This window comes from Microbacterium sp. SORGH_AS_0428, from assembly GCF_031453615.1.
Classification (GTDB): domain Bacteria; phylum Actinomycetota; class Actinomycetes; order Actinomycetales; family Microbacteriaceae; genus Microbacterium.
In genome coordinates, this window is the sequence record NZ_JAVIZT010000001.1 from 1,141,394 (window position 1) to 1,602,766 (window position 461,373).

General features: G+C 70.3%; 402 protein-coding genes, 3 tRNA genes, 5 pseudogenes and 1 riboswitch (2 of these 411 only partly in view). Of the genes and pseudogenes, 185 read left to right on the forward strand and 225 right to left on the reverse strand.

Annotated features, from left to right (window positions below):
• From QE374_RS05515 to QE374_RS05530, 4 genes are all read right to left on the reverse strand, one after another.
• Positions 1-424, reverse strand: partial view of a carbohydrate ABC transporter permease gene (locus tag QE374_RS05515; RefSeq protein WP_309732879.1) — the 5' portion only. 419 nt of this gene lie to the left of the window's left edge; the window shows 424 of its 843 coding nt (coding positions 1-424); it begins with the start codon at positions 422-424; its stop codon lies beyond the left edge, outside the window.
• A complete protein-coding gene (locus QE374_RS05520; protein ID WP_309732880.1) occupies positions 421-1,380 on the reverse strand; it encodes a sugar ABC transporter permease in 960 nt (319 codons plus the stop codon). Before QE374_RS05520 ends, QE374_RS05515 begins: the two co-directional genes overlap by 4 nt.
• 121 nt (positions 1,381-1,501) lie before the next feature.
• The gene (locus QE374_RS05525) at positions 1,502-2,770 is read right to left on the reverse strand and encodes an extracellular solute-binding protein (RefSeq protein ID WP_309732881.1); all 1,269 of its coding nucleotides are present in this window, start codon (positions 2,768-2,770) and stop codon (positions 1,502-1,504) included.
• Positions 2,771-2,833: 63 nt separating this feature from the next.
• The gene (locus QE374_RS05530) at positions 2,834-4,033 is read right to left on the reverse strand and encodes an ROK family protein (protein WP_396653324.1); all 1,200 of its coding nucleotides are present in this window, start codon (positions 4,031-4,033) and stop codon (positions 2,834-2,836) included.
• 176 nt (positions 4,034-4,209) lie between these two features.
• On the opposite strand from QE374_RS05530, the gene QE374_RS05535 reads away from it, so the two are divergent.
• The gene (locus QE374_RS05535; RefSeq protein ID WP_309732882.1) at positions 4,210-5,661 is read left to right on the forward strand and encodes a L,D-transpeptidase family protein; all 1,452 of its coding nucleotides are present in this window, start codon (positions 4,210-4,212) and stop codon (positions 5,659-5,661) included.
• Positions 5,662-5,719: 58 nt separating this feature from the next.
• Here QE374_RS05535 and QE374_RS05540 read toward each other — a convergent pair whose 3' ends face one another.
• A complete protein-coding gene (locus tag QE374_RS05540; protein WP_309732883.1) occupies positions 5,720-7,936 on the reverse strand; it encodes an NADP-dependent isocitrate dehydrogenase in 2,217 nt (738 codons plus the stop codon).
• Positions 7,937-8,117: 181 nt separating this feature from the next.
• Here QE374_RS05540 and QE374_RS05545 point away from each other — a divergent pair, with 181 nt between their 5' ends.
• A complete protein-coding gene (locus QE374_RS05545) occupies positions 8,118-8,570 on the forward strand; it encodes a GNAT family N-acetyltransferase (RefSeq protein ID WP_309732885.1) in 453 nt (150 codons plus the stop codon).
• A gap of 219 nt (positions 8,571-8,789) precedes the next feature.
• The gene (locus QE374_RS05550) at positions 8,790-9,632 is read left to right on the forward strand and encodes a DUF559 domain-containing protein (RefSeq protein ID WP_309732886.1); all 843 of its coding nucleotides are present in this window, start codon (positions 8,790-8,792) and stop codon (positions 9,630-9,632) included.
• A gap of 111 nt (positions 9,633-9,743) precedes the next feature.
• On the opposite strand, the gene QE374_RS05555 is transcribed toward QE374_RS05550, so the two are convergent.
• On the reverse strand, positions 9,744-12,458 hold the full coding sequence (locus QE374_RS05555) for a cation-translocating P-type ATPase (protein ID WP_309732889.1): 2,715 nt from the start codon (positions 12,456-12,458) through the stop codon (positions 9,744-9,746).
• Between the two features lie 130 nt (positions 12,459-12,588).
• On the opposite strand from QE374_RS05555, the gene QE374_RS05560 reads away from it, so the two are divergent.
• A complete protein-coding gene (locus QE374_RS05560; protein ID WP_309732892.1) occupies positions 12,589-13,554 on the forward strand; it encodes an acetylxylan esterase in 966 nt (321 codons plus the stop codon).
• Between the two features lie 35 nt (positions 13,555-13,589).
• Here QE374_RS05560 and QE374_RS05565 read toward each other — a convergent pair whose 3' ends face one another.
• From QE374_RS05565 to QE374_RS05580, 4 genes are all read right to left on the reverse strand, one after another.
• The gene (locus QE374_RS05565) at positions 13,590-15,401 is read right to left on the reverse strand and encodes an ABC transporter ATP-binding protein (protein WP_309732894.1); all 1,812 of its coding nucleotides are present in this window, start codon (positions 15,399-15,401) and stop codon (positions 13,590-13,592) included.
• Positions 15,398-17,206 carry an ABC transporter ATP-binding protein gene (locus QE374_RS05570; protein WP_309732896.1) on the reverse strand — a complete coding sequence of 603 codons (1,809 nt, stop codon included), beginning with the start codon at positions 17,204-17,206 and terminating at the stop codon, positions 15,398-15,400. The genes QE374_RS05565 and QE374_RS05570 overlap by 4 nt, the downstream gene beginning before the upstream one ends.
• A gap of 290 nt (positions 17,207-17,496) precedes the next feature.
• Positions 17,497-17,988 (reverse strand): methylated-DNA--[protein]-cysteine S-methyltransferase, encoded by a 492-nt coding sequence (locus tag QE374_RS05575; RefSeq protein WP_309732898.1) that lies wholly within the window; start codon positions 17,986-17,988, stop codon positions 17,497-17,499.
• Positions 17,985-19,475: an AlkA N-terminal domain-containing protein gene (locus QE374_RS05580; protein WP_309736631.1), complete on the reverse strand. Its 1,491-nt coding sequence runs from the start codon at positions 19,473-19,475 to the stop codon at positions 17,985-17,987. The genes QE374_RS05575 and QE374_RS05580 overlap by 4 nt, the downstream gene beginning before the upstream one ends.
• 499 nt (positions 19,476-19,974) lie before the next feature.
• Between QE374_RS05580 and QE374_RS05585 the strand changes: the two genes are divergently transcribed.
• On the forward strand, positions 19,975-21,399 hold the full coding sequence (locus QE374_RS05585; RefSeq protein WP_309732900.1) for an NAD(P)/FAD-dependent oxidoreductase: 1,425 nt from the start codon (positions 19,975-19,977) through the stop codon (positions 21,397-21,399).
• Between the two features lie 24 nt (positions 21,400-21,423).
• On the opposite strand, the gene purH is transcribed toward QE374_RS05585, so the two are convergent.
• The 3 genes from purH to QE374_RS05600 are packed head-to-tail and all read right to left on the reverse strand — an operon-like array spanning position 21,424 to position 24,980.
• Positions 21,424-23,031 carry a bifunctional phosphoribosylaminoimidazolecarboxamide formyltransferase/IMP cyclohydrolase gene (gene purH / locus QE374_RS05590; protein WP_309732903.1) on the reverse strand — a complete coding sequence of 536 codons (1,608 nt, stop codon included), beginning with the start codon at positions 23,029-23,031 and terminating at the stop codon, positions 21,424-21,426.
• Between the two features lie 32 nt (positions 23,032-23,063).
• Positions 23,064-23,654: a phosphoribosylglycinamide formyltransferase gene (gene purN / locus QE374_RS05595; RefSeq protein ID WP_309732905.1), complete on the reverse strand. Its 591-nt coding sequence runs from the start codon at positions 23,652-23,654 to the stop codon at positions 23,064-23,066.
• A 9-nt stretch (positions 23,655-23,663) separates the two neighbouring features.
• Complete coding sequence (locus QE374_RS05600) at positions 23,664-24,980, reverse strand: DUF6350 family protein (RefSeq protein WP_309732907.1); 1,317 nt, start codon at positions 24,978-24,980, stop codon at positions 23,664-23,666.
• A gap of 111 nt (positions 24,981-25,091) precedes the next feature.
• Between QE374_RS05600 and QE374_RS05605 the strand changes: the two genes are divergently transcribed.
• Complete coding sequence (locus tag QE374_RS05605; protein WP_309732909.1) at positions 25,092-26,540, forward strand: NCS2 family permease; 1,449 nt, start codon at positions 25,092-25,094, stop codon at positions 26,538-26,540.
• A 35-nt stretch (positions 26,541-26,575) separates the two neighbouring features.
• Here the strand turns inward: QE374_RS05605 and QE374_RS05610 are convergent, their stop codons facing one another.
• The 4 genes from QE374_RS05610 to QE374_RS05625 all read right to left on the reverse strand — a co-directional run bounded on the left by QE374_RS05610 (position 26,576) and on the right by QE374_RS05625 (position 30,826).
• Positions 26,576-27,016, reverse strand: a complete 441-nt coding sequence (locus tag QE374_RS05610) for a nitroreductase family deazaflavin-dependent oxidoreductase (protein WP_309732911.1) — start codon at positions 27,014-27,016, stop codon at positions 26,576-26,578.
• An 83-nt stretch (positions 27,017-27,099) separates the two neighbouring features.
• Complete coding sequence (sucD, locus tag QE374_RS05615) at positions 27,100-28,002, reverse strand: succinate--CoA ligase subunit alpha (RefSeq protein ID WP_137416260.1); 903 nt, start codon at positions 28,000-28,002, stop codon at positions 27,100-27,102.
• 27 nt (positions 28,003-28,029) lie between these two features.
• Positions 28,030-29,196 carry an ADP-forming succinate--CoA ligase subunit beta gene (sucC, locus tag QE374_RS05620; RefSeq protein ID WP_137416259.1) on the reverse strand — a complete coding sequence of 389 codons (1,167 nt, stop codon included), beginning with the start codon at positions 29,194-29,196 and terminating at the stop codon, positions 28,030-28,032.
• Positions 29,197-29,296: 100 nt separating this feature from the next.
• On the reverse strand, positions 29,297-30,826 hold the full coding sequence (locus QE374_RS05625; protein ID WP_309732914.1) for an FAD-dependent oxidoreductase: 1,530 nt from the start codon (positions 30,824-30,826) through the stop codon (positions 29,297-29,299).
• A gap of 100 nt (positions 30,827-30,926) precedes the next feature.
• Here QE374_RS05625 and QE374_RS05630 point away from each other — a divergent pair, with 100 nt between their 5' ends.
• Positions 30,927-31,595: a helix-turn-helix domain-containing protein gene (locus QE374_RS05630; protein ID WP_309732916.1), complete on the forward strand. Its 669-nt coding sequence runs from the start codon at positions 30,927-30,929 to the stop codon at positions 31,593-31,595.
• Positions 31,596-31,733: 138 nt separating this feature from the next.
• Here QE374_RS05630 and QE374_RS05635 read toward each other — a convergent pair whose 3' ends face one another.
• Positions 31,734-32,882 carry a pyridoxal phosphate-dependent aminotransferase gene (locus QE374_RS05635; protein ID WP_309732918.1) on the reverse strand — a complete coding sequence of 383 codons (1,149 nt, stop codon included), beginning with the start codon at positions 32,880-32,882 and terminating at the stop codon, positions 31,734-31,736.
• A 93-nt stretch (positions 32,883-32,975) separates the two neighbouring features.
• Between QE374_RS05635 and QE374_RS05640 the strand changes: the two genes are divergently transcribed.
• The 3 genes from QE374_RS05640 to QE374_RS05650 all read left to right on the forward strand — a co-directional run bounded on the left by QE374_RS05640 (position 32,976) and on the right by QE374_RS05650 (position 36,488).
• Positions 32,976-34,199, forward strand: a complete 1,224-nt coding sequence (locus QE374_RS05640) for an acyl-CoA dehydrogenase family protein (protein WP_309732919.1) — start codon at positions 32,976-32,978, stop codon at positions 34,197-34,199.
• Positions 34,200-34,270: 71 nt separating this feature from the next.
• A complete protein-coding gene (locus tag QE374_RS05645) occupies positions 34,271-35,446 on the forward strand; it encodes an AI-2E family transporter (protein WP_309732921.1) in 1,176 nt (391 codons plus the stop codon).
• 34 nt (positions 35,447-35,480) lie between these two features.
• Positions 35,481-36,488: an ATP-dependent DNA ligase gene (locus QE374_RS05650; protein WP_396653343.1), complete on the forward strand. Its 1,008-nt coding sequence runs from the start codon at positions 35,481-35,483 to the stop codon at positions 36,486-36,488.
• Between the two features lie 4 nt (positions 36,489-36,492).
• On the opposite strand, the gene ligD is transcribed toward QE374_RS05650, so the two are convergent.
• The 3 genes from ligD to QE374_RS05665 form a co-directional block, all read right to left on the reverse strand.
• The gene (gene ligD / locus QE374_RS05655) at positions 36,493-37,515 is read right to left on the reverse strand and encodes a non-homologous end-joining DNA ligase (RefSeq protein ID WP_309732925.1); all 1,023 of its coding nucleotides are present in this window, start codon (positions 37,513-37,515) and stop codon (positions 36,493-36,495) included.
• Positions 37,516-37,627: 112 nt separating this feature from the next.
• Positions 37,628-38,656, reverse strand: a complete 1,029-nt coding sequence (locus tag QE374_RS05660) for an SseB family protein (protein WP_309732927.1) — start codon at positions 38,654-38,656, stop codon at positions 37,628-37,630.
• 45 nt (positions 38,657-38,701) lie between these two features.
• Positions 38,702-41,128 (reverse strand): UvrD-helicase domain-containing protein, encoded by a 2,427-nt coding sequence (locus QE374_RS05665; RefSeq protein WP_309732931.1) that lies wholly within the window; start codon positions 41,126-41,128, stop codon positions 38,702-38,704.
• A gap of 302 nt (positions 41,129-41,430) precedes the next feature.
• Between QE374_RS05665 and QE374_RS05670 the strand changes: the two genes are divergently transcribed.
• A tRNA-Met gene (locus tag QE374_RS05670) sits at positions 41,431-41,506 on the forward strand.
• 34 nt (positions 41,507-41,540) lie between these two features.
• Here the strand turns inward: QE374_RS05670 and ykgO are convergent.
• Positions 41,541-41,663, reverse strand: a complete 123-nt coding sequence (gene ykgO / locus QE374_RS05675) for a type B 50S ribosomal protein L36 (protein WP_137416250.1) — start codon at positions 41,661-41,663, stop codon at positions 41,541-41,543.
• 360 nt (positions 41,664-42,023) lie between these two features.
• Here ykgO and QE374_RS05680 point away from each other — a divergent pair, with 360 nt between their 5' ends.
• On the forward strand, positions 42,024-42,725 hold the full coding sequence (locus tag QE374_RS05680; RefSeq protein ID WP_309732934.1) for a GTP-binding protein: 702 nt from the start codon (positions 42,024-42,026) through the stop codon (positions 42,723-42,725).
• On the opposite strand, the gene pntB is transcribed toward QE374_RS05680, so the two are convergent.
• The 7 genes from pntB to QE374_RS05715 form a co-directional block, all read right to left on the reverse strand.
• Positions 42,726-44,126, reverse strand: coding sequence for a Re/Si-specific NAD(P)(+) transhydrogenase subunit beta (gene pntB / locus QE374_RS05685; RefSeq protein ID WP_309732935.1), 1,401 nt, complete (start codon positions 44,124-44,126; stop codon positions 42,726-42,728). It lies immediately after the preceding gene.
• Positions 44,123-45,661, reverse strand: a complete 1,539-nt coding sequence (locus tag QE374_RS05690; RefSeq protein ID WP_309732936.1) for a Re/Si-specific NAD(P)(+) transhydrogenase subunit alpha — start codon at positions 45,659-45,661, stop codon at positions 44,123-44,125. The genes pntB and QE374_RS05690 overlap by 4 nt, the downstream gene beginning before the upstream one ends.
• Before the next feature lie 114 nt (positions 45,662-45,775).
• Positions 45,776-46,741 (reverse strand): arsenic resistance protein, encoded by a 966-nt coding sequence (locus QE374_RS05695; RefSeq protein ID WP_309732938.1) that lies wholly within the window; start codon positions 46,739-46,741, stop codon positions 45,776-45,778.
• Between the two features lie 67 nt (positions 46,742-46,808).
• Positions 46,809-49,931 (reverse strand): lamin tail domain-containing protein, encoded by a 3,123-nt coding sequence (locus tag QE374_RS05700; RefSeq protein WP_309732940.1) that lies wholly within the window; start codon positions 49,929-49,931, stop codon positions 46,809-46,811.
• Between the two features lie 119 nt (positions 49,932-50,050).
• On the reverse strand, positions 50,051-51,094 hold the full coding sequence (locus QE374_RS05705; RefSeq protein WP_309732942.1) for an ABC transporter permease: 1,044 nt from the start codon (positions 51,092-51,094) through the stop codon (positions 50,051-50,053).
• Complete coding sequence (locus QE374_RS05710) at positions 51,091-52,038, reverse strand: ABC transporter ATP-binding protein (RefSeq protein ID WP_309732944.1); 948 nt, start codon at positions 52,036-52,038, stop codon at positions 51,091-51,093. Before QE374_RS05710 ends, QE374_RS05705 begins: the two co-directional genes overlap by 4 nt.
• 49 nt (positions 52,039-52,087) lie before the next feature.
• Positions 52,088-53,074 (reverse strand): glycerophosphodiester phosphodiesterase family protein, encoded by a 987-nt coding sequence (locus QE374_RS05715; protein WP_309732945.1) that lies wholly within the window; start codon positions 53,072-53,074, stop codon positions 52,088-52,090.
• A gap of 167 nt (positions 53,075-53,241) precedes the next feature.
• On the opposite strand from QE374_RS05715, the gene QE374_RS05720 reads away from it, so the two are divergent.
• The gene (locus tag QE374_RS05720; protein WP_309732947.1) at positions 53,242-54,153 is read left to right on the forward strand and encodes a Bax inhibitor-1/YccA family protein; all 912 of its coding nucleotides are present in this window, start codon (positions 53,242-53,244) and stop codon (positions 54,151-54,153) included.
• 257 nt (positions 54,154-54,410) lie between these two features.
• Here the strand turns inward: QE374_RS05720 and QE374_RS05725 are convergent, their stop codons facing one another.
• The 6 genes from QE374_RS05725 to QE374_RS05750 all read right to left on the reverse strand — a co-directional run bounded on the left by QE374_RS05725 (position 54,411) and on the right by QE374_RS05750 (position 60,606).
• The gene (locus tag QE374_RS05725) at positions 54,411-55,766 is read right to left on the reverse strand and encodes a glycosyltransferase (protein ID WP_309732948.1); all 1,356 of its coding nucleotides are present in this window, start codon (positions 55,764-55,766) and stop codon (positions 54,411-54,413) included.
• A 130-nt stretch (positions 55,767-55,896) separates the two neighbouring features.
• Positions 55,897-57,477, reverse strand: coding sequence for a glutamine-hydrolyzing GMP synthase (guaA, locus tag QE374_RS05730; RefSeq protein ID WP_309732950.1), 1,581 nt, complete (start codon positions 57,475-57,477; stop codon positions 55,897-55,899).
• On the reverse strand, positions 57,474-57,959 hold the full coding sequence (locus tag QE374_RS05735; protein WP_309732952.1) for a DUF3817 domain-containing protein: 486 nt from the start codon (positions 57,957-57,959) through the stop codon (positions 57,474-57,476). The genes guaA and QE374_RS05735 overlap by 4 nt, the downstream gene beginning before the upstream one ends.
• 47 nt (positions 57,960-58,006) lie before the next feature.
• The gene (locus tag QE374_RS05740) at positions 58,007-58,831 is read right to left on the reverse strand and encodes an SURF1 family cytochrome oxidase biogenesis protein (protein WP_309736632.1); all 825 of its coding nucleotides are present in this window, start codon (positions 58,829-58,831) and stop codon (positions 58,007-58,009) included.
• 13 nt (positions 58,832-58,844) lie between these two features.
• A complete protein-coding gene (locus tag QE374_RS05745) occupies positions 58,845-59,960 on the reverse strand; it encodes a GuaB3 family IMP dehydrogenase-related protein (RefSeq protein WP_309736634.1) in 1,116 nt (371 codons plus the stop codon).
• A gap of 34 nt (positions 59,961-59,994) precedes the next feature.
• Entirely contained in the window at positions 59,995-60,606 is a 612-nt protein-coding gene (locus QE374_RS05750) for a TetR/AcrR family transcriptional regulator (RefSeq protein WP_309732954.1), read from the reverse strand.
• 79 nt (positions 60,607-60,685) lie between these two features.
• On the opposite strand from QE374_RS05750, the gene QE374_RS05755 reads away from it, so the two are divergent.
• The gene (locus QE374_RS05755) at positions 60,686-62,116 is read left to right on the forward strand and encodes a DHA2 family efflux MFS transporter permease subunit (protein WP_309732955.1); all 1,431 of its coding nucleotides are present in this window, start codon (positions 60,686-60,688) and stop codon (positions 62,114-62,116) included.
• A gap of 85 nt (positions 62,117-62,201) precedes the next feature.
• Here the strand turns inward: QE374_RS05755 and QE374_RS05760 are convergent, their stop codons facing one another.
• Both QE374_RS05760 and guaB read right to left on the reverse strand, forming a co-directional pair.
• Complete coding sequence (locus tag QE374_RS05760; protein WP_309732957.1) at positions 62,202-62,870, reverse strand: TMEM175 family protein; 669 nt, start codon at positions 62,868-62,870, stop codon at positions 62,202-62,204.
• A 70-nt stretch (positions 62,871-62,940) separates the two neighbouring features.
• Complete coding sequence (gene guaB / locus QE374_RS05765) at positions 62,941-64,443, reverse strand: IMP dehydrogenase (protein WP_309732959.1); 1,503 nt, start codon at positions 64,441-64,443, stop codon at positions 62,941-62,943.
• Positions 64,444-64,836: 393 nt separating this feature from the next.
• On the opposite strand from guaB, the gene QE374_RS05770 reads away from it, so the two are divergent.
• From QE374_RS05770 to QE374_RS05785, 4 genes and pseudogenes are all read left to right on the forward strand, one after another.
• Positions 64,837-66,204 carry a branched-chain amino acid ABC transporter permease gene (locus tag QE374_RS05770; protein WP_309732961.1) on the forward strand — a complete coding sequence of 456 codons (1,368 nt, stop codon included), beginning with the start codon at positions 64,837-64,839 and terminating at the stop codon, positions 66,202-66,204.
• Positions 66,205-66,207: 3 nt separating this feature from the next.
• The gene (locus QE374_RS05775) at positions 66,208-67,191 is read left to right on the forward strand and encodes a branched-chain amino acid ABC transporter permease (protein WP_309732963.1); all 984 of its coding nucleotides are present in this window, start codon (positions 66,208-66,210) and stop codon (positions 67,189-67,191) included.
• Positions 67,184-68,194, forward strand: a complete 1,011-nt coding sequence (locus tag QE374_RS05780; RefSeq protein ID WP_309732965.1) for an ABC transporter ATP-binding protein — start codon at positions 67,184-67,186, stop codon at positions 68,192-68,194. The genes QE374_RS05775 and QE374_RS05780 overlap by 8 nt, the downstream gene beginning before the upstream one ends.
• Positions 68,191-68,940: pseudogene (locus QE374_RS05785) on the forward strand (ABC transporter ATP-binding protein); the annotation flags it as partial. The gene QE374_RS05780 and the pseudogene QE374_RS05785, both read left to right, overlap by 4 nt.
• A 713-nt stretch (positions 68,941-69,653) precedes the next feature.
• Here QE374_RS05785 and QE374_RS05790 read toward each other — a convergent pair.
• The 3 genes from QE374_RS05790 to groES all read right to left on the reverse strand — a co-directional run bounded on the left by QE374_RS05790 (position 69,654) and on the right by groES (position 72,469).
• Positions 69,654-70,967, reverse strand: coding sequence for an ABC transporter substrate-binding protein (locus QE374_RS05790; protein WP_309732967.1), 1,314 nt, complete (start codon positions 70,965-70,967; stop codon positions 69,654-69,656).
• 159 nt (positions 70,968-71,126) lie between these two features.
• The gene (gene rarD, locus QE374_RS05795) at positions 71,127-72,080 is read right to left on the reverse strand and encodes an EamA family transporter RarD (protein ID WP_309732968.1); all 954 of its coding nucleotides are present in this window, start codon (positions 72,078-72,080) and stop codon (positions 71,127-71,129) included.
• A 92-nt stretch (positions 72,081-72,172) separates the two neighbouring features.
• Positions 72,173-72,469, reverse strand: a complete 297-nt coding sequence (gene groES / locus QE374_RS05800; protein ID WP_047543013.1) for a co-chaperone GroES — start codon at positions 72,467-72,469, stop codon at positions 72,173-72,175.
• A gap of 141 nt (positions 72,470-72,610) precedes the next feature.
• Here groES and QE374_RS05805 point away from each other — a divergent pair, with 141 nt between their 5' ends.
• Positions 72,611-73,798: a class I SAM-dependent methyltransferase gene (locus QE374_RS05805; protein ID WP_309732976.1), complete on the forward strand. Its 1,188-nt coding sequence runs from the start codon at positions 72,611-72,613 to the stop codon at positions 73,796-73,798.
• On the opposite strand, the gene QE374_RS05810 is transcribed toward QE374_RS05805, so the two are convergent.
• The 11 genes from QE374_RS05810 to coaA form a co-directional block, all read right to left on the reverse strand.
• Positions 73,799-74,032, reverse strand: coding sequence for a hypothetical protein (locus tag QE374_RS05810; protein WP_309732978.1), 234 nt, complete (start codon positions 74,030-74,032; stop codon positions 73,799-73,801).
• 54 nt (positions 74,033-74,086) lie between these two features.
• Positions 74,087-74,665 carry a hypothetical protein gene (locus QE374_RS05815; RefSeq protein ID WP_309732980.1) on the reverse strand — a complete coding sequence of 193 codons (579 nt, stop codon included), beginning with the start codon at positions 74,663-74,665 and terminating at the stop codon, positions 74,087-74,089.
• Positions 74,662-75,720: a tRNA (adenosine(37)-N6)-threonylcarbamoyltransferase complex transferase subunit TsaD gene (gene tsaD / locus QE374_RS05820; RefSeq protein ID WP_309732981.1), complete on the reverse strand. Its 1,059-nt coding sequence runs from the start codon at positions 75,718-75,720 to the stop codon at positions 74,662-74,664. The genes QE374_RS05815 and tsaD overlap by 4 nt, the downstream gene beginning before the upstream one ends.
• On the reverse strand, positions 75,708-76,214 hold the full coding sequence (gene rimI / locus QE374_RS05825; protein WP_309732983.1) for a ribosomal protein S18-alanine N-acetyltransferase: 507 nt from the start codon (positions 76,212-76,214) through the stop codon (positions 75,708-75,710). The genes tsaD and rimI overlap by 13 nt, the downstream gene beginning before the upstream one ends.
• On the reverse strand, positions 76,211-76,891 hold the full coding sequence (gene tsaB / locus QE374_RS05830; protein WP_309732985.1) for a tRNA (adenosine(37)-N6)-threonylcarbamoyltransferase complex dimerization subunit type 1 TsaB: 681 nt from the start codon (positions 76,889-76,891) through the stop codon (positions 76,211-76,213). Before tsaB ends, rimI begins: the two co-directional genes overlap by 4 nt.
• Before the next feature lie 32 nt (positions 76,892-76,923).
• Complete coding sequence (tsaE, locus tag QE374_RS05835) at positions 76,924-77,421, reverse strand: tRNA (adenosine(37)-N6)-threonylcarbamoyltransferase complex ATPase subunit type 1 TsaE (protein WP_396653344.1); 498 nt, start codon at positions 77,419-77,421, stop codon at positions 76,924-76,926.
• Positions 77,422-77,486: 65 nt separating this feature from the next.
• Entirely contained in the window at positions 77,487-78,611 is a 1,125-nt protein-coding gene (gene alr / locus QE374_RS05840; RefSeq protein WP_309732987.1) for an alanine racemase, read from the reverse strand.
• A gap of 46 nt (positions 78,612-78,657) precedes the next feature.
• Entirely contained in the window at positions 78,658-79,227 is a 570-nt protein-coding gene (locus QE374_RS05845; protein WP_309732990.1) for a TIGR00730 family Rossman fold protein, read from the reverse strand.
• Complete coding sequence (locus QE374_RS05850; RefSeq protein WP_309732991.1) at positions 79,224-79,583, reverse strand: holo-ACP synthase; 360 nt, start codon at positions 79,581-79,583, stop codon at positions 79,224-79,226. Before QE374_RS05850 ends, QE374_RS05845 begins: the two co-directional genes overlap by 4 nt.
• A 145-nt stretch (positions 79,584-79,728) precedes the next feature.
• A complete protein-coding gene (gene glmS, locus QE374_RS05855) occupies positions 79,729-81,579 on the reverse strand; it encodes a glutamine--fructose-6-phosphate transaminase (isomerizing) (protein WP_309732993.1) in 1,851 nt (616 codons plus the stop codon).
• 274 nt (positions 81,580-81,853) lie between these two features.
• Positions 81,854-82,807, reverse strand: coding sequence for a type I pantothenate kinase (gene coaA, locus QE374_RS05860; protein WP_309732994.1), 954 nt, complete (start codon positions 82,805-82,807; stop codon positions 81,854-81,856).
• A gap of 80 nt (positions 82,808-82,887) precedes the next feature.
• On the opposite strand from coaA, the gene QE374_RS05865 reads away from it, so the two are divergent.
• From QE374_RS05865 to QE374_RS05880, 4 genes are all read left to right on the forward strand, one after another.
• The gene (locus QE374_RS05865) at positions 82,888-83,820 is read left to right on the forward strand and encodes a Ppx/GppA phosphatase family protein (protein WP_309732996.1); all 933 of its coding nucleotides are present in this window, start codon (positions 82,888-82,890) and stop codon (positions 83,818-83,820) included.
• Positions 83,821-83,976: 156 nt separating this feature from the next.
• Positions 83,977-84,819, forward strand: coding sequence for a TetR family transcriptional regulator (locus QE374_RS05870; RefSeq protein ID WP_309732998.1), 843 nt, complete (start codon positions 83,977-83,979; stop codon positions 84,817-84,819).
• Positions 84,820-84,905: 86 nt separating this feature from the next.
• A complete protein-coding gene (locus tag QE374_RS05875) occupies positions 84,906-85,547 on the forward strand; it encodes a response regulator transcription factor (protein WP_309733000.1) in 642 nt (213 codons plus the stop codon).
• Positions 85,544-86,656, forward strand: a complete 1,113-nt coding sequence (locus QE374_RS05880; RefSeq protein WP_309733002.1) for an ATP-binding protein — start codon at positions 85,544-85,546, stop codon at positions 86,654-86,656. Before QE374_RS05875 ends, QE374_RS05880 begins: the two co-directional genes overlap by 4 nt.
• A gap of 6 nt (positions 86,657-86,662) precedes the next feature.
• Here the strand turns inward: QE374_RS05880 and glmM are convergent, their stop codons facing one another.
• From glmM to rplM, 3 genes are read right to left on the reverse strand one after another with little or no spacing between them, the layout of a single operon-like run.
• Complete coding sequence (glmM, locus tag QE374_RS05885; RefSeq protein WP_309733003.1) at positions 86,663-88,018, reverse strand: phosphoglucosamine mutase; 1,356 nt, start codon at positions 88,016-88,018, stop codon at positions 86,663-86,665.
• Positions 88,019-88,026: 8 nt separating this feature from the next.
• Positions 88,027-88,500: a 30S ribosomal protein S9 gene (gene rpsI / locus QE374_RS05890; protein ID WP_307319820.1), complete on the reverse strand. Its 474-nt coding sequence runs from the start codon at positions 88,498-88,500 to the stop codon at positions 88,027-88,029.
• 26 nt (positions 88,501-88,526) lie between these two features.
• The gene (gene rplM / locus QE374_RS05895; protein WP_243226823.1) at positions 88,527-88,973 is read right to left on the reverse strand and encodes a 50S ribosomal protein L13; all 447 of its coding nucleotides are present in this window, start codon (positions 88,971-88,973) and stop codon (positions 88,527-88,529) included.
• A 236-nt stretch (positions 88,974-89,209) separates the two neighbouring features.
• Here rplM and QE374_RS05900 point away from each other — a divergent pair, with 236 nt between their 5' ends.
• From QE374_RS05900 to QE374_RS05910, 3 genes are all read left to right on the forward strand, one after another.
• On the forward strand, positions 89,210-89,788 hold the full coding sequence (locus QE374_RS05900) for a winged helix-turn-helix domain-containing protein (RefSeq protein WP_309733006.1): 579 nt from the start codon (positions 89,210-89,212) through the stop codon (positions 89,786-89,788).
• Positions 89,785-91,017 carry an MFS transporter gene (locus QE374_RS05905; protein ID WP_309733008.1) on the forward strand — a complete coding sequence of 411 codons (1,233 nt, stop codon included), beginning with the start codon at positions 89,785-89,787 and terminating at the stop codon, positions 91,015-91,017. The genes QE374_RS05900 and QE374_RS05905 overlap by 4 nt, the downstream gene beginning before the upstream one ends.
• A gap of 76 nt (positions 91,018-91,093) precedes the next feature.
• Positions 91,094-92,401, forward strand: coding sequence for an MFS transporter (locus QE374_RS05910; RefSeq protein ID WP_309733010.1), 1,308 nt, complete (start codon positions 91,094-91,096; stop codon positions 92,399-92,401).
• Here QE374_RS05910 and QE374_RS05915 read toward each other — a convergent pair.
• Together QE374_RS05915 and QE374_RS05920 are read right to left on the reverse strand one after the other, a co-directional pair.
• Positions 92,337-94,880, reverse strand: coding sequence for a LuxR C-terminal-related transcriptional regulator (locus QE374_RS05915; protein WP_309733012.1), 2,544 nt, complete (start codon positions 94,878-94,880; stop codon positions 92,337-92,339). The genes QE374_RS05910 and QE374_RS05915 overlap by 65 nt on opposite strands.
• 210 nt (positions 94,881-95,090) lie before the next feature.
• Complete coding sequence (locus tag QE374_RS05920; protein ID WP_309733013.1) at positions 95,091-101,954, reverse strand: DUF5979 domain-containing protein; 6,864 nt, start codon at positions 101,952-101,954, stop codon at positions 95,091-95,093.
• A gap of 189 nt (positions 101,955-102,143) precedes the next feature.
• Here QE374_RS05920 and QE374_RS05925 point away from each other — a divergent pair, with 189 nt between their 5' ends.
• The 3 genes from QE374_RS05925 to QE374_RS05935 are packed head-to-tail and all read left to right on the forward strand — an operon-like array spanning position 102,144 to position 105,405.
• Entirely contained in the window at positions 102,144-103,451 is a 1,308-nt protein-coding gene (locus QE374_RS05925) for a right-handed parallel beta-helix repeat-containing protein (RefSeq protein ID WP_309733015.1), read from the forward strand.
• Complete coding sequence (locus QE374_RS05930) at positions 103,448-104,224, forward strand: hypothetical protein (protein WP_309733017.1); 777 nt, start codon at positions 103,448-103,450, stop codon at positions 104,222-104,224. The genes QE374_RS05925 and QE374_RS05930 overlap by 4 nt, the downstream gene beginning before the upstream one ends.
• Positions 104,221-105,405, forward strand: coding sequence for a Dyp-type peroxidase (locus tag QE374_RS05935; protein ID WP_309733019.1), 1,185 nt, complete (start codon positions 104,221-104,223; stop codon positions 105,403-105,405). The genes QE374_RS05930 and QE374_RS05935 overlap by 4 nt, the downstream gene beginning before the upstream one ends.
• 277 nt (positions 105,406-105,682) lie before the next feature.
• Here QE374_RS05935 and QE374_RS05940 read toward each other — a convergent pair whose 3' ends face one another.
• On the reverse strand, positions 105,683-106,630 hold the full coding sequence (locus QE374_RS05940; RefSeq protein WP_309733020.1) for a CPBP family intramembrane glutamic endopeptidase: 948 nt from the start codon (positions 106,628-106,630) through the stop codon (positions 105,683-105,685).
• A 47-nt stretch (positions 106,631-106,677) separates the two neighbouring features.
• Between QE374_RS05940 and QE374_RS05945 the strand changes: the two genes are divergently transcribed.
• Both QE374_RS05945 and QE374_RS05950 read left to right on the forward strand, forming a co-directional pair.
• On the forward strand, positions 106,678-107,274 hold the full coding sequence (locus tag QE374_RS05945) for a low molecular weight phosphatase family protein (RefSeq protein ID WP_309733022.1): 597 nt from the start codon (positions 106,678-106,680) through the stop codon (positions 107,272-107,274).
• A gap of 104 nt (positions 107,275-107,378) precedes the next feature.
• Positions 107,379-107,639, forward strand: a complete 261-nt coding sequence (locus QE374_RS05950; RefSeq protein WP_309733024.1) for a hypothetical protein — start codon at positions 107,379-107,381, stop codon at positions 107,637-107,639.
• 439 nt (positions 107,640-108,078) lie between these two features.
• On the opposite strand, the gene QE374_RS05955 is transcribed toward QE374_RS05950, so the two are convergent.
• Entirely contained in the window at positions 108,079-108,633 is a 555-nt protein-coding gene (locus QE374_RS05955; RefSeq protein ID WP_307319834.1) for a flavin reductase family protein, read from the reverse strand.
• Between the two features lie 130 nt (positions 108,634-108,763).
• Entirely contained in the window at positions 108,764-110,083 is a 1,320-nt protein-coding gene (locus tag QE374_RS05960; RefSeq protein WP_309733026.1) for a PAS domain-containing sensor histidine kinase, read from the reverse strand.
• A gap of 153 nt (positions 110,084-110,236) precedes the next feature.
• On the opposite strand from QE374_RS05960, the gene QE374_RS05965 reads away from it, so the two are divergent.
• Complete coding sequence (locus tag QE374_RS05965) at positions 110,237-110,701, forward strand: pyridoxamine 5'-phosphate oxidase family protein (protein ID WP_309733028.1); 465 nt, start codon at positions 110,237-110,239, stop codon at positions 110,699-110,701.
• Positions 110,702-110,742: 41 nt separating this feature from the next.
• On the opposite strand, the gene QE374_RS05970 is transcribed toward QE374_RS05965, so the two are convergent.
• From QE374_RS05970 to QE374_RS06005, 8 genes are all read right to left on the reverse strand, one after another.
• Entirely contained in the window at positions 110,743-112,041 is a 1,299-nt protein-coding gene (locus QE374_RS05970) for an amidohydrolase family protein (RefSeq protein ID WP_309733030.1), read from the reverse strand.
• Positions 112,038-112,520, reverse strand: a complete 483-nt coding sequence (locus QE374_RS05975; RefSeq protein WP_309733033.1) for a phosphoribosyltransferase family protein — start codon at positions 112,518-112,520, stop codon at positions 112,038-112,040. Before QE374_RS05975 ends, QE374_RS05970 begins: the two co-directional genes overlap by 4 nt.
• 453 nt (positions 112,521-112,973) lie before the next feature.
• The gene (locus tag QE374_RS05980) at positions 112,974-114,257 is read right to left on the reverse strand and encodes an ABC transporter permease (RefSeq protein WP_309733035.1); all 1,284 of its coding nucleotides are present in this window, start codon (positions 114,255-114,257) and stop codon (positions 112,974-112,976) included.
• Entirely contained in the window at positions 114,254-114,979 is a 726-nt protein-coding gene (locus QE374_RS05985) for an ABC transporter ATP-binding protein (RefSeq protein ID WP_309733037.1), read from the reverse strand. The genes QE374_RS05980 and QE374_RS05985 overlap by 4 nt, the downstream gene beginning before the upstream one ends.
• Complete coding sequence (locus tag QE374_RS05990) at positions 114,976-116,604, reverse strand: hypothetical protein (protein WP_309733039.1); 1,629 nt, start codon at positions 116,602-116,604, stop codon at positions 114,976-114,978. The genes QE374_RS05985 and QE374_RS05990 overlap by 4 nt, the downstream gene beginning before the upstream one ends.
• 5 nt (positions 116,605-116,609) lie before the next feature.
• Positions 116,610-117,581 carry a hypothetical protein gene (locus QE374_RS05995; protein WP_309733041.1) on the reverse strand — a complete coding sequence of 324 codons (972 nt, stop codon included), beginning with the start codon at positions 117,579-117,581 and terminating at the stop codon, positions 116,610-116,612.
• Positions 117,582-117,710: 129 nt separating this feature from the next.
• Positions 117,711-118,895, reverse strand: a complete 1,185-nt coding sequence (locus QE374_RS06000) for a hypothetical protein (protein WP_309733043.1) — start codon at positions 118,893-118,895, stop codon at positions 117,711-117,713.
• Positions 118,892-119,026, reverse strand: a complete 135-nt coding sequence (locus QE374_RS06005) for a hypothetical protein (RefSeq protein ID WP_309733044.1) — start codon at positions 119,024-119,026, stop codon at positions 118,892-118,894. Before QE374_RS06005 ends, QE374_RS06000 begins: the two co-directional genes overlap by 4 nt.
• Before the next feature lie 200 nt (positions 119,027-119,226).
• Here QE374_RS06005 and QE374_RS06010 point away from each other — a divergent pair, with 200 nt between their 5' ends.
• Together QE374_RS06010 and QE374_RS06015 are read left to right on the forward strand one after the other, a co-directional pair.
• Complete coding sequence (locus QE374_RS06010; protein ID WP_309733046.1) at positions 119,227-120,684, forward strand: polysaccharide biosynthesis tyrosine autokinase; 1,458 nt, start codon at positions 119,227-119,229, stop codon at positions 120,682-120,684.
• 19 nt (positions 120,685-120,703) lie between these two features.
• Positions 120,704-121,594: a hypothetical protein gene (locus tag QE374_RS06015; protein WP_309733049.1), complete on the forward strand. Its 891-nt coding sequence runs from the start codon at positions 120,704-120,706 to the stop codon at positions 121,592-121,594.
• A 696-nt stretch (positions 121,595-122,290) separates the two neighbouring features.
• Here QE374_RS06015 and QE374_RS06020 read toward each other — a convergent pair.
• The 6 genes from QE374_RS06020 to QE374_RS06045 all read right to left on the reverse strand — a co-directional run bounded on the left by QE374_RS06020 (position 122,291) and on the right by QE374_RS06045 (position 129,942).
• Complete coding sequence (locus tag QE374_RS06020; protein WP_309733051.1) at positions 122,291-124,849, reverse strand: putative Ig domain-containing protein; 2,559 nt, start codon at positions 124,847-124,849, stop codon at positions 122,291-122,293.
• A gap of 460 nt (positions 124,850-125,309) precedes the next feature.
• Positions 125,310-126,131 (reverse strand): siderophore-interacting protein, encoded by an 822-nt coding sequence (locus QE374_RS06025; RefSeq protein WP_309733053.1) that lies wholly within the window; start codon positions 126,129-126,131, stop codon positions 125,310-125,312.
• Positions 126,131-126,862, reverse strand: coding sequence for an ABC transporter ATP-binding protein (locus tag QE374_RS06030; protein WP_309733055.1), 732 nt, complete (start codon positions 126,860-126,862; stop codon positions 126,131-126,133). Before QE374_RS06030 ends, QE374_RS06025 begins: the two co-directional genes overlap by 1 nt.
• A gap of 64 nt (positions 126,863-126,926) precedes the next feature.
• The gene (locus tag QE374_RS06035) at positions 126,927-127,976 is read right to left on the reverse strand and encodes an iron chelate uptake ABC transporter family permease subunit (RefSeq protein WP_309733056.1); all 1,050 of its coding nucleotides are present in this window, start codon (positions 127,974-127,976) and stop codon (positions 126,927-126,929) included.
• On the reverse strand, positions 127,973-129,016 hold the full coding sequence (locus tag QE374_RS06040) for an iron chelate uptake ABC transporter family permease subunit (RefSeq protein ID WP_309733058.1): 1,044 nt from the start codon (positions 129,014-129,016) through the stop codon (positions 127,973-127,975). Before QE374_RS06040 ends, QE374_RS06035 begins: the two co-directional genes overlap by 4 nt.
• A complete protein-coding gene (locus QE374_RS06045) occupies positions 129,013-129,942 on the reverse strand; it encodes an iron-siderophore ABC transporter substrate-binding protein (RefSeq protein ID WP_309733060.1) in 930 nt (309 codons plus the stop codon). Before QE374_RS06045 ends, QE374_RS06040 begins: the two co-directional genes overlap by 4 nt.
• 568 nt (positions 129,943-130,510) lie before the next feature.
• Here QE374_RS06045 and QE374_RS06050 point away from each other — a divergent pair.
• Both QE374_RS06050 and QE374_RS06055 read left to right on the forward strand, forming a co-directional pair.
• Entirely contained in the window at positions 130,511-131,191 is a 681-nt protein-coding gene (locus QE374_RS06050) for a DUF5979 domain-containing protein (protein WP_309733061.1), read from the forward strand.
• 215 nt (positions 131,192-131,406) lie between these two features.
• On the forward strand, positions 131,407-132,741 hold the full coding sequence (locus QE374_RS06055) for an MFS transporter (RefSeq protein ID WP_309733063.1): 1,335 nt from the start codon (positions 131,407-131,409) through the stop codon (positions 132,739-132,741).
• Here the strand turns inward: QE374_RS06055 and QE374_RS06060 are convergent.
• Both QE374_RS06060 and QE374_RS16100 read right to left on the reverse strand, forming a co-directional pair.
• Complete coding sequence (locus QE374_RS06060) at positions 132,716-133,579, reverse strand: Lrp/AsnC family transcriptional regulator (protein ID WP_309733064.1); 864 nt, start codon at positions 133,577-133,579, stop codon at positions 132,716-132,718. The two genes, QE374_RS06055 and QE374_RS06060, sit on opposite strands and share 26 nt — an antisense overlap.
• Complete coding sequence (locus QE374_RS16100; RefSeq protein ID WP_396653325.1) at positions 133,512-133,691, reverse strand: AsnC family transcriptional regulator; 180 nt, start codon at positions 133,689-133,691, stop codon at positions 133,512-133,514. Before QE374_RS16100 ends, QE374_RS06060 begins: the two co-directional genes overlap by 68 nt.
• A gap of 88 nt (positions 133,692-133,779) precedes the next feature.
• Here QE374_RS16100 and QE374_RS06065 point away from each other — a divergent pair, with 88 nt between their 5' ends.
• Both QE374_RS06065 and QE374_RS06070 read left to right on the forward strand, forming a co-directional pair.
• On the forward strand, positions 133,780-135,198 hold the full coding sequence (locus QE374_RS06065; protein ID WP_309733066.1) for a M28 family peptidase: 1,419 nt from the start codon (positions 133,780-133,782) through the stop codon (positions 135,196-135,198).
• Positions 135,198-136,229 (forward strand): hypothetical protein, encoded by a 1,032-nt coding sequence (locus QE374_RS06070; RefSeq protein WP_309733069.1) that lies wholly within the window; start codon positions 135,198-135,200, stop codon positions 136,227-136,229. The genes QE374_RS06065 and QE374_RS06070 overlap by 1 nt, the downstream gene beginning before the upstream one ends.
• 162 nt (positions 136,230-136,391) lie before the next feature.
• Here the strand turns inward: QE374_RS06070 and QE374_RS06075 are convergent, their stop codons facing one another.
• Positions 136,392-137,675: a nucleotide disphospho-sugar-binding domain-containing protein gene (locus tag QE374_RS06075; RefSeq protein ID WP_309733071.1), complete on the reverse strand. Its 1,284-nt coding sequence runs from the start codon at positions 137,673-137,675 to the stop codon at positions 136,392-136,394.
• Between the two features lie 55 nt (positions 137,676-137,730).
• Here QE374_RS06075 and QE374_RS06080 point away from each other — a divergent pair, with 55 nt between their 5' ends.
• The 10 genes and pseudogenes from QE374_RS06080 to QE374_RS06125 all read left to right on the forward strand — a co-directional run bounded on the left by QE374_RS06080 (position 137,731) and on the right by QE374_RS06125 (position 147,458).
• Complete coding sequence (locus QE374_RS06080; RefSeq protein ID WP_309733073.1) at positions 137,731-138,384, forward strand: hypothetical protein; 654 nt, start codon at positions 137,731-137,733, stop codon at positions 138,382-138,384.
• 2 nt (positions 138,385-138,386) lie between these two features.
• On the forward strand, positions 138,387-139,040 hold the full coding sequence (locus tag QE374_RS06085; RefSeq protein ID WP_309733074.1) for a helix-turn-helix domain-containing protein: 654 nt from the start codon (positions 138,387-138,389) through the stop codon (positions 139,038-139,040).
• Positions 139,041-139,378: 338 nt separating this feature from the next.
• Entirely contained in the window at positions 139,379-141,025 is a 1,647-nt protein-coding gene (locus tag QE374_RS06090) for a sugar transferase (protein ID WP_309736638.1), read from the forward strand.
• Between the two features lie 25 nt (positions 141,026-141,050).
• Complete coding sequence (locus QE374_RS06095) at positions 141,051-142,073, forward strand: NAD-dependent epimerase/dehydratase family protein (protein WP_309733076.1); 1,023 nt, start codon at positions 141,051-141,053, stop codon at positions 142,071-142,073.
• A 230-nt stretch (positions 142,074-142,303) separates the two neighbouring features.
• A pseudogene (locus tag QE374_RS06100) lies at positions 142,304-142,567 on the forward strand (DapH/DapD/GlmU-related protein); the annotation flags it as partial.
• Positions 142,568-142,589: 22 nt separating this feature from the next.
• Positions 142,590-143,402, forward strand: coding sequence for a WecB/TagA/CpsF family glycosyltransferase (locus QE374_RS06105; protein ID WP_309733079.1), 813 nt, complete (start codon positions 142,590-142,592; stop codon positions 143,400-143,402).
• A complete protein-coding gene (locus QE374_RS06110; RefSeq protein WP_309733080.1) occupies positions 143,395-143,910 on the forward strand; it encodes a hypothetical protein in 516 nt (171 codons plus the stop codon). The genes QE374_RS06105 and QE374_RS06110 overlap by 8 nt, the downstream gene beginning before the upstream one ends.
• Positions 143,903-145,036, forward strand: coding sequence for a glycosyltransferase family 4 protein (locus tag QE374_RS06115; protein WP_309733082.1), 1,134 nt, complete (start codon positions 143,903-143,905; stop codon positions 145,034-145,036). Before QE374_RS06110 ends, QE374_RS06115 begins: the two co-directional genes overlap by 8 nt.
• Positions 145,033-146,166 carry a glycosyltransferase family 4 protein gene (locus tag QE374_RS06120; RefSeq protein WP_309733083.1) on the forward strand — a complete coding sequence of 378 codons (1,134 nt, stop codon included), beginning with the start codon at positions 145,033-145,035 and terminating at the stop codon, positions 146,164-146,166. Before QE374_RS06115 ends, QE374_RS06120 begins: the two co-directional genes overlap by 4 nt.
• Positions 146,163-147,458 (forward strand): O-antigen ligase family protein, encoded by a 1,296-nt coding sequence (locus tag QE374_RS06125; protein WP_309733084.1) that lies wholly within the window; start codon positions 146,163-146,165, stop codon positions 147,456-147,458. Before QE374_RS06120 ends, QE374_RS06125 begins: the two co-directional genes overlap by 4 nt.
• Here the strand turns inward: QE374_RS06125 and QE374_RS06130 are convergent.
• Positions 147,414-148,481: a glycosyltransferase gene (locus QE374_RS06130; RefSeq protein WP_309733086.1), complete on the reverse strand. Its 1,068-nt coding sequence runs from the start codon at positions 148,479-148,481 to the stop codon at positions 147,414-147,416. The genes QE374_RS06125 and QE374_RS06130 overlap by 45 nt on opposite strands.
• Positions 148,465-149,958 carry an oligosaccharide flippase family protein gene (locus QE374_RS06135; protein ID WP_309733088.1) on the reverse strand — a complete coding sequence of 498 codons (1,494 nt, stop codon included), beginning with the start codon at positions 149,956-149,958 and terminating at the stop codon, positions 148,465-148,467. The genes QE374_RS06130 and QE374_RS06135 overlap by 17 nt, the downstream gene beginning before the upstream one ends.
• A 280-nt stretch (positions 149,959-150,238) precedes the next feature.
• Here QE374_RS06135 and gmd point away from each other — a divergent pair, with 280 nt between their 5' ends.
• The 3 genes from gmd to QE374_RS06150 are packed head-to-tail and all read left to right on the forward strand — an operon-like array spanning position 150,239 to position 152,532.
• Positions 150,239-151,267 (forward strand): GDP-mannose 4,6-dehydratase, encoded by a 1,029-nt coding sequence (gene gmd / locus QE374_RS06140; protein ID WP_309733090.1) that lies wholly within the window; start codon positions 150,239-150,241, stop codon positions 151,265-151,267.
• Entirely contained in the window at positions 151,252-152,247 is a 996-nt protein-coding gene (locus tag QE374_RS06145; protein WP_309733091.1) for a GDP-L-fucose synthase, read from the forward strand. Before gmd ends, QE374_RS06145 begins: the two co-directional genes overlap by 16 nt.
• Positions 152,248-152,265: 18 nt before the next feature.
• Positions 152,266-152,532, forward strand: coding sequence for a Dabb family protein (locus tag QE374_RS06150; protein WP_309733093.1), 267 nt, complete (start codon positions 152,266-152,268; stop codon positions 152,530-152,532).
• On the opposite strand, the gene QE374_RS06155 is transcribed toward QE374_RS06150, so the two are convergent.
• Positions 152,520-153,020 (reverse strand): DUF4916 domain-containing protein, encoded by a 501-nt coding sequence (locus QE374_RS06155; RefSeq protein ID WP_309733095.1) that lies wholly within the window; start codon positions 153,018-153,020, stop codon positions 152,520-152,522. The genes QE374_RS06150 and QE374_RS06155 overlap by 13 nt on opposite strands.
• Positions 153,021-153,134: 114 nt before the next feature.
• On the opposite strand from QE374_RS06155, the gene QE374_RS06160 reads away from it, so the two are divergent.
• The 3 genes from QE374_RS06160 (at position 153,135) to QE374_RS06170 (ending at position 157,294) form a co-directional block, all read left to right on the forward strand.
• Positions 153,135-154,445 (forward strand): UDP-glucose/GDP-mannose dehydrogenase family protein, encoded by a 1,311-nt coding sequence (locus tag QE374_RS06160; protein WP_309733096.1) that lies wholly within the window; start codon positions 153,135-153,137, stop codon positions 154,443-154,445.
• A 114-nt stretch (positions 154,446-154,559) separates the two neighbouring features.
• Positions 154,560-156,686: an acyltransferase family protein gene (locus QE374_RS06165; RefSeq protein ID WP_309733098.1), complete on the forward strand. Its 2,127-nt coding sequence runs from the start codon at positions 154,560-154,562 to the stop codon at positions 156,684-156,686.
• Between the two features lie 374 nt (positions 156,687-157,060).
• A complete protein-coding gene (locus QE374_RS06170) occupies positions 157,061-157,294 on the forward strand; it encodes a hypothetical protein (protein ID WP_309733099.1) in 234 nt (77 codons plus the stop codon).
• A 6-nt stretch (positions 157,295-157,300) separates the two neighbouring features.
• On the opposite strand, the gene QE374_RS06175 is transcribed toward QE374_RS06170, so the two are convergent.
• A complete protein-coding gene (locus QE374_RS06175; protein WP_309733101.1) occupies positions 157,301-158,320 on the reverse strand; it encodes a hypothetical protein in 1,020 nt (339 codons plus the stop codon).
• Positions 158,321-158,595: 275 nt separating this feature from the next.
• Here QE374_RS06175 and QE374_RS06180 point away from each other — a divergent pair, with 275 nt between their 5' ends.
• From QE374_RS06180 to QE374_RS06190, 3 genes are all read left to right on the forward strand, one after another.
• Complete coding sequence (locus QE374_RS06180) at positions 158,596-160,041, forward strand: DUF222 domain-containing protein (protein WP_309733102.1); 1,446 nt, start codon at positions 158,596-158,598, stop codon at positions 160,039-160,041.
• Between the two features lie 175 nt (positions 160,042-160,216).
• On the forward strand, positions 160,217-162,313 hold the full coding sequence (locus tag QE374_RS06185) for an Ig-like domain-containing protein (protein WP_309733104.1): 2,097 nt from the start codon (positions 160,217-160,219) through the stop codon (positions 162,311-162,313).
• A gap of 50 nt (positions 162,314-162,363) precedes the next feature.
• On the forward strand, positions 162,364-165,138 hold the full coding sequence (locus QE374_RS06190; protein ID WP_309733106.1) for a LamG-like jellyroll fold domain-containing protein: 2,775 nt from the start codon (positions 162,364-162,366) through the stop codon (positions 165,136-165,138).
• Positions 165,139-165,194: 56 nt separating this feature from the next.
• Here QE374_RS06190 and QE374_RS06195 read toward each other — a convergent pair whose 3' ends face one another.
• Positions 165,195-165,371: a hypothetical protein gene (locus QE374_RS06195; protein ID WP_309733107.1), complete on the reverse strand. Its 177-nt coding sequence runs from the start codon at positions 165,369-165,371 to the stop codon at positions 165,195-165,197.
• Positions 165,372-165,527: 156 nt separating this feature from the next.
• Between QE374_RS06195 and QE374_RS06200 the strand changes: the two genes are divergently transcribed.
• Together QE374_RS06200 and QE374_RS06205 are read left to right on the forward strand one after the other, a co-directional pair.
• Positions 165,528-165,938, forward strand: a complete 411-nt coding sequence (locus tag QE374_RS06200; protein ID WP_309733109.1) for a hypothetical protein — start codon at positions 165,528-165,530, stop codon at positions 165,936-165,938.
• A 240-nt stretch (positions 165,939-166,178) separates the two neighbouring features.
• Positions 166,179-166,448 carry a helix-turn-helix transcriptional regulator gene (locus QE374_RS06205; protein ID WP_309733110.1) on the forward strand — a complete coding sequence of 90 codons (270 nt, stop codon included), beginning with the start codon at positions 166,179-166,181 and terminating at the stop codon, positions 166,446-166,448.
• 9 nt (positions 166,449-166,457) lie between these two features.
• Here the strand turns inward: QE374_RS06205 and QE374_RS06210 are convergent, their stop codons facing one another.
• Positions 166,458-167,984 carry a SulP family inorganic anion transporter gene (locus QE374_RS06210; protein ID WP_309733111.1) on the reverse strand — a complete coding sequence of 509 codons (1,527 nt, stop codon included), beginning with the start codon at positions 167,982-167,984 and terminating at the stop codon, positions 166,458-166,460.
• Between the two features lie 174 nt (positions 167,985-168,158).
• Between QE374_RS06210 and QE374_RS06215 the strand changes: the two genes are divergently transcribed.
• The 7 genes from QE374_RS06215 (at position 168,159) to QE374_RS06245 (ending at position 176,841) form a co-directional block, all read left to right on the forward strand.
• On the forward strand, positions 168,159-168,512 hold the full coding sequence (locus QE374_RS06215; RefSeq protein ID WP_396653345.1) for a MerR family transcriptional regulator: 354 nt from the start codon (positions 168,159-168,161) through the stop codon (positions 168,510-168,512).
• Between the two features lie 38 nt (positions 168,513-168,550).
• On the forward strand, positions 168,551-169,591 hold the full coding sequence (locus QE374_RS06220; protein WP_309733114.1) for a hypothetical protein: 1,041 nt from the start codon (positions 168,551-168,553) through the stop codon (positions 169,589-169,591).
• A gap of 80 nt (positions 169,592-169,671) precedes the next feature.
• The gene (locus QE374_RS06225; RefSeq protein ID WP_309733116.1) at positions 169,672-171,078 is read left to right on the forward strand and encodes a DUF222 domain-containing protein; all 1,407 of its coding nucleotides are present in this window, start codon (positions 169,672-169,674) and stop codon (positions 171,076-171,078) included.
• A gap of 311 nt (positions 171,079-171,389) precedes the next feature.
• Entirely contained in the window at positions 171,390-172,664 is a 1,275-nt protein-coding gene (locus QE374_RS06230; protein ID WP_309733118.1) for a cohesin domain-containing protein, read from the forward strand.
• Positions 172,661-174,505 carry an amidase family protein gene (locus QE374_RS06235; RefSeq protein WP_309733121.1) on the forward strand — a complete coding sequence of 615 codons (1,845 nt, stop codon included), beginning with the start codon at positions 172,661-172,663 and terminating at the stop codon, positions 174,503-174,505. The genes QE374_RS06230 and QE374_RS06235 overlap by 4 nt, the downstream gene beginning before the upstream one ends.
• 123 nt (positions 174,506-174,628) lie before the next feature.
• The gene (locus QE374_RS06240; protein WP_309733123.1) at positions 174,629-175,105 is read left to right on the forward strand and encodes a hypothetical protein; all 477 of its coding nucleotides are present in this window, start codon (positions 174,629-174,631) and stop codon (positions 175,103-175,105) included.
• 86 nt (positions 175,106-175,191) lie between these two features.
• Positions 175,192-176,841, forward strand: a complete 1,650-nt coding sequence (locus QE374_RS06245; protein ID WP_309733125.1) for an ATP-binding protein — start codon at positions 175,192-175,194, stop codon at positions 176,839-176,841.
• 335 nt (positions 176,842-177,176) lie between these two features.
• Here the strand turns inward: QE374_RS06245 and QE374_RS06250 are convergent, their stop codons facing one another.
• The 6 genes from QE374_RS06250 to QE374_RS06275 all read right to left on the reverse strand — a co-directional run bounded on the left by QE374_RS06250 (position 177,177) and on the right by QE374_RS06275 (position 180,742).
• The gene (locus QE374_RS06250; RefSeq protein WP_309733126.1) at positions 177,177-177,554 is read right to left on the reverse strand and encodes a PLD nuclease N-terminal domain-containing protein; all 378 of its coding nucleotides are present in this window, start codon (positions 177,552-177,554) and stop codon (positions 177,177-177,179) included.
• 240 nt (positions 177,555-177,794) lie between these two features.
• A complete protein-coding gene (locus tag QE374_RS06255) occupies positions 177,795-178,061 on the reverse strand; it encodes a hypothetical protein (RefSeq protein WP_309733128.1) in 267 nt (88 codons plus the stop codon).
• 70 nt (positions 178,062-178,131) lie between these two features.
• Positions 178,132-178,605 (reverse strand): hypothetical protein, encoded by a 474-nt coding sequence (locus tag QE374_RS06260; protein ID WP_309733129.1) that lies wholly within the window; start codon positions 178,603-178,605, stop codon positions 178,132-178,134.
• Positions 178,606-178,668: 63 nt separating this feature from the next.
• Positions 178,669-179,625 (reverse strand): alpha/beta hydrolase, encoded by a 957-nt coding sequence (locus tag QE374_RS06265; protein ID WP_309733131.1) that lies wholly within the window; start codon positions 179,623-179,625, stop codon positions 178,669-178,671.
• The gene (locus QE374_RS06270; RefSeq protein ID WP_309733133.1) at positions 179,622-180,098 is read right to left on the reverse strand and encodes a hypothetical protein; all 477 of its coding nucleotides are present in this window, start codon (positions 180,096-180,098) and stop codon (positions 179,622-179,624) included. Before QE374_RS06270 ends, QE374_RS06265 begins: the two co-directional genes overlap by 4 nt.
• An 11-nt stretch (positions 180,099-180,109) precedes the next feature.
• A complete protein-coding gene (locus QE374_RS06275; protein ID WP_309733135.1) occupies positions 180,110-180,742 on the reverse strand; it encodes a hypothetical protein in 633 nt (210 codons plus the stop codon).
• Positions 180,743-180,828: 86 nt separating this feature from the next.
• Here QE374_RS06275 and QE374_RS06280 point away from each other — a divergent pair, with 86 nt between their 5' ends.
• The gene (locus tag QE374_RS06280) at positions 180,829-181,443 is read left to right on the forward strand and encodes an XRE family transcriptional regulator (RefSeq protein WP_309733137.1); all 615 of its coding nucleotides are present in this window, start codon (positions 180,829-180,831) and stop codon (positions 181,441-181,443) included.
• Positions 181,444-181,515: 72 nt separating this feature from the next.
• Positions 181,516-182,886, forward strand: a complete 1,371-nt coding sequence (locus QE374_RS06285) for an NtaA/DmoA family FMN-dependent monooxygenase (RefSeq protein WP_309733139.1) — start codon at positions 181,516-181,518, stop codon at positions 182,884-182,886.
• Positions 182,887-183,074: 188 nt separating this feature from the next.
• Here the strand turns inward: QE374_RS06285 and QE374_RS06290 are convergent, their stop codons facing one another.
• The 7 genes from QE374_RS06290 to QE374_RS06320 form a co-directional block, all read right to left on the reverse strand.
• A complete protein-coding gene (locus QE374_RS06290; RefSeq protein ID WP_309733141.1) occupies positions 183,075-183,485 on the reverse strand; it encodes a DUF2255 family protein in 411 nt (136 codons plus the stop codon).
• A gap of 192 nt (positions 183,486-183,677) precedes the next feature.
• Positions 183,678-184,667 (reverse strand): carbohydrate kinase, encoded by a 990-nt coding sequence (locus tag QE374_RS06295; RefSeq protein ID WP_309733143.1) that lies wholly within the window; start codon positions 184,665-184,667, stop codon positions 183,678-183,680.
• 61 nt (positions 184,668-184,728) lie between these two features.
• On the reverse strand, positions 184,729-185,898 hold the full coding sequence (locus QE374_RS06300) for an ADP-dependent glucokinase/phosphofructokinase (protein ID WP_309733145.1): 1,170 nt from the start codon (positions 185,896-185,898) through the stop codon (positions 184,729-184,731).
• A gap of 35 nt (positions 185,899-185,933) precedes the next feature.
• Positions 185,934-186,797 (reverse strand): ketose-bisphosphate aldolase, encoded by an 864-nt coding sequence (locus QE374_RS06305; RefSeq protein WP_309733147.1) that lies wholly within the window; start codon positions 186,795-186,797, stop codon positions 185,934-185,936.
• Between the two features lie 61 nt (positions 186,798-186,858).
• Positions 186,859-187,704 (reverse strand): carbohydrate ABC transporter permease, encoded by an 846-nt coding sequence (locus tag QE374_RS06310; RefSeq protein WP_274287317.1) that lies wholly within the window; start codon positions 187,702-187,704, stop codon positions 186,859-186,861.
• 1 nt (position 187,705) lies between these two features.
• On the reverse strand, positions 187,706-188,635 hold the full coding sequence (locus tag QE374_RS06315) for a sugar ABC transporter permease (RefSeq protein ID WP_309733150.1): 930 nt from the start codon (positions 188,633-188,635) through the stop codon (positions 187,706-187,708).
• A 67-nt stretch (positions 188,636-188,702) separates the two neighbouring features.
• Positions 188,703-189,998, reverse strand: coding sequence for a sugar ABC transporter substrate-binding protein (locus QE374_RS06320; protein ID WP_309733152.1), 1,296 nt, complete (start codon positions 189,996-189,998; stop codon positions 188,703-188,705).
• A 230-nt stretch (positions 189,999-190,228) separates the two neighbouring features.
• On the opposite strand from QE374_RS06320, the gene QE374_RS06325 reads away from it, so the two are divergent.
• Both QE374_RS06325 and QE374_RS06330 read left to right on the forward strand, forming a co-directional pair.
• Positions 190,229-191,035 (forward strand): DeoR/GlpR family DNA-binding transcription regulator, encoded by an 807-nt coding sequence (locus tag QE374_RS06325; protein ID WP_309733154.1) that lies wholly within the window; start codon positions 190,229-190,231, stop codon positions 191,033-191,035.
• Positions 191,036-191,310: 275 nt separating this feature from the next.
• Positions 191,311-191,991 carry a hypothetical protein gene (locus tag QE374_RS06330; protein ID WP_309733156.1) on the forward strand — a complete coding sequence of 227 codons (681 nt, stop codon included), beginning with the start codon at positions 191,311-191,313 and terminating at the stop codon, positions 191,989-191,991.
• A 45-nt stretch (positions 191,992-192,036) separates the two neighbouring features.
• On the opposite strand, the gene QE374_RS06335 is transcribed toward QE374_RS06330, so the two are convergent.
• Complete coding sequence (locus tag QE374_RS06335) at positions 192,037-193,326, reverse strand: nucleotide disphospho-sugar-binding domain-containing protein (protein ID WP_309733158.1); 1,290 nt, start codon at positions 193,324-193,326, stop codon at positions 192,037-192,039.
• Positions 193,323-195,470 carry a glycosyltransferase gene (locus QE374_RS06340; protein WP_309733160.1) on the reverse strand — a complete coding sequence of 716 codons (2,148 nt, stop codon included), beginning with the start codon at positions 195,468-195,470 and terminating at the stop codon, positions 193,323-193,325. Before QE374_RS06340 ends, QE374_RS06335 begins: the two co-directional genes overlap by 4 nt.
• A gap of 119 nt (positions 195,471-195,589) precedes the next feature.
• On the opposite strand from QE374_RS06340, the gene QE374_RS06345 reads away from it, so the two are divergent.
• On the forward strand, positions 195,590-196,759 hold the full coding sequence (locus QE374_RS06345; RefSeq protein WP_309733161.1) for a polysaccharide pyruvyl transferase family protein: 1,170 nt from the start codon (positions 195,590-195,592) through the stop codon (positions 196,757-196,759).
• Between the two features lie 41 nt (positions 196,760-196,800).
• Positions 196,801-197,532, forward strand: coding sequence for a peptidase M23 (locus tag QE374_RS06350; protein ID WP_309733164.1), 732 nt, complete (start codon positions 196,801-196,803; stop codon positions 197,530-197,532).
• 76 nt (positions 197,533-197,608) lie between these two features.
• Here the strand turns inward: QE374_RS06350 and QE374_RS06355 are convergent, their stop codons facing one another.
• Positions 197,609-197,767 carry a hypothetical protein gene (locus QE374_RS06355; protein WP_309733166.1) on the reverse strand — a complete coding sequence of 53 codons (159 nt, stop codon included), beginning with the start codon at positions 197,765-197,767 and terminating at the stop codon, positions 197,609-197,611.
• A 245-nt stretch (positions 197,768-198,012) separates the two neighbouring features.
• Here QE374_RS06355 and QE374_RS06360 point away from each other — a divergent pair, with 245 nt between their 5' ends.
• The 3 genes from QE374_RS06360 to QE374_RS06370 all read left to right on the forward strand — a co-directional run bounded on the left by QE374_RS06360 (position 198,013) and on the right by QE374_RS06370 (position 201,551).
• Complete coding sequence (locus tag QE374_RS06360; RefSeq protein ID WP_309733168.1) at positions 198,013-198,321, forward strand: hypothetical protein; 309 nt, start codon at positions 198,013-198,015, stop codon at positions 198,319-198,321.
• Between the two features lie 51 nt (positions 198,322-198,372).
• Positions 198,373-199,872 carry a sigma-70 family RNA polymerase sigma factor gene (locus tag QE374_RS06365; RefSeq protein ID WP_309733170.1) on the forward strand — a complete coding sequence of 500 codons (1,500 nt, stop codon included), beginning with the start codon at positions 198,373-198,375 and terminating at the stop codon, positions 199,870-199,872.
• Positions 199,873-199,976: 104 nt separating this feature from the next.
• The gene (locus tag QE374_RS06370) at positions 199,977-201,551 is read left to right on the forward strand and encodes a LuxR C-terminal-related transcriptional regulator (RefSeq protein ID WP_309733172.1); all 1,575 of its coding nucleotides are present in this window, start codon (positions 199,977-199,979) and stop codon (positions 201,549-201,551) included.
• Positions 201,552-201,567: 16 nt separating this feature from the next.
• On the opposite strand, the gene QE374_RS06375 is transcribed toward QE374_RS06370, so the two are convergent.
• Together QE374_RS06375 and QE374_RS06380 are read right to left on the reverse strand one after the other, a co-directional pair.
• Positions 201,568-201,750, reverse strand: coding sequence for a hypothetical protein (locus QE374_RS06375; RefSeq protein WP_309733174.1), 183 nt, complete (start codon positions 201,748-201,750; stop codon positions 201,568-201,570).
• A gap of 87 nt (positions 201,751-201,837) precedes the next feature.
• Positions 201,838-202,551, reverse strand: coding sequence for a hypothetical protein (locus QE374_RS06380; protein WP_309733176.1), 714 nt, complete (start codon positions 202,549-202,551; stop codon positions 201,838-201,840).
• A gap of 370 nt (positions 202,552-202,921) precedes the next feature.
• Here QE374_RS06380 and galU point away from each other — a divergent pair, with 370 nt between their 5' ends.
• Positions 202,922-203,812 (forward strand): UTP--glucose-1-phosphate uridylyltransferase GalU, encoded by an 891-nt coding sequence (gene galU, locus QE374_RS06385; protein ID WP_309733177.1) that lies wholly within the window; start codon positions 202,922-202,924, stop codon positions 203,810-203,812.
• Between the two features lie 99 nt (positions 203,813-203,911).
• Positions 203,912-205,282, forward strand: coding sequence for a cell division initiation protein (locus QE374_RS06390; protein ID WP_309733179.1), 1,371 nt, complete (start codon positions 203,912-203,914; stop codon positions 205,280-205,282).
• A gap of 165 nt (positions 205,283-205,447) precedes the next feature.
• Here the strand turns inward: QE374_RS06390 and QE374_RS06395 are convergent, their stop codons facing one another.
• Positions 205,448-205,660, reverse strand: coding sequence for a hypothetical protein (locus QE374_RS06395; protein ID WP_309733181.1), 213 nt, complete (start codon positions 205,658-205,660; stop codon positions 205,448-205,450).
• A gap of 203 nt (positions 205,661-205,863) precedes the next feature.
• Between QE374_RS06395 and QE374_RS06400 the strand changes: the two genes are divergently transcribed.
• From QE374_RS06400 to QE374_RS06415, 4 genes are all read left to right on the forward strand, one after another.
• Complete coding sequence (locus QE374_RS06400) at positions 205,864-206,946, forward strand: ATP-binding protein (RefSeq protein ID WP_309733183.1); 1,083 nt, start codon at positions 205,864-205,866, stop codon at positions 206,944-206,946.
• A gap of 334 nt (positions 206,947-207,280) precedes the next feature.
• Positions 207,281-207,979 carry a TetR/AcrR family transcriptional regulator gene (locus QE374_RS06405; protein WP_309733184.1) on the forward strand — a complete coding sequence of 233 codons (699 nt, stop codon included), beginning with the start codon at positions 207,281-207,283 and terminating at the stop codon, positions 207,977-207,979.
• Between the two features lie 19 nt (positions 207,980-207,998).
• Positions 207,999-208,328 carry a nuclear transport factor 2 family protein gene (locus QE374_RS06410; RefSeq protein WP_309733186.1) on the forward strand — a complete coding sequence of 110 codons (330 nt, stop codon included), beginning with the start codon at positions 207,999-208,001 and terminating at the stop codon, positions 208,326-208,328.
• 155 nt (positions 208,329-208,483) lie between these two features.
• Entirely contained in the window at positions 208,484-211,993 is a 3,510-nt protein-coding gene (locus QE374_RS06415; RefSeq protein ID WP_309733188.1) for an Ig-like domain repeat protein, read from the forward strand.
• A gap of 61 nt (positions 211,994-212,054) precedes the next feature.
• Here the strand turns inward: QE374_RS06415 and QE374_RS06420 are convergent, their stop codons facing one another.
• The 4 genes from QE374_RS06420 to QE374_RS06435 form a co-directional block, all read right to left on the reverse strand.
• Positions 212,055-213,095, reverse strand: coding sequence for a hypothetical protein (locus tag QE374_RS06420; RefSeq protein WP_309733189.1), 1,041 nt, complete (start codon positions 213,093-213,095; stop codon positions 212,055-212,057).
• Between the two features lie 85 nt (positions 213,096-213,180).
• A complete protein-coding gene (locus QE374_RS06425) occupies positions 213,181-213,345 on the reverse strand; it encodes a hypothetical protein (protein WP_309733191.1) in 165 nt (54 codons plus the stop codon).
• 76 nt (positions 213,346-213,421) lie between these two features.
• Positions 213,422-214,084 carry an aminotransferase class I/II-fold pyridoxal phosphate-dependent enzyme gene (locus QE374_RS06430; RefSeq protein ID WP_309733193.1) on the reverse strand — a complete coding sequence of 221 codons (663 nt, stop codon included), beginning with the start codon at positions 214,082-214,084 and terminating at the stop codon, positions 213,422-213,424.
• Positions 214,065-214,574, reverse strand: coding sequence for an aminotransferase class I/II-fold pyridoxal phosphate-dependent enzyme (locus QE374_RS06435; protein ID WP_309733194.1), 510 nt, complete (start codon positions 214,572-214,574; stop codon positions 214,065-214,067). Before QE374_RS06435 ends, QE374_RS06430 begins: the two co-directional genes overlap by 20 nt.
• Positions 214,575-214,773: 199 nt before the next feature.
• Here QE374_RS06435 and QE374_RS06440 point away from each other — a divergent pair, with 199 nt between their 5' ends.
• Positions 214,774-215,802: a TerC family protein gene (locus tag QE374_RS06440; RefSeq protein WP_309736639.1), complete on the forward strand. Its 1,029-nt coding sequence runs from the start codon at positions 214,774-214,776 to the stop codon at positions 215,800-215,802.
• 21 nt (positions 215,803-215,823) lie between these two features.
• Here QE374_RS06440 and QE374_RS06445 read toward each other — a convergent pair whose 3' ends face one another.
• A complete protein-coding gene (locus QE374_RS06445; RefSeq protein ID WP_309733196.1) occupies positions 215,824-216,549 on the reverse strand; it encodes an endo alpha-1,4 polygalactosaminidase in 726 nt (241 codons plus the stop codon).
• Positions 216,550-216,672: 123 nt separating this feature from the next.
• Complete coding sequence (locus tag QE374_RS06450; RefSeq protein ID WP_309733198.1) at positions 216,673-217,038, reverse strand: response regulator transcription factor; 366 nt, start codon at positions 217,036-217,038, stop codon at positions 216,673-216,675.
• A 69-nt stretch (positions 217,039-217,107) separates the two neighbouring features.
• On the opposite strand from QE374_RS06450, the gene QE374_RS06455 reads away from it, so the two are divergent.
• On the forward strand, positions 217,108-219,096 hold the full coding sequence (locus tag QE374_RS06455) for an ATP-binding protein (protein ID WP_309733200.1): 1,989 nt from the start codon (positions 217,108-217,110) through the stop codon (positions 219,094-219,096).
• A gap of 27 nt (positions 219,097-219,123) precedes the next feature.
• Here the strand turns inward: QE374_RS06455 and QE374_RS06460 are convergent, their stop codons facing one another.
• The 3 genes from QE374_RS06460 to QE374_RS06470 form a co-directional block, all read right to left on the reverse strand.
• Positions 219,124-220,884 carry a hypothetical protein gene (locus QE374_RS06460; RefSeq protein ID WP_309733202.1) on the reverse strand — a complete coding sequence of 587 codons (1,761 nt, stop codon included), beginning with the start codon at positions 220,882-220,884 and terminating at the stop codon, positions 219,124-219,126.
• A gap of 183 nt (positions 220,885-221,067) precedes the next feature.
• Positions 221,068-222,225, reverse strand: coding sequence for a cystathionine gamma-synthase (locus QE374_RS06465; protein ID WP_309733203.1), 1,158 nt, complete (start codon positions 222,223-222,225; stop codon positions 221,068-221,070).
• Complete coding sequence (locus QE374_RS06470; protein ID WP_309733206.1) at positions 222,222-223,232, reverse strand: pyridoxal-phosphate dependent enzyme; 1,011 nt, start codon at positions 223,230-223,232, stop codon at positions 222,222-222,224. Before QE374_RS06470 ends, QE374_RS06465 begins: the two co-directional genes overlap by 4 nt.
• Positions 223,233-223,567: 335 nt before the next feature.
• Between QE374_RS06470 and QE374_RS06475 the strand changes: the two genes are divergently transcribed.
• The 7 genes and pseudogenes from QE374_RS06475 to QE374_RS06505 all read left to right on the forward strand — a co-directional run bounded on the left by QE374_RS06475 (position 223,568) and on the right by QE374_RS06505 (position 230,175).
• Positions 223,568-224,548 carry a MetQ/NlpA family ABC transporter substrate-binding protein gene (locus QE374_RS06475; protein ID WP_309733208.1) on the forward strand — a complete coding sequence of 327 codons (981 nt, stop codon included), beginning with the start codon at positions 223,568-223,570 and terminating at the stop codon, positions 224,546-224,548.
• A gap of 110 nt (positions 224,549-224,658) precedes the next feature.
• Positions 224,659-225,693, forward strand: a complete 1,035-nt coding sequence (locus tag QE374_RS06480) for a methionine ABC transporter ATP-binding protein (protein ID WP_309733210.1) — start codon at positions 224,659-224,661, stop codon at positions 225,691-225,693.
• Positions 225,693-226,355 (forward strand): ABC transporter permease subunit, encoded by a 663-nt coding sequence (locus QE374_RS06485; protein ID WP_309733212.1) that lies wholly within the window; start codon positions 225,693-225,695, stop codon positions 226,353-226,355. Before QE374_RS06480 ends, QE374_RS06485 begins: the two co-directional genes overlap by 1 nt.
• Positions 226,355-227,542: an acyl-CoA dehydrogenase family protein gene (locus tag QE374_RS06490; protein WP_309733214.1), complete on the forward strand. Its 1,188-nt coding sequence runs from the start codon at positions 226,355-226,357 to the stop codon at positions 227,540-227,542. Before QE374_RS06485 ends, QE374_RS06490 begins: the two co-directional genes overlap by 1 nt.
• Positions 227,539-227,751, forward strand: a pseudogene (locus QE374_RS06495) (acyl-CoA dehydrogenase); the annotation flags it as partial. The gene QE374_RS06490 and the pseudogene QE374_RS06495, both read left to right, overlap by 4 nt.
• 397 nt (positions 227,752-228,148) lie before the next feature.
• The gene (locus tag QE374_RS06500) at positions 228,149-228,730 is read left to right on the forward strand and encodes an acyl-CoA dehydrogenase family protein (RefSeq protein ID WP_309733216.1); all 582 of its coding nucleotides are present in this window, start codon (positions 228,149-228,151) and stop codon (positions 228,728-228,730) included.
• A 101-nt stretch (positions 228,731-228,831) separates the two neighbouring features.
• Positions 228,832-230,175 (forward strand): NtaA/DmoA family FMN-dependent monooxygenase, encoded by a 1,344-nt coding sequence (locus tag QE374_RS06505; RefSeq protein WP_309733218.1) that lies wholly within the window; start codon positions 228,832-228,834, stop codon positions 230,173-230,175.
• Positions 230,176-230,285: 110 nt separating this feature from the next.
• Here the strand turns inward: QE374_RS06505 and QE374_RS06510 are convergent, their stop codons facing one another.
• A complete protein-coding gene (locus QE374_RS06510; protein WP_309733220.1) occupies positions 230,286-231,149 on the reverse strand; it encodes a sulfurtransferase in 864 nt (287 codons plus the stop codon).
• A gap of 183 nt (positions 231,150-231,332) precedes the next feature.
• Between QE374_RS06510 and QE374_RS06515 the strand changes: the two genes are divergently transcribed.
• Together QE374_RS06515 and QE374_RS06520 are read left to right on the forward strand one after the other, a co-directional pair.
• Positions 231,333-231,776 (forward strand): MarR family transcriptional regulator, encoded by a 444-nt coding sequence (locus QE374_RS06515; protein WP_309733221.1) that lies wholly within the window; start codon positions 231,333-231,335, stop codon positions 231,774-231,776.
• A gap of 37 nt (positions 231,777-231,813) precedes the next feature.
• Positions 231,814-232,236 (forward strand): organic hydroperoxide resistance protein, encoded by a 423-nt coding sequence (locus tag QE374_RS06520; RefSeq protein ID WP_137418928.1) that lies wholly within the window; start codon positions 231,814-231,816, stop codon positions 232,234-232,236.
• Between the two features lie 8 nt (positions 232,237-232,244).
• Here the strand turns inward: QE374_RS06520 and QE374_RS06525 are convergent, their stop codons facing one another.
• The 7 genes from QE374_RS06525 to QE374_RS06555 form a co-directional block, all read right to left on the reverse strand.
• Positions 232,245-232,916 (reverse strand): response regulator, encoded by a 672-nt coding sequence (locus QE374_RS06525; RefSeq protein WP_309733225.1) that lies wholly within the window; start codon positions 232,914-232,916, stop codon positions 232,245-232,247.
• Positions 232,913-235,426 carry an ATP-binding protein gene (locus tag QE374_RS06530; protein ID WP_309733227.1) on the reverse strand — a complete coding sequence of 838 codons (2,514 nt, stop codon included), beginning with the start codon at positions 235,424-235,426 and terminating at the stop codon, positions 232,913-232,915. Before QE374_RS06530 ends, QE374_RS06525 begins: the two co-directional genes overlap by 4 nt.
• A gap of 130 nt (positions 235,427-235,556) precedes the next feature.
• On the reverse strand, positions 235,557-236,165 hold the full coding sequence (kdpC, locus tag QE374_RS06535; RefSeq protein ID WP_309733229.1) for a potassium-transporting ATPase subunit KdpC: 609 nt from the start codon (positions 236,163-236,165) through the stop codon (positions 235,557-235,559).
• Positions 236,166-236,186: 21 nt separating this feature from the next.
• Complete coding sequence (kdpB, locus tag QE374_RS06540; protein WP_309736641.1) at positions 236,187-238,355, reverse strand: potassium-transporting ATPase subunit KdpB; 2,169 nt, start codon at positions 238,353-238,355, stop codon at positions 236,187-236,189.
• Between the two features lie 2 nt (positions 238,356-238,357).
• Positions 238,358-240,040: a potassium-transporting ATPase subunit KdpA gene (gene kdpA, locus QE374_RS06545; protein WP_309733231.1), complete on the reverse strand. Its 1,683-nt coding sequence runs from the start codon at positions 240,038-240,040 to the stop codon at positions 238,358-238,360.
• The gene (locus QE374_RS06550) at positions 240,040-240,129 is read right to left on the reverse strand and encodes a potassium-transporting ATPase subunit F (RefSeq protein ID WP_137418923.1); all 90 of its coding nucleotides are present in this window, start codon (positions 240,127-240,129) and stop codon (positions 240,040-240,042) included. The genes kdpA and QE374_RS06550 overlap by 1 nt, the downstream gene beginning before the upstream one ends.
• On the reverse strand, positions 240,126-240,266 hold the full coding sequence (locus tag QE374_RS06555; protein WP_309733233.1) for a hypothetical protein: 141 nt from the start codon (positions 240,264-240,266) through the stop codon (positions 240,126-240,128). The genes QE374_RS06550 and QE374_RS06555 overlap by 4 nt, the downstream gene beginning before the upstream one ends.
• 205 nt (positions 240,267-240,471) lie before the next feature.
• Here QE374_RS06555 and QE374_RS06560 point away from each other — a divergent pair, with 205 nt between their 5' ends.
• Positions 240,472-240,789, forward strand: coding sequence for a YbjQ family protein (locus QE374_RS06560; protein WP_309733235.1), 318 nt, complete (start codon positions 240,472-240,474; stop codon positions 240,787-240,789).
• Positions 240,790-240,793: 4 nt separating this feature from the next.
• Here QE374_RS06560 and QE374_RS06565 read toward each other — a convergent pair whose 3' ends face one another.
• Positions 240,794-241,033, reverse strand: coding sequence for a hypothetical protein (locus QE374_RS06565; protein ID WP_309733236.1), 240 nt, complete (start codon positions 241,031-241,033; stop codon positions 240,794-240,796).
• 91 nt (positions 241,034-241,124) lie between these two features.
• On the opposite strand from QE374_RS06565, the gene QE374_RS06570 reads away from it, so the two are divergent.
• Together QE374_RS06570 and QE374_RS06575 are read left to right on the forward strand one after the other, a co-directional pair.
• On the forward strand, positions 241,125-241,622 hold the full coding sequence (locus QE374_RS06570) for a DUF6328 family protein (protein WP_309733238.1): 498 nt from the start codon (positions 241,125-241,127) through the stop codon (positions 241,620-241,622).
• A 50-nt stretch (positions 241,623-241,672) separates the two neighbouring features.
• Positions 241,673-241,996, forward strand: coding sequence for an ATP-dependent DNA ligase (locus tag QE374_RS06575; RefSeq protein WP_234073662.1), 324 nt, complete (start codon positions 241,673-241,675; stop codon positions 241,994-241,996).
• Here the strand turns inward: QE374_RS06575 and QE374_RS06580 are convergent.
• Entirely contained in the window at positions 241,965-242,423 is a 459-nt protein-coding gene (locus tag QE374_RS06580) for a MarR family transcriptional regulator (RefSeq protein ID WP_309733241.1), read from the reverse strand. The genes QE374_RS06575 and QE374_RS06580 overlap by 32 nt on opposite strands.
• 148 nt (positions 242,424-242,571) lie before the next feature.
• Here QE374_RS06580 and QE374_RS06585 point away from each other — a divergent pair, with 148 nt between their 5' ends.
• Positions 242,572-242,754 (forward strand): hypothetical protein, encoded by a 183-nt coding sequence (locus tag QE374_RS06585; RefSeq protein WP_309733243.1) that lies wholly within the window; start codon positions 242,572-242,574, stop codon positions 242,752-242,754.
• Positions 242,755-242,765: 11 nt separating this feature from the next.
• Here the strand turns inward: QE374_RS06585 and QE374_RS06590 are convergent, their stop codons facing one another.
• Complete coding sequence (locus QE374_RS06590) at positions 242,766-244,214, reverse strand: MFS transporter (protein ID WP_309733244.1); 1,449 nt, start codon at positions 244,212-244,214, stop codon at positions 242,766-242,768.
• Positions 244,215-244,341: 127 nt separating this feature from the next.
• Here QE374_RS06590 and QE374_RS06595 point away from each other — a divergent pair, with 127 nt between their 5' ends.
• Positions 244,342-244,893 carry an NUDIX domain-containing protein gene (locus tag QE374_RS06595; protein ID WP_309733246.1) on the forward strand — a complete coding sequence of 184 codons (552 nt, stop codon included), beginning with the start codon at positions 244,342-244,344 and terminating at the stop codon, positions 244,891-244,893.
• A 6-nt stretch (positions 244,894-244,899) separates the two neighbouring features.
• Here the strand turns inward: QE374_RS06595 and QE374_RS06600 are convergent, their stop codons facing one another.
• The 4 genes from QE374_RS06600 to QE374_RS06615 all read right to left on the reverse strand — a co-directional run bounded on the left by QE374_RS06600 (position 244,900) and on the right by QE374_RS06615 (position 248,189).
• On the reverse strand, positions 244,900-245,439 hold the full coding sequence (locus QE374_RS06600) for a YaeQ family protein (protein WP_309733248.1): 540 nt from the start codon (positions 245,437-245,439) through the stop codon (positions 244,900-244,902).
• 118 nt (positions 245,440-245,557) lie between these two features.
• Complete coding sequence (locus tag QE374_RS06605) at positions 245,558-247,051, reverse strand: hypothetical protein (RefSeq protein WP_309733250.1); 1,494 nt, start codon at positions 247,049-247,051, stop codon at positions 245,558-245,560.
• Complete coding sequence (locus tag QE374_RS06610; protein ID WP_309733252.1) at positions 247,048-247,674, reverse strand: ABC transporter ATP-binding protein; 627 nt, start codon at positions 247,672-247,674, stop codon at positions 247,048-247,050. The genes QE374_RS06605 and QE374_RS06610 overlap by 4 nt, the downstream gene beginning before the upstream one ends.
• A complete protein-coding gene (locus QE374_RS06615; protein ID WP_309733254.1) occupies positions 247,671-248,189 on the reverse strand; it encodes a MarR family transcriptional regulator in 519 nt (172 codons plus the stop codon). The genes QE374_RS06610 and QE374_RS06615 overlap by 4 nt, the downstream gene beginning before the upstream one ends.
• A 108-nt stretch (positions 248,190-248,297) precedes the next feature.
• Here QE374_RS06615 and QE374_RS06620 point away from each other — a divergent pair, with 108 nt between their 5' ends.
• A complete protein-coding gene (locus QE374_RS06620) occupies positions 248,298-249,239 on the forward strand; it encodes an NADP-dependent oxidoreductase (RefSeq protein WP_309733255.1) in 942 nt (313 codons plus the stop codon).
• Between the two features lie 22 nt (positions 249,240-249,261).
• On the opposite strand, the gene QE374_RS06625 is transcribed toward QE374_RS06620, so the two are convergent.
• From QE374_RS06625 to QE374_RS06640, 4 genes are all read right to left on the reverse strand, one after another.
• Positions 249,262-249,699 (reverse strand): GNAT family N-acetyltransferase, encoded by a 438-nt coding sequence (locus tag QE374_RS06625; protein WP_309733257.1) that lies wholly within the window; start codon positions 249,697-249,699, stop codon positions 249,262-249,264.
• A gap of 46 nt (positions 249,700-249,745) precedes the next feature.
• Positions 249,746-251,155, reverse strand: a complete 1,410-nt coding sequence (locus tag QE374_RS06630) for a glutamate decarboxylase (RefSeq protein WP_309733259.1) — start codon at positions 251,153-251,155, stop codon at positions 249,746-249,748.
• 68 nt (positions 251,156-251,223) lie between these two features.
• Positions 251,224-251,967: a response regulator gene (locus QE374_RS06635; RefSeq protein WP_309733261.1), complete on the reverse strand. Its 744-nt coding sequence runs from the start codon at positions 251,965-251,967 to the stop codon at positions 251,224-251,226.
• A complete protein-coding gene (locus tag QE374_RS06640) occupies positions 251,964-253,232 on the reverse strand; it encodes an ATP-binding protein (RefSeq protein WP_309733264.1) in 1,269 nt (422 codons plus the stop codon). Before QE374_RS06640 ends, QE374_RS06635 begins: the two co-directional genes overlap by 4 nt.
• A 143-nt stretch (positions 253,233-253,375) precedes the next feature.
• Between QE374_RS06640 and QE374_RS06645 the strand changes: the two genes are divergently transcribed.
• Genes QE374_RS06645 through QE374_RS06655 form a run of 3 tightly spaced genes read left to right on the forward strand, consistent with a single transcriptional unit; the run spans position 253,376 to position 256,531 of the window.
• Complete coding sequence (locus QE374_RS06645; RefSeq protein WP_309733266.1) at positions 253,376-254,398, forward strand: tripartite tricarboxylate transporter substrate-binding protein; 1,023 nt, start codon at positions 253,376-253,378, stop codon at positions 254,396-254,398.
• Positions 254,395-254,988: a tripartite tricarboxylate transporter TctB family protein gene (locus QE374_RS06650; protein WP_309733267.1), complete on the forward strand. Its 594-nt coding sequence runs from the start codon at positions 254,395-254,397 to the stop codon at positions 254,986-254,988. The genes QE374_RS06645 and QE374_RS06650 overlap by 4 nt, the downstream gene beginning before the upstream one ends.
• A gap of 1 nt (position 254,989) precedes the next feature.
• A complete protein-coding gene (locus QE374_RS06655) occupies positions 254,990-256,531 on the forward strand; it encodes a tripartite tricarboxylate transporter permease (protein WP_309733269.1) in 1,542 nt (513 codons plus the stop codon).
• Here the strand turns inward: QE374_RS06655 and QE374_RS06660 are convergent.
• The 4 genes from QE374_RS06660 to QE374_RS06675 all read right to left on the reverse strand — a co-directional run bounded on the left by QE374_RS06660 (position 256,521) and on the right by QE374_RS06675 (position 261,038).
• Positions 256,521-258,209, reverse strand: coding sequence for a helix-turn-helix transcriptional regulator (locus tag QE374_RS06660; protein ID WP_309733271.1), 1,689 nt, complete (start codon positions 258,207-258,209; stop codon positions 256,521-256,523). The genes QE374_RS06655 and QE374_RS06660 overlap by 11 nt on opposite strands.
• 103 nt (positions 258,210-258,312) lie before the next feature.
• Positions 258,313-258,840: a DUF3558 family protein gene (locus QE374_RS06665; protein WP_309733273.1), complete on the reverse strand. Its 528-nt coding sequence runs from the start codon at positions 258,838-258,840 to the stop codon at positions 258,313-258,315.
• Positions 258,841-258,923: 83 nt separating this feature from the next.
• Complete coding sequence (locus QE374_RS06670) at positions 258,924-259,820, reverse strand: DUF808 domain-containing protein (RefSeq protein WP_309733275.1); 897 nt, start codon at positions 259,818-259,820, stop codon at positions 258,924-258,926.
• Positions 259,821-259,937: 117 nt separating this feature from the next.
• Positions 259,938-261,038 carry a LacI family DNA-binding transcriptional regulator gene (locus QE374_RS06675; protein ID WP_309733277.1) on the reverse strand — a complete coding sequence of 367 codons (1,101 nt, stop codon included), beginning with the start codon at positions 261,036-261,038 and terminating at the stop codon, positions 259,938-259,940.
• A 226-nt stretch (positions 261,039-261,264) separates the two neighbouring features.
• On the opposite strand from QE374_RS06675, the gene QE374_RS06680 reads away from it, so the two are divergent.
• The 3 genes from QE374_RS06680 to QE374_RS06690 are packed head-to-tail and all read left to right on the forward strand — an operon-like array spanning position 261,265 to position 264,219.
• A complete protein-coding gene (locus QE374_RS06680; protein ID WP_309733278.1) occupies positions 261,265-262,191 on the forward strand; it encodes a sugar ABC transporter permease in 927 nt (308 codons plus the stop codon).
• Complete coding sequence (locus QE374_RS06685; RefSeq protein ID WP_309733280.1) at positions 262,191-263,081, forward strand: carbohydrate ABC transporter permease; 891 nt, start codon at positions 262,191-262,193, stop codon at positions 263,079-263,081. Before QE374_RS06680 ends, QE374_RS06685 begins: the two co-directional genes overlap by 1 nt.
• A gap of 49 nt (positions 263,082-263,130) precedes the next feature.
• Complete coding sequence (locus tag QE374_RS06690; RefSeq protein ID WP_309733282.1) at positions 263,131-264,219, forward strand: glycosidase; 1,089 nt, start codon at positions 263,131-263,133, stop codon at positions 264,217-264,219.
• Positions 264,220-265,112: 893 nt separating this feature from the next.
• Here QE374_RS06690 and QE374_RS06695 read toward each other — a convergent pair.
• From QE374_RS06695 to QE374_RS06725, 7 genes are all read right to left on the reverse strand, one after another.
• On the reverse strand, positions 265,113-266,114 hold the full coding sequence (locus tag QE374_RS06695; RefSeq protein WP_309733284.1) for a hypothetical protein: 1,002 nt from the start codon (positions 266,112-266,114) through the stop codon (positions 265,113-265,115).
• 153 nt (positions 266,115-266,267) lie between these two features.
• A complete protein-coding gene (locus QE374_RS06700; protein WP_309733285.1) occupies positions 266,268-266,642 on the reverse strand; it encodes a hypothetical protein in 375 nt (124 codons plus the stop codon).
• Between the two features lie 302 nt (positions 266,643-266,944).
• Positions 266,945-267,568, reverse strand: coding sequence for a hypothetical protein (locus tag QE374_RS06705; protein WP_309733286.1), 624 nt, complete (start codon positions 267,566-267,568; stop codon positions 266,945-266,947).
• Entirely contained in the window at positions 267,562-274,326 is a 6,765-nt protein-coding gene (locus QE374_RS06710) for a PA14 domain-containing protein (RefSeq protein ID WP_309733287.1), read from the reverse strand. The genes QE374_RS06705 and QE374_RS06710 overlap by 7 nt, the downstream gene beginning before the upstream one ends.
• A 238-nt stretch (positions 274,327-274,564) precedes the next feature.
• Positions 274,565-279,118, reverse strand: a complete 4,554-nt coding sequence (locus tag QE374_RS06715) for a discoidin domain-containing protein (protein WP_309733289.1) — start codon at positions 279,116-279,118, stop codon at positions 274,565-274,567.
• Positions 279,119-279,255: 137 nt separating this feature from the next.
• Complete coding sequence (locus QE374_RS06720; RefSeq protein ID WP_309733291.1) at positions 279,256-280,557, reverse strand: sugar ABC transporter substrate-binding protein; 1,302 nt, start codon at positions 280,555-280,557, stop codon at positions 279,256-279,258.
• A gap of 272 nt (positions 280,558-280,829) precedes the next feature.
• A complete protein-coding gene (locus QE374_RS06725) occupies positions 280,830-281,417 on the reverse strand; it encodes a CGNR zinc finger domain-containing protein (RefSeq protein ID WP_309733293.1) in 588 nt (195 codons plus the stop codon).
• 64 nt (positions 281,418-281,481) lie between these two features.
• On the opposite strand from QE374_RS06725, the gene QE374_RS06730 reads away from it, so the two are divergent.
• The gene (locus QE374_RS06730; protein WP_309733295.1) at positions 281,482-282,771 is read left to right on the forward strand and encodes an MFS transporter; all 1,290 of its coding nucleotides are present in this window, start codon (positions 281,482-281,484) and stop codon (positions 282,769-282,771) included.
• Between the two features lie 27 nt (positions 282,772-282,798).
• On the opposite strand, the gene QE374_RS06735 is transcribed toward QE374_RS06730, so the two are convergent.
• Both QE374_RS06735 and QE374_RS06740 read right to left on the reverse strand, forming a co-directional pair.
• Complete coding sequence (locus QE374_RS06735; RefSeq protein WP_309733297.1) at positions 282,799-283,068, reverse strand: hypothetical protein; 270 nt, start codon at positions 283,066-283,068, stop codon at positions 282,799-282,801.
• Between the two features lie 60 nt (positions 283,069-283,128).
• Positions 283,129-283,220: transfer RNA gene (locus QE374_RS06740), tRNA-Ser, on the reverse strand.
• Positions 283,221-283,337: 117 nt separating this feature from the next.
• Between QE374_RS06740 and QE374_RS06745 the strand changes: the two genes are divergently transcribed.
• Complete coding sequence (locus tag QE374_RS06745; protein WP_309733299.1) at positions 283,338-283,997, forward strand: DUF1275 family protein; 660 nt, start codon at positions 283,338-283,340, stop codon at positions 283,995-283,997.
• A gap of 27 nt (positions 283,998-284,024) precedes the next feature.
• On the opposite strand, the gene QE374_RS06750 is transcribed toward QE374_RS06745, so the two are convergent.
• The 7 genes from QE374_RS06750 to QE374_RS06780 form a co-directional block, all read right to left on the reverse strand.
• The gene (locus QE374_RS06750) at positions 284,025-285,263 is read right to left on the reverse strand and encodes an LCP family protein (RefSeq protein ID WP_309733301.1); all 1,239 of its coding nucleotides are present in this window, start codon (positions 285,261-285,263) and stop codon (positions 284,025-284,027) included.
• Positions 285,263-286,516 (reverse strand): LCP family protein, encoded by a 1,254-nt coding sequence (locus QE374_RS06755; protein WP_309733305.1) that lies wholly within the window; start codon positions 286,514-286,516, stop codon positions 285,263-285,265. The genes QE374_RS06750 and QE374_RS06755 overlap by 1 nt, the downstream gene beginning before the upstream one ends.
• Positions 286,517-286,638: 122 nt before the next feature.
• Positions 286,639-287,556 (reverse strand): HAMP domain-containing sensor histidine kinase, encoded by a 918-nt coding sequence (locus tag QE374_RS06760; protein WP_309733307.1) that lies wholly within the window; start codon positions 287,554-287,556, stop codon positions 286,639-286,641.
• Positions 287,553-288,272 (reverse strand): response regulator transcription factor, encoded by a 720-nt coding sequence (locus QE374_RS06765; protein ID WP_309733310.1) that lies wholly within the window; start codon positions 288,270-288,272, stop codon positions 287,553-287,555. The genes QE374_RS06760 and QE374_RS06765 overlap by 4 nt, the downstream gene beginning before the upstream one ends.
• Positions 288,269-288,535, reverse strand: a complete 267-nt coding sequence (locus QE374_RS06770; RefSeq protein ID WP_309733312.1) for a DUF4190 domain-containing protein — start codon at positions 288,533-288,535, stop codon at positions 288,269-288,271. Before QE374_RS06770 ends, QE374_RS06765 begins: the two co-directional genes overlap by 4 nt.
• A gap of 5 nt (positions 288,536-288,540) precedes the next feature.
• Entirely contained in the window at positions 288,541-289,044 is a 504-nt protein-coding gene (locus QE374_RS06775; protein WP_309733314.1) for a DUF3060 domain-containing protein, read from the reverse strand.
• Positions 289,045-289,056: 12 nt separating this feature from the next.
• Positions 289,057-290,229 (reverse strand): OmpA family protein, encoded by a 1,173-nt coding sequence (locus tag QE374_RS06780; RefSeq protein ID WP_309733316.1) that lies wholly within the window; start codon positions 290,227-290,229, stop codon positions 289,057-289,059.
• 154 nt (positions 290,230-290,383) lie between these two features.
• Between QE374_RS06780 and QE374_RS06785 the strand changes: the two genes are divergently transcribed.
• The 3 genes from QE374_RS06785 (at position 290,384) to QE374_RS06795 (ending at position 295,839) form a co-directional block, all read left to right on the forward strand.
• Positions 290,384-291,100 carry an ABC transporter ATP-binding protein gene (locus QE374_RS06785; protein WP_309733318.1) on the forward strand — a complete coding sequence of 239 codons (717 nt, stop codon included), beginning with the start codon at positions 290,384-290,386 and terminating at the stop codon, positions 291,098-291,100.
• The gene (locus QE374_RS06790; protein ID WP_309733320.1) at positions 291,097-292,464 is read left to right on the forward strand and encodes an FtsX-like permease family protein; all 1,368 of its coding nucleotides are present in this window, start codon (positions 291,097-291,099) and stop codon (positions 292,462-292,464) included. Before QE374_RS06785 ends, QE374_RS06790 begins: the two co-directional genes overlap by 4 nt.
• A 102-nt stretch (positions 292,465-292,566) precedes the next feature.
• Positions 292,567-295,839, forward strand: coding sequence for a glycoside hydrolase family 9 protein (locus QE374_RS06795; protein ID WP_309733323.1), 3,273 nt, complete (start codon positions 292,567-292,569; stop codon positions 295,837-295,839).
• 200 nt (positions 295,840-296,039) lie between these two features.
• Here QE374_RS06795 and QE374_RS06800 read toward each other — a convergent pair whose 3' ends face one another.
• A complete protein-coding gene (locus tag QE374_RS06800) occupies positions 296,040-296,624 on the reverse strand; it encodes an Lsr2 family protein (protein ID WP_309733325.1) in 585 nt (194 codons plus the stop codon).
• A 201-nt stretch (positions 296,625-296,825) separates the two neighbouring features.
• Between QE374_RS06800 and QE374_RS16105 the strand changes: the two genes are divergently transcribed.
• Positions 296,826-297,311 carry a GNAT family N-acetyltransferase gene (locus QE374_RS16105; RefSeq protein ID WP_396653326.1) on the forward strand — a complete coding sequence of 162 codons (486 nt, stop codon included), beginning with the start codon at positions 296,826-296,828 and terminating at the stop codon, positions 297,309-297,311.
• A gap of 326 nt (positions 297,312-297,637) precedes the next feature.
• Here QE374_RS16105 and QE374_RS06805 read toward each other — a convergent pair.
• From QE374_RS06805 to serS, 3 genes are all read right to left on the reverse strand, one after another.
• Positions 297,638-297,725 (reverse strand) — tRNA-Ser (locus QE374_RS06805).
• Positions 297,726-297,780: 55 nt separating this feature from the next.
• Complete coding sequence (locus tag QE374_RS06810; RefSeq protein WP_309733327.1) at positions 297,781-298,680, reverse strand: HAD-IIB family hydrolase; 900 nt, start codon at positions 298,678-298,680, stop codon at positions 297,781-297,783.
• A complete protein-coding gene (serS, locus tag QE374_RS06815) occupies positions 298,677-299,942 on the reverse strand; it encodes a serine--tRNA ligase (RefSeq protein ID WP_309733329.1) in 1,266 nt (421 codons plus the stop codon). Before serS ends, QE374_RS06810 begins: the two co-directional genes overlap by 4 nt.
• A 249-nt stretch (positions 299,943-300,191) precedes the next feature.
• Here serS and QE374_RS06820 point away from each other — a divergent pair, with 249 nt between their 5' ends.
• The 4 genes from QE374_RS06820 to QE374_RS06835 all read left to right on the forward strand — a co-directional run bounded on the left by QE374_RS06820 (position 300,192) and on the right by QE374_RS06835 (position 304,333).
• A complete protein-coding gene (locus QE374_RS06820; RefSeq protein ID WP_309733331.1) occupies positions 300,192-301,190 on the forward strand; it encodes a diacylglycerol kinase family protein in 999 nt (332 codons plus the stop codon).
• A 48-nt stretch (positions 301,191-301,238) separates the two neighbouring features.
• Positions 301,239-302,585 carry a deoxyribodipyrimidine photo-lyase gene (locus QE374_RS06825; protein WP_309733333.1) on the forward strand — a complete coding sequence of 449 codons (1,347 nt, stop codon included), beginning with the start codon at positions 301,239-301,241 and terminating at the stop codon, positions 302,583-302,585.
• A gap of 22 nt (positions 302,586-302,607) precedes the next feature.
• A complete protein-coding gene (locus QE374_RS06830; protein ID WP_309733335.1) occupies positions 302,608-303,225 on the forward strand; it encodes a hypothetical protein in 618 nt (205 codons plus the stop codon).
• Between the two features lie 61 nt (positions 303,226-303,286).
• A complete protein-coding gene (locus QE374_RS06835) occupies positions 303,287-304,333 on the forward strand; it encodes an LLM class flavin-dependent oxidoreductase (RefSeq protein WP_309733336.1) in 1,047 nt (348 codons plus the stop codon).
• Positions 304,334-304,343: 10 nt separating this feature from the next.
• On the opposite strand, the gene pheA is transcribed toward QE374_RS06835, so the two are convergent.
• Positions 304,344-305,297: a prephenate dehydratase gene (gene pheA, locus QE374_RS06840; RefSeq protein WP_309733338.1), complete on the reverse strand. Its 954-nt coding sequence runs from the start codon at positions 305,295-305,297 to the stop codon at positions 304,344-304,346.
• Positions 305,298-305,404: 107 nt separating this feature from the next.
• Between pheA and pgm the strand changes: the two genes are divergently transcribed.
• Positions 305,405-307,048, forward strand: coding sequence for a phosphoglucomutase (alpha-D-glucose-1,6-bisphosphate-dependent) (gene pgm / locus QE374_RS06845; protein WP_309733340.1), 1,644 nt, complete (start codon positions 305,405-305,407; stop codon positions 307,046-307,048).
• A 192-nt stretch (positions 307,049-307,240) separates the two neighbouring features.
• Here pgm and QE374_RS06850 read toward each other — a convergent pair whose 3' ends face one another.
• Both QE374_RS06850 and QE374_RS06855 read right to left on the reverse strand, forming a co-directional pair.
• On the reverse strand, positions 307,241-311,317 hold the full coding sequence (locus QE374_RS06850; RefSeq protein WP_309733342.1) for a glycoside hydrolase: 4,077 nt from the start codon (positions 311,315-311,317) through the stop codon (positions 307,241-307,243).
• Between the two features lie 345 nt (positions 311,318-311,662).
• Positions 311,663-312,706, reverse strand: coding sequence for a LacI family DNA-binding transcriptional regulator (locus QE374_RS06855; RefSeq protein WP_309733346.1), 1,044 nt, complete (start codon positions 312,704-312,706; stop codon positions 311,663-311,665).
• Positions 312,707-312,826: 120 nt separating this feature from the next.
• Here QE374_RS06855 and QE374_RS06860 point away from each other — a divergent pair, with 120 nt between their 5' ends.
• The 6 genes from QE374_RS06860 (at position 312,827) to galE (ending at position 320,417) form a co-directional block, all read left to right on the forward strand.
• Positions 312,827-313,747, forward strand: coding sequence for a sugar ABC transporter permease (locus QE374_RS06860; RefSeq protein WP_309733348.1), 921 nt, complete (start codon positions 312,827-312,829; stop codon positions 313,745-313,747).
• A complete protein-coding gene (locus tag QE374_RS06865) occupies positions 313,744-314,622 on the forward strand; it encodes a carbohydrate ABC transporter permease (RefSeq protein ID WP_192900654.1) in 879 nt (292 codons plus the stop codon). The genes QE374_RS06860 and QE374_RS06865 overlap by 4 nt, the downstream gene beginning before the upstream one ends.
• 87 nt (positions 314,623-314,709) lie before the next feature.
• Entirely contained in the window at positions 314,710-316,059 is a 1,350-nt protein-coding gene (locus QE374_RS06870; protein ID WP_309733350.1) for a sugar ABC transporter substrate-binding protein, read from the forward strand.
• Between the two features lie 75 nt (positions 316,060-316,134).
• On the forward strand, positions 316,135-317,652 hold the full coding sequence (locus QE374_RS06875) for an alpha-N-arabinofuranosidase (protein WP_309733352.1): 1,518 nt from the start codon (positions 316,135-316,137) through the stop codon (positions 317,650-317,652).
• A gap of 17 nt (positions 317,653-317,669) precedes the next feature.
• Positions 317,670-319,415 (forward strand): beta-galactosidase, encoded by a 1,746-nt coding sequence (locus tag QE374_RS06880; RefSeq protein WP_309733354.1) that lies wholly within the window; start codon positions 317,670-317,672, stop codon positions 319,413-319,415.
• Positions 319,416-319,442: 27 nt separating this feature from the next.
• Complete coding sequence (gene galE, locus QE374_RS06885; RefSeq protein WP_309733356.1) at positions 319,443-320,417, forward strand: UDP-glucose 4-epimerase GalE; 975 nt, start codon at positions 319,443-319,445, stop codon at positions 320,415-320,417.
• Positions 320,418-320,829: 412 nt separating this feature from the next.
• On the opposite strand, the gene QE374_RS06890 is transcribed toward galE, so the two are convergent.
• Together QE374_RS06890 and QE374_RS06895 are read right to left on the reverse strand one after the other, a co-directional pair.
• Positions 320,830-321,063 (reverse strand): substrate-binding domain-containing protein, encoded by a 234-nt coding sequence (locus QE374_RS06890; RefSeq protein WP_309733358.1) that lies wholly within the window; start codon positions 321,061-321,063, stop codon positions 320,830-320,832.
• Positions 320,999-321,847, reverse strand: coding sequence for a LacI family DNA-binding transcriptional regulator (locus tag QE374_RS06895; protein WP_309733359.1), 849 nt, complete (start codon positions 321,845-321,847; stop codon positions 320,999-321,001). Before QE374_RS06895 ends, QE374_RS06890 begins: the two co-directional genes overlap by 65 nt.
• Positions 321,848-321,986: 139 nt before the next feature.
• On the opposite strand from QE374_RS06895, the gene QE374_RS06900 reads away from it, so the two are divergent.
• The 4 genes and pseudogenes from QE374_RS06900 to QE374_RS06915 all read left to right on the forward strand — a co-directional run bounded on the left by QE374_RS06900 (position 321,987) and on the right by QE374_RS06915 (position 327,180).
• The gene (locus tag QE374_RS06900) at positions 321,987-323,993 is read left to right on the forward strand and encodes a beta-galactosidase (RefSeq protein ID WP_309733361.1); all 2,007 of its coding nucleotides are present in this window, start codon (positions 321,987-321,989) and stop codon (positions 323,991-323,993) included.
• Entirely contained in the window at positions 323,990-324,889 is a 900-nt protein-coding gene (locus tag QE374_RS06905; RefSeq protein WP_309733363.1) for a sugar ABC transporter permease, read from the forward strand. The genes QE374_RS06900 and QE374_RS06905 overlap by 4 nt, the downstream gene beginning before the upstream one ends.
• A complete protein-coding gene (locus tag QE374_RS06910) occupies positions 324,886-325,773 on the forward strand; it encodes a carbohydrate ABC transporter permease (protein WP_307320198.1) in 888 nt (295 codons plus the stop codon). The genes QE374_RS06905 and QE374_RS06910 overlap by 4 nt, the downstream gene beginning before the upstream one ends.
• Positions 325,774-325,856: 83 nt before the next feature.
• Positions 325,857-327,180, forward strand: a pseudogene (locus QE374_RS06915) (sugar ABC transporter substrate-binding protein).
• A gap of 62 nt (positions 327,181-327,242) precedes the next feature.
• Here the strand turns inward: QE374_RS06915 and QE374_RS06920 are convergent.
• A complete protein-coding gene (locus QE374_RS06920) occupies positions 327,243-328,208 on the reverse strand; it encodes a LacI family DNA-binding transcriptional regulator (protein ID WP_309733367.1) in 966 nt (321 codons plus the stop codon).
• A gap of 53 nt (positions 328,209-328,261) precedes the next feature.
• Here QE374_RS06920 and galT point away from each other — a divergent pair, with 53 nt between their 5' ends.
• Genes galT through QE374_RS06935 form a run of 3 tightly spaced genes read left to right on the forward strand, consistent with a single transcriptional unit; the run spans position 328,262 to position 332,836 of the window.
• Entirely contained in the window at positions 328,262-329,428 is a 1,167-nt protein-coding gene (gene galT / locus QE374_RS06925; RefSeq protein ID WP_309733368.1) for a galactose-1-phosphate uridylyltransferase, read from the forward strand.
• Positions 329,425-330,612: a galactokinase gene (gene galK / locus QE374_RS06930; RefSeq protein ID WP_309733370.1), complete on the forward strand. Its 1,188-nt coding sequence runs from the start codon at positions 329,425-329,427 to the stop codon at positions 330,610-330,612. The genes galT and galK overlap by 4 nt, the downstream gene beginning before the upstream one ends.
• A 34-nt stretch (positions 330,613-330,646) precedes the next feature.
• Positions 330,647-332,836 (forward strand): alpha-galactosidase, encoded by a 2,190-nt coding sequence (locus QE374_RS06935; RefSeq protein ID WP_309733372.1) that lies wholly within the window; start codon positions 330,647-330,649, stop codon positions 332,834-332,836.
• A gap of 95 nt (positions 332,837-332,931) precedes the next feature.
• On the opposite strand, the gene QE374_RS06940 is transcribed toward QE374_RS06935, so the two are convergent.
• Positions 332,932-335,142, reverse strand: a complete 2,211-nt coding sequence (locus QE374_RS06940) for a glycoside hydrolase family 3 C-terminal domain-containing protein (protein WP_309733374.1) — start codon at positions 335,140-335,142, stop codon at positions 332,932-332,934.
• Positions 335,143-335,241: 99 nt separating this feature from the next.
• Here QE374_RS06940 and QE374_RS06945 point away from each other — a divergent pair, with 99 nt between their 5' ends.
• Together QE374_RS06945 and QE374_RS06950 are read left to right on the forward strand one after the other, a co-directional pair.
• Positions 335,242-335,838 carry a helix-turn-helix domain-containing protein gene (locus QE374_RS06945; RefSeq protein WP_309733376.1) on the forward strand — a complete coding sequence of 199 codons (597 nt, stop codon included), beginning with the start codon at positions 335,242-335,244 and terminating at the stop codon, positions 335,836-335,838.
• On the forward strand, positions 335,835-337,286 hold the full coding sequence (locus QE374_RS06950) for a carboxylesterase family protein (RefSeq protein WP_309733378.1): 1,452 nt from the start codon (positions 335,835-335,837) through the stop codon (positions 337,284-337,286). Before QE374_RS06945 ends, QE374_RS06950 begins: the two co-directional genes overlap by 4 nt.
• Before the next feature lie 45 nt (positions 337,287-337,331).
• Here QE374_RS06950 and QE374_RS06955 read toward each other — a convergent pair whose 3' ends face one another.
• The 3 genes from QE374_RS06955 to QE374_RS06965 all read right to left on the reverse strand — a co-directional run bounded on the left by QE374_RS06955 (position 337,332) and on the right by QE374_RS06965 (position 340,311).
• Positions 337,332-338,216 (reverse strand): site-specific DNA-methyltransferase, encoded by an 885-nt coding sequence (locus QE374_RS06955; protein ID WP_309733380.1) that lies wholly within the window; start codon positions 338,214-338,216, stop codon positions 337,332-337,334.
• Positions 338,195-339,244 (reverse strand): biotin/lipoate A/B protein ligase family protein, encoded by a 1,050-nt coding sequence (locus tag QE374_RS06960; protein WP_309733381.1) that lies wholly within the window; start codon positions 339,242-339,244, stop codon positions 338,195-338,197. Before QE374_RS06960 ends, QE374_RS06955 begins: the two co-directional genes overlap by 22 nt.
• Positions 339,245-339,462: 218 nt before the next feature.
• A complete protein-coding gene (locus tag QE374_RS06965) occupies positions 339,463-340,311 on the reverse strand; it encodes an alpha/beta hydrolase (RefSeq protein ID WP_309733383.1) in 849 nt (282 codons plus the stop codon).
• A gap of 78 nt (positions 340,312-340,389) precedes the next feature.
• On the opposite strand from QE374_RS06965, the gene QE374_RS06970 reads away from it, so the two are divergent.
• From QE374_RS06970 to QE374_RS06980, 3 genes are read left to right on the forward strand one after another with little or no spacing between them, the layout of a single operon-like run.
• Positions 340,390-341,979, forward strand: a complete 1,590-nt coding sequence (locus QE374_RS06970; protein WP_309733384.1) for a DHA2 family efflux MFS transporter permease subunit — start codon at positions 340,390-340,392, stop codon at positions 341,977-341,979.
• A 45-nt stretch (positions 341,980-342,024) separates the two neighbouring features.
• The gene (locus tag QE374_RS06975; protein ID WP_309733386.1) at positions 342,025-342,456 is read left to right on the forward strand and encodes a MarR family transcriptional regulator; all 432 of its coding nucleotides are present in this window, start codon (positions 342,025-342,027) and stop codon (positions 342,454-342,456) included.
• 5 nt (positions 342,457-342,461) lie between these two features.
• Positions 342,462-343,835, forward strand: a complete 1,374-nt coding sequence (locus QE374_RS06980; RefSeq protein ID WP_309736643.1) for an MFS transporter — start codon at positions 342,462-342,464, stop codon at positions 343,833-343,835.
• 121 nt (positions 343,836-343,956) lie between these two features.
• Here QE374_RS06980 and QE374_RS06985 read toward each other — a convergent pair whose 3' ends face one another.
• From QE374_RS06985 to QE374_RS07000, 4 genes are all read right to left on the reverse strand, one after another.
• Positions 343,957-344,802 (reverse strand): transglutaminase family protein, encoded by an 846-nt coding sequence (locus QE374_RS06985; RefSeq protein ID WP_234073734.1) that lies wholly within the window; start codon positions 344,800-344,802, stop codon positions 343,957-343,959.
• Positions 344,799-345,731, reverse strand: a complete 933-nt coding sequence (locus tag QE374_RS06990) for an alpha-E domain-containing protein (protein ID WP_137419271.1) — start codon at positions 345,729-345,731, stop codon at positions 344,799-344,801. The genes QE374_RS06985 and QE374_RS06990 overlap by 4 nt, the downstream gene beginning before the upstream one ends.
• Positions 345,725-347,518, reverse strand: coding sequence for a circularly permuted type 2 ATP-grasp protein (locus QE374_RS06995; RefSeq protein WP_309733390.1), 1,794 nt, complete (start codon positions 347,516-347,518; stop codon positions 345,725-345,727). The genes QE374_RS06990 and QE374_RS06995 overlap by 7 nt, the downstream gene beginning before the upstream one ends.
• A gap of 147 nt (positions 347,519-347,665) precedes the next feature.
• Positions 347,666-348,847 carry a Bcr/CflA family efflux MFS transporter gene (locus QE374_RS07000; RefSeq protein ID WP_309733391.1) on the reverse strand — a complete coding sequence of 394 codons (1,182 nt, stop codon included), beginning with the start codon at positions 348,845-348,847 and terminating at the stop codon, positions 347,666-347,668.
• Between the two features lie 54 nt (positions 348,848-348,901).
• On the opposite strand from QE374_RS07000, the gene QE374_RS07005 reads away from it, so the two are divergent.
• Both QE374_RS07005 and QE374_RS07010 read left to right on the forward strand, forming a co-directional pair.
• Entirely contained in the window at positions 348,902-350,671 is a 1,770-nt protein-coding gene (locus QE374_RS07005) for a dihydroxy-acid dehydratase (RefSeq protein ID WP_309733393.1), read from the forward strand.
• Positions 350,668-352,050 (forward strand): FAD-dependent oxidoreductase, encoded by a 1,383-nt coding sequence (locus QE374_RS07010; protein WP_309733395.1) that lies wholly within the window; start codon positions 350,668-350,670, stop codon positions 352,048-352,050. Before QE374_RS07005 ends, QE374_RS07010 begins: the two co-directional genes overlap by 4 nt.
• Before the next feature lie 7 nt (positions 352,051-352,057).
• Here the strand turns inward: QE374_RS07010 and QE374_RS07015 are convergent, their stop codons facing one another.
• From QE374_RS07015 to QE374_RS07055, 9 genes are all read right to left on the reverse strand, one after another.
• Positions 352,058-352,861 carry an IclR family transcriptional regulator C-terminal domain-containing protein gene (locus QE374_RS07015; protein WP_309733397.1) on the reverse strand — a complete coding sequence of 268 codons (804 nt, stop codon included), beginning with the start codon at positions 352,859-352,861 and terminating at the stop codon, positions 352,058-352,060.
• A 66-nt stretch (positions 352,862-352,927) separates the two neighbouring features.
• A complete protein-coding gene (locus tag QE374_RS07020) occupies positions 352,928-353,788 on the reverse strand; it encodes an ABC transporter permease (protein ID WP_309733399.1) in 861 nt (286 codons plus the stop codon).
• 4 nt (positions 353,789-353,792) lie between these two features.
• Positions 353,793-354,626 carry an ABC transporter ATP-binding protein gene (locus QE374_RS07025; protein ID WP_309733401.1) on the reverse strand — a complete coding sequence of 278 codons (834 nt, stop codon included), beginning with the start codon at positions 354,624-354,626 and terminating at the stop codon, positions 353,793-353,795.
• 18 nt (positions 354,627-354,644) lie between these two features.
• Positions 354,645-355,730, reverse strand: a complete 1,086-nt coding sequence (locus QE374_RS07030; RefSeq protein ID WP_309733403.1) for an ABC transporter substrate-binding protein — start codon at positions 355,728-355,730, stop codon at positions 354,645-354,647.
• Positions 355,731-355,820: 90 nt separating this feature from the next.
• Positions 355,821-356,255: an aconitase X swivel domain-containing protein gene (locus QE374_RS07035; RefSeq protein ID WP_309733405.1), complete on the reverse strand. Its 435-nt coding sequence runs from the start codon at positions 356,253-356,255 to the stop codon at positions 355,821-355,823.
• Entirely contained in the window at positions 356,252-357,532 is a 1,281-nt protein-coding gene (locus QE374_RS07040; RefSeq protein WP_309733406.1) for an aconitase X catalytic domain-containing protein, read from the reverse strand. The genes QE374_RS07035 and QE374_RS07040 overlap by 4 nt, the downstream gene beginning before the upstream one ends.
• 13 nt (positions 357,533-357,545) lie before the next feature.
• Complete coding sequence (locus QE374_RS07045) at positions 357,546-357,794, reverse strand: hypothetical protein (protein WP_309733408.1); 249 nt, start codon at positions 357,792-357,794, stop codon at positions 357,546-357,548.
• On the reverse strand, positions 357,791-358,906 hold the full coding sequence (locus QE374_RS07050) for a hypothetical protein (RefSeq protein ID WP_309733409.1): 1,116 nt from the start codon (positions 358,904-358,906) through the stop codon (positions 357,791-357,793). The genes QE374_RS07045 and QE374_RS07050 overlap by 4 nt, the downstream gene beginning before the upstream one ends.
• Entirely contained in the window at positions 358,903-359,445 is a 543-nt protein-coding gene (locus tag QE374_RS07055; RefSeq protein WP_309733411.1) for a UGSC family (seleno)protein, read from the reverse strand. Before QE374_RS07055 ends, QE374_RS07050 begins: the two co-directional genes overlap by 4 nt.
• Before the next feature lie 157 nt (positions 359,446-359,602).
• Between QE374_RS07055 and QE374_RS07060 the strand changes: the two genes are divergently transcribed.
• From QE374_RS07060 to QE374_RS07085, 6 genes are read left to right on the forward strand one after another with little or no spacing between them, the layout of a single operon-like run.
• Positions 359,603-360,745 (forward strand): zinc-binding dehydrogenase, encoded by a 1,143-nt coding sequence (locus QE374_RS07060; RefSeq protein ID WP_309736646.1) that lies wholly within the window; start codon positions 359,603-359,605, stop codon positions 360,743-360,745.
• A complete protein-coding gene (locus QE374_RS07065) occupies positions 360,742-361,197 on the forward strand; it encodes a MaoC family dehydratase (RefSeq protein WP_309733413.1) in 456 nt (151 codons plus the stop codon). Before QE374_RS07060 ends, QE374_RS07065 begins: the two co-directional genes overlap by 4 nt.
• A 5-nt stretch (positions 361,198-361,202) precedes the next feature.
• The gene (locus QE374_RS07070; protein ID WP_396653346.1) at positions 361,203-362,108 is read left to right on the forward strand and encodes an SDR family oxidoreductase; all 906 of its coding nucleotides are present in this window, start codon (positions 361,203-361,205) and stop codon (positions 362,106-362,108) included.
• Positions 362,105-363,727, forward strand: a complete 1,623-nt coding sequence (locus QE374_RS07075; RefSeq protein ID WP_309733418.1) for an AMP-binding protein — start codon at positions 362,105-362,107, stop codon at positions 363,725-363,727. The genes QE374_RS07070 and QE374_RS07075 overlap by 4 nt, the downstream gene beginning before the upstream one ends.
• On the forward strand, positions 363,724-364,593 hold the full coding sequence (locus tag QE374_RS07080; protein ID WP_309733420.1) for an amidohydrolase family protein: 870 nt from the start codon (positions 363,724-363,726) through the stop codon (positions 364,591-364,593). Before QE374_RS07075 ends, QE374_RS07080 begins: the two co-directional genes overlap by 4 nt.
• Positions 364,590-365,765 carry an acyl-CoA dehydrogenase family protein gene (locus QE374_RS07085; protein WP_309733422.1) on the forward strand — a complete coding sequence of 392 codons (1,176 nt, stop codon included), beginning with the start codon at positions 364,590-364,592 and terminating at the stop codon, positions 365,763-365,765. Before QE374_RS07080 ends, QE374_RS07085 begins: the two co-directional genes overlap by 4 nt.
• Before the next feature lie 3 nt (positions 365,766-365,768).
• Here QE374_RS07085 and QE374_RS07090 read toward each other — a convergent pair whose 3' ends face one another.
• The 3 genes from QE374_RS07090 to ddaH form a co-directional block, all read right to left on the reverse strand.
• Complete coding sequence (locus tag QE374_RS07090) at positions 365,769-366,560, reverse strand: IclR family transcriptional regulator (protein ID WP_309733424.1); 792 nt, start codon at positions 366,558-366,560, stop codon at positions 365,769-365,771.
• A gap of 258 nt (positions 366,561-366,818) precedes the next feature.
• The gene (rocD, locus tag QE374_RS07095) at positions 366,819-368,033 is read right to left on the reverse strand and encodes an ornithine--oxo-acid transaminase (protein ID WP_309733425.1); all 1,215 of its coding nucleotides are present in this window, start codon (positions 368,031-368,033) and stop codon (positions 366,819-366,821) included.
• Between the two features lie 20 nt (positions 368,034-368,053).
• Positions 368,054-368,908, reverse strand: a complete 855-nt coding sequence (ddaH, locus tag QE374_RS07100; RefSeq protein WP_309733427.1) for a dimethylargininase — start codon at positions 368,906-368,908, stop codon at positions 368,054-368,056.
• Between the two features lie 177 nt (positions 368,909-369,085).
• Between ddaH and QE374_RS07105 the strand changes: the two genes are divergently transcribed.
• Both QE374_RS07105 and QE374_RS07110 read left to right on the forward strand, forming a co-directional pair.
• Positions 369,086-369,973 carry an aldo/keto reductase gene (locus QE374_RS07105; RefSeq protein ID WP_309733429.1) on the forward strand — a complete coding sequence of 296 codons (888 nt, stop codon included), beginning with the start codon at positions 369,086-369,088 and terminating at the stop codon, positions 369,971-369,973.
• 161 nt (positions 369,974-370,134) lie between these two features.
• Positions 370,135-372,048: an MDR family MFS transporter gene (locus QE374_RS07110; protein WP_309733431.1), complete on the forward strand. Its 1,914-nt coding sequence runs from the start codon at positions 370,135-370,137 to the stop codon at positions 372,046-372,048.
• A gap of 123 nt (positions 372,049-372,171) precedes the next feature.
• On the opposite strand, the gene QE374_RS07115 is transcribed toward QE374_RS07110, so the two are convergent.
• Together QE374_RS07115 and QE374_RS07120 are read right to left on the reverse strand one after the other, a co-directional pair.
• Entirely contained in the window at positions 372,172-375,870 is a 3,699-nt protein-coding gene (locus QE374_RS07115; protein ID WP_309733434.1) for a proline dehydrogenase family protein, read from the reverse strand.
• 66 nt (positions 375,871-375,936) lie between these two features.
• Complete coding sequence (locus QE374_RS07120) at positions 375,937-376,500, reverse strand: acyl-CoA thioesterase (protein WP_309733437.1); 564 nt, start codon at positions 376,498-376,500, stop codon at positions 375,937-375,939.
• 152 nt (positions 376,501-376,652) lie between these two features.
• Between QE374_RS07120 and QE374_RS07125 the strand changes: the two genes are divergently transcribed.
• Entirely contained in the window at positions 376,653-377,159 is a 507-nt protein-coding gene (locus QE374_RS07125) for a GNAT family N-acetyltransferase (RefSeq protein WP_234073760.1), read from the forward strand.
• Between the two features lie 33 nt (positions 377,160-377,192).
• Here QE374_RS07125 and QE374_RS07130 read toward each other — a convergent pair whose 3' ends face one another.
• The 12 genes from QE374_RS07130 to rlmN all read right to left on the reverse strand — a co-directional run bounded on the left by QE374_RS07130 (position 377,193) and on the right by rlmN (position 391,185).
• Positions 377,193-379,115 carry a cytochrome b/b6 domain-containing protein gene (locus QE374_RS07130; protein ID WP_309733439.1) on the reverse strand — a complete coding sequence of 641 codons (1,923 nt, stop codon included), beginning with the start codon at positions 379,113-379,115 and terminating at the stop codon, positions 377,193-377,195.
• A 2-nt stretch (positions 379,116-379,117) separates the two neighbouring features.
• Positions 379,118-380,083, reverse strand: a complete 966-nt coding sequence (locus QE374_RS07135; protein ID WP_309733442.1) for an electron transfer flavoprotein subunit alpha/FixB family protein — start codon at positions 380,081-380,083, stop codon at positions 379,118-379,120.
• Positions 380,084-380,095: 12 nt separating this feature from the next.
• The gene (locus QE374_RS07140; protein ID WP_309733444.1) at positions 380,096-380,872 is read right to left on the reverse strand and encodes an electron transfer flavoprotein subunit beta/FixA family protein; all 777 of its coding nucleotides are present in this window, start codon (positions 380,870-380,872) and stop codon (positions 380,096-380,098) included.
• 45 nt (positions 380,873-380,917) lie between these two features.
• Entirely contained in the window at positions 380,918-381,694 is a 777-nt protein-coding gene (locus QE374_RS07145) for an enoyl-CoA hydratase-related protein (protein ID WP_309733445.1), read from the reverse strand.
• A 61-nt stretch (positions 381,695-381,755) separates the two neighbouring features.
• Positions 381,756-382,934: a thiolase family protein gene (locus QE374_RS07150; RefSeq protein ID WP_309733447.1), complete on the reverse strand. Its 1,179-nt coding sequence runs from the start codon at positions 382,932-382,934 to the stop codon at positions 381,756-381,758.
• A gap of 4 nt (positions 382,935-382,938) precedes the next feature.
• The gene (locus QE374_RS07155; protein WP_309733449.1) at positions 382,939-384,129 is read right to left on the reverse strand and encodes a bifunctional 2-methylcitrate synthase/citrate synthase; all 1,191 of its coding nucleotides are present in this window, start codon (positions 384,127-384,129) and stop codon (positions 382,939-382,941) included.
• A gap of 26 nt (positions 384,130-384,155) precedes the next feature.
• A complete protein-coding gene (gene prpB / locus QE374_RS07160; RefSeq protein WP_309733450.1) occupies positions 384,156-385,052 on the reverse strand; it encodes a methylisocitrate lyase in 897 nt (298 codons plus the stop codon).
• Positions 385,052-386,575 (reverse strand): MmgE/PrpD family protein, encoded by a 1,524-nt coding sequence (locus QE374_RS07165; RefSeq protein ID WP_309733452.1) that lies wholly within the window; start codon positions 386,573-386,575, stop codon positions 385,052-385,054. The genes prpB and QE374_RS07165 overlap by 1 nt, the downstream gene beginning before the upstream one ends.
• Positions 386,572-387,252, reverse strand: a complete 681-nt coding sequence (locus tag QE374_RS07170; protein WP_309733454.1) for a GntR family transcriptional regulator — start codon at positions 387,250-387,252, stop codon at positions 386,572-386,574. Before QE374_RS07170 ends, QE374_RS07165 begins: the two co-directional genes overlap by 4 nt.
• Before the next feature lie 113 nt (positions 387,253-387,365).
• Positions 387,366-387,830, reverse strand: coding sequence for an NUDIX domain-containing protein (locus QE374_RS07175; RefSeq protein WP_309733456.1), 465 nt, complete (start codon positions 387,828-387,830; stop codon positions 387,366-387,368).
• Between the two features lie 74 nt (positions 387,831-387,904).
• Complete coding sequence (locus QE374_RS07180; protein WP_309733458.1) at positions 387,905-389,863, reverse strand: AarF/UbiB family protein; 1,959 nt, start codon at positions 389,861-389,863, stop codon at positions 387,905-387,907.
• Positions 389,864-389,931: 68 nt separating this feature from the next.
• Positions 389,932-391,185 (reverse strand): 23S rRNA (adenine(2503)-C(2))-methyltransferase RlmN, encoded by a 1,254-nt coding sequence (gene rlmN / locus QE374_RS07185; RefSeq protein ID WP_309733460.1) that lies wholly within the window; start codon positions 391,183-391,185, stop codon positions 389,932-389,934.
• Positions 391,186-391,265: 80 nt separating this feature from the next.
• Between rlmN and QE374_RS07190 the strand changes: the two genes are divergently transcribed.
• The 5 genes from QE374_RS07190 (at position 391,266) to QE374_RS07210 (ending at position 397,444) form a co-directional block, all read left to right on the forward strand.
• Positions 391,266-392,195 (forward strand): PRD domain-containing protein, encoded by a 930-nt coding sequence (locus QE374_RS07190; RefSeq protein WP_309733462.1) that lies wholly within the window; start codon positions 391,266-391,268, stop codon positions 392,193-392,195.
• Between the two features lie 186 nt (positions 392,196-392,381).
• Positions 392,382-394,238, forward strand: a complete 1,857-nt coding sequence (locus QE374_RS07195) for a beta-glucoside-specific PTS transporter subunit IIABC (RefSeq protein ID WP_309733463.1) — start codon at positions 392,382-392,384, stop codon at positions 394,236-394,238.
• Between the two features lie 70 nt (positions 394,239-394,308).
• Positions 394,309-395,727 carry a glycoside hydrolase family 1 protein gene (locus tag QE374_RS07200; protein ID WP_309733465.1) on the forward strand — a complete coding sequence of 473 codons (1,419 nt, stop codon included), beginning with the start codon at positions 394,309-394,311 and terminating at the stop codon, positions 395,725-395,727.
• 123 nt (positions 395,728-395,850) lie between these two features.
• Positions 395,851-396,687, forward strand: coding sequence for a Cof-type HAD-IIB family hydrolase (locus QE374_RS07205; RefSeq protein WP_309733467.1), 837 nt, complete (start codon positions 395,851-395,853; stop codon positions 396,685-396,687).
• A gap of 223 nt (positions 396,688-396,910) precedes the next feature.
• A complete protein-coding gene (locus QE374_RS07210; protein WP_309733469.1) occupies positions 396,911-397,444 on the forward strand; it encodes an AAA family ATPase in 534 nt (177 codons plus the stop codon).
• 124 nt (positions 397,445-397,568) lie between these two features.
• On the opposite strand, the gene QE374_RS07215 is transcribed toward QE374_RS07210, so the two are convergent.
• The 7 genes from QE374_RS07215 to QE374_RS07245 all read right to left on the reverse strand — a co-directional run bounded on the left by QE374_RS07215 (position 397,569) and on the right by QE374_RS07245 (position 404,528).
• Positions 397,569-399,053 carry a DUF4407 domain-containing protein gene (locus tag QE374_RS07215; RefSeq protein WP_309733471.1) on the reverse strand — a complete coding sequence of 495 codons (1,485 nt, stop codon included), beginning with the start codon at positions 399,051-399,053 and terminating at the stop codon, positions 397,569-397,571.
• Positions 399,054-399,110: 57 nt separating this feature from the next.
• Positions 399,111-399,953: an NAD(P)-dependent oxidoreductase gene (locus QE374_RS07220; RefSeq protein ID WP_309733473.1), complete on the reverse strand. Its 843-nt coding sequence runs from the start codon at positions 399,951-399,953 to the stop codon at positions 399,111-399,113.
• Between the two features lie 32 nt (positions 399,954-399,985).
• Positions 399,986-400,756 carry an enoyl-CoA hydratase-related protein gene (locus tag QE374_RS07225; RefSeq protein WP_309733475.1) on the reverse strand — a complete coding sequence of 257 codons (771 nt, stop codon included), beginning with the start codon at positions 400,754-400,756 and terminating at the stop codon, positions 399,986-399,988.
• Entirely contained in the window at positions 400,753-401,514 is a 762-nt protein-coding gene (locus tag QE374_RS07230) for an SDR family NAD(P)-dependent oxidoreductase (RefSeq protein WP_309733477.1), read from the reverse strand. The genes QE374_RS07225 and QE374_RS07230 overlap by 4 nt, the downstream gene beginning before the upstream one ends.
• Positions 401,515-401,647: 133 nt before the next feature.
• Complete coding sequence (locus QE374_RS07235; RefSeq protein ID WP_309733479.1) at positions 401,648-402,433, reverse strand: energy-coupling factor transporter transmembrane component T; 786 nt, start codon at positions 402,431-402,433, stop codon at positions 401,648-401,650.
• Positions 402,430-403,893, reverse strand: a complete 1,464-nt coding sequence (locus tag QE374_RS07240; protein WP_309733481.1) for an ATP-binding cassette domain-containing protein — start codon at positions 403,891-403,893, stop codon at positions 402,430-402,432. Before QE374_RS07240 ends, QE374_RS07235 begins: the two co-directional genes overlap by 4 nt.
• Positions 403,890-404,528, reverse strand: a complete 639-nt coding sequence (locus tag QE374_RS07245) for an ECF transporter S component (RefSeq protein WP_309733483.1) — start codon at positions 404,526-404,528, stop codon at positions 403,890-403,892. Before QE374_RS07245 ends, QE374_RS07240 begins: the two co-directional genes overlap by 4 nt.
• Positions 404,521-404,631, reverse strand: a riboswitch (TPP riboswitch). (Overlaps the previous gene by 8 nt.)
• Before the next feature lie 37 nt (positions 404,632-404,668).
• Between QE374_RS07245 and QE374_RS07250 the strand changes: the two genes are divergently transcribed.
• Positions 404,669-406,249, forward strand: coding sequence for a D-alanyl-D-alanine carboxypeptidase (locus QE374_RS07250; RefSeq protein ID WP_309733484.1), 1,581 nt, complete (start codon positions 404,669-404,671; stop codon positions 406,247-406,249).
• A 19-nt stretch (positions 406,250-406,268) separates the two neighbouring features.
• Here the strand turns inward: QE374_RS07250 and QE374_RS07255 are convergent, their stop codons facing one another.
• The 6 genes from QE374_RS07255 to QE374_RS07280 form a co-directional block, all read right to left on the reverse strand.
• Entirely contained in the window at positions 406,269-406,646 is a 378-nt protein-coding gene (locus QE374_RS07255; RefSeq protein ID WP_309733487.1) for a PPOX class F420-dependent oxidoreductase, read from the reverse strand.
• A 34-nt stretch (positions 406,647-406,680) separates the two neighbouring features.
• Positions 406,681-407,988 (reverse strand): SLC13 family permease, encoded by a 1,308-nt coding sequence (locus QE374_RS07260; RefSeq protein WP_309733489.1) that lies wholly within the window; start codon positions 407,986-407,988, stop codon positions 406,681-406,683.
• 52 nt (positions 407,989-408,040) lie between these two features.
• Positions 408,041-408,967 carry a J domain-containing protein gene (locus QE374_RS07265; protein ID WP_309733490.1) on the reverse strand — a complete coding sequence of 309 codons (927 nt, stop codon included), beginning with the start codon at positions 408,965-408,967 and terminating at the stop codon, positions 408,041-408,043.
• A 71-nt stretch (positions 408,968-409,038) separates the two neighbouring features.
• Positions 409,039-409,557 carry a hypothetical protein gene (locus tag QE374_RS07270; protein ID WP_309733492.1) on the reverse strand — a complete coding sequence of 173 codons (519 nt, stop codon included), beginning with the start codon at positions 409,555-409,557 and terminating at the stop codon, positions 409,039-409,041.
• On the reverse strand, positions 409,554-410,378 hold the full coding sequence (locus QE374_RS07275) for an LssY C-terminal domain-containing protein (protein ID WP_309733494.1): 825 nt from the start codon (positions 410,376-410,378) through the stop codon (positions 409,554-409,556). Before QE374_RS07275 ends, QE374_RS07270 begins: the two co-directional genes overlap by 4 nt.
• Positions 410,379-410,380: 2 nt before the next feature.
• The gene (locus tag QE374_RS07280) at positions 410,381-411,439 is read right to left on the reverse strand and encodes an enoyl-CoA hydratase/isomerase family protein (protein WP_309733495.1); all 1,059 of its coding nucleotides are present in this window, start codon (positions 411,437-411,439) and stop codon (positions 410,381-410,383) included.
• A 115-nt stretch (positions 411,440-411,554) separates the two neighbouring features.
• On the opposite strand from QE374_RS07280, the gene QE374_RS07285 reads away from it, so the two are divergent.
• Together QE374_RS07285 and QE374_RS07290 are read left to right on the forward strand one after the other, a co-directional pair.
• The gene (locus QE374_RS07285; RefSeq protein WP_309733497.1) at positions 411,555-412,892 is read left to right on the forward strand and encodes an ATP-binding cassette domain-containing protein; all 1,338 of its coding nucleotides are present in this window, start codon (positions 411,555-411,557) and stop codon (positions 412,890-412,892) included.
• The gene (locus QE374_RS07290; RefSeq protein ID WP_309733499.1) at positions 412,889-413,719 is read left to right on the forward strand and encodes an ABC transporter permease; all 831 of its coding nucleotides are present in this window, start codon (positions 412,889-412,891) and stop codon (positions 413,717-413,719) included. The genes QE374_RS07285 and QE374_RS07290 overlap by 4 nt, the downstream gene beginning before the upstream one ends.
• 22 nt (positions 413,720-413,741) lie before the next feature.
• On the opposite strand, the gene QE374_RS07295 is transcribed toward QE374_RS07290, so the two are convergent.
• A complete protein-coding gene (locus QE374_RS07295; RefSeq protein ID WP_309733502.1) occupies positions 413,742-414,134 on the reverse strand; it encodes a hypothetical protein in 393 nt (130 codons plus the stop codon).
• Between the two features lie 114 nt (positions 414,135-414,248).
• Here QE374_RS07295 and cofG point away from each other — a divergent pair, with 114 nt between their 5' ends.
• The 9 genes from cofG to QE374_RS07340 all read left to right on the forward strand — a co-directional run bounded on the left by cofG (position 414,249) and on the right by QE374_RS07340 (position 422,464).
• Positions 414,249-416,714 (forward strand): 7,8-didemethyl-8-hydroxy-5-deazariboflavin synthase CofG, encoded by a 2,466-nt coding sequence (cofG, locus tag QE374_RS07300; RefSeq protein WP_309733504.1) that lies wholly within the window; start codon positions 414,249-414,251, stop codon positions 416,712-416,714.
• Positions 416,711-418,195 (forward strand): NAD(P)/FAD-dependent oxidoreductase, encoded by a 1,485-nt coding sequence (locus QE374_RS07305; protein WP_309733506.1) that lies wholly within the window; start codon positions 416,711-416,713, stop codon positions 418,193-418,195. Before cofG ends, QE374_RS07305 begins: the two co-directional genes overlap by 4 nt.
• Entirely contained in the window at positions 418,192-419,202 is a 1,011-nt protein-coding gene (gene fgd, locus QE374_RS07310; RefSeq protein WP_309733507.1) for a glucose-6-phosphate dehydrogenase (coenzyme-F420), read from the forward strand. The genes QE374_RS07305 and fgd overlap by 4 nt, the downstream gene beginning before the upstream one ends.
• A complete protein-coding gene (locus tag QE374_RS07315; protein WP_309733509.1) occupies positions 419,199-419,822 on the forward strand; it encodes an NTP transferase domain-containing protein in 624 nt (207 codons plus the stop codon). Before fgd ends, QE374_RS07315 begins: the two co-directional genes overlap by 4 nt.
• 10 nt (positions 419,823-419,832) lie before the next feature.
• Entirely contained in the window at positions 419,833-420,237 is a 405-nt protein-coding gene (locus QE374_RS07320; RefSeq protein WP_309733511.1) for a YbaB/EbfC family nucleoid-associated protein, read from the forward strand.
• Positions 420,237-420,554, forward strand: coding sequence for a hypothetical protein (locus QE374_RS07325; protein WP_309733513.1), 318 nt, complete (start codon positions 420,237-420,239; stop codon positions 420,552-420,554). Before QE374_RS07320 ends, QE374_RS07325 begins: the two co-directional genes overlap by 1 nt.
• A complete protein-coding gene (locus QE374_RS07330) occupies positions 420,551-421,867 on the forward strand; it encodes a hypothetical protein (protein WP_309733515.1) in 1,317 nt (438 codons plus the stop codon). The genes QE374_RS07325 and QE374_RS07330 overlap by 4 nt, the downstream gene beginning before the upstream one ends.
• A gap of 68 nt (positions 421,868-421,935) precedes the next feature.
• Entirely contained in the window at positions 421,936-422,076 is a 141-nt protein-coding gene (locus QE374_RS07335; protein WP_307320390.1) for a hypothetical protein, read from the forward strand.
• Positions 422,069-422,464 carry an SseB family protein gene (locus QE374_RS07340; RefSeq protein WP_309733518.1) on the forward strand — a complete coding sequence of 132 codons (396 nt, stop codon included), beginning with the start codon at positions 422,069-422,071 and terminating at the stop codon, positions 422,462-422,464. The genes QE374_RS07335 and QE374_RS07340 overlap by 8 nt, the downstream gene beginning before the upstream one ends.
• Before the next feature lie 127 nt (positions 422,465-422,591).
• Here QE374_RS07340 and QE374_RS07345 read toward each other — a convergent pair whose 3' ends face one another.
• The 8 genes and pseudogenes from QE374_RS07345 to QE374_RS07380 all read right to left on the reverse strand — a co-directional run bounded on the left by QE374_RS07345 (position 422,592) and on the right by QE374_RS07380 (position 426,969).
• Complete coding sequence (locus tag QE374_RS07345; protein ID WP_309733520.1) at positions 422,592-422,882, reverse strand: WXG100 family type VII secretion target; 291 nt, start codon at positions 422,880-422,882, stop codon at positions 422,592-422,594.
• Between the two features lies 1 nt (position 422,883).
• The gene (locus QE374_RS07350) at positions 422,884-423,201 is read right to left on the reverse strand and encodes a WXG100 family type VII secretion target (RefSeq protein ID WP_137418809.1); all 318 of its coding nucleotides are present in this window, start codon (positions 423,199-423,201) and stop codon (positions 422,884-422,886) included.
• 3 nt (positions 423,202-423,204) lie between these two features.
• Complete coding sequence (locus QE374_RS07355; protein ID WP_309733525.1) at positions 423,205-424,557, reverse strand: hypothetical protein; 1,353 nt, start codon at positions 424,555-424,557, stop codon at positions 423,205-423,207.
• A gap of 350 nt (positions 424,558-424,907) precedes the next feature.
• Positions 424,908-425,498 (reverse strand): annotated as a pseudogene (locus QE374_RS16110) (S8/S53 family peptidase); the annotation flags it as partial.
• Positions 425,499-425,538: 40 nt separating this feature from the next.
• Entirely contained in the window at positions 425,539-425,769 is a 231-nt protein-coding gene (locus QE374_RS07365; RefSeq protein ID WP_309733529.1) for a hypothetical protein, read from the reverse strand.
• Between the two features lie 71 nt (positions 425,770-425,840).
• Positions 425,841-426,245 carry a hypothetical protein gene (locus QE374_RS07370; protein WP_309733531.1) on the reverse strand — a complete coding sequence of 135 codons (405 nt, stop codon included), beginning with the start codon at positions 426,243-426,245 and terminating at the stop codon, positions 425,841-425,843.
• An 84-nt stretch (positions 426,246-426,329) separates the two neighbouring features.
• On the reverse strand, positions 426,330-426,611 hold the full coding sequence (locus tag QE374_RS07375; protein WP_137419266.1) for a WXG100 family type VII secretion target: 282 nt from the start codon (positions 426,609-426,611) through the stop codon (positions 426,330-426,332).
• 43 nt (positions 426,612-426,654) lie between these two features.
• Positions 426,655-426,969, reverse strand: a complete 315-nt coding sequence (locus tag QE374_RS07380) for a WXG100 family type VII secretion target (RefSeq protein ID WP_137418805.1) — start codon at positions 426,967-426,969, stop codon at positions 426,655-426,657.
• A gap of 270 nt (positions 426,970-427,239) precedes the next feature.
• On the opposite strand from QE374_RS07380, the gene eccD reads away from it, so the two are divergent.
• Genes eccD through QE374_RS07395 form a run of 3 tightly spaced genes read left to right on the forward strand, consistent with a single transcriptional unit; the run spans position 427,240 to position 431,278 of the window.
• Positions 427,240-428,580, forward strand: coding sequence for a type VII secretion integral membrane protein EccD (eccD, locus tag QE374_RS07385; protein WP_309733536.1), 1,341 nt, complete (start codon positions 427,240-427,242; stop codon positions 428,578-428,580).
• A gap of 3 nt (positions 428,581-428,583) precedes the next feature.
• Complete coding sequence (gene eccB / locus QE374_RS07390; protein WP_309733538.1) at positions 428,584-429,933, forward strand: type VII secretion protein EccB; 1,350 nt, start codon at positions 428,584-428,586, stop codon at positions 429,931-429,933.
• A 4-nt stretch (positions 429,934-429,937) separates the two neighbouring features.
• Positions 429,938-431,278 (forward strand): S8 family serine peptidase, encoded by a 1,341-nt coding sequence (locus QE374_RS07395; RefSeq protein WP_309733541.1) that lies wholly within the window; start codon positions 429,938-429,940, stop codon positions 431,276-431,278.
• 7 nt (positions 431,279-431,285) lie between these two features.
• Here the strand turns inward: QE374_RS07395 and QE374_RS07400 are convergent, their stop codons facing one another.
• The 6 genes from QE374_RS07400 to QE374_RS07425 all read right to left on the reverse strand — a co-directional run bounded on the left by QE374_RS07400 (position 431,286) and on the right by QE374_RS07425 (position 437,808).
• Complete coding sequence (locus QE374_RS07400; RefSeq protein ID WP_309733543.1) at positions 431,286-432,455, reverse strand: FHA domain-containing protein; 1,170 nt, start codon at positions 432,453-432,455, stop codon at positions 431,286-431,288.
• A gap of 251 nt (positions 432,456-432,706) precedes the next feature.
• Positions 432,707-434,092, reverse strand: a complete 1,386-nt coding sequence (locus QE374_RS07405) for a glycine--tRNA ligase (protein ID WP_309733544.1) — start codon at positions 434,090-434,092, stop codon at positions 432,707-432,709.
• Positions 434,093-434,205: 113 nt separating this feature from the next.
• Positions 434,206-434,790 carry a hypothetical protein gene (locus QE374_RS07410; protein WP_309733546.1) on the reverse strand — a complete coding sequence of 195 codons (585 nt, stop codon included), beginning with the start codon at positions 434,788-434,790 and terminating at the stop codon, positions 434,206-434,208.
• A gap of 43 nt (positions 434,791-434,833) precedes the next feature.
• Positions 434,834-435,406 carry an HhH-GPD-type base excision DNA repair protein gene (locus QE374_RS07415; protein WP_309733548.1) on the reverse strand — a complete coding sequence of 191 codons (573 nt, stop codon included), beginning with the start codon at positions 435,404-435,406 and terminating at the stop codon, positions 434,834-434,836.
• A complete protein-coding gene (locus QE374_RS07420; RefSeq protein ID WP_309733550.1) occupies positions 435,403-435,798 on the reverse strand; it encodes a hypothetical protein in 396 nt (131 codons plus the stop codon). The genes QE374_RS07415 and QE374_RS07420 overlap by 4 nt, the downstream gene beginning before the upstream one ends.
• Before the next feature lie 696 nt (positions 435,799-436,494).
• Positions 436,495-437,808 (reverse strand): glutamyl-tRNA reductase, encoded by a 1,314-nt coding sequence (locus QE374_RS07425; protein ID WP_309733552.1) that lies wholly within the window; start codon positions 437,806-437,808, stop codon positions 436,495-436,497.
• Positions 437,809-437,877: 69 nt separating this feature from the next.
• Here QE374_RS07425 and hemE point away from each other — a divergent pair, with 69 nt between their 5' ends.
• The 14 genes from hemE (at position 437,878) to QE374_RS07495 (ending at position 448,772) form a co-directional block, all read left to right on the forward strand.
• Positions 437,878-438,957 (forward strand): uroporphyrinogen decarboxylase, encoded by a 1,080-nt coding sequence (hemE, locus tag QE374_RS07430; protein WP_396653347.1) that lies wholly within the window; start codon positions 437,878-437,880, stop codon positions 438,955-438,957.
• Positions 438,954-440,408: a protoporphyrinogen oxidase gene (gene hemG, locus QE374_RS07435; protein WP_309733556.1), complete on the forward strand. Its 1,455-nt coding sequence runs from the start codon at positions 438,954-438,956 to the stop codon at positions 440,406-440,408. Before hemE ends, hemG begins: the two co-directional genes overlap by 4 nt.
• 89 nt (positions 440,409-440,497) lie before the next feature.
• Positions 440,498-440,908: a hypothetical protein gene (locus QE374_RS07440; RefSeq protein ID WP_234073820.1), complete on the forward strand. Its 411-nt coding sequence runs from the start codon at positions 440,498-440,500 to the stop codon at positions 440,906-440,908.
• A 1-nt stretch (position 440,909) separates the two neighbouring features.
• A complete protein-coding gene (locus tag QE374_RS07445) occupies positions 440,910-441,311 on the forward strand; it encodes a phage holin family protein (protein ID WP_309733559.1) in 402 nt (133 codons plus the stop codon).
• Positions 441,308-441,580, forward strand: coding sequence for a DUF3618 domain-containing protein (locus QE374_RS07450; RefSeq protein WP_234073821.1), 273 nt, complete (start codon positions 441,308-441,310; stop codon positions 441,578-441,580). Before QE374_RS07445 ends, QE374_RS07450 begins: the two co-directional genes overlap by 4 nt.
• A gap of 84 nt (positions 441,581-441,664) precedes the next feature.
• The gene (gene hemQ, locus QE374_RS07455; protein WP_309733562.1) at positions 441,665-442,342 is read left to right on the forward strand and encodes a hydrogen peroxide-dependent heme synthase; all 678 of its coding nucleotides are present in this window, start codon (positions 441,665-441,667) and stop codon (positions 442,340-442,342) included.
• A gap of 28 nt (positions 442,343-442,370) precedes the next feature.
• On the forward strand, positions 442,371-443,354 hold the full coding sequence (hemC, locus tag QE374_RS07460) for a hydroxymethylbilane synthase (RefSeq protein ID WP_309733563.1): 984 nt from the start codon (positions 442,371-442,373) through the stop codon (positions 443,352-443,354).
• Positions 443,351-444,169 (forward strand): uroporphyrinogen-III synthase, encoded by an 819-nt coding sequence (locus tag QE374_RS07465; RefSeq protein ID WP_309733565.1) that lies wholly within the window; start codon positions 443,351-443,353, stop codon positions 444,167-444,169. Before hemC ends, QE374_RS07465 begins: the two co-directional genes overlap by 4 nt.
• Complete coding sequence (gene hemB / locus QE374_RS07470; RefSeq protein ID WP_309733567.1) at positions 444,166-445,149, forward strand: porphobilinogen synthase; 984 nt, start codon at positions 444,166-444,168, stop codon at positions 445,147-445,149. Before QE374_RS07465 ends, hemB begins: the two co-directional genes overlap by 4 nt.
• Before the next feature lie 76 nt (positions 445,150-445,225).
• Positions 445,226-446,554 carry a glutamate-1-semialdehyde 2,1-aminomutase gene (gene hemL / locus QE374_RS07475; RefSeq protein WP_309733569.1) on the forward strand — a complete coding sequence of 443 codons (1,329 nt, stop codon included), beginning with the start codon at positions 445,226-445,228 and terminating at the stop codon, positions 446,552-446,554.
• A 173-nt stretch (positions 446,555-446,727) separates the two neighbouring features.
• Positions 446,728-447,159, forward strand: a complete 432-nt coding sequence (locus QE374_RS07480; RefSeq protein ID WP_309733571.1) for a YbaB/EbfC family nucleoid-associated protein — start codon at positions 446,728-446,730, stop codon at positions 447,157-447,159.
• Positions 447,156-447,473 carry a type VII secretion target gene (locus QE374_RS07485; RefSeq protein WP_309733573.1) on the forward strand — a complete coding sequence of 106 codons (318 nt, stop codon included), beginning with the start codon at positions 447,156-447,158 and terminating at the stop codon, positions 447,471-447,473. Before QE374_RS07480 ends, QE374_RS07485 begins: the two co-directional genes overlap by 4 nt.
• Position 447,474: 1 nt before the next feature.
• Positions 447,475-448,335 carry a WXG100 family type VII secretion target gene (locus tag QE374_RS07490; RefSeq protein WP_309733575.1) on the forward strand — a complete coding sequence of 287 codons (861 nt, stop codon included), beginning with the start codon at positions 447,475-447,477 and terminating at the stop codon, positions 448,333-448,335.
• A 5-nt stretch (positions 448,336-448,340) separates the two neighbouring features.
• Positions 448,341-448,772, forward strand: coding sequence for a YbaB/EbfC family nucleoid-associated protein (locus QE374_RS07495; protein WP_309733578.1), 432 nt, complete (start codon positions 448,341-448,343; stop codon positions 448,770-448,772).
• A 6-nt stretch (positions 448,773-448,778) separates the two neighbouring features.
• On the opposite strand, the gene QE374_RS07500 is transcribed toward QE374_RS07495, so the two are convergent.
• Together QE374_RS07500 and QE374_RS07505 are read right to left on the reverse strand one after the other, a co-directional pair.
• On the reverse strand, positions 448,779-449,066 hold the full coding sequence (locus QE374_RS07500) for a WXG100 family type VII secretion target (RefSeq protein ID WP_309733580.1): 288 nt from the start codon (positions 449,064-449,066) through the stop codon (positions 448,779-448,781).
• 81 nt (positions 449,067-449,147) lie between these two features.
• Positions 449,148-450,101: a hypothetical protein gene (locus QE374_RS07505; protein WP_309733582.1), complete on the reverse strand. Its 954-nt coding sequence runs from the start codon at positions 450,099-450,101 to the stop codon at positions 449,148-449,150.
• 67 nt (positions 450,102-450,168) lie between these two features.
• Between QE374_RS07505 and cofD the strand changes: the two genes are divergently transcribed.
• The 4 genes from cofD to eccCa all read left to right on the forward strand — a co-directional run bounded on the left by cofD (position 450,169) and on the right by eccCa (position 457,686).
• Entirely contained in the window at positions 450,169-451,137 is a 969-nt protein-coding gene (gene cofD / locus QE374_RS07510; protein ID WP_309733583.1) for a 2-phospho-L-lactate transferase, read from the forward strand.
• 164 nt (positions 451,138-451,301) lie between these two features.
• The gene (locus QE374_RS07515) at positions 451,302-452,675 is read left to right on the forward strand and encodes a hypothetical protein (protein ID WP_309733584.1); all 1,374 of its coding nucleotides are present in this window, start codon (positions 451,302-451,304) and stop codon (positions 452,673-452,675) included.
• A complete protein-coding gene (locus QE374_RS07520; protein WP_309733585.1) occupies positions 452,672-453,718 on the forward strand; it encodes an RDD family protein in 1,047 nt (348 codons plus the stop codon). Before QE374_RS07515 ends, QE374_RS07520 begins: the two co-directional genes overlap by 4 nt.
• Before the next feature lie 47 nt (positions 453,719-453,765).
• Positions 453,766-457,686, forward strand: coding sequence for a type VII secretion protein EccCa (gene eccCa, locus QE374_RS07525; RefSeq protein ID WP_309733587.1), 3,921 nt, complete (start codon positions 453,766-453,768; stop codon positions 457,684-457,686).
• A 116-nt stretch (positions 457,687-457,802) separates the two neighbouring features.
• Here the strand turns inward: eccCa and QE374_RS07530 are convergent, their stop codons facing one another.
• The gene (locus QE374_RS07530) at positions 457,803-458,693 is read right to left on the reverse strand and encodes a LysR family transcriptional regulator (protein WP_309733589.1); all 891 of its coding nucleotides are present in this window, start codon (positions 458,691-458,693) and stop codon (positions 457,803-457,805) included.
• Positions 458,694-458,777: 84 nt separating this feature from the next.
• Between QE374_RS07530 and QE374_RS07535 the strand changes: the two genes are divergently transcribed.
• Entirely contained in the window at positions 458,778-459,722 is a 945-nt protein-coding gene (locus tag QE374_RS07535) for an EamA family transporter (protein ID WP_309733591.1), read from the forward strand.
• On the opposite strand, the gene QE374_RS07540 is transcribed toward QE374_RS07535, so the two are convergent.
• Entirely contained in the window at positions 459,650-460,018 is a 369-nt protein-coding gene (locus QE374_RS07540; protein ID WP_309733593.1) for a hypothetical protein, read from the reverse strand. The genes QE374_RS07535 and QE374_RS07540 overlap by 73 nt on opposite strands.
• Positions 460,019-460,251: 233 nt before the next feature.
• Here QE374_RS07540 and QE374_RS07545 point away from each other — a divergent pair, with 233 nt between their 5' ends.
• Positions 460,252-461,247, forward strand: coding sequence for an ATP-binding cassette domain-containing protein (locus QE374_RS07545; RefSeq protein ID WP_309733595.1), 996 nt, complete (start codon positions 460,252-460,254; stop codon positions 461,245-461,247).
• On the forward strand, positions 461,244-461,373 hold the beginning of the coding sequence (locus tag QE374_RS07550) for an ABC transporter permease (RefSeq protein ID WP_309733597.1). It continues 695 nt past the right edge of the window; the window shows 130 of its 825 coding nt (coding positions 1-130); it begins with the start codon at positions 461,244-461,246; its stop codon lies off the right edge, out of view. The genes QE374_RS07545 and QE374_RS07550 overlap by 4 nt, the downstream gene beginning before the upstream one ends.

A 461,373-nucleotide genomic window follows, 5' to 3' on the forward strand; every position in this document is an offset into this window, starting at 1 on the left:
CGATCGTGTTGACCAGGGCCCAGCCGTCCAGCACGCGGAACGTGGAGATGATCATGGCTTCCGCCGGGATCATCTGCACGACGAGGATCGCGACGACGATGCTCTTGCGGCTGCGGAACCGGAAACGCGAGAGCGCGACGGCCGCGAGGAACGCGAACAGGAGAGCGGCGACGAGGGTGATGCCGGTCACCGTCACCGAGGTGCCGAGCGCGCCGAGGAAGCCGCCCTCGCCGAGCGCCGTGGCGTAGTTGCGCAGTGTGAACTGATCGGGCCAGAAATGCGGCGTCGCGCCACGCACAGCGGATGCGGGCAGCAGCGAGGTGTTGATCATCCAGTACACGGGGAACACGGCGCACACGATCACCACCAGGGCGCCCAGGTTCAGCAGGACCCGACCGGTACGGGTGCGTCGGCGCGTGGTCATGCCTCCTCCTGACGGAGCATCGAGCGGATGTAGTAGCCGGAGATCACGAGCATGATCACCACGAGGATGACGGAGATCGCGCCACCGGAGCCGAGATCGCCCGAGGCCATCGAGACGCTGTAGATGTAGACGCCGATGGTGTTGGTGTCCGCGCGGACGCCTCCGATCGTCTGCAGGGCGTAGATCTGCGCGAACACGCGCAGGTCCCAGATGACCTGGAGGATCAGGAGCACGACGAGGATCGAGCGCAGGTAGGGGAAGACGATCAGGCGGAAGCGCGAGAAGGCACCCGCACCGTCCAGCTGCGCGGCCTCGAGGACCTCGTCGGGCACCTGGCCGAGCCCCGCGTAGACGGAGAAGGCGACGAAGGGGATCGCGCCCCACGTGATGATGATCGCCGCCACGGCGAAGAAGCTGATCGGGTCGATGAGCCAGCTGTGTCCGGTCCAGTCGGTGCCGGTCAGCTGGGTCAGCGCGTAGTTGACGAGACCGTACTGGGTGTCGAAGATCCAGCCCCAGACGATCGTGGCTGTCAGCGCGGGCATCGCCCAGGCGAGCAGCAGCGCGACCGAGACGGCGGTGCGCATGACGCGGCCGAGCTTCGTCATGAGCAGTGCGACGAGCACGCCCAGCACCATGGTCGCCGCGACGCAGACCACGCACAGCGCCACGCTGCGCGCGAGCACCTGCCAGAAACCCGAATCCGTCAGGACGGCGATGTAGTTGTCGAGTCCGACGAAGGACGGCGGGGCGCCGAAGATCTGCGCCCGACCGAACTCCTGGAACGACATGACGACCATCTGCACGAGCGGCCAGCCGATGAACACGGCGAGCATCACCAGAGCGGGCGAGAGCAGCAGAAGAGGGGTGAGCGCGCGGCGTCGGCGGCGCCGCGGGGCGGGCGGTGGCCCGGACACGGCGGCGACGCCGACGGGCAGCTCGGTGGCGACAGCCACGGTGACTCCTTAGAACGGATGGGGGCGCTCCCCCGTGGGATGCCCGGTGACGGGCACCCCACGGCGAGCGCAGCGACGAGCCGAGACGACAGACGGGTCGGCTCGCCGCTGCGAAGGTGGATCAGCCGTTGAGAATGGACTCGATCTGCTCGTCGGCGGCAGCCGCGAGCGAGGCGACGTCTCCCCCGCCGGCGATGTTGACGAACAGGTCCTGCATGATGCCCTTGGCCTCCACATCCGCCCAGTTCGGCGATGCGGGCGTGAGCTTGGCATTCGCCGCAGCCGACGCGATCACGGACGCGAGCTCCGGCGTGGCTGCGGCGACCTTGTCACCCAGCGACGTCTTCGCGGGCACGAGACCCGCCTCGGCCAGGATCGTCTGGTACTCGTCGCTCAGCATGATCTCCAGCGCCGACTTCGCCAGCTCCGGGTTCTTGGACTTGGCGGCGATGCCGACGTTGGAGCCGCCCGCGAAGACCTGCGCTGCGCCGCCCTTGGCGCCGGGCAGAGCGAACTCTCCGGTCGTCTCGGCGACCGCGGTCGCCTGCTTGTCCTCGTCTGCGACGATCGACCAGTAGGCCCAGCTGGGCGCGGAGTAGGTCGCGGACTGCTCGGTGCGGAAGGGCACCCACCCCTCGGTCTCGTCGCCGTCCTTGGGCGCCAGAGACGCCTTCGTCATCAGCTCCTGGACCTGCTCGAGCCCGGCGATGGACTCAGGGCTGGACAACTGCGCGTCCCAGCTGCCGTCGCTCGCCTGCACGGCGACCTCGCCGCCGTTCTCCCAGATGAAGGGCAGCCCGTTGTACCAGTCCTTGCCGGGGAAGTAGACGCCCGAGACGCCGGGCAGGGCTGCCGCGAGGGTCAGACCGTTCGACACGTACTCGTCGAGGGTGGTGGGCACCGAGACACCGGCCTGTGCGTACTGCGCCGTGTTGTAGAACACGACGCGCGAGCCCGAGTAGTAGGGCGCGGCGTACAGGTCGCCGTCCCAGCTGCCCGCCTCGACGAATCCGGGCAGCAGGTCCGAGCCGCCGAGCTCGTCCTCGATGTCGCCCAGGCTCAGCAGTGCTCCGCTCGACGTGAACGCCGGAGCCTGCGTGTTGCCCATCTCGACCACGTCGGGGCTGTCGTTGGACGACAGGCTCGTGGTGAGCTTGTCGACGAGGCCGGTCCACTGCTGCTCCTCGATGACCAGCGTGGAACCGGGATTCTGGTCCTCGAATGTCTTCACGAGATAGTCGCGGGCATCCTGAGGGGTGTCGGTGCCGACGAGCCAGACGCGGATCTCCGCGCTCCCGCCGCTCGACGAGCCGCCTCCTGTCCCCGCGCATCCGGCAAGCGCAATCGCCGATGCGCCCATCAGGGCGACGGCTGGGAGGAACTTCTTCATGTGCTGTCCTCTGTTCTTGATGATGAGACCGTGAGCACCGGCGGCGCTGACGGGGAGGTGCTGTCAGGAGACGCCGAGCGTCGCCGACAGCACCATGACGGCCGCACCGCGCAGGACGATGTCCTGGCCCTGCTCCGTCATCCGTACGCGGACGCCCTCATGGAAGGGCGCGAGTGTCCGCGTGCGGAGGGCCTCGGCGGTGGCCTGCGCAAGCACACCGCCGAGGAGTTCAGGGGGGCCGGAGAGGACGATCTCCGACAGATCGAGCGCACCCACGACGGGAGCGAGCGCGATGCCGAGGCGCTCCCCCGCATCCCGCAGGACCGTGTCGCGGTCGCCGGGCGCGGCCTCATCCGCTCTGGCCGTCAGCGCCGGCACGGAGAGCCACGCCTCGAGGCAGCCCACCTTGCCGCACGCGCAGAGCGGGCCGCCGTCGGTGCCGACGGTGACGTGACCGATCTCACCCGCGGCGAAGCGGCTGCCGCGCATCGGCTGGCCGCCGGCGAGCAGGCCCGATCCGACACCGCTGCCGACCTTCACCAGCAGCACGTCGTCACCGGAGCCTCCGAACGTGTACTCCGCCAGTACGGCGGCGTTCGCATCGTTGGCGACGAGCACCTCGAGCCCGAGCGCCTCGCTCAGCACGCCCTCGAGGTCGAAGCCGGCCCACCCCATGTTCGGCGCCGTGAGCACGATGCCGCGGTCGTCGATCACGCCGGGAGTGCCGACCCCGACGCCGAGCACGGGGGCCTTCGCCTCGGCCACGAGCCGCTCCGCGAGCGAGATGACGGCGGCCAGGACCTCGGATGCGGCGGCGGGATGCGGAGTCTCGGCGCGCGCGACGATGTCGCCGTCGAGGGTCAGGACCGCACCGATGAAGACGTCGCTCCCCGAGAGGTCCAGCCCGATGATGCGGTGACCGGCGCGGTCGACGTCGACGAGCATGGCGGGCTTGCCGGGGCGGCTGCCCTCGCGCATGCCCTTCTCCACGACGAATCCGTCGCCGATCAGCTCGGCCACGAGGTCGGAGATCGTGACGCGGGTGAGCCCGGTCTCCCGCGACAGATCGGCACGGCTCATGGCCCCGCGGTGGAAGAGCGTCTGCAGCACGAGCGAGCGGTTGTGTCCGCGCGCGTGCTCGGGCAGGACCTTCACTCCCGCGCGCAGCGCACGGCCGGGGGCGAAGGCGCCACCACGGGAGGTCATGTGGGTGTGCGCGGGCTCGGAGAGGGAAGCGCCGCGCTGCACTTCCGATGCAGTCATGTTTGTTAGTACACCTTACGAACAAACATGACGCAAGCATTCTTCGCGCTCGTCACACGACTGTTACACGGCGCCGTGATCGGAACGTTGTCGGAGATCGGACTCTGACCACGCCTTTATCAGACTTGCTCGCGTACCCTGGGTAGACACAGCACACGATGCACGGGGGTGATGGTGTGACGGATCTGGCAACCGGACCGCACGCGCAGAACGACACGGCGGCGGACGACACCGACGCCGGGTCCGGCGACGGCACGACGTCGGTCTACGCGTGGGCCCCCGAAGAGCCCAAGCCGCGCAAGCGCCACCTCGGCCTCTGGATCGGCGTCCCCTCCGGCGTCCTGGCGGTGGCCGCCGTCACGGCGTCGCTCGTGCTCATCGCCCCCGGAACGGCCGTCGCCGGCGTTCCGATCGGCGGTATGACCGTGGGCGGCGCGGCCGATGCGCTGTCCTCCCGCCTCGCCGGCGCAACCGTCGTGCTGAACACCCCCGACGGCGACGTCACCGTCACCGGTGCCGAGCTGGGCGCATCGATCGACGCGCGCACGATCGCCGAGCAGGCCTTCGACGCCCACCCTCTGTGGAACGTGACGCAGTGGAACTCCGAGCCGCTCGTCGCCGACGTGACGCTGGATCCCGCGGTCGCCACGGACGCGCTTCGCGAGGCGGCCCCCGGCGCTTTCACCGACCCCACCGACGCGACCGTGACCTTCGATGCGGCGACCGCCTCCTACGTCTCCACGCCCGCCACGGCCGGAGAGGGCATCGACCTCGACCAGGTGCGCACCGCCCTCGCCGAGGCCTTCTCGTCGGGAGCCGATCGCGTCACGATCGACGCGTCCATCGTCCCGGTGGACGCCGCCATCACGACCGCGGATGCCGAGACCTCGGTCACGCGGCTGAACGGCATCCTCGACACGATCGGCTTCTATGTGGGCGACGAGCGCACGGTTCCCGTGGACCGGGCACTGGCCGCATCCTGGCTGAAAGTCGGAACCGACGACGGCAAGCTCACCCTCTCGGCCGATGCCGACGCCATCCAGAAGACCGTCGACACGTTGGCACCGCTCGTCGATCGCGCACCCGTCGACGCCACCGTCGTCACGAACGCAGCGGGCGATGTGCTGCGCGACCTCACGCCGGGCGCGGTGGGGCGCACACTCGGCGACACCTCCCAGGTGGCCGACGGCTTCGCCGCTCAGCTCGCGGCGGGCGACGCGGCCTATCAGCTGCCCGTGACCGAAGCACCGTTCACGACGACCGCCCTCCACCGTTACTCCGACGTCAACCTCAGCACGCAGCGGGCGACCTTCTACGAGAACGGTCAGGTCGTGAACAGCTGGCCGATCTCCTCGGGCCTCGGGGCGAACGCGACGCCGACGGGCGAGTTCACCGTCTTCGCCCACGTGCGCATGCAGGACATGGGCTGCACGCCGACGTCGACCTACTGCACGAAGGACGTCCCGTGGGTCACGTACTTCGCACCGGACATCGGCTTCCACGGCACGTACTGGCACAACAACTTCGGCAGCCCGATGAGCCACGGCTGCATCAACATGCCGATCGATCAGGCCGCCTGGGCCTACGAGTTCCTGTCCAAGGGGTCCGAGGTCTCGGTCCACTACTGACCCGCACCACGAAGAGGGGGCCGGATGCATCCGCATCCGGCCCCCTCTTCGTGGGATGTCAGATCGCGTCGATGATGCGGTTCAGCGTCGCGGACGGACGCATGACCTCCTCGACCAGGCGCGGGCTCGGGTGGTAGTAGCCGCCGATGTCGACGGGCTTTCCCTGCACCGCCAGCAGCTCGGCGACGATCGTCTCCTCGGCCGCCGCGAGCTCCTGTGCGATCGGCGCGAACGCGCGGGCCAGCTCCGCATCCGACGACTGCGCGGCGAGCTCCTGCACCCAGTAGAGCGCGAGGTAGAAGTGGCTGCCGCGGTTGTCGATCGTGCCGAGGGCACGACCGGGCGACTTGTCGTTCTCGAGGAAGGTGCCGGTCGCGGCATCCAGCGTGTCCGCGAGCACCTGCGCGCGGACGTTGCCGGTGAAGGTCGCGAAGTGCTCGAAGGATGCGGCGAGCGCGAAGAACTCGCCCAGCGAGTCCCAGCGCAGGTAGTCCTCGGCGAGCAGCTGCTGTACGTGCTTGGGCGCGGAGCCGCCGGCACCTGTCTCGAAGAGTCCGCCACCGGCGAGCAGCGGAACGATCGAGAGCATCTTGGCACTCGTGCCGACCTCGAGGATCGGGAACAGGTCCGTCAGGTAGTCGCGCAGGACGTTGCCGGTCACCGAGATCGTGTCCTGGCCCGCGCGCAGGCGCTCGAGCGAGAACAGCGTCGCGTCGGTCGGGGCGAGGATCTCGATCTGCAGACCCTCGGTGTCGTGCTCGGCGAGGTAGGTGCGCACCTTGGCGATGAGCTGCGCGTCGTGCGCGCGGCCCTCGTCGAGCCAGAACACGGCGGGCACGCCGGTGGCACGGGCACGGGTGACGGCGAGCTTCACCCAGTCGCGCACGGCGATGTCCTTGGTCTGCGTGGCCCGCCAGATGTCGCCGGCCTCGACCGCGCTCTCGAGCACGACCTCGCCCGCGGAGGTGACGACCTGGACGACGCCGGCGGCGGCGATCTCGAACGTCTTGTCGTGGCTGCCATACTCCTCGGCCGCCTGCGCCATGAGTCCCACGTTCGGGACCGTGCCGATCGTGGCGGGATCGAGCGGACCGTGCGCGATGACGTCCTCGATCACGGCCTGGTAGATGCCGGCGTAGGACGAGTCCGGGATGACCGCGAGCGTGTCGTCCTCGCCGCCGTCGACGCCCCACAGCTTCCCGCCGTTGCGGATGAGCGCCGGCATGGATGCGTCGACGATCACGTCCGAGGGCACGTGCAGGTTGGTGATGCCCTTGTCGGAGTTGACGTACGACAGGCGCGGGCCGGAGGCGATCGCCTGCTCGAACGCGGCGGCGATCTCGTCGCCCTTCTCCAGACCCGAGAGGCCGGACAGGATGGCGCCGAGACCGTCGTTGGGCGTGAGCCCGGCCGCCGCGAGCTGGTCGCCGTAGCGGGCGAACACATCGGCGAAGAACGCCTTCACGACGTGGCCGAAGATGATCGGGTCGCTGACCTTCATCATCGTCGCCTTGAGGTGCACGGAATACAGCACGTCGTCCGCCTTGGCCGTCGCCAGCGTCTCGGCGAGGAAGGCGTCCAGCGCGGCCGCCGAGAGGAACGTGGCGTCCACGATCTCGCCCGGGAGCACCTTGAGACCGGACTTCAGTACGGTCTCGGTGCCCGCCGCATCCACGTGGCGGATCGTGAGGGTGTCGTCATCGGGCGAGACCCAGGAGATCTCGTTCGAGCGGAAGTCGTCGTGTCCCAGGGTCGCGACGCGGGTCTTCGAGCCCTCGGCGAACGCCTTGTTGCGGTGCGGGTGCTTGCGCGCGTAGCTCTTCACAGCGCCCGGGGCTCGGCGATCGCTGTTGCCCTCGCGGAGCACCGGGTTGACCGCAGAGCCCTTGATCTTGTCGTAGCGCGCGCGGACGCTCTCCTGCTCGACGCCGTTCGGCTCGTCGGGGTAGTCGGGGATGTCGTAGCCCTGCGCCTGCAGCTCGGCGATGGCGGCCTTCAGCTGCGGGATCGATGCCGAGATGTTCGGCAGCTTGATGATGTTCGCCTCCGGCAGCGTCGCGAGCGCGCCGAGTTCGGCGAGCGCGTCGCCGACGAGCTGCTCGGGGGTGAGCTGCTGCGGGAAGGCTGCGAGGATGCGACCGGCGAGCGAGATGTCGCGCGTCGCGATCTCGACCCCCGCCTGGCCGGCGACGGCGCGGACGATGGGAAGGAAGGATGCGGTGGCGAGCGCCGGAGCCTCGTCGGTGTGCGTGTAGATGATCGTGGAATCAGGCACGGATTTGTCTCTCCATAGAGGCGTCGAGGGTCAGCCGCCAGCCTATCGCACCCGCCCCGGTTATCTCGATGTCGAGATATCTCCCCCGTCGCACGGTCGGGTTCACGCCGCATCCGGACCCCGGAGTTCACACGGCCGGCATCCCTCCCCGCGGGTGGGCACCAGGCATTAGCCTGTGACCATGACCGAACTGCGCCTCGAAGAGCTGTCGGCCGCGACGATCGTCGCCGTGAACAACATGTCACTCAAACCCGGGCAGGAACAGTTCCTCGCCCCGGTCAGCTACGGGGTCGCGGCGACCGTGATCGATCCGCGCACCAGCTGGCAGCGCGTCGTGCTCGCCGGCGACGACGTCGTGGGGTTCGTCAGCGCGAACTTCGACGAGCACGAGACGCAGGAGTGGTTCCGCTCGGTGCTCTGGCGTATCAACGTCGACGCCGACGATCAGGGCCAGGGCATCGGACGCTTCGCCATCGAGGGTCTCGTGAACGAGGCGCGCGAGCGCGGCATGGACCACGTCGACGTCATCTACGAAGCGGGCGAGGGCGGACCCGAGGCGTTCTTCCGCCGCGTGGGCTTCGAGCCCGTCGGCGAGACCGAGTTCGGCGAGGTCGTCGCGCGCATCGTGCTCTGACGCCCAGGCGCGCTCGCTCCGCCGCGGTCGGCGCGGGCGCGCGCGTCGGAGATTCGATCGGATGTCGGAGGTTTCGGCCGGAATCCTCCGACGCGAGGGGGAATCTCCGACGGGACGTGTGGAGCGTCCTCCCCTCCCTCGCGACCGGGTTCCTGCGTGTCGCGCACATCCGGCTCTGCACCCGCACGCGCTGCAGCGCGCTGCGCGCATGCTGGCGGCATGACGCTCGAGGACTGGCTGAGCACGCAGGGCGGCGTGGCGCACCGCGCTCTCGCCCAAGACGCGGGCTACGACGCCCGTCAGGTGCGTGCGCACGCCGCGGGCGGACGCGTCCGGGTGATGCGACGCGCGTGGATCGTGACGGATGCCGCGCCCGCCGACCTCGCGGCCGCCGCCGCGGCGGGTGGGCGGCTGGCGTGCGTGTCCGCCGCGCGCCATCGGGGGTGGTGGCTCCCTCCGCTGGTCGACCCCGCCCTCCACCTGCATCTGTCGCCGCACGGGCGCTCCGGCGACGTCCCCGCCGGAGCCGTCGCGCACTGGAGCGTGCCCGTCGCCCCTGCGGGCCGCTTCACGCTGGTGGAATCCGTCGAGGATGCGCTCCGGCATGTGGCGATGTGCCTCGCCCCGGAGGCCGCCCGCATCGTGTGGGAGTCAGCCTTGCGGGCGGAGGGGCTTTCTGTCGAGGCACTGCGACTCGTGCGGTGGCGTTCGCCCGCCGCATCCGCTCTCGCCCGCCAGGTCACGGGTCTGTCGGACTCCGGACTGGAGACGGTCTTCGTCGTGCGGCTCGGCCCGTGGGGACTGCCGATCCAGCAGCAAGCGGTCATCGCGGGGCAGCGTGTCGATGTGCTGATCGGCGACCGGCTCGTCATCCAGCTCGACGGATTCGCCCATCATCACAGCGCCGCCCAGCGCGGTCGCGACATCGCCCACGATGCGGAGCTGCGGCTGCGCGGGTACACCGTGCTGCGCTTCGGCTACGCACAGGTCATCTACGACTGGCCCGCCGTGGAGCGCACGGTCGCCCGCGCCGTCGCGGCGGGTCTGCACCTGGTCCGCTGAGCGCACGGGCGTCGGAGAAACGCCCCGATGTCGGAGGTTTCCGCCCGGATCCTCCGACATTCGCGCCGAACTCCGACGCGCGGCGCCGCGCGAGCGCCCGTGCGGCATCCCTCAGGAACGTCGGGCGCGGGTGCGGCGCAGGGCCTTGTCCGCCTCGACCACGGCGGCGGGGATCACCGACAGCGCGAGCGCCAGCAGCCACTCGCCGCCGCTGAGGCCCGTGGTCATCAACAGGTTCTGGGCGAACCCGACCTCGACGCAGACGACGGTCAGCGCGACGGGGATCCACATCCACTTGAGCGCGTCCGCCCACGGCGCCGTGAAGCCGGATGCGGGGTCCCGCCGCATCGCCATCCCCGCCAGCACCGATCCGAGGCTGATGACGACGAAGGCCATCGTGACCGGCACCGACGCCTCGGTCGTGCGCGCTTCGCCGGGCGCCAGCAGGAGCGCCGCCAGCGCGGTGGCGAAGATGGTGCCGCCGTACACGAGCCACTGCGTGATGGACCCGCGGTTCGCGAGGGTCTGGCGCACGTCGCGGGGCGGCCTTGACATGATGCCGTCCGGGTCGGGTCCGAACGTGATGGTCAGAACGGGGAAGAACGTGATGAACGTGCTGAGGAAGATGACCATGAGCGGCGTGAGAGGCACACCGTTGTTGATGTCGAAGACGCTGGCGGCGAGGAAGAGCAGAACGAGCGAGAACAGTGTCGACATCTGGTAGCGGACGTAGCCGACGATCTTCTCGTAGATGCCCCGACCCAGCCGGATCGCTTCGACGAGGGTGCCGAAGTCGTCGTCCGTCAGGATCATGCGCGCCGCCTGCTTCGTGACCTCGCTCCCGGAGCCCATCGCGACACCGATGTCGGCCTGCTTGAGGGCGGCGGCATCGTTGACCGCATCGCCGGTCATCGCGACGATCTCGCCGCGCTCCTGCAGGAGACGGGCCACTCGCAGTTTGTCCTCCGGCGTCACGCGCCCGAACACATGCAGCTCGGGCAGGCGGGCCGACAGCTGCGCATCGCTCAGCTCGCGCAGCTCGGAGCCGCTGATGGCGCCGGGGCCGAGGCCCAGCTCGTCGCCGATCGCGGCGGCCGTCACGGCGTGGTCCCCCGTGATCATGCGCACCTCGATGCCGGCGCCCGCGGCGATGCGCACCGCCTCGATCGCCTCGGGTCGCAAGGGATCGACGATGCCGACGAGGGCCACGAACACGAAGCCGTCCGAGAAGGCCATCGGATCGGCGATCACGGCGTCCCGCTCGTCGTCGAGGATGCGGTAGCCGAACGCCAGCACGCGCAGTCCCTCACCCGAGAGCCGGGCGTTGGCCGCGAGGATGTCGTCGCGGGCCTTGGCGATGGGGACGACACCCTCGGCGTTCAGCGCGTGCGTGCAGCGATCGAGGACCACATCCGGTCCGCCCTTGATGGTCGCGACGAACGCGCTGACGCCGTCCCACGGCACGTCGTGGCAGGTCACCATGAACTTGTACGCCGAGTCGAAGGGCACCTCGGCCTGGCGCGGGTACAGCCGCCGCGTCTCCTCCGCATCGGCGCCGAGCTTGGCCGCGAGCACCACCAGGGCCGCCTCGGTCGGATCCCCCACCACCGCGCCCGCATCCGAGACCGTCGCGTCGCTGTTGAGGCACAGTCCGTACGCGAGCGCCGTGAAGTCGGGCACCTCGAGGCCGGCGGCATGACGCAGCGCGCCCGCCTTGCGGTACCCCTCGCCCTCGACCGAGAACCACTGGCCGCGCGCGTAGAGGCGGCGAGCGGTCATCTGGTTGAGCGTCAGCGTGCCGGTCTTGTCGGAGTTGATCGCGGAGGTCGCGCCGAGCGTCTCCACGTCGCTCAGGTTCTTGACGACCGCCCGGTGCTCGGCGAGCTGCTTGGCCCCGTACGAGAGCATCACCTGCACGAAGGTCGGCAACCCCGACGGGATGGCGGAGACCGCCATGGCGATTCCCACGAGCAGCACCGTCTGCACGGACTCGCCGCGCGCGAACCCGAGCACGATCATGATCGCGACGGCGCCCCACGCGATGAGTCCCAGCACCTTCGTGAGCCCGTCCAGCTCACGTTGCAGGGGGCTGCGCGTGCCGACGACCGCCGTGAGCATCCCCGCGATGCGGCCCATCTGGGTCTGCATCCCGGTCTCGGTCACGACCATCACGGCGGTGCCGCGCGTGAGGCTCGTGTTCTGGAAGAGCATGTTCTCGCGGTCGCCCAGCGCGACGTCGTCGTCGTCGAGCGTCTCCGCATCCTTCGGGACCGGGGCGCTCTCCCCCGTCAACGCCGACTCCTGCGTCTCACAGGTGGCGCTGCGGAGGATGCGTCCGTCCGCGGGCACGAGGTCGCCCGCCTCCAGCTGGACGACATCGCCCACGACGATGTCCGTCGCATCGATCTGGCGCAGCGTGCCCTGGCGGAGCACCCTCACCTGCGGGATCTGCAACTGGGCGAGGGCGTCGACGCTGCGACGCGCCGCGAGCTCCTGCCGTGTGCCGAGCACTACGTTCAGGCCCACGAGCAACGCGACGACGACGGCGACGGACGGCTGCGCGATGAGGATGCTGACCACGACCACGCCGATGAGCATGAGGTTCATCGGGTCGGCGAGCTGACGCAGCGCGAGGGTCACCGCGCGGGGCGAGGGCGGCGCGGCGATCGCGTTCGGGCCGCTCTCGGCCAGTCGCCTGGCCGCCTGCTCGTCCGAAAGCCCTTCGGCGGCGTCCGTACCGAGCTCGGCCGCCACACGGCCGGCATCCATCGCCCACCAGGCCGATGTCGCGGGCCGTGCGTCCACCGGTTTCTGCGTGCCGCTCATGGCCCACCTCCCCGATCGCGATCATAGCGACGGGGCGGGATGCGGCCACAGCGTCGCTCTCGCCGGATGAGCACCGATTCTCCGGCCGCGGTGCCGCGGCGAGAACCCCGATGCCCCTATCGTGATGCTCATGCCGCGCTTCGACATGGATCCGCACGCCCTCCGCGAGTACCGGCCCGAGGTGCGCGAGCCCGCCGACTTCGACGCCTTCTGGGCAGAGACGATCGCCTCCTCCCGCGCCGCGGGCGAGGAGGTGCGCTACCAGCGCGTCGCAGCGCCGTTCACCCTGGTCGACGTCTACGACGTGACCTTCAGCGGCTACGCGGGCGAGCCGGTGCGCGCCTGGTTGACCGTGCCGGCCGGCGCCGACGAGCCGCTGCCCGCGGTCGTCGAGTACAACGGCTACGGCGGCGGGCGCGGGCTCGCGGGCGAACGCCTCGGCTGGGCCAACGCCGGCTACGCGCACCTGCTGATGGACACCCGTGGTCAGGGCTCGATGTGGGGAACCGGCGGCGACACCCCCGATCCGCACGGCACCGGCCCGTCGGTCAGCGGCTTCATGACGCGCGGGATCGAGGATCCCGCGCAGTACTACTACCGTCGCGTGTTCACGGATGCGGTGCGCCTCGTGGATGCGGCGCGCGCGCTCGACATCGTCGACGCCGACCGCGTCGCGGTCTGCGGAGGCAGCCAGGGCGGCGGGATCGCGCTGGCCGCGGGCGCATTGTCGGACGGGCTGGTCGCGGTCATGCCCGACGTGCCGTTCCTCTGCCACTTCGAGCGGGCTGTGGGACTCACGGACGCGGATCCGTACCAGGAGATCGTGCGCTACCTCGCGGTGCACCGCCACACCGAGGAGCGCGTGTTCACCACGCTGTCCTACTTCGACGGCGTCAACATGGCGCGCCGCTCCACCGCACCCGCGCTCTTCTCGACCGCGCTGCACGATCAGACGTGCCCGCCCTCGACGGTCTTCGCCGCTCGCAACCACTACGCGGGCGAGGCGGACATCGAGGTCTACCCCCACAACCAGCACGAGGGCGGCCTGATGTATCAGTGGCTCGCGCAGGCGGAGTTCCTCGCGGCGCGCGTGTGAGCTCGGGATGCGGCAGGCCGCCGCATCCCGAACCGTCACACGAGCGAGTCGCGCCAGGCGGCGTGCAGGCGCGCGAACGTGCCGGTGCCGCCGATGAGCGCCTCCGGTGCGTCGTCCTCGACGATGCGCCCGTGCTCCATGACGAGAACGCGGTCCGCGATCGCCACGGTCGAGAGGCGGTGGGCGATGATGATGGCCGTGCGATCCGCGAGCAGGGTCCCCAGAGCCGACTGGATCTGGCGCTCGCTCGGGATGTCGAGCGAAGCGGTCGCCTCGTCGAGGATCAGCACCGCCGGGTTCGCCAGAAACGCGCGCGCGAAGGAGATCAGCTGGCGCTGTCCCGCTGACACGCGTCCGCCGCGCTTGTTCACGTCGGTGTCGTAGCCGTCGGGCAGCGCCTCGATGAACGCGTGCGCGCCGACGGCCATCGCCGCATCCCGCACCTCGTCGAGGGTCGCGTCCGGCTTTCCGAGCGCGATGTTGTCGGCTACCGTGCCGCTGAACAGATACGCCTCCTGCGTCACCATGACGATCGCGCGGCGCAGATCGGCCGAGCCGAGCGTTCGCAGGTCCACGCCGTCGAGCGTCACGGCGCCGCGGGTCGGGTCGTAGAAGCGGGAGACCAGCTTGGCCAGCGTGGACTTGCCCGCCCCGGTCGTGCCGACGAGGGCGATCGTCTGTCCCGCGGGCACGTCGAGCGAGAAGTCGGGCAGCACCACGCGGCCGTCGCCGTAACCGAACGCCACGTCGTCGAAACGGATCGCGCCGCGCGGGCGCTCCAGTGCGACGGGATGGGCAGGCTCGGGAACCGTGGGCTCCTCCTCCAGCACACCCGACACCTTCTCCAGCGCCGCCGCGGCCGACTGGTAGGAGTTGAGGAACATCGCCACCTCCTGCAGCGGCGAGAAGAAGTTGCGCACGTACAGCACGGCGGCCAGCAGCACGCCGATCTCCAGCGCTCCGCCGGCGACGCGGATGCCGCCGAGGAGCAGGATCGCGCCGAGACTGAGTGTCGAGATCGCCATCAGCCCGGGCTCGAAGGTGCCGAACAGCCGGATGGAGCGCATGTTCACGTCGCGGTACTGCTCGCTCAGCTCGCCGAACTCGACGTCGCCGCGCTTCTCCTTGCGGAACGCCTTGACCGCACGGATGCCGGTCATGGTCTCCACGAAGTGCACGATGACCTTCGCGCTGACCACGCGCGACTCGCGGTAGACCATCTGCGAGCGGCGGTAGAACCAGCGCATGAGCAGGCCCAGCGGGATGCCCATGACGATGAGCACGACGCCGCTCTGCCAGTCCAGCAGCAGCAGCGCGATGAGCGTGAAGGCGCCGAACAGCACACCCGAGACGAGTTCGTTGAGACCACCGTCGAGGAGCTCCCGGATCGTGTCGAGGTCGCTCGTCTGGCGCGAGATGATCCGCCCCGACGTGTACGACTCGTGGAACTCGAGGCTCAGCCGCTGCGTGTGGCGGAAGATGCGGGTGCGGAGGTCGAGCATGACCGCCTGCGTCAGGCGTGCCGCGACCACCGCATACCACCCGATCAGAGCTGCTCCGAGCAGCCCCGACGCGAGGTAGACGGCCACCACGCCGATCGTGGGAAGCCAGTCCAGCTCGTTCAGCACCGCGGGCAGGGCGTTGTCGATGCCGAACGCGATGAGCGCCGGACCCACGACCCGCAGCGCCGTCGAGACGACGAGCACGACGGCCGCGAGGACGAGCTTGCCGCGCAGCGGTGCGATGAGCGAGCCGAGCAGCCGCATCGAGCGGCGCCGGATCTCTCGGCTCTCGGCGCGGGTGTAGTCGGAGCGGTCTTCGCCGCTGGTTCCCGTGACGGTACTCATCGCACCTCCTCCTTCTCCTGCTCGTCCAGACTCGAGATCACGTGCCGGTAGTGCGCCGATGAGCGCATCAGCTCGCTGTGCGTGCCCACCGCGGTGACGCGGCCGTCCTCGAGGAGAGCGACGCGGTCTGCGAGGGCCACGGTCGATGGCCGGTGGGCGACGATGAGGGCGGTCGTGTCGGCCAGAACCCGCCGCAGCCCCTCCTCCACGCGCGCCTCGGTGTCGACGTCGAGGGCCGACAGCGGGTCGTCGAGCACGAGCACCGACGGCCGGGCGGCCACCGCGCGGGCGAGGGCCAGACGTTGGCGCTGGCCTCCGGACAAACTCAGCCCTTCCTCACCGATGACGGTGTCGACGCCGGCGGGTAGACGCTCGACGAACTCGGCCTGGGCGACGTCGAGCGCTTCGCGCAGCACGCGCTCGCCCTCGGGCGAGGCCGCATCCAGGTCGTCCCGCCCGAGCAGCACGTTCTCCCGCACGGATGAGGAGAAGAGCGTCGCCTCCTCGAACGCCATAGAGATGTGCGTGCGCAGCTCCGCCAGCGTGAGGTCCCTGACATCGACGCCGTCCAGCGTCACGCGCCCACCGGTCACGTCGTACAGACGGGTCGGCAGGGTGGTCAGCGTCGTCTTGCCCGAACCGGTGAGCCCCACGAGCGCCATCGTCTCGCCCGGCTCCAGGGCGAGATCGATGCCGTCGAGCAGGTCGCGCTGCGCGTCCGGCGCGTCCTGATAGCGGAAGTGCACGTTCTCGAACACGAGCCGGCCCCGCGGGTTCTCGAGCGAGACGGGTGTGGCCGGGTCGTCGATCGTGACCTGCTCGTCGAACACCTCGAACACGCGGTCGGTGGCGGTGCGCGCATCCAGAAGGAACGAGAACAGGAAGCCGATCGACTCCATGGGCCAGCGCAGCACCGTCGCCATCGCGAAGAAGGCGAACAGCTGCGCGACCGAGAGCTGGCCGAGCTGAGCGAGGACGATTCCCGCCGCCAGACACAGAGCGAAGGCGATCTCGGGCAACAGCACCAGCCAGAACCAGATCAGGCCGATGGCCGTGGCTTTGCGCAACTCCGTCTGACGCAGCGTCTCGGCCTGACGCGCGAACTTGGCCAGCGCGTGGGATCCACGTCCGAAGGCCTTCAGGACGCGGATGCCGTGCACGCTCTCCTCGACCGCGGTCGCGAGATCGCCCGCCTGGTCCTGGCTCTGGCGCGCGAGCACCCCGTACTGCTTCTCGAAGCGGTATCCGGCGTACCAGAGGGGTGCCGAGCACAGCAGGAAGATCGCGCCGAGCACCCAGTGCCACTGGAACAGCAGCACCGATCCCAGCGCGATCGTCAGCACGTTGACGACGAGCAGGATGACGCCGAAGGCGAGCCAGCGACGGATGAGACTGATGTCCTGCATCATGCGACTGAGCAGCTGGCCCGACTGCCACCGGTCGTGGAAGGCGACCGGCAGCCTCTGCAAGCGCGCGGCGAAGCCGGTACGCAAGGCGTACTCGACCTTGGTCGAGGGCGCGAGCACGAACCAGCGCCGGCCCCAGACGAGGGCGGCCTCGGCCAGCCCGAGCCCGATGACGGCGAGCGTGCCCCAGAGGATCTGCGTCGGGTCGGCGGAGGCGATCGGACCCGCGACGACGCCCTCGAGCACGAGCGGGATCATCAGGGCGACGACGCTGGCGGCGAGCGCGCTGACGGCGCCGAGCACGAGCGGACGCAGCACGGGACGCACGAACGGCAAGAGCCGCGCCAGAGCGCGAAACGTGGACGGTTCGGTGGACGAACGAGAGGGTGTGGAACTCATGATCCTCGAGAAGAGCGTGCGACAGCTGTGCCGCAGAAGGATGAGGTCGCGCGCAGAGGTGCGGCGGCTCGGAGAGGGAGGAGGCCGCCCGGCGGCGGTGGGTGGCAGCTACGCGAAGCGCGCGGGCACCGCGAGGACGGCGGGGATCTCCGCAATGGCGAATGCCTGAGTCATATCGTCCTCCTCGAGTGCACGGATGCCGCGGCGAGTGCGCGCGACAGCCCTCCAGCCTATGCTGTGTGTTCGCTGAGTGCAACGATCAGTTCAGCGCGGACATTCCCGCGCGTGAATCAGACGGCTTCGCGAGCCAGCAGACTGCGCTTGACCTCGACGCCCCACGCGAAGCCGCCCAGCCCGCCGCCGGTGCGGAGCACGCGGTGACAGGGCACGAACAGGGCCGGCGCGTTGCGCGCGCAGACGGATGCGGCGGCGCGCACCGCGCGGGGGGCTCCCAGCGCCGCGGCGAACTCCGCATAGGTGAGGGGCTGTCCCGGCTCGATGCGCCGCAGCATCCGCCAGCCGGCGAGCTGTCCGGCCGTGCCCGTCTGGTGCACCTCGACCTCGTCGATCGCCCGCACGTCTCCGCCGTAGTACGCGGCGACCGCATCCAGGGCATCGACAGCACCCTCGACGATCTCCGCGGGTCGGTCCGCCGCGCGCACGCGGGCGACGATCACCGCGTGGTCGGCGCTCCACCCGGACGCGAGGACGCGCTGCCGATCGTCGACGAGAGCGGTGAAGGCTCCGTCGGGGGTGGCGATGGTGGCGATGTGCGCGGTCATGCGATGCGGCTCTCGTTCGGGAGGTGGGCGGGACGGGGGATCTGTGCGGGCACGGCTGCGACGGCGGCCCAGAGGTGCGCGGTCAGGTAGCTGCGCCAGGGCGCGGCGCGGAGGGACCACGCGGTCAGGGCGCCCGGCTCCGCCGGGAGCCCGAGCCGAGCGGCTCCGGTTCGCACGGCGACGTCGCCGGGAAGGAACACGTCGGGATCACCCGTGACCCGCATCCGTACGTAGTCCGCAGTCCACGGTCCGATCCCGGGCATCGCGAGCAGGGCTGCGCGCTGCTCGAGGGCGTCGCCGCCGGCGTCGAGCACGAGCGAGCCGTCGGCGAGGGCCGCGGCGGCGCCGACGATGGCCCGGATGCGGGCGGCGGGTCCGCGCAGCACCTCGGCGCCGCGCTCCGCGATCGACTCCATCGTCGGAAAGAGCAGGTCGGTGCCTTCGTGGGCGGGCACCGGCTCCCCCAGGTGCTGCGCGAGAGCGGCGAGCGCCGTGCGCGCCGCGGCGACGGTGATCTGCTGGCCGACCATCGCGCGGATGAGCATCTCGTGCGGGTCGGCGGCGCCGGGGACGCGGATGCCGGGAAGCGCGGCGACACGCTCGGACAGCTCGGGGTGGACAGCCAGCGCCTGGTCGACGGCGAGCGGATCCGCATCCAGATCGAACAGCCGACGCACCCGCGTGACCAGCTGCGGCAGGTCGGCGAGCTGCGAGAGGCGGGCGCGCAGACGGAGCGCGTCGCCGTCGCGACGCACCTCGAACCACGCGGAGCCGCCGGCCAGGCGCAGAGTGCGCGCGAAGGTGGTCGCCGTGACTGTCTCCACGCCCGGCAGCGCGCGGGCCGTCATCCAGGCGAAGATGCCGTCGTCGTCGATCGGACGCCGGTGCGCGAGGAGCAGATCTATCTCGCCGGGGGTCGCGTGGCTGTCGGACTTCCGGCGCGCACGCAGCGCGAGCGGCGTCATCCCGAACACCTCGCGGACGGTGTCGTTGAACTGCCTCACGCTCGCGAAGCCCGCGGAGAAGGCGACGTCTGCGGCGGGGAGGTCCGTGCCGACGAGGAGCATCCGTGCCGTGTGGGCGCGATGGGCCCGCGCGAGAGCGAGGGGCGAGGCGCCGAGCTCGGCGGTGAGGATGCGGCCGAGCTGCCGCGACGAGTAGCCGAGGCGGCGGGCGAGTCCCGGTACGCCCTCTCGCTCGATGACCCCGTCGGCGATGAGGCGCATCGCACGCCCGGCGACGTCGCCGCGGAGATCCCATTCCGGCGAGCCCGGCGCGGCCTCGGGCAGGCAGCGCTTGCAGGCACGGTAGCCCGCCTCGTGCGCGGCGGCGCTCGTGGGGTAGAACGTCACGTTCTCGGCCCTCGGCGTGCGTGCCGGGCAGCTGGGGCGGCAGTAGATGCCGGTCGTGTGCACCGCGGTGACGAACTGGCCGTCGAAGCGCGCGTCCCGCGCGTCGATCGCGCGGTAGCGCTCGTCGAAGGTCATCGCGGAGGTGGGCACGTCCCCAGCCTGTCACGCCTCCCCGACACCGGCTCGCGGTTTTCGGACACCACAGCTCCGCCCCCGCCCCGCCCCCGATGCCCGATGCCCGAGTTGCGTCGCAGTTGCGCAGATGCGCAGATGCGACAGGTTTCCGCATCCGCGACAGATGTTCACTGTCGCATCTGCGTAAAGGTGTAGCGGTCTCGGCGGGCCTGAAAGGCGCACGCGGCGGATGCGGGCTCCGCGCAGCGGCGGATGCGGCGGGCCGCCGGACGCGGCGAGGGATCCAACCGCAGCGTCACGTGGTGCCACACTCTTGCGCATATGCGCCAGTCATTTCCTGGCGCATCTGCGCAAAAGTGGCGCATCTGCGCATATGCGACGCAACTCGGGCAACCGGAGGGGTGACCCACCCGAACGGGCAACCGCGAACACGCACCCCACCGGGGCCCAGAGCGCAAGCGGCGGCCCCCGGGAGGAGGTGACGGAGTAGCGTCGCAGCATGAGCGAGCAGACCTACGACCTCATCGTCATCGGCGCCGGCCCCGTGGGCGAGAACGTCGCCGACCGCGCCGTGCAGGGCGGACTCTCCGCCGTCATCGTCGAGAGCGAGCTCGTCGGAGGTGAATGCTCGTACTGGGCGTGCATGCCGTCGAAAGGACTCCTGCGCGCGGGAGCCGCGCTGCGCGAGGCCCGCGACGTCGACGGCGCGAAGCAGGCCGTGTCGGGTTCGCTCGACGTCGCCGGCGTCCTCCGGCGTCGCGACACGCTCACGCACGACTGGAACGACTCCTCGCAGGTCGAGTGGCTCACGGGCGCGGGCATCGACCTCGTGCGCGGCCACGGACGCCTCGTCGGGGTCAAGCAGGTCGAGGTGACGGATGCGGACGGCGCCGTCACCCGGCTGACCGCCCGTCACGCCGTCGCCGTCTGCACGGGCACCGCGGCCCTCCTCCCCGACACTCCCGGTCTCGCCGACATCGCGCCGTGGACGAGCCGCGAGGCGACCAGCGCGCAGGAGATCCCCGCATCCCTCGCCATCATCGGGGGCGGCGTGGTCGCCGCGGAGATGGCCACCGCCTACGCGGACCTGGGCGCCGAGGTCACGCTCGTCGTGCGGGGCACGCTGCTGGCCGCGAACGAGCCCTTCGCGGGCGAGCTCGTCGGCCGCGCCCTCGAGGAGCGGGGCGTGCGCATCCTCCGCCACACCGGCGTCGTGTCGGCGCAGCGGGTCGGCGACGAGAAGGAGTTGGAGCTGTCCGACGGCACCCGCATCCGCGCGGCCGAGGTGCTCGTCGCGACCGGACGCGTGCCGCGCACCGAGGATCTCGGGCTGGATGCGGTGGGCCTGGTCCCGGGCGGATGGCTCCCCGTCGACGACACCATGCTCGTGACCGGGACGGACTGGCTGTACGGGGTCGGCGACGTCAACCACCGGGCCCTGCTCACGCATCAGGGCAAATACCAGGCGCGCGCCGCGGGCGACGTCATCGCCGCCCGCGCGACCGGCGGCCCGGTCGACGACGCTCCCTGGGGCGCGCACGTCGCAACCGCCGACCACGAGGCCGTTCCCCAGGTCACCTTCACCGACCCGGAGGTCGCCTCCATCGGGTTCACCGAGGCATCAGCTCTGGCGGCAGGCCGCCGCATCCGAGTACTCGACTACGACCTCTCGTGGGTCGCCGGCGCCGCCACCCGCGCCGACGACTACCGCGGCCAGGCGCGCGCCATCGTCGACGAGGATGCGGGCACGATCATCGGCGCCACCTTCGTCGGCGAGGATGTGGCCGAGCTCCTGCACTCGGCGACGATCGCCGTCGTCGGCCAGGTGCCGATCACCCGCCTCTGGCACGCCGTGCCGTCGTACCCGACCCTCAGCGAGGTGTGGCTGCGGCTGCTCGAGGCGTACGGCCGTCCGAGCGCCTGAACCTCCTCCCGCAGGCGCCGGGACTCAGTGGTAGAAGTGGCGCTCGCCCGTGAAGAACATCGTCACGCCGCGCTCGCGGGCCAGGGCGATCGTCTCGTCGTCGCGCACGGATCCACCCGGCTGCACGATGGCGGAGACCCCCGCATCCAGCAGAACCTGCGGCCCGTCCGAGAACGGGAAGAAGGCATCGGATGCGGCGACGGAACCGACCGCCCGGTCGCCCGCCCGCTCGACGGCGAGGCGGCACGAGTCGACGCGGTTGACCTGCCCCATCCCGATGCCGACGGTCGCGGAGTTCTTGGCCAGCACGATCGCGTTGGACTTGACGGCGCGGCACGCCTTCCACGCGAAGATGAGGTTCGTCATCTCCTCGCCGGCCGGGCGCTCGCCCGCGACGAGCTCCCAGTCGGTCGCCACGGACTCGATGTCGTCGGGGAAGCGGTCGGCGTCCTGGAGCAGCAGACCGCCCGAGACGAGGCGCACGTCCATGCGCTCCTGCTGCCAGTCGGCCGGCAGCTGGAGCACGCGCAGGTTCTTCTTCAGCCGGAACAGCTCCAGCGCCTCCGGCTCGAAGGCCGGGGCGACGATCACCTCGGTGAAGATGTCGCGCAGGTTCTCCGCCATCTTCAGCGTGACCGTGCGGTTGGCCGCGATCACACCGCCGAAGGCCGAGACGGGGTCGCACTCGTGCGCCCGCAGGTGCGCGCTCGCGATCTCGTCGAGCGCGTTGGGCGCCGACACGGCGATGCCGCAGGGGTTGGCGTGCTTGATGATCGCCACCGCGGGCTTGACCATGTCGAAGGCGGCGCGCAGTGCCGCATCCGCGTCGACGTAGTTGTTGTACGACATCTCCTTGCCCTGCAGCTGCAGGGCCTGCGCGATGCCGTGCCCGCCGGTGCGGGTGTAGATCGCCGCGCGCTGGTGGGAGTTCTCGCCGTAGCGCAGCGTCGCCAGCCGCTCGGCCTTGATCGTCAGGTGCGCGGGCAGCTGCTCACCCTCGGCCAGGGTCTCGTCGGCGAACCAGGTCGCCACCGCGCGATCGTAGTTCGCGGTGTGTGCGAAGGCACGCGCAGCGAGCTCCTTGCGCTGGGCGAGCGAGGTGCCGCCGGAGGCGATCGCGTCGATGATCGCGGGGTACGACTCGGGAGAGACGACGATCGCGACGTTCGCGTAGTTCTTCGCCGACGCGCGCACCATCGCGGGCCCGCCGATGTCGATCTGCTCGACCACGGCGTCGCCGGATGCCCCGGATGCCACCGTCTCGACGAAGGGGTAGAGGTTCACGACAACGAGTTCGAAGGGCGAGATGCCGAGATCGGCCAGCTGCTCCTCGTGGTGCGCGAGGCGGAGGTCGGCGAGCAGGCCCGCGTGGACGCCCGGATGCAGGGTCTTCACGCGCCCGTCGAGCGACTCGGGGAACCCGGTCACGCTCGAGACGTCGACGACGTCGTACCCGGCGTCGCGGATGGTCTGCGCGGTGGACCCTGTCGAGACGATCTCGACACCGGCGGCGACCAGCGCTTCGGCCAGCCGCAGCAGGTCGGTCTTGTCGCTGACCGAGACGAGCGCGCGGCGCACGGGAACGACATCGCGGTCGCGGTAGAGGGACGGATCGTGGCTGGGCCCGGCCATGGGACTCCTCGGGGTGGGGCGGTTGCGGTGGGTCAGACGGCGGATGCGGCGAGGTCGAGCTCGCCGGTGGCGATGCGGCGCACGACGTCGATGAGCAGACGTCGTTCGACGGGTTTGATGCGTTCGTGGAGCGCGCTCTCGTCGTCGCCCGGGTGCACCGCGATGCGCTCCTGGGCGAGGATCGGACCGGTGTCGACGCCGTCGTCGACGACGATCACGCTCGCCCCGGTCTCGGCGGCGCCCGCCGCGACCGCGTCGCGCACGGCGTGGGCGCCGGGGAACTCCGGCAGATACGCGGGGTGGGTGTTGATCAGGCGGGGACTCCACGCGGCGACGACCGACGGCGGCAGCAGGCGCATGAGCCCCGAGAGCACGACGAGGTCGGGCTGCCAGACACGCAACTGCCGATCGAGCTCTTCCCCCCAGGCCTCGCGCTGGTCGGCGCCCTGCCACGGGATGACGAAGCTCGGGATGCCGAACTCCTCGGCGTGCGCGAGTCCGGAGGCTTCACGGTCGGCGCCGACCACGATCACGCGTGCCGGGAAATCGGCTTCCGCCGCGGCCTCCAGCAGGGCTCGGAGATTCGAGCCGGTGCCGGAGATGAGAACGGCGACCGTGAGCACCCGCACAGTCTAGTCGCGCGCCGCATCCGTCCGCTCGGAGGCATCATCAGCACCGCCGCGCGCGCCCGCCAGGCGCGCGAACACACTCGACTCCGGCGCGGCCTCGGCAGCCTCGTCGCTGCGCCGACGCGGCGAGAGCAGCAGGATCGCCGCGCCCAGCCCCACCTCGACGCCGATGGCGACACCCACCGCGAGCGCGTCCGGGCCCACGGCCGACAGCCTCCCGGGCCCCATGCTGCCGCCGGCCAGGACCGCCATCAGGGCTGCGGCCAGGGCGGCGAGGGCCGCGATGGACAGCGTGAGGGTCACGAGGATGCCGGTGCTCTCCGCATCCGCCGTCGAGCCGCGCGGGCTGAGGCGGGATCGGGTCGCCCACCCCGCGGCTGCTCCGACCGCGATGGGGAGCAGGGCGAACAGCAGGTACCAGCTGCTCGCGCCCTCCGGCAGCACACCGAGGATGGGCACGCCCGGCAGCACGCCGAGCTGCGTGCCCGCGGGCGAGACGACGCTTCCCGCGCCGAGCCCGACGCCGGGACCCGCGACGAAGGACAGCGCCCAGACCAGCAGCGTCGGCAGGTACAGCAGCTGCGCGAGCGCGAGGACTGCGGCGCCGCCCGCATCCAGGTTTCCCGCTTGGGAGAGCGCGACGATGTTCGGAGCGCGCACGATGAGGCCGAGCCCGAGGACGGCCGCTCCTACCGCGACAAGACCCGTCACGGCGATCGCTGCGCCGCGCACGGCGAGTTCGGGCACCTCGGGCCACGCACCCCGGGCCCGGTCGAGACGGGCGCGAAGGGCATCGACGGGCCCGTCATCGCCGTCGATCCACGCACGGTGGAGGGCGCCCGCGAGCACACCGGCGGCGTAGTAGGCGGCGGGGTAGCAGATGGCGCGCCACAGGTCGGTGGTTGCCAACGGCGCCTGCGAGGTGAGGGCGACGCCGGCGGCGATGGCGGCGAACACGAGCGTTCCGGTGAGTGCGCCGCTCCACGGAGCACCGGCGCGCCCGGCGCGAGCCCCGGAACGCCCGCCGAAGAGCAGGGTGAACGCCGCGAAGGCCAGCGGGGCGAGCGAGAGCGTGAAGCTCGCAAGAGTGGGATCGATGCCGAGCTCGGCGACGTAGACGTCCGGGAGCGTGATCGCGACGGGAACCGAGTGCCCGAACTGCCAGATGGTCCCGGCGCTCTGCCAGATGGCGGAGAGATCCCCTGAGCCGAACGCGACGAACCAGAAGACCATCAGCGGCGCTCCTGCGACGGCGAGGCCGACGGCCGCCGCCACGAGGGCGTCGAGAGCGGAGAGGAGAAGGACGAGGACGCGTTGCATGGCCCCCCGACCCTACCCAGCGGAGCTTTGCGCGGCCGTCCCCCACGCCGCCCGCATCTGCCACGGCGCCCCCACGTCGCGCAGCGGGCCGCATCCGACTACTCTCGTCGGGTGCACCACCCCCGTACCACCAGCGTCTCCCCCTCCTCCGCCGGCCGCCTCGACCGCTTCTTCGGCATCACGGCGCGCGGCGCCACCGTCGGCGGCGAGATCCGCGGCGGCATCGTCACCTTCGTGGCGATGGCCTACATCGTCCTGCTGAACCCGATCATCCTGTCCGGCGGAACGGATGTGGCCGGCAACGCCCTCGGCTTCGCCCAGGTCGCCGCGACCACCGCGCTCACCGCCGGCGCCATGACGATCCTCTTCGGCCTCGTCGCCCGGTTGCCGTTCGCGTTCGCCGCGGGGCTCGGCATCAACTCGTTCCTCGCCGTCAGCGTGGTGGGCGAGGTCACCTGGCCGGAGGCCATGGGCCTCGTGCTCATCAACGGCCTGCTCATCGTGCTGCTGGCCGTGACCGGCCTGCGACGGCTCATCTTCGATGCCGTTCCGATGGCGCTGAAGACCGCCATCACGGTCGGCATCGGTCTGTTCATCGCCTTCATCGGCTTCGTCGACGGCGGACTCGTGCAGAGCACGGGCCTCGCGTCGCCCCCCGTGGGCCTCGGCGTGAACGGCTCGATCGCCACCGTCCCGACGCTCCTGTTCGTGCTGACGCTCGTCACCATCGCGATCCTTCTCGCCCGCAAGGTCAAGGGCGCCATCCTCATCGGTCTCGCGGGCGGCACCGTCGTCGCGGTCGTCGTCGAGGCGATCTGGCACCTCGGCGCGCGCGCCGACGGCAACGCCGGCGGATGGGGGCTCAGCGTCCCCGAGATCCCGGCATCCATCTTCAGCCTGCCCGACCTCAGCCTCGTGGGTCAGGTCAGCTTCGGCGCCTTCGACCGCATCGGAGTGCTCGCGGCTGCGATGCTCGTGTTCACGCTGTTGTTCACGAACTTCTTCGACGCGATGGGCACGATGACGGGCCTCTCGCGCGAGGCGAACCTCGCCGATGAGCGCGGCAACTTCCCGCGCCTGCGCTCCGCGCTCGTGGTCGAGGGCATCGGCGCCGTCGCGGGCGGACTGACCTCGTCGTCGTCCAACACGGTGTTCATCGAGTCCGGAACCGGCATCGGCGAGGGCGCTCGCACGGGCCTCGCGAACCTCGTGACCGGCGGGCTCTTCCTGCTGGCCATGTTCGTGACGCCCTTGACCACCATCGTGCCGAGCGAGGTCGCCTCGGCCGCCCTCGTCGCCGTCGGCGCGCTGATGATGAGCCAGATCCGCCACGTCGATCTCACCGACGTCTCGGTGCTGATCCCCGTGTTCCTGACCGTCACGGTCATGCCGCTCACGTACTCGATCGCCAACGGCATCGGCGCCGGCTTCGTCAGCTGGGTCGTCATCCGGTCGCTGTCGGGACACGCCCGTCGCATCAGCCCGTTGCTGTGGATCGTCGCCGCCGGCTTCGTCGTGTTCTTCGTGCGCGGACCGATCGAGGCGGCCCTCGGCGGCTGATCCCCCGCCTCCACGCCGAGCGTATGTGCGGGCGCTCAGGCCTCGCGCGGCTCCAGCACGAAGATCGCGATCTGGCGGTCGGTCTTGGTCTGGTAGACGGCGTAGTCGGGCCACACGGCGACAGCGCGTTCCCACCACAGCGCGCGTTCGTCGCCCTCGAGCTCGCGCGCGATGTAGTCGCGCTTGACGGCGCCGTCCTGCAGCTCGACGTGCGGATGCTTGCGGATGTTGTTGCCCCAGGCGGGCTCCTCGGGCGCCCCGCCCTTGGAGGCCACGACGAGGTAGTCCCCGTCGTGCTCGACGCGCATGAGCGCGGTCTTGCGCAGGCCGCCGCTCTTCGCGCCGACGGTGGTCAGCACGATGATCGGAACGCCGCGCAGCTCACCGCCCTCGGCTCCGTTGGTGGCTTCGTAGAGCTCGGCCTGGGACCTGGCCCACTCGGACGTGCTCGGCTTGTACTCCCCTGTCAGCGGCATGCGTCCAGGCTACTGCGGCCGGATACGACGAAGGGCGGATGCGCGGGGGCTCGGCCGCCCGCATCCGCCCTTCGTGAGGGGTCTTACAGACCCTGGATGATCTCGCGCATGAGCGCGGCGGTCTCGGACGGCGTCTTGCCGACCTTCACGCCTGCGGCCTCGAGCGCTTCCTTCTTGGCCTGCGCGGTGCCCGCGGAGCCCGAGACGATCGCACCGGCGTGGCCCATCGTCTTGCCCTCGGGGGCGGTGAATCCGGCGACATAGCCGACGACGGGCTTCGTGACGTTCGCGCGGATGTAGTCGGCCGCGCGCTCCTCGGCGTCGCCGCCGATCTCGCCGATCATCACGATCGCCTTGGTCTCGGGGTCGGCTTCGAACGCCTCGAGCGCGTCGATGTGCGTCGTGCCGATGATCGGGTCGCCGCCGATGCCGATGGCGGTCGAGAAGCCCAGGTCGCGCAGCTCGAACATCATCTGGTAGGTCAGCGTGCCGGACTTCGACACGAGACCGATCGGGCCCTTGCCGGTGATGTTGGCGGGCGTGATGCCCACGAGCGACTCGCCGGGGGTGATGATGCCGGGGCAGTTCGGACCGATGATGCGGGTCTTGTTGCCCTTCTCGATCGCGTAGGCCCAGGCCTCGGCCGAGTCGCCGACCGGCACGCCCTCGGTGATGACCACGAGCAGCGGGATCTCGCTGTCGATGGCTTCGATCATGGCGTCCTTGGTGAACGCCGGCGGCACGAAGGCGATGGAGACATCGGCGCCCGTGGCCTCGATGGCCTCGGCGACGCTCGCGAAGACCGGCAGCTCAACGGGGTTGCCGTCCTTGTCGGTGTGCGAGACGGTCGTGCCGGCCTTGCGCGCGTTGACGCCGCCGACGACCTGGGTGCCCGCCTTCAGCATGAGAGCGGTGTGCTTGGTGCCCTCGCCGCCGGTGATGCCCTGGACGATGACCTTGGAGTCCTTGTTGAGGTAGATCGACATGTCTGTGTCCTTATCCGATGCGGGCGATCAGGCGGCGGCCAGCTCGGCGGCCTTGTCGGCGCCCTCGTCCATGCCTGCGGCGAGGGTCACGAGCGGGTTGTTCGCCGCGGCGAGGATCGCGCGGCCCTCCTCGACCTGGTTGCCGTCCAGGCGCACGACGAGGGGCTTGGTCGCGGTGTCGCCGAGGATCTCGAGCGCCTTGACGATGCCCTCCGCCACGGCGACGCACGAGGTGATGCCGCCGAAGACGTTGACGAAGACGCTCTTGACCTGCGGGTCGCCGAGGATGACGTCCAGGCCTGCCGCCATGACGGTGGCGGATGCACCGCCGCCGATGTCGAGGAAGTTCGCGGGCTTCACACCGCCGTGGTTCTCGCCGGCGTAGGCGACGACGTCGAGCGTGGACATGACCAGGCCTGCTCCGTTGCCGATGATGCCCACCTGACCGTCGAGCTTCACGTAGTTCAGGCCCGCAGCCTTGGCCTTCGCCTCGAGCGGGTCGGCCGCATCCTTGTCCTCGAGCTCTTCGTGCTCGGGATGGCGCACCTCGGTCGCGTTGTCGTCGAGGGTGACCTTGCCGTCGAGGGCGATGATGTCACCGTTGCCGTCGAGGATGAGGGGGTTCACCTCGACGAGGGTGGCGCCCTCGCCGGTGTAGACGGCGTAGAGCTTGACGAAGACGTCGGCGACCTTCTCGACGAGCTCCTCGGGGAAGTTCGCCGCGCGGGCGATCTCGACGGCCTTGGTCTTGTCGATGCCCGTCAGCGCGTTGACCTCGATACGTGCGAGCGCCTCGGGCTTCTCGACCGCGAGCTGCTCGATCTCCATGCCGCCCTCGACGCTGGCCAGCGACAGGTAGGAACGGTTGGAACGGTCGAGCAGGACCGAGAAGTAGAACTCCTTCTCGATGGATGCTCCCGCGGCGACCATGACGCGCTTGACGACGTGGCCCTTGATGTCGAGGCCCAGGATGGCCTTGGCCGCCTCATACGCCTCGTCGGGGGTCTTCGCGACCTTGACGCCGCCCGCCTTGCCGCGACCGCCCGTCTTGACCTGCGCCTTGACCACCACGACGCCGCCGAGCTTCTCGGCTGCCGCCTTCACCTCCTCGGGGGTGTCTGCGACGATGCCGGCGAGCACCGGCACCTCGTACTTCTCGAAAAGGTCTCGTGCCTGGTACTCGTACAGATCCACTGGGCTTCCTTCGCTGGTCCGAGGGAGGGTGACGCAAAACGTCTCGACGTCGAGATATCGACCAGTCCCCCAGCCTACTCCCCGTGCACGAGTGCTCCGTTCACGCCTGTGCAGACGAGGGCGGGCGCATACGCCGCAGATCCGACAGCGCGGGACCCTCGATCCGGCGCCCGTCTGGCGAGAAGCGCGAGGCGTGCAGCGGGCAGTCCCACGTGCACTCGGCGTCGTTCCAGGTCAGCACGCCTCCCAGATGCGGGCAGACGGCGGAGACGGCGCGGACCTCGCCGTCGACCCTCGAGACGCCGACGGGGCGTCCCGCATCCGCGCCGACGACGCCCTTGCCCTCGGAGGGGACGCGGGGCGGATGCCGGAGCGCGCCGGCCCAGCCATGAACCGCCTGCCCGCCGACTTTGGCGTTGTCCGCCGCCCCCTTGGCGAGATCCGCCGGCACGGTGATGCGGGTGCCGAGCCGGCGCATCCAGTCGGCACGCTCGCTCTCGCCGATGCCCTCGATCTCGGCGGCGATCCGCAGCGCGGCCGCGGGACCGTTCGTGAGGCCCCACTTCGCGTAGCCCGTCGCGAATCGCACGCGGCCACTGGTGCGGGGCATGACTCCGGCGAAGGGGATCAGATTGTGGGAGGTGTAGTCCTGGGCCGACCAACGGTGGGTCGGCACCGCCTCCGGCACGTGGCGCCGGGTCCAGGCGATCAGCTCCGCGACGCGGGCTCGTTCGGATGCGGCGCGCCCGACCGGGTGTCCGCCGCCCCCGACGATGAGCCGCGTCTGCTCCCACCGCCCGTCGCGCTCGGCCACGGTGCGCACCGATCTGCTCGGGGCGTCCGCGGAGAGGAACATGCCCTCCGGGAGGGCCACCTCGTCCGGCACGGCGAAGGCCACCGCGTACGAGCGCATCGCGGAGACCTTGGCGAAGTACAGACCGCGATCGAGCACCGCCGCGCCCGTCGCCAGCACGATGTTCTCGGCCGTCGCGTCGCCGCGGGCTGTATGCACCGTCGGCCGGTGGGAGGTGGAGACCCCCGTGGCGCGCACGCCGGTGTGCAGCGTGCCGCCCGCGGCGAGGAAGGCGAGTGCGAGGGCGTGCGCGGCCGCATCCGGGTCCATCCCCACCTGACCGTCCAGCGCGACGGCGGAGCGGGCGGGAAACGGCAGCTCGAGTTCGCCGGCCGCCGCCCACCGCACCGGCAGACCGGCCTCGTGAGCTGCCTCGAACTCCTCGCGCACGCGGGAGCGCCCGGCGTCGTGCTGTGCGTACGTGAAGGCCGTGCGCACCTCGTACGGCAGCCCCGCGCGATCGGCGAACGATCGCAGCCAGAGCTGCCCGTCCAGATTCGCCTGCACGTACGCGCGCACGAGCGAGGGCGAGTGGTGGGCGCGCAGCGTGGACAGCTGCGTCCCCTGCAGCAGCGAGACCTTGCCCGTGTTCGCGCCCGTCGCGAGCCCCGCGACATCGCGCGCCTCGAGCACCGCGACCTCGTGCCCGGACTCGGCCAGCAGCAGCGCCGTCGCGAGTCCGGTGATGCCCGCACCCACCACGACGATCTCGTGCGCACCGGGGATGAAGGGCGTCGCCGGGACGGTGCGCGCATGCTGCTTCCAGAGGGGATCCATGCGGCGCAGTCAACGCGCCCGGCGGCGGATGTCCGCGGGGCTTGACACGGCGGCGGAGACGACGGGCCGGCGCGGGAGCAGGTCTAGGCTTGCTCCGCAGATGAGTGAGACAGCTTCCCCCTCAGCCGCGCGTGACGATGTCGTCGCCGCGGCCCTCGACCTGTTCGCGCGGCAGGGTTTCGAGGCGACCTCCGTCGACCAGATCGCCCAGGCCGCCGGCATCTCGCGCTCCACGTTCTTCCGCCAGTTCGGCGGGAAGGACGACGTCGTCTTCGCCGATCACGAGCTCCTGCTCGACCGGCTGCGCGCCTACCTGGCCCGGCCGCATGAGAACCCTTGGGAAGCGGTCTGCGAGGCCTCGATGCAGGTCTACCGTCACTTCGCCGCTGACCCCGAGCTCGCCCGACGCCGGTACACCGTGGTGCGCGACGTGCCGGCGCTGCGCGACCGCGAGATCGTCACCGTGTTCCGCTACGAGCGACTCTTCGACGAGTATCTGCGCACGGCGCTGCCCGGCCTCGACCCCCTGGACGCGGTGAGCTTCGCGGCCCTCGTCACCGCGGTGCACAATCACGTGCTGCGCCGGCTCCTGCGCGGCCCCAAGAAGGTGCCCGCCTCGGCGCTGCGCCGAGCCCTCGACGACTGCCTCGACAAGTTCGGGGTCGGCGAGCGGGCCGCGGCCGCCGAAGACGACGTCGTGGTCGCCGTCTTCCCCCGTCGCATGCCGGCCGCGGAGATCGCGCGCCGCCTCCGCGACGACCTGCGCTGAGCGCCGCCTCCGCGACGAGCGGCGCGACGTCTGCACGATCCGTGGTGCAGACGTCATCTGATGTGACGGATGCGGCGCCGGATCCCGGATGCGCCGTGCACCCGTCGCGGCAGCCGCGGCGCGGCGCGGCGCGGCGACTCAGGGGGCGGGAAGCAGGGACAGCCCGTGGAGCAGGTCGCCGCGCGAGGCGGCCGCGCACACACGCACCCACCCCTCGCCCGAGGCACCGAACGCGGAACCGGGCGCGAGCGCGACGCGCTCGCTGCGCAGGAACTCCTCCGCCCACGCGCCGACGTCGCCGTCGGTCGCGTGGCGCAGATCGATCCAGAGGTAGAACGCACCATCGGGCACCCGGTAGGCGATGCCGCGCGCATCGAGCAGCGCGGTCGCCGCATCCAGGTTCTGCCGGTAGTGCGCGCGGGCGAGGGCGATGTTGCTCTGGTCACCGGTGAGCGCAGCCACGCCCGCACGCTGATCGGGCGCAGCCACGCACGCGATCATCGCCTCCTGCACCGTGCGGAGGGTCTGATCCATGCCGAGCGGGGTGATGAGGAACCCGACCCGCACCCCCGTCATGGCGTACGACTTCGAGAGGGAGAACACGCCCAGCACCCGCGGCTCGTCGCTCAGCGCGTCGAGCGCCGTCAGACTCACGTGCGGATCGCCCCACGTCAGCTCCGCGTACACCTCGTCGCTGATGATCCAGAGGTCGCGGCGCCGCGCGAGTTCGAGGATCCCGTGCGCGAGCCCGTCATCGATGACCGTGCCGAGCGGGTTCGACGGCGAGTTCACCACGATCGCCCGCGTCCGCGGCGTGATGAGCTCCTCGATGCGGTCGAGCTCCGGCAGGAAGTCGGCCTCCGGACGCAACGGGTACGGCACCGGTACCGCGCTCAGCATCCGCGGACTCATCGAGAAGGTCGTGTATCCGGGGTCGGGCACGAGCACCTCGTCGCCCGGCCCGAGAACCAGTCCCATCGCCTGGTGCAGCGCCTGCGTGCCGCCCACGGTGACCCAGACCCGCTCCGGCGACAGAGCGGCACCGTGGTTCGCGGTGAATCGATCGGCGAACGCCTGACGCAGCGCCGGGATGCCGGCATTGGCCACGTAGTCGGTCTCGTCCGCCTCCCAGGCGCGCGTGGCCGCCTCGATGATGTGCGCCGCCACGGGCACGTCGGGCTCGCCCACCGCGAGCATGGTGACATCGTCGAGGGTGAGCGCGATCTCGAAGATGCGGCGGATGCCGCTGGGGGGAACGGATCGCAGGTGGTCACTGAGGGCCGGCACCCGCTCAGGCTAACGCGTCGCCCCCTTCATCCGCGTGATGGAACTGAGTCCCAGAATTAGCGACACAGCGTGCCACGCGACTATCGTGTGCGCATGACCTCTCTGCCGGGCGACACCGCCGCCGCCTACGACGTGACCGGACGACGGGACACCGACTACTACGCCGTGTTCGCCGACATCCCCGCTGCCGACCGCGCCGTGTGGGAGCGTGCGAGGGGGTACGTCGACGAGGTCGGCGACCGGATGGTGGCCGCCTGGGACGAGAGCTCCTACCCGCTGGATCTCGTCACCCGGCTGGGCGAGCTCGATCTCTACAACGACGGCATCGAGCACCCGTCGCTCACGTACTTCTCGCCGCTGGCCGCGGGCCTGGTCAACATGGAGGTGTCACGGGGCGACGGTTCGCTCGGCACGGTGATCGCGGTGCAGGGCGGCCTGGCCCTGCGCACCCTCGCCCTGTTCGGCTCCGCCGCGCAGCAGGAGCGGTGGCTCGAGCCGCTCGCGCGCGGTGAGGTGCTGGGCTCCTTCGCCCTCACCGAGCCCGACCACGGATCGGACTCCGTCTCCCTCGAGACCGTCGCCCGCCGCGACGGCGATGAATGGGTCCTGCGCGGCGCGAAGAAGTGGATCGGCAACGGGGCATCCGGCGGCATCACGTTCGTCTGGGCGCGGGTCGACGATGCCGCCGCCGCCGAGCACGGCGCCGTGCGCTGCTTCCTGGTCCCGCAGGAGACTCCGGGCTACACGGGCACGGTGATCGCCGGCAAGGCGTCGCTGCGCGGCATCCATCAGGCGCACATCGCACTGGATGACGTGCGTCTGCCGGCGGATGCGGTGCTTCCCGGCACCCGCAGCTTCAAGGACGCGTCGACGGTGCTGTACTCCACCCGCTCCGGCGTGGCGTGGTCGGCGCTCGGGCATGCCACGGCCTGTTACGAGGCCGCGCTCTCGTACGCCGAGCAGCGTGTGCAGTTCGGCAAGCCCCTCGTGAAGTTCCAGATGGTGCAGGAGCGGCTCACGCAGATGCTCGACGAGCTGACGGCGATGCAGCTCTACTGCAGGCGGATGGCGGATCTCGAGACCACGGGCGCGCTGCGTCCGACGCAGGCCTCCCTCGCGAAGTACCACAACACCCGCGCCGCGCGCCGCGTCGCCCAGACCGCGCGCGACCTCATGGGCGGCAACGGCATCCTGCTCGAGAACCGCGTGATCCAGCACATGGCCGACATCGAGGCCATCCACACCTACGAGGGCACCGAGAGCGTGCAGGCGCTGCTGATCGGGCGCGACATCACGGGCACCGGCGCCTTCGTCTGAGCCCACTGCCGCCCCGACACCCGCTCGTCAAGACGCAGACGCCGGTCGGATGCGGCCGATACGGTCGTCGCATGGGACTGTTCCGCCGCGCACCGCAGGAGGTGACGTTCACCTCCCGCGAGGTCGAGCTCACCGCACACCGGGCTCCGTGGAGCCTTTGGGGCGATGCGTTCGGGCGCCTCGCGATCCGTGGGCTGCAGATCATCGTGATCGTCGCCATCGTGGCCGGCGCCATCTGGGGCATCCGCCAGGTCACGGTCGTCGTCATCCCCCTCATCCTCGCCCTCATCTTCGCCTCGGCCTTCGCGCCGGTCATGACGTGGATGCGCCGTAGAGGCGTCCCCTCGATCCTGGCGACCCTCCTCACGCTGCTCACCGTCGTCGTGCTGCTCACCGGACTCGGGTGGATCATCGTGTGGGCGGTCCGCGACCAGTGGGACGACCTCTCGTCGCAGGCGCAGGGCGGCTTCCAGCAGCTGCTCGACTGGGTCAACACGCTGCCGTTCGCCCCGACGTCGGCCCAGATCGACGAGTGGATGGGGCAGCTCGGCGACTTCGTGACGAGTGCGCAGTTCGGAAGCGGTGCCCTCGCCGGCGTGAGCGCCGTCGCGAGCTTCGTCACGGGGCTGGTCCTGATGGTCGTGATCCTGTTCTTCTTCCTCAAGGACGGCCCGCGGATGTGGGAGTTCCTGCTGCGTCCGTTCCACGGCACGTCGTACGTGCGCGCGCGGCGTATCGGCGACAAGTCGGTGCAGGTGCTCGGCTCGTACGTACGCGGCACGGCGGCGGTCGCCTTCGTCGACGCCGTCGGCATCCTGATCGGCCTGCTCATCCTGCAGGTGCCCCTGGCCATCCCGCTGGCGGTGCTGGTGTTCCTGCTCGCCTTCATCCCGATCGTCGGAGCGGTCACGGCGGGTGCGCTGGCGGCGCTGGTCGCGCTGGTGGCCAACGGACCGGTCATCGCGCTGATCGTCGTGGGCGTCGTGATCGCCGTCAATCAGCTCGAGGGCAACTTCCTGCAGCCGGTGCTCATGGGCAGGTCGATGAAGCTGCATTCGTTCGTCGTGCTGGTGGTGCTCGCCGGAGGCACCGCGATCGGCGGCATCCTCGGCACCCTTCTCGCCGTGCCGCTGACCGCGGTCGTCTGGGGAATCGTCCAGGTCTGGGACGGCCCCGACACCCCGGCGAAGTGGGCGAGGCCCAAGAAGCGAGAGCACCGGGTCGCGGCGGGCGACGCGACGGCCTGAGGAGCGCACCGTGCGGTATGAGATCCCCGCTCCCATGCTCGCCAAGGCGGTCAAGGACGTCCCGGATGCGGCCGGCTGGAGCTTCGAGCCCAAGTGGGACGGCTTCCGGGTGCTCGCCGCGTGGGACGGGGAGAGCGTGGAGCTGGGATCGCGGGGCGCGAAGCCGCTCACCCGGTACTTCCCCGAGCTTGTCGAGGCGCTTGCGCGGGTGCTGCCCGAGCCGTGCCTGATCGACGGCGAGATCGTCATTGCGACCGGACCCCCGGGCGCGCAGCGGCTGGACTGGGAGGCACTGAGCCAGCGCATCCACCCCGCCGCCTCCCGCGTCGCGAAGCTGGCGGACGAGACGCCCGCCCTTCTCATCGCCTTCGACCTGCTGGCTCGCGGCGACCGCGATCTGCGCGACGCACCGTTCGCCGAGCGTCGCGCCGAGCTCGAAGACCTGTTGGCGGGTGTCGAGCCACCCGTGCACCTGACCCGCACGACCGCCGATCCCGCGATCGCTCGGCGCTGGCTCGCGGAGTTCGAAGGCGCGGGTCTGGACGGCGTCGTCGCCAAGCGCCTCGACGACGCCTACCAGCCGAACAAGCGCACGATGCTGAAGATCAAGCACGCCCGCACCGCCGACGTCGTCGCACTCGGCTACCGCGTGCACAAGAGCGGCGTCGGGGTGGGCTCCCTGCTGGTCGGGCTCTATGACCGCGACGGACGCCTGCGCAACGTGGGCGGCGTGTCGGCGTTCACCGACGCGCGGCGTCGGGAGCTCGTCGACGAGCTGGCGCCGCTGGTCGAGCGCGACGAGACGGGCGAGGCGGTGACGGGCGCGACCGAGCGGTCGCGATTCGCCGCGTCCAAGGACGTGTCGTTCGTGCGGCTGCGGCCGGAGCGGGTGCTCGAGGTGCGCTACGACCAGCTCGAGGGGATGCGGTTCCGGCATACCGTGCAGTTCGAGCGCTGGCGTCCCGACCGCGAGGCGTCATCGTGTACCTTCTCACAACTGGAGCAGGTCTCGGCCTACGACCTGGGCGACGTGCTGGACTGACTCGTCACTCCCCCGAACGCGCACGGCTCGGCTGAACGCGCGGCGGCTCCCCCGGCATCTTCGGGAACTCGGGCGGGAAGGGCAACTCGCCGAGGCCGTCGTCGAGGTCGCGCTGCCACCACTCGAGCAGGACGTCGATGTGCCCGGGGTCGCGGGCGATGTGCTCCCACGGGTCGCCGATCTCCGCGAGGCGGCGCGGCACGGTACGCACCGTGAAGGCGTGGGGGTCGACGGTGGGCAGCTCGTCCCAGGTGATGGGCGTGGCCACCGTCGCATCGGGTAGTGCCCGCGGGCTGTACGCGCCGGCCATCGTCCGGTCGCGATTGGTCTGGTTGAAGTCCACGAAGATGCGCTGCCCCCGCTCTTCCTTCCACCAGTTCATCGTCACCCGCTCGGGCGCGCGGCGGGCGAGTTCCCGGCCTGCGGCGATCGCAGCATGGCGCACATCGAGGAACTCGTGCGTCGGCTCGATCGGGCAGAAGAGGTGGATGCCGCGGTTGCCGCTCGTCTTGATCCAGGAGTCGAGACCGGCCTCCGCCAGCACCTCGCGCATGAGCGGCGCGACGGCGGCAGCATCCGCGAAGTCCGTGCCGGGCTGGGGGTCGAGATCGATCCGCAGCTCGACGGGGCGATCGGGGTCGGCCGCGAGCGAGGCCCACGGATGGAAGACGACCGTGTTCATCTGCACGGCCCACACCAGCGCCGCGGGCTCGGTGAGCACGACCTGCGGATGGCTGCGCCCGCTGTTGTAGGTGACGCTCACCGCGTCGACGTAGTCCGGGGTGCCCTTGGGCGGATTCTTCGAGAAGAAGGCCTCGCCGTCGATGCCGTCGCGGAACCGCTCGAGCGATACCGGACGGTGCCCGTTCGCGCGCAGGAACGGCTCGGACACGGCCAGGATGTAGTCGACGAGCTCACGCTTCGTGATGCCCGCCGCCGGCCACACCTCGCGGGACGGACTCGAGACGGAGATCTCCCGGTCGCCATCGGGCCCGGGCACGATCACGGTGGTGCGTTCGCTCGCCATGACCCGACCCTAGGGGTGCCGGCTCGCGCCCCGCATCCCCCTTGCGCGTGGTCGGCGCGCACCCCAGCCCGGGGACGAAGACCCCAGCCCGGGTTTGGTGCGGATGCGGGCGTCAGGCGCCCAGGGCGAGCACCGGCGCGAGCTGCGCGCGGCTGAGGCGGATCCAGGGTCCGGCGGGGTTCACGATCACGCCCGAGATGCCGTCGTCGGAGCGCAGCGCACGGGCGAGCTGTTCGGGCGTGACCTTGGCAGGCTGGTCTCCGCGGCCGAGGGCGACGAGCTCCAGCGGGTGGGAGAAGAGCTCGAGGATGCGCTCCCCCTCTGTCGTGCGGAGTTCGGCGATGCCGATGCGGTCGCCCTCGCCGCGTCGCGCGGCGACCCAGACCGGTGCGTAGGTGAGCGCGTCGGCGACGTCGCCCGCGGTCTCGTCGGTGCGATCCGCGGCGAGCAGCGTCTTCACGGCCAGATGCGGGTCGAGGTCGGCGAGGGCCTTCTCGATCAGGGGCTTCGGCAGGATGGCGGATCCGGGGCGCGACGCGTGGTCGACCGCGATGCCGCCGAACTCGCCCGCGACGATCTGACGCAGCAGGCTGATCACGGGCTGTGCCAGCGCCGAGGTGGACGCGTCGCCGTCGGCACGCACCGCATCCTGCAGCGCGCGGCCGCTGGAGTACACGAGCATGTACTTCTGCTCCTGGTACGTGATCACCGAGGTCGGCAGGTTGTCGCCCTTGGCGAGGAGTTCGCGGGCGTCGCCCTGCACGCGGATGTAGACGTGCCCCTGCAGCAGCTGACGTGCGACGTTCATCAGCTCGACCGGCTGCGCCTTCTCGGGCAAGGCCGCGAGGGCGTCGCGCAAGAGGACGTTGTCACGCAGGCCCGGCACGGTCTCGAGGTCTTTCGACGCCTCGGCGGCGGGCGATGCGAGGTGCGGAGGCCTGGCGGCGGCCATGGCGGAGACGCCTTCTGGCATGACGGGGACCGCATCCGGTGTGCGGTTCTCACCGAAGGTGCTGACCGAGATCGGCACGTGGGGGACGTTCTCCGTCGGCGCCTCGGGTGCCGCCTCGGCCGCAGCGGACGCGGCCGCATCCCGTTCGGGTTCTTCGGAGGGCTTGGGTCGGCGCGAGAAGAGAGCCATTCGGCCAGCCTAACCGCGCGGCGCGGTGCGCGCCGGGGGTGTGACTCAGATCTTCTCGATCGGCGCGATCTTGATCAGCAGCTTCTTGGCTCCGGCACTGTCGAAGCGCACATGCGCGATGCGCTTGGCGCCCTCGCCCGTCACCGCGTCGATGCGTCCTTCGCCGAAGTCCTCGTGACGGATGCGGTCGCCCGCCGCCAGCTCGAGGTCGCTGTTGTCGCGCACCTTGGCGGGGATCTTGTTCGCGAACCGCTCGAGCGAGGTCGACTTGGGCAGCAGCGGCGGATTGTCGTCGCGACGCGAACCCCACCCACCGGGCCGACGGGCGTTGAGGGCGCGCGATTGCGCGCCGCCGCGGGAGTTGACGTCGCCGGGCGACTGGCGCCAGTCGATGAGCTCGGCCGGGATCTCCTGCAGGAACCGGCTCGGCATCGCGACCGTGACCTCGCCGAACTGCGCGCGGGTCATCGCGAGCGTGAGGTGCAGGAGCTTGCGCGCGCGGGTGACGCCCACGTAGAAGAGGCGGCGCTCTTCGGCGGGCCCGCCGGGCTCGTTGGCCGAGATACGGTGCGGGATCAGGTCTTCTTCGACGCCCGTGAGGAAGACGGCGTCGAACTCGAGTCCCTTCGCGGTGTGCAGCGTCATGAGTGACACGGAGCCGGACGCGTCGTCGAGGTCGTCCGCGTCGGCGACGAGCGCGACCTCGGTGAGGAAGTCGCTGATGGTGCCCTGCGGGTTGTTGCGGGCGAACTCGCGCGCCACGGCGACGAACTCGTCGAGGTTCTCGAGGCGGGCCTCGTCCTGCGGGTCGCGGCTGGCACGCAGCGCGTCGGAGTATCCGCTCTTGCTCAGCAGCAGCGAGAGCGCCTCGGCGACCGCCGTGGGCGGCGCATCCTGCCCCTCGGGCAGCAGCAGCGCCGTCGCCTCGGTGAGCACCCGGTCGAGCTGGGTGATCGCCGCCTGGATCTTGGGCCCGACGCCCAGCGCCTCCGGCGAGGCGAGCGCCTCGCGGAACGTGATCTGGTTGTCCTCCGCGAAGCGCGCGATGGCCGTCTCCGTGACGTCGCCGATGCCGCGACGCGGCTTGTTCAGGATGCGTCGCACCGCCATCTCGTCGGCGGGGTTGGCCACGGCGATGAGGTAGGCGAGCGCGTCCTTGATCTCGGCACGCTCGTAGAACTTCGTACCGCCCATGATCTTGTAGGGCAGAGCCGAGCGGATGAAGATCTCCTCCAGCGCACGGGACTGCGAGTTGGTGCGGTAGAAGACGGCGATGTCGGAGTACGCCGTGCCGGCGCGGTGGATCTTCTCGATCTCGTCGGCGACGAACTGGGCCTCGTCGTGCTGCGAGTAGCCGGTGAAGCCGACGATGAGCTCGCCCGCCCCCACATCCGTCCAGAGCTTCTTGTCCTGCCGGTCGAAGTTGTTGCGGATGACCGCGTTGGCCGCCGAGAGGATGTTCTGGGTCGAGCGGTAGTTCTGCTCGAGCAAAACGACCTTCGCACCCGGGAAGTCGCGCTCGAACTCGCTGATGTTGCGGATGTCGGCGCCGCGGAAGGCGTAGATCGACTGGTCGGAGTCGCCCACGACGGTGAGGGAGGCTGCTTCCACCTCGGGCGCCTTGTCGGGCTCGAAGATCATCATGCCGCCCGCGGAATACGATTCGCCCTCGCCCGAGACCGGGCGGGTGAGTTCCCGGATGAGCGAGTACTGGGCGTGGTTGGTGTCCTGGTACTCGTCGACGAGGATGTGGCGGAATCGGCGACGGTACGTGTCGGCCACCTGGGGGAACGCACGGAAGAGGAAGACCGTCTGCGCGATGAGGTCGTCGAAGTCGAACGCGTTGGCCCGGCGGAGCGCACGCTGATAGTCGCCGAAGACCTCGACGAACACCCGCTCGGCGGGGTCGCTCATGTTCGCCTGGCGCGCGTAGCCCTCCGCATCCTGCAGCTCGTTCTTGAGCTTGGAGATACGGCTCTGGACAGCTGCGGGGGTGAGACCGAACGCGTCGGCCTCGTGTTCCTTGACGAGCCGTTTGATGAGCGCTCGCGAGTCGCCGGAGTCGTAGATCGTGAACGAGCTCGTGAACCCGAACTGCTGCGCCTCGCGGCGGAGGATGCGGACGCAGGCGGAGTGGAAGGTCGAGATCCACATGCCGCGAGCGCTGTCGCCCACGAGCTGCTCGACGCGCTCGCGCATCTCCCCCGCCGCCTTGTTCGTGAAGGTGATGGCGAGGATCTGGCTCGGCCACGCCTCGCGCGAGCGCAGCAGCGAGGCGATGCGGTGGGTGAGCACGCGGGTCTTGCCGGAGCCTGCGCCGGCGACGATGAGCAGCGCCGGCCCGCGATAGATCACGGCCTCCCGCTGCGGGCCGTTGAGGCCGACGAGGAGGTCGGCGTCGGGACGTGCGGAATCGCCGGCGGGGCGAGCGCCGTCACCGCCGATGATGAGGGGCGTGGAGGCGTCGGTCATGTCCCCTCAAGTCTAGGCGCGACCGCCGACACCCGCCCGGGTCGGCGGTCGCGCCTGCTTCTCCGCATTGGTGACCCGCGCCGGCACCGGCACCCGGCGCCGCGACATCTGCACGGCCGATCGCCGGTACGCCGCCACATCCGCCTCACACGGTCGCAGCAGCCCCACCGATCGTGCAGACGTCGCAACGTGGCGGCGCCGAAGGCCGCACCGCTGGCCCGATCCCGTGACACGGTGACGCACGGGGTCATCTTGTGACATGCACTGGCGCGGGCCGGGACCCCGGGTTAGCGTCGAGGCATCGCGGCGATCCGGGTGGTCCCGGGCTCCGGTTCATACCCGGGAGCGTTGCGGGTTCGACTCCCGCCGTCGCGTCCAGATCGCTCCGACCTCGGATGCAGTACGCCCCGCGTCAGCCCTGCCGCCCCTTGAATCGGGGGTTGAGCTTGTTGATGACGAACACCTTGCCGCGTCGGCGCACGACCTGGGCGCCGGGCTGGTTCTTCAGGGACTTGAGCGAGGCACGGACTTTCACAGCCACTCCTTATTGATGACGGTTCTCAACTACAGGTTATGCTGAGTGCTCAGCCCGAGCAACTGGAGAGGACCGGCATGGAATCGATCCCTGTCGCCATCACCGGGGTGTGCGCACCCGAACGCCACCTCTTCGCCGAACGCGCCGCCGCGAGTCTCGGCCGCCGTCTGGTCTGGGCCTACGGCGGCCCGCGGCATACGACGTCGCACCGTCCGCAGGGATTCTGGGCGGGCGGCAGCGATCAGCTCGCCCTCTTCGACTGCGCGACCGACCTCGATCCGCTGCACTTCAGCGGCGCGTTCGACACACCGCCCGCGCTGGTGTGCGTCATCGATGCTCCGCACATGGTGCAGGATCTGCGTGACGGCTCCGCGCTGCGCGCAGACGCCCCGCCGGGCGACGACCGCGGCGATCACGGCGCCCGCGCGCGGCAGGCGGCGGGCGTTCATCGAGAGCGCGCACGTCATCGCGTTCGTCAACTGGGAGGGCGTCGAGACGCCGAGACTCGCGATGCTCATGGCGCTCGCCTCGCATCTGAATCCCCTGGCCCGCATCCGTCTCACGCGCGACCCGCACGAGGACGTCCGCGCGGCGCTCGCGACGGACACATCGCTCCCCGTGGGCGAGCGCGCAGGATGGGTGCGGATGCTGAACGATGAGCACGATCCGCATATGACGGATCGCCGCGTGACGACCTTCCGCTACGAACAGCTCCGCCCGTTCCACCCGGAACGTCTCGTGCGCGCGCTCGACGACGAGATCGACGCGCGCCGATGGGGGCTCGTGCTGCGTTCGGTCGGCTTCTGCCGCCTGGCGACCCGCCAGGGCATGCTCGCGCGCTGGGAGCAGGTCGGTTCCGCCATGTGGCTCGACCCGCTCCGCACGCGCGACGCCTACAGCTGCATCGGGCAGGAGATCGCCGTCACCGGGCTCGACCTGAACGCGGGTGCGCTCGCGCGAGCCCTGGACGACGCGGCCCTGACGGATGCGGAGATGGATGCGGGCCCCGAGGCCTGGGAGCTGTTCACCGATCCGTTGCCCGCGTGGCCGGTGGAGGCGTGATCAGAGCGCCCGGAGGATGTCCTCCACGCGCTGCTTCGCGTCGCCGAACAGCATCTGCGTGTTCTCGCGGAAGAACAGCGGGTTCTCGACGCCCGCGTAGCCGGACGCCATCGAGCGTTTGAAGACGACGACCTGGCGCGCCTCCCAGACTCGGACGACCGGCATCCCCGCGATGGGGCTCGAGGGGTCCTCGGCCGCGGAGGGGTTCACGGTGTCGTTGGCGCCGATCACCAGCACGACCGAGGTCTGCGCCAGGTCGTCGTTGATCTCGTCCATCTCCAGCACGATGTCGTAGGGCACCTTCGCCTCCGCGAGGAGCACGTTCATGTGTCCGGGCAGGCGTCCGGCGACGGGATGGATGCCGAAGCGCACCTCGATCTCCTTCGCCCGCAGCCGTTCGACGAGCTCCGCGACCGGGTACTGCGCCTGAGCGACGGCCATGCCGTAGCCCGGCACGATCACGACGCTGTCGGCGTCGGCCAGCATCTCCGCCACCGACTCCGCATCCGTCTCCCCGTGCTCGCCGGCCTCCGACGCCTGCCCGGATGCGGCCGGGGCACCGAAACCGCCCGCGATGACGGCCAGCAGTGAACGGTTCATCGCCTTGCACATGAGGAAGGAGAGGTACGCGCCGGAGGAGCCGACGAGAGCACCGGTGATGATCAGCAGGTCGTTGTCGAGGAGGAACCCCGCGGCGGCCGCGGCCCAGCCGGAGTAGCTGTTGAGCATCGAGACGACGACCGGCATGTCGCCGCCGCCGATGGAGGCGACGAGGTGCCAGCCGAGTGCCAGCGCAAGCACGGTCACCGCGATCAGCAGCCCCAGCGTCGGTGTGAGGACGTACCAGAGCGTGAGCGCGGCGAACACGACCAGCGCGCCGAGGTTGAGCGCGTTGCGCCCCGGCAGAGTCAGCGGCTTGGACGGCATCCGACCCGAGAGCTTGAGGTACGCGACGAGGGAGCCGGTGAAGGTGACGCCGCCGATGAACACCCCGACGAAGACCTCGCCGTGGTGGATGTCGCGGAGCGCTCCTGTGAGCCCGCCGTCGTGCAGGTGCCCATTCCAGCCCACGAGCACGGCCGCAAGCCCCACGAAGCTGTGCAGCAGTGCGATGAGCTCCGGCATGCCGGTCATCTCGACCGAGCGGGCGCGCCAGAGTCCGATCGCGGCTCCCACGGCGACCGCGGCGACCAGCAGCGGGAGACCGAGGGCGGCGGCACCGGACGCGAAGGCGCCGGTGGCGGCCGCGACGACCGTCGCCACCAGCGCGATGGCCATGCCCGCGATGCCCGATGCGGCGCCGGCGCGCGCCGTCTCGTGACGGCTGAGTCCCGCGAGACTCAGGATGAAGAGGATCGCCGCGACCAGGTAGGCGGCGTTAGCGACGGCGTTCGCGGTCATCGGCTCTGCCCCTTCGAGAACATCGCGAGCATGCGACGGGTGACCGCGAAGCCTCCGAAGACGTTGATGCTGGCCAGCAGCACCGCGACGGCGGCGAGGATCTGCACGATCGGCTCCGGCACCGTGAGCTGCGTGATCGCGCCGACCACGATGATCCCCGAGATCGCGTTCGTCACACTCATGAGCGGGGTGTGCAGAGCGTGGTGCACCTTGCCGATCACGTAGTAGCCCACGACGATCGACAGCGCGAGCACCGTCATGTGCTGCGGCAGCGGCGCCGGGGCGAAGGTCACGACGGCGAACAGAGCGAGGGCGGCCAGCACGAGCAGCAGGAGCTTCCGCCCGCGCCGCGGTGGCGGCGGTTCGGCGACGGATGCAGCCGGCGCCGGCGAGGCGACGGGCGCAGCGGACACGGCGACGGGCGGCGGCGGCCAGAGCACCTCGCCTCCCGCAGCGACCGTCACGGAACGCTGCACGACGTCATCCATATCCAGGACGAGCAGGCCGTCCTTGCCTGGTGTGAGCAGACGCAGCAGGTTGAGCACGTTCGTGCCGTACAGCTGCGAGGACTGCGCGGGCAGGCGCCCGGCGAGGTCGGTGTAGCCGAGGATGACGACGCCGTTCTCGGTCACGACGCGCTGGTCGGCGACCGAGCCCTCGACATTGCCGCCGTGCCCTGCCGCCATGTCGACGATCACGCTGCCGGGTCGCATCCGCGCGACATCCTCGGCCGTGATCAGCCGCGGCGCGGCGCGCCCGGGGATGAGCGCCGTGGTGATCACGATGTCGACCTCGGCCGTCTGTGCGCTGTACAGCCGGGCGGCGGCACGGTCGTACTCCTCGCTCGTCGCGCGCGCATAGCCGTCGCTCGAGACGGAGTGTGAGGTCACCGTCACCGGGAGGTACTCGCCGCCGATGGAGCGCACCTGATCGGCGACCTCCGGGCGCGGGTCGGTCGCGCGCACGATCGCTCCGAGGCTGGATGCGGTGCCGATGGCGGCGAGGCCGGCGACGCCCGCCCCGGCGACGAGGACTTTGGCCGGCGGCACCTTGCCGGCGGCCGTCACCTGACCGGTGAAGAAACGACCGAACTCGTTCGCCGCCTCGACCACGGCTCGGTAGCCGGAGATGTTGGCCATGGAGCTGAGGACGTCCATCGACTGGGCGCGCGAGATGCGGGGGATCGCATCCATCGCGAGCGCCGTCACGCCCTGCGCCGCCAGCCGGTCCACCAGGTCGGGGTTCAGGGCGGGAGCGAGCTGGGTGATGAGCATCGCACCCTCACGCAGCCGCGCGATCTCGTCCGTGCTCGGAGCGTCCACACCGAGCACGATGTCCGCACCCCACGCTTCGAGCGGGTCTCCGATCGCCGCCCCTGCATCGCGGTAGGACGTGTCGGGAAAGGCCGCGCGCGCGCCGGCATCCGCTTCGACGACGACCTCGTAGCCGAGAGCGATCAGCTTGCCGACGGTTTGCGGCGTCGCCGCGACGCGGTTCTCACCGTCGCCCTCCGAGACGATGCCGATGCGGGTCATGGGGCGACTCCTCGTGCAGGGTGGGGCGGTGGGGGCGCGGCGAGCCGCTGCTCTCATCCGAGCATGCCGAACCCGATTCGCGCCAGCACGACGACCGTGCGAAATCCGTCGCGGTCAGCGCGCGCGAACCACCCGCGGCCGGAACAGCGCCACGAGGACGACCATCACGACGAGCTCGACGAGGGTCTGCGTGACGACGACCAGCGGCGCGAGCGACAGGGATGCGGGCAGCGCCAACGCGAGCGGAAGGACCACGAGGGAGTTGCGGGTCACTCCGCTGAACATCGTCGCGATCCCCTCGGGACGCCGCATGCGCGCGGTCTTCGCCACGAGCAGCCCCAGGACCGCGGCGGTGGCGGCGAACGCGGCGAACAGGGGCACGAGGGCGGCGAGATCGGCGAGGCGCTCCCCCACCGCATGCACCTGCGAACCCACGACGACCGCGAGCACGAGCATCATCAGCGGCACCATCGCCCCGAGCACACCGGTCTCGAGGATGCGGAGCGGGCGGAGGCGACGCGCGAGCAACTGGGTGGCAGCGGCAAGCGCGAGCGGCAGGACGATGAGCAGCACGAACGCCTCGACGAACGGACCGGGTTCGATCCCGCCGACGAGCTCGGGGCCCGCCATGACCCAGAGATAGCCCGGCAGCAGCACGAGTTGCGCGAGCATGAGCAGCGGCGTCGCCGCGAGCAGACGTTCCCGCGCCCCGCCGGCCAGGTGGGCGAAGACGATCACGTAGTCGACGCAGGGTGTCAGCAGCACGAGCAGCACGCCCGCGAGCAGGGCGGCCTCGTGCGCCACGACGCGCGACAGGGCGAAGACGACGATCGGCACGAGCACGAAGTTCAGCACGAGTACCGCGGCGAGGAAGCGTCCGTCGCGCAGCGCCTGCCCGATGCGCGCGAACGGCACCGCGAGGAACGTGGCGTACAGGAGCACCCCCAGCGCGGGGGTGATGGCCGCTTCGAGCGCCGGGGCGATCGCGGGCGCCGTCAGCCCGACGACGACGCCGAGCGCGATGGCGGCCAGATAGAGCACGACCTGGTGCCGCTCCCCCCACGCCCGGACCGTCGCCATTCCTCTAGCCTGCCGCACGGCGACGGTCGCCCGGGTCACCGATCCACCGGGGCGACCGCGCCGAGATTCAGCTCACGCGACGACGCGGGCGCGCCAGGACCGCTCCCGCACCCAGCAGGGTGAGCAGCATCCCGGCGGCGAGCGCGCCGTACGGCATCTCGGTTCCGGTGACGGCGAGCGTGTTCTCGGCCACGACGCGCACGGGAGCCCAGCCGATCAGAGTGCCGTCCGCCGCGTAGACGACAAGGCGGTGGTCGCCGAGCGGCGCGTCGGCGGGGATGCGCGCGCGGACGTTGCCCGCCGCATCCACCGTGCCCGCGGCGATCCGCTGCGGCGTGGAGTACAGCCAGACCTCGATCGTGGCGCCCGCATGCTGGGCGCCCAGCGACACGGTCACCATCGCGCCGCGCTCGACGCGCTCCGGGGCGCTCACGACGCCACGGTTGGCGGGCGAGAGCGCGCCACCGGGGAGAGGCGTGACGCCGGCGCTCGGCGAGCCGCCACCCGTTCCCGGAAGACCCGGTTGCGTGCCCGGGCCACCCGGCTCGGTTCCGGGGTTGCCCGGCTCGGTCGGTTCAGTAGCGCCCGGGAGCGAACCCATGCGCAGCGCCTCGGCCGCGAATCCGTCGGCGAACCAGTACGCCGGACGCATGCCGCCCACGGTGAGGGATGCCGGGGCGGTGGCGAAGCCCTCGTTGTTCAGATCGGGCATGCCCGCCGGACGGGCCACGTGCGCCACCGACGGCGAAGCCGTCCCGTTGAGCGTGATCTGCGCCGCGGTGCCGCCGCATCCGTTGTCGCAGACGGCCCACAGCGCGCCGAGCACGGTGTCGTAGTCGAGCGCCATCACGCCCGGCAGGCCGGGGTCGATCGTCGCCACGAGGCGGGCCTCGCCCCCGGGCAGCAGCGCGAGCGCGTGCACGAGCCCGGTGTCCTCGACAGCCACGAAGAAGAGCCCGTCGCCGTGGCCGGGGTAGAGCGCGGGGTCGTAGGCGACACCTGTCGTGCTGACGAGGGCGCCCGCGAGGTCATCGTCCGACACCCACTCCACGGCCTCGAGCCCGACGTTCGCGGCCACGGCGCCCAGGCCCGGGACCACGTCGTTGAGCTCCCACTGCGCACTCGCGACCACATCCGGCCCGGGCGCTGCGGGATCGACCTGCAGGATCGTGTTGCGGTTCACGCCCTTGGCCGCGTTGTCGCGCTCGGAGGCGAGGAAGACCCGCCCCGATCCGTCGACTGTGATGCCCTCCGCATCGGGGCCTGCCTTCTCGGGCGAGCCTGCGTCCGCGATGAATCGCGCCCGCTTGCCGCCGTCCCAGCCGGGAGCGAACGATGTAGTGCCGTCGGCCGCGATCGCGAGCTTCCAGAACGTGCCGGTGCCGTTGTCGACGGCCCAGAGGTACGCGCCGTCCGGAGTTTCCTGAACGTCCAAACCGGAGCTGTCCTCGAGGAAGGTCGGTTCGGGATCCAGCACGCGGACCTCGGCGGAGCCGGGCCATACCCCGACAGGCAGCGCACCCGGGCAGAGATTCGCCGCACCCTTCGTGGCCTCGGATGTGGTGGCGAAGGCGCCTGTCGCATCGGGGCAGCGTCCCCAGGTCGTCGCGGCGTGCCCCGCTCCCCAGCTCGTCTCGTCGATGAGCGCTGCGCCGTCGAACAGGCGCACCCGGTCGCCGCTGCCCAGGCCGAAGCCGAGCTGATCGCGGTCGATCACGAGATACCCACCCGCAGCGATCGTGCTCCCTCCGGGCAGCGCATAGGCGTGGGCGTCATCGTCGTCCTTCACGACGATCCCGCTCACGTCGAGCGCCGCGCCCGTCGGGTTGACGAGCTCGATCCAGTCGTCGGGTGCACCGCCGTCCGACTCGACCTCGTTGATACGCACGGGGTTGCCGCACGCGTTGGGCAGGCCCTTCGTGGAGGTCGCGACGTCGATGAAGTCCCCGGTGGCCTCGGGGCAGCGGGCGAGCACACCGTCGGCGTGCGCGGCGTAGACATGCTCGTCGACCGTGAGCCCGCCCGAGTCCCGCAGCGTCACCGTGTCACCGTTGCCGAGTCCGAAGACGAAGTCGCGGCCGCCGTCGAAGACGAACCGTGCGCCCGCGGCGAGCACCGTCCCCGCAGGCAGCGGTGTCGCCTCACCGGCGTGGCCGACGGGGTCGTTGTCCATGACGCTCCAGCCCGAGATGTCGACCGGCGAAGCCGCATGGTTGATGATCTCGACCCAGTCGGTCGCGTCACCGTTCGACTCGATCTCGTTGATGGCCACATCCGGCATGACGCAGGAGTTGGACGCGCCTCGAGTCGGGTGCGCGAGCACGAAGTCGGCATCACCGCCGGCGCAGCGGGCGAGGGTCGCATCCGCTTCCGAGCCGTTCAGCGCGGCGTGTCCCTGCCAGGCCCCGGTGCGGTCGATGAGTGAACCGGCGGGGTCGAACAGGCGGATCTCGTCGGTGCTGCCGATCCCGATCGCGGTGCCGAAAGCCGCGGCACCGCTTCCAACGACACCGACGGTGTCCGCATCCACCACGACGAACTGTCCCGCCGCGATCACGGTTCCGGCGGCGAAACGCCAGCGGTGATCGTCGGAGTTGTCGCGCAGCTCATACCCCGAGATGTCGAGGGCCACCTCCCCAGGGTTGACGAGCTCCACCCAGTCGGCGGGCGAGGAGTCCACCTCGCTCAGTCGCACAGAGCCGGGGGTGACCGGCACCTCGACGTCGTTGGCGGCGCCCTTCGTCGGCTGCGCCGTGACACCCCACCCCGACGAGAGCACGCCGTAGGTGGTGGGCGCGTGGCTCGTCCATGCGCGTTCGTCGACGAGAGCGCCCGTCGCGTCGAACAGACGCACGGCGTCGTCCTTTCCGAGTCCGAAATCGAACTGGCCGACGCCTCCCTTCAGCTCGTCGATGACGAGAAACGCTCCGGGCGCGAGGCTCGTTCCCGCCGGGACCATCCAGACGTTCTCGTCTTTGTTGTCTTTCACGCTCCAGCCCTCGAGCTGGACAGCCGTCGAGCCGGCATTGAAGAACTCGATCCAGTCGCCCGGCGTTCCGCCGTCGGACTCGACCTCGTTGATACGGATGCCGGCATCGGCCGCGATAGCGGCGGAGGGCGCGGCGATCAGGGCGGTGGCTGCAACCGCGCAGACCGCGGCGACGGCGAGGAGTGGGGACAGGCGCGACATGGCTCTCCTGGGGCAGGGTGCGGGTCACCCCAGGTCATCGAGAACGGATGGCGCCAGGGCGCACGGTCGGCGACGGGCCGGTGAACGCAGGGTGTCCACTTACCCTCATCGCGCGTCGCTCAGGCGACGCGCGTGCCCGGAGGCAGCGACCGCGCCGGCGTCCGGGTGCGGCGGTAACCGCCCCAGAACAGCAGGCCCGCGACCACCAGCTGCACAGCGAGGCCGACGAACCAGCTGGGCGCGAGTCCCGCTGTCTGCTCCTCGGTGCTCGGGTAGGGCTGCTCCGGGTTCTCGCAGCCGTCGTTTCGCACCTCGGTCTCAGGCGGGATCTGCGCCAGCCGGACGCCCGAGGCGATCTGACCGAAGAGATCCTGCGTGTAGCCGTTGCGGTCGTAGACCGTCGGCGTCGCGTCGGCGATCACGACGAACGGGTTGGCGGCGAGAACCCACCACACGCGGTCGAAGCGCGGCACCTCGGTCGTGTAGGTCTCCCACGGGCTGCACGAGACGACCCCGCCGCTCATGTCGTACTCCATGCCCCATCGGGATGAGGTGGTCACCTCGGTGCGCGTGGAGATGCCGCCGAGGCCGAACACGATGAGCGTACCCACCACGAAGGTGGCCATGACCAGGTAGGTCGACGCCACGGAGAACAGGGGGCGCGCCAGAAGCGCGCTGAGTCCCACGCCGATCGCGGCGAAGATGCCGATCTCCAGGATCAGCACCAGCAGCGACACCGCGAGGGAGGCGGGCGCGACGCCGCCGGCGACCGTCGCGGCGATCAGGAATGGGACGGCGACGGCGAGGAACGCGAGACCGGTGATCCAGGCGGCGAGGAGCTTTCCGAACACGATCTCAGCCGTGGTGGCGCGCGTCACCTGGACGGCGGCGAGCGTCGCCGACTCCCGGTCGCCGTTCACGGCGTTGCCCGCGACCGTCGGCGCGACCAGCAGCACCAGGAGCATGACCATGTAGACGATGACCGAGTAGATCGCGCCGCCGGGACCGTCGGCGCCCGACCACATCCCGAAGGCCAGGAAGGAGAGGACGGTCACGCCGAGCAGGACGACGGCGAACACACCCAGCAGCACGTACCAGGCCACCGATCGCACCCGCTGGGTCAGCTCCAGGACGGTGATCGTCCACAGTCTCGACGCGCTCATGCGCACTCCTCCTCGGATGCGGGGCGATCGCTCACCGGGTCGGAGAGATCCATGAACGCCTGCTCGAGACGCCCGACGGCGGGAGCGAACTCGGTCACGGCGATGCCGGCATCCAGGATCGCCCGGAGTCCGTGGGCGGCGTCCGCCTCTCCGGCGAACCCGACGACGAAGGCGTCCCGGTCCCGGCCGATGTCCTGCGGGCGCCGCCCGAGCGCCGCGGCGAACGCGACGGGTGTCGGCGGCTCGCCCCACACCCGCAGTCGCCACGGACGCACCGCCGCCGACGCGCTCGGCGCGGCCACGGAGGTGCCGTCGCGGAGGAAGACGGCGTCGTCGACGAGTTCCTCGAGTTCGGCCAGGACGTGACTCGACACCAGCACGGTGCGCCCCGCGGCCGCGAAACCGCGTAACAGTCGGCGCAGGTCGATGCGCGCCTGCGGATCGAGTCCGGATGCCGGCTCGTCCAGGAGGAGCACCTGCGGGTCGTGCACCAGCGCTCGGGCGAGGCCGAGGCGCTGCTTCTGCCCGCGCGAGAGCACTCGGGCCGGTGCGCCCGCGAGCGGCCCGAGGCCGACGTGGTCGAGAAGGGCGTCGGCGCGCGGTCCTGCATCCGCCTTCGTCATTCCGTAGAGCCGGCCGGTCATGACGAGCGTCTCCCGCGCCGTCAGCGCGCCCCACGCGCCGAGCGCGTCCGGCATCCAGCCGAGAAGGCTCCGCGCTGCCGCGGGATCCTCGACGGGATCGATGCCGTGGATGCTGATCGTGCCGGAATCGGGGCGCAACAGCGACGCGAGCATGAGCAGCAGCGTGGTCTTGCCGGCGCCGTTCGGACCCACGAGGCCGGTGACGCGCCCCGGCTCCGCGACGAAGGTGGCGCCCCTCACCGCCTGCACGGCTCCGAAGGAACGGGTGACGTCACTCGCGACGATGCCGGTCGAGGTCATGCTCTGACACTAGGGGGCGGCCGAAGCCGCCCGCACGGGAAACTCTCGATCAGCGAAAGAACGCCACGCCGAGGTCGGCGTAATCGACGAAGACGCCGTCGAGCCTCGCCTGGCGCAGCAGCTCCCACTCGCCCTCGTAGTCGCCGAAACGCGCCGGTTCGCCGCCCACGCGGAACTGCCGCGACAGGAAACGGTTCTCCGGTCGGGCCGTCCAGGTGAACACCCGCAGGCCGCGCTGCTGCGCCTCGGCGACCACGGGCGCGGGGCGCGTGATGCGCCCCAGGGCGTTGGGCACGAGGATCAGCTTCTTGTCGAGGCTGATGCCGTCGAACCTGCCGACGAGCGCGTCGAGCCCCCGGGGCGACACGATGTCACGGTAGGTCGGCGCGTCGAGACCGCGCGAGACGAGGAGGTCGACGGGCGAGCCCTCGGCCTCGATCAGGTGGATGTAGGTGCCGGGCACGCCGCGTTCGCGGAGCGTGGTGAGCACGGTCGGCTCGAAGGACTCGAAGGTCAGCGGCGACCCCGCATCCAGCCACCCCGCCTGCTTGAGGTCGTGTTCGAGGAGCGGCACGAGATCGAGCCCGATCGACTGGAAGTAGGCGGCATGCTTGATCTCCAGCACGAGGCCGACCGGACGCGACGCGGCGCCGATGATCGCCAGCAGATCGACCAGCCGCAGGATCGGCTCCGTGTCGTCGTGTGTTGCGCTCTGCGCTCGGATGCGGGGCAGTCGCTCGCGGCAGCGCAGGGTGGACAATTCGTCCCACGTGAAGTCCTCGGTGAACCAGCCCGTCATCGAGTGACCGGCGAACTGCTTCGTTCGCTTGAGATGCGCGAACTCGGCCCGGTCGGCGACGTCCGTGGTGTCGGAGATCTCGTTCTCGTGCCGGATCACCAGCACGCCGTCCCGCGTGGCGACCACATCGGGCTCCAGCGCATCGACCCCCTGGGCGATGGCGAGTTCGTAGGACGAACGGGTGTGCTCGGGCAGATACCCGGGCGCACCGCGGTGGCCGATCACGAGAGGAGACATCGCGCCCAGGCTAATCGCATCCGCCCGCCTCGTATGCCGACGGGGACGTGCTCGTGCCCGGCTCAAAGTTCACTCACAGCGATACCCTCCCCACCCGCGGAAACACTGGGATATCGTGGGTCCTGCGGCACCGTGCCGCCACCTGACTCTGGAGTGTGACCCTGCCGATGGCTTCGTCCAACCCCGCGTTCAACAACCCTGCATTCCAGGACCCGCGTGCTGTGAAGAGCTACCCCGGTGGCTCGAACGCGGCGGGGATCGGTCTGACGCCGCCCCCCGCGTCGACGGTGACGCCCGGTCAGCAGGCCGGTCTGGAGGGTGCGTTCGCGGCCCCGCCGGCCGGCGCCGTCGACACCGGCCGCATGACGGTCGAGGACACCGTTCACAAGACGGCGGCGCTGTTCGCCGTCCTCCTGATCGGCGCCGTGGCCGGTTGGTTCGTCACCCTCGGCGGCACGCTCCTGCCGCGTGAGGCCACGACCCTGGTCGTCGCGCCGATGATCATCGGCGCCCTCGTCGGCTTCGTGCTCTCGCTCGTCGTGATCTTCGGCTCGCGCAAGAAGGTGCGCCCCGCGCTCATCTTCGCGTACGCCGCGTTCGAGGGAATCTTCGTCGGAGCGATCTCGGCGTTCTTCGAGGTGCAGTGGCCCGGCATCGTCATCCAGGCCACGCTCGCGACGGTCGCCGTCGTCGGTGTCACGCTGGCCCTCTTCGCGAGCGGCAAGATCCGCGCCTCCAAGCGCGCAACCAAGATCTTCCTCATCGCGATGGTCGGCTACCTCGTGTTCAGCCTGCTGAACGTCGTACTGATGCTCTTCGGCGTCTTCCCCGCCGGCCAGATGTTCGGCCTGCGCAGCCAGCTCATCTTCGGCGTTCCGCTCGGCCTGATCCTCGGCGTCTTCGTCGTGATCCTCGCCGCCTACTCGCTGGTGCTCGACTTCGACTCGATCCAGCAGGGCGTGCGCAACGGCGCTCCCCGCCAGTTCGCCTGGATGGGCGGCTTCGGCATCATGGTGACGGTCGTTTGGCTGTACCTCGAGATCCTGCGCATGATCGCGATCCTCCGAGGCAACAACTAGCGCTTCCGCGCATCGAAGGGCCGCCCCTCGGGGCGGCCCTTCGTCGTTGCCGGGCAGGGCTCCCTCACCCCCGCCCGCCCGGCCCGGCCGCCCCGGCCGGCTCGCCTGTCACAGATCGCGTCTCCCGCAGCGATCTGTGACAGGGGAACGGGCGATGACACGCCTCGCCTGTCACAGATCGCGCCGCGCGCGTCGATCTGTGACAGGCGAGGCGGGGTGCGGGAGCCCGCGGAGGGCGCCGCGACAGCCGGGACGGGTCAGTGCGGGGCGAGGATGCGGCGGACGAGGGCGGCGAGGGCGTCGCGGATGCGAGCGGGGGCGAAGTCCGCGGCACGGCGGAGCGCGACCCGCGCCGCCTCCTCGCGCGCGTCCGGGCTCTGCAGCAGTTCGACGACCGCATCCGCGAACGCATCCTCCTCGCCGTCCGGCACGAGAACGCCGCCGCCGGTGCCGAGCTGGTCACGCGGACCGTACCGCACGTCGTACGAGACCACGGCGACGCCGCGGCTCATGGCCTCGAGCGCCGCGAGGCCCTGCCCTTCGAACGCCGTCGTCTGCACCATGAGCGCCGCACCGTCGAACAGTGCCGGACCCGCATCGCTGCGCCCCTCGAGCGTGACGGATGCGGCCAGGCCGCACTCATCGATCAGACGCTGCAGATCGTCGCGCAGAGCCCCGTCCCCCCAGATCTCGAGCCGGGCCTCCGGGACGGCGGCGACCACGCGGCGCCATGCCCGGATCGCGTGATCGATGCGTTTGCCCGGCGCGAGACGGCCGAGCATGACGACGCGGTGCGGGTCCACCGGAGCCGGCTCGTCGACGACGGGAGGCGCCGCGTTCGGCAGCACGGTCGCCCCCGGATGCGCGCCGAAGCGCTCTTCGGCGTCGGCGCGCTGCTGCTCGGTCGGCCACAGGACGGCGTCGAAGCGATCCGCGACGGCGAACCACCGGCGCCAGAGGTCGTTGACCGGCGCATCCGGACCGTAGGGCGGGGAGAGGTGCGTGGTGTGGATCGTGTGCACGATCCTCACACCGTGCGGCGGATCCTCCGCGAGCAGTTCGCCGAGCTGGCGTGACTCGCAGAACAGGACGATCGGCTGCGTGAGCCCGGCGACCACGTGGGCGAGCCACGCGCGGTACAGGCCGCCGAAGCCCGGCAGGATGCGGTCGCCCCCGGGTGCGTGCACGACGACCGCCGCCTGCGTGAGGTGCCAGTCGGGGTCTGCGGAGATCACCGGCAGCGCGAGCAGCGGCCGGCCCGCCGCATCCGGGATCTCGCGGTACTCGACACCGGGCGTGGGCGCGCCCGGTGTCGCGGCGGCGATCAGCCAAGCGGGATCGGCCGCGGCGTCGTCGAAGAGGTTGCGGAACGCAGCGACGGATTCGGCGGCACCGGCGGTGACGAACGCCTCCCGGTGGGCCGCGTGGTCGGTCGGCGCTCCCGGGTCGACGCTGAGCAGGCGGACCCGGGCCCCCGCGTCGGCGAGGAGCCGCGCCCGCTGGAGCGTCGCGACCGTGTAGCCGCCGTCGAGGCCGGGGATGAGCCGCGACGTCAGCACGAGCGCGGTCACGCCCGCGAGCGGTACCGCGTCACCCCCGAGCGCCTCGTTCACCGCCCGAACGCCCCGAACAGCCTGTTCGAGGGACCCGAAACGCGCGCGAAACCGCGTTCGGGTCGCATCCCGCGTCCCTCGAACAAGGGGGTGCGGGGCGCTGAAGCGGAGCCGATGACCGGCCCCGAACTCACTCCCACTCGATGGTCCCCGGGGGCTTAGAGGTGACGTCGAGAACGACGCGGTTCACGTCGCGCACCTCGTTCGTGATCCGGTTCGAGATCTTCGACAGGACGTCGTACGGCAGACGCGTCCAGTCGGCCGTCATGGCGTCTTCGCTGGAGACGGGACGCAGGACGATCGGATGCCCGTAGGTGCGTCCGTCACCCTGCACGCCGACCGAGCGCACGTCCGCGAGCAGCACGACCGGGCACTGCCAGATCTCGCCGTCCAGACCCGCCTTGGTCAGCTCCGCACGCGCGATGGCGTCGGCGTCCCGCAGAATCTCGAGGCGGTCAGCGGTGACCTCACCCACGATGCGGATGCCGAGGCCGGGGCCCGGAAAGGGCTGGCGCGCAACGATCGCCTCGGGGAGCCCGAGGTCGCGGCCGATCTGGCGCACCTCGTCCTTGAACAGGGTGCGCAGCGGCTCGATGAGTTCGAACTGCAGGTCTTCCGGCAGGCCGCCCACGTTGTGGTGGCTCTTGATGTTGGCTGTGCCCGCGCCGCCGCCCGACTCCACGACGTCGGGGTAGAGCGTGCCCTGCACGAGGAAGCGGATCGGCTCACCGTCGGCGGCCGCCTCGGCGACGAGCTCGCGCTCGGCCGCCTCGAACGCGCGGATGAACTCGCGCCCGATGATCTTCCGCTTCTGCTCGGGGTCGCTCACGCCCTCGAGGGCGGAGAGGAACTGCTCGCGCGCATCGATGGTGATCAGACGCACACCCGTCGAGGCGACGTAGTCGTTCTCGACCTGCTCCCGCTCGCCCTTTCGCAGCAGTCCGTGGTCGACGAAGATCGCGGTGAGCTTGTCGCCCACAGCCTTGTGCACGAGCGCGGTCGACACGGCGGAGTCGACACCGCCGGACAGCGCCGAGATGACCCGGCCCTCGCCGACCTGCGCCCGGATCTTCTCGACCTGCTCGGCGATGACGTTGCCGCTGTTCCAGTCGGCGCCCAGGCCCGCGGCCTTGTGGAGGAAGTTCTCGAGCACGGTCTGGCCGTAGTCGGAGTGCTTGACCTCGGGATGCCACTGCACGCCGTAGAAACGACGCGCGTCGTTCGCGAAGGCGGCGACCGGCGTCGCCGCGGTGCGGGCGAGCACGTCGAAGCCCTCGGGCGCACGGGAGACCTGGTCGCCATGGCTCATCCAGACGTTCTGCTCGGCCGGGGTGCCGTCGAGCAGCGTTCCCTCGGTGACGATCGTCGCGTCGGTCGCGCCGTACTCGCGCAGCCCCGTGTTCGCGACCTCGCCGCCGAGCGCCTGCGCCATGACCTGGAAGCCGTAGCAGATGCCGAGCGTGGGGACGCCGAGATCGAAGACCTCTGTGTCCAGCGCCGGCGCGCCGTCCTCGTACACCGACGAGGGTCCGCCGGAGAGGATGATGCCGACCGGGTTCTTCGCCGCGATGTCGGCGGCGGACGCGGTGTGCGGCACGATCTCGCTGTAGACGCCGGCTTCGCGCACGCGGCGGGCGATCAACTGCGCGTACTGGGCGCCGAAGTCGACGACCAGGACGGGACGCTGGGAGGTATCGGTCTGCTCGGTCAACGGCTGCTCTCTGTCGCGTCGGCGGATGCGGGAGGGGCCTCGGCGGCTTCACGGACCGCGAGGTAGCGCTTGACGTCACGGGCGACGATCGCCTCCATGACGAAGGAGAGGAAGGGCACGACTCCGCCCGCGGCGAGCAGCAGCAGACGCCACAGCGGCCACCGCATGAGGCTCCACACGCGGAAGCAGGCGATGAGGTAGACGACGTAGAACCAGCCGTGCACGATGAGGATGCCGAGCGACAGGTTGATGCCGTCGCCGGTGGAGATCAAATCGCCCTCGGGGCCCGGCACGACCGGCGCGAACCACAGGAATCCGCCCGACCCGCCCAGGAACAGCTCGACGGCGAGCGACGGCGTGTACTTGAGGATCATCTCGGTGACCAGCAGAAGCAGGCCGACGCCGGTGATCACGGAGCAGATCTGGTAGAACCGCAGCGCCTTGCGGATCGCCGGGAAGGTGGCGAGTTTCGGTGCGGGCATGGACCCAGTCTAGTCGGGCGGCAGAGCGCTCGCCCGAGCCCGAAGGCTTAGGCGTCGACGACCTGGGCGTCCTCGAGTTCCTCGAGTTCCTTCTCCCACGCATCCTTCGCGAGGCGGTACCAGAGGTAGAAGGCGAAGCCGGCGAAGATCACCCATTCGGCGGCGTAGAAGATGTTGAGCCAGTTGACGGAGGATCCCGCATCCGGCGCCGGCGAATCGATGTCGGCGAGGCCGCCCATCGGGTCGTCGGCCACGACGAACTGACGGTAGACGTCCGCGTCGCCGATGTCCTGCCAGCGGCTCAGCAACGCGGCGGGCGACATCCGTGTGATCTCCCACGGATCGCTCTTCGGCGGCGGCACGGGGCCCTCGTCTGCGACGATCCGCCCTGTCAGCGTCACGAGCTCGTTCGGGTCGGTGCTCTGCGAGAGCGCCTCGGCAACCGCGTTCGCGTCGTCCTTCGATGCGGACCAGCCGACGGCGACCGCCAGCGACGCATCCGGGTCGACGGCGCGCAGGTGCGCGGTGACCCAGTATCCCTCGACGCCGCCGTTGTATCGCGAGGCGACGACGATGAAGTCGCTGGGCACGATCGTGCCGCTGACCTCGACGCGCTGACCGATGAGCGGATCGGTCAGGTACTCGCCCGGAACCGCGACCTCCGTGATCGGCATGACCTGCTCGGTCGCGCCCTCCTCTCGCGGAGCCGTGTCGATCGCTCGCGCGAGCTGCCACTGGCCCAGCCACGCGAACACCGCGGCGACCGCCAGACACAGCAAGAGCATCGCGATCCACCGACCGCGCAGCATGACCTCGCGCAAGGTGGGCGGGAAGACCTCGGGTAGGTCGTCGGATGCGGGGGAACTCACGATGGGACGGCCGGCCTCAGCGTCCGTAGGGGGCGACGACGACCTCGACCCGCTGGAACTCCTTGAGGTCGGAGTATCCCGTCGTGGCCATCGACTTGCGCAGCGCCCCGATGAGGTTCGCGGTGCCGTCGGCGACCGGCGCCGGCCCGTAGAGCACCTCTTCGAGCGAGGCCACCTGGTCGACCTTGACGCGGTTGCCGCGCGGGAGCTTCGGGTGGTGGGCCTCGGGGCCCCAGTGGAAGCCCTGGCCCGGCGCATCCGTCGCCCGGGCGAGGGCGACACCGAGCATGACGGCGTCAGCACCCATGGCGAGCGCCTTGACGATGTCTCCCGACGTGCCCACTCCGCCGTCGGCGATCACGTGGACGTAGCGACCGCCGGACTCGTCCAAATAGTCGCGGCGAGCGCCGGCAACGTCGGAGACCGCGGTGGCCATCGGAGCGTGGATGCCGAGCGTCGCACGCGTGGTGGACGCCGCTCCCCCGCCGAAACCGACCAGCACGCCCGCCGCGCCCGTGCGCATCAGGTGCAGCGCTGCGGTGTACGTGGCCGCTCCGCCGACGATGACGGGGACGTCGAGGTCGTAGATGAACTTCTTGAGGTTCAGCGGCTGGTCGACGGAGGACACATGCTCCGCCGAAACGGTCGTGCCGCGGATGACGAAGAGGTCGACGCCCGCGGCGACGACGGTCTCGTAGAGGTCTTGCGTGCGCTGCGGCGTCAGCGAGCCCGCCACCGTCACGCCCGCGGCGCGGATCTCCGCGAGACGGTCGCGGACGAGCTCGGGCTTGATCGGCTCGGCGTAGAGCTCCTGCATCCGGCGCGTCGCGTCGACGGAGGAGAGCGTCGCGATCTCGGCCAGCAGGGGCTCCGGGTCGTCGTAGCGCGTCCACAGACCCTCGAGATCGAGCACGCCGAGCCCGCCGAGCTGACCGAGCATGATCGCGGTGCGCGGGCTCACCACGGAGTCCATGGGCGCACCGAGCACGGGGATGTCGAAGGAGAACGCGTCGATCGTCCAGGAGGTCGAGACGTCCTCCGGGTTGCGCGTACGACGCGAGGGGACCACGGCGATGTCGTCGAAGGTGTACGCGCGCCGGGCCCGCTTGGCGCGGCCGATCTCGTTGTCCATGCTCACCCCACCAGCCTAGCTGCCACTTCGGGCCTCACCACGGCTCGTCCACGCGCGGGGCGAGGGCGAGCACGGTCGCCTTCTCCGTCGGGAAGCAGGCGCCGAACAGGTCGGTGATCCGCGGGTCGACCTCGGCCGCATCGGCGAGTCGGAGGCCGATCATCGTGTTCAGCATCATCCCCTGCGCGAGGAACGCCTGCGCCCGCTCCCCCGGGAAGCCGAGGTCGCGCAGGTACGTCCACACGCGCGCGAAGCCGTCGCGCGCCCGCGGACCGATGACCGGGTGGGAGCCGAGCAGGAACGCGTGCGAGAGGGTCTGATGCAGGCCCCGCACGCTGAGCAGGCCGATGTACTCGTGCCCCATGCGGGCTTCGATCTCATCGTCCAGGCCCGGGCCGGCCGCCCGCTCGAAGGCCTCGAACAACAGCCGGAGCGTCTCGTCCAGCGCGGCGAGGAACAGCTGCTCCTTCGTTCCGAACAGCCGCACGACGTAGGGCTGGGAGACGTCCGCCGCGCGCGCGATGTCATCCGTCGTCGTGCCGACGTACCCCTTGGCGCCGAACACGGCGATCGCCGCCGTGAGGATCAGGGCCCGGCGCTCGTCCGAACTCAGGCGCTTCTTCGACGTCATCGTTCCGGAGGCCATGTTGACATGTTATCAGTCGATAACTACAGTCGCCTCAGCTTAGTAATCATTCGATTACAACCAGAAAGGACGACCCTCCATGTCGAGTCCCGCACGCCCGTTCGCTCTCGTCGTCGCCGCGACATCGCTCCCGATGTTCATGGCGACGCTCGACAACCTCGTCATGACCAATGCCCTGCCCGTCCTGCATACCGAGCTCGGCGCGAGCGTCGAGCAGCTGCAGTGGTTCGTCAACGCATACACGCTCGCGTTCGCCTCGACGATCCTGCTCGCCGCCGCCCTCGGCGACCGGCTCGGCCGGCGGTCCGTCTTCCTCGTCGGCATCGCGGTCTTCGGCATCGGGTCGGTGCTTGCGGCCCTCAGCACCGACCCCGCGCAGCTCATCGTCGCGCGAGCCGTCCAGGGCTTCGGCGGAGCGGGCGTGCTCCCCCTCTCCCTCGCCCTGCTCTCCGGCGGAGTACCCCCGGAGCGCCGCCCGCTCGCCATCGGCATCTGGGGCGGGGTCTCCGGGCTCGGCGTCGCCGTGGGACCGCTCGTGGGCGGCGCCGTCATGGAGGGCTGGAACTGGCAGGCCATCTTCTGGCTCAACGTGCCCGTCGCGATCGTCGCGATCCCGCTCGCCCTCTCCGCGCTCCGCAACGACCGCGGCGAGCGCGCCCGCATCGACGTCGTCGGCACCCTCGTGTCGGGCGTGGGGGTACTCGCTCTCGTTCACGCGATCGTCCGCGGCAACGACGACGGATGGGGCTCCGCATCCGTCGTCGCCGAGATCGCCGCCGCCGCCGCCCTCATCGTGTTCTTCCTCGTCTGGCAGTCGCGCGTGAAGGCCCCGCTCATGCCCCTCCGGCTGTATCGCGACCGCTCGTTCACCCTCACGAACGTCGTGGGCTTCGCGTTCAGCTTCGGCACCTTCGGGGCGGTCTTCCTCCTCATCCAGTACCTGCAGGTCGTGCAGGGGTCCTCGCCCCTCGAGGCCGCGCTGCAGACGACGCCGTGGACCATCGCGCCGATGTTCGTGGCGCCGCTCGCGGGCGTGTTCTCCGGGCGCATCGGCACGCGGGCGCTCATGGTCGCGGGGCTCGCCTTCCAGGCGCTGGCCCTCGCGTGGATCGCCGCGATGCTCTCCACCTCGCTCGACTACCCCTCGCTCATCGCCCCGTTCCTGCTCGCCGGGATCGGCATGGGACTCGTCTTCGCCCCCTCCGCGACGGCACTGCTCGCCACCCTCGGACTCGTCGATCACGCCAAGGCCTCCGGGGTGAACTCGACGCTTCGCGAGATCGGCGTGGCGCTGGGAACCGCCGTCATGACCGCGATCTTCGTGGGCGCGGGCGGCCAGCTCCTGCCCGACGCATACGTGGATGCGGCCCGGCCCGCGGTCTACGTCGGGGCCGCCGTGCTGGTGGTCGCCGCCGTCGCGGCCCTCTGGCTGCCGGCCGGTCGCACGCCCCGCCCCGCCACCGGCGCCGCCTCCGCATCCGCTCGCGCTGAGGTCGGCGCCGGCGTCTGAACGCGGACCGAACTCCTGCAGAACCTGTCTCTCCGGCATCCGGATCCGGGAGACCGGGCGCTCCTGCAGGAGTTCGGTCGCGTCATCACGCGGCGGCGGTGTCGTCCTTCGGCGGCGGGCCGCCTTCCGCCGTGGTGCGCGAACGCGACAGGAGACGGGTGAGGGGCCCGTCGAGCAGGAACAGCAGGAAGGCGAGCGAGCCGGCCAGCGGACTGAGGGCGACGACACCCGCCGAGATGATCAGGGCGCTCAACGCACCGCCGCCCTGCGCCCGGGCTTCGCCCAGGCCAAGCCCGGGCATCGACCGCTCGTGGGTGCGCATCGCCCACGCCCACTGTGCCCAGCTGCATCCGATGGCCAGGAAGAAGTTGATCGGCAGCATCATGCGCCCGAGCACGAGATCGCTGAACTCGTTGTTGATCGTCGAAGTGAACGGAACCAGCACGATGAAGAACAGCCGCGCCGCGTTGATCCACGTGCCGAGCGCGTCGATGCGGGAGATGTGCTCGAACTGCTCGACGTGCGCCCGCCACATCAGGCTCAGGATGAGGAAGCTGACCAGAAAGGTGAAGAACGGCTGCGACATGCCGACCAGCGCCGCCCAGAGGTCGGCGTCGGAGCGTACCCCCTCGAACGTGCGGGCGGTGAGATCCAGCACCAGCAGCGTCGCCGCGATCGCGAACACACCGTCGGTGTAGGCCTCGAGCCGCCGTGTCGAGACGGTCGCCTCGGGGTGCTGACGTCGCCGGATCACGAGCGTCAGCGTAGCCCCGGGACGCAGAACGCCGCACCCCGTCGGGATGCGGCGTTCCGAGCGCTCTCGGTCAGCGCTTGTAGTTGGGGGCCTCCACCACGATCTGCACGTCGTGAGGGTGCGATTCCTTGAGTCCCGCCGGAGTGATCCGCACGAAGCGGCCCTTCGCCTTGAGCTCCTCGACGGTGCGCGCACCGACGTAGAACATCGACTGCCGCAGGCCTCCCACGAGCTGATAGGCCACCGCGGAGAGCGGACCACGGTAGGCGACCTGCCCTTCGATGCCCTCGGGGATCAGCTTGTCGTCGTTCGGGACATCGGCCTGGAAGTAGCGGTCCTTGGAATAGGAGGTCTTCTTGCCGCGCGTCTGCAGCGCGCCCAGCGAGCCCATGCCGCGGTACAGCTTGAACTGCTTGCCGCCCTGGAAGACGATCTCGCCCGGCGACTCGTCGGTGCCGGCCAGGAGCGAGCCCAGCATCACGGTGTCCGCGCCCGCGACGAGCGCCTTCGCGATGTCGCCCGAGTACTGCAGACCGCCGTCGGCGATCACGGGCACACCGGCCTCCCGAGCCGCCTGGAAGGCCTCCCAGATCGCCGTCACCTGCGGCACGCCGACGCCCGCGACGATGCGGGTCGTGCAGATCGAGCCCGGACCGACGCCGACCTTGACCGCATCCACGCCGGCGTCGATCAGCGCCTGCGCGCCCTCGCGCGTCGCGACGTTGCCGCCGATCACGTCGATGTCCGCGAAGGACGGGTCGGCCTTGATGCGGCGCACCATGTCGATGACGCCGGCGGACTGTCCGTTGGCGGTGTCGACGACGAGCACGTCGACACCCGCGTCGCGCAGCGCCTCGGCGCGCTCCCAGGCATCTCCGAAGAAGCCGATGGCGGCACCCACGCGCAGGCGACCCTGGTCGTCCTTCGTGGCGAGCGGGTACTTCTCGCTCTTGTCGAAGTCCTTGATCGTGATGAGGCCCGCGAGCTTGCCCTCCTCATCGATGAGGGGCAGCTTCTCGACACGGTGCTTCGCGAACGCCGCGATCACATCGCCAGCGCTGACGCCGACCGGTGCGGTGATGAGGTTCTCGCTCGTCATCACGTCGCGCACGTAGGTCGTGCGGCGCTCGAAGCCGGAGACGAAGCGCATGTCGCGGTTCGTGATGATGCCGACGAGGTGGCCCTCCTCGTCGATGACGGGCAGACCCGAGATGCGGTACTGCGCGCAGAGGGCGTCGACCTCTTCGACCGTGGCGTCGGGGGTCGTGGTGACCGGATCGGAGATCATGCCCGACTCGCTGCGCTTGACGCGGTCGACCATCGCGGCCTGGTCCGCGATCGAGGCGTTGCGGTGCAGGATGCCGAGGCCGCCCTCCCGGGCGATCGCGATCGCCATGCGCGCCTCGGTGACGGTGTCCATCGCGGCCGAGATCAGCGGCGTGGCCACCGTGATGCGGCGGGTCACGCGCGATGACGTGTCGGCCTCGCTCGGGATGACATCGGTGTGCCCGGGAAGCAGCAGGATGTCGTCATAGGTCAGTCCGACGAAGCCGAACGGGTCGTGGTTTTCCATCGCGCTCTCCTCCCCCGCCGGCACTCGCGGATGCGGCGGGTCGCCTTAGACGTCAGACGCGGGAGCAGGCCTCGAACCCCTGCCGATCACGGCCAGAGCGAGGGTTTCCCGTCGTCTGTCGATTGTAAGCGGCCACGGATGCGGATTGTTCCCGCACCCCTTATCGCGCGCACGCCCGCGGGCTGCGGCGTATCCACAGGGTCGGGCGACGACGGGAGAGCCGATTGCGGATTACGTAGGCTCAGATGGCACCCGGTGACGGAATCCGTCGATGAGGCGATCGTGGCCGGGGCGTGTCCTCGCTGAAACACGACGGACACAATACGCTCGTAGCGTCGTCGTCATTGCCGATGCCGACCGCATCCTGGGTGCGTGTCCCCGACTGGAGGTTCCGTGGTTTCCACCACTGCGACCGAGAGACGATCCCTACCCGGGATACTTCTCCTCTTCGCCGCGCTCATCGTCGCGCTGCTGACCTTTATCCCTACCGCGGCCCACGCCGAGGCCACCGACGACGAGAGCGCGATGCAGACCGAGGTCTGCGCCCCCAGCGCCACCGTCGGCTGTCTCACCGGCACGCTGCGCGACGCCGGCAAGGGAGTCGTGGTCTCTGCCACGGGCCCCGGCGGCACCGTCTCCACCGAGACCGACGACGACGGCCGGTGGTCGCTGAGCGTCGAGCAGCCCGGTGAGTACTCGGTCACGGTCGACGCCGACACGCTCCCCGAGGGCGTCACCCTGAGAAGCGACGAGCCGCAGGTTCGAACCGTGACGCTCGGCGCCAACACCGCCGCGCTGTTCTCGCTCGAGAGCTCGGGCGGCGACACCGGCAACGGCGGCGGCAGCTCCGGCGGCGCGTCGAGCGCGGACACCGGATTCAACTGGGACCGCCTCGCTCAGCAGGCCGCATCCGGCCTCCGACTCGGACTGCTCCTCGCGCTCGCAGCCGTGGGACTCTCGCTGATCTACGGCACGACAGGCATCTCGAACTTCGCGCACGGTGAACTCGTGACTCTCGGCGGCCTGCTCGCCTTCGTCTTCGCGAACTTGCTGGGGCTGAACATCTGGCTCGCCGGCATCATCGTCATCGTGCTGTGCGCCGCGTTCGGATACACGCAGGATCTCGCGATCTGGAAGCCGCTGCGCAAGAAGAGACTCTCGCTGACGCAGCTCATGATCGTGACGATCGGCATGTCGCTGGCACTGCAGTACGTGTTCCAGTTCTTCATCGGCGCATCCACCGTGCGCATCGTCATGGCCAACCCGAAGCCGGTGCAGATCGGGCCGGTCTCGCTCAGCCAGGACTCGCTGATCGCGATGGGCATCGCCGTCGTCGTCCTCGTCGCGGTCGGCCTCTTCCTGGTCAAGACCCGCGTCGGACGCGCGACCCGCGCCGTGAGCGACAACCCGGCGCTGGCCGCCGCATCCGGCATCAACGTCGACGGGGTGATCCGCCTGATCTGGACCGCATCCGCGGCGCTGGCGGGCCTCGCCGGCATCCTGCTCGGTCTCGTTCTCAACGGCATCAACTGGATGACGGGCATGCAGCTGCTGCTTCTGCTCTTCTCCGCGGTGACCCTCGGCGGTCTCGGGACCGCCTTCGGCGCCCTCTTCGGCGCCCTCATCATCGGCATGACGGTCGAGTTGACGAACATCTGGCTGCCGGGCGACTTCAAGTACGCGACCGCCCTGCTGCTGCTGATCCTGCTGCTGCTGGTGCGACCTCAGGGTCTGTTCGGTCGCAAGGAACGGGTGGGCTGACACATGGAATTCCTGAACCTGCTCACCCAGATGGCGGCAAGCGCCATCTCGCCCGCCACGGCCGCCTTCGCCATCGCCGCGATCGGCCTGAACATCCACTTCGGCTACACGGGCCTGCTCAACATGGGTCAGGCCGGCTTCATGCTGCTGGGCGCCTACGGCTTCGCCGTGTCGATCGGCGCAGGCCTCGGATTCTGGCCGTCGCTGCTGATCTCGATCATCGTGGTCGTCATCTTCAGCCTCATCCTCGGTATCCCGACACTGAAGCTGCGCGGCGACTACCTCGCCATCGTGACGATCTCGGCCGCCGAGATCGTGCGCATGGTCGGACGCTCCTCGATCATGGGGCCCCTCACGGGCGGCTCGAACGGTCTTCCCGGCGCGACCTACCGCGATCCCTTCAACGAGCTGTCGTTCCTCCCGGACGGCTCGACCACCATCCTCTGGTTCACGTACGAGAACAACGGCGTGAGCGGATGGTGGATCCGTCTCGTGGCGTGGGCACTCGTCGCGGTCTTCCTCGTCCTGGTGTGGCTGCTCATGCGCAGCCCGTGGGGCCGTGTGCTCAAGGGCATCCGCGAAGACGAGGATGCGGTGCGCAGCCTCGGCAAGAGCGCCTACTCCTACAAGATGCAGGCGCTCGTGCTCGGCGGCGTGCTCGGCGCCTTCGCCGGCATCATCTACGTCCTGCCGTCCTCCGTCCAGCCGGACGCGCTGGGACGCTCGACGACGTTCTTCATCTGGACCGCGCTCCTGCTGGGCGGCGCCGCGACCATCTTCGGACCCGTGCTGGGCTCGATCCTGTTCTTCGCGGTACGCATCTTCATCCAGGGGATCACCGACATCGTCGTGCCGGACTCGATCATGTCCACCCAGCAGACCGATCAGTTCTCGTGGATCGTGATCGGCATCGCGCTGATGCTCCTGGTGATCTTCCGACCACAGGGCATCCTCGGCAGCAAGAAGGAGCTGAGCTTCAATGTCTGAGCCGATCACGGCGGCCCAGGCGGCCGCACAGGAGAGCCTGTCTCACGTCGCGCAGACGCCCGGCGCACCCAAGCCCGACCCCATCCTGGTCGTCGACAACATCATCCGCCGCTTCGGCGGCATGACGGCGGTCGACGTCGATCACCTCGAGGTCCAGCGCGGCGCGATCACGGCGCTCATCGGCCCCAACGGCGCGGGCAAGACGACGTTCTTCAACCTCATCACCGGCTTCGACAAGCCGACGAGCGCGAAGCGCGCCTTCGGCGGCCCGCCGGCCGACAAGGCGGCCAGATGGTCGTTCGACGGACGCACGCTGGGCAGCACCGCCGCATCCAAGGTCGCCCGCAGCGGCATGGTGCGCACCTTCCAGCTCACGAAGGCGCTCTCGCGCATGACGGTGCTCGACAACATGCTGCTCGGCGCGCGCGACCAGCCCGGCGAGAACATGGCCGTCGCCCTCATCCCCGCGCTCTGGCGCAAGCGGGAGAAGGAGATCATCGAGAAGGCGATGGATCTCCTGCAGCGCTTCAAGCTGTACGAGAAGCGGGAAGACCTCGCGGGCTCCCTCTCAGGCGGGCAGAAGAAGCTGCTCGAGATGGCGCGTGCGCTCATGAGCGACCCGAAGATGATCATGCTCGACGAGCCCATGGCAGGGGTGAACCCGGCGCTCACGCAGTCGCTGCTCGGCCACATCCAGGCCCTGCGCGACGACGGCACGACGGTGCTGTTCGTCGAGCACGACATGCACATGGTGCGCCACATCTCCGACTGGGTCGTCGTGATGGCACAGGGCGCCATCGTCGCCGAGGGACCCGCGGGCGAGGTCATGAACCAGCAGGCGGTCGTCGATGCCTACCTCGGTGCGCACCACGACACCGACCTCGGTGACGACTCGCTGCTGGACACCTCGGTCATCCAACAGCTCGAAGCCGAGGCGGAGGCCGCGGACGCGGCCGCCGAGCGGCAGATCGACGAGGCGCTCGGAAAGGAGCACCGTTCATGACGAACGCGACCGAACCGGTCCTCGTCGCGAAGGACCTGCACGCCGGCTACCTTCCGGGGGTCAACATCCTCAACGGCGTGAACATCGTCGCCCACCCGGGCGAGCTCATCGGCATCATCGGCCCCAACGGCGCCGGCAAGTCGACATTCCTCAAGGCGGTGTTCGGCCAGGTCTCGATCCGTGGCGGCTCCGTCACGCTGAAGGGCACCGACATCACCGGCTGGAAGCCCAACAAGCTCGTCTCGACCGGCGTGGGCTTCGTGCCGCAGACGAACAACGTGTTCCCCTCGCTGACGATCGAGGAGAACCTGCAGATGGGCATCTACCAGAAGCCGCGCAAGTTCCGGGAGCAGCTCGACAAGATCTTCGAGATCTTCCCCGTGCTCGCCGACCGTCGCGATCAGCGTGCCGGCTCCCTGTCCGGCGGCGAGCGCCAGTCCGTCGCGATGGCGCGCGCGCTCATGATGGACCCGTCCGTGCTGCTGCTCGACGAGCCCTCGGCGGGCCTGTCGCCCGTCCGGCAGGACGAGACCTTCATCCGTACCCGCCGCATCAACAAGGCGGGCGTGAGCGTGATCATGGTCGAGCAGAACGCGCGCCGCTGCCTGCAGATCTGCGACCGCGCCTACGTGCTCGACCAGGGACGCGACGCGTACACGGGCACCGGACGCGAGCTCGCCAACGACCCGAAGGTCATCCAGCTCTACCTCGGCACGCTCGCAGCCGATGTGGATGCGGACAAGTCGGCACCCGCATCCGCCGGCGCCCCGGTCCCGCCCGCGACCGAGGAGCCGGCTCCCGCGGGCACGGTGACCCCGGACGAGCAGGTTCCGACGTCGGTGACGGCCGGCTCGAGCGCGGCGGAGGACCTCCCGCCGGGAGCCGAGCCCATGTCGGACCCGGGTGTGGAGCCCGACGCCGGCAAGGCCTGAGACCCCACGCGGCGCCGCACGCCGCCGGAACGCTCCGAAGGGGGCGGATGCAGCCGCATCCGCCCCCTTCCCTTTTCCTGCACCCCCGCGCCCTCGCGCCCCACTCCGCCCCGTCCCCGCTCCGCCTCGGGACGACGAGACGAGTCCCTCCGACACACACCCCGCGAGTTCAAGGGACCCGAAACGCGACCCGAACGCCCACGAAGCCGCAACACGCGCCCCTCGAACACTCGGCCCCGAGGTTCAAGGGACGCGAAACGCAGGCGGGACGCGGGCGGGGCCGGGCGAGTCCGGGCGGGTATCGGACGCACGGAGCGGCAGCGGCGAGGCCCCGGAGCAACACCCCGGGTCCCTCGAACACGGACCTCGCACGCTCGAAGGACCGACGCGCGGGACGGAAGGACCCGGCAACCGGGACGGGCTGTGCCGCGAGGGGCGTCGACGGGGATGAAGAGGGCGGGTCCGCCCGCGGACGCACGAACGCCCCCGGGCGGACCCGGGGGCGTTCGTGGGGATGAGCAGTCAGATCAAGACTTGCCCTCGACAGCGCTCTGCCAGACGGGCTTGTTGTCACCGTCGAACTTGTAGATGCCGATGAAGGCGCTCGAGGGGTCGTTCTTGTCGTTGAACGGTCCCGTGCCGGCGACACCCGTGTAGTGGATGTCCTTACCGCCGGCGATGAGCTCCTTGCAGTCCGCGTACGTCGAGCACTCCTCGCCACCCGTCGCACCCGACACCGCGGCCAGGTTCGCCTGGATGGTGGCGGGGTCCGTCGCGCCGCCCTTCAGGGCCGCGAGGGCCGAGAGGATGACGGCGTCGTACGACTCAGCCGAGTAGGAGTAGTCGTCCAGGGCCGAACCCTCGACCGCCTCGTGCCACGCGGACGCCTTCTTCTTGAAGTCGTCGGCGGGGTTGGCGCCGGGGATCGTGCCCTGCGCACCCTCGAGCGTTCCGGCCTCGAAGTCCTTCGAGAAGTCCGACGTGTTGCCGTCCGTGTAGTAGGTGCGGGACATGTCCCAGCCCTGCGACACGAGCTCGGGGATGATCGCCTTGGTCTCATCGAACGCGATGATCACGATCGCGTCGGGGTTGGTGGCCAAAGCCGCCGTCACCTCGGACGAGAACGTGGTCTGACCGGGAGGGAACTCCTGGCCCGCGCCCTTGGCGCCGTACGTGACCGATCCACCCGCGCCGGTGACCGTCTCCTCGATCACGTCGCGCAGGCCCGTGCCGTACGCGTCGTTGAAGACGAGGAACGCGATGTTCGCGTTGCCGTCGCTCGTGATGAGCTGACCCAGCGCGGAACCCTGCACCGTGTCCGGCGGAGCGGTGCGGAAGTAGAAGGGCGAGTAGCCCGAGAGCGTGGCCGCCGTGTTCGCGGGCGAGATCTGCACGATCGGGCTCGCGCTCTTGGTGAGCTTGTCGACGACGTTCAGCGACACCGAGGAGGATGCGGCGCCGATCACGATCGAGACCTTCGCGTTGATGAGCTCGTCGGCCGAGGCGGAGGAGACGGTCATGTCGTTGCTGTCACCGGAGTCGGTCCAGAACGTACATGCCTTGTCTCCTGCGGCGACGATGTCGTCGACAGCCAGGCCGACACCGGCGATCTCGGGCGGGCCGAGGAACGCCAGGGTTCCCGTGGTGGGCAGCAGGGTGCCGACCTTGAGGATGTCAGCGCTCGTGGTGCCGTCGGCGCAGTTCTGTGCCGTGTAGTCGCCACCTGCGTCTGAGCTGCCGGAGGGCGCTGCTTCGCCCCCGCCGGCACACCCGACGAGCGCAAGCGCCGAGACGCCCGCGAGGGCGGTCGCGGCAAACCACGCCTTCTTGGAGTGAACCATCTGGTTCCGTCCTTTCACTCTTCAATGCGCGACCTGGACGCCGCGTTGCGCCAGAAGCTAGCCGCGCATTGTTACGAGTGTGTTGTAGGCGCGCGTCGCGCACAGTCCTCGCACTCTTTCGCGACGAAATCGTTATGAATCGCGCCGCTTTTCGACGCATTACGTCAAATCGGCCACGTCCGACGGAGCGTTCTGCAATCCTGCCCCCTTGCGCGCGCGGCGCGAGGCGATGATCGAATCCGCACTCAGCAGGATGAGAGCGGCCCACACGAGCGCGAAGCCCGCCCACCGCCCCGCCGTCATCGGCTCGCCCAGTACCCACCATCCGATGAGGAACTGCAGCACCGGCGCGACGAACTGGACGATCCCGAGCAGCGTCAGGGGCGCCCGGCGCGCCCCCGCGGCGAACAGCAGCAGGGGAACCGCCGTCACGACCCCCGCGAGCGCCAGGGCCACCGTGGTGCCCGCCCCGGCGGAGGCGAAGCCCAGCCCGGTCGTCACAGCCACCACGACGAGTTGCACGACGGCGAGAGGGGTCAGCCAGAGAGATTCCAGGGTGAGCCCGCTGACCGCATCCACGGACGGGCCGATCTTCTTCTTCACGAGTCCGTAGAAACCGAACGAGAACGCGAGGATGAGGGCGATCCAGGGCACCGCTCCGTAGCCGACGACGATCACCACGACCGCCGCGGTGGCGAGCCCGATCGCGACCCACTGCGTCGGGCGCAACCGCTCGCGCAGCACGATCACACCCAGCAGGACGGTGACGATCGGATTGATGAAGTAGCCGAGGCTCGTCTCGATGACGTGGCCGCTCAGGGTGCCGATGAGATAGGTCTGCCAGTTGACGTAGATCAGGATGCCGGCGAGAACGGTGAGGGCGACGAGCCGGCCCTGGCGCAGGATCGCCGCCAGGCGCCGCCACGAACGCGTCACCGCGATCAGGAGCGCGCAGAACACCAGCGACAGCAGGATGCGCCACGCCACGATCTCGAACGCGCCCACGGGCGCCAGCAGCAGGAAGTACAGCGGCAGCACGCCCCACAGCAGATATGCGGAGAAGGCGTACAGGCCGCCGGTGAGGCTCTGCTCGGTGGGGGTGCGCGGATTCACCGATCCAGCCTAGGACCGCGGGCACGGGGTGAGGCGCGCCCGAAACGGACGAAGCCCCCGGCCGAACGGCCGGGGGCTTCGAGCAGGCGATGTCAGCGGACGACGACCGCGAGCACGTCGCGCGCGGAGAGCACGAGGTACTCGTCGGCACCGAACTTGACCTCGGTGCCGCCGTACTTGCTGTAGATCACGCGGTCGCCGACGGCGACGTCGAGCGGGACACGGTTGCCGTTGTCGTCGATGCGGCCGGGGCCCACGGCCACGACCTCGCCCTCCTGGGGCTTCTCCTTGGCGGTGTCGGGGATGACCAGGCCACTAGCGGTGGTCTGCTCGGCCTCGACCTGCTGGATGACGATGCGGTCCTCGAGCGGCTTGATGGAAACCGACACGGTCTACCTCTTCTTTCTCGCTTCGTGAAACGGAAGACTCAGTTAGCACCCTCACACCGAGAGTGCTAATGGCAAGTCTAGAGGCGTCCTGGCACTCGTGCAACGCGAGTGCCAACACGACGTCGCGCCTAGGCTGGAGCGATGGAGATGAGCGAGCTCCGCGCCCTTCTCACCCCCGAGGGCCTGCGCCTGCTGGATGAGACCGGGCCGATCGAGTCGACGGCGGCGGTCGCGGCGGCCGTGAGCAGGCTCCGCGCCCAGGGGCACGGTCCCGACATCGTCTCCGCCGTCGTCGGTCAGGCGCGACTCCGCTCCCGCGCGGCGGCGAAGTTCGGCCCGTTCGCCGACCGCATGCTCTTCACTCCCGCAGGCCTCGAGCAGGCCACGCGCCTCAGCGTGGCGGCGCGCCATGCCGGACGATTCCGGGATGCGGGACGCCGTCGGGTCGCGGACCTCGGATGCGGCATCGGCGGCGACGCCCTGGGGTTCGCAGCCCTCGGGCTCGAGGTCGCCGCTGTCGACGCCGACGAGCCCACCGCGGCCGTCGCCGCCTACAACCTGGCGCCCTTCGGCGAGACCGTCACGGTCTCGCACGCCCGCGCGGAGGATGTCGATCTCACCGACAGGGATGCGGTCTGGCTCGATCCCGCGCGGCGCCCGGTCGGCGGCGCGCACAACGATCGCCTGCGCGCCGACGAGTACAGTCCCGCGCTCGGCTGGGCGTTCGAGGTCGCCGAGCGGATCCCGACCGGCATCAAGCTCGGCCCCGGCTTCGATCGTGACAGCATCCCCGAGGGTGTCGAGGCGCAGTGGATCAGTGTGGACGGATCGACGATCGAGCTCGTGCTCTTCACCCGTGAGCTGGCCCGCGACGGGGTACGGCGCGCGGCGCTCGTCGTCCGCGGCGACGAGGTGCACGAACTCACAGCCGCTCACGACGCCGAGGACGTCGACCCCCGCCGGCTCGGCGCATTCCTGCACGAGCCCGACGGCGCCGTCATCCGCGCCCGCCTGATCGGCGACGTGGCCCGATCACTGGATGCGGGCACGCTCGACGAACGCATCGCCTACCTCACCTCGGACCGGCCGGTCACGAGCCCGTTCGTGCAGAGCTTCCGCGTACGCGAGCTGCTGCCCGTCGACGAGAAGAAGCTCGCCCGCGCCCTCCGCGAGCGCGGTATCGGCACGCTCGAGATCAAGAAACGCGGCGTGGACGTGGACCCGGCCGGTCTGCGCACCCGGCTCAAGCTCAAGGGCGACGCGTCGGCCACGCTGCTGCTGACGCGGATCGGTGACAAACGGACGGCGATCCTCGCGGACCGCGTCTGATCAGCCCTCGCCGACGGCCGCGCGTCGTCGGAACACCGTCGCCGCGCACACGAACGCGACGGCGGCTGCGATCACGATCCCGCCCGCCGCGACGACCGCCGCCGCCCCCAGCAGCGCATTGCCTGCGAGAAACGCCGACACGGCGATGAACACCGCGCTCGGCACCAGCATGCAGGCCAGAACCCCGGCCGCGACCACGACCACAGGGTTGATTCGTCCCCACTCGATCCCCATGTCTGCGAACCTATCAAGCCCGCCAGGACCGAGGCACGCCCGCCCGCGGGAGAATCAGCCGATCCACCCCGATTGGATGGCGGCATACATGAGCCATCCCGCGCTGTAGATCAACGAGAGCGCACCGAGCGCGACACCCCACACCGCGATCGGGCGGCTCTCCACCCGCCCGCGCAAGGACATGAGCCCGAGCACGACAGCGCCCACGCCGATCGGGAAGCCCCAGCCGACCACGATCGCCACGATGAGGGCGACCACGGCGAAACCGAGGGAGAGCGTCGCGAAGTTCGCGGGCGAGGCCGCATCCGTCGTCGGAAGGGTCGCGGTCGTCGCCGGGAGCTCCTCATGCTGGGCGACCTGCTCCTGCACGTCCACGGGCGCCGTGGGCGGGCGGGTGAAGCCGCCGCGGTGCGTGCCCGGAAGCTCGGCGGCCTGCGACGGCACGATGACGTCGTCCGAGGCAGACTCGACGCGCGCGGCGATCGGCCGCGGCTCGGCGGCCGGTCTCTGCGGCGGGGGGTCCAGGGCCGCGGCAGCGGCCAGCAGCGGCTGCGCGGCCGCGTCGTCCGGCGGGAACGACAACGAGAGCGCCGCCGGCTCGTCCGGCGTGTCCTGCCCCCGTTCGCCGTTCACCGCTGCTCCGCCACCTGGATCTCGGTGACCGGCAACGTCGAGTCTGCGCCGAAGCGGAGCGTGGACGGCGCGCGCCCCGCGGCGATGAGTTCGGCGGCCAGCGCCGCGATCATCGCGCCGTTGTCGGTGCACAGGCTCAGCGGCGGGATGCGGACGGCGACGCCGGCCGCGGTGCCGCGTTCCAGCGCCACATCGCGCAAGCGTCGGTTGGCGATCACGCCGCCTCCCAGCAGCAGGCGCGGCACGCCGTGTCGCTCGCATGCATCCAGTGCCTTCGCCACGAGCACGTCGACGACCGCCTCGCGGAACGATGCGGCGACGTCGGGCACGGAGGCATCCGGCGTCTGCTCGAGATAGCGGGCCACGGCCGTCTTCAGTCCCGAGAAGGAGAAGTCGTAGCGATGCTCGGCCATGTCGGAGGCGCGGGAGAGCCCACGGGGGAAACGGATGGCGGTCGGATCGCCGTCGGCGGCGGCGCGGTCGATCTGCGGACCTCCCGGGTAGGGCAGGCCCAGGATGCGGGCGACCTTGTCGAACGCCTCCCCCGCGGCGTCGTCCACCGTCTCGCCGAGCAGTTCCACATCGCTCGTGAGGTCACGCACGAGCAGCAAGGAGGTGTGGCCGCCGCTCACCAGGAGCGCCACCGTCGGGTACTCCAGAGGAGCCGCGTCCGCATCGAGGATGTCGGCCGCGATATGGCCGACGAGGTGGTTGACGGCGTAGAGCGGCTTGCCGAGCCCCACGGCGAGCGCCTTGGCCGCCCCCACGCCCACCATGAGCGCACCGGCGAGCCCCGGACCGGATGTGACAGCGACCGCATCCAGATCGTGAAGGCCGACTCCGGCCTCGGCGAGCGCCGCGTGGATCGCGGGCTGCAGCGCCTCCAGGTGAGCGCGTGCGGCGACCTCGGGGACCACACCGCCGTAGCGGGCGTGCTCGTCCATGGAACTGGCGATCGTGTTCGTCAGCAGCTCGCGGCCGCGGACGATCCCGATACCGGTCTCGTCGCAACTTGTCTCGATGCCGAGCACGAGAGGTCCACTCACGAGCACCATCCTCCGTTCACACCGGATGCCACCGCATCCTCGCCGCGCGCCGCCACCCACGCCGGCACGTCCAGGCGCATCACGATCGCGTCGACGTCGTCGGGCTGGTAGTAGCGCGGACGCCGACCGGCCTCGACGAAGCCCTCCGAGGCGTACAGCCCGTGCGCGACGGGGTTGTCGTCGCGCACCTCGAGGAACACCTCGCGTACGCGTCGTTCATGGGCCTTCGACAGCAGCGTGCGCAACAGCGCCCGTCCGGAGCCTCGTCCGCGGGCCGCCTCGTCCAGAGCGATCGTCTGGATGTCGCCGTCGCGCGCTCCCGTGGGCGCGCGCAACCCGGCGTAGCCGATCAGCCGACCGGCTTCCTCCAGTGCGACGTAGTGACCGTGCGGGGAGGCGAGTTCTTCACGCATCATGGCGTCGCTCCACGCATCCGTGGGAAAACTCGCCCGCTCCAGCCGCATGATCGCCTCGAGATCGGCGGCTGTCGCCGGGCGGATCACGACCCCACCCGCTTGGGCGCGTGCGGACTCGTGACGTCGGGCGAACGCAGGTACAGCGGTTCGTCCGCGGCGATCGTGCGGCCGGCGGCGACGGCGCGCGCGCCGCACAGGGCCAGGACGGTGGCGGGAATCGCCGTCGCGTCGATGCGCGCGGCACCCAGCGCCGCGAGCCGGTCGTCCAGCTCGTCGCGCGGGCTGAGGGCGGGACCGGTGATCCGCTCGGGCAGGCCGTCGTCGTCGAGGCCCCGGTAGACCGTGTACGCGAACTCCCGCCGCCGCGCGTCGGTGACGACGGCGAAGGTGCCGGCGTCGGCGTCCTCCATCGCCGCCGCGAGCAGCACGCCCAGCGCGACGGCGTCGTGGCTGGCGACGGGCACCACGGGCACGCCGCGGGCGAGGGCGAAGGCGCGTGCGGCGGCGATGCCGATCCGCAGCCCCGTGAACGGACCGGGTCCCATACCGGCGACGACGTGCGTGATGCGCGCATCATCGGCGGCGCCCAAGCCCGAGCCGTGCGCTGCCGTGGTGCGCGCGGCCTCCGTCACGGTGAGCAGCAGGTCGCCGATGACCTCGGCGTGGCCGAGAGGGTTGTCGCTGGAGACCTCGGCGCGCACGACGCCGTCGGGATCGATGACGGCGAGCGCCGTTCCGAGCGAGGTGTCGATGCCGAGGAACACCCCTCCAGGGTAATGCGGCGGGGCCGCCGCGCTCAGACCGTGTGGTGGGTGATCGTGACCAGACGGGGCGTCTCGGCATCCAGCTCGTCGTTGTGGCGCTGATATGTGCCGCAGGCGCTGTCCACGCCGCGACCGTCCCACTCGCGGTCGAGCTCGACCTCCCACCAGGAGTCCGCGATCGCCTCGATGAGTCCGTGGCCCCATTCCACGACCACGACCGAGCCCGGCAGGTCGATGTCGAGGTCGTCCAGTTCCGCCGCCGAGCCCAACCGGTAGGCGTCCACGTGGACCAGGGGGGCTCCTCCCGTGAGGGAGGGATGCGTGCGGGCGATCACGAACGTGGGGCTCTGGATCGGGCCGCGCACGCCGAGACCCGCGGCGATCCCCCGGGTCAGGGTGGTCTTGCCCGCGCCCAGCGCCCCCGTCAGCACGACGACATCGCCCGCGTGCACGCGCTCACCGATCTGCCGACCCAGCTGCTCCATGTCCTGCGGAGAGGCGATCTCGCGCTCGCCGAGCAACTCGTCCATCGCCGGCTCACCGACCTCGTTCGTCATGCCGTCTGGAACACCGGCGGCGCCGGATTCATGCCCGCTCATCGCTCGATGTGGCGTCGGGGAACGCGCGCGCCGATCCGCGTGACGATCTCGTAGTTGATGGTGCCGGCCGCCGCCGCCCAGTCCGTCGCCGAGGGCACCCCGAGCGTCGGATCGCCGAAGAGGACGACCTCGTCGCCCACGTGCACCGCGGCGTCGCCGACGTCGACGACGAACTGATCCATCGCGATCCGCCCGGCGACACGGTGACGCTCGCCCGCGATCCGCACCGGCCCCGCGCCCGAGGCCTGGCGCGGTACCCCGTCGGCGTAGCCCAGCGGCACGAGCGCGAGCGTCGTGTCGCCGTCCGTGCGGTAGTCGTACCCGTACGAGACGCCCTGCCTGGCGCCGACGCGCCTGACGGCGGCGACGGCGGCGCGCAGCGTCATCGCCGGGCGCAGGCCCAGGTCGGCGGAGGAACGGTCATCGAAAGGCGACAGGCCGTAGATGCCGATCCCGATGCGCACGCAGTTCAGGCGGGTCTGCGGCAGCGCGAGGGCGGCATGGGTGGCGGCGATGTGGTGCAGGCGCGGAGTCAGTCCCGCGACGGATGCGGCGGCCACCGCATCCTCGAAGCGCGCGAGCGCCGCCAGGTCGTCCTCGGCGGACGCGTTGGAGAGGTGGCTGAAGATGCCGATCACGCGCACCCGGCCCAGTCGCTCCCACCGGGCGGCCTCCGCGAACAGCGCGGCGTAGTCGGCGGGCGAGGCGCCGTTGCGCCCCAGTCCGGTCTCGAGCTTGAGGTGCAGCACAGCGGGGCGGTCACCGCTTCCGGCGGCGGCAGCCGCGTTCAGCTGATCCATGTTCGACACGCCCAGCTCGATGCCGCGCTCGACCGCCTCGCCGAAGGAGGCGCCGGGGGCGTGCAGCCAGGCGAGGATGGGCGCGTCGATCCCCGCGCGCCGCAGCGCCAGCGCCTCGGTCACGTCGGCGACGCCGATGCGCGTCGCACCGCCGGCAAGCGCCGCCGCGGCGGACCTGGCGGCTCCGTGCCCGTAGCCGTCGGCCTTGACGACGGCGATGACCTCGACGCCCGTCAGGCGACGCAGATGACGCACGTTGTCGGCGATCGCCTCGACATCGATGATCGCTTCTCGCATGACCCCGGCCGGCAGCGTACTCATGGGACCTCCCGTCGCCGCATCCACGGTACCGGGTGACGCGGGGCGCTCAGCGCCGCCACTTGGGCGGGGGCGGCTCCCACGCCGCGAATCCCGCGAGCAGCGCTGCCGGGTCGGCGGCGACGCCGAGGGTGTCGCGGAAGGCCGCGGTCAGGAAGCCGGCCTCGACCATGCCGTCCAGCATCGCCCCCAAAGGCGTCCAGTAGCCGTCGACGTCGTAGAGCGAGACGGGCTTGCGGTGCAGACCCAGTTGCAGCCAGGTCCACGCCTCGAAGAGCTCCTCGAGCGTCCCCGCCCCGCCGGGCAGCGCCACGAACGCGTCGGCGAGCTCCGCCATCCGCGTCTTGCGCTCGTGCATGTCGGCCACGATCTCGAGCCTGGTGAGGCCGGGGTGGGCGAGCTCGGCATCCACCAGGGCCTGCGGGATCACGCCGTGCACCTCGCCGCCGGCGGCGAGGGCCGCATCCGCCACGACGCCCATGAGCCCGGCACGCCCGCCGCCGTACACGAGTCCGACGCCGGATGCGGCGAGCGCGTGGCCCACCGCGGCCGCAGCCTCCGCGTAGGCCGGCGACGCGCCGGGGGCGGAGCCCGTGTAGACGGCGACGCGCGCGATCATGCGGGTGCCGCCTCAGCGACGACGTACGCCGTGGCGAGGCCCGCATCGTGGCTCATCGACAGGTGCAGGGCCACGATGCCGCGCGCGGCGACCACCTCGGCCGTGGAACCGGTCAGCGCGAAGATCGGTCGCCCCGAGGGCTCCGAGGCCACCTCGATCTCGACCCAGTGCACGCCGTCCGAGCCACCCAGCGCCTTGATCAGCGCCTCCTTTGCGGCGTAGCGTGCGGCGAGCGAGCGCGGCTTCAGCACGCGCTCGGCGGGTGAGAAGAGGCGGGCCAGCAGTCCCGGCGTGCGCGCGAGCGTGCGCTCGAACCGCGGCACGTCGACCAGGTCGACGCCGATTCCGACGATCATGTGCCCTCCCGGATGCCGCGGCTCACCGCATCCGCCACCCTATCCGCGCCCCGGATGCCCGAGTTGCGTCGCCGTTGCGCAACTGCCACAGAAATGCGCAAGCGCACCTGTCGATCACAGGCGCGCTTGTGCAGAAGTGTGGCCCTTACTCGACCGTGACCGACTTGGCCAGGTTGCGCGGCTGGTCCACATCCAGACCCTTCGCCGTCGCGAGGCCCATCGCGAAGATGTGCAGCGGGACGACCGCCAGCAGCGCCTCGAACAGGGGACCGGCGAGCGGGATGTGCAGCACCTCGTCGGAGAACGGCAGCACGCTCGCGTCACCCTCCTCCGCGATCACGATGACACGGGCGCCGCGCGCCCGGATCTCCTGGATGTTGGAGACCACCTTGTCGTGGAGCACCGAGGACTCCCGCGGCGACGGCACGATCACGAACACCGGCTGGCCGGGCTCGATCAGCGCGATGGGCCCGTGCTTGAGCTCGCCCGCGGCGAAGCCCTCCGCGTGGATGTAGGAGATCTCCTTGAGCTTGAGGGCACCCTCCAGCGCGATCGGGTAACCGACGTGGCGCCCGAGGAACAGCACCGAACGGGTGTCGGCCATCCAGTGCGCGAGCTGCGTGATGCGCTCCTGCTGGGTCTCGAGGATGGTGCTGATCTTGCCGGGCACCGACTCGAGCTCGCGCACGTGGTCGGCGACCTCGGCGCTCGTCAGCGATCCGCGCACGCGAGCGATGTGCAGCGCGAGCAGGTAGATCGCGGTGATCTGCGCGACGAAGGCCTTGGTCGAGGCCACGGCTACCTCGGGACCGGCGTGCGTGTAGACGATCGCGTCCGACTCGCGCGGGATGGTGGCGCCCTGCGTGTTGCAGATGGAGAGCGTGCGTGCGCCGCGTTCGCGGGCGTACTTGACGGCCATGAGGGTGTCCATGGTCTCGCCCGACTGGCTGATCGAGACGACGAGCGTGCGGGCACCGATCACCGGGTCGCGGTAGCGGAACTCGTGCGCGAGCTCGACGTCGACCGGGATGCGGGTCCACAGCTCCAGCGCGTACTTGCCGGTCTGCCCGGCGTACGCCGCCGTACCCGCCGCGATGATGACCACGCGATCGATGTCGACGAAGAGCTCGTCCAGTCCGTCGAGCTCGGGGACGACGACGACGCCGTCGCGGATGCGGCCGCGGATCGTGTTGGCGACGGCCTCGGGCTCCTCGGAGACCTCCTTCGCCATGAACGAGGACCATCCGCCCTTCTCGGCGGCGGCGGCATCCCAGGTCACTTCGAACGGCTCGGGCTCCACGACGTTGCCGGCGAAGTCCGTGACCTCGACGCCGTCGGGGGTGATGGCGACGATCTCGTCCTGGCCGATCGCGAGCGCGTGACGGGTGTGCTCGACGAAGGCGGCCACGTCGGAGCCGAGGAAGTTCTCGCCCTCGCCCAGGCCGATCACCAGCGGGGAGTTGCGGCGCGCAGCCACGACGAGGCCCGGGTGGTCCTTGTGCATCGCGAGCAGCGTGTAGGCGCCCTCGAAGCGGCCGACGGTCGCGCGGAAGGCGGCGATCAGGTCGCCGGATGCCGCGTACTCGCGGCCGATCAGGACCGCGGCGACCTCCGTGTCGGTCTCGCTGCGGAACGTGTAGCCCTCGCTGACGAGCTCGGCCTTGAGGGCCGCGAAGTTCTCGATGATGCCGTTGTGGATGACGGCGAGCTTGTCGTCGTCGGCCAGATGCGGGTGCGCGTTCGCATCCGTCGGACCGCCGTGGGTCGCCCACCGCGTGTGTCCGATACCGGTCGTGCCGTCGGCGAGGGGGACGCGTGCGAGGTCGTCGCGCAGCACGCTGAGCTTGCCGGCGCGCTTGCGCATCCCGAGGTCGCCGTCGGCATCGATCACCGCGATGCCGGCCGAGTCGTATCCGCGGTACTCGAGACGGGCCAGACCCGAGATCAGGATGTCCTGGCTCGGCCGAGGGCCGACATATCCGACGATGCCACACATGGGTTCCATCGTAGTTGGGCCCAGCCGTGTACTCGCCCGGCGCCAAGCCGTGCAATCGGCGGGCCCACGTGCGCGGCTCGGGGCGGGTGTGGAGCTGCTCCGCTCGCCGCCCGCCGCTCGCCGCTCGCGGCTCGCCGCTCGCCGGGGCGACAGTTCTCCGCATCCGCGCCAGTCAATGACTGTGGCGGATGCGGAAAGGTGTGGCATCTGCGCAACCGCGACGCAACTCGGGCACACGAGGGGGGCGACCGGAGGGGAACACCGGCGGGGGGCGTCAGAGCTTGCGCAGGAGCACCGTCTCGACGGCGTGGGAGGCGCCCTTGCGCAGCACGAGCGAGGCGCGGTGCCGCGTGGGCAACACGTTCTCGATGAGGTTCGGCAGGTTGATGCTGTTCCAGTAGTACGCGGCCCGCTCGCGCGCATCCTCGTCGGAGATGTCCGCGAGCACCCGGAAGAACGAGTTCGGGTTGCTGAACGCGGCATCGCGCAGCGCGAGGAACCGGTCGGTGTACCAGCGCTGGATGTGCTCGGGTTCGGCGTCCACGTAGATCGAGAAGTCGAACAGGTCGCTCACCGCGACGTCGTGCGGAACGGGCGGAGGCTGCAGCACGTTGAGGCCTTCGACGATCACGACGTCGGGCCGGTGCACGCTCGTATGCGCGTCGGGGACGATGTCGTACCGCATGTGCGAGTAGTACGGCGCCTGCACCTCGGCGGCCCCCGACTTCACCGCCGTGAGGAACGCGATCAGTGCGCGGCGGTCGTAGGACTCGGGGAAGCCCTTGCGGTCCATCAGCCCGCGCCGCTCGAGCTCCGCGTTCGGATAGAGGAAGCCGTCGGTCGTGACGAGCTCCACGCGGGGTGTGCCCGGCCAACGGCTCAGGAGCTCGCGCAGCAGCCTGGCGATCGTGGACTTCCCGACGGCGACGGAGCCCGCCACGCCGATGACGAACGGCGTGGTCTCGTCGGGCTCGCCCAGGAAGGTGCTCTCCTCGGCGCCGAGGCGCTTGGTGGCGGATGCCCGCAGCGACAGCAGTCGACTGAGGGGCACGTACACCTCGCGCACCTCGGTGACGTCGAGCATGTCGCCCAGGCCGCGCAGCTGCACGACCTCGGCCTCGGTCAGCGGCTGGTCCATGCCGCGGGCCAACCGGGCCCAGTCGGCGCGCTCGATCTCGCGGTACAGGGACTCGGCTGACGCCGCCGGCAGGGTGGTCTCCTCTGGCACCCGCCCATCGTAGTGGCGACGCACCGGCGCGGCGTCGCCCTCGCAGCGCGCGCAAAGCCGGACGCCGCTACTCTCATCGGGTGCGGCTCGGAGTTCTCGACATCGGTTCCAACACCGTGCATCTGCTCGTGGCGGATGCACACCCCGGCGGAAGGCCGCTCGCGACGACGAGTCACCGCACCGTCCTGCGGCTCATGCGCTACCTCACGCCCACGGGTGCGATCAGCGAAGAGGGCGTGCGCGCTCTCGAGGATGCGGTCGCCGAGGCCCGCGAGACCGCCCGGCGCGAGGGCGTCGCGGAGCTGCTCGCGACCGCGACCTCCGCGGTGCGCGATGCCACCAACGGTGAGCTCGTCATCGCCCGGATCGAGGAGGCGCTCGGCCAGCCCCTCCAGGTGCTCGGAGGGGAGGACGAGGCGCGCTTCACGTTCCTCGCGGTCCGACGCTGGCTCGGCTGGTCGGCGGGCCAGATCCTGCTCTTCGACATCGGCGGCGGCTCGCTGGAGATCGCGGCCGGTTCCGACGAGCTTCCCGAGCGCGCCGCATCCGTTCCCCTCGGCGCCGGCCGGATGACGGTGGGCTACCTCCCCGAGGATCCTCCGGGAGAGGATGCGGTCGAGCGCCTGCGCGCGCACGCCGCAGAGGTGCTCGCCCCCGTGGCCGCCGAGTTCCAGGCGCTGCAGCGCCCCGACCACGTGGCCGGTTCGTCGAAGGCCATCCGCTCGCTCGCCCGCCTCGCCGGCTACCCCGTGCCGGGATGGTCCGGGAGCGAACGGCTCCTGCTGCCGCGTCAGGCACTGGGTTCCTGGATCCCACGCCTGGCCCGCCTGCCCGCCAGCGCCCGCCAGGAACTGCCCGGGATCACCCCGGATCGCACGTTCCAGATCGTGGCGGGCGCGGTCGTGCTACACACCGCGATGCGCACACTCGACATCGACGAGCTCGAGGTGAGCCCGTGGGCGCTGCGGGAGGGCGTGCTGCTGCGCTACATCGAGGCCATGGCCTGGGGCTGACCGCCCATGGCCCCCACGACAGGGGCGACCATAGAATGACCGCCGTGATCCGCGGGGGGTCTTTGCACCCGACCCGCGGATCACGGTACCGACGTCCCCCCACTGGCGGCCGCCGTCAACTCGAGAGCAGGACCTTCCGTCGGTAGGAACGAAAATATGCCAACTCAGGACGAACAACAAGACTCTGGACGCAGAGTCCACAACGATTCGTCACAGACGGGCCGCGCACGCCGCATCCCTCGTGACGAGCTACGCCGTCGCGTCCTGGATGCGGCGGCCGATCTCCTCGCCGACGGCGCGGTGAGCGTGGGACTGCACCAGCTCAACATGGAGGAGCTCATCCGGCGCGTCGGTGTGCCGCGAAGCTCGGCGTTCGCGGCGTTCGGCGGCAAGGACCAACTGCTCTCCGCGCTCATGCTGCGCCTGCTCGAGCCACGCGGCCCCCATCCGATCGGCTACTCCGCCGCCACCGTTCAGATCGCGACGGCGGTGTTCGAGCAGTACTCGGACCATCTGGTCGGCGCGGACGGCGAGCCCGACCCCGTCGGCATCGAGCGGGTTCTGCAGGAGTCCGTGCGCCGGGCCATCGGACAGAACGTGCTCGACACGATGGCCTCCACCGAGTGGAAGAACTACATGGCGCTCTCCGTCTCGGTCAGCTCGCTCCCCGTCGACCAGCAGGCGGAGGTGCGCCGTGCGCTCGCGGCGAGCGAGACCCGGTTCCTGGCGGAGATCGCGGACATCTATCAGCGAGTCCTCGCCCGCGTCGAGAGGGAGCCGGTTCCCGGCGTCACCTGGCTGCAGATCGCTGCGGCCGGAGCATCGCTCATCGAGGGCATGGCCAGCAAGCGTCTCGTCGGCATCGAGGGCATCGACGACGTGGTGCTGCGCGAGGGCATCGACGGCGAGGAGGTTCCCTGGGAGCTGCCGGCGCTGGCGTTCTGGTCGCTGCTGATGGGCCTGACCCGCGCGGTGGGAGAACCCCGTCATACGGCCTGAGCGCGAGCGGGCGAGCCGATAAGATACGGGGGCGCCCATCCCCCACCCTCAGCGCGCACACCCATCCTGTCTGCGAAGGAACACCTGTGGCGAGACTGCGCATCGCACTCGTCGAGGACCAGCCTCTCTACCGCGACATGCTCGTGGGCCTCCTGCGCGCCGTCCCCGATTTCGATCTCGTTGTCGCCGCCGGCTCCGCCGCGGAGACCGCAGACTTTCCCCGCGATCTCGATGTCGCACTGCTGGACATCACCCTTCCCGACGGCGACGGCATCGAGGTGGGCCGTCGGCTGCAGGAGCGCCAGAGCTCGCTGTCGATCGTGCTCCTGTCGGCCGTGGACCGCCTCAACACCCTGCTCGACGTGCCGGAAGAGCAGCGTCGCCGATGGAGCTACCTCTCCAAGACCTCCGCACTGTCGGCGCCGTCGCTGGTCTCCGCCCTCCGCGCCAGCGCGGGCGGACGCAGCGTGCTCGATCGCGAGCTCGTCGAGCGTCGCCGCGCGCGCCCGCGGGGTCGCCTCGCCGCCCTCAGCACACGTCAGTTCGAGGTGCTGACCCTGCTGGCCGAAGGACTGACGAACACCGCCATCGCCCGCCGGCTCAATCTCGCCGACCGCTCCGTCGACAACCACGTCAACGCCGTGTACAGCGCCCTGGGACTCGGCGGGGATGCGGAGCGCAACCCGCGCGTGAGCGCCGTGCGCATCTTCCTCGAGGAGAGCGCGTGAGCGCAGATCCGCCGAGCGACATCGCTCTTGTGGATCGGGCCGCCGATCAGCGGCAGTTCTCCTTCGTCGCCCTGACCCTGGGCGGCACTCTTTCGCTGGCCATCAGCGCCCAGGCCGTGCTCCTGCTCGGGATCAATTCCGTGTCTCTGCGCGGCACCGATGCATCGCCGTTCATCGATCTCGTCATCCGCGTGACGATCAACCTCTGCGGCGTGGCGATCGCGACGCTCCTCGCAGCCCGTGCCCGCCTCATCCTGCGTACCGGGATCGTCCGCGTCGCGGTGCTGCTCTGGTGCGCCGGCGCCGCTGCCGCGTGCCGCGCCGCGGCGCAGATCCTCGTCGGGATCTATCCGTCCCCGGCGCTCGCGCTCGCGGATGCGGCCATCGCGACACTGCTCCTGTCGGGCACGTTCGTGTTCGCCCTGCAGAGCGTCGGCTCTCGCCGGCGCGCGCGCGAGTCCGAGCGGGCCCGGCTCGCGCAGGCCGCGCAGGCGACGGCGGCGTTGGCCGCGCTGCAGGATGAGGAGCTCCACGTGCGACGGGAGGTCGCGGACACTCTCCACGGCACGCTGCAGGGACGCGTCGTCATGCTGCAGGCCGACCTGCGCGATGTGGCCTCCGGGCTCGACGGCCTCCAGCGCCAACGGATCGACCGGATCCGCGAGGAACTGGACGCGCTGCGGGAGAACGAGCTGCGGGCCGTGAGCGCAACCCTCTACCCCGAGGGCATCGATCGAGGTGTGGTCGCCGCTCTCCGGGCGTTGGTCTCCCGCATCCCGGCCGCGATCGACGCATCCCTCGCCGTCGTCCCTTCGGGAGCCCAGCCCGAGCTCGACCTCGGGCGTCGCCTCGCACTCGTGCGTGTCGCCGAGGAGGGGGTCTCGAACGCCCTCCGGCACGGGCTCGCCGCACGGATCGACATCGTGCTGCACGTCGGCTTCGACGACGTGACGCTCAGCGTGCGCGACGACGGCGTCGGGGTGGACCCGACCGCCGCTCTGAGCGGGCTGCGCCGTCTGACCGACCGGGTGGAGGGCCTGGGAGGACGCCTCGCGCTGACAGCGACGGAGCCCGGAGCCGAACTCGTCGCTCGCGTGCCGCGCCGCTGAGACGCGTCAGAGTGCGAGACGCTCGCGCACGACGCCTGCCAGCCGCTCCGCGATCTGCTGGGCCTGGTCGGCGTCCTCCGCCTCGACCATGACGCGCACGAGCTGCTCGGTGCCCGACGCGCGCAGGAGCACGCGTCCACTCGATCCGAGCTCGGCCTCCGCCGCGGCGACGGCCTCGGCGACGCCGGAATCGGCGACGCGTGTGCGGTCGACGTCCTTGACGTTGATGAGCACCTGCGGGAAGACGGTCATGACCGAGGCGAGCTCGGCCAGCGAGCGTCCCTGGCGCGCCATCTCGGACATCAGGTGGAGGCCGGTCAGCAGGCCGTCGCCGGTCGTCGCGAAATCGCTCATGATCACGTGGCCCGACTGCTCACCGCCCAACGCGTATCCGCCGGAGTTCATCTCCTCCAGCACGTAACGGTCTCCCACGGCCGTCTGCAGCACGCGGATGCCGTTGGCGGCCATCGCACGGTGGAGTCCGAGGTTGCTCATCACGGTGGCGACGAGGGTGTCGTCGCGCAGGACGCCGCGATCACGCATCGACACGGCCAGGATCGCCATGATCTGATCACCGTCGATCACGCGACCCGCCGCATCCACGGCGAGGCAACGGTCGGCGTCGCCGTCGTGCGCGATGCCGAGGTCGGCACCCACCCGCAGAACCTCTGCCGCCAGATGATCGAGGTGCGTCGAGCCGACGCCGTCGTTGATGTTGAGCCCGTCGGGATCGGCGCCGATCACGGTGACGCGTGCGCCGGCATCGCGGAACGTCTCGGGAGAGACGCCGGCGGCCGCACCGTGGGCGCAGTCGAGAACCACGTGCAGCCCGTCCAAACGGTGCGGCAGCGACTGCAGCAGGTGGACGACGTAGCGGTCCTCGGCGTCGGCGAAGCGACGGATGCGGCCCACCGCGGCACCCGTGGGCTGGAGCTTGGGACCCGCGAGCGCGAACTCGATGCGCTGCTCGACGGCATCGGGCAGCTTCACGCCGCCGCGCGCGAAGATCTTGATCCCGTTGTCGGGAGCGGGGTTGTGCGACGCCGAGACCATCACGCCGAAGTCGGCGTCGATGTCGCCGATGAGGAACGCGGCCGCCGGCGTGGGGAGCACACCGGCGTCCAGGACGTCGACTCCCGAGGAGGCGAGGCCTGCAGCCACGGCCGCGGCGAGGAACTCTCCCGAGATCCGCGGGTCGCGGGCGACGACCGCTGTGGGCCGCTTCCCGGCCGCACGTCGGGCTTCCGCAGAACGGCCCTGGCCCAGGACGACAGCGGTCGCCTGGGCCAGGGAAAGCGCCAGATCGGCAGTGAGGGGGCCGTTCGCCAGCCCCCGCACGCCGTCCGTACCGAACAACGCCATTCGGCGTGTCAGCGCTTCGAGTACTGAGGAGCCTTGCGGGCCTTCTTGAGACCAGCCTTCTTGCGCTCCTTCACACGAGCGTCGCGCGAGAGGAAGCCGGCCTTCTTGAGGGTCGGGCGGTTGTTCTCCTCGTCGATGCCGTTGAGCGAGCGGGCGATGCCCAGACGCAGCGCACCGGCCTGACCCGAGGGGCCACCACCGTGGATGCGGGCGATCACGTCGTACGCGTCGGTGAGGTTGAGGATCGTGAAGGGGTCGGTCACGAGCTGCTGGTGCAGCTTGTTCGGGAAGTAGTCCTCGAACGTGCGGCCGTTGATCGTGATCTTGCCGGTGCCGGGCACGATGCGCACGCGGGCGATGGCCTGCTTGCGACGACCGACGGCGGCGCCGGGGACGGAGAGCACGGGACGCTCCACAGCCGCAGCCTCGAGGTCGGCCGGGGTCTCGGTCGAGTAGTTGGTGGTTTCTTCGATGTTCGCCACGAGAGTGTCCTTAGTCTGAGCGGCGCTTACTGGGCGACCTGGTCGAAGGCGTAAGCCGTGGGCTGCTGCGCGGCGTGCGGGTGCTCCGCACCGCGGTAGACCTTCAGCTTCGAGAGCTGCTGGCGACCCAGGCTGTTCTTGGGGAGCATGCCGCGAACGGCCTTCTCCACGGCGCGGACGGGGTTCTTCTCGAGCAGCTCCGAGTAGGTGACGGACTTGAGGCCGCCCGGGTAACCGGAGTGGCGGTAGGCCTTCTTCTGCTCGAGCTTCTGCCCGGTGAGGGCCACCTTGTCGGCGTTGATGACGATGACGAAGTCACCGGTGTCGACGTGGTTGGCGAAGGTGGGCTTGTGCTTGCCGCGGAGAAGGGTGGCCGCGTGCGAGGCGAGGCGTCCGAGGACGACGTCGGTCGCGTCGATGACCAGCCACTCGCGCTGGATCTCGCCAGCCTTGGGGGTGAAAGTGCGCGTCACGTTAGTGCTGCTTTCTTGATCGAACGGAGAGGTTCGTGAATCCCGCTCCGGGGTGCTTCTGGGAAGAAGACGCCAGTGGAGGGCTCACGTTCGTGGTACCGATCAGCAGGGATGCGGCACCAAACTAGAAGCTTAGCACGCCGAGGCCCCCCCACCCCACATCCGGCCGCGTCCACCCGCACCTCAGCAATGCACAGAACTTGTGCAAAGAATCTATGCATGTTTAGAGTCGAGGCATGGACGAGCCCCGCCCCGACAGCACCATCCGCCTCGACAGCCGCGCTGTGCGCGCACTCGCCCACCCGTTGCGCTCGCGCATCCTGAGCCGCCTGCGCACCCACGGACCCGCCACCGCGACCGAGCTCGCGAGCGCGCTCGGCACCAATACGGGAGCGACGAGCTACCACCTGCGCGCCCTCGCAGATGTGGGACTGGTGACCGACACGGGAGAGGGCGAGGGACGCCGCCGCGAGTGGCGCGCGGCGAGCGAGCGCCACTCCTGGGTCGACTCCGACTTCGCCGGCGACGAGGACGCCCGGACCGCGCTGGCATGGCTGAGCCGTGACTACGTGCGTCAGTTCGCGGTGGGAGCCGAGCGCTGGCTGGATGCGGCCGAGCACTGGCCCGCGGAGTGGGTCGACGTGCTGGGGCTGTCCGACGGCTTGATGACCGTGACGCCCGAGCAGACCGCCGCCTTCTCCGCTGAGCTGGCGGAGCTCATGGCGCGCTATCGCGATGCGGGCGCGGCCGATCCGCGGGCTCGCCGCATCCACGTCAGCTCGTTCGCCACGCCCCTCGACCTGGACGACGCATGATCGACGCCGCCGGCGCCCAGCGCCGGTTGCTGTGGCTGACGGCGCTGCGCTGGCTGCCGGTCGGAGTCACCTTCGGACTCACCGCGCTGCTTCCGCTGGAGCGCGGTCTCAGCCTCGTCGAGGTCGGCGCGATCCTGTCGCTGCAAGGGATCGTCGCTCTCGTGCTCGAGCTGCCGACCGGTGGGCTCGCCGACACGCTGGGGCGCCGACCGGTTCTGCTGATCGCGGCTCTGATCGGCCTGGCGTCCACCGTGCTGTTCGTGCTCGCGCAGGATGTGGCGGGCTTCGCCGTCGCGATGCTCCTGCAGGGGGTGTTCCGCACGCTCGACTCCGGCCCGCTCGAGGCCTGGTACGTCGACGCGGCGCACACCGCAGACCCCGCCGCCCCCGTGGAGCAGGGCCTCGCCCGCGCCGCCACGGTGCTCGGTGTCTCGATCGCGGCGGGGGCGCTCGGCGGCGGACTGCTCGTGGCGTGGGGACCGCTTCCCGGCACGTCGGCGCTCGTCCTGCCGTTCCTGGTGAGCCTCGCACTGTCCGCCGTGAGCGTCGTCGTGACGGCGGTCCTCGTGGTCGAGCCGCCGCGCCGGCGCCGACGGATGCGCGAGGCGGCCGCCGGGTCGTCGGGACTGCGCGGGGCGCTGCGCCTGATCCGCCGCTCTCCGATCCTGCGGGCGCTGCTGGCGGTGGAGGTCTTCTGGGCCGTCGCCATGGTCGCGTTCGAGACCCTCACCCCGGTGCGACTGGCGGAACTCGCCGGCGGCGAGGATGCGGCGGGCGCCCTGTTCGGGCCCGCATCCGCCGCCGCCTGGGGGCTCTTCGCGCTCGGCTCGCTTCTGGCGGGGCGCGCAGCCAGACGGTGGGGCGTGGCGGTCACCGCGGCACTGGCCCGCATCCTGAACGGGGCGTTCGTGGTCGTCATGGGCGTCGTCGCGGGGCCCGTGGGCCTGCTCGCCGCGTACGGCGCCTCGTACCTGTCGCACGGAGCCGCGAGCCCCATGCACAACACGCTGCTGCACCGCCAGGCGGACGCGAGCACGCGCGCGAGCGTCCTCTCCGCCAACGCGATGGTCTCCGGCGGCGTCTACAGCGCGGGCCTGCTCGCCTTGACCGTCCTGGCCGAACACACCGGTACCGGCATCGCCTTCGCCGCCGCGGGCGCCTTCAGCGTGTTCGGTGCGCTGTGCTACCTCCCCGCCTGGCGCGCCGAACGCGCTGCCGACCGGCCGTGAGATCCGTGGACTGCCCGTCCACAGATCGCCTCGCGACGCGGCCGGGCGCCCGGAGATTCCGTAACGTAAGGCCGTGATGCCCGACGCCGTCGCCCCCGTCCGCGCGTTGCGCAGCGTCCCCTTCCTCGCCGCCGTCAACCTCGCCGCTCTCGGAGCGTTGACCGCGCCCGCTGTCGTGGGGCTCCCGGTGCGGGTGGCGGCCCTCGTCCCCACCGCCGACCGCGCGGGCACACTCGCGGTGATCATCGCCGCCGGCGCCCTCGCCGCGATCGTGGCCAACCCGCTCGTCGGGTTCCTCTCGGACCGCACGCGCGCCGGGTGGGGCCGGCGCCGCCCGTGGATGCTGGCGGGTGCGCTCACCGGACCGCTGGCGGCCTGGTGGCTCCTGAGCGCGAACGACCTGTTCACCCTGGTGCTCGCGTGGGTCGGTATGCAGGTCTGCTACAACGCGGTGCTGGCCACCGCGGCCGCCCAGCTCGCCGACACGGTCGAGGAGAGATGGCGCGCGGGGGCCTCAGGGATCTTCGCGGCGGCCGCCTTCCTCGGCACCCTCCCGCCGCTCGTGATCGCGGCGACCCTCCCGACCCAGCTGGTGCTCGCCTCGGCGATCATGCCCGCCGCGGCGGTGGTCGCGGTCGTCCTGTGTGTCCTGTTCGTCCCGGACTCCGCCGCCGTGGCCGCCCCGGAGCGGTCGCCCTCCCCGCAGGCTTCTCGCTTCGCCCTCGCCCCCGGCTTCGCCCTCGTGTGGGTTCAGCGGCTCCTGCTGCAATCGGCGTTCTCATTGACCACCGCCTTCACCCTGTACTTCGTGATGGATCGCATGCTGCGCGATCAGGCCTCCGCCACGAGCATCACCTCACTGTCCACCGTGCTCGGCGGCGGCGCCATCGTCGTCGCCGCCGTCACGATGGGGCTGCTCGCGGGTCGCCGCGGCGACTACCGGCCGTTCCTGGCGGCCGCCATCGTCGGCCTCATCGCGGCCTCCCTCCTGCGCGCGTTCGCTGCGGAGCCCGTCCAGCTGTGGACCAGTGCGCTCGTGGGCGGGCTCGCCATGGGCACCTTCTTCGCCGTCGACTTCGCCCTCGCCCTGCGCACGATCCCGGCCGAACGCACGGGCGCCTACCTCGGGATCCTCAACGCGACCGAGACCATTCCCCAGGTCGTCGGCCCCTTGGCCGCCGCGGCGCTTCTCGCCGCGGGGAGCGACCCGCTCGGCGGGCGCGGCGGCAACTACGTCGCGCTGTACGTCACAGCCGCCGTGGTGGCGCTGCTCGCACTGGTGCTGCTGCGCTTCGTCGCGTCCTACGCCCGCCGCCCTGTCAGCGCTCCTGCCCCCGAAGATCCAGCGCTGCGAGCGCACGAAGGGCATCGGCGCGCGAGCTGACACCGAGCTTGCGGTAGAGACTGCGCAGCTGCGACTTCACGGTGTTCGGCGAGACCACCAATGCGGCCGCGATCTCGGCGACCGTCTCACTGCGGGTCAGCTCGTCCGCCACCGCGATCTCGCGCGGGGTCAGCTGCACACGACGACGGGTGGCCGGGACCATGCAGATCCGCCGCGCACGCGCGATCAGCTCCCGCGCACGCGGGTCGACCGCGATCTCAGCCATGGCATCGAGCGCGTTGGCCGGCACCATCGCGAGCGGCACGAGAAGGCCACGCTGATCGAGCACCGCCACGAGACGGCCGAGCGTACGCCGGGCCCCGTCCTGATCGGCTGCCCCCAGGGCGAGCGCGCCCACGGTGAGCGCGAGGTGCTCCGTCTCGATACGAGCGGATGCGGCCATGCCCGCCGATGCCTGCAGCAGGCGCACGGCGCCTTCCACGTCACCGGCGGCCAATGCGATGCGTCCGAGGCTCACCCCGCGCCGCACGGGGTCCTTGTCCTTCGCGACGACCCGTTCCGCCCCGGCGGCATCTCCCGCCGCGAGCAGCACGAGAGCGCGCGTGTGCCGCAACCTGCTCAGCGTCAACTCGGACGTCGCGTGACGGGCCTGCTGGGTGCGCAGCGCATTGGAGAGCACGGCGTGCGCTGCGGGGGTGCGCCCGCGCGCCAGGGCGACGAGCACGTCGAGGTGCGTCAGCAGCGGCCAGTGCTCGATCGTCGCGCGGTGCGGATCGAGGAGGCGGATGGCGGCGTCCGCCGCATCCGGGTCACCGTCTTCGAGGGCCGAGAAGCCGCGCGCCAGTTGGAGGAAGCTTCCCGGATAGCCGTCGATCCAGCGCTCGGGCCATGCGCGCGAGAGCGCTTCATCGATCACCTCACGCGACTCGTCGACCTCGCCCGTCACAGCGAGCGTCCCGGCGGTCAATGCCAGTCCCTGGAGCCCCGCGAACAGACCCTTCGCGTCGCTGACGGCCGTCGAGCGGCGGAAGCAGTCGAGCGCCTCCGCGGTGAGGCCGCCGTAGAAGAGCGACGTGCCGATCTGGTTGTACACGGTGGGCTCGTTGCGTCCCAGCCGGTCCCGCTCCGCGGCATCCATCTCCTGCAGCGCACGGTAGCCGTCGCGGGCGGCGGCGAGCGCTCCGGAACGCCCCGAGACACGGTAGGAGGTGGTCTCGATCGCGCGCAGCAGGACGCGATCGGCGGGCGGCGCGGTGGCCCGCTGCATCCTGGCGCCGTAGATGGCCAGGCCGAAGTACTCGAGCGCACGCAGGCGCTGGGTGCCGCTCGCATTCGCGACGATCGCCAGCACCATCGCCACCAGCGGCCGTGTGCGCAGCGACAACAGCGGCACGTGGGCGAACAGCTCGGTCAGACGCGCGCGATACGAGAGAAGTTCGTTCCAGTGGCGACGCAGGACCTCGTCGGCCAGCGGCGCATCGTCGATCTCGGCCGCGCGCCGCAATGCCGAGAACGCCAGACCTCGCTCGAGTTCCCAGCGTGCGACCCGTCGGATGATCTCGCGCACCTCGGGTCGCGAACGCTCGCGGCGCAGACTCTCCTCCGCGGCCAGACGCAGGAACGGCGAGAAGACGAACACGGCGGAGGAGTCGCGCGGGCCGGGCGTCTCCCAGGAACCGAGCCCCTCCGCCTCCGCCGTCTCGAGGAGTCGCAGCGCGTCGGATCGGCCGGAGATCGCCTCGGCCAGACGGACGTCGAGCGCGTCGGCGACGGCCACCGTCTCGAGGAAGCCCACGAACGCGTCGTCCCAGTTCCCGCCGCGCAATCGCAGCAGCGACCGGGCGGCCTGTTCGACGTTCTTCTCGGAAGCACCGACCTCGCCGAGCGCGAGCATGCGGGCGAGGGCCGGCACGCCGGCGGCGGCGACGATCTCGTCGGCGGTCGCAGCGTCGCCGGTGAGCTCGAGCGCCTCCGAGGCGGTGAGGGCCAGTTCTGCTCTGCCCACGATGACCGCGTCGGCCATGACCGCGAGGCTCGGCTCGGTGAAGAGGGAGACGCGGCGGACAGCGACCCGCAGGAGGAGCCCGGGGACGTCCGCGAGGAGGTCGATGAGCCCTCGCACGGTGGCCTCTGAGAGCCGATCGCCGTCATCGAGGGCGATCGCGAGCGGGCCGGGCCGGCGCCGGAGCCCGCGGGCGAGCAGACCCCACGGGTCGTCGTCGACGGCGAGCGTCTCCGCGGCCGTGCGCAGCGGGTTACCGTCCTCGAGCAGTCCCGCATCGGCGAGCTGCGCGGCGAGCTGCTGGACGAAGGGACGCGGTTCACCCCCGCCGTCGCGCACCCGCATCCAGACACCGCGATGCCCTGTGCTTCGCGCCCACTGCGCCATCGCGACCGTCTTGCCGTATCCCATCGGGGCGTGCAGGACGACCAGCGGCGCCGCGTCGTCGAGCGCGACCACCAGCCGGGGCCGCGCAAGGACGCCGACGCCGGAGCGCGGCACAGCGGACAGGCTCATCGGGTCGTCTCCGGCGACGTGCCCGGGTGCCGTGCACCCCGCCGCCGACTCCACCCTATGGCGCCACCGGGACGTCCGCCCGATACGGCGGACGCCGGCACGCCGATGCCCCCGTCCGCATCAGCGGACAGGGGCGGGCATGCGCTCACCAGGTGCGGCATATCGGCTTCGCGTGGTCACCCCGCACGCGGCGGGGTGACCACGCGGCGATCAGGCGCGGGCCCGGCGTCGCCCTCGTCCGACCAGCACGATCATGAGACCGATCGTCATGAGCAGCAGTGCCGCGAGCACCGCACCCGTGATCGACAGCGTCAATCCGGTGACCGCCAACGCTTCGGGCGCGTAGGCGTGGAAGGGATCGCTGTCGGTCAGTCGCACGGGAGCTCCCGACGCATCGGTCACCGGGACGGGCGAACCCGACCCGTCGACCTGCGGCTGCCCGGTCGGCACGCCGTTGCTGTCGGTGGCCGGCACGACAGGGGTTCCGCCGACGCTGACCGTGTCGGCGTGGGTGACGCCCTCGCCCAGGCGCAGCGTCCCCTCGGCGAAGAAGGACGCACCGGGCGGGATCATCCCGTGCCAGGTTCCGCTCGCCACGAAGTCGTACGCCGCCGGCCCACCGAACGCCGACAGGTCGGCACTCCAGCGCTCCACGTCGGGACCGTTCATGGTGGCGTCGGTCAGATCGATCGCGGTCAACCACGTCGATCCCGTGTTCGTGACCACCCAGCGCACCTTGTGCTCGCTGCCCGCCTTGTACTTCACGGCGTGAGCGCGGTCATTGGCGTCCTGAGCGGCGTCGACGAGGGGCTTCGCGGGCACGACCCAGCTGCCCGAGGCATCCTTCACCGCGGGATCGGCCTTGTCACCGTCGTACTTGATGACCTGGATGCCGGACGTGAACGCGTTGTAGTCGTCACGATCCGTGACCGGGATGCCGCTGGCGACGCCCTCGGCCTCGACCACCGCACGGTCGACGTGGGGCTCTCCCCCGTCGAGCGTGAGAGTCGCGGAGCCCGTGATGACCTCGCCCGGACGCCAGACCGCGTCGCCCGAGAACGTTTGCTCCCAGCGAGCGCTCCAACCGGACTCCTGCGGCGTGGCCGCCAGCGTCGAGCCGTCCGGCAGCGTCCACACCAGGGACTGGATGGAGGCGCCCGAGAGGTTCTCGTCGCTCAGCACCACACGGCGCAGATCCTCGTCGCCCGTGTTGGTGACGGTCAGCACGATCGTGCGGGTCTCGCCGTTCCCGTAGTTCTGACCGTCGGCCATCGTGTCGGCGTCGTTCGCGATCGTCGTGCCCTCGCCGTCGCCCTTCTCGATGTCGACGTAGGGGCCGACACCTGTGCGGGCGTGGAACGGGTCGTCGTCGGTCAGCACGAACGGCACGCGCCGGGTCGGGTCGGACGGGTCGGGCACGGTGGCGCGCACGGCGTCTCCGTCCACGATCAGCGGCTGCCCGCTCGGGGTCACCCCGTCGGTGCCGACCGCGGGCACCACGACGGTACCGGCGACGTCGACCGTGTCCGCGTGCGACTGCTCGGCGGGCAGGGTGAGGGTTCCCTGCGCGAAGAACGAGGCGCCGGGCGGCAGCAGGCCGCGCCACGGACCGCTCTGGGCGAAGGAGTAGTCCGCCGGTCCGCCGAAGGCCGACAGGTCGGCCGTCCAGTCGGCACCGATGGCGGGACCCGCATCCGTCGTGTCCGTCAGCGTGATGTCGGTCAACCATGTCGTGCCGGCGTTCGTGACCACCCAGCGCACGGGCTCGGCCACACCGACCGGGTACTCGACGGCGTGATCGGCGTCGTTCGCATCCTGCGCGGGATCCACGAGGGGCTTCGCGGGCGTGACCCACGCTCCCGCGTCGTCGGTGATGGCAGGGTCGGGCTTGTTGCCGTCGTACTTGATCACCTGGATGGCACCCGTGAACGCGTTGTAGTCGTTCGAGTCCGACACCGGGATGCCGGAGAGCTGGCCGACGGCGTCGACGCTCGCACGGTCCACGTGCGCCTCGGAGGCGGTGCCCAGAGTGAGCGATGCCGTGCCGGTGATCACGTCGCCGGGCTGCCAGGGGCCCGCCCACGACGCCGACCAGGCACCGGTGGCGGGATCCTGCGTCGCCGGCAGCGGTGTGCCGTCGGGCAAGGTCCAGCTCATCGAGACCACGGCGCCGCCGGCGATCGTGACGTCGCCGAGCACGACCGAGACGAGAGGCTCGTCGCCGGCGTTGGTGGAACGGAACACGATCGTGCGCGTCTCACCGGGCGTGTACGCCTCGCCGTCGGTCATCGTGTCGGCCTCGTGGGCGATGGTCGTCCCCGATCCGTCACCCTTCTGGATGTCGACGATGGGACCGACTCCCGTCTCGGCGTGGAACGGGTCCTCGTCGGTCACGGTGAAGGGGGTGCCGTCGTCGCGCTTCGCCGTGACCGGCGTGCCGCCCGCGGTGGCGGGCTGATCGGTCGGCTTGCCGTCCGCATCCGCTTCGGGGACGACGACCGTTCCCACCACGGTTACCTGATCGGCGTGCGTGGTCGATGCCGGCAGCGTGAGCGTGCCCTCGGCGAAGAACGAGGCACCGGGAGCGAGAAGCCCCTGCCAGTTGCCGTCCTTCGTGAACGAGTAGTCCGCAGGGCCGCCGACGCCGGACAGGTCCGCCGTCCAGTCGTCGCCCACGGCGGGGCCGTCCTGGGTGAGGTCGACCAGCGAGAGATCGGTCAGCCAGGTGTCACCCGTGTTCGTGACGACCCACCGCACCTTCTGCGGCGTCAGCACCGGGTAGGTCACCGCAGTGTCCTCCGTGTTCGCGTCCTGCGCCGGGGAGAGGAGCGGCTTCGCCGGCACGATCCAACCGCCGGCCGTGTCCTTCACCGCCGGGTCGGGCAGGTTGCCGTCGTACTTGATGACCTGGATCGCACCCGTGAAGGCGTTGTAGCCGTTCTCGTCATCGACCGGCTGGCCGGACAGCGCGCCCTCGGCCGTGACCGTGGCGAGGTCCTGGTGCGCACCGTCGCCGACGCCGGGCGTCAGCACGGCGGTACCGACGATCACATCGCCGACGGCCCACTCGGTCGTGCCCGGCGCGAACGTGTTCGCCCACTCGGCCGTCCACACTCCCGTGGCGGCGTCGTAGTCCGCCGCCGCCGTCGATCCGTCGGGGAAGGCGAAGCTCAGCTGGGTCACGGCGCCTCCGGCGACCGTGGCGTCGGAGAGCGCCACCTTGCGCAGCGGCTCGGGACCGGTGTTGACGACGCGGAACACGACGCTGCGCGACTCTCCGGGGCCGTACACCTGCCCGTCCGTGACGCTGTCGGCCTCGTGGACGATGGCGCCCGTCGCCCGGTCGCCGTCTCCCTTGCGGATCTCGACGGAGGGCGTGACGGTGGTGGGGTTGGTGACGACGACGGCGATGGTCGTGGCGTCGCCGATCGTGATGGTCGAGCCGTTCGCCGCGGGAGTTCCGTCGACGGTCAGCGTGGGCGTGCCCCAGGCGGCGCCCGAGGGCAGTCCCGTCGTCGGCGCGACCTCGGTCACGGTCACGACGGTGCCCGTCGGCAGCGCCGGCGAGGTGGCCGTCTCACCGTTGCGCACGCTGAGCGTGCCGTCGCCGCCCGACCAGGTGTAGTCGATGTCGAACGTGGTGTCGGCGTCGAGGAGGGTCGAGCCCGGCCCCGTCACATCCTTGGTGACCGAGAACTGGCCGTTCAGCGGCGTCGTCGGGTTCTGCATCGTCACCTGCACGGTCGTGCCGTCGCCGATGAGGACCTTCGCGGTACCGTCGCCGTTGTCCACGACGCCTGTGCCGGAGAAGGCGACCGCGCCCCAGGCCACGTCGGGCAGGGTCGGCGGCGTCTTCTCGCGCACCAGGACCGTCGATCCGGTGGGCAGCGTCGCGGGTCCCGCGACGGTGTCGCCGTCGGTGACCTCGGCGAGGTCGGTCCACGTCGCGCCGCCGTCCGTGGAGTACTGGGCGACGAAGGCCGTCGACGCGGGCACCCGCGAGGCGCCGGGCCCGGTGACGTCCTTGGTGATCGAGAAGGTACCGGTCAGGAGTGTCGAGGGGTTGGTGAGCGTGAGCGCGGTGTCGGTGCCGTCGCCGACGGTCACCGTCGCCGTGCCGTCGCCGTTGTCGCCGGCGCTCCAGGTGGGAGTCGCGAAGGCGACGCTCGGATCGGCGCCCGTGATGGTGGGCTCGCTCAGGGTCACCACGGTGCCGTAGGGCAGCGGAAGACTCGTCGCCTTCCAGGCCGCGCTCTTCAGCTCGAGCGTTCCACTGCCGGCGGCCGAGGAGTACGCGACCGTGAAGACGGCGTCCTCGAGCTGATCCGAAGTCAGCGTGAAGTCGCCCGTGACCTGCTTGGTCACGGTGATCGTGCCGGGCGCGAACAGGGTGTTCGTCACGACGAGGGCGAGCGTCGTGCCCGTCCCGGTCAGTGCGCGGTAGCCATCGGCATCCGCTGCACCCGCTCCGGTCACGGCGTACGACTTCACCTTGGAGTCGTTCTCGGAGAGCTTGATGCGGGTTCCGACGGGCACGGTGAACGTGCCGGAGACCTCACCCGCTTCGAGGGTCACGCTGTTCTGCGTCAGCGGGGGCGAGAGGGAGCCGCCGCGGAAGTCGCGTGCAGCGAGATCGATCGTGAACTGCTGTCCGTCGGTCGCGGCGCCGCCCGAGGCGTCGATGTCCTTCTCCACCGTGAACGGAACGTTCGCGATGAAACCGGCGTCGATCGTGTGGTCGTTGAATCCGGCTCCGGCGATCGTCACCGAGGCCACTCCGGATGCGTCCGCGTCGGAGTCGACGGCCCGATCACCGCCCGCGGCGGTCTTCGTGAACGACGCGTCCTGCCAGCGCACGGCGCCGAAGCTCGTCGCGTTGGGTCCGCGCAGGTCCATGGTGCCCGAGGCGGGCTTCACGAAGGTCACCGTGTAGTCGCCGGAGGTGGCGAAGCCGTCGGCGTCGGAGCGGAAGTAGTACTCGCCGTTCTCGTCGGTCACCTTGGTGGCGACCACGGTTCCGGTGCTGTCGCGCAGTTCGACCGTCACGCCCGCGATCGACGGCTCATCGGCATCCTGGATGCCGTCCTGGTCGGCATCGAACCAGACGCGGTTGCCGATCTCGACCGGCGCCTCCCGCGCGACCAGCGCGACGGCGCCGAGACCGCCGCCCTTCTGGAACGTCCCGTCGGGCGAGGGCGTGCCGCCGCCGTCGGCGGTCTGCTCATAGCCGGAGAGCGAGCGGCCGTTGTTCTGGTTGAACCACTGCAGGCCGCCCAAGCGGATGCCGCCGAGCGGGTCGTAGGTCGTCGCGACGACCTCACCGGTACCCCGCATGCCGATGACCGAACCGAGGGTGTTCTCCCGGTGATAGGTTCCGCTGCCGAGGTTCTGGCGGTCGTCGTAGAACTCGCGCCCGCCGGGTCCTTCGGGCGTCGCGCCCACGGCCGCGGTGCGCGTGCCCACCACGCCGTTGTTCTCCATGACGAAGCCCGCTCCGCTGGGCGCCGCGATCAGCAGGTCGCCGCCGGATGCGGTCTCGTAGGAGCCGGTGCTCACCGTGCCCCAGTTGCGGTTGCCGCCCTGGATCGCGGTGCGGTCGAGCAGAGCAAGGCTCAGGTAGCCCTCGTCGTCGAAGTACAGGCTCGACAGGATCGGCTGGGGGTAGATGTGCCAGCCCCCGTTGGGCTCACTGACCGAGCCCCCCGTCCACGTCCACGTGTCGGTCCACGTGTTCCAGCGCTTGGCCTGCGTGCTGAGTGCGCCCAGTGCGACGTCGCCCTTGGCGTAGCCGAGCGACGAGGAGAGCACCTCGGTCCAGGTGCCGGGCGCGGCTGCGGGCGTCGAGAGCACGTGCAGCGACAGGCCCGCGGCGGCGGCCGAGACTCCGGGGCGAGAACCGGACGCGGTCTCGCCGGAGTCGACGTAGCCGACATAGATCGACCCGTTGTGCACCGTGACGGCCCAGGGGCGTTGGCCGTCGCCGAGCCCCAGATCCCAGGACGTGTAGCCGGTCGGCGTGACGGAGGGGTCGGAGACGTCGATCGAGTACAGCTTCTTGTCGTGGAGGTTGATGAAGAACAGCGTCGAGCCGTCGGCCGAGAGGGCGACGCCGCCGACGCCGATCTTTCCGGCCTTCTCGAAGCCGTCCACATCGTGGGTCGCGGTGGTCGCGGAGGTGAGTCCGCGAGCGGCGTTCGTCGCCGCCGTGCCGAGATCGATCCCCAGAGCGGTCAGATCGAGCCACGGGGTGACAGAGCCGGCATCCGAGGGCTTGCCGTCGGCGCCGAGCACGTCGCTGACCCGGTAGACGCCGCCGATGCCGAGCGATCCGAGTCCGCTCTGACGCTTGTACGTCGCGAAGGCGAAGACGCTGTTGGACTGCGGATGGTAGACGACGCTCGAGACCGCGCCGACCTCGCCGAAGGTCGCGAGGGTCGTGAGATTCGCGAATCCGGACGGCTGCGCGCCCCGGTAGCTCGCCTCGTACGGCAGCGCCGTGATGGCTGCGCCGTTGATGGCCGCCGGGGAGCCGCCCTGCGCCGTCGTCGGGGTGCCCGCCCGCTGGATGGACGTGACGATCGGCGCCTCGGCCTGGGAGTAGTCGCCCGGCTGGTTGAGCGCGAAGTCGACCCCGGACTGCCCGACCGTGGCGAACTGCACGCTCGTGCCGTTGCTTCCCGCCGTGCTCGTGCCGCTCGGCTGATACATCTGCGGCCAGCCCGAGAACTGCACCCCGACGGCCGGGCTGCTCGCCGCGGAGGCGTCGATCGCATAGGTGCCGTCGGCGGCGGACTGAGCCTGGCCGAGCACGCTGCCGGCGCCGTCGACGACGGTCACCGTCACGCCTGCGAGCCCACGGTCGTTCGCCTGTCCGGTTCCTGCGGCGTTGCCGGTGTCGAAGAAGCCGTTGCCGTTGAAGTCACGGAAGACGGTTCCACGCACCTCGTCCTGGGGTGCGGCCGATGCGGGTGCCGCGGCGGCGACGCCGGCGCCGGTGAGGGCGAGCGTCCACGCCATCGCTGCGCCGAGCAGACGCCGGCGAGCGTGTCTAGGGCGGGCAAGGGCAGTGGGCATGGCAGTCCTCCGGCGGAGTCTCGGACGGGCGTGCGAGAACAGGCGATGTCCCCCCTCGGGCAGGGAGGACATCTCAGGCTCTCGTTCGGATCGGGTGTCCAGCCGGGTGAGCCGGGTATTTCACCCGCCCTTTCACCCGCATCCGATGCCGACGCGGGCACCGGCGCTCTGCACGGTTAGTATCCGGTCATGCCTGCTTCCTCGAGGGGCCGTCTCGCGGCCGCTCTTGCTGCCCTCGCCCTGGCCGCATCCGCCCTCACCGCCTGCGCCGCTGAATCCGCGCCGCTCGAGACGGTCGCCGTGCCGGCGGATGCGCCCACGATCTCCGAGGCCGTGGCACGGGTCGCCGAAGGCGGGCTCATCCTCGTCTCACCGGGCGTCTATCCGGAGCAGGTCCTGGTCGACAAGCCGGGAGTGACCGTGCGCGGTCTCGATCGCAACGACACCGTCGTCGATGGCGAGGGGCAGCGACCCTATGGGATCGTCGCGATCGCCGACGGCGTGAGCGTCGAGAACCTGACCGTGACGGGAGCGACCTTCTACGGCGTGCTGGTCACGGGACTCCACGACGAGAACGGGCCCACGGCGCACGGCGGCGGCGGATACACGCACCTGGATCCGGAGAAGTTCCCGCCGGTGCAGCGCTTCTTGATCGATCACGTCACGGCGTACAACAACGGGCTGTACGGTCTGTACGCCTTCGACGCCCAGCACGGCGTGATCTCGAACTCGTACGCCTCCGGCTCCGCCGACAGCGGGATCTACGTCGGACAGTGCCGCGACTGCGACATCACCGTCAGAGACAACATCGCCGAGAACAACGCCGTCGGTTTCGAGAACGCGAACGCCTCCGACAGCGTGTACATCTTGGGCAACCGCTTCACCCGCAACCGCGTCGGTCTGACACTGATCTCCAACTACCAGGAGGCCTTCGTCCCGCAGTCGGGCAACACGGTCGTCGGCAACCTCGTCTCGGACAACGTCGAACCCACCTCTCCCGTGCAGGCAGACGGCGGGTTCGGGATCGGGATCGGGATCAGCGGCGGCACGAACAACGACATCCGCGACAACCGCATCACCGGCAACGCGCGGGCAGGGGTGCTGCTGGCGGGCACAGAGGATCTGCGGGCGCAGGGCAACGCCTTCACCGGCAACGCCTTCGAGTCCAACGGCGTGGACACCGCCAACATCTCCGGCCCGCGTGCGCCCGCACAGGGCAACTGCGTCGACCCGGACGCCGCCACGGTGCTGCCCGCGAGCCTCGCCGCAGACTGCGCGAGCGGCGTGGACCAGCCCGCCGCGGACTCGGCCGAGCTGCCCGCATCCGTCGCGCCGCCCGGCGTCAGCTTCCGCGCAGTGCCCCCGCCCCCGCCGCAGCCGCAGTTGCCGGACCTCGAGGCTCCCGCGCGCTCGCTCCCCGCCTCGGTGGGCACCCCCGACCTCAGCCGCTACACGCTTCCCGCGGCCGATCTGCTCGCCGCCGGGGCGCGCGGATGAGACGCCGCCTCGCTGCCGCGCTCGCGGTCGCCGCCGTCGCGGTCGCAGCCCTCACCGGCTGCGCGGCGGCGTCCTCCGAGGATTTCGCCGCCGGCAATGCGCGCCCCCTCACGAGCGAGGAGGCTCAGGATCTCGCGATCATGCGGCTGCGCAATCAGGATGCGGGCGCTCGCGCGGTCTCGTTCTCGCTCACCGAGAACGGCAGCGAAGCACGCTTCGACGGCTGGTACGACTACGCGACGGCCATCGGCTACGGACGCTGGCAGAGCGTCGATCCGCAGCTGCTGGTATGGAACGCGCGGGTCGCGGGCACGCATCCGGCTTCGCCCGCGACGCCGTCCGGCGACGAGGGCCCCGCGCCGCTGCCCATCCCCGACGCCGATCGACTCGACACCGACTGGGCCGGCGGAGCCCTGGATCCTGCCGGTTCCCGCCGTGATGCGGTGCTGTCGGTCATCGCGCAACTCGGTGCCGATCGCCCCGACAACCCGTTGCTGCTGCAGCAGGGCGGAGCGCTCTGGCTCGGCACCCGTGACGTCGACGGCGAGACGCTGACCGTCTACGCGGGGCCGGAGAGCGATCAGGTCGCCGCGACGCCCGCCGCCGATCCCGCCGCCGCGACCGTCCGCTACTGGCTCGACGACACCTCTCTCCTGCGCAGGCTCGATGTGCGCCTCGGCGGAGCCGGGGAGTGGACCACGGTCACGTTCGCGGATGCCGGCGGCGTCTCGCTGCCGGACGTGTTCACCGCCGCGACGGGGGCAGCGCCGTGAGTGAGACGCCCGCATCCGGGATCAGCCGACGGGCACTGCTGCTGGGCGGGGGCATCGGGCTCGGTGGAGCGGCCCTCGGCGCCGCTGGCGGGTGGGCGCTGGCACAGAGCCCGGCATTCGCTCCCGATGCCGCGGCGACGTCCGCGACCGCCACCGTCCCCTCGCGGGGCCGCACGCAGGCGGGCATCGCGCGTCCGGCCACGCCGCAGCGCAACGGACTGGTGGTCGTGGCCGACACCCCCGGGATCACCACGGCGGCGGGCGTGCTCGCGATGCTGGCGGCCCTCGGCGACCGCATCGACACGCTCACCGACCCGGCGTCCGCCGATCGCATCGTGCTACCCGACGGCCCCGGCGACCTCACGATCACGGTCGGCATCGGCCCTCGGCTGGTCGCCACGGTCGACGCGTCGCTTCCCGGGGCGGAGGCGCTCCCCCGCTTCGCCAGCGACGCGACGCTGTCCGAAGACATGCGCGGCGGCGACCTCCTGGTCTCGGCCTACGCATCGGATGCGGGTGCGCTGCACGCGAGCATCGCCGACGTCCTCGCCGCCGTCGGCGGCGCCGTTCGCCGGTGGACGCAGCCCTGCGTGCGAGGCGCCGGCCTGGGCACGATCGTGCGCAATCCGCTCGGCTACCACGACGGGATCATCGTGCCCCACACGGACGAGGAGCTGGACGAGAACGTCTGGATCGCCGACGGCCCCGCAGCAGGCGGGACGATCGCGGTCATCCGACGCCTGCGGCTCGACACCGCCGGTTTCGGCGCGCTCCCCGGTGAGCGTCAGGATGCGGTCGTCGGCCGCGTCCGCGCCACGGGCGACCCGCTGTCGGGCGGCGGCCCCACGGCCGAGGCGGACCTGACCGCGAAGAGTCCCGACGGCAGCTACCTCGTCCCGTCGCGCTCCCACGTACGCGCGGCTCATCCCTCGTTCACGGGCAGCCGGCTCATGCTCCGGCGCGGCTACGCGTACAGCAATGCCGCCGGTCCCGGCGAGGCCCTCGACGACGGCCTGCTGTTCATGTGTTTCCAACGCGAGCTCGACGACTTCGTGCGCACGCAGCATCGCCTCGACGAGACGGACGACCTGATGGCCTTCGCCACGCCGACCGCGTCCGCGTCGTTCCTCATCGTTCCGGGACGCACGGACGGCGCCCTCGGCGCGAGCCTGGGCCGTTGAGACTCAGAGCGGCAGGGTGCCGCGCATGACGGCGATCGCGCAGAGCAGGACGCTTGCCGCGAGGACGAGGGTCAGACCGAGCATGGCCAGGCGCACAGGGGCGCGGGAAGAGCGGGGCATAGAGGGCTCCGGGCGGTGAGGGTGCGGTGCCGTCGCAGATCGACGACGCGGCATCGGTCTCCGACGGACGAGATCGGGTGAGCAGACGCTACCTTCGGCGCCCAGCGGCCCGAACGTCCCTTCGCCGGGTTTCACCCGCCGCTTCACCCCGGCCCGCTCAGGCCGCGACGATCCCCCCGTTCAGCCCCGCGAGGGTCCCGACGACGGCGAGCGCGACGAACGAGCCGTTGAAGACGATGTGGGCGATGAGCGCCGCCCAGAATCTGCCCGTGACCAGCACGAGCACAGACGTTGCGAGCCCGAACAGTGCGATGGATGCGGCGCCTGCCGCCCCGCCGGACAGCGAACCGGTGAACTGGTGGAGCAACAGGAAGATGCCCGTGCTGATCAGGGCGGCTCCCGCGCCGGCGACCGACGGCGACCGCGTGAGGCGACGGAACACGGTGTACAGCGCGACGAGCAGGAAACCGCGGAAGAAGAACTCCTCCACGACGGGAGAGATGACCACGGGCACGACGGCGTCCACGATCCAGTCCACGCCCGACAGGCCGCCGTTGGTCGTGGACAACGCGGGCCAGAGCGCGGCGCCGCGCTCCGCCTGCTCGAACCAGCCGCTGATCAGGCGCAGGCCGAGTCCGAGGAACAGCCCGAAGAGCAGGTCCGTCGCCCGGAAGCGCAGGAGGCCGCGCGGCACCGAACGCGAGTAGGCGATCACGACAGGAACGATCATCGAGGCCCAGAGCACGATGCTGCCGACCCATCCGCCCGGGGTGCCGCCGATCAGCGTCGACGCCGCCGTCGCGATCAACAGGCCCGCGCCGAGCCCCATGAGCGCGCCGCCCACCAGCAGCCAGCTCCACCGCTGCGTCGTGGTGCCGCCCTGCAGCCAGACGCGCGGTGCGCGCGGACGCCGCCGCCGGGGACGACGCTCGGGTTCCGGCTGCTCGTCGATCTCCGCCTCGACGAGACCGAGGTTCTCGAATCGCCCCGCGCTCACCGCTGCATCCCGGCGGTGAGCGGTCCACGCTCCGTCCGCGGCGCGCTCGAAGCGCGGGGAACGATAGGCGTCGGACTCGCCGGTGCCCGGCTCGGTAGGATCGCTCACAGGGGCCAGGTTACCGGGCGGGGCCCGGCGGACAGGAGACACCGGCGATGCTCGAGGTACTGACGGTGTGCACCGGCAACATCTGCCGCTCGCCGTTCGCCGAGGTGATCCTCCGCGACGAGCTGGGGCGCACGGGCATCACGGCGGCGAGCGCCGGGGTGAAGGCACTCGTCGACCAGCCCATGACGCCCGAGGCGGCAGCGCTCGCCCACGCCTACGGCGTCCCCGAGGACCTGATCGACGCGCACCGCGCGCGCTGGTTGAACGAGAGCCATCTGCGCACGCCCGCACTCGTGCTGGCGATGACGCGCGAGCACCGCCGCGCGGTCGTCGAGCTCGCTCCCTCCGCGACGCGCCGCACCTTCACGGTGCGCGAGCTCGCCCGCCTGGCCGCGCACGTGCCGGACGACGATGCCCGCTCGGTGGCCGACGCAGCGGGATCCGATCCGCGCGCGCGGCTGGACGCGTTGCTCGCCCACCTCGTCGCAGTGCGCGGCGAGATCGAGGCCCCGGCCGATCCCTCGCTCGACGACGTCGTGGACCCCTACCGCCGAGAGTGGCAGGTGTACGAGCAGATGGCGTCCGAGCTGATGCCCGCTCTGGGCGAGACGGTACGACTGCTCGCCATGGCCGTGCGAACGTGACGGATCATTAGAGTTTTCAACCGTTTGCGTCAAGAGGTCTGCACCGACTCCCAGAGTTCTGCCAGAGTGGTGCGGTCAACCCGTCTCGAGCAAAAGGACTCCTCATGACTCAGCAGCCCGCTCCCGGCGTCGACTACCCGGGCAAGACTCTCGGGGTCGTCGGCCTGGTCGTCGCGATCTTCTTCAACGTCATCGGCCTCATCATCTCCGCCATCGCCTTCAACCAGTCGAAGAAGGCCGGCTACAAGAACACGCCCGCCCTCGTCGGCATCATCATCGGGGCCGTGCTCTTCGCCCTGGGAGTCATCCTCTGGATCGTCGCCATCGCCGCCGGCGTCGCCGCGGTGAACATGAACAGCTACTGAGATCACCCCACACGAGGGGCCGCATCCGTTCGGATGCGGCCCCTCGTCGTTGATGGGATGCGGCGGACGGTGCTCGCATCCCTCGTTCTTTATTCACGGTCTGCGGCGCCGATCCGCGCCGCGAAAGGGAGTTGAGTAGGGCACGTGGACGCAGAGAGTGCGACACGGGTGCCGGTGGAGGCAGACCCCTGCGGTGGGTTGGCGGTCTCTCTCCCCGACACGCCTTCCGTGTCGTGACGTGTTCGCCGGTTCCCGCACAAGCGCAGACGTCGGGACCGGCCACGATCTGCACCCGCACTCGGACCGCTGCGCGGCGTTTCGACGCCGTCGCAGCGGTCCGAGTGGTTCGATGTCGAGCCGGTCGTGTCGCGGTGGGGCGGGCGGGGCTCGGGATGCCGATCGCCCCCCTCACCGCGAGACGACCGGCCCGCGCGCCGGGTCAGGATGCGGCCAGGCTCCCCACGCCGCCGTCGTGATAGACGAGCGGCGCCGTGCCGCGATGACTCGATCCGCCGAGCACCTCCAGCACGACGAGTCGGTGATCGCCCAGGGGCTCGTCGCTGTGCACGCGGCACTCGAGCCACATCCGCGCGCCGTCGATGAGGATGGCGCCGCCGTCGGTCTGCGCGGTGACGAGGCCGGCGAACCGGTCCCCCGACCGCGACGCGAGCGTGCGTACCGCTGCCGCGTTCTCCTCACCGAGCACCGAGACACCGATACGTGCGGCGCCGGCGATCAGCGGCCAGGTGCGGGAGGACTGTTGAGCGGAGAAGAGCACGAGCGGGGGATCGAACGAGATGCCGAGGGCGAACGAGGTCGCCACCATCGCCTGCGGCCCCTCCGAGGTGAGCGCGCAGATCGCCGCGATCCCGGTGGGATGCTGCGCGAACATGTCGCGCACCGCATCCGCATCCTTCGGCGCGGCGGGCAGGACGGTACGGGCGATCCCGTCGGGTCCGGGGACGATCTGCGCCCACGGGTGATTCCAGGTCATTGCGGCTCTCCTCCGCGCCCACGGAGCGCAGTCCGCGGGCGCACAGCCACGCTAGGAAGCCGGTGTTACGTGGGCTTTACGCGGGAGTGAAGATGCCTGACAGCGATCAGTCGATTGCCAACAGCTATCGTCATGCCGCGGGACGCGCGACGCGTTCCCGCACCGAGCCGCCGCCGTCGGTGGCGCCCCGGTCGCCGGCGGCGCGGATGTCGCGCACGGTCGCGCCCGACGCGTCGCTCGACGCGCGCCCGCCATCATCGTCGGCGGGGAGCATGATCGTGGCCGTCGTGCCCTTACCCACGGTGCTGCTCAGCAGCACCTCGCCGCCCTGTCGTTCGATGAGCGCCTTCGTGCTCGCCAGCCCGATGCCGGTCCCGCCGTCATCCGGGTTGGACAGTCGCCCGCGTTCGAGGGGGTCGAAGATGCGCTCGAGATCCTCCGGGGCGATGCCGCGCCCACGATCGGAGATCGCGATGCGCACCTGGGAACCGTCGATCTCGACGGAGATCTCGATGGGACCCTCGCTGTACTTCGCCGCGTTGTCGACCAGATTCGCGATCGCCCGTCGCAGCGCCACCGGGTCCGCCTGCACCGCGACCGACCGCGGCGAGCGATAGCGGATGCGGCCGTACGCGTCGCCGGGAAGCACGAGCTCGGCCGCCTCCCGCACCGTCACGGAGGCATCCGCACGGCTGCGCGCCGGACGCGGGCGGGTGGGCACGAGACGCGCCGAGAGGTCCTGGATCATCGTGGCGAGGTGATCGGTGACCGCGGAGATGCGCTCGACGGCGGCGGTCGTGTTGCCGCCGGGCTCGGCCATCAGATCCACGTAACCGCGCAAGGCGGTGATCGGCGAGAGGAAGTCGTGGGCGAAGGCGCGCAGGAAGTCGAACTCCGCATCCTCCCGCTGTTTGGCGGCGGTCAGGTCGGAGACGATCTTCACGAACCCGGCGACCTCCCCCGCGTCGTCGCGCAGTGCCGTGATGATCACGTGCGCCCAGAACAGCGAGCCGTCGGCACGCACCCGCCAGCCGTTGTCCTCGACCGACCCCCGCGTCGCAGCGATCGCGAGCAGGCGCAGCGGCACACCGCGCAGCCGATCCTCCTCGCGATAGAAGCGCGTGAAGGAGGAGCCGAGGATCTCCTCGGGCGTGTAGCCCTTCAACTTCTCGGCGCCGGGATTCCACCCCACGACCCGGCCCTCCACGTCGAGGTGCACGATGGCCACAGAGGTGACCTGCGCGGTCCAGTCCTGCACGAGCGCGCCCGTCGCGGCGTGCGCGGGGACGGCGGTGACAGGAACGGGCAGGCCCACACCGGATGCGGGTGCGGCGGCGGGCGCCTCGTCGAACGCCGGCGCGGCGGAGGATTCGGGCTCGGAGATATCGGCTCCCATCGGGACGTCGATCAGTTCATCGCTCGTCGGTTCGAGGCGTCGGGTACGCGTCATCTGGATTCTGCCCCAAACGCGCCCTGACCGCATCCGCTCATCGGCGACGCGGCTCGCGGTGTAGCACATCCGCACACCGGAAGGGGGGCGCTCGACCGAACGGGCGACCGGGAGTGACGATGGCGACACGCATCCGCAGAGGAGGAGACGGACATGTCCGAGAACGCACACGAGGAACTCGCCGGCCTGATCAAGAAGTTCCGGTTCGCCATGGTCACCACCATCGAGGCCGACGGCAAGCTCGTCGCGCACCCGCTCACCGTGCAGGAGGCGGAGTTCGACGGGGATCTGTGGTTCATCGTCGGCACGGGGACCTCCGCCGCGGTCAATGTCGCGCGCGAGTCGCGCGTGAACGTCTCGCTCAGCAGCGACGACACGTGGGTGTCGCTGTCGGGGACGGCCGAGATGGTCGATGACCCGGCGAAGCTCGCCGAGCTGTGGAGTCCCGCCGTCGACGCGTGGTTCGAGGGCGGCCCGGCGGACCCGGCCGCGGGTCTCCTGCGCTTCCACGCCGACAGCGCGGAGTACTGGAGCGCACCCGGCGGCAAGATCGTCCGCGCCGTCGCCGCTCTCACGGGCCACCGCGTCGAGGGCGAGAACGAGACCGTCGAGCTCTGAGGCGTCGCGCCCGGGCCTCCGAGGGCCCGGGCGCGGTCGTGTCACCGCGCGAAGACCGCCTCGCCGTCCACGAGGACGAGCTGCACGTCCTCCGCGCGAGAGCCCAGGACGATCCGCGCCTCCGGCGACATCGGCGGGCCGTCGGATGCGGCGCGAACGACCAGGTCGGCACGCTTGCCCGGCTCGAGAGAACCGATGAGCTCCGCCATGCCCAGGACCCGGGCCGCATCGATCGTCGCGTGAGCCAGCAGCTCGGACGCGGTCACCCGCCGATCCCCCGTTCCGGCCGCGCGGTCGAAGGCGAGCGCGTGTCTCATCTCGGCGACCATGTCCGCGGGCGTGTTGAGGCTGCGATTGTCGAGGCCGAGACCCACCACGATGCCGGCCTCCCGCAGCTCCCCCAGCGCACTGCGGTCGGCACCGGAGTACATGGAGGACGCCGCGCAGTGCACGCCGCCGCATCCGTGTGATGCCAGACGCTCCCTGTCGCCCGCGTCGGTCGCACTCAGGTGGGCTCCGACCAGGCGCGGACCCAGCACTCCCAGCCGCTGGAGGCGGTCGACCGCCCGCTCGGGCCTTCCCTCGGGGTCGAGGATGCCGGCGGCTCCCGCGTCCGACGCGCACAAGTGTGTCGTCATGCCCGGCGCCCCGAGAGCGCCCAGCCCCACCAGCAGCGCGTCGGAGGCCATCTCGGGCAGTTCCGTGCAGGCGAACACCGACACTCGCCCCGCCGCCGCGTCCAGCGTCGCGGCGGCGAAGCGCAGCGCCGTCCGCGTCGGGGCGATCAGTGCGTCGCGTCGGAAGCCGCCCGCACGTTCCGCTGCATCGAGCCACGAGCTCCACGAGGCGGGCAGGCGATCGGAGACCATCGGCGCCAGGATCCAGCGCACCCCGGACGCCCGCGCGGCCGTCGCGCTCGCGGCGAAGGCCGCGTCCGCGCGACGCGTGCCGACGTCGCCGACTCCCCAGCAGTCGAGCACCGTGGTGATGCCGGCACGCGCCGCATCCGTCGCGAGGCTGCGCACCGCATGCGCCGCATCCGCTGGAGTGAGGGCGAGGACGGTGCGGTAGTACGTGCCGAACAGCCAGTCGAAGAACGGCACCGACGCGTCCAGCGAGCCGGCCGCGGCCGCATCCATGGAGTGGGTGTGCGCGCTGACGAATCCCGGGTGGACGATGCCGCCACGTGCGTCGATCCGCTCGCTCGCCGCCGGCGCGGGCCCCTCGCCCACCGCGTCGACGATGCCGTCACGGATCGCGATCCACCCCCGGACGACGCGCCGGGAATCATCCATCGTGACGACGTGAGCGTCGTCGATGACGACGTCGACGACGCTCACGCGCGCGGGAACACCGGGATGCGGCCGAGAACCGCGATGCGCTCGACGTACGGTTCGAGTGCCGCGGGCCAGCCCTCGCCCTCGGCCAGCAGCGCGCCGATCCCGACGATCTCGGCACCGGCCCTCTCGAGCAGGCGCAGTGCGGCGCCCGACGACGAGCCGCTGGAGATCACGTCGTCGACGAACAGCACCCGCTTGCCCGCGACCGCGGACAGGCGCGCCCGATCCAGCAGCAGGGCGGCGCCCGTCGTGCTGGTGATGGCGTGCACGGGCTCTTCCAGCGCGTCGCCGAGGTGCACCTTGCGGGTCTTCTGCAGGATCACGTAGTCGTCGAGACCGAGCGCGCGAGTCACCTCGATCGCGACGGGGATCCCGAGGGTAGCGGGGGCGACGACGACCTCGACGCCGGCATCCGCGAAACGCTCGGCCAGCTCGCGCCCGGCGGTCTCGGCGAAGCGCACCCCGTGATCGATCACCATCATCAAGGCGATGGACAGGTCGTCGGAGACGGGGATGATCGGCAGCGTGATCTGCTGGCTGCCGACCTGGGCGAGATAGGTGTTCTGCGGGCATGTCCGGAGGCTACGCCGTGCGTGTGTCGCCCCGGTTTCGCGCCCGCCCCTGCCCGAACTCCTGCAAAACCGCCACCCTCAGCCGCATCCGCCCCCGAATCACCCCATCTGCAGGAGTTCGGGCACGCCCGGCGCCCACTCGGGGGACGGATGCCGCACGCCACCCCGGCCGGCCCCCCCGGCCGCGCGCCGCCGTCTACCGCCCACCCTCGGCAGCGCGAACTCCTGCAAAACCGCCACCCGCAGCCGCATCCGCCCCCGAATCACCCGATCTGCAGGAGTTCGGGCACGCCCGACGCCGCACCATGCCGACCAGGGCAGCCGCAGCGCTGACCGCGCGCCTCAGCGCGGCCGCGCGGCTCACCCGCGGAGGGCCGCGATGGGTTCGATGCGAGCGGCACGGCGCGCAGGCAGCCAGCCTGCGGCGAGCCCCACGACGGCGCCGAGGAAGGCTCCTCCGACGGCGACCAGGGGGTTGATCACCGGGCTCCACCCCGCGATCACCGACACCAGGACGACCGAGAGCACGGCCACCGCCGAGCCCATGATCCCGCCGAGCATCCCGATGATCGCGGACTCCGCGATGAACTGCCCCGCGATCTGCCGCGGGGTCGCGCCCAGCGCGCGACGCAGCCCGATCTCGGGCGTGCGTTCCATGACCGAGAGCAGGGTGACGTTGGCGATGCCGAGTCCGCCCGCCAGCAGCACGATGACCCCGAGCGCGATGAAGACGACGTTCACGTCGGCCTGCACGTTCTGGCTCAGATCGCTGCGCCCGCTGGGGGCGGCCACCTTGATCTGGTCGGGGGCGTCGGGGGCCAGGGCGAGGGGGGCCTGATCACCGATCTGCGGCCCCGCACCGACGTCGACGCGCGCCTGGATGCTGCCGGGAGCGGCCAGCGAGAAGTCGGCGCGCGCGGTGCCGACCGGGATGATGACCGCATCCTGCAGGTCGGCGCGCCGCTCGAAGGAGTCGACGATGCCGATGACGGCGTACGCGAGTCCGTCGATGAAGATCGAGGGCTGACTGTCGACGCGATTGATGGCGAGCCGATCCGCCTCGCGGGCTCCGAGCACCGCGACCCGGTCGCCGCGCGCATCGTGCCCCGCGTCGAACATGCGCCCCTCGGCGACCCGTCCGCCCAGCGCGTCGAGCAGGCCCGAGGATGAGGCGACGACCGGAGCGGGAGCTGCGGATGCGGCCGACGGGTCGTACACGGGTACCGCGGTGATCGCGGAGCCTGCGGGCAGCGTCACCTCGGCGAGCGTCGCCGCCGCGACCACGCCCGCGAGCCGCTCGACGCGCTCGGCGCCGTCCCAGGGCAGACGCGCCGTGGCGACGGAGGCGCCGGACTGCGTGCGCGCTTCCGCGGGCGTGATCTCCACACGCGTGGCCGCCGCCTGATCGAACTGGCGGGCGATCTGACCGGCTGCCGTCTGCGCGAACCCGAGGGTCGCGACGAGGGCGCCGATGCCGAGCACGGTGCCGGCGATGGTCATGATGAGCCGCGCGGGCCGCGAACCGATGTCGGCCGTCGCCTCGGCGACGAGGTCCTGCGACGTGAACCGGTCGGCACGGGGCGTGGGCGGCACCAGCGCGCCGAGGTCGACGTGCTCGCGGGCGGCGGCGCGGCGGCGTCTCATGCCACCTCGCTCAAGCGGCCGTCGGCGATCCGCACGCGGCGGCTCGCCCGCGCCGCGACGGCGTCGTCGTGCGTGATCACGATGAGGGTGAGCCCGTCGGCGCGCAGTTCGTCGAAGAGGTCCATGACCTCGTCGGAGGTGCGACGGTCGAGGTTTCCCGTGGGCTCGTCGGCGAGCAGCAGGCTCGGACGGCTGACGACCGCGCGCGCCACGGCGACGCGCTGGCGTTCACCGCCGGAGAGCAGTCCCGGCAGGAAGCCGGTCCGCCCGCCCAGCCCGACGCGTTCGAGCGCCGCACGGGCACGGTCCTCCCGTTCGCCGCGCGGCACGCCGCTGTAGAGCATCGGCATCAGCACGTTGTCGAGCACCGTGCGCCGCGACATGAGGTGGAAGGCCTGGAACACGAACCCGATCCGGCGCGCCCTGACGGCGGCTCTGCTGTCCTCGTCGAGGGATGAGGTGAGCACCCCGTCCAGGTGGTACTCCCCGACGCTCGGTCGGTCGAGCAATCCCAGGATGCTCAGCATCGTGGACTTGCCGGAGCCGCTGGGACCGACGATCGAGACGTAGTCACCCCGCTCGACCGTGAGGTTGATCCCCTTGAGCGCCTGCACCTCGGGAGGCCCGGGGAAGGACCGGGTGACGTCGCGCAGCTGCACGAGGGGCGCCGCCGTGCCCGAGTCGGTCCCGGCCGCATCCGTCACGGCCGCGGTCTGCGTCATCGTCCGACCACGACCAGGTCGCCCTCGTCGACCGCGCCTTCGAGCGGGGTGATCTCCACCGCACCGCTGGCGGCCAGGCCCGTCTTCACCGTGACCAGGCGGGTCTTCGCGTCGGGATCGCGGGGGTCGCCTTCGACGACCTCGACCCGCGCCTCGCCGCCGGGCCCCGCCGTCAGGGCGGCGACGGGGACCGAGAGGACCTCGCCCTCGGTCGCTCCCACGGGGATGGCGACGCGCACGTTGGAGCCCTGCATCTGCTGGATCTGCTCGGGCGTCAGCGGGTCGGGCTCCAGCTCGATCGACCAGCGCCCGGTCGAGTCCTTGCTCGTGCTGGGAGCGAGAGCGGTGATGACGGCGCGGTGAGGCGTTCCGTCGGGCAGATCGAAGCTCGCCTCGCCTCCCACCTGCAGCAGGGCCGCATCCGCTTCGCCCGCCGATCCGGTCAGGCGCACGGTGGCGCCGGAGACCGTCATCGCAGCGCCCTGCAGAACCGCTCCGCGTGCGACGTTGACGGCGTCGACACGACGCGGCAGGCCCGTCAGGTACAGCACCTCGGAGGACGGCAGGAACGCCATGGACCCCTCGCGGGCGCGCTGCAGATCCTGCTGCGCCTGCTGCACCTGCGCGTTCGCGGCGTCGACGGCCGCGCGCTGCGCGGAAGTGTCGGCGGGCGCGTCCAGCTGCTGACGCTCGAGCTGGCGCAGCGCGAGCGTGTCCTGCAGATCAGCGATCTCGGATGCGGGTCGGTTCGCCGCGATCGCGTCGTCCACGGCACGCTGGGCGGCCGCGACCGCGTTGTCGGCGCTCTTGACGGTGACGACGTCGGCTCCCGATCGCGCCTTGTCCAGGTCGGACCGTGCCGCGGCGACGGCCTGCTGGGCCGAGCGCACGCCCGCCTCGGCGGCGCTCACGGCCTGGGCGGCACCCTCATCTCCGGAGGGGGCGGGGTAGCCGACGGCCGCGTAGAGCGCCGTGATGCCCGCAGCCGTCTGGGCGTCGAACACGTTCGATGCGGGCTCTCCCCCGTCGATGCCGACGCTGCGCAGCGCGTTCTTGAGCTGCACGACATCGGGCCCCGAGACGCCGAAGCGCAGGCTCCGGTAGGCGGGCAGGTCGCCGGGCAGCACGATCACGGGGCGTCCGGCGACTTCCAGAGCGATCGACAACGAGTTCAGCTCGGCGCCCACCTCGGGCACCTGGCCGGTGACGACGGCAGGCCCCGACAGGGTGGCCGTGTCGATGGTCACCTCCACCGCATCCGCGTAGCCGACGTCGGCGCGGATCGTGACGTCGTTGCTGAGCTCGCCGAACTCCACCGGGACCGTGATGAGTCCGGGCTCCGGAGCGTCCGCGCGGGATGCGGCCTCCACCGGTGAGACGACGAACGTCCCCACGAGCAGTCCGATCACGAGGCTCGCCACCGCGATCGCGGAGGTGATCCACAGCGGGCGGTTGCCGCGGAACACGCGTCCCCACCCGCGCAGGGCGGCGAAGCGCCCGCCGGGAGAAGCCGCATCCTCCGTGTCGGTCACGCGCGCAGCCGCATCCTCGCCGAGCAGCTCGCGTGTGAGCGCGGAATCGTCCGAGGCGTCGTCCGGGGCGGGATCGAGGTCCGTTCGTGCCACCTCGGTCAGCTCGCCTGCTCGGAGGCCGCCTTGAGGGCGTCGAGGTCAGCCTTGTTGTCGGCGATGAACTGCTCCTCGAGCGCGAACTGCACCTTCTCGTACGCGTCGCGGTAGTTCGTCTTCTCACGGCAATCGAGGTCGGCGATCGCCAGCGCGATCTCCTCTTCGCCCAGCTCCTTGAGCTTCGGGTCGTCCTCGACGAACGCGGTCTGCCCGCTGTAGTACTCGTTCAGCTTGTCGGAGATGCTCGTCTGCGCATCGCCCTGCTTGGCGAAGCCGGAGTGGCCGGCGTCGGCCATGCACGAGGCCCAGTCCGCGTCGATCTTCGCGAAGCCCGGGTCGTCGGCCATCTTCGTGTAGAAGTCGTTGATGGCGTCGTTGATGCCCTGGAACTCCTCGTCCATCATCGGGTTGGCGCCGGACTCGTGCTGCGCCCAGCCCTGGCAGCCGGCCTTCGTCCAGTCGTACTCGTAGGAGCCGTCCTCGTTCAGCTCCTCCTCGGTGGGAGACGGACCGTACAGCGCCTCGTAGAACGCGGCCTGCTCCGACTCCGACAGGCTCGAGACGTAGTCCTGGTTCGGGTCGACGTACTGCTCCTGGTCCGTGGGCGTCTCGTCGCGGCCGGGGTAGTTGATCATGCCGTAGCCGTACTGGGTCACCCAGTCGCGGTCGTCCGGCTTCCACTCGACGTCGCTGCTGCTGCTGAAGGACACCGACTGGATGTTGGGCGTGTAGTCGAAGCCTTCCTCCGACATGCACTTCGCCACGAGCTCCTCGGACTTCTTCTGCTGCTCGGTGAAGCGCGCCTCCTGCTCTTCGGGAGACAGGTCACCGCCCCAGATCGAGGACAGGTAGGCCGACAGCGGCGACTCGGGGCGGTCATCACCCTTGTTGCCGTCGTCGGGTGAGCAGGCGGCCAGAGCGAGCGCCGCGACGACGGTGAGCGGCGCGATGGCGAGCAGGCGTGAACGTACCATGATTCCCCCATAGGATCACCGGCGCCGATGCGACGACGCACATGCTCAGCTTAGGGATCGCATGACGTCTTCCCATCTGGGAAGACGCCGCGCATCCTTCCCGGCGCATCGGATAGGGTGTCGCGCCGCTCAGATCAGGGGCAGTCGCGCACGCAGGACGGCGCCACCCGTCGCACCGGCGGCGAGTTCGAGCGTGCCCCCGACGACGTCGAGCTGCTGGCGCAGGCGAGCGAGTCCCGACATCCGGGCGTCCACGGCGGGCGAGGCGCCGTCGCTGACCACCTCGAGCAGCAGGACGCCACGCGTCACGCGTGCGGCGAGACGGATGCGGCGCGCACCGCCGTGGCGCAGCGCATTCGTCTGCCCCTCCTCCAGCACCCGCACCACGACGATCCGCATCCGCTTGTCGATGCGCGCACCCAGCACGGCGAGCAGCGGCGACGCGTCGTCGACGATCTCGACGTGCGCAGGGGTACGCGCCGCCAGCGCACGCACCGCGGGCGCAAGGCCCCGGTCGAGATCGACGGGGTACAGCCGCTCGCTCAGGGCGCGCAGCTCGTGCTCGCGCAGGCGGGCGAGCGTGTCGGCCACCTTGATGACGCGCTCGGGCATCGGCGTCGCCGCGGCGATGTCGCGCAGCTCCGCCTCCAGCACGACGAACGTCCCCTGCACCGAGCCGTGGATCGTGGCGGCCACGTCCTTGCGCACCCGCATTTCCTCGGCGCGCACATCGTCCATGAGGGTCAGCGCCCGCTCCTGCGCCTCGATGCGGGTCAGATCCGCCTCGCGCGCGCGACGCCACACGTCCGCGAACTGGAGTCCGCTGCCGAGCGCGAGCAGAGCCAGCAGGAAGGTCATCGCCGTCTCGAGGCCGACCACGCGCACGGCGCCCGCCGACGCCGCATCCACGACACCGCTGAGCACCTGCAGAAGGGAACGGGTGAGGGCGGCGGCGACGCCGAGCGAGAGCACGATGACGCACCGGGCGCGCGTGCCGCGCCGCTCGGGATGCAGCAGGAAGGCTCCGCCGACCACGATCGCCGCGGCGGAGAAGTTGTAGGCACAGCGCAGCACGATCTCGGAGAGCGGATCGGGGGCGAGCTGGCGCATCTCGTCGGAGACCACTCCGAGCACGAGCACGGCCTGCACGCTGGCCAGCACCGCCCCCAGTCCCGACACCAGCGCGGTCGCGCCGACCATGATGCGCGAGAGTGCACGCTCCTCGGATGCGGCCGCCCGCGCCACCGGAGAGACGGTGGCCGATCCGGCGCGGCGGGCACGGCGGATCGAGCGGGCGGAGAGGGGCGAGCTCACTCTCGTTCGCGACGCCCACGCACGACGATGGTCACCAGGGTGGCGAATCCCACCAGGCCCAACGCCCCCCACACCCACGGCAGACCCTGTGTCGCCGCAGCCGCCCACGCGGCAGCGTTCGCGAGAGACATCGCACGCCCTTCCCAGACCGGACTCCCCCAGGAGACCGCCGTGACGAACCTAGTGCGGACGCGGTCGCCACGACAGCGCGGCTGAGTAGTTTCCCCCGGCGCGACCGTCGGCCCGGATGTCCGATGAGCGTTATCGTTCACCGGCCCGAAATAAGGGCTGTGGCAGGATGGTGCGCGATACTCCCGATCTGAGAGGCACCATGGAACTCAGCGACTACATCCGGGTTCTGCGGAAGAACTGGCTGATCATCGTCGTCGCAACTCTCGTCGGGCTGGGGGCGGCCGCCGGATACTCGCTGACCCGCACGCCCCTCTATGAGTCGCAGGCCTCGGTGGTCGTCTCGACCCAGTCCAGCGGCAGCGTGCAGGAGATCTCCCAGGGCTCGACCTTCACCCAGCAGCGCGTGGCGACCTACGTCAACGTCGCCACGAAGCAGCTGGTGCTCGATCCCGTGATCCGCGATCTCGGCCTCGACATGAGCGCCGGCGCCCTGGCCAAGAACGTCAGCGTCAGCAGCGTGCTGAACACCACCTTCATCACGATCGCCGTGACCGACGCCGACCCGGTCAAAGCCGCCGACATCGCCAACGCCGTCGCAGCCCAGCTTCCGCTCGCGGTCCAGGAGATCGAGCCGTCCACGGGCGGCGAGAGCCCGGTTCGTCTCACGACGGCGAGCACGGCGGTGCCCACGAACGTTCCGGTCAGCCCGAACGTCCCCCTCAACCTCGCGCTCGGTGCGCTCATCGGCCTCGCCGTCGGCATCGGCATCGCGGTGCTGAGGACGGTGCTCGACACCCGCATCCGCACCATCCGCGATGTCAACCAGATCACCGACCGCCCGATCCTCGGCGCGATCCCCTTCGACGCGAAGGCGGCGGAGCGTCCGATCATCATCCAGGCCGACCCGTACAACACGCGGTCGGAGTCGTTCCGGGCCCTGCGTACCAACCTGCAGTTCATCGAGATGGACGGCGGTCACTCCTTCGTGATCACCTCCTCCATCCCGAGCGAGGGCAAGTCCACCACGACCGTGAACCTGGCGATCGCCCTCGCGGATGCGGGAAAGCGCGTCGCTCTCATCGACACCGACCTGCGCAAGCCCAAGGTCGCCGAGTACCTCGGCATCGAGGGCGGAGCGGGGCTGACGGATGTGCTCATCGGTCGTGCGAAGGTCGGCGACGTGATGCTGCCCTGGGGCAAGCGCCCGCTGTTCGTGCTGCCGGCGGGCAAGGTGCCGCCGAACCCGAGCGAGCTGCTCGGGTCGCGTCAGATGGCGCAGCTGCTCGAGGCGATCAGCCGTGACTTCGACGTGGTGCTTCTGGATGCTCCCCCGCTGCTTCCGGTGACGGATGCGGCGATCCTGTCGCGCGAGACGACGGCGGCGATCCTCGTCGTCGCGGCGGGTCGCACGACGACCGGTCAGCTCACCGCGGCGCTCACGGCTCTCGAGACGGTCGACGCGAAGGTCGGCGGCATCGTCATGAGCATGGTCCCCACCCGCGGACCGGATGCGTACGGATACGGCTACGGATACGGATACGGCGGCTACGGGACATATGGCACGCCTCCGGAGCCGGCACCGGCGAAGGCGAAGAACTCACGCAAGCGGGCGCCGGAGGACGACGCCGGCCTCGACGAGCTCGTGAAGGGCTCCTGAGCAGAGAGGCGTTCGTGCGATGTCCTCACGTCGTCGCCCGATTCATCGCTCCACCCCCGTCAGCCGCGCGCTGACGGGGGCTCTCGTTTCTGTCCTGGCGGTCGCCGCGATCGCACTCGCGGTGTTCGCGCTGACGCCGCGCACCCCGCCCGACACGGGGCCGCTCCGCACGACCGCGCCGTCCATCGCACCGCCCGCCTCGTCGTCCCCCTCACCGTCCCCGACCGCATCCTCCTCGTCCCCGCCGATCGCGCCGGTCGCGGCACCCGGCGCCCAGGAGCGGTTCCTCGCCGTGGGTGCCCAGGCGATGTGGCGGGCGTCCGCCGGCGACTGCGGGACGGTTGCACCCCTGCTGGAGCGATCCACCGACGGCGGTCAGACCTGGAGCGACGTCACGCCGCGCTATCTCGGCATCGGCGAGATCCTGCACGTGGAATCGTTCGTCGGGACGGAGGCGCGCATCGTCGCACGCGTGGGCGACACCTGTGAGACGCAGGGACTGCGCACCTTCACGCAGGGGCGATTCTGGGAGCAGGATGCGGCGACCCTCGCCGCGGCGACCTATGTCGACCCGGCGGCCGCCAGCGTGATCGTGACCCCGTCGGGCCGCATCGAGGCGCCCTGCCCCGCCCCCTGGGGTGCGCAGGGGGACGACGGCGCGCTCACGATCGTGTGCGACGGCGTCGCGCAGCACTGGGACGGCGGCAGCTGGCAGGTCGTGGCAGACCGCGCGGTCGCCGCCGTCTGGACGACCGACGGTGCGCGCACCGCGCGCACGGACGCCTCCTGCGCCGGCCTCCTCGTGGGCGACACCTGCCTCGCGGACGCCCCCGCCGGCCCCGCCGCCCTCGCCACGTCCGCCGACACCCTGTGGCTCTGGGCCGGCGACACCGTCCGCGCGCTGCCCTGACCCGCGGGCGGCCGGGGCCTCAGGTGGGGGCATTGCGCTGGCGGCTTCGGTCGAGCCGCGCCCGAACTCCTGCATATCGAGCCCCCACGCTCCCCGACGGCCCCGCCCGCGCCAGATCTGCAGGAGTTCGGACGCGCCGATGGTTCGGGGACGCCGGTGGGGCTTCGTGTGCGCCGATGGGGCTTCGGGTGGCACCCTAGGCGGCGTTGCGCCGTCGGCTGCGGTCGAGCTGCGCCCGAACTCCTGCATATCGAGCCCGCACACTCCCCGACGGCCCCGCCCGCGCCGGATCTGCAGGAGTTCGGGCGCGCCGGCACCCCTGCCCGCGCCGCATCCGCCCCGGCACCCCTGCCCGCGCGGCATCCGCGCCGGCACCCCTGCCCGCGCGGCACGCTCCCCCGGCACCCGTGCCCGCGCGGCACGCTCCCCCGGCACCCGTGCCCGCGCGGCACGCTCCCCCGGTGTACGGCACCCGCACGCGTTCGGGCCGGCGCGCATGTGCCACAGGTCTGCGCACCCGCCATAGACATGGACCGGCGCGGATGCGCAGACCTGTGGCATCTGCGCACATGCGACGCAACTCGGGCACGCCGACGCAGGCACCACGAGACGGGCACCACGAGACGGGCGCCACGAGACGGGTACGACGAAGCGGGGTGGGCCCCGAAGGACCCGCCCCGCTTCGTCGTGCTCGGTTCAGGCGCGGCGTCGCATCCGCGACATCAGCAGCACCAGAGCCCCCACAGCCAGCAGGCCCGCCGCCATCCCGGCCCAGGGCAGCGGGTTCACACCCGTCGCGGGCAGTGACGCGGCCACCGGCACACCCGGCGCACCGGGCGCAGCCACGACGAGCGCGGACGTCGCGACGGCGGTGGACCCGCCCGCGCCGAAGCCGATGGCCACCAGGGTGTGCTCACCGGGAGCGAGGTCCGTGGGGACCGTGACCTCGAACGACGCGGCACCGTCGGCATCCGTCACCGCCGCACCCAGCAGGGTGGGCGTGGAGTACGCGAACGCCTGCACGTTCGAGCCCGCGAGGAAGCCGGAAGCCTCGACCGTGACCTTCTGCCCCGGGGTGACCGAGCTGACTGCACTGCCCGACGCGTCCACGAAGCGCACGCTCGCGCCTTCGGTCGCGGCCGGCACCGTCTCGGGCGCGGCGTGGGAGAGCACGGATGCGGATGCGGACACCGCCGGCTCGGCCGATCCGACCGACGTGGACGCCACGACCGAGAAGGTCATCGCTCCGGCCGGAAGACCCGTGATCACGCACGAGGTCTCGGTGGTGGTGCAGCTCTGGCCGCTCGGCACAGCGGTGACGGTGTAGCTGACGGGTCCCGCACCGCCGTCGTCTTCGGATGCGGGCCACGAGACGAACGCCTGGAAGGCGCCGGGCACCACGTTGACGGTCTCGGGGGCCGCGGGCGCGACGGCGTCGATCAGGATCTTGACCGTGGCCGTCGCGACGCCCGCCTCGGCGCCGGTGGCGGTGATGGTGAAGGTCGTCTTGTCGATCGCGTCGCCGGTCGGGGTTCCGCTGATCACACCGGTGCTCGCGTCGAGCGACAGCCCGGCGGGCAGCGTGGGGCTCACGGCGTAGGTGACCGACCCCGAGAAGCCCGTCGCCGTCAGCGGGGACGTCGCCTCGATGGCCTGTCCGTGCACAGCGGCGAGCGGCTGATCGGACGGAGAGAGCCCCGCCACCACGATCCCGAACTGCTGCGACGCCGTGAACGTGCCGTCGCTCGCGGTGAGCCTGAACACGCTGCGCTCGAGCGCCTCGCGCGGGCTTCCGGAGATGACCCCGGTCGCCGCATCCAGCTGTAGACCGCTCGGCAGCGCGGGTTCGACCGAGTAGGTCACGGGGCCGGGGAAGCCGGATGCGGTGGGAGCCGCGGTCGGGTCGATGGCCGTTCCACGCGTCGCCTGGAGGATGGTCGTGGCCAGCGCGAGGGCGGGCTTGATGGCCAGCGAGATCGTCGCGGTCGCCGTGGCGTCGCCATCCGTTCCCGTGATCGTGTACTCCGTCGCCGCCTGCGCCGTCGTCGGCGTGCCGCTCAGCACACCCGTGGAGCCGTTGAAGGTCAGTCCCTGAGGTACGGCCGGGGCGATCGTGTACGTCACCGTGCCGTCGAAGTTCTCCGCCGTCAACGCGGAGGATGCGGGCATCGCCCTGCCGACGGTCGCGTTCAGCGTCTGGGTCGCGGGCGAGATCTCGGGCCGTGCAACGAGCGAGATGACGGACACGGTGCTGGTGTTCTGACTGCCGACATACGCGGTCGTGCTGTCGGGCGACACGGCGAGCTCGTACGGACTCGAGCCGACGGAGACCGTGCCACGCGTGTCGGTGTCGGCGGTGTCGATGACCGTCACGGTGGACGCGCGGGCGCTGGCGACGAGGACGTGCGATCCGTCCGGCGTCACGGCGACGCCGTAGGGCAGACTCCCCACGGTGAGGTCCGTGATCTTGGTCAACGCGACGGTGTCGATGACGCTCACGGTGTCGGTGCCGCCATTGGTGACGTAGGCGCGGGTGTTGTCGGGCGAGATGGCCACGCGGCGGGGGCCGTCGCCGACGGGGATCCGCGCGATCTGCTGCTGCGAGGCGAGGTCGACGACGGCGAGGTCCTCGGACTCGTAGTTCACCACGTAGAGACGCTTGCCGTCGGGTGAGACGGTGACGCCCCAGGGCAGAGAGCCGGTGAGCGTCGGAACCGTGCCGATCTGCGCGTTCGTCGCGGTGTCGATGACCGAGACCGAGCCGCCGTTGGCCGTGTAGACACGCGAACCGTCGGGCGAGATGGCGATGCCGCGGGGGCTGTAGCCCGTGTACCCGGTGACATTGCCGATCAGCGTGTTGTCGACGAGGTCGAAGACCTTGATGGCGCCGCCGCTCCAGTCGGCGGTGTAGGCGCGCGTGCGGTCGGGGGTGACGACGATGCCCATCATCGCTGCGCCACCGGCGATGGTGGTCTGCAGCTTCTGCTCGGCGGTGTCGATGATCGACACGCCCTGAGAGCCGTAGCTCGCGGTGTAGACACGGGACCCGTCAGCCGAGATGGTGAGCGCGGTCGGCGTCGATCCGACGCCGATGCTCGCGATCACCTCGGGGGCGAGTCCGGCGGCATAGGCCGGCGTCGCCGCGAGTGCGGCGGATGCGGCCAGAGCCGCCGTCGTGACGCCGGCCGCGACGCGCCGCCATGCGGACCGTCGAGGGGCGCGCACGAGCACGCCGGACAGGGGTGTATCAGTCAATTGGAGCCTCCCGATCCCGGGCGCGCGTATAGAGAGAGGAGTGCGCGCGGGGTGTCTTCCGACACTACGAGCGAGTCGCTCCGCATCCGTCACCGGCGGCAGGCCACCGCGTAGAACTGCTCAGTCCACCCGCTGTCCACCTGTAGTTCACGTTGCCGAGCCATCCCTGACATCTGCACGACCGACCGGCCGCCGCACGCCTCAGCATCCACAGGCGGTCTCACCCGCACCACCGATCGTGCAGACGTCGTCCGGGCCCGACGGACCCCCGCCCCGGCCCGACGGAACCCCGCCCGGGCTCGACGGCACCCCGCCCGGGCCCGACGAACCCCGTCCGGGCCCGAGAGGCCACACTTTCCCGCATCCGCCACAGTCATTGCCTGGCGCACCTGCGCAAAGGTGTCGCATCTGCGCACATGCGACTCAACTCGAGCACCCGCACGGGCCCCCGAGGCAGCACCTACCCGACGAGCGGGCCGCCGAGCTTCCAGTATCCGAGGAACGAGACGCGCTCCTTCGGCACCCCCCGCTCGGCGGTCAGGTGGCGGCGGATGCGGGTGACAGCCCCCGCCTCGCCCGCCAGCCACACGTAGTCGGCATCCGCCACGCGCGCCTCGCGCACGGCCGCCTCGAGCGCCTCGCCGGCGACGGCCGCGCGCGCCACGAGCCGCACGTTCGCGCCGGCCGGCGCCTCGGGGCTCACGATGTCGTCGCGAACGTCCGCCGCCTCCAACAGCACCTCCGCACGGCCGCCCTCGGGCAGGGTGCGCAGGATGTTGGCGATCGCCGGGAAGGCGGTCTCGTCACCGACGAGCAGCCACCGCGTGCACCCGGGAGGCGCCTGCCAGTGCAGGCCGTAGCCGGTCCAGCCGTTGCGCCGATCGGGTCCGGTGATCCATAGACGCTCCCCCGGCGTCACTTCCGCAGCCCACGCGGATGCAGGACCGGGCGGATCGTGCAGCAGCACATCCACGTCGATCTCACCCTGCTCCGGACGGATCGCCGACGGCGTGTAGGTGCGCAGCACGTTGCGCTCGGTCTCGGGCAGCGCCTTCCATCGGGCGTACCAGTCGGACGGATGCGGTGTCGGCTGCGCCATGAGTCCGAAGTCGGCGAGGCTCCCGTCCGGCAGGGGAAGCACGAGCTTGATCCGCTGATCCAGGCCCCACGGGGCGAAGTCGCGGAGTTCGGGCGCAGCGAGCGTGAGCCGCCGCCATCCCGGCGCGATGGCGCGCGCATCCGCCACGGTCACGACGAAGGCGCTGTACTCCCAGGGCCGCATCACGCACCTCCGAGCGGCACGACGAGGGGTCCGCCGGTCACCGGGTCGGCGATCACCATGTTGGGCAGGCCGAACACCTGCTCCACCCGTTCGCTGGTCACGACGTCGGCGGGGGCCCCCTCGGCGACGATGGCGCCGTCGCGCATCGCCACGATGTGGCTGGCGTAGCGGGCGGCGTGGTTCAGGTCGTGCAGCACGGCGACGATGGTGCGCCCCGTGCGGTTGAGCCTGCCGAACAGCTCCATGAGCTCCACCTGGTGCGCGATGTCGAGGAAGGTGGTGGGCTCGTCGAGCAGAAGCAGGTCGGTCTGCTGAGCGAGCACCATCGCGACCCAGACGCGCTGTCGCTGCCCGCCGGAGAGCTCGTCGACCTGGCGAGACGCGAGCTCGCGGGTGCCCGTCGCGTCGAGCGCGTCGTCGACCGCACGCTCGTCCGCATCCGACCAGCGCCGGATGAGGCCCTGGTGCGGGTAGCGCCCGCGGGCGACGAGATCGGCGACCGTGATCCCCTCCGGGGCGATCGCGGCCTGCGGCAGGAGCCCCAGCCGCCGGGCGACCTCCTTCGCGGGGTAGGCGGAGATCGCCCGCCCGTCGAGCACGACGTTTCCGGACTGCGGCGCGAGCAGGCGCGACAGTCCCCGCAGCAGCGTCGACTTGCCGCACGCGTTGGGGCCGATGATCACGGTGAACGAGCCGTCGGGCACGCTCACCGTGAGATCGGACACCACCATCCGGCGGTCGTACGCGAGGCTCACCCCGTCGGCGATAAGGCGAGGGGCGGGTGGATGCGGGGACTCAGGCACGGCGACGGATCTCCTGGATGATCGTGACGACGAGGTAGATGCCGCCGAGCGTGACGGTGACGACACCGGCGGGCAGCACGACGGGAAGCAGGTGCTGCGCGATCACGTCGGAGGCGAGCAGCAGCAGCGCGCCGACGAGGGCGGCGAGCGTGAGAGAGAGGTACGGCGTGCGCGCGAGACGCCGCGCGATCTGCGGCGCCGCGAGCGCGACGAAGGCGATGGGGCCGACCACGGCGGTGGCGATCGAGACCAGGCCGACGCCCAGCAGCAGTGCCGTGCTGCGCACGAGGGCGGGGCGTGCCCCGGTCGCGGCGGCGACGTCGTCGCCGAGGTCGAGCTGGCGCAGCCGCGGCACGAGCACCGCGGCGGCGATCAGCAGCGGAACGGCGCAGGCGAGCGCGCCGCCGAGCGCAGCGGCGGTGATGCCGATGAGCGAGCCGGCTCCCCAGGCGGACGCGAACATCGCGGTCTCGAGTTCGACCTGCAGGAGCATCCACGTGTTCAGCGAGGCGAGCATGGCCGAGATGCCGATGCCGATCACGATGAGCCGGAAGCCCTGCACGCCGCCGCGTCGGGCGAGGGCACCGATCACGAGCGCGACGCTCACGCCGCCGACGACGGCACCGATCGTCAGAGCGGGCCAGCTGCTCGACACGAGGGTGAGGGTCAGCAGCATGCCGGCGAACGCGCCGTTGGACAGACCCAGGATGTCGGGGCTCGCGAGCGGGTTGCGCGTGACGGTCTGGAAGAGCGCACCGCTGACGGCGAGCAGCGCCCCCAGGGCGACGGCCGCGAGGGTGCGGGGCAGCCGCCACTCGAGCACGACGGTGCGATCGAGGTCCGTCCCGCCCCCGGCGAACGCGGTGAGCACCTGCCCCGGATCGAGCGCGTACGAGCCGAGACCGAGCGAGACGACGGCGAGCGTGCCCACGGCCGCGGCGAGCGCCATCCCCACGACCACGCTTCGCGCGCGCAGGCGGATGCGGAATCCCCGGTATCCGACCTCGAGCCGGCGGTAGCCGGCATCCGCGAGCGCACTCATCCGAGCCCGCTCACGCGACGGCGCATCGCCAGAGCGATGAGCACGGGCGCGCCGACGAAGGCCGTGACGATGCCGGCCGGCATCTCGGCGGGGGCGATGAGCACGCGCCCGAGCACGTCGGCCGCGAGCACGACGACCGGTGCGAGCACCACCGAGACACCCAGGATGACGCGCTGGTCGACGCCGAACACCCACCGTGCGACGTGCGGCACCATGAGCCCGACGAATGCGATCGGGCCGACGAGCGCCGTGGCCGCGCCCGCGAGCAGGGTGACGGCGATGACGACGAAGACCCGGATGCGGCGCACGTTCGCTCCGTGGGACCGGGCCACGTCGTCGCCGAGGGCCAGCGCGTTGAGTCCCGGCGCGACGGCGAACGCGATGATCAGGCCCACGGCGATGAAGGGGACGATCGCGACGAGCGCGTCGGCTCCGGCGCCCAGCAGGCTCCCGGCGTGCCAGCTGCGCATGGCGTCGAAGGCATCGGGGTTGCTGAGCGTCATCCCCGTGACGAGCCCCGAGAACACGGCTCCGAGCGCGACGCCGGCGAGGGTGAGCCGGATCGGGTCGGCGCCCCCGCGCCCCGACGAGCCGATGAGGTACACGCCGAGCGTCACGACGAGAGCCCCGGCGAAGGCGAGCCAGACGAAGGATGCGGGATCCCGCATCCCGAGGAACGCGACACCGAGCGCGACGGCGAACGCCGCGCCCGCGTTGACGCCGAGGATGCCGGGATCGGCGAGCGGGTTGCGCGTGAAGGCCTGGATGAGGGCCCCTGCGACGCCGAGGGCCGCACCCGCGGCGATGCCGGCGAGCGTGCGCGGCACGCGCAGTTGCCACACGATGTACTGCGATTCGGCGGTGCCGCCGCCCGCGAGCGTGTCGAGGACGACGCGGGGCGACAGCGGGTTGGCACCGAGCGCCAGCGACAGCAGGACCGCGGCGACGAGGGCGCCCACGAGCGCGAACGCGCCCACGGCGACGCGCAGGCTTCGAGGCCGTGCGCGCCGCCGTGAGCGGGCTGCGAGAGTGAGGGTCACCGAGCGTTCGAGAGGTACTTCTCGATGTCGTCGAGCACCTTCATCGCGCCCTTGGGTCCGACGCCGGAGACCCAGTAGCTGGTGTCGACCAGAGTGACGTCAGGGAACTCCGCGGCGTTCTGCGCGATGGCGGCGGGAATCAGCGAGGTGTCGGCGACGTCGGTCGCGGTCACGAACACGTGGTCGGCCTTCGCCTGCAGGATGTTCTCCGGCGAGATGTCGGCCTGGATGCCGTCGGCCCAGTCCTGGTCGGGAATGGTGAAGCCGACGCACTCGAGCAGGCTGCCCGCGAAGGAGGTGGGACCGTACAGGCTCAGCGTCGTCTCGTCGCGGGGACGGATCAGCTGCGCGGTCTGGCCGTCGACGGCGTGCTCCTTGCCGATCTCGTCGCAGCGCGCGTCGACGTCGCCGAGGAGCGTCTGGACCTCGTCCTCGTGTCCGAGCGCGTCGCCGATCAGCAGGGCGTTGTCGCGCCACGGGTCGGCCTGGGTCGCGATGAACACGGTCGGCGCGATCGCGCTGAGCTGGTCGTACAGCTTCGAGTGGCGCGCCTCGGTGCCGAGGATGAGGTCGGGCTTGAGGGCCGCGATCGCCTCGAGGTCGGGCTCCGGCACGGTGCCGACAGGTTCGACCCCGGAGGCGTCGAGGTAGGCGGGGATGCCCGACACGTTGCTCGCGACGGCCGCTCCCACCGGGGTGATGCCGAGCGCGACGGCCGTGTCCAGCTCGAGCGGCTCGAGCGTCACGACCCGCTGCGGGTCGGCGGGGACCTCGGTCGTGCCGCGCGCGTGCGTCACCTCGTGGGTGGAGGCGGCGGCCGGAGTGGATGCGGCGGGCTCGGCGGATGCGGCGGAGCAGCCGGCCAGGCCGAGAGCCGCGACCGCGGCCAGCGCGAGGGCAGCGAGGGAACGGGGACGAGCGGGCATGCGGCCGCCTTTCGGGTGATGCGTTCGGGACCCCGCCGTCGCGCCGCGACGAGCAGGTAAGCACAGCCTAACCAACCTTGCCGCCCACTCTCGACCTCCATCCACACCCCGCCCCGCGACGTCTGCACGACCGGTCGCCCGCCAGGCACCCCATCGGGCACGGGCGCCCCCACCTGCACCACTCGCCGTGCAGACGTCGCGGCATCGACGTGCCGGACGCCGCGACGGTGGGCGAATCGGCGGGTGAAAACGCGGCATCTCCGGCATATGGCGGCGCGGGGCGGGGTTACGTTCACGTCGCCGGACGCACCCGACGCACCGGCTGAAGATTTGCTCCGGACTGGGGGGCAGCGGGGTGGGGCAGCGACGCCCCACCCCACTGGACTCGTCGCCCCCTCCCCCGGCGGCCCCCTGCCCTCGCCCGCCGCGGCAGGATCCAGCTGGCATCCGTGGGCGGTCAGCGTGCACATGATCGATGCCGGCCTCGTCGCCGACGTGACGTTCACCGTCACGAAGCGCATCGCCGCGGGAAGCCCGGCGCCGCTGGCGGGTCAGACGTTCACGATCGATGTGGGCGCCGCTGCAGCTGACCGACGGCCAGACGGTGGACGGCCCGCAGAACCTGCGTGTCAGCACGGTCGTGCAGGTGCGCGAGGTCGCTCCGACCGGACCCGCCGACGCCACCTGGCAGACGCCGGTGTTCAGCGGCACCGGCGTGACGCCCGGTCAGCCGGCGACCCTCACTATCGGCACCGCGGGCGAGGTGCACGTGCTGCTCGAGAACCCGACCGAACCGAGCGACGGGCAGTTCTCGCTGCTGAAGGACGTCACGGGTCCGGGTGAGCCGCTGCTCGCTCCGGGCACGGTGTTCCCCGTCACCTACAGCTACCCCGGCCAGCCCGGCGGAGCCCAGCCGGTGAACCTGACCAACGGCACCCCGTGGTCCTCCCCCGCGCTCCCGACGGGCACCGTCGTGACGGTGACCGAGGGTGCTCCCACCGGCGGCCTGCCGAACGGCGCGAGCTGGGTCACGCCCTCGCTCGAGATCGACGGCGTCGACACGCCCAACGGCGCGACGTTCACGATCGGCGCCGACAGCCGCGTCGCGGTGGTCGTGGACAACCCCACCGACGTCACTCCGAGCGAGGTGCCGTGGGCGGCCGGCGGTGTGGCCGCGGTGATGCTCCTGCTGGGCGCAGGAATCGTCATCCTGGCCGGGTGGCGTCGCCGCACCCGAAGCGGTCACTGACCCACCCTCCCTCACGCCCGCAGGCGCCCTTTTCAGGGCCCTGCGGGCGTGACCGTTCCCGGGGCAGCGCTTCTCCCCAGCCTCCGCAGGCCGCCCACGAGCACAGCGAAGCGAAGCGCCACGCTCGTGACGAATACGGGGATGATGCGCTCACGCCACGACGAATAGCACTGCTGCGACCCGACCGAGGCGAAGGAACCGCTTAGCATCCGGGGATGATCAGGATGCGGGCGAGGACTCGATTCGGATATGCGCTGGGAGGTATCGCCTCCGGCACGTACGGCACTGTGCCGGGACTGATCCTCATGCCCTATCTCACGGATCTTCTCGGGGTCGAGGCGGCGATCGCCGGGCTCATCGTGTTCATCCCGAAGGCGTGGGACTTCTTCCTCAACCCGATCGCCGGCCGCGTGTCCGACCGGTCCCCCCGCCCGGACCGGCGCCGCCCTTTCCTCTTGCGAGCCGGCGTGATCCTGGCGCTCACGTTCGCCGCCATGTTCTTCGGCCCCAGCGCACCCCCCGTCGCCGGCGCGCTCTGGGTGCTCGCACTCTTCGTCGCATCGGCGACGGCGTACGCGTTCTTCCAGGTGCCCTATCTCGCCCTCTCGGCGGAGATCACCGACGACTACGGCGAGCGGACACGCCTCGTCACCTGGCGTGTGATCGTCTTCACCCTGGCGATCCTTGTCTCCGGCGCCGCAGCGCCCGCACTGGTCGAGGCGGCGGGCGGACTCGCCGGCTATCGGATCATGGCGGGGGCGATGTCGGCACTGATCCTCGTCGGCACCGTCGGCGTGTGGTGGGGCACCCGAGGCGCCGCCCGCGTGCGCAGCGAGCCTGCCGGCGGGCGCCTGCGCACACAGCTCGCCGCCGTGCTGGGAAACCCGGATGCCCGGCTTCTCGTCATCCCCTTCGTCCTGCAGGCGATCGCCATGGGGATGGTGCTCAGCGGTGTCATCTACGTCGCACGACATGTGTTCGGCGACGCCTCCCTGGCGACGACCTGCTTCGTGTGCTTCGTGGCCCCGGCCATCCTGCTGACTCCGGTGTGGGCGGCGATCGGGCGGCGCCTCGGAAAGCGCAACGGATTCGCGGCCGCCACCGTGGTTCAGATCACGGGCTTCATCGGACTGTTCGCCGCGGCCGGCACCGGGCAGGGGGTCCTGCTCGCCGCCGCCGCTGTCGTCGGAGTCGGCTACGCCGGCGGCCAGCTCTTTCCTCTCGCCATGCTTCCGGACATCGCCGCCGACGACGCGAAGCGTTCCGGACTGAACCGGATCGGGATGATCGCCGGGGTGTGGTCGGGATTCGAACTCCTCGGCTACGCGCTGGGTCCGGCGCTGCTCGGGGCGACGATGAGCATCGGCGGCTACGTCGCCTCCACGCAGATCGATCTCCCGCAGACGGATGCGGCCAAAGCAGCGATCGTCATCGGCGTCTCCCTCGCCCCCGCACTCCTGTGCGCCGTGAGCCTGGTGCCGCTCTCGCGCTACACGCTGGATGCGCGACTGCGGCGAGAGGCACTCACCATTCGACCGGAATCCGTCTGATCGAACGCCCCTCACCGTCGAGGAGATGGCCGTTGCGTTTCCACGTGCGCAGCACGGTCCACCGGTCGGCGACCTCGACGGCGGCGGCGTCCTGCCAACGATGCTCGATGGACGGCAGGGCGGTGAGGGTCCGCATCCGCACACTCGCGAACACGGGCGACGGACCGACGACGACGCCGGCCCGGTGCGTCTCGGCGAGCAGACCCGCACGATCCGCTGCGGCGTCGACGTCTCGGGCGCGTGCCCACAGCACGGCCGCGCGCCCGAGACCCGCCGCCGACATGGCGAGGTCGCAGCCGAAGCGGAGAACCCCGGCGGCGATCGCCCGATCGAGGGTTCGGCGCATCGTCGGCTCCGACACGCCCAAGCGTCTGCCCAGAGTGAGCACCGCGAGCCGCGGATCATCGGCGAGCGCCGCCGCGATCTCCGCGGTGACCTCGGGCGACGGCGGGCGCACGTCGCGACGCGCTCCTGCGGGTGCGACCAGCACGCGCTGCTGCGCGCGCGAGAGGGCCTGCAGTCGCCACGTCGAGTCCTCCTGCGCGATGGATGCGGCGACGTCGGCACGCCGGATGCCGGCGCCGAGCCCGGCGATCGTGCGCACGCGCGCGCCGATCGCCTCGAGTCCGCCCGACTCGGCGACGACCGCCAGGACGCCCGCGGACGTCTCGTCGAGAGCGATCACCCAGGGCATCAGAGCGATCGCGTCGCGTGCCGTCGCATCCGCATCCATCAAGACGAGCGCGACATCGGTCGTTCGCGCCCACCGTTCAGGTGTCGGCCAGATCGTGGTCCAGGCGAGCCCGCCCGCGCGCAGGTCCTGCCAGTGGCGGGTCACGGTTCCGGTGTCTGCTCCGACGGCGGGCGGCGATCCGCGCCCACGGCGCCCGGGCGTCGATCTGCAGCGCGTGGACGATGGCGAGGTCGAGTTCGCTGAGCGAGTCGGGCATACGACGAATATTCTCACGGGCAACGCATTCGGTGACGAATACAGGGCATCATCTCTGCGAATGACGGACTCTACATACCGTTGTCCGTATGACGATGACGGAATCGGCGATGATGGACACGATCCGAAGTCTCGTCGCCCTCGCTCCTCGCGCCACGGGAACCCCGGGAGGCGATGCGGCGGCCGACTACGTTCGGGGCCGCTTCGAACGCGCGGGCCTCGCGACCCAAGAGCTGCGCGTTCCGTCCTTCCGATGGGAGGCGAGCGAGTGCCGACTCGAGCTCGGCAGTGAGACGATCGAGTGCGCGCCCATCCTGCATTCGGGCCTCGTGTCGCACGAGTGGACCGGAAGCGCCTCCCACCGCCTCGTCGCCCGCGTCGTCGACATCGGATCCGGCCGGGTGGCGGCACACGACGTGCGCGGCGCGATCGTGCTGTTCGATCTCACGTTCGACATGACACTGGCGCACACTCTGCCTCTCGCGCGCTACATCCACGATCCGAACCGGCGGATGCTGCGCCGCGACGTGCTCGCCGGCCGCAATCCTTACGTGACCTCGCTCGCGCGGGTGATGCGCGATGCGGCGGCGGCGGGCGCGGTGGGCCTCATCGGAGTCCTGCGCGATTACCCCGACTCGCGCAGGTATCACAACGAGTACTACCGCCGCACACTGTTCTCCCTGCCGGGCGTATGGGTGACGCGCGCCGAGGGGCGGCGGCTCCGGCACCTGATCGATTCGTCACCGTCCGAGGCGGCTCTGACGCTCACCGTCGAGCGTCGCAGGGTGACCTCGCGGAGCGTGATCGGCGTGTTGCCCGGGCGCACCAGGGATGCGGTGATGGTGCAGTCTCATCACGACTCCGTCGGTCCGGGAGCGGTGGAGGATGCCTCGGGCACGGCGGAGGTGATCGCGTTGGCCGAGCACTTCGCCGCGCGCGACCCCGCGATGCGGGCAAAGACGCTGATCTTCGTGACGTTCGACACGCATTTCACCGGGTATCAGGCGCATCAGGAGTTCGCACGACGTTTCGTGCTCTCGCGCGGCGCGCCGTGGCGCATCGTTCTGAACACGACCATCGAGCACATCGGCCTGCGTGCCCTGGAGGGCGCCGACGGCGGGTTCGCCGACACCGGCGAGACCGAGCCGCGGGGAATCTTCCTGAACGTGAACCCCGCCTTCGCCCTGCGGATCGCACGCGCGGTGCGCGAGAACGGCATGCACAGCACGACCCTGTTGGACGCGACGGCGCTCGAGTTCTTCGCGAACGGCATCCCCACCGATGCGTCGTTCACTCTGGTCAGCGGCGTTCCGACGGTGAGCCTGATCTCGGGGCCGCTGTACCTCTACGACGACGCCGACACGATCGAACGCATCGACCGCACGCAGCTCGTGCCGGTCGCGCGGTTCTTCGCGCGCATCATCGACGACGCGGATGCCCGCCGAGGCGGTCTGCTCGGATTCATCCCGCGTCGCCTGCGGCAGCTCCTGCCCCGCGGGCGCTGGTGATGCGCCACGGCACGACCCGCCGCGTCGCCTTCCCCGCCACCGGCATCGACGGGTCACTGCAGCAGCAGACGGGTCTCGTGCATGTTCCGCACCTGCCGGCTCCGGCGACCGGCTTCCCGATCGCGGTCTACGGCCATATGACGACCGGCGGCGGTCCCCGTTCCGCGCCGAGCACGGCGGATCCGACGCATCCGGAGTGGCGCCGGATGTCGCAGGGCGATGTCCTGTGCGACGCGCTGCTCGCGCGGGGGATCGCGGTGCTCCGCCCGGACTACGAGGGGATCGGCGGTCCCGGCATCCACCCGTATCTGATAGGCCCGTCGCTGGCCGAGTCCATGATCGCGATGGCGCGCGCCCGCACGCTCTTCGCGGCTCCCCTCGGTGACACGTGGCTCGCGGCGGGGCATTCGGAGGGCGCCGTCGGCGCGTTGTGGGCGTCGGTCTCCCCCGAGCCCGACGAGCGTTCTCGTCTGGTCGGAACGTGCGCTTTCGCGCCGGTCACCCGGATGGATCTCAGCATCGGCGCAGCGCTGCGAGTGCCGATCACGGCACCCGGCAGCGGCGTTATCTCCGCATTGATCGGGCTCATGGTGCGCGGCGCAGCCACGGTCGACGCCGACCTTGCGCACTTGTGTGCGGGCGACGGGCTGAGTGCGCGTGCCCGGGCGCTGTGGCCGGGCCTCGGCAGTCTCTCGCTCACCGAGCTCGCGCGCCGCTCCTCGTGGGGCGGCATCGCGCCCGCGGCGATTCTCGGAACCTCGGGAGGAGAACTCCGCTCACGCTTGCTCGCGTCCTTCCGCGAGAACGACGTTGCCGCATTGCGTGGCTTTCGCGCGCCGGTGCGGGTGGATGCGGCGGCCTTCGACGAGGTGGCGCCTGCTCCCCTCACCGGCGCGCTCCTGCGCCGGTACCGGCGGGCGGGCGTCGATATCACCTCGCACTGGTGGCCGACGCACCACTCCGGCACGATGCACGCGCGGTTCGCGCCTTCCCGCGCGGCCGCCTGGATCGCGGAACGACTCGGTCATTGAGCGAGCCGACTGCGAGACGAAACGCCCCCACCCTCCCCGGTCGTTGAGCGAGCGCGGCGAGACGAAACGCCCACCGGTCGTTGAGCGAGCCGCAGGCGAGACGAAACGCCCCCACCCTCCCCGGTCGTTGAGCGAGCCGCAGGCGAGACGAAACGCCGGGCTTCATGCCCAGAGCATCGCCTCCACGTCGTCCACGAGCGCCGGCGCACCGCCCGCCATCGCGATCCGCTCGCCGATCCGACGGGATGCGGCGGCGAACCGAGGATCGGCCAGCACACGGTCGACGGCGCGGGCGATCTGCGACGGCGACGGCCGGCCGGTGCCGAGACTGAGACCGGCGCCGGAGAACTGCACGCGCGCCGACGTCTCCACCTTGTCCTCGCTGTCGCCGGCCACGACGATCGGCACCCCGTGGCGCATGGCCTGGTGCAGCCCGCCGTAGCCGCCGTTTGTGACGAAGACGCTCGTGCGCGGCAGCAGCCGGTCGTAGGGCAGGTAGTCCGCGGCGAACGCGTTGCGCGGCAACGGCGGCAGATCGGATGCGGCCCGACCGCCGGCCGTGAGCACCACTTGCACCGGGCGGTCGGCGAGGGCCTGCAGCGACGGACCGATGAGCTCCGAGAAGTCGGTGTTCGCAACGGTCCCCTGCGTCACGTGCACGACGGGCACGTCCGGGTCGAGGCGGTCGATGAGCTCCCCCGCGGATCCGCTGGATGCGGCGGGCGCCGCCATCGGGCCGTAGAAGCGGAGGTGTGCGGGCGCGTCGCTGCGCGGGTACTCGAACTCGGCGACCGTGAACTGCGCGAGCAGATCGCTGCGCGCGAGAACGTCCATGAAGAAGGCACCGTCGAGCCCCGGGGCGTCGAGCCGGGCGAGCAGGTCGTCGAGCGCGCGATGGGCGCCCGACAGCACCCAGCGGGCTGAGCGGTTGAGCACCGCATCCCGCATCCGTCCGATGGCACGCCAGCGCGCCGGCACGATACCGAGCCCGTAGGGCGGGCAGTCGCGGCTGGAGAACCCGGCGGGACCGACACCGCACATGACGACGAGCGGCCGTTCGGATGCGGGGCGCGCGAGCAGCCCCTGCACGCCGAGGAACGTCATGTCATGGAACACGACGTCGACGGGCTCTTCCGCGAGGAGGGCGTCGAGCTTCTGTGCGGCGGGCAGCGCCGGGCGCACGAAGGCCTCCTCCACACCGGCGTTGATGGTCGCGATGCCGCGGTTGCGCCCGGTGGCGCCCACGGAGTCGAGGGTGTCCGCCTCGGCCGGGAGGGCGACGAAGTCGACGCCGGCAGCCCGCACGCGCTCCGCGTAGCGCGAGCCCGTCAGCATCCGCACCCGCCACCCGCGGCGCAGCAGCTCCCGCCCGACGACGAGCATCGGGTCGACGTGGCCCACGGCGGGCATCGCGCAGAGCAGCGCGGACCGATTCGTAATTGACATGTCCGCCACACTAATGGATATTGAGGCACACCAACAGATCCGGGGAGGACCGATCATGAGCACAGTAACCACGCGGGCGACCACGAAGCATCCCGCCTTCGCCGAGACGGACGCGAGGGCATGGGCGCGATGGGGCGGCGGCCTGGTCGCGGCGGGCGGCGCACTCCTGCTCGCGGCGACCGTGGTCGAGGTCGGGCTCCGCACCGAACCGACCGGGCCGGCCCTGCCGCTGTTCGCCGTGCTGTTCCTGGCGAGCGCGGCGATCCTCGCCGCGGCGATGCTGCCCCTCGCGTTGGGCACGATGGCGGCGAACGGGATCACGGGGAGCCGGGTGCGGGGAACCTTCGCGCTGCTCGGCTTCGGGGCCGTGTTCCTCGCGAATCAGCTCGTCTACTACGTGATGACCTACGGCACGCCGGGCGGCGCGGACGCGGCGCTCGGATGGCTGCCGCTCACCCTCGGGATCGTGCAGCTCGTGCTCCTGATCGTCGGCGCCGTGGGGGCCGTGCGTGCCGAAATCGCGACCGGCGCGGCGCGGTGGGCACTGCTGGCGCTGGCTGCGGTCGTCGCCGTCACCGGCGGGATCGCCTCGGCGAGCGATGACGTGGCGACCGTCACGATCGCACTCGTTTCGTCATGCGTGGCGCAGATCGTCGTCGGCGCGGTGTTCCTGGCTGCGCGTCCGGCCGCGAGCGGCGGTACGGTCTGAGGATGCCCCGCGCGTACCACTCCCCCCGCCGCGAGGCCGAGGCGGCGGCGACGCGGGCCGGCATCGTGGCGGCGGCGGCGAGGCTGTTCATCCGAGATGGCTACGCGGCGACGTCGATGAAGGCGATCGCCGCGGAGGCGGGTGTCTCGGCGCAGACGGTGCAGCTGCACGGCCCCAAGCACGCCCTGCTCATCGCCGCGTTCGAGACGTCGTTCGCCGGCGACGAGGGGACGCACTCGCTCACCGAGCGTCCCCTCATCGCCGAGATCATGGCCGAGCCGGAGTTCGAGACCGCGCTCGATCGCTATGTCGCGTTCCTCACCGAGGCGAACCGGCGTTCGGCGGCGATCGTGCAGGCGATGATGGCGGCGGCGGATGCGGACGCCGCGGCTCGCGCGGCCTACCTCGAGCTCGAGGAACGGCGCCAGCGCGACATGCGACTGAGCGCGGGGTGGTTCGCCTCGCGGGGTCGCATCCCGGAAGCGGCGGTGGATGTCGCGGCGGACGTGCTGGGGCACCTGACGGGGCCGGCGACCTACCTTCACTTCACGCACGCCCGCGGATGGTCGGACGATCAGTACGCGGCGTGGGTCGCCACCCAGCTCGCCCACCTCGCCGACGCCCTCCCGCCCGCCGGAAACCCCTCCGTTCGTTGAGCGAGCGCAGCGAGACGAAACGCCCCACACCCTCCCGTTCGTTGAGCGAGCGCAGCGAGACGAAACGCCGCACACCCTCCCGTTCGTTGAGCGAGCGCAGCGAGACGAAACGCCCCCACCACGCAGAACTACTCACCCGCGGCCAGATTGCAACACGTCCCCATTCCCCGCCGGATCAGGACAGTATGTGCTTGTCCCCCATTCGGTGGACTGTGTCCAACGAACCGATCACCGTAACATCGCACGCAGAGACGCGCCCCATGAATCCAGATGAATCACCCGACACATCACCGTCACATTCACCTGATAACGTGCGGCCCGTCAGCAAGGCACGACTGATGAAGGGGGAGGATGTGTCGACCGATTTCGAGGTCGACGCGACGACGGAGTCGCGGATAGCGAAGAACGCGTCACCGTCTCTTCCCGACCATTTCTTGCTCCCCAAGACTCCGGCAACGGCTCAGCAGCCCGTCATCTCGGATGCGGCCCGCCAAGCCCTGACGACCGGCACCGTTCAGACCCACGACCGGACGCCGAAGAACTGGCGCCGCGGGTATCAGCGCCGCCTGTGGGTCAGCGACCTGCTCGCGGTCGTCTGGGTGGTCTTCGGCACCCAGATCGCCTGGTTCGGCCTCGGCAACGCCCAGCTCGTCATCGCCCACGACTCTCGCTGGACCGACCTCTCTTATTGGGTGTTCTCCGCCATCCTCGTGATCATCTGGATGGGCGCCCTGTCGTGGAGCGACTCCCGCAGCCCCAGAGTGTTCGGCACCGGCTCAGCAGAGTACGTGCGCATCGCGGATTCGAGCCTGCGCCTGTTCGGCGGCGTCGCGATCATCGCTTTCCTGTTCCAGATCGACCTGGCGCGAGGATTCCTGCTCATCAGCTTGCCGCTCGGCATCCTCGTTCTCCTCGTCGTGCGCTGGCTCTGGCGGCAGTGGCTCATCGCCCAGCGGTCGGTCGGCGAGTACGCGGCCCGGGTGCTGCTGGTCGGCTCGGTCGAGTCGGTGGCGAACATCGCTCGTGAGCTCGCCCGCACGCCGAGCGCCGGCTACAAGGTGGTCGGCGCGTGCACTCCGACAGGCAAGGTCGGCGCGCTCGTGCCGGGAACCGACATCCCGATGATGGGAAGCGTGAACGCGGTGGACCGCGCCATGGAGCGCGCCGGCGCCGACACGGTCGCGGTCACCAGCACCGACGAGCTGCCGCCCACGAAAGTGAAAGAGATCTCCTGGGGGCTGCAAGCCGGCCGCCAGCACCTGGTGCTCGCGCCGAGCATCGTCGATATCGCAGGCCCGCGCCTGCACACCCGCCCCGTCGCCGGACTCCCCCTGATCCACGTCGAGACGCCGCGCTTCAGCAAGGGCCAGCTCTTCCTGAAGCGCACCGTCGATATCCTCGCGAGCACGATCGGCGTGGTCCTGCTCAGTCCTGTTCTCGCCTTCCTCGCCATGAGCATCCGTCTGTCGTCGGAGGGCCCCGTGCTCTTCCGGCAGACGCGCATCGGACGCGGCGGTCGCGAGTTCACGATGCTCAAGTTCCGCTCGATGGTCACCAACGCAGAGGAGCTGCTCGAGAATCTGCAGCGCCAGCGGCGCGAAGAGGGCATCGATTCGGGCAACGAAGTGCTGTTCAAGATGAAGAACGACCCGCGCGTCACGCCCATCGGGCGCGTCATGCGCAAGTTCAGCCTCGATGAGCTGCCGCAGCTATTCAACGTGATCGGCGGCTCGATGTCGCTGGTCGGGCCGCGCCCGCCGCTGCCGAACGAGGTCGAGCAGTACGCCACGCACGTGCACCGCCGCTTCCTCGTGAAGCCCGGCATCACCGGCCTCTGGCAGGTGAGCGGCCGCTCCAGCCTCTCGTGGGAAGAGACCGTACGTCTCGACCTCTCCTACGTCGAGAACTGGTCAATGCTCGGCGACTTTGTCATCCTCACCAAGACCGCCAAAGCCGCACTCGCCCCCGGCGAGACGGCGCACTGATCTCCATCGTGAGAGGAGCCACCTCGTGACTCGCTACCTGATCACCGGTGATGCCGGCTTCATTGGGTTCCACCTGACCTCGCACCTACTTGGCCTCGGACATGAGGTGCTGGGCGTTGACGGAATGACCAACTACTACGACCCCCAGCTGAAATCTGACCGGCTTGAGATCCTCTCAGGCATGACGGGATTCGCACATCACACGGCTCTGCTCGAGAACCTTGCCGACATCAGCAAAGAAATCAAAGTGTTCGAACCCGAGGTGATCGTTCATCTGGCGGCGCAGGCAGGGGTTCGCTATAGCCTCGAGAACCCGGACGCCTACATCTCATCTAATGTCGAAGGCACCCTTCGGGTCCTAGAACTAGCCCGTGACCTGAAACCTCGCCATCTGATGATTGCTTCTACATCGTCCGTCTATGGCGGGAATGAGTCAATTCCATTTGCGGAAACGGATCCTACTCGCTCACCGGTTTCCCTCTACGCTGCCACCAAGCTCGCGACAGAGGCCCTCGCCCATTCTTTCTCCCATCTGTGGTCCCTTCCGACGACTGCGTTTCGTTTCTTCACCGTCTACGGACCGTGGGGCCGACCCGACATGGCGCTGTTCAAATTTGTCCGCGCTATTCGTGAAGGCGAGCCCATCGACGTCTATGGCTACGGCGAGATGAAGCGCGATTTCACCTACGTTGACGATCTTGTTGTGGCCATCGCGGCTCTGGCAGACAAGCCCCCAGTTGCCGGCTCCCCCGTCTCTGAACACGACACGCTTAGCCCGGTCGCTCCGTACCGCGTCGTCAATCTGGGCGGCGGCCAGCCGGTAGCTCTGATGGAGTTCATCGAAGCCATAGAGTCTGCAGTCGGTCAGACCGCCCAGAAGAACATGTTGCCCATGCAGCCTGGCGACGTCGTCGCGACGTCCGCCGATCCATCACTACTGAGGGCGCTGATTGACGAGATTCCTGCCACACCGGTCAGCGAAGGAGTCCTCGCCTTCACGAAGTGGTACATCACCTATCACTCGGCCGCGACGGGAACTAAGCCGTGATTCAGCGACTCAAGATGGCACTGCTACGTCGCCGCGACCCTTCCCGGTGGGCTCGAGCGCTAGGGGTTAACGTAGGTGAGCGTTGCCGCCTTCTCGATGTGACTTTCTCGACAGAGCCGTACCTCGTCACGATCGGTGACCACGTGAGCGCGACGCGAACACACTTCGAGACACACGACGGGGCAGTATGGATCCTGCGCGACGACGATCCTTCCATAGATATCATCAAGCCAATCACTGTCGGGTCGAATGTTTATTTGGGATATGGAACAATCATCCTTCCAGGCGTGACCATCGGGGACAATGTGATTGTAGGCGCGGGGTCAGTCGTGACGAAGGACATACCCGAGAATAGCGTGGCCGCTGGGGTCCCCGCGCGCGTCATAAAGACAATCGACGAGTATCGCGCCGGGGTGCAGGCTTCGCGGCTCGACACCAAGAAGCTTTCACGCCAGGAGAAACAGACCTTTCTGATTCGGCACTTCTCCCGATGACCACGACGTACAGGAGCTCCCGATGAATTCTCTTCTCCCCGCTGTCGTGCCGGTTGGGCGCACACCATTTCGCGCCACGAGCATTGATGCTGCCATCGATCTCATCATCGACAACGCCAGGAGTCTCACTCCCAGGGCATGGCACGTGCATTTCGCGAACATGTATACCGTCGCGCTCGCCGACAAAGACCCTGCGCTGCTGACCGTGCTGAATGGCGACGGATTGGTGTTTCCTGATGGAAAGCCGATATCAATCGTCGCGAGACTGCGCCGCGCCAAGCCGCGAGTATCACAGGTGCGCGGGCCGTCCTTTTTTGAAGGCCTACTTGACCGTGGCCGCGCGGTTGGCTTGCGCCACTACCTACTCGGAGCAAGCCCGGAGACGCTGCAAGACCTGATCAAGTCCATCGAATCCAAGTTTCCGGGCGCGCTGATCGTTGGAAGCGACAGCCCACCGTTCCGCCCACCTACGATCGGGGAACTCGTCGATCGCGACGCGAGAATTGTTAGTGCCGCACCAGACGTGATCTGGGTAGGACTCGGTACCCCGAAGCAGGACTTCGAAGCGCGCCGCTTAGCGGAATCTGTCGGAGTCACCTCTCTCGCCGTGGGAGCCGCATTCGATTTCACCGCCGGCACTCTGCCCATCAGCCCGGAATGGATGACTCGGATCGGAGCCGAATGGATGTTCCGGCTTGCGACAGAGCCTAAGCGTTTGTGGAGGCGCTACTTTTTCGGCGGCGCGCGCTTCATCAAAGCCATCGCGGCGGAGCAAGCGAAGCAGATCAGGAACACCTCGCTCGCCACGTCCGAGACGCGGAGGCCTGGTGTTTGACTCGCTTCGCGCTGACCTCGCGGCTAATCGCGGTCGCCCCCACATTCAGACCTTCTTTGCACTTCGGCACACCGCAGTCAAGCTCCGCCACGGCCACCCGCTGATCCGTCGCACATTCGGGGCTGTCGCCACCATCGCGTACCGTTCTTACTCCCTGTTTGTCTTATCCATAGACATCCCTGTGTCGACTGAGCTAGGCCATGGCATCGCCATCCATCATGGTTTTGGACTTGTGATCAACGATCGCGCGCGGATCGGGAGCGGCGTAACGCTTCGTCACAGCACGACGATCGGCGCGAGAGACGACGGATCAGCAGCACCGGTTGTCGGGGATGCAGTCGATATCGGAGCCGGCGTGACGCTGCTCGGTCCCATCACCATCGGCAGCGGCTCGCGGATTGGTTCTGGATCCGTCGTGATCAGCGATGTCCCGCCGTTCTGTACCGCTGTGGGGAATCCTGCGCGGTTGCTCGAAGCAAGAAGGACCCCACAAGCTGACGATGACTGACTCGACGCCCAGCCGCCTGATCATTGACCAGTTCGACCCAGAGGATCTACTGCCAAGCGGCATCGATACCTTGATTGCTGACGTCTTGCGTCACGACGCCGATGGCTCCGCCGTCGCGGGCGTCACTCAGGACCGGAACCGGGTCGGCTCATGGTCGACCGCTTCGATTGACAGCGTTCGATTCGACTTTTTCGGTCTCGCGGACACTGACAGGCGTCGCGCATCGCGCGTACGCGTCCCCCACTCGCTGCTCGTCATATGTGGCATCGCTCGTTTCCGCCATAGGCTTCGACAGTTCCAGTACGTCCACGCTCATCGAATTGAGACTGGCGCCTTTGTGTCTGTGGCTTTGCGGGGCAGTAAGCTCATCCAGTTCGTGCACAACGATTCGACTGGCCTCATTGGCGCCAACTCCGATTCTTTTTGGAAGCACCTGCCGTGGCTCTACCGCATCCTTGAGCGCCGAGCCCTCAGAGCAGCACACGCAGTCGTCCTCTTTAACCGGGGTGACGCCGCTCGTATGCAGAAGATCCGGCCAGATGTACATGTTGCCCAGACGTGGTACGACAGCGCCGTATTCGACACCCGCCCAGCCTCGCCCGCATCGGATACTCTGCGAGTCTGCTGGGTAGGCCGATTCGAGGCGCAGAAGGACCCCCTGCTCGCCCTGCAGACCGTGGCCGCACTCGCACGGGCCGGTCATTCCGTAGAGCTGCACATGGCCGGGGCAGGGAGTCTTGAGGCGTCTCTTGCGCAGCAGGCTCGAGACCTTAAGGCCCCTGTAGCCTTCCACGGCTCACTGGCACGCAAGGAAGTGGCGGCGCTCATGCGCTCGTCCGACGTGTTGCTCATGACGTCACATTACGAAGGCTCGCCACTCGTCCTCGTGGAAGCGAATGCGTCGGGGATTCCTGTGGTGGCTACGTCTGCCTCGGACCCCGACCAGTCCCTCGACGACAAGACAAACGGCATTCGGGTCAGCAGTCGAGATCCCCGGGAGTTGGCGTCAGCGTTGGCGATGTCGCACCGGTTCGCTGCGGCCGACTGCCGCGCCTCCGTTCAGCACCGTAGCTCCGCTTCCGCAGTCCCGGCGCTCCTGAGAATCGTGGAAGAAGGCAGCCAATGACCCACCGATCAGATCGCGAGCCACGAGTGCTGATGGTCGTAGATACGGCCCCGCCGCAATATGGGGGCGCCGGACGACAGGCCTATGAACTTGCGAGGCGCTTGCCTTCTCGCGGGGTGAAGGTTCGAATTGTTGCACGCAAGAAGGAGAACCTCAGATCAGTTCATCCCGGAGTTTCGTTTATCGGCCCTTTCATCAAGAATGAGAAGGTCAGCAATGCGGTTTTCGCGCTGCTGGTCGGACTCCAGGCGCTGGTGGGGCGGTATGACATCATCCATGCGCATGGGGCCTACTATTACGGCTGGACGGCACTCGCTGCGGCACATATTCGACGCAAGCCTTCGGTACTGAAAGTGACTCTGATGGGGCGCGACGACCCCGCGAGCATTCGCGCATTGCGACAGTTCGGCGTACCGGTAGGTAAGATCATTGTTCGTCAATTCGACTATGCCAGTCGAATCATCGCACTCACCCGCGAAATCGAAGCAGCCGTCCGCGACGAAAAAGTTGAGAGTACCGTCGAGTGGGTTCCTAACGGGGTTGCGCCGGTGGACCTGCACACACAATCGGAGGCCGTCGGCTTTACGCCCCCGTCCGACTACATACTTTTCGTAGGGGAGGTCTGTTGGCGTAAGGGAGCCGACGTCCTGGTGGACGCGTTTCGATCGTTCGCCGACACCCACCCCGCTGCTCACCTAGTCATGGTCGGCCCACTTAACGACGAGGTGGCGCCAGCAACAACGGCACTCGTGCGAGACCTACCAAGTCGGGTTCATCTCCTTGGGTCTCAGCAGTTCGACGTTGTCTCAAAACTGCTAAGCGGCGCTCGCGTCTTCTGCCTTCCGTCGCGAGCCGAAGGGCTGCCGAACGCTCTGCTTGAGGCGATGGTGCACGGCAGGGCCTCCGTCGTCAGTGACATACCAGCGCACCGAGAGGTTGGAGGCGACTCTGTGCTGTACTCAACGGTCGGTCGAGCCGGGGATCTCTCCGCCGCTCTCGCCCGCGCATGGTCCGACCACGACAGCTTGGGCGGCGCAGCTAGCGCTGCTGGCGCTCAGTTCGAGATCGATGCCATCGCTGATGTGTATGCGAAGCTGTATCTGAACCTGATGGAGGAAGATCGGCCGTGAACGAGTTTGCGATCGCCGTCGTGTCTATCGTCGTGGCGGTGGTCGCCTTCCCGCTGATCGCGCGATTTGCGGGCGCAAAACTCCTCCTAGCCCTCTTCCTTCTCCGGGTAGTCGTGGACGGGGCCTATACGTTCTCACTTGGCTCCCTCCCGATCACGTCGGTTCTCGGGATTCTCCTCCTAGTTGTAGGTGTGGCGCTAACCCTGCAGGGGCGGCGCGGCGTCGGAATGTTAGCCTTCGCGCTCACGTTCCTTGCGATTTCGACTGCATTCGGCGCTGCAACCTTGGGCGGCGACGTCGTTTGGCCCTACTTCCTGCGCATAGCGGCTATCATCTCCGCGAGTTTCGGCTTTTTGAACGTCAGCCCGCGACCCCGCCTGACCACAATCGCCGGCGTCGTTGAGTTGGCCGCGGTGGCGTCGGCACTCGTGACATACGTTCAGGTGGCGACCGGAACATCGCTGCTGGTGGATGGTTTGGCCCGCCCCGCCGGCCTGATGGCACACCCGAACTCAGCGGCTCTTCTGTATGGAGCAGGTATTCTCGCCGCAATCTTTGGTTTGTCACATGGGCGGCGGAAGCTCATCCACGGTATCGCGGGACTGGTCATCGCCGGCGCCGTGATCGTCACAGGCAGCCTGGGAGGAATAGCCTCCATTACGGTGATGCTGCTCGCGTATGTCTTTGTGAGCGGCACGCTCCCGAGTCGGCTCCGAATCGCGACGGCGGGCGTAACGGTGGCGCTGGTGCTGGTGTTCGTGTTCTCTCCCCTTGGATCAGAGCGTCTAGCGGAACTGTCGAACCTCGACCTGAGCGGTCAGAGAGCGTCTACGAACTCTCTGGAGTGGAGAGTATCGAAGTGGCGCATCCTCTTGCAGATCTGGGAGGGAAACCGTGTTTTCGGGGTCGGGTACGGGGTGGCGACTTCTGGTTCGCTGATCGAGGGCGGGTTCGCCCCGCACAATGAGTATGTTCGAGCGCTTGTCGATACCGGCATTGTCGGCTTGGTAGTCGCGCTCGTGTTTGCGGTCGCGGGCACGATAAAGCTTGTACGTATCGCCAGCAGATCCGACCAGCCGCAAGTTAACGACATGGCTGCCGTCTCAGCTGCTCTGCTGATCGGCATGTTGATTAACTCCGCGAGCGACAACACCTTTACGTACGCAGTTCCTACCCTCGTGTTGGGCATGACGGCCGCGACAGTCTTCAACATTCGGCATGGCACGCACCCACGAGTTGGGGTGCGCCTAGATTCTGTTCAAGCGCCTAAAGGCCGAAACATAATCATCTGATATCTGCGGGGCCGTCCTCTCGGACAGCTTCCCTCGGGCGTAAGCGAGAACGTCGCGTGGCTTCGACTCTTCGAGTGCAGCGCAGATCGCCTCGGCGACAGCGGCGGGTTGCGCATCGACGTCGACGTAGTACGGATACGCACCGCCAAGCACCTCGACATGCTCATCAATGCGACTTACGACGGGCACACAATCCGACATCACAGCCTCGAGGAGCACGTTAGGCTGACCCTCGCGTCGACTCATGCTCACCATTACCTGTGCTCGAGCGATGATGTCTGCGGCATCGCTACGGAACCCGAGAAGATCCACGCTCGGAGAGCGTTCGGAGCGACTTAGTTCCTCCGCAACTGCGGCCGCTAGAGGGCCCGCACCTATAATCGCGTATTGCGCATCCGATTTCGAATGCGATGCAAGGCACATCGCTTGCGCAACCACCATCGGGTTCTTTTGCGGGACGAGCCGACCGACGGACACCACCAGCGGAGGGAGGGCTTTGTCGACGACTTCGGGGGTACGGACTATGTTCGGTATCACACTCACGCGCTGCATGCCCAGTATCGGCTCCCAGTACTTCCCGCCACTAGCTGAATTTGCAATGACGAGATCAGCGCGCCGGCCGAGAGCGAGACGTGCTCGTATGCGTCGAGATTTCGGATACCGAGCATTTCGTTCGGCCAAAACCCATGTTCTTCGCCCTGGCAGCAGCTTCAGCAGGCCGGCATAGTTGTCCATCTCATGTAGCCACGACATGACGACATCGATTCGCTGGCGGCGGATGACCGACGCAAGCTTAACCAGAGTCCACGGGCCTCTCTTCATCTGAAACCACTCGAGTCCATCGGTTCGTAATGCTGCCGCGTGTTCACCAGCGCCAAAGGTGATCAGGGTGACTGAGATGTCATTTCGCTTCTGCCATTCGTTCAGCAGATAGATGCACTGTCGCTGCGCACCACCGTCAGAGAAATCCGGGATCAGTACGCAGATACGCAAACTCGACAACGGCTCAGTCCCCTTTGCCATGATCGCCTCCTCGCATGAACAGATCACGGAGAGTCCGAGGGGACAGGGCGATGAAGGTGACCACTGTCCCCCACAACACCAGTGAGCCCAGCCCTACAAGAACGAGCGCCGCCCACGAGTCGGGCGCGACCTCACGGCCGACCAAGTAAGCGAAAACTAGTGCCACCATCAGCAGAATCACGCGAACCCAAGGCCAATCACCTCCCCGCACAACTTTGTTTGCTTGGGCGGGGAAGATCAGAGATGCAACGGATCTTCCGATAAGCAGGCCCAGGAAGATCGACCAGATCGTGCCCATGGCCAGGTACGCGGCACAGGCCAGGATCACGCCCGCTGCGGAAGCAAGTGCGCCGACCTGGACCTTCCGACGGATGTTCAAGCCAGTGTCCTGAATCTGCGCGTCCATTCGGATGAGCGCCAGTTGCACGAAGGTCAAGGTCATGAGCGCATTCACGTCCGCGCCAAGGAACTGCTCTCTCCCCGCCCAGATACTGACAAAGGCTCCGTTCAGGAGGAGATTCATCCCTGCTACGAAGCCCACCACTGCGATCGTTAGCTCCCGTGCGCGTCGAGCCGTGCGGGCTGCGAGTCGCCATTCGCCGGCACCAACATGACGACCCAAGGGCGGCATCATCACGCTCGTCGTGAGTTGACAGATCGCGATGGAGAAGACGACGACGTAGGAGGTGAAGCTGTACGACGCGGCGGCTACCACGCCAACGAGGATGCCAACGAGCAGGAGCTCGGTGGCTAAGGTCGCGCGATCCACAAGCGACCACGCCAACACCCAGCCGCTGAACCTCGAAAGCTCCCGAACATCCTGCCTCGATGCTCGCGCCACGCCCCACCACGGAATCTTGCGGCGGGCAACCCAGAGTGTTACGGCACCGTTCAACCCCGTTCCCGCCAGCATGACGAACCCCAGTGCAACAATTCCGGCGCCGCTCAGCGCTGCCGCCAGCATCGCGAGATTCGACGCGGTCAGAACAACAGTTGTCACGCTCATTGAGCGATATCCCTGATTTGTCCCGATCAGTGCCGCATCGGGAAGCGCGACAACGCTCGCGAGTACGACATTCAACCCGAGCACTCCAGCCGTCACATAGGCGGGACCAACTTGCTCCTGTGGTACGTCGTTGAGAAGTAGGGGCGTCATGACGACGAGAACGGCCGATACACCAATGAGAACTGGGGACCAGCGAGCCAGCACTATGAGCGAGGCACCAACGTCGCGCCTCTTGCGCTCGACGTCGGGGTCCTTGGCTCTGAAGGCGATCACCCACTTAAGAGCCTGCATCGCGCCGCCGTTAGCCGCCCCACCAACATCGAACGCGCGCTGCAGGCTCTTCCATGTCCCAAAGTTCGCGGCCCCGAGAGAGCTGAGAAGGACCGGATTAATCAGAATGCCCAGAACGGCGAGTACGACCGTGTTGGCGTAGTAAGCGAGCGCGTTCCGGCGCGTGTCACTCAATGCCATTTACCCCACCTAACACCCTGGACGAGCTTGAAATGTCAGGCGGCGTCGTCACGCCGAAGCGCTCAGATCCACCTCGACGTGTAGTCAAGGTATCGCAGCGATGTGGTCATCATCGACACCCTGGCGAAAGCCCCGCTGGAGACCACTGCGGCGGCTTCGCGCAACAGAGCCACCTGTCCCGTCGCGCGGCAGCGATTGACATTTCCGCGCAACATGCCGTCACCGTTGGTCCGCTAAGGTGACGGATCAACGTCCATGCCCCGCAACACAGGAGCACCAATTGACCAAGCGCGCCCTCATCACTGGCATCACCGGTCAGGATGGTTCGTACCTCGCCGAGCTCCTGCTCTCCAAGGGCTACGAGGTCCACGGAATCATCCGCCGTGCGTCGACCTTCAACACGCACCGGATCGACCACCTGTACACCGATCCCCACAACCCTGAAACGCGCCTCTTCCTGCACTACGGCGACCTCTCCGACGGGTCCCGGCTCGTGACTCTTCTCGCCGAGATCCAACCCGACGAGGTCTACAACCTGGCCGCTCAGTCTCACGTTCGGGTGTCGTTCGACGAGCCCGAGCACACCGCCGACACCACCGGCACCGGCACCATCCGCCTGCTCGAAGCGGTGCGCCTGTCGGGTATTTCTACGCGGTTCTACCAGGCCTCGACCTCGGAGCTCTACGGCGCGACTCCACCCCCTCAGTCCGAGACGACGCCGTTCTACCCGCGCTCGCCGTACGCCGCAGCGAAGCTCTACAGCTTCTGGATCACGAAGAACTACCGCGAGGCGTACGACATGTTCGCCGTGAACGGCATCCTCTTCAACCACGAGTCACCTCGACGAGGCGAGACGTTCGTCACGCGCAAGATCACTCGCGCAGTCGCCCGCATCAAGGCGGGTGTGCAGAAGGACATCTACCTCGGCAACCTCGACTCGATCCGCGACTGGGGCTACGCCGCCGAGTACGTCGAGGGCATGTGGCGCATCCTGCAGGCCGACGAGCCCGAGGACTTCGTGCTGGCGACCGGTGTCGGCTACACGATCAGGGACTTCCTGGAGACGGCCTTCGGTCGCGTCGGGCTCGACTGGCAGGAGTTCGTGAAGTTCGACGAGCGGTACCTGCGCCCCACCGAGGTCGACGCGCTGATCGGCGACCCGGCGAAGGCAGCGGACAAGCTCGGATGGGTTCCCACGATCGATGGGAAGGAACTGGCCAAGCTGATGGTTGATGCCGACGTGGAAGCACTGGAGCAGGGCTCGGATTGGATCGACACCGTGAAGCTGGCTTCGTGGGGCACGAAGTGACGACTGCCGTCGATGGCGTGCAGTACACGCCCGGCGAGCTCGACCGTGACGCGACGTTCTACGTTGCAGGCCACCGGGGGCTCGTGGGCTCCGCGATCTGGCGCAAGCTGGAAGCATCGGGCTTCGAGAACATCGTGGGCCAGACGTCGGCTGAACTCGATCTGAAGAACCGCGACGCGGTCTTCGAGTACATGGGCAAGACGAAGCCGAAATACGTCGCCCTGGCGGCGGCGAAGGTCGGCGGCATCATGGCTAACTCGACCTATCCCGTCGACTTCCTCAGCGACAACATGCGCATCCAGGTGAACGTCCTGGATGCGGCGCTGGCTAACGATGTCGAGCGGGTCCTGTTCCTCGGGTCGTCGTGCATCTACCCGAAGTTCGCCGAGCAGCCGATCCGGGAGGACTCGCTGCTCACCGGTCACCTCGAGCCCACGAACGATGCGTACGCGATCGCGAAGATCGCCGGCATCCTCCAGACCCAGGCGGTGCGTCGCCAGTACGGCCTGCCGTGGATCAGCGCGATGCCGACCAACCTCTACGGACCGAACGACAACTTCTCCCCCAAGGGTTCGCACGTGCTGCCCGCACTGATCCGCCGGTATGACGAGGCGGCGAAGGCGGGGGCGTCCTCGGTGACCAACTGGGGAACGGGTACGCCCCGGCGCGAGTTCCTGCACGCCGATGACATGGCAGACGCGGTCCTGCACCTGATGGAGCACTACGACGGCCCCGACCAGGTCAACGTGGGCACCGGCTCCGACGTCACGATCCGCGAGATCGCTGAAACCATCGCGACGGTCACCGGGTTCTCGGGTGGGACTGAATGGGACACGACGAAGCCGGATGGCACGCCGCAGAAGCTCCTCGACGTCTCGAAGCTCGCAGAAGCAGGATGGACCGCGAAGATCGGGCTCGAGGAAGGCATGGAGCGTACCGTCGCCTGGTACCGCGACCACGTTGACTCCATCCGGGAGTAGCCGGTGTTCCGACACATCGTGCTGTTCCGCGTCTATGAGGACGTCGCAGACGAGCGAGTGACCGAAGCGATCGACGCGCTTCGGTCACTCTCGGTCTTGCCGGGTGTCACGCATTGGCGCGTCGAGGTATCGCTCGATGCGCGCAAAGGGCGGGTGATCGTAGAAGATGCGACGTTCGCGGATCGCAGCGCTTTCGACGATTTCCGCATCCACCCCGAACACGTGCGAGTGGCCGAGCAGCTGTCGCGGATCGCCGATTGGTGGAACGGCGACTACATCGCCTGACCGGTGATGACTCCCATCCGCTGAAAGAGCTCGGCGCAGCCCGGCCACAACGGCGATGGGAGCGCGCTGACGGGAAAGTACTCAAATCTGAGCGCCTCGTTCGCCGGGCGAGTTCCCGTGGGAAGCTCCACGACGAACGACAGACCGATCGCCTGTTTGCGGGGGTCGTCACCGAACGCGGTGCCGTCGACCGGCGCGAGCTCGGTGGGGAACCACTCGTATACGTAGGCCGGCTGGGGGTTGAGCGGAAGCTCCGGCGTCACCCCCACCGTCTCTCTCGCGTGGCGACGGATGGCATCTGCGATCGTCTCTCCGCGGTGGATACGCCCGCCGAGATGGCACCAGACCTGCCCGTGGGGCGAGTCACGGAGAATGAGTCCGATCTCGCGCGGTCCGTCAGCGTTCGCACGCATGGGAACGAAGTCGACGCACGCGACCGGGACAGACTGCTCGATGCGGTCGTAAAGCTCTCTCGGGAGGAAAGTCATCGTTCGCCCTTCGTAACAGGCCGTATACGTGTATCTGGTAGACAGATTGGGCGCTCGAGCTCAGGATGATTCGTCCTCACGACGGCTCCGCGCGCCAAATCTACGGGGAGATTCATGAAGCTTTCGGTCATCGGTTGCGGGTACCTCGGCGCCGTTCACGCGGCAGCAATGGCATCCATCGGCCATGAAGTGGTCGGCATTGACGTGGATCAGCGCAAGATCGACGCGTTGTCGAAGGGCGAGGCGCCGTTCTTCGAGCCCGGTCTTCAGGAGATCCTCACCGAGGGGATCACGTCCGGAAACCTGAGCTTCACGACGGACATGGCCGCCGCGCAGGGGGCGAAGGTTCACTTCGTCGGCGTGGGCACCCCCCAGCAGAAGGACGGCTACGCAGCCGACCTCACCTACGTGAACGCAGCGATCGACGGCCTACTCCCCTACCTTTCCGAGGGAGACATCGTCGCGGGCAAGTCCACCGTCCCGGTGGGCACCGCTGCTCTGCTCGCAGAACGCGTGGATCCCACCGGGGCAACCCTTGTTTGGAATCCAGAGTTCTTGCGCGAGGGCTGGGCGGTCAAGGACACGATCGACCCAGACAGGTTGGTGGCGGGTGTCCCCGAAGGCCCCACCGGCGAGCGCGCCGCTGGAGTCCTTCGCGAGGTGTACCACCCGGCCATCGCAAAGGGCACCCCCTTCCTCGTCATGGACCGCGCGACGTCTGAACTTGTAAAGGTATCGGCCAATGCGTTCCTCGCGACCAAGATCAGCTTCATTAACGCCATGGCGGAGATCGCGGAGGTGACCGGCGCGGATGTGACCAAGCTGTCCGAGGCGATCGGGTACGACGAGCGAATCGGCCGTCAGTTCTTGAAGTCGGGAATCGGTTTCGGCGGCGGTTGCCTCCCGAAAGACATCCGTGCGTTTAGCGCCAGAGCAGAGGAGCTAGGGAGGGGCGAGTCGGTGGCGTTCCTCCGGCAGGTTGACGAGATCAACCTCCGCCGCCGTGAGCGCGCTGTGCAATTGGTAGTTGAAGGTCTCGGCGGAAGCGCCTTCAAGAAGAACGTGACCGTTCTAGGGGCAGCGTTCAAACCGCACTCGGACGACATCCGCGACTCCCCCGCCCTCGACGTAGCCGTTCGACTACACGGTCTCGGCGCGTGGGTGACCGTCACCGACCCCGCAGCCCTGGACAACGCCCGTCGCGTACACCCACAGCTCAACTACGTTGAGGAGCGGGATGAGGCGCTCCGTGGTGCGGACGCCGTGATCGTCGTGACCGAATGGGACGACTATCGAAGGGAGCTTGATCCCTCGCACGCTGGCACCCTTGTAGCGGGCAAGGTCATCGTCGACGGGCGCAACACTCTGGATGCAGGAGCCTGGCGTGCCGCCGGCTGGACGTATCTTGGGATGGGCCGGCCGTGAACGGGCCGCGCCATCTCACTCTCTCGCCGCCGCATCGCTACACTGACGCGGCTACGGGGGACGCCCGCGGTGCAACATTGGCGCCCCTCTTGAGCAACGTCTGAGGAGTAGATCATGCCTTCCGGAGCCGCCGTTGGTCAGATCGCGCCGGAAGGTGCAAAGAAAAGGACCTTTCGACCGGACATTCAAGGCCTTAGAGCCGTCGCGGTCATAGTCGTCATCCTCGATCACTTGATCGGTTGGCCACCGGGGGGCTTTGTTGGCGTCGATGTTTTCTTTGTAATCTCTGGCTTCCTTATCACGGGGCTGTTGCTGCGCGAACATGCGCGCACTGGCAGCATCTCGTTTACTGGGTTTTATTTGAGACGAGCAAAGAGGATCCTGCCGGCGGCCATTCTCGTGGTGGCATTTTCAGTCGTCGCCGGATATCTGCTTTTCAATCGTGCGCGCGCGGAACAAACTGCGTTGGACGGAATCTGGTCCACGTTCTTTGCAGCCAACTGGCGCTTCGCTTCCCTAGGGACCGACTACTTCAACGCCGACTCAGGAATATCCCCTCTGCAGCATTTCTGGTCTCTCGCGGTCGAAGAACAGTTTTATTTCATCTGGCCCTGGCTCATGCTTGCGATCTTCTCCTTGCTTTCACTACGCAGTACGCAAAATTCCCGGACTGCACACCGAGTCATTGGCTTGACCATGTTCGCTATCGTGTTGGCGTCGTTTGTGTGGGCGCTCCACGAGACTCAGACCAACCCCAACCTCGCATACTTCTCGACCTTCTCTCGTGCGTGGGAGCTCGGAGTGGGAGCATTGATCGCAGTGGCTGCGGGAAGGTTCGAACGGATCCCGTTAGCGGTTCGTACGGCGCTTGGTTGGATCGGCCTGAGCGGCATTGCAGCTGCGCTGTTCGTGATTCATAGCGACACAGGCGGGTTCCCGGCTCCCTGGGCAATGCTTCCAGTCTTGTCCACGGCATGCGTCATCATCGCGGGCACGGGCGGTGAACAACGCTATCTGTGGCCGCTGATGAACCCGGTAAGCTCTTGGATCGGGGATGTTTCGTACTCGCTCTACATCTGGCACTTCCCGCTCATTGTTTTCGGCATAGCACTTTTTGGGGGAGAGCCTGCCGTTCTGGCGGGCATCTTCGTAGCCACTTTCGTCATCTCTTGGGTTTCTTACACACTCGTCGAGGATCCTCTTCGTCGGTCTCGCTGGTACGGCATGCCGGCGGTGCGGCGGCCCCGCAGGTCGAAGCGCCTGTTCCCTGATGGCTTGTGGCGTGGCCGGGACGTGATTGTTGGCGTGGTAGCGCTGGGGCTCGCGGTTGCGGGCTTGAGCACCGCGGCGATCACGGAACGCACGGTGTCGCCCCCGAACGGCGCGTACACCCCGCCTGTGACAGGGGCCCAGATGACGCCCACCCCAACCGACACGACCTCGTCTACGCCAGAGCTCGATGCGCTTCAGGCAGATCTCGCGGCGTCGCTGACTCAGACCCGGTGGCCGGACGATCTAACTCCCACCATGGACGATGCGATACGAGAGTCACAAGCGCCGAGCGACGTGATGCCGTGCGGATCCGAGAACCGAGTCGAAAGCGATTGCGCGTGGGGCGACCCGGCCGCCACGCACACCATCCTGATGGTGGGGAACTCGGTAAGCATGACTTATGTTGAAGCGGTGCGTACCGCGATCGGCAACGATCGCGGATGGCGGGTCGTTGCGTGGGGAATGTTCGGCTGCCCATTCACGGACTGGAACGTCGACAATATCAACGACCTCGACGTGGTACCGGAAGGATGCGCCCAGCGACACGACCAGGCTGTCGATGCCATCAACAGCGTAAATCCAGACCTCGTACTCGTTTCGGGAATCGGAAGCAGGGAGGGAACGGCATCGCAGTTGCAGAAGATCACCGCGCAAAGTCAGGTGATGTTCATGATTGGGCCGCCGACTGACAAAAACCCGAAGGAGTGCTTCACACCGACAAGCTCGCCTGCAGACTGCGTCAGCTCTCTCCCGACCGACTGGGGAGGACGGGAAGCTGCGTTGTCGACCTTCGGGGAGCGCATCGATACGCGACCGTGGTTCTGTCACGATGCGCAGTGCCCACCATTCGCCGGAACAGTGCCGATGAAGATGGACAGAGCTCACATGACGGCGGAGTACGCTCAGCGAATTGCCCCGGTGATTCGTGAGTATTTCGCAACATCCGTTCCCAACTTCCCGGGTGCGTAGAACACAGGTCTGGGCCATCCCAAATGAACACCGCGAGTGTTAACGCGCCTCGGCGGCAGCTTCGTCGGCTCTCGTGGGCTTTGGCGATTGGACTAATTGCACTTACTCTCTGCGGGGTTCGCCTCTATGTGCTCCCACCCCCGGGGGACCCTTCAGGGGCTGACTTGGTGTATGTAATCGGTCCTCCGACTGGCAGCCGCATCAACGCAGCAAAGCAAATCCTGGACTCAGGCCAAGTGGGTTTGGGACTGATCTCCGTGGCCGGGAACTCAACACGGACAACCATTCCACAATCATCGTCGCTACCGATCTGTAAGGACGCTCGCGTCGTCTGTGGCTCACCCGGAATCCTCACGACGAAGGGTGAAGCACTCATGCTGGATCAGTACGCGCGAACGCATGATGTTCACAAGGTCATCGTGATTACCTTCACGCCGCACGTCGAACGGACGCGGTACATCTTCGCGCGGTGCGCTCCCGACATCGATGTCCAAGTTATCGGCGTTGATGAACACCTCAGCATCGGCGAGTGGGTCTACCAGTTCGCGTACCAGACGACGGCGTTCGTCAAGGCAGCGGCCACTCCCTGCGCGAGCGACGACGAGTGACCGCGCCTACGGCACGACGAGGTCGACCCTCGACTCGGAGTCGCCGTCGACCACGACCCACGCTTCGGTCGTTCCTTCGGGCAGCGCGGCGGTGACCGAACGGGCGACCGCATCCAGGTGATGCTTCGACGTCACCGCGATCTGGAGCCGTGATCCCGACTCCCACACGTACGCGATGCGCTCCAGCTCGGAGGCATCGAGCCGCCCGACGAGGTCGCGGGCACGGGCCCCGTCCGCCTCGCCGAGTCGGATGATGTCGCTCGCGAACGCGAGCCGCGGCTCGGCCTGCGGCAACAGGCTGGCGGCGCGCTCTGCAGCTCGCGCGTAGTCGGCTTCCTGCGCCAGCGTCATGACGAGCGCATCGTCGCGCAGCCTCATCCCCGTCAGCGGCACCTCGGCGACGAGGGCGTCCCACGCAGCGAGCGCGCCCGCGACCCGCGGTGGCGCATCCCCGACATCCACGACGCGATCCTGGGTGCGGACGAACAGTTCCGAGCGCGCCTCGGGCGGAGCCGTCGCCGTCAGCTCCGGCAGGCCACGGATCAGCTCGACCGCTGCGCCCACGTCGGCACCGACGAGGGCGATGAACGACTCCGCGATCTCCGCCGACACCACGCGCTCGTCGGCGCGGAGAGCGAGCGCCGTTCCCACGGCGGCCGCATCCGTCTCGAGGTGCCCGGTGACGATCAGCTCGACATCGTCCGCGAGCAGCGACACCAGCCCCCGCATCCGCTCGCCGTTCTCCCGCGTGTACGAGCTCAGCCGGTCGGCGAGCGCGGAAACTTCATGATCGGCGAGCCCGTCACGCGCCACGACCTGCCCGCTCACACCACCGGTGAACGGCTGATTGTCGTGGCTCGTGAGCTCCACCGAGGCGACCGCGGCATCGTCGCCGAACTCCGCCGCGAACGCTCCCGCCTCGCCGTCTCCCGTGCAACCCGACGCCAGCATCGCCGTGAGCGCGAGCGCCGCCGCGACGGCGAACAACCGCCCACTCGTCGTTGCCGCAGCGCGCCGTCGCCTCACACCGACCCACCTTATCCACGACCTTCACACCGGCACCGGACACCCTGCCGACCGCCACCTCCCGGCATCGCAGTCGATGTCCGAGGTACATGCGATGCTCATCTCACGTCGGAAGCCGCAGCTTCCGGCCGGAGAAGACGCCCCCGGCTCGATGTCTGAGGTCGGTGGCAGACTCTCTACAGGTCGAAGATCACCTGGTCTTCGACTGTTGTTCCCGCCGAGTGCCCCGGCATCACAGGTCGCGCGCGAGCGCGTCCGAACCAGGGGTGGCACTCATGGCACGCGACGAGGTGATCGGCTTCAGCGACGCGCAGAACGCGCGGTTCGCCGAGGTCGTGCACGCCGTCGAAGCAGCGGATGCGGCACTCGCCGCAGCACAAGCCCGCATGATGCGGGCACTCGCCGACGCGCGAGAACTGGCACGCGAGGTCGCGGCATCCTCGCCCGCACAGGTGCGCGCCCATGACATGGCCGAGCGCGCCGTCTCGTCCGAGATCGGTGCCGCGCTGCGCCTCTCCGACCGCGCCGTCCAGCGACGCATGGATGCGGCGGCCGAGCTCGCCTCCGACTACCCCCGCACCCTCGCCGCACTCGAGTCGGGCCGCATCCACATGGGCCACGTCCGCGTCATCACGGATGCAGGCAGCATCCTCCCCATCGAGACGCGCACGGTCTTCGAGACCCACGCGCTCGCCCACTGCGAGGCACAGACTCCCGGACGGGCGAAGCGCGCCATCGAGATGCTCGCCCAGCGCCTGCATCCCCGCTCCTTCACCGAGCGACACCTCGAGGCGCGGGAGAGACGCGGGGTGTCGATCACCCCTCTCGGCGAGGGCATGAGCCACCTCGGTATCGATGCCCCCACCGTGCTCGTCGACGGCGCCTACGATCGCGCCACCCGCATGGCCCGCGCGCTGCTCGACCTCCGCGCGCACGCAGCAGCGCGGGTGCGCGACGCGCGCGCCTCGGGACGCGAACCAGACTCCGCCGACCTCACCCTCGCCTCCGACACACGCACCACCGATAAGCTGCGCGCCGATCTCATGGCCGACCTCCTTCTGACCGGCAACCCCGGAGCGGATGCGGCGCTCCCCGGAGACGGCGCGGGAACGCTGGGCGCGATCCGCGCCCAGATCCAGGTCGTCGTGCCCGCGCTGTCGCTCATCGGCGCCGACGACGACGCCGCCGACCTCGCCGGGCGTTCCCCGATCGACGCCGACACCGCCCGGCGCCTGGCCGGCGGCAACACCGAGTGGCGCCGCATCCTCACCGACCCGGTCGACGGTCGGGTGCTCGCCAGCGATCGGCGCCTCGCCCCGCCGGATCTCCGCCAGTGGGTGCAGGCGCGAGACCAGCACTGCCGCTTCCCCGGCTGCACGACGCCGGCCGTCCGATGCGAGATCGACCACGTCGTCGACTGGGCGCGCGGCGGCCCGACCGCCGCCGAGAATCTGCAGGCGCTGTGCCAACGTCACCACTCGATGAAGCAGTTCACGGCCTGGAGAGTCTCGCTGCTCGATCACGGCGTGATCTCGTGGACCTCCCCGCTCGGGCAGACCTACACCGAGCACGCCTCGCCCCCGATCGTCTTCTTCAGCGACGAGCCCGACGCACGATGCTCCTCACCTACGCCCGACGATTCCGGTCGCACCTCCACCGGTGATCACGAACGGTGCGCCCAAGACGACGGCGACCCGCCTCCGTGGGAGAACTCCGCCTGATCGGTGGGCGACCTCCCGCAATCACGACGCTCACGGCGACCATCCGGACGCGCGTTCTCGACCCGGCGTACGCGCGTTCATAGCCGGTTCACCGGGTGCACACCGTCGACGACCCTCGCCCGGATAGACCTTTTCTCGGCCCGTCCCGAGGCCGCCGAAAGGATCTTCACAGCTCATGAAGCCCCCGACCCGACGCGCGTGGAGCGCGGCCGCCGTGGCCGCCGCACTCGCGCTGATCTCCGCAGCCGCGGCCGCGCCGTCCGTCGCCGAGACGCCCTCGCGCACGGTGGTCATCGACCCCGCCGCCGCCTCCGTCGCCGCACCCGCGTGGCCCTCGATCGATCCCGCAGCGATCGACCCGGCCGCGACCGACTCCGGCCGGGCCAGCGAGCTCGCCGCATCCGTCATCGCCAGCGCCCGCACCGGCGCGCAGGTCCTCGCGGGCGACACCCTCCCCGCCGCCGCGAACACCGTCCGTGCGCACTTCGCCGACTTCATCGCCGCCGGAACCCCGCTGCTGGCGTCCCCCGACGACACCACGCTCATCGCCCTCACCGGCGACACCGCGACCGTCGTCTTCGCCAACACCACCAGCGCCCAGGCGACCCTCGAGATCGACGTGCGCTCCTTCGCCGACCACACCGCCGCGGCCACCACCGTGCACACCACCAGCGGAGCGGGCGAGCTCGTCGCCACGCCGGCGACGCCCGTTCCCGCCACCGGCCTGATCACGGTCGCCGCCCCCGCGCACTCGATCGTCACCGCCGTCACCACCGGCCTCGTCGTCACCGCGAGCCCGGCAGCAGCCACCGCACGCGTCGCGCCCGCATCCGCCCTCGTCGGCGAAGGCCAACTGCGCCTCATCGAGTCGTCCTACGCACCGGGCAAGGTCATCGAGCTCGGCAACCCCGCCGCCCAGCCCACCGGCCCGACGGGTGCCACCTCCCCCGCCGCTGCCGCCGTGTTCACGATCTCCGGCGTCGCCGCCCTCACGCAGAAGCAGGCCGTCGTGTTCTCCCCCGTCACCGCGCGGACCGACACCTACGTCATCTCCACCCAGGACGGCCGCGTGCTCTCGCGCCGCAACAACGCCGCGAGCGACTTCCGCTACCTGCAGCTCACCGAGCGCACCATCGACGACGCCGCCACCGACCCCTACGCGCAGTGGACGGCCGTCGACGCCGGAAACGGCGAGGTCTCGCTGCAGAACGTGCAGCGAGATGCGGGGGGCGCCATCGCGGCCCTCGACCTCTACAACTGGAAGACCGCCGACGCCTCCGAGGTGCAGACCTACACCTTCAGCGGCGCCGCCGTGCAGAAGTGGAAGATCCACCCCCTCACCGCCGCCGTCGCATCCGACACGGTCATCATCCAGCCCGGCGCCGCACCGCAGCTTCCGACCATGCTGCGCGCCGTCTACGGCTGGGGCACCCGGTTCGAGATGACGACGCTCACCTGGAACCTGCCCGACGAGAACGTCTGGAACACCGACGGCACCGTCACCGTGACCGGCACCGGCATCGGCTACTTCGGCGAGCAGGTGCCCGTCGAAGCCCGCTACCTCGTCGGCTCGCTCTCCGACGGCGCCGACGCCGCGTACACGACCTTCGCCGGCGTGCTCGTCAAAGAGCTCCAGATGCGCGCACCCCGCACCGTCGTCCGCGGCGTCTCGGGTTCCGAGGCCACCGTCGACGCGCCCGTCACCTGGGACTGGTCACGCGTCACCGACGCCGACTTCGCCGCCCCCGGCACCGTGACCGTTCCCGCCTCTGCGAAGAGCGGGTTCGCGGCGAACCTCGTCATCACCGTCAGCCCCGCCGCAACCACCAACATCCTGCGCGGCGCCGGCGTGCACCACACCGTGACTCACATGGACGGCGCGAGCTTCCAGCTCACCGACGGGGTGCGCACCGTCTCGGGTTTCTCCGACTGGCGCTCGGGCGGCGCATCCAACCGCGTCAACCCGAACACGATCACCTTCTTCCTCGACGAGCCCCAGCAGGTCACCGGTGCCGGGGTCTTCGACATCGCCGGAAAGCGGAACATCGGCACCGTCACGGTGCAGTACCGCACGCTCACCGGCGGCTGGGCGAACCTGCCCGGCACCGCCTGGCCGGTCACCAACCCGACCGCCGATCTCAGCCTCGAGGTCACGAACGAACCGGTCATCGCCACCGGCGTGCGCGTCATCATCACCAACAAGTCCGCGAGCACGTGGATGACCCTCTCCGAGATCGAGGTCTCGGGACTCACGGCGGGAGACGCACGATGATCCGCTCCGCTGCGCCTCTCACCGCCACATCCACCGAGGAGTCCTCGTTCATGTCACGAACGACCCGCCGCGCCGTCACGGTCGCGACCATCACCGCCATCGCCGGCTCCGTGCTGCTCGGCGGCACGGCCGCATCCGCTGCGACGCAGGGCACCACCACCGCACCGACCACGGCCGGATCCGACGCCACCGGAGACCGCTCCAGCTTCGTGCTGCCGGTGCTGCCCGACACGCAGTTCTACTCCCGCTACAGCGCGTCGCAGTTCGTGCCCCAGTACGGCACGAACCCCTTCGAGGTGCAGACGCAGTGGATCGTCGACAACCAGCGCGAGCTCAACATGCCCTTCACCGTGCATGTGGGCGACGTCGTCGACCAGCAGGGTCAGAGCGGCGAGTGGGATGCGGCCGCCAAAGCCATGAAGATCCTCACCGACGGCGGCATGGAGTACTCGGTGCTCCCCGGCAACCACGACGTGAGCGACATGAACGCCCGCTCCTCCGTCGGCATCTCGGGCAACTACCTCGCCCGCTTCGGCGAATCCCAGCTGCGCGCCCAAGCGGGCGACGGCCTGATCGGCACCTTCCAGAACGGGCTCTCCTCCGCCTATCTCTTCGAGGCCGAGGGGCACACGTGGATGTCGCTCGCGATCGCGTGGAACGCCTCCGACGACACCTTCGCGTGGGCGCAGGGCGTGCTCGACGCGCACCCCGGCATCCCCGTCATCCTCTCCTCGCACGCGATCATCGGCATCGCCGAAGACCAGGTGTCGCCGGCATCCTGGTGGTGGGGCGAAGAGCTCTGGAACCGGCTCATCAAGAGCAACGACGAGATCATCCTCACCGTCAACGGTCACTTCCACGGCTCCACGTCCCAGACCCGCACGAACGACGCCGGGCACCCGGTGTACCAGGTGCTCACCGACTACCAGATGGCCGCCGACGGCGGAAACGGCATCATGAGCCTGTTCGAGTTCAACCTCTCGGGCGGCGACATCACCCTGTCGACGATCTCGCCGTGGGTGCCCAAGAAGCACGCGAATTCGGTCACCTCCACGGATGCGCCGGTGCTGACCGGCTCCGGACAGAGCCTCACGATGCCGCTCGATTTCCGCTCCCGCTTCGGGTGGACGATCGATGCGTCCGACGAAGACCAGGTCGACCTCTCGGCGCGCGCGAAGGCGATCGTGTCGACCGGATGGAGCGGCTCGAACGGCGGCGCCGCTCGCGCCGTCGCAGGAGCCTCCAACGACTACATCCAGGTCGACGGAACCGTCGCGCACTGGCGTTTCGGTGGCGTGCCCGAGGGCGTCGTCGACGAGAACTCGGTGATCCCCGACGTCGCCGGCGACAGCCCGATGTACCGCAACGCGATCGATGAGACCGACGCGAACGAGGCCCTCGACGACGTGAAGGTCTCGCATGAGAACCACGCCTACTACTCGTCCGACTTCGGCGCGGTCTGCTTCAGCAACGTCTACCGCAACGCCTCCGGCCCCGACAACCTGTCGTTCCTGTCGACCGAGTACGGCGCGCCGGCGACCTTCGCCGACCTGACCGCCTCGACCGGCTACACGCTGGAGAGCTTCCTGCAGCTCGACGAGGGCTGGACCGAGACGGCCAACCGATGGGGCGCGGCGATCACCCGCGGTGGTTCGCGCGAGTGGACCGGCATCCACGATTCCGCAGACCCGGGCGCCGGCGCCGCCTGGCTCGGCATCTCGAGCCTGCGCGAGTACCAGTTCTCCGCCGGAGACACCACGACGGGCAACTCGTACACCAACTGGTCGGGCGAGATCATGCCCGGCTCGTGGCACCACGTGGCGATCGTCAACGACCCCGACGCCCGCACCGTGATCATGTACGTCGACGGAGTGCCGGTGCTGCGCAACGCGTCGAACGTCGGCGGGATGATGGCCGCCGACTTCATGCCCTGGATCATCGGCACGTCGACGTGGGACACCGAGCCCGACCACGGCTGGAACGGATGCGTCGGCGAGACCCGCATCGTCGATCATGCGCTCTCGCAGAGCGAGTTCCTCACCCAGCGCGTCGACATCGACGGCACGGGCGCGAACTTCGCCCTCACGACCGACACCGGCACGGTGCTTGCGCACGACGCGAAGATCACCGATTTCACCGGAACCGGCTTCCCGGGCGCGAAGATCACGGTCACGGCGGGAGAAGCTCGCCTCGGCGAGGCGGTCGTCGCCGAGGACGGCACCTGGAAGGTGACTCTCGATGCGCCCGTCGCAGGCTCGGGCGCACACGCCTTCGCCTTCACGCAGGCGATCGGCACCCGCTCCGGCAAGCCGTTCGAGGCGACGGTCATGATCGGCGAGGACACCGCCTGGAGCCCCGTCGAGGGCGATCTGTCCGACACCCTCGAGGGCCTCATCACGGTGACGCCCGAGAACTTCGTGCCGGGCCAGGCGATCAGCGTGCGCGTGCCGGAAGGACACGAGGGCGAGGAACTGTCGGCGTTCCTCTTCTCCCAGCCGATCGGCCTCGGACTGTCGACGGTCACCGGCGGATCCATGCGCCTCGTGACGCCCGCATCCCTTCCGCTCGGGGTGCACCGGCTCGCGGTCTACACCGCGGACGGCACGATCCTCGGCTGGAGCAACGTGCTCATCAGCGCACCCGTCACCGGCACCGACCCCGCGCCCGTCACCGACCCGACGGCTCCGGTCGCTGCAGGGCCGGGTGCGTCGGGCGAGCTGCCGACCACCGGCATCGAGATCGCCTCCCTCGTGCTGCTGTTCGCGGCGGGGCTGGGCGCGCTCGCCATCGGCGTGGGTGCAGTACGTCGAGCTCGGCGCCGCTGAGCAGATCCTCGTGGGGCCCTTTCCGCACCCCGCGGGAGGGGCCCCACGAGCACGTGTCAGCGTCCTTCGCCACGCCCCCGCACGAGCGCTGCGTCGAGGTAGCGACGCAGCGAAACCTCCCGCACGTGGTTCCACCCCGTGCGCACGCGCACCATCGTCACCCCGCGCGCACGCATCGCCAGCGCGACGTCGTGAGATAAGCGCACCCGGTCATCGACCGGGCGCCAGGTCATGTCAACATATTCGTCAAGCACCCGCGCCCCGTCGACCTTGCGTGACGCACCGGCCATGGCGACTCCGTCCGAACTCGCACGAGAACTGCTCTTTCAGACCATGTATACATGGTGTAAGAGAGCACGGCAAATGCGCATGCCGGGCACAGAGCCACCGTGAACTCCCGCACTGACGAGCGATCCCGTCGCCCGACCCGACCCGACCCGAAAGAGGACGACCGCCCCATGCGCGACTACTTCGGCGACGACGACGAACTGTGCCCGGCATGGTGCACCGGGGATCACGACCTGTCGGATGATCTCCGCCTGGCGCACCGCAGCGAAGCGAGGTCGGTACCCGCGGTCGAGCGCGTCGACGATCCCGCGCACCACGCGCCTCAGGCCACGACCGTGAATCTGATCGTCGGGCTCGAGAAGTCGGCCGCCGAACTCTGGGTGTGGATCGGCCCCGAGGACGACGCGGGACGCGGACTCACCCTCAGCGTCGAGAGCGCCCACCGCCTGCAAAACGCCCTGGGCGACATCCTTCACACTGCCCGCACCCGGCGGGTCCGCGGCGGAGAGTGACCCTCCCGCCCATCCGGCGGCCATGTACCATGTAAACATGGTGTCGCGGCAGGCCGGCGACACAGCGATGGTCACTGGACCTGGGAATCCAGGGACGCGTTGCGTTCTCCGTGGGGCGCGACGCCTGGCTCCCCTTTGCGCGCGTACCCGTCGCAAGGCGAAGGGGAGCCAGCACCTGCATCCCGGATGCCTTCTCCACAGCCAGTATCCGCATCCGCGCGAATGGGTCAGAGTTGATCCATGACGATCACCACCGCCGGGCAGTGGACGCAGTACTGCCGGATGCTGGGCGACAATCTCTCGGCGGCGCGCGCCGCACGGGGCCTGAGCCAGGAGCAGGTCGCACGCGCAGCCGGCCTGGCGACATTCACGTACCAGAAGCTGGAGAAGGGCGAGTCCAACCCGGGCAGCCCCGCGAATCCGCGACTGCACACCCTCGTCTCGCTCGCGCTCGTGCTGAACCTCGAGCTCGCGACGATGCTCCCGTCCGCCGACCTCGCGAAGGCGTGACCGTCGCGTTCAGTGCCCCGCGCCGAGCATCCCCGTGAGCCGGCCGTGGAACGCCGAGGCGTCGGCATTCAGCCCTTCGATCTCCACCGTCTTGCCGAGCCGACGGTACTTCGTCGCGACCGCGTCCAGAGCCGCGACCGTGGAGGCATCCCAGACGTGCGACCGGCTCATGTCGACGATCACGCGCTCCGGGTCGTCGGTGTACGAGAACTGCGTGGTCAGGTCATTGCTTGATGCGAAGAACAACTCGCCGTCGACCGTGTAGCGCACGGTCGGAACGGCAGCCTCGGCGTCTGCCGCGCGCGTCACCGTGACGAGGTGCGCGACCCGGCGGGCGAACAGCACCATCGCGGCGAGCACTCCCGCCACGACGCCGATCGCGAGGTTATGGGTCCACACCGTCATCGCAACGGTGATGATCATCACCGCGGTCTCGCTCACCGGCATCCGCGCGAGCGTGCGAGGCCGCACACTGTGCCAGTCGAACGTCGCGATCGACACCACGATCATCACCGCCACCAGCGCCGCCATCGGGATGATCGCCACCACGTCGCCGAGAAGCAGCACCAGAGCCAGCAGGAAGGAGCCCGCGAGGAAGGTCGAGATCCGCGTCCGCGCACCGGACGCCTTCACGTTGATCATCGTCTGGCCGATCATCGCGCATCCGCCCATCCCACCGAACGCCCCCGACAGGATGTTCGCGACGCCCTGCCCCCACGCCTCCCTGGTCTTCGACGAACGCGTGTCCGTGATCTCGTCCACGAGCTTGGCCGTCATGAGCGATTCGAGCAGGCCCACGACCGCCAGCGCGAGCGCGTACGGGGCGATGATCTGCAACGTCTCGAGACTCAGCGGCACGTTCGGCACGAAGAGCGCCGGCAGGCTGTCGGGAAGCGTCCCCTGGTCACCGACCGTCGGCACGTGCAGACCCGCTGCGAACACGATGATCGTCACGACAGCGATCGCCACCAACGGCGCCGGCACCGCCTTCGTGAAGCGTGGCAGCACGAACATGATGGCCAGACCCACGAGCACCAGCGGATAGACGATCCACGGGGTGCCGGCGCCGAACAACTGCGGCAGCTGCGCGGTGAAGATCAGAATGGCCAGGGCATTGACGAAGCCCACCATCACCGAACGGGGGATGAACCGCATGAGCTTCGCGACACCCAGAACGGCGAGCACGATCTGTATCGCTCCCCCGAGCAGCACCGTCGCAATGAGATAGTCGACGCCGTGATCGCGCACCACCGGCGCGACCACCAGGGCGACGGCACCGGTGGCCGCCGTGATCATGGCCGGCCGCCCTCCGACGAAGGCGATCGCCACAGCCATCACGAAAGACGAGAACAGCCCCACCCGCGGGTCGACGCCCGCGATGATCGAGAACGCGATCGCCTCCGGGATCAGCGCCAGCGCGACGACGAGACCCGCGAGCACCTCCCGAGTCAGCAGCTTCGGACTGCGCACGGCCTGCAGCACCGTGGGTTCGATCCGGCGACGCCCGGCGGTGGATGCGGGAGTGGGAGTGGTCAACGCAACTCCTTGGCGTGGAAGGTCGGGGAGGGCACAGTGCGCCCGAGAGCGCAGCGTCGGGCGGCCGACGCGAGAAGATGGGAGGGATGCGGACGCCGCATCGCCTGCGCAAACCTAACGTAACGTGAGGTTTCTGTCGAATCCCGAGGAGCTGCCTTGTCAGACGAGCACACGATGCGCATCGGCGAGGTCGCCGAGCGCACCGAGCTGTCGTTCCGCACGCTCCGCCACTACGACGAGATCGGACTCGTGCCGCCCTCGGCGCGCACCGACGGCGGGTTCCGGCTCTACACCGAGGACGATGTCGCCCGCATCCTGCTCATCCGACGCATGAAGCCGCTCGGATTCACTCTCGACGAGATGCGCGAACTGCTCGATGTCGTCGACGCCCTCCCATCCCGCCCCGACGACGCCGAACTGCGCGCCCGCCTCGCGAGCATCCAGCAGGAGGCGTCTGAGCGTCGCGAGAGACTCACGAGGCAGGTGGGAATGGCCGACGAGTTCCTCGAACAGCTCTCGCGCATCTGACGCCCCGAGCGCAGATCCCGCATCCATACACTGACACCATGCCCGCACGCCGCGACCCGCAGACCGCGGCGACGCTCGATCTCTCAGGGCTGACGGGACCGGTCTCGCTGCGCGAGGTGAACGACTTCTATCGGCGCACCGGGGTTCCCGTGGCGCGCCGCTGGTGGGCCGTCGCCCTGACGATCGCGATGTTCCTCGCCGCCGAGGCCGTCTTCCTCAAGGTCATGATGCCGGCGTTCGGACTCGATGCCGCGCTGTCCGACGCCGTGTACGGCGGCTTCCTCGTCTTCACGGGCCTGTACGCGCTGGCGCTGGGCGCCATCATCTGGCGCAACGCCGCGCTGCCCGCGCGCATCTTCCGCACCGCCCGCGCGAACCACCTCGCCTACAGCGACCGCGGCACGGTCGGCCTGCGCCTGCCCGGCTCCGTCATGGCCAGCACCGACGCGTTCGTCGTGACGGCCGACGTCCTGAGCGGCGGACCGCCCGACAACGACCTCCCCCGATTCACCGCCGCGACCCTCGCCCCGCAGGTCGCGGGCACCCGCCGTCGCCGCGGCATCGCCGCCATCGCCCTCGACCGGCAGACGCCGCACATCGTGCTCGAGAACCGTCGCGCCCGCGTGCTGCGCACCACCGGCCGACGCTTCCGCGCCGAGCAGAGGCTGAGCCTCGAGGGCGACTTCGACCGCACCTTCACCCTCTTCTGCCCGCGCGGCTACGAGACCGACGCGCTCTACATCTTCACGCCCGACCTCATGGCCCTCATGATCGATCTCGCATCCGACTGCGAAGCCGAGCTACTCGACGGCTGGCTCGTGCTCTACAGCGGACGCCCCTGGCGACTCTCGACTCCGCGCGGCTTCACCCGACTCATCTCGCTCGTCGACCTCGTCGGACGCAAGATGCGCGCCCGCACCGAGCTGTACCGCGACGAGCACGCGGATGCCGGAACCGCCATCGCGATCCCCGGCCGTCGCCTCCGCGCCCGACCCTCCTGGGGAGCCGTCGCCGCCACGATCGTGCCGGCGGCGTTCATCGCCCTCGGTCTCGTGTCGATGATCCTCGATCTGTTCTGAGGCATACCCCCTTTCGCAAGCTCGCTTGTAGTAGAACATTTGTACTATACAGGAGGCGCGCGGCGCGGTAGAATACGAACATGTCTTCTACCGCGTACCGCCCCGTCGGGTTCTCCGACGCGGATGCGGCGGCGCTCGCCGAGATCGCTGCGGCGGTCGAGAAGACTCAGGCCGAACTCGCCGCCCTCCAGGCGCGCATGACCCGCGAGCTCGCGCGGGCAGAAGAGCTCGCCTGCCGCCAGTCGTCCGGCGCGACGCGCAGCGCTGCCGCCGGCGACATGGCGCACCGCGCCATCGCCTCCGAACTCGCCGCCCCGCTCCGCATCGCCGACCGCACCATGCAGCGGCGCATGACCCAGGCAGCCGAGATCGCCCACGAGTACCCGGCCACGCTCGACTCCCTCGCCGCCGGTCGCATCACCATGGGGCACGTCCACGCCATCGCCGACGCGGGCGCGCATCTCCCCCACGAGGCGCGTGCCGGCTTCGAGGCGGTGGCGCTCCGCAAATGCGAGAACGACACGGTCGGGCGCGTGCGCCCCGCCCTACGCATGCTCGCCGAGCGTCTCCACCCGCGCACGCTCACCGAGCGCCACATCGAAGCCCGCGAGATGCGAAGCATCACCGTCGACCCGATCGACGACGGCATGTGCGAACTCACGGCGATCCTCCCCCTCATCCTCGGCGAGGGCATCCACAACCGACTCACCCAGCAGGGCGCAGCCCTCCAAGACGAGCGGATGCGGGCGGTCGAGCGCCTGCGCGAGTCCCGCGCGGCGGGCCGGCCCGCATCCGAAGCCGACGAGGTCCTCGCCTCCGACGGCCGCACCATGGATCAGCTGCGCGCCGACATCTTCGCCGACATGCTCCTCACGGCTCAGCCCAGCGCCGACCCTACGCGCACCGACGACCGCCCGGGTGCACTCGGCGCGATCCGCGCACACGTACAGGTCATCGTGCCGGTGCTCGCGATCGCGGGAACCCACGAGCATCCCGCCGATCTCGCCGGTCGCAGCCCGGTCGACGCCGAGACCGCCCGGCAGCTGGTCGGCGCAGAGTCCGGCTGGGACCGCATCCTGACCCATCCCGTCAGCGGAGAGGTCCTCGCAACCGACCGCTACCAGCCCACCCCCGATCTCCGCCGCCGGCTTCGCGCCCGCGACGCGCACTGCCGTTTTCCCGGATGCCGAGTGCCGGCCATCCGCTGCGAGCACGATCACACGGTCGACTTCGCTCTCGGCGGCAAGACCCGGCTCGACAACCTCTCAGGGCTCTGCCAGCGACACCACTCGATGAAGCAGTTCACCGCGTGGAAGGTCACCCAGATCGGTGACGGGATCCTCGCCTGGACCTCACCGCTCGGACGCCCTTACCTCGACCATCCGCCCGCACCGACGGTGCACTTCGTGCCCGATGAGATTCCCCTCGGCGTGCCATCGCGCTACGACGATGACGACGACCCGCCTCCCTGGGAGACCGCCGCCTGAGACCCGGCCGGCAACATCCGCCGCACATCGCGATCACGTAGAACTGCTCAGTTCTCACAGCGAGTGCGGGGCCGCTCCACGCGCGCGGGCACTCCCCGGGCCTCGTCTCGTCGGGGAACATCGCGCCCGTATAACCGCCCGGTGAGAGCCGCTTTCTCCATGAGTCGCGCACCCCGCGCGCGTTCGCCGATGCAGCGGTCGAAACCTCGCCACTCCCAGCGGAAACACAAGGGACACATAGCGCTGACACGGTGGGGCCGCTCCACCGACACCGTCACCCGAACGCCCCGGCAGCAAAGGTCTGTACACCCATGCCCGATTCCCGCGCCCGCAGCGGCCGCAGCGGCCCCCGCCTTCGACGACCAGTGATCATCGCCGCCCTCGTCGGCCTCGTGATCGCCCCCCTCACCGCCACAGCCGTCGCCACGGCGGTCTCGGCCAACGCCAAGGCCGCCGCGATCGCGACGCTGTCGGCCAGCGAAGGCGTCGTGGGCGACGCGCTCACTCTGACGCTCGACACCGCCGACGCCGACGATGTCTACGCCGCCGCCGTGAGCCTGAGTTTCGACGCATCCCGCCTCACCTTCGACGAGGACGCCGTCACGAGCGACTTCCCCGGCATGTACAGCGTCGTCGGCGAGATCGACGGCGACGAAGGCCGGCTCGACTTCACCCTCACCCGCCTCGGAACCTCGAGCGGAGCCGCCGGCGACTTCTCGCTCGGAGAGCTCGGCTTCACCTCCGCCGCGTGGGGCGACGCTGCGATCACGATCGACGCCGTGACCCTCGTCGACAGCGAGCTCGGCAGGATCGAGCAGAAGCCCGGAACGACCCTCACGTTCCGTGTTCCCGCACCCCCCGAGCCGACGACCGAGCCGACCACTCCGCCCACCGAGCCGACGACTCCCCCCACCGAGCCGACGACGGCACCGACCGAACCGTCAGAGCCCACGAACCCCACGACACCGACGACGCCGACGCCGACGACACCGAACGCGCCCTCGACGCCGAACAGCCCGACGGTCATCGCGGCCAGCGGATACGGCACGACGGTGACGAAGCCCTCCTCGGGCACGGTCGTCGCCGCACCGCAGACGAGCGCCGCACCCACCAACCAGACGGCGCAGATCGCGGCGTCGAGCGCGAAGCCCGCACCGGGCGACACCGTCGAGCTGACCGTCACCGGCCTCGCCGCGAACACGGCGCACCGCATCGAGCTGCACTCCGACCCGATCGTCCTCGGCACCGCGGTCAGCGACGCGACGGGCTCGTTCACCTTCACGGCGACGATCCCGAAGACCGCCCCCACCGGCGAGCACGAGATCGTCGTCCTGGCCGACGACGCCGTCGTGGCGACCCTGCCCATCACGATCACGGAGGCGACCGCATCCCCGGCGCCGACGGCGAGCCCGTCCGCCTCCGCGCCCGCCGCCACCGAGGTCGACACGGATGCGGCGTCGTCCGCCGACTCCGCCGGCGGCATCGCCTGGTGGATCTGGATCGTCGTCGCGCTGATCGTCGTCCTCATCGCGGCCGTCATCGCCCTCACGATGTCCCGCAACCGCAGCAAGGAGAAGAGCGAATGACGCACGCATCCATCGCCCCCGTCCGCCGCGCGACGCTGCTCGCCGGGATCGGTCTCGCCACCGTCGGCGTCCTCGTCGTCGGCGCGGCGCCCGCCTACGCCGCCGACGACTCGGTCAGCTACCTCGCGCCGGAGTACCAGGCCGGCGAGCTCACTGGCGACGGCAAGGTCGACGCCGACGACCTCGCCATCCTGATGACCGCCGTCGGCATGACCTCCGACGACGCGGACTGGGAGACCGTGGCCGCGGCCGACGCCGACGGCGACGGCGTGATCACCGTCCTCGACGTCGCCGCGCTCTCGAAGGCGTACCTGTACGACGACGACCCGTTCGAGATCCTCGAGACCGACGTCGTCGACATCCAGAAGGCGATGACCGCCGGCGTCCTCACCTCCGAGCAGCTGACCGCCGAGTACCTCTCCCGCATCGCCGCCTACGACCGCGTCGCGGGCATCGACCCCGCGACCCCGGCCGAGATGCTGGAAGCGATCGTCGCCACCAACCCGAACGCGATGACGGAGGCGAAGGCACTCGACGCGGAACGCGCCGCGACCGGTCCGCGCAGCATCCTGCACGGCATCCCGGTGCTCGTGAAAGACAACATCAACACGGTCAACATGGCCACCACAGCCGGCTGCGCGTGCCTCGCCGACAACGTCACCTCGACCGACGCGGAGACCGTGGAGCGGCTGAAGGCGATGGGAGCCATCGTCATCGCCAAGGCCAATCTGTCCGAGTTCGCCCAGTCCACGGCATCCTCGATCAGCAAGTACGGAACGACCCGCAACGCCTACGGGCTGGGCCGCGACCCGGGCGGCTCGAGCGGCGGCACCGGCGCATCCGTGTCCGCCAACCTCGGCGTCTTCGGACTCGGAACCGACACCGGCGGATCCGTGCGCGTCCCGTCCTCCTTCAACGCCCTCGTCGGCATCCGCCCCACGATCGGCCTCGTGAGCCGAGAGGGCGTCATCCCGCTCGATCTCTACCGCGACACCGTCGGCCCGATGGCCCGCTCCGTCTCGGATGCGGCACTCGCCCTCGACGCCCTGGCCGGCAGCGATCCGATGGATGCGGTCACCGCCGGCGCCGACGGCGTCAAGCCGCTCTCCTACGCGCAGGCACTCGACCCGAAGGCGCTGGAGGGCAAGCGCATCGGATACATCTCGGGCTTGGTCTCCGGCAACCAGAACGCCGTCGGATTCCGCCTGGTCCGGGGCGCGTTCGCCGATCTGGAGGCCGCCGGCGCCACGGTTATCGACGTCGGGAGCTTCGGCACGGTCAACGGCTACGGACTCGGGAGCCTGCCGGGCAGCTCCTCGTTCACCCACGACATGAACGAGTACCTGAACGCGTACTACCGGCCGGGCTACACGTTCGCCGACCTCGCCCAGCGGGTCACCGACGCGGCGACGAGCGGCGGCCCGACCCTCTCCACCTGGTCGGCGGCCACCGTGCGCGGTTGGGCCTCGACGAGCGACGCCACCAGGGATGCGGCGTACCCGAACTTCAGCCGCACCCAGCAGGCGATGCGCGACCGCGTCGACCAGCTCATGGCGCAGTACGACCTGGACGCCGTGATCTACCCGAGCACCGGCGGCACCGTCGGCTCCCCGGCCAGCAACAACCGCATCAGCGCGTTCAGCGGATACCCGGCCGTCTCGGTTCCGATGGGCTTCGCCGACTCGACGCTCGACGAGACCAGCTACAGCGGGTTCCCGATGGGTCTGGAGTTCCTCGCCGAGCCGTACTCGGAGTCGAAGCTCATCGGCTTCGCCTACGCGTACGAGCAGCAGACCCAGCACCGCCGGCCGACGACGCTCTTCCCAGACCTCGCGGGCTGAGCATCCGACACGGCCATCGCCGCGCGCGCCCCGCTCCGCTTCGGCGGTCGGGGCGCGCGCGGCGACGCTCCGTCTTCCGCAAAGACCTCCCCTCAACCTTCAGTAAGGCGTAAGGTTGAGGGCATGGAGACCTTCCTACTCCGTCTCGACCGCCTCGCCGGCGGCCGCATGGCGGGCTACCGCGTCGACCGCCCCGACGACCCCCGCGTGAACCGCGCCTTCCGGGCGATCACGATCCTGCTCGTCGTCTGCTTCCTGCTCGGCATCGCCACCATCGTCACGTCGGCCTGGCTCACCGCATCCGGCCAAGACGTCGGCTTCGCCGTCTGGATGCGGTGCCTCGTCGTGCTCGGCATCACGACGACGCTCTTCTACTTCCTGTGGCGGGCGCGCGCCGGCTGGTACTGGGCGATCCGACGCCTGCAGCTGTTCAGCCGCATCTTCCCGATCATCGCCCTCGTCCTCGCGGCGATCCCGGGGCTCTACCCGTGGTGGGTCATCAGCGAGCAGATCGTGTTCGCCATCCTGCTGATCGGCGTCTCCGACTACCTGCAATCCGACTACCTTCGCGCCGCCTACCCGAAGCCCGCGCGCCCCTAACGCAACGGCGGCCGGCTCGTCGAGTGTGGCGCTCGCGCCCCGGCAGTGGCATGGTCATCTCAAAGCGGGTGATCCGAGGAGCAGCAATGCCGTTGTTCGAGATGGAGGCGAGCCCCCGGGGCCGTATGCGCGTCTTCGGGCGCACCCAGCTGCCCTTCGCCCTGGGCGCAGTCCTCATCGCCGTCGTCGCCGCACTCGTCGATCCCTCCCTCCTGGGACGCTGGCCCATGCTCACGGGCTTCGCGCTCACCGTCCTCGCCACGTGTGCCGCCATCGCCGTCCCGTGGGAGCGCCTGCATCCGGCGGCGATGATCTCGATCGCCGTGCTCGACATCGTCACCGTCGCCCTCCTGCGCGCGGAACTCGCACCGCTCGTGCCCGCGGTCACGATCCTGGCGCTCTTTCCGCTGCTGTGGCTGGCGTACGGATTCCGCTGGTACGGCATGCTGGTCGCCGTCGTCGGCGCCACCTTCATCACGTCGTTCCGGTTCGTCTACATCTCGCGCTGGCCCTCGAACCCCGCCGAGTGGGCGAACGTCGTCACCTTCCCCGTTCTGATCCTCGGCGTCGCGGTCATCGTCTACATCGCCGCCAACCAGCTGCGCCGCAACGGCGCACGCCTCGCCGCGGCGTCCCGGGCCCAGACCGACGCGCTCCGCGACGCGAGGGATGCCGAAGCGATCGCCCTCGGCATCCTGAACACCGTCAGCGCCGGCGTGGCCTTCTACGACGCCGACGGCCGCCTCGACGTCGCGAACACCACCGCGCGTCGGATGACCGAGACGGCCGGCTTCCGCCTCGACACCCCGCCCTACAGCGGCGAGCACGCCTTCACCGCCGACCGCGTCACCCGCATCCCGGACGAGGAGCAGATCATCCCGCGGGCCCTGCGCGGCGAGACGATCGCCGACCACCTGGAGTGGATCGGACCGCCCGACTCGCAGGTGGCGATCATCGCCTCGTCGGGACGCGTGCACCGCGAGGACGGCGTGCTGCTCGGAACCGTGGTCGTCGCCTACGACGTCACCGAGCTGGCGGATGCGATCGAGGTGCGCGAGCACTTCCTGCGCACGGTGTCACACGAACTGCGCAGCCCCATCACGAGCATCACGGGGTTCCTCGATCTGATCGACGACGCCGTCGACCCCGCCGACACGAAGGTGCACGACTACATCGACATCGTCACCCGCAAGACCAACGACCTCCTCGACCGCGTGCGAGACCTCCTGGCCGCGAACGACGGAGCGAAGCCGCCGAACTGGGCCAGCAACGACGCCGCCGTGCTCGTCCGCGATGCCGCAGCGAGAACACGCCGTCTCGCCGACGGCCACGACGTCGTCGTGCAGGCGACCGGACCCGACAGCCTGCCCGTCTTCGCGGACGGGGAGCAGGTGACGAACGCGGTCGCCGAGCTGCTCACGAACGCGATCAAGTTCGGCGATCAGAGCTCCGTCGTCACTGTGCGCTACGGTCTCGTCGGACGCCGCGTCACGATCGCCGTCACCAACTCCGGGCACGGGATCGCGCCCAGCGAGCAGCGCCGCGCCTTCGACCGCTTCTACCGTGCGCCCTACGCACGCGCCCAGGCGATCCAGGGGTTCGGGCTCGGCCTCACCAACGTGCGCGCGATCGTGGCGGCGCACGGCGGCCACATCCATATCGACAGCGCCCCCGGCGAACACACGACCTTCACGCTCGACGTCCCCCAGCATCCCTACACGGTCAGCCAGGACTGAGCCCCGGGCGAGCCGCGGCCGCGGGCCGCGAGCGCCGGGCCGCGGGCGCGCCGCCCCGCCCGAACTCCTGCAGATCCGCCCCATCCGCCACGTATCCGGGGCACACGCTGCGTTCTGCAGGAGTTCGGGCACAACTCAGCGGTATCCGGCCCCAGCTGCGGCCCGCCGCATCCCCACCGCCCGTTCCGGTTGAGGTGTGCGCGCGACTGCGCCCCGCTTCCGCCCGAACTCCTGCAACCGAACCCCGGTCCAGCCATCGACCGCACGGCGGACGGGGTTCTGCAGGAGTTCGGGCACAACTCGCAGCCGGCCGGAGGAGACGCGGCACCTGCCACTTACGCGCCTGCGGCATCTCCGCCGTTCGCGGCACGGCGACGGCGGATCTCCGCCTCCAGAGCCGCGGCGCGCTCCTCGCGCTCGAGGTCGGCGAGCTGCTGCTCCGTCGTGCGCGTATCGCGCGGCCTCGGCGCAGGAGCGGGTCCAGCCTCCTCCTTCGACCACCGGCGCGGGTCGCCGAAGCTCATCGCCTCGCGACCGCTGCTCCACTCCCTCCCGAGCGTGAACCAGAGGATGGAGCCGACGAGCGGCAGCAGCACGATGAAGAAGATCCACGCGACCTTCGGCAGGAACCGGATCTGATCGTCTCGGCGCGTGATGGCGTCGATGAGGGCGACCACCATGACGGCGAAGATGAGCAGCGCGAGCAACGGCATGCATCCAACGTGCCGCAGCGAGCCCGCGAGCGCAACGGTCGCGCGGCCCACATCCGGTCGCGCTGCCCGCATCCGGTCGCTGCCCGCATCTCCCTCGTCCGTCGGAGAAAGCGCGCCCGGTCGGAGGATTCAGCGCCGATCCTCCGACATCCGCGCGAATCTCCGACCGGACCGGCCGACCCGGACCGGCCGACCCGACCGGACCACCCGACCCGACCCACGGATGCGGGCGGCTCGCGCTCAGCCCGCGACGAGCCAGACGATGACGGCCGCGACCAGCAGCACCGGCGAGATCCACGCCATCCAGCGCGTCGTCGGCAACGGCTCCCACCGGGCGCGAAGGAGGCTGACGAGCAGGAGGAACGCGGCCATGAACACGACCGCGAGGTGCACGCGCATGACGGTGCCCACCACGATCAGGATGACGCCGCACACCTGCATGCCGAACAGCCGCGCCAGCACGGCGAGCGGCGGCCGGAAGCGGCGCCGGGACGGTTCCGCTGTCACGACAGCAGCCCGGATACCGGCGCATCCCGTCGTGCGCGGGCCGCGCTGAGCTCGCGCACGGAGCAGATGGTCACTGCGCGTCGAACGCGTCGACGAACACCTGCGGCAGCACCACGTTCACCGGTGCACCCTGGAAGAACGGCGCGACGTTCTCCACTTTGTGCCCGGCGATGCCCGTGCCGATAGGCGTGACGAGGAACGTCGTCTCGGGATGCGCCTGCGCGTACTCGAGGAAGTCGACGATCTGCTCGAGCATCGTGTCGAAGCCGCTCATCGTGTCGATCGCAGAGGAGCGACCCGTCGGCCCGACACCCACTCCCCACTCGGCGCCGAAGTTCTCGAAAGCGGCCCGTGCCGCACCCGCGCCGTGCTGACCGGCCGCGTTGCTGCCGAACACGAACACCTCGTCGTCGGCGAGCTCGGTCACGACCTCCGGAGTCCGCCTGGCGCGGAGCGCTGCGAGGCGCTCCTCCTCTTTCCTTCCGCGTCGTGGTTCACGAGTCGGGCCGAGCAGAAGCCCGAGCAGGTCGTTGAAGGCAGACATGCACCCAGTATCGTCGCCGCTCCACGACAAGCGACGTCGGCGGTGAGATTGTGGATCGGGGCCTCAGTCCTGCTGCTCCTTCATGACCCGAGCGTGCGAGGTCTTCCCGCGCGCCACCTCGCGATCGTCCCGGCGCACCACGCCCACAAACTCAACGAACCGCGCCGCGAACGCGCGGAACGCGGCGGACAGGCTCGCCGCGCGGGGCTCGGGCGCCTCGGCCTCCGCATCCGGCATCAGGTTCAGTTCGCCGTCGGTGTCTCGGGGCGTCCGCGCGAATGCCACGCACAGCCGCGCGACGCCCTCCGCGTGCCCGTGCATGACCGAGTGCGCGGCGCCTCCGATCTCCCACGTCGATGCGAACGGGATCTCGCGCGCCGCGCGCTCGACCCACGCACGCGGCACCACGGCGTCGTGCTCGCCGCGGATCACGAGCGTGTGAGCGCGGATGTCGGCGAAGAGCTCCTCGATCGGAAACCGCATCATCTCCGGCAGCACCCGCAGGAACCACCGCGGCCCGCACAGCAGGTAGGCACCCACCGCCAGCACCTTGATCTTGAGCGGTTCGTGCCACGTCGACCGCAGGAACCGCAGCGCGAGTCGCGGAAGCCGTCGCGCGGCGGGGTCGACGACCGGGCCGATGAGCACGAGCGTCGAGATCTCCGGTCGTCGCCGCGCGACCTCGGTCACGATCTGCGTACCCATCGAGTGCCCGACGAGCACGGGGTCTTCGAGCGCGAGCTCGTCGAGCACCGCCTCCACCGCATCCGCGTACTGCGCGATCGACATGGCCGACTCCGGATGCGGCACACCGCCGAACCCGGGCAGGTCGAGAGCGTGCACCGCGCCGAACTCGTTCAGCTGCGGAGCCAGCCGCTCGAAGTAGGTCGCCGCGACGCCGATTCCGGCGACGAGCACGAAGGAGCGCTCGCCCTCTGCCCGGATGGAGGACACGCGCGTGTAGGCCGTGCCGCACGCGACGCGGCGCACGTCGACGACGGGCGCGGACGGGGCTGTCACAGTGAGGACGCGAACAACGAGCCGACGAAGAACAGCAGCGCGAAAGCCGCCACCGCGTTGCCGATCATCACGAGGAAGGCGGACATCGTGAGTCCCGCGAACGCGCGACGCCAGAAGGACGCGCCGGCGGGCACGGTCGACGCGTACGAGAAGGTGCCGACCGCGATCAGCACGATCTCGATCGCCGCGAGCCACCAGGCCTGGAGCATCGCCACCTGGGGGGCGAAGACACTCACGGCGAAGTCACCACTCACCGCCGCGTACACGCTCACGGCCAGCCACACGAGGTTGACGGCGAACAGGGGCCACAGCCACGGCCAGCGCTCCCGTACCGCGAAGCCCACGTCACGCCCGTGGACACCGCTGTGCTCGGTGCGCTCGCGCACCGCATCCGCCGAACGGGCGCGGCGCGAAGACACGACCTGACGCCATCCGCAGTCCGGCTCGACACAGGCGTGGGTGACTGCGCTCATACCGACCGAGGCTATCGGTCGAAGCGGCGTGCACGCAGGCCTTGCACGAGCAGCACGATCGTCATGAAGAACGAGAACAGCGGCAGCCCGACGGCGCCGAGCGCGAGAAGCGTGCCGGTGGGGTAATCGACGTTGCCCATCCGCCCGAGCCCCACGCCGCCACCGCCGGCGGTGACGTCGCCCGCCAGCAGGAACTCGCCGTCGTAGCTGTCGATCCGCGACGAGCACGTGACGGATGCGGCCGGCCCGCCCGCATCCGCGATGCTGCGCACCGGGGAGAACCCGGTCCGCGGCGTCATCCACCACAGCGTGTCCTCCCACCCCGGCGACGGCGCCGACCAGGTGCGCAGGGAGATCCCGTCGGCGGTTTCGGCCCGACACTCCACCAGACCGAGCAACGCGGCCGTACCCGAAGCCCACACCCCGGTGACGCCCTCGGCGGGAAGCTCCGCCGCCTCGCCCAGCGGCGTCGGCCGCGCCGCCGCGACAGACTGCGACACCGGCACCACCCACAGCGCCCAGATGAGTGCGCTCGCCACGACGCACACCCCCACCAGCGCCCACAGCATCTGCCTCCTGTGCCGCAGCCGCATCCGCGCCTCCCGCGCACGAGACACGGCGTCGGGATCGAGCGGGTTGGACACGCGTCGAGTGTACGGATGCGGCGAGGCCGACGCGCGCCACGATAGTGCTGACGAATCGCGCACTCCGCCTCACCTAGGCTGGGCGCATGAGCGAGCAGTCCTCAGCCACAGCCGCGGCCATCGGCCGCGCCGTGCGCGAGGAGCGCACGCGCCGTCAGCTCTCGACGCGTGCGCTCGCGGCGGCCGCCGGGGTCTCGCAGCCGTTCCTCACGAACGTCGAGAACGGCCGGGTGATGCCGAGCATCGCCTCGCTCTACAGCCTCGCCGGGGCACTCGGGGTCTCGGCCGCGGCGCTGCTGCCCGAGCAGCCCATCCGCCTCGAGGTCGTCCGCGCCGGCGGCGGCTCCCGCATCCCTATGCGCGACAGCGACGGCGAGACCTACACCCAGCTCATCGCCGGCGCGCGCGGGCGTCAGCTCGGGGCGTATCGGTTCGAGCTGACGCCCGGCTACGAGGATGTGACCTACGCGCACGACGGCGAGGACATCGTGCATGTGCTCTCCGGCTCCCTCATCTACCGCTACGCCGATCATGACGACGTCGCGCTGCACCCCGGCGACACCCTCTGGGCCGACGCACGCAGCGCGCACTCCTGGATGGTGCCCGCCGCGCAGTCCGGCACGACCGAGCTCCTGCTCATCACCGCCGCCGGCGCGACGCATCGCCACGGCGGCGGCTCAGACAACGACCCCGAGCGATAACTCACACGAATCGTTACATCGGCGGCGAGCACCGGTCACACCCGCGAAACACGCGGTTCCTAGCGTGGCCGCATGCCCACCAAACAGCTCGTCCTCGGTGCGTTCGAGGAGTTCACCCCCAACTTCATCGGCAACAGCTGGCACCACGAGCGTGGCGACACCGCTGCTTTCGCCACGCTCGAGTTCTGGACCGACATGGTCACCAAGCTGGATGCGGCGGGCTTCGACTTCTTCTTCATGGCCGAGGCCATCGGCTACCCCATGAACGACGCCGGCGAGGTGCCGGAGGCCGTCATCCGCGAGGCCGTGCAGTTCCCCGTGCACGACCCGCTCACCATCATGTCGGCGCTGGCCGCGGCGACGCCGCGCATCGGCTTCGTGGCGACCGCATCCACCACCGCGCAGCAGCCCCTGCTGAACGCGCGCACGTTCACGACGCTCGACCACCTGACCGGCGGGCGCATCGGCTGGAACATCGTCACGAGCGACAACCAGCAGGCGCTCGTGCGTCTGCTGGGCCGCACGCAGGTCACCCCGCACGACGAGCGCTATGCCGCGGCGACCGAGTTCGTCGATCTCGATCTCGAGCTCTGGGAGGGCGCCTGGGAAGACGACGCCGTCCGCGCCGACAAGAAGAACAAGGTCTTCGCCGACCCGAGCAAGGTGCACCGCATCCGCCGCGACGGCACGTACTTCACCTTCGACGGCTACTTCCCCGCGACGCCGTCGCCGCAGCGCACGCCCACGCTGTTCCAGGCGGGAACCTCGGAAGCCGGCACGACGTTCGCCGCACAGTACGCCGAGTGCGTGTTCACGCAGGACCGCAACGCCGCGCGCCTCGCGGCGGGCATCGCGCGCCTGCGTCAGAAGGCAGTGGATGCGGGCCGCCCCGCATCCTCCATCAAGGTCGTCAACGGCGCGTCGTTCATCATCGCCGACACCGACGAAGAGGCGCAGCGCCTGCGCGCCGAGCTCAACACGACAGCCACCCGTGAGGCCACGGCCGCACTGTTCCTGGGGTGGTCGGGTGTGGACCTCGCCCAGCTCGACCCCGAGGCGACGCTCGACGACGTCTCGACGGAGGTCGGCCACACGATGCTGGCGATGTGGCGCAACCCCGACGGCACGAGCCCGACGATCGGCGAGATCCTCGACTCGTTGCCGGCCACGTTCGGCGGCATGAAGTTCACCGGCACCGTCACCTCCGTCGCCGACCAGGTCGAGGCGTTCGTGGCCGAGACGGATGTCGACGGCTTCCTCGTCGAGAACTGGTACGGCGGCATCGAGGGCTACACGGAGTTCACCGACCAGCTCATGCCGGAGCTGCGCCGTCGGGGCCTGCTGCCCGAGACGCCCCGCACGGGCACGCTCCGCGAGATGCTGACCGATGCCGACGGTCCGCGCCTTCCCGACTGGCACCCCGCCGCCCGCTACCGCCGCTGACGCGGTCCGGCGGGCTCCCGCATCCGCCCGCTTCGTCGGAGAATGCGCCGGATGTCGGAGGATTCCGCGCGCATCCTCCGACATCCGCGTGAATCTCCGACGTTCACGCCGATCTCCGACCCGACGGACGCGGTCGATTGGCGCAGGCTGACAGACGCCAGGCCGGGACTTCAGGCGGCGCCTCCCGCTCAGGCGGGGCGGACGACGAGGGTGTGCCGGAGCGACTCGGCGCTCACCACGGGCGGCACGTGCTCGGGAAAGTCGGCCGCGTACTTCGCCTCGTAGGCGGCCGAGACCGCATCCTGCACCGGGTCGTCGGCGGACACGCGCTCGAACGTCACCGCGACCTGCGGATCCTCGAGCGCGGCTACCGGGTCCTGCTCGGCGTGCTCACCGTCGGCGAGCGTGAACCCGGCCGGTCGTCCCGAAACCGCACGGCGGAACCACGCCGTCTTGTCGCCGTAGGCGGCGCGTACGTAGGCGGCGTCGCCGACGACGACGGCCCAGATCGGAGTGGCCACCGCGCTCCCGTCGGGGCGGGTCGTGACGACGGTCACGGTCGAGGTGGCAGCGAGGTGGGCGAGCAGCGCATCCGTCATGCCCAGAGCCTAGGGCGCCTGCGGCTCCCCGGGCGCGGGTGGATGGATGCGGCGGCACCCGCATCCGCTCACGAACGTCGGAGATCAGGCCCACGGTCGGAGATTTCGGCCCCGATCCTCCGGCATTCGCGCGATTCTCCGACCGGCGGATGCGCGCCGGCGGATGCGGGCTCGGCGGATCTGCACGCCCGGTCAGGGCGCGGGCGGGCGCGCGACGAGCAGCTCGCCCTCCCCGGCCACCGGCACCTCGCCCGCCGCGGCGGGAACGAGGAACACGCTCCCCGCCGGCGCGGACTCCCCGGCGATCTCGAGCACGCCGCGGGTCACCACGAGCACCGCGAAGCCTGTGGCGAGCCGCACCGCATCCGTCACGCGATGCCGCTCGAGGCGCACGAACGGGTCGGCCTCGGTCGGGAACACGGATGCGGGACGCGCCGCGAAGGGAGCGTGCTGCACGAGCCGCGCGAGTTCGGCGGGTGCCCGGCGGTTCAGGTTCACGGCGTCGAGCGCTCGATCGAACCCGAGGCCGAGATGCCCGTCGCGGGAGCCGTCGAGCTCGAAGCCGCGCCATTCGAGCAGGATCGAGAGATCCTCGGGCTGCTGCAGCTCCAGCAGGAGCACGCCCTCGCCGATCGCGTGGAGCTCGCCGGGCGGGATCCACACCACATCGCCCGGCTGCACCGGCAGCGTGTGCAGCAGATCGAGCAGCGCCGCCGTGTCCTGGTTCTCGACGAGGTCGCGCAGTTCGCTGGCGGAGACGGGGCGACGCAAGCCCACGTGCACCCAGCCGCCGCGGAGGATGTACCAGCCCTCCGCCTTGCCGTGCGCGTGCCCCAGCCTTTCGGCGGCGAACGCGTCGTCGGGGTGGGCGTGCACGGGCAGACGCTGCCCCGCATCCAGCAGCTTCACGAGCAGCCGCGGGTCGGCGCCCCACCGGGCGACGTGCGCGTCGCCGAGCCAGCGCACGGGATCGGCCGCGACCTCCTCGCGCAGCAGTGCTCCGCCGGGCAGCCGGCTCAGCCCGAGCTCGCCTTCGCCGAACACGGTGGTGCACGAGGCGATCCAGTCCTCCGGCTCGTGGCTGGCCGCGGGCGCCTCACGGCGGAAGTCGGTGATCTGCCGCCCTCCGCGGTAAAAGCGCCGGGCGGGCCGGTTCGACGGCAGCCGCACGATCATGCTCATCCCGGGAACCCTCCGCAAGATGCCCGGAGACGACCGGGCCGGATGTGATCCATACGCCCGCTCATGCCAGGAACCCTCCGACGAACGTGTCGCCGAGGCCGATGGTGGTCGGGTCGGCGACCTCGACGCGGTACGCGGCGACACCCACCGCGCCGGCCAGGAGGCGCGCCACCTCGGCCACCACTCGTTCGCCGTCCGGATGCCGGCCGAGTCCGGCCGTGGCAGCCATGTCCTGCGCGGTAGCCGCGTCGCCGAGGCGGTAGCGGGTGGCGGCGAGCCGCACGGCGTTCTCCAGCGCGCCGCGATGCCGGCCGGCCTCGGGGCCCGTGGCGATCGCCCAGTAGCGCGTGTGCACGACGAGTGCGGGAGCGGCGATCAGCCGCTGGGCGCCGGCGAGCGCGTCGGCGACATCCGCGGCGTCGGTCAACGACACCGGCCGCCCGACGTACTCCTGCAGCTCGTCCTCGTTCATGCCGTGCACGTCGATGACGTCGCCGAGGCGCGCGCGGACGATGTCGGAGAACTCCCTGCGGTAGAAGCCCGCATCCTCGTAGTAGACGAGAGCCTCGGCGGGCAGGCGCGTCATCGCCGCCCGCAGGTCGTCGAGACGTGAGGAGAGAAGCGCCTCGTCCTGCATCGTGTTGAAGCCGGAGACGAGGAAGGCGTCGGCGTCGGCGAGCTCGTCGGCGAGCTCGGGCGCCAGCGCCATCTCGCGGTTGGGCGCGTCGTTCGCGAAGATGATCCGGTTCGGCGCGGGCGCGATCACCTCACCGTCGACCAGGGCGACGCGGGCGCCCGCGGGGTACTGCACGATGAGGTGCGGATCGAGGGTGTCGCGGGTCGCCGAGCAGATGTAGGCCAGCTCTGGCGGGAGGAGGCGCCGCACGTTGTCGTCGATGCTCACGAGGTGCTGCACGCTCGGGATGCCGAGCCGCGCGAGCGCGAGCCCCGCCCGCACGCCCGTGCCGCCCAGCGTCACGCGCGTCTCGAACCTTTCGGCGAAGCGCGTCACGATCTCGGATGCGGCCACGAACCGCTCCCCGCCGCCGCCGGCGGCCAGGAAGCCGAGCACCGTGACCACGAGCGCCCGCTCGTCGTCGATCGGCGCCGCGGTGGTCAGCTCGCCCCGGCGCACGCCGTACGCGCGCGCCAGCTGCTCGAGCACGGCCGCATCCCATCGCACCTCGTAGTCGACGGTGCCACCGAGCCCCAGAACGAGCTTTCCCACCACGGCGCCTCTCTCGTGAATCCCGTGCCTTGTGCCGGTCAGTACAGGGCGGCCTTGCCGGTCGCCCCGAACAGGTCGATCTTCTCGGCCGCGGTCACCTTCAGCGCCGCGATCGCGCCCGGCTGGATGGCGTTCGGCTCGCGCAGACGCTCGTCGGTGCCGAGGATCTCGCGCATCTTGTTGTGGTACGAGACCTTGATGTCACTGGAGATGTTGATCTTGTTCACGCCCAGCTCCACCGCGCGGCGCAGCTCCGAGTCCGGGTTCGCCGATCCGCCGTGCAGCACGAGCGGGATGCCCACCGCCGCCTTGATCTCCTCGAGCAGGTCGTGGCGCAGCTCGGGGTTCTTGTCGGCCGGGTAGAGGCCGTGCGAGGTGCCGATGGCGATCGCGAGGCTGTCGACGCCGGTCTCCTCGACGAAGCGCACCGCGTCCGCCACGTTCGTGTAGATGATCTCCGCGGCACCGGACTCGCCGTAGCTGTCGTTCGCGCCGATCGTGCCGAGCTCGCCCTCCACCTGGATGCCGACGGCGTGCGCGGCCTCCACGACCTTGCGCGTCAGCGCCACGTTCTCCTCGAAAGGCAGGAGCGAGGCGTCGATCATCACCGAGGTGAAGCCGGACTGGATGGCCACGATCATCTGCTCGTAGCTGCCGCCGTGATCCCAGTGGATCGCGACCGGAACCGAGGAGCGGTGGGCGCGGGAGTGCATGGCGGCGATCAGGTCGGTGGTGATGTGCGAGACCTCGTCCGGGTGGATCGCGATGATCACCGGGGCCTGCTTCTCCTCGCTGATGTCCATGACGCCGTTGAACATCGCCCAGTCGCTGATGTTGAACGCGGGGATGGCGAAGTTATGCTCGTTGGCGACGTCGAGGATGGACTTACCGGTGTACAGCACGATGGATTCTCCTTGAGTGGGATGGGTGACGGGACGTCGGGAACAAACGTGTGGGTGCGGGTCAGCTCTTGACCGAGCCGGCCGTCAGGCCGCTGATGAAGAAGCGCTGCAGCACGAGGAAGAGGATCAGCACGGGGATCGAGCCGAGGATGCTCATCGCCATGATCTGGTTCCACTCGTACGAGTGCTGACCCATGAGCAGCTGGATGCCGATCGGCACCGTGCGCATGTCGGTGGTGCGGGTCAGTGTCAGGGCGAACAGGTACTCGTTCCACGCGATCATGAACGTGTAGATGCCGACCGAGACGATGCCCGGCACCGAGATGGGCACCAGCACGCGCCAGAGCGCGGTGAACGAGCCTGCTCCGTCGACGCGCACGGCCTCGTCGAGCTCGCGCGGCAGGGTGTTGAAGTACCCGGTCATCATGATGATCGCGTAGGGCAGCGTGAACACCATGTAGGTGAAGATGAGGCCCGGGTAGGTGTTGTAGAGGCCCAGGGCGACCATCAGCCCGAAGTACGGGATCAGCAGCGTGATCGGCGGCACCGCCTGGACGCTGACGATGATGACGTTCAGCACCCGCTTGCCGCGGAAGTCGAAGCGGCTGAACGCGTACGCCGCCTGGATGGCGACCAGCAGCGTCAGGATCGTCACGGCGCCGGCCACGATGTAGCTGTTCAGGAAGAACCGCATCGTCTCGGCGTTGGTGAAGATCTTCACGTACGCGTCGAACGAGAACGCGTCCGTCACCAGCCGCGGCGGGCTCTCGAAGATCTGGGTGTTGGGCTTGAACGAGCTCGACAGCATCCACAGCACGGGACCGGCGGCGAACACGGCGCCCGCCACGAGGCCCACGAGCAGCAGCGTGCGTGCGAGACGGGTACGCGAAGCGGTGGTCATCGACATGTCAGTCCCTCGCCTTCTGGTGGCGCACGTAGAACACGGCCAGCACCATCGACATGAGCAGCACGAGCACGGCGGATGTGGCCGCCAGCGAGAAGTCGTACTTGGCGAAGGCGAGCTTGTAGGTGAACGTGCTGAGCATCTCGGTCACATCGATCGGTCCGCCGCCGGTGGTCATCCAGATGAGGGCGAACTGCTGCGACGTCCAGATGAGATCCAGCAGCACCAGGCTGATGATGATCGGACGCAGCTGCGGCACCGTGACGTTCCAGAAGCGCTGCCAGGCGGTCGCGCCGTCGACCGTCGCTGCCTCGTAGAGGTCCTGCGGGATGCCCTGCAGACCCGCGAGGAGGCTGACCATGAAGAACGGATAGCCCGCCCAGATGTTGATGAAGGTGACGGTGCCCAGCGCCAGCTGCGGCGAGGCGAGCCACTCGATGTTCGTGTTGAGCAGGAAGTTGATGACCCCGTTGGGGGCGAGCAGCATCCGCCACAGCACCGCGATGACGGCGGCGGTGAACAGCCACGGAAGCACGTAGAGGGCGCGGAAGACGGTGCGGGTGACGCCGCCGAGCAGGCGGCTGTTGAGCATCATCGCGAAGCCGAGACCCAGCACGAGGTGGGCGGCGACGCTGACGACGCTGAAGAAGATCGTGTTGCCCGTCGCCTTCCAGAAGCCCGGGTCGCCGAGGACCGTCAGGTAGTTCTGGATGCCGACGAACTCCGGCGGGGGGCCGAGGATCGCACTGTCCTGCAGCGAGTAGCCGACGACCATGACGATCGGAACGACCATCAGGATGAACAGCAGGATGAGGGTGGGGGCGAGGAAGCCGTAGGACTCCGTCGTGCGCCGCAACTGACGGCGCTTCTTGCCGGGCGGCCGGCCGGTGACGAGTGTCTCCGTGTCCGGCGCGGTCAGCGTTCTGAGTGTCATGCTCGGTCAACTCCTGACGTATCCGGGTGCCGCACCGCGCGGTGCGGCACCCGGTGGCGGAATGGGATCAGAACTCCGCCGTCCAGCTCTCCTGCGCCTTCTTCAGCGCGTCGGGGATCGACTGCTGCCCGTCGAGGGCGGACTGCAGCTGCTCGCCGAGCTGACGCATGAGGTCCTCGGCCACCGGGAGGCCGGTGAACTCGTTGGCCGGGTAGCCCGCCTTGTAGATCTCGAACGCGGTCTTGAACAGCTCGTCGTCGTTCACGAAGTCGGGCTCCGAGCCGGTGTTACCGGGGAAGGCCTTGGCCATGGTCGACAGCTTCGAGTTGGTGTCCTTGCTCATCAGGAACGAGACGAGCTTGGCCGCCGCATCCTTGTGCTGCGAGTTCTCGGCCACACCGATGCCCCACGAGGCGTAGGGGATGCCGCGCTCACCCGTGAAGCCGTCCTCGGCGGGGATCGCCGAGATCGAGAAGGTCAGGTCGGGGTTGTTCTCGCGAATGAGGTTGATGTGCGCGAGCGAGTCGATCATCATGCCGACCCGGCCGTTGGTGAACTCCTCGACCTTGTCCTGCTCCTTCATGGTGAAGCTTCCGGGGGCGATCACGCCCTCGTTCCACAGGTCGCCGATGTACTCGACGGCGCTCGTGACGTCGTCGTTGGTCAGGTCGGGCTTGCCCTTATCGAGCATCGTGCCGCCCGAGGCCCACACCCACGACATGACGTCGTTCTGCACGCCGTTCGGCGCTTCGAGCGACAGCGGCAGCACCCAGCCGTGCACGTCGCCGCCGAGCGCGGTGATCTTCTTGGCCGCATCCTCGAACTCGGTGCGGGTGGAGGGCGGTGCGCTGACTCCCGCCTGCGAGAGCAGGGCGTCGTTCGTGAACATCGGGTAGACGAAGTTGACGACCGGGATCATGTAGGTCTTGTCGTCGACCTTGATCTGGGCGGCCAGCTCGCTCTCGTCGAAGCCCGCGTCCTTCAGCAGCGGACCGAGGTCGGTGATGACGCCCTTGGAAGCGAAGTCGTTGACCCACGCTCCGTCGAGACCGACGACGTCGGGCATCGTGCCGGATGCGGCGCCGGCGAAGAGCTGTTCCTTCGTCGATGCGTACGGGCCGCTGACGAGGTCGACCTTGATGCCGGGGTTGGCCTGTTCGAACTCGTCCATGAGGGCGCGGAACTCGCCGTCGGGGAGTTCGGGCTCCCACCACTGCGCGAATTCGATCGTGACGTCGCCGCCGCTGTCGGCCGAACCGCTGCCGCCCGACGAGCAGCCCGTCAGAGCCAGAAGCGTGGTCGTCGCTGTCGCGACGCCCATGAGCATGATTGCGGTACGGCGTCCTCGCCGGAATGCGGACATGTCTCTCCTCTTCGAGATGGTGCGGCATTCCGCTCATTTCTGCAGCTTCATGCCTGTTTAAGCACGATTATGCAGCGATGCCTGCATCCCGTCAAGACACGGAATGATCACGGGAGCCCCTGAATCACGGGCACTTTCCCCGGGTCAGCGCTGGACTCTCGGTCCAGAAAGTTGCGGATGCTTGCGGCTGTCTCCGCCGTTTTATGCAGTCCTGTGCTAGATATGAGGCCATGGACGCGCAGCGCAAAAGCTCTTCCCGCCGACTGCCCGCCGGACGCAAGGCGGATCTTGCCGCCTACGTGGAGGAGGTCGGACAGGTCACGGTCGCCGACTTGTCCGCACACTTCGGCGTCTCGATCGACACCATCCGCCGCGACCTGGACGAGCTCGATCGTCAGGGTGCGCTCGTGCGCACGCACGGCGGCGCGATGAGTGCGTCGGAGGGGCCGGGCCGCGATCGCGGCCTGGATGTGCGCCTGCGGATGCAGGTGCCCGAGAAGGAGAAGATCGGCAAGCTCGCCGCCGAACTCGTCGACGACGGCGCGGTGCTCATGATCAACGGCGGCACGACCGTGCTCGCTCTCGTGCGTGCACTGCGCAACCACCGCGACCTCACGATCGCCACGAACAACCTCCGGGTCCCCGCGGAGATCCCGCCGAGCGTGTTCCGCGACCTCTACGTCTTCGGCGGAGCCGTGCGCACCATCACCCAGGCCACGACCGGGCCTGTGAGCCTCGCGATGACCTCCGCCGGACCGGATGTGGACATCCGCGCCGACATCGCCTTCGTCGCGGTGGGCGCCGTGGACGCATCCGGATACTCCGCATCCAACCTCGGCGACTCGACGATGATGGCCGAGATGATCCAGCGCGCCGATCGCACCGCCATCCTCGCCGACTCCACCAAGCTCGGCCGCCGCCTGTTCGCCCAGGTGACGGCCCTCGAGGGCGCCGACTACCTCATCACCGACGCTCCTCCGCCCGACGACCTCGCCGCGGCTCTCGCCGCCGCCGGCGTCACGGTCATCTGCGACTGATCGACCGACAGGTCGGTCGGAGAGCCTGCGCGTCCGCTCCTCCGCCTCGTCCGGTCGGAGAAAACGCGTCGCGTCGGAGGTTTCGGCCCGCATCCTCCGACATCCGCGCGATCCTCCGACCGGCGGATGCGGGCAGCTGGCCTACGCCTCCGACCGGCGGATGCGGGCAGCTGGCCTACGCCTCCGACCGGCGGATGCGGGCAGCGACTCGCCAGCGGAAAGCCGGCACGCGCAAGGGGTCAGCGCAGGCCCGGAACGCGCTTATGCTGAGCGCGATGTCCACAGCTCTCGTTCCCCCCGTCGAGGTCGTGATCCCCTGGCGGGACGCGCCGACCCGCCGCGCACCGTTCGCACTCGTCCGCCGCTGGTACGAGACCCATCTGCCCGAGGCGTCGGTGCGCACGATCGACACCGACGACGACGTGTTCGTCCTCGCCGCGTGCCGCAACCTCGCGATGCGCACCGCGCATCCGGATGCGGTCGTCGTGATCGGCGACGCCGACACCCTGCCCGAGGCGGAGCCGCTGCGCGCCGCGATCGCCGCCGCCCGCACGAGCGGACGCGTGCACCTGCCCTATGACGAGTACCGCTGGCTCGGCGCGAGCGGCTCGGCCGAGTACACGGCCGGTACACCGCTCAGCGACTGCACGGTCGAGCAGTACGTCGAGGGAGCCTGTTCCGGCGTCTACGTCGCGACCCCGCAGACGTGGTTCGCGCACGGCGGCCAGGACGAGGCGTTCCGCGGATGGGGCTTCGAGGACGCCGCCTGGTACCTCACCCATCAGGCCGTGCTGGGCGAGCCGCCACGCCGCCACGCGGGACGCGTCTACGCGCTGCACCACGCGGCCGAGCAGCGCGTCGGCGCCGGCTACGAGGCCAACGAGGCCCGCATGGGTCTCTACCGGGCCGCGGCCGCCGACCCCGGAGCCATCGCGCGCCTCGTCGGCATCTCCTGACCCCGCGGCTTCCCCTGCCGCGCGAGACCGGTCCCTACGCCCGGTTCAGGCCAGCGCGTCGAAGGCCCGGAGCGGCCCCGGGCGCTCGCGGCCGTCGCGCCGCATCCGCTCGCGCAGTGCCGGCGCCGCCGCATCCGGTCGCAGCTGCCGGGCCACGGCGTCTGCCAGCTCGGCCGCGGTCACGCGATTGGGATCGCAGGCGATGCCCACCCCCGTGCGCTCCAGCGCCGCAGCACCCGCGAACTGATCCGTCGAGAACGGCAGCACCACCAGAGGCACGCCCTGCGCGCACGCCTCGGTGACGGAGTTGTTGCCGCCGTGGGTGATCGCGGCCGCCGCCGAGCCGAGCAGGCGCACCTGCGGCAGGTACTCGCGCACGAGCCAGCCGGCGGGGATGTCGCCCCACGCCGCGGTGTCGGCGGCGCCCGTCGCGATCGCGGCGCGCACGCCGAGCGTGCGCAGCGCCTCGACCACCCGGACCAGCACGTCCTCGCGCACCGAGAGGAAGCTGCCGAAGCTCACGTAGACGTAGGGCTCGCCCTCGTCGATCCAGCGGGAGATCGACGGGTCCACGGCCTCCTCGCGCAGCGTCGAGCCGAGGAAGGTCCCCGGGGCCATGGCCCGGCCGTCGCCGTCGGCGAGCTGCTCGGGGTAGTTGTAGAGCACCGTCGCGCCGTGCGATGCGAAGGCGTCGGCCACGACGGGAGCCCCGGGATCGATCTCGGATGCGGCGTCGTTCCACTGCGCGGTGAATCGCTCCGACACCTCCGCCGCCAGCACGCGCAGGGCGTCCAGACTCTCGGCGTCAGGGGCGAAGGCCCGGGGCCAGAACGGCGGCACGCCGTACAGCTCCCCCGAAACCGGCAGGGCGGTCGGGTGCCCCAGCACGACATCCCCGTACGCGACGCCGGCGGCCTGCATCGCCATCCGCGCGCTGAACGCGAGGTGGTCGACCAGAATGCGGTCGGGACGGACCCGTTCGATGATCTCGAGCGTCTGCCGACCGCGGCCGACCGGATCCCACATGAGATCCGTCAGCCGTTCACGGGCCTGGTAGGTCAGCGTCTCGACCATGCCCAGGCGCGTCGCGGCGAAGAACCCCTCGAGCGAGGACGCCTCGTCCGCCTGCTGCTGCGCGGTACGCATGACGCCGGCGTTCGCGCCGCGGCCGAGCGACAGCTCGACGTGGGCGAACCCGGCCTCTGCGACGATGGGCGCGGTAGCAGGCCCCGTCGCCACGGCGACCTCGTGCCCGCGGTCCTGCCAGGCCGTCGCGAGACTCGCGAGCGGCAGCAGGTGGGAGGCGTAGTCCGGACTGATGACGAGCAGCCTCACGAGGGCAGCACCGCCAGCCGGGCGAGGTCGGCGTCCTGCGACGCCACGGCCTGGTAGAGCGGGGCCAGCGTCGCCGCCATCGCCTGGATCGTGAACCGTTCGGCGACCATCGCGTGCGAGCGCTCGGCGACCGCATCCGGGTCGAGCGTCGCGTGCGCGAGCGCCTCGGTGATCGCGGCGACGAAACGCTCCCGATCCCAGGTCGGCGCGAGGAACCCGGTGCGGCCGGGCTCGACGTACGTTGCGGGACCGCCGGCATCCGGCGCCACGACGACGAGTCCCGTCGCCATGGCCTCCAGCAGGGCGATGCCGAACTCCTCCTTGATGCTCGCGCAGACGTACACGCCTGCGGGCGCGGCGAGGCCGGGCAGCCCGAGGCGGGCGGCGGCCAGCCACAGCGCCGTGACGCCGTTCGGCCGGTGTCCGGGAAGCAGGAGGCCTCGCGCCGCGCGTTCGGCGGCGGGAACGATGGCGTCGATGCGCTCGATCTGCTCCCTCTCGTCGACCGACGGATGCGTGAGGTCCCCGCCGATGATCAGCAGGTTCGTTCGCTCGGCGAGCGCTGAGGCGTGCCACGCCTCGACGAGCGAGGCCATGCCCTTCACGCGGTGCAGGCGCCCCACGCTGACCAGCAGCGTCAGGCCGCGGCGTTCCGGGGGCAGCTCGCCCAGCATCCGCTCGAGTTCGGCCAGCCCCGTCGGCGCGTCGCCCGTCCCGGCAGAGGCTGCGACCCGGGAGACGGCGTCGTCGACGACGGCGAGGTCGACACCCTCGGCGACGACGGTGTGCCGCTCGGCGTGCGTGGTGATGTCCACACCCACGAGCCGCTTCATGTCGTCGGCGAGCGTCGGCCGCGGGAAGAGGACCGTGTGCTCGGCGCCCGCCGCCAGCGATTGCACGAGCCGGGCGCGGAACCAGTAGTGCTCGCGGAGGTCGGCCTCGCCGAACCCCTCGCGCGTGAGCTGGCCCGACTCCTCGAGCGAGGTGATCACGGAGTGCGGGTCGGGGGCCAGCGTGAACACGGTGGGGATGCCGAGCTCGCGCGCGACATCGGCCGCCGCGAGACTTCCCACATCCGCCATGCGCAGATGCAGCACGTCCACGCGACCCGCGGCCCGCAGCACCCGGCGGATGCCGCGACGCGCCTGCACGCGCAGCCCCCACGCCGCCGCGGAGGGAACCGGCGAAGGCGCCATGGGCACGCGCCCGAAGCGGTGCCCGCCGCGGGTGCCCGCGACGTCCAGAAGATCGCTCGCCGCCTGGTCGACGCTGCCGCGGCCGAGGGTGATCACGCGTTCCACGAGCCCGGAGCCGTCGGCGACCAGCGCGTCGCCGAGCCGCACGAGCAGGGTCGCGATGCCGCCGTTGTCGCCGGCGCCCGCGGTCGCCAGCTGCGCGTCCATGTCGGCGTGCAGGAACAGCTGCGCGATCGTGCGAGGCGCGTCGGCCGCATCGGGCTGCGGCGGGACCAGGTCAAGCAGCGCGAGCCGCGCCACGGACGCCAGGCGGCCCGTGGTCGCCATGAGCGCGTCGAGCGTGTTCTCGACACCGGGCTGCCCGGGCCGCTGGCCAAGCGCTGCGATGGCGGCTTCGCGCACCGCGTCGTCCTCCGCCTCGTCGCGGGCGATCGCGATCAGCGGTCTCGTCGCCAGCGGCGCGCGGACGAGGCCGAGGGTCTCGACCAGGCGCGCCCGGGCGGCGGGGTCGTCGGTGGACACGAGCGCCGCCTCGAGGGCGACGGCCAGCACCTCGCCCGAGGGGACCGACCAGCCCTCGAGGGTGCGCTGCGCGAGCATGGCGGAGAACCCGCCGGCGGCCACCATCGCGATGAGGCGCCCGACCGCGTCGAGCCGGGGCAGCCCCTGCGACAGGGCCCACGCCGCGTGCTCGCGCACGTACGGGCGACGATCCGACAGCAGCGCCGCCAGCATCCGTCCGGCTTCCTCGTCGGTCATCGCACCCAGCGCGTGCACCGCCGCGAGGGCGCGTACGTCGTCCTCGCTCGCGAGCGCCGCAGCCAGATGGCGCAGCGATCGCACGCCCGGCTCCCGGCCCGCCTCGAACGCGAGCTCATCGGCGCGGCGCAGCGCATCGACGATCGTCGGAGCGCTCTGGACCGCATCCATGGACGTCTGAATCCCCACGTCCCACTTCCCTTCACCGTCGCCGGACGGCCACGAGCGAATCGATCGTAGAGAACACGTCTGTACGGCAGGCTAGCGTTGAGTCGCACCCCTTCCCCCGCTACGATCCCGGAGCCCGCGTGAGCGTTCTTGCCATCGGCGATGTCGGCGTCGTCGACGATCTGTTCCATGTCGGCGACGAGGCGATGTTCGACGCCGCCGTGGTCGAGCTGCGCCGTCGCGGCATCGACACGATCGGCATCTCATCGAGCCCCGGCGAGACCAGCGAGCGGTACGGGATCGACGCCGTCGACCGGCTGGGTTTCGCGGGGCTCGATCGCGACGCCGCGGCCCGCCGGGCCGAGCAGTTGGTGGCCGCGGCGACCGGGGGCACCGAGCTCACCGCCGACGACGCGGCCCAGGGCGTCCTCGACGCGCTCGGTACGGTCACCGGCGTGCTGCACACCGGCGGCGGCAATCTCGCCTCCCGGTGGCCGGTGCACATCTATGAGCGCACGACGCTCACGCAGATCGCGGCCGCCCGCGGGCTGCCGGTCGCCTTCAGCGGCCAGACCTTCGGACCCGACCTGATCGCCGATGACGAGATCCGGCTGCGTGCGGCGCTCGCTGCCTCCGCTCTCATCGGCGTTCGCGAGGGCGCCACCGACACGCTCGTGCGCTCCTGGGAGCTGGAGCCTCGACGGCAGGTCGACGACGCCTCGTTCCTCGACGCGCCCGCCGTCGTCCCGGCATCCGGTCCGCTGCTCGTGAGCCTGTCGGGCTGGTACGCGCACCGCCCGTCGGATGCGGTCGACGCGGCCCTGGCCCGCATGATCGACACGGCCGCCGAGGCCACCGGCGCACCCGTCGTCTTCCACGCGCACTTCGGCCCCCTCGCCGACGGCGACGTGCGCGGAGACGTCGTGGTGCACGAACGCGTCCGCGCCCGGCTGCACAGCCCCAGCAGGCTGGAGACCACGGCGGACACGGCGCACGCGGTGGCACTCGCGCGCTCCGCACGCCTGCTCATCAGCTCGCGCTATCACCCCGTGGTCTTCGCCGCGCCGTCCGGGGTGCCGGTGCTGGCCCTCGCGGCAGACGAGTACACGCGCATCAAGCTCACCGGCGCGCTCGAGCCCTGGGCCCAGGACGGCGTGATCGACATCGACGACGCCGCCGCCGCATCCGCCCTGCTGCCCTCCCTGATCTCTCGCGCCGCGTCCCTGCGCGGCGCGGCGGCCGAGCGGTTCGACGCGCACCGCTCGCGGGCGTCGCAGTGGTGGGACGACGTGGCGGCGGCCCTCGGCTGAGCCCGGGCAAAACTCCAGGCGCGCCCTCTACTCTGACCGCGATGTCACGACGCCCCTCGGCCCCCAGGCGCCGCCCGCCCGCCCGGCGACCCCCGCGTCATCGGCGCGCCCGTTCCTCGCGGCGGCGGGGCGTGCGCGGCGGGCTCATCGCCGCCGTCGTCCTCCTCGTCGCGGCCCCGCTCGTGCTGGTGGTGGGCCTGATCGCCGCGGGCAGCGCAGCGATCAGCGCGTTCGACGCCGACGACCGGATCGACATCGGCAGCGACCACGCGCCGCGGCCGCCCGGCATCGCCGAGCCGGGCATCGCCGGCTACGGTTCGAGCCAGCTCGCCAACGCGTGCACGATCCTCGCGGCGGGACGCGATCTCGGCTTCGACGAGCGCGATCAGACCATCGCGATCATGACGGCGATGGGCGAGTCCTCACTGCGCAATCTCGACTACGGCGACTGGGAGACGAGCGGCGTCACCAATCCGGACGGATCGCCGACGACCTCGATCGGACTGTTCCAGCAGCAGGATTCGTGGGGCACCCGCGAGGAGCGGCTCGATCCGTACACCGCCGCGACGATCTTCTTCCGCGCGATGGCCGAGCGGGTGCCGGATCGGGCGTCGCTCGATCCCACGCAGGTCGCGCACGAGACGCAGGTCAACGCCGACCCGCTGCATTACGCGCGGTTCTGGGATCGCGCGCTGCGCGTCGTCGCGGCGTTGAACGGCGCGCCGCACGAGGGCGACCGCACCGACGGCATCACACTCTGCCCCGCGGTGTGACACGCGCGGCCGCGGCGTCGGCGTTTCGTCTCACTGCGTTCGCTCAACGACCGGACGAACGCGCGAGCCGGTTTGGCTATGCCTGTCGTCGGATGAAACGCATGAGCGCGGCGATGATCCCGATGATGAGGATGACCAGCCCGATCCAGAGCAGGAACTTCACCGCTTCCACGAACACGCCGAGCAGCAGCAGAACGATTCCGACGATGACCAAGAGAACAGCGATTCCGACCATGTCTTCAGTGTGCGTTGCGGCTCGTGCTCACGTGGGGCCCTTGACGAACGCCGCGGCACCGGGCATGGCCGCCCGGATCCGGCGCTGCTCGTGTCGGTTGAGCAATTCCGTGTAACCGCGTCACGATCGGGCCGATCCCGCATCTCTCAGACATGCACCCCGCGCACACCGAGTTCACCGTTCCGCCCCGTCGCGCATGGCGGCGTTGGTTGCCGCGGCGAACGACAGGCTCCACGGCGAGGATCGTGCCCGATCGGATCGTGATCCGCGGGCCGCTCGTGCACATCTACCACGGGCAGGACACGGCGATCTGGCGGCGGGGACTCGTGGGCTTCTGCGTCCCGCGGGCGGGCGATGCCAGGATGGGCCGACGCCTTCGGCGCTGCATCCTGGTGACGGTCCTGGGGGCCGGCCCCTGCATCCTGGACGGCCGGGCGTTCACCGATGACGCGTTCGCCGATCTCGTGCGTCATCTGCGCAACTTCGAGTCCATCGGCGATTCTGCACAGAATGCGTGGGACCTCCACCCATCGCTCGGCGAGGCCCTAGTCTGAGAAGACCCGAAGATGAGAGCTTTCTCACAAAGCCCGAAGACCCGAAGACCCATGCCCGAGCTGTCTGACGACGATCTCGTCGAGCGCGTCCGCGCGAACGACTCCCGCGCCTACGGCGAGTTGTGGCTGCGCCATTCCGCCGCCGCCCACGCCGTCGCGCGCGCGTTCACCTCCCTCGACCCCGACGACGTCGTCGCCGAGGCCTTCACCCGGATCCTCGCCGCGATCGGACGCGGCCAAGGCCCCGTCATGGGCTTCCGCCCGTATCTGCTGACCGCCGTGCGCAACGTCGCCGCGGAGTGGGGCTCCCGCCAGGTCAAGGCGGACACGATGGATCTGGAGGATGCGGCCGGTGCCGCATCGGTGGATGCGGAGCACTCCGCGCTGTCCGCCCTCGAGCGCGGGACGACCGCCAATGTGTTCCGCAGCCTGCCCACGAGATGGCAGGAAGCGCTCTGGTACAGCGAGGTCGACGGACTCAAGCCGCGGCAGTTCGCGCCGCTGATGGGGCTGGCCCCCAATGCCGCCTCCGCACTCGTGATCCGCGCCCGCCGCGGGTTCCGAGACGCGTGGGTCACGGCGCAGCTGCGCAATCCGAGCGGTCCGGACTGCCACGAGACGCTCCCCCTGCTGGGCACACACACCCGAGGCGCACTCTCGCGACGCGACGCCCGACGCGTCGACGCCCACCTCGCCACCTGCACCGGATGCGCGCTCGCATGGAGCGAGGCCCGCGACGTCGCGTCACGACTCGCCCTCGTGCTCATCCCGCTCGTCGTGGGTGTCTCGGCGACGGCCAGCTACGCCGCGTGGGCGCAGTCCGGCGGCGCACAGGCTGCCGCCGTCGCTATGGCGGCGGGCGGCGGACAGGCCGCATCGAACGCGAGCGGCGGACTGCTCGGGTTCCTGCGTCCACGCGGAGCCGGACGCAGCTCCTGGCAGGTCACCGCCGTCGTCGCCGTCTCCGCGGTCGCCGTCGTGGCCGGTGGCGTGGCGTGGGCCGCGACCGGCGGTCTCGGCGGCTTGCTCTCACCGCCCGCCCCCGCTGCGATCGCGCCGGCAGACACCGCCGCCGAGTCGACGACGACACAGGAGGCACCGGAGGCCTCGATCCCTGAGATCGACGTCACCCCGGATGCCTCCGCCATCCCGACGAGCGCGCCGACCCCGGAGCCGACGCCGCAGACCACCCGCACCCCCCGCGCGACGCCTCCTCACGCACCCGAGGCGCCCGCACCGGTTCCTTCGGTCGCCCCCACCCGCCCCTCACCTTCGACCACCCCCGCACCGAGCCCGACGACCGCGGCTTCGCCTTCGCCTTCGCCTTCCCCCTCTCAATCACCCTCGCCTTCGCCGAGCCCCACCGCGTCGCCCTCACCGACACCGACGCCGACGCCGAGCGCATCACCATCACCATCACCGACCGCGTCACCGACGCCGACCGTGTCGCCCTCGCCCTCGCCCTCGCCGTCGCCGTCGCCGACCGGGCCCACGGAACCGACGGAACCGGGATGCCCGTGGCCCTGGGGCTGGTTCTGCTTCCCGTTCTGATCGAACAATCTCGGAAATCGCGTCACGAAACCACGTGAGACGCATCTCTCCTGGCAGGAAACGCGATCCCCGCGTCACCGCAGACCCGAGAGGCCACGCAGATCGTGAGCGACGTCACCCGTGAACCGCAGCGCGCCCTGAACAGCGCCGTCGAGGACGAGGATTGGGATCGCGTGACCGCGCTGATCGCCGAGCACTGGTCGGCCCTCATCCTCGACGACGCCCCCGCGCTCCTGCGCGCGCTGGAACGGCTCCCGGCAGCCACGCTCGCGGCGCAGCCCCGCTACCTCGCCGCGCGCACCTACCTGCGTCACCTCACCGATGGCGCAGACAGGGTGCACCGCTACCGGCACTCCACCTTCGAACGGCCGACCGCGCTGCTCGACGTGCTCGTCGAGCACACGAGCCGGGCGGCCGCTGAGCGCAGCGCCGGGCACGTCGCTGCGGCCGTCGCGCACGTCGAACGGGCGCGCGACGCGCTCCGCAACGCCTCGACAGAGGCGTCGGAGACCGCCCAGTCCGCTCTTCCCCACCTGCACGCCCAGTGGGCGCGGGTCCGCGAGTTCGCCGGGCAGATCGAGCAGGCCGTCACCGAGTACCAGGATGCGTACGATCTCGCCGTGCTGCTGGAGGACGACCTCATCCGCGCATCGGCATCAGCCTCACTCGCCGGCATCCACGCGCTCGCGGGACACAGCTCCGCGGCCGCCTACTGGTCGCGCATCGCCGCGCCCGCCACCCTGGGAACGGCCGCGGCGAAGTACGGGGTGCCGGCACGCATCGCCCAGGCGCTGCGCGAGCACGACCGACTGCACCTCGATGCGGCGCAGCGCACGCTCGCCGCGATCGATCCCGCGACGTTCGGGGAGTATTGGACCCACGTGCTGCACGCGAAGGCGCGGATCACGTCCGCGGAGGATGCGTCCGCCCTGCTCACCGAGATCGATGTCGCCGCCGCCGCGCACCCGGGTCCGCTGAGCGAGGCCGGCTTGGCCGGAGAGCTGCTGGCGTGCGCACGGATCGACCTGTTGCTGCGGCGGGGCGACGTCCTGCGCGCGACAGCCGTGCTCGAGCGCGCTGAGGACGCGCTCGCCCGTGGGTCGCGCGTCGACGGATTCGACCTGTGGCCCGCGGAGCCGGGCCACCTCACGCTCGCGCGGGCGCGCGTGGAGTCCGCATCCGGTCAGCATCGTCGCGCTCTCGCCACGCTCACCCCGCTCGTGGAGCACGCAGGAGCCAGCCCTCGGCTCCTCATCGAGACCCTGATGACGGCTGCCACGGCCTGCCTGCATCTCGAAGAGCCCGAGAACGCCGCCGGGGCGGTGCGTCACGCCCTGCGCCTCGCCCGCGAGTACGATCTCGCCGGCAGCCTGTCGACGGTCGGGCGCCGCGACTTCATCCGGTTGACCGAGGCGGCGGCAGTGGGCGGCGACGATCTCGTCCTCCTCGTCCAGCGGAGCGCCCGATTCCCCGACGCGACGTCGGCACCGCAGCTGACCGCTCGGGAGCGCGCGGTGCTGCGGGAGCTCGCCACCGGCGCCACCACCGCCCAGATCGCGGAACGACTGTTCGTCAGCCCCAACACCGTCAAAACGCAGCTGAGCAGCGCCTACCGCAAGCTCGGCGTCGCCTCCCGCAAGGAAGCGGAGGCCGCCGTCCGGCGGCTCGGACTGACGTGAACGACAGCGGGACCCGTCAGCGACCCATGACCTGTGCGAGCACCCACCCACCGGCCAAGACGAAAGGAGCCGCCGCGGCGACCGCCACCAGGCCGATCACGCCGATCCAACCGAGCACGACGAGCGCCACTGCGGACCCGCCACCGCTCCGGCGCAGCGGCGGGTGGAGGGACAGCGTGCGGAGGTTCTCGGTGGTCATGGCTCAAGCCTGGCGACTCACTGCACGCCTCACATCCGCCGGGAGGATGTTTCACATCCTCCCCGAGGACTATTCACCCGATGCCGCTCACACCGCCCGCGGCATCGTGCCCCGCCATGGGCGTCGGGTCGGAGCAGGGGCGGCCTGGAACGCCGCCTCGACCCAGCTCTCGAGCTTCCAGGTGGGCACACGGAAGATCCGTGCGACGAGTACGACCGGATGCCCCGCCTCGACCACCGCGGCGACGGCGAATTGCTGCAGCGACTCGAACGAGCGCCCCGCGAGCACGCCGCGGCGGAGGTCGTCGAAGGACCGCGGCGTCCGACTCGGCGCGGACGCCGCGGGGGGCGCGGAAGCGGGCGTCTGTGCGCGTGGAGCAGGCTGCACGAACGGCGCAGCGCGAAGAGGGTATCTCGCCGGGTAGCTCGGCTGAACAGAGGGTCCGGGGGCGGCGGCGCGCACGGGCCCGGACGACGGGGGGCCCGCGACGCCGAGGTACCCGACCGGCGGCTCCCAGAGTTCGGGGACCTCGAGCGGCACGTAGCCCGCGGGAGAGAGCTGCGGAGCGGGCGGAGCGGTGAAGGTCGACGGAGCGGGCGCAGCGGCGGGTACCGGTCTCGTGAAGGGCGCGCGCGGGGGCGCCGCCCGCTCGAGCGCGGGACGCTCCGCGATCGCCGGATGCGGTTCCTCCGCACTGTCGGGCACGCGCGCCATCCGCATCGCCACCACGACGAGGGCAGCGATCGCGACGGCAGCGACGACGAGGACGGGGTTGTCGCGTGCCCAGACGATCAGGTCCATGACGCTTCCTCTTCCGCTGCGGCACCCGAGCATGACAGGCCGGGTCGTGCCGCGTTCAGAGGGGGTCGGGGTGGCCCATCAGACGTGACACATGAGGTGTACAGGGGAAGACTACTCCCCCGCCCGGTCCGGGCACGGATCTGATGCGATCGATGTCGAACCGAGATGAGCGGTGGGCCCCGGATGTTCGGGACCGGGACCCACCGCGCAAGAGCCTTCGCGGGGACCTTGCAGCGCCATCATGGCGGTGGGAGTGGGGCGCATGCTCTGCGGATCGTGTGATTTCGCCCGACGATTCACCCCTTCGCGGACGCGAAGAACTGCTCAACCGGAAACACCGCGTTCACGAAGGATCCCTAGTGTTCGGCGCATGGCACACGCACCGATCAAGGCCGTCATCCCCGCAGCGGGACTCGGTACCCGCTTCCTTCCCGCGACGAAGGCGATGCCGAAGGAGATGCTGCCTGTCGTCGACAAGCCCGCGATCCAGTACGTCGTCGAGGAGGCGGTCGCCGCGGGCAGCGACGATGTGCTGGTCATCGTCGGACGCAACAAGAATGCACTCGCCAACCACTTCGACCGCGTCGCGGAGCTCGAGCACACGCTGGAGCGGAAGGGCGACGCCGCCAAACTCGAGAAGGTCATGCAGGCCAGCCGTCTCGCCGATGTGCACTTCGTGCGTCAGGGCGACCCGCTCGGACTCGGTCACGCCGTGCTGCGCGCCCGCAAGCACGTCGGACACGAGACCTTCGCCGTTCTGCTCGGCGACGACCTCATCGATGCCCGCGACGTGCTGCTCGCGCGCATGATCGAGGTTTCCCAGGCACGCTCGGCGACCGTCGTCGCGCTCATGGAGGTCGATCCGTCTCAGATCCACCTCTACGGCTGCGCGGCTGTCGCCCCCACGGCGGAGGACGACGTCGTGACCATCACGGGCCTCGTCGAGAAGCCGTCGGCCGCCGATGCGCCGAGCAACCTCGCCGTCATCGGACGCTACGTGCTCAAGCCCGAGATCTTCGACGTGCTCGAGGAGACCGCACCGGGCAAGGGCGGCGAGATCCAGCTCACCGATGCGCTCGAGGCGCTGGCCGAGGACGAGAGCATCGGCGGACCGGTTCTGGGCGTCGTCTTCCGCGGTCGCCGCTATGACACGGGCGACCGCCTCGACTACATCAAGTCCAATGTGCAGCTCGCCCTCGATCGGGACGACCTCGGTCCCGAGCTGGCTCAGTGGATCAAGGAACTCGCCACCACCCTCTGAGAGCGGCGTCGGCACTCACAACGGAGAATCACATCGCCCATCGATAGACGAGAACGGGCAGAGTAGAAGAACACACCCGAACCCTCCGGAAGGCACGGCATGAGCGACGCGCGCCCAGACTCCCCCGACGACTCGCAGGCGGGCTCCAGCCCGTTCGACGAGCTGATGCGCCCATCCTCGGGTGACGAAGGCAGTACGTTCTCGGTCGGATTCCGGGGCTACGACCGCCACGAGGTCGATGCGGCCATCTCCGAGCTGACGAATCGCCTGCAGCGCACCACGGCGGAGCTCGGCACGGCCGAGGCCCGCCAGCGAGAGACCCTCGACCGGCTGCGCGAGGAGCAGCAGACGGAGATCGAGCGACTGGTCGCCGAGACCGAGGAGTCGGTGAGCCGGGCGCGCGAAGAGCAGCGCGAGCAGACGGCACGTCTGGAGGCCGATCTGCAGACGGCGACGGCGCAGATATCCGAGGCCGAAGCGCGCATCGCCGCCCTGACCGCACAGCTCGTCGAACGACCCGAGGGCGAAGAAGGGCCGGAGAGCTCGGTGTCGGATTCCACCGACCCGTCGACGCGCGACCAGTTCGAGGCCGTTCTGCGCGTCGCCGAGGAGCAGGCCGGCCTCATCGTGCAGAACGCCGCCGCACAGGCGGAGCGACTGCTCGAGGCCGCGCGGGAGGAAGTCGCGACCCAACGCGCCCAGGCGCAGGCGGACATCTCCCGCATCCAGGCGCAGGCGCAGCACGATGCCGACCAGGTGCGCCTGCGGATCGACACCGAGTACACCGCGCACGAGGCGACCGTCCAGCGCGAAGCGGCGCATGCCGCCGAGAAGCTCGCACAGGCCGAGCGAGAGGCCGAGACCATCCGCTCGGAGGCGGAGAAGGGTGCCGCCGCGCTGCGGGCCATGGTGACGCGCGAGACCGCGCAGTTGCGCAGCGACACCGAGCGCGACGTCCGCGAGATGAACGCACGACTGCTGGAGTTCGAGGAGACTCTGACGCGTCGTCAGGACGACGCGCAACAGGAGTTCCTGGTGCTGCACAACCAGGCCGTCGCGCACGCCGAGCGCATCACCTCTGACGCGAACGACCAGGTCGCCGCATCCCTCGAGCACGCGCAGCGCATCTCGGCGAAGGCGGACGACTACGAGAAGCTCATGCGGGCTCAGGCCGCGCAGATCGAAGCGGACGCGCACGTGCGGGCGCAGGAGAACCTCGACCGCGCGCGCACCAAGGCGCACAAGATCGTGTCCACCGTCATCGATCACTCGACCGCCGTCCTGCGCGATGCCGAGGACCGGACCCGCGCGCTGCGCTGGCAGCAGCAACAGCTCACGAGCTTCATGTCGGAGGTTCGGGAGCTCATCCGCCCTGAGGGGGTGCTCGGTGCGACGGCCGGCGCAGGCGGGTCGACCCCCGAAGAGGGACGCGGTGACGACTCTCAGGAGGATGACGGCCAACACGGTTGAGCGGAAATGCTCATATCGATGAATCGCCTGTGTTCCATGTGATTGAATTCACCTGAGTGGTCGCTCCCCGCGAAGGCCCGGCCACTCGCACCCGAGCTGGGGCCATGGCCAGATGCTCATACCCCCTCCCCGGCACCGCCGAGGAGGGGGTTCTGCGTCTGGCGATCAACGCGTGAGCATCGCGGCCGCGACGAGGGCGATGACGCCGCCGGCGAGCAGGGCGACACCGATGTAGAGCGACCAATGCGGACGCTGCGAGAGCTTGCGGTGCAAGCGGCGACGGCGGCGGGCGCGTGCCTTCGCCTCGCGGTCGCGCACGGCCGTCTCACGGGGTCCGGCGCTCGAGCGATATTCTGAGCGCGAGTACGGTGCCTGCATGCGTCCTCCCAAGGACTGAACGGATGGAGCTGGACGACCGTCGAGATGCCGGAGCATCAGAGTCGGGAGCCCCCTCATCCGCCGGCCTTTCCCGAAGATACCCACGCATGTTTTCCCGCAGGTTGCGGCTGAGTACTTTTCCGTCGCTCGATCACGGCACTCTCCCGGCGGCGGGCAGAATGCGACAAAGGAGAGAGGCCGCGATGGGCGCATCGGCAGGTGGGGGCTTCTCCGTCGACGACGGACTGCTCGACCACCTCGACACCGGGATCGCGATCTTCGACCCCGAGGGTCGTCTGCGCGCCGCCAACGCCCCCGCGTACCGATACGCGCGGCTGCAGGGGGTGGACCTGGACGATCTCGACCTGGCGCGCTCCCTGCGCGAGAGCCCGCCCGGATTCGACATCGACGACGCCCCCTTGCGAGTGGACCAATCCGTCATCCTCGCCGCGACCGAAGGCCGCGAGGCGCAGCGCACCGTGTGGGCCGGCCCCGTCGACCGCCGGCGAGCGCTGCGCAAGTCGTCCCATCGGATCATGTCGGCTTCGACGGGGCTCGAGGGAACGGCGCTCATCACACGGGATGTGTCACGACGCGCTCACCACGACCGGCTCCCGTACGACTTCCTGGCCTCGACCTCCCACGAACTGCGAAACCCGCTGACCCCGATCGTGGGACACCTGGAACTGCTCACCGACGACATCGAGCGTGGCGTCCCCAGCGCAGCACTGCGGCTCGAGATCCTGCGTCGCAACGTCGACCGGATCGTCCACCGCCTCGACGAGCTCCTGCTGCTCGAGCACCTCACTCCGCGGCTCGTCCTCGCCGAGTGCGATGCCGCTCGCATCGTCGAGGAGGCGGTCGCCGCACGCGCCTCGGATGCGTCCGAATACGGCATCCACATCCTCGTCGACGTCACCCCGGCTCAGGTCAGCGCGGATGCGGGGCGCCTGCAGATGGCCATCGAGGCGCTCATCGGCAACGCCGTCCGGTTCGGCCCGCGCGGCTCCACGGTCACGGTGGCGCTGAGCTCTGACCCCTCCGCGGGACGGATCGACATCACGGTCATCGACGAGGGACCCGGCTTCCGGCCGTCCGAACTCGCCAGGGTCTTCGAACCCTTCCACCGCGGTCGCGACGCGCGGGCCAACGCGGTGCCCGGCCTCGGTCTCGGTCTCGCCGTCTCACGCGCGATCGCGCACGCTCACGGCGGCGCCATCGACATCGTCAGCGAGCCGGGATCGGGGGCGGTCGTCACGCTCTCCCTGCCCGTCGACCATCGGTGAGGGCATTCTCACGGCCCTGCTCTTCCGCCCCGACGACCCTGCGTGGTTTACTCCTTCCGAGCGCCCGCTCCCCGCGAAGGCCCGAGCGCTCGCACTCCGTAACGGCCCCTCGCCACCGCCGGCGAGGGGCCGTTCCTCTGCCAGGGCGACGGCGGATGCGTCCGCAATTCATACGTTTCACATAATCGAAACACAGACCGCACCCCTGAGGCGGCTCGTTCCCCTAGCGTGAGCGGAGTGAATCGCCCGGTTCACTCCGTCCCCCGGAGCACGACGATGTCTTGGCGCCTGCTTGCACCCTCGCACCGACCGAGGTACGCACTAGGGTGGGGCCGTGCCGAACCCGACCGACGGATCGCGCGGCAGGCTTCTCGATGCCGCCGAGGCGCTGCTCCGGGAAGACCCCGACCGGTCGCTGTCGGTGCGCGCGGTGTGTTCCCGCGCCGGCGTGCAACTGCCCACGTTGTACCACTTCTTCGAGAGCAAGCAGGGGCTGATCGACGCGCTCGTCGAGCGCGGTTTCGAGCGCTTCGCGCGTCTGCTCGACGAGATCCCCTCCCCGTCGGCGACAGGGTCGCCGGCCGCGATCTGGGATGCCCATCTCGCCTTCGCCGTCGAGCATCCGGCACTCTTCGCCTTGATGACCGGACACGTCCGTCCCGGCTCACCGCGCGGCGGAGACGACATCGCGAGCGCGGCCGTCCTGCGCCTCCTGCGCGAGGACGCTGCAGCGGGCGGGCTCGCCGTCTCGGCGGACGAGGCCGCGTGGCGGCTCAGGACAGCGGCGACGGGAGCCGCCCTCGCCGCCATCGCGGACCCTGCCTCCTGCGCGCATTACGCGGGTGCGGCGCGCGACGCGCTGGTCTCGGCCATGACGCGCTCCGCAGACCGGTCGTCCCCGCCCGCAGCGATCGGCGCGCACGCCGGCGCGCTGCAGGCGGCCCTGGCGGGCACCGGCGCGCAGGTGCTGGAGCCCGCCGAGCGCGCGCTGCTCGAGCTGTGGCTGGCGCGGTTGTCTCTGCCGCCCAGGTGACACCACTCGGCGGCGGCCGATGAGCCCCGCGGCTGCGGGCTGGTTCGCCGCCCTGTCCGCAGGCGACATCACGACGCTGTCGACGCTGCTCGCTCCGGAGGCGGAACTGATCGGCCCGGACGGTCGGCGCGTACGCGGCAGCGCTCCCGTCATCCGCTGGCTCATGGATGCGGCCTCGCCCGCCGACGCCCGGCTGCACGTCGGCACCGTCACACACGCGCACGGCATCGCCGCAGCCACCCTCTGCGTGGAGATCCTGCTGTCCGGCGGGCAGCATCGGACCGAGCGCGGGGTCATGGCGGTGACGGTAGGAAGACGAGGGGTCCGTCGCGTCGTGATCGACGACTGAGTTCTCTACAACAGTGATACATAACTGCATGTAACGGTTAAGTTTTGTTTCCATCCGGTTTCCCCGCCCGCATCGCGCGGATGCGATCCCTAGCCTCGGACGCGGACCGCCCGGATAGCGGTTCGACCCGACACCCTTCCTCGCATCGAAGAACCGTGAGAACACGTCTGTCCTCGCGCGCTCGATGGCTCGCCCTCACCGCGACCATCGTCACGCCCGTCATCGCCCTCACCTGCGCGCCATCCGCTGCGCTCGCCTCCCCGTCCGACGCCCCCCTCGCCTCTGGCGAGGACTGGGCGATCACCCGGGCGCCGGGCGGATACCTCGTCACGGTCGATCTCGACGAGCCGCTGCCCATCGTCAGCGATGCGCCGACCCTCGTCGCCGACGGGGAGACACTCGGATTCGCCACCGAATCCGCCGACGGGCTCTCACTCAGCCTGTTCACGACGGATGCGAGCGTGACCCGCGCCGCCGACATCGACAAGGGCTGGGCATCCGCCGACACCGACAAGGCGGCCGAACAACCCGCCCCCGAACGCGTCGACGAGCCGACGAACGACGAGCTCGTCGAGCAGATGAGCCGGATGGCGCCGCTCGCCGCGACCGCCGACCCCGCCGATGCCGGTGCATACGCCGTCACCGAGGCCGAGTACGACTTCGGAGACCGCGCCGTCCCCCTTGCAGGGATCTCCGGCATCCGCGGCGAGATGACCGGGAAGATGTATCTCACCGACGCACCCGGCGAGCGCCCGACGGTCATCCTGCTGCACGGCCGCCACACCTCCTGCTCGACAGGTACCGCGAATCCGCTGCGGTGGCCCTGCGGCCCCAACCAGGTCAACGTGCGCAGCTACCAGGGCTATGAGGGCACGGGACGCGCGCTCGCATCCCACGGCTACAACGTGCTCTCCATCGCCGCGAACGCCGTGAACTCCAACGACAACCAGCTGGCGCTGGACTACGGCGCCCAGGCGCGCGGCCAGCTCATCCTCGACACTCTCGGCATGCTCGAGAAGGCGAACTCCGGAGCCGCCGTCTCCTTCGAGGACGTCTCGTGGCCCGCGGACGACGCGACCGTGACCCGCACCTCGCGCACGCTCGACGAGGCGCTCGTCTACGCGACCACCCGTCGCGACGCTCCTGCTGCGCCGGGCGGCGTGAACGCCGCATCGCTCGTGGGCCGCTTCGACCTCGACACGGTCGGGATCATGGGCCACTCCCGCGGTGGCGAGGGTGCGACCTCTGCGGTCACCCTCAACCAGGGTCTCGCCGATCCGTACGGCATCGTCTCGGTCCTGCCACTGGCACCCGTCGACTTCGGCCGCATGACGGTCCCTGACGTGCCCATGGCCGTCTTCCTCCCCTACTGCGACGGTGACGTCAGCAACCAGCAGGGCCAGCACATGATCGACGACTCGCGCGGCGCCTTCGGCGACGACGTGTTGCGCTCCGCCGTGTGGGTCATGGGCGCGAACCACAACTTCTTCAACACCGTGTGGACGCCGGGCATGTACCCCTACGCGACAGGCGACGACTGGAGCACGAGCGACCGCACCTCCTCCTGCCGCACGGCGGATCCGTCACGTCTCACCTCCGCACAGCAGTACCAGGTCGGCGTCTCGTACATGACCGGGTTCTTCCGTCTGACGATGGGCGGCGAGACCCAGTTCCAGTCGCTGTTCGACGGCTCCGCGACTCCGTCGACGACCGCCACCTCCTACGCCGACGTGCGCATCATGGCGTCGCAGCCGAGCTCGGCGACGACGATGCTGACCGACTTCACACGCAGCAGCACCCTGGTGCGTACGGCGGGCAATGCCTCGGCGCAGGTCTGCGCGAACGCGGAGACGGCATCCTCGATCGCTCCGTCCGTGCCGTACTGCACCCCGCGCACGGTCGGCACCGCCCGCGTGCCCCACTGGACCCCGGTGCGCTTCGGACTCAACGTGCCCGCCTACCCCGTCACCCGCGTGACGTGGACCGGTTCGACCACGAACCCGGCAGCGGTCAGCAACGGGCAGCTGCTGATCACGGTGCCCGAGGGATCGCGCAACGTGTCCTCGCGGACGCAGCTCACGCTCAAGGCGGCACCGGATCTGTCGGTCACCAGCGGCACCGACTTCACGATCACGGTCGCCGACGGATCGGGTCACACCTTCACCCGCACCGCGTCGGAGATCAACCCGTTCGCCGTGAACCGCCTGCCCGGCGGCACGCACACCTCGTTGAACAAGATCGTGCTGCAGCAGCTGACGATCCCGACGGCGGAGATGACCGACATCGATCTGACCGACGTGCGCGAGGTGCGCATCGGCGCCGGCGTGGGCGCCGACGCCACGGGCGCCGGAGGCCTCTACCTCTCCGACCTCGCCTTCGACACGCCCACATCCGCCCCCGCGAAGGTCGCGACCCGCACCACGGTCAACGTGGCCGGCACGGTCGTGGAGGAGGGCACGGCCGCCGACACGAGGGAGATCGCCGTCTACCTGAACCGTCCCGAGTCGTCGCCGGTCACCGCGTGGGTGAGCTTCGTGCCCACCTCCGGCCCCGTCTCCGCGGCCGTCCAGGGCGTGCGCTTCGCTCCGGGCGAGACGTGCACGGTCGTCGAGGTGCCGATTGCCGGCAACGTGCAGCCTTCGACGACCCCGTCGACCGCGATCACGGTCAGCGCGACGAACACGACGGGCGCGGTCATGGGCGCGAGCGCGTTCAACACGCTCATCGTCCGCGAGGACGACGGCGTGACCGGTTCCCTGCCGGCCCTGCCGGAGGCGGGCGTGCAGGGCGACGCGTGCGCCGAGTTCGAGGCGTCCCGCACCGCGGGCTCGCTCACCACGTCGGGGACCGAGCTGGCCCCGGGCGCGGAGCTGACGCTCACCGCGGCCGGCTACCGCGCCGGCGAATCGGTGCGCTTCACGTTCGCCGGCGAGGACGCGGCCACGGCGACGGCCGCCGCCGACGGAACCGCGTCGGCGACGTTCACGATCGCGGAGGACCAGGCCCTGGGCTCCCAGACGGCGAGCGCGCTCGGTGCGGGCTCGGCGCGCCTGCAGGAGGCGACGGTCGACGTCCTCGCTCCCACGACGACGTCACTCTCGCTCGCCGAGGGAGCCTCGCTCGTCGAGGGCGCGGAGCTGACCTTCCTCGCGAAGATCGAGGGTGTCGAGACCAGCGGGACCGTGACCTTCACCGACGGTGGCGCGGCGAGCGGGGGCGCGGGATCCACCGCTCCGACCGCTGCCGCGGGTGCCCTGCTGGGCAGCGTCGACGTGGTGGACGGCGTCGCGCGGCTGACGCTGCCGGACGGCCTGTCGGCAGGCTCGCACGCGGTCGTCGCCGTGTTCGGCCGCACCGCGACCGCCGCGGAGTCCCGTTCCGAGGCGCTCACGTTCACGATCGCCGCGGCGCCCGTGACCGAGGAGCCCGGCACCGGCGGCGAGACCCCGACGCCCGGCACCGGCGGCGAGCCGTCCACGCCCGGCACCGGCGGCGAGCAGCCCATCGCGGGAGCACCGGGCGCGGCTCCCGCGGACCGCGGTGACCTCGCCCTCACCGGTGGGGAGATCGCGAGCTGGGCGCTCCTGGCCGGCGGCGGACTGCTGCTGTTCGGGGCCGCTCTGGTGATCGCCCGCAGACGAGCGGGAGCGCGCGCGGACTCCTGACGTCAGCGAAGAGGGGCGTCGCCGATCAGGCGGCGCCCCTCTTCGCGCTCTGCCGGCGGATTCACGCCTGCGCGATGACGACGGCCAGCACGACGTCGGACTCGACCGTCGTGGCGGCGACCTCGAGGTCGGGGACGTAGGTCTCGCGGAGCCGATCCGAACTCTGCGCGAACCGCTGTCGGAGTTCGTCAGCCGCAACCTCCGGCGTCGCGACAGCGCAGACCATGGCCACTCGACCGGGCCCGATGAGTCCCACCTCGGCCTCGTCCGCGAGCATGCGCGTGCAGGCGTCGACCAGCGCCGTGTTGACCTCGTCGATGTACTCCTGACCGAACGATTCGCGGATCAGCTCCAGCTCGTCCACGGTCGCCACCCGCCAGGAGACGGCGCCGTGCTCGGCGAGGATCGCCCTGGCGCGGGCGGCCAGACGGTCTCGCGTGCCCACCTGCTGCACCCGGCGGCTGGCTCGCTCGTCGCGGGCGGCGGCGAGCACCCCGAAGGCCAGGAGGATCACCGCGAGCACCCCCGCGATCGTGGTGGGGCCGGTGGCGAAGTACTGCGCATAGACCCCGTCGTACAGACCGTCGATCGCCAGGAAGACCACGCGGCCGACGGAGTAGAGCGCGTAGCCGATCATCGTCGCCGCGATCGCCAACGTGCCGCTCGTGGCCCGTGCGCGGCCGACCCGCGCCTCGATCGCCGTCAGCGCGCAGCCCACGATCAGCAGCAGGATCTTGATCCCCGACGAGACCGTCTCCGACAGCAGGATGCTGCACACGAACATCCCGACGCCGCCCGCGATCACGGCCCACAGGCGCCACTGCCGCCTCTCGTTGAGCGCTCCGACCGCCACCCACAGCAGGGCCGGCGCCAGCACCATCGCGGCGTCGCCGGCGGCGAGGGTCCATACCGCGTGCTCGAAGGAGAAGTAGATGACGTACAGCAGGCTCGAGAAGACGGCGAACACCGCGGAGGCGGTGGCGATCCCGAGAAAGGATCCCGAACGATAGGAGGGGCCCCTCACCCAGAGGAAGGCCGCGAGGACGACGAACGTCGCCACGATGCTGACACCCACCAGGGGCAGGCCGGTCATCGCGTTCATGGCCGTCCCTTCCGCCGCAGGATGAGAACGCCATGCTACGCGGGGGCGGCTCGGGCGTCAGCCGAAGACGGAGAACCCCGTTGTCTCACCGCCGGCGCAGCGGCCGGAAACTGGGGATGGGGATCGGCTTGCTGATCGGGCTCGCCGGCTCGGGCGCCGAAGCGCCGAAGCGCTCCTCGAACTCCCGCCGCACGTCATCCTCGAAATAGTCCGCGTCGTCGCGGAGATCGTCGTGCTCCTTGATACTCATGACCGCCTCCTGCTGCGATCACGGTAGGTCGACGGAGGGGGCATGCCACGGGGGTTGCGGATCCGCGACGACCCGTCTACTCACGCGCGCTCGCGCCCATTGCGGCGACCGCGTCCGCGAGCAGCGGCCGGGGCATCGCGAGCACGAGCCGGAGGAAACCGGGGGCCGCGCACAGCGCACCGTCGGTCAGCACGACCCCCGCGCGCTCGCGGAAGAAGTCGGCGGGCGCGTCCGGCAGCGCGAGCTCGCGCGCGTCCAGCCAGGCGAGGTAGGTGCCTTCAGGTGGCGTGTAGCGCACCTCGGGCAGGTGCTGGGCGAGCAGCTCACCCAGCAGCATCCGGTTGCCGTCGAGGTACTCGATCGTCTCTGCGAGCCAGGACTCCCCCTCCTCGTATGCGGCGATGGATGCGACCACGCCGAGGGTCGAGGCGCCGTGCACGTGGGCGAAACCCACGCGCCGGTAGATGTCGTCGTCGTTCTGGTTCGAGGTGATGAGCTGTGCCGCCTTCACGCCCGGGATGTTCCACGCCTTCGACGCACTCGTGCCGGTGACGGTGTGCGCGGCGGTGGCCTCGGAGAGCGAGGCGTACGGCACGTGCGTGGCACCGCCGTACCGCAGCGGCGCGTGGATCTCATCGGCGAAGACCCGGCCGCCGTGACGTTCGACCACATCGGCGATCCAGCCGAGCTCATCCCGGGTCAGGACGGAGCCGGTCGGATTATGCGGGTTGCACAGCACGAGCGTGCGCGCGCCGGCGGAGAAACGCGGCGTCGATGCCGTCGATGTCGTGCTCCCAACGCCCGGACACCACGCGGCCCGGCACCGGGATCACCGGGTGCCCGATCGCAGGCAGATACGTGAGGAACGGCATATAGGCGGGCGTGGGCACGATCACGGGTGAACCGGCCGGCGCGAACGTGCGGACCGCGACGCCCAGCGCCGCCATCACGTCGGCGACGGGGTGCACGCGCTCGGACGCGATGCGCCACCCGTAAGCGCGCCGCATCCAACTCGCCGTGGCGAGCGCCATCCGCTCGGCGAGCGCCGGCGACAGATACCCGAGTGTCTCCTCCTCGACCGCCCGGTGCAGCGCAGCGCTCACCACCGGCGCCGTGCCGAAGTCCATCTCAGCCACCCACGCGCCGATCTTGCCCGGATGCAGGCTCCACTTCCGACTCTCCGGGCGATCGAGCATCTCGCGGCCGCGTTCGTCGTAGGGATGCGTCACAGATCCGACGCTACCGGTGGCGTGCATCCGACGTGCCCGGGATGCCGTATTCTGTCATTCAAGCAAGGGGAGTACTCCCGCTCGCGGTCGGCTCGTCAATACGGATCCAACGTCGGATCCCGGGCCGCCGGTCCCGACCAGCATCGGGGCGGAGGAGACCTTGGCGTCATGACCGTACGCCCACCCCTTGGAGTTCTCCGTGAACGTCACCCCCGCCATCTGGCTCATCACGATCGCGATCACGATCGCCTTCTTCGTCTTCGAGTTCTTCGTGCACGTGCGCAAGCCGCACGCTCCCACCATCCGCGAATCCGCCGTCTGGTCGGTCTTCTACATCGGCCTGGCGCTGCTGTTCGGGGTCGGGATCGGCATGGTCTCGGGCTGGACCTTCGGCGGCGAGTACTTCGCGGGATACCTCACGGAGAAGGCGCTGTCGATCGACAACCTCTTCGTCTTCCTCATCATCATGACGGGCTTCGCCGTGCCCAAGGAGTACCAGCAGAAGGTGCTCATGATCGGCATCGTGATCGCGCTCATCATGCGCGGCGCGTTCATCGCGCTGGGCGCGACCCTCATCGAGAACTACTCGTGGGTGTTCTACATCTTCGGCGCCTTCCTGCTCTACCTGGCCTGGCAGCAGGCGTTCTCGAGCCACGAGTCCGATCCCTCGAACGGGCGGATCGTCCGTTTCGCGCGCCGCATCCTTCCGGTGCATGACCAGTACCACGGCGACCGGCTCACCGTGAAGATCGACGGCAAGCGCTTCGTCACCCCGATGCTCCTGACCATCGTCGCCGTGGGCTTCATCGACCTGGTCTTCGCACTCGACTCGATCCCCGCGATCTACGGCCTCACGCAGGAGGCGTACATCGTCTTCACCGCGAACGCCTTCGCTCTGATGGGCCTGCGCCAGCTCTTCTTCCTCATCGGCGGCCTGCTCGAGCGCCTCGTGTACCTGGCGCAGGGCCTCGCCGTCATCCTGGCCTTCATCGGTGTGAAGCTCGTCTTCCACGCACTCCACGTCAACGAGCTGCCGTTCATCAACGGCGGCCGGCACATCGAGTGGGTCCCCGAGATCCCGATCTGGTTCTCGCTGCTGTTCATCGGCGCGACGATCGCGGTGGCCACCGTCGCGAGCCTGCTGAAGACCCGCAACGACCGGCTGAAGGCCGACCGCGACCGGGTGCAGGGCCGCCCCGTCGCCACCGCCGAGGTCGACGAGCACTGAGCTCGCGGGTGCGACGCCGCGTCAGAGCGGGCAGGTCTCGAAGGCGTAGTCCGCATCCCCCGGCGTCGTGAGGTCGCGATCGCGCAGCACGAGGGATGCGGGTATCGCCGCGTCGGCGCACAGCTCATCGAACGGCCGGTCGATCGCGTCGGTGTACTCGATCGCGACCACGGCGTCGCCGTAGACGTCGGTGTAGGCCGCGCACTCGTCGTAGTACGCGCACTCCTCCACCACGGCGAAGTCGAAGCCGGCCTCGGCGCGCAGACGCCCCGCATCCTCCGCCGCGTTCTTCTGACCCGCCGCAAGGCCCGCGCGATGCGCCCGCTCGACGAGCAGCGTCGCGAGCGCGAGGTTGTGGTCGACGGTGAGGAGATCGCCGGAGCGGGTGTAGGTGTCGAGGTTGTCGAACTCGACCGCCGCGTAGCCCGCCGCCGCACAGTCGTCGATCCACTCTCCGACGCGCGCCGCGATGGCCTGACGAGCCTCGTCCGACCGGGTGTCGAGGAGCGCTTCGTCGGGCCAGTCGGGATCCATCACGTCCGCACCGTCCCGCCGCAGGACGAGCTCGTCGGGCCACTCGTCGCGCTCGCCCGGCTGCGTCTGGAAGGCGTTGAGGTAGCAGATCGAGTACACGCCGGGCGCGGGCGCGGCCGTGCGGTCACGGGCGACGATCCCCACCCGCGGATCCGGCGGATACGCGCCGCCGAGCTGATAGTCGGCGGGCGTTCCGGCGGGCGGCGACCACATCACCGACCCGGGGCTCTGGCCCGAAGCCGACTCGCTCGCACACCCGGCCATGGCGGCGAGGCGCGACAGCGATCGCGCCGGCGGCGAGCACCCGCACCGGCGCGGACGCAGCGCGGCGGCTCGTCATGAGGCGAGCAGGGCCCCCACCCGTGCGACGAGCTCGCGCGGCGAGAAAGGCTTCGTCATGAAGTCGTCCGCGCCGGCCGAGAACGCGCGCGCGATGTCCTCGTCCTGCGCCCGAGCGGTGAGCATCATGATGCGCGTGCTCGCGAATGACGCATCGCCGCGGAGCTCTGCACACACCTCCAGACCGGTGCGGTGGGGCATCATCCAGTCCAGGATGACGAGGGAGGGACGCGCGTCACGCGCGGCGACGAGACCCTGCTCACCGTCGGGGGCCACCGCGACCTCGTGTCCCGAGGCCGCCAGGCGATGCTGGATCAGCTGCGCCACGTCGGCGTCGTCTTCGACGACCAGAATGCTCGCCACGGCCGCCACCTCCTCGCGACCCTTGTCTCGTGTACGGGGCGGGCGCCGCCGAGAGGGTACGTTCACAGTATGAAGGCTGGCGCCCCGTTCGCGACACTCGGCGCCCCGCCACGGACCACGTGGATCCCCCCGTGGTGGAGTTGGCCGATCGCCGCTGTCGTCATCGGTGCCCTGGGCCTCTCGGGGACGATCTTCACTCCTCCGGGCGGCAGCGCCGCCGCGTGGTGGCCGGCCGCGGGAGCGGCCGCCCTGTTCGCGCTGCTCAGTCCACCGCGCCGGCGCGGCGCCTTCGTTCTGCTCGTCCTCGTCGTGACGGTGATCCCCAACCTCGTCTACGGCCGTTCCCTCGCGGTGGCCGTCGGCTATGCGCTGGCGAACGCCCTGGAGATCGCGGCACTGCTCGCCGTGCTGGCGATCTGGGGCTACCGCGGCGCCAACGCCTTCGTGCTGCACCGCACGCGCGAGGCGCTCGTCCTCGTGGTCGCCGGCCTCACGGGCGCGCTCGTGGCCGCGCTGGTCGCCGCCACCACGGCCGCGCTGCTCGGCGGCGGCGACTTCTCGGCGACCGCGCTGAGCGTGTTCCCCTCCCATGCGGCGGCCGTGCTTCTGATCGCTCCGTTCGCCTGCATCCCGCCGATCTCCGGCTCCGCGCCCGTGCCGCGCTGGGAAGTCGTGCTGCAGCCCGTCCTCCTGGTGGGCGTGCTCGCGTTCGTCGCCTTCCCCCGCGTCGAGATCCCCCTCACCTTCCTGCCGTTCATGATCATCGCGTGGGGATGCCTGCGCCTGCCTTTCGTGGCCTCCCTCATCGAAGTGCTGGTCGCCGGCATCGCGATCCTCATGGTCACCCTGGCCGGGCGGGGGCCCTTCGCGCTCGGACTCTCCCCGGCTGAGCGCGCGATCACCGTCGAGATCTTCCTCATCGCCTTGGCGACGGTGTCACTCCTGCTGCTCACCGCGCGCGCGGAGCAGCAGGAGACGGCGCGTGTGGCCGAGCGCACGAGTCACCTGCTCTCGGGCGGTCTGGTCGAGACCGAAGTGGGGCTCGCCGTGGCGCGGCGCGCAGGGGAGAGCACCGAGCTGCTGTGGGCGAACGCTGCCGCGCGATCCATGATCGTCCTGGAACTCGACGGTGACGACTGGGCGGGCCCCCTCGAACACGTCGCGCGGCATGCCAGTCGCGACGGCGTCGAGCGTGTGCACACGGACGGAGACACGTCACTGCGTCTGGTTGCCAACCCGATCGAGAACGATCCCGGGATGTTCGCCGTCCAGCTGCTCGACGTGTCGAGCACCGTGCGCATGATCCACGCGCGCGCGGACGCCGAACGCGAGCGCGCCGCGGCCACCGAGCTGCGGGCCGACCTCCGGCGGCAGCGCGACGACTTCATCTCGACCACGAGTCACGAGCTTCGCACGCCCTTGACCAACGTGCTGGGCTACGCCGAGCTTCTCGAGGAGTCGCCCGTGCTGACCGCTCTCGAACGCGACTGGGTCGCCCGCATCCGGCGGAACGGACTACGTCTGTCGGATCTCGTTGAGGATCTGCTGATGGTCGGCGGGGCCCATGCGACGCCCGCGAGCCCCGGCGAGCAGCACACGCTCTCGACCCGTTCCGTGGTGGCGGCGATCGTCGCCTCGCACGGCGCCGCGGCCGACGAGAAGCGGCTGCGCCTCGAGATCGACATCGATGCCGGAACGAACGTGCACGGAGTTCCCGCCGACATCCATCGCTCTCTCGGAGCGCTGCTCACCAACGCGATCCTGTTCACGCCGGCCGACGGGGACGTGCTGGTGCGCGTGCGCGAAGACGGTGGGATCACCGAGTTCTCGGTCAGCGACAGCGGGCCCGGCATGAGCGATGCCGACCGCGACCGCGCCTTCGAGCGCTTCTTCCGGGCCGCGGAGGCGGAACAGTCCGGCGCGCCCGGTGTCGGCCTCGGACTGTCCATCGCGCGGCGCCTCGCGCATCGGAACGGCGGGACGCTGGAACTCGTCTCCCCTGCGTCCGGCGGCCTGCGTGCGGTGCTGCGGCTGCCGGCGGCGCCGCGCCACGCCTGAGCATCGCGCATCCACCCCTCGCGCGGTTCAAGCGACGGGCAGCGGTACCCGCGCCTCGAGCACGACGTCGCGGCCCCGCTGGAACAGATGCGCGCCGCCCAGGTTGGCGATGCCTCGGCCCGCCGTCAGGGGCAGCGCCGAGCCGAGGCGCCCCGGCGATGACACCTCCACGCGCAGCTCAGGGGCATCCGGGGCTTGGTGGGTCACCTCGAGTGTCGCCTGCCTCGCACCAGAGTGCTTGACCGCGTTGAGGAAGCCCTCGCTCGCGATGTCCACGACACGGCGCGTCACGTCCTCGCGCCCCAGCGCGATCCGCGCCTCGTCGTCGATGTCGCTGGAGATCTCCAGCACATGCGACCACGTCTCGATCATCTGGGCGAGAGCGTCCGACGGCGCGATCGGCGCTGTCGCGGCCTGCGTCGGCGCGGTGCCCTCGATCTCCGCGAGGGCCAGCGTGATCGTCGCCGCGAAGGCATCCAGCTCCTCGACGGTCGCCGCGCGCTCGTCCACCGTCGCGGCGAACAGCACGCACCTCCCCTGTACCCGACCGTGCAGCTGCTCTGCCGCGGCGCGCAGTTCGAGACGAGCGCGCGTCGTGCGCGCCGCCACCGCATCCGTCTGCGCGGCCAGAGCGCGCGACAGGCGACGCGTCTGCACGATCGCGCTGTGGATCGCGTCAGAGGAGACACCGATGATGGCCGCGAGCAGGGGAAAGGCGAGGATCGGAACGAGTGCCGTCGGCAGCGTCTGAGGCGCCAGGAGGATTGCGGCGGAGGAGAAGAGCACCCCCGTCGCGAACCAGGCGAACAGGATGGCGCCGCCGCGCGCAGTGGCCGAGCGGCGACGCGACGAGCGACGGGCGACCGCGTCGGCGACGAAGCCGCAGGCGAAGACGAGCACGACGGCGAACAGGGCGAGCGCGGTCGAGACCGTCGTCAGCGTGTAGGGAAGGCTGCCGACCGCGTAGGCGATGCTGACGACGACCGGGCTCGGCGGACGCAGCCGCGCCAGCAGCGGGCGCCGGGCAGGGGCGGGCACCGCCACGGGGCCGGTCCCTGCCCGGATCTCGGACATCGGCAGCGCCGCCTCGTCCTCGAGATCGTGACTGACCGCACGGACCGATTGCGAGAACCCGCTCACGTCGTCGAATCCGGGGCTGGTCGCCACCAACTGCGCGAGCTCGGTGCGCAGCCTCGCGATCTGCCCGTGCAGCAGGATGCGGCTGCGCCGCGCGTAGGCGTCGGCGCGACGGTCGGCCTCGCTCAGGTCGGACAGCGCGACCCGCAGGCGCGCGCTCGCGTCGCGGGTCGCCTCGTAGGCGACCGTCGCCGTGGCGACGAGGGAGAGCACGATGAGCCAGATCACCACGTTCGTCGTGATGCGCTCGACCCAGGACCCCGTGCTGGGCTCGTGCAGCAGCAGGAAGCCGGCGGCGTCGTTGAGCAGAGGACGCGCCGCGCCGACGCCGACCACCGCGGCGAGCACGAGAAGGGCCCGCCAGCGACGGCGCCGCATCCGACGCTCGGCCCACGCCACCGGCAGCACGAGCACCACCAGCAGCGCCCAGACGAGAACCGAGATGGCGATGGCGGGCAGGAACTCCACCGTTGAGTCCACGGACCGGTAGGCGCCGAGCACCGTCACCGCGATCAGGAGCGAGACGGCAGCGCTCCATCCGCTGAAGAAGCGGCCGCTGGTGAGGGTCCCCCACCAGATACGAGCCACGCGTCGCGCACTTGCGACGACACCGCCGCGGCGGGTCTCGGCGTATGTGCGGGCAGGCGTCATCGCCGGTTCCGTCCGGTCACGTCGTCGCTCGACGCAGTCGACGACACGGAATCTCCGCGCACCATCGATCTCATAGATCCCCTCAGGCCGTCGGGTCGACCTGCTTTGCGCGACTACTGTACCCAGCGCGACGCAGGAAGGGGCGTCACGGGGCCTCTTTTGCGCGCGACGTCGGGGTCGCGTTCAGATCGCGGCGAGCGCCGCATCGAGATCGGCGACGAGATCGTCCGCGTCCTCGATGCCGACCGAGAGCCGCACGACCTCCACGGGCACCGCCAGTTCGGTTCCCCGTACCGACGCGTGGGTCATCGCGTCGGGGTAGTTCACGAGGGACTCGACGCCCCCGAGCGACTCGGCGAGCGTGAACAGTCGCGTGGACTCGGCGAAGCGACGGGCCGCGGCCTGGTCGGCGAGCGCGAGCGACACGATGCCGCCGAACCCGCTCATCTGGGTGCGCGCGATGTCGTGACCGGGATGCGCCGACAGGCCGGGGTAGTACACGGCGGCGACCCGCTCGTGGCCGGCGAGGAAGTTCGCGACGGCGTGGCCGTTCTCGCTGTGGCGCTGCATCCGCACTCCGAGGGTCTTGATGCCGCGCGTGGTCAGCCAGGCGTCGAACGGGCTCGAGACCGCGCCGACGGCGAACTGGAGGAAGCGCGCCGCCTCGGCGAGCTCCGCGTCGTTCGTGACGAGTGCACCGCCGACGACGTCGGAGTGGCCGCCGAGGTACTTGGTCGTGGAGTGCACGACCACGTCCGCGCCGAGCGCGAGCGGCTGCTGCAGAGCGGGGGTCGCGAACGTGTTGTCGACCACGACGAGCGCACCCGCCGCGTGCCCGAGGCGAGCGAGCCCCGCGATGTCGCTGACCTTCAGCAGGGGGTTGGAGGGCGTCTCGACCCAGAGGATGCGGGCCGGCCGCTCCTCGAGGGCCGCGGCGACCGCATCCAGATCGCTCATGTCGACCACGCGGAGCGTGACGCCCCACGGGCCGAGCACGCGCGCGAGCAGCCGGTAGGTGCCTCCGTAGACGTCACTGCCGAGCAGGACCTCGTCGCCCGGCTTCAGCACGGCGCGCAGCAGCGCATCCTCTGCCGCGAGTCCGGACGAGAACGACAGTGCATGCTCTCCGTGCTCGATCGCGGCGAGCTGCGTCTCCAGGGCCGTGCGGGTCGGGTTGCCGCTGCGGCCGTACTCGTAGCCGCCGCGAAGACCCCCGATCCCGTCCTGGGCGAACGTGGTGCTCATGTGGATCGGCGGGATGACCGCGCCGGTGGTGGGGTCGAAGTCCTGGCCTGCGTGAACCGCGAGACTGGCGAAGGCGCGGGCTGCGGGGTTGGTCATCGTTGTGCTCCTTCGTCGGTGCGGGCTTCGGCGAGCCGGCTCGTGGTCTGTTCGACGGCGAATCCGTGATCGGTCATCCAGGCGTCGTCGAAGATCTTGCTGAGGTAGCCGCGGCCGTGATCGGGCAGCACCACGACGACCACGGCGTCGGCGGGGAGCTCGCGCGCGGCGCGGAGGGCGGCGACGACCGCCATGCCGCCAGATCCGCCCACGAGCAAGCCCTCCTCGCGGGCCAGGCGGCGCGTCATGGCGAAGGCCTCGGCGTCGTCCACGCGCTCGTAGCGGTCGACGACGGCGGGGTCGAAGGTCGTGGGCCAGAAGTCCTCGCCGACCCCCTCGACGAGGTAGCCGTGCAGCGGGCCGCCGGAGTAGATCGACCCCTCGGGGTCGGCGCCGATCACAGTGACGCGACCCTGGGAGGCCTGCTTGAGGAAGCGGCCCGTGCCGCTGATGGTGCCGCCGGTGCCGATGCCCGCGACGAAGTGGGTGACGGCGCCGTCGGTGTCGGCCCAGATCTCCGGCCCCGTGGTCTCGAAGTGTCCGCGCGGGCCGTTCTGGTTGGCGAACTGGTTCGGCTTGAACGCCCCGGGGATCTCTCGCGCCAGCCGGTCGGAGACGCTGTAGTACGAGTCCGGATGCTCGGGCGGAACGGAAGTGGGCGTCATCACGACCTCGGCGCCGTAGGCCCGCAGCACCGCGACCTTCTCGCCGGCGAACTTGTCGGGGACGACGAAGATCATCCGGTAGCCGCGCTCGAGCGCGACCAGCGCCAGGCCGACGCCGGTGTTGCCGCTGGTCGGCTCGACGATCGTGCCACCGGGCTGCAGCAGTCCGTCGCGTTCTGCGGCGTCGATGATGTTCTTCGCGATGCGGTCCTTGGCGGAGCCACCGGGGTTGAAGTACTCGACCTTGGCGAGCACCGTCGCGGCGATGCCGTCGGTGACGCGGTTCAGTTTGACGAGGGGGGTGTTGCCGACGAGCGCGGCGACGCTGGATGCGTAACGCATGGAGGTGTCCCTGGGTGCGGCGGGGCCCGGCTGCGGGGAGCCCGCGGGTTGTCGGAGGTTATCGGTGAGGGTGCGCGAGAGGGCGCACGGGATCACTCAGCGACAACAACGACAGGTAAGCACAGTGCGACCCTACCAGAGCCCGCGCACCGCTCGCTCCCCGCATCCGCCCGCGTCCGTGACGGGATGTGACGATGCGCGACGAGGTGTGACGGCTCGGATCGGATGCCGCCGACCCGGTGTGGCGCAATGGGGCATCGCGATCCACGGGTCGCCCCGCACAGCACACCGAGCCCTGCGCCACCGGCGCAAGGGCCAGAGCAAGGAGACACCCCATGTCCGAGAAGCCGTCCGAATCCCCCGACCTGCGAACGACCCTCGACGCCTCGCGCAGGCGTCGGCGCACCACCTGGCTGAGCGTCGCGGCCATCGCCGTCGTGGCCGTCATCGTCGGCGTCGTCGCGATCGTCGCGAACCTCACCCGCTCCGACGAGCCGGCCGCCGCCGCGGGCGGCGACGAGCGTCTCGCCCTGCGCATCGCCGTCAGCGAGGACTCCGACTTCCAGAGCGCCGTCGCCGACATCGCCGCGGAGAAGGGACTCGACGTGACCTGGGTCAACGTCGACGACTGGGTGCTGCCGAACACGGAGCTCGCCGCCGGGACGGTCGACGGCAACGCGTTCCAGCACATCCTCTACCTCTCCAACTTCAACGCCCAGAACGACGAGGACCTGACGCCGGTCTTCTCGACGGTCATCACCCAGTGGGGCATCTTCTCCGCGACCCTCGGCGACACCGACGAGATCCCCGACGGCGGGCGCATCGCCATCCCCGACGACCCCTCCAACGGCGGTCGCGCACTCGGCATCCTGGCCTCGGCGGGCCTCATCGAGCTGAGCAAGGATGCGGGCGACTTCCCCTCGGTCGACGACGTCACCGCCAACCCGAAGAACCTGGAGTTCGTGCCGATCGCGGCGACCACCATCCCGCAGCAGTTCGACGATCCCAGCCTGTCCGCGGTCGTGGTCGGTCTGTCGTACTTCGACCCGTCGCAGGGGATCACCGCGGACAAGGCCCTGTACCTCGACGACTCGCTCGATGAGAAGAACCTTCCCTACATCAACGTCGTCGCCAGCCGTGCCGACAACGCGGACGACCCGGCGTGGAAGGTCCTCGAGGAGGCGTACGCCGACCCGCGCGCGGCCGCCGCGCTCGAGAAGGAGGACAAGGGCGCGACGGTGCTCGTGCAGATCCCCGTCGACACCCTGCGCACGAAGCTCGCCGACCTCGAGAAGTCCGCGGCCGCCAACGGCTGATCCGCCTCTGCGCGCGCTGCACTCGCTCGGCGACCGACAAGACCCCGGTCGCCGAGCGAGGCCGCGTAGCGAGACGAGACGAGAGCACCCGATCCACTGCCTGGAGGAGCATGAGCACCGCCGTCCGCTTCGAGCACGTCTCGAAGACCTTCACCACAGCCCGCGGGCGCACCCTCGCCGCGCTCGACGACGTGAACCTCGCCGTCGATGCCGGCGACATCTACGGCATCGTCGGCTACTCCGGCGCCGGCAAGTCCACGCTTCTGCGCACCGTCAATGCGCTGGAGCGCCCCACGAGCGGGCGGGTGTTCGTGGGCGACAGCGAGATCACGGCGCTCGACGCGGCGGGACTCCGCCGCGCCCGCCAGCGGATCGGCATGATCTTCCAGCAGTTCAACCTGCTGCGCTCACGCACCGTGTACAAGAACATCGCGTACCCGCTCCGGCTCGCGGGCGTCTCCGAGAGCGACACGATCGACCGGGTGGCCGAGCTGCTCGAGTTCGTCGGCCTGTCCGACAAGGCGCTCCAGTACCCCTCGCAGCTCTCGGGCGGGCAGAAGCAGCGCGTGGGCATCGCCCGCGCGCTCGCGAATCGACCCGATGTGCTCATCAGCGATGAGGCCACGAGCGCGCTGGATCCGCAGACGACAGGAGAGGTGCTGGATCTGCTCCGCCGCGTGCACGCGGAGTACGGCATCACGATCCTCGTCGTCACCCACGAGATGGAGGTGATCCGCGACGTCTGCAACCGCGTCGCCGTCATGCAGGAGGGCCGGGTCGTCGAACAGGGCAGTGTCTACGACGTGTTCGCGCATCCGCAGCACCCGACCTCCCGGCGCTTCGTGTCGTCCGTGCTCCACCATCTGCCCTCGGCGGAGACCGTCCGCCGCATCCGCACGGTGCACACCGGACGCCTCGTGCAGCTGCACATCGAGAACCGGGAGTCCAACGACCCGTTCCTCTCGCGCATCTCGCGCGCGCACGACGTGGACGTGAACGTCGTCTACGGGGGTGTCGACGAGCTGCAGGCACGGCTGTTCGGCAGCCTGACGGTCGAGCTGCTCGGCACCGACGAGAACGTGGCTCGTGCGCTCGCCGATCTGCGGGACGCGGCCGTGATCACCGAGTTGAACGGAGCACACTGATGGATACCGCCTACCTGGACGCCCTGCTCCCGCGCATCGGCCGGGCGCTGTTCGAGACCCTGCTCATGGTGACGATCTCTTTCACCCTGGCCACGATCCTCGGGCTCGGCCTGGGTCTGCTCCTGTACGCGACGCGGCCGGGCAATCTGCTCGCCAACCGGGTCGTGTTCGGCGGGCTGAACCTCGTCATCAACATCGTGCGACCGGTGCCGTTCATCATCCTCGCCGTGTCGATCATCCCCCTCACACGCTTGCTGATCGGCACGAGCATCGGGCCGCTCGCGGCCACCGTGCCGATCACGATCGTCGCTTCCATGGCCATCGCCCGCATCGTCGAGTCGAACCTCGTCGCGGTCGATCCGGGCTCCATCGAAGCGGCCGTCGCGATGGGGGCGAGCCCGGCCCGTGTGCTCTTCACGGTCGTGCTCCCCGAATCCCTCGGACCGCTGACGCTGGGACTGACCTACATCGTCGTCGCGCTCGTCGACACGACGGCCGTCGCCGGCGCAATCGGCGGCGGCGGCCTCGGCGACCTCGCACTCAAGTACGGCTATCAGCGCTTCGACTGGTTCGTCGTGCTCGTGATCGTCGTCGTCCTGATCGTCCTCGTCCAGGCCGCCCAGTTGCTCGGCAACCGGGTCTCGCGAAAGGTGATGCACTGATGACCGACGCATGGGACGACCTGCTCGTGAGATGGCGCGCGGGCGCCGCGGAGCGAGAGCGCGAGCGGGATCTCCCGTTCGCGGCCGTCGACGAGCTGCGGGCGCAGCGCTTCGGCGCCCTCCGCCTGCCGCGGACCGTCGGCGGCGCCGACGCCTCGCTGGTCGATGTGCTCGCGCGCATCGTCGAGCTCGCCGAGGTCGACTCGAACCTCGCGCACATCTGGCGCGGGCACATCGCCTTCGTCGAGCAGCTGCGCTGGGACGGCTGGCACACGGACGCCGCCGCGCGCTGGCTCCCGCGTCTGGCCGCGGGGGATGTCGTGGGAAACGCGTTCAGCGAACGCCAGGAGACGGCGCAGCTGACCACCCGGCTCACCGACACCGGCCATGGCGGCCTGCGGGTGACGGGCACCAAGCACTACACGACGGGCTCCCTCTATGCCGATTGGGTCCACGTGGCGGCCGTCGACCGATCCGGCGAGCGCGTCGCGCTGGCGGTGCGCTCCGATGCACCCGGTGTGAGCATCGCCGACGACTGGGACGGATTCGGGCAGCCGCTGACCGCCTCCGGCACGACGATCCTGGATGCGGTGGCGGTCGATCCCGGCGACGTGTTCCCTCTGGGCGGGCACGACGAGGATCGTCACCGCGTCATCGGTGGCGTCTATCAGCTGACCCTTCTGGCCGTGATCGCGGGGATCGCCCGCAGGGCCGTCGCCGACACCGTGGCCTTCGTGCGTCCGCGCCGACGCACCTTCGGCTTCGCGGGCGAGACGCGGCCCGTCGACGACCCGCTCGTGCAGGTCGTCGTAGGTGAGATCAGCGCCGCGGCGTCCGCCGCACGGCGGATCGTGCTCGGCGTTGCGGCAGATCTGGATGCCGCCGCGGCGGCCCATGACGGCGCCGCGCTGCGCGACGTCGAGCTGGAGGTGTACCGCGCACAGCAGACGGTCATCGAGCTCGTGCTGGCCGCCACCAGCCGCCTGTTCGAGGTCGGCGGCGCGAGCGCGACCTCGCGGACGCTGGGTCTGGATCGGCACTGGCGCAATGTCCGCACGATCGCCTCCCACAACCCCGTCCTCCAGCGGGTGCGTGCTGTCGGGCGGTTCGAGCTGGACGGGACGCATCCGGTCTGGCAGGCGCCCGGCGCGCCGACCGGCATCCCTGCGACGGGTTCGGTCGCATGAGCGTCGACGCGACCGTTCTGGTGCGCGAGTTCGGCGCGGTCTTCGACGCCGTCGGACAGGAAGCCGTCGCGCGGGAACGGGGGCGGCGCCTACCGCACGCCGAGGTCGAGGCGCTGCGTGAGGCTGGTTTCACCCGCGTGACGCTTCCCGTCGCCCTCGGCGGGCGCGGAGCGGGGCCGTCGCAGCTGTTCGAGCTGCTGGCGGAGCTCGCCCGCCGCGACCCGAACCTGGCGCAGCTGCTGCGTTCGCACTTCGCCTTCGTCGACAGGACACTGCTCTCACCGCCGGGCGCACGCCGGGACCGCCTGCTGGCGCGGATCGCCGCGGGAGCGATCCACGGCAACGCGACGTTCGAGCGGGGCCCTGCCTCGGTCGGCCACGTCGCGACAGCCGTCACCCGCGACGGACGCGGCCTGCGTCTGGACGGGCGGAAGTTCTACTCGACCGGCACGTTGTTCGCCGACACGGTCGGCGTCCTCGCCGAGTACGAGGGCGAGCAGGTGAGTGTGATGCTCGACACCACCGCTGCCGGCGTCGAGCGCGTCGACGACTGGCGGGGGTTCGGCCAAGCGCCTCACCGGCAGCGGCACGACGATCTTCCGCGACGTGCGCATCGAGGAGGACGACATCATCGCGCGGGAGCAGGGGCGCGTGAGCCACGCCGGCGCGTTCGTGCAGCTCGTGCTGCTCGCCGCCGCCGCAGGGATCGGCCGCGCGGTGCTCGACGACGCGAGCGCCTACGTTCGCACGCGCACTCGCGGATTCAGCCACGGGGCCGCCCGGAGGGCGCAGGACGATCCGCTCGTGCAGGAGGTGGTCGGCGACATCGCCGCGTCCTCCTTCGCTGCCGACGCCGCGTTGGCTGCCGCGTCCGCCGCCCTCGACGCCTCGACCGACGCCGTGCTGTCGGGCGACGACGAACGCGCCCGCCCCGCGGTCGCCGCGGCGGATCGAGCCGTGACCGCAGCGCAACTGGTGATCCTCCCCGCCGTCCTGGAGGCCGCGAACCACCTGTTCGAAGTCGGCGGTGCGAGCGCGCTGGATGCCGACCGGGCTCTGGATCGCCACTGGCGCAACGCACGTACGCTCGCCTCGCACAATCCCCTCCGGTTCAAAGCCCGCGCGCTCGGCGAGCACGAGCTGACCGGCACACCGCTCGCCTCCTGGTGGACGGTCGGAGAGACCTGAACCGATCCGGGCGTTCTCGTCTGTCGTGTCCCCCTGCAGACGAGAGCCGTGTCCGATAAACGACGACGCCCCCCGCCGAGAACCCGACCCGAGAGAGATCCATGCCCGAGCCCAAGAAGCTCATCCTCAACCTGTTCGAGATGAACACCGTCAGTCACATCACGCACGGGCTCTGGCGTCTGCCCGGCAACAACCGGCACCGCCACGGCGAGATCTCGTACTGGCAGGAGCTCGCCCAGCTCGCCGAGGACGGCGGGTTCGATGCGGTCTTCCTCGCCGATGTCGTGGGCGCCTACGACGTGTTCCGCGGTGGCCCTGAGACGGCGGTCCGCGAGGGGCTGCAGATCCCCTCGCACGACCCGCTGCTCGTCGTGCCACTCATGGCTGCGGTGACCAGCCGGCTGGGTTTCGGCGTGACCTTCTCCACGAGTTACGAGCCGCCGTTCACCTTCGCACGACGAATGTCGACACTCGACGCGCTGACACGGGGGCGCATGGGATGGAACATCGTGACGTCCTACCTGCCCAACGCCGCGCGCAACTTCGGCCTGGACGAGCAGATCCCGCACGACGAGCGGTACCGGATCGCCGATGAGTTCCTCTCGGTCGTCTACGCCCTGTGGGAGCGCTCGTGGGACGAGGGCGCCGTCGTGTTCGACGCGGAGGGCGCTCTCGTGACGGACCCGGCGAAGGTGCATTACATCGACTTCGTCGGGGAGAGGTTCCGCGTCGCGGGCCCGCACCTCGTCGAGCCGACACCGCAGCGCACCCCGGTGCTGTTCCAGGCCACGGGCTCGCCCGCAGGGATCGCCCTCGCGGGCCGCCATGCCGAGGCGGTCTTCACCGGCGGCAAGAGCGCCGACGATTTCCGGCGCAACAGGGCCAGGATGCGGGAGGCCGCGGCCGCTGCGGGCCGCTCCCCCGACGATCTCCGCTTCCTCGTGCAGGCGGGCATCGTCGTGGGGCGGACCGAGGCGGAGGCGGCGCGGAAGTGGGAGACCTACCGCCGGTTCACGAGTCTCGACGGCATCCTCGCGCACGCTGGCGTAGCCCTCGACCTGACGGCGTTCGACGGATACCTGACGGTCGCGGAGGCGGCGGCGCTGGCGGGCGTGGACGTCGACGGACTGGGCCTCGCCCCCGAGCGGACGGTCGCCGACACCCTCGAGGGGTTCCGGCGCAGCCGCGAGGATCGATACTTCGTGGTGGGCACCCCCGGAGTCGTGGCCGACGAGATCGAACGGTGGCTCGACGAGGACGGCATCGACGGGATCAACCTGCGGCAGTATCACTCCTTCGACACGCTCAGGGACGTCGCGGAGCTCGTCGTTCCAGAGCTCCGCCGGCGCGGCCGGCTCCGCGACGAGGACGAGGCCACCACGCTGCGCGGACGTCTCTTCGGCGCAGGCCCCTACCTCCCCGACGCCCACCCCGCCCGTCGCTGATCCCGCGCCGCCCGCCTCTCGCCGGGGCGCCCCTCCCCTGCGGGAGCCGAAGCCTGCGCGTGAACCCGGGCACGCGTGTCTCAACCGTTCACGCGAGAGGCGGAGCAGGCTCAGCGGGCGAAGACGTCACCCCAGGGCGTGGGGCCGACGGCGATCGGCCGTCCGGGCGTGCGCGACCAGCGGCTCCAGCCGCCGGGGAACACCCGCGCGTCGATGCCCGCCGCGGCGAGCGCGAGCGCGCTGTGGGCGGCAGCGATCCCCGACCCGCAGGCCAGGACGATCCCGGCGGACGCGTCGACACCCGCATCCGCGAGCGTGCGGTGGATCTCCGCGGCCGGTCGCAGCCGCCCGTCGGCCTGCATGTGGGCGAGGGTGGGCACGTTGATCGCGCCGGGGATGTGGCCGGCCGCGGGATCGGCGGTGGGAGCGACACCGCGGTAGTGCTGCGGCGCACGCGCGTCGATGAGGGCGCCGTGCTGCGGGGCGCCGGCGGCCGTCTCGATCGACGCGATCCCCGGGTCGGCGTCGGCGAGCACGATGTTCCCGGGCTCCGGCCGCACATCGCCGCCCTCCAACAGACCGCCGGATGCGATCCAGGCGCGAAGTCCCCCATCGAGCACGCGCACGTCGACGCCTCGGCGACGCAGCAGCCACCATGCCCGGGCCGCAGCCACGCCGTCGTTGTCGTCGTACGCCACGACGAGATCCCCCGCATCCAGACCCCACGCCCGAGCCGAATGCTCCAGGTCGGCGAGCGTGGGGAGCGGATGCCGGCCCTCCTCCGGGTGTCCGGGACGGGCGAGCTCGCGTTCGAGATCGACGTAGACGGCACCCGGCAGATGCCCCGCGAGGTAGGCGGGGCGCCCCTCCGGCAGATCGAGCCGCCAGCGCACGTCGAGCAGCCGCACGGGACGTCGTGCAGCGGCGAGTACGCGGCGCAGCTCGTGGGTGTCGATGACGGGTGGCGACGTCATACCGCGAGCCTGCCCGGCCGGCATCCGGCGTTCACGGCCCGTCGCAACAGCGCGTCACCGGACGTCACACCCCGTCACAGACCCCCGACCCCGTCTCGCCACCGGGGCTTGGAGGGGGGACGACGGAGACGTCGACACGCACAGTGAATTGCGCACAACTGAATTGCGTGCAATGCTTTTGCCATGACGGAGACGACGGGACCGGCGCTGGATCGGATGCTGTGCTTCTCGCTGTACTCGGCGAGCAGGGCGACGACCCAGGTGTACCGGCGCCTGCTCGAGCCGTGGCAGCTCACCTACCCGCAGTACCTCGTGCTCGTCGAGCTCTGGGACCGCGGGCCGCGCACCGTCAGCCAGCTGGGCGAGGGCCTCGGCCTGGACTCGGGCACGCTGTCACCGCTTCTCAAGCGGCTCGAGAAGGCGGGCCTCGTCACCCGGACCCGCGAGGACGCCGACGCGCGCGTCGTGACCGTCGCACCGACCGAGCGCGGCACGGCCCTGCGCGCCGAGATGTCCGAGCTGCCCTCCCAGATGTGGAACTGCTACGGACTCGAGCCGGATGCGGCCCGCGCGCTGCTCACGGCGCTCCACTCACTCACGGCCACGCTGCACGCCGACGCCGACTGAGCTCCCTCCCCCGAAGAACCGACGAAAGGTATCCCCCATGGACGTCCTCTACACCGCAGAAGCCCTCGCCACCGGAGGCGGCCGCAACGGCCACGTCACCACGAGCGACGGCATCCTCGACGCCGACGTGCGCGTCCCCAAGGAGATGGGCGGGGCGGGCGAGGCCCTGAACCCCGAGCTGCTGTTCGCCGCCGGCTACTCGGCCTGCTTCCACAGCGCGCTGCAGTCGGTCGCCCGGATGCAGAAGGTGGCCATCCACGACACGAGCGTCGGCGCGCGGGTCGGCATCGGCCCCAACGGCCAGGGCGGCTTCCAGCTGGCCGTCGAGCTCGAGGTCGTCATCCCGGACCTCCCCGCCGACCAGGCGCAGGCTCTCGCCGACGCCGCCCACCAGGTCTGCCCCTACTCGAACGCCACCCGCGGCAACATCGAGGTCACGGTGCGCGTCGTCGAGGACTGACACGATCCTCAGAGCTGGAGGCGGTATCCCATCCCGGTCTCGGTGAGCAGATGCACCGGGCGGGCGGGGTCCGCCTCCAGCTTCTTGCGCAGCTGCGACATGTAGAGGCGCAGATATCCCGAGTCGTTGACGTTCTCGCTCGCCCAGATCTCCTTCAGCAGGCTCTGGCGCGTCACGAGAGCACCGGGATGGCGCGCGAGGAACTCCAGCATCCGCCACTCCGTCGGCGTCAGATGCACACGCACCCCCGCGCGCGTGACCGTCTTGGTCGCCAGATCCAGCTCGACGTCCCCGAAGCGCACGACAGGATCGTCGACGGATGCGGCGGCCCGCCGTCCGAGCGCGCGCAACCGCGCCAGCAGCTCGTCGATCTGGAACGGCTTGGTCACATAGTCGTCGGCACCCGCATCCAGAGCGTCCACCTTGTCGGCGGAGCCGGTGCGTCCTGACACGACGATGATGGGGGCCCGCGTCCAGCCGCGCAACGCCTCGATCACCTGCACGCCGTCGAGATGCGGCATGCCGAGATCGAGCAGCACGATGTCGGGATGCGACTGCGCGGCCAGCGTGATCGCCGCCGCACCGTCGGCGGCCGCGACCACGTCGTAGCCGTGCGCGGCGAGCGTGATCCGCAGGGCCCGCACGAGCTGCGGATCATCGTCGGCGACCAGGATCTTCACGAGTCCCTCCTCTCCTCGGATGCGGCATCCGCCGGCCACAGCGGCAGCGAGACCACCATGGTGAGACCGCCGCCGGGGGTGTCCTCGGCGGTCAGCGTGCCACCCATCCCCTCCGCGAAGCCGCGCGAGAGTGCGAGCCCGAGGCCGAGCCCCACCGTGTTGTCGGTGTCGCCCAACCGCTGGAAGGGCGCGAACATGTCATCCCGCCGCTCGGCCGGCACCCCCGCGCCGCGGTCGACGATGCGCAGCTCGGCCCGCTCGCCGAGACTGCTCGTCGCCACCCGCACCCGGGCGCCGGGCGGCGAGTGGCGCGCGGCGTTCGCGAGCACGTTCACGATGACCCGTTGCAGCAGCACGGGGTCGGCGGCGATCGCGGGCAGCGCCGGATCGAGCGCGAGCTCGACCCGGTCGGGACCGAGCCCCAGCTCGTCGAGCGCGGCGAGGACCGAGCCCGCGGCATCCACCGGAGCGAGCGCGACGGCGAGCACTCCGGCCTCCACACGGCTCACGTCGAGCAGATCGGTCACGAGCGTCGACAGGGTCGCAAGGCTCTCCTCGGCGGTGTCGAGCAGCTCGCGCCGGTCGGCGGGGCTCATGTGCGCTCCCGCCGCGCGGAGGCCCCCGACGGCCGCGACCGCAGCCGCCAGCGGACGGCGGAGGTCATGGCTGACCGCGGAGAGCAGTGCCGTGCGCACCTGGTCGGTGGCGGCGAGCGCGTCGACCTCTCGCGCCGCCGCCGACAGGTCGGTGTGCTCGAGGGCTGCGGCGAGCTGCGCGACGATCACCTCGAGCAGGCGACGAGCCGACGCATCCGGGTCGGGGCCGTGCAGCTCGAGCACCGCGTCGCCGACCGGGAGGGTCGTGAAACCGCCGCCGCGCACCGGTTCTCCGTCGGTGGCGATGACCTCGCCGTCGGCGGCGACCAGGCGGACGCCTGCGAGGCCGAACGCCTCGCGTGTGCGGGTGATGAGGGCGGGCACCGCGCTCTCACCGCGCAGCACGGATCCGGCCACCGTGGCCAGCAGCTCCGACTCCGCCGCGGCTCGTTCCGCACGGCGCGTGCGTCGGGCCGCCTGGTCGACGATGTAACTGACGAGGATCGCGATCACGACGTAGAGACCCAGGGCGAGCGCGTGCAACGGATGCGCGATCGAGACGGTGAAAGTGGGCGCGACGAAGAGGAAGTCCAGTGTCAGCCCCGACAGGACCGCGGCGAACAGCGCCGGCCAGATGCCGCCCACGAGGGCGACCACCACCACGAGCAGCTGGAAGGCGAGCACGTCGGAGGTGATGGACTCGTCGCTGCGGAAGGCGAACAGCGCCGCCGACAGCAGCGGACCCGCGGTCAGCGCGATCACGAAGCCCAGGATGCGGCGCTTCGCGCTCAGCGCTCCGCGCTGCACCGAGGGCAGCCGCATCCGCCCGCCGGCGGCGGCCGCGTGACTCACGATGTGCACGTCGATGTCACCCGAGAGCCGGATGACGGTGGCCCCGATGCCGGGGCCCGTGACCGCTGCGGCCCACCGGGAGCGGCGGCTGACGCCGATGACGAGCTGGCTCGCGTTGACGGAGCGGGCGAAGTCGACGAGGGCGCGGGGGACGTCGTCGCCGACGAGCTGGTGGTACGTGCCGCCGAGGGATTCGACCAGCGCGCGCTGCTGTGCGAGCGCGCCCGGCGTCGCGCGGCGCAGGCCCTCCGCGCTGGACACGTGCACCGCCAGCAGTTCGCCGCCGGCCGACCGCGCCGCGATCCGGGCGCCTCTGCGAAGCAGCGTCTCCCCCTCCGGCCCCCCGGTGAGCGCGACGACCACTCGCTCGCGCGTCTGCCACGTGCCGCGGATGTCGTGAGCGCTCCGGTAGTCCTTGAGGGCGCTGTCGACCTCGTCGGCGAGCCACAGCAGCGCGAGCTCGCGCAGCGCCGTGAGGTTGCCGAGGCGGAAGTAGTTGGACAGCGCCGCATCCACGCGTTCGGCGGGGTAGACGAGCCCGGCCGACAGACGGTCCCGCAGCGACTGCGGGGCGAGGTCGACCACCTCGACCTGATCGGCGCCGCGCACGACCGTGTCGGGCACGGTTTCGCGCTGCGCGACACCGGTGATCTGCTCCACCACGTCGCCGAGCGAGGCGATGTGCTGCACGTTGACCGTGGTGATCACGTCGATGCCCGCGGCGAGCACCTCCTCGACGTCCTGCCAGCGCTTCTCGTTCCGCGAGCCCGGGGCGTTCGTGTGGGCGAGTTCGTCGATGAGGGCGACGTCGGGATGCCGCGCGATGACCGCATCCACATCCATCTCGTCGAGTTGGACGCCCCGATGCGCCCACCGCCGGCGTGGGATGTGCACGAGCGCCTCGGCCTGCTGCGCCGTGGCCGCACGACCGTGGGTCTCGACGACGGCGATGACGACGTCGCCGCCCTCCTGGGCGAGTCTCGCCCCCTCGCGCAGCATCTGGAACGTCTTGCCGACGCCCGGCGCCGCGCCCAGCAGCACGCGCAGCTTCCCGCGCTTCATGCCCTCACCCTAATCTTCCCTGCGCGGCCCGCTGATCTCCCCCGCGCTCGGCGAACAGCCGCTTCCCCTGTCACAGATCGAGCCGCGAGCGTCGATCTGTGACAGGGGAGCAGGACGGCGCACGGCCGGGTCACGGCTTCAGCGCGTCGAGGGCGAGGTTCAGCTCGAGCACATTGACCCGCGGCTCGCCCAGGTACCCGAGGTCGGAACCGGTGGTGTGCGCGGCCACGAGCCGGCGCACCTCGCCCTCGTCGAGGCCGCGCACGCGGGCGACGCGGGCCACCTGTAGCGCGGCGTAGGCGGGGCTGATGTGCGGGTCGAGTCCGGACCCGGATGCGGTGAGCGCATCGACCGGCACGGATTCCGGGTCGACACCCTCGAGCTCGGCGACCGCCTGCCGGCGCTCGGCGATCGAGGCGATCAGGTCGGGGTTCTCGGGACCCAGGTTGGACCCGGAGGAGGCACTCGCGTCGTAGCCGTCGCCCGCGGCGGACGGGCGTGACTGGAAGTACTGCGGCAGAGCGGCACCGTCGGCATCCGTGAACGACTGGCCGATCAGGGCGCTGCCGACGACCGTGCCCGCGGCATCCGTCACGAGCGAGCCGTTCGCTTGCGCGGGCAGAGCGAGCTGGCCGATGCCCGTGATGAGCGCGGTGTAGCCGACACCGAGGACGAGGGTCGCCGCGAGCAGGGTGCGCACGGCGACGCCGGACTGGCGGAGGGCGGAACGAAGGGACATGGTGTCGTCTCCAGAGGGGGCTCAGAAGCCCGGGATGAGGCTCACGACGAGGTCGATGAGCTTGATGCCGAGGAACGGGGCGATCACGCCGCCCAGTCCGTAGATGAGGAGGTTGCGGGTCAGCACCTGCGATGCGGATGCGGGCCGATAGGTCACCCCGCGCAGGGCGAGCGGGATGAGGAAGACGATCACGATCGCGTTGAAGATGATCGCGCTCGTGACGGCGGATGCGGGCGAGCTCAGCTGCATCACGTTCAGCGCGGCGAGGCCGGGGAAGACCCCCATGAACATCGCCGGGATGATCGCGAAGTACTTGGCGACGTCGTTCGCGAGCGAGAACGTCGTGAGGGCACCGCGGGTGATGAGCAGCTGCTTGCCGATGCGGACGATGTCGATCAGCTTGGTGGGGTCGCTGTCGAGGTCGACCATGTTGCCGGCCTCCTTCGCCGCCGACGTGCCGGTGTTCATCGCGACGCCCACATCCGCCTGCGCGAGAGCGGGCGCGTCGTTCGTGCCGTCACCGGTCATGGCGACGAGGTTCCCGCCGGCCTGCTCCTTGCGGATGAGCGCCAGCTTGTCCTCGGGCGTCGCCTCGGCGAGGTAGTCGTCGACGCCGGCTTCGGCGGCGATCGCCCGGGCGGTGAGCGGGTTGTCGCCCGTGATCATCACGGTGCGGATGCCCATGGCCCGCAGCTCGTCGAACCGTTCGCGCAGCCCCTCCTTGACGATGTCCTTGAGGTGGATGACACCCAGGATGCGGGTGCCCGCCGCATCCGCCACGGCGACGACGAGCGGAGTGCCGCCGGCGGAGGAGATCGTCTCGACCTCGCTGGTCAGCTGCGCTCTGGTCGCCGTGGCGATGGCGCTCCCCTCCGACTCGGCCCACGCGATGATCGCGGAACCGGCGCCCTTGCGGATGCGGGTGCCGTCGGGAAGGTCGAGCCCGCTCATCCGGGTCTGCGCGGTGAAGGGGACGACGACCGCCCCTTCGGGTTCGGCGGCGTCGATGCCCTGCGTGCGGGCGAGGTCGACGACGGATGTGCCTTCGGGCGTCGGGTCGGCGAGCGAGGAGAGCGCGGCCGTCCGGGCCAACTCCTGCGCATCGATCTGCGGCAGCGCGACGAACGCGGTGGCGCGGCGGTTGCCGTAGGTGATCGTGCCGGTCTTGTCCAGCAGCAGCGTCGTGACGTCGCCCGCCGCCTCGACGGCACGGCCCGACATCGCGAGAACGTTGCGCTGCACGAGACGGTCCATGCCGGCGATGCCGATCGCGGAGAGGAGGGCTCCGATCGTGGTGGGGATCAGACAGATCAGCAGCGCCACGAGAACCGGCACCGAGACGGGGGCTGCCGCGTAGGACGCGATCGGGTTCAGCGTCAGCACGACGACCACGAACACGATCGACAGGCTCGCCAGCAGGATGTTGAGGGCTATCTCGTTGGGCGTCTTCTGGCGCGAGGCGCCCTCGACGAGCGCGATCATGCGGTCGACGAAGGTCTCGCCGGGGCGGGAGGTGATGCGCACGACGATGCGGTCGCTGAGCACCCGAGTGCCGCCGGTGACGGCGCTGCGGTCGCCGCCGGATTCGCGCACGACGGGCGCCGATTCGCCCGTGATGGCGGACTCGTCGACGGTCGCGATGCCCCACACGATGTCGCCGTCGCCGGGGATGAGCTCGCCCGCAGACACCACGACGACGTCGCCGAGGGTCAGCTCGCTCGAGGCCACCTCGGTCGTCGCCGTCTTCTCGGCCGCGCGGTCGCGGTCGGGGTCGTAGGCGAGGAGCCGGCGGGCCATCGTGCTCGTACGCGTCGAGCGCAGCGCCTGCGCCTGCGCCTTGCCGCGTCCCTCTGCGACGGCTTCGGCCAGGTTCGCGAAAATCACCGTCAGCCACAGCCAGAGGGCGATGCCCCAGGTGAACCCCGACGGCACGGCCGAGCCGCCGGTGCTCTCCGGGCCGCCGAGGAAGGGCTCCGCGATCGCGATGACGGTCGTGAGGGCCGCGCCGACCCACACGAGGAACATGACGGGGTTGCGCCAGAGCGCTGCGGGGTTGAGCTTGGCGAGCGCGCCGGGCAGCGCCGCGGCGATCTGCGCCGTGCCGAACGCGCGACGGGAGCCCTGCGCACCCCCGGGGGTCGCGGGTTCGGTCGGACGGGTGAGATCGGGGGATGCGGGAAGTCGGGACATGGTCACAGAAGCCCTTCCGCCAGGGGACCCAGCGTGAGAACGGGGAAATAGGTGAGTGCGGTGATGAGCACGCTCACGACCACGAGGAGGCCGACGAACTGCGGCCGGTGGGTCGGAAGGGTGCCGGTCGTACCGGGGATGCGTTCCTGCGCCGCCAGTGAGCCCGCGAGAGCCAGCACCAGCACGATGGGGATGAAGCGTCCCAGCAGCATCGCAACGCCGAGCGCGGTGTTCAGCCAGGGCGTGTTCGCGGTGAGGCCCGCGAACGCGGAGCCGTTGTTGTTGGCCGCCGAGGTGAAGGCGTAGAGCACCTCGCTGAGGCCGTGCAGCCCCGGGTTCCAGATCGATGTCGACTCGATGTCGTCGCGCACGCCGGGCAGCGCGAAGCTGAGCGCGGTGCCCGACAGAACGAGCACCGGGGTCACGAGGATGTACAGGCTCGCGAGCTTGATCTCGCTGGGACCGATCTTCTTGCCCAGGTACTCGGGGGTCCGGCCCACGAGCAGTCCACCGATGAACACGGCGATGACGGCGAGGATCAGCATCCCGTACAGGCCCGATCCGACGCCGCCCGGCGCGACTTCCCCGAGCATCATGTTGATCATGGCGACGGCACCGCCGCCCGCCGTGTAGGAGTCGTGCATCGAGTTGACCGCTCCCGTAGACGTGAGGGTCGTCGAGCCTGCGAAGAGGGTGGATGCCCAGATGCCGAACCGGGTCTCCTTGCCTTCCATCGCGCCGCCGGCCAGCTGCGGCGCGGTGCCGAAGCCCTGCACCTCGAACCAGGTGAGCAGCGAGATCGAAGCGGCGAACAGGGTCCCCATCACCGCGAGGATCGCGTAGCCCTGGCGGTTGTCGCCCACCATCCGACCGAAGGCGCGGGGAAGCGACACGGGGATCACGAGCATCAGGAAGATCTCGAAGAGGTTCGTCCAGGGCGTCGGGTTCTCGAACGGATGCGCGGAGTTGACGTTGAAGAAGCCGCCGCCGTTCGTGCCGAGCTCCTTGATGGCCTCCTGCGAGGCCACAGGACCGCCGGGCAGGTTCTGCACCGCACCGCCGATGGTGTCGACGGGAGTGAAGCCCGCGACGTTCTGCACGACGCCGCCGATGATGAGCACGATCGCCGCGACAATCGCGAGGGGCAGCAGGATGCGACCGACACCGCGGACCAGGTCGACCCAGAAGTTGCCGATCGTGCCGGATCCGCGCCGCGCGAAGCCGCGCACGAGGGCCACGGCGACGGCGAGCCCGACGGCCGCCGAGAGGAAGTTCTGCACGGCCAGCCCCGCGAGCTGCACGGTGTAGCCGAGGGTGGCCTCGGGTGAGTACGACTGCCAGTTCGTGTTGGTGACGAAGGACACGGCCGTGTTGAAGGCGAGCCCCTCCGGCACCGCGGGAAGCCCCAGTGCGTAGGGCAGGAACTGCTGCGTGCGCTGCAGGAGGTAGACCAGCAGCACGCCGGCCGCGGAGAAGATGAGGACGCCGCGTGCGTACGCCTGCCAGCTCTGCTCCGCCTCGGCGTCGACGCCGATCACGCGATAGACACCGCGTTCGATGCGGGCGTGCCGGGGCGAGGTGAAGACGAAGGCGATCAGGTCGCCGAGCGGCCGGTAGGCGAGCCCCAGCGCCAGCAGCAGGGTCGCGATCTGGAGGATGCCGAAGGTGATCGATTCCGCATCCATCAGAACTTCTCCGGGCGCACGAGCGCGATCACGAGGTAGACGACGGCGGCGACGGCGAGGGCTGCGGCAACAAGGGAGATGACGATCATGACCGCTCGCTCCGGGTGGCGCCGGCCGGCCGGGTGGACGCGCGGTCGCCCGCCTGCAGGGCGTCGACCCCCTTCAGCACGAGGGCGACGAGCGCGAACAGCGCAAGCGTCGCGAGAACGTAGACGAGATCGAGCACGGGGACTCTCCAGAGAACACGCCGCGCGGTCGGCGCGGGCGCCCCGCTCGGGGCACTCGTCGATCGAACGCCTCCGCCGGGGCGTTTCCCGCCGTCCTTACGGAATCCGAACGGTCGGCGTTCGGATCCTCACACCCTCCTCATCACGGCGCGCGCCTGGTGGCACCCCTGTCGGGGCGGGACGGGGTGCCCTAGGGTGTGGCGCATGATCATCGTCACGACGAACGACGTCCCCGGTCGCACGATCACCGAGGTGCACGGCGAGGTCTTCGGCCTCACCGTGCGCTCACGCCACATCGGCTCGAACATCGGCGCCTCGTTCAAGGCCCTCGCCGGCGGCGAGCTCAAGGGCATCACCGAGCTGTTGCAACAGACCCGTACCGAGGCGTTGTCGCGCCTCGCGGCGGAGGCGCAGCAGAAGGGCGCGAATGCCGTGGTGGCGTTCCGGTTCGAGACGAACGACTACGGAGACACGGGCGGCGTCGAGGTCTGTGCGTACGGCACCGCCGTGACGCTCGCCTGACGCCTCAGATGATCGCGTCGGCGTAGGCGGCCGCCTCCAGCACCGCCTTGGCGTCGTCGAGGCTCGCGAAGACACCTCGACAGGTGCCGAGACCGTCGACGGCTTCGAAGCCGGTCGCATTCTCGGTCACGGTGCCGACGAAGGCGACCGCGGTGCTGGCGACGTGGAGACCGTCTTCGACCTGCACCCACAGCGCCCGCGGAGCCGCGCCGGGCACCTGCTGGATCATCGTGTGAGCTCCCACATCGGAGATTCTGCGTCGACCCTCCGACATCCGACCGCCCCTGGCAGGGAGGGGAACGATCTGCTAGTCACGGGGGCAGGGAGGAGGCGACATGTCGGAGGACGAGCGGGATGCCGTGCCCGGAGACGGCCGTGACGAGAGCGCGAACGAACGGGCGGATCGTAACTGGGACGAGCTCGTGCAGGAGCTGCGCGTCATGCAGACCGGCACGCAGATCCTGACCGGGTTCCTGCTCGCCGTCGCCTTCCAGCCCCGCTTCACCGAGCTCGACGCACTCCAGGTCGCTCTCTACATCGCGCTCGTCGTGCTCGCGGGCCTCTCGACCCTTCTCGCACTCGCTCCTGTCACGCTGCACCGGACGGTGTTCGCCCGCCGGATGAAGCCGGCCCTGGTGAGGGTCGCTGCGCGCATCGTCGCGATCGATCTCGCCGTCATCGCCCTGCTCAGCGTCGGCGTCACGGCCCTCATCGTCGATGTCGCGATCGGCCGGACGGCAGGAGCAGTGGCACTGATCGTGGGCGCCGTCCTCGTCGTGGGGCTCTGGATCGTGCTGCCGCGCCGGTTCCGGCGCGGGACCCACAGTAGTTAAGCTAGTTAAACGGAATTAGTTAAGCGCTCTCCCGGGGTTACTTTAGGGCAATGGGCCAATTGCTTTACGACGGCGGGAGCCAGTCTTTCGATATCGATGACCGAGCCCTCGCACATCTGCGCCTCGTCTTCATGAACAAGCTGCGCCGCGGAGAACCGTTCCTCCTGCACCTCGCCGACACGAGCGGCATCGGCACCCGCAGTCTCTGGGTGCACCCGGGCATCTCCCTGGTGTTCGCCTTCTACGGCAGCCGCAATCCCGCGCTCAACCGGGAGTGGCTGGACGCCATGATGGCCGAGGCCAACGGCCCGCACGGCTTGACGCTGTCGCCCGAGCCGGCAGTCAGCGACACTCCGCATCGACAGCCTGCGTGATCTTCTCCATCAGCTGCACCACCGCGGCCGACACCTCCGGGTCGAGCTCCCCGACCGCCTGACGGATGCGGGCACCCACCGGGTCGAGGTCGTCGATGTCGGTGTCGCGATCGAACGGCACGACGAGCTTGCTGCGACGGTCGTCGGGATTGGTGCGGAAGGTGACGAGCCCCCCGGCGTGGAGTTTGTCGAGGATGCCGCTGACCGCTGCGGGCGAGACACCCAGGTGCTCAGCGATGTCGCCGGGGGTGAGGTCCTCTCCCACATCCGCACGCTCGAGGATGAGACGCATCGCGGCGCGCGCGTTCTCGCTCGGGCCGCACGCGGTCTGACGGCGGCGGCTGAGACTCGCTTCGGCGAGCCTCAGGCGTTCGATGGCCGAGACCGCCGGATCGATCTTGCGTTCCTCTACCGTGCTGCCAGCCATGTCGCTCCGCTCACGAGTTAACTACTAGTCTGTCTAGCGACCATCCTCGCCGACCGGCGAGACGACCACAACCCGGGGACCGAGAACGACGACGCGGTTTTGCGCAACCCCTCGGCGCCCCGATATCGCCGCGCGCTATCCTGCCGGGATGTACATGCTGGACGGCGGACCCCGAGCCGGGCAGCTCGTGGACGATCTCCCCGAAGGTTACGCGCTGGGAGACACGCGCTCCCCCGCTGCCGTCGTGCTCGTGGGTGACATCCCCGCTGCGCGCGCGTCCTGGCGCGACAGCTTCCCGCGGCTGCGTGCGTTGCGCCGCCAGGACGGCTGACTCCCCCCACGTCACGGCCGCTCCCCGCCCTTCGCGTCGACCAATGAGAGCGGATCGGCGATGTCCTCGAGCGACTTGCCTGCGGCACTGACGCCGAAGATGCCGCACACCACGCCGCCGAGCATCATCACGGCCGAGCCGAGAACGTACCCCCAGAAGAGCGGGCCGCGATCCGAGCCGTCCCCGATCAGGGCCCCGTAGAGGGCGGGCGCACCGGCTCCGACGAGCTGCCCGATCGAGAACACGTACGAGATCACCTGGCTTCGCAGCTCCAGCGGGAAGATCTCGCTCACCGTCAGATAGGCCGCCGACGCGCCGGCCGAGGCGAAGAAGAACGACGCGCACCAGAAGACGGTGTGCGTCACCGCGTCCAGGGCGCCGACGTGGAACAGGAATGCGCTGGCCAACAGGATGAGACCGGCCAGCACGTACGTGCCGAACAGCATCCGTCGCCGCCCCCACGTATCGAAGAAGTGCCCCAGCACGAGCGCTCCGGCGAGGTTGCCCAGCGCGAAGACGATGAAGTACTGCGACGCGGATGCGGGCGGCACGTCGTAGAAGTTCTCGAGCACGAGCGCGTAGGTGAAGAAGATCGCGTTGTACAGGAACGACTGCGTCACCATCATCGTCACCCCGACCAGGGTGCGCCGTGGGTATTGACGGAAGAGCACCTTGGCGATCACGAGGAACGGCACGCGTCCGTACTCCTTCACGACGATCGCCTTGCTCTCATCGACGGGCGGGATCTGTTTCCCCTCCTTGCGGATGCGCTCCTCGATCTCGTCGACGCCGCGTTCGGCCTCCTCCTCGCGCCCGTGCGTCATCTGCCAGCGAGGGCTCTCCGGGATGTGGCGGCGCAGCCAGATGATGAGGATCCCGAGCACGGGACCCACGAAGAAGCTCAGCCGCCAGCCGAGGTCCTCCGCGAAGATGTCCTGGTTCAGGAAGAAGGAGCTGGCCACGGCACCGAGGGCCGCGCCACCCCAGTAGGTGCCGTTGATGGCGATGTCGACGCGTCCGCGGTACTTCGCGGGGATGATCTCGTCGATGGCCGAGTTGATCGCCGCGTACTCTCCGCCGATGCCGGCACCTGCGACGAAGCGCCAGATGTAGAAGAACCAGGGCGCGAAGGCGAGACCGGCGACAGCGCTTCCGACGAGGTAGATCGCGAGGGAGATGAGAAAGAGGTTCTTGCGCCCGAGCTTGTCGGTCAAGCGTCCGAAGACGAGCGCGCCGGTGACCTGCCCCAGCAGGTAGAAGGTGGCGGCCAGCCCCACTTCGAACGAGCCCATGCCGAGGGTCGCCGCATAACCGGTCGCCGCGACGATCTGCACTTCGAGTCCGTCGAGGATCCAGGAGAAGCCGAGACCCACGACGATCATCCAGTGGAATCTCGACCACGGCAGGCGATCCATGCGGGCGGGAACGAGGGATCTGATCTCGGCGGGTTGCAGCGACATGACTCACTCCTTCTGCAGGAGGCTCCGCTGCCCCTGCCGCCGACCTTCCTACTCCCGCACCGCGCACCGCGACCGAAGCTTGACCCGGGCGGCACCGAGGAGTACGCGCATCGCCTACCGTCGAGGGATGAGCCCGCTCCTGGCATCCGTGACCACCGCCGTCGTCGAATGGCGCACCCGCGACGGTGCGGAGGAGACGACACGCACGGACTTCGTGGAGGCGCTTCGCGATCACGGCCAGGCGGCGCTCGAGCGCTCGGGCCCGCCGACGCACGTCACCGCCAGCGCCTTCGTGTTCGACGAGGACGCGGCGCACGTGCTGCTGTGCTTCCACGGCAAGGGCCGGTTCTGGGTGCAGCCCGGCGGGCACCTCGAGGCGGGCGACACCTCCGTGGAGGGCGCCGCGCTGCGCGAGCTGCGGGAGGAGACCGGGGTCTCTCCCGCGCAGCTCGGCGGCGTCGCGGTGGCGGATCTCGATCATCACGCGCTCGGCGGCGGGTTCGGCCGATGCGCGTCGCACCTCGACATCGGCGTCGTGGGCCGCGTCTCCGACCTGAACGCGCCGCTCGTGGTCAGCGACGAATCGGATGCGGTGGCGTGGTGGCCGGTGGCGGCGCTGCCGCCCGACTCGGCACCGGGCCTCGCCGATCGCCTCGCCCGCGTGCTCGCGGCGCGCTGAGCGGCTCTACTGCGCGGGCTGCACGAGCAGCTCGGCGTCGACAGACGTGCCGTTCAGCTCGAGGTAGAGCCGGGACTCCACGACGGAGACCGTCACGGTGTTGCGCCGCTCGAGGGAGGGACGCGCCTGGTCGATGAACCCGGGCGTGAAGCTGACGAGGCGGATCGCATCGCCCCGGTGGATCTTCTTGCCGTCCCACGAGGCGGCGACCTTCGCCGGGTCGCGATGGGTGTAGACGACCACACGGTCGGCGAGCTTGCTGCCGAAGTGCAGACGCGCCGCATCCGGCGCCCCGACCTCGATCCACGCGGTGATCGCACCCGTCGCATCCCGCACGAGCACCGCGGGCTCCTCCGCCTGCGAGATCCCCTCGCTGAAGGCGATCCCTTCTTCGTACTCCAGACAGAATGCGAGCACCCGGGTGAGCATGAACGCATCCGTCTCGGAGGGATGGCGCGCCGCCCGGAGCGTGAACTGCTCGTACACCCCGCGGTCCACATCCGACAGCGTCACATCGAACGTGTACATCGTCGCGCCGGCAGCCATAGCTCTCGAGCCTACGCGCCCGTCGCCGCTCGCCGAGCGCGCATCCGTTCACCCAGTGAGCATCTGATCGCGTGCTCGCCGGATGACACCGCGCTCACTCGACGGGCAGGTGGTCGGTTCAGCGCCGACCGCGCCAGCGCGCCGCGATCGTGGCGGTGACCACACCCGCCACCGCGCAGGTCGCGAGCGGAACCGCGGGAAGGAGCACGATCGCCGCCCCCGATGCCGCGGCCAGCACGACTGCGTCCAGCGCCCACACGAGCCGCACGCCCGCCATCGGGTCGCCCATCGGCGTCGGCACCGGCGCGAGCAGGGCGGGAGGCATCGGGCCCTTCAGCGCGCTCGCCAGCCGAAGTGCCAGCGCCATCAGCGCCCCCAGCACTGCCACCAGGACGGCCGAGGCCCCGTTCGCGACGGGGACGACGGTCACGGCGAGCCCGGCCGCGAGCGTCGCCAGAGCGACGGCGACCACGAGCGGGAACAGTGCGTGCCACGCGACGAGCGTCGCATCCGCCACACCGTACAGCGGCACATCGGCCGCAGCGCTCGCGGCGTGACGGATGCCGTCGGTCACCGGCCCGAGGCCCGCGAAGGAGAGGAGGCCGGCGACGGCGCCGAGCAGAAGCGTCGGCGTACCGGGTACGAGCGCGAGCACCGCCAGGACGCCGGCGAGCGCCAGCGCCGTCGCCCCGAGCGCAAGACGCAGCGGTGTGCGCAGGGACCCGACGGCATCCCGGCGCAGGACGACCGACCAGAGCGGGCCGCGAGAAGCGAGGGCGCGCAGGCGACGACCGTGCGCCGGTCGGGCACGGTAGAGCTCCGATGCCTGTCCGAGATCGAGCCCCGCTATCGATGTCTGTGCCGCATCCGCGCGCGAGGCCTGCGCGAGCAGATCGTCCGTGCGCAGCCGGTCCAGCAGCCACGGGACCGACGCCGCGAGGGCGAGCGCGAGGACCGTCAGCGGGATGAGGCCGCCCGTCGCGCCGCCGAGCGGGTAGACCGCGGCCACCCAGCCCATCGGCGTGGCGACGCCCGCGGCAGGAACGGCGACTGCGAGCGCCCCGAGGCAGAGCACGAAGGCCGCGGCCGGGAGCGCGAGGCGCGGGAGGGCCTGTCCGAGCAGCCAGGCGCAGACCGTGACCGCTCCGCCCAGCGCACCGGCCGCAACGAAGCCGGCGACGGCGGTCGCGGAGGCCATCCCGTTCGCCGCGAGGCTCCCACCCGCCAGCACCGCCGCCGCGGTCCACAGCCCGATCGAGAGGATCCCCGCGGTCAGCACGGGCCCCAGGAAGGCTCTCGAGCGCGGGATGGCGCTGGCTCCCAGCGCATAGCTGAGTGCGGGCGGGCGAAGAGCCGGACCGCGCGAGGGTCCCGCCGCCAACGCCGCCGCCCAGATGACCGCGGCGACCAGTGCGATGACGCGGGGCGCGCGCGGGTCGGCGAACAGCGCCAGCCCGCCGGGTCCTGCAGCCCCCAGCCAGACGGCTCGCACGACCGGCGCCACCGCCACGAGGGCGACCATCGCGAGCAGGTACACGGTGAAGGCCAGCTCGCCGCTCCTGGCGCCCCGCTGCCGCCACAGGGCGACGGCGGTGCGCACGCCGCCGCTCACGCGACACGCTCCAGGTACACCGTCTCGTCGGCGACGATCTGCGCAAGCCGCGGATGGTGCGTCGCGACGACGAGGGTGACGCCCGCGTCGCGTCGCGCCCGCAGCGCCGCGATGACCGCATCAACGTGCTCGGGGTCGAGACGCTGCTCGGGTTCGTCGAGCAGAAGCACATCGCACGGACGCACGAGCACGAGCGCGAGGCCGAAGAGCTGCGTCTGCCCCGACGACAGCTCATGGGGGAACCGCTCGTGCAGCGTCTGCAGACCGAGCTCGCTCAGCACGGCGCGCGCACGGGTCTCGGCCTCAGCCGGCGCGAACCACGTCACCGCGACGAGGCGGACATGCTCGAGCACGGTGAGATCGGGCGCGAACGGCGGCAGCCCGATCATCGCGGCGACCCGTCGCCGATAGCGGCGATCACGCTGCGAGATCGCGGCCCCGGCGATGCGCGCCGATCCGGCGGACGGCGCTTGCATACCGGCGAGCACGCGCAGGAGGGTCGTCTTCCCCGAACCGTTCCCTCCCCGCACGGCCAGCGCCGTGCCCGCATCCACACGCCGGGTGATCGTGTCGAGCAGCGTGACATCACCGGAGACGACGCGCACGGCATCGACCTCGATCATGCGACATCCCCCTCGGACACGGCGCGCCGACGCCGGGCGGCTGCAGAGCGCGGCGACGTGTGCCTCATATGGTCACGCACCCGGCCGAGGATGTCAGCGAGGGCATCGACGTCGCCGGCCGAGAGCCGCGCGAAGAGGAGATCTTCCAGGATCGCGATGTGCCCGGGGAAGACCCGTCCGAGCACCTCGCTGCCCTGCGCGGTCAGGGTCACCGCAACGCTGCGCTCATCGTCTGGCGCGGTCGATCGGGCGAGAAGCCCTCGTTTCTCGAGAACCTGAGCCTGGTAGGTCAGGCCGCTGCGGCTGTAGACGACTCCGTCGGCGAGATCCGTCATCCGCAGGGAACCTTCCGGGGCATCACCGAGCGTCGCGAGCAGCTGGAACTGGACATAGCTCAGATCGCCGGCCTCTTTGAGCTGCTGCTCGACGGCATGGCGCAGAAGACTGCTGACCTCGATCAGGCCGAAGTATGCGGCGAGCTGGACGGCGCTCGGACCCGGCTGAGAAGAACCCATGTCGCGAGCGTAACAGTGCTACCGATTCGAAACAGTTGCTTCGAACTCGAATCACTGTTATCGTCGGCGACATGCTTCGAATCCGAAGCACCTATCTGAGGAGACATCATGAAGGCAGTACGGTTCCACGAGACGGGCGGCCCCGAGGTGCTGCGCTACGAGGATGTGCCGGCGCCCGCGCCCGGCAACGGCCAGGTACGCATCCGCGTCGCCGGCGTCGCCTACAACCCGGCCGACGGCGGGATGCGCGGAGGCTTCCTCCCCATCCCGATCACGCTTCCGCACACCCCGGGCTACGACGTCGCGGGCACCGTCGATGCGCTGGGCGAGGGCGTCGACGATCTGGAGATCGGCGACAGCGTCATCGGGCTGATCCCCATGGAAGCGGACGGCGCGGCCGCCGAATACGTGGTGGCACCGGCAGCCGTCCTCGTGAAGGCCCCGCTCGCCATTCCGCTGGCGGATGCGGCGGGCCTGCCCTCCGTGGGACTCACCGCGTCCCAGGCCCTGTTCGAGGCGGCAGGTCTCGGCGCCGGGCAGCGCGTGCTGATCAACGGGGCCGGTGGGCCGGTCGGCGGCTATGCCGTTCAGCTCGCCCGACGCTCCGGAGCGCACGTGATCGCCACCGCGAGCGGACGCAGCCGCGAGCGGGTCGAGGCTGCCGGCGCCCACGAGATCGTGGATCACACCGTCACGACACTGCGGAACGCCGTGACCGAGCCGGTCGACGTGCTGCTGAACCTCGCGCCCGTGACGGCGGAGGGCTTCGCGTCGCTCGTCCCGCTGGTGCGCGACGGCGGCGTCGTGGTCTCGACCACGCCGACGGTGCCGACCCCCGGTGACGAGGCGCGCGGCGTCCGGGCCGTGACGATCTTCGTCCGCTCCGATGCCGACGAGCTCGCGGGCCTGGTGTCGCTCGTCGATCGCGGCGAGCTCCGCGTGGACATCGCCGAGCGTCTCCCGCTCGAGGATCTGCCGCGGGTGCACGAACGCGCCGAGGTCGGTGACGTGCACGGGAAGATCGTGTTCCTCCCGTCGGCGGGCGACTGAGCCCGGCCTCCGCGAGCGCGCATCACTCGGCGGAGCGCACCCACCGCCGCCACTCGTGCTGAGGGCTGAATCCCGCAGTGGCCCAGAACGACTGCCCCAGCCCGTTCTGCTCCAGCACCATGGCATCGAGCCGCCGCGCCCCCAGACGCACCAGCCGGTCCTCCGCGCGACGAAGCAGCTCACCCGCGACCCCGCGACCTCGCAGCTCGGGGTGGACGGCGAGGCGGTAGAGGTGCGCCCGCCATCCGTCCCAGCCGGAGATCAGCGTGCCCACCACGCGGTCCTGCTGCACGGCGATGTCGAGAGCTGTCGCGTCCCGGAGGACCAGCGTCTCCACCGTCGCGGCGTCGTCGGCCGGACGGGCCTCGTTCTCGGCGGCCTCCGCCCAGAACGCGAGGATGCGGGCAGCGTCCTCGACACGGGCCGGACGGAAGACGAGGTCGTCGAGGATCGCGCTCACACGGTGATCGTAATCTCGTGACCGGACCCCATCGTCGTCGCCGGGGTCAGTGATGGAAACCGGAACCCGTGGTGCGCTCGCGGGGCAACGGCGCATCGAGGCGGTCGAGGAAGTCCACCTCGGCGCGGATGTCCGCGATGAGCGACGCCGCGAGATCTCTGCTGAGACCGACCTTCACCACGATCCGCTGCAGCACCGTATCGCTCATGTCGTCGGCCATCGGATACGCCGGAACGAGCCACCCCTTCATCCGCAGACGGTCCGCCAGGTCGTAGAGATTCCAGACGTCCGTGTGGCCGGGCTTCAGGGTCCAAGCGAAGACCGGGATGGTGTCTCCTCGGCTCACCAGATCGAACGGTCCCATCCGTCCGATCTCACCCGAGAGGAACTGCGCCACATCGAGCGAGTTCTGCTGCACGGCCCGATAGCCCTCACGCCCGAGCCGGAGGAACTGGTAGTACTGCAGCAGCACCTGCGCGCCCGGTCGGGAGAAGTTGAGGGCGAGGGTGGGCATGTCCCCGCCGAGGTAGCTGACGTGGAACACGAGGCTCTCCGGAAGCACCGACGGATCCCGCCAGACGACCCAGCCGACTCCGGGATAGACGAGTCCGTACTTGTGCCCCGAGGTGCTGATCGAGTTGACGCGCGGGATGCGGAAGTCCCAGTTCAGCTCGGGCTGGCAGAAGGGGGCGATCATGGCGCCGGAGGCGCCGTCGACATGGATGCGGACGTCGAAGCCGGTCGCGGCCTCGATCTCGTCGAGCTTCGCCGCAATGGCCGCGACCGGGTCGTACAGCCCGGTGAAGGTCTGCCCCAGCACCGCGACGAGGCCGATCGTGTTCTCGTCGACGTACTGCTCCAGACCTTCGCCGTCCAGCACCAGGTGTTCCGGGGAGACCGGCACGTACCGCGGTTCGATCTCCCAGTAGTTGCAGAACTTCTCCCACACCACCTGGACCGCGGCCGACATGACCAGGTTGGGCCGATCGGTCGGCTGCCCCTGAGCCCGCCGACGCTCCTGCCACAGCCGCTTGAGCGCGAGCCCGCCCAGCATGCAGGCCTCCGACGAGCCGATCGTGGAGGTACCGATCGCCTCGGCGTCTTCCGGTGCATGCCAGAGGTCTGCCAGCATCCTCCAGCAGCGCTCCTCGATCTCGGCGGTCGCCGGGTACTCATCCTTGTCGATCATGTTCTTGTCGAAGGCCTCGCGATACAGCCGCTGCCCGTGATCGTCCATCCACGTCGTGACGAAGGTGGCGAGGTTCAGACGCGAGTTGCCGTCGAGGATCGCCTCGTCGTGCACGATCTGGTACGCGGTCTCGGGCAGGCTCGGTCCTGACGGGAGCCGATAGCGGTCGAACTCGGTGGCCTCCCCCGGCCGCACGAAGACCGGATTGATGCTCAGCCGGTCCTCACTTCCGGCGGACGGACGGTGGGGACCTCGACGAGCGTTCATTGCTGCCTCCGGGCGTGGGTTCGCGTGCGCCCACACAATCACGACCGGCCGGTCGAGGGCGAGGGTTCTCAGCGCGCCGTCGGATCCGAGGCGTGCGCCGGCGCGAGCCGATAGAGGACTTCGGGACGGCCTCGCCTGCCGTAGCGATGGGCGCGATCGACGAGCCCCAGGTCGACGAGATGCGTCAGATAGCGGTGCGCCGTCGCTCGCGACAGATCGCACGTGGCAGCGACGTCGGCGCCCGACCGCGCGATGACGGGGTCAAGGGCTGCCGCCACCCGATCGAGCGTGGGCTGCGCGAGACCCTTCGGCAGTGCGGGCGCGGTAGCGGGCGCCACGGCGGCGTGCACCCCGGTACGGATGCCTCCCGTCGCCAGCAGCCGGTCGATCTCACCCTGACTCAGCGGGCGCTCGCGCGCATCCTGCTGCGCCTGCTGACGTCGCGTCCGGTACTGCTCGAGCTGGGCGCGCAGCGCAGACTCGGTGAAGGGCTTGATCAGATACCCCACCACGTGCGCGGCGAGGGCCTGACGCACGGTCGTCTGGTCCTGTGAGGAGCTGATGACGAGCACATCCACCTCCGACCCGCCGATCGTACGAAGGCGGTGCAGCACCTCGATGCCGCTGATGTCGGGCAGTCGCATGTCGAGCAGGATGAGATCGACCGCGCCGACCTCGAAGCCCAGCGCCTCCCGCCCGCTCGCCGCCGTGCCGACGACCGTGAAGCCGCTCGTCGCTGCGACGAAGCCGCTGTGCAGCGCGCGGGCTCCCCTGTCGTCGTCGACGACGAGGACGCGGATGTTCCCGTTCACGGATGCCTCGCCATCTCGAAGGAGAACCGGGCGCCGCCGAGCGCCGCGGCGCCCACTTCGATCGTTCCCCCGCGGGCGGTGACCAGGCGGCGCACCAGGTCGAGACCGATGCCCCGTCCGCCGCCCGAGTCATCCGGTTTCGAGGAGAACCCGAGGGCGAAGATGCGCGTCGCCTGGCGCGGATCGACGCCCGGCCCGTCGTCCTCGACCGCCCCGACGAGCAGGTCGCCGCGCTCGCGGAGGATGCAGCGGATGCGGCCGGCCCCCGCCTCCGCGGCGTTGCGGCACAGGTTGGTGAGGACGGTGACGACCTCGTCATCGATGTCGCGCGCGACGGCGATGTCGAACTCGACCTGCGCACCGTGCGCGAGGACGTCGGAGCGCACCGCGTGGACGGCGGCATCGCGCAGCGGCATGCCCGCATCCCGTTCGTCGTGCCGAGCGCCTGAGACCGGCACGAGATCCTCGATGTAGGCGAGCGCCTCGTCCGCATCGCCCCGGGAGACGAGCCCGTGCACGACGTGCAGGCGTGTCGTGAACTCGTGGGACTGCTCGCGAAGCGCCGCCGTCGTGCGCCCCATCTGCGCATGCTCGAGTGCCAGCTCGTCGAGCCGGCGGAAGCGGCGTTCGACCGCCGCCGTGAGCGCGGAGCTGGCGAGCGTCGCGACGATGAGCGCCCCCACCGCCCAGGGCAGCAGTGCACCCAAGGCCTGCTCGCGTTCGGCGGCGATGTCGGACTCGAGCACCCCGACCGCGACCATGCCCACCACGCGGTCTCCGTCGACGACCGGCACCTTCGCGCGCAACGACGGCCCCGACGGGCCCGTCTCGGTACCGAGGAACGGGGTGCCCGCGAGCACCGAGGCGTTCGTGGTCGACACCTGCACGCCACGCTCGGACGCGAGCGGATGCGTGATGCGCACGCCCTCGTCGTCCGTCACGACCACGTAGTACACGCCCGCAGCGCGGGCGACCAGTTCCGCGATCGGCTGCAGCGCCGCCGTCGCGGGAGCGAGATCCGCCGCATCGGCGAGGTCATCCGGTGATCCCGCGTCGGAGACGGCTGCGACGGTCTGCCGCACCTCGCTCAGGGCGGCGAGACTGGTGGCCACCTCCTGCACGCGCTCCGCCGTCGCGTCACGGATGCGGCTCTCCTGCAGCGCGAGGGCGACTGCCGTCGTGACCCCGAGAGCGGCGAGGGTGACGATCGAGGGCAGCACGAGCATGGCGAGCCGGACGGCGCGCTGCCGGTGCCCGAACGCCATCGTGCTCGCTTCCTCGCCGCGCGGCCACGTCGCCGCGTGCGCGTTTATGGGAACAAATCGGCGCGACCGGCCCGGCCGTCTCGCGCGCTGCCATCCTAGGTCGATCTCGCGGCGACGACGATGTCCGCGCGAATGGAGCAATGATGACCACCCCCTCGGACGAGTCCGCCCCCCGGACGAAGACCACCACCAGGACTGTGATCGGCCGCGTGATCGGCGGCGTCGTGACCGCCGCCGCGGTCGGCATCGCCGCGTTCGGCTCGATCAGCTCGGCCGCCGCCGGACAGGAGATCAGCGCCTCGATGACCATCGTCGCCCCCGCCGCCGCCGGCGGCGGATGGGACGGGGTCGCGCGCGAGCTGCAGCAGGCGCAGAAGGCGAACGGCCTCGTCAACAACGTGCAGGTCGTGAACATGCCAGGAGCCGGCGGCACGATCGCCCTCGGCAACGTGTCGGTGCTCAACGGCCAGGCGAACAATCTGCTCGTCGGCGGCACGGGGCTGCTGGCCGCGACGATCCAGTTCAACTCCGCCGCGACCCTCGCCGACGTCACGCCGCTGGCCGTCGTCGTGGAGGAATACGACGTCATCGTCGTTCCCGCGGACTCCCCCTACGAGAGCCTCGACGATCTGGTCGAGGCGTGGCAGGAGAACCCGAAGGCGCTGCCGTGGACGGGCGGCGGCTCGTTCGACCAGCTCGTCGTGACCGACCTCGCCCTCGCCGCGGGGATCGACCCCGTCGAGACGACCTACATCTCGTCCGACGGCGGCGGCGAGGCTATCCAGGCGCTGCTCAACGGCACGGCGAAAGCCGCGGCGGGCGGATACCCCGACAACATCGACCAGATCGAGGCCGGACGCCTCCGTGCACTCGCCCTCGTCGCCAAGGAGCCGGTCGAGGGGATCGACATCCCCACCGCGTCCGAGCAGGGCTACGACATCTCGCTCACCAACTGGCGCATGCTCGCCGCCCCCGCAGGGCTCACCGACGACGAGGTGGATCAGCTCACCGAGCTCATCCTCGACTCCGTCGAGACCCCGCAGTGGCAGGACGCCGTCGACCGCTACCGCTGGACCGAGCGCGTCATCACCGGGGACGAGCTCACCGGCTTCCTCGACGACGAGGAGTCCCGCATCCGCACGCTCTACGAGGAGATGGGCCTGTGACCTTTCCCGCCAATCCCACCGCCACCTCCGCCGTCCTCGGCGAGCGTCTGCGACTCGTCTCCGGACCCGGCATCGCAGCGCTGCTGAAGGGTCTGACGATGCCCATCATCGTGGCGGCGTTCGCGACGTACCTGCTGATCGGCATCCTGACGATGCGGGTGCCCGAGGGCGCCGCCTTCCCCGGGCCGCAGTTCTTCCCCGGCATCGTCACCGCCGGCCTCTACGTTTTCGCCGTCTCGCTCGCCATCACGGCGGTGCGGGAGGTCCGCGCCATGCCCGACCCGCTCACGGCGGAGCTGCTGGCGGCCGAGGCCGCCGACGACGATCCGCCGCCACCGCGGCCGGTGCGCGTGGACGTCCGCTCGCTCGCGTGGGTGCTCGTGTCGTTCTTCGCTTTCGCGGTGCTGCTCGATCTGCTCGGCTGGCTCATCGCGGCGACCCTGCTGTTCTGGTGCATCGCCCGCGGATTCGGGGCGTCCAAGCCCATCCAGATGCTCGCGGTCGGCGCGACCCTGAGCTCGCTCGCCTACATCGGATTCGACATGCTGCTCGGGATGCCGCTCCCGTCCGGCATCCTCGGGGGGTTCTGACATGGATGCTCTGCAACTTCTGGCACAGGGATTCGCGGGCGCCTTCACCCCGGAGAATCTGCTCTGGGTTCTCGTCGGCTGCCTCCTCGGCACGGCCGTGGGCGTCCTGCCCGGCCTCGGCTCCTCGATGGCCGTCGCCCTCCTGCTGCCGATCACGTTCTCGCTCGATCCCACCGCCGCGTTCATCATGTTCGCCGGCGTCTACTTCGGCGGGTTGTTCGGAGACTCGACCATGGGCATCCTCATGAACACTCCGGGGCAGGCGTCCGCCATCGCCTCCACGTTCGAGGGTCACAAGATGGCGCTGAGCGGCCGAGCCGCCCAGGCCCTGGCCACCGCAGCCATCGGTGCCTTCATCGGCGGTTTCATCGCGTCGATCGTCGTGGTGTTCCTCGCCCCCGCCCTCGCGGACTTCTCGAGCAGGTTCGGGCCGGCGGAGTTCTTCGCCCTGGCCGTCTTCGCGTTCGCCGCGACGTCGTCCGTCGTCACGGACAACGTCATCAAGGGACTGACGTCGCTGTTCATCGGCCTCGGCATCGCCGTGATCGGTATCGACGGGGTGTCGGGTGCACCGCGCTTCACGATGGAGTCGCCGCAGCTGTTCGACGGCATCTCGCTGGTCACCGTGACCGTGGCCATCCTCGCGCTCGGCGAGGTCATCTTCGTCGCGTGCCTCGCGCGCCACGACACCGCGAAGAAGATCATCAAGCCCACGGGCCGGCCATGGCTCAGCCGGAAGGAGCTGAAGGAGGCGACGCCGGCGTGGCTGCGCGGCACCGCGATCGGCCTGCCGTTCGGCGTCGTGCCCGCGGGGGGATCCGAGATCCCGACATTCCTCGCCTACGGATTGGAGAAGCGACTGGACGCTCGGCGCAAGAAGCCGCAGTTCGGGCGCGGAGCCATCCGCGGCCTCGCCGCCCCGGAGGCGGCGGGAAACGCCACGACCGGCATGGCCATGGGCGCCCTGCTCGCCCTGGGCCTGCCGATCTCCGCGACGGCGGCGATCATGCTCGCGGCGTTCCGCCAATACGGCCTGCAGCCCGGCCCGCTGCTCTTCGACCGCGCCCCCGAGCTCGTCTGGGCGCTGCTGGCGAGCTTCTTCATCGCGATGGTCGTGCTGCTGATCCTCAACCTGCCGTTCGCGATGCTGTGGGCGAAGCTGCTGCTGATCCCCCGCCCCTACCTGTACGCCGGCATCACGGTGTTCTGCGCGCTGGGCATCTACGCCACCTCCGGGTCGACGTTCGATCTGCTCATGCTGCTCGGCATCGGCATCCTGGGTTTCCTGATGCGGGCGATGGACTTCCCGCTCGCCCCGCTGATCATCGGGATGGTGCTGGGACCGCTGGCCGAGACGAGCCTGCGGGATGCGGCGATGAGCGCGAACGGCGACTTCTCGGTGCTCGTGCACAGCCCGATCACCATCACGCTCTACGTGCTGCTGGCCGCCGTCCTGGTGTTCTCGGTGCGTGGACGCGTCGTCGCCCGCCGGCGGGCTCGCCGCGCGGTCACCGAGACGGAGAAGGAGTCGGTCACCCGCTGAGGTCGGCCGGCTCCGGCTCGAGAGGCTCGAAGGCCACCGTGGCGAGCCCCGCTCGGGACGGCAGGCCGAGCCGGTGCAGAGCCTCGGCGAGGTGGTGTTCGACGGTCTTCACGCTGAGCCCGACGGATGCGGCGATCTCGGCGTTGCGGCGTCCCGCCGCCGCGAGAGCGGCGATCTGGCGCTGACGCGGGCTCAGCTGTCCCAGATCCAGCCCCCGCCGCGGACCGAGGAGGGCTGCCGCGCGACCGCGCGTCGGCGCTCCCGTGATGCGCAGGATGTCCTCGACGTGGCTCTGGACGGTACGCGGCGAGAGGTAGAGCACCTGCGCGATGGCGGCGTTCGTGTTCCCCTCCGCGAGGAGCACCGCCACCGCGCGCTGCTTCTCGGTCATGACGGCCAGGTCGCCCCGCGCGCCGCTGACGCGTCCGGCGAGTTCGCGCCAGCGACGGGCGGCGAGCAGGCGATGGCGCTCGTAGCCCACCGCATCCGCTTGCCGCGCAAGGCGCAGCAACAGCTCCAGTGCCGCCGCGGGTTCGGAGGCGGCGAGCGCGTCCGCGCGCACGAGCTCGCCGCGCAGCACCTCGGTCGCCGCTCCCGCCGCCTCGTCGATGCGCACGGATGCCGCGGCCAGCGCCTCCGCGTCCGCCACCTGACCCTGCGACAGTGCCAGCGCACCGCGCGCGCGAGTCAGCGACGAGGCCGCCACACGATGGCGGGCCAAAGCGCCGCTGCGACGCAGCAGGACGCCCGCGCGGTAGGTGTCGCCGCGCGACAGCGCCGCCTCGACGAGCACTTCCGTGGCGAACGCACGGTCCCACACTTTGCAGCGCGACAGGTCGGCGCCCGCCGCCGACACGAGCAGCGCGGCGGCGCGCTGCAGCTGTCCGACCGCGCGGAAGCCCCACGCGACGTACAGGGACGATCCGACGGAGAGGTAGTTCTCGTCCCGGCGCGTGCGCGCGATCACCGCATCCGCGAGGGTGAAGAAGCGCTCCCGGTCGCCGGCGACCGCGGCACCGTAGCTTCCGATGGCCTGCAGCACCACGAGCGCCCGCGGCGGCACGATCGCGGCACTGCGGAAGAGCCCTTCGGCGATCGCCCTGACGTCGTCGCGGCGCCCGTGGAACGCGCCGCTGCGCGCGGCGAGCAGCTGCAGGGCCACCGCGGCCGGGTCGGCGTGCTGGGCGCCGTCCGTCACCACCTGTCCGGGAGCGAGCGCCGCCCCGCGAATCAGCGCGTCGGCGGCGTCGAAGCCGCCCGAGCTGAGCGCAGCCTCGGCCAGCAGATATCGCGTCAGCAGCGCCCCCTCGTCCGTTTGCGTGAGGGCAGCGGTGACGGCCGCCGCATCCACGCCGAGGCGGTGGGCGTGATCGGTGCCCGCCATGGCATCCGCGGTCAGCATCGCCGCCGATGCCAGGCGCGCGACGGGAGGCGAGCAGCCCTCGCTCTCGTCCAGTGCGCGACGAGCGTGCGCAGCCGCATCCGGAAACCGGCAGGCGATCACCGCGGCGATCGTGGCGGCGACACGGCAGAGCGCGCGGTCGGCACGGTTCGGCGCCGCATCCGCGCGCGCACACGCACCCGCGAGTTCGACGGCCGCGTCACCGCCGAAGACGCGCAGCAGGATGCCCGTGGCGAACCGCCACGCTTCGGCGCTGCCGTCGACGTCGTCGCCCACGCGATCCGCCCCTCTGCCGGTTTCGGGGGAATCGTGCCACGCCCGGGACCCGTCGCGATACGAACCGGATGCGGAATCCGCCGAAACCCGCAGCAGACCAGCGTCAGAAGCGGCTCGCGATGGTCTCCCCGAGGCTCGTCCACAGGGTCGGGTCGGCTCCGGAGCCGCCCGGGTCGATGTCGACGAGCAGCAGGCCCTCGTTACCCTTCACGACCAGGATCGTGCCGATCGAGGCATCGGCCCAGCCGCGGGTGACGCCGGGGATCGGCTGCGCGTTCTCACCCTGCGGATAGAGCTCTGCGGGAAGGAAGGCATCGGCGTCGGCGGTGTACTGGGCGATGGCGCTGTGCGTGTCGGCATAGGCCCAGGTGCACTGCTGCAGACCCTGCTGCCCCTCTGCGGCCACCCCCTCGATCGCGTCGACACCGAGCGCTGCGGCGATGTCGGCGGAGGGCACGAGCGCGCAGGCGTCGCCCGTGCCCGACCCCGCCTCGGGCGCGGGCGCCGAACCCGAATCGGCGCCCGCCGCGGCCGAGCTCCCCGCGGGCTCGGCCGTGTCCGTCGCGGTCTGCGAACAGCCGGTGAGCACCAGGGCTGCCGCGACCAGGACGAGCGGCTTGAGAGATTTCACGCCGCGATCATGACAGTCGGCGCCGTGCCGCGATACGGCGCGCGGCGCAAACCCGCCGGAACCCGCAGTGGCGTCCTCAGAGCTCAGTGGCCCGCATCCGCGCGGGTGCCGCGCGTGGTCAGACGGGAGATTCCGGTGACGACGGCCACGATCACGAGTCCGAGCGCGAGCCCGAAGACGGCGGACAGCGCCGTCTCGATGAGCCACTCCACGACGGGGCCGGCCGCCTCCACGAGGTGCGTGACCGCGTGTACCAGGTGCTCGGGTCCGTCCCAGAGCGTCTCGGCCAGATTGCCCACGACCAGGTGACCGCCGACCCAGAGCATGGCGACGGTGCCGACGACGCTGATGACCCGGAACACGGCCGGCATCGACGCGACGACGCGCACACCGAAACGGCGGATGCGGCGGGCGTCGCTCTTCATGAGGCGCAGCCCGATGTCGTCGATCTTCACCAGCAGCGCGACCGCGCCGTAGACCAGGGCGGTCATGGCGAGGCCGATGACCAGAAGCGCGCCGAGGGTCATCCAGATGCCGAAATCGGGGTCGAGGCTCGAGAGCGCGATCAGCATGATCTCGGTGCTGAGGATGAGGTCGGTGCGGACGGCGCCGAACACGAGCTTCTTCTCGTCGCGCGGGGAGTCGTCATCCGCATCCTCGTGGTGCGCACCGAACCACTCGAGGACCTTCTCTGCGCCCTCGAAGCAGAGGAACCCGCCGCCCAGGATCAGCAGGAAAGGCAGGACCCACGGCGCGAACGCGGTCAGCAGCAGCGCGATCGGGATGATGATGACGAACTTGTTGATGAGGCTGCCGAGCGCGATCTTCCACACCACCGGCAGCTCCCGTGCCGGCGTGATGCCCTGCACGTACTGCGGGGTGACGGCGGCGTCGTCGATCACGACGCCTGCGGTCTTCGCGCTCGCCTTGATGGCGGCGGTCAGGATGTCATCGACGACGGCGAGCAGGCCGACCGACATACGCACTCTCCCGGATGCGAGGGCCGCAGCCGAACGGCTGCAGGGGCGGATGCCCTCAGCGAGGATATCGGCCCCGGAAGAGGCGGGATCGCGGGTTGCGCGAATCGCGGCGCCGGATCACGCGCCGGCGCGCACCGGGCCCGTGCTGCCACGCATGATGAACTCGACGGGGGGCAGTTCGATCGGGGCGGGTTCCCGCCCCTCCACGAGGGAGATGAGCACCCGCGCGCTCGCCCGCCCCCACTGGATGACGTCCTGCCGGACGGTGGTCAACGGAGGCACCACGTAGGGCGCGAGCGGGATGTCGTCGAAGCCCACGACGGACAGGTCGGCGGGCACACGCAGACCACGGTCGATCGCGGCCGACATCCCGGCGATCGCCATCAGGTCGTTGGCGTAGATGATCGCGGTGGGCGCCGCCGCCAGATCGAGCAGCTCATGTGTGGCCCTGGCACCTGCCGCTCCGGTGAAGTCGGCGACGACCGTGGCGCCCGGCTCGAGCCCGAGTTCGGCCATCTCGTCTTCCCATGCCCGGCGACGCACCGCGGAATGGACGTAACGATCGGAGCCCCCGACGTGCGCGATGCGCCGGTGTCCGAGCGCATGAAGGTGACGCACGGCCCGACGCACCCCCGCGGCGTCGTCGAGGCCGATGGGATCCGGGCCCGCGCCGGAGGGCGCGTCCGGTCCGACGAGAACGTAGGGCAGACCGAGCTCTGCCAGCTCGACGGGCCGCTGGTCGCCGATCCGCAGATCACCGAGGAAGACCCCGTCCACGCGCGCCTCGTTGGCAAAACTCGCGTACGCCGCGCGCTCGGTCTCCTCGCTGTCGACGACCTGCAGCACGAGAGCGTAACCCTCGCCGGACAGCGTGCTCTCGACACCGGCGATGAACTGCGGGAAGAACGGGTCGGTGCTGAAGAGCTCCGGCTCGCGCCGCACGATGTAACCGAGCGCCTGCGCCCGGCTGCGCGAGAGGGCGCGGGCACGGGCATCCGGCTTCCAGTTGAGGGCCGCGGCCGCATCCAGGATCCGCGCCCGCGCCTCCTCGCCCACACCGCCGCGACCGTTGAAGACGAAGGAGACCGCGCTCTTGGAGACACGGGCCATCGCGGCCACGTCTCCGATCGTGGCCTTGCGGGTCTCGCCCTTGCGCTTGCCCCGAGCGGGAGCAGCACCGGCGCTCGCACCGCTGGGAAGGGAAGGCTCGTTCTGCACCTCAGAATCATAGCGTCGTTTAGTCCGATTTAGTTGAATGCTCTCCCTCTCGAACCTCGCCATACCGCGGAATCATGCGCGATGCCAACGCGAGTTGATCTCTTGAACAAAAACCGGTTTACTCGTGTGACGTGCACAGCACACCCGGGGTCGCGACGTCGCCGCCCCCGGAGCGAGACGAGGGAGTACGCGAGATGTCGCGACCAGGGCGAAAGGCCGGACAGCAGTGACTGCGCTCATCAGCCGACGCGACGGGTCACCGCGCCGCCGCCGACGCCTCCAGCGGTGGCTGGGCGAGAACCCCCTCGGGATGCTGCTGAGCGCGCCGTACGTGGCGTTCGTCGTCGTGGTCTTCCTCGTGCCCTTCGGCTTCGGCATCTGGATGTCGTTCCACGACTTCTTCTTCACGGCGCCCGGCGTGCAGGTTCCCCAGCCGTTCGTCGGCCTCGACAACTTCGCACAGGTGCTGGCCGACCCGCAGGTGCACCAGGCGTTCCTGAACCTGCTCGTGTTCCTCGTGATCAACGTGCCGCTGACCGTCGTGCTGGGTCTGCTCCTGTCCAGCGGCCTGAACGCGGTCGTGCATTGGAAGGGCTTCTTCCGCGTCGCGTACTACATCCCCTACGTGACGGCGTCGGTGGCGACCATCGCCGTGTGGATCTTCCTCTTCAACGGCAACGGCGTGGTGAACACGCTGCTGGGTGAGCTCGCACCGAACCCGACCTGGCTCGCCAACCCCGCGATCATCATGCCGCTGATCGCGGTCTACGTGACCTGGAAGAACCTCGGCTTCTACATCCTGCTGTATCTCGCAGCTCTCCAGAATGTGCCCCAGGAGCAGTACGAGGCGGCTCAGCTCGACGGCGCCGGCCGGTGGCAGCGCTTCCGCTCGGTGACCCTGCCCGGGGTGGCGCCGGTGACCTCGCTCGTCATCCTGTTGTCGATCATCACGACGGGGCAGATCTTCACCGAGCCCTACCTGCTCACCGGTGGCGGACCCAACGGCGCCTCCCTCACCCCCGCGCTGTTGATGTACCAGAAGGGCATCCAGCAGGGGCAGCCGGACATCGCGGCCGCGATCGGCATGATCCTCGTGCTGCTCGTGATGATCGTGTCGCTCGTGTCGCGTCGCCTCACCGAGAGGAAGAACTGATGGCCTCGATCGCTCCGCGCACCCGTCGTGCGAAGGAACAGCCCCGCTCGGTCGGCACCTCCCGCGCCCTCGCGGCGCTTCGCTTCGCTGCGCTGGGCCTGGGCGCCCTCGCCGCGCTCGTGCCGTTCTACTACATGGTGCTCGGCGCGTTGCAGCGCCAGCGCGACACGACCCTGTTCGGGCTGCTCCCCCTCCCGGGAAACCTGACGCTCGACAACTTCGTCGAGGTCAACGAGTCGATCAACCTGTTCCGGTCGCTGCTGAACTCGCTGATCATGACGGCGGGCGTCGTGGGCTGCACGCTCGTGTTCGGGCTGCTCGTGGGCTACGCGCTTTCGGTGCTGCAGTTCCGCGGCCAGGGGCTGGTGTTCGCCCTCGTGCTGCTCGTGCAGGCCATTCCGTTCCAGTTGCTCATGATCCCGCTGTACGTGATGGTCGTGCGCTACTTCAACCTGGCCGACAGCTACCTGGGCATGATCCTCCCGTTCGCGATCAACTCCGTCGCCGTGCTGATCTTCCGGCAGTACTTCCTCCAGATCCCGAAGGAGATCTTCGACGCGGCGCGCATCGACGGAGCCGGTGAGCTGCGGATCCTCCGCTCGATCGCCGTACCGCTGGTTCGTCCCGCCGTGCTGACCGCGATGCTCGTCACCTTCATCGGCCCGTGGAACGAGTTCCTGTGGCCGTTCCTGGTCACGAAGGACGCCAACCTGCAGACCCTGGCGGTGAGCCTCGCGAACTTCTCGCAGTCGAACGGCTCCTTCCTCGCGAACCCGATGGGGGCGGTGCTCGCCGGTGCGTGCGTGCTCGCCGTTCCTGTCGTCGTGCTCTTCCTCGCCTTCCAGCGGCACTTCACCTCGGCGAACCTCGGTTCGGCCGTGAAGGGCTGATCGCCGCGGCACCCGCATCCTCGACCCGTCCCTCGACAAGGCAAGGCAGATGACCCAGACCGACGAACTCGAACCCGACGCCACCATCGCGTACGCACTGCGCCGGGTCGGCAACCTCATGGAAGCCGACACGAACGACCCCTACGAGGTGGAGGGCGTGCTCAACCCCGGAACGGCGTGGGGCCCCGACGGCGAGCTCTACCTCTATCCGCGCATCGTCGCGGAGGGCAACGTCTCGCGCATCGCCCGGGCACGCGTGGTGATCGAGGACGGTGTGCCCACGGGAGTCGAACGCCTCGGGGTGGTGCTCTCCCCCGACGAGGGGTGGGAGCACGGACGTCAGAACGCGGGTGTCGAAGACCCTCGGATCACCTTCGTCGAGCCGCTGGGCCTCCATGTGATGACGTACGTGGCGTACGGCCCGCTCGGACCCAAGTCCGCGATCGCCGTCTCGACGGACACGATCACGTGGCGGCGATTGGGTCCCATCCGCTTCGCCTATCAGCCCGAGCTCGACTCGGATCTGAATCTCTTCCCCAACAAGGACATCGTCTTCTTCCCCGAAGCGGTGCCGGGGCCGGACGGGCATCCGTCGCTGGCGTTGCTGCATCGCCCCATGTGGGACCTGGACTGGCTGCGACCCGGCGAGGGTGCGCGGCCGCCGGCCGGCATCGCCGACGACCGCCCGTCGATCTGGATCGGCTATGTCGATCTCGAAGCCGCGACGCGTGACGTCAACGCGCTCACCCTGGTCGAGAACTCGTCGCAGATCGTCGCCCCCGAGGCGGCGTACGAGTCGGCCAAGATCGGCGCCGGCCCCTCGCCGCTGCGCGTTCCCGAGGGCTGGCTGCTCCTGCACCACGGCGTCTCCGGTACGACGCCGCGCGGATTCGAGCTGGCACACGGGTCGAAGTACAGCGCCGGCGCGATCCTGTTGGATGCGGCCGACCCGCGCCGCGTGCTCGCGCGCACACCCGAGCCGCTGCTCGCGCCCGAGACCGCAGAGGAGCTCTCGGGCACCCTCGGCAATGTCGTCTTCCCCACGGCTATCGAGAAGATCGGCGAGCGCTGGTTCGTGTTCTACGGCATGGCCGACTCCTCGATCGGCGTCGCCGAGTTGGAGCGCGCCGAAGGCTGAGCGCGACGAAGCGTTCGCACGGATGCGGCGGGGCTTCGGCCTCGCCGCATCCGTGTCTCATCGACTGAGCCCGGCGGGATCTTCGACGATCGCGCGTGAGGGCGGTCGACCTAGCATGATCGCGCCTGACCCGTTCGAGATGGCTTCCAGGTGGGTATCGGGCTACATCCCATATCCGCCCACGTATCCGTCCGGGGGTTCCGTGAGATCACCCATCCGCCTCGCCCGCCGAAAGGCTTCGGATGCGGAGTCCATATCACCGAGCTCATGGTGGAGGAGTCCCAGGTTGAACGCGGAGAAGCCGTCGCCATGGTGGACGCTGCCGCCAATTCTGACTCCCGGCTCGGCGTCATGAGCCTAATTGACTGGTTCACAAGGCTGAGGACGCGTGGCGCCGTCAGGATGAAGCCACTCGTTGGCCGGCAATCCCGTAGTCGGAACTTTGAAGACCGCACTGGCGACCGGTGAATCGTTGAGGTAGAGGGCGACGTCCATCTCCGTGCCCGCCGGCAGCTCGGGAAGCGCAAACCTCCCGATCGGTGCGCCAGCGATAGCGCCATTGACAAAGACGTCTCCTCGCGAGACGTCTAGAGGCGCTTTCACTTCCCAGAAGTGAACCCAGTCAAGGTCCGTAGAGAGGTTTCGATAGCTCGCAACGATCTCATCGATCGGACCTGACGTACAGACGGCGATCTCCAGCGACTGGTCGGACCCGCGGACGGCTAGTGGACCCTGCCAAAGGTTGTTGTCACATGCTGAGAGCCCCAGAGGGGCAAGCACAATGAGCCCGAAGGCCAGCAGCCATCTCGACATCCGCCGCACCCCTCATACCTCCCATATCCTGACGACGCGATGGGCCCGGCCGCGCGTTGCAGCATCCTGCCGTGCGGCCGTCACGGCTTGTGAAAGGTGACGGTGTGTTCGAGCGGGTGGGTTAGCCCGGCGAAGAGTTCACGAACGAACCGCCGGACGTCAGCCCTCGAGTTCGTTCCCAGCCTCCATTCGTACCATCCATCGCTCTCTTCTCCGTCGGGCTCCCACTCCAGCCCGTCGGAGACGTCAAGGGCCATCAGCTCTGCTTCGATCCTCTCGAGCTCGGCATGGATGCCCTCTCGCGGGACGCCCGTCGCCGGATCCAACAGGTTCACCCGAAACACAGCCTCGAGCGGCCAGGACGCGACATCGCTCAGGTCCTTGAGCTCAACTCCGAGAGGCCCCAAACCGTTGGCTTCGACGTACTCATCGACGCTCATGCTCGACCGCTCGGAAAGGACCCAAACCTCGTCCCGCTCGTAGACACCATCCAAAACCGGACAGAAGAGGTCGACACGAAGCACTCGACCGTCTGCCACGTGCCACGCGTAAAAGGCGCTCCCTGGGACGCTGTCGGCGTCATCACCGTTGAACAAGACAATCGCCTCTCGAAGCGACGCGTCGCGACCCTCCCACACCACTCTCAAGGACCACATCGTGACAGGGAGATACTGGCCAACCTCGGCGTTTGAGTCCTGACGCGCCACACTGAAGGGGCCGGGCCACCGCTTATGTGCAGCATCCGCCTCCGGAATCACCGAACCGGTGGACTTGCGGGCAAGCCGTGATGCTGCAGATGCCGGGAGCTCACCCCTCCACACGACGGTGATCTCCTCCTCCGGAGAGATGGGAAACTCTTGTTCCCCCACCAGTCGCCAGCCTGCCCAGCGCGCACTCAGGTACTCGAGGGAGAGCGGCCGAAACAGAATCACCACGACCTGCTCAAACTTCGTCGAGCGCTTACCGGGAATCGCTCGAAACAGTCTCACGGCGCGGGCAGAGGTCACCGTGCGTGCATCGAATCCCTGCGCCTGAACCACCCGCTCGATCCTCCGCGCCGCACCCGGAACTCGTGCGTTCACTTACAGCTCCATCGTCGTCTAGGCGTACAGAAGGTCCCGTCGCATCGGCACAACAGCTCGGCGTGATGAGCGCGGAAACTCAGTACACCGCTCGGAGGCGGCAGAACCGTGCTGGCTCGCTGGAGGGATGGACGACAACTTCTCGCTTCTGTCTTACCTGATGCCGGTCAGCCGCAACAGCTCTTGCCAGAGAGCATCGTCCGAGAGCGCCTTGATCCGGGCCTCTTGTTCGACGGTCGCTCTCTTGACTCGGAATCGGGTCGTTCGCCACATTCGCGATAACGCCTTCTCGCCCCATTCACGGAAGGATGCGTCGTCCCGAACCGAAACCACCGACAGCACAGCCGGTTCGGTCGTATGCCACACTTCTACTCGCCTGCATTGGGCATCGAAAGCCGCGGCGACCTCATCCCAATAGTCATCTTCATAAAGGCCCGGTACATCGGCGGGAGATGGTACCTGCTGGCAGAATCCGTCGGATTCGAAGACGAGCACCGGCCAAGCCGGATCGATGTTCGACGGCGTCACCAGCGCCCCTGCCAAGGCCGAACAGCGGTGGGAATCCGGTCGAGGTGAAAGGTGACGACAGCAAAGACCGCGAACCCAAGGAATCCGAACGGAGGAGTCGACCCCGCGATCAACCGCTGGCCGCGAACCTGCGTCGGCGCAAAGGTGTAGGTCTCGTCCTCGACGATATGTGGGTCTCTCACCGGGCCTCCAGTCCCCCTGCCCGCCCAACGATGGACTGCAGTATGTCCATCGTTGAAGTGCTCAGGGCGCGGAGGCCCGGAGTGAGGTGTCAGTCAGAATCTGATTGGCGCTCGAGCTTGTCAATCTGCGGCGTCGGACGATCCGAGCGCTGCCCGGGTGTCCGCGATGAACCTTTCGAGCTCGCTTCGTCGAATTGGAAGAAGACCCCGCGGGCCGGCGTGATCGAGCATGATGTCGTAGCTCTTACCGTCGGTGAACGTGAGTCGGACCGGGGGCTCCAAGAGACCCCACATCACCCGCAGGGCCACAGCTCGTTCAAGCTGACCCGCCTCGTACCGCGCGACGAGCTTCGCTTCGCCTCCCGTGCGGATCTCCAACTCCCCCGGAACGATCCGCACGAAGCCCTGCCCGAACTTCTCGCCGTCATACGGCTCCTGACCCGCCGTCCAGTTGCATCCACCGAACATCAAGTACGTCACGCCGTCGAACCCACGCGCAGCACGTCGAACCACACGAAGGTGATTTGACCACGTGAAGACCACGGCACTGCCGATGAGGGCCGCGAGGGCCAGGAATACGACTGACTCGCCCACTTGTCCGCGTGAGGCGAAGATCATTCCGAATACGACGAAGAACACGAACATCAGGGGCCCCAGCGTCCCCGGAAGTAGTCGTTGCCCCCGGAACTGAGTGGGCGCGAACGACATGGGCACGCTCTCTACTGGCTCACGACGATTCACCATGGCTCCATCTTCCTGGGGGTTCCTGCCATCCCCTGCAGTAGATCCGCTATTGCCAGGTGGACGTCCGTGATCGCCCCAGTTAACGCGGCCGTGCCGGGAATAGTGCCCATTCCAGCCGTGATGTTCATAAGCAGCGTGACTCCCCCAACTATGCCACTAGCCACACACTGTTTATCGCCGTTATAGGCGATGCAGTCCGCAGCGATCGACGCTACACCCAGATATGTTGCGAAGTTCCCGGCAATGTCAGCGATCTTGAGCCCCGCCGCCCGCACGAGGGGATGCCCCCCGAACACCGCGAGAGCGCCACCAACCCCTCCGAGAATAGACATCGAGTACGCCGCTCCCTTGAGGTAATTGGCTGCCACCGCGACTAGCCCCTGCGTCAGCCCAGGGGTGCGGATTCGTTCCCCCGTGACGCTGCCGTTCTTGCCGATGACCAAACCTCGGCACTCTTCGTTGACGCACGCCCGCTTGCCCGAGAGATCATGCGCATTGATCGGATCGCTGGGCCAAACATACGAGTTCTCACCTCCTCCCTCGATCGGGTCGACCTGCAGAAAGCGCCCAAGCTCTGGGACGTACGTCCGAGCTCCCATCTCGGTCAGGGAAGCAGAGCCCTCATCTTCAACAATCTTCTCGGCGCCCTGGTGCCAACCGGAAGTCTCATTGGCTACTCCGCTCTCGTTTGCGGGTTTCGTTCCGATCGCGAGGGTCATGGGGTCCAGCGGTTGCCCGTAAGGGTCGTAGAGTCTCAGCCCTGTCACGGACGTGCCATCACCTAGCGTCAGCGTGTGCCCTAGAAGCGAAGCGTACGCCCACGTAGCGGCTCCTCCCGCGGCGACGTCAACCGTGACCCCTCCCGGTAGGCCCAGCGAAACGGTGGCCGCCCCTGAACTATCCAAAGTCGCCCATGGTGCAGTACTGGTGCCCAGATAGAGGAACCGCACCGAGTGCAGGGGCTGGTCGCCGGCAGGGTCGGTCGAGCGCGCTACCACGCGTCCGAGAGGATCCCGGACGATCGCGACACTCGTGCCGTTGTCATAGATGGTCCCAACATGGCGATTGTTAGCGTCATATGAGAGAGCCGAATCAGCGAACCGAATGGTGTTTCCGTGAGCGTCGTACGCGATCTCCGAGGGCGTCAGCCCATCGCTCATCGCGCCTGATCCGTTGAACGCTCCGTTGATCGTTGAGGAAGTGAGTCGGTCCGCCCAGTCGTAGCAGTACTGAGCGCTGGTGGTGACCGGCGTCGACGTGCCGGGTGCAGTGTAGACGTCGGTGTACCCGGTGCGATTTCCGGAGGCACCGGCCGCCGTGTTGACTCCGCAGCCGCCGTTGCCGGCGAACTGGTAGGACAACTGGTGCCCCGGAATCGTCGCCGAAGTGAGCCGCCCGGCCGCGTCATATCCGTACGTTGAGGCGTAGGTCGTGGAGCCCTGAACGAGGCTTTCCTGCACGATGCGCCCTGCGACGGATCGGGCGACGGTGTCGGTGATCGGACTCGACCCGGGGAACGACCAGGTGTTGGTTTGGATCGTCCCTCGCTTCGGATCCCAGGTCACGGCGAGCGAGGCGCCCCCGAGATACGAGATCTGTGAGATGCGTTGCTTCGCGTCGTACGTCGGTGTGGCGTACACCTGGCCTGCGTACTTCACTTGCGTCGTCTTGCCGTCTTTGTCGTAGGCGTACTCCGTTTCGGTCGCCGGAATGCCTGCTCCCGAGGTCGCGGTCTTCAGCACACGGCCTGTGAGGTTCTCGTAGGTCGTCGTGGTTACCGCACCCCACACGTCGGTTGTGGATGTTGCTCGCCCCAGGAAGTCAGCGGTCGTCGACACCGCGGAGGTGGAGGACCCGACGATCGCTGGGCCGCTGACAACGACGGTTTGTCCGGTCGACGTCGCCGTGTACGAGGTGTTCACGGTTTTGGCCGCGACTCCTGCGCGCGCAGCCGACACCTGCTTGGTGACGCGTCCACGTGCGTCATAGGTGATGCACGACCATGCGTCGTCGCCCGTTGTTGCAGTCCCGACGACACGTCCCATGACGTCGTAGGCGTATGAGGTGACGACCGCCGCACCTGAGGCGGGAGTCGGAGAGGTGGTGGACTTCAGCATTCCGAATTGCCGCGCGTTTGCGGGCAGCCCACAGGGGGGCTCCGCCCATTGTCCGGTGTCCGAGTAGTACTCACGGATTGTTGCGGCAGTTGCAGGAGCCCCGCTGGTGGTGGCGGCGGGGAGTCTGCGAGTGAGCTGTCTCAGCCACCCGGTGCCGTTCACCGGCTCGTAGGTCGCGGCTGTCTTGAGGTCGAGCGAGCCGGGGGCAACCGTCACGTCACTGACCTGCCCGACCGCGAGGTCTTGATAGGCGGTGTTCGTTGTAATGGATGGCGCTGCAGCCCCTGCGACGGTGGTGGAGTCTTCGACCGTCGACTGGGTGACGAGTCCGTAGTCGGGGCGAAGTTGGGCGCCGGGAACGACGCCGAATCCTGTCATGCCGGGGGCTTGCCATTGGAGATTGAGTTTTGCTCCCCCGACGTTGTCGAAGTATTCGATACGGATGCGCCGGCTTTCTCCGGCGGCTGCGTTGAAGGTGAAGCTGTCGGCGTCAACTCCTGACTGGTCCGCCCACCTGTCGATGTAGAGGACGTCGTTCACCCAGACGCGCACGCCGTCATCGCTGTTCGTGCGGAGCTTGTATTCGCCCGCGCTGGGAAAGGTGATGAGCCCGGTGAGGCGAAGGGAGAATGTGTCAGCGCTCACTCCGGCGATGGGCGCAGCGGTTCCCCAGTCGCGGTTCACTGTGCCGTCAGTGGTGCCGATCCCGAGTGCGTAGACGGCCGGTTTACCCGTGAGCTTTGTGGTGTTCGTGTAGTACGCGGCTTGAAGGCCCTGGAGTCCACCGTCGTACGTGGTCGCGCGCCTCGCTGGGGTGATCTCGCACGCACTCACGGCAGAGGGGTTGGCGATCGGTCTTCTGTCGGTGCCGTAGCAGGCGGCGGCAGCGGGTCCGAACGACTCGATTGCTCGATCGGTGGCATCGTAGATCGTCGTCGACACCAACCCGATCTGGTCGGTAGCCGAGAGCACGAGATCCTTGCTGCCGTGCCAGGCTTGGCTGGTCGTCACGCCCATCGCGCTCGTCGCGGAGGTTTGACGCCAGGCGGAGTCGAAGGCGACGGTCTTCGCGACGCCGTCGATTCCTGCCACGCTGACGGTTGTCTGTTCGGATGATACGTACGCGTAGGTCGTCGTGGGACGGTTGGCGGCGGTCAGCCCGTCCGGGGCGGGGAGCTTGACCTTTGACACCTTCGTGCCGGCGTACTCGATGCCGACACCGGCGGGGTCGCTGGCGGGCGCGGTGGTGGAGACGGGAAGGCTGTCGTTCGACGAGGCGCCGCGGATCTGGCTGAGCAGTCCGAGGTCGCTGCTGTAGCCGAAGAGGGTGAGCGCGTTGCCCGGGTCGACGAGGGCAGCGAGCTGACCGTTGGTGTTGTAGAAGAGTTCTGTCTTCGTCCCGTCGGGGTATGCGATCGTGCAGAGCATGTCGACGGGCGTTTTCGCGAACCCCGTACCGCTTCGTTCGGGGCAGGCGGTGCGTGCCCCGTTCTGGTAGGTGAAAGAAACCTTCCGCAGGTAGGTGCTTCCGCTGAGCGAGACGGGGTCGACGATCTCTGTCGCGACGCCGTTGCTGTTCAGGATGGGCTGTGGAGCGGCGGACTTCCGGACGTCTTCGGGCGCGGTCGCGGAGGCGACTTTCCCTTCCTTCGTGAACTGATAGACGGTGCCGTCCTCGTCAGTGAAGACGACCCAGCCGTTGCCGTCCAGTGCCAGCACGCCGTACTCGCCCTGTGGAGGCGTGTAGCCGCCGGTGGATGTGCGTGAGTAGGTGTGGGCCTTGCCCGCTACGTCGGTGAGGATCACGGCGGAGTCGATGATCTGAGCTCCCACCCAGTTCGTTGCGGCTCCCGCGATCGGCGTTGATGCACCCCATCCCTGGGGCAAGGTCTGGACCTTCTTGGTGAACCAGTCGGGCGGGATGATGAACTGCGTCGAGCCGATCTTCACCCATGCTTCTGCGACCGCGGTGACGCCGTTCTCGTAATACTCGAACCGGAACGGCACCGCGTTGCCTGAGTAGCTCTGCGCGGGACCCCAGCTGAGGGTCGGTGACGTGTCACTCCACCGGTCTACGGCGAGGGAGTTGTTGATCCAGAGTTTCGCGCCGTCGTCTTGTCGAACGCCGAACTGCACTTGCTGGCCCACATACTCTGCGGGGAGGGTGACGAAGCCGGACCAGCGGGCCATGAACCAATCGTTCGGCACCGCGTCGGCCGGCGCGTTCGTGCCCCAGTCGAAGGAGACCGCAGGGTCGGTCCGCACGAGGACGGGTGTCTTGCCGTCCATGCTGTAGCTCGTCGGCGCGCCGCCATTCAGGCGTGCGTCGAAGTACTCGCCGACGAGACCGCGGTTGCTGTTCGCGACTTCCTGCGAGTTGTACGTGAACGACATTCCCATGGGGCCACCGACGGTTTGCACGGTGGGCGACGCGAACGAGACGGTCGCGTTTCCGTTCGCGAGGTTCGTCGTCACCGGGCCGACCGTGTCGAACGGTGATGGTCCTGTCGCCCCGAGCCGCAGATCCGCCCGGATGCGTTTGACCCACGTGTTGAACCTGTTGGTGTCCTGTCCGTCGTTGGTGAGCACGGTCCAGGTGTAAACGCCACCGTCCTGCAGCGTGCCCGCCGGCACACTCCATGACGCCAGCCCGTTTGCGGCCGTGATCCATCCGGAGGTCACGACGGCGCCCGACTTCGCGTCCGAGCCCGTGGCGATCTTGAACTGATACTTCATCGATCCGCCGACAGCGTCCGCGTCGTTGATCGCACCTACCTGAAGCGTGGGAGTCAACGTCGTGACGGTCTGCGGGGCCTGCGTCGCATCGCTTCCCGGCGCCGCAGTCTCTGCCGCAGGCAGCGGAACGTTGTTCGTCGTGAACTTGTACGAGCCCGCCTGCCTGAACGTGGACTGACCGTAAAGACCGTGGAGATCGTCGACGACCGATGCGCGCCAGTAATAGTCGGTTCCCGGCCGCAGAACCCCCTCAGGAACCACCCACGTTCCGCTCGTGATCCACTGCGACGAGGCGACGATGTTCGACATTCCTGCATCCGTCGCGACCTCGAACGCGAACTGCTGCGGCCTGCCGCCCGCGTTCGTCGTGGTGAGGCTGAGCGTCGGCGTCAGGCTCGCTCCGGTGCTCCCGTTCCACGGGCCGGTGCCCGCCACCGTCGGGAAGTTCCAGTACGCGACCCCGATCTGGGCGTACAGCTCCTTGAAGGAGTAGACAGCTGCTTCGTTGCCGACCAGCATCCACTTGACCGGGTCGCCCACGGCGAACTGGCTCACGAGCTTCTGCGGTACAGCAGAGCCCTGCGTCTGCGTCCACCCGGAGCCGACCGTGTAGTCCGTGACGTAGGAGCCCGCACACACGAAGTTGTAGTTGCACGGGTGCCAGATAGACCCCGACTGGGTCGTGTTCGTTCCACGGTTTCCGTATCCCAGCAGAATCTGAGCATCGGCGATGAACTGGCCCGAAGGGATGCCGGAGTAGTCGAATCCGACGATGGAACGCCAGTACTTGTTCGTGTTGTTCTCGCGGGTGTTGCCCACGTACAGAACGTTCGACAGCGATGCGCCGTCGGACTTGTACGACTGGGCGAAGTTCGCGCCCGCCTGGATCGTCGGATCGATGAGCACCGGGTAAACGCGGTCGGGGTCCGAGATCCACTTCTCGTCCGCCTTCACCGTGTACCACCACACCCCGGACTGCGCGCTCTGAGCGATCGTCGCGATCAGCGACGTCGTCGCCGACTCCCGCTGACCATCGATCCCGGAGGAATCCTCCGCGATCGGGCTCGGCACGGTGAACACGATGACCCCGTCGTCATCGACGAGATCGACCGCGTACGTCTCGGGGTCGAGAATCGGCGTGAGCGAGCCCACGTCAAGGCGCCACGTCCACTTCGGACGCGAGGTCGGAGGCGCGTCGAGCACGAGCGTCTCCTTCACCGCCGCCTCGGAGATGTCGTATCTCATATCGACGCCAGGCTTCACGTCTTTGTACGTCAGCGACTCCCAGTCGTCCCACCACCAGAACGCGGACTCGACGTCCCCGGCCGCGGCGCCCACCAACGAGAACGACACGTCATGCCCCTGCCGCGACAGCGTCACCGCGTCGTCCACATCAGCTGCGTCCGCAAACGACGGGTTCAGGGGGTGGTTCTCAACGACCCACCCCTCGTCCGTCGAAGACAGCGAGGTGTTCGGGTCAACCCATCCCCCCTCGGTCTCCACTCCGCTGGGCATGTTCGACAGCTGCGTCACGCGACGCCCGCTCTCGTCCCCGTATGTCGTGACCGTCTCGGATCGAGACTCCACCGACATGCCGTCGGTCGAGATCGCGCCCGGATCAGCTGCGTTGCTCATGGCCGGCGGCACGACCGCATCCGTCGACACCGGCACCTCGGATGTCACCGTTGTCGCATTCTGCGGGACCTCGAAGTCCCCCTCAGGAACCTCTGGCGCGGCAGTCGGCTCATCCGTCGCAGGAAGAGCCGGCGAGTCTTCCGACGATGCGGCGATCGGCGCTGTCTCGCGCGGCGATGCGAACACCGGCTGAGCAGGGAGCCCCAACCCCAGCACGACCGCCGTGATCGTCCCCAACCCGACGATCAGCGAACCTTTTGAAAACGGCACACCACCACGCGACATCGCACGCCCCCACAAGCACGCTCAACGTAAGCACCCCCCAGTGAGCGCACACGGCCGCGGTTCGCTTGCAATCCCGCGGTCATTCGCAGCATATCCACCTGGGAGTCTCCTCAGCGAGCACTTTGATAACGCTTCGTCTTCTTTGAATGCCCGGCTTGCTCAAAACCACGACGGATGGCCGGGTCCGAAGACCCGGCCATCCGTCTCCATATCCCCGCTGGATTCAGTCGCCCGCGCGGCGCCGGCGCCGGTCGAGCACGAGCGCACCGCCCAGGGTGAGCATGAGCAGTGCCGCCGCCGCGGTCCACGGCACCCAGGCGAGGTCGGCTCCCGTGCTCGGGAGCGCTCCGTCCGCCGGGTTCTGCGGGCTCTGCGGGTTCTGCGGATCCGTTCCACCACCGGCCGCGGCCTCGATCTGCACCGCCACGGAGGCGATGTCGACGCCGTCGCGCATCACGACGATCGTGTGCGCACCACCGGGGACGTCGGCGGGGATGTCCCCGGTGAGCGTGAACGCTCCGGCCGCATCCGCCGTGACGGTGCCGAGGTCCCGCGGACTCGAGCGCAGCTGCACGAGGTACTGCGCGCCGGGCGTGAACTCCGCGCCCGTCACCGTCACCGTGCCTCCGGCCCGCAGTCCGTCCGAGGCGGTCACGGTCGGCGTCCGATCCGACTGCTCGACGACCTCCACCGACACCGGCGTGGTCGCCGGTGACCAACCGGCCTCGTTCTGCGCACGCACCGACACCGCGTACGTACCGGGAGCGAGCCCGTCGGCACGCCCGGTCAGCACGTCGCCGCCGACGGGGATCACCCGGTCACCGATCGTGAGCTCGTACGCCGAGACCGCGGCCCCGCCGTCGTCCTCCGGCGCCAGCCATGTCGCGATGACCGCGGAGCCTTCGGCAGCCGCCGTGAGCGAGGCGGGCGCCGAAGGCACCGTGACCTCGGGCTCCTGACCGATCTCGACGAGGCCGTCCAGCGCGGCGCGAAGAGCCTCGGCCCGCTGGTCGATCACCGGCTGTCCGATCCCGCTCGTGCGCAGCGCATCCTTGGCCGCCTCCAGTGCGGGCAGCACCGGGCGCCAGCTCTCAGCGGTGTAGATGTTGCTGTCGAGCGCGTTGCCGCGGTCGACGAGTTCCTGCAGCGCGGCGGTGTCGACGGCGACGTTGACCGTGCACCAGCTGATCTCGTCGCCCTTCGCGTGAGTGAGAAGCACTCGCGTCGAGCCCGACTCCCCCGCCCGCAGGTCGAAGGCGACCGAACCCTCCGCACCGACGCGCGGCACGCCCTCGACGCGGGCGACGGCCGCATCCACCGGATAGGCGGTGAAGGCGTCGTCTGCGTCGAGCGGGGCGATGGATGCGGTCACGGTGGCGATGTCGCCATGGGCCGCGCTCACGTCCGGCGAGGTGCACGAGAAGTTGTAGCCGCCGTACAGCTCGAACTCGAACAACGAGATGCCGTACTTCGTCACCGGCAGACCGGCGACCCGCACGTAACGCACCTCGGCGTCGGCGAAGTCCACCGTGTTCTTCAGCTCCGCCGAGGTCTTCTGCACTCGGGCCAGCTCCTGCCACGTCTGACCGTCGAGCGAGCCCTCCAGCCGGAAGTCGTTCGAGGTCGCCGACTCCCACGTCAGCACCGCCTGGTTGACGGTCCTCGGCCCTTCCAGGTCGACCTGCAGCCAGCGCTCCGTCTTGTACGGTGCGTCCTCGCGGCGCGACGCCCAGCGGGTCGTCCCGATCCCGTCGGTGGCGAAGCGCGGCTCGAGCGTGGCGTTGTACGACGACTCTGCGGTCGTGGGCCGACCGAGCGCGAGGTTCTCCCGCCCGACGGGTGTCGTGGGCGCCGAGGCGATCGCGTCGCCCTCGAACACCTCCATCTCCCAGATCGAGACGCCGTACTGCGTCGTGCTGCGCTGGATCGACTGCATCCGCACATAGCGGGCGTTCTCCTGCACCGCGATCACGTCGAGTCCGCCGTCGCTGCCGCCCGAGGGCGTCACATAGGCGTCGCGCCAGTTGCTCTGATCGTCGGACACCTGGATGCGGTACTGCTTCGCGTACGAGGCCTCCCACCACAGCCGGACGGTGCCGATCGACTGCACCGAGCCGAGGTCCACCTGGGTCCACGCCGTGTCAGAGAGGTTGGCGCTCCAGCGGCTGGCCATGTTTCCGTCGGTGATGCTGCCGGCTGCGGACCCGCCCGACGCCGTCACCGATCGGCCGAGCGCCAGGTTGCGACTGGCCTCGACCGACATCTCGGCGATCGAGTAGCCGCTTCCTCCGGTGCTCTCGAGAAGCAGCACCCGCAGGTAGGTCGCCGCCGTGGGCGGGAACTCGAGCGTCTCGGTGCCCCCTTCCGCATCCTGCACGAAGCGCAGATCGCTCCAGTTGGCGCCGTCCTGCGAGGTCTGCACGAGGTAGCGCGTGGCTGCCTGGGCGCCCCACTCGAGGGTCAGTCCCGTCACGAAGGCGCCGGCGCCCAGATCCTTGGCCACCCACTGCACCCCGCCGTCGGCGGACGCCCAGGAGGTGGCGGCATCGCCGTCGCCGGCGAGCGCGGCACCGCGCCCCTCGGCGGAGCTGCTCGCCGAGTAGGCCGACGCCTGGGCGCCGTCGGTCGGCGTCAAGGACGCCGTGACGGTCTTGCCCAGGTTCGGTCCCGACCCCAGAGCGAAGGTTCCGGCGTGCACCGCGTCCGGCCCCCGGAGGGTGACGGCCACGACCAGCCCCGGCTTGTCGGGGTTCGCGATGCTGACGACGGGCTCCGCACCCGACTCGTCGAGAATGACGATCGCGGGCTGATTGACCTCGAGCGTGCGTCCGTCGCCGAGATCGAGGGCATCGGCCTGGAAGAACGTCGCCATCGTGCGCTGAAGGCCCGCATGCTGCACGGCCTGCACGCTCGCGTCGTTCTGCAGGATGCGTACCGCCGGAGCGGCGGCGTAGCGCTCGACCTCAGCCGGGGATGCGGCGGGCAGCACGATGTACTCGTAGCCCGCGTCCGTCGGCTTCGTGCCGTGGTCGAAGTACAGGGTGAAGGCGTCGCGGCTCACCGCATCCTCGCCCACCCAGCTTCCGGTCTGCGCCTTGTTGGAGACGGTGACCGGCGCATCGGACGGGAAGACGTATCCGACCTCGTCGTTGTAGGCCCATGCCGGGTCGTCCACGACGACACCGTCGGCACCGTCGGCGACGGGCTTGCCGTCCACCGTCGCGTTGTCCTTGGCAGCGGCCTGGTTGACGACGCTGTGCACGGCCGCATCCGCCGTCGAGCCGATGCCCGTTCCCAGCGCCACCATCTCGTCGTCGAAGAGGAAGGTGCTCTTCAGACCCTTCGTCTTCGCGCGGTCGAGCGTGTAGACGTTCGCGCCGTAGCGCCCGTCGGAGACGCCCCCCGTGAAGCTGCCGCCGTTGCCGACGCGGCCGTTCGTTCCTCGCGTCTGCTCCTTCAGGTAGGGAGCCGTGACACCCGGGTAGTGGAACCAGTCGAAGGCGGGACCGAGGTCGAGGTACTCACGGTTGTTCACCTGGATGGCGGTGGCCGACGCCGAGTTCCAGAAGACCTCGTTGCCGACCTCGGGACGGAACGTGGAACGATACTCCGCGCCGACCGTGCGGCTGGAGTTCAGACGCGTGAAGACGGCGTACTCGTCGCGGATGTGGGAGGAGAACTCCGACCGCCAGAAGTACTTGTCGCCCGTGACGCCGTTGCCGGGGGTCTTGCCGCGGATGTTGTCGGCGAGTGCGCGGTACTGCGTGGCGTAGAGGGCATCGGTGCGCGCCATCTCGTCGAGCGGTTCGAGGAACTCCGATGCGTAGCTCGTGACGCCATCGATCGTCTTGGGCGGTCGGTAGCCCAGGTAGAGCATCCCCACCTCGCCGCGGATCATCCAGCGCGTGCCGTTGATGATGTAGAACGCGATGTCGTCGAGCTGCGCGCGGGTGAAACCGAGGCTCGTGCCCCGCGCCGCATCCGCCCACAGCGCGACGTTGGTGAACAGCGCCATGCCGTAGCCCTCGCTGTAGAGCTGCGCCTCGTGGGCCCAGAAGCTGGCGTCGGGCTGCACGGCCTCGTTGACGTTCCCGGAGTTGTCGACGGCGACCGTCGCGGCCATCGTGTCGAACCCGGAGGCGATGTTCTCGAAGTTGCGCGAGGCCACCGCCTCGAACAGGTAGTTCGTCGTACGCCATGCACCGTTGGCACCGACCGGGTCGAGCTTTCCGGTGTTGTGCTTCAGGCTGGCGGCGAACGCCTCGTCGCTGAGCACTCCGCCGAGGAAGATCGAGATGCGCCCCATGGCCATGGACTCGCCGATCTCGGTCTCCCACCAGTTCTGATTGCCGGGATCGACCGCATCCCAGTACGTCAGGGCGCGGTCGACCGCGGTCACGAGGGCGGGATCCTCGAAGCCCTTCGCGTCGGAGTCGCGGTACGCGTAGGCCATCGCGAGCATGCGGTACAGCGCGATGTAGGCGGACCAGGTCGCGCCGTTCGCCGAGCTCGTACGGTCGGCGTAGTTCACGTCGGACCAGGAGCCGTCGGCGTTCTGGGATGCGGCGTACTCCTGCGCTTCGGACACACGCGCCAGGTAGATGCCGTTGGCGATGATGATCTCATCGCCCTGCGCCAGGTAGTACTCCTGCAGACGCGCCACGATCGTGTCGACGTCGTCGTCAGGGGTGGCTGCCGTCGCGGGCACGGTGGCGAGCCCTGTGAAGGCGAGCACCAGGGCGACGACGAGAGCCAGCGAGGCCCTGATTCTTCTCATGACGGGCTCCTTCGGCCGGTTGAGAGATGCGCGCATGCGTGCGCGAAGAGAGGATGCGGGCGCTGAGCCCGACGCGCCGCGCGTCGACGCGGACGAGAGAGGGGCCGGGGAGCATCACGCTCCCCGGCCCCTCGTGATCAGCCCTGGGCTGCGAGCGAGTCGATCTTGTCGGCGGCGCTCTTCATCTGCTCGGCGAGGTCTCCCTGGCCGGACTGCACCGCGGCACCCCAGGTGTCGCGGAAGGTCTGCCAGATCTCCGTCGCGTTGGCGATGTTCGGCACGTCGACCGTCAGCGGGACGGCCTGGGCGAAGGTCGCGAGCAGCGGGTTCGCGGCGAGGTAGTCGCCCGCCACCTCGGTGAGGTCGGTGCGGATCGGGAACTGACCGGTGGTCTCGAGCAGAGCGAGGTCGTTGTCGGCATCCATCGAGAACTTCGCGAAGTCCCACGCGGTCTGCTTGTTCTGGCACGAGGTGTACAGACCGACGTTCTTCGAGTCGCCGAACGTGTAGGTCTCTTCGAGCGTCTTGCCGTCGGCGGTCGGAAGCGGCACGACGCCGTACTCGACCTTGCCGTCGAACTGCGCGGCACCCCACGGACCGGCGATGCCCATCGCGGCGACACCGTCGGCGAACGGGCCCGCCCAGGCGTCGCCGCTGTACGCCTCGGCCGACGAGTAGCCGTCGGCGTAGAGCGTCTTCCAGAACTCGAGCGTCTGCATGCCCGCGTCGCTCGTGAACGTCGCCGTACCGTCGGCCACCAGCTGCGTGCCGTCGGAGTTGGCGAGGTAGAACGGGTAGAAGTCAAACAGCGCGTTCGTGTAATCGCCGGATGCCGGCGGGTACAGCGCGTAGTCGGCGGCGCCCGCATCCTTGATCGCCTTCGCGGCGGCGAGCACGTCATCGTAGGTCGAGAGCTTCGGGGCTTCGGCGTCGAGCCCGGCCTCGGCGAAGGCGGTCTTGTTGTAGTAGAGCATGAAGGGGTTGGCCTTCCACGGCACCTGGTACAGGTCGCCGTCGGGCGAACGGAACCCGTCCGCCGCGTCGCCCGAGCGCTCGGTGATGAACGACTCGCCGTCGTCGAACGTCTTCGAGATGTTGACCAGGCCGCCCTGTTTCTGGAACGAGGGCACCGCGGCAGGTGCGGTGTTGTAGACGAGGCAGGCGGTGTTGCCCGCGGTGATCGCGGCCGAGATCGCATCCTCGGAGGACTTGCCGGCCGGGATGGCCTCCGCCGTCACCTGCTCGTCCGGGTGGTCGGCGTTCCACGCCTCGACGACGGCCTTGCCCCAGGCGATCTCCTGCTCGTTCGTCGAGTACCAGATCGTGATCGGACCGGACGTGAGTTCTGTGCTCGCTGCGTCGCCGCCCCCCGAGCTGCACGCTGCCAACGGAACGGCAACGGCGACGAGGGCGACAGCAGCGCTGATGGAACGCTTCATTGCGCGGACTCCTTCTCGCAATACTGCCCACGCCAGCCATTGCGTTTCTGTGATTCGGACCTTCGGAGAACGTCCACACGCACGGGTCGCGCGTGGTCGCACTGATCCACGCCCGCGGGTGGCGCTCTCAGTCGTCTCGTCGAGTGGTTGCAGCCTTAGTAAACCGGTTCTTGCCTACCGCGTCAATACTCGAAGCTCTCGCTAGTTGCACGTTACTAAATCGGTATATCTGGACGATGCGCGGACTGACGGGCGCAGAGGCGCAGAACGAGTCATGCACCCTTGCGGGCCGCATGGCGCGCAACGCGGTTGCGGTTGCCGCACCCCGCAGCCGTGCACCAGATCCGGTTGTGTCGCGGCGATGTGTCCAGATAGACCCAGCCACATGCATCGTCGGCGCATTGACGGGCGGCGTGCAGGTCCGAGGTGATCAGGTCGTGGGCGAGAACGGCGATCGCCGCACGGGGCGCCGAGACGTCTCCCGGTACCCGCCACCGCCAGGACGCAGATCCCGCGTCGCGCTGGAGCGTCGAGCGACCACGGGCGGCGACGTACTCCTCGGCGATGAGGTGCGCCGCCGACTCGGATGAGGTGAAGACCGCCTCGTAGATCGCCTCGCGCAGCGCGACGATCGCTCGGAACTCGCGTGCCGCCGCATCCGGATCCGCCGCAGTCACGGCCGCGAGAGCGCCATCATCCACGACCCCCATCTGGGCGCACCACGCCACGACGTCGTCGAAGTCGGCGAGGGTGTCGATCGCCCGGCTCGAGTCGAGCCGCCAGTGAACCGTGTCGACGAGGTCGAAGCCCGGGTGACCGCCCACCGCGGGAAACGGCGACCTCTCCCGCGACTCACTCATGGTCCGAGCTTAATGCGCGATCCCGGGTTGTGCCGTTAGTTGAGTTCATGCCAGGGTCTAATGCATGTTCAGCCGCTTATCCATTAGGCCACATCGCGCGGGTCTCGGCCGCGACTTCGGTCGGTTCTGGCTGGCGCAGGGCGCCTCGTCGGTCGGCGCGCAGATCAGCGAGCTGGCGGTTCCGATGCTGGCGGTGCTGGCGCTCCACGCCTCCGCCGGCGAAGCGGGGCTTCTCGGAGCGGCACGGTGGGTGCCCTTTCTGCTGCTCGCGCTGCCGCTCGGGGTGCTGGTCGATCGCTCCCGACGGCGCCGCATCCTGATCACGTCAGACCTTGCCCGCGCGGCGGTGACCGCGGTGATCGTCGCGCTCGCTCTCGCGGCGGTGCTGACTCTGCCCGTCCTCGTCGTGCTCGTCGGGGTGCTCGGCGCCTTCACCGTCGCCTTCGAAGTGGCCTATCAGTCGTTCCTGCCGACGGTCGCCGGGCGCGACCAGCTCGAGCGGGCGAACGGCAGGCTCCAGGCGACGGTCGCCGCCACCGAGATCGGCGGACCGGGGCTGGCGGGCTTGCTGATCCAAGCCCTCTCGGCCGCGGGGGCGCTCGCGGTGCACGCCGTTGCGTACGTCGTCTCCGCCGCCGCACTCCTCCGCATCCGCACGCCCGAGGCCATCCCCGCCTCATCCGGGCGCAGCGCCATGGCCGACCTGCGCGAGGGACTCGCGTTCGTCCGCCGCGACGGCTACCTCGTCGCCTTGCTCGGCTTCTCGGCGATCTACAACCTCTTCGCGCAGTGGATCATGGTGCTCTTCACCGTGCACGCAGTGCGTGAGCTCGGGCTCGAGGCCGGCCACCTCGGCCTGGTGTTCGGACTCGGCGCGATCGGGGCCGTGATCGGCGCCGCCTGTGCACCGGCGAGCGTGGCGCGATTCGGAGCCGGCCCCGTGCTGGTGGCATGCGCTGCCGCGGAGAGCGCCGTGCTCGCTGCGCTTCCGTTCCTCCCCGGCGCGTGGGGCGGGACCGCACTGGTCGCAGTCCTCGTCGTCGTGTTCGCTGTCAACGGCGCGGGCACGTCGCTGTCGAGCGTCGCGGCGGTGACGCTGCGTCAGCTGCGCACGCCGGACCACCTGCTGGGCCGCGTCAACGCCACGATGCGGTGGATCTCGTACGGCGTCGTAGCGATCGGCGCGGCGGCCGGGGGTGCGGTGGGCGAGATCATCGGCACACGATGGGGCATGGCGATCGGCTGCGCGGGGGTGCTGCTCACGGTGATCTGGGTGGGCGCATCACCGCTTCGCCGCATCCGGGATCCGCGTTCGCTCGCTCGTGACGTCACCGAGGCGAAAGCGTCCGCCTGATCGCCGTGACCTCCCGCAGCGGGTTCGTCACCAGATGGTGCCGCCGCCGACGGAGATGCCACCCCAGGTGAGAAGGATGAAGATGATCGCGAACACCACGGGCGCGATGCCCTGTCCGCTGCGCGCGAGCCCCTTCAACAGGCCGATCACCGTGAACACGGCCGCGACGATGGAGAGCCCACCGCCCAGGATGAGCCCGATGAACAGCGGGATGGGCATGAGCACGAGCCCCGCGAGGCCGAACCAGAATCCAGCCCAGGCGCTCGGGTTGCGGCGACGTTCGACGGTGTAGGACACGTGCCCATTATGCGGGGCGGGGCCCGATAGAACACAAAAGCCCCGGCGTACCGGGGCTCATGGCGGAGACGGAGGGATTTGAACCCTCGGTCCCCTTACGGGGACTCCACCTTAGCAGGGTGGTGCACTAGGCCTGACTATGCGACGTCTCCAGTGGCGGCTTGCGCCGAACACACCCGTCCATCATAACCGGTCGGTTCGTCCCCACCGAACAGGTCCCGGATACTCGATAGCGGATGCGGTAGGCACCGCATCCGGAAGGGGATGCGGTGGACCCGAAACACCTCGTCAGTTCGGCGGCGCTTGCGCTGCTGGCCGGTTTCGTCGACGGCTTCGCCTTCGTCATGCTCGGGGGCTTCTTCGTGTCGTTCATGAGCGGCAACACGACGCAGGCCTCCGCAGAACTGACAGGCGGCGCGTGGGGCGCGGCCGCATACGCAGGTCTGCTCGTGGCCGCCTTCGTCGTCGGCGGGGTGACCGGAACGGCCGTGTCCATCCGCGCCCGATCGCGCGGTGTGATGACGCTCGTCGCGGCCATGCTCCTCGCGGCCGCCGCGCTCGCGGGGCTCGGCGTGGTTCTCGCGGCGGGGCCGGTGCTCGCGGCCGCGATGGGCGCCACCAACGCCGTGCACTCACGCGACGGCGCCGCCCCCTTCGGCATCACGTACATGACGGGGCAGCTCATGAAGCTCGCCGAGAACATCGTCGCGGCCTTCCGCGGCGGCGACCGGCGCGCGTGGATGCGGCACCTCGCGCTGTGGCTCGCCATCGCGATCGGTGCTGTGGGCGGTGCCGCTGCGGCGCGCCTGGTCGGCCCCGTGGCGCTGTGGTTGCCGGCCGCGGCCGCGGGCGCGACCGCGATCACGCTCTTCCTCCGTCGGAGACGGCCCTCTTCGGCGGCCGTCGCCCCGCACCGCTCGGACGCGTAGCGCGCTACTTCTGCGGAACGGTGCAGGTCACCTGATTCGCCGTCTGCCCCGGAATCGACGACGGCAGCTCAACCGCCGTGTCCGACGGCAGTGCCTCGCCGCCCTCGGTCGCGCGCCGGGGGTCGGCTCAGATGTCGTTGCGCCGGGCGCCTCGCCCGTGACCTCGACGCCGAACCCGCCGCTGGCCTCGCCCGTGAGCTGCAGCGGCCGGTTCTCGCGCAGCGCCGCGAACAGCGCGTCTGCGGCATCCGAGATGGGCACCAGTCCATCGCCCTCGTACGCCGTCGGGTACTGCACGAACAGGATGTCCTCGAACGGCACATCCTTCAGCGCCATCGCGATCTGCACCATCCTGGTCGGGTTCGCGAGCTGCTTGTCGAGCACGAGCTGCTTGTCACGCAGCTGCGTCATGGCGACGTTGGCGAAGTTCAGCAGCTTGCCCGCATCCCCGAACACCGCATCGCCTTGCAGCTTGCGCACGAGCGACGACATGAACTGCTGCTGGTTCGAGATGCGGCCGAGGTCGGTCCCGTCGCCGATGCCGTGGCGGATGCGCAGGAACTGCAGAGCCTCGATGCCCTGGAGCGTGTGCGTGCCGGCCGAGAGCGCGAGTCCGGTGTGCCGGTCGGAGATGTCGCCCTGCAGGCATACGTCGACGCCTCCGACGGCGTCCGAGAGATTGATCACACCGGTCCAACGGATCGCGGCCGCGAACTGGATGTCCTCGCCCGTGAGCTCCTCCACGGTGCGTACCGTGCACCCGAGACCGCCGTACATGTACGACGCATTGATCTTCTCCGTGCCGCCGCCGACCGTGTTGCCGTCGGCGTCCTGGCATTCGGCGATCGGCACGTAGGTGTCGCGCGGGAACGAGACGACGGTGACCCGACGCGGCTCGTCGCTGATGTGCACGAGCATCGTGACGTCGTTGCGCTCGCCCCCGTCGTCGTCGATGCCGCAGCGCGGGAACATCCGCAGATCCTGGCCCTCGCACGAGTCGGTGCCGGCGAGCAGCAGGTTCACGCCGCCTTCGATCTCACCGAGCCCGGGAGGCAGGGCCGGATCGCCCTCGTTGCCGATCTCGACGGCGTTGTTGCCGATGGTCGCCGCGGCATCCCACACGTGGAACCCGACGACGCCCGCGGCGGAGACGATCGCCACGGCCACCGCGACCCCGGCGACGGCCAGCGCCTGCATCAGCGGATGCGGCGAGCGGAGCCGTCCGTGCCGGGCGACCGTTCCGCGGCGGCGGGGACGCGTTGCCATCAGCGGAGGTTTCCGTTCGAGCACGTCTCCTCGGCCGCGGTCTGTCCTGCGATCGAGGAGGGCAGCGCGACGCTGTCGGCGGGAGTGGTGGGCTGAGCGACGTCGGCCGACTCCGTGGGCTCGGGGGTCGGCGACTGGGTGGGGTCGGCGGCGACGGTGCCGTCGCCCTGGCTCGTCTTGCCGGTCAGCACGAGCTGCTGGTTGGCCTCGATCGCCGCGAAGAGCGCATCGGCGGCGTCGCGGTTCGGGACGACGCGGTTCGCGTCGGCGGGATCGGTGACGGTCGGGTACTGCACGAAGACGATCTCGTCGAACGGCACCTCCTTGACGGCCAGCGCGATCTGCACCAGCGTCATCGGATTGGTCAGGCTCTGACTCGGCGTGACGTTCTCGACGCCGACGGTCGCCAGCTTGTAGAGCGTGGCCGGGTCGCTGAGCACACCCTCGCCCACGAGCTTGCGCGCGAGCCGCGACATATACTGCTGCTGGTTCGAGATACGGCCGAGGTCGCCGCCGTCACCGACGCCGTGCCGGGTGCGCAGGAACTGCAGGGCGTCCAGACCCTGGACGTTGCGCGTTCCGGCCGGCCAGTCGATCCCCGTGTAGGGGTCGCGGATGCCGTTCGCGATGCAGACGTCCACGCCGCCGATGGCATCGGTGATCTGGATCACACCACCGAACGTGACGGATGCCGCAAACGGAATGTTCTGGCCGGTGAGCTGGGAGATGGTCTTCACGGCGCAGCTCAGACCACCGTACGAGAAGGTCGAGTTGAGCTGCTGCTTGCTCATCGCGGACACCGCCGAGCCGTCCTCGCGGGTGCAGGAGGGGATCGGGATCATGAGGTCCCGCGGGAAGGAGATGACCGTCACGCGGCGAGGGTTGTCGGAGATGTGGAGCAGGAGGTTGACGTCGTTGAGGTCGCCCTCGGAGTCGGCACCCGTGCACCGGTCTCCGAAGAGCGCGGCGTAGTCGGGCTCGCAGGCGTCGGTGCCGGCGAGGAAGAGGTTCACGCCGCCCTCGATCGCGCCGATGTCCGGCGGCACCGCGCTCTGGCCCTCCAGCGCGACCGCGTCCTCGTTCAGGTTGGTCGCAAAGCTCCACACGTTGTATCCCACGATGCCGATGCCTGCGACGAGGACGACGGCGAGGGAGACCGCGACGAGTTTGAAGAACTGTGCGACGGGATGCGGCGAGCGCAATCGGCCGTGGCGCGCCACCGTCTGGCGGCGCCCGCTTCGGGTCGGGCTCACGCGGGTCCTCTCGTACACAGAAACGGCAGGTGCGGCAGGACGTGCACGCACTGCTCCCCGTAGATCGTCGCCCATCCTACGAGCCGAGACCTGAGAACGACGTGCGGATCGCCTGGGCGCGCTCAGCGGGGCGCGCGCGGCAGCGTCAGGCGCACGCTCGTCCCGCGTCCGAGCTGCGAGCGCAGCGACACCTCGCCGTTGTGGCGGAGCACCACGACGCGCACGAGGGAGAGACCGAGTCCCGTACCCTCCACACCGCGCGCGTCCTGGGCCCGCCACAGCTCGTCCCAGACGAACGGCAGGTCCTCGGCGCGGATGCCCCACCCGGTGTCGGCGACTTCGATGACGACTGCATCCGTCTCCTCCGTGCCGCGCACCTCGATGCGCGCACCGTCGCCCGAGTACTTCGCGGCGTTCAGCAGCAGGTTGCGCACGGCGACAGCCAGCAGGTCCGGGTCTCCCGTCACCGGCGGCAGGGGCCACGGGACGGTCGGCAGCACGGTCTCCACGCGGCGATCAGCGCCACGGGCGGCCAGTTCGTCGCGAAGCGCCGCAGCCTCCTCTTCGACGATGACGCTCAGATCCACCCGCGACGCCTCGATCGGCCGTGTCTCCAGCGAAGACAGGGCCCGGAGTTGAGTGACGACGCCGCTCAGCCGCGCCGCCTGCGCCGAAGCGATCGCCAGGTTCTCCGGCGGCGTCTGCTCGCCCGCGGCGAGAGCCGACCGGATGGCGGTCACCGGGTTCTTGAGTTCGTGATCGAGGCGCCGCAGGAACCGCCGGTGCGCGTCGCGTTCTGCGACGGCGCCCTCGCCGCGCGCCGCTGCGAGCGCAGCGTCGCGTCGGCGTGCGCGCGCCGGGCGGACGATCAGAAGCAGGACGAGCATGATCGACACGAGCGCCCCCGCCACGACGAGCACGGTGGCAAGCGGCATCCGCAGCACGAGGGAGCCGTTGCCGCCCGCGAGTGCGAGCACGACGGCGATGAGCACGGCGACGGCGAGCGGAGCGATGACCAGTGCCGGTCGCAATGCCCTCATGAGGCGCTCACCGGGGCACAGAAACGGTAGCCCGCACCGGGCAGCGTCTCGATCCAGCGCGGCTGCTGCGCGTCGTCGCCCAGCGCGCGTCGCAGCTCCGCGATGCGGTGGTCGACGGCGCGGGTGGTGACGGCGAACTCGAACCCCCACAGGGTCTCGAGCAGATGCTCCCTCGTGTGCACCTCGTCCGGGTGCGACATGAGGTACTCGAGCAGCGTGAGCGCCTTCGGCGTCAGCTCGATCGCCGCACCCTCCCGCTGCGCCCGGCGTGCGACACGATCAAGGCGCAGCCCGTCGCTCACGAGCTGCGAGGAGGCGGTCAGCGGTTTCCCGCCGCCGGCGGTGCGGCGCAGCACGGCGCGGATGCGGGCGACGAGCTCCGGCGGGTCGAAGGGCTTGCCGAGATAGTCGTCGGCGCCCTCCTCCAGCGCCGCGGTGCGCTCGAACGATGCGTCCACTTTCGTCAGCATGATGACCGGGGTCCACGCATCCGCGCGGCGAAGGCTCCGCACGAGTTCGCGGCCGTCCATGCGGGGCATGAGCACGTCGGAGACGACGATGTGCGGCGCGAAGGCGGCGTGCGCGGCGAGGGCGCTCTCACCGTCGGCCTCCACCCGTACGTCGAATCCGCTGCGTTCGAGGAAGGGGGCGAGCGTGGAGGTGATGGCCTCCTCGTCGTCCACGAGCAGCACGCGGGTGCGCGCCTGGTCGCTCATGAGGCATTCACCGCCCAGATGCCGATACCGAACGCCGCGAGGATCAGGACGGCGATGGCGGCGAGCGTGAGGTAGCCGATCACCAGGCCCGCGACCGCGAAGCCCGCTCCTGCCGCGTTGCTGCGCCGGATGCGGGAGAGCGCGACGTGCCCGAAGATCACCGCGAGCAGATTGAAGCCGAGCAGCGCCAGCACGAAGGACGTGATGGCGAGCCCGTCGGTGGGCCGGGTGACGTAGACGTACTGCTGCGGGGGCTGGGACATGCTGGTCATCCTCCGGTCGTGGCGCGCGCCGTGTTGGCGACGCCGGTATCGGTCACGTCTGCGGTGCCGTTCTCCCACCGCACGTCGTTGCCACTACCGCCCAATCGGGCGAGGTCGACGGATGCGGCCTGCACCTGGTTGGCCGCCCCGGTGATCTCGAGCGTGCCGATGCGGTCGGCCAGCACGACGGCGCCGCTCGCGGCGACGGTCACGAGGGCGCACTCCCCCGTGATCGACACGGTCGCGCCCGCCTGCGAGACGACGACCTCTCCCGAGGCGCAGGAGGTCTGCTGTGCCACGTCGGCGTAGCGGGCGCGCAGATCGTCGGATGCGGCAGCGGAAGGCACCGAGACGTTCGGCTCCTGCTCCTTCGAAGCGGATGCGGCCGGCGCCGGTGTCGACGACGGAGCGGGATCGACCGCGGGAGCGCCGGGCGCCTCATAGGCGACGGAGCAGCCGGTCAGGAGCACGGCGAGGGCGACGAGCGGGATCGGGAGCGTCTTCTTCATGGTCGCGTCCGCTCAGAAGGCCGGGATGAAGATCTCGACGCGGCGGTTGAGCTGGCGTCCGGCGGGATTGTCGACGCCGTCGATCTCGTTCGCGGCGACGGGCGCGCTCTCGCCGTAACCGACCGCGCTGAGCGACGCCGTGACACCGCGATCCTTGAGGGCTGCGAGCACGGATGCGGCGCGACGCTCGGACAGCTCCTGGTTGTACCCGTCGGAACCGATCGCGTCGGTGTGCCCGCCGATCTCGGCGGACGGCACGTCGAGTTCCGTCATCGCGGCCGCCAGCTCATCGAGCACGCCGGCCGCATCCGCTCGGATCTCGGAACGGTCGAAGTCGAAGAGCACGCCATCGCTGAGCGTGATGGTCGTGCCGCAGGACGAGAGGGGCGCGAGCGTGCCGAGGGGCGGGAAGACCCCGACCGGCGCGACGGCGGGGAGCGCGTCGACCTCGACCGGCTCGCCGTTGACCGTGCCCGTGCCGTCGCCGTGGTTGCGGATGTCCAGGCCGGCCGCGACGTAGGAACCCGACCCATCGCCGTAGTTGTGGATCTCGACGTCGGCATCGCGGTACATCGCGGATCCGTCGCCGTAGTTCCAGTGCTCGACGCCGTTGCCGGTGCGCGAAGCGGAGCCATCGCCGTAGACCCACGTCGCGCCGTCGGTCGTCGTCACCGAGCCGGAGCCGTCGCCGTAGTTGTGGATCTCGATCCCGTCGGCGATGTAGGAGCCCGAACCGTCGCCGTAGACGTTCGCCGTCACGCCGTTGACGGTGAAGCTGCCCGAACCGTCGCCGTAGTTGTGCACCGTACCGTCGGGTCCGGTGAAGGTTCCCGACCCGTCGCCGTACAGCAGCACGGAGCCCTGGGCGGTCGCCCGCTCGGTCACGTCGCCGCACGCGGCGGGGCGCACCTCGAGGCCGGGCCGCGGCGCGATCTCGCGGTCCACCTGAACGGCGAATCCCCCGAGCGAGCTGTCGAGCAGCGACAGGTCGGGCATCGTGAACAGGGGAACCGGGGGCACCTCGCCGGGCGCATAGCCGGCCACAGCCGGGACGGTCGGGGCGGAGGAGGAGCCGGGCGTGCTCACAGCGACGGGGACGGCCGGACGCGGCCCGCCGGCGCAGCCGGTAACCAGGACGCCCACGGTCGCGACGAGGGCCAGGATGCGGGGGACGGTGCTGCTCATGCAACGACCGTACCGAGCGGGCCTCGTCCGTCGGTCGCAGGGCCGTCGCACCTGTGTATCAATCCCGCGACACGGCCGCGATCATCCCCGAGGATGACGCGCATGGTGCCCGAGGCCGACGACATCGCCGCATCCGCCGACGAGGCTGGAAGACATGCACGCTCCCTCACCTTCTCGTCCTGTTCTCGTCGCGCGCGGTCTCGTCAAGCGCTACGGCCCGCTCACCGCCCTCGCGGGCGTGGACGTGACGATCGCCGCCGGCGAGGCCGTGGCCGTGATGGGCGCCTCAGGGTCGGGGAAGACGACCCTGCTGCACTGTCTCGCCGCAGTGATCGCCCCCGACGGCGGATCCGTCCGCCTCGGCCAGGACGATCCGGTCGAGCTCGTCGGCATGGACGAGACGGGACGCTCCGCCATCCGTCGCAGTCAGCTCGGTTTCGTGTTCCAGGAGCACCTGCTGCTGCCCGAGCTCACCGCCTTGGAGAATGCGGCTCTCCCGCTGCTCGTGCAGGGCGTGGCGCGTCACGACGCAGAGCAGCACGCCGCCGGATGGCTGCGTGCTCTGGGGCTCGCCGGCATGGAGGACCGCCGCATCGGCCAGCTCTCCGGCGGTCAGGCGCAGCGGGTCGCGATCGCCCGCGCTCAGGTGACGGGCGCGCCACTCGTCTTCGCCGACGAGCCCACCGGCGCTCTCGACTCGGCCACGTCCGCCGAGGTGATGTCGGCGCTCCTGCACGCCACGGTCGGACAGGGTCGCAGCCTCGTCGTCGTCACCCACGACGCCGACGTGGCGGCGCGCTGCCATCGCATCGTCCGGATGCGGGACGGCCGCATCCTCGACGCCGCGCCGATGAGCGAGGCGCAGCGATGAGCGCGGTCGCCACGCAGGGCGCGGTGCGACGCACGCTCACCCTGTCACGCCTGCTCGCCCGGCCGTCGCGGCAGTCACGTGCGGCCCTCGTGCTCCCGATCGTCGCCTTCGCCGCCACGACGACGCTGCTGCTGATCGTCGCCGGGGGCACGCGCATGTTCCTCACCGACGATCGCGGCGGGGCGTTCACCGGGATGTACGGCATCCTCGCCGTGCTCGCCCTCGTCCTGCTCGCCGTACCGCTGGCGACGCTCGGCGCCGCCGCCGCGCGCCTGTCGAGCCGGAGGCGCGACGATCGCCTCGCGACGCTGCGTCTGCTGGGGGCCACCTCCGGCGAAGTCGCGGCCATGACGGTGATCGAAGCAGCCGCGACGGCCGCCGTCGGCGCCGTCGCGGGTGCGATCGTCTACGTCGCCGCCCTGCCGCTCGTGGGCCTGCTGCCGTTCTTCGGCGGTCCGATCGGAACCGCGGCGGTATGGGCCGGTTTCGACGTGCTCGCCCTCGTGCTGGTGGGCGTCGTGGCGCTCGCGACCGTCAGCGCCACCCTCGGGCTGCGCCGTGTCGCGCTCACGCCGCTCGGCGTGCGTCGGCGTTCGGACCCCGCACCTCGCCGCCGCACCGCCGTGGTCGTCGGCGTGATCGGCACCGCCGCCGTCGCCCTCATCGTGCTGAATCTCTCGACCATCGGTCAGCTGGTCGGCCCCGCCGTCTCGCTCGCCCTCCTGCTGGGGCTGTTCGCCGGCTCCCTCGGACTGCTCAATCTCATCGGCACCCCGATCGTCGCCGCGCGCGGCCGCGCGATGGCTCGCCGCGCCGGGGATGCGGCGCACCTGATCGCCGGACGCGAGCTCGCCGCCCACGCCTCCGTCGCCTGGCGACGCGTCTCCGCGATCGCGATGGTCTCGTTCATCGCGGTGGTCGGCGGAGCGGGGATGAGCCTGGTCGCGCTCGCCGGTGACGACACGGCCGACAGCGGTACGGTGTTCGCCGACATCCGTACAGGCGTGCTCGTCACGCTCGTGTCGGCCTTCCTGCTCCTGGCGTGTTCCGTCGGGGTGACGCAGGCCGCATCCGTGCTCGAGGACCGCGAGCTGATCGTCGGCCTCGACCGCCTCGGCGTGCCCGCGACCGACCTCGCCCGCGCCCGCCGCATCACCGTGCTTCTCCCCCTGCGCTGGGCCGCGCTCGGCGGCGCACTCGCGGGCATCGCACTGAGCCTGCCGGTGATCGGCATCACCCTCGTCCTCGCGCCGACATCGCTGCTGATCATCGCCGTGACGTTCGCGGTCGGCGTGGCGCTCGTGCTGGCCTCGCTCGCCTCGACCGAACCTCTCGTGCGGGCGATCCGGCGGGCGGCCGCCTAGACGCTCCACAAGGTTGTCGAAATCTTTCGATACGCCCGCATGCGTTCTGCTAAGTTCCGTGGGAGCGCTCTCTGAGAGCGCTCCCAGAGCGAAGGAGCTTGAATGCGCGCGACGACGCGACACGTGAGACGCGACCTTGCCGTCGTGATGATCGGAGCACTGGCGACCGCCGGTGCGGTGTCTCTGCCCACCGCCGCGAGCGCGGCACCCATCGACTACGTGCAGAACGGCACGTTCACCTCCGGACACGAACCGTGGTGGTCTGCCGGGGTGGATGCGTTCCGCACCGACGGCGGCGTGTTCTGCGCCGATGTGCCCGCCACCGCCAACCCGTGGGACGTGCTGATCGGGCAGAGCGACATGCCGCTGACGGCGGGTGTCGACTACATCCTCAAGGCCGACGTGCGCGCGAGCGACCCCGCTACGCTCGTCACCCAGGTGGCCCCGAAGGTCGCCGATGCATCGTTCAGCACCTACACGAGCCAGACCGCCTCGCTCACGGATGCGTGGCAGACACTCAGCTACACCTTCACCGCCCGCGACTTCGGCCAGGGCACGGTCTCCGATCTGCAGTTCCGCCTCGGCGCGAACAGCACCCCCACCACCTTCTGTCTCGACAACGTCTCTCTCCTCGAGGAGGACTCCGTGCCGCCCGTCGATCCGGATCCCGTGGACCCGGTCGTCGGCACGGACCAGCTGCTGCCGAACCCGACGTTCGACAGCGGAACGGACCCCTGGTGGACGGCCGGTCCCGTGACGCTGTCGAGCCCCGACAGCAACCTCTGCGCCACCGTGACCGGCGCGACCGCCAACCTCTGGGACGTGCTCGTCGGACACAACGACATCCCCCTCCCCGGCGAGACGGCCTTCCGGCTCAGCTTCACCGCATCCGCCTCGGCTCCGGTGACGGCCTCGACCAAGGTCGGCACCTATTCGGGCGCGTCGACGCAGGACTTCGTCGAGCGCACCTTCACCGTGGGCACGACGGCGCAGACGTACTCCTACACGTTCGAGACCGCGCCCGCCGACACATTCCACCTCTCGCAGGTGCAGTTCCGCGTCGGCGGCGTGCCGGAGGGCACCGTCATCTGCTTCGACGATGTGACCCTCACCGGCACGAAGTACACCTACCAGGCCGATACCGGCCCGGCGGTGAAGGTCAATCAGGTCGGCTACCTCCCGCGCGGGCCGAAGCGCGCGACGGTCGTGACGGATGCGGCAGAGCCGCTCACCTGGACGCTCGAGGACGCGAGCGGCGCCGCCGTCGCGACCGGCGCCACGACTCCCGCAGGATTCGACGCGAGCGCCGGGGTCGACGTGCACACGATCGACTTCTCCGACGTCACCGCGACCGGCGACGGCATGCGGCTGCGCGTCGGCGCCGAGCTGAGCCACCCGTTCCGCATCGCCGCCGATGTGTTCCAGTCGCTGCGCACCGACTCGCTGCGCTTCTTCTACACGAACCGATCCGGCATCGCGATCGACGGCGACATCGCGGGCGCCGACTACGCGCGTCCCGCGGGACACGTGGATGAGGGCGCGAACCAGGGCGACGGCAACGTCGGCTGCCTCGAGCCCCAGACGTGGTCGGACGGCTGGACCTGCTCCGACCGACACGACGTCACGGGCGGATGGTACGACGCGGGAGACCACGGCAAGTATGTGGTCAACGGCGGCATCGCCGTCGCCCAGCTGCTGTCGGCGTACGAGCGCTCGCTTCCCGCCGGCACCGAGGCCGCTCTGGGCGACTCGACCCTGGCCGTCCCCGAGCGCGGCAACGGCACGCCCGACATCCTCGACGAGGCGCGCTGGGAGCTGGAGTTCCTGCTCAAGATGCAGGTTCCCGCGGGCGACCCGCTGGCGGGGATGGCCTGGCACAAGGTCACCGATCGCGCGTGGACGGGCCTGCCGCTGATGCCGCACGACGACCCGCAGGAGCGACTGCTGCACCGCCCGTCGACGGCAGCCACGCTGAACCTCGCTGCGACGGCCGCGCAGGCGTCGCGCCTGTTCGAGCCGTACGACGCGGCCTTCGCTTCGCGCCTGCGCGAAGCGGCCGAAACCGCCTACGACGCGGCTCTCGCACACCCGGACCTGCTCGCACCCGAGGAGGACGGGGTGGGCGGCGGCACATACGCCGACGACACCGTCACCGACGAGTTCTACTGGGCGGCGGCAGAGCTCTACCTCACGACCGGCAGCGACCGCTACCGCGACGAGGTCGAGAACAACCCGCTGCACACCGCCGACATCTTCACGGCGGGCGGCTTCTACTGGGGCGACGTCGCGGCTCTCGGGCGCATGCAGCTCGCACGGTTCGGCACGGACCTTCCCGACATCGACCGCATCCGTCAGTCGGTCGTGGATGCGGCGGAGAAGCTCATCGCCGACCAGAAGGCGCAGCCGTTCGGTCAGCCCTACGCCCCGAAGGAAGGACTGTACGACTGGGGCTCGAACTCGGCCGTGCTGAACAACCAGGTCGTGCTGGCGACGGCGTTCGATCTGACGCAGCGCCCGCGCTACGCGGACGCGGTCATCGAGGCATACGACTACCTGTTCGGCCGCAACGTGCTGGGGCAGTCCTATGTGACCGGCTACGGCACGAACGACTCACGCAATCAGCACAGCCGGTGGTACGCGAACGCTCTCGACCCGCAGCTGCCGCATCCGCCGATCGGCACGGTGGCCGGCGGACCGAACTCGTCGATCCAGGATCCGGTCGCGAGCGCCTGGCTCGCGGGGTGCGCACCGCAGGCCTGCTACGTCGACGACATCGGCGCGTGGTCGGTGAACGAGATCACGGTCAACTGGAACTCCGCGCTCGCGTGGGTGGCGTCCTTCGTCGCCGACCTCGGTGACGGCTTCGTCGCGGTGACCCCTGTCGCGGTCGACGACACCGCATCCGGAGCACCGGGCGAGCCGATCACCGTCGAACCGCTCGCCAACGACCGCGCCGGAGACGCCGACATCCCCTTGGATGCCGCGACCCTGACGCTGCTGGACGGCACCGGTGACGCTTCGGCCCGGGCGGCCGCGGCGCCCGTGAGCTCGGTGACGATCGCGGGCCAGGGCCGGTACGACCTCGACGGCGAGCGCATCGTCTTCACCCCCGAGGCCGGTTTCGTCGGCGCGGCGACGCCGGTCACGTACCGTGTGGCGGACACCCGCGGCACCGAGGTGACGGCGACGTTCACACCCACCGTGCGAGCGGCTGCCGCATCCGATCCCTCGACCGCTGCGCCCGCCGCAGCCGGGCGCGGATCCCTGCCGCAGACCGGCGTCGACACGTCACCGCTGTGGGCGCTCGGCGCAGCCGCACTCGCGCTGTTGGGCGCGGGAGCCTACCTCGTGCGACGTCGCCGCCGCGCGGCCTGAGCACATGACGAGGCCCCGGCGGGCATTACCCGCCGGGGCCTCGTCATCGCGTTCGCTGCGCCGGGCGGGCTGGGCTCGCCGTGCGTGGGCGCGGCCGCCATCGGCCCGAACTCCTGCGGATCCGAAGAGATCACCCGTTCGCGCTCCTGCTGAGCAGGAATTGCAGGAGTCCGGGCGCGAGGATTGCTTCTGACGGTGAATCAGTGCGCGGCGTCGTACGCCTCGAGAACAGCAGCGGGGACGCGCCCGCGTGCGCTCACCTCGTGACCGTTCGCAGCGGCCCATTCGCGCACGGCGCCGAGGTCGCGCGCGTCCTTCTTCGCGCCGCGGCCGCGGGTGGTGGTGCGCGATGCGCTGCCGATGGAGCGGCCCGCCTTGATGAACGGCGCGAAAGCCTCGCGGAGCTTTTCGGCATTCTCCTCAGAAAGGTCGATCTCATAGGACCGCCCCTCGAGAGAGAAGTGAATCGTCTTTCCCTCTTCAAGAACTTCGCCGTCGAGGTCGTCGATGAGTCGCGTGAAATGCTGTTTGGCCATAGCCAGGGAGTATGACACATCAACCTTTTGCAATTTCTCGACTTGCGAAAGGAATTGCAGTGCAGTTTGGGGCGGCGTGGGCCCACCCAAGGGATTCGAACCCGCGCAGCTCGTCATAACGTCGAACCGGTTCGCGTGGTGGCGGAGGAGTTCATCGATGCCGACGAACTGAAATCCATCCCAGACGGCGGGATGCAGGACGGCGTGGTGTGTGGCAACGCCGCACCGTTCGCTCCCGTCGCGCGCCACGGATAAGGCGAACCGACGCCACCTGGTGGATCGCGGTGGCCCAACAAGCACTTCGACGCCCAGTACGCAGCTACCCTCCTGGTCGGCCGCGCCCCTTGGCTGAAGGAGAGCAGCATGCCCCTCGCAGTGCCTAGAGTGACCGTTTTCGGCTGGGAGCGCGGCCGAAGATGCCAACCGTCAGGCGCCTCTTACTATTACTGGATGACCGCGCTGCGACAGGCTGTCCCGGAAGATGATCGCGCGCTCGCTGAGATCTCGTTCGAGTGCTGGGCTGAGTCCAACGACCCCGGCGACCGTTGGGCACAGGACCGTCCATTCTTCGGGCCACCCACGGATGCACGAGTGGAAGACGTGATCGTGGCGACAAGCAGTGATCGGCCGGTCGGCTATGTCCGAACACTTCACAGGCCCAGCGAGTACGGCGATTGGTACATAGCCGGCCTCGGCGTCTCGCCGGCCTCTCAATCAATGGGTGTGGGCCGAAGCCTCGTTGAAGCTGCCCTCGAGAGAGCCGTAATTGGAGGCGGCGCTCGCGTGTGGCTCAAGGCTCTCTCGACGAACGAACCAGGACTGCGCCTCTACCGTTCCCTTGGCTTCACAGAAGCAGCCCGATCCTCAGGGGCTTTCACGAGCCGGCCCGGCGTCGATGACCTACGACTGAGCATCAAACTGCCACCGGCGCCGTGAACGATCGTCTCAGGTCACCCCCAGTCGCTCGGCACCTGCCAGCCGAGAGCGGGGGAACCGTCCAGAGCGTCGCTGGAGCCCTACTCCAGTGCTCCTGCGCATGCAGACCGAGGACGACGGCGAATATGCGCGGCCCCCGCCCAAACTTTCATTTCGGCGGGGTTCGAACGCCGTCGCGTACCTTCACTCTTGCGGAGGGTGTGGGATTCGTCCCCACCGCCTCCTCCACACGCCGCTGCGCGGCGCGCGGAGCCTCGGGCGGCGTGGGCCCACCCGAGGGATTCGAACCCGCGCAGCTCGTCATAACGTCGAACCGGTTCGCGTGGTGGCGGAGGGTGTGGGATTCGAACCCACGGGACATTGCTGCCCACCGGTTTTCAAGACCGGGTCCTTCGGCCGCTCGGACAACCCTCCCGACGCGCAGAACGCACGCGCCGAACGGGCCGAGTCTAGTCGACGCGCCGGCGGCTCAGAGGCGGCGCAGCACCTCGGCGACGCCGCCGTCGAGCACGGATGCGGTGACCTCGCCCGCCGCATCCTGCACTTCCTGCGGCCCCTGCCCCATCGCGACCGCACGGCCGCCGTGCTGCTTCGCCCACGCGAACATGCCGACGTCGTTGCGGCCGTCGCCCATGACGAGCACATTCCCGGGCGCCACATCGAGCCAGTCGCGCACGAGCGCGAGCGCGGTGCCCTTGTCGACGCCCTTGGGGGCGATGTCGAGCCACGCCGTCCAGCCCACGGCGTACGAGACCTGATTGAGCCCCACCCGATCGACGAGCTCGACGAAGTCGCTCTCATCGTGCTCCGGAGAGACCACGACGACGCGGGTCACGGGCTGACGCGCGAGCTCCTCGAACGCCACCTTCGACGCACGGTCGAGGTTCCAGTCGTCCATGTAGTCGGTGTACTCGCGGCGTCCGTCGGGCAACTCGACGAGGTAGTGCGCGTCGGGCAGGTGCTCGCGCAGCAGGTTCAGCACCTCGGCGGCATCGAACGTCTCGACGTGCGTGCGCTCGTAGACGAGGGATACGGGATCCGCCCCGCCCACGCGTGCCATGATCACGGCACCGTTCGAGCACACGGCGTAGTCGGGTGCGATCTGCAGCAGCTCCTGGATGCCGCGGGTCGCCTCCCAGCTGCGCCCCGTCGCGAGCATCACCTCGTGACCGGCGCGTCGCGCATCCGCCACGGCCTCGACGATGCCGGGGCTCGGCGACTCGTCCTCCAGCAGCACCGTTCCGTCGATGTCGAGCACGATGAGCATGCGCGCCGCATCCGAGGTCGCGATCTCCTCCACCAGGGCGGCGGCCTCCGCCGGCGTCTCGATCTCGATCTCTCCGGTCTCCGGCAGCCGCGCCTCGCTCACGCGATCGGCTCCAGAACCTCGAGACCGCCGAGGAACGGACGCAGCACCTCCGGCACGGTGACCGAGCCGTCGGCGCGCTGGTGCGTCTCGAGAAGAGCCACGATCCAGCGCGTGGTCGCGAGCGTGCCGTTCAGCGTCGCGACCGGCTGCGTCTTGCCGTCTTCCGGGCGATACCGGATCGACAGACGCCGAGCCTGGTACGTCGTGCAGTTGCTCGTGCTGGTGAGCTCGCGATACGCATCCTGCGTGGGAACCCACGCCTCGATGTCGTACTTGCGGGCCGCGGACGAGCCGAGATCGCCCGCGGCGACGTCGATGACGCGGTACGAGAGGCCGAGATCCTGCAGCATCCGCTCCTGCATCCCGACGAGACGCAGGTGCTCGGCCTCCGCCTCCGCCGGGTCGACGTAGACGAACATCTCGAGCTTGTTGAACTGGTGCACGCGGATGATGCCGCGGGTGTCCTTGCCGTACGAGCCCGCCTCGCTGCGGTAACAGGTGGACCAGCCCGCGTAGCGCTTGGGGCCGCGGCCGAGGTCGAGGATCTCGTCCATGTGGTAGCCGGCCAGAGGCACTTCGCTCGTTCCCACGAGATAGAGGTCCTCGTCGTCGAGGTGGTACACCTCTGCGGCGTGCTTGCCGAGGAATCCGGTGCCGCGCATGACCTCGGGGCGCACGAGCGTCGGCGGGATGATGGGTGTGAACCCGGCCTGCAGGGCACGATCGAGCGCGAGGTTCATCAGCGCGATCTCGAGACGCGCACCGACACCGGTGAGGAAGTAGAACCGACTGCCGGAGACCTTGGTTCCCCGCTCCATGTCGATCGCGCCGAGCAGCTCGCCGATCTCGAGGTGGTCGCGCGGGGTGAAGTCGAACGACGGGATCTCGCCGTGCGTACGCAGCGTCACGAAGTCGTCCTCGCCGCCGACGGGCACCCCCTCGATGACGATGTTCTCGATCTTCGCCAGAGCGTCGGCGGCTGCCTCTTCGGCCTCGGTCACGGCGGCCTGCGCAGCCTTGACCTGTGCGCTCAGCTCCTTCGCCTCGGCGACGAGCGCAGCCTTCTCCTCCTTGGGAGCGGCGGCCACCCGCTTGCCGTGCGCATTCTGCGCGGCGCGCAGCTCTTCGAACGCCGTGATGGCCGAGCGTCGGTCACGATCTGCGGCGAGCGCCGCATCCACCGTCTCCGCGGACTCGCCGCGGGCTTCCTGCGAACGCTTGACGAGCTCGGGGTTATCGCGAAGGAGGGCCAGATCGATCACCCGTGAAGTCTAGACGTGGTGGGTGCGCTCGGATTCCGCCCGCCGTGTCCCACTTCCCGCAATGCATGTCCCACTTCCCGCAATGCATGTCCCACTTCGCGCAGAAATTGACCCCAGAAACTGCGGCAAGTGGGACACGGATGCGGAGACCGCCGAAACCTGCGGCAAGTGGGACATGCGGACAAGACGGTCTCGAGCAGCACCACCGCCCGAGACGCCACAGTGCGCACGCGGCCCTACTCTGTGAGCATGACCTCGGATGCTGCCGCCGTTCGGCGCGCGGCGCTGGTCTACAACCCTGTGAAGGTCGACGCCCGTCGCTTGCGGGCACAGGTCGTGCATGCCGCGGAGAGCGCGGGATGGGGCACGCCTCTCTTCTTCGAGACGACCCCCGACGATCTCGGTCAGGGTCAGGCGCGCACAGCCCTCGCGCAGGGGGCGGATGCGGTGCTCGTCGCCGGCGGCGACGGCACGGTGCGCGCCGTCGCCGAGGCCCTCGCGCACACGGGCGTCCCTCTGACGATCGTGCCCAGCGGCACGGGCAACCTCCTCGCCCGCAACCTGCGGCTCCCCCTGGACGATCCCGACCGCGTGATCGCCACCGCCTTCGCCGGAGACACGGTGCAGATCGACGTCGGCTTCGCCCAGCTTCACCGGGTCGACGGGACGACTCAGACCCACGCGTACGTGGTGATGGGCGGTATCGGACTGGATGCGGCGATGATCGCCAACACGCGCCCGTCGCTGAAGAAGAGCGTCGGCTGGGTCGCCTACGTCGACGGAGCGGCGCGCTCGCTCGTGGGGGCCGCTCCGTTCCGGATCGTCTATCAGGTGGGAGACCAGCGTCTGCACTCGGCCCGCGTGCAGAGCGTTCTGTACGCCAACTGCGGGTCGCTGCCGGCGGGGCTCTCCCTCATTCCGGAAGCCTCCGTGACCGACGGCACGATGGACGTCGTGCTGTTCCAGCCGAAGGCGTGGTGGGGATGGCTGTTCGTCTGGCGCCGGGTCGCCTGGGACAACAGCGTGCTGCGCCGATTCCGCGCCGGCCGTCGTGTGCTGCAGCTGCGCACGCGCGACAATGCCGTGCGCTACATGCGCGGTCGCACGATGGAGGTTGCCGCGGCGGAGCCGCATCCGGTGCAGCTCGACGGCGACGAGTTCGGCGAGGCCGTGCGGATCGTGAGCCGCATCGACGCGGCAGCACTTCGGGTGACGGTGCCGGCGGGGCACGACCTCAGCCGGCTCTGACTGTCAACCCTTCGCCGCCGATTCGATCGCGTTCGCAAGGATGATCGGGTGAGCAGTCCCACCCTCGTCTGGTTCCGCGACGATCTGCGCCTGGCCGACAACCCGGCCCTGCGCGCGGCGATCGACCGCGGCGAACCGGTCGTCGGCGTGTACCTGCTGGATGAGGAGTCGCCCGGCGTCCGAGCCCTCGGCGGCGCCGCCCGCTGGTGGCTGCACCACTCGCTCGCCTCCCTCGGCGAGCGCCTGCGCGAACGCGGCGGATCCCTGGTGCTCCGCCGGGGCGCCGCCGCATCCGTTCTGCCCGAGCTGGTCTCGGATGCGGGGGCCGGCGCCGTCTTCTGGAACCGCCGCTACAGGGGGCCGGAACGCGAGATCGACGCCGGCCTCAAGCAGAGCCTGCGCGAAGGCGGGCTCGAGGTGCGCTCGTTCCCGGCGTCGCTCCTGTTCGAACCGTGGACGGTGCGCACCGGCTCCGACACCCACTTCTCCGTGTTCACGCCCTTCTGGCGCGCGTGCCTGCATCTTCCCGCCCCGCGGGCGCCACTGCCCGAGCCGCGCGAGATCGCGGGGATGGGCAGGCCACCCGCATCCGATGCCCTCGAGGACTGGGACATGCTGCCGACGCGCCCCGACTGGGCCGGGGGCCTGCGCGAGACGTGGGAGCCCGGCGAGCCAGCCGCCCGCGCGCGCCTCAGGCACTTCCTGACGCACGACCTTCCCGGCTACGACACGGCGCGCGACGAGCCCGCAGCGGGAGTGACCTCCCAGCTGTCGCCGCGCCTGCGCTGGGGGGAGCTGAGTCCCTTCACGATCTGGCATGACACCCTCGCGACGGGCGCGGATGCGGGACGCTTCCTCTCCGAGCTGGGCTGGCGCGAGTTCGCGTGGCACACCCTGTTCCACTTCCCCGATCTCGCCCGGAAGAACCTTCGTCCGACCTTCGACGCCTTCCCCTGGCCGCGCCTGCAGCCCTCGCACCTCGAGGCGTGGCAACGGGGACGCACCGGCGTCCCCCTCGTGGATGCGGGGATGCGGGAGCTCTGGCACACCGGCATCATGCACAACCGCGTGCGGATGGTCACCGCCTCGTACCTGATCAAGAACCTCATGATCGACTGGCGCCACGGCGAGCAGTGGTTCTGGGACACGCTCGTCGACGCGGATGCGGCCTCCAACCCCTTCAACTGGCAGTGGGTGGCGGGTTCGGGCGCCGACGCAGCACCGTACTTCCGGATTTTCAACCCCCGGACCCAAGCCGAGAAGTTCGACAAGGATGGCTTTTACGTCTCGCAGTGGGCTCCGGATTCCGCATCCCTGGACCCGCTCGTCGACTTGGGGGCATCGCGCAAGCGCGCGCTGGACGCGTACGAGAACGTCAAAGCTGCCGCGCGCTGAGCGCTCCTGGAAGGACACCGACATGCCCCGCACCGCCCGCCGTCTCCTGCTTCCGCTCGTGGCAGCCGCCGCATTCGCACTCGCCGGGTGTGCGGCTGCCGGCCCCGATGTCTCCCCCGTCGAGGTCGGCGACGCACCGACGGACGCGACCGCACCCGGCACCACCCTGTCGGTCGGCGACACCGCCTGGGTGAAGGTGCCCGCCGCCAGCGGCGACACGGAACTCGTGGGGGCGACCGTGCTCTCCATGGATCCTCTGGATCCGGAGAAGATCGACGGCTACATGGAGAAGGCGGAGCTGAGCAGCCGGCATCCGTTCGCGATCGTGGTGCAGTACACGTGGACGCCGGTGAGCGAGTACGACAGCACGACGCGCAGCGTGCCCCTCATCCCGATCGAGGCGGACGGCTCGTTCGCCGGCTGGCTCGCCAACGACATCGGAAACGTCGGGATGGGCGACGCGGACGCGTGCGGCCTGGCCCTTCCGGAACCGAAGAACGGGACCGCGCTGGAATGCTGGGTGGCCCTGACGACGGGGCCGGACCTGGGCGGAGTGGAGTTCAACGGCACCACCCGCAACGACACCTTCCCCGACGAGGAACATCCGTACGCGGGGCAGCCCGTCACCTGGAAGCCCTGACGCCGGCCCGACTCCGGCGCGCCGCGGAATGCGCGGGCACGCAACGGGGTTGCCCACGAAGATGAGCATCACCGTTTCCGTCCTCGACCTCGTTCCCGTGCGCACCGGCCAGAGCAGCGCCCAGGCTGTCGCCGCATCGCTCGACCTCGCCGAACGCGCCGATGAGCTGGGCATCGGCCGTTACTGGTTCGCCGAGCACCACAACATGCCCGCGGTGGCATCGACCAGCCCGCCCGTGCTGATCGCCGCCGCCGCCGCACGCACGAAGCGGATGCGGGTCGGCTCGGGTGGCGTGATGCTCCCCAACCACTCGCCGCTCATCGTGGCCGAGCAGTTCGCCGCGCTCGAGGCGCTGGCGCCGGGGCGCATCGACCTCGGCATCGGCCGCGCACCCGGCAGCGACCCCGTCATCACGCAGTTGCTGCGCCGCAGCGGCACCACGAGCGACGTGGAGCAGTTCCCCCAGCACATCTCCGACATCCTCTCGCTCACGAGCGACGCGGGCGCCACGGTGCGCTTCACCTCCGGCGACACCTACAGCGTGCATGCGACGCCCGCCGCGACGACCCTTCCCGAGGTGTGGCTGCTCGGCTCGAGCGACTACTCCGCGCAGCTGGCCGCCGCATCCGGCCTGCCCTACGTCTTCGCGAACCACTTCGCCGGAGACGGGCTCGAGCGCGCGCTGACGCTCTACCGCGACCAGTACCAGCCTTCCGAGGCCCACCCGAGTCCGCGCACCTTCGTCACGGCCAACGCGGTCGTGGCGCCGACGGAGGCCGAAGCGTGGGAGCGTGCGCTGCCGCAGGTGCGCATGATGTCCCGCATCCGCTCCGGACGCCCGCTGGTGCCCATGGAGACCGTCGAGCAGGCGCGGGATGCGGAGGCGCGCGACAACCTCGGCGCGCACATCATCGACAACGCCCGGCGCACGTGGTTCGTCGGGGCGCCGGAGCAGGCCGCGGACGCGCTCCGCGCGTTCTCGACGCGCTACGGCGTGGACGAGATCATGGTCTCCCCCGTCGCCGGCGCCTACGACGCGGAGCCCCTGGACGCCGCGGGCGGGCGCGTCCAGACGCTGGAACTGCTGACGCCGCTGCTCGCCGCCTGAGGCGGGCCGGTCAGGCCTCCGGCTCGCCGCTGACGAGCGCGCGCAACCAGTCGCGGGCCTCGACGAACACGTCGTCGGAGTAGCGCTCCGGATATCGGTTGATCGCGCGGTCGGCGCGCGGGTACGAGCCGAGGAAGATCACCTTCGGGCTGAAACGGCGCAGTCCCATGAGCGCGTCGGCCACCCGTTCGTCGAGAACGTGGCCGTCGGCGTCGATCACGAAACGGTAGCGGCCGAGGGCGTCGCCGATCGGACGGGATGCGAGCAGCGACAGGTTGATCCCGCGGGTCGCGAACTGCTCCAGCATCTCCATGAGCGCGCCGGGGTACTCCTCCGGCAGCTCCACGATGAGCGAGGTCTTGTCGGCTCCGGTGGGCGCCGGCGGCGCCACGGTGCGCGCCACGAGCACGAAGCGGGTGACGGCGTCCTTCTTGTCGCCGACTCCTTCGGCGAGCAGATCGAGCTCGTGGTGCTCCAGGATCCCGGGAGGGGCGATGGCCGCATCCGCGTCGCTGGTCCCGTCGAGCAGGCCGAGAGCGGCCGCGACGTTGCTGGATGCCGGCAGGTGCGCGTGAGCGGGAAGCTCACGACTCAGCCAGTGCAGGCACTGCGCGTAGGCGACGGGGTGCGCGGCCACGAGCGAGACGTCTTCGAGACGCTGCCCGGGTCGGCCGACCAGCACGAAGCTGACCGGTACGAGGTACTCGCCGATGATGCGCAGCCCCGGCATCGTGGCCAGCGCGTCCTGCGCCGTGGAGACGCCGCCGTCGACCGAGTTCTCGATCGCGATCATCGCCGCATCCGATCGCCCCTCGACGACGTCCGCGAGCGCTTCGCCCACGTTGCGCACCGAACGCCAGATCTGGCCGCGCGCCTCGGGCACCTGGGCGAGAGCCGCTTCCGTAAAGGTGCCCGCCGGACCCAGATAGCTGTAGGTACGACGGGCGACGGGTGCGGTGCTCACGGGCACTCAGCCTAGACCGCCCCCGGCGGGCTGCGGTGAACACCGGAAATGACACCGCTGCGCGCGCGGAGAGTGACGACACCCTGTCGGCACGGCAGACTAGGGGCATGAGCCGTGCCGGACAGCCTGCTGAGCCTTCTGATCTGATCGACATCGACGAGCTGATCGCCGCCTACTACGACCTGAAGCCCGACGCTTCGGTGCCCGCGCAGCGGGTCGTTTTCGGCACGAGCGGACACCGCGGATCGAGCCTGTCGACCAGCTTCAACGAGAACCACATCCTCGCCACCACCCAGGCGATCGTCGACTACCGGGCGGGCCAGGGCATCACCGGCCCGCTCTTCCTCGGCCGCGACACGCACGGGCTGTCACTCCCGGCCGAGCGCACGGCCATCGAGGTGCTCGTCGCCAACGGCGTGGACGTACGCGTCGACGCCCGTGACTCGTGGGTTCCCACCCCGGCGCTCAGCCACGCGATCCTCACCTACAACCGCGATCGCACCGCCGACGACACGGGCCGCGCGGACGGCATCGTCGTGACGCCCTCGCACAACCCGCCGCGCGACGGCGGCTTCAAGTACAACCCGCCCCACGGCGGACCTGCCGACACCGACGCCACCTCGTGGATCGCCGACCGCGCCAACGAGCTCATCGCGGCGGGCCTCACGGGCGTCAAGCGCACCCCCTACGCCGACATCGACGGCGACACCCTCGCGCAGTACGACTTCCGCGAGGCGTACGTACGCGACCTCGACGCGATCATCGACATCGAGGCCATCAAGAAGGCCGGCATCCGCATCGGCGCCGACCCGCTGGGCGGCGCCTCCGTCGACTACTGGGCACTGATCGCCGAGCACTACGGGCTCGACCTCACCGTCGTGAACCCCGATGTCGACCCGACGTGGAAGTTCATGACGCTCGACTGGGACGAGAAGATCCGCATGGATCCGTCCTCACCCAACGCCATGGCGGCGCTCGTCGCCCGCCGCGACGAGTACGACATCCTCACCGGAAACGACGCGGATGCGGATCGCCACGGCATCGTCACCCCCGATGCGGGCCTCATGAACCCGAACCACTACCTCGCGGTCGCGATCGACTACCTGTTCTCGCACCGGCCCGGCTGGCCGGCAGAAGCCGCCGTGGGCAAGACCCTCGTGTCTTCGATGATCATCGACCGCGTCGTCGAGGCCCTCGGTCGCACCCTGTACGAGGTCCCGGTCGGCTTCAAGTGGTTCGTCCCCGGCCTGCTCGACGGCTCGGTCGCCTTCGGCGGCGAGGAGTCCGCCGGCGCATCCTTCCTCCGCCAGGACGGCACCGTCTGGACCACCGACAAGGACGGCATCCTGCTGTGCCTGCTCGCCGCCGAGATCCTCGCGGTGACCGGCAAGACCCCCTCGCAGCGCTATGCGGAGCTCGAGGACACCTACGGCGCATCCGTCTACCAGCGCGTCGACGCTCCGGCGACCCCGGAGCAGAAGGCGGCGCTCGCGAAGCTGTCGCCGGATGCGGTCACCGCCACCGAGCTCGCCGGCGAGCCCATCACCGCCAAGCTCTCGCACGCTCCCGGCAACGGCGCGGCGATCGGCGGCCTCAAGGTCGTGACGGCGGATGCGTGGTTCGCCGCGCGTCCCTCCGGCACCGAGGACGTCTACAAGCTGTACGCGGAGTCGCTGCGCGGCGAGGCCCACCTGCACGACGTGCAGGACGAGGCCCGTGCCGTCGTGTCCGAGGCCCTCTCCGGCGCCTGACCCTCGGCGGGGGGCTCTTCCGCATCCGGCGCCGGCCGCATCCCTTTCCCGCGAGACTGCATTTCCTACACGAAATCACTGGGTTTACCCGTGATCTCGTGATGAAGATGCAGTCTCGCGGGCTTGGGGGGGTAACGAGCGGTGCACGAAAGGAGGGCGGAGCCGGTGTGCGGCTCCGCCCTCCTTTCGTGGTTACTCCGCGGCCGAGCGGCGCCGCGTGGTGACGCCGACCAGCAGCGAGCCCAGCAGCAGCGCCCCGAGGGCGAACGGCAGGGTCGGGCCGAGGTCGAGCCCCGTCACGGCCAGCGGACCGGATGCGGCGCGCACCTCCAGCGGCACCCAGCCGATGACGGCGCCGGACGCATCCGTCACGACCAACCGGTGCTGGCCCGTGGGTGCATCCGCCGGGATCGAGACTGTGATCTCCCCCGCGGCCGACACGACCTTCGTTCCGAGGTGGACGGGCGTCGAGAACAGCCACGCGTCGACCGACGAACCGGCGCGCGAGGCGCCGACGCCGATCGTGATCGACGATCCGGCCGTCACCACGCTCGGAGCCGTGATGCCGCCGCGCGTCGCATCGGTCAGGGCCGACGCCGCGGGCGCCTGCGCACCACCGGTGCCCGGCTCGCCGGGGTTGCCGGGCTCTCCCGGCGTGCCGGGCCCACCCGGACCCCCGGGGTTTCCGGGGTTGCCGGGAGCCGCGACGACCACGACAGCGGCCGACGTGGCCGTGCCCGCGGCGAAGCCGTCGGCGGATGCGGTGACGACCGCGCGCAGCTCGTGGCCGAGGTCGGCCTCGGTCGCCGTGTATGCGGCCGCGTTCGCGGACTCGATCGGCTGACCGTCACGCGTCCACGCGTAGGCGAGGGCGGCGCCGGCGGGGTCGCTGTCCTCGACCTGGGCGGTCAGGGTCGCACCCACCTCGGCAGTGCCCGCGAGCGACACGGCACCGACGACGACGTGACGCGTCACCGCGATCGTCACGGTGCGCGAGGTGCCGTCGACGGCCGTGACCGTGATGGATCCCGCGCCACCCGCATCCGCGGGCTGCACGATCTCCACCGCAGCCTCGTCGTCGACCGCCACGGCCCCGATCCTCGGCCAGGCGGCGCCGTTCGTGTCGATCGTGTATGCGTCGCGAGCCGGATCGAATCCGTCGAGCAGCGCATCGCCGACCGTGACGCGCGCGAGGTCCGTCACGTTCGACGGGGATGCCGCGAGCGCGTTGATCTCGACCTCGGACACGATCATGTGCGTGTTCTCACGGGCCTGCATCACCACGCGTACCTCGTCGGCGACGACACCGCCCAGCGGGACCTCGACGGTCGGCGCGCCGGACTCGGGAACCGGAACCGCGATGTCCTCGCCGGCGATCCAGTCACCGCCCGCGGTGCGGTGCTCCACGCGGAGGGACTGGGCCCAGCTGGCCGTGCCGTCGCGATAGAAGTACACCTTCACGTGGGACACCTGCTGGCGCGAGCTGAGCACGTACGTCAGGGTGTCCTGCGTGTTCTTGGTGCCGGAGCGCCAGTTGGACCACCCCTTGTCCGTCGTGATGCCGTTCTTCGTGCGGTCGACGCTGTAGCTCGGGCTCTCGGTGAAGGTCGCCGACGCCTTGCTGTCGCCGGCGACGTTCCGCGTGCCCGGCGTCGTCACGATGACGCTCAGGCGCGCCTCGATCGTGGCGCCGCCGGGCACGGTGATCGCGCCCGGAACCGTGACGGTGCCAGGCTGCGCGAAGTCGGCGTCGCGGACGCCGCTGAAGTCCCAGCTCACCGCAGCGTCGTAGGCCGTCCCTCCCAGGCGCACCTCGGCGGGCACCGTCGCGGGCGCGGCCGCCGCGACGCGCTCGAGCGTCGCACCGGCGTACGTCGTGATCGAGACGGGACGCGTCGCGGTGTACGCACCGATCTCAACGGTGGCCGCGACCTCGAAGCCCGCGCCGAAGACGTCCGTCCCGGAGCCCGGCACCTGCACGGTACCGGCGGCCGAGAAGTCCACCCCGGTCGGGTCCCACGCGACGGGGGCCGTGCGCTGCACGCCACCGCGGTAGTTCAGGGTGACAGTCGCGGGCAGCTCGGGCTCCTCGCCGACGGCCGTCGCCGCGGTGACGGGCGCGACGCTCGTCACCCGCGTGGACGCGATCGTCCAGCGCTGGTTGCCGCCGTTGTTCGAGGTCCAGGTTCCCACCGTCGTACCGTCGGCCGTGCCCTGCCCGTTCACATCCAGCACGCGCTCGGCAGACGCGCTCAGCAGCGAATAGGTGCGTCCGTCGGTGGTGGAGGGGATCCACTGCAGCGCCGGATCGGATGCGGCGGCGGCCGCATCCGTCGGCACGAGCGTCGTGCTCGTACCGTTCACCGCGAGGAAGCGCCCGTCACCCGCCTCGAGGGCGATGCGGTGGCGGTTCGTTCCTTCACCCGAGATCGAGTGCACGGTCCACGCCTGAGCGGGGGCCGCATCGGCGGTCGTCACACCGGTGCGGATCGCGAGGCCGTTCGGGTCGGCTGCCAGGGCCTTGCCGCTCTGGACTCCGAAGAGCTGGTACGTCTCGCCGTCTTCGAAGACGGCCGCATCCGCCGCGACGCCCGAGACGCCCGAGACGACGAGCGTGGTGACCGACTTCGCCGGCAGCGTCACCGTCGCCGACTTGGATGCCGCGTCGACGGGGACGGCCGTGCCCGTCACGAGCGCGTGGTCGGTGACATCGCCGGCCGACGACTCGGTCGTCACGATGGGGGTCACCGTGGCACCGGGCGCGATGGTCGCGAAGCGGGACAGGTCGACCTGCACCGTGCGCTCGGACGCCTCGGAGTTGATGTGCACCAGGGTCACGCCGTCACCCTCGGCCGTCAGGGCCGCGGTGGTCTGCGTGTCGTCGGTGGGGATGAGGCGGTCGCCGGGCTCGATGTAGTGCGTGAAGTTGCGCACGGTGTTGAACTTCGAGTTCGTCAGCACCTGGCAGGACGGGTCCGCGTCGCCGTCGGCGATGCGTCGCTCCGAGTTGCCGTCGGCGTTGCAGTCGAAGTCGATGAAGACGCTGCCCCAGTTCAGCTTCTCGACCTTCTCCATGTTGTAGAGGTCCTCGACGGGCTGCCAGAACACCCAGGCGGTGGGCTCGAGCTCGCGCAGGTCGTCGACGATGCGCGTCGCCATGCCGATGCCGTTCTCGATGTTGGTCTGGTTGAAGCCGCTGCCGCCGTTCCAGTCACCCTCGACCTCGCTCATCCACAGCGGTTTGTCGGAGGCCTTGGCGATGTCGCGCACGATGAGCCGGTCGCCGGTGCCGTAGGTGTGCACGTTGAGCTGGTCGACGAGCCCCTTGGACTCGGCGCTCCAGCCGTTCCAGTTCTGCACGAACTTCGACGGGTTCGTCTCGTCCATCGCCGAGATGCTCACGTCGGTCGTCGTACCGGGTTCGGCCAGACGCGCGGCGAGCGCCTTGATCATCTGATCCTGCCGCGTCGGGCCGATGTGAGCACCCTCCTGACGGCTGGCGCTCGTGGGCCACGTCGCGCCGTTCGGGATGCGGGTCTGCCAGTAGTCCGTGTTGGGCTCGTTGAACGGGTCGAGGGTGTCGAAGGTGATGCCGTGGGCCTTCTCGAGCTCTTCGACCACGTTCACGAGATAGCTCGAGAACGCCGCCATGTCCTCGGGGGCGAGCTGCTCGCTCGTGGCGTTGTTGATGCCGCCCGAGACATAGCCGCTCTGCGTGAGGAAGTACGGCGGGGAGTTGCTGAAGGCCTCCCAGTGGGTGATCTTGTCCTTCAGCGCATCCAGCCACCAGCGCTGGCCGGCATCCGCGTCCCAGTTGTAGTGGTCGGGGTTCTCGCCGTCCCATGCCGCCGCGTAGCGGTCGCGGTCGGCGTAGTCCGAGGTGATCTCGCCCTTGTCGTCACTCTCCCCGAGATCCGGGTTCCACCATCCGGGTACCGCGCCGCCGGGACGCAGGTACGACGGGACGTCGGTCGCGTTGCCGCCGCCGATGTTGTAGCGCGCGATGTTGAGGTTCAGGCCGTCCTCGCCGAAGACGGCGTCGAACAGCTTCTGCCGCACCTCCGTGGGGTAGCCGCCGGTCGCGTTGGCGAACCAGACGAGGCTCGTGCCCCATCCTTCGAACGGGTCCGACGCGATCGCGGGATTCGGAGTGATGCGCACGCTGCTCGCGGCCTGGGCCTGCGGCGGTGAGACCGCGGCTCCCGCGACGAGCGCACCGGCGCTGAGGGTTCCGACGCACAACAGCGACAGGAATCTGAGGGACTTCATCGTCGATCCTTCCGGCCGCGTCCTCGCAGCCCTGGGGGGATGGTGTTTCGTGTTGACGTAAACATGTTGACGTCAACACGCAACATAGCGGATTCCCAGCCGCGCGCACAACGTCTGCGTCACGCCACCGCACCGGCGCGCATCCGCCATCCGTCCGGCGCGCCCGCATCCGCATCCACCCCGCATCCGCCGGGCTCGCTCGGTACTCACCACTCTCCGCGAGACTGCATCTCCGTCACGAGATCACGGTGATTACCCGTGATCTCGTGCTCGAAATGCAGTCTCGCGGGGGGGATAAGGGGGTTCCCGGCCTCGCGGCGGGAAGGGAGGCGCCGGGCGCGCGGGTCAGCGGATGCGGGGACCGGAGCTCTGGCGCACGACGAGCTCGGTCGGCACGAGCGTGCGGTCGTCGACGCTCTCACCCTCGATCTCGGCGAGCAGCGCTCGGATCGCGCCGGAGCCCAGGCGGTCGAAGTGCTGCCGCACGGTCGTGAGCGGAGGCCAGTAGTTGGCCGAGTCCGGCATGTCGTCGAAACCCACGACGCTGACGTCTCCGGGGACCGCGCGACCGGCCTCGTGCAGGGCGCGCACGAGGCCGAGCGCCATCTGGTCGTTGGAGACGAACACCGCGGTGACCGATGCGTCCTGCGCGAGCCGCGTGCCGATCTCGTACCCCGAATCGGCCGTCCAGTCGCCGACCTCCACCGCGGGCACGGATGCACCCCGGCGCTCGAGGGTCTCGCGCCAGGCGTCACGCCGGCGCTCGGCCGCGTACGACTCGAGCGGACCCGACACGTGCCACACGGTCTCGTGCCCGAGATCCAGCAGGTGCTCCGTGGCCAGGCGGGCGCCCTGCGCCTGATCGTTGTCGACGACCGGGTAGGCGTAGGCCGCGTGCGAGTCGAGGACCACGACCGGCAGTCCCGTGGGCAAGGCGATCTCCGACTCGTCGAGACGGTGCGACTCGATCAGGATGATCACGCCGTCGACGGCGTGCTCGCGCAGCCGCACGAAGGCGCCGGAGACGTCGGACTGCGAGGCCGTCTCTACCGTGATGAGCGTCAGCGAGTACCCGGCGGATGCGGCGACGGAGGCGACCGCATCCAGGGTCCGGGTGTTGCCGTAGCTGGAGAGCGAGAACATGATCACGCCGATGGAGCGGAACTTGCCCGAGCGCAGCGCGCGGGCGGCGCTGTTGGGCCGGTAACCCAGCTCGTCCATGGCGGCCAGGACGCGGGCCCGGGTGTCGGGGTCCACATTGGACCGCCCGTTCGCGACGCGTGACACGGTCTGGCCGGAGACGCCCGCGAGAGCCGCCACATCTGCCATCGAGGTCTCGCGCCGGCGCGCACGAGGTTCGCCCGGTGTTGCTGCCGTGACGTGGCTCATGCCCGGATCCTCCTCGATGTTGACGTTGACATGTTAGCGAGAGCGGAGTTATGTTTACGTCAACATACCGCGGAACCCGAATTCTGCGGAGCATTGCGTTCACAGAAGAGGCATCGGACGATGACGACCACAGCGGCTCCCCCACCCGCGCTCCGCACACCTAAGCGGCGGCGCTTCGCGGTCGACCAGAAGGGCTGGTTGTTCGTCGCCCCCTTCGCGATCGTGTTCGCACTCGTGTTCCTGGCGCCGCTCGTCTACTCGCTGTACCTCAGCTTCTTCCGCGAGCAGATCGTGGGCGGCAACGCGTTCGTCGGACTCGACAACTACTTCACCGCGTTCACCGACACCAAGCTGTGGGACGGGTTCCTGCGCGTTCTGCTGTTCCTGATCATCCAGGTGCCGATCATGCTCGTGCTGGCACTCGCCGCCGCACTCGCGATCGACAGCGCACGTCTGCACGCCTCCGGCTTCTACCGGATCGTGATCTTCCTGCCCTACGCGGTGCCGGCCGTCGTCGCGGTCCTCATGTGGGGCTACATCTACGGCGACCAGTTCGGCCTCGCCGGCAACATCAACGACCTGTTCGGCGCCCAGGTGATCACGCCCTTCGTGCCCGAGTGGATGATGGTGTCGATCGGCAACATCGTCACCTGGCAGTTCGTCGGCTACAACATGCTGATCTTCTACTCGTCGCTCAAGACCATCCCCGGTGAGCTCTACGAGGCCGCATCCCTCGACGGCGCCGGAACCTGGCGCACGATCTTCTCGATCAAGCTGCCGGCGCTGCGCGGCTCGATCGTCATCGCCACGATCTTCTCGATCATCGGCAGCTTCCAGCTCTTCAACGAGCCGAACATCCTCAAGCCGCTGGCCCCCAACACGATCACGACGTTCTACACGCCCAACATGTACGCGTACAACCTGTCGTTCGCCGGCCAGCAGTACAACTACGCCGCCACCGTCGCGATCATCATGGGCCTCATCACCGCGATCGTCGCCTACGTCGTGCAGCTGCGCGGATCCCGTCAGGAGATGCGATGACCGCCCCCGCCTTCGCCCGCACCTCGCCGTTCATGCGGCGGAAGTCGCTCATCCTCACCATCGTGATGAGCCTGTTCATCCTCTACACGCTGCTGCCGCTGTTCTGGCTGCTGATCAACGCCACGAAGGAGCAGGGCGACCTGTTCACGACGTTCGGTCTGTGGTTCGGCAACGGTTTCCACCTGTGGGACAACATCGTGGAGACCTTCACCTACCGTGACGGGATCTTCCTGCGGTGGCTCGGCAACACCCTGCTCTACGTCGTCGTCGGCGCCGGCGGCGCCACGCTGCTCGCCACCCTCGCCGGCTACGGCCTGGCGAAGTACAACTTCCGCGGCCGCAAGGCGGTCTTCGCGGTCGTCATCGGCGCGGTGGCCGTGCCCGGCACCGCCCTCGCCGTCCCCACCTTCCTCATGTTCAGCCAGATGGGTCTGACCAACACCCCGTGGTCGATCATCATCCCCTCGCTCATCAGCCCGTTCGGCCTGTACCTCATGTGGGTCTTCGCCAGCGACGCGGTGCCCACCGAGCTGCTGGAAGCGGCCCGCATGGACGGCGCCGGCGAGTTCCGCACCTTCTTCACGATCTCGGTGAAGCTGCTCACCCCCGGCATCGTCACGGTCGTGCTGTTCACGGTCGTCGCCACCTGGAACAACTACTTCCTGCCGCTGATCATGCTGAGCGATCCCGCCTGGTATCCGCTCACGGTCGGTCTGAACCAGTGGAACGCGCAGGCGACGGGTGCCGCCGCCGAGCCGATCTACAACCTCGTGATCACGGGCTCGCTCCTGTCGATCATCCCCATCGTCGTCGCCTTCCTCATGCTGCAGCGGTTCTGGCAGTCGGGGTTGAGCGCCGGAAGCGTCAAGCAGTGACGAGGGGCACTGTCTGACACCCGATTCCCCCTCACCACCGGCGCGTCCTGCTCCGGCATCCACAACAACGAAGTGAAGGAAAGTCCCATGTCACACATGCGCAAGGGTTCGGTGCTGCGTCGCGCCGCATCCGTCGTGGCCATGACCACCATCGCGGGCATCGCGCTGGCTGCCTGCGCCGGCGGCGGCGGTGCAGCCTCCGGCGGCGGAAGCGCCGACGACCTCGACAAGGCCCTCGAGGCCGGCGGCGAGATCACGTACTGGTCGTGGACGCCCTCCGCCGAGGACCAGGCGGCCGCGTTCATGAAGAAGTACCCGAACGTCAAGGTGAACGTCGTCAACGCCGGCACCAACAAGGACGAGTACACCAAGCTGCAGAACGCGATCAAGGCCGGATCGGGCGCCCCCGACGTCGTGCAGATCGAGTACTACGCCATGCCGCAGTTCGCCCTCACCGACGGCCTGCTCGACCTCTCGTCGTACGGCTTCGGCGACCTCGAGAAGGACTACACCGCCTCGACGTGGGGCTCCGTCGACTTCGACGGCAAGATCTACGGTCTGCCGCAGGACTCCGGCCCCATGGCCATGTTCTACAACAAGGCCGTCTTCGACCAGTACGGCCTGACGGTGCCCACCACCTGGGACGAGTACATCGAGACCGCGAAGAAGCTCACCGCGGCCGACCCGACCAAGAAGATCACGAACGACACCGGTGACGCCGGCTTCGCGACCTCGATGATCTGGCAGGCCGGCGGCCAGCCGTTCAAGGTCGACGGCACCGACGTGAAGATCGACCTCTCCGACAAGGGCTCGAAGCTGTGGGCCGACACCTGGAACCAGCTCGTCGACCAGAACCTGCTCTCGGACGCCTCCAGCTGGAGCGACGAGTGGTTCAAGGGCCTCGGTGACGGCTCGATCGCCACGCTGATCATCGGCGCCTGGATGCCCGGCAACCTCGAGTCCTCGGTGCCCAGCGCCGCGGGCAACTGGCGCGTCGCGCCCATGCCGACCTACGACGGCACCCCCGTGTCGGCCGAGAACGGCGGCGGCGGCCAGGCGGTCACCAAGCAGAGCAAGAACCCGGCGCTGGCCGCGGCCTTCCTCAAGTGGCTGAACAACGACCAGGAGAGCATCGACATCTTCGCCAAGTCGGGTGGCTTCCCCTCCACCACGGCCGACCTGCAGTCGGACGCGTTCCTGAACGCCAAGAGCGACTACTTCGGCGGACAGCAGATCAACCAGGTGCTCGTGCAGGCCGCGTCCGACGTGCGCAAGGGATGGCAGTACCTGCCCTTCCAGGTCTACGCGAACAGCATCTTCAGCGACACCGTCGGCCAGTCCTACGCCAACAAGAGCGACCTCAACGAGGGCCTCATGACCTGGCAGGACCAGCTCGTCAGCTACGGCAACGAGCAGGGCTTCAGCGTCAACAAGTAATCACCGACGAGGGGTGGGTCGCATCGCTTGCCGATCCGACCCACCCCTTGCCGCATCCCCGACCGGAAAGCGATCATGACCTCCGCCACCCGCATCGCCGTCGCGACGAACGCCGACGGCCCTGCCGTCCCCCGCCGCGTCTTCGGCACCTTCGTCGAGCACATGGGCCGCTGCGTGTACGACGGCATCCACGAGAGCGCGCACCCCACCGCCGACGCGAACGGATTCCGCGCCGACGTGCTCGAGCTCGTGCGCGAGCTCGGCGCGACCGTCGTGCGCTACCCGGGTGGCAACTTCGTGTCGGGTTACCGCTGGGAGGACGGCGTCGGACCCCGCGAGGAGCGTCCCGTGCGCCTGGATGCGGCCTGGCACTCCACCGAGACCAACCAGGTCGGCCTCCACGAGTTCGCCGACTGGGCCGAGTCCGCGGGCCTCGAGCTCATGGAGGCGGTGAACCTCGGCACCCGCGGCGTCGCCGAGGCCGCCGACCTGCTCGAGTACACGAACCACCCCGGCGGCACCGCCCTCAGCGAGCGCCGCCGCGCCAACGGCCGCGACGAGCCGTTCGGCATCCGCCTGTGGTGTCTCGGCAACGAGATGGACGGGCCGTGGCAGATCGGCCACAAGACGGCCGAAGAGTACGGCCGCCTCGCCGCCGAGAGCGCGCGCCTCATGCGCTTCATCGACCCCGACATCGAGCTGGTCGCCGCCGGCAGCTCCAACCACGAGATGCCGACCTTCGGCGAGTGGGAGCGCACCGTGCTGCGCCACACCGCGGAGCTCGTCGACCACATCTCCGTGCACGCCTACTACGAGGAGACGCCGGGCGACCCGGCCAGCTTCCTCGCCTCGGGCGCCGCCCTCAGCCGCTACCTCGACGACGTCGCGGCGATCATCGACGAGGTGCGCGCCGAGGCCGGCTCGACCCGCGAGATCGGCATCAGCGTCGACGAATGGAACGTCTGGAACCAGACGCGCTGGAACGAGGTCGACAAGCCCCGCGTCTTCACCGGCGACTGGCCCGTCGCGCCGCGCCTGATCGAGGACGATTACACCGTCACGGACGCGGTCGTCGTGGGCTCCCTGCTCATCACCCTGCTGCGTCACGCGGACCGGGTCTCGATGGCCAACCTCGCCCAGCTGGTGAACGTCATCGCCCCCATCCGCACCGAGCCCGGCGGCCCCGCCTGGCGGCAGACGACCTTCTTCCCGTTCCAGCTGACGGCCGCTGCGGCACACGGCACCGTGGTCGTCCCGACCGTCGAGAGTGCGTCGATCGAGACCGCCAAGCACGGCGCCGTCGCAGTCGTGGATGCGGTCGCCACCGTGAACGGCGACGAGATCGTCGTCTTCGCCGCGCACCGCGACCTGGACGAGGCCACAGAGGTCGTGATCGACCTCGACCGCGAGATCGCCGCAGCCGACGCACTGGTGGTCACCGTGCCCGAAGGCGGCGACCGCCACACCGTCAACTCCGCCGAGGCGCAGCCCGTCGCACCCGCATCCCTCTCGGCGGTCGTCGACGGCACCCGCGTGCGTCTCACCCTCCCCCCGCTGTCCTGGGCGCGCATCACCCTGCGCGCGGCCCGCTGAACGAAACGAAAGAGACCGTGAGCACCTTCACCGTCGGCGAGACCGACTTCCTGCTGGACGGCGAGCCGCACCGCATCCTCTCCGGCGCGCTCCACTACTTCCGCATCCACCCCGACCACTGGGCCGACCGCATCCGCAAGGCGCGCCTGATGGGCCTGAACACGATCGAGACCTACGTCGCGTGGAACGCCCACGAGCCCGTGCGCGGGCAGTGGGATGCGACGGGCTGGAACGACCTCGGACGCTTCCTCGACCTCGTCGCCGCCGAGGGCATGCACGCGATCGTGCGCCCCGGCCCGTACATCTGCGCCGAGTGGCACAACGGCGGACTGCCCGTCTGGCTCACCCGGACGCCGGGCATCGGTCTGCGTCGCTCCGAGCCGCAGTACATCGAGGCCGTCAGCGAGTACCTGCGGCGCGTGTACGAGATCGTCGTGCCGCGCCAGATCGACCGCGGCGGCAACGTCGTGCTCGTTCAGATCGAGAACGAGTACGGCGCGTACGGCTCCGACAAGCAGTACCTGCGCATCCTCACCGACCTGACGCGCGAGGCAGGCATCACCGTGCCGCTGACGACCGTCGACCAGCCCGAGCCGTGGATGCTGACCAACGGCAGCCTTCCGGAGCTGCACCTCACCGGCTCGTTCGGCTCGCGCGCCACCGAGCGCCTGGCGACCCTGCGCGAGCATCAGGCGACGGGCCCGCTCATGTGCTCCGAGTTCTGGGACGGCTGGTTCGACTGGTGGGGCGGGGTGCACCACACCACCAGCGCCGCCGCATCCGCCGCGGAGCTCGACGCCCTGCTCGCCGCGGGCGCATCGGTGAACATCTACATGCTGCACGGCGGAACGAACTTCGGCACCACGAACGGCGCCAACGACAAGGGCCGCTACGCGCCGATCGTCACCTCGTACGACTACGACGCCCCGCTGGACGAGTCCGGCTACGCGACCGAGAAGTTCCACGCGTTCCGCGAGGTGCTCGCCAAGTACACGGACGTCCCGGCGGAGACGGTGCCCTCGCGTCCGGCAGCCCCCGAGCTGTCCGTCGCGCTCACCGCGGCCGGGGACTGGCTCCCCGCATCCGCCGGACCCACCAGTGCCGACCCGTGCACCTTCGAAGACCTCGGTCAGCTCGGGCCTCTCGTCCGCTACGACGTCGAGCTTCCCGCAGCGGCCTTCGGCGACGACGACGCGGCCGTGCTCGCGTTCGCCGAGGTGCGCGACCTCGCCTGGGTGTCCGTGGACGGCGTCGCCGTCGGACGGCTCTCGCGGGCACTGCACGAGCGCACCCTGACGATCCCCCGCGGCGCGCACCTCACGGTGCTCGTCGAGGACCAGGGCCGCGTCAACTACGACCACCGCCTCGGTGAGACCAAGGGGCTCATCGCCCCGGTGACCCTCGGCGGCAGCGCGCTGACCGGGTGGACGGGCACGCTCGTCGACGTGGAGCGCATCGCCGCGGGCATCGGCGCGGCCGCATCCGGGTCCATCGCAGGACGCACGGCGCTGCGCGGCGCGTTCACTCTCGAGGCCCCCGCCGACCTGCACTTGGACACCGCATCCTGGGGCAAGGGCTTCGCGTTCGTGAACGGCTTCTTCCTCGGCCGCTACTGGGCCAACGGCCCGCAGCGCACGCTCTACGTGCCGGCTCCCGCGACCCGCGCGGGCGAGAACGAGATCGTGGTGCTCGAGCTGGAGCAGGTCGCGAAGGCCGTCGCGGCGTTCGTCGCCGAGCCCGACCTCGGCCACCGTGAAGAGTGAGCCCCCGACTCGGGCAGGATGGATGACATGACCTGGCTTGTGACCGGCGGCGCCGGATACATCGGTGCGCACGTGGTGCGCGCACTCACCGCGGCGGGCCTGACCCCCGTCGTGCTCGACGATCTCTCCAGCGGTCACGCCGCGTTCGTGCCCGAGGGCGTCCCGTTCGTCCGCGGCTCGATCCTGCAGCGCGACCTCGTGGAGCAGACCTTGCGCCAGTACGAGGTGACCGGCGTCATCCACGTCGCCGGGTACAAGTACGCCGGCGTCTCGGTGAAGCGTCCGCTGCACACGTACGAGCAGAACGTCGAGGGCACGCGCGTCGTCCTCGCCGCGATGGCGGCGGCAGGCGTCGACAAGCTGGTGTTCTCCTCCAGCGCCGCTGTCTACGGCACCCCCGACGTGCCGCTGGTCGTGGAGGACCTGCCGAAGCGCCCGGCATCCCCGTACGGCGAGTCGAAGCTGATCGGCGAGTGGCTCATCCGCGACCAGGCCGTCGCGACGGCCGACGAGGACGCGCCGCTGCGACACACCTCGCTGCGGTACTTCAACGTCGTCGGCTCGGGCGACCCCGAGGTCTACGACACCAGCCCGCACAACCTGTTCCCCATCGTGTTCGAGAAGCTGATCGCGGGCGAGACCCCGCAGATCAACGGCGACGACTACGACACGGAAGACGGCACCAACGTGCGCGACTACGTGCACGTCGCCGACATCGCCGCCGCTCACGCCGTCGCAGCCCGCCGCCTCGCCGCGGGCGAGGTCCTCGAGCCCGCCTACAACCTCGGGTCGCAGAACGGCCTGTCGGTGCGACAGATCATGGATGCGATGGCCCGCGTGACCGGCATCGACTTCACCCCCGTCATCGGACCGCGCCGCGCCGGCGACCCCGACCGCATCGTCGCCACGGGCGAGCTCGCCGCGCGCGACCTCGAATGGGCGAACCGGTACTCGGTGGACGAGATGGTGCGTTCGGGCTGGGAGGCCCGCCGCCGCGCCTGAGTTGCGCATCTGAAGCGGGCGTTCGCCGCCGCATCCCTCCGGATCGCGGCCGCGGGCGCCCGCTTCGCGTTTCGACGGGGCCGGCGGGGGGCCGGGCGGGCTGGGCCGGGCACCCGGTGTGCCCGAACTCCTGCGCAACCCGCCCCGCGTCCCCGCATCCACACGACACCGGCCGGTTCTGCAGGAGTTCGAGCACGGATGCAGCCCGCACCACCAGGCCGCCGGCACAGGCCCAAGGCCGGCGCCGCCCAGCCAGACGCCACCGATCCGGGGTCTCGACCGCCCGTCCCGGCACCGACCGACCGAGCCGGGGCGCCCGAACTCCTGCACAGGCCGCCCCGCGCCCCCCGCATCCGCACACCACCGGCCGGATCTGCAGGAGTTCGGGCGCGGTGAGCCCGAGATCCGCGCGTCAGGCGGAGTCGCGCCAGACGACCGGGGCGTCGAGGAGGATGCCGGTGCGCACGCTCTGATCGCCGTCCAGCTGCGCGAGCACGGCTGCCGCGGCCGCGGCGCCCAGCCCCTCGGCGGGCTGGTGCACGGTGGACAGTTGCGGCGAGGTGCGGGTCGCCCAGGCGCTGTCATCGAAGCCGACGACCCCGACATCCTCGGGCACTCTCCGCCCCGCCGCGCGCAAGGCCTGCATGGCGCCGGCCGCGACGGCGTCGGATGCGGCGAACACGCCGTCGAGGTCGGGGGGCCCGCTCGAGCAGCCGCGTCATGCCGGCGGCACCATCGGCGAAGGCGTACAGGTCGACGGGTTCCACCAGTGCGGGGTCGAAGGCGTCGCCCAACGCCGCACGGAACCCGGCGAGACGGTCGCTGCCGGAGTCGCGGTCGAGGGCGGCGGCGATCATGCCGATCCGCCGGCGGCCCGTCTCGCGAAGTCGCGTGACGACGGACTCGGCCGCGCCGCGGTTGTCGATGCCGACCCAGGCCCCGCTGATGCCGGGCGGGTGGCCGACGAAGGCGACCGGGAGCCGTAGCCGCTCGACCACATCGGAGATGGGGTCCTGATGCCGGGCGGAGACGATGACGGCGCCGTCGACGAAACCGCCCGACAGGTACCGGGCGACCCGGTCGGTGTCGCGCGCGGTGTCCACGACGACGCACACCATCTGGTAATCCGCCTGCGACAGCGTGGTGTTGGCACCGAGCATGATGCCGCCGATGTTGGGGTCTTCGAGGAACAGCGAGTGCGGCTCGTGCACGATGAACCCGACCGCCTGCGTGCGCTGTCGCACGAGGTTGCGCGCCGCGGTGTTCGGCACGTAGCCGACCTCGCTGATCGCGCGGTGGATCGCCTCGCGCGCCTGCTCCGACACGTACCCGCCGTTGAGCACACGGCTGACCGTGCCCCGCGACACCCCTGCGGCGCGCGCCACGTCGTGCACCGTGGAGCGGCGGGGTCCGGATGGGGATGCGGCCATGGGCGCCAGCCTATCGGCGTCGCTCCGCTTGACGGATGCGGTGAACCGTGGCAATCTGTGCACGTTCACAGATTCTCGTCCGAGATTCTTCGCACGCGAATGTGTGCACGTTCACAGCTACGCAAAGGAGCGCCACGGGATGCCCGACGCCGCCCATCTCGCCACCCTCGCCGCAGACGGCATCGTCTTCGGCAGCGACTACAACCCCGAGCAGTGGGACCGGTCGGTGTGGGAAGAGGACGTCCGCCTGATGAACGAGGCCGGCGTCAGCCTCGTGGCCATCAACGTCTTCGGCTGGTCGGACATCAACCCGGCACCGGGCGAGTGGGACTTCACCGCCCTCGACGACATCATCGAGCTGCTGCACGCGCACGGCATCCGGGTCAACCTCGGCACCGGCACCGCCTCGCCGCCGCCGTGGCTGAGCCGCATCCACCCCGAGATCCTGCCGGTCTCCGAAGACGGCGTGCGCGCATGGCCGGGCGGTCGCCAGGCCTACTGCCCCAGCTCCCCCGTCTTCCGCTCCTACGCCGCCGAGGTCGTCGCCAAGGTCGCCGAGCGCTACGGAAGCCATCCGGCCGTCGCCCTCTGGCACGTGTCGAACGAGCTCGGCTGCCACAACGCGCTGTGCTACTGCGATGCGAGCGCCGAGGCCTTCCGCGCCTGGCTGCAGCGCCGCTACGAAACGGTCGAGGCGCTCAACGACGCCTGGGGCACCGCCTTCTGGAGCCAGCGCTACGGCAGCTGGGACGACGTCCTGCCCCCGCGCCGCGCCCTGTCGCTGCGCAACCCCGGCCAGATGCTCGACTTCCACCGCTTCAGCTCCGACGAGCAGCTCGGCCTCTACCGCGCCGAGACGGCGATCATCCGCGCGGCGAGCGCCGTCCCGGTGACGACGAACTTCATGGTGACCGCCCACATCCGCAACCTCGACTACTGGTCGTGGGCGGGCGAGATGGACGTCATCGCCAACGACCACTATCTCGACAACCGTCTTCCGCTCCCCCGCGCGGAGCTGTCGTTCGCGGCGGATCTGACCCGCGGGCTCGCCCAGGGCGCGCCGTGGCTGCTCATGGAGACCTCGACCGGCGCGGTCAACTGGCAGCCGTACAACCTCGCCAAGAGTGACGGTGAGCTGCTGCGCAACGTGGTCGCGCACGTCGCACGCGGCGCCGACGGCATCTGCTTCTTCCAGTGGCGCGCCTCGGCCCAGGGCGCGGAGAAGTACCACTCCGCCCTCGTCCCGCACGCCGGCACCGACACGAAGGCATGGCGGCAGGTGCTCGAGCTCGGCCGCACGCTGCGCGCGCTCGCCCCCGTCGTCGGCACGCGGGTCCACGCGCAGGCCGCCCTCCTCTTCAGCTGGGAGAGCTGGTGGGCCGCGGAGGGCGAGGGGCGTCCCAGCGAAGCGCTCACCTACCTCGGGCAGGTGCACGCCGCGCACGCCGCACTCACGGCGGCGGGCCTCACGGTCGACATCATCCGCCCGGGAGCATCCCTCGACGACTACCGCCTCGTCGTCGTCCCGGCCCTGCACCTCGTGCGGGATGCGGATGCGGCCGTCATCGCCGAGCGTGCCGCATCCGGCGCCGCGGTGCTCGTCACCTTCTTCAGCGGCACGGTCGATGAGCGAGACGCCGTTCGCCTGGGCGGATACCCCGGCGCGTTCCGCGATCTGCTCGGGGTCACCGCGGAGGAGTTCGCCCCGCTCGAGCCCGGACACACGGTACATCTCGCATCCGGCTGTGTCGGCAGCGTCTGGACCGAACGGATGCGGGCGTTCGACGCCGAGGTGCTCGACACGTTCGTCGGGGGTCCGGCGGACGGCATGCCCGCTCTCACCCGCCGCACCGTCGGGGCGGGCTCGGCGTGGTACCTCGCCACCCAGCCCGACGCGTCCTCCTACGCCGAGCTCGTCTCGCGACTGGCGGCAGAGGCCGGGCTCGAGCCCGATGCCTCGCGCATCCCCGGGGTCGAGGTCGTGCGCCGGCAGGGCGAGCAGGGCTCGTATCTGTTCGTCATCAACCACTCAGAGAACGAGGTCGCCGTCGACGCCCGCGGCCGCGACCTGCTCACCGACCAGCCGGTCGACGGCACCGCGGTCGTGGCCGCGAGCGCCGTCCGGATCATCGAGGAGTCCCTGTGACCATCACCGAAGCGCCCACGCGGCGCCGGACGCGGGTGCCGCACAAAGCGGCGATCGCGTTCCTGCTGGTGCCGTTCGGCATCCTGTTCACCCTGTTCTACGTCGCGCCGATCCTCTTCGCGATCGTGCAGTCGACTCTCGTCGTGCGCCGCGAGGGCACCTTCGGCAAGGCCGAGCAGGTCTTCGGCGGATTCGCGCAGTACGTGCTCGTCTTCCAGAACGAGGCGTTCTGGAGCTCGGTCGGACGGATGCTGCTGTTCGGCGTCGTGCAGGTGCCCGTCATGCTCGGTCTCGCACTGCTGTTCGCGCTGCTGCTGGACTCGCCGCTGGTCAAGGGCAAGCGCTTCTTCCGCCTCGCGTTCTTCGTGCCCTACGCCGTGCCCGGCGTCATCGCCGCGATCATGTGGGGCTCGCTGTTCTCGCCGAACCTGTCGCCGTTCACCGCCCTGACGAAGAACGTCGATTTCCTCGGCGCGGATCTCGTGCTGTGGTCGATCGCGAACGTCGTCACCTGGGTCTACGTCGGCTACAACATGCTGATCATCTACTCGTCGCTGCTGTCCATCCCGACGGAGATCTACGAGGCGGCACGCCTGGACGGGGCGGGGCAGTTCCGCATCGCCTGGTCGATCAAGATCCCGCTCGTCCGGCCGGCGATCGTGATGACCGCGATCTTCTCGATCATCGGCACGCTGCAGCTGCTCGCGGAGCCGCAGGTCTTCCGCTCCTTCAGCTCGGCGGTCACCAGCACCTACACCCCGAACATGACGGTCTACGCGACCGCATCCATCCCCAACCCGAACCTCGCGGCCGCGTTCTCGGTCGTGCTGGCCGTGACCACGTTCGTGCTCTCGTTCGGATTCATGAAGTACATGCAGCGGAAGGGCAACGCATGAGCGCCACCGTCGCCACCCGCCGGAGCACCGGCGCCACCCGTCGCGTGCGCGAGCCCCTCGTCTCGCGCGGCTCGGCGATGCTCATCATGGCCGTGTTCACGGTCTACTTCCTGCTGCCGCTGTGGTGGCTGCTGGTCGCCTCCAGCAAGGACACCGGCGACATCCTCACGACGAACCCGCTGTGGTTCGCCGACTTCCGGCTGTTCGCGAACATCGGGGATCTGTTCGCCTACCGCGACGGCATCTACCTGCGCTGGCTCGGCAACTCACTGCTGTACGCCGGCCTCGGCGGTGCGATCGCGACGCTGCTGGCGGCGATGGCAGGGTACGCCCTCGCGAAGTACCGCTTCCCGGGGCGCGAGTTCCTCTTCAACGTCGTGCTCGGCGGCGTCCTCGTTCCCGCGACGGCGCTGGCTCTGCCGCTGTTCCTGATCTTCAGCCAGGTGCAGCTAACGAACACGTTCTGGGCGGTGTTCCTGCCCTCGCTCGTGAGTCCGTTCGGCGTCTACCTCGCGCGCATCTTCGCCGCATCCTCCGTGCCGGACGAGCTGCTGGAGGCCGCGCGGCTCGACGGCTCGGGCGAGATCCGCACGTTCTTCACGGTCAGCATGCGGCTGATGACGCCGGCGCTCGTGACGATGTTCCTCTTCCAGTTCGTGGCCATCTGGAACAACTTCTTCCTGCCGCTGATCATGCTGCGAAGCGAAGAACTCTTCCCGGTCGTCTACGGCCTGTTCGGCTGGAACAACCAGCTGAACCAGTTGCCCGAGCTGCGAGGGCTCGTCCTCATCGGCGCTCTGCTGTCGGTGATCCCTCTGATCGTCACGTTCCTGCTGCTGCAGCGCTTCTGGCGCGGCGGGCTCGGCGCAGGCGCCATCAAGTGACCCCAGACTCCGGGCGGAAGGAACCGCCCGGCCCTCGTCCGTCGGAAAGGCCCGAAGGACGCACCACCAAGAAAGGGATGGAAATGCAGCACCCCAGAAAGAAGGCCGTCGCAGCTCTCGCGCTGTCGGCATTCCTGCTCGCCGGCTGCGCCGCGGGCGGTGACCAGGGCAGCGACGCTGCTGCCGGCGACTGCGCACCGGCCGACGGTCAGGTCACGCTCGAGTTCACCTCGTGGATCCCCGGCATCGAGGATGTCGTGAAGATCTGGAACGACGAGAACCCCGACATCCAGGTCAAGGTGCAGACGGGCCCCAACGGCAACAGCGGCACCTACCAGAACCTTCTTCAACCAGATCGCGGCCGGCAACGCACCCGACCTCGGCCAGATCGAGTACGACGCGCTCCCGAACTTCCTCGTGCAGGACGGCGTCGAGAACATCGCGAACTGCGGCGACGTCAGCTCCGCCAAGGACCAGTTCGTCGGCTGGGCGTGGAGCCAGGTGGCCCTGGACGGCGGCGTCTACGGCATCCCGCAGGACATCGGCCCCATGGGCCTGTTCTACCGATCCGACCTGTTCGCGGCCAACAACATCCCCGTGCCGACGACCTGGGACGAGTACAAGGATGCCGCGAAGAAGATCCGTGCTCTCGGCGGCTACATCACGAACTTCTCGCAGTCCGACATCAACCAGTTCGCGGGCTTCGTCTGGCAGGCCGGCGGTCAGTGGTTCGACAACGGCTCCGACGGCTGGAAGGTCTCGCTGACGGACGACGCATCGACCAAGGTCGCCGACTACTGGCAGGACCTCATCGCCGAGGACCTCGTCAGCACCTACCCGGCGTGGACCGACGAGTGGAACAACGCGTACAACTCGAGCCAGGTCTGGACCTGGAACTCTGCGGTCTGGGGCGCCAACTCGATCTCCAGCGGCGCACCGGACACGTCCGGCAAGTGGTCCGTCGCACAGATGCCGCAGTGGAAGTCCGGCGACGCCGTCTCGGGCAACTGGGGCGGATCCTCGATCGCCGTGCTCAAGGGCAGCAAGCACCCCTACGAGGCGTCGAAGTTCGCGCTGTGGCTGAACACGTCCGACGAGGCGCTGACGGCGCTGAACAAGGCCGCCAACATCTACCCCGCGACCACCGAGGGCCTGAAGCTCCCGTCGCTGGCGGAGGGCGTCGACTTCTACGGCGGCCAGAAGATCTACGACGTGTTCGCCCAGGCGGCCACCGAGGTCACCCCCGACTTCGTGTGGGGCCCGACGATGACGCAGACCTACGCCGACGTCTCCGACGGCTTCAAGGCCGCCGTGTCCGGTTCGGGAACGCTCGCCGACGCGCTGAAGAAGGGTCAGGACGCGACCATCACGACGCTCGAGTCGCAGTCGATCCCGGTCCAGAAGTAACACCGGCCGTGATGCCCCGGAACGCCACCGCGTCCCGGGGCATCACGCGTTCCGGGACCGCTTCAGGCGCTGTCGCGGACGACGAGGGTCGCGCCGATCGCCTGCGCGGATGCGGCCTCGCCCGTCTCGATCATGCGCACGAGCACCTCGACGGCGCGGGCGCCCAGCACGTCGAAGTCCTGGCGCACGGTCGTCAAGGGCGGGCGGTACTCGGCGGCGTCCACGATGTCGTCGAAACCCACGACCGCGACGTCCTCGGGCACGCGTCTGCCGGCGTCGGCCAGGGCCCGCAGCAGGCCGAGAGCCATCTGGTCGTTGGCGACGAAGACGGCGGATGCGGCGGCGAAGGCGGCTCCGCGCTCGTACCCCGATCGGGAGGTCCAGTCGCCGCGCACCGGCTCGGGCGCATCGATGCCCGCCGCGACGAGCTCCTCGCGCCACCCGCGCTCGCGCTCCGACGCGGCGAACGAGGTCACGGGGCCCGCGAGGTGATGCACCGTCGGATGGCCGGCGTCGAGCAGGTGGCGCGTCGCGAGACGCGCGCCTCCCGCGTGATCGGTCTGCACGATCGTGAAGCGATCGTCGGGCGGCGAGTCGACCACGACGAGACGGAGTCCCGCGGGCGGCTCCGCCCCGCGGGCGAGCCGGGTCGCCTCGTTCAGGACGACGGCGCCGTCGACTCCCTGATCGCGCAGCTGCGAGAAGGCCTCGGCGATGTCGCGGGTGCCCGCGACCGTGACGATCGCGAGCGCGTAGTCGCGTTCGGCCGCGGCCTCCGCGATCGCCTGCAGCATCCGCGAGTTGCCGACCGAGGCGAGCGTGGAGACGACGAGGCCGATCGTGCGGGTCTGCCCCGTGCGGAGGGCGCGGGCCGCGCGGTGCATCCGGTAGCCCAGCGCACTCATGGCCGCCTCGACCCTGGCACGGGTGGCCGGGTCGACCCGCGGGCTCTGATTCACGACGCGGGACACGGTCTGAGCGGACACGCCCGCGTGCGCGGCGACATCCGCCATCGATACCCGAACCATCGCACCCCCGTCGTCATGTTGACGATATCACGCCCGAAATGTAGCGTGTTATCGTGAACACACCTCAGCAGGATGTCGCACTCCTCGGTGCGGGCGTCGTGAAGCGCCCCACACGCCTCGCCGACGGCCGCGAACTCATCTACTACGACGACCCCGACACGACGCTCCCGCCAGAGCGCAGCATCGATGCCCGCGAGCTGGCGCCGCGGCCGGAGACGGCCACGATGCGTCTCGACGTGCTGACCGGTGACTGGATCTCCATCGCCGCCAACCGTCAGAACCGCGCGTTCCTGCCCCCGGCCGAGCTCGATCCGCTGGCCCCGCAGACGCCCACGAACCCCTCGGAGATCCCGTCGCGCTACGACGTCGCCGTCTTCGAGAACAAGTCGCCCTCGTTCGGCCCCGCCCTCGCCGTGGCGACCGACGACGTCCCCGCCGCCGTCGACCCGCCGCAGAGCCTCGCCGACCTGGCCGAGTACGGGCTCGGCCGCACCCGTACGTCCGTCGGACGCACAGAGGTCGTGTGTTTCAGCCCCGAGCACGCCGGCTCGTTCGGCACCCAGACCGTCACCCGCGCACGCACCGTGATCGAGGCATGGGCCGACCGGACGGCCGCACTCTCGGCGCTGCCCGGCATCCAGCAGGTCTTCCCGTTCGAGAACCGCGGGCAGGAGATCGGCGTGACCCTCCCGCATCCGCACGGGCAGATCTACGCCTACCCGTACGTCACCCCGCGCACGCAGCGCCTGCTGACCGCGCTCGAGCGCACCGGCGACGACCTGTTCGACCGCATCCTCGAGATGGAGTCGAAGAGCGAGCGCATGATCCTCGTCGGCGAGCACTGGAGCGCGTTCGTGCCGTTCGCCGCGCGGTGGCCGCTGGAGGTGCACCTCGTGCCCCACCGCCATGTCGCCGACTTCGCCGAGACGAACGACGCCGAGCGCGATGAGCTGGCACCGCTGTACCTGCGGCTGCTGCGCGGCGTCGACGCGCTCTACGACACCCCGACGCCCTACATCGCGGCCTGGCACCAGGCCCCCGTGCACACCGGACGCGCCGGCGCCCGCCTGCACCTCGAACTGACCTCGCCGCGCCGCGCGGCCGACAAGCTGAAATACCTCGCCGGGAGCGAGGCGGCCATGGGCGCCTGGATCGGCGACGTCCCGCCCGAGACCGCCGCCGCCCGCCTGCGCGAGGCCGTAGAAGGAGTATCGCTGTGACCCGGAAGGATGCGGCCGCCGCCGCCCGTGACCTGTTCGTCGAGCTGACCGGCCACGAGCCCGTCGGCCACTGGTCGGCGCCGGGCCGGGTGAACCTGATCGGCGAGCACACCGACTACAACGACGGCTTCGTGCTGCCGTTCGCGATCGAGCACCGCACGCACGTCCAGCTGGGCCTTCGCCAGGACGGCCGCGTGCGCGTCGTGTCGACGTTCGACCCGGTGCCGGTCGAGGTCGCACTCGACCAGCTCGACGCCCTCTTCCCCGAGGGACGCGACGACGTGCCCGAGTGGTCCACGTACCCGCTCGGCGTCGCGTGGGCGCTGCTGGCGGCGTCGGGCCGGGAGGCCGCGAGCGTCACGGGCGTCGACATCGCGATCGCCTCCGACGTGCCGGTCGGGGCGGGGCTGTCCTCTTCCGCCGCGATCGAGGGCGCGACCGCATCCGCCCTCAACGACGTGTGGGAGCTGGGCCTGGATCGCGTCGCCCTCGCGAAGGTCGGCCGCGTCGCCGAGAACGAGGCGGTGGGCGCCCCCACGGGCATCATGGACCAGATGGCGTCGATGCTCGGCGAGCAGGATGCGGCGATCTTCCTCGACTGCCGCACCCTCGACACCACGGTCGTCGACCTCGGCTTCGCGGCCGCGGGTCTCGAGCTGCTGGTCATGGACACGAACGTGAAGCACTCGCACTCGACCGGCGGCTACCGCGAGCGCCGCGCGTCGTGCGAGCTCGGCGCCTCGATCATGGGCGTTCCGGCGCTTCGCGACGTGCGCGTCGAAGACCTCGACGACGCCCGGACGAAGACCGACGATGTGACCTTCCGCCGGATGCGGCACGTCGTGACCGAGGACCAGCGCGTGCTCGACACGGTCCGGACGCTCCGCGAGCAGGGCCCGCGCGCCATCGGCGAGCTGCTGCTCGCCTCGCACGCCTCCATGCGCGACGACTTCGAGATCTCGGTGCCCGAGCTCGACACCGCGGTCGAGGCGGCCATGGCGGCGGGTGCGATCGGCGCACGCATGACCGGCGGCGGCTTCGGCGGCGCGGCGATCGCGCTCGTCGATGCGGGCCGGATCGAGGCGGTGTCGGATGCGGTGCGCCGCGCCTTCGCCGATGCCGGGTTCACCGCGCCGACGATCTTCACCGTGACCCCGTCGGCCGGCGCGCACCGCGACGCCTGACCGGCCGCGACGACCACCGCGCAAAGGAGCACCGATGCACCCCGACGACGACACGACCGCGCACCTGCGCGCCGCGGGTGTGAGCCTGCTCATCGAGCTGACCGCTCCGGTTCCCCGCATCCTGCACTGGGGAGCGGATCTCGGCGACGCCACCGATCTCGGCGCGGGCATGCGCCTCACGGGCGCTCCCGCCGTGCTGAACAACGCGCCGGATGCGGCCCGCACGTTCACGATCTGGCCGAGCGAGCGCGACGGGTGGTCGGGGAGCCCCGCACAGGCGGGCCACGCGGCCGGTGCGGCCACGACACCTCGCCCCCGCCTCGTCGATGCGCAGGTGTCGCACGAGGAGGCGGGGGGCGGTCTGATCCGCATCCTGCTGCACGACGAGGTGACCGGCCTGGACGGTGAGGCGACCTACGCCCTCGACCGCTTCGGCGTGCTGAGCGTCGCGCTCTCCCTCGCGCGTCCGGCGGGGAGCGGCACGGACGCACCCTACGACCTGGAGGCGCTGCGCGCTCTCATGCCCGTTCCCGCCCGCGCGAGCGAGGTGCTCGACTTCTCCGGCAAATGGGTGCGCGAACGCTCGCCGCAGCGCGGGGCCCTGCGCGACGGCAGCCACGTGCGGCGCGCGAGGCGCGGCAAGCCGGGGCACGACTCACCGTTCCTGCTCGCGCTGGGAACGCCGGGCTTCGGTTTCGGGCACGGTGAACTCTGGAGCGCGCACCTCGCCTTCTCGGGCGACGCCGAGTACCTCGCCGAGAGGCTGCCGGAGAGTGCGGGCGCGCTCCGTTCGGTCATCGGCGTCGGCGAACTGCTCCGTGCCGGCGAGGTGCGTCTGGCACCCGGCGAGCGCTACGACGCTCCGGTCGCGATCTTCACCTGGTCGGATGCGGGTCTCGACGGCCTCTCCCATCGCCTGCACCGGCGGCTGCGCTCACGTCCGTCGCATCCCTCCTCGCCGCGGCCTCTGACGCTCAACACCTGGGAGGCGGTCTACTTCGACCACGACCTCACGCGCCTGTCTGTGCTCGTCGAGCGCGCCGCGGAGGTCGGCGTCGAACGCCTCGTGCTCGACGACGGCTGGTTCCGTCACCGCCGATCCGACCGCGCCGGTCTGGGCGACTGGTACGTCGACGAGGGCGTCTGGCCCGAGGGGCTCGGGCCCCTGGTGAGGCAGGTGCGCGCCGCGGGCATGCAGTTCGGTCTCTGGTTCGAGCCGGAGATGATCAGCCCGGACTCGGACCTCGCGCGCGAGCATCCGGACTGGATCCTCGCACCCGCCGAAGGCCTCGGCGGCACGTCACGACACCAGCAGGTGCTGGACATCGTGCGCCCCGAGGCGTGGAACCACCTGCTGGAGCGCATCAGCTCACTGGTCGCGGCGTACGACATCGACTACCTGAAGTGGGATCACAACCGCGATCTGCTCGAGGCCGTCGCGCACCGCGGCGACGGCGACCGGCCCGCGGTCCATGCGCAGACCCTCGCCCTGTACCGTCTGCTCGACGAGCTGCGCCGCCGGCATCCGGCGCTCGAGATCGAGACGTGCTCCGCGGGCGGCGGCCGGGTGGACCTCGGCATCCTGGAGCGCACCGACCGGGTGTGGGCGTCCGACTGCAACGATCCCGTCGAGCGCTCGCAGATCGAACGCTGGACCCGGCTGATCGTGCCGCCCGAGCTGATCGGCTCGCACCTGGGCGACGCCGAGGCGCACACGACGTCGCGGGTCACCGACCTGTCGTTCCGCTTCCTCACGGCACTCACCGCGCACGCCGGGATCGAGGCGGACCTGACGCGCCAGGACGACGCGCAGCTGGCGGCGACGCGCGCCTGGGCGGACCTCTACCGGGAGCTGCGCCCCCTCGTGCACAGCGGCCGCGTCGTCAACGCCGACCTCGTCGACGACGCGACCCAGCTCACCGGGATCGTCGCGCAGGACGGGTCGCGCGCGCTGTTCACCTGGGTTCGGCTGGCGAGCTCCGCCGACGGCCAGGTCGGCCGCATTCCGTTCCCCGGACTCGATGCGTCAGCGCGGTACGGCATCCGCATCCGCACCGAGGTGGGCCGTGCGAAGCGGCGCGACGTCGCTCCCCCGGAGTGGATCAGCCGCGCCCTCACGGAAGAGGTCGTGCTGCCCGGGGCCGTCCTGGCGACCGCAGGCGTTCCGCTGCCGACACTCGATCCGCAGCAGGCGATGCTCTTCGACGTGCGACGCCTGGGCTGACCCGGGCCACGGAGAGGATGCGGTGAGCGGAGCGCGCCTCGAGGGATGCACGCGCTCCGCTCACCGGATCCCCTCCGCTCACCGCGTCCTGCGCGTCAGGCGTTGCCTGCCGCGATCAGCTCGTCGACCTGCTGCTCGCTCACGGGCGCGTTCGGGAACGCGGCGAGGCGGCCGATCGGGAACGACGCCATCATCTTGATCATCCCCGCGTCGTCGCCGAACATCGCCGTGATCGCCGGACCGATGATCGGGGCCGTTGCGGGGTTGTCCAGCAGCTCGCCGATGGAGGACTCGCGCGACAGCGGCGGACGCACCTCGTCGCCGTCCAGCCGCAGCGCGACGGACGAGCGGATGTCGCGGCTCGATGAGGCGACGTCGAAGACGTACTCGCCGGGCTCCACGACCCAGCCGTCCACGCGGATGTCCCAGTAGGCGAGATCGCTTCTGCGCACGATGAGCTCGGCCGTGCGGGTCTCGCCCGCATCCAGCGCGACCGACAGGAACGACTTCAGCTCACGCGGCGCCCGCTGCACGGCGGAGTCGGGCAGCGAGGAGTAGACCTGCACGATCTCGCGGCCGGCGACCTCGCCCGTGTTCGTCACGTCGACCCGCACGCGTACGTCACCCGTCTCGGTGACCTCGGCGGCCGCATCCCCGTAGGAGAAGCGCGTGTAGGACAGGCCGTGGCCGAACGGGAAGGCGACGTCCTTCCCGCTCGCGTCGAAGCCGCGGTAGCCGACCAGGAGTCCCTCGCCGTAGCGCACGTGGCCGAACTCGCCCGGGAAGCTGCCGTAGGAGGGGGTGTCCTCCAACCGCAGCGGAATCGTCTCGGTGAGCTTGGCCGACGGGTTGACGTCGCCGAAGAGCACGTCGGCCGTGGCCGAGCCGCCGGCCTGGCCGAGCAGCCATCCCTCGAGGATCGCCGGCACGCGCTCGGCGAACGGCAGGGCCACCACGCCGCCGTTGGAGAGCACGACGACCACATTCGGGTTGGCCTTCACGACCTCCTCGACGAGCGCGAGCTGCACCGCGGGCAGATCGATGTGCGTGCGGTCGAAGCCCTCGGACTCCTCCGCGGCGGGAAGGCCGAGGAACAGCACGACGCGTTCGGCGGATGCGGCCGCGGCGACCGCCTCGGCGCGCAGCGCGTCCGCGTCGCCGCTGCCGTCGAAGGTGAAGCCCGCTGCGTAGGCGACCTCGCCGTCGGCCGCCTCGCGGATCGCGTCGAGGGCCGCATCCACCCGCGTCGGGTTGATGAGCGAGGACCCGGCGCCCTGGAAGCGCGGCTCGGCGGCGAAGGCTCCGATGACGGCGATGCGCTGCGCGCGCCCGAGGGGCAGGATGTCGCCGTCGTTCTTCAGCAGCACGATCGAACGGCCCGCGGCTTCGCGGGCGAGCGCGTGGTGGGCGTCGACGTCCAGCGTCCCGGATGCGGCGTCTCGCGCGCCGGCCTTGCGCACGAGATCGAGCACGCGGCCGGCGGCGAGGTCCACGGCGGCCTCGTCCAGCGAACCGTCTCTCACCGCGGCGACGAGCTGCGCGTCGGTCCGGCCGCCGCTCGAAGGCATCTCGAGGTCGAGCCCCGCCACGACACCGGCGACGCGGTCGTTGACCGCTCCCCAGTCGGAGACGACGAGCCCTTCGAAGCCCCACTCGCCGCGGAGCACAGAGGTGAGCAGCCAGGGGTCCTCGGAGGCGTACACGCCGTTGATCCGGTTGTACGAGCACATGACCGTCCACGGCTGGGCGTCCTGGACGACGCGCTGGAAGCCGCGCAGGTAGATCTCGCGCAGCGGCCGGGGATCGACGTCGCTGGAGACGCGGAGCCGGTCGGTCTCCTGGTTGTTCGCGGCGAAGTGCTTCAGCGAGGCACCGACGCCCCGCGACTGGATGCCGCGCACGAGGCCGGCACCCATGACGCCGGAGACGATCGGGTCCTCGGAGAAGTACTCGAAGTTGCGGCCGCACAGCGGGGAGCGCTTGATGTTCACGCCGGGGCCGAGGATCACGGCGACGTCCTCGAGCGCGGACTCCGCCCCGAGGGCGACACCCACCCGCTCGGCGAGCTCGGGATCGAACGACGAGCCCAGGCCCACGGCGGGCGGGAAGCACGTGGCGGGAACGCTCTGCGCGAGACCGAGGTGATCGCTCGCCGCCGACTGCTTGCGCAGTCCGTGGGGACCGTCGGTCATCATGATCGAGGGCACCCCGACCCGGTCGATCGGCTTGGTGGTCCAGAAATCGCGGCCGCTGGTGAGCGAAGCCTTCTCCTCGAGCGTCAGCTCGGCGGGGGACACATCCGTCATGGTGCTCCTTCGTGATCACGGCGCTGCTCCGCGCCGACGCGAAAAGCTTATGTCGCTCGGTTTTCGTCGCACAAGCGGTTTCGGCATATCCTCGGGAACATGACGCAACGGGGGTCCTACGCCAAGGGCGTCGCCCGGCGTGAACAGATCCTCGAGGCCGCACTCACGGTGATCGCCCGCGAGGGCTACCGCGCCGCATCCGTGCGCGAGATCGCGGACGCCGTGGGACTCAGCCAGGCGGGACTCCTGCACTACTTCGACAGCAAGGAGCATCTGTTCGTCGAGATCCTCCGCAAGCGCGACGAACTCGACCTGCGCACCTACCACCCCGAGGGCGCCGAAGACCTGCCCTCCGCCTACGAGCGGATGATCGCCCACAACGCCCAGGTGCCCGGGCTCGTGCACCTGTTCGCACGGATGTCGGTGGAGGCGAGCGATCCCGCGCATCCGGCGCACGCGTATTTCGCCGAGCGCACGTCCGGATTCCTCGACGGTCTCCGCGACTGGTTCCGGGAGGCGGCCGAGGCCGGACGGATGGCACCCGAGATCTCTCCCGCGACCGCCAGCAGGCTCGTGCAGGCGGCGTGGGACGGCGCGCAGCTGCAATGGCTGCTGGACCCCTCGGTCGACATGGCAGCGATCGTCCGCGCCGCGTTCCAGAGCGCGCTGAGCGGACGCCAGGCGCAGCTGCGATGACCGATCCTCTCGTCACCGTCTCGGCCGGCACCCTCCGTGGTATCCGCCGCCCGGGCTCGCTCGCGTTCCTCGGCATCCCCTTCGCGGCCGCTCCGGTCGGCGAGAACCGTTTCGCGGCCCCTCAGCCCGCCGAGCCCTGGGAGGGCGTGCGCGACGCGACCGCCTACGGACCGACCCCGCAGCGCGGCGACACCGGCATCACCCTCATCCCCGAGCCATCGGTGCCCGGCGACGCGACGCTCAACGTGAACGTCTTCACACCGGACACGGATGCGGCCGCACCCTTCCCCGTGCTCGTGTGGATCCACGGCGGCGGCTACATCTCGGGCTCGCCCGCGAGCCCCTGGTACGACGGCGACACGTTCGCCCGCGAGGGGATCGTCGTCGTGACCCTGTCGTACCGGCTCGGCTTCGACGGATTCGGCGAGATCGAGGGCGCCGTGAGCAACCGCGGTGTGCGGGACTGGCTCGCGGCCCTCGAGTGGGTGCAGCAGAACATCGCCGCGTTCGGCGGCGACCCCGCGCGGGTGACGATCGGCGGGCAATCCGCCGGCGGCGGCGCGGTGCTGACGCTGCTCGGGATGCCGTCGGCGCAGCACCTCTTCTCGGCGGCCTGGTCGATCTCCGGCGCGCTGGGGGACGTTCCGCTCGACGAGGCGCGCGCCCGCGCCGCGCGTCTGGCGACCGCCGCGGGCGTGAGCGCTGATCGCGACGGCTTCGCCTCGGCACCCGAAGAGACACTGCACGCCCTGCAGAGCACGATCGAGCTCGCGCCGCATCGCGGACGGCTCGCGCCGCTGCGCGAGATGATCGCGGAGCGCGCGTGGGGGCCCGCCGTCGACGGCGACCTGCTCCGCACCGACACTCCGACCTCCATCGCCGCCGGCGTCGGCGCCGACAAGCCCCTGCTGCTCGGTTCCACCGCCGACGAGTTCACGATGGTGACCGACTCCTTCGCCGACAAGCTGCGCCTCGTCCCCGCCTGGCTGGCGTTGGCGGCTCTGGGACTCGACCGCCGGCGACGCCGCGCGTACCTGCGCGACAATCCGGGGCCCCGCGCGAAGGGGACGGCAGCCGTGCTCGGCCGGTACGTGACCGACCGCGTCTTCGGCGCACTCGTGCCGCGCATCGCCGACGCCCGCCGGACGGCCGCTCCGACGTGGGCCTACCGGTTCACCTGGCCCTCGCCCACGATCGGCTGGGCCTGCCATTGCCTCGATGTACCGTTCTGGTTCGGACGGCTCGACGCGGACGGCGTCGCCCGGATCGCGGGGACGAATCCGCCCGCATCCCTCGCCGAACGGATGCACGCGACGGCGGTGGCCTTCATCCGCGACCACGCCGCGGAGTGGACGCCGTGGGGCGAGGCGCCCGGCACCACCCAGGTCTTCGACCTCGACTCCCCCGTCGCGCCCGACGGCTACACCGGCGCCGCCGCGCTGCTCTGACGCCCCCTTCTTCACCCCGGTCACCCCGGGCGCGGCGCGTGCGGCTCAGGCCTCGCGAGGCAGCGGCGGGATGAGGACGGCGCGCGGCATCCGCTGGCGCATGACGGCGACCGCATCCGCGTTGTCGTCGACGAGCACGGCGTGCCGGCCAAGAGGAGCGGCGACCGCGCCGGTCGTTCCGCTGCCCGCGAAGAGGTCCAGCACCGCGTCTCCGGGGCGACTGGATGCCTGCACGATGCGACGCAGCACCCCCTCGGGCTTCTGCGTCGGGTATCCGGTCTTCTCGCCGCCGGAGGTCGGCACGATCGTGTGCCACCACACATCCGTGGGCAGCTTGCCGCGCGCGGCCTTCTCGGCCGTGACCAGCCCCGGCGCCATGTACGGTTCGCGATCCACCGCATCCGCGTCGAAGAAGTACCGCGCCGGATCCTTCACGTACACGAGGATCGTCTCGTGCTTCGTCGGCCATCGGCGTCGGCTCTTCGCGCCGTAGTCGTAGGCCCACACGATCTCGTTCAGGAACCGGTCACGACCGAAGAGCGCGTCGAGCATGACTTTCGCGTAGTGCACCTCGCGATAGTCGAGATGCAGGTACAGCGTGCCGTCGTCCGCCAGCAGGCGCCAGGCCTCGAGCAACCGCGGTTCGAGAAAGCCCCAGTAGTCGTCGAACCGGTCGTCGTACGCGCGCAGGTCGCCCCGCAGCCGCGCGTACTCCTGCCCGCGGAAGCCGGGCCGGGAGACCACATCCGCGACGGGTGCCGTCGCGGTCTCGATCGCACGGATGCGGGAGCGCCCCGTGTTGAACGGCGGATCGAGGTAGACCAGCGTGAAGGCTCCGGAGGGGAGTTCGCGCGCGACGGCCAGGTTGTCGCCGTGGTGGATGGCGACGGTCCCGGAGGTGAGCCCGTTCACGGCACGCGCTGCAGCCACGCATCCGTCGCGAACTTGCTCTCAACGAGCTCCTCCGCCTCGGCGTATTCCGCTTCGGTGATATGCCCGGTCGTCGCGCCGTACATCGTGGTGAACGTGCTGATGAAGCGGTCGATGATCTGCTCTCGCGGCAGGCCCGTCTGTCGGCGCAGCGGGTCGACGCGCTTGGCGGCCGAGACCGTGCCCTTGTCGCTCAGCTTCTCGCGCCCGATGCGCAGAACCTCGGTCATGACCTCTCCGTCGAGGTCGTAGCTGAGGGTCGCGTGGTGCAGGACGCCGCCGTTGGCGAGGCGCTTCTGCGCGGCGCCGCCGATCTTGCCCTGCGGCGAGGAGATGTCGTTGAGCGGCTGGTACGTCGCCTCGACGCCGAGCGAACGCAGCGCCTGCAGTGCCCAGTCGTCGAGGAACGCGTACGAGTCGGCGAAGGTCATGCCGGCGACGAGGGATGCCGGCACGTACAGAGAGTAGGTGATGATCGCGTTGGCGCCCATCATCATCGCGCCTCCGCCCGAGATGCGCCGGACGACGTCGTACCCGTGGCGGGCCGCCCCCTCGGGGTCGACCTCGTTGCGCAGCGATTGGAAGGAGCCGATGACCACCGCGGACTCGTTCCATTCCCAGAGCCGCAGGGTGGGGTTGCGGCGGCCGTCTCCGACGCGAGCGGTGAGCACCTCGTCGAGCGCGAGGTTCATCCGCGGCGAGACGGGCGCGTCGTGCACGACCTCCCAGGAGAAGTCCTTCCAGCCGGGAGCGGTCACCAGCGCCCGGCGCACGACCGTGCCGACCGCCTCCGGCGAGAAGCCGAGCAGCTGCGCGCCGTCCGGAAGCGCCGCGCGGACGGCGGCGGCGATCGTGGCCGCATCCGTCTCGACCGACAGCCCCTCGACCGCGCGGTTGATGTCGATCAGCGCCTCGTCCGGCTCGAGGAAGAAGTCGCCCGCGAGGTGCACGTCGGCGATGCGCCCCTCCCGCACCTCGAGATCGACGACAACGAGCTTGCCCCCGGGGACCTTGTACTCACCGTGCATGCTCTCAGCCTAGGTCGCCCGCTCCCCCGCGGCCCCGCATCCTCGACCCACGTCGCCGAGACTGCACTTCCCGCACGAGATCACGGTTGATACCCGTGATCTCGTCATCAAGATGGGCCCACGCGCCCAGAGGCTCCGCGTCCGCGCAGCGGGTGTGGAGAGGGCGTGGGGACAGTCTCGCGGGGGAATGGGGGCGACAGACCGGGACAAAGAGCGCCTCAGGCGCGCGAGGGGATGCGGGCGTCGAGCCAGGCGAGGAGGTCGGCGCGCACGTCGGCCTGCATGACCTCGTTGAAGATCTCGTGGCGCGCACCGGGGTAGACGAGGGTCGTGACGTCGGTGAGCCCGGAGCGCTCGCGGTACTCGGCCGCGAGCTTGTGGACGCTGCGGGGGCCGCCGACGGTGTCGTCGCGCCCGACCATGAGCAGGATGGGGATGTCGCGGCCCAGATTCCGGCGCGGGCGTCCGAACAGCCGCGCGGCGTCGACGGGCCCGAAGAGCTTCAGCAGGGGCGTGACCGTGGTCAGCGGGTCGTCGACGAAGGCGCGCCCGACCGAGAGGTCGCTCGAGAGCCACGCGGTGCCCGTGGCATCCTCTCGCCGCCACGGCGCGTTGAGGTTGCCCGCGTTCAGCGTGCCCGGCAGACGCAGCGCCGATCCCGACAGCACGACGGCGTCGTAGGCCTCCGGATGCCGGTTCACGAGGATCTGTGCAAGGAAGGATCCCCAGGAGTGGCCCAGCAGCACGAGCGGGAGGTCGGGGTTCTCGTCTCGGATGCGGCGGGTCAGCTGCCAGACGGCATCCACCGCCGCCCGGTGTCCGCCGCGGCCGAGCCGGCCCAGACGCGCGGTGTCCCCCCATTGCTTCATGCCGGTGCGCCCGTGCCCGCGGTGATCGTCCGCGTAGACCGTGAAGCCGGCCTCGGTGAGAGCCGAGATCAGCACCGGGTAACGGCCGGCGTGTTCGCCGACCCCGTGCAGGAGCTGGACGACACCGCGCGCGGCGCCTTGGGCGGGATGGACGTCGTAGACGATCGCGACGCCGAGCGCGTCGGTGAACTCCGGCATGGTCTCGATTTTATGGGTCGCGCACGGCGCTGCCGGGTGTAATCTCTGGTCGAGAAAGCTAGAAAAGCGAGACAAATTATGAGCGCTCCGTCATCCCGTCGCTGGGCGGGCCTGGTCTTCATCAGCGTCGCCGTGTCGCTGATCATCGTCGACTCGACGATCGTGAACGTCGCCGTGCCCTCGATCGTCGACGAGCTCGGCGTCTCCTCGACCGAGGTGCAGTGGATCCAGGAGGCGTACACGCTCGTCTTCGCCGCCTTCCTCCTGTTGTTCGGGTCGATCGCCGACCGGATCGGCCGGCGGCGGCTCATGCTCATCGGCGTCGTCCTGTTCGCGCTCGCCTCCATCGCCGCGGCGCTCGCCCCGGACGGGCGCCTGCTGATCCTCGCGCGTCTCGTACAGGGCGTGGGCGGCGCGATGATCCTGCCGACGACCCTCTCCCTCATCAACGCGACCTTCCGCGGCAAGGAGCGCGGCATCGCATTCGCCGTATGGGGCTCGACGATCGGCGGCATGGCAGCCGTCGGGCCTCTGCTCGGAGGCTGGCTCACCACCGCCTTCTCGTGGCGATGGGCGTTCGGCATCAACCTTCCCCTCGCCGTCATCATCGTGATCGGCGTGCTGATGACCGTCCCGGAGTCCCGCGAATCCGCCCGACGGGGCATCGACGGGGTAGGAGCGCTCCTGTCGGTCGTCCTCTTCGGCTCCCTCGTGTTCGGACTCATCGAAGGACGCACGTACGGCTGGTGGCAGAACACCGACACCACCTTCTCGCTCGGCTCGTTCACCTGGCCGTTCTCGATCTCGCCCGTGCCCGTGGCCTTCGCGATCGCAGTGGTCGCGCTCATCGCCTTCATCGCGTGGAGCGTGCACCGGGTCCAGCGCGGCCGCGCCGCCCTCCTGGACCTGTCGTTGTTCCGCATCGGCACGTTCCGCGACGGCAACCTCGTCGCGCTCACGGTCGCCCTCGGCGAGTTCGGCATCATCCTGTCGCTGCCGCTGTGGCTGCAGTTCGTGCTCGGCTTCGACGCACTGCAGACGGGCCTGGTGCTCCTGGCCCTCGCGATCGGCTCCTTCGTCGCGAGCGGTTTCGCGGGGGCCGCATCCGGCCGCGTGACACCGGTCGCGATCGTGCGGGTCGGGCTTCTCGCCGAGATCATCGGCATCGTCTGGGTCGGCCTCGTCGTCGCCCCGGGTGCGGCCTGGGGCTGGCTGCTGCCGGCGCTGTTCGTCTACGGGTTCGGCGTGGGGCTCGCGACGGCACAGCTCACCGGCGTCATCCTGCAGGACGTCCCGGTCGAGCTCTCCGGACAGGGCTCGGGCACGCAGTCCACTTCCCGCCAGGTCGGTGCGGCGCTCGGGGTCGCGATCCTCGGCACGGTGCTGTTCACCTCGACCGGGGGCCTGCTGGCGAGTTCGCTCGACGACGCGGGTGTGCCCGCATCCCAGCGCGACGAGATCGTCTCCAGCGTCGTGGACTCGGCGGGCGGCGCCATCGCGGGCCTCGCCGCGAACCCGCAGACCGCCGAGATCGCGACCGCCGCCGAGACCGCGTTCTCCGACGGCACCCGCTACGCCGCGTTCACGGCGGCGGGGTTCATCGCCGTGGGCCTGGTGGCGACGCTCACCCTCGGCAGTCGACGGCGCGAGGAGATCACGACCGAGTGAACCTCCGATCCTTAGCAAGACTAATGAGCTATGCTAAGGATCGAGATGACCGACGATTCCCCCCGCGCCGCCGAAGCGGCAGAGCTGCGCATGTCCGTCTTCCGCCTCGCCCGGCGCCTGCGCGCCCAGCGCGCGGTCGACTCGATGAGCGACGGGCAGTTCTCGGTGCTCATGGCGCTCAAGGTCAACGGCACGCGCACCCTCGGCGAGCTCGCCGCGCGTGAGCGGGTGACCGCGCCCTCGATGAACCGCACGGTCAACTGCCTCGAGGAGTCGGGCTACCTCGAGCGCCGCAGCGACGACACCGACCGCCGCAAGGTCAACATCGTCCTGACGGATGCGGGCCGCGCCGTCGTCGAAGAGACGGTGCGCCGTCGCAACGCCTGGCTCGAGGCGGCGCTCGACGAGCTGGACGAAGAGGAGCGCGCGACGCTGCATGCCGCATCGGAGATCCTGCGCCGAGTGGCCGAGCGATGAGCGCGATGTTCCGCTCGATGCGCCTGTTCAACTACCGCGTCTGGTTCCTGGGCGCGCTCGTCTCGAACATCGGCGGCTGGATGCAGGCGACCGCCCAGGACTGGGTGGTGTTGACGCAGCTCACCGACAACGACGCCACCGCCATGGGCGTCACGATGGCGCTGCAGTTCGGGCCTCCCCTCGTGCTCGTGAGCATCACCGGCTGGGCGGCCGACCGCTTCGATCGCCGACGGATGCTGTTGGTCACCCAGTCGGCACTGATGCTCCTGGCCGTCGCCGTCGGCGTCCTGCTGCTGACCAACGTCATGACGCTGCCGCTCATGTGGTGCTTCGCGGCGGCGTTCGGTGTCGCGAACGCGTTCGACGCGCCGGCACGTCAGGCGTTCGTGACCGACATCGTGTCGCGCGACGACGCCTCCAACGCCGTCGCACTCAACTCCGCGTCCTTCAATGCCGCGCGTCTGCTCGGACCGGCGATCGGCGGCGTGCTGATCGTGCTGGTGGGCACCGGGTGGGTCTTCATGGTCAACGCGGGCACCTTCCTCGCGATGCTCGTGGCGCTCATGCTCGTGCGGGTGCGCGAGCTCGTGCCGCGCACCCGCGCCCCAGGCGGCGCGCGACTGGCCGACGGATTCCGTTACGTCGCGGGGCGGCCGGATCTGAAGGTGATCTTCGCGATGGTGTTCCTGATCGCGGCCTTCGGCATGAACTTCCCGATCTTCGCCTCCACCATGGCGGTGCAGTTCGGGCAGCAGGCCGACGGGTACGGGCTGCTGAGCTCCGTGCTCGCCATCGGCTCCCTCGCGGGCGCACTGCTGGCCGCACGACGCGATCGCGCCCGGATGCGGGTCGTGATCGCGGCGCTCGGAGCCTTCGGCGTGTTCTCGCTCATCTCGGCGGCGATGCCGACGTACCCGCTCTACGCCGTGAGCCTCGTGTTCGTGGGCTTCAGCACCGTCACGATCCTCACGACCGCCAACGGCTACGTGCAGACTACGACGGATCCGGCCCTGCGAGGCCGCGTGCTCGCCCTGTACATGGCGGTCATCATGGGCGCCACGCCCATCGGCGCCCCGATCGCCGGCTGGGTCGCCGACGCATGGGGTCCGCGCACCGCGATCGACGTCGGCGCCGTGGCGGGCCTCATCGGGTGCGCGATCGGCGTCACCTGGCTCCTCGCATCCGGCAGGGTGCGCCGCGACCCCGAGGCGCGCCTGCGGTTCGAGATCGACGAGACCCGGCCCGTCCGCGTCGTCGCTCCGGAGGAGTTCAGCGACGAGGTCGCCGCGGCGACCGCCCCCATCACCCTGCCGGATGCGGCAGCGCGCCGCCGCATCCGTCGCCGTCCACCCCGGACCGCCCGCGCACCGCGCCCCTGACGCCCGGCCCTGACGCCCGGCCCGCGTCGCGTCGGAGATGCGACCCGATGTCGGAGGTTTCCGGCCGCATCCTCCGACGTTCGGCCGATTCTCCGACCTGGGCCACGGCAGAGCGCGCCGGTCAGGCCTCGCGGGTGATCGTCACCTTCACGTGCAGGTTGCTCTTGAACGGCCCCGCGTACACGCCGCGCAGCGGCGGCACGTCGTTGTAGTCGCGGCCGCGCCCCACGAGCACGTGGCGGTCGCCGATCTCGATGTTGTTCGTGGGGTCGAAGCCCGTCCACTCGCCGGCGAACCACTCGACCCAGGCGTGCGACTCCCCCGTCACTGCGACGCCGACCTCGGCCTGCGGACGCGGATGCAGGTAGCCCGACACGTAGCGCGCCGGGATTCCCACGGAGCGCAGCGCGCCGATCGCGATGTGCGCCATGTCCTGACAGACGCCCTTGCGCGCCTCCCACGCGTCGATCGCCGTGGAGTGCACGCCGGTCACACCGTGCATGTACTCCACCGCATCCCCGATCGCGACGCAGATCTCGTGCGCCGCCCGACCGGGATCGTCGTGCCGGGATGCGTAGGATGCGGCGAGCTCGGCGACCTCGGGATGCGGACGCGTGCGGTGCGTCTGCGTCAGCTGCTCGACCGTCTCGAGCGACCGCGCGGCCTCGGCCGCGAGACGGTCCCAGGTGATGCCGGTGTGCTCGATGGGCCGGGGGCGCACCTCCACGAGCGAGCGCGCGGTGATCGTCAGCGCCTGGTGGGGCGAGAGCACGTCGAACGCGCTCACCCGCGTGCCGAAGTAGTCGACGTAGGTGTTGACCGCCGTCGACGGCTCGATCTCGAGCGCCGCACTGAGCACGAACTGGCTCTCGGTGGTGCCGGGCAGCATCCGCGCCTCGTTGTAGGAGGCCGAGACGTCGCCGCCGTACCGGAAGCCCGTCTCGTGCTCGATCCGCAGCCGCTTCATGAGGTCTCTCCGATCCAGCTGGGCTCGGCCTGCGTCGGGAAGAAGCGCTGGCGGATGGCGTCGGACGCTTCGCGCGTGACGGTCTGCACCCGGAGCATGTGGGCGGGAAGCTCGCTCAGGATGTCACCGATCGGCAGGTATTCGAGGTCGTTGCGGATGCGGCCGAGCGCCCGCAGCACCTGGTTCGACTGCCCCACGCGGTCCTCGCGCGGGTCGATGGCCGAGATGCACTCCTCGGCCCGCGAGATCGAGTAGATGATCGAGCGCGGGAAGAGGCGGTCGAGCAGCAGGAACTCCGCCGCGTTGCGCGCGCTCGGCATGCCGCGGTACGTGCGCAGGTACGCCTCGTACGCACCGCAGGAGCGCAGGATGGTGGTCCACGACGGCCCGGACGCCTCGGTCAGCGATCGGGTCGCGAGCAGGCGCGCCGTCATGTCCGCGCGCTCGATCGACCGGCCGAGGGTGAAGAACTGCCAGGCCTCGTCCCGGCTCGTCGAGGAGTCGACGACGCCGACCGCGAGGGCGGCGCGCTCGCGCACCCACTGGAAGAACTCGTGCACCTTGTCGGTCTGCAGTCGCCGCGGCATCCGCGCGTTGGTCGTGTTGAGGCACTCCCACAGCTCGGTCGAGACGATCTCGCGCGCGCGGCGGGCGTTCTCGCGCGCCGAGGTCAGCGAGTAGAGGATGCTGGAGGGGTTCATGCGGTCGACGGCCAGGCGCGCGAGCACGTGTTCGCGAGTGACCGTCTCGACGCCGTCGGGCGGCGAGGATCCCATGACCGCGAGCAGGGAGCGGCACGCGGTGTCCTCGTCGATCCACGGATCCTCCAGCAGCAGCTGCAGGTGTACGTCGAGGATGCGGGCGGTGCCGTCGCTGCGCTCGATGTAGCGCCCGATCCAGAACAGGCTCTCGGCGATCCGGCTCAGCAGCATTGCGCACCCCCCTCCATGTCCCCATTGCTGCAACGCATGTCCCGGTTGCCGCAGTTTTCGGGGTCGGTTCCTGCGGGAAGTGGGACATGCCGTGGAGCGGATGCGGCCTGGCGGACCTGTTGCTGCTGCTCCTGCTGCTCGACGTTCGAGCGGGGACGGTCCTGCGGCGAGTGATCGACCTCGTCGGGGGTCACCTCGAATGCCGCATCCGTGATGATCGGGATGGCCTGCGTGATCGTCGAGGCCTGGTCGGCCACGAGCCCCGCCAGCCCCTGGCCCTGCCCGTACTCGACGTGGCCCGGGGCCGCGCCGCCGACGACCCAGGTGTCCTTCGACCCGCCGCCCTGGCTCGAGTTGACGACGAGCTGCCCCTCCGGGAGCGCGACACGCGTGAGACCCCCGGGCAGCACCCAGATGTCGTCGCCGTCGTTCACGGCGAACGGTCGCAGGTCGGCATGGCGCGGCCGCATCCCGTCCTCGACGAGCGTGGGGATCGTGGAGAGCATGACGACCGGCTGCGCGATCCACCCGCGCGGGTCGGCCAGCAGGGTCTTGCGGAGCGTCTCGAGCTCGGCACGCGAGGCGTCGGGACCGACGACGAGCCCCTTGCCGCCGGAGCCGTCGACCGGCTTCACGACGAGCTCGTCGAGGCGGTCCAGCACCTCCTCGAGGGCCGCCGGGTCCTCGAGCCGCCACGTGTCCACGATCGGGAGGATGGGCTCCTCCGACAGGTAGTAGCGGATGAGGTCGGGCGTGTAGGTGTACAGGAGCTTGTCGTCGGCGACGCCGTTGCCCACCGCGTTGGCGATCGTGACGTTGCCCATGCGCGCGGCGAGCATGAGCCCCGGCGCGCCCAGCATCGAGTCGGCGCGGAACTGCAGCGGATCGAGGAAGTCGTCGTCGACCCGGCGGTAGATGACGTCGACGCGCTTGGGCCCGCGGGTCGTGCGCATGAAGACCCGCCCGCCCATGCACAGCAGGTCGCGCCCCTCGACGAGCTCCACGCCCATGAGCCGCGCGAGCAGCGTGTGCTCGAAGTACGCCGAGTTGTAGACGCCGGGCGTGAGCACGACGACGTTGGGGTCGTCGATGCCGGGCGGGGCCGAGGCGCGCAGGGCCGCGAGCAGCTTGTTGGGGTAGTCGCCCACGGGACGCACCCGCATCGAGAGGAAGAGCTCGGGCAGGGTCTGCGCCATGACCCGGCGGTTGGAGATGACGTAGCTGACGCCCGAGGGCACGCGCACGTTGTCTTCGAGCACCCGCATCTTGCCGTGCTCGTCGCGGATGAGGTCGATGCCGGACACCTGGATGCGGACGCCGTTCGCCGAGTGGATGCCGGCGGCCTGGCGGTAGAAGTACTGGCTCGACGCGATCAGACGCGCGGGGATCACCCCGTCGCGCACGCAGTTCTGGCGGCCGTAGGCGTCGTCGAGGAACGCTTCGAGGGCCCGGACGCGCTGCTTGACGCCGGCCTCGATCTCGCTCCACTCCGCGTAGTCGATGATGCGGGGCACCGCATCCAGAGGGAACGGCCGCTCCTCACCCGCGAAGTCGAAGGTGACGCCCTGCGCGAGGTAGCTGGAGGCGAGCGACTCCGTGCGACCGCGCAGTTCCTCCTGCGTCATGCGCGCCAGCGCCTGGTAGAGCTCGCGGTAGGCGCTGCGCGACTCCGCCGCCGCTCCGGGATGCGCGGGATGACCGAACATCTCGTCGAACGCGGGCAACCCCTGCGGGGTCTTGCGCGGCGCGAGAGTGGAGCCGTAGCCGTCGAACAAGTCGCCCATGCGATGAGCCTAATCGCGCGCGTATTGCCAGGATGTTTCTCCGCACGCCGCGATGTGGATCGCGCCAGCCCGGTTCCCGGTCCACCCCGCACCGCTCCGCCCCCGCAACCCCGTTCCACACGCACCGCCCCCACCCCGCACCACGCGTCAGGGACGGGTGCGGGCGGCGCACACGGCACTGATGACGAGGCAGACGAGCATGCCCGCCGCCATCGGGCCGGCGGTGTGCGATCCGAGGACGCCTCCCACGGGCGCCGCCGCGGCGGCCACCGCGTACTGCGCCGATCCCATCAGCGCGGCCCCCGCGCCCGCCGCGAACCGCGCGCGCGACAGGGCGAGGGCGCTCGCACCGGCCAGCACCGCGGATGCCGCGGCCCCGCTCACGAGGACGGGCACGAGGAAGGTCACGAGCGTGAACGGCCCCCACAGGGCGAACACCAGCAGCGCGGCGGTCGCCACGAGGGCCGCGCCCTGGGCGGCCGCCATCATCCGTCGGATGCCGAAGCGCCCCACCAGCACGGCGTTGATCGTGCTGCCGGCGAGAACGGAACCCGCGTAGAGCGCGTAGACGAGAGCGAACCCCCACGGTCCCGTGTGCAGGATCTCCTGCGTCACGAAGGAGGATGCGGCGGAGTGCACCGCGAGCGCCGCGAACGCGAACGCCATCGACAGAGCAGGCAGGACATATCCGCCATCGCGCAGCAGGCGCCCGTAGTTGGCGGCCATGGCGCCGAACCGGAGGATCTGGCGCCGTTCGCGTTCGAGGCTCTCCGGGACGAGGACGGCCGCCGCGGCCAGCGCGAGGGCGGCGAACACCGCGAGCACGAGAAAGCCCGCCCGCCAGCCGCCGAGCTGCAGCGCCGCGGCGCCGAGGATGGGGGCAGCGAAAGGACCCGCCGCGATCACGGACATGAGGATGCTGTAGGCGCGGGCTGCCGCCACACCGGTCGCGAGGTCGGCCACGACCGCTCGGGCCACGACGACCACGGCCGCAGCCCCCAGCCCCTGCGCCACGCGCGTCGCCACGAGCAGCTCGATCGAGCCGACTGCGGCGGATGCGGCGGCGGATGCGGCGAGCAGACCCAGCCCGCACAGCAGCGCCGGGCGGCGACCGGTGGCGTCCGAGAGAGGACCGATCAGCAGCTGACCGCCCGCGACGCCGAGGAGGAACCCGGTGTACACCATCTGGCCACCCGCGACGGTGGTGCCGAGCTCGTCGACGATCACGCCGAGGCCCGGCAGGAAGAGGCTCGCCGCGAGCGGGTTGGCGGTCATGAGCACACCGAGCACGAGGACGAGCCCCGCAGTCAGCGACCGCGACGCCGTCATCGGAGTACCGCTCGCACGAGACTCGAGTGTACGCATTGCGTGCAAGCGATCGCAATGCGTACACTCGTTGTCGTCGACGACGACCTGGAAGGACGACGGATGTCCGCGTTGCGCAGCAATCTCCCTCCCACCTCCGCGCTCGGGGTCGCCCGGCGCGCGCAGTGGCGCTCCCTCGGCATCCCCGCGAACGAGCTCGACCGCCCCAAGATCGCGATCGTCAACACGTCGTCCGATCTCGCAGCGTGCTTCGCTCATCTCGACGACATCGTCGCCGTGCTCAAGAAGGAGCTCCGGGCGCAGGGCCTGTTGCCTTTCGAGATCCGCACCGCCGCCCCCTCCGACTTCGTCACGAGCGCGGGCCGCGCCGGACGCTACATCCTGCCCAGCCGCGACCTCATCGTGAACGACATCGAGGCGGCCGTCGAGGGTGCGCTGCTCGACGGCATGATCTGCCTCAGCTCGTGCGACAAGACGACGCCGGCGCACCTCATGGCCGCGGGGCGCCTGAACGTACCCACGGTGATCGTGCCGTGCGGCTATCAGCACTCGGGCCTTGCCGAGGGGCGCGAGGCCGACGTCGAGGAAGTCTTCCTGCTCGCCGCGCAGGCGGCCGTCACGGGGGCTCCCACCGACGACCTCATCGACCTCGCCGACGACGCGATCCTGGGCCCGGGGGTCTGCTCGGGCATGGCCACCGCGAACTCCATGCACGTGGTCGCCGAGGCGCTCGGCATGACCGTTCCTCGCGCCGCCCCCGTGCGCGCGAACGGCGCGCGGATGTGGGACAGCGTGCGCCGCTCGGCTGTCGCCATGGCCGATCTGATCGCCCGCGACATCCGGCCGCGCTCCATCATCACCGCAGAGGCGATCCAGGATGCGGTGCGCGCCATGCTGGCCGTCGGCGGGTCGATGAACACCATCAAGCACCTGCAGGCGATCGCGATCGAGGCCGGCGTGGACGTCGATGTCTGGGGCCTGTTCCGCACGCTCGGTCGCCAGACCCCGTTGCTCGCATCCGTGCGCCCCAACGGCCCCGCGCTCATCGAGGAGTTCGACGACGCCGGCGGCGGTGCCACGCTGCTGCGCGCGTTGCTGCCGCTGCTGCACGGCGAGCGGCCCACTGCGGCCGGCACGACCGTCGCCGAGAACGCGGCCGCGGCTCCCGCCCCGGACGGCGTCATCATCCGTTCGCTCGAGGACCCGTTCGGCACCGATCCCGCGATCTCCGTGCTGCGCGGCTCACTCGCCCCGGGCGGCGCCGTCGCGAAGCGTCCCGTTCCGGATCCCGGTCCGCATCGTTTCCGAGGACCGGCGCGGGTGTTCGCGAACCGCGAGGAGGCGATCGGGGCGATCGGCGACGGCCGCCTCCAGCGCGGCGACGTCGCCGTGATCCGGGGCATCGGAGTGCGGGGCGCCCCGGGCATGGGGCTGACCTCGGCGTTCATCTTCGCCCTGCACGCGCGGGGATTGGCCGACGAGGTCGCACTCGTGACCGACGGACAGTTCAGCGGACTGGTCAACCAGGGCATCTCGATCGGCGAGGTCTCCCCCGAAGCCGCGGACGACGGGCCGCTCGGACGGGTACAGGACGGCGATGTGATCGACATCGACCTGTCAGAAGGACGTGTCGACCTGCTCGTCGAGGCCTCCGGGCTCGCCGCGCGCGAACCGTACCGCCCACCCGTCGACCGCGACTCCGGCGGCGGGATGCTCGACCAGTACGAGCACCTCGTTCAGCCCCTGGGATGCGGCGCCGTGCTGTGCGCGCGGCCGGGGCTCTGCGACCGAGACGACACCGAGACCCCGAGCCTGGAGGACGCATGACCGATTCGACGATCACCCTGCCCGCCGCCCGCATCCCCGTCATCGGGGAGTACGACGTCGTCGTGGTCGGAGGCGGGCCCGCGGGGCTGTTCGCCGCCACGGCCGCAGCGCGCGCCGGGCGCTCGGTGGTGCTGCTGGAGCGCTACGGGTTCCTCGGCGGCGCGGGGACCATGGGCGGCCTGAGCACCTTCTGCGGTCTGCACGCCCGCGTCGACGGGGTCGACATGCGCGTCATCCGCGGCATCACCGACGATCTGCTCGACCGACTCATCGCCCTCGACGGTCTCAACGACGCCCACCTCAGCGTCGACGACCGCATCATGGCGCAGGCGTTCGACATCTCGGCCTACAAGATCGCCGCGGACGAGCTGCTGGTCTCGGCCGGCGCGGAGGTGCTGTTCCACACGAGCGCCGTCGACACGGTGCTCGCCGACGACGGCGCGATCGACGCGGTCGTCATCGAATCGAAGTCCGGCCGACAGGCCGTGCGCGGATCCGTCTTCATCGACGGTTCCGGCGACGCCGACATCGCGGCCTTCGCTGGTGCGCCGTTCGAGCGATCGGAGCACCTGCTGTACCCCTCGCTGATGTTCCGCATCAACGGGGTCGACTACGACAAGGCGGGTCCGGCGTGGCGCACCATCCGTCGCCTGATGGAGGAAGCGGAGGCGGCCGGCACGCATCGCTTCCCCCGCAAGAAGCCCATCGTGCGTCCGCAGCGCAATCCGCTGGAGTGGCGGTCGAACCTCACGCAGCTGAGCAACGACGACGGCTCGGCCGTCGACGGCACCGATGTGCGACAGCTCTCCCACGGCGAGCTCCAGGGGCGGCGTCAGGTGCGCGACACCTTCGCCTTCATCCGCGAGCGCACGCCCGGCTTCGAGGACTCCTACGTCGTCGACATCGCCCCGCAGATCGGCATCCGCGAGACCCGCCGCATCCGCGGTCGCTACATGCTCACCGAGCAGGACGTGCTCGGCTGCGCCGACTTCACCGACGCGATCGGGGTGAACGGCTGGCCGGTCGAGGCGCACGTGGCGGGAGACGTCGAGTTCCGCTTCGCGCCCGCCGACAGCAGAGGCTTCAACCAGCTCCCGTACCGGATGCTGGTGCCGCAGGTCGTGCCGAACCTGCTCGTCGTCGGGCGCTGCGCCTCGATGACCCAGGGCGGGCAGTCCTCGGGGCGCGTCACCGGCCCCTGCTTCGCGATGGGCCAGGCGGCCGGTACCGCAGCCGCGCTCGCGCTGGGCGCGGGAGTCTCAGTCGGCGACGTGGACGTGACGGCGCTCCAGACGCGTCTGATCGCGGACGGGGCCTATCTCGGCACCGAGGAGCCGACCGCCGACATGGTGGTACCGACGCCCGTCTCGGCGCGCTGAGGGCGCGTCAACCTGCGGCCGGCGGCGTCCGGTACACGCCCGGGTTCGCCGCACGATAGGCCGCGGCGATGCGCTCGGCCGCATCCCGCAGCGCGGGCACGACCTCGTCGCGCAACGCCGCCTCGCGCGACCGGAGTGTGGTGGACGACACCGTGAGTCCCGCCACGGCTCGCCCCGCGACGACGATCGGCACGGCTGCCGCGATCATCCCGGGATGCAGCTCCTCGATCGACACGTCGTAGCCGTCCTCGCGCACCTGCCGCAGGCGCTCGCGGAGAGCGCCGGTCTCGACGATCGTGAGAGGGGTGTACGCCTCGCGCGGTCGCGCCAGGTAGGCATCGAGCTCCGGCTCGGGCAGATCCGCCAGCAGTACGCGCCCGACGGCGGTCGCGTGCGCGGGCAGGCGCGTGCCGACCCGCACCGCATCCGGCAGCGGGCGCCGTTCCTCCACGCGCGCGACGTGGATCACGTCGGGCAGGTCCAGCTCGCCCATGCTGCAGGTCTCCCCCGTCTGCGCGACGATCTCCGCCATGATCGGCTGCGCGATCTCGGGCAGCGACGAGGCGGCGAAGTAGCCGGCACCGAGCTCGAGGATGCGGGCGGTCAGCGCCCAGCGGCCGTTCTCGCTGCGGACGTACCCGATGTGCTCGAACGTGAGCAGGATGCGGCGCACGACGGGCCTCGGCAGCTGCACCCGCGCCGCCAGCTCACTCACGCTCGAGGTCGCGTCGTGCCCGCCGAAGGCGCGCAGCACCGCGACGGCGCGTTCCACACTCTGGATGCGGTCGCGCGATCTGTCCTCCTGGGTCACCTGGCTACCTTCCCACGACGCGCGCCGACGCCGCGCCCGTGGGAGGGCGCGGCGTCGGGATGCGGATCAGAGGTTCTCGCGCAGGCCGTAGACCGACTCGTGCCAGGGGATGAAGAACCGCTTCGCCTCGTTGACGATCAGATACAGCACGAGACCGATCAGCGAGAGCAGCAGGATCAGCGCGAAGGTGCGCGCCGCATCCAGGGAGTTCATGGCCCTGACGACCATCGCGCCGAGCCCGACGCTGCCGCCGAGGTACTCGCCGACGATGGCGCCGATCGTGGCGAGCACGATCGCGACCTCCATCCCGGCGAACAGGTACGGCTGCAGGCTGCGCATCTCGAGCTGCGTGAAGGTCTGCGCCCTGGAGGCGTTGAGGCTGCGCATCACCTCGCGTTGGCCCCGCTCGACGGATCGCACACCCAGCAGCACGTTGAGCATCACGGGGAAGAAGGCCAGGAGGGCGGCCAGGACGATCTTGGAGGTGATCCCGAAGCCGAACCAGATGACGAACAGCGGCACGAAGGCGACCTTGGGAGCCACCTGCGCGATGACGATGAGCGGACGGATGCTGACCTCGAGCCACGGAAGCTTGCCGAGGACGACACCCACGACCACGCCGAGGACGACGGCGACGGCGAAGCCGACGAGGATCTCGGTCACGGTGACGCCCGCCTCCGCCCACGTCTTGCCGTCGGAGACGAGCGCGACGAACGCCTCGCCCACCGCGGCCGGCGGGGGGAACACGAACGGGTTCACCTCGAAGGCGCTGACGTAGAGCTGCCACAGTCCGATGATCACGACCACGAGGGCCGGGGTCACGATCCAGGGCAGGATCTTCATCGTCCGCGCGCGGGCGCGCCGGCGCTCGAGGGTCACGACCGAGGTCGTGGTCGGCTGGTCCGGGGGTGCTTGCACGGTGGTCATGCGCTCATTCCTCCTCGTCGAGGTCGTGGCGAAGGCTGCGCACGATGTCGTTGAATCCGGGCGTCGTCTGCAACTCGATGTCGCGCGGCTTGGCGTCCGGAACGGTCAAGATCTGTCGGATGCGGCCCGGCCGCGGCGTCATGTGCACGACCCGGTCTGCCAGGAACACGGCCTCCGGGATGTCGTGCGTCACGAAGACGACGGTGGAGTTGGTCTGCAGGACGATGCGCTGCAGCTCCAGGTTCATCCGCTCACGGGTCAGCGCGTCGAGCGCCCCGAAGGGCTCGTCCATGAGCAGCAGGTCGGGCTCGGTGCTCAGCGAGCGCGCGATCGCGGCGCGCTGCCGCATCCCGCCCGACAGCTCACGCGGATACGAACGCTCGAAGCCCTTCAGCCCCACGAGGTCGGCGAGCTCGGCCGCACGCGCTCGCCGCTCCGCCTTGCCCACACCGCGCAGCTTCAACGGCAGCGCGATGTTGTCGAGCACGGAGAACCAGGGGAACAGGTTGCTCTCCTGGAACACGAACCCGAGCCGGGTCACGGCGGACGGCTCGACCCGGCCGTCACGCCACAGGTGGCGCCCGTCGACCTCGATCGAACCCGCGGTCGGTGCGAGCAGGCCGCCGATCATGCGCAGAAGCGTCGTCTTGCCGCATCCCGAGCGCCCGATCAGGGCGACGAACTCTCCCCGCTGGATGTCGAGGTCGACGCCCGACACGGCGTGGGTCACGCCCGCCCGGGTCTGGAAGTCGCGTCCGACGCCGCGGATGCGCAGGCGAGGCTGCGTCGCGGTCTGAGTCAGCGGCGGATCGGCCGTGACGACGGTGTCGTTGCTCATGATCGTTCCTTCCCGTGCTCAGCCCGCGGGCACGTAGTCGTTCGTGATCCAGTCGCCGGGATTCTGGCCACCCTCGAGCATCCCCGCCTTGACGTAGGTGTCGTAGGTGGCCTTCCAGGCGTCCAGGTCGTTCTCCAGCAGCGGCACGCCGCCGTCGGCGTCGACCCAGGTCTGCGTCGTGTAGACCTCCAGCGCGGCCGCGGCGATCTCGTCGTCGGCCAGCGCCGGGAAGTTCCAGTCGCCGCTGTCGCGCAGTGTCTTGAGCACGTTGGCGAAGTTGTTCGGCGCGTCGTCGATCATGTCCTGCACGGCCTCGCGGATGGCGGCCATGAACGCCTCGATCTGCGCGACCTTCTTCTCGTCCTTGAGGTTGGACTCGGTCGTGATCCAGGTCTGGATGTCGCGGGCGTCGCCGAGGCCCGCGTCGTCGACGACCGCGTCCGGGTTCTGCTGGCCGATGGCGAGCGACGTGTCGAGGCTGACGATGTAGCCGTCGAGCTGTCCCTGGCGCACGACCTCGAGGGTCGCCGCCGTGACGGGCACGGCCTGGCGGGTGACGGTGTCCTCCGCGATCCCCGCGTCGTCCAGAGTGAGGTTCAAGAGCTTCTCGCTGGTGCCGCCGATCGAGCCCATGCCGATGACCTTGCCCTCCATGTCGGCGGGGGTCGTGATGGGGTCGTCCTCGACCGAGATCATGCGCAGGTTCGACTTGTAGGCCATCGTGCCCACCGCGCGGATCGGCTGTCCGTCGACCATCGGCGGGAACACGTCCACCGTGCTCGCACGGGTCAGGGTGGTCGCACCGCCGAGCAACGACTGGATCGCGGCAGACGTGCCCTGCACCGGCTGGAGCGTCACATCGAGCCCGTGCTTCTCGAAGTATCCGCCCGAGTACGCGAACATCTCCGGGCCGAAGCTGAACGACTCCAGGGGCAGGAACGTGACGACCGTCATGGACCCGAGGTCACCGCCCGCGCCGGGCGTGGAGCCCGACTCCTCCGCGGCGCCTCCGCCGCATCCGGTGAGCGCGAGGGCGCCCGCCGCGAGCGTCGCTGCGACCAGCGACAGACGGCGGGTCTTCGTACGACGAACTGCTGTGATCATGTCTGACTCCTGTGTCGGGATGATCCGCTCACGCCATTGCGAGCGACACGACGAGTCTGCGAACCAGTACGCCGGGGTCCAACCACCTTTTCACTCACCGGAATGCACCGCCACCCCGTCAGTCCGGATCACGACGATCCGACCGGTGTCGCCGTCGACCTCCACGACGTCGCCCGTGCGTATCGTCTCCAGCGGCGCGGGGGCGGCCTGCACGACCGTCGGCACTCGCGTCACGATGGCGCCGAGCACGGCCTTGGTCGTGATCACGTCGAACACGAGGGCTGCGGGAGCGGTGCCCATGAGTCGCGTGCTCTGGAAGAACCCCGACCACCCCGAGGAGCCCTTGGCGCCCGGGAAGACGAGCACATGACCCGTGAAGCACTGCCCGAACAGCTCGTGCCGCGGCTCGATCACGGTCCCGGTCGCGACGTCGATGCCCCCGAACCCCGAGATCGGCTCGCGCGTGACGAGCGCCGGCGCGCGCACGCGCCCGGGGACGATCCCCCGCCCCACCAGCTCGATCACGTCAGCTCCCCTCGCCAGCGGCCTGTGACGGCCGCATCCACGCACTCGCGCGTCGTGCCGAACCACGCCTCGATGCCGAGGATCGCGGGCAGGTAGTGCGCCTGCTTGGCAGAGTCGGTCGCCATGACGCGGGTGCCGGGCGGAGCGGCGCGCGACATCGCGGGGCACGACTCGGTCAGCACCCGCCCGCCGGCGCGCGTGATCGTGCGCGTCCAGCCCCGACGCAGGGCCTCGGCGGCGAGCGCACGCGGGAGCATGACCCACAGCTGCGCACCGTCGGCCAGGCGGCGTCCCTCGAGCAGCCCCGCGATCTCCTCCACCTGGGCGAGCGAGGCGTGAGGACAGCCGAGCAGCACGAAGTCGACATCCGCGCTCTGGCCCTGGGCGTTGAGCGTCTCGTACGTCGCCCGCCGCTCCCGCTGGCCGTACGTCACCGCCTCCGGTATCCCCGCGCCCCCGAACGCCGCTTCCAGAGTCGGCGCCTCCGGGGTGACACCGGGCAGGTGATACAGCTCCACACCGCCCGAGGTCGCGGTGGCGGCGCCGAAGTGCTTGAGGTCCGCATCCGATGCCGGCGCGAGCGAGCCGACGACCGCGGGCCGCGCCTCCTGCACGAGCTCGCCCACGAAGTAGCCGAGCAGCCCCCAGTCCCGGAAGCCCGCCACGGGGGTCTCCGCACGCACGAGGTGGGTCGCGAGACGGTTGGCGGGAAGGTGATTGCCCCAGTACGGGATGCGGCCGGTCAACGACGCCGCACCGGTGGAGGCGGCCCCCTCGCAGTTCGTTCGGGCGCCCAGCACGGAGTTCGCGTAGACGACGGCCGACGACTCCATCCAGGCGCAGTGCTCGCCGAGGACGGGAAGATTGCCCACCTGGTACGGGGTGCAGGTCCCCAGCACCCGTACCCCACGGTCGGTGAAGTACGACTCCGCGTCCTCCTGCAGCCGGATGCTGTCGGCCGGGTAGCGGGTGAGACCCTGGGCGTCGGCACCGAATCCGTGCTGCAGCTGACAGGTGGGCACGCGCATCGAGGGGATGTCGAGCTCCCGGTCGCTGTCGAGGTTCATGACGGCGAACGCCTTGGCCCACCCGCCCTCTGCCACCAGCTTCGCCTTGGCGGGCGAGGGCTGGGTCATGGTTCCGGCGACGTTGCGTGTGGCGACCAGCCGCTCCGCCTGGAGTGCGTCGCCGTAGCGGATCAGCAGGTCCATCGCGACCGCGACGGCGTCGCCCTCGACGCCGTCGCGCATGCGCTTCTCCTCGTCGGTGAGGTGCATGATCGCGGCCCGCTCAGTGCGCGGCGCCCTCGGGCAGCACGACGTGATCCAGCTCGTAGGCGGTGGGCGCGAGGGCCTGCCCCATGATCGCCTCCATGACACTCAGCGGCACGAGGCAGTCCGCGCAGGCGCCCTCGCCGGCCTCGATGCGCACGACGATCCGATCATCGGCCGACGCCTCCCAGCTGAGCAGGTAGCCGTCGGCGCCCATCATCTCCCCGAAGGGCGCGAGCGCCTCATCGACGGAGGTCGCCGCGCTCATCGCTCGCCTCCGATCCGGCTCTGCGAGAAGGGGATCTCGCGCGGCGGGTTGAGGGTGAAGATCTCCACGACAGCCGAGACGCCCGCGTTGTCGGCGCCGGCGACCATGATCTGCACCGAACTGGGGTTGTGCAGCGACGCAACCGCATCGGGTTCGTCGCTCGCGCTCGCCGTGTCCGGCATCGAGTCGGGGTGGGTGCTCGGCAGCCGCCAGCGCGTCTTGTGCGAGAGGGCGTCCTTGCCGACGGCGGCGAGCTCGGCACGGGTGCGGCGGGCGTTCTCGAACACGTAGGTGCGCAGATCGTCCTTGCTCCAGCCCGCCTGGGCGAAGACCTGAGCGTGCTCGGGGGTGAGCACCAGCAGCGCGCTCGTGTACTCGTGGATGAGCGCGCCCGTGCGGGCGATCGTGTCGATCAGGTCGCGCGCCAGCTGCTCGGGCTCCTGCGTGTGCCGCGCCTCGATGTGCACGACCGAGCGGATGACGAACGCGGTGACGACGTCGTCGCCAGGGGCGAAGCCGTGCTCGACGTGCAGCGGTTCCCACGGGCTCTGCTCCTCGTTCTCGGCGATGCACGCCGAGAACTTGGCCGGGGTGCCCTGCGTCGCCTGGTCGAGCTTGTGCGGATGCAGGCCGAACACATTGATGCAGCCGAGCCGGATCGCACGCCCGATCGTGGCGTTGGCGCGAAAGCCCGAGCCGAAGACGTTGCCGCGCCCGTTCAGCCCGATCCGCTCGCGAACCGGACCGTTGACCACGAGCATCGGCGCCGTCCCGGTGGTCGACTGCCAGATCCCGCGAGCCGGATGCGGTTCCTTCGCGATGGCCTCCCATGCCGCGATCACGGTCGGGAAGTAGTCCGCGCGGCATCCGGCCATCGCCGCGTTGATCGCCGCGAGCCGCACCGTCATCGAGCGGTTGAGGTGCGAGATGGTGAACAGCACGTCGTCCGGGGCCCGATCGGTGGCGGCGAGGAACTCCTCGAGCAGCGTCTCGGTGACCGGCACCACGGGCAGGCCGTCGGTCCAGTCGTTCTCGTAGTAGTACTCGACCAGCTCGCGCACGCGGTCGGCGTCGACCGTGGGCACCTCGTCCGTCAGAAGCGTCATCGTCATCCCTCCTCCACGCCGAGGATCCGCAGGACCTCGGGCATCACCGCGGCCGCGCGCTCGCGCACCTCGGTCTCCGTCAGACTCGCCATCGGATGAGCGACGGCGGTGAACTCGAATCCCGGGAACCCCTGCACCGAGGCCATCGCGCGACCCGACATGAAGAACGAGTCCGAGGTGATCGACACCGTCGGAACCCCCGCGCGTTCGAACATGATCCCGTCCGCGACGGTCGCCGCCGAGCAGCTGCCGCAGTCGCCGACGGCCGTGATCACGATGTCGTTCTCCGCGGCGATGCGCTCCCGCAGAGGCTCGGACAGGGGGGTCCCGAAGTAGTCCTTGGTGTACAGCGTCGCCTCGCCCGCCGCATGATCGCGCTGGAGGATCGCAGCGATCTCCTCCAGCAGCATCGTGGCGTTCGGCTTCGTGTTGTCCAGCAGCCCGACCCGGAGTCCTCGCAGGCTCACCGGACGAGCGGCGAGCGTGCCGTCGTCGGCGCCCGCGCTCATCCCGGTCGGATCCAGCAGCGCTTCCTGCGGTGCCATCTCGCTCTCCCTTCGTCGCGCCAGTTGCGCGGCGGTCAGGATGACACGCGTGCTCGCCCCGACCGGAGGCCCGTTTTCACTCCACGGAAGAGTGCGTGCTCGTCCGGAGGGCAGCGGACAGGATGCTGGGAGACCACAGGAACGAGGACGATCCGTGATGACTCCCATCCCCGCGACGATGCGGGCGGCAGTGCTGGCGGACGAGCACGCCGCGATGCGGATGATGACGATCCCCGTCCCGGAACCCGGCCCCGACGAGGTGCTGCTCGAGGTGATCGCGTGCGGCGTCTGCCACACCGATCTGCACGTGATCAAGGGCGAGGTCGCCTTCCCACGCCCCGCGGTCATGGGCCACGAGGTGAGCGGGAGGATCGTGGCCATCGGCGCCGGCAGCGACACGTCGTTCGAGATCGGCGACACCGTCGTGGCCGGGTTCATCATGCCCTGTCGCACCTGCGCGGCCTGCCTGCGCGGCCGCGACGACCTGTGCGAGCAGTTCTTCCGCCGCAACCGTCTCGAGGGGACCCTCTTCGACGGGCGCAGCAGGCTGCGGATGCCGGACGGATCCTTCCTCGCGATGTACTCGATGGGCGGACTGGCCGAATACTGCGTCGTCCCGATCTCCGCACTGGCGGCGCTCGCGCCCGATCTCGATGCCGAGACCTCGTGCATCCTCGGATGCGCGGGTCTGACCTCCTACGGCGCCGTCTTCCGCGCCGGCGAGGTCGCCGACGGCTCCACCGTCGCGATCATCGGCGTCGGCGGCATCGGGTCGAGTCTCATCCCCCTGTGCCTCGCGGCCGGCGCGCGGGAGGTCATCGCGATCGACATCGCCGCGGACAAACTGCGCAGCGCCCGCGAACTGGGTGCGACCGCGACCGTCGACGCGTCGATCGAGGACCCGGTCGACGCCGTGCGCGCCCGGTCGGGCGGGGCCGACGTCGTCTTCGAGGCGCTGGGCCGCGCCGAGACCCTGGAACAGGGGCTCGGAATGCTCGCCGACGGTGCACGCCTCGTCGCGATCGGCATCGCGGCCGCGGGAACCCGGGCGCAGCTGGAGATCACCCCTCTCGTGCGCCGCGGGCAGCAGATCGTCGGCTCGTTCGGCGCACGCACCCGCGAAGACCTCCCCGCCGTCGTGCGTCTCGCCGCAGAGGGCGCCTTCGACACCGACCGACTCGTGACACGCCGTTTCGACCTGGAGGATGCGGACGCCGCCTACGCGGCGCTCGCGCGAGGCGAGATCACGGGTCGGGCCATCATCATCCCCCGACGTAACCGAGAAGAGGAGACCCGATGACGACCGACGCCATTGCGATCGAGGAGCTTCCCGCCGCGCGCGGCAGAGAGCTGGGGCCGTCCTCCTGGTACCCGATCACGCAGGACGACATCGACGTCTACGCGGATCTGACCGGAGACGACAACCCGCTGCACGTCGACGAGGCCGCCGCGGCCGCATCCCCGTTCGGCGGGCGCATCGCGCACGGCATGCTGACCCTCAGCATGGTCGTGCTCCCCCTGCGCGAGATCTACCGCGTGAGCGGCGCCAGCGCCGGCATCGTCTACGGCTTCGACCGCATCCGATTCCCCGCTCCGACACCGTCGGGCGGACGCATCCGCCTCATCGGCCGCGTCGCCGAGGTCGAAGATCGCGGCGACGCGCTGCAGGTGACCCTCGCGCTCACCTTCGAGGTCGAGGGCTCCGCGAAGCCCGGGGTGGTCGCCGAGCTCATCCTGAGGCACTTCCGGTGAGCGGCATCCGACTCGACGGACGAGTGGCGATCGTCACGGGTGCGGGCCGCAGCCTCGGCCGGGCCTACGCGCTCGCGCTCGCGGCCGCGGGAGCCGCGGTCGTCGTCAACGACGTGGATGCGGCATCGGCCGGCGCCGTGGTCGAGGAGATCCGTGCCGCAGGCGGCTCCGCAACGGCCGCCGTCGCAGCGGTCGGCTCGACGGCGGCAGCCGAGGAGCTCGTCCGCGCGGCTGTCGATGAGTTCGGCCGGCTCGACATCCTCGTCGCCAACGCCGGCGTGCTGCGCGACCGCGTGCTCTGGAAGATGAGCGACGAGGAGTTCGATCTCGTCGTCGAGACCCATCTGCGCGGCACCTTCACGTGTGCCCGCGCCGCCGCATCCTTCCTGCGCGAGCAGGGCGAGGGCGGCCGCATCGTTCTCATCGGCTCGCCCGCGGGCCAGTTCGGCAGCTTCGGACAGACCAACTACGCAGCCGTGAAGGCGGGAATCGTGGCGATGGCGCGCACGTGGTCGCTCGAGCTCGCCCGCGCCGGCATCACGGTGAACGCCGTCGTCCCGACGGCGCTCTCGCCCATGACGGCCACGATCCCCGCATACGCGCAGGCGTGGGAGGACCATCTCGCGGGCCTCCCGGTCCCGGCGGAGCTCCGGCGGGAGAAAGCGCTGGGCACCCCCGACGACGTGGCACCGCTGGTGGTGTGGCTCGCCTCGGAGCGGGCCGCGGGCGTGACGGGACAGGCGATCGGGATCGGCGGCGACCGGCTCACCCTCTACGCCCACCCGCAGGTGCTCGACACCGACCATCGCGACGGCGGATGGAGTGCGGAGGAGATCGATGCCGCCTGGGCCGACCGCTTCGCCGCGCAGGCTCAGCCCTCGGGACCGCCCTCGCGGAGGGAGGACGCGTGAGCGGCATCCACTACAGCGATCTGTGGGCGCGCATCGCGCAGGCCGATCCCGACCGCACCGCCATCGTCACACCGACGCGGCGCCTCAGCTACGCGCGGTTCGCCGCGGAGGCGGGTGCGCTCGCGCGGTACCTGCGCGAGAACGGCGTGGGTCTCGGCGACGCCGCGGCACTCCTGCTGTACAACCGGGTCGAGTACCTCACCTTCTTCTGGGCGTGCCTGGCCGTCGGCGCCTCACCCGTGGCGATCAACTACCGCTACCGGACGGGCGAGGTGCGGGCGCTTCTCGAGGACTGCGACGCGAAGGTGCTGATCGCACCGACCTCGCTCGCGAGCGTCGCCGCCGAGGCCGTGACGGGGATCGAGCCCGCCGTCCGGCTGATCGCCGTCGACGACGAGGACGGCGCAGCATCCATCCCCGGCGCCGATGACTACGACGCGATCGTCGCCGCCGGGGGCGAGATGCCCCCGGCCGCGCCCCGCGGCGCGGACCTGCGGCTCTATACGGGCGGCACGACCGGCGCCCCGAAGGCCGTCGTCTGGGAGATGGACACCCTGCTGCAGGCGCGTCGCCAGTCGACATGGGGTGTCATCGGCATCGACCCTCCGGACGACCTCGACGAGGCGGCACGCATCGCGACCGCCCCGGGGACGCCGCGCGTGGTGACCCTGCCGCTGCCGCCGATGCTGCACGGCACCGCGCAGTCCACGACCATGGGAACCCTCGCTCTGGGCGGCACGATCGTGCTGCTCGAGCACGCCCACCTCGACGTCGCGGATGCCCTCGCCCTCGTGCACGAGCACGGGGTGACCCGTCTCGTGGTCGCCGGAGACGCCGTCGCGCTGCCCTTCGTCGAAGCCGTCGAAGCGGACGGCCGGGGGCTCGGGGTCGTCGATTCGATCATGAGTTCCGGCATGCGTTTCAGCGACGAGGTCAAGCGCCGCCTGCACGAGCAGGGCGATGTGATGATCGTCGACCTGCTCGCCTCCAGCGAAGGCGGTCCGTTCGCATTCGGCATCACGCGCACGGCCGAGGATCTGCCCGCCAAGCTCATGCTGACCCCGGGCACCGTGCTGCTGGACGAGGATCTCGTCGAGATCCCGCCGGTCGCCGGCGCCCGCGGCATCCTCGCCTTTCGCGGGGTCCTGCCCCGGGGCTACTACGGCGACCCCGAGAAGACCGCGCGCACCTTCCCGACGATCGGCGAGCACCGTTACGTCATGCCCGGCGACTGGGCCCTGGCGCGCGGCGACGGCTCGGTCGAGCTCCTCGGTCGGCTCAGCGCCGTGGTCAACACGGGCGGCGAGAAGGTCTTCCCGGCGGAGGTCGAGGAGCAGCTGCTGTCGCACCCCGACATCGACGACGCGGTGGTGTTCGGCCTGCCGCATCCGAGATTCGGCGAGGTGGTCTCGGCCATGATCGTTCCCGTCGCCGGCGCCGACGTCGACCTCGACGCCCTCGCGGCGTACCTCGACGAGCGCCTCGCCGGATACAAGAAACCCCGTCAGGTCTTCGTGCGCTCGACGCTCGCGCGCAGCCAGACCGGCAAGGTCGAACTCGCGCGCGTCAAGGCCGACGCCGCCGCCGAACAGGCAGAACGGATGCAGGGAGCACGATGACCATCGATCTGAACGCCGTCACCGCGATCGACGTGCACGTCCACGTGCAGATCGACGACAGCGGACGCACCGCGTCGCCGCCCGCCCTGACCGCCGCGATGGCGGCGTACTTCGGCAGCAGCGAGCCGCCGCGCACGGTGGATGCGACCGCTCACTACTACCGCGAGCGCAAGATGGCCGCCGTGGTGTTCACCGTCGATGCGACGACCAACCTGGGCCACGCCCCGAACAGCATCGACGATCTCGCCGCCGGCGCGCACCGCAACGCCGACGTGCTGATCCCGTTCGGCAGCGTCGATCCGCTGCAGGGCGAGGCCGCCGTCGAGGAGGCGCGCCGCCAGGTCGGCGAGCTGGGCGTACGCGGTTTCAAGTTCCACCCTTCGGTGCAGGGCTTCGACCCGTCGGCCGACGAGTTCGATCCGCTCTGGTCGACGATCGAGGAGCTCGGCGTGCCGATCATCGTCCACACGGGTCAGACGGGTGCCGGCGCCGGCACCCCGGGCGGGTGGGGGTTCCGGCTGTCGCTGTCGAACCCGATGCTCCTCGATGACGTCGCGGCGCGGCATCCAGACCTGCAGGTGATCATGGCCCACCCGAGCGTGCCCTGGCAGGACGAGGCGCTCTCGATCGCCACCCACAAGCTCAACACGTGGATCGATCTGTCGGGCTGGTCGCCGAAGTACTTCTCGCCCGCGCTCGTGCGCGCCGCGCGCACGTACCTGAAGCACAAGATGCTCTTCGGCTCCGACATGCCCGCCCTCACCCCCGACCGGTGGCTGAACGACGTGCAGACGCTCGAGTTCCCGGCCGACGTGCACGAGATGATCGTCAAGCAGAACGCCGCCCGGCTGCTGGGGCTGTCGTGACGGAGGCCCCCACCGATGTCTTCGGCTACGCGGCGCGACTCACGGACGCCGAGGCCGCCAAGCTCACCGCGCTGCGGGAGCTGCTGGAGCACCGTGCCCGACCGCATCTGGCCACCTGGTGGGAGGACGCACACTGCCCCGCGCACCTGCGCAAGGAGATCGCGGCCCTGCACCTCGAGGACGATCCGTCGATCGTCGGTGAGGACGGCGAGCCTCGTCCGATCTACGTCGGCTTCCGCCATCTGGAGCTCGCCCGCTTCGACATGTCGATCGGCACCCTGTACGGCGGGCAGGTGGGCATGTTCCGCACGCTCGTGCGCCGGGGCGGTTCCCCAGAGCAGGTCGAACGCTGGGATCCCCGCATCCGCTCCTTCGATCTGACCGGATGCTTCGCGCTCACCGAGCCCGATCACGGCTCCGACGTGGCCGGCGGCCTCGAGACCACCGCGACCCGTGAGGGCGACGCGTGGCGCATCCGCGGTCACAAGCGGTGGATCGGCAACGCGGCGCTGTCGGAGGTCATCGTCGTGGTCGCCCGCGACACCTCCGACGATCGTGTGAAGGCGTTTCTCGTACCGCGTGCGGCCGAGGGCGTGACGGTGCGCGACGTGACGGGGAAGATCGCGCTGCGGATGGTGCGCAACGGCGACATCGAGCTGCGCGATGTGCGCGTGCCGGAGAGCGACCGGCTGCAGCGCATCGACTCCTTCGCCGACCTCGCCGCGATCCTCGCCGACCTGCGTTTCGTCGTCGCGTGGAACGCGGCGGGGCTTCAGATCGGCGCGTACGAGGCGGCGCTCGCGTATGCGTCGCGCAGACGGCAGTTCGGGCGACCGATCGCCGGCTTCCAGCTCGTGCAGGAGAAGCTGTCGCGGATGTTGGGCAACGCCACGGCGACGCTCGCGCTGGCCGTCGCCATCACGGATGCGCGCCGGAACGGGGGCGCGGATGAGATGCAGGCGGCGCTCGTGAAGGGCTGGGCCGCCGACCGCGCGCGCGAGACGGTCGCCCTCGCCCGGGAGATCTGCGGCGCGGAGGGCATCCGCGTCGACAACGACGTCGCCCGCTTCTTCGCCGACGCGGAGGCGCTCTACACGTTCGAGGGCACGCGGGAGATGAACGCGCTGATCGTGGGACGCGCCGTCACGGGACTCAGCGCCTTCACCCGCTGAGGATCAGGACTCGGGGCGCGCGTATCCCGCCGCGGCGAGCTGCCGGGAGATGGAGGTCGCCGTCAGCCGCACGAGGTGGATCATGTTCTTGCCGTCCACATCCTGTTCGGTCAGAGCGAGCGAGCAGGCGGCGACGACGGAGCCGTCCGCCGCGTAGACGGGTGCGGCGACGCTGATGTGCACATTGTCCACCTGCCGGTCGCTCACCGCGTAGCCGCTGCGGCGGATGTCGGCGAGCAGGCGCTCGAGCAGCACGGGGTCGGTGTAGGTGCGGGAGGTGAACGCGGTGAGCGGACGCGCGAGGACCTCCGCCCGCACCTCCTCGGGCGCATGGGCGAGGAGCACGAGGCCGATCGCCGTCGCGTGCAACGGATACCTGTTCCCGACGCGTGGTCGCGCCGCCGGCCGACGCGGGCTCTGCAGCAGTTCGATCGACACCAGCTCGAGCCCCTCACGGATCGCGAGGTGCGCGGCGTATCCCGTCGTCTCGTAGAGGTCGAGCAGATACGGCCGGGCGAGGCGCTGCAGCCCCACCGACCGCGGCGCGAGCGACGCCGTCTCCCACAGGCGCAGGCCGATGTTGTAGCGCCCGTCGCCGTCCCGCTCCAGCGCGCCCCACTCGGTGAGGCGCTTGACGATGCGGTGACAGGTCGCGATCGGCAGGCCGGTGCGGCGGGAGATGTCGGAGAGGGACTGCCGCACGCGGCCGCCCTGGAAGGTGCCGAGGATGGCGAAGGCCCGGTCGATCAGAGAGCGCGCACCGTCGTCGGACGTACCCTCCAGCGCCATCGCCATGCCCCCATCATCGCGGATGCGTCCCGCCCTGGCTACGTCCGGTTTCCACTGCGTGGAACCCGCCCGCGCCCCGCGGTCCCTCGCGCCCCGGCCGGCGCCGGTGCCGCCGGTACTGGTGCCGGTGCCGGTGCCGGTGCCGGTGCCGGTGCTACACCCGCATCCGTGTCTCACTTATGCACGCGCAGCGCACCCCAAACGTGCACAAGTGAGACACGGAGGGGGATGCGGGCCACCCGCGCGTGAACGATGTCGCGCGCCTCAGGCGGTGAGGACGAGCTTCAGCTGCTCGATGGCCCAGTCCAACTCCGTCGCGCGCACGACGAGCGGCGGCGCGATGCGGATGGTCTGACCGTGGGTGTCCTTCACGAGCACGCCGCGCCCGAGCAGCCGCTCGGCGACCTCGCGCGCGGTCCCCTGCGCGGGGTCGATGTCGACGCCGGCCCACAGGCCCGCGACGCGCACCGCCGTGACGCCGTGTCCGACGAGGTCGTTCAGCCGCTGCTCGAGGTGCTCGCCGAGGGCCTTCGCACGCTGCTGGAACTCGCCCGTGGCGAGCATCTCGACCACGCGATGGCCCACGGCTGCGGCCAGCGGGTTGCCGCCGAACGTCGAGCCGTGCTCTCCCGGACGGATGACGCCCAGCACCGCCGCGTCGGCCGCGACGGCGGACACGGGAAGGATGCCGCCGCCCAGCGCCTTGCCGAGCACGTACATGTCGGGCACGACGCCCTCGCGCTCGCACGCGAACGTGTAGCCGGTGCGTCCGAGGCCGGACTGGATCTCGTCGGCGATGAACAGCACCTTGCGTCGGGTGCAGATCTCGCGCACCGCGGCGAGGTATCCCGCCGGAGGCACGATGACGCCGGCCTCGCCCTGGATCGGCTCGATCAGAACGGCCGCCGTGTTGTCGGTGATGGCCGCCTCGAGGGCGTCCGGGTCGCCGAACGGCACCGCCGCGAACCCGGGCGTGAACGGGCCGAAATCGCCGCGCGCCTCGGGGTCGTCGCTGAAGCCGACGATGGTCGTCGTGCGCCCGTGGAAGTTGCCGCCCGCGACCACGATCTCCGCCGCACCGGCGGAGACCCCCTTCACCCGGTACGCCCACGCGCGGGCGACCTTGATCGCGGTCTCGACAGCCTCGGCGCCCGTGTTCATCGGCAGCACGAGGTCCTTGCCGCAGAGCTCGGCGAGCGCCGCCGCGAAGACGCCCAGCTGGTCGTTGTGGTAGGCCCGGCTCGTCAGGGTGAGACGCGTGAGCTGCTCCTGCGCGACCGCCACGATCGCCGGATGCAGGTGCCCGAAGTTGAGGGCCGAGTACGCCGACAGCAGGTCGAGGTAGCGCTTGCCCTCGACGTCGGTGACCCACGATCCCTCGCCGCGGGAGATGACGACCGGCAGCGGGTGGTAGTTGTGGGCGAGGTGCGCGTCCTCGGCCGTGATGATGTCGCTCGTGGTGGTGTCCAGCACAGACATGTCGGTCTCCTTCATCGACGTCATCGGCGCAGTTCGAGCGTGCAGCACTTGATGCCGCCGCCGCCCAGAAGCAGCTCGGACAGGTCGATCAGCACGGGGTTGTATCCGCGCTCGCGCAGCTGCGCCTCGAATCCCTTGGCGCGGGGCGAGATGAACACGTTGTAGCCGTCGCTGGCGGAGTTGAGCCCGAAGACGTCGCCGTCCGCATCCGAGACCCGGATGGCGTCGGGGTAGCGCTCGGCGAGCACCTTCTGGCTCTGCTCGTCGAACGCGCCGGGGAGGTAGGCGATGTTGGCCTTCTCGACGCCGCCGGGGCCCTCGACAGGGTCGAGCACCGCGATCGCGGTGTCGAGGTGGTAGAACCGCGGGTCCACGAGTGTCAGCGAGACGACCTCGCGGTCGAACACCTCTCCGACCTCGCGGTGGCTGTCGCCGGTGGAGCGGAAGCCGGTGCCGGCGAGGATCGTGTTCCCGACCAGCAGGAAGTCACCCTCGCCCTCGTTGACCTCCTCGGGGCGGGCGACGCGGAACCCATTGGCGGCGAACCAGTCCATGAACGGCTCCGCCTCGTCGGCGCGCTCGGCGAAGCGGAACTTCGGGCCGTAGGCGGTGCCGTCGATGACGAAGCCGCCGTTGGCCGTGTAGACCATGTCGGGAAGCCCGGGCACGCCGTCGATGAGGCGCACCTCGTGACCGAGCGCGACGTAGGCGTCGTACAGCGTCTGCCACTGCGCGACGGCCTTGGCCGTGTCGGTCGGGTCGGCGGGCCGCATCCACGGATTGATGGAGTAGCTGACCGTGAAGTGCTCGGGACGGCACATCAGGTAGCTGCGACGCTGGGCGATACGGGATGAGGGCACGGATGCGGTGGACATTCAGCTCCTTCGGCACACGGCGGACGCTGTCCTGGGGCCCGGCGGAGCTGTCAGAGAGCCGGCGACACGGGCACGCCGGATGACATTCTCGCACGACGAGAGGTATCACGACCGGAAGCGCGTACCCGGATGCTGTCGTGCCAGTCTGGAGAACACACCACCTGTCGAAGGAGACCCATGAAGCAGCGCACCCTCGGCCCGTTCTCCGTCTCGGCCATCGGCCTCGGAGCCATGCCTCTCTCGATGAACAACGACAACGAGCTCCCCGACCGGCAGAGCGCGATCGCGACCGTGCACGCGGCTCTCGACGCCGGCGTGACGCTCATCGACACGGCCGACATCTACGCTCCGAGCTGGGACACGATGGGGCACAACGAGGAGCTCGTCGCCGAGGCGCTCGCCTCCTGGGGCGGCGACAGGTCGTCGATCGTGGTGACGACGAAGGGCGGCATCACCCGCACCGAGCAGAAGGACTTCGGCCGCGACGGCTCGCTGCCCTACCTGCGCGGCGCCGTCGAGTCGTCGCTGCGCCGCCTCGGCACCGATGTCATCGACCTGTACCAGTACCACCGCCCCGACCGGTGGATCGTCTACGGCGAGATCATGCAGAACCTCAAGACGCTGCACGACGAGGGCAAGGTGCGGGCCCTCGGCATTTCGAACGCGAGCATCGAGGAGATCCAGATCGCCCAGGAGGTTCTCGGCGATGCGCTCGTGAGCGTGCAGAACGAGTTCTCGCCGCGTCACCCCGGCAGCTACAAGGAGCTGACCTACTGCGCGGATGCGGGACTCGCGTTCCTGCCCTGGAGCCCGCTCGGCGGCACCGGCGGCGGCGGACGCTCGGTCGGCGAGCGCTTCCGCGTGTTCTCCGAGGTCGGCCAGGCGCACGGCGTCAGCCCACAGCAGGTCGTGCTTGCGTGGGAGCTCGCGCTCGCCGACACCGTGATCCCGATCCCGGGCGCGCGGCGTGCCGCGTCCATCACCGACAGCGCGAAGGCGGCCGATCTGGAGCTGACCGCGGACGAGGTCGAACGCCTGTCGTTCTCTGCGGGCATCGACGCCTGACGCCGACGAGCGAGGAGGGGATGCGGCGGGCGATGGCCCCGACCGCATCCCCTCCGCGTCGATGACCCCGTGGCGTCCGGTGGTCACAGAGCGGGTCTATGATCAGACGTCCGATAGTTGCGGATAGTCAACTTTTTCCGCCTCATCCCACCGGAGGCTCCATGTCCGAGACTGCGCGCACCGACCAGCCCGTGATGACGCACCGCGCCATCCTGCTGGTGATCTTCGGCCTCATGGCCGGCATGTTCCTCTCCGCGCTCGACCAGACCATCGTCGGCACGGCGATCCGCACGATCGGCGACGACCTGCACGGGCTGAGCCTGCAGGCCTGGGTGACGACCGCTTACCTGATCGTCTCGACGATCGCCACACCCATCTACGGCAAGCTCTCCGACATCTTCGGTCGCCGCCCGCTGTTCCTCTTCGCCATCATCGTGTTCATCGTGGGCTCCGTGCTCGCGAGCTTCTCGACCGACATGGTGCAGCTCGCCGCCTTCCGCGCGGTGCAGGGTCTCGGCGCCGGCGGTCTGATGTCGATGCCGCTGGCGATCATGGGCGACATCCTCGCGCCGCGCGAGCGGGCCAAGTACCAGGGGTACTTCCTCGCCGTGTTCGGCATCTCGAGCGTCATCGGCCCCCTCGTCGGAGGCCTCTTCTCCGGTGCGAACGAGATCCTGTGGATCGCCGGATGGCGCTGGGTGTTCCTCATCAACGTGCCGATCGGCATCATCGCCCTGTTCATCGTCGTGCGCTTCCTGCACATCCCGCACCACCCGCGCGAGTCCGTGCGCATCGACTGGTGGGGCGCGGCGCTCGTCGTGGTCGCCCTCGTCCCGCTGCTGCTGGTGGCCGAGCAGGGCCGCGAATGGGGTTGGGACTCCCCCATCGCCATCGCCTGCTACGTCGTGGGCGCCCTGGGCGCGGTCGCGTTCGTGTTCGTCGAGCGCGCCATGAAGACAGATGCGCTCATCCCGCTGAGCCTGTTCCACTCATCGACGTTCTCGATGGCCACCGTCATCGGCGTGCTCGTGGGCTTCGGCATGTTCGGAGCGATGCTGACCCTGCCGCTGTACCTGCAGCTCGTGCTGGGCGCCACGCCCACCGAGAGCGGCTTCCAGATGCTGCCGATGATCCTCGGACTCATGATCGCCTCGATCGCGAGCGGCCAGATCATCGCCCGCACCGGCCGGTACCGCATGTTCCCGATCCTGGGCACGCTGTTCCTCTCGGGCGGCTACGTGCTGCTGACCTTCCTCCGCGTCGACAGCTCGTACTGGTTCCTGGCCGGCGCGATGCTGCTGCTCGGCCTCGGACTCGGCCAGCTCATGCAGACGCTGACGATCGCCAGCCAGAACTCCGTCGGCCTGCGCGACATGGGTGTGGCCACGAGCGCGTCGACCTTCTTCCGCCAGATCGGTGGCACGCTCGGCACGGCGGTGCTGCTCTCGCTCCTGTTCACGCTGGTGCCCGCGAACATCCAGAATTCGTTCGCCGATGAGACGACCGTCACGAACGCGCTGGAGGCGGCACTCGATCCTGCGGTCACCCAGGCTCCCGAGAACGCGGCGATCATGAAGACGATCTACGACCCGATCGTGGCGAATCTGCAGCAGGCGGCGAGTGCCGCATCCGTCGATCTGTCGAACGACCCCGCCCGTGAGGCGTTCGTCGCCCAAGCCGTGCCGCAGGTGCAGGAGGCCCTCGCCACGAAGAGCGACGACCAGAGCTTCGACGGCTCGGTCATGAACGACACGTCGTTCCTGAACGGCGCCGACCCCCGCCTGACCGCGCCGATCCTCGTCGGCTTCAACGACTCGGCGACCGTGGTCTACCGGGTGGCGCTGGGCGTCGTGCTGCTCGCCTTCGTGCTGACGCTGTTCTTCCGCACGCCCCCGCTGCGGGCGAAGTCCGCGCTGCAGGAGGCGGCGGATGAGGCGGCCGCCGCATACGAAGCCGACGACCCGGCCGTGCTCGCGCAGGCCGCCGCGGCGGATGCGGGTGCGCTGGTTGCGCCCGACACCGGCCCCGTGCCCACCGCGGACCGCCCGCTCACCCGGCGAGACCTGCGCGACTGACCCTCGCCCCGCCCCGCGCGGCATGTCCCACTTGCCGCACCGCGTGTCCCACTTGCCGCAGGAATCGGACCTGATCTCTGCGGCAAGTGGGACACGGATGCGGGTCGGACCGCGCTCAGGGCCTCAGATGACCGCTTCGCTCCACGCGTCGGGGTTGCCGAAGCGGTGCGCGGTGATCGCGATGGCCTGCTCGTGCAGGAACGGCAACAGCTCGAGGCGCCCCGCCGTGGTGACCGGGTTCGCGTAGACGGCGAGATCCGGGTCTCCGGCGATCGCCTCGGCGAGCGTTCGGTGCAGGATGCCGGTCTCGGACGCGGGCCCCACGAGCCGTGCTCGGGCGACGCGCGGCTTGACGCTGACACCCGCCGCATCCGCCTCGGCCCGGGTGAGGCGCTCGATCCACTGCGCATCGGTCTCGACGTGCACCGTGAGACCCGCCTCGCCCAGGGAGCGGCGCACCGCCGGCGGAAGCCCCGTCGCCGTGCTCAGGGATGCGGCGGAGCCGGCGCGCAGAGCGGCGAGCGCGACGCGCAGCACCTCCTGCACCTCCGCACCCGCGGTCGCCCGCACGGCCACATCGACCGACCGGTACCGGAACAGGTTCCGCTCGATGCCGAGTCCCGTCACATCCTTGATCCGGCCGAACTCGCGATCCCACTCCACCGCATCCGACAGCGCGGCACGGCGAAGCCACTCGAAGCGGTCGTAGTCCAGCGACGGCTGGGCTGCTTCGATGATCGCGGTGATGCGGGAGTCGAGCCCGCGCAGGTGCAGCGTGGTCGAGCCGCTGACAGCGGTGGGTCGCCAGCTCCCGAGACCGATCAGGTAGTTCGGGCCGCCGGCCTTCGTTCCGGCCCCCACCGATGAGCGCTTCCAGCCCCCGAACGGCTGGCGCTGCACGATCGCGCCCGTGATGCCCCGGTTCACGTAGAGGTTGCCCGCCTCGACGCGATCGAGCCACAGCGCGAGGTCGTCGGGATGCTGGGTGTGAAGGCCGGCCGTCAGCCCGTAGGCGACCGCATTCTGCAGCTCGATCGCCTCGGCCAACGACGAGGCGTGCATGACACCCAGCACCGGACCGAAGAACTCCTCGAGATGGAAGCGCGACCCCGGCGCGACGCCCGTGCGGATGCCGGGACGCCACAGTCGTCCCGCCAGCTCGGGCGCGCCGTCGATCTGCTCGGGTTCCACGAGCCACTTCTCGCCGTCGTCGAGCGTGGTCAGCGCCCACGCCAGCTTGCCCTGCGGCGGCTCGATCACGGGGCCCACCTCTGCGGCGGCGTCGGCGGGCGACGCGACCACGAGTGAGCGCGTGGCATCGACGAGCTGGCGCGCGAAGCGGGCCGAGCGCCCCACCGATCCGACGAGGATCGCAAGGGATGCGGCGGAGCATTTCTGTCCGGCATGCCCGAACGCGCTCCTGACGAGATCGGATGCGGCGAGGTCGAGATCGGCCGACGGCATGACGATGATGGCGTTCTTGCCACTCGTCTCGGCCAGCAGCGGCAGATCGGGCCGCCAGGAGCGGAACAGCTGCGCGGTCTCCCACGAGCCGGTGAGGATCACCCGGTCCACGTGGGGATGGGAGATGAGCTGCTGTCCCAGCTCGCCCTCGTCGATGTCGACGAGGGCGAGCAGGTCGCGGGGTACGCCCGCATCCCACAGCGCCTCGGCGACGACCGCCGCCGAGCGGCGCGCCTGCGGCGCCGGCTTGAACACCACGCCGGATCCCGCCGCGAGGGCCGCGAGCACGCCTCCCGCGGGGATCGCGAGCGGAAAGTTCCACGGCGGCGCGACGACCGTCAGCCGCGCCGGGACGAAGACGGCACCCGCGACCCGGTCCAGCTCGCGCGCGGTGGCCGCGTAATAGTTGGCGAAGTCCACCGCCTCGCTCACCTCGACGTCCGCCTCGGCCAGCACCTTGCCGGTCTCGGATGCGGCGACCTCGATCAGCAGATCGCGCCGCGCCTCGAGGGATCGCGCGGCCGCCTGCAGCACCACGGCGCGGTCGGCCGCGGGCAGCGAGCCCCAGGCGGCGGCTGCCTCCCGCACGCGCGCGATCGTGCGCTCGAGCGTGTCGGTGTCGCCGATCCGGGCTGCGCCGATGGTCGCGTCGCCCGCGGTCGAGGTCTCGATCCGCTCGATGATGCGCTGCGCCCACTCGCGGTTGGCGGGAAGGGCGGGATCGGTGTCGGCGGCGGGACGGAACCCCGGGGCCCCGTGCACGCCGGCGTTGGACTCGCGCGGGGAGAAGACCGCCGTCTCGACGAACTCCGCGCCGCCGAACAGCACCGAATGCGCGTCCGGTTCGGTGCGGTCCGCGGCGATGCCGAGCACGGCCTGGGTGAGTCCGGCGACCTCCTGCGTGGGTGCGGGGTCGCGCAGGATGGCGGGCTCGGCCGCATCCGCTGCGCTCTGCAGGCGGTTCTGCCCGCGGCGGGGTCCGGTGCGCAGCGCCGCATCCGTCGACCGTTCGATCGAGGCGAGGAAACGGTCGCGCTCGCGCGCGAACAGCTCGGGATCGGTGTCGAGGTCGAACGCGGCGGAGAGGAAGTTCTCGCTGGAGGCGTTCTCCTCGAGTCGGCGCACGAGGTAGCTGATCGCCACGTCGAACTCGTCGGGGCGCACGACCGGCACGTAGAGCAGCACCGTGCCCACATCGCGCGAGACCGCGGCGACCTGCCCCGCGGCCATGCCCAGGAGCATCTCGAACTCGATGCGCTCGCGCACGCCGCGCTCTCCGGCGAGCAGCCACGCGTAGGCGACGTCGAAGAGGTTGTGACCGGCGACACCGACACGGACGGCGGCGGCGTGGTCGGCGTCCAGCGCCCAGTCGAGGCAGCGCAGATAGTTCGCGTCGGTGTCGAGCTTCGTGTCGTACGGCGCCTGCGGCCAGCCGTGCATGATGGCGTCGACGCGCTCCATCGCGAGGTTCGCGCCCTTCACCAGACGCACCTTGATGCCGGAGCCGCCATGCTCGACGCGCTGTCGCGCCCAGGCGGTCAGCTCCTGTAGTGCCGGGAGAGCGTCGGGCAGGTACGCCTGCAGCACGATCCCCGCCTCGAGATGCGAGAGCCGCTCGTCCTCGAGGATGCGGGTGAACACCGCGATCGTGAGGTCGAGGTCGCGGTACTCCTCCATGTCGAGGTTGATGAAGGTGCCGTCGGTGGCGGCGCTGAGGTACAGCGGCAGCAGACGCTCCACGACGCGCTCGACGACATCGTCGAACGCCCAGAGCGAGATGTGCCCGGCGATGGCCGAGACCTTGACCGAGACGTAGTCGACGTCGGATCGGCGGATGAGCTCGTGGATTCCGTCGAGTCGACGCCGCGCCTCGTTCTCGCCCAGCACCGCCTCACCCAGCAGGTTCAGGTTCAGCTTCGCGCCGCCCTCGCGCAGTTTCGCGATCGCCGCACCGAGCTTGTCGGGGCGCGCATCGACGATGAGGTGGCCGACCATGTCGCGCAGCGCGCGGCGGGCGATCGGCACGACCGGCGTGGGCACCGCGGGGGCGACGGCCCCTCCGACCCGCACGGCGGAACGCAGGTACCAGGGCAGGAAGTCGGGCACGAGCGGGGCGATGCGGCTGAGGTTCGCTGCCGCCGCCGACAGGCTCTCGGGGCGCATGACGCCGTCGACGAACCCGATCGTGAAAGGCAGTCCGTTGGGGTCGCGCAGCACTCCCGCGAGGCGCTCCGCCGCGGGGTCAGCGTGGGCGTCGGCGGCTTCGGTGACCCAACGTCGCGCGAGGGTGACCGCGTCGACGGCGAGGGATGCGGGACGCGGCGCTCGTGGCGCCCCCGCCTCGGTGCTGGAGGACATGCGCTCAGCCTACGTCGGGGCCCGGCGGCGCCGACGGCGTGACACGAGCCCGCCGGCGGCGCCGGTTCAGCGCCAGATGCTGGGCGCGGGGCGACGCGTCGACGGGAGGGCCACATCCTCCGCCCAGCGCAGCATCCACTCCTCGGGAGCCGGCACGGTGGCGGGGTCCTGGCCGAGCGCCTCGAACAGCTCGGCGAGCCCGACGGTGCCGCCGGAGCGGCGCGCGAAACGGCCGCGGGCGATGAGCTGCGCGTAGATCTCGCCGTCGACGACGGCACGGTGCTCGAGGTAGACGGCGCGGTCGTCGGCAGCGATGACGCGCGACTCGACGTCGAAGCGCTGCCACAGATGCAGCGACTTGCGGTAGCTGATGGTCGCGTTGGCGACGACCGGATACCAGCCGCGCTCGCGCATGAGGTCCCAGAGTCCGGTGCGCATGAGCAGGTCGAAGCGTCCGAGGTCGAACAGCGACAGGTACCGTCCGTTGTTCATGTGCCCCACGACGTCGAGGTCGGTGGGAAGCGTCGTCAGCCGGATGCGGCCGACGCCGAGCGAGTCCATCGCGCCTTCGCGACGGTAACGGCGGCGGGAGGAGGCGAGCAGAAGCAGGGTGCGCCAGATCACGTTCACGACGTCAGATCGTAGGAGAGGGCAGGAGGATGCGGCAGTCGATTGTACGAATCCGACAGCGGCGGCGGCCGCATCCGGGTCGCCGATGGTGGCCCGCAATGACCCGGCGCAGCCGATTTCCGCCGGTCGTGCCGCCCGCGTAGAGTCTGGCCATGGAAGCCGACCTCACCACCGATGTGATCGTCCGCCCGGTACGCGACGTGGACGCCGAAGCCCTCGGTCGCGTGCACGCCACGTGCTGGCACGAGACCTACGACCACCTGATCAGCAAGGCCGCACTGGAGCGCGTCTCGCCCCGCAGGCTCGCCGAGCTCTGGACCCACTGGGCCGAGCAGGGCCCCGACTACCGCATGTCCGCGGCGCTCGTGGAGGGCGAGATCGTGGGCTTCGTCGGATCCGGTCCCGCGCGCGACGAGGACGCCCCGCGCGAGCGCGAGCTGTACTTCATCTACCTGCTGGATGCGTGGCATGGCACCGGCATCGGCCAGAAGCTCTTCGACGCCGCGGTCGAGCCTGGCGAGCAGCTGTATCTGTGGGTCGCCGACGACAACCCCCGCGCTCATCGCTTCTACACGCGCAACGGCTTCGCCCTCGACGGCGCGACGCACACCGAGCCGTTCCTCGGCGAGACGCTGACCGAGGTCCGCTTCACCCGCTGACCCGGCCCCATCCTTCTCCGCGGGGGATGCGGGTCAGCGGGCGCTGACGGTGCCGAAGAGTCGCGCGATGGGCGCGAGCACGAGGGGGCGCGCGGCGATCCATCCGCCGGCCATCACGAGCACGGATGCGGCGAAGATCCAGAACCCGGCCCAGTTGTCCGCGTATGCGGTGGGATCCGTCGATCCCTGCGCGGCGTACATGTGGTTGAGGTTGCGCAGCGCACCGGTCGCGAAGACGAGGGCGACGTGCACGATGATGAACGCGACGAAGTACAGCATCACCGGGAAGTGCACCTTGCGCGCCCATTCGATCGGATAGATGCGGTTCAGGGTCTCCGCCTTGCGCGGCCAGAGTCCGCTCATCCGCACGCCCGTCAGGATCGCGAGCGGCGCCGCGATGAAGACCGTGGTGAAGTAGGCGAGCTGCTGCAGGCTGTTGTAATTCACCCACCCGTTCTCGGTCGGCCAGTCCAGCGACGCGTACTGCAGCGTCGCGGAGAGCGCGTTCGGCAGCACCTCCCAGCTGGTCGGGACGATCCGCATCCACTGCCCCGTCACGAACAGCAGCACGAGGAACACGAGCCCGTTCGCGAGCCACAGCAGATCCAGGGACTGGTGGAACCAGATCGTCAGGCTGGTCTTGCGCTTGCTGTTCCACCGCGGCGTCCAGAACGCCGCCGGCCGCTTCTCGCGCCGCACCTGCAGACCGGACCGGATGATCAGCAGCATGAAGAACGCATTGAGGAAGTGCTGCCAGCCCAGCCAGGCGGGCAGCCCCACGGGGGCGCTCTCGGGGAGGTGGTACTCGCCCGGGTAGGTTGCGAGGAAGTCGCGCAGCGGCTCGAGCGAGACGAGCCACCGCGTCGCGAACACGATCATCGCGAGCGCGAACAACGCCCCCGCGCCGGCCACGATGCCCGCACCCACCCACTGCAGCGCGGTGAACGGGCCGTAGCGGCGCGGCTCCGGCCGCGGCGCGGGGCGCTCGAACGCGGTGCGGCCGGGGAAGACCGTCGGCGTGAACGGCAGCGGTTCCCGCATCCGTTCGATGTCCGCACTCCCCTGTTCGAGGGACTCCGGATGCGGCTCCGCGCCCGACTCCGGCGCAGATCGCGTCCCTTCAACGCCGGGGGCAGGCGCGGATCCGGCGGCGGATGCCGCGGGCCGCTCCGCCGTGGCGGAACCGGACCCCGCGGCGTCGCCGGGCTCCGGGGCAGGATCGGACTCCGTGACGGCACCGGGGTTCGCCGGGGAACCGGACCCCGCGGCGTCGCCGGGCTCCGGGCCGGGGCCGGCGTTCGCTGCGGGCGCCGCAGCGGCGGACGGCCTCGTGCGTCCCGGCGGAGGCCACGGCTCGCCGCCCGCGACGCGCGGCAGGCCCCGCCGGATCGGCCGCGCATCCGCTTCGAGGGACTCCTGATGCGGCCCGGAACCCGAGAACGCAACATCGCGCGTCCCTTCAACGGGAGGGGCGGGGTCAGCGGGAGCCTCCTCGGGCGCGATCCGCGACACCGGCACGGGCCGCACGGCCGCGCCCGCGGACGACGCAGCGACGGATGCGGGAGGCCACGGCTCGCCGCCGGGCACCCTCGGCAGCCCCCGGCGCCGCTTCGCACCCGCGACACCGGACTGCGTCGCGTCCGCGCCGACCCCGGCCTCAGGTTCGAGGGACCCCTGATGCGGCTCCGGAACCGAGATCACCGCATCACGCGTCCCTCGAACATCGACCGGCGCGGCGGGAGCACCGACGGCGGGTTCGACGGCAACGTCGACGGGCTCGACGGCCGCGGCGGGAGCACCGACGGCCGCGACGGCAACGTCGACGGGTTCGGCGGGCTCGGCGGGAACACCCGCGGCACCTTCGGCGACCGCAGCGGCGAAGGATGCGGGGGGCCACGGCTCCCCGCCTGCGACGCGCGGGAGCCCTCGGCGCACGCGACGCGGGCGATCGGCCACGCTCAGCCCCGCTTCGCCGCGAGAGCGTCGATGAGCTGCGGCACCACCTGGAACACGTCGCCGACGACGCCGAAGTCCGCGATCTGGAAGATCGGCGCGTCGGCGTCCTTGTTGACGGCCACGATGGTCTTCGCGGTCTGCATGCCGGCCTTGTGCTGGATGGCGCCCGAGATCCCGAGCGCGACGTACAGCTGCGGCGACACCGAGACCCCGGTCTGTCCGACCTGGTGCTCGTAGGGGATGTAGCCCGCGTCCACCGCCGCGCGCGACGCACCGACGGCGGCGCCGAGCGCGTCGGCGAGCTGCTCCACGAGGGCGAACTTCTCGGCCGAACCGAGCCCGCGTCCGCCCGACACCACCCGCGCTGCTCCCCGCAGCTCGGGACGCGAGGAGGCCTTTTCCACCACCTCGGTGGACAGCACGGATGCGGCCGGCGCACCCGACGGGGTCACCGTCAGCTCCGTGACGATCGGTTCGACGGACGCGGCACGGTCCTCGACCGCTCCCTGGCGCACCGTCGCCACGAGCGGCCCGAAGGTCGCCGCCGCGTCGACGGAGTATGCGCCGCCGTACACGGAGTGGTGAGCGATCACGCCCTCGTCATCGCGATCGAGACCGACGACGTCGACCGCGAGGGCCGCGCCCAGGCGCGCAACGAGCCGGCCCGCGACGTCTCGTCCGTCGATCGAGTGCGAGACGAGCACCGCCTCGGGCGCCACCTGCGCCACCGCCGCGGCGAGCGCGTCGACCTGGGCCAGGCCCAGACCCTCACCCCCGGGGGCGACCAGCACGCGAGGCGCACCCCACTCCCCGGCCGTTGCGGCGAGCGCCGCGTCGCCCACGACGAGCGCGACGGGGGTTCCCACGCGGGATGCGGCCCCGAGGAGTGCGGCGCCGGATGCGGCGAGTCCCCCGGCCGCGGAGCTCTCGAGCAGCACGAGGACGGTGTCGTCGGCGAAGTCGGTCATCGTCGTCACCTCTCAGACCAGGCGGTTCTGGATCAGGAACTCGGCGAGACGGTTGCCGCCGTCGCCCTCGTCGACGATCACCTGTCCGGCCGCGCGCGCGGGCCGGGGGGCGATCGCGATCATGATCGAGCGCGCGACACCGGGGTCGTCCGCGTCGATGCCGAGATCGGCGAGCGACAGCGTCTCGATGGGCTTCTTCTTCGCCGCCATGACGCCCTTGAAGCCGGCCATCCGCGCTTCGGGCATCGCTTCGGTGATCGAGATGACGGCGGGCAGCTCGGCACGGATGCGGCGCACGGCGCCGTCTCCGGGACGATCGCCCTCGACCGCGTCCTCGGCGAGCTCGACGCGGGCGAGGCCCGTCGCGGAGGCGACGCCCAGGCGCTCGGCGATCATGGCGGGGATCACGCCGCCCACACCGTCGGTGGACTGGTTGCCCGCGATGACGAGGTCGAAGCCGGTCCGTGCGATGGCGGCGGCGAGCACCTGGGCGGTGAGTCCCAGGTCGGCGCCGCGGAGCGCTTCGTCGACGATCTGCACGGCGGAGCCCGCGCCGAGCGCGAGGGCCTTGCGCAACGTGGGCGTCGCCTCGTCGGCGGCCATCATCATCGCCACGACCTCGGTGCCGGGGTGTGCGTCGGCGTAGGAGAGTGCGGTCTCGAGGGCGCGCTCGCCGATCTCGTCGATGACGCGATCGCTGGCGGCGCGGTCGGCGAGTCCGGTTTCGAGATCCAGGACGCGGTCACCGTAGGTGTCGGGGACTTCTTTGACCAGCACGACGATTCTCATGGGGCGGTGCTCCTTCGACAGGACGAGTCTAGACGACACTCGGTGTCAGCGATGGCGGAACTCAGGCGCACGCTTCTCGCGGAAGGCGGCCATCCCCTCCTTCTGGTCCTCGAGCGCGAAGAGCGTCGCGAAGCTCTGCTTCTCGAAGCGGAGCCCCTCCGCCAGCACCGTCTCCTGCGCGGCGCGCAGCGCCTCCTTGGCCGCGTAGACCACCGGCAGCGACTTCGAGGCGATGGCTTCGGCGACCTCCATCGCCGCATCCCGCAGCTCGGCCGCGGGCACGACGCGCGAGACGAGTCCCGCGCGCTCAGCCTCCTCGGCCCCCATGCGACGACCGGTCAGCACGAGCTCGGCGGCCTTGTACGCGCCCACGGCACGGGTGAGCCGCTGGGTGCCCCCGAGCCCCGGGATGACACCCAGGGCGATCTCGGGCTGACCGAACTGCGCCGTGTCGGCGGCCAGGATGATGTCGCAGATCATGGCGAGCTCGCATCCACCGCCGAGGGCGAAGCCGGCGACCGCGGCGATCAGCGGGGTGCGGGCCCGTGTCACCTCTTCGAGGGCGGCGAACGGGTTGTCCACGAGCATGTCACGCGTCGACTTGTCGGCCATCTGCTTGATGTCGGCACCGGCGGCGAAGGCGCGCTCACTCCCGGTCAGCACGATCGCCCCGACTCCCTCGTCGGCGTCGAAGCCGGCGACGGCGGCGGCGAGCTCACCCACCAGGGTCGAGTTGAGGGCGTTGAGGGCGTCGGGTCGATTCAGGGTGATCCACCCGACGCGACCGTGCTGCTCGACGAGGATCGTCTCGTAGGTGCTCATCTGCCCATCGTGGCATGAGCGCACCCGCGCGCGGCAGGGCGACTGTCCGGGGAATTCCCCCTCAGACCCGTTCGACGATCAGGGCGTTCGCCATACCCCCGCCCTCGCACATCACCTGCAGCCCCCGGCGACCGCCGGTGTGCTCCAGGTAGGCGACGAGCGTGCTGAGCAGGCGGGTGCCCGACGAGCCGAGCGCGTGCCCGAGCGCGATCGCGCCGCCCCACGGATTCAGCCGCGCGGGGTCGGCGCCGAGCTCCTCCAGCCAGGCGAGCGGCACCGAGGCGAACGCCTCGTTCACCTCGTACGCGTCGATGTCCTCGATCGTGAGCCCCGCGCGATCCAGGATGCGGCGCGTCGCCGGGATCGGCGCGGTGAGCATCATGAGCGGGTCGTCGCCCACGACCGCGAACGAACGCAGGACGGCGCGCGGCCGCAGCCCGAGCTCCGCTGCGCGTTCGGCGCTCATCAGCAGCGCAGCGGAGGCGCCGTCCGTCAGCGGCGACGACGATCCGGCGGTGACGCGCCACTCCAGCGCGGGGAAGCGCGCCGCCGCGGCGTCGGTGCGAAACGCCGGAGGCAGCCCCGCCAGCGCGTCCGCGGTCGTCTGCACACGGATCGTCTCGTCGAGCTCGACCAGACCGGCCGACGTCTCGACGGGCACGAGCTGCGAGGCGAACAGCCCCGCCGCAGCAGCCGCAGCGGCACGGCGGTGGGACTCGGCCGCATAGGCGTCCAGCGCCTGGCGCGACAGGCGCCACTTCGCGGCGATGAGCTCGGCGGCGATGCCCTGCGAGACGAGCCCCTCCGGGTAGCGCTCGCCGAGCAACGGCGAGACGGGGGACCCGGCTGCGGCCGCCGAGCCGAGGGGCACGCGACTCATCGACTCGACGCCGCCGGCGATCACGATGTCGGCGGTCCCGGCCATGATCGCGTGCGCCGCCGACTGGACGGCCTGCTGCCCCGAGCCGCACTGCCGGTCGAAGGTCGCGGCGGGCACCGTCTCGGCGAAACCCGCCGCGAGCACGGCGTGGCGCGCGATGTTCGTGGACTGCTCGCCGACCTGGCTGACACAGCCGAGCAGTACGTCGTCGACGAGGCCATCCTCGAGGCCGTTGCGCTCGACGAGGGCGCGCAGCACGCCGGCGGCGAGGTCCACGGGATGCACCCCGCTGAGCGCACCTCCTGGCTTGCCCCGCCCCGAGGGCGTGCGCACCGCGTCGACCAGCACCGCCTCGCGCACGGGCTCAGCCCTTCTCTTCGGGCCGCTCGCTGACATGTTCTGCCGCCTCGTCGGCGACGTAGCCGGCGACGTGCCGTTCGTCGGGGCCGTTGTAGACCGAGAGCGGGCGGATGAGCGCGTTGCGGCTGTACTGCTCCATGATGTGGGCCGTCCAGCCGACGACACGCGCGGCGACGAACAGCGGGGTGAAGGTCACCGTGTCGAACCCGATGAGGTTGTAGGCGGGCCCCGACGGGTAGTCGAGGTTGGGGTAGATGCCCTTGCGTGCCACGAACTCGCTCTCGAGCGCGTCATAGAGCCGTGCCACGTCCGGTCGGTCGTAGTGGGCGACGAGATCGTCGAGCGCCGCCTTCATGGTGGGCACGCGCGAGTCGCCGCGCTTGTAGACGCGGTGGCCGAAGCCCATGATCTTGCGCTTGTTCGCGAGTGCGTCGTCGAGCCAGGCCGCGACGTTCTCCGCCTCGCCGATCTCATCGAAGATGTGCAGCACCGCCTCGTTCGCACCGCCGTGCAGCGGACCCTTCAGCGCACCGACCGCGCCGACGACCGCGGAGTGCAGATCGCTGAGCGTGGAGGCGATGACCCGCCCCGTGAAGGTGGAGGCGTTGAACGAGTGCTCGGCGTACAGGATCATCGATCGGTTGAAGGCGTCCACGACAACCGCATCCGCCTCTTCGCCGAAGGTCATCCAGAGGAAGTTCGCCGCGTAGTCCAGATCGTCGCGCGGCGGGATCGGGAGCTGCCCGCGGCGGCGGCGCTGACCGTAGGCGACGATCGCCGGCAGCGCGGCGAACAGCCGGAGGCTTCGCGCGAGGTTCTCCTCGGGGGTGCCGACGGCATCGAGCACGGACCCGACACCGGCGAGGTCCGCGGCGCCCAGCACGCTCAGCGCCGTGCGCACCTCGTCCATCGGATGCGCGTCGAGCGGCACGAGTTCGATCGCCGACTGCACGGCCGCCGTCAGCGGCCGATGCTCCCGCTCGGCGCGGCGGAGCTCTGCCAGCTGCTCGTCGCTCGGCAGCTCTCCGTGCCACAGCAGGTACGCCACCGCCTCGACCGGCTGCGTGGCGGCGAGCTCCTGCACGGGGTAGCCGCGGTACAGCAGCGAGTTGGTCTCGGGGTTGACCTTGGAGATGGCGGTCTCGTCGGCGACCACCCCCGCCAGTCCCTTCCGGATCTGGTCCTGCTCGGTCATGTCACTCCTTCGTGCTGGGCCGCGCGTCACGGACGCGTGTAGGTGAAGATGCTGTCGTCGAAGCTGTTGTACTGCTCGTAGTCGATCAGGTCGTAGAGCTCGGCGCGATGCTGCATCTCGCCGACCTTGTCACGCAGATGTCCCTTGTCGACGAGGTCGTCCAGCGCGCGCTCGGCGGCGCCCATCGCGATGCGCAGCAACGAGACCGGCCAGATCACGATGTTGACCCCCACGTCGCGGAGCTGATCGACCGAGAAGAGCTCGCTCTTGCCGAACTCGGTCATGTTGGCGAGGATCGGCACGTCGACGGCTCTGCGCATCGCCTCGAACTCATCGAGGGTCGCCAGCGCCTCCGGGAAGATCGCATCCGCTCCCGCATCCACGAGCGCCTTGGCGCGGTCGACCGCCGCATCCAACCCCTCGATCGCGCGGATGTCGGTGCGCGCCATCACGAGGAAGTCGGGATCGCGGCGCGCGTCGACGGCGGCGCGGATGCGGCGCAGCGCCGTCCCTTCGTCCACGACGGCCTTGCCGTCGAGGTGACCGCAGCGCTTCGGGTTGATCTGATCCTCGATGTGGGCGCCGGCGACGCCGGCGTCCTCGAGCATCTGGATGGTGCGCGCGACGTTCATGGGCTCGCCGAATCCGGTGTCGGCATCGATGAGCGCCGGAAGCTCCGTCGTCCGGGCGATCTGAGCGCCGCGTCCGGCGACCTCGGTCAGGGTCGTCAGGCCGATGTCCGGAAGCCCGAGATCGGCCGACAGCACCGCGCCCGAGATGTAGACGCCCTCGAAGCCCTTGCGCTCGATCAGCCGCGCGGACAGCGGATTGAAGGCGCCCGGGAGCCGCATCAGCCCACCCGACGCGAGACCGGCGCGGAACGCGCGGCGCTTCTCCGATGCGGACGCCGTCGATCCGAGCATCAGAACAGCCCCTTCGGCGCCGGCTGCGACAGCAGCAGCCCCGGCTTGGCGACGATCGAGAGCTGGCGCACCTCGTCGGCGTTCAGCTCCGGCAGGCGCTGCACGAGCTCGAGGAACCGCTCGATCTCCGCCGCCTCCAGCACGGGCTCCGCCAGCAGCCGGAACTTGCGGACGTAGTCCTCGCGGACGAAGGGCCGGGCTCCGAGCGGGTGCGCGTCGGCGACGGCGATCTCGTCCTCGATGACCGACCCGTCGGTGAGGGTGATGACCACGCGACCGCCGAATGCCTTCTCGTCGGGGTCCTCGGAGTGATAGCGGCGGGTCCATTCGGCGTCTTCTGCCGTGGTCACCTTGTTCCACAGCTCGACGGTGTCCGCGCGCGCCGCACGCTCGGGCGCATAGGAGTCGACGTGGTGCCAGGTTCCGTCCTGCAGCGCCACCGCGAAGATGTACGGGATCGAGTGGTCCAGCGTCTCGCGGGATGCGGTCGGATCGTACTTCTGCGGATCGTTCGCCCCGGAGCCGATCACGTAGTGCGTGTGGTGGCTGGTGTGCAGCACGATCGAGGCGATGCTGGCGGGATCGCGCAGCTCGGGCCGCTCGGTACCGAGCTTGCGGGCCAGGTCGATCCATGCCTGGGCCTGATACTCGGCGGAGTGCTCCTTCGTGTACGAGTCCAGGATCGCCCGCTTGGACTCGCCCGCGGCGGGAAGCGGCACGTCGTAGGAGGCGTCCTTGCCGTCGAGCAGCCAGGCGACGACGCCGTCCTCGCCCTCGTAGATGGGGGAAGGGGAGGTCTCGCCGCGCATCGCGCGGTCGACGGCCTCGACCGCCATCTTGCCGGCGAACGCCGGGGCGTGGGCCTTCCAGGTCGAGATCTCTCCCTTGCGGGACTGACGGGTCGCGGTGGTCGTGTGCAGCGCCTGCCCGACGGCCTGGTAGATCGTCTCGGTGTCCAGGCCCAGCAGGGTGCCGATGCCGGCCGCGGCCGAGGGGCCGAGGTGTGCGACGTGGTCGATCTTGTGCTTGTGCAGGCTGATCGCGCGCACGAGGTCGATCTGGATCTCGTAACCGGTCGCGATGCCCCGCGCGAGCGCCTGTCCGTCGGCGCCGACGTGCTGCGCGACGGCGAGGATGGGCGGGATGTTGTCCCCCGGGTGCGAGTAGTCCGCCGCGAGGAAGGTGTCGTGATAGTCAAGCTCGCGCACGGCGACGCCGTTGGCCCACGCCGCCCACTCGGGCGAGGTGCGGCGCTCGAGCGCGCATCCGAACACCGTCGCACCGGCACCACCGATGGAGACGGCGTGATCGAGCGCCTGCTGGCGAGCGGCGACGACGGGGCGACGGGTGAGGGAGGCGGCGGCGACCGCCGCGTTGTCGATGAGCCGATTGACGATCATGTCGACGACGTCCGCGTCGACCGCCACGGGGTCGGTGGCGACCTCGGCGATGTGCCAGGCCAGCTGGCCCTCGCGGGCGAGCTTCTCCTCGCTCGTGTGGACACGGAGGTGGTGCGTGATCATGCTGCTCCCGGGGTGGATCGTGCGACGCGCGGGGCGTCGGATGCGTCGGCGAGCGACGCGAGGATGGCGGTCAGTGCGTGGTGCAGGTGCACGTGGGTGGCGTGGGCCGCGAGTTCGGCGTCGCCGTCGGCGATGGCGCGCGCGATGAGGCGGTGCTCGGCGGCGGAGGCGGCGAGGCGTGCGGGATTGTCGCGCGCGAGGCGGCGCACGCGGACGAGATGGGTGCGCACGGTCCGCAGCGCGGCGATCAGATAGTCGTTGCCGACGGCGGCGTCCAGCGCCTGATCGAACTGCGCGATCGTGGCGTAGTAGGCGTCCGCGTCGGCCTGAGGGTCCTCGGCCGCCCAGCGTTCGGCGAGCGCGGCGAACGGCTCACCCGGAGCCCCGTCGGCCACGCGCTCCGCCGCGATGCGGGCAGCGGACTCCTCGAGCGCACGGCGCACGGCGAAGAGGGCGCGGATGTCGTCGGCGTCGATGTCGGTCACGACGGTGACCCGCGGCGAGGCCTGCGCGACGAGCCCGTCGGCGGCGAGGCGTCCGATGGCCTCTCGCAGCGGCGTGCGGCTCACGCCGAGCCGGCGGGCCTGCTCCACCTCGGCGAGCACGGTTCCCGGCGCCAGCTCACCGGACTGGATCTGCTCGAGAAGTGTGCGGTACGCACGGTCGCTCGCCCGCATCCCGCCTCCTCCCGTATCGCCCGATGAACTCGCACAGTGTATGCACAATCAGCCCGTTGATGCCAACCGCTGACGGTTTCGGTCATTTGGGTATACACAGCGCATCCGGAACGTCAGCCGTCCAGATGCGGCGCGAGCGCGTCGAGCACGGGGCGCTGAGCAGCCACCAGCAACTCGCGCGCGTCGTCGACCCGCACCCATTCGGCGCGGTCCACCTCGGGGAACGACTCCGTACGCCCCGAATGGGGCGGCCACTCGAGCGAGAACTCGCCGAACCGCATCCCGACGAGGGCGAAACCGTCGGCGTCGAGCGCGAACACCCGGAGGCGCTTGCCCGACGAGTAGCGGAACTCGCCGAGCTCCACCCGCTCCCCGGCGGGCGGCGTGAGCCCCAGCTCCTCCTGGAACTCGCGCTCAGCGGCGGTGAGCGGATCTTCGGATGCGGGGTCGTACTCCCCCTTGGGGATCGACCACGCCCCCGCCTGCTTGCGCTGCCAGAAGGGCCCGCCCATGTGCGCGATCAGCACCTCGGCGGTGTCGGGCCGGAAGAGGAGGAGCCCCGCGCTGTACGCGGTCATCGCCGCATCCCGTCGCTTCTTCGCCGCACCCGTCCACGCTAGCCGGGTCTGAGACGCCGAGGGTCGCCGGGGCGCTATCGCCGCCGCTCGAAGGCGGCGCGAAGGCTCCGCAGCAGCAGGAGCAGCCCGCCGAGTCCGACCACCGCACCGAGGAACGGGAACAGCGGCACCTGAGCGGTGAGATGCGGCCCCGCATCCGAGACACCCAGCAGGACCGCCGAGATCACGAGGGCGATGCCAACCAGCGTGGTCGTGAAGCGCGAGAACAGCTGCTCCACGAACCCGCGACCGGTCGCGTCGTCGAAGCTGCGCAGGCGCACCGAGAAGGTGCCGTCCTCGAGCTGCTGACTGAGGGTGGAGAGCGTTCGCGGCAGTCGCCGCAGCTGCTCGCCCACGATCGCCGCCTGCGTCTGTGCCGTGAGCGCGAACCCCTTCGGCGAGGTCAGTGCGCGCGTGAAGGCGGGCGCCTGCGACAGCGCCCGGCCGACCATGTCGTAGTCGTGGCGCAGGCGCCGCAGTGAGCCCTCGAGCGAGGCCAGAGTTCGAAAGACCAGCAGGAGCGAGGGCGGCAGGGCGAGACGATGATGGCGCATGACGTCCACGAGGGCCGCGAAGACGTTCTGGTCGACACCCGCGTTGTGCATGCGGGTGAGGATCACGCCGATGTCGTGCTGCAGCGCGACCTGGTCGAAGGTGTCGGTGTCGGGCGGGGTCACGAGCATGAGCACGATGTCGGTCGCGGCGACGTCGTCCTCGTTCGCGATCGCCACCAGCAGCGGCAGCAGCAGGCGGCGCATGCTCTTCTCGAGCACGCCGACCGAACCGAAGTCGATGAGGGTGACGGTGCCGTCGGCCGCGAGCATGAGATTGCCCGGGTGCAGATCGGCGTGGAAGACGCCCCGAACGGCGATCTGCTCGAAGACGGCGTCGACGACCGCGTCGGCGATCCTCGTCGCCGCATCCGGGTCGAGTGTCGACGCGTCGACGTGGCCGAACGGAATGCCCTCGGCGCGCTCCTGAACGAGCATCTGCGCGGTCGTGTACTGAGCGAAGACCTTCGGCACGGCGAGCGGTGTGAGCTTCGAGCGGGCCGCCGCACCCCGCAGCATCTCGGTGTTGGCCGCCTCGATGCGGTAGTCCAGCTCCTCCCGCAGCGATCTGGCGAACTCCGCGGCCAGCGCCGTCACCCCGTAGTCACGCGCCCACGTGGTGTGGCGCTCCGCGTCCGCGGCCAGCCGTTCGACGATGTCGAGATCGGTCGCGACCTGGGCGCGTGCACTCGGCCGCTGGATCTTGATCACGACCTCGTCGCCGTCCTGCAGCGTCGCGGCGTGCACCTGCGCGACGGATGCGGCCGCCAGCGGCGTCTCGTCGACGCGCGCGAAGACCTCCTCGAGGGGCCTGCCGAGCTGCGTCTCGATCGCGTGACGCGCCTCGCTCCACGGAATCGGCACGGTCTCCATCTGCAGCGTCGACAGGGCGGTCGTGAACTCCGGCGGCAGCACGTCGTCGCGGGCCGAGAGCACCTGGCCGATCTTGATGAAGGTGACGCCGGCGTCGTTCAGCGCGGCCACGATCGCGGCGGGCAGCTCCTCGCGATCGGGGCGGTGCCGCCCGCGGTAGACGCCGAGCCCGTGCCGGGAGGCGATGGAGATGATCTCGGCGTAGCGGCGGGCGCGATCACGGCGTCGGAACAGCTCGCGCACGACGACGACCGGGTTGCGCATCGGTCGGGTCGGCCACAGGAACTCCAGTGCGACGATCGCGATCACGTCGATCGCGAAGAGCCATCCGATCGTGAGCAGGAGGAACAGCGCACCGATCGCGTCGTCGACGGCGAGCACGTCGCCGTCGACGACACCGGCCTGCTGCAGCGCCCACAGCGCGAGGGGCGAGCCCGCCACCACGACGAGCGCTCCGGTGACGAACGGACGGATCCACCCGATCGGCATCCCCAGGAGCCGGCGCGCGACCCACGCCGCGACGCTCGCGAACACGAGGACGAAAAGAACCACCCACACGATCTGCGGCATCGCACCCTCCCCTGTGCCATGACGCTATCGCGTCGGGAGCGAGACCGGGGGGGGCTATCCGTGGCGGATCAGTCGACCGGGGTCGCCGCGGCGACCGCCTGGTCCTCCTCGGTCGCCACGAGCTGCCCGCACGCTCCGTCGATCTCCTTGCCGCGGGTGTCACGGAGCGTCGTCGGGATGCCGGCATCGTTCAGGCGCCGCACGAACTCGTTCTGGACGGGACGCTCGGACGAGGTCCACACCGAACCGGGCGTCGGGTTCAGCGGGATCGGGTTCACGTGCACCCAGCCACGGCCGCGCGCGTTGAGCTTCTCGGCCAGCAGATCCGCGCGCCACGCGTGGTCGTTCATGTCCTTGATCAGCGCGTACTCGATCGACACGCGCCGGCCCGTCTTCTCGAAGTAGCCGCGCGCGGCGTCGAGCACCTCGTCGACCTTCCACCGCGAGTTCACCGGGATGAGCTCGTCGCGCAGCTGGTCGTCGGGCGCGTGCAGCGACAGGGCGAAGGTCACCGGGATGTCCTCGTCCGCGAGCTTGCGGATGGCGGGGGCGAGACCGACGGTGGAGACCGTGATGCCGCGTGCGCTCATGCCCAGCCCGTGCTTCTTGTCGGTCATCACGCGCACCGCGTGCATGACGCGGGCATAGTTCGCCAGCGGCTCGCCCATGCCCATGAACACGATGTTGGTGACGCGCTCGTCCGGGTGCTCAGCGGGCCCGAGGCCCCCGTCGCGGATCAACCGGTTGGCACGGACGATCTGCTCGACGATCTCCGCGGCGCTCATGTTGCGGGTCAGACCCGCTTGACCGGTCGCACAGAAGGGGCAGTTCATGCCGCATCCGGCCTGCGACGAGACGCACAGCGTGATGCGGCCGGGATAGCGCATGAGCACGGATTCGACGAGGGCACCGTCGTGCAGCTTCCAGAGGAACTTGATCGTGTCGCCGCGGTCGGTCTCGAGCCGGCGCACCTCGGTCAGCAACGGCGGCAGAAGGCCCGCAACGAGCTCCTCGCGACCGGACGCGGGAAGGTCCGTCATGAGCGAGGGGTCGCTCGTGTAATGCGTGAAGTAGTGCTTCTCCAGCTGCGCAGCGCGAAACTTCGGGAACCCGAGCTCGACGAGCTTCTCGGCGCGCTGCTCGTGGGTGAGGTCGGCCAGGTGCACGGGAGGCTTGCCGCGCTTGGGGCTGGCGAACTGCAGGAGCGGACGGCCGCTCTCGTCCTTCTGCTGCGACCAGCCTTCGGTGCGGGGGCGCACCTGGCGCACGGCGGATGCGGCGTCGCGTGCCGCGGCCTGGCGGATGGGGGGCTGGTCGGTCATGCCCTCCAGGCTACCGGCGCACGGCTGCCAGGGCCCTGTGCGAGGGCGTCGGGGATCGCCCGCCCCGTTAGGATGCACGCATGCCCTCACCCGAAGGGCGCGACGGCGCGCGCGAGAATCACGTCGTCGCGCACAAGGTCCTCAACAACAACGTCGTCATCTCGATCGACGAGCACGGCCGCGAGCGCGTGCTGATGGGTCGCGGCCTCGGCTTCCAGCTGAAGCCCGACGACCGGCTGGATCCCGCGAAAGTCGAGAAGACGTTCGTGCTCGACTCCGGCGCCGAGGGCGATCGGGAACGGCAGCTGCTCACGGACGTGCCCTACCCCGTGATCGAAGCGGTGACCGGCGCGGTCGATCTGGCCGAACGCGAGCTCGGCCACCACCTCGGTCGCCGGCTGGTCATCCCGGTCATCGACCACATCCAGTACGTACTGGAACGGCTCGATCAGGGCGTGCGCATCCCCGCGACCCACATGCCCGAGCTGCGCGTGCTGCATCCGCACGAGTTCCGCGCCGCCGAGCACATGGCCGCCCACATCGCCACCGCGCTCGACCGGGAGCTGCCGCCCGAGGAGGCCGTCTTCCTCACGATGCATCTGCTCAACGCCACACGCGACGAGCCCAACGGCACCGCGGCCCTCCTGTTCCGACGCGTGCAGCACGTGGCGACCACCGTCGAGACGGGGCTCGGGGTGACACTCGACGTCGAGAGCCCCGACTATGCGCGGTTCATCCTCCACGTGCAGTTCCTGCTGCAGCGCCTGGTCTCCAAGACCATGCTGCGATCGAGCGACACCTCGTTCTTCGAGTTCGCCAAGCACAGCTATCCGCGCTCGTACGCGATCGCCGAACAGGTGAAGGCCTATGTGCGCGCGGCGACGGGATCGGACCTGACCGACGAGGAGCTGCTGTACCTCATCGTGCACGTCGAGCGACTGGCCTCGCAGGTCGGCGCCAAGGCCGCGCCGGACGATGGTGGCGGCGGCATCGAAGAGGTGCTACGGTAACTCGCGCAGGGCGGAGAAGCCCTGCGACGCGACGGATTGTTACTGCGGCAGCAGGCAAAACCTGAACTCACATCGTCTTGACCGACGGTGAACGAGTTCAGGTTTTTTTGTTGCCCGGATACAGCCCGACCCGGCGCGTCACCCACGCGAGTGCCGCGCTGATGCGGCGGAAAGAGGGAGTCCGAGATGGACTACTCGAAGACAGCAGCAGGCGTCCTGAAGGGCGTCGGCGGCGAGGAGAACATCACCTCGCTGGTCCATTGCGCCACCCGACTGCGCTTCGTCCTCAAGGACGAGGGCAAGGCGGATGCGGCCTCGATCAAGGCCGTTCCCGGCGTCGTCACCGTCGCCCAGGCCGGCGGCCAGTACCAGGTCGTCATCGGCAACGAGGTACCCGAGGTGTACGCGGAGATCGGCAAGATCTCCAAGTTCGGCGGCTCGGGCGCAGCGTCCTCCCCGGCACAGGATGCCCCGAAGGGCAACCTGTTCAACCGCTTCATCGCGATGATCTCCGCGATCTTCACCCCCGCGCTCTGGGCCCTCGCCGGCACCGGACTGCTGAAGGCCTTCCTCGCGGCGGCCGTCACGTTCGGCTGGATCGACACGACCACCTCGACCTACGTCGTGCTGAACGCGCTGTCCGACGCGTTCATCAACTTCCTGCCGCTCGCCCTCGCGATCACGGCCGCGCGCTACTTCAAGGCGTCCGAGTTCACCTCCCTCGCCATCGCCGGGGCGCTCCTGTACCCGAGCATCACGGCGCTCGTCGGAGCCCCGGATCTCACCTTCTTCGGCATCCCGTTCACGATGGTCAACTACGTCTCGAGCGTCATCCCGATCATCATCGTCGTCTGGCTGCAGAGCCACGCCGAGCGCTTCCTCTACGCGAAGCTCCCGGCCGCGGTCCGCCGGTTCGTCACGCCCATGATCGTGGTGCTCATCGCGGTGCCGCTCGTCTTCGTCGTCATCGGCCCGATCTCCGCGATCATCAGCGGCTGGGTCGGCTCGGGAATCGGCTGGGTCTTCGAGACCGTGCCGTGGCTGGGCGGTGCCGTCATGGGCGGCCTGTGGCAGGTGTTCGTGATCTTCGGTCTGCACTGGGGTCTGGTTCCGCTGTTCCAGCTGGAGCTGCAGAACAACGGCCAGCTGTTCCTCGTGGCCCCCGTCTTCGCAGCCGTCCTCGCGCAGGCAGCGGCCGTGGCCGGTGTGTGGCTGCGCGCCCGCAACAAGAACCTGAAGTCGCTCGCCGCCCCGGCGACGCTCTCGGGCTTCCTCGCCGGCATCACCGAGCCCGCGATCTACGGCGTGAACCTGCCCCTCAAGCGCCCGTTCGCCTTCGGCATCGTCGGCGGTGCGATCGGTGGCGCGATCATCTCGCTCGGCGGCGTGTTCTCGACCGCGTTCGTGGTGCCGTCGGGCTTGGCGATCCCCGCCCTGCTCGGCAACGGCAACATGGTCTTCCTTGCCCTCGGCCTCGGCGCCGCCATCATCGTGCCCTTCCTGCTCACGGTGATCGTGGGCTTCAAGGAGCCGGCCGAGGATGCCGTCACCCCCGCCGAAAGCACCGACCTCGAGGTGTTCAGCCCGGTCGACGGCACCGTGGTGCCGCTGTCGGAGACCCCGGATGCGGCCTTCGCCGACGGTTCGCTGGGCCAGGGCGTCGCCATCATCCCCCGCAGCGGCGCGCTCTACGCGCCGTTCGACGCGACCGTCGCCGCCGCCTTCCCGACCGGTCACGCGATCGGCCTTCGTCACGCCGACGGCGCGGAGGTGCTGATCCACATCGGTATCGACACCGTCAAGCTCGCGGGTGAGCACTTCTCGCTCAAGGTCACCGGCGGACAGCAGGTGAGCAAGGGCGACCTGCTCGTCGAGTTCGACCTCGAGGCGATCGCCGCGGCCGGCTACGACCTGACGACCCCCGTCATCGTGACCAACTCCGACCTGTACCCGACCGTCGGCTCGCCCGCATCCGGTCCGATCGCGCACGGCGAACCCCTGTTCTTCGCCGTCGCCGTCGAGCAGGCCGTCGCGGCCAAGTGACACCTCGTGCGGGCGGGGGCCGAGGCTCCCGCCCGCACGCCGCATCCGAGATACGAAACGGAAGAGAACCATGAGCACCACCACCCCGTTCCCCGAGGGCTTCCTGTGGGGCGGCGCCACCGCCGCCAACCAGGTCGAGGGCGCCTACGACCAGGGCGGCAAGGGTCTGTCGGTCCAGGACGTCATGCCCCGCGGCATCGTCGCCCCGCGCACGGCTGAGCCCACAACCGACAACCTCAAGCTCGAGGCCATCGACTTCTACCACCGCTACGCGGAGGACATCGCCCTGTTCGCGAAGATGGGATTCGGCGTCTACCGCTTCTCGATCGCGTGGAGCCGCATCTTCCCGAAGGGCGACGAGGCCGAGCCCAACGAAGAGGGCCTCGCGTTCTACGACCGCGTGCTCGATGAGCTGGAGAAGCACGGCATCGAGCCGCTCGTGACGATCTCGCACTACGAGACGCCCCTGCATCTGGCCGAGACCTACGACGGCTGGACCGACCGTCGACTCATCGGGTTCTACGAGAACTACGCCCGCACGCTGTTCGAACGCTACGGGTCGCGCGTGAAGTACTGGCTGACCTTCAACGAGATCAACTCGCTGCTGCACGCACCGTTCATGTCCGGCGGCATCAACACCCCGAAGGAGCAGCTGAGCGACGGGCAGCTCTACCAGGCGATGCACCACGAGCTGGTCGCTTCGGCCCGCGCCACGCGCATCGCCCGGGAGGTCGCGCCGAACGCACAGATCGGCTGCATGGTGCTCTCGATGCCCGTGTACCCGCTGACCCCGTCGCCGGCCGACGCGCTCGCCGTCATGGACTTCGATCACTCCAACCTCGTCTACGGCGACGTGCACACCCGGGGCGCGTACCCCGGTTACTTCCTGCGGACGCTCCGCGAGAAGGGCATCGAGCTGGAGATCACCGACCAGGACCGCGAGGACCTGACCAACACGGTCGACTTCGTCTCGTTCAGCTACTACATGTCGGTCGCCGCGACCGCCGACCCCGCCAAGAAGGTCGCCGGCGAGGGCAACATCATGGGCGGCGTGCCCAACCCCACGCTCGAGGCGAGCGAGTGGGGCTGGCAGATCGACCCGGTGGGCCTGCGCCTCGTGCTCAACCAGTTCTGGGACCGCTGGCAGAAGCCGCTGTTCATCGTCGAGAACGGACTGGGCGCCAAGGACGAGCTGGTCGAGGTCGACGGCGTCAAGACCGTCGTCGACGACTACCGCATCGCCTACCTCAACGACCACCTCGTGCAGGTCGGCGAAGCCATCACCGACGGCGTGGACGTGCTCGGGTACACGTCGTGGGGCTGCATCGACATCGTCAGCGCCTCCACCGCCCAGCTCAGCAAGCGGTACGGGTTCATCTACGTCGACCGCAACGACGACGGCAGCGGCACGCTCGAGCGCTTCGAGAAGAAGTCGTTCGGCTGGTACGCCGACGTCATCCGCACGAACGGCGCCAGCCTCACCCGCTGACGCCACCCGCCGCGTGTGCCCACGACCGTTCCTCGCGGAACGTCTCGTGGGCACACGCCTGTGCCGTCCTGCCCGACTCACCCCGACACGCCTCCCAGGCGGAAGCGGGGAGAATGGATCATCGTGACCCCTCCCCGCATCGCATTCCTCGACGTCGACGGCACGATCCTCGATCACGGCACCACGATCGCCCCGTCCACGGTGACCGCGATCCGCACCGCCCGCGCGCGCGGCACCCTCGTGTACCTCAGCACCGGACGCTCGGCCGGCGACATCCATCCCGCCGTGCGGGAGATCGGCTTCGACGGAGCGATCACCAACGGCGGCGCGTACGCGGTCGCCGGCGGCGACGAGATCGTCGCCGATCCGATGCCGGCGGATGCGGTCGACCGGCTCGAGCGGTTCTTCCACTCCCACGACATCCACTACTTCCTTCAGACCGAAGAGGCCGTGTACGCGTCGGCCGAGGTGCAGGCGGCGGTCGGCGCGATGCTCTCGTCCCTCCGCGCCCAGCGCGCCGGCGACGGGCCGCAGACGGCGCCGCAGGGTGCACCGCGCTTCCGGGATCTGGCCACGATCGATCGCGCCCGCGTGGCCAAGGCGGTCTTTCTCAGCGACTCCACGGATGCGGTCTCGCGCGCGCAGTCCGAACTGGGCGACCGTTTCCACGTGGTGCCGGGCAGCATCCCGCTCCCGGGCGGGACCAACGGCGAGATCGGCATGCAGGGCGTCACCAAGGGCTCCGCGATCACCGCGGTGCTCGACCACCTCGGCATCGACGCCGCCGAAGCGATCGGAATCGGCGACAGCTGGAACGACGTCGAGATGTTCCAGGTGTGCGGCACCGGGATCGCGATGGGTAATGCCGCGCAGGAGCTGAAGGACCTCGCCGACGAGGTCACGACCGCGGTGCTCGACGACGGCATCCACAACGCCTTCGTCCGCCACGGCCTCATCTGACCCCGCTCTCCCCCGCCCGAGTTGCGTCGCAGTTGCGCACCCGCGCCACTTTTGCGCACCTGCGACTGTCATTGACTGGCGCATCTGCGCAGAACTGTGGCGGCACGTGCGCGCGGCGATCGGATGCGGCGAGCCACCGCATCCGGTTCCGACCCGCACCCTGCCCCGGCCGAACCGACGGGCCGGGATGACGGATGCGGCACGCGTTGCGAGGATGGGAGACATGCGACGCGCACGGATCCACATCCTGGGAGCGAGCGGCAGCGGCACCACGACGCTCGGCGCCGCCCTCGCCTCCGCGTGGAGTGTGCCCCACGCGGATGCCGATGACTACTTCTGGCTACCGACCGACCCACCTTTCACCGTGAAGCGCGCGGATGCGGATCGGGTGGCGCTCATGCGGGCGATCTTCGCGCCCCGTCCGGCGTGGGTGCTCTCCGGATCGATGATGGGCTGGGGTGACAGCATCGCCGCGGAGTGCGACGCCGTCGTCTTCGTCACGCTGGATCCGACGGAACGGATGCGGCGGCTCGAGGCACGGGAGCGGCGCCGGCGAGAGGGCGGCCCCCTCCACGATGCGGCGTGGGTCGCGTTCCGGGACTGGGCGCAGAGCTACGACGATCCGGCGTTCGACGGACGGAGCCGGACCACCCACGAAGCGTGGCTCGCCACACTCGGCAAACCGGTCCTCCGGCTCGACGGCATCCACCCGACGGCGGACCTGCTCGATGCCGTCCTCCGTTGGGAGCCGGCGTAGCCCGCATCCGCGCCGCCTCCCCCCGCGCGAGACTGCATGTTCCGCACGAGATCATGGGTAAATCCCGTGATGTCGTGCTCGAAATGCAGTCTCGCGGGTGGAGGGCGGCGAGGGAGCGCCCGCGCTATGAGCGCGCGGCGGCGGCGGGCGGGCCGGATGCGGGAGGTGCGGGCGCGGTGACGATCGCCGCGCGCTCGTGCCAGGTCTTCGCGGTCACCCGGTCGAGGGAGACCTGCCGGCGCAGGGCGTCGGCCTTCTCGTAGATCGACGGGTCACCGAAGCTCGTCAGCACCTTCACGAGCACCGGCAGCAGCTCGATCATGAAGAACAGCGCAGCGATCAGCCAGTGCGCCCAGGCCAGTGTGGGCTCCCGCTCGGACAGTCGTTCGAGCGCACTGATCTGGCTGAGCAGCCCGACCGCCTGTGCGTTTCCGCCCGCGATGGATGCGGCGCGATCGTTGTAGGCGGCGAGCGCGGCGTCGTACTGCGCCTGCGCCGCGGGCAGCTGGTCTTCCGCCTGCTTCTTGTTCTGGTCGGCGGATGCGGCGGCCGCATCCGTCCCGGCCGCGTTGGCCGAGGTCAGGGCGGCCTGCGCCTGACTCAGCTGCGTCGCGAGGGCGTCGTACGCGGACTGCGCCTGCGTCAACTGCGCCTGGGCGGCGTCCGAGCTCGTGCCCGATCCCTGTACGCCGGTGCAGCCGGGGACGGTGCCCGCTCCCTCGCCGGTCAGCTCGCACTGGTACAGCGCGCGGGCCTGATCGATCACGCCCTGCTGCGCGGCGAGCTGCTGGGTGAGCTGGTCCACGCTCGCCTGCGCCGCCACCGACTCTGCAGAGGTAGAGGAGGTTCCCGCGACGATGCCGGTCGCCGCCTGGTTCTGGAGGGCTGCGAGCGAGGCGGATGCGGCATCCAGCGCCTGCTTCTCAGGTCCGTTGGTGACCGCATCCTGGTCGGACTGCGCCTGCACGACGTTGGTCGAGTTGACCTCTCGCGCGATGTCGTTGTGGAAGACCTGCAGCACGAGCGGCTCGGCGACCACGATGCCGATGAGTGCGGCCATGATGACGCGCGGGAACGCGAGACCGAGCAGTCGCCACACGTTGCGGGTGGAGCGCATCGTGGAGGTGAGGAAACGGTCGAGGTTGAAGATGATGAGCGCCCAGATGATCGCAAGCGGCACGGCGGCCCAGACGGCGATCTGCACGCCCGTGACGAGCGCGAACCCCATCGACAGAGCGGAGACGAGCGCCGTGCCGACCAGCACGAAGAACATCTGCACGAAACGCGGCGTCTCGCTCGGAACGTCGTCGAGAACCTCGCCCTCGGCACCTCCGAGCACGGCGAGCGTGCGGGCGAGCGGCGGCCGGGGGCGGCGGCGCGGGCTCCGGCGCTCGCGCGCCACGGGGGGCGCCGGGTCGGGAACGGAGGCCTCGGGCTGCGGCTCCTGCTCGGGCTCCTCGATCGGATCGATGACCTCGGTCGGACCGGTCGCGATGTCGTCGGAGGGACGGACGTCGCTCAGGTACAACGCCTCCTCTTCGGGCTGCGACTCGAGGTCGATGCGGCCGTCGGAGCCGAAACGGCCGGGTCGATGCGCGGAGAATGACACTGCGCAAGGGTAGGGGCCCCTGCCTGAGTACCAGGTGCGAGCGGCTGCTCCGTGCGCTCAGTCGAGGAAGATGTCGGGGAACATCGCCGAGTCCGGCGTGCCCGGCACCGCGGCGTACCCGGAGAGGTCGGTCACGCCCGCATCGGCGAGCACGTCCTCGACGATGAGCGTCTGGCCCGTGTACTCGCGCGCGGGCCGTGTGATCACCTCGTACGCCGCATCCGCGTAGATCTCGGGGGTACGACTGACGGCCATCATCCGCTCGCCGCCCAGGGAGAACTGCACGGCGGCGGTCGCGATCGTCGTCCGCGGCCACAGGGTGTTCGCGGCGATGCCCGCCTCCGCGAACTCGGCTGCCATGCCGAGGGTCGCCATGGTCATCCCGTACTTGGCGAGCGTGTAGCCGGTGTGCGCGCCGAGCCACCTGGGCGACAGGTTCAGCGGCGGCGACAGCGACAGGATGTGCGGGTTCGCCGCATCCTTCAGCATCGGCACCGCTGCGCGGGAGAGCAGGAAAGCGCCGCGCACGTTGACGTCCTGCATGAGGTCGTACTTCTTCGTCGCGAGCTCGAGAGACCCCGAGAGGTCGATGACCGAGGCGTTGTTGACGACGATGTCGATGCCGCCGAACTCACCGTGTGCGGTGAGCACAGCCTGCGTGATGTCGTCCTCGTTGCGCACGTCGCCCACGAGGGGCAGCGCGTGCCCGCCGGCCTCCTCGATCGCCGCCGCGGCGGTGTGCACCGTGCCCTCGAGCTTCGGATGCGGGGTGTCGGTCTTGGCAAGGAGGGCGATGTTGGCGCCGTCGCGTGCGGCGCGCAGCGCGATCGCGAGGCCGATGCCGCGACTGCCGCCGGACATCAGGATGGTCTTGCCGGCGAGCGGCTTCTGCTCGGTCATGGGATCTCCTCGGTGCGTCGGTGGCGGCGGGCTCACCCGCGGCGGGCGGATGCGGCGGCGAAGGCCTGGATGCGGGCCTTCGCGTCCGGGGTGTCGAAGGCGGCGCCGATCGTGCGCGCCTCGTCGTCGAGGTTCTCGGCGAACGAGCGGTCGGCACCGGAGCGGACGAGCCGCTTCGCCTGGCCGAACGCACCCGTCGCACCCTCGAGCCAGAAGCGGGCGATCTCGAGAGCGCGGGATGCGGGATCGGCGGCGACTTCGGCGACGAGTCCCCATTCGAGGGCCTCGGGTGCCGACAGCGTGCGGTCCTGCAGGAGCAGCTGGAGCGCGCGACGCTGGCCGACGGCGTCGGCGAGAAGGGTCGAGACGCCGAGGTCGGGAGTGAGGCCGATGTTGGCGTAGCGGCTCACGAACCTCGCTCCCTCGGCGGCGACGATGTAGTCCGCCGTCAGCATGAGGCCCAGTCCGCCCCCGGCGACCGCTCCGTGGACGGCGGCGACGACGGGCACGTGGGACTCGGTGAACGCACGGATGCCCTCGTGGATCACGTGCGCCGCGGCCGTGACGTCGCTGCCGTCGGCACCGGAGGTCGCCATCGAGATCACGTCGCCCCCGGCGCAGAAGGCGGGGCCGGCCGCATCCAGGAGCACGGCTGCGACCTCGGGGTCCGAGGTGACCTGTCGTGCCGCATCCCGCCAGCGCTCGCCCATCGCGAAGTCCATCGCGTTGAGGCGATCGGGCCGGTTCAGCGTCACGCGGGCGAGGCCATCGGCGACCTCCACCAGGATCGAATCGGCGCTCATCGCGGAGCCATCCGGATCGCGCCGTCGAGACGGATCGTCTCGCCGTTGAGGTATCCGTTGCGCACGATCTCGGCGACCAGGCCGGCGTACTCGTCCGGTCGCCCCAGACGCGCCGGGTACGGAACCTGCTGGCCGAGCGAGTCCTGCGCCGGCTGCGGCAGGCCCGCGAGCATGGGCGTCTCCATGATCCCCGGCGCGATCGTGACGACCCGGATCGCATGGCGGGCGAGTTCGCGGGCGATCGGGAGGGTCATCGCGTGCACGCCGCCCTTGGAGGCCGAGTACGCAGGCTGCCCGATCTGGCCGTCGAACGCGGCGACGGACGCCGTGTTCACGATGACGCCCCGGTCACCGCTCGCGGTCGGCTCGGTGCGGGCGATGGCGGCGGATGACTGGGCGATGACGTTGTAGGTGCCGACGAGGTTCACGCGCACGAGCTTCTCGAAGTCGGCGAGCGGCGTCGGGGCGCCTTCACGGTCCAGCACCTTGGCAGGCGGGGCGATGCCCGCGCAGTTGACGACCACGCGCAACGGCGCGGCGGCGGATGCGGCGGCGACCGCATCCGAGATCTGCTCGGGACTCGTGACGTCGGCCGCGGCGAACGTGCCGCCCAGTTCGGCCGCGCGTTCCGCACCCGCCGAGGACGGCAGATCGACCAGGACGACGTGAGCCCCGTCGGCGGCGAGTCGCTGAGCCGTGGCCCAGCCGAGTCCGCTCGCGCCGCCCGTGACCAGCGCGGATGCACCCGCGACATCCATACGTTCTCCTTCGTACGTCGGTATCGGGTTCCACCCTACGCGGCACCGGGTCCCACCGTCACGCCCCGCTCCCGTCCCACCCCGACCGCGCGCCCGACCCCGCTCGCACGTGGGGCCTGTTGCCCACCCGCGATCAGAGGGCGAAGACGAGGGTCCAAGTGCCGGCGAGCACCGCAGCGGTCACGGATGCGGCGGCGATCACCGCCGCGAGGGCGACCAGCACCGCATCGCGCCAGCCGAGCCGCGACGGCCGGGCCCAGGTACGCCGCGCGTCGGATCCGAAGCCGCGGGCCTCCATCGCGGTCGCGAGCTTCGTGCCGCGGCGGATCGACAGGACGAAGAGGGCGAACGCCTGTCCGAGGAACCGTCGGATGCGGCCGCGATCGGCCACCCCTCGGGCACGCCGGGCCAGGGCGAGCTCGCGCCAGTCGTCCACGAGCAGCCCCACCAGGCGCAGACCCGCGAGCGCACCGAGCACGAAGCGGGCGGGCAGGCGCAGCAGCTGGGCGAGACCGTCGGCGAGGTCGGTCGGGTCGGTCGTGATGAAGAGGACCACGGACGGCAGCGCGATCGCCAGCACACGCAGCACGATGGCGGCCGCGAGCGAGAGCGAGCCCTCGCTGATGCGCACGAGCCCCCACTCGAAGAACACCGCACCGGAGGGACGACCGTACAGCACCGTCGCCGCGCCGCCGATGAGCGCGGCGACCGCGATCGGCCAGACGCGCAGCCACACCTCGCGCGCCCGCAGCCGCGAGAACGCCAGCAGCACGAGAGTGGCCGCGAGCGTGACGGCTGCAGAGACCGGATCGATCGAGAGCAGCAGGGTGACGGAGACGACGAGGGTTGCGGCGAGCTTGGTCACCGGGTTGATCCGGCCCAGGGGGCTCGCCGAGGCATCGATCGCGAACAGGCTCATGACGCGTACCCCAGTCGCAGCTCGTCGTCGGCGAGCGCCGCGACGAGGGCGGGATCGTGCGAGACGAAGCCGATCGCCGTGCCGTCGGCGCGGAGCTCGTCGATCAGGTCCGCGAGCTCACGCCAGGTGCGCGCGTCCTGCCCGTAGGTCGGCTCGTCGAGCAGGATGACCCGCGGCGCGGTCGCGAGGACCGCCGCGACGGTCAACCGGCGCTTCTCCCCGCCCGAGAGGGTGAACGGGTTCACCTCGGCGAGCCGCCCCAGACGCAGGCGTTCCAGCAGCGGGTCGACCCGCGCGGCCACCTCCGCCTCCGAGAGCCCCAGCGCGCGCGGGCCGACGGCGAGTTCGTCGCGCACACGTGCGGTGAGCAGCTGGTGCTCCGGCTCCTGGAAGACGGTGCCGATGCGCGTGAGCAGCTGGGCGGCGCGCCAGCGCGAAGGGTCGGATCCGACGCCGGCGGCCAGTGCGTCCGCCGCCCGCACCTGGCCGTCGATCGGCGGCAGCAACCCGGCAAGGGTGAGCGCGAGCGTGGACTTGCCGGCGCCGTTGGCCCCCGTGATCGCGAGCGCCCGCCCGGCACGCAGCCGCACGTCGATTCCGGATGCGGCGGCACGCGCCTCCCGGCGCCCGATCCGACGACGCCCGACCGCGAGGCGGGTGCCGACGACGAGCGGCGATGCCTCTCCGGTGCGCGGGCGCTGCGCGATCCGGACGGGGACTCCCGGCACCCACACACCGGCCTGTGTCAGAGCCTCCGCCGCAGCGGCGAAGACGTCGGCGGGAACGCCGTCCGCCAGCACCCCGCCGTCGGGTGCGAGCACGACGACGCGGTCCACGAGGTCGGCCCACAGGTCGACGCGGTGCTCGACGACGACGAGCGTCGCCCCGGTGTCAGCGGTGACGGCGGTGACCGCATCCCTCACCTGCCGGGCTCCCTCGGGATCGAGGTTGGCCGTCGGCTCGTCGAGCAGGAGGAGCTTCGGGCGCATGGCCAGGGCGCCGGCGAGCGCGAGGCGCTGCTTCTGTCCGCCCGAGAGCGCCGACGTCGGATGGTCGAGCGGCACGGGCAGTCCCACCGCATCCAGCGCTTCACCGACCCGCGGCCAGATCTCGTCGGCCGGCACCCCGAGGTTCTCGCATCCGAACGCGACGTCGTCGCCGACGCGGGCGAGGATCACCTGCGCGTCGGGATCCTGCAGCACCATGCCTGCGACGCCGCGGACGGATGCGGGGGGCTGGCCGTCGACGGTCAGCTCCCCCGCGGCCTCGCCGTCCTCGTCGCCGCCCAGCACGCCGGCGAAGGCGCGCAGCAGCGTCGACTTGCCGGCGCCGCTCGCTCCCAGCAGCAGCACCCGCTCACCGGGCTCGATCGTGAGATCGATGTCGGCGACGGCCCAGCGCCTGCGGCCCGCGTGCCGCCACCCCCACCCGCGGGCGACGACCCGTGCGCCGCGCGTCACGCCGCGTCGGCGGCTTCGACGATGCGCGCCTGGCGTCCGGAGGCGAACCGGTCGAGTGCTCCCGTTGCGGCGAGCGCGCGGGCGATGAGCCACGAGACGAGCCCTGCGATGAGGACGCCCGAGACGATCGCCGAGACGAAGTAGATCGCGCGGGGGCCTGCGTCGTACGCGGCGATGGAGGAGAAGTTGGTGTCGAGCAGGGCCACGGCCAGTCCCGTGAGGGCACCCGAGACGAGAGCGACCCAGAGCCGGTAGTTCGCGTAGGCGAACAGTGCGAAGCCGAGTTCGGCTCCCACGCCCTGCACGACGCCCCAGATGAAGGTCGTGAAGCCCCACTGCGTGCCGAGCGCCATCGAGACGACGGCGGCGACGATCTCCCCGTACAGCGCCGCGCCCGGCTTGCGGATGATGAGGCCCGTGAGCACGCCGGCGAACAGCCAGCCGCCGGCCAGCAGCCCCTCGAGCCCCGGCAGGAACGCGAGTGCCGTGCTCAGCGGCGTCCAGGCCTGCCCCCAGACCCAGAAGATGACTCCGGCGGCGACACCGATCACGCTGGCGACGACGATGTCGACGACCCGCCACCGCCACCGGGAGGTGAGGGAAGGACGAGCGGATGTGGACGTGGACGTGTGCATTGATGCTCCTTCCTGCGCCGGCATGATCCGGATCAGGTTCGACGGTCGAAGCGTGGATCCGCTTCCTCTCAGCCCGGCTCACCGGACTCCCGTGGTTGACGTGCCGAGTATAGACCCGCGGCTCGCGCTACCGTAGGCGGGTGACCGTGACTGGCCCGACCCCGCCCACTCGGCGTTCGCTGCGCCGCGGCGGCCCCGACGAGCCGCACGTCGATGACGCCCCCCTGCCGACCGGCGATCTCGAGATCGAGGTGCCCGCCGTGCCGGCGGATGCCGCATCCACCCCCGCCCGCATCGCCGCTGCGAGCTTCGACGACACGACCGATGACGCCGCGCCCGCACAGGATCCGGCCGCATCCGTTCCGGTCGTCGTGCCGCCGGTGACCACGGCGCTGAGCTGGGTCGACGAGGACACCGTCACGCACGCATCCCGGACGGCTCCCCAGCTCGAGGCCGCGGGCACCGCCTCGTTCACCCCCGTCGCTGCGGATCTGCTCGCGCGTGCCCCTCGCCGCACTCCGTGGCGTCCCGGGGTCCTGGTTCCGGTCGCACTGATCATCGCCGTGATCGTGGCGTACTGCGGCACGACGCTGCTCTGGCCGCTGCACGCGATCGCCCCGACGGTGCAGGCGTCAGCCGTCGAGGCGGCACCCGCGGCGGCGGCCGTCGGAGCGTGGCCCGGCGAGGGCAGTGCCGCGGTCGTCGTGGACGGCGTGGGCTCGCCCATCGCCTCCAGCACCGATGCCCGTTCGATCGCCAGCATCACGAAGGTCGTGACGGCGATGGTCGTGCTCGACCAGATGCCCCTCGGCCCCGGTGAACAGGGGCAGGAGTTCGCGTTCAGCGCGGCGGATGAGAGCAGCTACTGGTCGTACCGCCGCAACGGCGAGTCGGCGCTGAACGTCCCGGTGGGGGGAACACTCACCGAGTACCAGATGCTGCAGGGCATGCTCATGGGCTCCGCGAACAACTACGCCGATCGCCTCGCCGACACCATCTGGCCCAACAACACCGTGTACGCGCGCGCCGCCAACGATTGGCTCGCCACGCACGGCATCTCCGGCATCACGATCGCCGGCCCCGCGGGCATCGAGGCCGAGAACACGGCCACCCCCGAGGCGCTGCTCCAGGTCGCCGAGCGTGCGCTGACCGACCCCGTCATCGCCGAGATCGTGCGCACGCCCGCCGTGGAGCTTCCCGGCGCGGGGCTCGTCGAGAACACGAACAACCTGCTCGCCGATCCCGGCGTCGTCGGTCTCAAGACCGGCACCCTCGACGCCTACAACCTGCTCGCGGCGAAGGACGTGACGATCGGCGACACCACCGTGCGGATCTACGCTGCGACGCTCGGCCAGCCCGACGTCGAGACGCGGGATGCGGCGACGCGCGCCCTCTTCGCCCAGGTCGAGCAGGAGCTGCAGCTCACGCCCTCGGTAGCGGCCGGCACGACCGTCGGGCGGGTGGAGACGAGGTGGGGTGCGACCGTTCCGATCGTGACCGCGGCCGACGCCGATGTGGTGCTGTGGAACGGTTCCGCCGCGACGCTCGCGACCTCGTTCGATCTCGGCGACGCCCACGAGCAGGGCGATGTCGTCGGCTCGCTCGTCGCGACCGGCCCGAAGAACGCCGCGACGGTCGACGTCGTGCTCGACGGCGAGCTGGACGGGCCGAGCCCCTGGTGGCGGCTGACGCACCCGCTGGAGCTGTTCGGCCTGGTCTGAGCCGCGCGGAAGCCCGCTCTCAGGCGCGGAAGTCGGGGGATCCGAGCACGCGCTCGACCGTGATCTCCAACGCGACCCGCTCCGGGTTCGGACGGGGATCGCGGTAGCGACGGGTGTAGAGCTCGACGGCGTGGGCGACCGCATCCGCATCCTCGACGACGCGCGCGGGGCCCTCGAAGCTGAGCCAGCGGCGCCCGTCGACGGTGTTGACGCTCGCACGGCCCGTGCGCTCGACGTTGCGGAACTTCTGCGTGCCGCGGGAGCCGATCACACGCACGATCCCGTCCTCATACGTGATGCCGACCGGCACGGAGTGGATGCGGCCATGCCGGTCCAGCGTTGACAGCGTGGCGAGGTGGTACTCGGACAGGAACTCGCGCGCGGCGTCTGTGATCACCGCCTCAGCCTGCCAGAGCCGGAGAGGCATCCCCTCAGAAACGCCAGATGAGCGGCACGTAGAGCACGGCCGCGGCGAGGAAGAGCAGGGCGAGCGGGAGCCCGAGACGCCAGTAGTCGCCGAAGCGGTATCCGCCGGGGCCCAGCACCATGAGGTTGGCCGGGGTAGCGACGGGTGTCAGGAAGGACGCTGCACCGGCCACGGTCAGCGCCATCAGGAAGGTGAGGGGGCTGACCCCGAGGTTCGCCGCGATCGCCGTGGCGACGGGCGCGACGATCAGCACCGTCGCGACGTTCGAGATGAACTGGCCGAGGACGACGGTGACGACGCACACGGCGAGCAGGGCGAGGTGCGGATCGGCTGAGCCCACGACGCGCAGCACCCCGTCGGCCACGACCTCCGCGGCGCCGGTCTGCAAGAAGGCGGCGGAGAGCGGGATCATGCCGGCGATGAGCACCAGCGTCGTCCACGAGATGTCCTGGTACAGGGCGGGAAGCGTCACGACGCGGGTGAGCACGAGAGCACCGGCCGCCACCAGACCCGCCACCGCGGGCGGCGTGAGCCCGGTCGCCAGCAGCACGATCATGACGCCGGTGATGATGAGTGTGCGCCGGGCTCCGCGACGCATCCCGGTGCGCACGGTGCGCACGGCGCCCGTACGCACCGTCTCGGGAACCAGCGAGAGCGTCTCCGCCTCGCGCGGCCCGGGGGCGGGATCCGTGAGAGCGTCGGGTCGGGAGGGCAGCAGACGGTCTCCGAACAGGACGATGACCGCGAGGGCGACGCCGAGCAACGGGAGACCGACGAGCGCGAACTCCGCGAAACCGAAGCCTCTACCCGTCTCCGCCTCGGCGAGCTCTGAGACGACGACGTTCACCGGCGTCCCGGTGAGGGTGAGCAGCGACGCGGCCGATGCGAGGAAGGCCAGCGGGATCATCACCTTCGACGCCGGGATGCGGGCGCGCCGGGCGACGACCGCGGTGACGGGCACGAGGGCGGCGACGGCGCCGTTGATGCTGAGGAAGGCGGTCAGCACGGCCACGAGCGCGCCGAGCGCCGCGATGAGCGGGCCTCGGCGATGGCCGGCGCGCGCGACGATCAGACCCCCGAGCCAGCGGGTGATGCCGCTGCGCTCGAGCGCGCTGGCCACGATGAAGAGGCTGGCGATGAACAGCACCGTGGGGTCGCCGAACCCGGCGAGTGCTTCGGGGAGGGTGAGCACGCCCGTCGCCCAGAGGGCGAGGGCGACTCCGATCGCCACGACCTCGAGCGGCACGCGTCCGGAGAGGAACGCGAGTACCGCCAGCCCCAGGATCAGGAATGTCGCGGCGATCGGGTCCATGCCCCCACGCTAGCGGCGGGCCGTCCGCGGCAAACGGTGCGGGAGCGTGCGGTCAGACGAAGCGCACGGTGGCGTCCAGGCGCGTGCGCACGTCGAACACCTCGTTGCCGCCGATGTCGCGCGCCCCGCTCACGCCGCGACGCAGTACGGTGGCCAGCGCCGATCGGCCGGCGACCACGACGGGCGTGCCGCGCACGGTGCCGAGCTCGGTGATCTGCTGGGCGAGGTCGTTGTCGGGCAGCACGACGATCGCGCCACTGAAGCGCACCCGGGCGGCGCGGGCGAGGACCCGCATCCGCGACAGCAGATCGCTGACGGGAGCGCCGACGACCGCGGGGCCGATGATCTCGCCGCGGCGGAAGCCGACAGGTCCGCCGAAATCCTCCGAGAGCACCCCGTACAGGCCGCTCGGGCCGAGCACGATGTGGTCGAGCTTCTCGTCGAGGTCGCCGCTGCGACCGGATGCGGCCACGTCGTGCCAGACGCTGTAGCCCATGCCGAGATCGGCGACGATGCGCGCGGTCGCCTCCTCGGCGAGCGCGTCGGCCAGAAGGCGCCGGATCTCGCGCGGCGCCGAACGCACCAGCTGCGCATCGTAGGGGTCGGGCACCTCCGCGCCGCGCCCCACCCATTCGCGGATGAGGGTCAGGTAGCGCTCGCGCCGCCAGCCACCGGGCTGGCCGGCCGATCGGGCGCGCGGACGCGTGTCCTGCCGTGCACGCGGCGGCGTCCACGCTCCCTCCGCCTCGGGCGCAGCACTTACCGCACCCCGGCCTCGGTCGTAGGCCGCCCTCGCCTCGGGCGTGCCCACGAGCTCCCACGCGCGCTGCACCTCGACGAAGCGCACCGCGTCGCCGCCGGTGTCGGGATGCGTCTCACGCAGGCGCACCCGGAACGCACGCCGCAGGGTCTCGTCGTCGGCATCGGACGCGACCTGGAGGATGTCGTACGCGGACGCGGAGAGGGGACTGTCGAACACGCCGCCTCGCTTTCACCTGCCGCACGGCAGCGTCCAGGCTACCGGGCCACGCCTGTTCGGGCGCCGTGAGCTCAGCGGCGTTCGTTGCGTCGCGCGTACGCCGCCGCCTTGCGGCTGGACAGAGCGAGCAGCACCAGGATGTCGAGGCCGAGGTTGAGCAGGGTGCTGCTGATGCGGATGTCCTGGCCCTGCACCCACCAGGTCGAGAAGGCGACGCTGATCGACAGCACCGAGAAGAAGAGCACGGTGACCCGCGAGCGGTTGCCGCCGCGCAGGACGAAGATCGCCATGACGGCGTCGAACAGCAGGACGGCGCCGCCCACGAGCCAGACGAACCCGAGCCCGAGCGCCCGCTCCTGCTCGCTGAGGGGAACCCCGTCGATCATGATCGATGCGTCGTGCACGATGTGACGCCACTCGAGGGTGATCGCCAGCAGCCAGATCACTCCCGCCAGCACGCGCAGCAGGACGAGGAGTCCGCCGGCCACCGTCGCCGCGGGCCGCGGCATGTCCGGATCGTGGGCGAGCGGACGCGCGAGGCGCGCCGGTGACTCGAACGCCGTGCGCTTGCGGGGGACCTTCTCGCTCACGCCGTCACCCCCCGCACGTCCACGATCGGCAGATCACCGTCGGTACGGATGCTGTCGCCGCCGCCGTTGCGGGCGTGATAACCGGTGGAGAAGTCCGCGATCACGTCCACCCTCACGCGCGGCTCCGCCGCGGTCACCGTCTGCACGATGTGGTCGCGCTCGATGTCCGTGTCGGCGTCGATGCGATGAGTCACCTGCAGCGTGAACAGCGACAGCCCGACGGCGGTGTCGAAGGTGCCGGCGGCCAGCCATTCCACCCGGCGCCCGCCCGGCAGCAGCCAGTCGTCCGGGCACCGCCAGAAGCGCACGTGGTGCCGCTGCGCGGGGTTGCCGTCCACCTCCTGCTGGTACGCGAAGTCCTGCTGCCGCGAGAACAGGAACAGCGGGCTGACGGGGGCCTCGTCGTAGCTGCGCCTGGTGAGGGTCGACGTGATGATGCGCCACGAGGAGGCGAGGGTCACGGGGTCGGCCCTCGTCCAGCCCGCGCGGCGCAGCACCTCCTCGATCTGCTCGGCACTGCCCATGAACGCGATGTTGACGGGGTCGCCGAGCAATCCGTCGCTCGTGCGCGTGCGGCCGATGAAGTAGTCGGGCACGTAGATCATCGTCAGGATGCGGTGCAGCCGCGGCAGCACGAGGTACGCCAGCAGCACCCAGAACACGACGGCGAGCGGGATGCCCCACCATCCGACCCGGAAGGTCTCGGTGAAGCTCAGGTAGGCGAGCCAGATCGAGGCGAGGCCGGCGAAGACGAAGAAGAAGCCGTCGAGTGCGACGCCGATGGAGTAGGCCCGGCGCTTCCGCTTCTCCCCCGCAGTCACGATCAGCCCCAGAGCGCCCGCGGAGGCCGGAAACCGAAGGCCTGATCGACGATCTCGGGATCGAGGTCGTCGAGCGAGGCGGGATGCCAGCGCGGGGACCGGTCCTTGTCGACGAGCTGCGCACGGATGCCTTCGACGAGGTCGGGCTGGGTGAGGGCGAACCACATCACGAGGCCGTACTCCTGTTCCAGCACCTCGCGCAGAGACCTCTTGCGCCGCGCGCGGCGCACGGCCTCGAGCGTCACGGTCAGCGCCGTGGGCGAGAGCGCGGCGATCAGGTCGGCGGCGGCGGCCGCATCCGGCTCGGGATGCGCGCGCAGCCGCGTGAGGATCTCACTCACCGAGTCGGCGGCGAACGCATCGTCGATCCACGCTCTCGCCGTCTCGAGCCGCGAGGTGTCGGGTGTCTCGTCGAACAGGAGCACCAGCTCGGCCGGCCCCTGCGGGTCCGCGCGGGTCTCGAGGGCGTCACGGAAGGCGTCGACGCGGTCTGCGGGAACGAGGTGGTCGGCGAACCCCGCGTAGATCGCGTCGGCCGCATCCATCGTGCCCCCGGTCAGCGCGAGGTACTCGCCGATGCGCCCGGGCGCGTGCGCGAGCAGCCAGGTGCCGCCGACGTCCGGGGTGAAACCGATGCGCGTCTCGGGCATCGCCAGCTGCGAGCGCTCGGTGACCACGCGGTGCCCGGCATGGGAGGCGAGCCCCACGCCGCCGCCCATCGTGATCCCGTCGGCGATCGTGACGACCGGCTTCGGATATTCGGCGAGGCGGGCGTTCAGCGCGTACTCCGCGAGGAAGAAGTCGGCGGTGCGCTCCGCGTCGGAGCTCATCGCCTGCTCGCGGAGGAGACGCACATCGCCGCCCGCGCAGAAGCCGCGCTCGCCCGCGCCGTCGAGCAGCACGACCTCGACATCGGCGTCGTGCTCCCACGCATCCAGGGCTCCGGCGAGTCGGCGCACCATATCGATGTCGACCGCGTTGAGCGCGCGCGGACGGTTGAGCGTCAGCCGCCCCACCCCCTGATCCGACCGCACCAGCACCGTCGCATCCGTACCGCTCATGACCGCCACGTTAGCGCCGCCGGAGTGCCCGCACGGGATCGGCGAGAGTCGATCCCCGATTTTCCGCGGATTTCCGCCAGAATGGAGAAACGTTCTGACCTTGACGGAGGTTCCCATGCCCGACGGCCAGATCCTGGAGTTCTCCGAGGTCACCAAGAGATTCGGCACGATTGATGCCGTCTCCCGGTTGAGCGCGCGTATCGAGCCCGGCCTCGTGACCGGGTTCCTCGGTCCGAACGGCGCGGGCAAGACCACCTCCCTGCGCATGCTGCTGGGCCTCGTCCGGCCCACCTCGGGCACGACGACGATCGGCGGATCGCACTACAGCGAGCTGCGTGACCCGCTGCGCACCGTCGGCGCCGCACTCGAAGCGTCGAGCTTCCACCCCGGTCGCAGCGGCGCCAACCACCTGAAGGTGTACGCACAGGCGGCGGGACTGCCGACCGGCCGCATCGACGAGACGCTCGCCCTCGTCGGCCTCTCGGACGCCGCAGGGCGCAAGGTGGGCGGCTACTCCCTCGGCATGCGGCAACGGCTGGGCCTGGCGACGGCGCTGCTCGGGGACCCGGGCGTCCTCGTACTCGACGAGCCCTCCAACGGCCTCGACCCCGAGGGCATCAAGTGGATGCGGATGCTGCTGCGCGCCTTCGCCGACGAGGGTCGTACCGTGCTCGTCTCCTCGCACCTTCTCATGGAGATCCAGCAGACCGCGGATCGCCTTCTGATCCTCGCCCGCGGACGCCTCGTGTTCGACGGCGGCATCGAAGACCTCGCCGACCCCGACGAGTACGCGACGGTCGTCGATGCCCCCGATCGCGCCGCCCTCGAGGCCGCGCTCACCGCTGCGGGGCACTCGTTCGAGGTGCTGCGCTCGGGGCTCACGGTGCGCGGAGCGGAGCCCGTCGAGGTGGGCGCACTCGCCGCCGCATCCGGCATCGCCCTGTCTGGCCTGCAACGCCGCGGCCCCGAGCTCGAGGAGATCTTCCTCGCGCTGGTCGACGGCACGAGGGTGCACCCGCCGGTGGGCGTGGTCGCGGCCATCCCCGCGGTCGACGAAGACGCACCGCTCGCGCCCGAGAACGACCCCGCCCCGGAGACGTCGGAGATCACCGAGGCGCCCGACGTGGAGGTGCCGCTGGACACGCCCGTTCCCGAGGGGGCCGTCGAGGCCGCCCGTGAGGATGCTGCGGCTGCCGGCGAGGATGCGCCGGCCGACCGGGCCGCGGACGTGGACGTGGACGAGCCCGCGCCGGCGTCGGACGACGAGCACGCCGCCGCCGACGAGGCCGCATCTCCCTCGAGCGACGAGCATGCCGACGCCCCCGCATCCGAGGCCGAGCCGGCACTCGAGGCAGAGCCGGCACCTACCGAGGCCATCCAGATGACCGAGCCGATGGATGGGACCGAGCCGCATCCCGAAGCCGACGACCGCGAGGAAGGGGGCCGGGCATGAGCCTCGTGAACGTCACCCGCTCCGAGCTGACCAAGCAGTTCACCACCTCGATCTGGTGGATCCTGGGGATCGTGCTCGCCGGATACGTCGGGTTCACGGCGGCGGGCTTGACCGTCGTTTTCGCGCTGGCCGCGAGCGGCGCCCTCCCGTCGAGCGGCGGCGGCCTCACGGCGACGGGCGTGCCGGGTGATGTCAGCGCTCTGATCTACAGCCTCGCCGCATCCGTCGGCTACGTCTTCCCCCTGCTGATCGGCACGCTGCTCGTCACCGGGGAGTTCCGTCACAACACGCTCACCCCGACCTTCCTCACGACGCCGAAACGCGGACGGGTGCTTGCGGCGAAGGTGCTGGCCGGGGCCGTCATGGGCCTGGTCTACGCCGCTCTGGCACTGATCGTCACCGTGGGTCCCGCCGCCGGCATCCTGGCCGGGTTCGGGCAGCACACGGGCCTCGACTCGTCGGCCACGTGGGCGATGCTGGGCCGCATCGTCATCGCCTTCGTGCTGTGGGTCGTGGTCGGCATCGGCGTGGGCCTCGTGGTGCGCAACCAGGTCGCGGCGGTCGTGATCGTGCTCGCCTTCACGCAGTTCATCGAGCCCCTGTTGCGCTTCGGCGGCGCCTTCGTCTCCGGCCTGAGCGACGCGGCCCGGTTCCTGCCGGGCGCCGCGAGCGACACCCTGGTCGGCGCGAGCCTGTTCTCCGCCGGCACCGGAGGGGATGCGGGTCAGCCGCTCGAGTGGTGGGTCGGCGGCCTCGTGCTGCTCGCCTACGGCCTGCTGCTCACTGTGCTCGGCCACTTCTCGAGCTGGCGCCGCGACGTCGGCTGACCCCCGCTCTCGGCGACTCGGCTCAGCTGGAGGCGAGCTCGACGATGTCTGTCGGGTCGTCTCCCGCATCGACCCGGAGTGCACGCACGAGGGCCTCGCCGTGCCGGGTGCCGAGCACCAGTCGCTGGAACTCGGTGTCGCCCGCGAGGTCGATGACCACGCCGGGACGGTTCTTGCGGATGACGGCGAAGTCCTTGCCGCCGGCATAACGCCACGTTCCGATCGCGAGTGTCGCGGGGATGAGGGTTCCCGGCGAGCGGACGCCGCGCAGCCACGTCCAGGGATCGTCGGTCAGCTGCACCCGCGAGATCGCGGCACGATCGAGCGTCACATTCCGCTTACGGAATGCCAGCGCCTTCTCGGCGCCCGACAGCACGATCTCGAGGTGTCCCGAGTCGAGCATGAGCGTCACCATGCTCCAAGTCTGCCAGCGACCCTTCGGCGGCGGCAGCGAATTTGCTCACAGACGGACAACGATCCGCCAGCTTGGTGCGACCCCGACCGCGCACGGCGGTGGAAGACTGGACCGGTGCCCACGCCTCGTACCGACCTCCGGTCAGATGTGGGGCCCGAGACGGCTCCCGTGCTCGTCGCCCACGTGATCGACCGCGCCCGAGCGGGCGAACGACTGAGCACCGACGAGGTGCTCGCTCTGGTCACCGCCGACGGCGCCGACCGCGACCTCCTGTTGGCCGCCGCATCCGCTCTGCGCGACGAGGGGCTCGCGCTCGCGGGACGCCCCGGCATCATCACCTACTCGCGCAAGGTGTTCGTTCCGCTGACGACCCTCTGCCGCGACCGGTGCCACTACTGCATCTTCGTCGACACCCCCGGCCAGCTGCTGAAGAAGAACAAGCCCGCGTACATGTCGCCCGAGCAGGTGCTGCAGGTGGTGCGACAGGGCGCGGCCCTCGGGTGCAAGGAGGTGCTGCTAACCCTCGGCGACCGTCCGGAGGAGCGCTGGCCCGAGGCGCGCGCCTGGCTCGACGAGCACGGATACGCATCGACACTCGACTACGTCGCTGCGATCGCCCGCCTCGTCACGGCCGAGACGGGCCTGCTCGCGCACCTGAACCCCGGCGTCATGCACGCGCACGAGCTGAGTGCCCTCCGCCCCGTCGCACCCTCGATGGGAATGATGCTCGAGACGACCTCGCGCGCCCTCTTCGAGACACCGGGCCAGCCCCACTTCGGTTCCCCCGACAAGGATCCCGCGCTCCGGCTACAGGTGATCGAGGATGCCGGGGCCGCCCGCATCCCGTTCACCACCGGCATCCTCGTCGGCATCGGCGAGACGCCCCTCGACAGGGCCGAATCCCTCGTCGCGCTGCGCGACGCCCATCAGCGGCACGGCCACATCCAGGAAGTCATCGTGCAGAACTTCCGCGCGAAGCCGCGCACCGCGATGCAGGACGCCCCGGATGCGGACCTGCTCGAGTACGCGACGGTCGTCGCGGCCGCGCGGCTCGTGATGGGCGCGCGGATGCGGATCCAGGTACCGCCGAACCTGTCCGACCCGGCCGAGTTCGCCCTGCTCGTCGCAGCCGGGATCGACGACTGGGGCGGAGTGTCGCCGCTGACCGCGGACCACGTGAACCCCGAGCGCCCCTGGCCGCATGTCGACGATCTGGCGGCGGCCACCGCGTCCCTCGGCTACGAGTTGCACGAACGCCTGACCGCCCATCCCGAGTACCTCGCCGACGCGGACACGTGGCTCGATCCCGCGATGCACGCCCCCGCCGCCGCCCTCGCCGACCCCGCGACCCACCTCGCCCGCGCCGCGGTCCCTGTTCAAGGGACCCGAAACGCGGCCCCGGCGGGCTCCGAGCCGCAACACGCGTCCCTCGAGCACGGGACGGCGGGCGCCACGAGCACGGGCGGCACGAGCATGAGCGGGGTGCACGCGGGCACAGGCACGGGCGGCACCGTGCGGAAGCTGGCGGAGCGGGCGGCGGCCGACCCTCTCGTGCTCGACGACACCGAGTGGCAGCGGCTGCTCGAGGCGGCGGGCAGCGAGCTCGACGACCTCACCCGCATCGCCGACGACGTGCGCCGCTACACGGTCGGCGAGGCGATCACGATCGCGGTCAACCGCAACCTCACCCCCACCGGCTTCCGCGCCGCGGGCGCGCAGACGCCCGCCCAGTTCGACCTCGCGGATGCGGCGGCGATCGCCGCCGACGCGTGGGACCTCGGCGCGACGGAGCTCTGCATCCAGGGCCTCATCGAGCCGGACGAGGCCGCGACCGCGTACCTCGACATCGTCCGCGCCGCGCGCGCCGCCGCTCCTGCCATCCACCTGCACGCGTACCGTCCGCAGGACGTGCACGACCTCGCCGCCCGAACCGGACTCACGCTCGACGAGGCCCTCGCCGCGATGCGGGATGCGGGTGTCGACACCGTGCCGGGCACGGGTGTGAAGGTGCTGTCGGAGCGGGTGCGCGGCCTCATCGCCCCCGGCGACCTCGAGATCGATCGCTGGGTCGAGACCATCACGGCCGCCCACCGCGCCGGATTCCGCTCGACGAGCGTGCTGTTCTACGGACACGTGGAGACCGCGGCCGAGCGCATCGCGCACCTCGGCACCCTCCGCCGCATCCAGTCCGAGACGCGCGGGTTCACGGAGTTCGTGCCGATCCCCCTCCCCGGTCCCGCGGGCGGCGTCGGTCTCGTGACGGGGCGCTCGGCACTCGACGAGCACCGCGCGATGGCGGCGGTCGCACGCCTGTTCCTCTCAGGCAGCATCCCGCACCTCCAGATCCCCTGGACGCGGCACGGGCTCGACACGAGCGCCGTGCTTCTGCAGGCGGGCGGCGACGACCTCGGCGGCACGCTGCTCGACGGCCGTGTGCGCCCCGAGGCCGGCATCGAAGCGGGCAACCAGCTTCCCCTCGTGAATGCGACGAGACTCGCCCGTCGGCTCTTCCGCCCGCTGCGTCAGCGCACCACGGTGTACGGCGAGCCGTCCGACGAGCGCAAGGCGGCAGCACGATGACCCGCGAGGTCGACGTCGCGATCGTCGGCGCGGGCTTCGGCGGCCTTGCGATGGCCTCGGCCCTGCGGCGGGCCGGGCGGGAGTCGTTCGCCGTCCTGGATCGGGGAAGCTCGGTCGGTGGCACCTGGCGCGACAACACGTACCCCGGCGTCGCGTGCGATGTGCCCTCTCACCTGTACGGGCTCGAGAACCACCCCTGGCCGGACTGGTCGGGACTCTTCGCCCGCGGCGATGAGATCCACCGCTACCTGCAGCACATCGCGGAGGCCGAGCAACTCGGCGAGCGCCTGCTGCTGGAGACCCCGCTGCAGTCCGCGGCGTGGGACGGCGAACGCTGGTTCGTCGAGACCGGACGCGGCGAGGATGTCACCGCCCGCCGGCTCGTGCTCGCCTGCGGGCGACTGACGGAGCCGTCCATCCCGGAGATCCCGGGGCTCGAGAGCTTCGAGGGCCCCCTGTTCCATTCCGCTCGCTGGGATCACACCGCGCCCCTCGCCGGGCGGCGCATCGCCGTGGTCGGCACGGGCGCCTCTGCCGTGCAATTGGTGCCCGCGCTGGTCGCGCAGGGCGCCGAGGTCGTGCTGTTCCAGCGCACGCCCGCGTGGATCGTGCCGCGGGGCGACGTGGACTACACGGCCGCCGATCGGCGCCGTTTCGCGCGGCATCCGGATGAGCTGACACGGTTGCGCGACGAGCTGTATCGCGAGGGCGAGGAGCGTTTCGCCTCGCGCTCGGGCGATGAGGACGCGGCGCGCGGCGCGCGCGCGGTCGCCCTCGCCCACCTCGAGGCGCAGGTGGCGGACCCCGCCCTGCGCAGCGCATTGACCCCCGACTACGCGTTCGGCTGCAAGCGCGTGCTGCTGTCGGATGAGTTCTATCCGGCCGTCGCCTCGGATGCGGTCAGCTTCGAGCCGTCGGCGCTGGCGCGCGTGGACGGCGGCGAGCTCGTCGCCGCGTCCGGCGCCCGCTACAGGGCCGACATGCTGGTGCTGGCGACCGGCTTCGCCGCCTCGGAGCAGCCGTACGCCGAGCTCGTGACGGGTGAGCAAGGCACGACGCTGGCCGAGCACTGGAGCGAGGGGATGACCTCGTACGCCTCGACGGTCGTTGCGGGCTTCCCCAACCTGTTCGTGCTCAACGGCCCGAACGCGTCACTCGGACACAACTCCTCCCTGCTGATGCTGGAGGCGCAGGCGGAGTACGTCACGCGCTGCCTCGACCGCGCGGGAGACGACGTCTTGCGGCTGCGCCCGGATGCGGAGGAGGCGTACACGGCGCGCATCGATGCGGCGGCCGCATCCCGCCCCTGGCTCACCGGGGGCTGCGACAACTGGTACGTCGACGCACGGTCGGGCAGGCTCACCCTGCTGTGGCCCGACACCGTCGACGCCTTCCGCGCCATGCTGGGTTCCACCGACGGGTCGGAGTTCCTGCCGGCCCCGCTGCACCGCGACGCGTCGCGGGCGAGAGGAGAGTCATGACCGTTCCGCTGCGTCTGGGCTACAAGGCTTCGGCCGAGCAGTTCTCCCCCGATCGACTTGCCGACTTCGCCGTGCTGGCGGAGGAGGTCGGGTTCGACTCGGTGTTCATCTCCGACCATTTCCAGCCGTGGATGCACGAGGGCGGCCACGCTCCGGCGGCACTGCCCTGGCTCGGCGCCGTGGGCGCGCGCACCTCACGGGTGCTTCTGGGCACGAGCGTGCTCACGCCCACGTTCCGCTATCACCCGGCCGTCGTCGCGCAGGCGTTCGCGACGCTCGGGGTGATGTTCCCCGGCCGCGTGATTCTGGGCGTCGGCACGGGTGAGGCGCTCAACGAGGTGACCCTCGGCCTCGACTGGCCCGAACCGCCCGAGCGCTTCCAGCGCCTCAAGGAGGCCATCACCCTCATCGAGAAGCTGTGGGCGGGCGAGCGCGTCACCTACGAGGGCAACTTCTGGAGCGTGAGCGACGCGACGGTCTACGACCGCCCGACGACTCCCGTGCCGATCTACATCGGCGCCGCGGGGCCCGCTGCCACGCGTCTGGCCGGGCGCATCGCCGACGGTTTCATCACGACGAGCGGCAAGGACCCGAAGCTCTACACCGACACGCTCCTTCCCGCCCTCGCCGAGGGCATCGAGAAGGCGGGACGCTCCAGCGACGACGTCGACACCCTCATCGAGGTCAAGGTGTCCTACGCCGCCGATCGCGAGACGGCACTCGAGAAGACGCGCTTCTGGGCTCCGCTGGCGCTCAGTGCCGAGGAGAAGATGGGCATCCACGACCCGATCGAGATGCAGCGTCGGGCCGCCGAGCTGCCGATCGAGCGCGCCGCATCCCGGTTCATCGTCTCGACCGATCCCGACGAGCACGTCGAGCGGATCGCCCGCTACGTCGAGCTCGGCTTCCGGCATCTGGTGTTCCACGATCCCGGCGAGGATCAGGAGCAGTTCCTGCGCGCCTACGGCGAGGAGATCCTCCCGCGTCTGCGCGCACGCTTCGCGTGAACCAAGACTGGACGGTCGTCGTCCCGCTGAAGGCGGCGGCCTCCGGCAAGTCGCGGCTGGGGGCGAGCACCGAGCTGGTGCGCGCGGTCGGGCTCGACACGGTGGCGGCTGCTGCCGCGGTCGCGCGCGTGGTCGTCGTCACCGCGGATCGGCAGACGGCAGCGGATGCGGCGGCGATCGGTGGGGTGACGGTGGTCGCCGAGGAAGAGCCGCGCGGGCTCAATGCGGCGATCGCACTCGGGATGCCCGCAGCGGATATGCCTCGCGCGGCGCTGCTCGGTGACCTGCCGGCGCTGCGTCCCGACGACCTGCGCGGCGCGCTGGAGGCGGCCGCCGGCGTCGACCGGGCCGTGGTCGCCGACGCCGAGGGCACAGGATCGACCCTCGTCACCGCGGGGGCGGGGGTGGCGTGGCTGAGCGCGTTCGGCACGGACTCCCTGGCCCGTCATCTGGCGTTCGGCTGCGTACGCCTCGAGGTGCCGGCGGACTCGACGTTGCGCCGTGATGTCGATACGGCGGCGCAGCTTGCGGCGGCATCCGCGCTGGGTCTCGGCCCTCGCTCGGTTCGGTTCTCCACAGGTGCCCCGGTTTCGCAGGGAGGCTCTCACCGAGAGGCGTAACGTGCCAAAGGTGAGCGACGATTTCATGCGGGATGCCGACGCGTCCATCGCACGCGTCGAACAGCAGATCGCCGCCGCGCAGGAACAGGCCAGGCGCGGTCAGCAGTTCCAGCGCGACGTCGCCGACGTGCGCGCCACGGCCAGCTCACCCCGACGCGAACTGCGCGTGACGGTCGACGCATCGGGCCGCCTTCTCGATGCGGACCTGTCGGACGCGGCGATGGAGCTCTCGCCGCAGGCTCTGTCCCGTCTGCTCGTCGACACCGCCCGCACCGCCCAGCGCCAGGCCGGCGAGCAGGCGGTGCGCATCGCCGCGGAGCTGTTCGGCGAGCAGGCCGGCGCCACCGAACGCCTGCGCGCCGAGATCGCCGAGGCCCTTCCGTCGAACGGCGGTACGAACGTGCGGTGGGCGTGATGGCCGCTCACATCGCGCTGGACGGCGACCTGATCTCGGCCCAGGCGTCGCGGGTCGAGCTCGTCGCCTCGGACGTGTCGGTGGCACGGGATGCGGCAGGCTCCACGAACATGGGCGGCGGCGCCTTCGGGGTGCTGTGCTCGTTCCTCGTTCCACCGGCGCAGATCGCGGCGGCGATGGCGCAGCAGGCCATCGGCTCGGCCGAGCAGATGCTGCGTCGATCGGCGACGGAGCTGCGCGGCGTCGGCAGCGACATGGCCTCGTTCGAGGATGACGTGGTTCAGGGGATCAACACGCTCGGTCAGGGACTCGGTTGAGCACCGCGAACGTGCTGGTGGCGGCGCCGGTCGACACGGCGACGCCGTTCAGCGGCGCGGGCCTGCTCGATTCGGGCAGCCAGCTCGTCGCCGCGGTGGACTCCGGTTCCTGGGTCGAGGGGGGCCTTGCGGGCGTCGGCTTCGCGATCGATGTGGCCGCGACGGCGATCGACCCGCTGGGGTCGTTGATCGGGGCGGGGCTCGGCTGGATCATCGACCACCTCGAACCGTTGAAGGGCTGGCTCAACGACTTCGCCGGTAATGCGGGCGAGGTCGCTGCCTTTGCGCAGACGTGGTCGAACATCCAGACCCAGCTCGAGACATCGGCGCAGGAGCTCGCCCACGTCGTCGGACAGGTCGACGAGATGGCGGGCGAGGCGATGGAGGCCTACCGCCGATTCCAGCAGGATGTCGCGCAGCATCTGTCCGGCGCCGCATCCTGGGCCGGCGCCATGTCGACGGGTCTGCAGATGGCGTCGACGATCGTGCAGGTCGTGCACGATCTCGTCCGCGATGTACTGTCGCAGCTTGCCGGGGCGATCATCTCGTGGGCCGCCGAGCTCGTGGTCACGGTGGGCCTCGCCACGCCCGTCGTCATCGGGCAGGTCACGACGCGCGTCAGCCAGCTCGCTACCACGGTCGGCGACACGGTCACGAAGGTGCTGCGCTCGTGCAAGAACCTCGGCAAGCTCCTCGACGACCTCAAGGGCTTGCTGCAGCGGGCGGGCGATCTGTTCAGCAGCGTGCTGAAGGGCGGCGGCTCGGGACCCTCGGTGCGTGTGCCCGACGGCCCCACCATCCATGCCCGCGTCGGAGAACCGCTCTCCGCCACCGATCTGAAGAGCATGATCGACGAGGGGTATCACACGTCGATCTTCAGCGACCAGGTCGTGCAGCACTACGACCACTCCGCGGCGACACTCGGTCGGTCGGGCTCGGATGTGTGGGCCATGCCCACCGAGGATGCCGCCAGGATCCACACCCCCGCGCAGGCGGCGCGGGAGACCGGCATGGCGCCGATGGCGCAGGACGCGTACCTCAACGGCGGCGACATCTACGCCGTGCACTTCCCGGTCGACCCCAGCGAGCTGCGTCGTCCGACGGTGGCGGACTCCGGCGGGTGGGAGCACTTCTACCCCGACCCCACGAACACGAGCACCACGTACGGTCACACCGCTGTCAACACGGGCACGGGCGCGTACCTGGTGAACTCCACCCGTGAGACGCTCATCGCCGGCGGCGATGCGATGCGCAGCAATGCCGTGCTGACGAAGCTGGAGAATGGAGCGTGGGTGCTCGTGAGACGGTATTGAGCGCCGCGACGGAACTCGGATGCCCGGTGTGCCGGGAGGGCGCGTACAGCGGCGGGCAGCCGCGCTTCGTGACATCGACCTCTCCGGTCGACCTGCTCTATCGTTGCGAGGTGTGCCGCACGTGGTGGTTCGACAACAGTCGGGGGCTGCGTCCGATGACAGACGAGGAGGCGCGCGAGCGCTTCCCGAACGAGGTGGGCAATGACTGAACCGACCGTCGTCGACTTGGCGATCCTGCAGGCGCGCGAACAGCGCCTCACGATGCAGACCGTGCTGTGGACGTTCGCCGCATCCACCGTCTACGTGCCCAGCGGTGGCGACCCCGGCGAGGATTTCCGCGGCTTCCAGCCGGTGTACTACCCGGGCGCCTCCGAGCGCGTGCTGGCCGTGTTCACCGACCCCGACCTCGCGAGCGAACTCGACGCCCTCGCACCGTGGATGGTGACGTTCACCGGGGCCGACCTGATCCGTCGCATGCCATCGGGCGAAGGGCTCGTCGTGAACGCGGGCTCGAGCGTCGGCTTCGAGCTGCCCGCGGCCGGTCTCTCGGCCTTCCGGCAGGAGCTGGACGCCGCGCGGGCTCTCGCCCAGTCCTGACCCGGATGCGGGTCACGCCGCCCGGCAGCATCCCGACCGTCATGAAGCGGCATCGGTGAGCGAACGCGCTCGTTCGCTCCCCGATACCAGGATCAGCCCGCGTCGACGGGCGGCTTCACCGTGTCCGTCAGCGCTGGAACAGCTTCGCCGAGTTGCGGTCGGTCGTGACGTAGTCCTCGGCGATCGACTCGGTCGCCGCGGCGATACGGGCGAGCACCGTCTTCATGTGCTCGAACTCCATCGACCACGCGCGCTGCGCGTTGTCGTAGGCCACGCGGGCCGCGCCGTCCCAGTTGCCACGGAGGCGATTCGCCTCCTGCTCGAGCGCACGCAGCGCACCCTCGATGCGCTGCGACTCGCGGCGCAGTTCACTAGCGGATGCGGTCAGTGCCGCCGGAGTGATGCTCAGATCGCCCATCTCACGCTCCTCCCATCATCGCGCCCAGACCGCCGATGGTGGACTGGTGCTGCTCCTCCAGAGCGTTCTGCGAGCGCTCGGTGGAACGCAACGCCTCTTCCAGGTGGACCAGCGTCTGGTTGATCTTCTGCGCGCCCGCCGTCCACGTCTGCATCATCTGCGCGTAGGACTGCGAAGCCTCCCCCTGCCAGATCGACTGGATCTGGTCGAGTTCGGCGATCACGCGCCGGGTGCTGTCTGCGATGTCGAGGTAGGTCGCGGAGACCGCCTCGGCACCGCGCAGCAGCGCGCCCTCTTCTGCGGAGATCTTCTCGCTCATGCGTCAGTCCCTTCCCCCTGCGCCCGCACCCTCGGAGCGAGGGCCGAACTCTGCATCGTCTTCGATCGACGGCGCGATAGGTCCGCCGAGACCGCGGCCCTTCTTGTCGTTGCGACCGCCGCCGCCGGCACCCGCACCCGCACCGCCGCCGCCCATCATGCCCGTGGCGCCACGCGACCCGCCAGCGGCTTCCCCCGCGGCACCTGCACCGGCACCGCCGGCGCCGCCCTTGCCGAGCAGTCCGCCACCAGCGCCGCCGCCGGCATTCGCCGTAAGACCACCGCCCAGACCACCGGCACCGCCGCGCGCGGCAAGGCCTGCGCCACCGGCGCCGCCGAGGCCACCGGCGCCGCGGAGGCCACCGAGACCACCCGCTGCGGCGGCCTTGCCCAGACCGCCGAGGGCAGCGGCGCCGCCGGCGCCCGCCATGAACCCGCTGGAGAGACCACCGGATCCCGCACCACCGGAACCGATCCCGCCGAGTCCGCCAGAGCCTCCGGGCAGGGTGCCCCCACCGGGCATCGTGCCGAGACCGCCGCCGGGGTATTGGCCGACCCCGCCGTCCACCGGACCATCCGGGTGCACGATGACACCCGGAGCCGGGAGGGAGGGAACGTAGGCGATGGGCCGCGTGCCGACCGGACGGTCGTTCGGATCATCCGGATACCACTGCGGGCCGCCGCCATCCGGGCCGGGCATGATCACTCCGCCCTGCCCCGGCGGAACACCGGGCGGCACGTTGTAATCGGGGTAATTCTGGAAACTGGGCGTGGACGGACCACCCGTGTCGATGTTCGTGTCACGCAGTTCATCGGGGAGGTTCGGGATGCTGCCGTAGACGTTCTCCATGGGCGGCAGGTCCGGGAACGCGGCGGAGTCCTGGTCGAGTGCGTTGCTCACTGCCTCGACGCCGGACCTCGCCTGGGCCTCTCGCTGAGACCCGAGGAACCAGTTGGCCGCCGCGATGGCGCCCTCTCCGGCGATGACCGAGAAGCCGGGGAAGACGATCGTCGCGCCCGCCGCGGCATTGCGTATGGTCTGTTGCGCGTCGGCACTCAGCGACCCGGAGTCGAGGGCGTCAAGGTAGCGCTGCGCCTCTTGTTTGCGGGTGTTGGCTGCGTTGATCAGCCGCGGAAGCTCCTCGACGTAGCCTCTCAGCTCCTCGATGTCCGCCTTGGCCTTCTGCATCTGGTCGACGGCTTCACGTTCGGTCTGGCCGGTGAATCCCGTCTCACTGGCCACGCGATTCATCAGCGTCGTCAGCGAGGTCAACGCCGGCCCCACGGCCGAGAGATTCGGCATCTGCCACGCAGGGCCCTCCGCGAGGTTGCGAAGGCGCTGCTCCCATTCGCTCATGACTGCCCCTTTCGCTGGGTGCTATTACTTCTTCGAACGAGCACGACGGTCACGATGACCCCCGCGATGATCAGGATTGCGATACCCACTCCGACTCCGATGAGGACCGGCGCCAATGCGCCGCTGCCGTTGTCGGGCGAGGAGGGCTGTTCGGTCTCGGCCGGCGACGCGAGAGATGCAGCCGCCGCCTGGATGTCTTCCTCTGTCGGCCCGATTCCCTTGCCCATGAGGGGATTCACGTCTTCGTACTGCGTGGGGTCCTTGCTGAGCGTGTGACGCAGCGATGCGACGCCGTATCCGAACCCGTCACTGTCGCTGTACTGGACCTCGTGATCCTCGGCACCCGTGTTTCGCGTCAGCGACTGGATCAGTTGGTTGCCGGTCGCGTCCGGGTACTTCTGCTTCGCCGCAGCCAGAATTCCCGCCACGAGCGGCGTCGCCAACGACGAACCCGTGGCACGCCCCGCGACATCCCATAACCCCGAATCCGAACCGTCGCCAATCGTTGCGATGTTCACTCCCGGAGCCACCACCGTCGTGAAGGCGACCTGGTTCTCCACACCCAATGCGCCCATCGGAAGCTTCTGATCCGAATCGACCGCGCTCACGCCGACCACGGTGTTGAGCCCGGCCGGGTTGAGGCCTTCCTTGAAGACATCGTTCGGATTGCCCGCGACGACGGGGACCTTCTTCGCCGCAGCCTCCGCGAGAACCTGATCGCCCGGAAGGCTGGCATCACCCTCGACCATGGAGACCGACACGATATCCGCACCGTCGTCGATCGCCCTCTTGATCATCCAGACGATCGGCGTCAGCTTCGACTCGGCCACTTCAGGCAGCGGATCGCAGTCAGCGGTAGCACCGACCCCGTAGAACGTGACCGACGCATCCGGCACGATCCCCTTCGTCCCGGCGACGCCGGTTCCGTTGCCGATGAGCATCGACGTCACCGTCGACCCGTGTTGAGCCCCTGCGGTCGCTTCAGACGTCGACGGGCTCTCTCCCACGCAGGCAGAGCCGTCGGCCACCGTCAGGGCCGTGCCTGCGAAGTCGGGACAGATCCGGGTTGATCTGCGTGTCGACGACCGCGATCTTCACACCCTCGCCGGTCCACCCTTCGGCATGCACGTCGGCAACACCGTACGCCTCGTACCACCATTGGCCATCCTCGTCGCCCGCGGCGGACGCCGGCGCCGCGGCGCCGAAGATCATGACGCCGACGCAAGAGAAGGCGAGGAGACTGTTGCGGAGCGGGCGAGGTCGAGCTCGCCGGTCGAAGCGGTTCACCAGGCTTTAGGGGCCGCGCCGGAAGTCGGAGCGGGAGCCGAAGTGGAGGAGGGCCCTGCGGGCGCCGGGGGGGCACTGGCGATGGAGGCCTCGATGAAGGCCGATGCGCGTCGCGCCTCGGCAGAGGTGTCGCCGTCCGTGCTCTGCAGTGCGTCAGCCGCCTTCTGAAGGGCTTCGGCGTTGGCGTCGACGTACCGGCGCACAACCTCGGTCCTCTGCCCGATGCGCGCGGCCAGCACCTCAAGGCTGCGGAAGTAGGTGCGCTGCGCGTCCTCCTGGTTGGCCCCCTCGACCTGCGCCACCCGCGCGCGGTCGGGGATGGCCGCCGCCTGCTCCTGAAGACGAGCGATGTTCTGCGCGAGTTGCGCGAGATCCAACGCGATCTGAGTGATGGAGCTCATGGTGTTCCCCCGGAAAGTCTGTAGGTGAAAGTCGGATGCGGGCCGGCGCGGTTGATCACCGGCCGACCCGCAACACGAGGTGTGTCAGAGCGCGAAGCGCCCGGCGGCCGAGCGGTCGGTCGAGACGTAGCCCTGCGAGATCTCTTCGGTCTTCGCCGCGATCTGCTCGAGGAGCGTGTTGAGGGCGATCAGCGACTGGTTCCACTTGCGCTGGGCGTCGTCGTAGGCGTTCTGCGCCTCACCGTTCCAGGAGGCGCGAAGCTTGCCGACCTCGGACTCGAGGGTCTCGAGCTGAGACTTGATCCCGTTGGCACCACCGCGGATCTGCTGCGAGAGCGCGATGACCTGCTCGGGACGGACGGACATGGACTGCATTGACGTTTCCTTTCCGATAGCCTGCGCCGAAGCGTCAGGCACCCATCATCGAGTTGAGACCGGAGATCGTCTGCTGGTGCGACTCTTCCGAGGCGGCCTGGTCGCGCTCGGTGCCCGACAGGGCCTCCTCGAGCGTCACCAGCACCTCGTTGAGCTTGGTGGTCTCCTGGTTCCACCGCGCCATGAGCTGCGTGTAAGCGCCGGCTGCGGCGCCCGTCCAGAATCCGGAGACCTGCTCGATCTCGGAACGGACCTTCTTGACCTGCTGGTCGACACCGGCCTTGGCCGTGTTGACTGCCTGGGCGCCGCGCTTGAGAGCACCCTCTTCAGCGGAGATCACATCTGCCACGACTTCCCCCTCATCCCTCATCATCGGCGTTCCCGCCAGCCGGCCGCACTTCTTGAGGTGAAGGGCGTAGGAAACCGACCGATCTAAAGCTAGGGAGGTTTTCGAGGGGTGGGCAAGCTCTCCACAGGGCATTGCCATGAGACTTCTCTCACGTTATAACCCACCCACGCTGCGCCGTCCAGCAGCCATGCTCGCGTGCACGGGACCATAGAATGGCGGCGCGCGAGGACAGCGCATCTTGTCGCCCGAGCCGGAGGGGGAGCCCGCACCGTGGCCCAGACGATCAGCGCGCCGCGCGCACTACTGCGTATCTCCGTGCAGAGCGAGGGGCGCCGGCTCGACATCGGCGTTCCGGCTCACGTGCCGCTGATCGAGTTCATGCCGGGCTTCGCGCGCAGCCTCGGCGTGCTCGACCCCACGATGACCTACGCGGGTTACGCGCTGCAGAAAGCCGACGGCACGGTCTTGGATGCGGCACAGGGCGCCGCGCCCCAGGGCGTCTCGGACGGTGACGTGCTGACCCTCGCACGCGGCGGCCTCATCGCGCAGCCGCGGGTGTACGACGACATCGTCGAGGCGGTCATCGACGCCACCGGCCAGCAGAACCGTCCGTGGACCGCGCGGGACAACGCCCGCACGGCTCTGGCGGTCAGCCTCACCCTCCTCGGCCTCTGCGCACTTCTCCTCCTGGCGGCCGGCCCCTCGTTGGGGCTCGGCGCACTCATCGCCGGTGGCGGAGCCGTCATCCTCGCGACCGTCGCCGCCGTCGTCGCACGGCTCGGCCAGCTCGAAGCGGGCCAGGGGCTCGGCATCGCCGCATCCGTCTTCGCCGCCCTCTCGGGATACCTCGCCGTCCCGGCCTCGCTGGATCTGTGGGGCTGGCCGCTGGCCGCCGCCGGCCTCGGCATGCTCGTCGTCGGAGGCGCCACGCTCGCGCTCATGCCCGACCGCGCCGAGGTGCAACTTGTTCCGGTGGCGCTGGGCGGAGTGGTCGGCATCGCCGCCGCCATCACGGCCCTGCTGCCCGAGGGAACGATCGCCCCCTACGCCCTCATGATCGGAATCGTCGGCACGCTCTCCGGCACGCTGCCGTGGCTCGTGCTCAGCTCCACGCGTCTGCGGGTCATCTCTCCGCAGAGCGATGCGGACATGTTCGCCGACCCCCAGCCCATCGACGCCGCCGACGTACGGGCGCGCACGGCGCGCGGCCAGCGCACCCTCGTCGCCCTGCGCGTCGCGCTCGGCATCGCCGTGCTCGCCGCCACTCCGCTCGTGGCCTCCGACGGCGTGGTGGGCGCGATCCTGTGCACGCTCGCCTTCCTCGGCATGATGTTCCCCTCCCGCCAGACCTACGCCCGCTCGGGCGTGCTCGCCATCATGGCCGTCGGCACCGCGGGACTCGCCGCATCGGGTCTGACGATCTCGCTCACGCAGCCCGGGCTGCGCACGGCGCTGCTCATCGCGCTCGGCGTCGCCGCCGCCATCGTGGTCACGGTCACCCTGCTCTCCCCCAAGGCGCGCACGCGTCTCGCGAGAGTGTCCGACACGGTCGAGCTCGTGCTGCTCGCGCTGCTGCTGCCCTTGGGCGTCATCGCGGCGGGGCTGGCCTGATCCATGGCGACCAAGAACGACCTCATCGAAGCGCAGACCTTCTCGCGCCGACGCCTGCTCACCGCCTTCGTCAGCGGCGCGCCGGGTGGCAAGGAGCTCGAGCCGACAGCTCCGCTACGCGCAGTCATCGCCGCCATCGCGCTGACCGTGGGCGTCATCCTGGTCGGCGTGTTCTACGGACTCATCCGGCCGGGTCTGCCGAACGGCTGGGACAACGGCAAGCTCATCATCGTCAAAGACACCGGGTCGCGCTTCATCACCCAGGACGGCGTGCTCTATCCCGTCATCAACACCGCCAGCGCCCGTCTCATCCTGCCCTCCAGCGACTTCCAGGTGATCGACACGGATCAGCAGAATCTCGAAGGGGTCCGCCTCGGGCCCACGCTCGGCATCGTCGGCGCGCCCGACGAGATCCCCACCCCCGCAGGCTTGACCAACAGCGGCTGGGGCGCCTGCGTCACAGATGACGCCGCCCTGGACGTGCGCATCGGCGGCACGGCACCCCAAGAAGCGAGCGGGAGAGCGGTCGTCGTGGATGCTGCCGGCTCGCGGTACGTGATCTCCGACGGGCTGCGCTTCGCGGTCTCCGCGAACGACGGCGACGCGGTGCTGCGCGCCGCCGGCATCGGCACCCTGAACCCCGTGAAGGTGCCCGTCGACTGGCTGAACCTCTTCACTCCGGGTGCTGACCTCGCCCCTTTGCGCGTATCGAACGCGGGTGCTCAGGTGCAAGGCACGTCGCTGCGCGTCGGCGAGGTCGTCCACGCCACGGGCGAGCCCGAGGACAAGCGTTCTCTCGTGCAGCCGGACGGCACTCTCGCCGAGCTCACCCCCCTCGCCTGGCAGCTCTACCAGCTCGGCGGCCAGAGCGCGCAGGTGCGTGAGGTGACACAGGCGGAGACCGGCGGCCTTCCCTCCGCGGCCAAGCGCGCCGGTGGTGCGGACTGGCCGACGCAGAGCTTCACTGCCATCGACACCGATGACCGGCCCTGCGCCGCGCTCGTCGGCGACAACGCCGAGACCCGCACCGTGCTGGCCACTCAGCCACGTTCCGACAGCGTCACCGCCCAGGTGCGCGTGACCGCGGGCGCCGGCGCCCTGGTCCGTTCGGGCGGCCGCGGCGATCAGAACACCGCACTGGTGACGCTCGTCGATGCCACGGGAACCTCTTACGCGCTGCCCGGCGCCACCGAGGAAACGATCGCCCGACTCGGTTTCACTCCTGACGACATCGGCACCGCCGCGGACGTGTGGATCGACCTGCTGCGAACAGGACCGGCCTTGACCGAGGCCGCTGCCGGCATGTCGACCGACGGCTCGCAGCCGCTGCCGACGCCCACAGCGGGAGGCTGAGCGCATGCGCTCCGCTCGCGCGATGAGTCCGCGTCCGCTGCGACGGGTCGCGGCCGCGGTCTCCGCGGCCGCCCTGGCGGGCGTGTTGCTGGGCACCGTCCCCGTGGAGGCGCCCGCCGCATCCGCGCAGTCGTCGCAGGGCTGCAATGCCGCGACGCGCATCGGCGCAGCACCCCCCGCCCTGTCGATGCTGCAGAGCGAGCTGGCCTGGACCATCACGCGGGGCGCGGGTGTGACGGTCGCGGTCGTCGACTCCGGCGTCCTGGCGATCAACCCGCATCTCGTCGACGCGTTCGCGGGCGGAGTGAATCTCGTCGGCGACGGCCAGGCCGCCGACGGCTCGACCGATGTGTACGGGCACGGCACGGCCATCGCCGGGCAGATCGCGGCACGCAAGCTCGACGCTTCGGGCGTCGAGGGCCTCGCCCCGGAAGCGAAGATCCTGTCGGTCCGCGTCTTCGCCAGCGACGACAAGCAGACGGCCGAGGCGGGCTTCGGGCCGCAGATCGGCAAGTTGGCCGCCGGCATCCGATGGGCCGCCGATGCCGGGGCGCAGATCATCAACGTGTCGATGAGCACGACCGACGACGTCCCGGAGGTCGCGGATGCGGTCGCTTACGCGATCTCTCGGGGCAGTCTGGTGATCGGCAGCTCGGGCAATCGCAACAACGTGCTCTCGTTCGTGCAGAGCGACGCCGATGTTCCGCGCTATCCGGCGAACTATCCCGGCGTGCTGGGCGTGTCCGCCACGGACCTGCAGGGCGTCGTGACCGACGACAGCATCCACGGGTCTCACGTGGCGGTCGCCGCGCCCGGACAGAGCATCATCACGACCTCGCAGTTCGGCGGCGACTGCGTGTACGCCGATGCAGCCCCGGCCACCAGCTACTCCGCGGGATACGTCTCAGCGGCGGCGGCGCTCGTTGCCGCCGCGCATCCCGACGAGACCCCTGCCGAGTGGGCCTATCGCCTGACGGCTACCGCCGTGCGCAGCGACCCCGATGCCCGTGACGACCGCGCGGGCTGGGGCGTCGTGCAGCCGTACGACGCCATCGTGATGCAGCCGGGGCCGGGACTTCGCGGACCCGCGAGTCCGTTCCCCGGGAGCGAAGCTGGCGCGCCGGAGCAGCCGGCCGCGGATCCCGTCACGGTGGTGCACAAGCCGGCGCCCGACGAGGAGGCGATCCTCTTCGGAACCACGGCCGCCGTCGGGGCGCTCATCGCGATCGGCGGCGCCGGGGCACTGGGGGTGTTCGTCTCACGGCGTCGGCAGGCGGCGACGGCGGCCGCGCAGCCGGTCCGGCACGGCGGAGGGCTCTACCGCGACGACGCACCGCGCGACTGAGATCCGATCAGCTCGAGCGGCGGATCTGCACGACGGCGTCTCCGAGCACGAAGCGATCCGTCACAGGGGCGGATCCGCCCGCCGCGACGGCCTGCTCGGCACCGGAAGCGTCCAGCAGGCTGACGCCGTTCGTGGAGCCCAGGTCGGTGATCGTCCAGGCCGTGCCGTCCCAGGCCAGGCGCGCGTGCTCTTTCGAGACCGTGCGGGCTTCGTCCGTGACCGCGACGTACTGCACGCCGCTCTCGGCGGCGCGCGGGTTGCGACCGAGCACGAGCGCTGCCGCCGCGACGGGGACGACCTCGCCCGAGGGGAGCGCGAGCGACCATCCGATCGGCGCGGGCGTCTCATCGGCGCCGCGTCGCGCGCGACGTGTCAGAGGTGCGGGCTCCGGCTCGAGCTCACCGGAGCGCAGGACCGGTGCAGGCTGGGCGGGGGCGGGCGACTGCGCGCTCTGCGGCTGGGCGACCGGAGTAGGCGGCGCCGCAGCGGGAGGCGCGGGCGCGACGACGGGGGCCGGTGCGGAAGCGGCAGCAGGTGCGGGGGACGACGGCGCGGCCATCGGCGGCACCGCCGGAGCAGGAGCCGCGGGCGCGCCGCGGCGCATGGGGCCGTATCCACTCGGCGCAGGCGCCGGCATCGCGGCCGCGGGAGCCACGGGAACCGCGCCGGGCGCCATCGGGGCGGGAGCGACCGGGGGCACGGGCGGCGCGACGACCGCATCCGGGATGGCGGGCGGGCGCTGTGCCGGCGGGGCGACGGCGAACACGGGCGCGGGACGCCCGGGCGCGACCGCGGGCTGCCGGGATGCGACAGGAGCGCGACCACCGGAGAGCACCGCGGCCCACACCGGCGGCAGCAGCACGCCCAGCACGGTCGTTCCCGCACCACGCCCCGCCTCGCTGTTGATGCGGTGCACGGCCATGATCTTGAGGATCAGGGCGTAGACGTTCACGAAGGGGACGAGCAGCAGCGCGGCCTTCACGGGGTCGACGTTGCCGAGCCGGAAGAGCTCCGCCTCGTTCATGATCGGCACCCAGGCCCGCCAGGGCTCGGTCTCTCGCTCCTGAAGCACGCGCGAGAGTCCGATGGCGTACCAGACGTGCCAGCCGGCGGCGAAGATGCCGCCGAGCACGGCGACGACGATCACGACGGTCAGCAGGACCGAGCTGTCATCCACGGATTCTCCGTCTCCCCTCGGGCCGCGCGCTCGAGGGCCCTCTGTCCACGCTACCGGCCCGTGTCCGAGGGACGCAGCCCCTTGCCTTCCGTCAGCGGAGCGACCTCGTGTTCGTAGCCGGCCGCGACGAGCGCTGCCGCCCCGACGCCGACGCCGATGAGCCGGTTACACGGCACTTCGCGTCGAGGAACGAGCGAGCGAACACGTCGAGCGCGAAGCGCGCCCGACGCCCGTCCGCCGCCGGGGTGACCTCAGGCGCCTCGCAGGCGCTCCGCCAGGTAGGCGTGCAGCGTCTCGAGCGGCACACGCTCCTGCGTCATGGTGTCGCGGTCGCGCACCGTGACGGCATCGTCTTCGAGCGAGTCGAAGTCGACCGTGACGCAGAACGGCGTGCCGATCTCGTCCTGGCGGCGGTAGCGGCGGCCGATGGCCCCGGCGTCGTCGAAGTCGACGTTCCAGCGTCCGCGCAGATCATCCGCCACACGCCGCGCGAGCGGCGACAGGTTCTCGTTACGGCTCAGGGGCAGCACCGCGACCTTGACGGGCGCGAGACGCGGGTCGAGCTTGAGCACCGTGCGGGTGTCGACGCCGCCCTTCGCGTTCGGCACCTCTTCCTCGCGGTAGGCGTCGACGAGGAAGGCCATCATCGCGCGGGTGAGGCCGAACGAAGGCTCGATGACGTACGGCGTGTAGGTGGTGTTCGAGGACTGGTCGAAGTACGCGAGCTTCGTGCCCGACGCCTCGGCGTGGCTCGACAGGTCGTAGTCGGTGCGGTTGGCGACACCCATGAGCTCGCCCCACTCCTTGCCCTGGAAGCCGAAGCGGTACTCGACGTCGATCGTGCCGGCGGAGTAGTGCGCGCGGTCTTCCTCGGGCACATCGAGCCGACGCATGTTGTCGGCATCGATGCCGAGATCGATGAACCAGTTCCAGCAGGCCTCGACCCAGTGCTCGAACCACTCGTTCGCCTCGGCCGGCGGCGTGAAGTACTCGATCTCCATCTGCTCGAACTCGCGCGTACGGAAGATGAAGTTGCCGGGCGTGATCTCGTTGCGGAACGCCTTGCCCACCTGGCCCACGCCGAACGGGGGCTTCTTGCGGCTCGCCGTGAGCACGTTCGAGAAGTTGATGAAGATGCCCTGCGCGGTCTCGGGGCGCAGGAAGTACAGCCCCGACTCGTCGTCGACGACCCCGAGATAGGTCTTCACGAGGCCCGAGAAGGCCTTGGGCTCGGTGTACTGCCCCTTGGTGCCGCAGTTCGGGCACGGGATGTCGGCCAGCCCGTTCTCCGCCGGACGTCCCTTACGCGCTTCGAAGTCCTCGATGAGGTTGTCGGCGCGGAACCGCTTGTGGCAGTGCAGGCACTCCACCAGCGGGTCGGTGAAGGTCGCGACGTGGCCGGATGCCTCCCACACGCGCTTCGGCAGGATGATCGACGAGTCGAGACCCACCATGTCGCCGCGACCCCGGACGAAGGTCTGCCACCACTCGCGGCGGATGTTCTCCTTGAGCTCCGTGCCGAGGGGGCCGTAGTCCCAGGCGGAACGCGATCCGCCGTAGATCTCCCCCGCCTGGAAGACGAACCCGCGATGGCGGGCGAGGGCGATGACTTTGTCGAGACGGGACTGCTCGGCCACGGTGGCTCCAATGGTCGCTGTGCGAAGGGCGCGCGGGCGCATCGGGGATGCGGCGCGGGATCATCCGATTCTATCCGCGCCGGTCCCGCGCTCCGGCCCGCGCCGGATCCGGGTCAGCCGGCGGGCGCGGCCGCACACGCGGCGGCGATCCGTGCCGCCACGACGCCCTCGGGGTCGGCCAGCGGCGTCACCGCGACGCCGATGGCGGCACCCAGCGCGAAACCGATCGTGGCGGTGGGGTCTTCACTCGCCCCGCTCTGCGACGGCGAGGGCGAGGGCAGCGGCGCCGCATCCGCTCCCGCGGGCGCACTCGCGTCCGCCTCACACCGGATCTGCGGCAGCGAGACCACGATCTCCGCGCTGTGGCCCGCCTCCACCTCGATGCTTCCGGATCCGACCTTGCGTCCGATGCCGGCGAAGCCCGGCGCGTCGATCCGGATGCGGGTGAGCGCGAGATTCTCGTCGGTCGTGTTCTCGACCCAGAGCCGGACCTCGTCGGCGCTCTGAGCGGGTGTCGCCGGCAGGAGGGTCGCGGTGATGCCCGAGGGAAGCGCCGTCGCGCTGGGCGCAGGTCGAGGCTGCGCGCCGCATCCGGCGAGTGCGAGAGCCGCGATCAGCAGTGCCGCCGCCGTCGCCCCGGTGCGCGCCGCCCCCCGGCGCCCGGGCCTCGCGGACGCGGCATCTCCCCCATTCGGCATACCTGCACTGTATCCGGGGGGTGCCTATGGCTTCCCTGAGGGCTCAGCCCTTGGCGGCGGCCTTCGCGGCGCGCTTGGTCTCGCGGACCTTCGTGAGGGACTCGGGGCTCGTGATGTCGGCGACCGAGCGGAACGAGCCCTCCTCGCCGTACGGAGCGGATGCCTCGCGCCATCCGGAGCCCGTGAATCCGCGTTGCTTGCCCAGCAGCGCGAGGAAGATCTTCGCCTTCTGCTCGCCGAAGCCCGGGAGGGCCTTGAGCCGCTTCAGCACCTCGCGGCCGTCGGGTTCGCCGTCGGTCCAGATGGCTGCCGCATCGCCGTGCCACCGGTCGGCGACCTCGGCGCTGAGCTTCTGCACACGTTCCGCCATCGACCCGGGGAACCGGTGCACGGCGGGGGTCTGCCCGAAGGCGGCGGTGAACGCCTCGGGGTCGTACGCGGCCAGCGCCGCGGGGTCGAGGGTGCCGACCCGGTCGAGGATCTTGAGCGGGCCGGCGAAGGCGGTCTCCATCGCCACCTGCTGGTCCAGCAGCATCCCGATCAGCAGAGCGAACGGGTCGCGCGTCAGCAGGGCGTCTGCGTTCTCGTCGGCGGTGATGCGGAGGTCGGGGCTCATGCGTTTCCTTCGTGGGCGGGGACAGGGAGAGGCGTGCGGAAGCGATCCGGTCGGTTCTTCTGCGGCCGGCGCCGATTCTGTGCGAGCGGCCGCAGCGCGCCTTCGAAGTAGGCGATCGCCGCCAGGGCATCCACGTGCCCATGGGTGATGTTGCGCCCCACCACGGGAAGCGGGTAGCGGGGGTTCTCGTAGACCGCGGCGATCCGCAGGATGGCGGCGTGGTCGTCGGCGCTCATGGTGAGGGCGCGCTCGGCGAGCTCATCCTCGCCGAAATCCCACAGGCACCCGGCGATCAACGTGACCGGCGCACTCACTCGGAAGTTCGCCCGACCCTTCATGGCCTCACGCACGTCAGGTGCCCAGTGGGAGTCGGTGGGCCGTTCGGCGCTCATGGCTCCATGGTGCCACCCGACCCCGCGCGGCGGCAGGGGCGTCCGCAGCGCGGCTCGGCGCGGCGCGAGTCCGGGGGCCGGGCGAGGCGAGGGCCGGGCGCGCCCCGGCCGGGCGAGGCGAGGGCCGGGCGCGCCCCGGCCGGGCGAAGCGAGGGCCGGGCGCGCCCCGGCCGGTTCCCCTGTCACAGATCGACGCCAACGCGTCGATCTGTGACAGGGGAACACAAGTCCGGCGCGCTCCCCTGTCAGAGATCGACGGCGGAGCGTCGATCTCTGACAGGGGAGCGCATCACGTGGGAGCAGGCCGCGCCAGCTAGCCCGGCGAGGCGGGTGGGTCAGGGGCGGGCGGGTCAGGGGCGGGCGGCGGGTCAGGGCGCGCGACGCGGACCGGCCAGCCCGCGGGCGGAAGCACCGGGATGCACGCGAGGCTCGGGCGGGATCAAGCGACCGGCCAGGCGGCGAGGTGCGGATGCGGCGAGTGCCACCCCAACGGGCGCACCCCAGCCTGTTCCCCTGTCAGAGATCGACGGCGGAGCGTCGATCTCTGACAGGGGAACTCGTCAGGCGGGGCAGGCGGCGCGGGCGGGATCCGGCGAAAGGCGAGCGGAGAACCCGCCGGGGTCGGTCCACGGCGATGCGCGGCGGCAGGACCGGAGCGGCGGGGGCTCGTCAGCCGGTGCGCGACAGCGACAGCGTTCAGCCGGCGAGTTCGGATGCGGCGGCGTCGCCGTCGTCCTCGGATGCGGCGTCTTCCGGCGCAAGGCCGTAGAGCACCTCCAGCGCGGCGAAGACCTCGTCGGCGCGCCCCTGCTCGGCAAGCGCATGCGCCCGCGTCATGGGAGTGTGCAGCAGGCGGCCCACCAGGTGGCGCAGCGCCTGCTCCGTGCGCTCGTCGTCGCCGCGGCGACGGCCGCGCGCGATCTCCGCCTCGAGCAGCTCGAACATGTGGGTGCGCAGGGCCACCACGGCGGGGGCGACCGTGCGACGCTCGCCGACGACCGCGAAGCGCTGGGCGGCGTCGGCCACGAGGGCGCGTGCCGCATCCGTCGCCTGCAGCTCTTCCAGCGGCGCGTGCACGCGGATGGTCTCGAGATCGAGCAGGTCGGTGCCGCTGACGCTCGCGACATCGGGGTCGACGTTGCGCGGCAGGCCGAGATCGATCACGAGACGGCGGTGCCGGTCGTGGCCGGGGGCCGTCCGCGCGACGGACGCATCGTCGCCGAAGGTCGCGGCGTTCAGCACGGGGTGCTCGACGCTCGTGCACGTGATGATGAGATCCGAGAGCTTGGCAGCCGTGGCGAAGCCGGCCGCATCCGCGACGGCGAGGCCGTGCTTGCGGGCGAACCGCTCGCCCCGACCCGACGGCGAGTGCACCGTGATGTCGGTGACACCGCGCTCGCGGAGGGCAGCCAGGGTGGCGGCCGCGTACGAGCCGGTGCCCACGAGCAGGACGCGCAGCGTCGCCCAGTCGGCGAAGCGCGCGGACGCGAGATCCAGAGAAAGGCGCACGAGCGAACGGCCGGCGCGGCCGAGCGCTGTGCTGTTCTTGACCCCGCGCTGCGTCTCGGACGCGCGCTGGAACAGACGCTCGAGCTCGGGGGAGGTCGTGCCGTCGCCCCGCGCCTCGGTCAGCGCACGGCGCACCTGGCCGGCGATCTCGCCCTCGCCGACGACGACCGACTCGAGGCCGGAGGCGACCGCGAACAGGTGCTGCGCGACGCGAGGGCCGGAGATGACCTCGTACGAACCGGAGAACTCCTCGGCCGACACGCCCGTGGCCGACTCGATCGCCGACAGCGCCGCCTCGAGCCCCACGGCCTCGACGGCGGTCACCGGCTCGTCCATGTCGACGTAGGCCTCGAAACGGTTGCAGGTCGCCACGACGACGGCACCCTGCACGCACTCGTCGTGCTCGGCGATCAAAGGGGCGACGCGGGTGGTGTGGATGCTGAGTCGCTCGAGGAGCTCGAAGGACGCGGTCTTGTGACTCGCGCTGACACACAACAGCACGTGTCGATTGTACGCCGCGTCGAAATCACCGGCCGCGGGAGCTTGCGCACGAACGTGCAGTTGCTCGACATGTGGCGCCCGCCCGCCGGATGGGAGGATGTCGGAGTGAGCTCCACCGGACCCGCTTCCTCCCCCCTCATCCGCGCCCTCAGGGGCGAGCGCACCGACCGCCTCCCGGTCTGGTTCATGCGCCAGGCGGGGCGGTCACTGCCCGAGTACCGGGACCTGCGGGTGGGCACCCGCATGCTCGACGCCTGCCTGACTCCCGACCTGGCGGCCGAGATCACCCTGCAGCCCGTGCGCCGCCACGGCGTGGACGCGGGCATCTTCTTCAGCGACATCGTCGTGCCTCTTCGCCTCGCGGGCATCGCCGTGGAGATCGAGCCCGGGCGCGGCCCGGTCTTCCCCGACCCCGTGCGCACCGCATCCGATGTCGCCCGCATCGTGGACATCGACCCGCAGGCGGTCGCCGCCGCGGCGGAACCGGTGCGCGAGGCCGTGCGCATCGTGGTGGACGAACTCGGCGACACCCCGCTCATCGGGTTCGCGGGCGCGCCCTTCACCCTCGCCGCCTACCTCGTCGAGGGCGGGCCGTCGAAGGAGCACCTGCGCGCCCGGGCGCTCATGCACGCCGACCCCGACTCGTGGCACGCGTTGGCCGGCTGGCTCGCGGAGGTCTCGCGCACGTTCCTCGCGGCGCAAACGGATGCGGGGGCTTCCGCCGTGCAGTTGTTCGACTCGTGGGCCGGCTCACTGTCGGTCGCCGACTACCGCACGTACGTCGCCCCCCACTCGCGCGCGGCCCTGGCCGGTGCGGATGCACCCCGCATCCACTTCGGCGTCGGCACGGGGCACCTGCTGACCGACATGCGACTGGACGGCACGACGGATGCGGTGGGCGTCGACTGGCGCACACCCCTCGACGAGGCCGCCGCGATCCTCGGGCAGGGCGTCACCGTGCAGGGCAACATCGACCCTGCGCTCCTGCAGGCGCCGTGGCAGGTCGTCGAAGAGCACGTGCGCGACGTCATCGCGCGCGGGCGTGCCGCGCGCGCCCACATCCTCAACCTGGGGCACGGCGTCCCGCCCGAGACCGACCCCGACGTGCTGACGCGCATCGTCGAGCTGGCGCACGAGGAGCACGTGTGAGCGCGACGGATCTCGACGATCTCGCCGCGCGGGCGGAGGCGACCCGTGTCGCGGTCATCGGCGGCGGCGTCGCCGGTCTCGTCGCGGCGCTCGACTTCGCCAAGCTGGGCTTCCGCGTCACGGTGCTCGAAGCATCGCCCCAGCCCGGCGGCGTGCTGCGCGGCGCCGAGGTCGCAGGGCTCTCGGTGGATGTGGGCGCGGAGAGCTATGCGACGCGCGGAGGCACCGTGCGCGCCCTGATCGACGAGCTCGGCATCGGCGACGAGGTGGTGACCCCTGCCGCGGGCGGTGCGTGGGTCGCGGGCCTTCCCGGCGGACGCGCCGCGCCTCTGCCGCGCGGTGGCGTGCTCGGCATCCCGGAGAACCCGTTCGATCCGAGCGTGCGGCGCGTCATCGGCTGGTCGGGCGCCTGGCGCGCCTACCTGGATCGCCTGCGCCCGCCGCTGACGATCGGCCACGACCGCAGCCTCGGCCACCTCGTGCGCAGCCGCATGGGCGAGGCCGTGCTCGACCGGCTCGTCGCGCCCGTCACGAGCGGCGTCTACTCGGCGCGCCCCGACGACATCGATGTGGACCTCGCCGCGCCCGGCCTGAACGCCGCGCTCACCCGTGCGGGCTCACTCAGCGGCGCCGTGGGCGAGCTGCGGGGCCGCAGCACCGGCACCCCCGGGAGCGCCGTCGCCGGGCTCCGCGGCGGCATGACCCGCCTCGTGCGGGCGCTCATCGAGCGCCTCGAGGAGCTGGGCGTCGAGGTGCGCACGGATGCGGCGGTCACCGAGCTCGCGCGGGACGGCGACCTGTGGTCTCTCCAGCTCGACGAGGAGCGCCTCGAAGCGGATCTCGTGGTCGTCGCGACCACCGAGGACGAAGCGCGCCGCCTCCTCGTACCCGTGGTCCCGACGCTCGAGCCGATGACGGCCGCGCCGCCCGTGGTCGAGATCGTCACGCTCGTGGTGCACGCGCCGGGTCTGGACACCCCGCCGCGCGGAACCGGCGTGCTCACCGTGCCGGGCTCGCACCGGGCGAAGGCGCTCACCCACGCGAGCGCGAAATGGGAGTGGATCGCGGATGCGGCCGGACCCGGCGTCCACGTCGTCCGCGTCTCGTTCGGCGCCCAGGGCGAAGACCCGGAGACGGCCCGGCTCAGCGACGATGCCGCCGCGGCGCTCGCACTCGACGAGGCGTCGGCCCTGCTCGGCGTCGATCTCGACCCGGCGTCGGTGCGGGGTTCGCACCGCGCCCGCTGGGTGCAGTCGCAGCCTGCATCCGTCATCGGCCGCGCAGAGCACACGGCGGCCGCGCGTGGAGCCATCCGCGCCGTGCCCGGCCTCGGCGCGGTCGGTGCGTGGCTGTCGGGAACAGGGCTCGCCCAGGTCGTCCCCGACGCTCGCGAAGAGACGGACCGGCTACGCCGTTCCGCGCTGTGGGGCTCGCCGCGTTCTCAGGAGTGAGCGCGCATGTCAACCGGATAACCCGAACGGCATACAGCGCTACGCTGGGCGCACACTCGCTTGATCCACCCCGAACGTGAGGAGACCCCATGAGGGGCAAAGCTGGACTCGTCATCGGACTGGCAGCGGGCTACGTGCTCGGAACGCGCGCAGGCCGTGAGCGCTACGAACAGATCAAGACGCAGGCGCAGAAGGTGTGGAACCTGGCGCCCGTGCAGAAGCAGGTCGGCAAGCTGCAGGAGCTGGGCAAGTCGGCGCTGCTCGCGGTGCCGAGCGCCCTGTTCAGCGGCGCGGTGAAGATCACGAAGGCCGTCACGACCGACGGCACCCCCGGTCAGCGACTGGATGCGGCGCTCGACGCCGGCGCCGACGCGGCGGAGGATGTGGCGGACGCCGCCGAGACCACGGCGACGGCCGCGAAGAAGTCGACGTCCTCCACGACCGCGAAGCGCCCCGCCGCCAAGCGCAGCACGGGCGGCTCCTCGTCGGGCGGGAAGTGACATGACCACCCCCCGCGGCTTCCGTGACAAGTCGGAGAAGAGCCTGCTGACTCTGGTCGGCGAGGTCCCCGAGCTCGTCCGCAACCTCGTGACGGCGGAGATCGACTCCGCGAAGAAGTGGCTCGGCAAGGCGGCCAAGAACGCCGGCATCGGCGGCGGCCTCATGGTCGGCGCCCTGTTCATCCTGTTCTGGTCGATCCCGGCGCTGGGCGTATTCATCATCATCGGGCTCTCGTCCTGGTGGCAGCCGTGGGTCGCGGCCCTCGTCCTGTTCGGCGCGATGCTGCTCATCGCCGTCGTGCTGGCGCTGCTCGGATACCTGCGCTTCCGCAGGATCGGCAAGGACAACCCCGCATCCCACATCGCCGAAGACGTGCGCGTCGTGAAGGAGGCAGGCGAATGACCGCTCCGGTTCCCGTCCCCCGCACCGGTGTCCCCCTGGGCATCACCGATCCCGTCGAGAAGGCCCGTGCGGAGCTCAAGGCGACGCTGGCCGCGATCGAGGAGAAGGCCAACGTCCCGCGCCGCGTGGGCACAGCCGCCGAGCGTCGCATCGCCCAGTTCCGCCGTTTCGCCCGCGAGGAGCCCGCGGCGGCGACGCTCGCCGTCATCGGCACCGCGGCCGCCGTCGGCGTCATCGTGTGGGGGGCCATCCGCGCCTACGTACGGTGATTCCCTCCCCCGCACGGACGCATCGCGGATAGCACCGGCGGTCGCCGTTTGGCGTCTGACGACGACGGGGTGAGACTGGACGTCATGAGCTCCGCACCCGAGTCGACGTCCACGCAGTTCACCCTCTGGGCGGTCTTCCGCCGCGACCCCGCGAAGCCCGTCACCGCGACCGACGACACCGAGCTCGCCGCGCTCGTCGAGCTGATCGAGGCTGGCGGCGTCACCATCCGCGGGTTCTACGACGTCAGCGGACTGCGCGCCGACGCAGATCTGATGGTCTGGATGCACGGGCCCGTCGCCGAGGACCTGCAGCGCGACCTGCGACGGCTGCGACGCACCGATCTGCTGCAGGACCTCCTGCCGGTCTGGAACGCGATGGGCGTGCACCGCGACGCCGAGTTCAACCGCTCGCACGTGCCCGGCTTCCTGCGCGGCGAGCACGCCCGCGAGTGGCTCACGGTCTACCCCTTCGTGCGCAGCTACGAGTGGTACCTGCTTCCGGAGGAGGAGCGGCGCGCGATGCTGGCCGACCACGGCCGCAAGGGTGCCGCGTACACGAACGTCGTCGCGAACACCGTGGCCTCGTTCGCCCTCGGCGACTACGAGTGGCTGCTGCCCATGGAGGCGGACGAGCTGAGCGACCTGGTCGACATGATGCGGGCGCTGCGTTACACCGAGGCGCGTCGCCACGTGCGCGAGGAGGTCCCCTTCTTCACGGGCCGCCTCATCCCGACCTCGGCCATCGCCGAGGTCCTGTCGTGACCCGCGGATGTCGCCGCCGGAGCGGGGTGTGAGCGCACCACTGCGCCTGGGTACTCGGCGCAGCGCCCTGGCGACCGCGCAGTCGCAGCAGATCGCCGATCTGCTGGCGGCGGTATCCGGGCGTGAGGTCGTGCTCGTTCCCATCACCTCGGAGGGCGATGTCTCGCGCGCCTCGCTGTCGCAGCTGGGCGGCCGCGGCGTGTTCGCGACGCGCCTGCGCGAGGCGCTGCTGGCGGATGAATGCGACCTGCTCGTGCATTCCCTCAAGGACCTCCCCACCGCCGAGGCGCCGGGGCTCGTGATCGCCGCCACACCGCGACGCGAAGACGCCCGTGACGTCGTGATCACCCGCGACGGCATCCCGATCGCCGACATGGCCGCCGGCAGCGTCGTCGGCACCGGATCCCCCCGCCGCATCGCGCAGTTGCGCCGGCGCAACCCCGGCCTCACGGCGCAGGATCTGCGCGGCAACGTCGACTCGCGCCTGTCGCGCGTGCGCGACGGAGAACTGGATGCGGTCATCCTCGCCGCGGCCGGACTCGCTCGTCTCGGAGGCGCCGCCACCGACCTGTTCACCGAGCCGCTCGAGCTCGCGCAGTGGCCCACCGCTCCGGGCCAGGGGTCCCTGGCCGTGGAGGCGCGCCAGGACGCGCCCGCCGACCTGCTCTCGGCGATCGGCCGGCTCGACGACGCCGCGACCCGCGTCGCGGTGACGATCGAACGGGCGGTGCTCGCCGGTCTCGATGCGGGCTGTTCGGCACCGGTCGGTGTGCACGCCGTGCTCGAAGGCGACCAGTTGCACGTGCGCGCAGCGGTGTACGCCGTCGACGGAAGCCGCGCGATCGAAGCTGAGAGAAACCTGTGCGTGGGGGACGGGTATGCTGGGCCGACGGGCAGCGGCGATGGTGCGAGAGCTGCCGGCGATGACGACCCGATCGCAGGTGCACGCGAAACCGGGTGCGATGTCGCACGCGAGCTGCTCGAGCGTGGAGCAGCCGAGGTCTCACCATGAAAGCCGAAGCCATGCACGAAGAGCCCCGACGGCACGACGCCGCCAAGCCCCTGACGGGCTGGCGCGTTCTCGTGCCCCGTGGCGGCCCCTGGGGCGACGGGGTGGCAGCGACGCTGCGTTCGCAGGGCGCCGTACCCGTGGTCGCTCCGCTCATCAACTTCGCTCCGACCAATGACGAGCAGACGCTCGAAGCGGCTCTCGCCGACCTCGCCGCCGGTCGCTTCGACTGGGTCACCATGACCAGCGCGACCACCGTCGATGTGCTCTTCGCGTACCGCGCCGTGATCCCCCCCTCCACCAAGGTCGCCGCCGTCGGCGAGACCACCGCGGCAGCGTTGCAGGCCGCCGGCTACCGGGTCGACCTGGTGCCCGACCGCGACAACTCCGCGGCGGGCATGGCCGAGCAGATGATCGCGCTCGAGCCCGACCCGCGCCGCATCCTGACGCTGCGCAGCGAGATCGCCAAGCCCGTGCTGACCCGCAAGCTCACCGAGGCCGGCCACGATGTGCGCAGCGTCGTCGCCTACCGCACGGTCGGCGTGCCGGTCACCGAGCGCATCGCCCACGACGTGGCATCGGGCCGGATCAATGCGATCCTCGTCACGAGCGGGTCGGTCGCAGAGCAGGTGCAGCTGCAGTTCCCCGACATCCCCGACTCGACGGTCATCGCCGCGATCGGCCCCCAGACGGCGAACGACGCACGCCGAGCGGGACTCGGCGTCTCGGTCGTCGCCGACCGCCAGACCGTCGACGCGCTCATCGAGGCGGTCTCGCACTTCGCGCTTCCGCACGCGGCCGACGAGTTCCAGCCGTGAGCTTTCCCGCACATCGCCTGCGCAGGCTCCGCCAGTCCCCCGCCGTCCGGCGCCTGGTCCGCGAGACGCATCTGGCGCCCTCGCAGCTCGTGCTGCCGATGTTCGTGCGCGAGGGGCTGAGCGAGCCGCAGCCGATCGGCTCCATGCCGGGCGTGGTGCAGCACTCGCTCGACTCGCTGCGTCGCGCGGCGGCGGATGCGGCGGCAGCCGGGGTCGGCGGAGTGATGCTGTTCGGTGTGCCGGCCGTCCGCGACGCCATGGGCTCCGGGGCGGACGACCCCGACGGCATCCTGAACGTCGCCACGGCGGCACTCGTCGCGGAGGTCGGCGATGCCCTCGTCGTCCAGAGCGACCTGTGCCTGGACGAGTTCACCGATCACGGCCACTGCGGCGTACTCACCGCGCAGGGCGCTGTCGACAACGACGCCACCCTCGAACGCTACGCGGCGATGGCCATCGCGCAGGCCTCCGCCGGCAGCCACCTGCTGGGGCTGTCGGGGATGATGGACGGCCAGGTCGGCCACGTCCGCGCCGCCCTGGACGCGGAAGGCTTCACCGACACGATCCTCCTCGCCTACGCGGCGAAGTACGCGGGCGCCTTCTACGGCCCGTTCCGCGAGGCCGTCGACTCCCAGCTGAAGGGCGACCGCCGCACCTACCAGCTCGACCCCGGCAACGGCCGCGAGGGCGTGCGCGAGGCCGTCGTCGACGTCGCCGAAGGCGCCGACATCGTCATGGTCAAGCCCGCGCTGCCCTACCTCGACGTGCTCGCGGACGTGCGCGCATCCGTCGAGGTCCCGGTGTGGGCGTATCAGGTGTCAGGCGAGTACGCGATGATCGAGGCCGCTGCCGCACACGGCTGGATCGACCGCCGGGGCGCCATCACCGAGTCGCTGCTGGGCATCCGCCGTGCCGGCGCCGACGCCATCCTCACCTATTGGGCGCTCGAGGCGGCCGCATGGCTGCGCGAGAGCCACTGAGACCGCACCCGACCCGTCCGCATCCCCTGCGGACCGGACCGCACCGGGCGCGGCGAGATCCCCGGAAGGACGAGTCATGACCGACCGCAACGACGAACTCTTCGCGCACGCCCGCGAGGTCATCCCGGGCGGCGTGAACTCGCCCGTGCGCGCCTACGGCTCGGTGGGCGGGGCGCCGCGCTTCCTCGCGTCGGCCTCGGGCCCGTACGTGACGGATGCGGCGGGCCGGCGGTATGTGGATCTCGTGGCGTCGTGGGGCCCGGCACTGCTCGGTCACGCGCACCCCGAGGTCGTCGCGGCCGTGCAGGAGGCGGCGGCGCGAGGGCTCTCCTTCGGCGCGCCGACGGAGGCCGAGGTCGAGCTGGCCGCGCTGATCGCCGACCGAGTGCGCGTGGGTGAGGCCGCACCGATCGACCGCGTACGCCTCGTCTCCACCGGCACCGAGGCGACGATGACCGCCATCCGGCTCGCCCGCGGCTACACGGGTCGCGACCTGCTGGTGAAGTTCTCCGGCCACTACCACGGCCACTCCGACGGGCTCCTCGCGGCGGCGGGCTCCGGCGTCGCGACGCTCGCGCTTCCCGGCTCCGCGGGCGTGCCCGCCCCCATCGCGGCCCAGACGCTCGTGATCGACTACAACGACCTCGCTCAGGTGCACGAAGTCTTCGCGGTGCACGGTGACCGCATCGCCGCGGTCATCGTCGAGGCCGCCGCCGCCAACATGGGCGTCGTCCCTCCCGCGCCGGGCTTCAACGCCGCTCTCGCCGACATCGCCCATCGGCACGGGGCACTGCTGATCCTCGACGAGGTGCTGACCGGCTTCCGCGTGCACCCGGCCGGATTCTGGGGACTGCAGCAGGATGCGGGCGAGCGCTACACCCCCGACATCCTCACCTTCGGCAAGGTCGTCGGCGGAGGGATGCCGCTCGCCGCCCTCGGCGGCCGCGCCGAGGTGATGGACACCCTCGCCCCGGTGGGGCCGGTGTACCAGGCGGGCACCCTGTCGGGAAACCCGCTCTCGGTCGCGGCAGGCCTCGCGACGCTCCGGCTCGCCACCGGCGAGGTGTACGCCCGCGTCGACGCCGCCGCATCCACCGTGGCGACGGCACTGTCGGGTGCACTCGCGCAGGCGGGCGTGACGCACGCCGTGCCGCGCGCCGGTTCGCTGTTCGGCGTGGCCTTCCTCCCGGAGGCGCCGCTGTCCTACGCCGCCGCGCAGACGCAGGAGGCATGGCGGTACCCGGCGTTCTTCCACGCGATGCTGGATGCGGGTGTCTCACTGCCGCCGAGCGTGTACGAGGCGTGGTTCCTGACTGCCGCGCACGACGATGACGCCCTGGCCGCGATGCTGGCAGCCCTGCCCGGCGCCGCACGCGCGGCGGCCGAAGCGCGGCCGCACGACTGATCGGGTGACGAGGTGACCGAGCGCAGCGGCAGCTGCGCGGTCGGCAGATCCGAGCGTTCCTCGACGACGAGGCGAACAATACCGCTCCGCGGACAACCTGTTGACAGCCTCTTCGGCTCCTCGTCGGTTGGGTAGCATCATGCGGACGCCGTTCGGCGAGGGAAGGAACCCGCATGGAAGACGCCGCGCAGATCCTCACCGCGATCGCCGCCCAGATGGAGCGCGCGAAGGAGATGTCCAACGTCGCTCAGGAGTTGGCGGGAGAGCTGGCGAAGCTGCGCGGGGTGGGCGCCAGCGATGACCGAGAAGTCGTCGTGACCGCCGACCATCAGGGCATCGTCCTCGACATCCGGGTGAACGATGAAGCGCTCGCTGCCGGCGGCGAGCGCATCGCGGCGATGGTGATGACCGCGACGTCGCGGGCCATCGAGGACGTCCAGGCGCAGGCGGCGCCGTTGCAGGCCGCGATCCTCCAACCCGACCTGCCGCCGATGCGGACGGATCTCGGCGACAAACTCGACGAGCTGTACGACCTGGCCCAGGAGATCGATGCACGGACGAGGCGCGCCGACGGCGCTGCCCCGAGTGAGGAGGGACGTTCATGACCAGACTCGACGTAGAGATCGCCGCGCTCGACGCGCATGGTCGAAAGATCGGCGACGCCGCAGACCGCATCGGAGAAGTCTCCGGAGCGGCGCTGCAGTCGATCACGCTGGGCCCGCAGGCCTTCGGTCTCATCTGCTCGTTCCTCGTGCCGGTCGTCATGACGCAACAGGCGGCGGCGTTGGCGGCCATGAACGCGATAAGTGCGGCCGTCCGCGCGGAGGGCGCAGCCATCGGCGTGACGGCCGCGGGCTATCGTGCGGCGGACTCGGAACTCGCCCACAAGATCGCCGAACTCCTGGACCTGGACGGTTGACATGTCTGATCTGATCGTCGCCGCATCCTACGAGGGCGTCAGCGGTGCCGCCGTCCTCGAGGCCGTCCCCGTCGCCGGCAAGGTCGCATCCATGGCCGAGGCGTTCGGAGACGGCAACATCGGCTCCGGCATCATCAACGCCGGGGGCGCCGCTCTCGACGTGGTGGGGATGCTCGCCAATCCGATCGCCACCCTCGCGTCCTCGTGCGCCTCGTTCCTCCTCGACTACATGCCTCCGCTGCATCAGGCTCTCGAGATGCTCACCGGCAGCCCCGAGATGGTGCGCGCCATGGCGGCGACCTGGGACAACCTCGCTCAGGCTCTGCAGGAGGTGGCGCAGCAGCGCGAGGCCGCGCTGCAGACGCTGCTCAGCAGTTGGGAAGGCGTCGTCGCCGACGTGTACGAGAAGACCGCCCAGGCACTCAGCCAGGTCGTGGCCACCGTGGGTACGGCATCCACGTCGGTCGCCAACGGCCTTCGCATGGCGGCGATGGTGGTGGAGATCGTCTACGAGATCGTCAAGGGCATCATCTCCGACCTCGTCGGACAGCTCATCCAGGCGGTCGTCGTCGCGCTCGCGACGGTCGGCGTCGGCATCCCTGTCGTCGTCACGCAGTGCACGACCTTCATCGCCCGCAAGGCGCCTCAGGTTCTCCGCTGGATCGAGAAGATCCAGGAGGTCGCCAAGCAGATCGATGAGGCGGTCTCGAGCCTGACGCAGTTCCAGAAGGTGCTGCACGGCAGGGTCGAAGCGGTCAACGGCGCGCTCTCCGCGGTGAAGACCTTCGACGTCAGCGCGATCAACCTCGTCTCGATCGTGCAGTCGATCGACACCGCGGCCAACAACAGTCAGGAGAAGTGACGCGAATGACCGACATCCCTGGCTCCTCCGGCGTCCCGCTCGACATCCAGCAGCTCGTCGCGCAGCATCTGGCTCAGTACCAGCAGCTCGCGGCCCGCGCCGAAGCCGCCGAGCGCGTCACGGAGCATCTGGCCGAGCTGGGCGCGACGGCATCCTCACTGCGCAACGAGGTCACGGTCTCCGTGTCGCCCTCGGGCCTGCTCTCCGACGTGCGCATCAGCGAGGCCGCGGTGAATCTGGGGGCTGCGGGGTTGTCGCACCTGCTGATGACGACACTGCGTCAGGCCCTCGTCACGCTCGAGGAGAATGCGGTGCAGGCGATGGAGGACGCTGAGGGCGGCGAGATCGCTGCGGCGACGCTCGCCGAGATCCGCACCGGCCTCTCCGGGCCGCTCGCCGCACTCGATCAAGACGGAACCGACATCCGCCTGAACTAGCCCGCGTCAGAACGACGCGGCGAGAGTGCGCTCGTTCTCCGCGAATCCCGACCCCGCCCCTTCCAGGACCTTCGAGTAGGCCGACAGCTTCGTCTGCATGGACCGCATCTGGCTCTCCCAGTGCGTGCGCATGGCGCGATAGGAGATGAACGCTTCGCCCTGCCAGCCGCCCTCCATGGCCGCCAGCTCGGTGTCCAGCCGGTCCAGCACCTCGCGGATCGCGGTGGATGCCGCCTCCACGACGGTCACCGACTGGGCGACTCGATCGAAGTCGATCATGATGCGTTCACTCATGGATGGGCTCCCGGGCTGTTCGTTGCCCCAATTGTGGCAAGGATGCCGTTGCCGCGTCAGGGGGTTGCGGCCGGCGGTGGATTACTTGCCTGCGAGCGTCGAGGCGACGGTGGCGACCGGCGATGCCGCCGGTGCGGGGCTGACGGGAGCCGAGCCGAACCGGAACCCGATCGAGATGCCGGATGCCGCCGGGGCCGCATCCTCGGGGCGCTCCCATACATCCACCGCGTCCCTGTGGCGCAGCACCACGGAGCTCTCGGCCGTCGGGGCGTCTTCCCACGGGATGCGCTGCAGGCCGTAACCCTGCCAGTCGCGCGCGACGAGGCGCTCATCGAGGCGCAGCGCGGCACCGTCCGCAGCCTCCACGGGAAACACCCCCGTTCCGGCGACGAGAGCGTCGGCGCGGTTCCACGCCCCCGCCGGCACGCGTTCGATCAGTCCCGCCAGCAGCTCCGCCCGACTCGCGATCTCCTGCGCGTCGGACGCCTCGGCACCGTAGGCGATCGCGTAGCCCGCGCGGATGACGAGCGTGCAGCGAGGCGGAGCCGTGGCCAGGAGTGCGACCACGTCGGGGGTCAGCAGATCCGTCGCGAAGGAAGGGACGAAGCCCTGCACGATCCAGCGCCCGCCCGTGTCGATCGGGATGGGCGGCAGACGCAGGCCGAGATCGTCACGCGCGGGAAGCGTCGCATCCTCGAGGCGGATCTCGGGCAGGACCCCTGGCAGCGTCATCCACACGGCATGGGCCGTCGCGAGCCGCCCGTAAGGGGTGCCGCTGTTGGTCGTCCCGTAGGCGTATCCCACGAACCTCCCGGCCCGGAAGGTGTGCGAGCGCAACGCACCCGACACGCTCTCGCTGATGCCGACCGTCCATATGCGGCCGTACGGCCGGGTCATGCGCAGGACCGCCTCCTGCACTTCGATCGGGGGCGGCGGAGCGGCGTCCTCCCACTGCCAGCCGTTCGCCAGCACCTGCGGCCGCATCTGTCGGCGGAGTTCGGCCTCGGCCTCGCGCTTCTTCTTCCCGAAAAGCATGCGGGTAGCGTAACTCCGCCGCGCGACGCCCCGCGGAGCGCATCACACGCTCTGGGAGACTTGTCGGATGACACAGAGCGAGCAGCCCCGGGTCGTCGTCATCGCGGGCGGCGTGGGCGGGTCCATGTTCAGCGAGGGCATGCGCGCGGAGCTGGCGCGCCGCGGCGCGGACGCTGCGACCATCATCGTCAACACCGGCGACGACCTGTGGCTGTCGGGCGTGCGCCTTCAGCCGGACATCGACTCCGTGCTCTACCGTCTCGCAGGCCAGAACGACATGGTGCGCGGCTGGGGACGCGCGGGCGACACCGAGCGGGTGAACGAGGAGCTCCAGGCCTGGGGAGCCGGCTGGCCCTGGTTCACCCTCGGCGACCTGGACCTCGGCACGCACCTCGCTCGGACCGGGTGGCTGCGCGAGGGCGCGACGGTCTCCGAGGTGGTCGCGCGACTGTCGGAGCGTTGGCCGCTCGGGGTGCGTCTGCTGCCCATGACCGATGCCGAGGTCGATACCCATGTGCTCCTCGAGGACGGCGGCCGACTCCACTTCCAGGAGTGGTGGACGCGCCACCGCGCCACCCTCGCGCCCCGCGCCTTCGAGAACCCCGGGATGGATGCGGCCGCCCCCGCGCCGGGCGTCGTCGAAGCCATCGCGCATGCCGACGTCGTCGTGCTCGCCCCCTCCAACCCTGTGGTCTCGATCGGTCCCGTGCTCGCCGTCCCCGGCATCCGCGAGGCACTGGCCGCGACCTCGGCACGGGTCGTCGGCGTCTCCCCGATCATCGGCGGGCGCGTCGTGCGGGGCATGGCCGACGTGTGCCTCACCGCGATCGGCGTCGAGACCTCCGCCGCGGCGGTGGCCGCCCACTACGGCAGCCGCGCGGCGGGCGGTGTGCTGGATGCGTGGCTGCTTGCGGAGGAGGATGCGGCGGCCGCGGCATCCGTGGGTGCGCTCGGTATCCGACCGGTCGTGGCGCCCCTGTGGATGCGCGATGTCGAAGCCACCCGCGCGATCGCTGCGGCGGCGCTGGGCGCCTGATCGACGCGGGCGCGGAATCGTAGCGGTTCTGTGGACAATCCGCGCACGGGCGTCACGAGACGACGCCGGGCGTTACGCTGTCGAGACGTGAGAAGTGGGGGCGGCACGACGATGGCAGGCGCACACCGGGCGCCGCGGCGATGCACCGCGGCGGGAGGGCAGCAGTGACCACGCCCGCCGACACCGAGGAACGCCGTCGGATCGCGATCGTCGACGGAGCCTCCCGCCACGATCTGCTCATCCCGCCCGCAGCGAGCATCGCCGACGCGCTCGCCAGTCTCGGCATCCGCCAGGAGGTCGGACGCGACGTGCTGCTCGAGGTCGACGGACGGGAAGTGAGCCCCCTGCTGCGGGTGGACGACCTCAGCGACGGCACCGTGCTCGCGCTCGTCGACCTCTCGCAGAAGGTCAAGCAGGACCGCCGACGCCGCCGCGACCCCTCTCGCGGGGAGGCCCCCGGCGCCTGGTGGGTACTCGGCGGCATCGCGCTCGTGCTCGCGGTCTTCTCGCTCATCGCCCCCGACGCCGTCCGCGAGTCGCTGCGTTTCCCGCTGGCGGTCGCCATGGGTGCGTTCGCCGTCACCGCCGGCATGGCGCTCGCCGTGCGGGCGACGGGGGTCGCGAACGGCACGGACGCCGCGCTCGTCGCCGTCCTCACGCTGGCCTTCGCCGCGGGTGCCGGCATCGTGCCCGCGTTCCCGGCCGCGACCTCGACGCTGCAGGTGTTCGTCGGCCTGCTCTCGGCAGCCGTGCTCGCAGGCATGCTCGCACTCGTGGGACGCCCCGCGGGGCTGCACGCGCGTCTCTCGGCCGCCACGACCCTGCTGCTCGTGCTGGCCGGGGTGTGGGGTTTCTCGCTCATCCTCTCGCTCCCGGTCTCCGCACCCACCGCCGTCACACTCGGCCTCGCTCCCGTCGCGCTGCGCATCCTGCTCGCCACCCTCGTCGACGTCCCGCCCGGAATCTTCATCGACTACGAGCGCTACCAGACCACACGCTGGAGCGTGCGTCAGCAGTTGCCCGAGGAGATCCACTCCATCGGTGCCGCCGACGCGCGCGACCTCGTCGCGCGCTCCACCGGCCGACTCGTGGCCGGCACGTTCGTGCTGACGGTCGCCGTCGCCCTGAGCGCCCCGTTCGCGCTGCCGGACATGGACGATTTCGACCCGCTCGTGCTCTCGGGCCGCATCGCCCTGGCGATCACGGTCGTGCTCGCGCTCCTGCTCGGCGCACGCCGCTTCTCGGTGCCGCTGCTGCGCTGGCTGCCTCGACTCGCCGCGGGCGCCGTGGCGGTCGTGATGGTGCTGACCGCCACCCGCGAGGCCAACCCCGTCCTGCTGACCGTTCTGGCGAGCATCCTCCTCGCTGTCGGCGCCGTCGCCGCGCTGGTCATCATCCCCACGAGCCGCGGCGCGCAGTCCCTGCGCTGGTCGAGGTTCGGAGACGTCATCGAATGGATCGCGATCGCATTGTCGTTGCCCGCCGGCCTGCTCGCCGCCGATACCGTCGATATCCTGCGTGGAATGATGGGCGCATGAGTCTGCCGCCGCAGTTCACGGGCGCACCCGCCGGAGTCGGAGCACGACTCGCCGCCTTCACGATCGACGTCGCCATCGTCGTCGCGCTGGGCGTCACCGTCGCCCTCGTCAGCGGGTCCGCCGTGTTCGGGCTGCTCGTGGGCGCAGAGGCCGTCCTCGCGCTGTGGGTCCTGCAGGCCCGCACCGGGTCCGGGCCCGGAAAGGCTCTGCTCGGACTGCGCGTCGCGCGCCTGGACGCACCGTACTCCCCCGGCGCGGGCCGCAGCTTCGTGCGCGGTCTCCTCGTCGGCATCGGCTCCCTCGTGTTCGGCGCGGGCGCGTGGGTCGTCGAGGGATCCGCGACCGCCGACCGCTCCGGTCTGCGCCGCTCCTGGGCCGACCGCGCCGCGCAGACCGTCGTCGTCGCCGTCCCCCGCCGCCCCGCAGCGGAGCGGCGGAGCAGACGGCGCTCGACCGACGAGATCGTCGCCGTCCCCTCCCCGACCGTCATCGCACGCCCCTGGTCGCCCGAACCTGTCGAGTCCGGCAGAGCCCGGGGACCGATCGCCGCGCCCGCACCCGCCGAGCCGTCCGCACCGCCCGTCGCCGCAGGGGCGGCGCCCGATGTTCCGGCTCCCGCGGCGGCGGTCGCCGGCTGGGCGGGTCCCGCCGCCGCGGTGCCGGTCATCGACCAGCCCGAGTCGGGCGAGCGTCCCACCGGCGAGCTGCTTCTCATCTTCGACACCGGCCAGCGCGCGCGCCTGCCTCTGCCCGTCGCCGTCAACCTCGGGCGCAGCCCCGAGCAGACGGCGCAGACAGACCTGCTGGTGACGGTGGCCGATCCCGACTCCAGCGTCTCCAAGACCCACCTCCGGCTCGAGTTCGACCACGCGGGCCTCTGGGTCACCGACACGGGTTCGACCAACGGGACCGAGCTGCTCGACGACGACGGCCAGGTGGTGCCCCTCGCACCCCACGCGCGCACCTTCGTCGACGACGACACCCGCATCCGGATCGGGAACCGCATCTTCACCGTCAGCCGACTGATCGGAGCCGCTTCGTGAGCAAGGGACCACGCCTGGCCCCGCCGTCCGTGCCGAGTGGTCGCATCGTGGTGCAGCCGCCCCCGGAGCTGGTTCCGAACGAGGGCGGCAGCAGCATGCTCACCTCCCTGCTGCCGATGCTCGGCAGCGTGGGCGCGATCGTGATGGTGACGATCTCCAACGCGGGCCCGACCGGATTCATCACCGGCGGCATGTTCCTGCTGTCCTCCCTCGGCTTCGTCGCCGTCAACGGATGGCGCCAGCGTGCGCAGCGCAACGCCCAGGTGCTCGGCAACCGCCGCGAATACCTCGCCTATCTCAGCGATCTGCGCGAGACCGTCCGCACGGCCGCCCGCAAGCAGCGTCGTCACGGTGCGTGGGTGACACCGTCGCCCTCCGCACTGCCCTTCATCGCCGAGGAGCGCACCCGTGTCTGGGAGCGTCAGCCCGGCGACGAGAACTTCCTGCTCACCCGGATCGGCGCGTGCGACCAGCCGCTGTGCATCTCTCTCGAAGCCCCCGACCTTCCGCCGCTCGCCCAGCTCGACCCGGTCGCCGCATCCGCCGCCCACCGCTTCATGCTCACGCACGAGATCCAGCCGGATCTGCCCCTGGGCGTGACCCTGACCGACTACGCGCGCATCGAGATCGTCGGCCCCGACGAGGATGCGGTGCGCGCCCTCGCGCGTGCGATGGTCGTGGGCGCTGCGACCCTGCAGGATCCCGAGGACGTCGTCGTCGCGATCCTCGCCGGAGGCGATCAGCTGCCCGCCTGGGAATGGGCGAAGTGGCTGCCGCACGCGCTCTCGTCCCGCTCCAGCGACAAGCTGGGGCCCGCACGCATGATCGCCTCGTCGCTGGACGACCTCGAAGACCTGCTGCCCGCCGGGCTCCGCGAGCGCGCGCGATTCGCCCGCGGCGGCGGCGCCACCCCGCACGTGATCCTCGTCGTCGACGGCGTGCAGCTGCCGATGGGAGACCCCGTCGTCGGCGGCGACGGGATGCTGGGCGTCACCGTCGTGGAACTCCCCGGCCGCTGGGGAGAGCTCGAGAACCCCGACGTCCTGCGCATCGTCATGCCGGAAGCCGCCGCATCCGATCGTCACGCCGAGCTCATCGACGTGGTCTCGGGCTCGCGCACCTTCACCCCCGACACGACCTCGATCGCCGTGGCCGAGGCCACCGCGCGTCGGCTCATGCCGCTGTACTCGAACCCTGCGGCGCTCGCCGAGACGCCCGGCGCCCAGCAGGGTCAACGCGAGCTCGTCGAGCTGCTCGGCATGCCCGATGTGCGCGAGATCGACTTCGACCGCACCTGGTCGGGACGCCTGGAACGCGACCGCCTGCGCGTGCCGATCGGTCAGGACACGACGGGCGCGCCGCTCGTGCTCGACCTCAAGGAAGCCGCCCAGCAGGGTATGGGGCCGCACGGCGTGATGATCGGCGCCACGGGTTCCGGTAAGTCCGAGGTGCTGCGCACGCTCGTGCTCGCCCTCGCGCTGACCCATTCGCCCGAGCAGTTGAACTTCGTGCTCGTCGACTTCAAGGGTGGCGCGACCTTCGCCGGCATGGCGGGGATGCCTCACGTCTCGGCGATCATCACCAACCTCGGCAGCGAGCTCGCCCTCGTCGACCGCTTCCAGGACGCCCTGCAGGGTGAGATCGTGCGCCGGCAGGAGCTGCTGCGCGCCGCCGGCAACTTCGCCAACGTGTCGGACTACGAGAAGGCCCGCCGCGGCGGACGCACCGACCTCGCGCCGCTTCCGGCTCTGCTGATCGTGGCCGACGAGTTCAGCGAGCTGCTCGCCGCGAAGCCGGAGTTCGTGGAGAGCTTCATCAACATCGGCCGCGTCGGCCGATCGCTCCAGGTGCACCTGCTGCTGGCGTCGCAGCGTCTGGAGGAGGGCAAGCTCCGCGGCCTCGACACCTACCTGTCGTACCGCATCGGCCTGCGCACGTTCTCGGCCGCCGAGTCGCGCACGATCATCGGCACCCCCGACGCGTACACCCTGCCGCAGGAGCCCGGTGTGGGCTACCTCAAGGCCGACACCGACAACCTCGTGCAGTTCCGCGCCGCCTATGTCTCGGGAACGCCCAAGACGAAGCTCACCGGGGGGCGCTCGAGCGAGTCGGCGGACACGTCCGGTGAGGCCGCGCGTATCGAGGTCTTCACCGCCGCACCTCAACCGCTCGAGCTCATCGAGGAGCCCGTCGACACCTCGCGCGACATCGTGTCGCAGCCGGTCGAGGAGCGATCCACCTTCCAGATCGCGGTCGAGCGGATGAAGGGTCGCGGCCCCGCCGCCCACCAGGTGTGGCTGCCGCCGCTCGAGCAGCCCTCGTCGCTCGACGAGCTCATGCCCGACCTGGTCGTCGACCCGCGCATGGGCCTCCACTCCCCCGCCTGGCGCGCAGCCGGCGCCCTCACGGTCCCGCTCGGAATCGTCGACGTGCCGCTGGAGCAGCGTCGCGAGAACCTCGTGGTCTCGCTCGGCGGAGCAGCCGGTCACGTGGCGATCGTCGGAAGCCCGCTGAGCGGCAAGTCGACGCTCGCCCGCACGCTCGTCTCGGCCCTCGCGCTGACGGCGACACCGCTGGAGCTGCAGTTCTACGTGCTGGACTTCGGCGGCGGTACCTTCACGGGTCTGCAGCGCCACCCGCATGTCGCCGGCGTCGCCACGCGCACGGAGGCGGAGGCCATCCGCCGCACCGTCGCCGAGGTGGAGTCGATCATCGACGAGCGCGAGCGCTACTTCCGCCAGAACGGCATCGACTCGATCGACACCTACCGGCTGCGCCGCAGCCAGGGCGTCGTCGACGACGGCTACGGCGACGTGTTCCTCGTCGTCGACGGATGGGCGACGTTGCGCGCCGACTACGAGGCGCTCGAGACGCGCGTGCAGACCATCGCCGCGCGCGGCCTCAGCTTCGGCGTGCACGTGATCGTGACGGCCAACCGCTGGCTCGAGATCCGCGCGAGCCTCAAGGACCTCATCCAGACCCGCCTCGAGCTGCGCCTGGGAGACCCGACGGACTCCGAGATCGACCGGAAGCAGGCCGCCAACGTTCCCGCCGGCCAGCCCGGTCGAGGCCTCAGCGCCAAGCGCCTGCAGATGCTCGCCGCACTGCCGCGCATCGACGGCTCCTCCGACGTGGCAGCCCTCGTCGACGGCGTCGACGACATGGTCGCCCGCGTCGGCGCCGCATGGCAGGGCCCGGCAGGACCGAAGCTGCGGCTGCTGCCGGAGATGATCACCCTCGACGAGGTCCGCGCGCAGACCACGCCCGACGATGCCCGCATCCTGCTCGGTGTCGACGAAGCGCAGCTGGCGCCCTTCGGCATCGACCCGCGCAAGGAAGCCCACCTGTTCCTGTACGGCGACTCCGGGATGGGCAAGTCGTCGTTCCTTCGGGGCATCGCGCAGGAGATCATGCGCAAGTACGGTCCGACCGAGGCGAAGATCTTCGCGGTCGATTACCGCCGCTCGCTGCTGGGCGAGATCCCGCAGGAATACCTGGGCGCCTACCTCACCTCGCATGAGCCCGCCACGAGCGGCCTCGCCGAGCTCGCCCAGTTCTTCTCGAGCCGCATCCCGGGGCCCGATGTGACCCCCGAGCAGCTGCGTGAGCGCAGCTGGTGGAAGGGCGCCGAGGGCTTCGTGCTGGTCGATGACTACGACCTCGTCGCGACGAGCCAGGGCAACCCTCTCGCCGTGCTGCAGCCGCTGCTGGCGCAGGCCGGCGACCTGGGCCTGCACGTGATCCTCACGCGCCGCACCGGTGGTGCGAGCCGCGCGGCCTACGACCCCATCATCCAGCGCTTCACCGATCTGGGCGTCACCGGCATCCTGCTCGGCGGCAACCCGGAGGAGGGCCCGCTCATCGGTCGCGTGAAGGCTGCCCCCGCGGCGCCGGGTCGTGCCCAGATCGTGAGCCGTGAGCAGGGCCTGCTCTCCGCCCAGCTCGCCTTCTCCCCCTCGACCCACTGACGCCTCGGGTCGCCCTTTTTCCCGCGAGACTGCATTTCCCGCACGAGATCACTGTCATTACCCGTGATCTCGTGATGAGGATGCAGTCTCGCGGGCGTGGAGAGGGCGGGCCGGGCTCAGGATGCGGGCAGGAGCTCGCGGATGAGGCGCACCGCGGGTGAGTCGGTCATGCTCGTGCGCCACACCAGGGCGACACGACGCGTCGGCTCCGGGTCGCGCACCGGAACCGCGACCACGGAGTCCGGGAGCTGCCCGCGCCCCAGGCGGGGGACGAGCGCCACGGCGACCCCGTGAGCGACCAGCTCGATCTGCGAGGCGAACTCGCGGCACCAAAAGTCGATGCGCGGCGGATGCGGTTCTGCGCGGAACATGTGGCAGAACCACTCGTAGCAGATGGTTCCATCCGGCGTGGAGGACCACACGTGATCGCGCACGTCGACAGGGGTCACCGCATCCCTCGACGCGAGATGGTCGTCGCGGTGAACGAGCAGGTCCGCCGTGTCACGCAGGAACCCGGCACTGCGCACGCTCGGCGGCAGGGTGAGCGAGACGCCCTCCCAGTTGTGCACGATCGCCAGATCCAACGTGCCTGCGGTGACCGCATCGACCGCGTCCCACGGCTCGACTTCGGTGACGGTCAGCCGCAGATCCGGCGCCTCGGCCGACGCCCGCGTCACGAGCCCGGGCACGAGGCCGCGCACGGCGGTCGAGAAGACCCCGAGCCGCAGTGTGCCGGTGGGCCTCGCTCCCGCGTCGTGCAGCCGCGAACGCAGCTGCTCCACCTGCGCACGCAGGTGGACCCCCTCCTCGACGAGCCGGCGCCCCGCGGCGGTGAGGACCACACCGCGCCCCTGCCGGTCGATGAGTCGGGCACCGAGATCGCGCTCCAGCCGCTTGATCTGCTGCGACACGGCCGAGGGCGTGTAGTCGAGCTCGGCGGCTGCCGCGTGGACGGTGCCGGTGCGAGCGAGGGCAAGCAGCGCGTCGACGGCCGCAAGATCGATCATGGCGCGAATGTATCACCGCGCTTCATGAATTCATGCAGAACTGTGCGCTGGTGCTACACGAAACTGCTCGGCGACGATGGGCGGGTGCCCCTTCGTTCTTCTCTGCTCGCCTCCCTCGTCGCCGTCATCTGGGGCGTGAACTTCGTCGTCATCGACGCGGGCCTGGACGGCATGCCGCCCGCGCTGTTCGTCGCGCTCCGATTCGCCGCCGTCCTCGTGCCCGCCATCTTCTTCGTCCCGCGACCACGGGGCCGGATGCGGGACGTCCTGCTCATCGGGCTGTTCATGAGCCTCGGTCAGTTCGGGCTGCTGTACACGGCGCTCGCGATGGGGATGCCGCCGGGGCTCGCCTCCCTCGTGCTGCAGGCCCAGGTGGCCTTCACGATCATCTTCGCCGCGCTGGCCCTGCGCGAGACTCCCCGCCGCGCGCAGGTCGTGGGCGTTGTCGTCGGCGCCGCCGGTCTCGGCATCGTCGCCGCCGGACGGGATGCCGCCACTCCCGCGCTCGCTCTCGTGGTGACGCTCGCGGCCGCCGCCTCGTGGGCGATCGGCAACGTCATCGCACGCCGGCTCGGCGGCACGGGGCAGGGCGGCGCACGCGCGGGGCTGTCGGTGACCGTCTGGTCGGCGCTCGTCGTCCCCGTGCCGATGGTCCTCCTCGCCGTCGCCCTCGACGGGCCGGATGCGGTCGCCACCGCACTCACCCACCTCACCCCCGCGCAGCTGCTGTCCACCGCCTACACGGCGTGGCTCGCGAGCCTGGTCGGCTACGGCATCTGGAACACCCTGCTGGCCCGGCACACCGCATCCGCCGTCGTCCCGTTCACGATGCTCGTGCCGCCGGTCGGGATCGCGGCGGCGTGGCTCACGCTCGGCGAGGTACCCGCACCGGCCGAGCTCGTCGGCGGCGCGGTTCTGCTGGTCGGCGTCGCCATCGCGGTGCTGCCGCCGCGCGGTCAGAAGGTGAGCGGGGTGTCCTCGGGCACACGCAGCCGGAGCCCGGCCGGCGCAGGCCAGCCGAGTTCGTAGGTGCGAAGGGGCGCGTCGATCGCGCCGAAGTCCTCGCTCTTGACCACGATGCGCTCCGGGGTCACCTCCACGAGCCGCACCGCCAGGGGCGCTGCGCCCTCGCGCTCCAGCATCCACTTCTCGGCGAGCCAGCCGAGCCCGCGCTCCTCGAGCGCCTCTTCCGCATCGAGCCACTCGACGGCTGCGGTCATGTCATGGCCGAGGAGGTCGACGGCGACCCAGCCGGATCCTTCCGGCCGGATCCAGCCGAGCAGCTCGCCGTCGTCGCGGCGGTGCGGGGTCCAGTCCGGGTTCATCCCGCCACCCTACGGCCCCGCCCCACCTGCCCGCGAGACTGCATTTCGAGCACGAGATCACGGGTAATGACAGTGATCTCGTGATGGAAATGCAGTCTCGCGGATGGGGGCAGCGGCAGGGAGGGGCGGCGGCAGAACGCGTGACAGTGCGGTGACAGCGGCGGGGGCGGCGTGACAGCGGCGTGACCGCAGGGACGGCGCACTCTGGGAGCACGCCAGCAGAAAGGCTCCCCATGACCACCTCACTCCCTCCCGCCGTCCGGGCCGAAGGCCTCGTCAAGGTGTTCGGCGACAACCGTGCGGTCGACGGCGTCGACCTGCTCGTTCCCACCGGCACCGTCTACGGTGTGCTCGGCCCCAACGGCGCCGGCAAGACCACCACCATCAACATGCTCGCGACCCTCATGCGCCCGGATGCGGGTCGCGCCGAGATCTTCGGCCACGACGTGACCGCCCAGCCGCAGGTCGTGCGCCAGCTCATCGGCGTCACGGGCCAGTTCGCCTCCGTCGACGAGACCCTCTCCGCCACCGAGAACCTCATGATCTTCGCGCGCCTGCTGGGGCTCAGCCGCGCCGAGGCACGCGCGAAGTCCATCGAGCTGCTCGAGCGCTTCGGCCTCACCGACGCGGCCCGCAGGCCCCTGAAGAAGTTCTCCGGGGGGATGCGGCGGCGCCTCGACCTCGCGGCCTCGCTCATCGCCCAGCCACCGCTCATCTTCCTCGACGAGCCGACCACGGGCCTCGACCCCCGCACGCGCGGACAGATGTGGGACACCATCCGCGAGCTCGTGGCCGGCGGCTCCACGGTGCTCCTGACCACGCAGTACCTCGACGAGGCCGACCAGCTCGCCGACCGCATCGCGGTGATCGATCACGGCCGCGTCGTCGCCGAGGGCACCTCGGACGAGCTCAAGGCGTCGGTCGGCACCGCCAGCCTTCAGCTGCGCGTCTCGGAGACGGCAGACACTGCATCCGCTCTCGAGATCGTCGAGACCGTGCTCGGGGTGCGGGCCACGCTCTCGCCCGAGGCCTCGCGCATCACGGCTCCCATGGCGGATGCGGACCGCGTGACCGACCTGCTCATCGCCCTGCGCACCGGCGGTGTGCGTCTGGCCGAGATGAGCGTGCAGAAACCCACCCTCGACGAGGTGTTCCTCACCATCACCGGTCACGACACCGGTTCGGGCACCGCCGATGAGACCGAGACGAAAGAGATGGTGAGCGCATGACTACCCTCGCACCCCACCGCATCGTGCCCGCCACCGAGCGCGCACTGAAGAACCGGACGAGCCTGTCGCAGACGGTGAGCAACACCCTCACCATGGCCTACCGCGGCCTCGTGAAGATCCGGCGCA

Bases quoted from the DNA above. Each gene is read 5' to 3' on its own strand.
- QE374_RS05755 (WP_309732955.1), top strand. From the start codon at position 60,686: ATGTCGAGTCCCGCACGCCCGTTCGCTCTCGTCGTCGCCGCGACATCG.
- galU (WP_309733177.1), top strand. From the start codon at position 202,922: ATGGCACACGCACCGATCAAGGCCGTCATCCCCGCAGCGGGACTCGGT.
- QE374_RS07235 (WP_309733479.1), bottom strand. From the start codon at position 402,433: ATGAGCCTGTTCGCGATCGATGCCTCGGCGAGCCCCCTGGGCCGGATC.
- QE374_RS06560 (WP_309733235.1), top strand. From the start codon at position 240,472: ATGATCATCGTCACGACGAACGACGTCCCCGGTCGCACGATCACCGAG.
- QE374_RS16105 (WP_396653326.1), top strand. From the start codon at position 296,826: ATGACCGCGCTGCGACAGGCTGTCCCGGAAGATGATCGCGCGCTCGCT.
- QE374_RS05560 (WP_309732892.1), top strand. From the start codon at position 12,589: ATGCCGCGCTTCGACATGGATCCGCACGCCCTCCGCGAGTACCGGCCC.
- QE374_RS06065 (WP_309733066.1), top strand. From the start codon at position 133,780: ATGACGATGACGGAATCGGCGATGATGGACACGATCCGAAGTCTCGTC.
- guaB (WP_309732959.1), bottom strand. From the start codon at position 64,443: ATGGAAAACCACGACCCGTTCGGCTTCGTCGGACTGACCTATGACGAC.
- QE374_RS06725 (WP_309733293.1), bottom strand. From the start codon at position 281,417: ATGAGTGAGTCGCGGGAGAGGTCGCCGTTTCCCGCGGTGGGCGGTCAC.
- QE374_RS06630 (WP_309733259.1), bottom strand. From the start codon at position 251,155: ATGAACGCTCGTCGAGGTCCCCACCGTCCGTCCGCCGGAAGTGAGGAC.
- kdpC (WP_309733229.1), bottom strand. From the start codon at position 236,165: ATGTCCCTTCGTTCCGCCCTCCGCCAGTCCGGCGTCGCCGTGCGCACC.
- QE374_RS07065 (WP_309733413.1), top strand. From the start codon at position 360,742: ATGACGACCGACGCCATTGCGATCGAGGAGCTTCCCGCCGCGCGCGGC.
- QE374_RS05530 (WP_396653324.1), bottom strand. From the start codon at position 4,033: ATGACTGCATCGGAAGTGCAGCGCGGCGCTTCCCTCTCCGAGCCCGCG.
- QE374_RS07170 (WP_309733454.1), bottom strand. From the start codon at position 387,252: ATGCGGGCGAGCGACCGTGCGTACCGCACACTTCTCGAGCAGATCCAG.
- QE374_RS05965 (WP_309733028.1), top strand. From the start codon at position 110,237: ATGTCCGAGAACGCACACGAGGAACTCGCCGGCCTGATCAAGAAGTTC.
- QE374_RS05630 (WP_309732916.1), top strand. From the start codon at position 30,927: ATGAGTGAGACAGCTTCCCCCTCAGCCGCGCGTGACGATGTCGTCGCC.
- QE374_RS07010 (WP_309733395.1), top strand. From the start codon at position 350,668: ATGACCGATTCGACGATCACCCTGCCCGCCGCCCGCATCCCCGTCATC.
- QE374_RS06790 (WP_309733320.1), top strand. From the start codon at position 291,097: ATGAGCGCGGTCGCCACGCAGGGCGCGGTGCGACGCACGCTCACCCTG.
- QE374_RS06685 (WP_309733280.1), top strand. From the start codon at position 262,191: ATGGCCTCGATCGCTCCGCGCACCCGTCGTGCGAAGGAACAGCCCCGC.
- QE374_RS07545 (WP_309733595.1), top strand. From the start codon at position 460,252: ATGACCACCTCACTCCCTCCCGCCGTCCGGGCCGAAGGCCTCGTCAAG.
- glmS (WP_309732993.1), bottom strand. From the start codon at position 81,579: ATGTGTGGCATCGTCGGATATGTCGGCCCTCGGCCGAGCCAGGACATC.
- QE374_RS06420 (WP_309733189.1), bottom strand. From the start codon at position 213,095: ATGAACGCGATGACCGGCCTGCCCCTGGTGGGTGTCAGCATCGTGGCG.
- QE374_RS07125 (WP_234073760.1), top strand. From the start codon at position 376,653: ATGGAAGCCGACCTCACCACCGATGTGATCGTCCGCCCGGTACGCGAC.
- QE374_RS07175 (WP_309733456.1), bottom strand. From the start codon at position 387,830: ATGACCGCGTACAGCGCGGGGCTCCTCCTCTTCCGGCCCGACACCGCC.
- QE374_RS06485 (WP_309733212.1), top strand. From the start codon at position 225,693: ATGGATACCGCCTACCTGGACGCCCTGCTCCCGCGCATCGGCCGGGCG.
- QE374_RS07260 (WP_309733489.1), bottom strand. From the start codon at position 407,988: ATGGACCCGATCGCCGCGACATTCCTGATCCTGGGGCTGGCGGTACTC.
- QE374_RS07180 (WP_309733458.1), bottom strand. From the start codon at position 389,863: ATGCCGCAGATCGTGTGGGTGGTTCTTTTCGTCCTCGTGTTCGCGAGC.
- QE374_RS07520 (WP_309733585.1), top strand. From the start codon at position 452,672: ATGAGTCTGCCGCCGCAGTTCACGGGCGCACCCGCCGGAGTCGGAGCA.
- QE374_RS05950 (WP_309733024.1), top strand. From the start codon at position 107,379: ATGACTCAGCAGCCCGCTCCCGGCGTCGACTACCCGGGCAAGACTCTC.
- QE374_RS06005 (WP_309733044.1), bottom strand. From the start codon at position 119,026: ATGTCTCTCGCGAACGCTGCCGCGTGGGCGGCTGCGGCGACACAGGGT.
- QE374_RS06375 (WP_309733174.1), bottom strand. From the start codon at position 201,750: ATGACCACCGAGAACCTCCGCACGCTGTCCCTCCACCCGCCGCTGCGC.
- kdpA (WP_309733231.1), bottom strand. From the start codon at position 240,040: ATGGATGCGGAATCGATCACCTTCGGCATCCTCCAGATCGCGACCCTG.
- QE374_RS05600 (WP_309732907.1), bottom strand. From the start codon at position 24,980: ATGCAACGCGTCCTCGTCCTTCTCCTCTCCGCTCTCGACGCCCTCGTG.
- QE374_RS07325 (WP_309733513.1), top strand. From the start codon at position 420,237: ATGGCCGCTCACATCGCGCTGGACGGCGACCTGATCTCGGCCCAGGCG.
- QE374_RS06190 (WP_309733106.1), top strand. From the start codon at position 162,364: ATGTCACGAACGACCCGCCGCGCCGTCACGGTCGCGACCATCACCGCC.
- QE374_RS05930 (WP_309733017.1), top strand. From the start codon at position 103,448: ATGAGACGCCGCCTCGCTGCCGCGCTCGCGGTCGCCGCCGTCGCGGTC.
- QE374_RS05910 (WP_309733010.1), top strand. From the start codon at position 91,094: ATGCCCGACGCCGTCGCCCCCGTCCGCGCGTTGCGCAGCGTCCCCTTC.
- QE374_RS05850 (WP_309732991.1), bottom strand. From the start codon at position 79,583: ATGATCGTCGGAATCGGCGTCGACCTGGTCGACGTGCCGCGGTTCGAG.
- QE374_RS05640 (WP_309732919.1), top strand. From the start codon at position 32,976: ATGACCTCTCTGCCGGGCGACACCGCCGCCGCCTACGACGTGACCGGA.
- QE374_RS06035 (WP_309733056.1), bottom strand. From the start codon at position 127,976: ATGAGTGCGCTCGCGGATGCCGGCTACCGCCGGCTCGAGGTCGGATAC.
- QE374_RS05545 (WP_309732885.1), top strand. From the start codon at position 8,118: ATGACCGAACTGCGCCTCGAAGAGCTGTCGGCCGCGACGATCGTCGCC.
- QE374_RS07115 (WP_309733434.1), bottom strand. From the start codon at position 375,870: ATGTCCTCCAGCACCGAGGCGGGGGCGCCACGAGCGCCGCGTCCCGCA.
- QE374_RS06425 (WP_309733191.1), bottom strand. From the start codon at position 213,345: ATGAGTATCAAGGAGCACGACGATCTCCGCGACGACGCGGACTATTTC.
- QE374_RS05585 (WP_309732900.1), top strand. From the start codon at position 19,975: ATGAGCGAGCAGACCTACGACCTCATCGTCATCGGCGCCGGCCCCGTG.
- QE374_RS06195 (WP_309733107.1), bottom strand. From the start codon at position 165,371: ATGACCTGGCGCCCGGTCGATGACCGGGTGCGCTTATCTCACGACGTC.
- QE374_RS06245 (WP_309733125.1), top strand. From the start codon at position 175,192: ATGCCGTTGTTCGAGATGGAGGCGAGCCCCCGGGGCCGTATGCGCGTC.
- QE374_RS05735 (WP_309732952.1), bottom strand. From the start codon at position 57,959: ATGCCCGCACCGAAACTCGCCACCTTCCCGGCGATCCGCAAGGCGCTG.
- fgd (WP_309733507.1), top strand. From the start codon at position 418,192: ATGACCGTTCCGCTGCGTCTGGGCTACAAGGCTTCGGCCGAGCAGTTC.
- QE374_RS06795 (WP_309733323.1), top strand. From the start codon at position 292,567: ATGCGCGCGACGACGCGACACGTGAGACGCGACCTTGCCGTCGTGATG.
- QE374_RS07090 (WP_309733424.1), bottom strand. From the start codon at position 366,560: ATGGCGATGGCGCTGGAGGGTACGTCCGACGACGGTGCGCGCTCTCTG.
- QE374_RS06470 (WP_309733206.1), bottom strand. From the start codon at position 223,232: ATGCGTTACGCATCCAGCGTCGCCGCGCTCGTCGGCAACACCCCCCTC.
- QE374_RS06025 (WP_309733053.1), bottom strand. From the start codon at position 126,131: ATGCGGCCCTGGGAGTACAGCGCCTTCGTCGTGACCGTGGCGGATGCG.
- QE374_RS05980 (WP_309733035.1), bottom strand. From the start codon at position 114,257: ATGAGACGCCGCCGCGCCGCCGCCCGCGAGCACGTCGACCTCGGCGCG.
- QE374_RS06835 (WP_309733336.1), top strand. From the start codon at position 303,287: ATGAGCATCACCGTTTCCGTCCTCGACCTCGTTCCCGTGCGCACCGGC.
- QE374_RS05645 (WP_309732921.1), top strand. From the start codon at position 34,271: ATGGGACTGTTCCGCCGCGCACCGCAGGAGGTGACGTTCACCTCCCGC.
- QE374_RS07370 (WP_309733531.1), bottom strand. From the start codon at position 426,245: ATGAGCTCCATCACTCAGATCGCGTTGGATCTCGCGCAACTCGCGCAG.
- QE374_RS05720 (WP_309732947.1), top strand. From the start codon at position 53,242: ATGGCTTCGTCCAACCCCGCGTTCAACAACCCTGCATTCCAGGACCCG.
- QE374_RS07145 (WP_309733445.1), bottom strand. From the start codon at position 381,694: ATGAGCACCTACGAGACGATCCTCGTCGAGCAGCACGGTCGCGTCGGG.
- QE374_RS06615 (WP_309733254.1), bottom strand. From the start codon at position 248,189: ATGGGTTCTTCTCAGCCGGGTCCGAGCGCCGTCCAGCTCGCCGCATAC.
- QE374_RS07420 (WP_309733550.1), bottom strand. From the start codon at position 435,798: ATGAGCGCCGAACGGCCCACCGACTCCCACTGGGCACCTGACGTGCGT.
- QE374_RS06070 (WP_309733069.1), top strand. From the start codon at position 135,198: ATGCGCCACGGCACGACCCGCCGCGTCGCCTTCCCCGCCACCGGCATC.
- QE374_RS06730 (WP_309733295.1), top strand. From the start codon at position 281,482: ATGTTCAGCCGCTTATCCATTAGGCCACATCGCGCGGGTCTCGGCCGC.
- QE374_RS06235 (WP_309733121.1), top strand. From the start codon at position 172,661: ATGACGCACGCATCCATCGCCCCCGTCCGCCGCGCGACGCTGCTCGCC.
- QE374_RS05565 (WP_309732894.1), bottom strand. From the start codon at position 15,401: ATGAGTACCGTCACGGGAACCAGCGGCGAAGACCGCTCCGACTACACC.
- QE374_RS06320 (WP_309733152.1), bottom strand. From the start codon at position 189,998: ATGTCCGCATTCCGGCGAGGACGCCGTACCGCAATCATGCTCATGGGC.
- QE374_RS07505 (WP_309733582.1), bottom strand. From the start codon at position 450,101: ATGCTTTTCGGGAAGAAGAAGCGCGAGGCCGAGGCCGAACTCCGCCGA.
- QE374_RS06890 (WP_309733358.1), bottom strand. From the start codon at position 321,063: ATGCAGGCCTTGCGCGCGGCGGGGCGGAGAGTGCCCGAGGATGTCGGG.
- hemL (WP_309733569.1), top strand. From the start codon at position 445,226: ATGACCGACCGCAACGACGAACTCTTCGCGCACGCCCGCGAGGTCATC.
- QE374_RS06895 (WP_309733359.1), bottom strand. From the start codon at position 321,847: ATGGCCGCATCCCCATCCGGACCCCGCCGCTCCACGGTGCACGACGTG.
- QE374_RS06165 (WP_309733098.1), top strand. From the start codon at position 154,560: ATGCCTTCCGGAGCCGCCGTTGGTCAGATCGCGCCGGAAGGTGCAAAG.
- QE374_RS06270 (WP_309733133.1), bottom strand. From the start codon at position 180,098: ATGAGCGCAGTCACCCACGCCTGTGTCGAGCCGGACTGCGGATGGCGT.
- QE374_RS06655 (WP_309733269.1), top strand. From the start codon at position 254,990: ATGGATGCTCTGCAACTTCTGGCACAGGGATTCGCGGGCGCCTTCACC.
- QE374_RS06950 (WP_309733378.1), top strand. From the start codon at position 335,835: ATGACCGATCCTCTCGTCACCGTCTCGGCCGGCACCCTCCGTGGTATC.
- QE374_RS06580 (WP_309733241.1), bottom strand. From the start codon at position 242,423: ATGGCTGGCAGCACGGTAGAGGAACGCAAGATCGATCCGGCGGTCTCG.
- QE374_RS06575 (WP_234073662.1), top strand. From the start codon at position 241,673: ATGGGCCAATTGCTTTACGACGGCGGGAGCCAGTCTTTCGATATCGAT.
- QE374_RS07305 (WP_309733506.1), top strand. From the start codon at position 416,711: ATGACCCGCGAGGTCGACGTCGCGATCGTCGGCGCGGGCTTCGGCGGC.
- QE374_RS06290 (WP_309733141.1), bottom strand. From the start codon at position 183,485: ATGACGGATGCGCTGCTCGCCCACCTCGCTGCCACCTCGACCGTGACC.
- eccB (WP_309733538.1), top strand. From the start codon at position 428,584: ATGGCGACCAAGAACGACCTCATCGAAGCGCAGACCTTCTCGCGCCGA.
- QE374_RS06510 (WP_309733220.1), bottom strand. From the start codon at position 231,149: ATGACGTCGCCACCCGTCATCGACACCCACGAGCTGCGCCGCGTACTC.
- QE374_RS07465 (WP_309733565.1), top strand. From the start codon at position 443,351: ATGAAAGCCGAAGCCATGCACGAAGAGCCCCGACGGCACGACGCCGCC.
- kdpB (WP_309736641.1), bottom strand. From the start codon at position 238,355: ATGTCCCGACTTCCCGCATCCCCCGATCTCACCCGTCCGACCGAACCC.
- QE374_RS06010 (WP_309733046.1), top strand. From the start codon at position 119,227: ATGGAACTCAGCGACTACATCCGGGTTCTGCGGAAGAACTGGCTGATC.
- QE374_RS06585 (WP_309733243.1), top strand. From the start codon at position 242,572: ATGTACATGCTGGACGGCGGACCCCGAGCCGGGCAGCTCGTGGACGAT.
- QE374_RS06390 (WP_309733179.1), top strand. From the start codon at position 203,912: ATGAGCGACGCGCGCCCAGACTCCCCCGACGACTCGCAGGCGGGCTCC.
- QE374_RS05690 (WP_309732936.1), bottom strand. From the start codon at position 45,661: ATGACCCGCATCGGCATCGTCTCGGAGGGCGACGGTGAGAACCGCGTC.
- QE374_RS05575 (WP_309732898.1), bottom strand. From the start codon at position 17,988: ATGACCGCGCACATCGCCACCATCGCCACCCCCGACGGAGCCTTCACC.
- QE374_RS07140 (WP_309733444.1), bottom strand. From the start codon at position 380,872: ATGAGAATCGTCGTGCTGGTCAAAGAAGTCCCCGACACCTACGGTGAC.
- pntB (WP_309732935.1), bottom strand. From the start codon at position 44,126: ATGACCGCGAACGCCGTCGCTAACGCCGCCTACCTGGTCGCGGCGATC.
- QE374_RS05960 (WP_309733026.1), bottom strand. From the start codon at position 110,083: ATGACGCGTACCCGACGCCTCGAACCGACGAGCGATGAACTGATCGAC.
- QE374_RS06400 (WP_309733183.1), top strand. From the start codon at position 205,864: ATGGGCGCATCGGCAGGTGGGGGCTTCTCCGTCGACGACGGACTGCTC.
- QE374_RS06445 (WP_309733196.1), bottom strand. From the start codon at position 216,549: ATGTGGTCGCCGCCCGCCGGAACGCCCGCCGACTATCAGCTCGGCGGC.
- QE374_RS05905 (WP_309733008.1), top strand. From the start codon at position 89,785: ATGATCGACGCCGCCGGCGCCCAGCGCCGGTTGCTGTGGCTGACGGCG.
- QE374_RS06855 (WP_309733346.1), bottom strand. From the start codon at position 312,706: ATGAGCCACGTCACGGCAGCAACACCGGGCGAACCTCGTGCGCGCCGG.
- QE374_RS06220 (WP_309733114.1), top strand. From the start codon at position 168,551: ATGCCCGCACGCCGCGACCCGCAGACCGCGGCGACGCTCGATCTCTCA.
- QE374_RS06900 (WP_309733361.1), top strand. From the start codon at position 321,987: ATGCCCGACGCCGCCCATCTCGCCACCCTCGCCGCAGACGGCATCGTC.
- QE374_RS07340 (WP_309733518.1), top strand. From the start codon at position 422,069: ATGACTGAACCGACCGTCGTCGACTTGGCGATCCTGCAGGCGCGCGAA.
- QE374_RS07060 (WP_309736646.1), top strand. From the start codon at position 359,603: ATGACTCCCATCCCCGCGACGATGCGGGCGGCAGTGCTGGCGGACGAG.
- QE374_RS05995 (WP_309733041.1), bottom strand. From the start codon at position 117,581: ATGGTACGTTCACGCCTGCTCGCCATCGCGCCGCTCACCGTCGTCGCG.
- QE374_RS07440 (WP_234073820.1), top strand. From the start codon at position 440,498: ATGAGGGGCAAAGCTGGACTCGTCATCGGACTGGCAGCGGGCTACGTG.
- glmM (WP_309733003.1), bottom strand. From the start codon at position 88,018: ATGGCGTTGTTCGGTACGGACGGCGTGCGGGGGCTGGCGAACGGCCCC.
- QE374_RS06820 (WP_309733331.1), top strand. From the start codon at position 300,192: ATGACCTCGGATGCTGCCGCCGTTCGGCGCGCGGCGCTGGTCTACAAC.
- QE374_RS06365 (WP_309733170.1), top strand. From the start codon at position 198,373: ATGCCCGAGCTGTCTGACGACGATCTCGTCGAGCGCGTCCGCGCGAAC.
- QE374_RS07080 (WP_309733420.1), top strand. From the start codon at position 363,724: ATGACCATCGATCTGAACGCCGTCACCGCGATCGACGTGCACGTCCAC.
- QE374_RS07490 (WP_309733575.1), top strand. From the start codon at position 447,475: ATGTCTGATCTGATCGTCGCCGCATCCTACGAGGGCGTCAGCGGTGCC.
- QE374_RS07485 (WP_309733573.1), top strand. From the start codon at position 447,156: ATGACCAGACTCGACGTAGAGATCGCCGCGCTCGACGCGCATGGTCGA.
- QE374_RS06935 (WP_309733372.1), top strand. From the start codon at position 330,647: ATGCACCCCGACGACGACACGACCGCGCACCTGCGCGCCGCGGGTGTG.
- QE374_RS06330 (WP_309733156.1), top strand. From the start codon at position 191,311: ATGTCCACAGCTCTCGTTCCCCCCGTCGAGGTCGTGATCCCCTGGCGG.
- QE374_RS07365 (WP_309733529.1), bottom strand. From the start codon at position 425,769: ATGATCTTCGGCGCCGCGGCGCCGGCGTCCGCCGCGGGCGACGAGGAT.
- QE374_RS06775 (WP_309733314.1), bottom strand. From the start codon at position 289,044: ATGAAGAAGACGCTCCCGATCCCGCTCGTCGCCCTCGCCGTGCTCCTG.
- QE374_RS07410 (WP_309733546.1), bottom strand. From the start codon at position 434,790: ATGCCGAATGGGGGAGATGCCGCGTCCGCGAGGCCCGGGCGCCGGGGG.
- QE374_RS06315 (WP_309733150.1), bottom strand. From the start codon at position 188,635: ATGACACTCAGAACGCTGACCGCGCCGGACACGGAGACACTCGTCACC.
- QE374_RS05555 (WP_309732889.1), bottom strand. From the start codon at position 12,458: ATGAGCGGCACGCAGAAACCGGTGGACGCACGGCCCGCGACATCGGCC.
- QE374_RS07220 (WP_309733473.1), bottom strand. From the start codon at position 399,953: ATGACCGAGCAGAAGCCGCTCGCCGGCAAGACCATCCTGATGTCCGGC.
- QE374_RS05695 (WP_309732938.1), bottom strand. From the start codon at position 46,741: ATGGCGACGGTCCGGGCGTGGGGGGAGCGGCACCAGGTCGTGCTCTAT.
- QE374_RS06215 (WP_396653345.1), top strand. From the start codon at position 168,159: ATGCGCATCGGCGAGGTCGCCGAGCGCACCGAGCTGTCGTTCCGCACG.
- QE374_RS06075 (WP_309733071.1), bottom strand. From the start codon at position 137,675: ATGTCAATTACGAATCGGTCCGCGCTGCTCTGCGCGATGCCCGCCGTG.
- prpB (WP_309733450.1), bottom strand. From the start codon at position 385,052: ATGCTCGGATCGACGGCGTCCGCATCGGAGAAGCGCCGCGCGTTCCGC.
- QE374_RS05900 (WP_309733006.1), top strand. From the start codon at position 89,210: ATGGACGAGCCCCGCCCCGACAGCACCATCCGCCTCGACAGCCGCGCT.
- QE374_RS06970 (WP_309733384.1), top strand. From the start codon at position 340,390: ATGAGCGCTCCGTCATCCCGTCGCTGGGCGGGCCTGGTCTTCATCAGC.
- QE374_RS05570 (WP_309732896.1), bottom strand. From the start codon at position 17,206: ATGAGTTCCACACCCTCTCGTTCGTCCACCGAACCGTCCACGTTTCGC.
- QE374_RS07000 (WP_309733391.1), bottom strand. From the start codon at position 348,847: ATGACGGCGTCGCGGTCGCTGACTGCGGGGCTCGTCCTCGTGCTCGGT.
- QE374_RS07105 (WP_309733429.1), top strand. From the start codon at position 369,086: ATGAAGCAGCGCACCCTCGGCCCGTTCTCCGTCTCGGCCATCGGCCTC.
- QE374_RS06550 (WP_137418923.1), bottom strand. From the start codon at position 240,129: ATGATCGTCATCTCCCTTGTTGCCGCAGCCCTCGCCGTCGCCGCCGTC.
- QE374_RS05810 (WP_309732978.1), bottom strand. From the start codon at position 74,032: ATGGGGATCGAGTGGGGACGAATCAACCCTGTGGTCGTGGTCGCGGCC.
- QE374_RS06490 (WP_309733214.1), top strand. From the start codon at position 226,355: ATGACCGACGCATGGGACGACCTGCTCGTGAGATGGCGCGCGGGCGCC.
- QE374_RS06720 (WP_309733291.1), bottom strand. From the start codon at position 280,557: ATGAAGCGTTCCATCAGCGCTGCTGTCGCCCTCGTCGCCGTTGCCGTT.
- QE374_RS06230 (WP_309733118.1), top strand. From the start codon at position 171,390: ATGCCCGATTCCCGCGCCCGCAGCGGCCGCAGCGGCCCCCGCCTTCGA.
- QE374_RS06120 (WP_309733083.1), top strand. From the start codon at position 145,033: ATGACCCACCGATCAGATCGCGAGCCACGAGTGCTGATGGTCGTAGAT.
- QE374_RS06055 (WP_309733063.1), top strand. From the start codon at position 131,407: ATGATCAGGATGCGGGCGAGGACTCGATTCGGATATGCGCTGGGAGGT.
- rocD (WP_309733425.1), bottom strand. From the start codon at position 368,033: ATGTCTGTGCTGGACACCACCACGAGCGACATCATCACGGCCGAGGAC.
- galE (WP_309733356.1), top strand. From the start codon at position 319,443: ATGACCTGGCTTGTGACCGGCGGCGCCGGATACATCGGTGCGCACGTG.
- QE374_RS06780 (WP_309733316.1), bottom strand. From the start codon at position 290,229: ATGAGCAGCACCGTCCCCCGCATCCTGGCCCTCGTCGCGACCGTGGGC.
- QE374_RS07375 (WP_137419266.1), bottom strand. From the start codon at position 426,611: ATGTCCGTCCGTCCCGAGCAGGTCATCGCGCTCTCGCAGCAGATCCGC.
- QE374_RS06285 (WP_309733139.1), top strand. From the start codon at position 181,516: ATGCCCACCAAACAGCTCGTCCTCGGTGCGTTCGAGGAGTTCACCCCC.
- QE374_RS06770 (WP_309733312.1), bottom strand. From the start codon at position 288,535: ATGTCCCAGCCCCCGCAGCAGTACGTCTACGTCACCCGGCCCACCGAC.
- QE374_RS06595 (WP_309733246.1), top strand. From the start codon at position 244,342: ATGAGCCCGCTCCTGGCATCCGTGACCACCGCCGTCGTCGAATGGCGC.
- QE374_RS06460 (WP_309733202.1), bottom strand. From the start codon at position 220,884: ATGACGCCTGCCCGCACATACGCCGAGACCCGCCGCGGCGGTGTCGTC.
- QE374_RS06455 (WP_309733200.1), top strand. From the start codon at position 217,108: ATGAAGGCTGGCGCCCCGTTCGCGACACTCGGCGCCCCGCCACGGACC.
- QE374_RS06960 (WP_309733381.1), bottom strand. From the start codon at position 339,244: ATGCACGGTGAGTACAAGGTCCCCGGGGGCAAGCTCGTTGTCGTCGAT.
- QE374_RS05710 (WP_309732944.1), bottom strand. From the start codon at position 52,038: ATGACCTCGACCGGCATCGTCGCGAGTGACGTCACCCGTTCCTTCGGA.
- QE374_RS06115 (WP_309733082.1), top strand. From the start codon at position 143,903: ATGACTGACTCGACGCCCAGCCGCCTGATCATTGACCAGTTCGACCCA.
- QE374_RS05955 (WP_307319834.1), bottom strand. From the start codon at position 108,633: ATGACCTGGAATCACCCGTGGGCGCAGATCGTCCCCGGACCCGACGGG.
- QE374_RS07445 (WP_309733559.1), top strand. From the start codon at position 440,910: ATGACCACCCCCCGCGGCTTCCGTGACAAGTCGGAGAAGAGCCTGCTG.
- QE374_RS06850 (WP_309733342.1), bottom strand. From the start codon at position 311,317: ATGAAGTCCCTCAGATTCCTGTCGCTGTTGTGCGTCGGAACCCTCAGC.
- QE374_RS06170 (WP_309733099.1), top strand. From the start codon at position 157,061: ATGCTGGATCAGTACGCGCGAACGCATGATGTTCACAAGGTCATCGTG.
- QE374_RS07530 (WP_309733589.1), bottom strand. From the start codon at position 458,693: ATGATCGATCTTGCGGCCGTCGACGCGCTGCTTGCCCTCGCTCGCACC.
- QE374_RS06295 (WP_309733143.1), bottom strand. From the start codon at position 184,667: ATGAGCATGATCGTGCGGCTGCCGTCGAACCGGCCCGCCCGGCGCTTT.
- QE374_RS06750 (WP_309733301.1), bottom strand. From the start codon at position 285,263: ATGGCAACGCGTCCCCGCCGCCGCGGAACGGTCGCCCGGCACGGACGG.
- QE374_RS07540 (WP_309733593.1), bottom strand. From the start codon at position 460,018: ATGAACCCGGACTGGACCCCGCACCGCCGCGACGACGGCGAGCTGCTC.
- QE374_RS06395 (WP_309733181.1), bottom strand. From the start codon at position 205,660: ATGCAGGCACCGTACTCGCGCTCAGAATATCGCTCGAGCGCCGGACCC.
- QE374_RS06380 (WP_309733176.1), bottom strand. From the start codon at position 202,551: ATGGACCTGATCGTCTGGGCACGCGACAACCCCGTCCTCGTCGTCGCT.
- cofD (WP_309733583.1), top strand. From the start codon at position 450,169: ATGACACAGAGCGAGCAGCCCCGGGTCGTCGTCATCGCGGGCGGCGTG.
- QE374_RS05550 (WP_309732886.1), top strand. From the start codon at position 8,790: ATGACGCTCGAGGACTGGCTGAGCACGCAGGGCGGCGTGGCGCACCGC.
- QE374_RS06250 (WP_309733126.1), bottom strand. From the start codon at position 177,554: ATGCCGTTGCTCGCGCTGCTCATCTTCGCCGTCATGGTGGTCGCCCTC.
- QE374_RS06350 (WP_309733164.1), top strand. From the start codon at position 196,801: ATGTCACGACGCCCCTCGGCCCCCAGGCGCCGCCCGCCCGCCCGGCGA.
- QE374_RS06995 (WP_309733390.1), bottom strand. From the start codon at position 347,518: ATGGGCGACTTGTTCGACGGCTACGGCTCCACTCTCGCGCCGCGCAAG.
- QE374_RS06240 (WP_309733123.1), top strand. From the start codon at position 174,629: ATGGAGACCTTCCTACTCCGTCTCGACCGCCTCGCCGGCGGCCGCATG.
- QE374_RS07480 (WP_309733571.1), top strand. From the start codon at position 446,728: ATGGAAGACGCCGCGCAGATCCTCACCGCGATCGCCGCCCAGATGGAG.
- QE374_RS06530 (WP_309733227.1), bottom strand. From the start codon at position 235,426: ATGAAGCGCGGGAAGCTGCGCGTGCTGCTGGGCGCGGCGCCGGGCGTC.
- QE374_RS06920 (WP_309733367.1), bottom strand. From the start codon at position 328,208: ATGGTTCGGGTATCGATGGCGGATGTCGCCGCGCACGCGGGCGTGTCC.
- QE374_RS06610 (WP_309733252.1), bottom strand. From the start codon at position 247,674: ATGATCGAGGTCGATGCCGTGCGCGTCGTCTCCGGTGATGTCACGCTG.
- QE374_RS06505 (WP_309733218.1), top strand. From the start codon at position 228,832: ATGCCCGAGCCCAAGAAGCTCATCCTCAACCTGTTCGAGATGAACACC.
- QE374_RS07190 (WP_309733462.1), top strand. From the start codon at position 391,266: ATGCCCTCACCCGAAGGGCGCGACGGCGCGCGCGAGAATCACGTCGTC.
- QE374_RS06045 (WP_309733060.1), bottom strand. From the start codon at position 129,942: ATGCCCGCTCGTCCCCGTTCCCTCGCTGCCCTCGCGCTGGCCGCGGTC.
- QE374_RS06760 (WP_309733307.1), bottom strand. From the start codon at position 287,556: ATGAGGGCATTGCGACCGGCACTGGTCATCGCTCCGCTCGCCGTCGCC.
- QE374_RS06865 (WP_192900654.1), top strand. From the start codon at position 313,744: ATGACCGCCCCCGCCTTCGCCCGCACCTCGCCGTTCATGCGGCGGAAG.
- QE374_RS06085 (WP_309733074.1), top strand. From the start codon at position 138,387: ATGCCCCGCGCGTACCACTCCCCCCGCCGCGAGGCCGAGGCGGCGGCG.
- sucD (WP_137416260.1), bottom strand. From the start codon at position 28,002: ATGTCGATCTACCTCAACAAGGACTCCAAGGTCATCGTCCAGGGCATC.
- QE374_RS06645 (WP_309733266.1), top strand. From the start codon at position 253,376: ATGACCACCCCCTCGGACGAGTCCGCCCCCCGGACGAAGACCACCACC.
- QE374_RS06975 (WP_309733386.1), top strand. From the start codon at position 342,025: ATGACCGACGATTCCCCCCGCGCCGCCGAAGCGGCAGAGCTGCGCATG.
- QE374_RS06520 (WP_137418928.1), top strand. From the start codon at position 231,814: ATGGACGTCCTCTACACCGCAGAAGCCCTCGCCACCGGAGGCGGCCGC.
- QE374_RS06260 (WP_309733129.1), bottom strand. From the start codon at position 178,605: ATGTCTGCCTTCAACGACCTGCTCGGGCTTCTGCTCGGCCCGACTCGT.
- QE374_RS06640 (WP_309733264.1), bottom strand. From the start codon at position 253,232: ATGGCGTTCGGGCACCGGCAGCGCGCCGTCCGGCTCGCCATGCTCGTG.
- QE374_RS06705 (WP_309733286.1), bottom strand. From the start codon at position 267,568: ATGGTGAATCGTCGTGAGCCAGTAGAGAGCGTGCCCATGTCGTTCGCG.
- QE374_RS05870 (WP_309732998.1), top strand. From the start codon at position 83,977: ATGCCAACTCAGGACGAACAACAAGACTCTGGACGCAGAGTCCACAAC.
- QE374_RS06465 (WP_309733203.1), bottom strand. From the start codon at position 222,225: ATGACCAACCCCGCAGCCCGCGCCTTCGCCAGTCTCGCGGTTCACGCA.
- QE374_RS06570 (WP_309733238.1), top strand. From the start codon at position 241,125: ATGTCGGAGGACGAGCGGGATGCCGTGCCCGGAGACGGCCGTGACGAG.
- QE374_RS05975 (WP_309733033.1), bottom strand. From the start codon at position 112,520: ATGGTGATCGATCACGGGGTGCGCTTCGCCGAGACCGCCGGGCGCGAG.
- QE374_RS16100 (WP_396653325.1), bottom strand. From the start codon at position 133,691: ATGCCCGACTCGCTCAGCGAACTCGACCTCGCCATCGTCCACGCGCTG.
- QE374_RS07495 (WP_309733578.1), top strand. From the start codon at position 448,341: ATGACCGACATCCCTGGCTCCTCCGGCGTCCCGCTCGACATCCAGCAG.
- hemQ (WP_309733562.1), top strand. From the start codon at position 441,665: ATGAGCTCCGCACCCGAGTCGACGTCCACGCAGTTCACCCTCTGGGCG.
- QE374_RS07280 (WP_309733495.1), bottom strand. From the start codon at position 411,439: ATGAGCGGTACGGATGCGACGGTGCTGGTGCGGTCGGATCAGGGGGTG.
- QE374_RS07195 (WP_309733463.1), top strand. From the start codon at position 392,382: ATGGACTACTCGAAGACAGCAGCAGGCGTCCTGAAGGGCGTCGGCGGC.
- rlmN (WP_309733460.1), bottom strand. From the start codon at position 391,185: ATGACCGACCAGCCCCCCATCCGCCAGGCCGCGGCACGCGACGCCGCA.
- QE374_RS06830 (WP_309733335.1), top strand. From the start codon at position 302,608: ATGCCCCGCACCGCCCGCCGTCTCCTGCTTCCGCTCGTGGCAGCCGCC.
- QE374_RS06590 (WP_309733244.1), bottom strand. From the start codon at position 244,214: ATGTCGCTGCAACCCGCCGAGATCAGATCCCTCGTTCCCGCCCGCATG.
- QE374_RS06355 (WP_309733166.1), bottom strand. From the start codon at position 197,767: ATGGTCGGAATCGCTGTTCTCTTGGTCATCGTCGGAATCGTTCTGCTG.
- QE374_RS07285 (WP_309733497.1), top strand. From the start codon at position 411,555: ATGCCCGACGGCCAGATCCTGGAGTTCTCCGAGGTCACCAAGAGATTC.
- QE374_RS07005 (WP_309733393.1), top strand. From the start codon at position 348,902: ATGCGTACACTCGTTGTCGTCGACGACGACCTGGAAGGACGACGGATG.
- QE374_RS05750 (WP_309732954.1), bottom strand. From the start codon at position 60,606: ATGGCCTCCGGAACGATGACGTCGAAGAAGCGCCTGAGTTCGGACGAG.
- QE374_RS05790 (WP_309732967.1), bottom strand. From the start codon at position 70,967: ATGGTTCACTCCAAGAAGGCGTGGTTTGCCGCGACCGCCCTCGCGGGC.
- QE374_RS06940 (WP_309733374.1), bottom strand. From the start codon at position 335,142: ATGACGGATGTGTCCCCCGCCGAGCTGACGCTCGAGGAGAAGGCTTCG.
- QE374_RS06870 (WP_309733350.1), top strand. From the start codon at position 314,710: ATGTCACACATGCGCAAGGGTTCGGTGCTGCGTCGCGCCGCATCCGTC.
- QE374_RS06280 (WP_309733137.1), top strand. From the start codon at position 180,829: ATGAGCGAGCAGTCCTCAGCCACAGCCGCGGCCATCGGCCGCGCCGTG.
- QE374_RS07225 (WP_309733475.1), bottom strand. From the start codon at position 400,756: ATGAGCGCCGATTCGATCCTGGTGGAGGTCGCCGATGGCCTCGCCCGC.
- QE374_RS06090 (WP_309736638.1), top strand. From the start codon at position 139,379: ATGAAGGGGGAGGATGTGTCGACCGATTTCGAGGTCGACGCGACGACG.
- QE374_RS07210 (WP_309733469.1), top strand. From the start codon at position 396,911: ATGCGACGCGCACGGATCCACATCCTGGGAGCGAGCGGCAGCGGCACC.
- QE374_RS07055 (WP_309733411.1), bottom strand. From the start codon at position 359,445: ATGGCACCGCAGGAAGCGCTGCTGGATCCGACCGGGATGAGCGCGGGC.
- QE374_RS05915 (WP_309733012.1), bottom strand. From the start codon at position 94,880: ATGAGCCTGTCCGCTGTGCCGCGCTCCGGCGTCGGCGTCCTTGCGCGG.
- QE374_RS07450 (WP_234073821.1), top strand. From the start codon at position 441,308: ATGACCGCTCCGGTTCCCGTCCCCCGCACCGGTGTCCCCCTGGGCATC.
- QE374_RS05665 (WP_309732931.1), bottom strand. From the start codon at position 41,128: ATGACCGACGCCTCCACGCCCCTCATCATCGGCGGTGACGGCGCTCGC.
- QE374_RS06130 (WP_309733086.1), bottom strand. From the start codon at position 148,481: ATGGCAAAGGGGACTGAGCCGTTGTCGAGTTTGCGTATCTGCGTACTG.
- QE374_RS05660 (WP_309732927.1), bottom strand. From the start codon at position 38,656: ATGGCTCTCTTCTCGCGCCGACCCAAGCCCTCCGAAGAACCCGAACGG.
- QE374_RS06910 (WP_307320198.1), top strand. From the start codon at position 324,886: ATGAGCGCCACCGTCGCCACCCGCCGGAGCACCGGCGCCACCCGTCGC.
- QE374_RS07020 (WP_309733399.1), bottom strand. From the start codon at position 353,788: ATGACCACCGTGCAAGCACCCCCGGACCAGCCGACCACGACCTCGGTC.
- QE374_RS05925 (WP_309733015.1), top strand. From the start codon at position 102,144: ATGCCTGCTTCCTCGAGGGGCCGTCTCGCGGCCGCTCTTGCTGCCCTC.
- QE374_RS07025 (WP_309733401.1), bottom strand. From the start codon at position 354,626: ATGAGCAACGACACCGTCGTCACGGCCGATCCGCCGCTGACTCAGACC.
- QE374_RS06155 (WP_309733095.1), bottom strand. From the start codon at position 153,020: ATGACTTTCCTCCCGAGAGAGCTTTACGACCGCATCGAGCAGTCTGTC.
- QE374_RS06160 (WP_309733096.1), top strand. From the start codon at position 153,135: ATGAAGCTTTCGGTCATCGGTTGCGGGTACCTCGGCGCCGTTCACGCG.
- QE374_RS06690 (WP_309733282.1), top strand. From the start codon at position 263,131: ATGACCCAGACCGACGAACTCGAACCCGACGCCACCATCGCGTACGCA.
- QE374_RS06080 (WP_309733073.1), top strand. From the start codon at position 137,731: ATGAGCACAGTAACCACGCGGGCGACCACGAAGCATCCCGCCTTCGCC.
- QE374_RS05700 (WP_309732940.1), bottom strand. From the start codon at position 49,931: ATGTCGCGCCTGTCCCCACTCCTCGCCGTCGCCGCGGTCTGCGCGGTT.
- QE374_RS07500 (WP_309733580.1), bottom strand. From the start codon at position 449,066: ATGAGTGAACGCATCATGATCGACTTCGATCGAGTCGCCCAGTCGGTG.
- tsaE (WP_396653344.1), bottom strand. From the start codon at position 77,421: ATGGACGAGTTGCTCGGCGAGCGCGAGATCGCCTCTCCGCAGGACATG.
- QE374_RS07295 (WP_309733502.1), bottom strand. From the start codon at position 414,134: ATGGTGACGCTCATGCTCGACTCGGGACACCTCGAGATCGTGCTGTCG.
- QE374_RS06185 (WP_309733104.1), top strand. From the start codon at position 160,217: ATGAAGCCCCCGACCCGACGCGCGTGGAGCGCGGCCGCCGTGGCCGCC.
- QE374_RS06515 (WP_309733221.1), top strand. From the start codon at position 231,333: ATGACGGAGACGACGGGACCGGCGCTGGATCGGATGCTGTGCTTCTCG.
- QE374_RS05650 (WP_396653343.1), top strand. From the start codon at position 35,481: ATGCTCGCCAAGGCGGTCAAGGACGTCCCGGATGCGGCCGGCTGGAGC.
- QE374_RS05845 (WP_309732990.1), bottom strand. From the start codon at position 79,227: ATGATCGCGCGCGTCGCCGTCTACACGGGCTCCGCCCCCGGCGCGTCG.
- QE374_RS06620 (WP_309733255.1), top strand. From the start codon at position 248,298: ATGAAGGCAGTACGGTTCCACGAGACGGGCGGCCCCGAGGTGCTGCGC.
- QE374_RS07355 (WP_309733525.1), bottom strand. From the start codon at position 424,557: ATGAGCGAATGGGAGCAGCGCCTTCGCAACCTCGCGGAGGGCCCTGCG.
- QE374_RS06105 (WP_309733079.1), top strand. From the start codon at position 142,590: ATGAATTCTCTTCTCCCCGCTGTCGTGCCGGTTGGGCGCACACCATTT.
- QE374_RS06180 (WP_309733102.1), top strand. From the start codon at position 158,596: ATGGCACGCGACGAGGTGATCGGCTTCAGCGACGCGCAGAACGCGCGG.
- pgm (WP_309733340.1), top strand. From the start codon at position 305,405: ATGAGCCGTGCCGGACAGCCTGCTGAGCCTTCTGATCTGATCGACATC.
- QE374_RS06875 (WP_309733352.1), top strand. From the start codon at position 316,135: ATGACCTCCGCCACCCGCATCGCCGTCGCGACGAACGCCGACGGCCCT.
- QE374_RS06965 (WP_309733383.1), bottom strand. From the start codon at position 340,311: ATGCCGGAGTTCACCGACGCGCTCGGCGTCGCGATCGTCTACGACGTC.
- QE374_RS06480 (WP_309733210.1), top strand. From the start codon at position 224,659: ATGAGCACCGCCGTCCGCTTCGAGCACGTCTCGAAGACCTTCACCACA.
- ddaH (WP_309733427.1), bottom strand. From the start codon at position 368,908: ATGTCCACCGCATCCGTGCCCTCATCCCGTATCGCCCAGCGTCGCAGC.
- QE374_RS06205 (WP_309733110.1), top strand. From the start codon at position 166,179: ATGACGATCACCACCGCCGGGCAGTGGACGCAGTACTGCCGGATGCTG.
- QE374_RS06670 (WP_309733275.1), bottom strand. From the start codon at position 259,820: ATGTCGGTCGGCCTGCTCGCCGTCGTCGATGACATCCTGACCGCCGCC.
- QE374_RS07290 (WP_309733499.1), top strand. From the start codon at position 412,889: ATGAGCCTCGTGAACGTCACCCGCTCCGAGCTGACCAAGCAGTTCACC.
- QE374_RS07395 (WP_309733541.1), top strand. From the start codon at position 429,938: ATGCGCTCCGCTCGCGCGATGAGTCCGCGTCCGCTGCGACGGGTCGCG.
- QE374_RS05625 (WP_309732914.1), bottom strand. From the start codon at position 30,826: ATGGATCCCCTCTGGAAGCAGCATGCGCGCACCGTCCCGGCGACGCCC.
- QE374_RS05745 (WP_309736634.1), bottom strand. From the start codon at position 59,960: ATGGACAACGAGATCGGCCGCGCCAAGCGGGCCCGGCGCGCGTACACC.
- QE374_RS06860 (WP_309733348.1), top strand. From the start codon at position 312,827: ATGACGACCACAGCGGCTCCCCCACCCGCGCTCCGCACACCTAAGCGG.
- QE374_RS06980 (WP_309736643.1), top strand. From the start codon at position 342,462: ATGTTCCGCTCGATGCGCCTGTTCAACTACCGCGTCTGGTTCCTGGGC.
- QE374_RS07040 (WP_309733406.1), bottom strand. From the start codon at position 357,532: ATGCACCTCACCGACGAGGAGAAGCGCATGCGCGACGGCGTCGAGGGC.
- QE374_RS07050 (WP_309733409.1), bottom strand. From the start codon at position 358,906: ATGACGATGACGCTTCTGACGGACGAGGTGCCCACGGTCGACGCCGAC.
- QE374_RS05715 (WP_309732945.1), bottom strand. From the start codon at position 53,074: ATGTCTCCTCTCGTGATCGGCCACCGCGGTGCGCCCGGGTATCTGCCC.
- QE374_RS06765 (WP_309733310.1), bottom strand. From the start codon at position 288,272: ATGAGCGACCAGGCGCGCACCCGCGTGCTGCTCGTGGACGACGAGGAG.
- QE374_RS07030 (WP_309733403.1), bottom strand. From the start codon at position 355,730: ATGATCACAGCAGTTCGTCGTACGAAGACCCGCCGTCTGTCGCTGGTC.
- QE374_RS07110 (WP_309733431.1), top strand. From the start codon at position 370,135: ATGTCCGAGACTGCGCGCACCGACCAGCCCGTGATGACGCACCGCGCC.
- QE374_RS06135 (WP_309733088.1), bottom strand. From the start codon at position 149,958: ATGGCATTGAGTGACACGCGCCGGAACGCGCTCGCTTACTACGCCAAC.
- QE374_RS06985 (WP_234073734.1), bottom strand. From the start codon at position 344,802: ATGAAGCGGCTGCGGATCGAGCACGAGACGGGCTTCCGGTACGGCGGC.
- QE374_RS07345 (WP_309733520.1), bottom strand. From the start codon at position 422,882: ATGGGCGATCTGAGCATCACTCCGGCGGCACTGACCGCATCCGCTAGT.
- QE374_RS06325 (WP_309733154.1), top strand. From the start codon at position 190,229: ATGGACGCGCAGCGCAAAAGCTCTTCCCGCCGACTGCCCGCCGGACGC.
- QE374_RS06410 (WP_309733186.1), top strand. From the start codon at position 207,999: ATGAGCCCCGCGGCTGCGGGCTGGTTCGCCGCCCTGTCCGCAGGCGAC.
- QE374_RS07200 (WP_309733465.1), top strand. From the start codon at position 394,309: ATGAGCACCACCACCCCGTTCCCCGAGGGCTTCCTGTGGGGCGGCGCC.
- QE374_RS07045 (WP_309733408.1), bottom strand. From the start codon at position 357,794: ATGAGCGCGGCGACCTCCGTCGATGAGGCGCTCGCGCCCTTCGGGGAG.
- QE374_RS05920 (WP_309733013.1), bottom strand. From the start codon at position 101,954: ATGCCCACTGCCCTTGCCCGCCCTAGACACGCTCGCCGGCGTCTGCTC.
- QE374_RS07135 (WP_309733442.1), bottom strand. From the start codon at position 380,083: ATGACCGACTTCGCCGACGACACCGTCCTCGTGCTGCTCGAGAGCTCC.
- QE374_RS07230 (WP_309733477.1), bottom strand. From the start codon at position 401,514: ATGGATGTCGCGGGTGCATCCGCGCTGGTCACGGGCGGCGCGAGCGGA.
- QE374_RS05780 (WP_309732965.1), top strand. From the start codon at position 67,184: ATGTCTGAGCCGATCACGGCGGCCCAGGCGGCCGCACAGGAGAGCCTG.
- QE374_RS05945 (WP_309733022.1), top strand. From the start codon at position 106,678: ATGCTCGAGGTACTGACGGTGTGCACCGGCAACATCTGCCGCTCGCCG.
- QE374_RS05610 (WP_309732911.1), bottom strand. From the start codon at position 27,016: ATGCCGCTGACAGGGGAGTACAAGCCGAGCACGTCCGAGTGGGCCAGG.
- QE374_RS07245 (WP_309733483.1), bottom strand. From the start codon at position 404,528: ATGCACACGTCCACGTCCACATCCGCTCGTCCTTCCCTCACCTCCCGG.
- QE374_RS07350 (WP_137418809.1), bottom strand. From the start codon at position 423,201: ATGAGCGAGAAGATCTCCGCAGAAGAGGGCGCGCTGCTGCGCGGTGCC.
- QE374_RS05985 (WP_309733037.1), bottom strand. From the start codon at position 114,979: ATGACGCAGACCGCGGCCGTGACGGATGCGGCCGGGACCGACTCGGGC.
- tsaD (WP_309732981.1), bottom strand. From the start codon at position 75,720: ATGGTGCTCGTGAGTGGACCTCTCGTGCTCGGCATCGAGACAAGTTGC.
- QE374_RS07165 (WP_309733452.1), bottom strand. From the start codon at position 386,575: ATGATCACGCACCACCTCCGTGTCCACACGAGCGAGGAGAAGCTCGCC.
- QE374_RS06015 (WP_309733049.1), top strand. From the start codon at position 120,704: ATGTCCTCACGTCGTCGCCCGATTCATCGCTCCACCCCCGTCAGCCGC.
- QE374_RS05805 (WP_309732976.1), top strand. From the start codon at position 72,611: ATGGAGATGAGCGAGCTCCGCGCCCTTCTCACCCCCGAGGGCCTGCGC.
- QE374_RS05525 (WP_309732881.1), bottom strand. From the start codon at position 2,770: ATGAAGAAGTTCCTCCCAGCCGTCGCCCTGATGGGCGCATCGGCGATT.
- QE374_RS06050 (WP_309733061.1), top strand. From the start codon at position 130,511: ATGTGGGCGCCGCTGCAGCTGACCGACGGCCAGACGGTGGACGGCCCG.
- QE374_RS05775 (WP_309732963.1), top strand. From the start codon at position 66,208: ATGGAATTCCTGAACCTGCTCACCCAGATGGCGGCAAGCGCCATCTCG.
- QE374_RS07155 (WP_309733449.1), bottom strand. From the start codon at position 384,129: ATGACCGAGCAGGACCAGATCCGGAAGGGACTGGCGGGGGTGGTCGCC.
- QE374_RS06310 (WP_274287317.1), bottom strand. From the start codon at position 187,704: ATGTCGATGACCACCGCTTCGCGTACCCGTCTCGCACGCACGCTGCTG.
- purH (WP_309732903.1), bottom strand. From the start codon at position 23,031: ATGGCCGGGCCCAGCCACGATCCGTCCCTCTACCGCGACCGCGATGTC.
- QE374_RS06475 (WP_309733208.1), top strand. From the start codon at position 223,568: ATGTCCGAGAAGCCGTCCGAATCCCCCGACCTGCGAACGACCCTCGAC.
- hemE (WP_396653347.1), top strand. From the start codon at position 437,878: ATGTGGCGCCCGCCCGCCGGATGGGAGGATGTCGGAGTGAGCTCCACC.
- ligD (WP_309732925.1), bottom strand. From the start codon at position 37,515: ATGGCGAGCGAACGCACCACCGTGATCGTGCCCGGGCCCGATGGCGAC.
- QE374_RS07415 (WP_309733548.1), bottom strand. From the start codon at position 435,406: ATGAGCCCCGACCTCCGCATCACCGCCGACGAGAACGCAGACGCCCTG.
- QE374_RS06030 (WP_309733055.1), bottom strand. From the start codon at position 126,862: ATGGTGGTGTCCGATCTCACGGTGAGCGTGCCCGACGGCTCGTTCACC.
- QE374_RS06785 (WP_309733318.1), top strand. From the start codon at position 290,384: ATGCACGCTCCCTCACCTTCTCGTCCTGTTCTCGTCGCGCGCGGTCTC.
- alr (WP_309732987.1), bottom strand. From the start codon at position 78,611: ATGAGTACGCTGCCGGCCGGGGTCATGCGAGAAGCGATCATCGATGTC.
- QE374_RS06225 (WP_309733116.1), top strand. From the start codon at position 169,672: ATGTCTTCTACCGCGTACCGCCCCGTCGGGTTCTCCGACGCGGATGCG.
- QE374_RS05580 (WP_309736631.1), bottom strand. From the start codon at position 19,475: ATGACCTTCGACGAGCGCTACCGCGCGATCGACGCGCGGGACGCGCGC.
- QE374_RS06600 (WP_309733248.1), bottom strand. From the start codon at position 245,439: ATGGCTGCCGGCGCGACGATGTACACGTTCGATGTGACGCTGTCGGAT.
- QE374_RS06715 (WP_309733289.1), bottom strand. From the start codon at position 279,118: ATGAGAAGAATCAGGGCCTCGCTGGCTCTCGTCGTCGCCCTGGTGCTC.
- QE374_RS05705 (WP_309732942.1), bottom strand. From the start codon at position 51,094: ATGAGCGCGTCGAGACTGTGGACGATCACCGTCCTGGAGCTGACCCAG.
- QE374_RS06945 (WP_309733376.1), top strand. From the start codon at position 335,242: ATGACGCAACGGGGGTCCTACGCCAAGGGCGTCGCCCGGCGTGAACAG.